Genomic DNA, 461,373 nt, shown 5'->3' with positions numbered 1-461,373 from the left:
CACCATCATTATTCTATAATATTTCTTAAAGATTTTCATATCTGTATAATTTAAATTTTTGACCAAATTTTGTTAAAAGGTAAACTGAGCTCCTATTGTAATTGTTCTCGGGGAAGGATACGCCCCAAGATCTATACCTCCGGATGTATCACTGTCTGAAGGAGTGGACGTAGCCTCAGGATCAAACCCTTTGTACTTGGTAAAGGTTAAAATATTCTGTGCACTGGCATATACCTTTGCTGACAAATACTTTAACACACTTTTGTCTATCTGGTATGACAAGCTTATGTTTTTTAATCTTATATAACTTCCGTCCTGCAAAAACTGTGTAGACTCCACCCAACCTTTATTTGCACTTCCCGGATTCCTCCATGTTGAAGAGGTATTGTCAGGCGACCAATAATTTGCGGCATCATTAAGTGTCATATACTTTACATCACTAGTAGGCACTGCCGTAGCGGCATAGGTGGCGTTAAATATTTTGTTGCCATAGGATCCCTGTAAAAACAAATTCAAACTAAAATTCTTATAATTAAAGTTGTTATTGAAACCTAACTGGTATTTTGGAAGCGCCGATCCGGAAACCACCCTGTCCTCAAAGCCTATAGAACCATTTCCATCTACATCGGTGTACTTGGCATCCCCTGCTTGGTAAATCCCCGTCGCAGTTTGATGAACTCCTTCCCATGGAATCAGATAAAAAGATGACAATGGTCTCCCCACTTCCACGACTTGGACAGCGTTGGTTATTAACCCATTGTTCAATGGTATCTCCAGTCTGGTTTCTTCACCCAAGTTTACTACCTCGTTGCGATTTGTAAAATAGTTTATTGACGAAGACCATGAAAAATTATCACCATCTATGATGGTTCCTTCAACCATAAATTCAAATCCTTTATTATTGACCTCTCCCACATTTTTGAGCAACGTTCCTCCTCCATCATAATTTGGTATTCTGGTGCTGAGCAAGAGGTCGCGGGTATCCTTATTATAGTAATCGGCCGTAATTTTCAAGCGGTCGTTAAGCAAGCTTATATCCAATCCTATATTGGTCTGTGCGGTTGTTTCCCATTGAAGATCGGGATTAGAGGGGTTGCCTGCTGTATAAGCAGGATATAAAGTAGAAGTACCATATGAGTAAGTGGTAGCAGTCAATAACCCCAAGGTGCCATAAGGAGCTACCCCTTGGTTTCCGGTAATACCCCAGCCAGCCCTTAACTTAAGGTTTGAAAAAACATCCAGATTTTTGATAAACTCTTCGTTGGAAAGTTTCCAACCTATCCCAAAAGAAGGAAATGTACTCCACTTGTTGCTGCCTTGAAATTTAGAAGAACCGTCCCTTCTCACCGTAGCGGTGAAAAGGTATTTATCGTTAAGGCCATAGGCTGCTCGTCCGAAATAGGAAAACAATGCCCAGTTACTATAGGTTGAACTTATAGATTGGGAGGTGTTGAGTCCTAGATTATAATACCCATTGGATAACGAGGTCAATCCTGTACCCGATGCATTAAATTGCTGTACTCGATTTGATGTGGTCTCTAGCCCCCCAGTAACGGTAACATCATGCTTATCATATATTCTGTGAAATGTAAGCACATTATTTGTCTGGATGGTATAGTTTTCTTCCGAAGCCTGTCCCGATCCGGGATTTCCTGGGCTTAACCATTCGTTGTTAAGGCTTGCCAATTTTTCTATGTTTGCATTTAACCCAGCACTTGACCTTAGTGTCAACCAATCTGTTATTTTGTATTTGAGGGAGCCGTTAAAAATGCCCACATTGGAAAAACGATTATTCGTGCGCTCCTTTAACATCATATATGGATTGAGCCATATAGGGGACTTGCCCCCACGGTTATAATTGCCGTTTTCATCATATACAGAGGTAGTAGGATCAAAAGTAACTGCAGACATTACCGGATTTCCTTTTCCTCCAATATCTTCGTTGTTAAAGGAATTAAGTCTACTCAAATAAAGATTAAGCCCCACATCCAACCTATCGCTCAATTTAAAATTAAAATTGGTCCTTAAACCATATTTCTTTTGCCCTGTATTTACAAGCAACCCTTCTTGGTCTACATAAAACCCAGAAACAAAGTACTTGGTATGGTCCCCGCCACCGGAGAAAGACAACTGGTGGCTTTGTGTAACCGAGTTTTGAAAGATCAACTTTTGCCAATCGGTCGTTTCCAGTGCATCAGGATTCTCAAAGGTATCGGTACCATCGGTAACATTGGCTATTTGAGCATACGTTGGAGCATCCATCAAATCATAGGTATACATGGGGCTGTTCATGCTCAAAAATGTATTGTATTCAATTTTGGCCTTGCCTATTTTACCTTGTTTTGTGGTAATCAAAACAACACCATTGGCCCCTCTGGAACCATAAATAGCTGTTGCCGAAGCGTCCTTTAAAACCTCCATGGATGCTATATCATTTATATTGATATCTTGAAGACCTATACTTGCGAGGGCTACTCCATCCACTACATACAGGGGATCGTTATTTGCGTTTACGGAATTTGCCCCCCGGATACGGATTTTTACCGCCCCTCCCGGAGCCCCGGAATTGTTTTGTACCGAAACACCGGCGACCCTTCCCTGAAGTGCATCAGAGGCAGAAACAATCGGTTGGTCTTCATAGGATTCACTTGAAAGTGTCGTTACAGACCCCGTAAGATCGGAACGCTTCTGAGTACCATAACCTATGATAACCACTTCATCCAATTCGGCCGCACTTTCCTTGAGTGTAATATTTAATTGTGCCTGCCCGTTAACTTCTATTTCCCTAGTGGCAAAACCCACATAGCTAAAGACCAGAATACCGCCGTCTGTTGAAACGGAAATTTCATAATTGCCGTCAAAATCCGTTGTTGTCCCTACTTTGGTACCTTTAAGCAAAACGGTTACCCCAGGTAAGGGAGATCCCTTTTCGTCTGTTATTGTTCCCCTTACCATAAACTGTGAAGAAAAAGTGACACTTGTCCTTTTCTTGGCAACTACAACAGTATTTTCTGAAAACGTAAAATCAAAATCGGGAACTGATAAGCTTTGTTTTAGAAGGTCATTTGCTTTAATCGTTCCTTTTTTAAGAAATACTTTAGGACTGTTCTTAAACAGATCCTCTTGATAAATAAATTTATATTCTGTCTGTTGCCTGATAAGGTCGAACACTTCATCGACCGTCACTGTTTTATCTTCATCGATAACAATTTCGGCATTTTGGGAGAGTATAACTCCCGGTGAAAAAGCGAACATCGTAGTAAAGCATAAGAATATGAATGTTTTCATGACATACTTCAGGAGTGTTTTTCCGCAGCGGAAAAACCCTTTAATTAGTTTAATTTTCATAAATTTGTTGGTTTAATTGGTTAATTTAATTTGATCAATATTCGAAAAGGGAATAAAGCGCTACTGTGAGAGGTTGTAACTTTATTCCTTTTCTTTTTTATTTAATGGTTATTTTTCTGTTTTTAATTTCATAGGCATTAATAAAATTTGTTTTCTGAATGTTCTTTAAAATCCCTTCCAAATCCTGATCCTTGCCCAATACTCCGTTGAACCGTACTTCTTTAAGGGCAGGATTATCAAACTTCACTTCTACATCATACCATCTGGACAGTACCTTTGCTATTTCCTTTAAAGTCATGCTTTTAAAACTAAAGATGCCTTTTTTCCATGAAATAACGTTGTAGACATTTACACGGGAAATGGTTGTACGCTGATTTACCGGATCGAAATCCAATTGTTGGTTGGGGGTTAGTGTCTTTTTTATATTTGTAGTACTTACAGTAACTTTACCTTCTACTAAGGTGGTATAAATATTGGGTTCGTCCCGGTACGCTTTGAGGTTGAATTCCGTGCCAAGCACTTCAATTTCCTGTCCTTGCGTTAGTACTTTAAAATGGGATCCTTTATGTTCTGTGCTTGGGGAGACTTCAAAATAAGCCTCGCCGTAAAGCAGTTCCACCAAACGATTTTCCCCATCCGTAAACGTTACAGGATATTTTAATCGGGATTCGGAATTCAACCAGACCTTGGTACCATCGGACAGTTGTACAAAAAACTGCCCTCCCCTGGGGATTGTAAGATAATTATAGGTTATTTCCGCAGTGCCCGAATCCGTTTTCGGTTTATAAGTGATTTGCTTTCCGTTACTATGTATATTTTTTGACTGATAAGGAGTTTCTGTGTCCAAATTGACCTCCGAACCATCTCCCAGAGTTAAGATAGCCTTATCTGTACCAGCTTTTATGGTTGTATTTACTATAACAGGAGGATGTGTATTTGCCTGTTTTATATTATTGATTGCCAAATAAGAAAGCGAAAGCAACACAACTATAGACGCTGCCGCAGCATATTTAAACCAAGTCCTACGAAACAACAAAATCTGGGATTTTTTTGACCGATTTTCCAATTTGTCCACTATAATGTTCCATGCTTTTTCCTTATCAATGGTAGCATGCTCGGAAACTTTTTGTTTTAGGGAGTCAAAACGGATGTTTTTTATAAATAGATATTTATCCTTAAACTGCTCCAGCTGCAATTCTTCTACCTTCGTAAGAATCTTAAATTTCTTTTTTATTACAAGTATCGCTATGTGAAACACGTCATTCATTTCTAGGGTATATTTATATACAGAACGACCAACATTAAAAAAGGTACTATTGAATTTTATATTTATTTTAAAATTAATATGAATATTTTGCAAATATGTATAAAAACAGCCTAATTTGGGATTTGTTAATGACGTTGACAGAAATAGACGAGTGGCCGACCGCTAAGCCTTTCCGTAAATTTAGGAATGTGAAAATTATAGGTGCAATTCTTTATGCCAAAAGAAAACAGATAATAGAACTTATATTCTTGAACCGTTCCCTCAATTCTTTATAAGCTGACGATTTTATCGTTTTTACGGTCTGCGTCCGTATTCCAAGAGTCTGGGCGATCTCGTCATTTTTTAACCCTTTAAGACTTAGCTCTATAATTTCTTTTTTTCTACCGGATAGGGTCCCTACAGCTTGATACAATTGTCTGGTAATTTCTTCTTCAAGAACTTCTTGTAAAAACAAATTTTCATCCTCTAGTGGCCTTATGAAACTTGAAGTGTGCTTTTCCCTTACTTTAAGATGTTTTAAATGGTCATAGCATTTGTTTCGTGTAGATTTATACAAATAAACTCTTAATGAAATCTCGTCAGGGAAATTGAGTTCTTTTTCTAAAAGATTAACAAAAATATCCTGCACAAAATCTTCGCACTCATCTCTTAAAGGCAAAAAGCGATTTGCATACAAAACCAAGGTGCTGTAATATTTGTTGAATATCTTATGTAAATCACTTTTAGTAAACATGTTTCATCAATACGACTAAATTTTAAACAGTTTCTTTATACAGCTAAACTAGCCTTCTAATTATTTTTAATTCCTAGTGTTTTTAGTTTGGGCTAAGCTATTAAAAATTAGTCTTGAATATAAATATTAGCATAAACTTCTTAATTTATTGTTGCTTTAACCCTTTATTACTTCTGAAAACACTGCTACTGCCTCTTTATTTATTATAACTACAATAACCGCTTCCAATACCACTTAAGCTTTAAAAAGACTGCGATAAAACATTCCCTTTATTCTACAGTAATTTACAGTAATTTCAAAGATTAAATGGTATAACTTCTCTAAAAAATACTAGGAGATAAAAAGTATCACAAAATCATCGAAAACCTTGATATCCATAACGCCTCTGCCTATTTATATTTTTGATTTTCATCAAAATTAATTGTAACATTTCCCATCTTGAAGCCTTACTCATTTTAAGACACGGCTAACTCAATAAATTAAAATTTTCCTATATTAACATCCTTTATTTCAACCGTATTTAGATAAAAATCAAAAATATAAAGGCTAACATAGATTATGAAACTATACTTAACTGACCACAGCAATAAAACAAGCCCTTCCCCTTAGTTTTACAATATCATTTACATAGAGCTTTCTTTTAAAATAATTGACCATTAATATGATCAGTTATCTTTTGTTCGGAAAAAATCTGCCCAGAATAGAATGCTGAAAGTTGCTGTTGTTTTCATGTTTACGTCTTTTTTTTAATAATTATTTATTACAAGACGAAAGCCAAATCACTTTTAAGATACATTCATTTGTCCAACCAATCGGTGCATTTTAACAATTAGACCAACAAACTTTAAAAAATTATTTTGTTATCCGATTTGTTGCCTTTTCTGATTGCATTGTTTACTTCTTTTTGATTTCATTAAAAATAAAAAAACCTGTAAATCATGTGATTAACAGGTTTTTGTTGTTGATTGATATTCTATTGTGTCGGGGTGGCAGGATTTTTAACAAATACACAACCCGTTTATTATCAGTACTTTAAACACTTTTAATTTAGTATGGTTCACCGAATTGCACACTAAAGTCAAAAAGAACTATTTAAAAACAAAATTTGTTTGTTTTTGGTCTATAAATATACAGTAATTTTTCAAATTTGTTAGTAAAACAAGAAACCATAGGTTAAAAAACTTTACTTTTATCTTCCATTAAAATCAAAATAATTATTTTTAAAATATTCTGATTCTTTTAATAATTTTAAAAAAAATAGTCAAAGTGAGCCACTAGCAGTGGATAAAATGAGTATTCTTCAAACAAAAAAATAATAGAAGAACTAAAATAAACAACAACAATATCATTGAAAAAGAAATCAAAAATATCCTATTTTTTTTGCAAGTCCAGAATTTTTAATTTATTCAATCCAAACAACATAAAGAAAAAATAATACGCTTTTTCTTTCATTTTTTTACGAAGAATAAAAAGAGCTTTACCCATTTGTTTTTCTACCGTGTTTACAGAAACCTTATTAAATTCTGCAATTTCAATATATGTAAGCCCTTCCTTTTTATTTAATAAAAATGTTTCTTTACATTTTTGGGGGAGTTGTTCTATTTCTCTTTCAATTAAAGTTATTAATCGTTTCGTTTCTTCTTCATCTTGTGCCTCAAAAACAAAATCCAAGCCTTGAACATACTTTTTTTCTAATGTGGTAACCGCAATATCCTTACGATATTGATCTACAAATTCATTATAAACAGATTTATATAAATAATTTTTAATGGAAACATTGTGATTTAAATTTTTTCTATTTTGCCACATTCTAACAATAACATTTTGTACAATGTCTTCCGATTTAAAATTGTCCCTAGCAAGGTTGCTAGCATAATCACATAGTTTTTTATAATAAAGCTCTACTAAATAACTATATGCAGTTGAGTCACCTTTTTTAAGGTGTGCTATAAATTTTTCTTGACTTGAAAACACTTTTTTCAGAAAGTTAAATAGATTTCATTTAAAACAAAGTTAAACTATTTTTAAAGAAGATGGGGGTCTATGGCTTTTGTTTCGTTATAGGTGTATATATTTTTGTTAAAATGGAAAAAGAAATAGAAAATTTGATAATAAAGTTTCTAACAAAAGAAGCGAACCTTGATGAGCTTCGAAAATTGGAAGTCTGGATTAATAATCCAAAAAACGAAATATTATTTTTTGAATATATTAAAGCCAATGCTTTGGTTAATATGGTTATGAGTGAATATAACGAAAATGATGCTCAAGAAACCATATTATATCGCATAAAAAAAGAAAAAAGTATTTTTTATGATAAATATAATATCATTAAATATGCTGTAGCCGCTGTTTTTGTTGGCATATTTATCACAACCTACATTTTTAGAAATAATTTATTCAACTCTAATACTCCTTTAGAAACTACACCTATAATTGCGAATAATAATAGTATAGGACCAGGGACAAGCAAAGCAATATTAAGTTTGGAAGATGGTTCAGTGGTAGCCTTAAAAAAAGGAAATACTTACAAAACACAAAACCTAAATAGTAATGGAGAACAAATTATATATCAACCATTAGAACAAAATTCAGCAAAAACAGAATACAATTACTTAACCATTGAGAGAGGGGGACAATTCTTTTTAAAATTATCAGATGGAACTCAAGTATGGTTAAATTCTGAATCTAAATTAAAATACCCAATAAGCTTTAAGGAAGGGGAAATGCGTCAAGTAGAACTTGTTTATGGTGAAGCCTATTTTGATGTATCCCCTAGTATAGATCATAAAGGCGCCAAATTCAAGGTAATTACCAATACTCAAGAACTGGAAGTTTTAGGAACAGAGTTTAATATAAAGGCTTATAAAGATGAATCAAATATTTACACCACTTTAGTAGAAGGTCTAGTAGAAATTAATACTTCGGTAGAAAAAAAAATATTGACACCCAACCAACAATCAAATGTTGATGTTGTAAATAACAATATGTCAGTAGCAGTTGTAGATGTATATTCTGAAATTTCTTGGAAAAACGGGATTTTCAGTTTTAAAGGAAAATCGTTAAAAGATATCATGAATGTAATATCTAGATGGTATGATGTTGATGTAATCTTTGTAAATAAAGATTTAGAATCAATAAAATTCAAAGGAATTTTATCTAAAAATCAAAACATTGAAGAAATTTTATCAATTATGAAGTCTAATACAATTAATAATTACGAAATAATAGATAAAACAATAATACTAAAATAAATAATAAGGGCTCTTAATAATACGAACTTCATATTATGGAAATTTTATTACAAATTTCAAACCAAATTAATAACACCTAAAAATTTATACGCCTATGGTAAAATAAAAAACAAAAAAAGGAGGATAAAGCATCACCGTCTAAAGTTTAAAGCTCTATACCTCCTATTAATTTTATTATCAATTAATTAAAATTCAACTAATTAAATAATACACAAATTTATGAAAATTAAACCAACTAAAGTTTGTTTTCTGTTCAGAAAACAATTATTAATGATCATTATGAAGACATTCATTTTCTTTTTTTGCGCAACTATTTTTGCTTTAACACCTAGCAATGTTGTGTCCCAAAACTCCAAAATTAGAGTAGAAAAAGATAAAACATTAACCGTAGATGAAGTTTTTGATCTTATCATGGAGCAGACCGACTATAAATTCTTTTACGAAGAAGGTATCTTTAAAACGTTTCCAAAAGTACATATTAAAAAGGGAGTCATTAGAACAAATAAGTTACTAGAGCAAAGTTTGTTTCAAGGAGATCTTGTTGTAACAGTAACAGAAGGTAAAGCCATTCTTATTAAAGAAAAGCCTACACTATTAAGTCATGCTAAACAACAAGGTATTCAAGTTTCAGGAACAATAACTGATGGTAATGGACAGCCTATGCCAGGGGCAAACATCTTGGAAAAAGGGACAACAAATGGAGTGCAATCTGATTTTGATGGTGATTTCTCAATAGAAGTAACTAATCAAAATTCTGTTTTAGTAATTTCTTATCTAGGTTTTCTAACAAAAGAAATAATTATTGGAGAGCAAACAAAAATTCCTGTAGTATTACAAGAAGATACTGCTAAGCTTGATGAAGTCATAGTTGTAGGTTACGGTAGTCAAAAGAGAGTGAATTTAACAGGATCCGTTAGTTCAATTTCTACAAAGGAAATAGAAAATCGTCCAATTACTCAAGCATCGCAGGCATTATCGGGGTTAGCAAGCGGCGTAACGGTACAGCAAGGTTCAGGGCGTCCTGGAAATGATGGTGCAACAATTCGATTACGTGGGATAGGTACTTTTTCGGGAGCGGGAAATGATCCTTTGGTTTTAATTGATGGACTTGCTAGTTCATTAAACGATGTCGATCCAAATAACATTAAAAGTATTTCAATATTAAAAGATGCGGCATCTGCATCAATCTATGGTACCCGTGCTGCAAATGGGGTAATACTTATTGAAACTAAACAAGGAAAAAAAGGAGAGTTAACAGTCGGTTATAGCGGCTATGTTGGATTTCAAAACGTAACTTCACTTCCGGATTTTGTAGATTCCGCAACCTATGCAACATTGCGTAATGAAGCAAATTCAAACATGAATATTAGTCCTGCTTATACAAGTGCTGAAATAGAATTATTTAAAAACCAATCCGATCCAGATAATTATCCAAATGTTCCGCATTTAAAAAATCTTTTGAATTCTGGATCTGGTTTGCAAACAAGCCATAATTTTAGTTTTACTGGAGGAAACGAAAAGAACTCATACCTTTTTTCTTTAGGCTATCTTGATCAAGATGGTATAGTTGCTGAAAACAGCTATAAAAGATATAATTTTCAGTTGAATTTTGATAGTCAAGTAAAAAAGAATTTGAAGCTTAAAACTAATTTAAGTGGTTATTCAGCAAATACCGATGAACCTCGCCATTATAATGGTGATTTGACAAACATGATTAATTTTGCGGTAAGACAAGGGCCTATTTTTGCAGGAAAAAAAACCGATGGAACTTATGGATATCAGGATAATTTTAGCCCTCAAGCATGGTTAGACAGTGAATCTTTTACTAATAGAAAAAATAAATTGTTTTTAGGAGGAACTGAGTTAGTTTGGGATTTCATGAAGAATTTCACCTTAAGTGGCAAGGTGGGTTATCGTTTCACAAATTACCGTGACAAAGAGTTTGTTTCAGATTTTACATTTGATTCCAATAAATATTTAGGGCCTAATAGTCTTAGAGCAAGTTCTGGTTTTGATAATTTAATCACATTACAATCGCTTTTAAAATACAATGTAAATATCAATAAACATAGTATAGATGTATTAGCAGGTTTCTCTCAAGAAGAGTTTCACTCTGAGTACGTTTCGGGTTTTCGTGATAATTTCCCCAATAACCTTTTGTATGAACTTAATGCAGGATCATCAAATAATATGCAATCTTCAGGATCTGCGGGAGAATGGGGATTAAGATCTTATTTTGGTAGAATTAACTATTCATTTAATGATCGTTATTTGTTTGAAGTGAATGGCAGATACGATGGCACATCAAGATTTCCTACTGATGGCAGATGGGGCTTTTTCCCTTCGGTTTCTGCAGGTTGGAAAGTATCAGAAGAAAATTTCTTAAAAGATGTTCAATGGGTACAAAACTTAAAAGTTAGAGCATCTTGGGGACAACTTGGAAATCAAAACATAGGAAATTATCCGTATCAAAATGTTCTTAGTTTAGGTCAGAATTATACTTTTGGAGGAAGCCTTATTGCTGGAGCCAGATTAACAACACTATCTAATGCCAATATTAGTTGGGAGACTACAACAGTTACAGATCTTGGATTGGATGTCAATTTATTTAATGGAAAATTAAATATGGTTTTTGACTATTTTGACAAAACCACTTCAGATATTTTGTATCAAACAACGGTTTCTGGTGTATTGGGACTGAATCCTTCAACTGTAAATGCAGGGGAAGTTAGAAATTCTGGTTTTGAACTTTTTCTAAATTATCAAGATAAAATTGGAAATGTTAATTTTAACATATCGCCTAATTTTTCGTATACAAAAAACAGAATTACTAAATTATCTACAGGATTAGATAAAGATATAAATAGAGGCTTATTTGTTGGGCATTCTGTGAATTCAACTTATGGATATGTAGCCGATGGATTATTTATAGATCAAAACGATATAGATAATTATCCAACTCAGCCTTATTCTGCAGAACCAGGATTTGTAAAATACAAAGATATAAGTGGCCCAAATGGTGTTCCAGATGGTGTGGTAGATGCAACTTACGATCGTAAAGTTATAGGTAGTTATTTTCCAAAATATGCTTTCGGAACTAACTTACAAGTAGATTATCAAGGTTTTGATGTATCTGTTCTTTTACAAGGTTTAGCAGGATTTAAGAGACAAATTGGTTCTTATCAAGCTTATGCGTTTTATAATGGTGGACAAATACAAAAATGGCAAGCAGATAATAGATGGACAGAAGAGAATCCAGATCCTAATGCTAAATACATAAAGCTTACAAGCCTTAATCAAGGAAGTGGTACCATTATGCCTTCTACATTTTGGGATAGAAATGCTGGTTTTTTAAGAATTAAAAATGTACAGATAGGATATAATTTTCCTAGAACTCTTTTAGATGCATTAAAAATTCAAAAACTAAGAATATATGTAATGGGGCAAAACCTACATACATTTAATAGTTTCTATAAAGGATGGGATCCTGAAATGAGTCAATCAACAGGCGACAACAGTCCTTTTTATCCTATTACCAGTGTATATACTTTAGGACTAAACTTAAACTTTTAGAAACACTAATTCGTTAAAAAATACAAATATGACTACTAATAATAAACTATATAGAAGCTTTAGAAGCTTCGCTCTAAGGTTCTTCGTTCTAGTGCTCGTTATTTCTAACAGTGCTTGTTCAGATGATTTTTTTGACAAAAACCCACTTGATGCAGTATCTGATGCTACTTTTTGGAAGTCAGAATCAGATGCAAAACTAGCTTTGGTAGGTTGCTACAATAATGGAGGTGCATGGAGCGGAGAAGATTTTTGGACTCCAAGAGGTATCATTTATCTTGATTTTATGGCAGGTTTTGGGTCTGAAAAAGAATTAATTCCTGATCGTTTCACTGACGGAACATTAGATCCATCTTACTGGGCAGTAGAAGGTTATTGGGATAATACCTACAGAAAAATTGTAACTTGTAATAATTTTTTATCTCATATAGATGATATTGAAATGGATGCTACCATTAAGGCTAATATGATAGCTGAAGTCAGAACTATAAGAGCTTATCAATATTTTAATTTGTCCTTTTTCTTTTCAGACGTACCACTTTTTAAAAATGTTTTAACTGTTGATGAAGCTAACAATATTGAGCGTACTCCTAAAGCTGATATCATGAATTTTGTCGAAACGGAATTAGAAGAAAGTTATCTAGATTTACCATTGACCAGACCAATAAGTGAAGATGGCCGTATAACATCTGGTGCAACTTTAGCTATTTTAGGACGTGTACTAATGGCTAATAAAAAGTGGGCAGCAGCAGCAGCTACCTATAAAAAAATTATAGATAGTCAAGTTTATACAATAGTTCCGAATTTCAGAACTATGTTTAATGTTCAAAACGAGATTAATACAGAATTTATTCTTACATCTCAATATCAAGAAGACGTTTATTCACATGTACTTACTCAATATCTTTATCCTGAAACTTATGGAGGTTGGCATCAGTTTTCTCCTTATAATGAATTAGTTAAACAATTTGAATGTACAGATGGTTTAAGCATTGAAGATTCTCCTTTATTTGACCCTTCAAATCCATATGATAATAGAGATCCTAGATTAGATTATACAATCATGATTTCCGATAGAACTGTTTTCAAAGGAACAACATTTGTAAGCAGGCCTGATAGTAGTTCTCCTGACAGAATTACTAGATACAACTGGAGTGGTTATTGCATTAATAAATTCATGGACCCAACATTTAGTGGTAATTTAATGAATTATGGAGGAAACTGGAGTATCATACGTTATGCCGAAGTTCTATTAAGTTATTTAGAATCAAAATTAGAGGCTGGTGATGCTATAGACCAAGTATTGTTAGATGAAACAATCAACAAAGTAAGATCAAGAGCAGATGTTAATATGCCAGCAATTACAACTACTAATACAGTTGAATTAAGAAATAAAATTAGAATTGAGCGTGAAGTAGAGTTTGCTTTTGAAGGACTTCATTATTATGATATTTTGAGATGGGGTGTTGCTGCCGAAAAATTGAATCGTCAATTTACAGGTATGAAATTAACAAATGATCCTGCTAATTACACTGACTTTGATGTTGATGAAGATGGTTATTTAATTTACCAAAAAAGAAATTTCGTTGAAGGAGTAAATGAAATATGGCCAATCCCTCAAGCAGAGAGAAATGTGAATACAAAATTGACCCAAAATCCTGGGTATCCTAATTAATTTTTTATCATTTCCTGTTTTAAAAAAAACAGGAAATGATTTCTTCATGGTTTTTATATTAAAAAACTTAGGTTCAAACGGTATTCAGAAGCATTTGAAGCATATTTCTAAGTCAAAAAAACTGATGCTTTTAATATTATTAATGCTTTAGAAATTTTATCATAGTATAAGTTGATTTATTTTAGAATTCTAATAAAGATTAAATGAAAAAAAATGAAGCAAATAACAATTCTATTTGTCTTAATCATTCCAATTTTTTGTATTGGACAAGTAGTTAAGGGCTATAAAAAACATAGCGATAAAGTAGTTGTAACTCTCGATAAAGGAGAACTGCATTTAAGTCCGTTAACCGAAAATACCGTAAGAGTTCAGTATGGGTTGGAAATGAAAAGTCAAATTCCTGAATTAGTTTTTACTTCGAAAATTAAGGTGCCTGATTTTAAGATTTCTGAGTCTGGCTCCCTAATTGAAATTGCTACATCAAAAATGACTGTTGTAATTGATAAAAAGAGTGGAACATTGTCCTATCGCAATCATGAAGGCAAGGTGTTTCTTAGCGAAAAACCAGATAGTCGTATTTTTAAACCAAGTTCGGTACAAGGAGAACCATGCTATATTGTTGAACAAGGTTTTAGTTCTTTACCTGATGAATATCTGTTTGGTACAGGTCAGTTTCAGGACGGATATTTGAATATTAAGGGGTTACCCAGAAGACTAACCCAAGTGAATACACAAATCTCTATTCCATTTGTTATGTCAAGCAAAGGCTATGGTTTGTTATGGCATAATTATGGACTTACCGATTTTAATCCAGCTGATTCTATCGTGAATTTAAGGCCTGTAGGAACAAGTGGGGAAGCTATTACTGTTGCTGTTACCACTACCAATGGAACACAAAAGGAAACTCGTCAGGACGGTGTTTTTTCCGGGAATTTCACTGTTAAAGATACAGATGAGTATGCTATTCTACTTGATGTTGGTCAAAAAATGGCCAGAAAATGGCAATTGACAATTGACGGTAAAGAGATTCTTAATTTTAAAAACCATTGGCTGCCACCAACAACCAGTACCTTTGTTAAACTAAGGGCAGGAAAACACGAGATTATGGTTACAGGAGAAAAAAACGATCTTCCTGTAGTTTATTATCGCAAAGTTACGAATGAAACAGTCTTTAGATCTCCTGTTGCTAATAAGCTGGATTATGTTGTTTTTGCTGGAGATGCAGATGAGGTTATTTCAAGTTACCGTAATTTAACAGGGCAAGCTCCTCTTATGCCTATATGGGCATTGGGTTATATTCATTGCCGTGAACGTTTTACTACTCAAGATGATTTACTAGAAAATGCCAAAACATTTAGAGATAAAAAACTACCAATGGATTTAATTGTTCAAGATTGGCAGTATTGGGGTAAATATGGTTGGAATTCGATGAAATTTGATGAAGAGATGTATCCCGATCCGTCAGCAATGGTAAAAGAATTACATCAAATGAATATGCGACTGATGCTTTCTGTTTGGTCTAAAATTGATAAAGAAAGTGTATTGGGGCAAGAATTTAATAAGAAAAATTATTATATACCAAATACCGAATGGGTAGATTTTTTCAACCCTGATGCTGCAGATTATTATTGGAAGAGTTTTAGTGAAAAATTATTAAAGCCTTACGAAATAGATGCTTGGTGGCAAGATGCTACGGAACCAGAAAACGATGATTTAGTACATAGAAGAATCAATAACGGAACAACTCCCGGAGAGCAAATGCGAAATGTTTACCCAATGTACGTAACAAAAACAGTATATAAAGGTTCTCGAAAAGATGCTCCAGACAAAAGAGTTTTTATTCTTACTAGAAGCGGATTCTCAGGTCAGCAACGTTATGCAGCTGCCGTATGGACAGGAGATGTAGGTAATGATTGGGAAACTTTACGAAGACAACTAACAGCTGGATTAAATTATTCTATAACAGGATTACCTTGGTGGACTTTTGATGCAGGAGGATTTTTTCGTCCTGGTAAAAATCAATACACCAATATTAAATTTCACGAACGTTTTTTAAGGTGGTTTCAGTTGGCTACATTTTCTCCATTACAAAGAGTACATGGATATGAAACCAATACTGAATTCTGGAGATATGGTGAGAAAGTAGAAGTCGAATCTTTAAATTATTTAAATCTTCGTTACCGTTTACTACCTTATATTTATTCGCAAGCAGCAGATATAACGTTTAAAAACGGAACTTTGATGCGTCCATTGATAATGGATTTTGCAAATGATACAAAAGCACTTCAGCAAAAATATGAGTATATGTTTGGGTCGGCTTTTCTAGTTGCTCCTGTTGTTTCAGAAGGGGTGGAAAACTGGGATGTTTACTTGCCGGAAAATCAATCAGGGTGGTTTAACTTTTGGACAGGAAAACACTATAAGGGCGGACAAACAGTACAGACAGCTGCATCTATTTCAACCATTCCTCTATATATAAAATCGGGTTCTATCATTCCCATGGGTGAAAAAATGCAACACACAAATGAAAAGCCTGTTGAAAATCTTGAGATTAGAATATATACAGGAGCCAATGGCAAGTTCCAACTTTATGAAGATGAAGGAACAAATTACAACTATGAGAAAGGCGCTTTTTCGATGATCGATTTTGAATGGAACGAACAAAAACAAACGCTGACAATTGGAAAACGAAAAGGCAAAAAATTTAATGGATTAATTGAAAACCGCGTTTTCAATATCGTTTGGGTTGACGAATCAAACGGTATTGGTATAGAAAACGGGAAAACAAATGTTTCGGTTAAATACAATGGAAACAATATTGCAATTCGAAGAAAATAAAAAAACATGAAAGTAAGATTAATGAAATACATTTATTTAATATTCTGTGTCTTTATTTCGAAAGCGTTTACAGTAAACGCACAAGAAATTGTTTCACCCAATAATAATATTAAGGTAATTGTCTTGAAAAAAGAATCAAATGAAAAGTCTTTTGGTCAGGTGTGTTTTAAAATTTTGTATAAAAAAAAATCGAAATATATTGAAATAATGCCAAGTTCCTCTTTGGGTATTTTAAGAGATGACCAGCAATTTACGGATAATTTGAAATTGGTTAGCGAATCTAAAGCCAAAGAGGTAAACCAGAAATATGAAATGATTTCCGGTAAGCAAAAATTGTGTGATAATTTAGGAATTGAAAAAGTTTTCAAATATGTAAATTCAAATAACCAACCCTTGAATATTGTTTTTAGAGTTTATAATGATGGAGTAACATTTCGCTATGAATTTACTAATAAAAATGATTCATTAGTTAATGTTATTGACGAAAGTACCACTTATGTTTTTCCATCGGCAACTAATCGTTGGTTGCAAACATATACGGATTCTTATGAAGGTTTTTTCCCTTTTTCAGACACGGGAATTAATGATGATAAAAACAATAAACAAGAATGGGGATTTCCAGCTTTATTCAAAGTAAATAATAATCCAATTTGGGTATTGATTTCTGAGGCAAATATTTCAGAAAATAATTGTGCTGCAAAATTGAATAATTCTAAAAATCCAAACGAATACAAAGTAAGTTATGCTTCACCAAGAGATAATTTTAAGCTAACTGGTGTTAAGACCACTTTGCCTTGGAATTCACAATGGCATACGTTAATCATTGGTGAACTGTCTGATGTAGTTGAATCTACTTTGATTACTGATGTTAGCGAACCTAATAAAGTAGAAGAAACGAATTGGATAAAACCAGGTGCAGTTTCCTGGGTTTATTGGGCATACAATCATGGATCTAAAGATTATAAAAAAGTTGTTGAGTATATCGATTTAGCCGTAGAAATGAAATGGCCGTATGTGCTCATTGACTGGGAATGGGATGTTATGAGTAACGGCGGAACTATAACGGATGCCGTAAATTATGCTAAAAGTAAAGGGATTAAACCTATGATTTGGTATAATTCAGGGACTTCATGGCTTGAGCCAACGCCCGTTGATCGCTTGTTAACTCCTGAAAAAAGAGCTAAAGAATTTGAATGGCTTAATCAAATGGGAATCTATGGTATTAAAGTTGATTTTTTTGCCGGTGACCAGCAGGATATGATGCAATATTGCATTGCTATTTTGAAAGACGCAGCAAAATATAAGATAATGGTAAATTTTCATGGTGCAACAGTGCCGCGTGGCTGGGCGCGTACCTATCCAAATTTGATGACTACTGAAGCTGTTTATGGTGCTGAATGGTATAACAATAATGCTATTCTTACGTCTAAAGCTGCCGCACATAACACAACACTTCCTTTTACTCGAAATGTGATTGGTTCAATGGATTATACGCCAGTGACTTTTACAAATTCACAACATCAACATAGTACTTCTTATGCTCATGAATTGGCATTATCTGTAGTTTTTGAATCGGGTTTTCAGCATTTTGCCGATAGGCCTGAAGGCTATAAAAGTTTGCCTCCAGAGCCTAAAGAATTTCTAAAAAATGTTCCTGTAAGCTGGGATAATACCAAACTTCTGGATGGTTATCCTGGAGAGAAAGTTCTTCTGGCTCGGAAAAAAAGAAATCAATGGTATTTAGGTGGACTTAATGGCAAAGACGAATCACAAACATTAAAAATAAACTTTGATTTCCTTAGCACAGGGGATTTTAAATTAAAACTTATTAAAGACGGGGAGAATGATAAATCATTTGCTGTTGAAGTTATAAAAGTAAAAAAAGGAGATGTTATAAATGTGAAATGTCTTCCTAGAGGAGGATTTGTAGCTGTAATAAAAAAATAAAATCAAAACAATTCCAAATCGAAAAAAGACCAGTTTATTCAATTTGTTAAAGAATTTATTTATTGATAAAAAGCTGAGATTGATGATTTGGTATTACTCATATAATGCTTAATGATGTTAAATTTAGTACAATCAAGACAGCTATATGGCGAGAAGAATAACAAATAAAAGAAAAATATAATAATATGGTAAGCATTAAAAAATTAATCATTCTCTTAGTTATTTTTAGCATTATTAAAGATACTCTTTATGCTCAAAATAATGATAGATATCCAATAGTATTAAATATGGTTCATCACAATCCGGGTGAACCTATTTTTTATACTAAGTATGCACAGCCAAATTATTTAAAAGAGTTAAATTATAATGGACAAGTACCTAAGTTTTTTGTTGAATGCGGAATAACTTATGATAATTTGTATGATGAAATAGTTCCTCAAAAAACCGAAGAAAGACTGTGGATAGAGCGGGAAGCTACAGCTATTCAAATGCAAATAGATTTTGCGCGAGAGGCTAATATGCCGTTATATCCTTTTACAGATGTTTTAGTATTACCTAAATCTGTCATGGAAAAGTTTAAAAATCAAATGACTACCGATGGACATTTATCTATTTTAAAACCAAAAACACAGGAAATTCTTCGTGCCCAAATTAATGGAATTTTTGATCGCTTTCCTGAGCTTGATGGTCTAACTATTAGGCATGGTGAGACTTATCTATTTGACACTCCTTTTCATATTGGAGAAACACCAGCTAGAACTCCTAAAGAACATATTGAACTTATAAAAATTTTAAAGGAAGAAATTTGTGTTAAAAGGAATAAAACGCTCTTTTATCGAACATGGGATTTTGGGTTTTTTCATACTCAACCTGATTTTTACAAAGAAGTAACGGATGCTATTGAATCCCATTCTTTGTTATATTTTTCGATTAAACATACTAATGCAGATTTTTTGAGAAACGTCCCTTTTAATACAACAATAGGTCTGGGAAAACATCAGCAAATAGTTGAGATATCCATTAATCAAGCTGGATTATATGGTAAAAACAGTCATCCATACTATATAGGAAAAGGAATTATAGAAGGATGGCCTGAAATGACACAAAAAAAAGGTATAAAAGATTTATATGATGATTCGAAAATTAAAGGTTTTTGGGTATGGACATGGGGTGATGGATGGGCTGGACCTTATTTTTCAAATGAAATGTGGATACATTTAAATGAATACATAATTCGCCAATTTGCAAAAAATCCTTTGCGAAAAGAAGAAGATATTTTTAAAGAATATGCAGTCCAAAAACTGCATTTAAGCGATGTAGATGCAAAGAAATTTCGAGAACTATGTCTATTGTCAGTCAATGCCGTTTATTTAGGGCAAGCTAGTAATTTATTTGATGCTGATGCATGGTGGGCTAGAGATCAATATTTAACTGCTATTAATTTAAAAGAAGTTATAACCAAGGCTCTTAAAAAGGAAGTTATTACTGAAAAGAAAAAGAATTTAGATGTATGGAGGCAGATGGAACAGCTGTCAAGAGAGATAAATATGAAAAACGAAAAGGACAATACATTTCTCAAAGTGAGTACAACATATGGTCGAATTAAATATGAAATAATAGATCTAATTTGGAAACTACAATTGATTGCTGCTGAAGTTGATTTAAAAAAAAATATAGATAAAAAGGAACTAAAAAATCTTTTGGAGCAATATGAATATAAATGGAATGAGTGGCAGGAATTTAAAAAAAATAACCCTTCTTGCCCAACCTTGTATTTAGATAACAAAGCAGTTTATGTTAAAAATCCTTTTCAGGAATCGGTTAAAATATTAAAAGCATTATTGTAATGTTTAGTTTTATTGAATTGCAGAATGCTGTAATTTAAAACCGAGAATCTAGATTGAACTAATTGTAATTAAAAAGAATAAAAAAATATGATTTGCTTATAATTTAGTTGGTAATCCAGAACGCAAACAAATAATGGATACTGTGAACTTATAAGTTCAGGAACGGGAAAAATTAATGTGGCAATTTCAACAAGCATTTCCGGGAGCAAAAGAGGGCAAAAAATGGTTGCAGATGAAGTAAATATATAAATTGGAATGATTTTTTGATGCCTTTATTAAGTAAGTCAAGTTACTAGTTTTGAATGTTCAACAATACAATTTATAATGCAATATGCTACAAAAACTTTTAATAATAAATAACAATAGTATATAATGAGAACAAAAAATTTATTACCGCTTTTATGTCTATTTCAGTTTAGTCTGTATGCTCAAGAAAAAAATCCTATGCCAGCTATACCTGCCTCATTAACTGTAAATAGTGTTCCTATGGGGGATTTGGAAGCATTTCCTGAGGTCAAGTTAGAAATACCTATTGCAGAAGGTCCTTTTAAACCCACTTGGGAATCTATAGAAAAAAATTACCCTGGTGAACCTGCTTGGCTTCGTGAGGCAAAGTTTGGTATATGGGTTCATTTTGGACCTCAAGCTGCTGGAGAAAGTGGAGATTGGTATGCACGTAACCTTTATAAGTTAGATAAATTAGCCTATAAAAATCATATTAAAAAATATGGGCATCCTTCTGAAGCAGGATATAAAGAAGTATTGCGTGATTGGAATCCTATAAAGCTAGATCCGGAGAAACTTACAAAAATTTATCAGGATGCAGGTGCTCGTTTTTTAATGATTCAAGGAGTACATCATGATAATTATGATTTGTGGAATTCTGAATATCAACCATGGAACTCTGTAAATATTGGTCCTAAAAGAGATTTGATTGGAGAATGGGCAAAAGCCTGTAAAGCAAACGGAATGCGATACGGAGTAACTTTCCATCATGAGTATACATGGTGGTGGTGGCAAACAGCATTTGGAAGCGATAAAGAAGGAAGTAAAAAAGGAATTCCTTACGATGGTCATCTTACGCTTGCTGATGGTAAAGGAAAATGGTGGGAAGGATATGATCCCAAAATGCTTTATGGTATTGATTTAAGAGAATATAGAGGAGTAGATGAAAAAGCGCATACTGAATGGTCACCACCACCAGCAGGAATATTTAGTAATCACTTAGGATATGCTAAATGGTATGCAACAAATTGGGCTTTAAGAATGATGGATGTTGTAAAACATTACGATCCTGATTTTATTTATACTGATGGTACTGTTCAAGGACCATTTACTGGAGATGGAACAGGAACAGGACTAAAATCTAATGCTATGCAAAGTGTTATGGCTGATTTTTATAATCTTAGTTTAAAACGCCGTGGTGAAGTAAATACTTTTAGTATTGTTAAGTTTCGTCATAATACTAATGGCACAGTAAATACTGAAGAATTTGGGGTTCCTGCAAATATTAAAAAAGACCAGCCTTGGATTGCTGAAGCTCCTGTAGGTGATTGGTTTTATGCTCCAAATTTCACCTATGATTCGAGCATGATGATTCGTTATATAATTGAAGCTATAGCACGTGATGGAAATGCAGCATTATGTATTTCATTGCTACCTGATGGTTCAATTAATGAAGAGAGTCAAAAGATGTTGAAAGAAGTTGGAAATTGGATGCGCCTTAATGGAGAAGGAGTGTACGGAAGTCATGCATGGGTGATTCCTGGCGAAGGAGAAATGGTTAAAGGAAAATTAAAAATGCTTCCTGGTGGAAAATTGAATCGTAGACAAGCTGAATTTAAATTTAACTCTCAAGATATTCGATTTACAGTTGGTAAAAACAATAAATTATATGTGTTTTGTATGAGCGTACCTGCTCCTAATACTCAAATAAAAATTAAATCTCTTGCTAAAGATGCAAAGTATTATGGTAAGAAAGTTAAAACCGTTAAGTTGTTGGGATACAAAGGAAAGTTAAAATGGAAAGAAACGGCTGATGGTTTATTAGTAACTTGCCCTAAGAATATGCCATTTGCTACAGCTGTTGTTTTTGAAATAGAATAACAACCAATTTTTAATTTAACATAATTAGGACGTTTGTTTCGGTAATTCAATTAATCATATTTTTGATATAAAGTTTCATATATGCTGTCAATTATCAATTAGGCTAAAAGAGAGGTAGTATTAAACTAAATTTTCTAACCCAAATTGAGCCAATTGATCAACAATCGGTAAAGTTTTTAAACCTAATTCGGTCAACCGATATTCCACTTTGGGAGGGATTTCGGGATAAGCTTTCTTACTAACCAATTCATTTTTAACAAGCATATTTAATTCTTGTATCAACATTTTTTCACTGATGCCCGGAACAGCTCTTTTTAGCTCACCATATCTCATCACTTTGTCATTGATTTGAAATAGTATCATTAGTGTCCATTTGCCGCTTAACAGGTTCAAAGATGCTTTTACGGGACAATTTTCATCGCAAGGCGGAATTTTTTTTAAGTTTTTTTCCATTGATACTCAATTATTCTAACCATTTGGTAAGTACCCAACTATTAGGTAGGTACTTGTACAAAAGTACGTACTTTGTTAACTTTGTACAAGTTTTAGTCATAAAAACAATAAAAAATGAAAATTCATCACATACGAAACGCCACTATCGTAGTAGAATATGCAGGAAAGAAAATTTTGGTTGACCCCATGCTTTCAGATAAAGGGACATTACCAGCATTTATTCCATCAAAAACATGGAGTTTTAAACGAAATCCATTATACGATTTGCCTATCTCAAAAGCCGAAATCGTAAAAGATATTGACTTTGTTTTTGTGAGCCACTTGCATTATGACCATTGGGATAAAGAAGCTGTAAATACGTTACCTAAAGGAATTAAAATATTTGTACAAGACCTAGCGGATCAATTAAAGATTGAAAAATCGGGATTCACCAATGTAGAAATCCTCACTGAAAATTCTTCTTATGGCGAAATAAAACTTAACAGAACCAAAGCCCAGCACGGTAAAGGTTATATTTTGCGAATTGCAGGTTTTGTTTGTGGATTGGTATTAAAACATCCAACAGAAAAAACCTTGTACATCGCTGCCGATACTGTTTGGTATGAAGGAGTACTGGAAGCCTTAGACCAATATAAACCCGATATAGTCATTTTAAATGGTGGTGACAATCAATTTGCCTTTGGAGGTCAGCTAGTAATGAATAAAGAAGATATATACGAAGTTCATAAAGCAATTCCCTCCGCTACAATTGTAGTAAGCCATATGGAAGGCGTCAACCATCATACACTTACAAGAAAAGATTTGAAAGAATTTCTTAATGAAAAAGGAATCACCGATAAAGTGAACGTTCCTGAAGATGGGGAATCATACATCTTTTAATTATTAAACAATAAAATCAAAAAAGAAAATGAAGATTTTAGTATTTGGAGCCACTGGCTCACAACAATTTAATGTAATAGGCGAAGCAAAGAAAAAAGGCGCAGAAGTAATTGCTGCTACAAGTTCAGAAAAAAGTTTTGAAAAATTAAAAAAAGCAGGCGCAATACCTATTTTGGCAGATATGAGTGATGCAGATAAAATGCAGAAAATCACCAAGGATATAGATGCGACAGCCTTTATGGTTCCCGTTTCTTTACCCAATCCATTAGATGGTTTGCAATATGCCAAAAATGTGATTGACGCCGCCAAAGCAAATGGTGTAAAGAAAATCGTTTGGAATACCAGTGGCTGGTTAGCTCCTCAAAAAATTGGAATACCTGGAGAAGATGTCAAATTGGATATCAAGGATTATCTAAAAAATAGTGGGTTAGATTACGTAATCATTGAACCTACTATTTATATGGAGAATATGATGGGGCCATTTTGTGCACCTTTTGTAAAAAACGAAAAGAAATTGGCCTACCCTACCCCAGAAGCAATGCCCATAGGTTGGATAGCTTCCAGAGATGTAAGTACCTTTGTAGTGGAAGCTATTTACAATACACAATTAAAAGCTGATACTTTCCAGATTAGCGGACTAGAAAATCTAAGAGGAAATGATTTAGCTGAACAGTTTTCTAAAGGTGTAGGCGAAAATATTATGTATTATACACAGCCATCCAAAGAATTTGGTGATATACTAAAGCCATTAGTTGGAGAAGCAGCAGCATCAGGCGTTGCGGCTTTTTATACAAGTCTGCAAGAAGCAACAGAATACCCGCCAAAGTTCAATCCCAATATGAGTGACGTATTAGAAAAACTCCCTGTCCAAATGACTTCGCTGGAACAATGGGCTAAAGAGAATAAGGGATATTTTTTTAACTGATAAGTTAAAGTCCATTTAAAAAGTGATATTGCCACATAGTGTTATATTTGAATTTACAAATCAATTTTAAAATCAATGTGTCGTTATGTTTTTACCAAAAAATATTGTCTGCATGTCAAAATTAGTTGTTGTATTTGTTCATAACTGACAGCCTGTTGAAAGCTAGCACTACCTATCACTTATTAAGCATAATCTTATTCTTTTGTGTCAAAACAACCTTAAAAAGAAAATCTATAAAATCAAAAACAGCATCAAAACGTTTTGATGCTGTTTTATTAATCTATTATTATCTAATAATCTGTATCGATTTTTAAGACTAGTTTTTTACATTTTAATAACCTTTTGTACCATACTAAAATCTGAAGTTGTTAATTTAACAAAATAAAGACCAGAATTTTGATAACTTAAATTAACAGTAAATCGGTTTATACCATGTTGAATGTTAATGTTTTCCGTACTAACTATTCTTCCTTGTATGTCAACAATTTGCAATTTCGCCAATTCATTTTTAGCTGAAATATATTTTAAGTTTACTATATCAGTCACAAATGTTGGATAACATATAAAATTTGTTTTCCCGTCACTAACTTGAGGTTGATCTATACCTAAAGTTGTACCAGAAAGATACAGAATAGCATTTTTTACTATTGATATTCCATCTTCGGTTACAAAAGCATAAGAATTACTGTTTAAACCAATTTGAATAAAATCATTAGGAAGTGTTGTACCTGCAATGATTGTACCTGCAGGAGCCTCAAATATACTCACTTGTGATTCTTGTCCAATTATGGTGGCCATTGGTTGAATAGTTCCTGAAACATTTTTAAATTGGGCAAGATCCATAGAAGTAATACTCTTGCCTCCAGCAGCTACTGATAACATTTGAACTTGGTTATCATTTACCCATGTGACATCTTTAAAAATAGGATGGTTTTTATTTGAAACTGAAACGTAGGTATCGGTAGCACTCTGTTCGTAGCCACTATTTGCCCAACCCCATGCACCAGTTGCTGTTTTATATGCATGAACCTTCATCATAATAAATGGCTTATTGATCCCTTTCAATTGTAGCACACCAGGATCATCAGAGCCAGCCACCTCACTAAAGATGACTACATCATATGGAGAATAATCATTAAAAGAGTTTTGGGTGTCTATTTCTGTAACATCAAAGTTTGGGTCAGCTACTAGTGCTGGTAAAATTTTAGTATCATTTATATAGTTTGCCGATATAGCATTAGTTACATATGCCACTTTAAAAGGCTCGCCTGTATATTGAATTTGAATATTGCCTGCAATTGAAACTGCACTACCACTTCCCCCAACAGTCTCTACATTAAAACTCTTAGACCCCGTTGGAATACCGCTTAAAGTAGCTGTTTTATTTTCACTATCTTTTGTAAAAGACAAACCATTTGGTAATCCTGTAATAACAACATCTGTTGCACCTCCACCCCAAGTAAATTGAATTTCAGAAATAGTAGATCCTCTATTAACTATCTGACTTAATGTTCCAGTATTAACTAAAGTTGGTGGAGCTATTTCAGTAATTGTAATGGTACCTTGTTTAGATATTGGTAACCCAGCACCTCCAGAAGTTGTAACTGTGTACGTCCCTTCACTTATTGGTGTACCACTTATAGTTATTGTTTTACTGATAATGTCTTTAATAGCTGTTAGCCCATTAGGCAAATCCGTAACAGAAACATCAGTAGCAGTTCCACCCCATTCATACGAAATATCAGTTATGGAATTCCCTGTATAAACCTCTTGGTTCTCATCACCACTTCCTAAGCTTAAAGCTAGTATTGGTGTAGTTGGACAGCTAGAGTACACTTCACCTGTTTGAGTAACAACAAGAGTCGCTCCAGCTCCACAAGAACTGGTAACAGCATTCTTAACATCTGTTGATGACATTGGGAAATATTCATAATCCGGCTTAGACACTAAACCAAAATTAGGATCTCCACCAATACAATCTATAAAGTTTATGGCAATTGAGCCTGCTCCTAAATCCGAAACCTTAGCGGTTACAGGCAACTCAAAATGTCCTCCTTCAACATATACTTTGCAGCCAAATGTTCCTGCTGTTAGACCTATTGCATCACTTGTTACCGAACTATTCCAATATGAATTCAAAATATGAATATCTACGTTTCTGCCACGAACCATACGGGCTTTGACGCCTTCTGCCCACCAGCAATTTTGCCACGTTATATTATAGTACCCATCTTGTGGAGTATCAGAATCAGATCCTCCTATCAAATTTGCAAATCTATGATCGGGAGAACCTCCTGGACCTCCAGCAACAGGTGGCTTGTTATAGCTGAATTTACACCATGAAACGGTAATGTTATCAGAATCGTTTGTGTTATCAAAAAGACCATCCATCCCATCTTGAAAATCACAATGATCAACCCATAAATTATAAGTGCCTTTATTTGTTATAAGATCCCATCCATCAGCATCATAAGCACCTGGACCTTCAAATGTTAAATTTTGTATTATCACATTATTAGACCCCTCGATTAAGTGAATAATACCTGAACCGGCTGCTGTTTGATTAAGATTTATTAAACGTGCCCCAGGAAGACCTATAATGGTTTTATTAGTGATTGTGGCAGAAATACGTGAAGTATTAATAGTTCCAGAAACTAAGATAACAGATTTCGAACCATGAATTGCAGAGGCTAACTCTCCAGCTGTGGTTACAATTACTGTATTTTCGGGAGTTGGGGTTCCTCCTCCTGTCGTAAACCTACCATAACCAATAGGTTTGGTTAAACGGGTTGAAAATGGTGTATTAAAGATTTCTTCGCTACCATAAAAAGTTCCTTGGCTAGTTGTTACAAAAGCACGAACAAAATATTGCATGTTTTCGGTCAAGCCTGTTACTTCTTCAGAGAAAGGACCATTACCTGAACCTATTTCAACAAATGAATCTACACCTTTAGTTGGGTTTCCTGTTGTATTCCAACAAACACCACTTACAGACATAGCACCCCCATCATTTGTAACATTACCTCCCATTATTGCTTTAAATGAATAAGCAGTTGAAATGCTTGCGGTTGTTACAGTTGGGTTTTCTACAGTTCCTGTTGTTAATGTTTGAACATCTCCATAACCTGTTCCTGCAATATTACTGGCATAAGCTCTATAATAATATAGGGTGCTTGGCTCTAAGTTTGTCAAATCTCCTGCAAACGTACCATCACCTGTTCCATTTTCAGAGGTTGAATCTGCTATACTTGGATTTCCTGTTGTATTCCAACAAATACCTCTTAAAGTTACAGGTGCTCCACCGTTATCGGTTATATTTCCTCCACTAACAGCATATTCTCCTTGTATGTTATTAGAAACAATTGTTGAAACTATAGGTACCGTCGCTGGTAATGTATTGAAGGTTATTAAATTTCCATAGGCCGTACCTGCTCGACTTGTTGCATAGGCTCGTACATAAATGGTCGTACCTGCGGGAAGGTTAGTCAATTCTGAAACAAATGAACCTAATCCATTTCCGGAAATTATTTTATTATCGGCAATAATTGGTGTCGTTATAGTACTCCAGCAAACACCTCTTTCAACTAAAGTTTTATCTCCTGAATCTGTTATATCCCCACCGGTTGATGCACTATTTTTCATAATATTTGAAACAGCAGTCGTGGTAAGTGTTGGAACGGTTCCACTTGGAAAAACGTTTACGCTTATGTTATCAACTTCTGCATCACTTCCACTATTATTGGCTATTCTCAATCTATTAACCGCTCCACTATTAACAGAAATATTCACATACTCACCCCTTACAGTCGTGACGGTTTCTAACAAAGACCATGTTGCTCCACCATCGATTGATGTATAAAGAGATACATCTCGTCCTCCACGACCTTCTAAAAAGCTGACTTGTGTAACACCTTCAGCAAGTAATGGTGTGGTTATATAGCTTCCATTTTTCATCAAACGGATGGCATAAGGACTTCCATCTGGGATATACAAGGAATTGGTGGACTTATAAGCATTTAGGTAAATCCATTCCCCTTGGTCTGGAACATTTATGCTTAATGGTGCGACTGGTTGCGAGCTAGGGAAATAATCGGTATTATCAAATGGTTGCAACCAATAATCTACAGGAGCATCGGCATCTCTTGTTTTTACTGGCACAGAAAGCCCATAACTTATGCCATTATCTGTTTCAGTAAATGCCTTAACATAATATGTAGTTCCCTTTTCTAAGTCTGGTAATGTAGCTGAGAAATCACCTGCTGTAATTCCTCCTTCAGTAATAACGGTTGAGATACCGTCAGTTATACTTGGTGCTCCTGTTTTATTATAACAAAACCCGCGTCTTATTATATTTGAAGTTCCTGTGTTAACTACATTCCCATGAGCTTGTATTGATGTTTGGGTAATAAAGTCAAAGGAACTTGTTGTAGTGCTTGTGCCTTCAGGACTTGCATCAGTAACAAGCATATTATCAACATATATTCCTCCATTTGAGTCTCCCGTAAAGCGAATAAACTTAGCGTCGGGGTCATTTATTACAATACTTTTCAGTTCCCAAATATTACTTTGAGTAGGTGATGCTGTTCCTATTAAAGTCCATGTATTGCTTACTTCATTAAAAGTTTCTACTGTAAGGGTTCTGCTTGAAGTTTTATAGAGATAGAAAGTAAGCAGTCCGGCACCATTTTCTAAATATGGTGTTCTAAATGCATAAACACTAGTAGAATTTTTTCTTTTAAGGAATAATGAAGAATTACCCTCTTGGGCTGGAACATCTTGACTTTTAACATTTTCTCTTGCAACAGACCAATCTCCTGTTGATGAACTAATAGTTGTTGGGTTTTCTGGTGAATTTACCCAGACGTCATCCTCAAAACTTTCTGGGGTATAAGTGTAATTTTGGGCATTCATAACACCTCCAACTACTAATAGTAATAAAAAAAGACGGAATTTAGTAAAAGTTCTTTTCGAACTTAAATACCGTATACATAAATAAATCATAATGTGGTTTTAGTTTAGTTAATAATAGTTACAAACATCCCTAGAAATAATTACAACCACATTAAAATTTCGGAAGTTGAATGGTAAAAATCGGAATTCTATTAGAAATTAAAATTTTACAGAACCATATAACTGTATTTTTACGACCTCTGGATTAGGACTTGTAGGAATTTACAAAATTTGAAGGCGTTACTTGATATTCCTTTTGGAAGCATTTGCTGAAATAACCAGGACTAGAAAATCCAACCTCGTATGCAATCTCTGAAATTGTTAACCGTTGCTCCACCAAAAGTTCGGCAGCCCGTTTTAATCTCATTTTAAGAATGAGTTCAACAGGTTTAAATTCTGTTAAAGACTGAATTTTATTTAAAAGGTGTCTACTACTAATGCCTATTTCCAAACTTAATGCATCCACATTGAAGTTAGGTTCACTCATGTTCGTTTCTATAATAGCAATGACTTTATTCAAAAACTCTGATTCTATGTCATTTTCAATATTATTGCCTGTTCTACTCGAAAGCTTAAATAAATTTTTACTAAACTGTTCTTTTAATGCCTTTCTTATTTCTATTAAATTCAATATTCTTGCCTTAAGCAGGGTGATACTAAAAGGTTTCACCAAATAATCGTCAGCTCCAGACCTATAGCCATCTAGATAATGTTCTTCCGTAGAACGGGACGTTAACAAAACGACAGGTATATGGTTGATTCGTTTGTCATTCTTTATAGCTTTACACATCTCAACACCATTCATTTTTGGCATCATCACATCACTAATTACCAAGTCGGGCAACACTTCCAACACTTTTTCAAGACCTTTTTCTCCATCCGAAGCCAGTGTGATTGTAAAATTCTCGCTTAAAGACTGATAAACAAACTGTCTGAGTTCATCGTTATCATCAATAAACAAAACACTAGGTTTATATTTGCCGTCAGGTTTATAAAAATCATCTCTTCGTTCAATTTTCTCACTAGCTGTATGGACGCCATTATCAAGCTGCAATACAGTTGAATCGCTTAATTGAGACATATGATTGTTTTCAGGATACTGCAAATTAGGCTCTAATGGCAGTATTAACTCGAAACAAGTGTTATATCCTTCACTATTTAAAGGAGTTGTAATAACTTTAATTGAACCTTTATGTAGCTCAACTAAATTTTTGACAAATGATAGCCCAATACCGGTTCCTAAATTTGAAAAAGTTATGCCTGAAGGTGCTTGAAAAAATGGATCAAATATTTTTTCAATTTCTGATGCTTCAATTCCAATACCAGAATCAAGCACCTTAATAACATAATGTGTTTCTTTAAGTGATATTACAAGTTTAACTTTGCCTCCTTCGGGTGTAAACTTAATGGCATTAGAAATAAGGTTTATTAGAATCTTTTCCAATTTGTCTTCATCAAACCAAGCATCAATTTCTTCAATGCCTTTATCAAATATTAAGTCAATGCCATGCTTCTCAGCAAAAACCTTAAAATTAGCATACATTTCCTCTAAGAATAAAACGACATTACCTTTAGTTGCTCTTAAGGGCATTTGCCCTGTTTCAAGTTTTCGAAAATCCATTAGTTGATTTATTAACTTTAAAAGCCTGTTAGAGTTTCTTTCAATAGTATTTAGATCTTCTTTTGTTGAAGCGTTGAATTCTTGATTTGAATGATAAAGAATTTGATTTATATTTCCTGTAATTAATGTTAGCGGGGTTCTGAATTCATGTGAAATATTGGTAAAAAAACGCATTTTAGCATTCATATTTTCCATTTCTCGCATGTTTTGTTCCACTATTTGCTCTTTTTGCATTTCAAGTTTATCCCTCGATGCTGCTAATTTATGGTTCAATCTTGCCAGTTGGTGATTTCGGTTATAAATACGCTTTTGATATATTATAATTATAGAAATAAAAGTTATAATTAGTAAAATAAACCAAGTTTGCTTCCAAATTGGTGGGGTTACTATAAACTTAATTTTTGCAGGAGTTTCATCTATGTTAAAATCTAAATCCCTTGCCCGCACTTCAAATGTATAATGGCCATCTGGTAAGCCGTAATAGGTCAAATATGTTTTCTCTTGAAATGGTGACCACTTTCCATTATTTAATCGATATGAATATGAAAGTCGTTCCGTAGGTGTATTATTAAAATAATCCTTACCTAACCACTCAATTACAAAACTGCTTTTATAAGATCCTGTAACTGGTGTAGTTATTATGGTTGTTTCCGGTAGTTTATTGTCTGGTTTGTAATTATAGGAGATAAAATTCTGAGCTACATCAATGTCTAAAATATTATTGGTTAAAGTTCTTCGTTTCCACTCCCTTAAAGCCTTATTAATCCATAAAGAGTTATCATTGCCTAAAAGAAGTTCTCCTCCTTCCCGTGAAAATGTCATTTGCTCTGGAAAAATATCGTTAGTCCAATTTACCCCGTCAAACCTACAAAAGTCTTTGTCTGTAGCAACCCAAATGTGTTGGTCTTGAATTGGCAAAATACTTATAACGGTATTACTTTGTAAACCATTTTCTAAATTATAATTTTTCCAATTTTTTCCATCAAAACTATAAACGCCATAATAACGTGACCCTATCCACATATTACCATTGGGCAAATTACTAATACATTCTTGGTGTTGGTACTGTTCAACTGGTGTATAATATCGCTCCCATTTTTGTCCGTCAAAAGACGACAAATGGCTTCCTCCCACCCAAATACGACCATCTTTTGATTGACCAATACCATACGCATTATACATTAATGTACTTTGCTCTGCTATATAGTGTATTACTTTATAGCTATCTCCAAAAGGTTGAAAGCGTAAAACACCTGCCTTTTCTCCTTTTTCAGCACGAACATCGACAGCTGTTCCAAACCAAATATTTCCCGAAACATCCTCAAAAACAGAACGATAATCTATCCCCCATGATAATTCTGGGTAGGTATTCCTAAACCATTTTTTTCCATTGTAATAGGAAATAGCAGCTACGTGGTTATGACTTCCTACTACCCATATTTGTTCTTTACTAGACAAGAAAATTTTCACTGGTTGAGAAGGAATACCATTTTCTACTCCTAGTGAATACCAGCTATCTTTATTATTTACAACAACTTTTCCATCTAAAGAAAGAAAATATCTTGAGCCATCTTTAGTCTCACACTGATAGTTAAGTTTTTTGTAGGTTTTCCATACCTTGGATGAGTAATCTATCCTAAACACACCTTTCTGTTTTGCCAGCACCCACAAATAACCTTCATAATCTTCATAAATGTCTATCCTTGCATTAGGAAGTGAAAAATTGGGGTTTTTATAACTGCTCCACTTACCATTTTTAATTGAGTAAATAACACCTAAACTTCCAATCCAAATAGTCCCGTCGCTCGATCTCATTATTGATGTATGCAAAAAATCATCACAAACACGCTTATCTGGTTCGATATACTTCCAGTTTTCGCCATCAAAAATATTAATCCCCACATCATGAACTCCATTAACCACCCATATTTCATTTCCTATTTTAGCAATTTTATTTCGGTAGGCATTTCTTATACCGTTATCTTGATTATAAATAGCTTTTGTTTTGAATTCACCAGATTTAGGATGATACTCAAATTTAAAAACCTTTATATGCTCTTTCTCTGGAGCTGCCACTCCCCAGATTATGTTATCACTATCAACAAAAAAATCTTCAACATAGAAACCTTTGTCATTGATCAACTCCTCAGATACTGTTTTAAGTTCCCAGTCAATATTTTGCTTTTTAAGCGACTTAATGGTACTTTCTGAGCTATAAAAAGTATACTTCTTGTTCTTTATATGTAATAATCCACTATAAAAAGTTTGACCAATACTAATTAAAAGACTGCCATCGCTCATTTCGCGAATGACACCCGTTTTATATAGTTTAGATATTTTTGGAATATTTATTTTTGGAAATACTACACCCCAACTATTTTTAGAGTATGAGAATAATCCACTATCGGTAGCTGCGTATATTTTTTGTCTAGAATCAACAAATATATTATTTACAGGTTTATCCTTAAAAGTTGAATCTTTACCTATAAACTTCCAATCGACACCATCATAAGACAGTACACCTTTGTTGGATCCAAATAAAAATTCATTCTTTTTTGTCTGGGTTACACATCTTATGCCTTCACCTTCTACCTCTGGAAAATTATTCCAGCGCCAAGACTCATTAAAGTGATTCTTGATTTCTGGATGATAGACGGTTTGAGAAAAAAGAAAAGATGTAAAACAAAGGTAAACACTAATAAGTTTAGCTATACAAGATGTAATTTGTTTATATTTATAATACGTTAAAATCAAATCTAAGGCTAAAGTTAAGATTAGAGGAGTAATCAAATATAACAATAAAAAATTTCAACTTAGTGGAAAAGGGCTCATTAACCCATATATTTTTATTTTGCCTTACTTTAAATACATTAAATTTATTTCTTTTTAACTTCTCTTGAAAATCCTTACGGTATTTATATTAAGTAAAATATTTAATGGTACCACGAGTTCCGATTTGTATCAGTCAATTTCCGAAATATTAATACGTTCATATTTTTTTATTAAGAAGTTTGTCTCTATCAACAAACTAAATAAAACCAAAATGATTAAAAACAAACTAATTGTAATAGTATTACTTTTATTATCAATGTCTGCCCTATCCCAATCTATAATTATATATGAATCTGCGGGTTGGTTTGAATCTGCATTTGTAGAATGGCAACCTATAGAAAATGCTGAAAGTTATAATGTTTATTACACTGGAGAAAATCTTATAGATGTAAAAATTGACAACCAGCTCATCCGCGATTATGGAGGTTATTATCGTGCCGATGTTTTAGGACTAAAAGAAGGAAGTTATATACTTAAGGTTGTTCCAATAATTAATGGCATTGAAAGTATTGTGAATATAGGAACAACTCCAGTCCTGAATGTTAAAGCCCATGTTAGAGAAGGCTTTGCTTTTAACAATGGTAGTATCCCTGGTGCTTATAAAATGGATGGAACACTAAAAGACGGTGCCCAAATCCTGTATATTGATAACTCTTCTGCTAAAACAGTTACATTAGATATTGTCATTGACAAAAACGGGAATAAATTAACCACAACAGGCATTAGCAAAATACTGGAAGTTAAAGGAATAGGCTATGACAGAACTCCTTTAAGTGTCCGTTTTATTGGAAAAGTTCTAAAAGAAAATATCGATATAATCAAAGACAATAAATATCTAAACTTACAAGGTAGCAAAAGCCTTATTGATGCTCAGGAAAATGATAAAGGTCCATTATTCAATACGACTATTGAAGGCGTAGGAGAAGATGCTACTTTTTATGGTCATGGACTAAATTTAAAAAGAACAGCTTATATTGAGATACGAAATCTAGGATTTATGCTTTGGGGAGGAGGCGGTGATGGAGACGCTATCTCCATGGATACTGATAACCTATTCATTTGGATTCATAATAACGACATATTTTATGGTGAACCAGGAGGTGATGCCGACCAAGTAAAAGGTGATGGGTCTATTGATATGAAATACAATTATTCAAACATTACAATTTCATTCAATCATTTCTGGGACTCAGGCAAAGTATTGGCTAGTGGTGGAGCTACAGGAGAAACCAACCAATTATTAATAACTTTTCACCACAACTGGTTTGACCATTCTGATTCTAGAATGCCACGTTTAACCTATACCAATGCCCACGTTTACAACAATTATTATGATGGTGTCGGAACATATGGAGTTGGAACTTCCCGATTTTCTTCAGCATTTGTAGAAAATAATTATTTTAGAGGAACTTACAGACCCGTGTTGATTCCTGGACAAGGAACAGATGTTTGGGAAGGGGGAACTAATTTTAGTGGAAGTGCTTTTACTAGTCAAGATGGAGGGATGACCAAAGCGTACAATAATGCAATGAATGGTGGAACGTCTCAAAATAATTTATCATACTTCAACCAAGATACAACACCTGTACAAGGACAAATTGATGCTTACGAAGTAACCGGTCCTTTAGAAACCATACCGTTTACAGTAGCTGCCCTAAGAGGTGGGTATGTTTACAATAATTTTGATACTGATGCTAACATGTACATGTATGAAGCCCAACAACCTTTTGATGCCATGAATACAGTAATTAATTTTTCAGGAAGAATGAATGGAGGAGACTTCTCCTTTTCATTTAATAATGATATAGAAGACGATAATAAAGCGGTGATTCCTGCTTTAAAACAAGCCTTAGAAACTTACGAGCCCTATTTTGGAGAATACCTTAACACCGAAAAATCGATTGCTAAAAATGCTTTTATAAAGTTGTACCCTAACCCCGTAAAAGATGTGTTAAGTATTGTAACCAACACACCTATACAAAGTATAAGTGTGTATTCCATTCATGGGCAATTTATATTGAAACAATCTATTGATTTTTCAACCATCAACGTGAATGAGTTGAAGACAGGGGCGTACATAGTTAAAATTAAAAGCATTGAAGGAAACTACTCCCAATTGATAATAAAACATTAATTATCAAGTACTTTAAGAAAACATAAAAGACACAAAGAAATACTATTTTGAACTTGCTATTCATTGTTTATTGCTAGGAGTAATTAAATTCAAACTTTAGTCTAAAACTTTTTTTTGCGTATAATTCTCACTTTCGGTTGGTTATAATTTGCAATTACGGAGGGTTTTCCCAAACAAAAGATAACTTATCATTTAATGGTGAATTATCTTAAGGAACTGGTACGAATCTAAGGGAATAGCAAGTCAATGCGTTATTTAATTTACTTATAACTAACTGAAACAAAATTAGTTAATATGCATTAAGTCATTTTCTTTCTAGGTTTTCAGCAATCCAATCTGTTCATGATAAATGTTATATACTAAAAATGAATAATGATCGATTTTCATTTCAAATCTAATTACACAGCTAATATTATTTACCTGTTTTTATACCCCATTTTTTCATCCCAAAGCACATTTATTTCTCCCACGAAAATCCCACCGCCCATAAAAGAGCTTTGTTGGATGCTCTGGTAAAGCGTATTGAAAAAGTCGCCCATCAACACCCAATAATGCTGTTTTTCAATACCCTTTCAGTGGCTTTCTAAGCCACCATCCTTGCACACCACATAAACACTAGTTGTTTAGAAATTCCGCCTTATATAGGCAAGCTTTACAGTCACATGGGCTATTTACCGAAAGCCATCTTCATTACTTCCCTTTTGTTTTTTATCCAAGAACCAGTATGCTGTTTTGTTCCATTTCAAGAGCAAAGGTATTTACGTGTTCTTAACGCAGGTACAAGGTCAAGCCCTTCGGGTTTGCAAAAAAATCTCCACCTATCCAGGTCGTATTTTTTTGTCAAAACCTTGTACCTGCTCAACACGAACCTTTTTATGCTCCTGAAACGAAACAAAGCATACTCCGGCTCTTTAAACGAATAAAAAAAATATCAGAAATGAAAAATATAAATATTGGAAATAGTAATAGAGTGAAACGAAACGGCACCTCCTCTCATTGCCGAATAAATAAAAATCAAATCTGTTACTACTTGATTTCATACGCCTCCACATCCATAGGCGATTGAGGTTATACATACCTATATATCCACTAATGTACCAACCTACCTACAACTGGTTGCCCGTACAAAGAAATGTAGATATATATGTTCTTATATTTCAAGGTGGTACTCATTGGCGCTTATTGGCACTTTATGGCCCTGTACTACAGTGCAACATTCTAAAAAACAAGGTTTTAATTTGTACAATGGTTTTTATAAACGGGTTTATGCAAAAGCACATGGAATTGTCTGGTAAGAAAGGAAACAGCCCGAAGCTGTTTTTCCCTGCTATATTCAATCCGCCTGAAAGAGCGGATTTTTGTGTTCAACCGAACACGGCAAGTTGTGTTTTGAGCATCTCGAAACGATTTGCGATGCTCAAAACAACTTGCCCTTGCAGGGGGCTGAAAAACACCTTCCAAAGTCAGGGTTTTGTTTAAAGTTAAAAATGGATAGTGATGAATGGGAACAGCAAAAAGCAATTCAAAAAGACTGGCCGTCGTCCTAAACAGGACCCAGCGAAAATTAGGTACACCATTTCCTTTAACGAGGAACAACATGCCCGCTTTCTTGCTCTTTTTGACAAATCGGGTATGCACGTTAAGGCACATTTTATAACGTCCTGTATCTTTGAAAAGACGGTAAAGACCATTCAGATTGACAAGGGAACGGTTGATTTTTATATGCGGCTCACGACATTGTACGGTCAGTTTCGCTCCGTTGGGGTGAACTATAACCAGATTGTAAAGTTGTTGTACGGTAATTTTTCAGAAAAAAAAGCAGCTGCCTATCTCTATAAACTGGAAAAACAAACAACAGAAATGGCAGTATTATGTCAAAAGATAATACAGTTAACAGAAGAATTTGAAGCAAAACATTTGAGAAAGGACGTTTGAAATGGTGGCAAAAATTGGAAGAGGGAGCAATTTATACGGAACTTTGGCATACAATCAGCTCAAAGTGGAATAGGAAAACGGACAGGTTTTGCTGACCAATAAAATTATAGAAGCCACAAATGGTCATTTATTGGATAGGTTCACCGAATTGCACACTAAAGTCAAAAAGACCTATTTAAAAACAAAATTTGTTTGTCTTTTGATTACATAAAAATACAAATTTTATCATTAAATATTGACCATAATTTCACTCTAACAAATTCAAAAATTTAAATTGTTAACTCATCTTTATTACCATTAGTGCTTATATTCCGATTTCGTTTTATTGAATAAGGCTGTATGGGTAAAATGTTCTTCATAGCTTTACCACGTTGGGCTTTGTAAATGCGCTTGCAAATAGAATAGGTTTTCCTTTGTCATTGTCCATTTGTGCATTTTGTGCGCTTTGTACACTTTGTGCAATTTGTGCAATTAATGTGCAATTGATCTATGTCTGCCTTTCTTTCATTTCAAAGTGTAAAATGCTCCTGCTCCCTTTTGTCCGCTTGGTTTTAGCAAGTCTTTTTCAACCAATTCCATTAAATCGTTACTGGCGGTATTTCGAGAACAGTCGTTTAATCTTTGATATTCACTATTTGTAATTTTCCCTTTGTCTTTTGCGTAAAAAACAGCCTTTACTTGTCTGTCGCTTAGGTTAAGCGATTGCAAATATTTTTCATTATAAATATCCATTCTGAACTCTACAGAAATATCGCTTGAATCATAACTGAAGACAGGTTCAGGGATTCCAGCTTGCTTACATTCTCTAATAATTTTTATTGTTCCCCTTCCCCAAGATTCAATATAACCACTACGGAACAAAGCATTTGCAATGTCGGGGTTATATGGTCTTGAAGCATGTTTTTCCAATAGATTTTTAACAGTCCAATTTTCGGGTAATTGACCTTCGTTCCAAATAATAATTTTGTCCTTGTAAACGCTTATTTGAATAGGAACACCACCCGAATAATCTTTATGAGCCAAAGCATTAATTATAGCTTCTTTGATAGCTGTCACGGGAATTTCCCAAAGTTCTTTACGTGGTTGTGAACCTGTACCTTCGATATCATAACGTACATCTAGTTTTGTTTTTAACCAAGTCATCGCTTGAAGGAATTGCTGACATAGTGTACCTGTCATTGTCTTATCATCAACAATATATCTTTTATCAATGCCATCAAAAACAATACAGCATATTACTCTTCTGAATTTTTTGCAAAAAACAAAATAGCTCCATTTTTAATAAAACCATCTTTTGTAATTAGTTTAAGATTATTAAAAACTTGTTCATTTGAAACCGTAGAACCTACCTAACCCTGCTAATTCTCTAAATTGATTAATATTAGCATCAAGAATATTTTGAATAATATCAATTGCTTTACGTGGAGCTTCATCATAATATATATTCTATCTGCTTGTTGCAAGAAATCTCTAATTTCTTCAACAGTTGTTAGCTTTTGAGAATTAGGGTCTTGGCGGACATAAATAGCTCCTGAAAGCACATACGGCTTATTTGCACCTGAAGGGACTTCTATAACTACTATATCCTTTGTATCAATATTTACAGCATAAATCTTACAATGCAATACTGGTGTTATTTCATTGATTGAATTTTGAAGTGCAGAACGTTTTGCATTATTAAAAACGACTCCCTGAATAATATTGTTATCATCAACCCCAATAAGAAGTGTTCCACCTGATGCGTTGGAAAAGGCACAAATTTCTTCAGTAATCTCCTTAACCTTGCTTGGAATACTTTTTTTTAAACTCAACATTATACCCCTCTCCTGAAGCAATAACTGATTTTATTTCGATGACGCTTAACATGAATTAGTTGAATATTACGATTCAAAAAACTATTGAAATTATTTTGTTTTTAGACCTTTGTAGTGCAATTTTATCAGTATGGCAGGCTTAAATTGAAACTGCCTTATCCCCTATTATTACTGCTATTCTGTAATTTTCATTTATTTATGCACACCTAATTGCACACTAAAGCCAATAAAAGAACTTTGGAGATATAATTTGCTCTCTTTTTATATCATAAAGATATGAAAAATATTGAACATTAACTTTTAAAAACGAAAGCAAAGGTGGAAGCTCTATTCAAACGGAACTCCTTCTGGTTCTCCAATATTCTTTTCAAAAAAATCTTTGTTCATCGTATTGGTCATAAACTCTTTGGCTGTACTGTCAATATTAATAAGTTGATTTTCGCTTTTTAGGTTAAGTCTTTGAGCAATAAAGTCTTTTTCAACTTGTTCGTTTTTCCCAAACAACGGAGCGACATTTATTATCCTAAGTTCACTACGAGAATTTAATGCTTGAGATAAAATTACATTTACGTACTCATCTGCATAAGAATATCCAATAACAACAATAATTTTTGCTTCATTAAAACAACAGTTTCTTAAAATTGAAGAATAATAAAAGTAAGGATCAACAGAGGTCATTTTATGTTGAATTCCGAATATCAACTCAGGTTCGGATTCTATTTTTTGGCTTTTGAACAGTTTTTCTTTAGATAAATACCAATCTATTGAACCGTGCAGTTTGTACAGATTATAGTGCTTACCTTCTATATTCTCAAAATTCGATTGGTGCCATTCGTTCGTTTCTTTGGTAAAACCCAATTCTATGGTTTTATCTTTTCCTACAATGTTTTCAAAACACATATCATAATTTAGTGTAAACACATTCATCAGATTTGCAACATCGGTTGAAAGAGAAGAAAAGGATTGATAATAATTTGCATCATCATAATTTCTTAGTCCTACCCATTCATTTAGTTGCTTTCTAATAAGTTTATGAAAATTCCGTATGTTTTCAAAGTTGTTTCCTCCCAAATCAAGCAAGCGAATATTCCACGTACCAATGAATGGATACATAATATTGCTTTCTCTTTTCTCAATCTCTGAAATAACAATAAGCAATCTTTCGACATTAAAAAGCTCGTTAAATTTTCCCAAAATTCCGTCCGAGTAATTAATACTACTTTTCAGATAAAAATACAAGTCTTTATAAGACTTCCAATCATCGTGATTAATTATGAGTTTTTCTATCTCGTTTACCATTTGGTTTGAAATTGGAATGCCTGCATCAACGCTTGCTCCTGCTCCCAATAAAAACAATAAATGTTCGCCTTTTATTTCCATTTTATTACTTTTTATAAAAACCAAGGTTTATCATTCGAAATAGAATTTTCTTCATAACCTTCAATTTTTTCAAATGCTTCCGTATATTTTGCAATGATTTGAGAATAATAGATTGAAATAGGTATAGACTTGGCGTTGAACCCTCTCCAATTTGCTCCTGATAAGTTTAATACATCTTGTAAATATTTTCTTTCGTCAAATCCTTTGGGATTACCCAAATTCAAAAATTGAATATGGACTGGATTTGCAAGCCTTTTGTCAACAACTTCTTTTCCATACAACAACCCTTCAAACCAAACCAAATATTCGTTTCGGGATAATTTAACAAAACTGCTTTCATAAGGCACAAGTGTATTGTGGAAACTATAACCAAAATATTTATTGTCAAGGTTTACTTTAATCGCAACAAAATCAATATTGTTTATTTGTTGTATTGCTTCTGATATAGCCGTAATCTCCTTTTGTTTAATCTTGAACGGAAGATGCAAAACACACGTTTTGTAGTTTTCCATTCTTCCGTCTCTTAGCATTTTTACTAAGTTGTTTTTCAGATTTTCTAAATAGTTCGTTTCAGAAGTTTCATCAGCCAATACTTCAAGTGTTTTGTACAACCCACTTGAATCCAAGCATACGGTATAGGCAAAATATTTTGTGATAGTTCCTGTTTTTTCATCCCTTTTATGAGAACTCCCAACACCAAGAATAAGGCAGTTATTATTGCTTGGCTTCACCACCCAAGGAATACCCCCCATTTTGGCAAACATTGCTAAAGCAACATTTGATGTTGACCATTTTAGAGAATTACGCTCACTTAATTTGCGATAATTTACGACTTGTAAGGCAAGGTTGTTTTTTATAAAGTTATACTTCAAGAAGTAATAGCGGTTTGAAGCTGGCAAATCTTCAATATCAATAGCATAATCTTCAATATAAATACCTATGACTTTTTTGTTTGATTCGGATTGCTGAAGTTCTTTTACCGTATCAACTACTTTTAGTAAATTCTCGTTTGAAAGACCTTCTACTTTAATCTGTTTCACATTATTTGTGTTTAAGACCACTCCAAACATTTGCTCGAATCCTGGAAAAGTTCCTGGGTTAGACTTTCCTGTTAAACTTAAATACAATTCATTGGCAAATGATTTAAAACGGTCTTCAAAAATGAAAGCAAAAATAACTTCTTTCTCAATTTTTTGAAGCGGACCATAATTCCTGATACCTTGAAATTGTGAATTTGCTGTACTTTTATTACTAAAAATATATTCTTTCTTACTTAATTGAAAAACTGGCGTTTCTATGAGATTCCTTTCAATATGAATTTGGTTATTTTCATTTTCACTAAGTGTCTGAATTTCATCATAAACCTTCTCCAAAAAAACATTGATCAATTTGAATTTATCTGAATAGTAATTTTTATTACTACGCCCTTGTTTGTCAAGGCTTAAACTCAAAACTTGCACCTCTTTATTAAAAGGTAAATCTTTATTTTTTGAAAACCTGAAATCAACAATAAACCCAAAACGTTTTTGTTCCTCCAAATAAAATGGTGATAAGGAAATTACTTGTTTCCCTTGTTGAAACTCGTAAAGAGTAAACTCAATTTGTTCTTCGGAAAATCGTCTTTTAACCTCAAATAAAAATGAACATTTATTATTTGTTAGTGAACCAAATAATATCTTCAGCAAAAACCTCTTGGTTAATCCAATTGCATAATTTGAATAGGCTAAATATTCTTCAAAACCATCCTTAGGACTAAAAGAAACCAAATATAAATTTCTCTCTTTAAGGTCAGTTTGTATTGGAAGATGATATTGATATACGTTTTCTTCTTTATCATCATTCTCCTGCTTTAACCTTCTGAATACAATAAATGAAAACTTCGATTCAGAAACAGGCAATATATTTAGTCTGATATTTGCCATTAATTAATTAATTTTTTTATTCCTATTTAATCTCCTTGTCGAAAGCTTCTTCCAAATACTATCCGCCAATTTTATTTCTTTTGATAATTAAATTTATCTTTTAATTCATTCATTAAATAACTTCCTTTTGCTGCTGAACCCACACATGTTTTTTATACTTTTACCTGTGGCTTTTCATTCTGTAAACTTGCTAGCGTTAGCGTTGGCTCAATTCATAATTTCCAATATTCTAACGTACTTATCTAAATCGCCAATTTTAACTGTATCGCCAACAGATTTACCTTTCAATGCTACACCCAAAGGCGTTTTTATATTTATCTTCTGAATTCCATTTGATTTTTCAAGTTTAGATACAGTTTGTTCTACTAAGTGAACTTTCAAATCTTTATCAATATTCAAATATTTTACTAATACCTTGCTATTGATTCCAATAGTTACTTTAAATAACTCGGTTTGAATTTCTTCATTTTTACTTACGGCTTCAATAGTTTCTTTTAAATCTTTTTTAAGGATTGGAGAAACTTTAGAAAGTTCATTTTCGATAATCATAATATTATCTGTAAATGCCAAACCTGTTTTTGATTTATCTTCAAAAATGGAAGGACTACTATTTTCAATGCTTTTTATGAACTCAACTAATTTTTTTGTTTCCTTTTGCGGGTTTCGCCACCAATTTGTACTCCAAATTCTGTGAAATACAAAACCGTGACCTTCAAGAATTTTTTGTCTATGTCTATCGTGTAAATATGCTTCTTGACTTGAATGATAAGCGGCACCATCACATTCTATTGCAATTTTCGGAAGACCAATATGCTTTGTATCATATACCATATCAATCCTAAAACCCGCAAATTGAAGTTGTGGGATAATATTTTTTTCGTCAAAATGTTCCGTTAAAGCCTGATAAACTTCTTCTTCAAATGGTGATTCGAGGTCTTCATTTAAATTGTCAATTGTAGTGCTTTTAGTCGAATTTTCTGCGAGCGTATTTAATACGGAAATTCTTGCCTCATTGTCTTGTTCGCTAACGGCTTTTGAATAAGCTAAATATGCATAAAATGCCCCTCTTCTATTATTTGAACCTTCATTTATTAAATGTTCCTTATAATTTAAAAATACATCTTCAGGAATTGAAGAGCAAACATATACTTTGTATTTTGCTCTTGTAACAATAACATTTAGTAGTTTGTATCCCTTTTGATGATTTATAGAGCCAAAGCGTTGGGCAAATTTTCCGTCTTTATTTATGCCATATGTTGTAGAAAGTATTATTACATCTCTTTCGTCTCCTTGAATATTTTCTAAATTCTTGACAAAAAATCCGTTTTCTTCGAGTTCTACTATTTTGTCATTAAAACTACTGTATTTCTCAAATTTTCTCCTTTCATTAATCTTTCCAAGAATTAGGTTGCGCTGATTTATATTAAAAGTAGCAATGCCAACTGTTGGATATTCTCCGCTAGGAAGCCTTGAAATGTTTTTGTCAATAATTGACAAAATTGTTTCAGCTTCTGCATCATTAGAATTGTCTGAATATGTACCATTTACTGGAACATAATTTATTGGAACGTATTCAAAACCATTTGGAAGTGGTTTTAATCGTTGATTATAAAAAGCGTAATTTGAGTAATCAATGAGATAGGGATGTCTTGAACGATAATGAAAATCTAAATACTTCTTCTCAAAACCTAACTCGGAAGCGAAATCAAGAAGCGATTCACAGTCTGATAGAGAATTACTTATGTCATTTTTAATTTTATCTATTTCATCTTCAAATTCATCTTCATCATCAATTGTCCCATCAAAAATTTTGCTAAAATAATTAGAAGGTGGCATCTGATGTTCGTCTCCTGCAATGATTATTTGTTTTCCTTTTAATAAAGCAGGTAAATTATCTTCTAATTTTAATTGACTTGCTTCATCAAACATCACAATATCAAAATATTTATTTTGTCCTTTAAAAAGATTACTCGCAACATCTGGAGTTGTTAAGATAATTGGAAAAAAAGTAGTGAACAAATCCATATCTAACTTCACGATTTCTCGTAGGGATAATCTTTTATGTCGTTTTCCTGCTCGTTTATTGTATAAATTTTCAACAGATAAATTTGGATGTTTATTATCAAACTCTCTAGTAGCATCTATTTGTTTGGAAAACCAATATTCTTTAATGTACTTTATCTGTTCTCTTTCAAGTTCAGGTAGGGATTTTCCTAATTCAATATGGTCATTATCATTTGTTGGTAAATCTGTATTTGCAGAATTTACAAGCATAGAATTTAGGTAGAAAATCAAAAATGTTTTTCTCCAATTTGATTTTTCCTTTAATTCGTCAATGATTAGTTTATTCTCTCGGGATAATGAATTATAAAATTGATACCACTTAAACTCGATTGAAAAAAGGTCATTTTCATTTGCAAAAAAGCGTTCTTTCGATTCAATTATAGCCTGAATTTTGTTGCTTAATGTGTTATGTGAATCTTCATTCAGTTCGTTGTCAGTCCAATTTTGTTCTTTAATTATAGACTTCAGGTTGTTAAAGTTAGTTTTTATTGTTTGTAGTAGTTCTGTGTCAAAATCTTTTTCAACAGATTTAAGTAAGTTCAGAAATTTGTATTCATTCTCTATTTTAGATTGAAATTCATTTTCGGCTCTCTCAATAATCGACCTGAACTTTTTAAGGATACTTTGATTCTCTTTAATTGAATTAGAGAAAATAACATTTTCAAAATCTTGATTATTTTTGGTTTTGGAAGAATAATTTTCGAAAAGAGAACTTATTTTTTGTTGGTCTGTAAGTATTGTTTTCTTTTCTTTTGAGAACAATGAAATTGTTTTAAATAAAAATCCGTTTGTTTTTTCTTCATTTAAAAAGTCGTTATTTCCTTCGTGTTTTATTAGGATATTTTGAATTGAAGTTTCAATATCAATAATTGAAGTTTTCTGCAAGTTAAATTGCTCATTTCTTATTTTGTAATATTCTGCCTCATAACTTGAAATGTTTTCTAATAAAGTTTTCAACTCTTTTTTGTAGATTGAAAAATCCTCTTCAAGCTTCTGTTCTATAATAAATGGATTGTCTCCAACTAATTTAGCCGAGTTTATAAACGAAAAATTTATATGAGGTTTAAACTCATCATATAGATTTTGACCTTTCCTAATTAATTCAAGTAATTGATTGAGTTCTGATGATTCGTAGCTAAAGGTTTCTTTTGCTAAATCAAGATTGTATTCTTCGGAATTGTCTTTTAGTTCTGATAAGAGTGAGCCGACAATATGAGTCCAATTTTTATTGCCAACTAATTTTTCTCCTAATTTTTTATGACGTTTATTTATTGAATCAATTAAGTTTTTTGATTTTTCAATAATGTTGTCTAAAGTTTCTTTAGAATGAGAGTATCTGTATCTACGATATGAAGAATTATCTACTCTATCTCTTACAGAGTCAACTGCCAATCGTCTATCTTTAACAATATCTTTTAGAAGAACACATTGATAATTAAGCCCTTTCTCATTTAGTGAATTGTAAAGAACTTCTAAAGCGGTTCTCTTTTCACAAACAACAATTGTCTTTTTTTGATTTTCAAGAGCATTTACTAAAATTGCTGTAAGCGATTGACTTTTCCCTGTTCCTGGAGGCCCTTGTATTAAAATGTTTCGAGAAGCTTTTAATGAATGTAAAATTCCCTGTTGTGAAGGGTCAGTTTCAACTGAAGAAATTGGTTGAAACGTATGTTCTTCCATATCTTCAAGGTCAATAGTTGCACCTTTGAGTTCAAGCAAATTACTATAATCGTGAATTATGTTTTGTTTCTGAACTTCAAATATTGAAAAAAGACCTCCAAAATCTATAAATGAATTGTTAGATGTTAATGGTAGGTTTTCGTAATGATTTTTTTCCGGAATAGATTTTATTTCGTTAAGTTTTTTCTCAAATGTTTCTCGTAAATCATTTGGAATTGAACTATTTATGGATTCTATAATATTTACACAAATATCCAATAGTTCACTTTTATCAATTAAACCGTCATCTAATATATCAGTTGAAATTTGATTAATCTCAATTTTGGAATCATTTTGCAAATGATTTATAAGAACTTCATTTATGTAAATTGGGTCATCTTCTGTTCGTATTATTTCCCAAGTATTAAATTCTTTTGTTCTTCTTATTCTTAACGACCAAATTAAAATAGGAGCAACTGTTAATTTATTATCTACTTGGTCTCGTCTTACGAGTATTGGAAAGCCAAAACCAAATGTATTTATTCCTTTTTCTGATTCAATTGCATCTGTTTGATTAATTAAATTTTCAAAAGATTTTGTGATTTTAACTAATTGTGTTTGGTCTTCCTCAAAAAGCGAATTAAGGTCAGGAACATTATCTTTCCAACTAATTTTGAATTTTAGAGGTAATTCCGTCAGTAATGCATTAATGAAATTTTCAGGTAGGTTTTCGTCAATGTGAGATAATCGTGTTAAGTCAAATTTGTATCTTGAACGAGCTGGAATTGCATTCAAATGAACTCCTCTTCTGCTACCAACTTTTAGTCGGTTTTGTAATTCAATCAGTAGCTTTTCGGTTATCTCCATATTTTTTTTGGTCGATTTCAGTCATTTAAAATACGCTCTTTTTTAATTCAATTTTAAGGTTTTCCCCATTTCGTTCGAGCGTTGGCAAAAAAAAAAAAAAAAACAGCTCATTTAGCTCTTTCAGTGTTGGCTTTATGTGTTAGCAAAAAACCAAATGTGCTGCTTGTGCGGTTGGATTTTTAGCTTGCTTACAACTTGTTATATTACTTCTTTATATTACAAATATCCTATATATTTTCCCAATGTCAGTAATTTTTGTTATGTATCGCATATGTTTGCAAATATCCAAAGGGGATTTTATCTTCTTTCAAAATAAATAAAAAAATAAAGAAATCAATTACGGAAAACCTTAAAGGCTAAAAATTCAGATGAATGGTAATTCAAGATGTAGCAAACGTTTTAAAAAGGCGAAGATTTAGGCGATGGGGTTTTCGGCGCAAAGGCAATCTTCGGCTTTTTAAAATGATAGTCCAAGTGGCGATTGAACGTCCCACAAGAGTATTTTTCCGTGATTTTCTCATAAAAAGTTCCCAGAATCTACCAGGGTTGCGACACTTTCTTATAAAAATTCCGTTAAAAACGATTTTCGGGGATTTTCCGTGAAGCCACATATTTAAAGGGATTGGGGCGCAGATGCACCCTACCCTCTTGCTTCTCCCCTTTTTCATCCTTGCCAAAGCGGAACAAAAAATACGGTCTGCTCGGATTTTGTTAACTTTGTCTTCGTTGTTCTTTTCTCTAAGTAACAATGAAAAAAGAGGGAACAAACTAATTGGAAACAGGTTATAGTCCCTCTTTGCTTTCTGTATTTAGCCCTCGTTCCCCAGTAATGACTGGATAAACGAAGTTTTGCTAAATTCAAGAAATTAAAACAGAGAAGAGATTACAAAAAAGCCAAAAAGAAAGAAATAACGGTTAAAAAAAGTTACTTTTCTAATTTTTGCATTGGAAAGTTAAAATCAAATAATTCTTTGGGGTGGATTTCTAAACCTTTGGCTAGTTCAATTATTGTCTGAAATTCCAAACTTTTTTGGCCTTTTTCAATTTTTGAAATAGCACTGAAATCAACATCACATTTTTGTGCTAATTGCCTATAACTTAGTTTTAGTTCACTTCTTCGTTTGAGAACGTTTTCCCCGAATTTTTCAATATAAAGTTGATTTTGGTTCATCTATGAGTCCTTATGGGAAGCAATCTCATAAATTTTAACATAATTAATGTAGGCAATACAAACTACAATTGAATATTTTTTTATATATTAGTCCCATATTAATATATTTGCGAAACTTCTTTAAGTAAAATATTAGAAGCATTCGCTTTGATTCTCAATCTGAAAACTGGTAATTTTTGCAACGAGATGATAAGCAAAGATGCTCACGACCCGGGGCGTGGGCTCTCTTATCGTTGCACGGTATACCAGTACCCCAGATTGATAAGTTGAGTATCCACGCCTTTTTTGTTTAGCAAAACAGCATTCTTCTCAACGTTTCTCAAAGCTATCTTCTCTTTATATTATATAAGAATTCGCTTTACTAAAATCAATTTAATTTTGGCGGTAGGCATCCCTATCCCTATTTGAATACAGTATTTTATGGTACAGCATGATTTCGAACTATTAAAAAAAGGTGATTCCACTGCTTTGGTTCATATCCATGCCAGGTACAGCAGAAGTATCTTTTGGGTGGGCAAGCGCATGATCAATGATGATTTTGTCATAGAATCCTTGGTTCAGGATACTTTTTTAAAATTATGGGAACATAGGGACAGGATAGAAACCCCCAAACATATCTTCTATTTTTTAAGATTTGTAATGAAAAGGGCATGTATTTCATACTATACCAGACCTAAAAACAAGTTCTTTAGGAACGTCAACGCGCTAGAGGATTACGACAACTACCAAGACTATTTGGTGGGGTTTGACCCAATAAAGGATTCTGAAATCCTGGGCAATCAGGAGTCGGAACAAAAAGCCTTCGACCATATCAAAAGCGTATTGCCCCTATTGGATGCGGAAAGAAGACAACTTATAGAACTCTGTTTGAAATATGGCTTTCAATATAAAGCTATTGCCCAAGTGATGGGAACAAGTATTACGGAAACCTATACCGAGGTGAAACAGGCGATTGAAGACATTAAAACGATTGTTAACTTGGGAAGTGGGACTGAAACCCAGCAAAAGACCGCTTTTGACATTGGAGTTAAAAGTATTATGACCAAGAAACAGGCAAAGGTATTAATGCTCCGATGTGAAAAGCATTATTCCTTTACGGCCATTGCCACTGAGCTCAATCTATCCAAAAAGGAAGTACACAAGGAATTTATGGCTGCCTATAGACTCATGCAGCTGAAACTTGAACAGCAACTGGAATCCGCTTGATATGGAAAAACCAACACTTAAACTTACCCGAAAGATCCAGTTAGTGGTCGACCTGCCTACCCAAGAGGAACGAAAGGAAGCCTTGGACAAACTCTACCAGTGGCAGAACCGCTGTTTTAGGGCTGCCAATCTTATCGTTTCCCATCTGTATGTACAGGAAATGATCAGGGAGTTCTTTTATCTGTCTGAGGGGATAAAGGTGAAACTGGCCGATGAAAAAAAAGATAGCGACGGCATCCTGCTACGCTCCCGTATCAATACCACCTATCGTGTGGTTTCGAACCGTTTTAAGGGCGAAATCCCTACCAATATACTGTCCAGTTTGAACAATACCCTGCTTGCTTCCTTTAAGAAGGACAGCCCGAAATACTGGAAAGGGGAACAGGCCCTTAAAAACTTCAGGAGGGACATGGCTTTTCCCTTTAGCTTGGAGGGCATCAGCGGACTGTCCTATAATGCCGAAAAAAGGGCTTTTTGCTTTCGTTTGTTCCAGATTCCCTTTCGGACGTATTTGGGAAAGGACCATACCGACAAAAAAAGACTATTGGAACAGGTGATACATGGAGAGACCAAGCTGTGCACGTCCCACATTAAATTAAGGGACGGCAAGATTTTTTGGCTTCCGATTTTTGAAATCGAGAAAGAAAGGCACATCCTCAGACCCGAAGTGGTTGCGGAGGCTTCATTGTCACTGGAATATCCCATTGTCGTCAAAATTGGCAAGGCCAGGCTTTCCATTGGTACGAAGGAAGAGTTTTTATATAGAAGGCTAGCGATACAGGCTGCCCTTAAAAGGGCACAGATTGGGGCTACCTATTCAAAATCGGGCAAAGGAGCTAAAAGGAAATTAAAGGCAGTGGACAAGCTCCGCAAATCGGAAAGCAGTTATGTATACCACCGTCTCCATGTATACAGCAGGAGGCTGATTGATTTTTGCATCGAACATGGGGCTGGAACGCTCATTCTGTTAAACCAGGAGGACAAAATCGGTATTGCCAAGGAAGAGGCATTCGTATTGAGAAATTGGAGCTATTACGAGCTCATGACCAAAATAAAATACAAGGCCGAGAAAGCGGGCATTGAACTTATTATAGATTGACCGTTTTGGTTACGAGGGTGCTTGTACACCCGTAAGGTGAGGTTTATAATAACACTCACTAAATGTGAACAATATATACAACGCGTGGGCTCTCTTATTTTATTTTTAAGAGCCTCATTAATTTTTTATAAAGTGATAAATTTACAATTCTGTATCCAAACAGGGGTAATACTGAACTACGGGTATATGGTTTTTAATCAAAAAACGGTTATATTATATTTTGTTACGCATTAAAAGCCCCAACATCTATCGAGCTAATACTATGAAGTGTTTTTGGGAAATTTAGAACGTAAAGTTGATTTTTTAGTAAAAAATTCCTTGATTTTACTGGGCTACGAAGCTTATTTAGTAAAAAACAAATTTTTGAATCCTCATAAAAACTTCTAAATCTTCAAAAGAGTTTAAAAGGCAACAAAGTTGATTAAAGGCCTACTTTTTCACGGAAAAACACTTTGATTTTATTGGCTTACGGACGTTTTTCCGTGAAAAATGATTAAAATCCTATTCATTTAAAACCTCTAAACTACTGAAAACTAAGGACGCACAAAAAGTAACATCGCTTTAGCGTGTTACCCTCTTGCTATTCCCAACCTTAGTTCCATTTCACCAATTTTCACAGAGATTTATAGATGGCAGATTTCCTATAAATCTGTAATTTATTTTTGGGAATACTCCTTCTTTTTGTGTAATAATTCTAAATTCACAATTATTTTTATCTTACAAGAGTAATTTCTTACTATATATTTAGTATATTTAACCTCTCCCTATTATTAATTAAGCATTTTATTTCAGAACGCTTACGGTTTTCCGTATTAAATATTTTGTAAAACGATTTACATTTGGTATTTAAATTGTTTTTTTATTCTTATTCGAAATGAAGAAACATGGATAAAAAAAGAGAAAAGCAACCGAAAGTTCCGCATAGCCAGCCAATATGATTGGATAAAAGGATAAAAGTTCTGTATATAAACAAGTTGTCAGTAATTTGAGAAATACCAAGTAATGGCGATTTTATTAATCCAATTTTAGTTTCATATTTGCTAATCACAAACCAATCATATTATGAAAAACACCACATTCATCTTCTGTCTAATGCTCTTTGGATATATTGGAAATAGTCAAAATCCAAACACCATCAAATATGAAAACCAATTAAACACCTCCCTTTCACATTATAACAATAATGCAATACAAGACACCTTAATGAAAGAAAATATTTCTAATGCTTTTAGTTATGTGATTTTCTCTAATTCAGAATTAGCAACCAATGCCTCTGCTTTTAGCTACTCTCAAAATAAAGAAAAAACGACTATTTCTATCAATTCAAATTTCAGGTTGGGAGATACGGAATCACCTTATTATATTAGAGCTGGAGCAAACGCTACTGGCAATAAAAATGTATTCGAATTTTATGACGATGGTTCTTGGAATAACAACGTTGGGATAAATTTAGGTTTTATTCGTCGAATTTGTAGTCCAAGTGTATTTTATACTGGAAAAAAAGAAACAAAAAAACTCATCGATAATAGACGTGAAATTTATGCGAGAGAAATCATTTATAACGAGATAAAGTACAGTAATGACAACTTAAAAAAAATTGGAGAACTTAAAAAAGAAATTAAAAGTGTAAATAGTAGTACAGATTTATTAAAAAATAAAGATTACACCAATCTTTTGGAAATTTTACCTTCTATCAAAAAACTACTCTCTGAAAAAAAATATGAGGAGGCTTTTGTAAGTCTTGATAAGGAAGAGAAAAAAATAAAAAAGTTTTTAACTTCAGTTGACTCTGATGAAAAACTCAAAAAATACATTGAAAATGATTTGTTATATAATTTTGATAAAGAAAATGATATTACATATGGTTATAGTTTGACGTGGTTCGACTTAAATTTAAATTTAAGTAATAGCACTTATAAATTTAATGAGGATAATATAGATGATGGTATAATCCAAGATTTCAACAATATATTTGACTTAACCGATGATATCAATAAATTAAAATCCGTAATATCACTAAGTTTCAATAAAACACATAATGCAAAAAAAACGATTTGGTATTACCAGTTAGGAGTTAATGGCACATTTGGTTCTTTCCTAAATAACTCTTTGATTAATGGAACACCAAATATTTTTCAGAATGAAGATGATGTTTTTGTTATTAGAGACGAGGATAATCAAACTTTTGGTTTTTATGAAAACATTGATAAGACATTAGCAACTGGAGCCTTTAATGCATATGGAGCTATATTTTTTACTAAAAAGAAAAATTTTGGTTTCAATCTTTCCGCTCAACACGAATATCTAATACGAAAACCAAATAATACGTATTATGAAAATAATTTTAGTGTGTTATTTGGACCAATATTTAGAAAAGAAAAAGATGGGGAAACATCACTAACTTTCGGAATTGATATAGGTTGGAAAAATGGTATATATGGAACTGATGTTACAAATGATTTTACAGGTAGAATAAGAGTGGGAATACCATTCAACATCTACACAAAGAAGAGAAAAGAAACAAAATCGAAATAAAAACTGCTGGCAATAACTAGAATAAAGAACTCAAAAGAGCCATTTAAAGCTAATTTTAAATTTAGGCTGTTAGCGTTTTATATAGATAATAAAATTTCCTTTCTATATACTCCCGTTGTCTTATGAGGAGCATATAGAAAGGAAATTCTTTTTTAAGCCTTAAAATTATTTGATTTGATTCAGTACTTGGGATTGTTGCTTCTTCGTTTCAAATCTAACCAGAAGGTTTTGTATATCCTCGCTTATTTTGGTCTCCACTACCCGTGCATAGATTTGGGTCGTTGAAAGTTTGGTGTGTCCCAACAGTTTTGACACCGTTTCAATGGGAACTCCATTGGAAAGCATTACGGTTGTTGCAAAGGTATGTCTAGCAACATGAAAGGTTATGTTCTTGTGAATCCCAATAGCCGTTGCTATCTCCTTTAGGTATTTGTTTGCTTTCTGGTTTGAGCTTAAAGGCAATAGTGGCTTGCCTGTTCTGTTCTCTGAATGTTCTCTATACTTATTGATGATGTCCATAGCCTGCGGCAAGATGGGTACTTTGACCGTTTCATTTGTCTTCTCGCGTTTGGTGAATATCCAATAATTATTATCTATCCCCTTGGTTATTTGATCGTTTGTAAGTTCCTTGACATCAGCATAAGATAAGCCAGTATAGCATGAAAATAGAAAACAGTCCTTTACCCTTTCCAAACGGTCATTTTTGAAATAAGTGCCCTCTATGAGTTGCAGTTCTCTTTCTGAAAGGTATTGTCTATCGTACTTTTCAAACTTTAACTGGAATTGGCTAAATGGGTTCTTTGCCACCCATTCCAGTTTAATGCCAAGGTTTATGATTTTCTTAAAGCGTTCCAAATGTTTCATGACACCATTGTTGCTCAACATCAGTTGCTTATTTGTGTTCTTATAGTTCCTTAGGTACTGTTCAAAATCAATGATAAAGCGATAGTTCAACTGTTTTAAGTAAATATCCTTTGTTTTTTGTTTTTGCATTAGGAATTTGTGGAGGTACCTTTCCGTGGTATAATAGTTTTTCATGGTTCCCTGTTTCAGCACGGTAACCATATTGGTATTATGGTAGTCTATTAACTCATTTAGAGTTTTATGGGTGTCGTCCGCTCCCAAGTATCTTGACTTAATGGCGTTGGCGGTCACTATTTTGGATTCTTCCAAAAGTTGTTTATGGCAATCCAATAACCTGCTGTACTCTTGGTCAAGGTATTTGTTCAAGGTCCGTATGGGATACGAGCTGCCCCGCCCCCTGTTTTTGGAGGCATCCCAATCCCTTTGTTGGACATGGCGCTTTAGACTGATCTCGGAACGCTTGCCATTGACCGTAATACGGGCATAAATGGATAGTTCCTGTGGCTTGCTTCGGGACTTTCTTGTGAAGAAAACCACCGAAAAGGTGTTGCTTGTTTGCATTTTTAAGAAGCTTTCGTTAAACAATTATTTGCAAAAACAAAAGTCAAATCATTCTTAAATGTTCCTTAAAACTACAACAATTCCAGTAAATAAGTGTTCACCGATTTGCACACCTTTTATATGATTTCAATTGGTTTTATTTGATATCAAATAAAATGGATAAAAACAAAAAACACTGATAATCATACAATTAACAGTGTTTTGATACTTCCTATTTCTAGGTTCGTCGGGGTGGCAGGATTCGAACCTGCGACCTCCTGCTCCCAAAGCAGGCGCGATAACCGGGCTACGCTACACCCCGAATTGGTTATCTATTTAATTTTTTGCGGAGAGACGGGGACTCGAACCCCGGCGACAGTTACCCGTCGACAGATTAGCAATCTGCTCCATTACCACTCTGGCACCTCTCCTTAACTTTTATTATGAACTTATGCAATAAAATTGCGGTTGCAAATGTAATCGATACATTATAAGAACGCAACTATTTTATTCAATTTTTTTTAATATTATTCTGGGTACTCGATTCTTAAATGATAAATGTTTGCTAACTTGTGTTTTAGCACTTTTTTTATAGATTGGATTTCCTTAAAAGTAATATTGGCATTTAAAAATTGGCCGCCTTCAATTTGCTTATTTATAATATTTTCAACAAACGTATCAATTTTAGTAGATGTAGGGTCTTTTAAACTTTTTGACGCAGCTTCAACACTATCGCACATCATTAAAATAGCGGTTTCCTTACTAAATGGTTTAGGACCAGGATAACTGAAATCTAATTTATCTGCACCATCAAAATCATTTTTCTCTTGCATATAGAAATAATACACGACACTAGTTCCATGGTGGGTCCGAATAAAATCTATAACTCTATCAGGCAAATTATATTTCTTGGCTATTTCAATACCATCAATGACATGACCCGTAATTATTCTTGCACTTTCTTTAGATGATAGCTCATCGTGTGGATTGATTCCTGTAGATTGATTTTCAGTGAAATAGGTTGGGCTTTTCATTTTACCTATATCATGGTACAGAGCTCCTACCCTAACTAACATCGCATTTGCTCCTATTTCATTTGCTGAGGCTTCGGCAAGATTTGCTACATTTAATGAATGATGAAATGTACCAGGAGCTTTGTTTGAAAGTTCTTTTAATAATTTTGAATTGGTGTCGGACAATTCTAAAAGCGACACATCTGAAACCAATCCGAAAATCTTTTCATAAGCATAAATTAATGGTTGTACAAACAAGGTTGCGAGTCCACTTAAAACAAACCATATAAACATTTCCCATTCGATGGTTTCTACACTGCCTTCATGAATAACAAAAAATGCAAAATAAGCTACTATATATATTAGGGTTATTTGCCCTACTGAAATAAACAAATTAGCACGTTTATATAATTCTGAAACCGTTAAAATCGTTACGATACCTGCTATAATTTGAAGAAACATATATTCGTAACTATTAGGGACAATAAACCCTAAAAGCAATACCGTAATTACGTGCGCAAATAAACCCAAACGGGCATCAAAAAACGCTTTAAATATTAACGGCAAAATACAAATTGGCACTACATAAATAAATTTGGAATTATAGTTTACAACCAAGGTTGTAATAAATATCATTAAAAAGATATTAAAGAAAATAAAAGTGACTTTAGTGTTGTTTTCAAATACTTCTTCTTTTCTGTATTTTCTTAAAAACAAAAGCAACATTAATAAAGCTAATGAAACCAATAACGTATAAGCAAATATTATCCAATTATAGTTAGATTCACTCCAAACCTGAGACTCATATTCAGACTTTAACGACTTTAAAATCTGATACTTATCACCTTCAATTATTTCTCCTTTCGATATAATTAGAGTTTCCTTTTCAACACTCCCTCTGGTATGAGCAATTTTGTTTAATTCTTCTTGTTGCGCTTTTTCTGTAAACGATTTATCAAAGGTTAAATTAGGTTGAATAAGCTCAAAAAATAACGATACAAAATTAACTTTATAGGTAGTTAAATGGTGCTTTTGTAACACGCTGTTAATAACAGGTGTAACCGCATCTTGTTTTATTAAATCTGAAAAAAAACCGTCTTGTTTTTTTACACGCTCATCAAGGATGGCAATGGCTCTATCTTCTGAAAAATTATAACTTTCATTCAAAACACCAAAAGCATAAAACTCAGAGATTATTTCTTGCCCTACTTTATATAATTTATCTAAAGTTCTTTTTGGAATAGAATCAGAAAAAGCACTTTTAAATTTTTGCTTATATAACGTGTTTACTTTTGCTTCAACGGTGTTGTCAACAGCAAAATACAGAATGGAATTATCGATAATGGTTTGCTTTTCCGAAGCTATTTCATCATCAGATTTCTTTATAGCAAAATCAAAAGGTGCATATAAATTTTCAGATTGCCAAGGTTTTCCTTTTTCAAAATTGTATTTAAACTTCCCACTTTTTGGAAACAAATACACAATTAAAAAAGTAGTGCAAATAAACAACAGACCTTTATAAATTAAGGAATGGTTTCTGTAAAGTTTATTTATAAAGTCTTCCATTTAAAAAGCTAAGGAAAACCAAATGTAATAAAATTATAGGCCAATACCATTTTTTATAATGAACTCATCTTGACTTTTTTGATTGAAGCGAAAAATACCCTCTGCGCAAGCTGGCTCGTTCGCTAAAATAACCCACTGGGTTATTTTTATACGCTCCGTCCTCTTCCAGATTTTAGCTTTTTAGCACTTCATAGCTGCGCTACGGAGTAAAAAAACAGGTGAAATATGGGACAAAAAGATCATTTTACAGCCAATTGAAAAAATCAAGATGAGTTCAATAACAGAATCGCTCTAATTTCTACTAAAAAATCATTATTTTCGCATACACATTAAGTTTAATAATTATCTAATGAATAAAGAAGTAGTTATTGTTTCGGCCGTAAGAACACCTATTGGTAGTTTTATGGGCGCGCTTTCAACAATTCCCGCACCGCAACTGGGAGCCGTTGCAATAAAAGGCGCTTTAAACAAAATAAACTTAAAACCAGAATTGGTTGACGAAGTGTTAATGGGGAATGTAGTACAAGCAGGAACAGGACAAGCACCTGCAAGACAAGCTGCCATTTATGCAGGCATACCTAATACCGTTCCTTGCACCACTGTAAATAAAGTTTGTGCCTCTGGCATGAAAGCTATTGTACAAGCGGCGCAAAGTATTGCTTTAGGAGACGCCCATATTGTGGTTGCTGGCGGTATGGAAAACATGAGTTTGATTCCGCACTATTTATACGCTAGAACTGGTACAAAATTTGGACCTGCCTCTTTGATAGATGGCATGCAAAAAGACGGATTGGTAGATGCTTACGACCAAAATGCTATGGGTGTTTGCGCTGATGCTTGTGCTGCAGAATATAAATTTTCCCGTGAAGACCAAGATGCTTTTGCGATTCAATCATACAAACGTGCTGCGGCTGCTTGGGATGCCGGAAAATTTGATAATGAAATAGTACCTGTCGAAGTACCTCAACGACGCGGAGAACCCATTATAGTTAGCAAAGATGAAGAGTTCACTAATGTGATTTTAGATAAAATTCCACAATTGCGACCAGCCTTCTCAAAAGATGGTACCGTAACCGCTGCCAATGCCTCTACCATAAACGATGGTGCTGCTGCAGTGGTTTTAATGAGTAAAGAAAAAGCAAACGAACTTGGTTTAAAACCACTTGCCTCTATAAAAAGTTATGCCGATGCAGCCCACGAACCAGAATGGTTTACCACAGCACCCGCAAAAGCATTACCAAAAGCTTTAGATAAAGCAAGTATTAATATAAAAGACGTCGATTTTTTTGAGTTTAATGAAGCGTTTTCTGTTGTTGGATTAGCAAACATGAAAATCCTTGGGCTTAGCGATGCCAATGTAAACGTTAACGGTGGTGCGGTATCCCTTGGGCATCCACTTGGCTGCTCGGGTGCTAGAATCATTATCACATTACTGAATGTTTTACAACAAAACAATGCTAAAATCGGTGCAGCAGCTATTTGTAATGGCGGTGGCGGTGCATCTGCAATTATTATAGAACGCTAATTCATTTATTGTTTTTTATTGAATATTTATATGGTTTATTACTCTAATTTTTTGATCAAGAATATAAAGTTTAACGTGTTGTTGTATTTCAATATATAATTATCTAACAATCAATAATTATATATGCAATACGGAATTTGTAATTTAAGCATTGTACCCCTTAGGAACGAACCTACTGATACTAGCGAACTTGTTTCGCAAGTTTTATATGGTGATATTTTTAAAATATTAGAGCAACGTAAAAGCTGGAGCAAAATAAGACTTGATTTTGATAAATATGAAGGCTGGATTGACAACAAGCAGCTTTTAGAAATTACCGAAGAACAATACCAACAACTACATAAAGAAACCTTAAAACTTTCTATAGATTTGGTTGAATTTATTGAAGACAACAACCAACAATTACATCCCATTCTACTAGGTTCTTCCCTAAATGGCTTGTCCATTTTAAATCACAAACACGACGGCTCTGTAGTAGCAGGTAAAAAAGCCAAAGAAAACCTTATTAAAACCGCTTTTTTATATTTGAATTCGCCTTATTTATGGGGTGGAAAAACCCCTTTTGGTATTGATTGTTCGGGCTTTACACAAATGGTTTATAAACTTAATGGTTATAAATTATTACGAGATGCCTCACAACAAGCAACACAAGGCGACCCTTTAAGTTTTATTGAAGAAAGCGAACCTGGAGATTTAGCATTTTTTGATAACAACGAAGGTATTATTACCCATGTTGGCATTATTATGAGCGATAATTACATTATTCATGCACACGGAAAGGTTAGAATTGATAGATTAGACCACTCAGGCATTTATAATGTGGACAGTAAGAAACATACCCACAAACTTCGGGTTATTAAAAAAGTGATTTAAATATTTACGGTTAAAATCTTTTTGAATTTTATTTTTTCATAAAAAATATTCATACCATACGTTTTATATCATTTGATGAAACCTTTTAATAGTTCATCTTTTCTTCAAACGAAAAAACTAAAAATTACCTATAAAAAATGCCGCAAATTGCGGCATTTTATGTTAAATAAAGAAAATATCAAATTAGTTTGCTCCTTCTGCTTCTAAAGCATCTACTTTCGCTTTCATTTCTTTTTGCTTAGCAGTATCACCAAGAATACTATAAATATTCATTAATGTTTTTGCTGCACCCAAGTTTTTAGAATCGATTTCTAATGCTTTTGTTAAATAAGGAGCCGCATTTTTATATAAATCTTGACGTTGTGTTCTTAATTCGTCATAACGTAAATCGTCTTTTTTAGAACTGCCTAAACCGTTCATTTCTTTAATCATAGCTTCCTCTTTGGATAAAACTAAAGCTGCTAAATTTATATAAGCATTAGTATATTGTGGGTCTAATGCTATCGCTTTTTCATAATAAGCTTTTGCTTCTTCCGGTTGCCCAGACTCGGCTGCAATAACACCTAAATTATACTGTAATTCAGGATTGTTTGGATCCATTTGAGTCGCTTTTTCCAACAAAGCTTTAAACTCTTTCGTATTGCCTAATTTATAATGGATATTCGCTTCCGATAAAATTAAATTAACATCATCTGGACTTTCTGCTCTTGCTTCCTTCATGGCCGCTAAGGCTTTTTCATCGTCACCTTTGCTAATATAAATAAGCGCTACATTTTTTACAATTTCAGGTTTTTTAGACTCAGTCACTCGCTCTCCCGGGTCTTTATGGCTCTTCGCCTTAACATAAAGATCGCGTGTGTTTTTGTCTAAAATTTCTTCTTCTCCTGTTTCAACATTTGTTGCAAAATATTGTTTTTCAATACCTGTATAACCTAATTGCTTAAGTTCTTCATATAAATCTAGAGCCCTATCATATTCTTGAACATTCACAGCTGTTGCTGCTGCATAATATAGAAATAAAGTATCTTTTGTACTTAATCTATAGGCTTTTTCAAAATATTTAGAGGCTATTGAATAATCTTTACCTTCATAAGATTTATTTCCTTTAGTTAATATACCATTAACCATGGTTTGTTTTAATTCTGAAACCTCTGAAGCATATCCTTCTTTTACGTTTTCTAAACTTTTTAAAGCGGCATCAATATCGTCCATAGAGCCTGCACCGTCGGCATATAAAGCCTCAGCGTTTAAATAATAATATTGTGCTTTAAGTTTATCGTCCATAGAAGACATTAAAGCTTCTGCTTGTTTTAGAGCTGCCTTAGCTTCAGCATAGTTTTTTCCTTTTATAGCTTTTTCTACAGCTCTCAGTTCTTTTTTTTGTGCAAATGAAAATGCGCAAACCGAAAATGCCAAAGCTATGATAATCTGTTTCTTCATTTTAGTAATATTTATATTAATTTTCCGTATTGTTTTCTTCTAAACCGGTATCTAAGTTAGTATCAATAGTTGTGCCATCGTCTGTAACAGCAGTGTTTTCAATACCTTCTTCAGATCCATCTACTTCATCTTCATCGTGCATTACCTTAGCAACAGCAGCAATGGAATCGTTGTTTTTTAGATTGATTAATTTAACACCTTGGGTAGCTCTGCCCATCACCCTTAAATTTTTCACCTCTAATCTTATGGCTATTCCTGATTTATTGATAATCATTAAATCATCATTATCAGTAACATTTTTTATAGCAACTAATTTACCTGTTTTTTCTGTAATAGAAATGGTTTTCACACCTTTTCCTCCACGGTTCGTAATTCTATAAACAGGCTCTCCATCTTCTGGATCATCAATATATGTACGTTTTCCATAACCATTTTCTGAAACTACTAATACGGATTCTTCTTTCGGATTTTCAATAGTGACCATGCCTATTACTTCATCATTCTTGTCTGCAAGTGTAATACCTCTTACACCCGATGCACTACGACCCATTGGGCGTGTTTTGGCTTCCTCAAAGCGAATAGCCTTACCAGATTTAAGTGCCAACATGACTTGGCTCTCACCTGTAGTTAGTCTTGCTTCTAATAAAATATCGTCTTCTTTAATAGTAATAGCATTAATACCATTGGTTCTTGGACGTGAATATTGCTCTAAAGATGTCTTTTTAACCTGACCTTGTTTCGTAGCCATAATCACATAATGACTATTTATATATGCTTCATCTTTAAGATCTTGAGTACAAATAAATGCTTTTACGGTATCGTCTTGCTCAATATTTATTAAATTTTGAATGGCTCGACCTTTAGACGTTTTACTGCCTTCTGGAATTTCATAAACGCGCATCCAGAAACATTTTCCTTTTTGGGTAAAGAACAACATGTATTGGTGATTAGTCCCTACAAATAAATGCTCTAAGAAATCTTCATTTCTTGTGGTTGATGCTTTTTGACCAACCCCACCTCTATTCTGTGTTTTGTATTCAGATAACGACGTACGTTTAATATAGCCCGCATGTGAAATAGTAATCACTACTTTTTCATCAGGAATCATATCTTCAATACTTAAATCACCTCCTGCATATTCGATAGTTGAACGACGCTCATCGCCATATTTTTCTTTTACAACAGCTAATTCATCTTTAATAATCTCCATGCGACGCTCTTTTTTCTCTAAGATATCTTTTAAGTCGATGATGAGTTTCATGATGTCTTCATATTCAGAACGCAATTTATCTTGCTCTAAACCTGTAAGTTGGCGCAAACGCATCTCTACAATAGCTTTGGCCTGAATTTCTGAAAGTTCGAAACGTGTTATTAAGTTTTCTCTAGCTTCATCCGCATTTGCAGATGCTCTGATTATAGCAATGACTTCATCAATATTATCTGAAGCAATAATTAATCCTTCTAATATATGGGCACGCTCTTCTGCTTTACGCAACTCATAAGTAGTACGTCTTACAACAACTTCATGTCTGTGCTCAACAAAATAATGGATTAACTCTTTTAAGTTTAAAAGCTGTGGACGCCCTTTTACAAGTGCAATATTATTAACACTGAATGACGATTGTAGAGCTGTAAATTTGTAGAGTTTATTAAGAACGATGTTTGGTATCGCATCACGTTTTAAAACGTAAACAATACGCATCCCATTTCTATCCGATTCATCTCTAATGGTGGCAATACCTTCTAATTTTTTCTCATTTACCAAATCAGCAGTTTTTTTAATCATTTCTGCTTTATTAATTTGATAAGGTATTTCGGTTACAATAATACACTCACGCCCATGAACTTCTTCAATATTAGCTTTTCCACGTATTACAATTCTACCCCTACCTGTATGAAATGCTTCCTTAACACCATCGTACCCATAAATAGTACCTCCTGTTGGAAAATCCGGTGCTTTAACATGTTTAATTAACTCGTCTATTTCTATATCGTTATTTTCAATATATGCAATAGTTCCATTAACGACTTCCGTTAAATTATGGGGTGGCATATTGGTTGCCATACCTACCGCAATACCAGAAGCACCATTTACTAAAAGCCCCGGAATACGAGTTGGTAAAACAGTTGGTTCTTGTAAAGTATCGTCAAAATTTAATTTGTGGTCAACGGTTTCCTTGTCAATATCTGCCAACATGTCTTCCGATATCTTACGCATACGTGCCTCTGTATAACGCATAGCTGCAGGACTATCTCCATCTATAGAACCAAAGTTTCCTTGTCCGTCAATTAACATATATCGCAAACTCCATTCTTGAGCCATACGTACCATGGCATCATAAACCGATGTATCGCCATGTGGGTGGTATTTACCCAAAACTTCTCCAACTATTCTTGCCGACTTTTTGTGTGCGCCTGTTGCTCTAACCCCTAGTTCGTGCATGCCAAAAAGCACACGCCTATGAACTGGCTTCAACCCGTCTCTTACATCTGGTAAAGCACGTGACACAATGACCGACATTGAATAATCAATGTAAGCCGTTTTCATCTCATCTTCAATATTAATAGGGATCAATTTTTCTCCTTCTGCCATAAATAATTTAATTAAGTTTTATGAGTTTTTCAAAACATGCTAATATACGTATTTCAATAGTTATGGTAAATCATTATATACCATTTTTTCGTGTTTTTTTATTAACAATTATACCTGCTTTTTTCGTTAATAAATATGCTATGCAAAATTTTGATTTTATAAAGATTTTTTCGTCAATTAGCAACTTTCATATGTAAATATTAATTATTTTTTAAAAGTCATATGGTATCGCTTTGTTTTCTGTGGTGTTTTTTTTGCAAAAAACTTCTTGCTAATGGCGATTTCACATATTTTAAGGTATAGTTTTTGCCGTTGGTAAAATGTTTTAGTATTTTTAATGCAGAAAGGACACTAATTATGGATGATAATTTTTCCCCAAGAGTAAAAGATGTAATTGCTTATAGCAAAGAAGAAGCATTACGACTAGGTCACGATTTTATTGGGACAGAGCACTTAATGCTTGGGCTTTTACGTGATGGCGATGGTAAGGCTATAAATATTTTAAATGCGTTGGATGTAGATTTAAACCATCTAAGACGCAAAGTAGAAATATTAAGTCCTGCTAACCCAAATATTTCGGTAGCTTCAAATCAAAAAAAGAACCTACATCTTACTAGGCAAGCAGAACGCGCTTTAAAAACAACGTTTTTAGAAGCCAAACTATTTCAAAGCACTTCTATAAATACAGCCCATTTGTTGCTTTGTATTTTAAGAAATGAAAACGACCCCACTACCAAGCTTTTAAATAAGCTTAAAGTTGATTACGACAACGTTAAAGAACAATTCAAATTTATGATAACAAACGATAACGAATATATAGAACCAAAAGCAGAATCATTTCAAGATGATGATTCCCATACGGAAGACGATGCGTCAAAAGATATTTTTAATTCGCCAACGAGCAAAACAAACAAAAAGTCCAAAACACCTGTTTTAGATAATTTTGGCCGTGATTTAACAGTTCTTGCTGAAGAAGGTAAATTAGATCCTGTGGTTGGCAGGGAAAAAGAAATTGAACGGGTTTCTCAAATTTTAAGTAGAAGAAAGAAAAACAATCCGCTTTTAATTGGCGAGCCGGGTGTCGGCAAATCGGCCATCGCCGAAGGTTTGGCACTTCGAATTGTTAAACGAAAAGTTTCAAGAATTCTATTCAACAAACGTGTTGTTACGCTAGATCTGGCAAGTTTAGTTGCTGGAACCAAATACCGCGGACAGTTTGAAGAACGCATGAAAGCGGTTATGAATGAACTTGAAAAAAATAACGATGTTATTTTGTTTATCGACGAAATCCACACCATTGTTGGAGCTGGTGGCGCGACCGGCAGTTTAGACGCATCGAACATGTTCAAACCGGCCCTGGCACGTGGCGAAATCCAATGTATTGGTGCTACAACTTTAGATGAATACAGACAATATATTGAAAAAGACGGTGCTTTGGAACGTCGTTTTCAAAAGGTCATTGTTGAACCAACTACGGTTGCGGAAACTATTGAAATCCTCTACAATATTAAAGCAAAATATGAAGAGCATCACAACGTTGATTATACCCCTGAAGCTATTGAAGCTTGTGTGAAATTAACGAATCGTTATATGACGGAGCGTTTCCTTCCAGACAAAGCTATTGATGCTTTAGATGAAGCCGGATCGCGTGTTCATATCACAAATATTGAGGTGCCAAAACAAATTATTGAGCTTGAGAAACAACTTGAAACGGTAAAAGAAACAAAAAATTCGGTTGTTAAAAAGCAAAAATATGAGGAAGCCGCTAAACTTAGAGACGATGAAAAACGTCTTGAAAAAGAATTAGCCATAGCCCAAGAAAAATGGGAAGAAGACACCAAACAACATCGTGAAGTTGTTACCGAAGACAATGTTGCCGATGTCGTTTCAATGATGACGGGAATTCCTGTAAACAGAATTGCCCAAACCGAAATTAATAAATTGGCCGAGTTACCAAAACTTATTAAAGGTAAAGTTATTGGTCAAGATGATGCTGTTGCGAAGGTTGTAAAAGCTATTCAACGTAATCGTGCAGGACTTAAAGACCCTAACAAACCCATTGGTTCGTTTATATTTTTAGGTCAAACAGGCGTTGGTAAAACACAATTAGCAAAAGTATTATCTCGTGAATTATTTGACAGTGAAGATGCACTTGTTAGAATCGACATGAGTGAATATATGGAGAAATTTGCGATTTCAAGACTAGTTGGCGCACCTCCAGGATATGTTGGTTACGAAGAAGGCGGACAATTAACCGAAAAAGTAAGACGTAAACCTTATGCCGTAATTCTTTTGGATGAGATTGAAAAAGCGCATCCAGATGTGTTCAACATGTTGCTTCAAGTACTTGATGATGGGTATTTAACCGATAGCTTGGGAAGAAAAATTGACTTTAGAAATACCATTATCATTATGACTTCTAATATTGGAGCTCGTAAACTTAAAGATTTTGGTGCCGGTATTGGTTTTGGAACCGCTTCGCAAAAAGCACAAGAAGATGCCAATGCTAAAAGTGTTATTGAAAATGCCTTGAAAAAATCATTTGCTCCAGAGTTTTTAAATAGAATTGATGATGTGGTGGTGTTTAATCCTTTAGAAAAAGAAGACATCAATAAAATTATTGATATTGAACTTGGTAAACTTCTTTTAAGAATTAAGGATTTAGGCTATACTTTAAAACTTAGCGATAAAGCAAAAGATTTTATTGCTGATAAAGGCTTTGACAAACAATATGGTGCAAGACCGTTAAAAAGAGCTATTCAAAAATATATTGAAGATGCTTTAGCCGAAGAAATTATCACTTCACACGTTGAAGAAGGCGATAGTATTCATATTGATTTAGATGAAAAAGCTCAAGAACTAAAAATCAGTATTGAAAAGGCTGAAAAACCTGCTGAATCTTAAATAAAAACCTGTTCATAAAAAAGAGACAAAAAGTCTAGTTCTATGTCATCTTGAGCTTGTCGAAATAGTTTAATTATTGGTAATCAATATCGGTTTCGACAAGCTCAACCTGACAAACTAAGTTTAAAGGACTTTTTAGACAACCTCTTTTTGTGTCTTTATTTTCTTTAATTATTTTTTAAAATGAGACAAAGTGGCTCAACAGATTGATTTTAAACTACTATTTACAATATGTCTCCTTTTTACTTTACAACGTTTAAACTTTTCGACTTACTTAGATAGGTACCGAATACGAGTTTTTAATTTCTCCCATAACAAACGTGCTATGAGCACTTCCTATATTTTGCAAGCTTCCTAAATGATTTAAAACAAAATGTTGATACGATTTCATATCACTTACCAATATTTTCAGAAAAAAATCATAATCTCCAGAAATATTATAACATTCGGTGACTTCTTCCAATGAAAGAATGTCTTTTACAAATTGGTTCCCTATTTCTCTAGTATGTTCCTTTAACCTGATGTTACAAAAAACCATTAAACCTCTATTTAGCTTTTCAGCATCTAAAACGGCTATGTAATTTTTAATGTAACCAGCCTTTTCTAATTTTTTCACCCGTTCAAAAACTGGTGTTGTAGACAAATTCACCTTAGCAGCCAGCTCTTTGGTCGTTAAATTAGACTTAGATTGCAGCAATTTCAAGATGCGAACATCAATGTCGTCTAATGCTGTTACAGAATTATTTTCTTTAAAACTCATCATTTTTTATTTAAAAAGATTAAAAATCTGAAATAATAAACAAAAATAGCTAATATCACTAAATATATTGTTTAATTATGCTATTTTATTCTTTAAACATAATTTTGAATAGTTATTAAAACTAATACACAGTATGAAACATCCCTAAGAAAAAAGCTTCACACATGAAGATGGTTATAAAGGGTGTTTCATTTTACAATTAAAAAACTATAAACATAAAGAAATGAAAACCACCATTTTAGGGTACCCAAGAATTGGAAGCCAACGCGAACTTAAAAAAGCCAATGAAGCTTTTTGGTCTGGAAAAATTGACAAAAGTGAGTTATTAAAAACAGGCTCAGAGCTAAAAAAACAAAATTGGATCCAACAACAGGAACTTGGAATTGATTTAATTCCTTCAAACGATTTTTCTTTTTACGACCAAGTATTGGATGCATGCCTAACCTTCGGATGCATTCCCAAGCGTTATAAGAATTTTGATAAAAATAATTTTCTGGAATTGTACTTCGCCATGGCTAGAGGATATCAAAAAGATTATATAGATGTCACTGCTATGGAAATGACAAAATGGTTTGACACGAACTACCATTATATAGTACCTGAATTTGAAAAAGATCAAAATTTTGAATTCTTTTCTAAAAAAATTATTGACGAATACAAAGAAGCCTTAGCATTAGGCATCAAAACCAAACCTGTATTAATTGGACCAGTAACATTTTTGCTGTTGGGGAAAGAAAAAGCAGCCGGATTTGATAGAATCGACTTATTAGATAAATTACTTCCAGTTTACTTTGAAATTATAGAAGAATTAACAAATCTAGACGTTGAATATATACAATTTGACGAGCCTTGTTTAGCACTTAATCTTTCTGAAAAAGAACGTGAGGCCATAATAACTACTTACGAAACAATCCATGCTAAGTTTCCAAAATTAAAAATATACCTAGCCAATTATTTCGATTGTTATGGTGAAAATTTAGATACCGCACTTCAACTTCCAGTAGACACACTGCATTTAGATTTAGTAAGATGTCCATCACAGCTAGATGACATTTTAGAATCTAAAAATTATAATCCTAAAACTAAATTAGCATTAGGACTTGTAGATGGTAGAAATATTTGGAAAAATGATTTTGAAGCCTCTTTAAAAATCATTGAAAAAGCCACTAGTAGCATCCATCCTGAAAACATATGGATTTCAGCATCCTGTTCGCTATTGCATACGCCTTACGATTTAGATTTAGAAAACAATTTGCAATCAGAAATAAAACAATGGCTCGCCTTTACAAAACAAAAGTTAGAAGAAATAACCACACTTAAAGAACTTTCTGCTCCTAATAACGAAGCCTATTTGTCGCTTTTTGAAGAAAACAAACTAGCGAACTTAACCCGAAAAAGTTCTAAACTTATTCATAACAAAAACGTAAAAGAACGCATATCCAATCTTAAAGAGGCCGATAGCCATAGAGAAAACAACTTTTCAATTAGGCAAGCGAAACAAAAAGAAGCACTTAATTTACCCTTGTATCCAACTACAACTATTGGGTCTTTTCCACAAACCAAAGAAGTTAGAAGCTGGCGATTAAAATATAAAAAAGGCCTTCTATCACAAAACGACTATGATTCTTTAATAGCTAAAGAAATAGAAGACTCTATTCGTTTTCAAGAAGAAATAGGCTTAGACGTGCTTGTCCATGGCGAATTTGAACGCAATGATATGGTTGAATATTTTGGAGAAAAGCTAAACGGATTTGCCTTTAGTGACTACGGTTGGGTACAAAGCTACGGTAGCCGATGTGTAAAACCACCTATTTTGTTCGGCGATGTGTCTCGTGAAAAGCCAATGACAGTCAAATGGTCTACTTATGCACAAAGCTTAACCGGTATTCCTGTAAAAGGCATGTTAACAGGACCAGTAACCATATTGCAATGGTCATTTGTTAGAAACGACCAGCCCAGAGCAACCACTTGCAACCAAATAGCTTTGGCTATTAGAGATGAAGTTGTTGATCTTGAAAAAAATGGTTTAAAAATTATTCAAATAGACGAACCTGCTATTCGAGAAGGTTTATCACTAAGAAAAGAAGATTGGCAGCATTATTTAAATTGGGCAGTTAAGGCATTTAGAATTTCGGCAAGTGGTGTAAATGATGAAACACAAATTCATACACACATGTGTTATTCTGAATTTAATGATATTATTTCAAATATCGCCGATATGGATGCCGACGTTATCACTATTGAAACCTCACGCTCTGAAATGGAATTATTAAATGCCTTTGTAAACTTCAAATATCCTAATGAAATAGGTCCTGGTGTTTATGATATTCATTCTCCCCGAGTACCATCATTAGAAGAAATTGAGACCTTGTTAACCAAAGCCAAAAATGTTTTACCTAACCAACATATTTGGGTAAACCCTGATTGTGGATTAAAAACCAGAGATTGGCCAGAAACAAAAGAGGCTTTAAAAAACTTGGTCAAAGCAGCTAAAAATATGAGAAAAAGAGAATTGGAACACGTTTAATTAAGAACTCATCTTGACTTTTTTGATTGAAGCGAAAAATGTTCTTTACGTAAGCTGGCTCGTTCGCTAAAATAACCCACTGGGTTATTTTTATACGCTCCGCCCTGTTCCAGATTTTGACTTTTTAGCACTTCATAGCAGCGCTACGGAGTAAAAAAACAGGTGAGATATGGGGCGAAAAGATCATTTTGCAGCCAATTGAAAAAAGTCAAGATGAGTTCTAAAACAAAAGAGGCTGCCTTCTATGTTGAAAACCAAGCCTAGAAGTGATTATTTTTACTTTATAAAATAATTCCTGCTTTATAAAATAATTCCTACCAAAAATCCCACAACAAATGACGTTGTGGGATTATTTAGTTGTGGGATTATTTATTGATAAAAACAGCTATTTTTTAATTTTAATTAATCGAAATACTCATCATCTAATGAATAATCAAAAGTTCCTGTAACCGTAAAGGGACCTTGTTCAGTATTATCAGTTTCATCAACAAGCTTATATTCAAATTCAAACGTTCCCTGAATAACTCTTTCTACTAGACTAAATTTGTTAATTATTATTTCACCTGTTAAATCTTCTTTTGAAATATTATTAGGTATATCAAAAGTTAAATATGAATAATATATTTCAGGATTTGTGACATCTTCATATTTAGTATATAAAACAAAAGTTCCTTCTTTCCAATAAGCGCTGGGAATAAAAATATTAATCTCTTTAGTGTTTACTTCTATTGTTGTAGGGGTTGCATAAGTGTTATTCCCTTGCAATTCAATATAATCGTCATCTGAACGACTAAAAAAACCATTAAAACCAATTGCTTCGTGAAAAAGGAGGTAACTATTTGGTTTCAGATCATTAAACTGAACACCATTAATATTTGCCGTCATAAAAGCATGGCCATCAGTACTTCCTACACCTTCTATTGAACAATCCCCTAAATTATTAATAATTGATTGAATATTTCCATCTGTGTCTCCACAAGCAATAATTTTTGACTGAAGGGCTGTTTTATAAGCAACACATCGTTCTGCGTAATTTAAATCATTAGCAGTATCGAACGCTATTTTTGCATTATTAACATTAATCGTAATTGACTCACAATCATTTTGTTGATTATCTTCACCACAATCTAAAGAATTGATTACCATTTGTATAGTTTCATCAGTATCTCCACAAACAAAAATTTGGTCTTGTAATGCTTTTTTATAAGCATTACACTTTTCAACATAATTTGATTCTGTCGCTTTAGATAAATTTGTTATTGCATCTGCTGTATTTTGAATTGCTTCATCACATGTAATGGATAAATTAGAGTCATCTAGTATATCTCCTTCAAAAGGTTCAATATTACATGATGTGATTAAAGCTGTAAATAAGAAAACAGTAATAGATAAAATAGTTTTATAAAATTTCATTGAATATAAATTAATTATGAGCAAATATAAATGATTACATTAGTTTTCATACGTTTTCGGCACTCTAAACAATAAAATAATGCCTGCTAAAAAGAACAAAAACAAAAACAGAATACCATTTCGCATGCTCCCTGTAATTTGGTCTATGGAAGCAAAAATTATCATACCTATTACAATACCTATTTTTTCGGCAACATCATAAAAACTAAAATACGATGTTGTATCATCTGTTTCCGGTAAAAACTTGGAATAGGTTGATCTTGCTAAAGCTTGAATTCCCCCCATGACCAAACCTACCAAAGATGCTGCTATATAAAACTGTAAAGGTGTTTCCATAAAATAGGCATAAAAACACAAAGACATCCAAATAAAATTAACAGCAATTAAAGTCTTGATATTCCCAAATTTTGCTGAAGCTCTTGATGTCAAAACAGCTCCAACTACTGCGACTAACTGGATAATTAAGATACTGCCTATTAAACCTATTTTTTTTGCATCATCACCTCCCCAAGCTATTTCTTCTTCTCCAAAATAAACAGCAATTAACATAATGGTTTGAACCGCCATACTGAATACAAAAAAAGCATATAAATAGCGTTTCAATCTTAAATTTTGTTTTAATTCTTTCCAGACTAATCGTAGCTCTTTTAAACCATTAAAGACAATATCTCTCGTGACTTTATGCCTCGTAGAGGTTCCTTTTGGTAACCAATAAAATGAATATTGGCTAAATAATGCCCACCATAAACCCACTGTAATAAAAGAGATTTTCATAGCTTCAAAAGAAGCTGCATTTTTTGCACTCACTGTTGCTTCAATAATTTCAGCTTCTGTCCCATTTTCTCTTATAGCCTCTGATATGCTAATATCAAATCCAAAAATTTGAGGATAGAGCACCATTACTAAATTAACCATCAGTAAAATAACACTGCCAATATATCCAAGCGAAAATCCTTTGGCACTTACTCTATCTTGTTGTTCTTGAAAGGCAATATCCGGTAAATAGGAATTATAAAACACCAAACTTCCCCAATAACCAATTAATCCCATAAAGTAAAAAAGCAAACTGATATGAATTTTATCGGGTGTGATATCAAACCAATATAACCCAATACAACCTGCGCTTCCAACGTAACAAAAGAATTTTAAAAAGTTCTTTTTATTACCTACATAATCGGCGATACCCGATAGTATCGGAGAAGTAATGGCTACCACCAAAAATGTAAACGCCGTAACGAAAGTGATTAATGCGGTACTTTTAAACTCCATTCCAAAAGCATGGACCTTTTTTATTTCACTTAAAAATAATGCGGAATAAAATATGGGGAATATGGATGACGCAATGGTTAAGGTATAAACCGAGTTTGCCCAATCATAAAACGCCCAAGCATTGAGAAGTTTTTTGCTTCCCTTTTCTAATACTGCCATAAATAAAAAGCTGCTCTTTTATGAGCAGCTTCAAAGTAAGTAAATATTTTTGAATTTCGTCTTAAGAAACTATTATCTAAATGAAGTCACCTATCTAAATGAAGTCACCCCAAATTTGGCTGCTTCTGCTTTCGCTTTTGGTGCTAATGCAGTAAGATTAGCAATTCTTGAATCGTTTGAAGGGTGTGTACTTAATAATTCTGGTGGCGATTGTCCGTTACTTTGTGCACTCATACGTTTCCAAAGTTCTGCGGCTTCATCAGGATTATAACCTGCTATGGCCATAATATACAATCCTATTTTATCAGCCTCGGTTTCATGGGATCTACTAAAAGGCAGCATCACGCCTACTTGGGAACCTACGCCATAATATTGATTAAAAGCGTTTCTAGATTGCTCATCTTTAATAGCTATGTTTCCAGCGATGGCAACACCTTGTTGTACATAAGCAGCACTCATACGTTGTTGCCCGTGATTTGCCAAAGCATGAGCCACTTCATGTCCAATAATTGCTGCTAAACCCGTTTCGCCTTTCGCAATGGGTAAAATACCTGTATAAACAACTATTTTTCCTCCTGGCATACACCAAGCATTTACTGCTTTATCATCTACTAAATTATATTCCCATCTGTAATCGTTTAAATAACCCGTATAACCGTTTGCATTTAACCAACGTTCAGCAGCAACTGCAATTTTTTGCCCTACCCGAGCCACCATAGCTGCTTCCGGAGTACCTTTAATGACTTTGTTTTCAGATAAAAATTGGTCATATTGAGCAAAAGCAGTTGGAAATAACTGGGAATTTGGCACCAACGCCATTGTTTTTTTCCCTGTAAAAGGATTCGTTGCACACGAAACAATTAATCCTACTATTCCTAATATTATAAATGCATGTTTCAGTTTCATATTAATTTTTTTAATTATTCGATAAAAATACAAAAATTGTACCTTAATTTTTTTACACAATTTTATTTTTATTTTCTATGATTAGCATTTTATCCGAGCTGTTATGTTTCCTTATTAATTTCGACCAATTTTAAAAAACACATGAAAAAACTGATCATTTTCTGCACCGCATTCGTGTTATTTAATTGTAATGGCAATGCCCAAAAAGAAAACAAGAATACTTTTAAAGTATCTAAAACCGATGCCGAATGGAAAACTGAATTATCTGAAATGGCATATTATGTTTTACGTAAAGCAGGTACCGAGCCCGCGTTTTCAAGTCCATTAAATAAGAACTACAAAAAAGGCATTTATGTTTGTGCGGGATGTAACACACCTTTATTTAAAAGTGAACATAAATTTGACTCTGGTACGGGTTGGCCTAGTTTTGATAGGGAAATAAAAGGAAACGTTGCTTTTGGCACCGATACTAATTTAGGCTATTCGCGTAATGAAGAACACTGCGCTACCTGTGGCGGGCATTTAGGACATGTTTTTAATGATGGCCCACGACATACTACTGGAAAAAGACACTGTATAAATGGTGCGGCACTTAAATTTATTCCTGAACACTAAATTGTTTGTTGACAAGGCTTGGTCATTAGGATTTGGAATTTTAAATTTGACAATAAAATTTCTTGCAACAGACTATCCTCGCAGAGCCTTTGGGAAATTATTTAGATTAAATTTTAGAATATGGAAAGCTATTTAGTCAGTGTTATCAAGCAATTTGAATACTATAAAAATCTGGGTGACAAAACTTTTAGCCAATTGACTTTTGAAGAAATGCAATGGCAAAGTAATGAAGCTTCTAACTCCATTTCGGTTATTACAAAACATATTGTTGGCAATATGTTAAGCCGCTGGACCAATTTTTTAACCGAAGATGGCGAAAAAAACTGGCGTAACCGCGACTCGGAATTTGAAGACACATATACTTCAAAAGAGGATATGATAGCTTCGTGGGAAAGTGGTTGGTTTTGCTTGTTTAATGTTTTAAAATCTTTAAAAAATGAAGATCTGGAGCGCATTATTTACATTAGAAACGAAGGACATACTGTTATAGAAGCTATTAATAGGCAATTGGCCCATTACCCCTACCACATTGGACAAATCGTATTTTTAGGAAAACTTTTAAAAGATGAACATTGGCAATCTTTATCTATGAAGTGATTCAAACTTTTTCTTTTACCTGCAAACAAAAAGTTTAAATCACTTCTATACCAAAAGGGCATTCTTCAAAATATAATGAAGATAAATTCAGTAAAGAAAAAGGCAAACGTCATTTTACGGATGATTTAAGCTGAAAGAATTAATACCTGACAAAAATTGAAGGGTGTCACATTGAGATATCATTTTTATTCTAAAAAAAAGCCATATAAAATAACGTTTAGTTTGTCAGACTGGCTTGTCGTTTGTCAGACTGAGCCTGTCGAAGTCCCCATTTTAAAAACGCCATTGGTAGTATTATCGAAAATGAAAATATCTTTTATTTGAAGATAAAAGCGTAGCTTAAGAAAGGCTCAGACTCACATCTGAATATGTTTGTTTTTTTGTCATGTACTAAAAAAAGACTATTTTTTTAAATGCCTTTTATAAGGCCTTATAATCAATCTAGCTTCTCTATCAAACCTGATATAATTATACACCCAATTTATAAAAACCACCATGCGGTTTCTAAAACCTATTAAGAAAAAAAGGTGGACAAACATCCAAACATACCAAGCAAAAACCCCTTGGAATTTAAATTTAGGTAAATCGACCACCGCTTTATTCCGCCCAATGGTTGCCATCGCTCCTTTGTCTTTATAAACAAAAGGAATCATTGGCTTTTTTTCAATGAGCCTAACCATGTTTTCACCCAATTGTTTTCCTTGTTGAATAGCTGGTTGTGCCATCATGGGCAACCCACTAGGGCATTCATTAGTAACCATATAAGCAATATCGCCAACTGCAAAAATATGATTAAACCCTTTTACTTGGCTAAATTCATTCACTAAAAGTCGTTCACCTATAGTCACAAAATCACCTGCATCTAACCCTTTTATAGCAGCGCCTTTTACGCCTGCTGCCCAAACCAAGGTGGCGGTTTCAAACGTTAAATCGGTATTGGTTGTTACTGTTTTACCATCATAATTGGTTACTCTTACATTTTTCCATATGTTAACCCCGAGTTTTTCTAAAAAATCTTCAGCTTTTTGAGATGCCTTATCACTCATACCTTTTAAAATACAATCGCTGGATTGAACGATATGAATTTGCGCCAAACGTGTATCCAAATCAGGATAATCTTTAGGCAAGATGCCTTTTTTAATTTCCGCTAAAGCACCAGCTAACTCTACACCTGTTGGTCCGCCACCTACTATTACAAAATTCATTAAAGCATTCCGTTCGTTTAAATCGGAAGTCAATAGGGCTTCTTCAAAATTTTCTAATATTAAGCTTCTCAAATTGAGCGATTGTGGTATGGTTTTCATTGCCATACTGTTCTTTTCAATTTCAGAATTTCCAAAATAGTTTGTTTCAGACCCTGATGCTACAACCAAATAGTCGAATTTAAGTGCCCCAATATCTGTTATCACTTTATTTTCAAGGGTGTTTATTTCTTCAACATTTGCCAATCTGAAATGAAAATTAGGAAAATCCTTCAATATTTTCCTGATAGGATATGCAATGGAATCGGGTTCCAAACCACCTGTAGACACTTGATAAAGAAGCGGTTGAAACGTATGATAATTATTTTTATCAAGCAAAACCACTTGTACTTCTTGCTTTGCTAGCTCTTTTGCCAACGAAACACCAGCAAAACCACCGCCTATAATTACGATGCGGGGGAAACTAGTTCTTGATATATTCATAAGGTAAATCTTAAAACAAAGGTAATATAAAGATATAAATTTATAGACTTCTAAATTCTTTATTCGAATTAGGTTTCGTAAATTCGTAGCCTGAAATAACGATTAAAAAAATCTCATGAGTAAATACGATATTATTGTTCTTGGAAGTGGCCCTGGAGGTTATGTTACAGCTATTAGAGCATCCCAACTAGGTTTTAAAACCGCTGTTATTGAAAAAGAAAACCTTGGGGGTGTATGTTTAAACTGGGGATGTATCCCAACTAAAGCGTTGTTAAAATCCGCTCAAGTATTTGAGTATCTTAAACATGCTGGTGATTATGGCTTATCCGTTAAAGATTATGACAAAGATTTTAACGCTGTTGTAAGCCGTAGCCGTGGTGTTGCCGATGGTATGAGCAAAGGGGTTCAGTTTTTAATGAAAAAGAACAAAATAGACGTTATTAAGGGTTACGGTAAACTTAAACCAGGAAAAAAGGTTGATGTTGACGGAACAGAATACAGTGCAGACCATATTATAATTGCTACCGGAGCGCGTTCTCGCGAATTACCAAGCTTACCACAAGATGGTAAAAAGGTCATTGGATACAGAGAAGCGATGAGCTTAGCAAACCAACCTAAAAAAATGATTGTAGTAGGTTCTGGGGCTATTGGCGTTGAATTCGCTTATTTCTACAACTCTATGGGCACCGAAGTAACCATCGTGGAATTTTTACCAAACGTGGTGCCTGTTGAAGATGAAGACGTATCAAAACAATTAGAAAAATCTTTTAAGAAAAGTGGTATTAATATTATGACTTCTGCCGAAGTTACCAAGGTAGACACATCTGGCAAAGGTGTTAAAGCTACCGTTAAAACTAGCAAAGGCGAAGAAGTTTTAGAAGCCGATATTATTTTATCTGCTGTTGGCATCAAAACAAACATTGAAAACATTGGCTTAGAAGATGTTGGAATTGTTGTTGATAGAGATAAAATTTTAGTAAACAACTTTTACCAAACCAACATTCCTGGATACTACGCTATTGGCGATGTAACACCTGGTCAAGCTTTAGCACATGTTGCTTCGGCTGAAGGTATTTTATGTGTTGAAAAAATTGCAGGACAACATGTAGAAGCGTTAGATTACGGAAACATCCCAGGTTGTACCTATTGTTCTCCAGAAATTGCAAGTGTTGGTTTAACCGAAAAACAAGCTAAAGAAAAAGGATTTGACATTAAAGTTGGCAAATTCCCGTTCTCTGCTTCTGGTAAAGCAAGTGCTGGTGGTAACAAAGAAGGTTTTGTAAAAGTAATTTTTGATGCTAAATATGGTGAATGGTTAGGTTGCCACATGATTGGAGCTGGTGTAACCGATATGATTGCTGAAGCTGTTTTAGGAAGAAAATTAGAAACTACAGGACATGAAGTATTAAAAGCAGTGCATCCGCATCCAACGATGAGTGAAGCGGTTATGGAAGCTGTTGCCGATGCTTATGGGGAAGTGATTCACTTGTAGACTTCTTAGGTTGTTAGACTTATTAGAAATGCTAGATAACAAAAAAAGTTCCGATTTTACGGAACTTTTTTTTGTCTAAAATATGCTTGAGCAAACTTCTAAAAATCTATTTATCTAAAAGGAACGAGTCTAAAGAAAACTTTGAATAGCCAATTCATAACTCTGTAAACCAAAACCGAGAATAACACCTTTAGCATTAGGTGATATATACGATTGATGTCTAAATTCTTCTCTACCAAATGTGTTGGAAATATGAACTTCAACCACAGGTGTTTCAATACCTTTAACAGCATCACCAATACCAATAGAGGTATGCGTATAAGCACCTGCATTTAAGATAATTCCATCAAAAGCAAAACCTACTTCGTGTAGTTTGTCAATGAGTACACCTTCAATATTAGATTGAAAGTAATCTATTTGAACCGTTGGATATTTACCTTTTATTTCTTCTAAAAACTCGGTAAATGATAAACTGCCATAAATTGCTGGTTCACGTTTACCTAACAAATTTAAGTTGGGACCGTTGATGATGATTAGTTTTTTCATAAGGTAAATATATTAAAAATTAGGCATAAAAAAACCGAAGGTGTTAGCTTCGGTTTTATAAAATTTTATTTTCTAATTAGAAGTGTAAAGCAAATCCAACACGGAATTCAAATATACCTTCATCTGTAAAATCTTCATTTAAAGATAAGTTATATCTTAAACCTGGTTCTATACTTACATTATCTCCTAAAAAGATAGCATAACCACCCTGTAGACCTAACCATAGTGGATTTTCGTCAAAACCGTCAACACTAGATCCTGTAAAATCAACTTGAACAGGAATCATACTCGATATATAATACTTAGCTCCTAATTTATAAGAAAAAGCAGATTCTCCAGCGAAATCAGCATAACCAAGACCTACTTTAACAGCTAAATCATCCATTACAAAATAACCTCCTTCAGCACCAATTGCCCAAAGAGTTTCTCCATTAATTGATGTCAAACCAAAACCGGTATTAGCAGAATGTCCATAAAGACCTCCGCCTCCACCAAATCCAGTGTTAGCTTCTATTAACCATTTTCCTTTAGATGTTTGACCTCCATCTTGAGCATTCACATTACTCATTGCGAAAACCGCAATAACAGCACTCAATAATAATTTTTTCATAATAAATTTGGTTTAATTGTTTTAAATTATTCGGCAAACATAATAGCAATCCATTAATTAAACAAGAAAAAAATTATTTATATCATACTTTTTTTCTTTCTTAAAAATTTTTTAATCGATAAAAAACTCACATTCAACTGATTAATTCATTTTTTTTCAATAAAAAAGGAGCAGTTAATTAGCTGCTCCCTTTTCATAAAAATAGGGCATAAAAAAACCGAAGGTGTTAGCTTCGGTTTTATATTATTGAAACTTAACTATTACTCTATTTGATCTATTATCTGCATTTAAAAAAAAGGACCCTGGATACCTTATATCTGATAATTTAACATATTTAACCTGACTAAGGTTTGGCTCATTAACATTAATATCATGATTAGTTATTTTTATTGGGTAGGACTCCGGTAATAAAGTTAGTTGAACTTCAGACCATCCCTCTAATTTAATAGAAGATACTTTTCCGCGCAAATTTATAATACCTCCACTTCCTATATTATTAATATAGTTTCTATAAATGGATTCGAATTCTTTCATATAATAATTAACAGAAGAGTTAAGCACAAATTCTGAATAATCACTACCAGAATAATCATTGTTATCATAAAAAGTAACACGTGACACAAGGCCTAAAACCTTATTTGTTGCCTTTGGTGAAATAGATTTACTTTGAACAGCTGTTTGAACTTCATTTAATACAACATCATATGGTTTTCCTTTACCATTAAAAACAAATGCAATTTTGTTTTCTTTAGAAATGTCTTCAATTTTTTTTGAAAATAAATTAAAATTTTCATCTTGAATTATTTCATCATTTTCTTCATATGATAATTTTAATTGAGTTCCATCTGGAAAAGTCCACATATCATAAGAAGCTTTTGATAAATTTTTATCGGTTAAGATACTCTCATCATTAGAGCAAGAAATTAAACTTAATAAAGTCACAATAAATATTTTTTTCATAATAAACTTGGTTTAATTGATTTTTAAATATTAAGTAAATATAGTATTAATTCACAAAAAACAAGAAAAAATTTATTTTTATCATATGCTTTTTCTTTCTTTTTAAACTTTTTTTTATAAAAACTCACATTCAACTGATTAATTCATTTCTTTTTAATAAAAAAGGAGCAGTTAATTAGCTGCCCCTTTTCATAAATATACTTTTAAATTACAATCCAAATTCAATTCCTAAGTTTACAGAGCTAAATGTACCTCCATCTACACTTACACCTTTGTAAGCTAAAACAATATCTAAAGATTCACTAACACCGTATTGTACTTTTGGTGCATAATAAAAACCACCATCGTTTCCACTAGGACTGATTCCTATTGCATAACCTAAATCTGCACCAATAGTAAAATCTTCTGAAAGATTAAAACGTCCTGCTGCTGCAATTGGTAAGAATCCTGCATCGTCAACTCCAAGGTCGGAATCTCCAAGATAATGAGAGTATCCAGCAGAAAGACCAGCATCAAATCCTTCTGATACATTCCATAAGTAATTTGCTTCCACTCCAATGTTTAACGTGTAGGCGTCTTCAATATCACCCAAAGGCAATCCAACATTTAATCCAGCGTTAAATTCTTGAGCATTAACAGTAGCAATTGATAAAATCGCAAAAAGTGGCAATAAAAATAGTTTTTTCATAATTTAAATTGTTTTAATTGGTTTATACGCAAATTAAATGCTTTTTTTTAGAATTTTTAATATAATTATTTACGTTATTAACAATTTTATTAACAAAAATTCATAAAAAATTAAAAATCAGTTAATTACAATCAAATTATTAAAAACAATTAATAAGGAAAACTGGTATAATTACGTATGCATTATACTATTTATATTATAAAATTTACGCTATTTTTACGGATATGAAATGGCAAAACGCACTAAAAGACTATCAATTATATTTAAAGATTGAACGTGGTTTATCTAAAAATTCTATCGAAAACTACAGCCTTGATGTTGCTAAATTGATTTCTTATTTAGACAGCCATCACATCAACGAGTCTCCCATTTCCATATCAACGGAAACCATACAGCAATTTATTTATGAAACGGCAAAAACAATCAATACACGTTCTCAATCACGATTAATATCCGGTTTACGCAGTTTTTTTAACTATTTGGTGTTTGAAGATTATATAGCTTCAAACCCTTTAGAACTTATTGAATCTCCTAAAATAGGGCGCAAATTACCCGATACGCTTTCTGAAAAAGAAATTGATGACCTAATTAATGCTATTGATTTAAGCAAACCCGAGGGCGAGCGCAATCGGGCCATGCTAGAAACTTTATATGGCTGTGGATTGCGAGTCAGCGAACTTATTAATCTTAAAATATCAGATTTGTTTTTTGAGGAAGGTTTTATTAAAGTAACAGGCAAGGGCGATAAACAACGATTTGTTCCTATAATAGATATTACCCAAAAATACATCAATATATACCGAAGTGAAATCCGCAATCACATGATCATTAAAAATGGCTTTGAAGATACTTTGTTCTTAAACCGTAGAGGCAAACAACTAACACGAGCGATGGTTTTTACTATTATAAAACAATTGGCTGAAAAAATCGGACTCAAGAAAAGTATTTCCCCACACACGTTTAGACATTCGTTTGCCACACATCTTTTAAAAAACAAAGCCGATTTAAGGTCCATTCAGCTAATGCTTGGCCATGAAAGTATCACCACTACCGAAATTTACGTACATCTGGATAAAAGTCATTTAACTGAGATTGTAGAACGGTTTCATCCTAGGAGGTAGTTAGACAGGTTAGATGGTTAGATGGTTAGATGGTTAGATGGTTAGATGGTTAGATGGTTAGATGGTTAGATGGTTAGATGGTTAGATGGTTAGATGGTAAAATAAAAAAATCCTTTTAACTTTTAATTTATACCAAATAAAAAATCCAGCATAAATAGCTGGACTTTTTTGTTATAATTTAGATGTATTGAGATTTTTGCTTTCGCAGAAATTGTTACTTAGCAATATTAACCGCTCTGGTTTCTCTAATAACTGTTACTTTAACTTGGCCTGGATAGGTCATATCAGTTTGTACTTTTTGAGAAATACTAAATGATAAATCGGCTGCTTTTTGGTCGTCTACTTTTTCGCTTTCAACAATAACACGCAACTCTCTACCCGCTTGAATGGCATAAGCTTTTTTAACTCCAGTAAATCCGAAAGCGATATCTTCCAAATCTTTTAAACGTTGAATATAACTGTCTAAAACTTGGCGACGTGCTCCTGGGCGTGCCCCGGATATAGCATCACAAACTTGAATAATTGGTGCCAATAACGATTTCATTTCAATCTCGTCGTGATGCGCACCAATAGCGTTACATACATCATCCTTCTCACCAAATTTTTCAGCCCATTGCATACCTAAAATAGCGTGGGGGGTTTCCATATCGGTTTCAGCATCTGGCACTTTACCTATATCGTGTAGTAAACCAGCCCGTTTAGCTAGTTTTGGATTTAATCCTAATTCGGCAGCCATCACACCACAAAGTTTAGCGACTTCGCGTGAGTGCTGTAATAGGTTTTGTCCGTAAGACGAGCGGTATTTCATTCTACCGACCATTTTAATAAGTTCAGGATGTAAATTGTGAATCCCTAAATCTATAACGGTACGTTTACCAACTTCAATTATTTCTTGCTCTATTTGTTTCTTGGTTTTCTCTACTACTTCTTCTATCCTTGCAGGGTGAATTCTTCCATCGGTTACCAATTTATGCAATGATAAACGGGCGATTTCACGTCGCACAGAATCGAAACAAGATAATATAATGGCTTCCGGAGTATCATCAACAATAATCTCCACCCCTGTTGCAGCTTCAATAGCACGAATGTTTCGTCCTTCACGACCAATAATACGTCCTTTAACATCATCCGATTCTATGTTAAATACAGAGACACAATTATCAACCGCTTCTTCTGTTCCTATACGTTGAATGGTGTTTATAATAATTTTTTTAGCGTCTTGTTCTGCCGTTAATTTAGCTTCTTCCATCGAGCTTTGAATGTACGCCATGGCATCATTCTTAGCTTCTCCTTTTAAAGACTCTACTAATTGCGACTTCGCTTCTTCGGCAGAAAGACTGGAAATAACTTCCAGCTGTTGCACTTGGCTTTTGTGCAATCTATCTATTTCCTCTTGTTTTTTATCGAGCACATCTAATCTGTGATCATAATCTTTTTCTTTGATTTCAAGATTTTCACTTAACTTTTTAGTCTTAGCCAGTTCGTTAGATATTTGAGATTCTTTATCACGAATACGTTTTTCGGCTTCTGCCATTTTTTTATCGCGCGACAGAATCACTTTTTCGTGTTCTGCTTTAAGTTCTAAAAATTTTTCTTTTGCTTGAAGAATCTTATCTTTTTTAATTGACTCTCCTTCACTATTGGCTTCTTTAAGTATTAAAGCTGCACTCTTTTTTGCTTCCTTAACAAGTTTGGAAGCATTGTTTTTTTCTAAGGTTTTTGCTACAATAAAACCTATTACAAGTCCTAATATTATGCCCCCAGCAATCAATATAATTGAGTTATCCATTATTGTGTTTAGTTAATTTTTGTATATAAAAAAGCCTACACCAGCTTAAAATTTTGTATAAACTCCTTAAAAACAAGTTTAGGGCTAACAAGCTGATCAAGGATCTGCTAGGTACCGAAATAAATTCAGCACATGCAGCATGCTTTTACAACTTAAACTCACCCTTTTTAAAGAATTAACGTTGAGTTTATCAAAAAAAATAACTAATGTAGGCAGTAACTTTTAGTTTATTTTAAAGAACATTTAAGAAACTAAATGAGATTGCAATAAGTTGTTTAACGCATTTAGCTTTTCCTCTACATGCTCACTTATACTCTCTTTATCTATAGATTTCTGTTCTACTTGAGAAGCAAATTGTAAAGCACACATAGCTAATACATCTTGTTTATCTCGAACCGAATAACTCTGCTCAAACTGTTTAATCATAGCATCAATGTTTTTAGCCGCTTTTCGCAACCCTTCTTCTTGACTTGCATCAATAGTTAAAGGGTACACTCTATTAGCTATAGATAGCTTTATTTTAAGCTTTTCTGACATTGATTTTTTAAAATTAATCTGAGAGCTGAGCGATACAATGATCAATATCTCTAATTAATGCGTTTATTTTAAGCTTAGTTTCTCTTTTATTGTTGTCACTACCAAGCATTGTATTTGCCATTTTAAGCGCTTCATACTTTTCTTCCCAACTTGCAATATGCAATTTTTGGTTTTGAATTTCTTGCTTTGAAACGTTTAATTCTTCAGTCAATTTCAAGTTAGCAAGCTTCAAAAGCTCTAGTTTGTGTAATACCTTGCTAATTTTGTTTTCTAAAGAATCTACAATATCTTCAATATTACTCATTTACAAATTTCAATACTTATCTCACAAAGTTAACATACCTGCTTATAAATTACAATTGTTTTTTAATAAAATTTTAAAATTTTCGTTATTACTCATAATCGATACCATGGCTCGATTTTTGTTTTATTCTTTTGCACATTAATAACTAATTAATATTTTAGCAGCAACTACTTTGTTATGCGATTAATCTTTTCCTTTTTTTTAGTTTTCTCAATATTTACTAATGCCCAAAACAATTATCCACAAGATTATTTTAATCCACCATTGGAAATCCCACTTATTCTATCTGGTAGTTTTGGTGAATTGCGTTCTAACCATTTCCATTCTGGTTTAGATATAAAAACGCAACAACGCGAAGGATTAAAAGTATTGGCATGTGCCGACGGCTTTGTGAGCCGAATTAAAGTAGCCCATTTTGGTTATGGTAAAGCCTTATACATCACGCATCCTAATGGCTACACAACGGTTTATGGTCATTTACAAAAATTTTCGCCAGAAATTGAAGCCTATATTAAAAAACAACAATACGAAAAAGAATCATTTGAAATTGAGCTCTTCCCAAGTGCTGAAACCTTGCCTGTAACTAAAGGCAGTCTGGTTGCATATAGTGGTAATACCGGTGGCTCTGGCGGACCGCATTTACATTTTGAAATTCGCGATAAAGAAGAACGCCCCATGAACCCGATGCTTTTTGGTATTGATATAAAAGACAATTCGAAGCCTACCGTTAGCGCTATTTATGCCTATGCTTTAGATGAAAATGCATCTGTTAATAAATCAAACTCTAAACAAAAATTAAGACTTATTCCTTTAAAAAGCGGTGATTATATTACTGAAAGCATTGAAGCTTTTGGAAATATTGGTTTTGGTATTGAAACTAACGACCGACAAGATTTGGCGGCAAATTCAAACGGGGTTTACAATATTCAAACCTTTTTAAATGGTAACCAGAATTTTGAAGTCGATTTTAGTATATTTTCTTTTGATGAGTCATCATGCATCAATCAATTTATAGATTATGAACATTATATTAGTAACAGACGGCGTATTCAAAAATTATTCAAAAAAAACAACCCATTAAGTATCTTAAAACCCATATTAAACGATGGTGTTTTAACGATTGAAGACAGTACCGCTTCGGTTTATAAAATTCGTGTTTCCGATTTTAAAAACAACGCATCTTTTGTCACCATCAACATTAAAGGTAACAAAACAACAATTTCAAATCCCAAAGTAGAAAAAACAACACCTTATTATATTACCGCAAATCAATCTACCAATTTAAGGTCAGGCAATGTGTCAGTCGATTTTTACCCCGATACCTTTTATGAAAATTTCTATATGGATTTTGATGTAAATAACGATATTTTAACTTTACATAAAGACATTGTACCTACCAGAAAAAACTTCACGATAAGCTACGATATTAGTAATTACAAAGACCCCGATAAAGACAAATTGTTTATTGCTAGATTGGTAGGCTATAAAAAATACCCTTTATATTCATTCACGAAAAGAGAGGGTAATATATTATCAACAAGTACAAAAACATTGGGCACTTATGCCCTTGCAACCGATACGGTAAACCCCACTATATCCCCTTTAAATTTTAAAGACGGGCAATGGTTAAGCAATTTTAGATTTTTGAAAGTTAAAATAAACGATACGGTTTCAGGAATTTCTAATTACCGAGCAACTGTAAACGGCAAATGGATTTTAATGGAATATGATTACAAAACAAAAACACTTACTTACGATTTTAATGACGATATCGTTACCGATACTAAGAATGATTTTAAGCTAATTGTAACCGATAATGTTGGAAATAGTGCTACTTTTGAAGCAACATTTTTCAGGAAATAACACTTAACAACTGCCATTTGAAAACAAAATTTTACGTTTTTACCCTATTCTTTTTTTCGATTATTCTTGTTGGTTATTCACAAACTGCTACCATAAAGGGTATTATTTTAAACGAAAACAACACACCCATTGTAAACGTAAACATTAAAACCGATACCATGGGAACGGTCACCAACGTCAATGGTTTTTATATCTTAGAAATACCTGCGAACCAAGACGTAACTATTGAATTCTCGCATCTTTCATACAAAAAAATCGTAAGTGTTTTTAATTTGAAAAATGGTGAAGACTACGAATTTAATCCAGTTATGAGCACATCTATAGAACAAATAGCAGCCGTAATTGTTACTAATAAACGCCAACGTGATGTTGAAGGCATCATCACCCTAAAACCTGAGACTATTAGAAAAATCCCTGGCGCCAATGCTGGGGTTGAAAATTTATTGTTAACACTTCCCGGAGTTAGCAACAATAACGAATTAAGCACACAATATTCGGTGCGTGGTGGTAATTATGATGAGAACTTGGTATATGTAAACGATATTGAAGTGTATCGACCCTTTTTGGTTCGCTCGGGGCAACAAGAAGGTTTAAGTTTTGTGAATACCGATATGGTACAGAATGTCGATTTTTCAGCAGGTGGTTTTCAAGCAAAATATGGCGATAAATTATCGTCGGTTTTAGATATTACCTATAAAAATCCGTATCAATTTGAAGCGAATGCCGATTTAAGTTTATTGGGAGGAAGTCTTTCTGTTGAAAATATTAGTAAAGATTCTAAATTCACTGGTATTGTTGGGCTACGCTATAGAGACAATAGTTTACTAGTAAATGCTAAAGAAACCGAAACCAATTTTAAACCGTCATTTGCCGATGCCCAAGCTTATTTCACTTATAAATTCACAAGCAAGTTTCATTTAAGTTTTTTAGGAAACGCTTCCATTAACAAATACAACTACCAACCACAAACACGTCAAACAAATTTTGGCACCCTTACCGACCCTATAGCCCTTTTAGTGTTTTACGAAGGACAGGAAAAAGACCGCTATCAAACGTATTTTGGTGCTTTTAAAGGCACCTATTTTGCAAATGACGATTTAACGCTAAAACTAATAGCTTCTAGATACCATACGACCGAAGAAGAGCATTTTGATATTTTGGCACAATACCGTTTAGGGGAAGTGAATACGAATATTGGTGAAGAAAATTTAGGGGACGTTGAATTTAGCAGAGGTGTTGGTAGTCAATTGAATCACGGACGAAATGATCTAGATGCCCTAATTACGAATATAGAGCATAAAGGCGATTTTAAAATTAATGACCATCGTATTGAATGGGCTTTAAAATACACCAACGAAGACATTCGCGACCGATTGGTTGAATGGGAAGTCATAGATTCGGCTGGATTTTCTATTCGGCCACCAAAAACAATACCTGCAAATGAGCAACCTTATGTGCCATATAGTGGCCCATTAGTACCATTTACAAATGTAAGAGCTACCAATTACACACAGATTAATCGAGTTCAAGCCTATGCGCAATGGAGTAAACGAGCCACTATGGGTACCAGTGATGTTTGGTACAATGCCGGGGTTCGTGTGCATAATTGGACTGTAAATGGAGATAATATTTCTTCGTCAAACCAGACCGTATTTAGTCCGAGAGCACAATTCGCTATAAAGCCTTACTGGGAAAAGGACATGCTTTTTAGAATAGCAGCGGGCGCATATTACCAACCGCCGTTTTACAGAGAACTTCGAGATTCAGATGGTGTGGTGCAACCCCATGTGAAAGCGCAACAATCGTTTCATGTGGTTTTAGGTAACGATTATAGTTTTAAAATGTGGGAACGTCCTTTTAAACTTACTTCTGAAGCTTATTACAAAAATCTTTCGGATGTCAACCCCTATACTTTAGAAAATGTGCGTATTCGTTATGCTGCTAACAACAATGCCAAAGCATACGCTTACGGATTGGACATGCGTTTGAATGGGGAATTTGTTCCCGGAACCGAATCGTGGTTTAGTTTTGGTTACTTAAAAACAGAAGAAAACATTGATAACAAGGGTTATATCTCACGCCCTACGGACCAACGTTTAAAATTTGCTGCCCTGTTTCAAGATTACGTGCCTAATGTCCCTAATATGAAGCTCTATTTGAATTTAGTCTACAACACCGGCTTACCAGGAGGCTCACCAAGTTATGCCGACCCATACAATTATCAAAATAGATTGCCATCATACAAACGTGCCGATTTAGGTTTGCAATTTGTATTGGTTGATGCTAAAAAGCAATTTGAAAGCGGTTGGAAAAAACCATTTAAAGAGCTCTCTTTTGGGTTTGAAATTTATAACATATTTGATGTACAAAACTCTATTACAAATACTTGGGTGCGCGATGTATATACGAAACGTCAATACGCCATTCCAAATTATTTAACGCCAAGGGTTTTTAATGTTAGAACGACTATGAAGTTTTAACTAATCAACAAACGCCTTCAAAACCCCCACCACATAATCTATTTCTTCTTTGGTATTATATATGCTAAACGAAAATCGAATGGACGGTTTTTGCAAATCTTCAGCACTTAGAATTTCAGTCAGCACATGCGAGTTTTGGTTACTTCCACTTTGGCAAGCACTTCCTTTAGAACAAGCTATTCCTTTTAAATCTAACTGAAATAATAGCATAGCAGCTTTTTTAGGTGGTATTGGCAAACATACATTTACCAGTGTATATGTGCTTTTTTCCATATTACCAGACCTTCCGTTAAAAGTGGCGTTGGGAATATCGCTTTCAATTTTATTTATGAAATGTTGTTTTAAATCTTTTATAAATGCAGTTTCATTACCTAAGTTTTCATAAGCACTTTTTAAAGCCATTTCCAAACCTACAATATTATGAACACTTTCGGTCCCTGCTCGAAGTCCTCGTTCCTGCTCGCCACCAAAGATCAATGGTTTCAATCCTGAATTTTTCCTAATAAAAGCAAAACCAACACCCTTTGGCCCATGAAATTTATGAGCTGCCCCAGCAATAAAATCAACTTGAATATCTTGCAAATCCATCTTATAGTGTCCCACAGACTGCACCGTATCGCTATGAAACAACGCATTATTCACTTTACATAAGCTCGCTACACGTTTCATATTTAAAATATTACCTATTTCATTATTAATATGCATTAAGCTTACCAGCGTTTTATTTTCAGTTTTCATAAGAGTTTCCAAATGCAAATAATCAATCTTTCCATTTGGTTTTAGATCAACATAACTAACGGCAATTTTATAATCTTTAACAAGTTGTTCTATAGTGTGTAAAACCGCGTGATGCTCAATTTTAGAGGTAATAATATGTGTTACTTTTAAATCCCTAACAGCACTTAATAAAATTAAATTATCGGCTTCAGTACCACCAGAAGTAAATATAATCTCGCTTGCGGATACATTTAAACAACTAGCAACGGCTTTTCTTGATTTTTCAATCAATGCCTTAGACGACCTACCAAAACTATGCGACGAAGAGGCATTGCCGTAATTGGTTTTCAAAACTTCGGTCATGGCAGTAATGACTTCATCTCTAACTCGTGTCGTAGCGGCGTTATCAAAATATACCTGTTCCATGTTTTTTTTTAAAGCGCAAAAATAACCATAATAAAAACCATAATAAAATTATTATTAATATACTGCGTTATAATTAACAATTCGTTTATTTTTGCCTTAAAACCCAAATAGAATGCGTAAATTATTTTTTGTTCTTTTTAGTGTGTGCCTTTTAAGTTTTTACACCTGTGATGATGGTGATGTTATAGATGTTGCTTTTGATTTTGACGACGCTTTTCAAGCCTGTGGAGAAACTGACTTAGTTTTTTACAAAACCAAAAACGACCCATCAGAATCTTTATCCATGCTAATTAGTTCTCTAACACTTGAAACTATTTTAAGTTTTAAAGGAACAGATACTACCATAACAAAATCAGGAACCTTTAATTACAGAACTTACAATAATGCGACATTACCAACGGATTTATTCTGTAGTGACGTGCCTTCTTCAGAAATAAAAATAGCCCAAGATTATCAAAGTGCTTCTACAGCTATTATAACAGCTTCTTTAACTGAAGATGACAATGATGGTGTTCCTGCCGAATTAGAAAACCCAGACCCAAACGGTGATGGCGATTTAAGTGATGCACAAGACACCGATGGTGATGGTATTCCAGATTATTTAGATGATGATGATGATGGTGACAATGTACCTACTAAATTAGAAAAACCAGATCCAAATGGTGATGGCGATTTAAGTGATGCGCAAGACACCGATGGTAATGGAATTCCTGATTATTTAGATAATGATGATGATGGCGATGGTGTTTTAACCCGAGATGAGGAAAACCAATCTCCAGATAAAAACCCTACAAACGATATTAGTTTAAACGGTATTCCAGATTACTTAAACCCTGAAGTGTTATCTACAGTGTCTGCAACGGCTTTTAGAGAGCATATTATTTATAAAACCTATTTGGTCGAACTTACAGTAACAGGGATTAGTTTGGAAATTTTGTCGCAAGACGAATTTTATTTTGGTGTTTTAGAAAGCAGTGAATTTCCTCCTAATAGAAAAGTAACCCCAGCTTTTAAATAACAAAATTTGAAACAGACTTTCCTCGCAGAATCGTCGGGGAATCATTTAGATTAACCAGTGGGCACATTTTGATAAATATAAACTTCGGTGGCGCCTAAACCGTATTTTTGGTAGTTGGCATCGTAAAATTTTACGTTATCGTACTTAGCAAACAAATATTCCAATTCAATTTTCAGCACGCCCTCACCTACACCATGTATAAAAACTATTTTTTGAATGCGTTTTGAGATGGCAAAATCCAGTTGGCGTCTGGCTGTTTCTAATTGTAGTGTTAACATGTCATGATTGCTCATTCCCTTTGATGATTTCACCAATTGATTAATATGCAAATCAACTTCCATAGTAGGTTCAAAACGGTCTTTGGGTCTAGTTTTAGCTTGCTTTCTTTTGGCAAATTGCTCCTTTTCCTTTAAAGCTGTAGCAGCACTGGCATGTGAAAACAAGTCGTTTTTAATACTTCCTTTAGAAGCCCTTTTAACCAATTCATTACTTTCAAAATCAAGCAAAAAACCATCATCAGTTTCAATTGAAATGGTGTTTCCAACTATTTTTTTAACTATACCAGTCATGGCTTCATCTAAAACCAAAACTTTGTCGCCTACTTCAAAAATCATAAGCTTTAATTTACATCATTATTTAAATCGTCGTCATCTTTACTAGGAATCGTTTTCGAAATCCTATAAATACCAAGCATCAATATTACAATACCGCCAATTAAAATATACTGGTTTTGCTCTGTTCCTGTTTTGGCATAAATAGCCACAGCAGCACCAAGCACAATAAATATATAGTTTAAATATTTCATTATTAACATCTGAATTTATAGCCATAAAATTACATCAAAAATTAGAGTTTATTTAAGAAACTGTCTAAGTTTTATCCTTTGGCTCTTTTATACGTCTTTTTCCGGCATGCTTCAGCTTTTTTTCGGTCCGTAGCTATACTATAAACCTCAAAACACCTTCTTCTGACGAAAAAACACACTATAAAATATACCAAAAACAACATTTAGACAGTCTCTAAGTTTAGTAAAATGATTTTAAAATTAAATGTGGAAAAAAAGCATTTTTTAAGACAACGCCCAAATGCATTTTTAACCGTTTAATGAATAATTAAGTAAAAAAATAATTATATCTTTGTTACTTATACACTTAACCTATTTTTAATAATGCTAAACAAATTCGTCATACTCTTTTTGTTATCATGTGCTTTGTCTTATGGGCAACTGTCTATAAGAAACGATGCTTATGTATTTATAACCGATGAAATTGTTTTTGTTGAAGATGATATTAATTTAAATGAAACTGATAGTAAGATTTACTTAAGAGATGAAGCGCAAATTATACAAGGAACAGGCACTACGGGAAATTCTGGTGTTGGAGAATTAAGCGTTTATCAAGAGGCTAATGTTGGTGCTTATGAATATAATTACTGGTGTTCCCCCATTGGAAGTAAAACCAATAACTTAGTAAATAATCCATTTGGTATTTCGTTCTTAAATGATGTTGTAGATTTAACAAATTCCAATCCAGCTACATACGTACATTCTTCTACTTATAATGGCACTTCTACACCATTAAACATTGAGCCATACTGGATTTGGAAATACATCACAGGAAGTACTTACGCCGATTGGATCCATGTACAAGGCAATACCACAATAAATCCTGGTGAAGGATTTACTATGAAGGGTACTCTGGGTTCCAGTGATGCTCAACGTTTCGACTTTAGGGGCAAACCAAATAATGGCACCATTGCGGTAAATGTTTCAAACAATACTCAGACTTTGGTTGGCAATCCTTATCCGTCAGCTATGGATGCTTTTGCTTATATCCACGACACAGAAAATGCTGCGGTTATAACTGGAACTTTATATTATTGGGAACAAGACCCGAATGTCAACTCTCATTATTTAGCCGATTACCAAGGTGGTTATGCTTCTTATACTATTGATCCATTCGGTGCTGAAACGCCATTACCCGCAACCTTTAATACTTATAATGGTGATGGTAGTATAAACACTGGTGGTGTAGGCACTGGCTCTAAACTCCCTAAGAGATACATCCCAATTGGGCAAGGTTTTATGGTTGAAGGCACAGCTACTGGTACAGTTAAAGCTAAAAATAGCCATCGTGTTTTTGTAAAAGAAACAAATGTAGATAGTGAATTTTTTAAAACAACCAATTCAAAAACACAAAAGATAGCCAGTACAAGTAGTGGCTTCTCAATGGTACCTTCTGATTATAAGCGTTTCAGACTAAATATCGATTTTAACAACACTTACACCAGGCAAATAGCACAAACTTTTCATGCTTCGGCTACTGAAGGATTTGATTATGGATTGGAATCCAAGATTAATGCAAACGATATTTTAAAGTCTGACGCCCATTGGATAATTGATAATGATTCATACACCGCCGAGGCACTTCCTTTTGATGAAAGTTTAAAAATCCCTCTAGTTATTAAGGTTGCTCAAAACATGCCAGTAAGGATTAGAATTGCTGATGTTCAAAATTTTGAAAACATTTCAAATATTTACATTCATGATATTAAAAATGACACTTATGTAGATTTAAATAATCAAGATTTTAATATCAATTTAGAAACCGGAAATTATTTAAATCGTTTTGAGGTTACTTTTACTAAGAACACATTAAGCAATGATTTTGAAGCGTTTAAAACACTTAAAGTATATCATAACAATTCCACATTAACTATAAATAATCCAAAAGCTATAAACATTAATTCATTGGAATTGATAGATGTTACAGGCAAACGTGTTCTTCATAAAAAAATACACTCTAAAGAAACCACACAAAATTATTCTACTAAGGGATTGAGCGATGGCGCTTATATTGTAAATGTTTTATTAAAAAACGATCAGGTCTTTACCAAAAAAATTATTGTGGCTGCTAAAGAATGAGTTCAATAATAAAAACCAACAACACTTCTATAATTTTTATAAATTTGAAAGGAAACTAAAAATTAAAGTATGTCTTCTTTAGATGATTACATGTTGCCTTGCTTAAACAAAAAAATTTTTGGTTTTGATTGTATGGGTTGTGGTTTTCAAAGGTCTTTATCCTTAATAATCCATGGCGATTTTGTATCTGCTTTTTATATGTATCCTGCTGTTTATACCCTTATTCCATTAGGTTTATTTATAATAGCATCCTTTTTTTTCAAGCTTAAATATTCTAATAAAATTATAAATGCACTTGCAATTGTTTCTGTTATTATAATTATTGCTAGTTTTATAATTAAGAAAATCTAACACAAATTAAAAAATCAATTTATGAAAAAAAATCTTAATACTACGCTTATTTACATACTGTCTATCTTAGGACTTCTTTGTTGTTGTTTAGGAGGTCTTGGAATTGTATTTGCTGGACCTGCTTACTACATAGCCAACAAAAAAATAAAAGAAGCTGAATTAAATCCTGACGATTATGAAGGCGATGTAAAAGCAATGAATACCGCAAAAATAGTGGCTTTAGTGGTTACCATAATATGTGCCGTAACCTTGCTTTATAATATTTATGATTTATCTACAGGCGGTTTTGAAAAGCGTAAAGATCTTATTGAAGATTTTATGAAAGGCTACCAACAAGGTTTAGAAGGAAACTAATAAATCTTTCATTTTAACAATAAAAAAGCGGCCATAAGGCCGCTTTTTTATGTTTAAGCTTTTTATACAACTACTATTCAAATTGTTTAAGTGTTTTTGCAATAATACTGACGCAATCAAGTAATTGTTCTTTAGTCATCACTAAAGGTGGTGCAAAACGAATAATATTTCCATGTGTTGGTTTTGCCAACAAACCATGATCGCGTAGTGCCAAACAAATATTCCAAGCGGTATCGCTCTCTTCTGTGTCGTTAATTACAATAGCGTTTAACAAGCCTTTACCTCTCACTAAGTTGACTATTTTACTTGTCTCGATATATGTATTCAATTCACTTCTGAATAAATTACCTAGAGCTTCGGCATTTTCAGCAAGGTGTTCATCTCTAACAACCTCTAAAGCAGCAATAGCTACTGCAGCAGCTACTGGATTTCCGCCAAAAGTGCTTCCGTGGTTGCCGGGTTTAATCACGTCCATAACGCTGTTATTTGCCAAAACCGCAGAGACAGGATACACACCGCCACTTATAGCTTTTCCTAAAACCAAAATATCTGGTTTTACATTTTCATGATCAACTGCTAACAATTTACCCGTTCGTGCAATACCTGTTTGTACTTCATCGGCAATAAATAATACATTATAGCTTTCACATAATGCTTTTGCTTTTGATAAATAACCTTCTTGTGGTACATAAACACCTGCTTCACCTTGAATAGGTTCTACCAAAAAACCAGCAACATTAGGGTTGTTTTTTAAAGTAGTTTCTAAGGCTTCCAAGTTATCGTATGCAATTTTTATAAATCCTTTTGTAAAAGGCCCGAAATTTTTCCGTGCCACAGGGTCGTTAGAAAACGAAATAATAGTAGTTGTTCGCCCATGAAAATTATTTTCGCATACAATAATGTCTGCTTCATTTTCATCGATACCCTTTACTTCATACGCCCATTTTCTACAAATTTTTAATGCCGTTTCTACAGCTTCGGCACCCGTATTCATAGGTAATAATTTGTCGAAGCCAAAAAAATTACAGGCAAATTTTTCATATTTACCAAGTACATCGTTAAAAAAGGCGCGCGATGTCAAGGTTAAAGTTTGCGCTTGCTGTACCATAGCATTCACGATTTTCGGGTGGCAATGCCCTTGGTTTACAGCTGAATAAGCCGATAAAAAATCGTAATATCGCTTCCCTTCTACATCCCACACAAATACTCCTTCACCCCTATTTAATACTACAGGAAGTGGATGGTAGTTATGCGCTCCGTACTTGTTTTCTAATGCAATTGCTTGCTGTGGTGTTAATTGTTCTAAAACAGCCATTTTAATGTAAATTAAATTGATAAAATAACCATTCCTACTGTACCTTTATTCTTTCGAAGTGTTCGAAAAAGCAGCGTGGGAGAGAAATCATCCCCAGATAGAGCTGCAAGTTACTAAATATTCTTAAAAGTTTCTGGGTTGCTGAGTTGCAAAGCTGCAGAGTTTCAGAGTTTCAAAGGCGCAAAGGTTCTAAGTTTCTGGGTCACGGAGTTTCATAGTTTCTTAGTTAGTTACTTTTAGCTTTACCAATTTGCTGCTTTGTCTCTTTGCTACTTTATAACTTTTAGAATTTCCCTAAGCTGTAGAGTTGCTGAGTTTCAAAAGCGCAAAGTTGCTGAGTTTCAAAGTTTCTCAGTTAGTTACTCTTCACTTTGCCACTTTACATACAAAAATCGTTATTCAAAAATCGTAAATCGTAAATCGTTTCATTACTTTTGCAGCATGTCAAAAAGAACAAAAAAGCAAGCGTTTACAAACGTTGAAGTTTTAGATGCCGGTGCCAAAGGCAAAACCATAGCCAAAGCACCCGATGGGAAGGTTATTTTTCTATCCAACACCGTCCCTGGCGATGTAGTAGATGTACAAACATTTAAAGCCCGCAAAGCTTATTATGAAGCCAAAGCCACGGTATTCCATAAATTATCCGATAAACGTACAACACCTGCATGCGAACATTTTGGCGTTTGCGGTGGTTGTAAATGGCAAGATATGGGGTATGAACATCAATTATTTTACAAACAAAAAGAAGTTACTAATAATTTAACCCGCATTGGACATATTGAATTACCCGAAATAACACCTATTTTAGGAGCTGCCAGTCCATATTTCTACAGAAATAAAATGGAATTTTCGTTTAGTGACAGCCGTTGGTTGACTCAAGAAGAAGTACAATCGGATGCCGATTTAGGCGATAGAAATGCTTTAGGGTTTCATATCCCTGGTATGTGGGACAAAATTCTTGATATAAAAAAGTGCCATTTACAAGCAGACCCTTCAAACACTATTAGAAATGCCGTAAAGCAATTTGCACTCGATAATGGTTTTGAATTCTTCAACACCAGAAACCAAACCGGCTTGTTACGTACCATGATGATTCGCACTTCCAGTACGGGCGATGTGATGGTGGTCATTCAATTTTTTAAAGAAGACAAAGCTAAACGTATTTCGTTATTGGATTTTCTTGCTGAAACCTTTCCGCAGATAAGCTCTTTACAATACATCATCAACGAAAAAGCAAACGATACCATTTATGACCAAGAGGTCATTTGCTATAAAGGCGAAGACCACATTTTTGAACAAATGGAAGGTTTGAAATTTAAAATTAATGCCAAATCGTTTTATCAAACCAATTCAGACCAAGCATTTGAACTATATAAAATAACCCGGGAATTTGCAGGTCTAACAGGAAACGAATTGGTTTACGATTTATATACCGGCACCGGTACCATTGCGCAGTTTGTAGCAAAAAAAGCAAAAAAAGTAATTGGTGTTGAAGCCGTTCCAGACGCTATTACCGCTGCCAAAGAAAATGCACAATTAAATAGTATTAATAACGTTGAATTCTTTGTAGGTGACATGAAGCATGTTTTTAATGACGAATTTATTACTGCGCACGGACATCCAGATATTATTATTACCGATCCGCCTCGTGATGGGATGCATAGAGATGTGGTGCAACAAATATTAAATATTGCACCTAAAAAAGTAGTCTATGTAAGTTGTAACAGCGCCACCCAAGCTAGAGATTTAGAATTAATGGATGCCATGTATAAAGTTACAAAAACACAAGCTGTGGATATGTTTCCACAAACGTTTCATGTTGAAAATGTTGTACTTTTGGAAAAACGGTAATTTAGATTATTAGACTGTTAGATTGTTAGACAGCTAGAATCTTAGGTTAACCAAATAAATAAACTCAGAAAAGAGATTAATGAAAAAAACAAGCTTACTTTTAATGCTGCTTATCCTCACTGGAATTGGAGCCACCATAAGTTGCGAACCCGATGATATTTGTCCGGAAAGCACCCCTACAACCCCTAGTTTAATCATTGATGCTTACGATGTTGAGAATCCTGAAAATAAAAAAGCTGTTACGAGCTTACTTGTTGGCGGTGTAGATAATGATAACGTATTACCAGGATATGCCATTGTTTCTGCCACACAAATTATACTGCCTTTAAAAACCGATGCTGATACAACACAGTATGTCCTTATGAAAGGCGCTTTTGTAAATAATAATGGCACACCTGATGACACAAGCGATGATTATTATGATGGCAATACCGACATTATCACTATCAATTATACCAGAGAAGAAGTGTATGTATCGCGCGCTTGTGGTTACAAAACCATTTATAAAAACGTAACACTTACCGTTGAGCCTGAAAACAATGAGGAAAATTGGATCAAATCAAGACAACCTTTAAACGATAATCAATCTGTAGAAGATGAAACAGAAACACATTTTAACATATTTCATTAGTAGCCTAACGTGTATGCTTTTGTTTTCTGTGTCTTTAAACGCTCAAAACGATAGCATTGTAACTACTGTTAAAGATTCCATAAAAATTAAAGAAAAATACGGACTTCGGGTTGGTGGCGATATTGGCAAACTAATCCGCTCTTTTGTTGATGATGATTATACAGGTTTTGAAGTGTCGGGCGATTTCCGATTAAAAAAACGCTTATACATTGCTGGTGAACTAGGTATTGAAGAAAAACATACAACCACCGACTATTTAGATGTAACGACTAGCGGAAGTTATCTAAAAGCAGGAATAGATTATAATTTATATCAAAACTGGCTGGATATGGATAACATGATTTATGCAGGCTTTCGTGTTGGTGCCAGTACTTTTAGTCAAAAACTTAATAACTATACCATTTATAGTACCGACCCCTATTGGTCACCACAATTTTCATCATCCAATTTAAAAGAATTTAATGACTTAACAGCCTTTTGGGGAGAACTTATACTTGGCATTAAAACAGAGCTATTAACCAACTTATACCTTGGCTTAAACGTACAGCTTAAAATTATGGCAAGTGAAACCGAACCCAATAATTTTGAGAACATTTACATACCAGGTTTCAATAAAACTTATGATAGTAGTGGTATAGGCGTTGGGTATAGTTATACCCTTTCGTATCGCATTCCGATTTATAAGAAGGATAAATAGTCTTTAGAAAATCATATCTTTGTATTAAATTTTCAATAGTTTAGTAATGTCTAAAAACACATACAAAATAGCCGTTATTCAATTAAATCTGAATAACACACCTGAAAATAATTTAAAAAAATGCATTCAATGGGTTAAAGACGCCGCTAAACAAGGCGCAGAAGTTATCTTACTACCCGAATTATATAGCAGTCATTATTTCTGCCAAAGTGAAGATGTTGATAATTTCGCTTACGCGGAACCTTTATACAGCACATCGTTCACAGCTTTTAGCGCATTAGCCAAAGAGTTGGGCGTGGTTGTTATTGTCCCTTTTTTCGAAAAACGAATGGCAGGTATTTATCATAACAGTGCTTATATTATTGACACTGATGGAACTGAAGCTGGTTTATATAGAAAAATGCACATTCCAGACGACCCACATTTTTATGAAAAATTCTATTTTACACCGGGTGATATTGGGTTCAAATCATTTCCAACTAAAAAAGGAAATATTGGCACGCTTATTTGTTGGGACCAATGGTATCCCGAAGCTGCCAGATTAACAGCTTTACAAGGTGCCGAAGTATTATTTTACCCTACCGCTATTGGTTGGCATCCCCAAGAGAAAGCACAATATGGTGAAAATCAACAAGGTGCTTGGATGAACGTCATGCGTGGTCATGCGGTGGCAAATGGCATTTATGTAGCCGCTGCTAACAGGATTGGATTGGAACAATACCTTCCAGACACCAATGGCATTGAATTTTGGGGCTCATCGTTTATTGCAGGTCCCCAGGGTGAAATTTTAGCACAAGCTTCAGAAGATAAAGAAGAAATTTTAATAGCTGAAGTCGATTTAAGTTTACAGGAAAATGTTCGCCAAAATTGGCCATTTTTACGTGACCGCCGTATTGATAAATATGATGGCATTACTAAAAGAGCGATTGATTAATGAAAGCTGATAATTGGATATTTCCTGCCGAATGGGAAAAACAACAGGGTGTTTTATTATGTTTTCCTCATAATGGTAACGACTGGCCGGGTAAATACGAAGCGGTACAATGGGCTTTTGTTGAGTTTATTAAAAAAGTAGCTTCAGTTGAAGAAGTCATTTTAATTGTTGCCAACGAAAAACTAAAAGGCAAGGTTTCCACTATGCTTGAAACGGCACATGTTAACTTAAAAAACCTGTCTTTCATTATTCATAAAACCAACCGCAGTTGGATGCGCGATTCGGGACCCATTATTGTAAAAAATGGGACTTCCAGAAAAGCCATCAATTTCAATTTTAATGGTTGGGCAAAATATGCTAACTATAAATTAGACAAACATGTACCTACAAAAGTTTCCGAATTTTTAAATATTCCTTTAGAACAAGCCACATACAAAGGCAAACCGGTTGTTTTGGAAGGAGGTGCCATTGATGTCAATGGAAAAGGCACTTTGTTGACTTCGGAAGAATGTCTGCTTCACCCAAATATTCAGGTGAGAAACCAAGGGTTTACCAAACAAGACTACGAAGCTGTGTTTAAAGAATACTTAGGAGTCACAAACATTATTTGGTTAGGAAATGGTATTGAAGGTGATGACACGCACGGACATATTGACGACTTAGCTCGTTTTGTTAATGAAGACACTATTATTACTGTTTTAGAAGATAACCTAAAAGACGCTAACTACAAACCACTTCAAGACAATTTAAAACGTTTACAAACTTCTACTTTAGAAAACGGCAAACATCCAAATATAGTAACCTTACCCATGCCAAAACGTTTAGACTTTGATGGCATTAGGTTACCTGCCAGTTATGCAAACTTTTTAATTTTAAACAAAACGGTTTTAGTACCAACCTTTAACGATGCTAACGATCGTATGGCACTAAATATACTTGCTGACTGCTTCCCTGATAGAGACATTATTGGAATTGCCGCCACTGATTTTATTTGGGGTTTCGGTACGTTGCATTGTTTGAGTCAGCAAATACCTAGATAATTTTTTATAATTGGAAATGGGAATATTTGGTTTTGGTGACTTAACCTTGTTCGATTGCTATTTAGGTTTAGAGAAACTGACCTGTCAGGGTTTTAAATCCCGTAAGGTTCTATATATAGATCTTCGAAATGCCTTACCCTTCCGTCTTTGATTTCTTTTCTGAAATCAAATCCACCTTCCCTTAAAAAAAGGGAAGGAGTTGTTTGGTACTTCAATTTAAAAGAGAAGTAGCTTTATTGATCCATAGTTTTATAACTGAATTCAGGTTATTAAACCATAATTTCTTCATCTATTTCAATACCTAGAGACTGTTTAAATTTTGTTTTTGGAATGTTTTATAGGTTTTTTTTTCGTCAGACAGGGCCGAGCGTATAAAAAAGGTCTGGGAGACCTTTTTAGCGAAGGAGCCAGGCTGCCGCGAGGGAGAGGTACATAGCTATGGACCGAAAAATAGCTGAAGTATGGCGGAAAAAGGCACATAAAAGAACCAAAGGATAAAACTTAAACAGTCTCTAAAGTGTCGAACCACCATCAACCACAATTTTCTCGTTTCGTAATACCAAAGAATTATCGGAAACTAAAAATTCAACTATAGGTGCTATATCTTCTGGTAAAACCACTCTTCCAATGGGAGAAGTTTCAGATAAATATTGCAACAATCCATCAATGGCTTCGTCTGTCATTCCTGATTTTTTCTGAATTGGTGTATGTGTTACTCCTGGACTAACTACATTAATTCTGATTCCTTTTTGTGCCAATTCAAGATTCAATACTTTGGCAATGGCTTCTAATGCTGCTTTGCTTGCTGAATAAACACTCGCATTAGGAAATGCTTTAAAAACAGCAATAGACGTATTCAAAACAATGCTCGAAGGGTTTTTAAGTATGGGAATAAACTTTTGCACTGTAAAAAAGGCACCTTTAAAATTAATGTTCATGGTTTCATCAAACAATGCTTCATTGGTGTCTTCAAAACCAATCGATTTAAAAATGCCTGCATTTATAAACAAACCATCAATGGTTCCATGGTTCTCTTTAATTCGATTTACTAAACCGTCAATATCATGTAACACACTTGTATCCGAAATATATCCAAAGGCATTTTTTCCTAGTTCGCTTAATGCTTTTTCAAGATTTTCTTCATTTCTACCTGTAATAATGACTTGATAATTTTTTGCAATTAGATATTTTGCACAAGCTAACCCGATTCCGCTTGTTCCTCCTGTAATAATAATTATTTTATTCATTTTGTATTTATTTTTGAACAAAACTAGATTATTACTAACTTTGAAACAAGTACTTACTGAATAGTAAGTAACTGACTTTTAACTCGGAAAATTATTCTTATTATGGAAATAGAGACAAAAAAAATTGAAGAAAAATATATTATAGCTGAAGAATGTCCCATTACAATTTTCATGGAACAAATTGGAGGTAAATGGAAGCCTGTTATTATATGGGTATTATTAAGCAATGAAGTGATGCGTTTTAATGAACTTGACAAAACCATAAAAGGAATTAGTCAGAAAATGTTATCGCAACAGTTAAAAGATTTGGAACAACTAGAAGTAATTACCAGAAAATCTTACCCAGTAATTCCCCCAAAAGTAGAATACCGTTTAACTGAAAAAGGAAAATCGTTAGCGCCTCTTTTAACCGCTATGAAAGCTTGGGTTTATGAAAATTTAAATAAACAAATTTCTTAAAACTAACAATCCCCGTAGTGGTATACGGTATACTTCGACTAGCCTCAGTACTGGTTTTGCTAGTTTCATTTTGTCCTAATGGTACTAAAAACGACATTTGTTTATGACACCTCACCCAAAACTGCCCACCAGTTTTGACCTCTCCTCAAGCAGAGGTAAAAGCGGGTACGAGCAAAGCGAACTGGCGAAGCAAACCCCGAAATCCTTTAAATTAAAGAATAGTATTTTATTTCTTACCAAAAACCTAATTTTTCAAACTTTCTTCATATTGAAATGTAGTGCAATAAGTCCCCTCACCAACTCGTTACCCAACCTTCTTTGACATTCCTTATAAAAGCTTTGTCTTCAAGTGAAATGGGCTTTCCTAAAACTTTAATAAAAGACCTTATACAAACTCCAAAAAAATCACAAAAAAACATATAAAGTAAATAACTAATCGCATCTAAATTTCAATAGAAATGCATTTAATCGATTAAATTTGCATTTCATAGATATTTTAAATACATTTGCTTGGTAAAACAATCAGCCCCAAAGCTAAATGTAATCCATTGTGAAAAAAATTGCTATTTTACCTAACTCTCTCGTTTTTATACTTTTTAGTATATTTCTCTCTTTAAATCTATATTCTCAAGTAACTATAAATTCTGAAAACTTCGAATCAAATTGGGGTATTTGGATTGATGGTGGAACAGATTGTTCTAGAAACAGTTCTTCACCATTAAATAATAGTTGGTCTATTAATTTAAGAGATAATACGTCTTCATCAGTAATGACTACAAGTGATATTGATTTGAGTACTTACAGTTCTATCACAATGACCTTTGATTATAGAACTAGTAATTTTACTACAGGGGAAGATTTTTGGATTCAGTTTTCTAATAATAGTGGAACTAATTGGACAACAGTAAAAGCTTATGTGGGAGGAACGGACTTCAATAATAATACAAATTATACGAATGTAACAGTAACTTTAGATAGCTCGACATATTTATTCACTGCTAACTCAAGACTAAGGTTTCAATGCGACGCTAGTGATGATAGTGATCTTGTTTACATTGATAATATTATAGTTGAAGGATATACAGCCCCAGAAATAGACATCACGGGCGCTGGTAATTCCATCATTGGAGATGGCACAAATATCCCCACGATCAATAATAGTACCGATTTTGGTAGAGTACAAATAATATCAGAAATAGCTACAAGAACATTTAAAATTCATAATACAGGCACAGCTGATTTAACAGTATCTGATATTAATTTGGTTGGAGCAACAGAGTTTTCAATAACCGATAGCCCTTCTTTTCCTGCCACAATAACACCTAATAACTATGTAAGTTTTAAAGTGTCATTTTCAACTTCAACAATAGGCGTTCAAAACGATGTCATCAATATAACATCAAACGATAATAATGAAACATTATATCAAATAAACATATCAGCAGAAGGCAGTAAAGTATTTTATGATAGCGATAATGATGGCATCTATGATGATGTTGATCTTGATGATGACAATGATGGTATTCCAGATTCAGTTGAAGAAAACAACTGCCACCTGTCCAGCAGTGCATCACAAGCAACTTATAAATTTTTGGAAGAGAGTTTTGGACAAGGCAATAGAACCACAATAAATACGTCCTATAATGCCGTAACCACCTATTGTTATGAAGACGGAACTGTGGGCGTAAACACAGCAGAATGCCCAGACTTAAGTCAAATAGATCTTAACGATGGTAAATATACAGTTTATTACAAAGCAGCCGATGGAGATGGTGTAAATGACACACCTAACGAAGAAGTAGCTTCATGGGCTGATCAATATTGGTATACAGGAGGAGATCATACCGGTAATTACCAAGGCAGAATGGCTATGTTTAATGCTAGTCACGAACCTAAAATATTTTACACAGCACATATCAATGGTGCTTTGCCAAATATACCCATTACCTATAGCTTTTGGGTTTTAAACCTAGATACAACAACGTCTCCTGGCATTGATACAAGATTGCGTCCGAATATAAAAGTCGAGTTTAAAGATATGGATGGGAATGTTTTAATAAATACAGCAACAGGACTTGATGCTGTGATAACGACAGGTGATATTCCGCCTTCCATAAACGGAGACCCAATAAATAGCTGGCATCAATTTACAGCTAGTTTAACATTCAACACCAGTCAGTTTCAAGTCATTTTTTATAACAATGAAATTGGTGGTTTAGGAAACGATCTTGCCATTGATGATATTGAAATCAGACAAACCCTTTGCGATATGGATAGTGATGGTGCAGCCGATGTGTTCGATTTAGATTCTGATAACGATGGCATTCCAGATGTTGTTGAAGGCAATCCTACGAGTGCCAGTTTAAGCGAAGGTAAAGCAACTTTAACAAGTATTTCTTCATGGGTAGATACTAATGGTAATGGTATGCATGACGCTACGGAAGGTATTGCCCCAATACATTCTGACGGAGATATCATACCAGATTATTTAGATTTGGATAGCGATAATGATGGATTGTTTGATGTCGATGAATATGGCATCATAAGCAGCAGTGCGCCTTCAGGTTTTCAAAATGGCGATGGCGATATTACCGGCAACGGTGTGGGAGATGGTCCAGAAACCGAAGCGTTTAGAGAAAAAGACTCCGAAGGTGATGGTACTATAGAATATTATGGGGATGGCATTTTAGATATTTATGATTTTCATCATGATTCTGGAACCCAAAACTATATAAATTCCTATGGAAATATTGGTCAAGGCACAAGCCCATTATACGCACTGGATTCTGATGGTGATGGCTTACCAGATTATAAAGACCCTTATAACAACTTAACAGGAATCTATGACATCGATACCATGGAAATCTATGCACACCTACCTAATACGGCAGGAGTTTTAGACGATACAACCGATGCCGATGGTGATGGTATTATGGCATCTAGAGATGGTGATGACACTGTTTTTGGATCACCAAGAAATTTAGATGATAGTTACAGCCTATATTTTGATGGACGCAACGACTACGTTGAAGATACTAACCTAATAAGCTCTGGTGATGCTACGCTTATGGCTTTTATAAAATCAGCAGGAGACAATACCAATTTAAACAATAGAATGGTTGCTGGTCAGGATGACTTTTATTTAAGAATAAATACCGACAATACAGTAACCGCAGTTGCCGATGGCGTTAGTTTAGCATCTACCAGCACTACATCTTTAGGTGTTTGGATGCATGTTGCGGTAACCACAACCTCGGGAAGTACCATTTTATATATTAATGGTATAGAGGAAGCTAGTGACACGTCTGGTGGCATTACAAGTACATCAAACTTTACCATAGGTAGAGCCAGCACTAACGACAACTATTTTAAAGGTGAAATTGATGAAGTCAGGGTTTTTAACACTGCCTTAGCTCCCAATGAACTTAAGCGTATGGTCTATCAAGAACTGGATGACACCAATAGTTTTAACCGAGGTAAAATTATTCCAATAGACATTTCAGGTTCTATAGGTACAAATTTGGTAAAGTATTACAAAATGGATGCTTATAAAGACGATATTTTAGACGATAAAAAAACGGGAACTATAGACCAATTAACAGGAGCTAAAATGTTCAACTTTAAAGATATCTATTTTCAAAGAGCACCACTGCCTTATGAAACTACAGCTGATGGCGATTGGACAAATACGGCAAGTTGGCTACATGGAAGTGAATGGGATATCACGGCAAAACAAGACAATCCTGATGATGCGTCTATTGTTCATATAAAACACAACATACAATTAGATGGCACCTATAACACCCAAGGTACCGCGGGCATTATTGTAGAAACTGGCAAAGAATTCTCCATTGAAGCAGATAAAGGATTGTACAATAGTTGGTATTTAAAACTTGATGGCTTAATTGATCTGGATGATGAATCCCAATTAATTCAAACCGAAGGCAGTGTTTTAGATGTTACCAGCTCAGGCAAAATAGAACGCGACCAACAAGGTTCTCAAGATCTATTTACTTATAATTATTGGTCATCGCCTGTTGGCATAAGCAACACTATTAGTAATAACAATAGTTATAGAATGATTGATAATATTCTTAAAAACGGCACCATCCCCGCAACTCCAACTAACATCACTTTTTTAACCTCTGGATATAATGGCAGTATTGTTGGCAGTAATATAAAAATTGCAGATTATTGGATTTGGAAATATGCCAATAAAGCTTTCGATAATTACAGTCAATGGCAACATGTAAGACGTACAGGAACGATATTAGCAGGTGAAGGCTACACTATGAAAGGTGTTGCTAATACTGGTGGAGCCATAACCCTGACACAAAATTATGTATTTAATGGTAAGCCTAATAACGGAGATATTACATTGTCTATAGCGGCTGGAAATGAATATTTGGTGGGCAACCCATACCCTTCAGCTATTGATGCCGATGAATTTATAAGAGACAATATTAAAGACGGTGGAAACAATACTCAAAATGTGATAAACGGTGTGCTATATTTTTGGGAGCATTTTGCAAGTAACTCACATGTACTAGCTGAATACCAAGGCGGTTACGGTGTTTACACTTTAATGGGTGGTGCAGAAGCAATAAACAACGATACCAGAATAAACTATACTGGAGGCTTAACCAGTACTAAAGGAAATCCACAGCGTTATATACCAGTAGGCCAAGGATTTTTTGTTAATGCTACCGATCCTTTATCTAGTAGCGTATCACAAACAGAAGCTGTAAGCGGAGGAACTATTGTTTTCAAAAACAGCCAACGTGTTTTTGTAAAAGAAACGCCCTCAACTTCAATATTCATAAAAAATTCAAATACGAAAAACAAACAAAGTACCTTATCAAATGTTGATAGAGATACCAGAAGAAAAATTAGGCTTAAGTTCGATTCTCCAAAAGGATATCACCGCCAATTATTAGTTGGAGTTGACGAAAAAGCATCAAACGACTTTGACCTTGGCTACGATGCACTGCTTACCGAAGACAATAAAGAAGATATGTTTTGGATATTCAATAACAATAATTTTATCATACAAGCAGTAAACAATTTTGATGCAGAACAGACGCTTCCATTGGGTGTGAAGGTCAGCAAACAAGGCTTAGCCTCTATAAAAATCGATACGCTGGAAAATATGGAAAATAGCACCAATATCTATTTACATGACAAACAACTAAATATTTACCATAATTTAAAAGAGCGCAAATACGATGTGTATTTAACCGTTGGAAAACACTTAAATCGCTTTGAAATAACATTTGTCAATCCACAGGCTTTACATACGGATGGTTTATCAAACAGTGCCTTTCAAGTGTATTTTTCAAATGAAAACAAAAGTATTATTATTCACAACCCGAACTTAAAACATATTGCATCCATTGAAGTATTTGATATTTTGGGACAATCTATGTTTGAATTTAAAGCAATAACCAACGAAAATCACATCGCGTATAAACCTAAATCTTTAAGTACAGGAGCATATATTATAAAACTAAAAACCGAATCTGGTATCATTTCTAAAAAGGTATTTATAGAATAAAATTTGAATTAGTCACTTCATACATTATTCAAAATATCCTTTAAAAGTCCTAAATTAATTTTTAGGACTTTTTTATTTTAAATGCGTTAACAATTCGTCAAAAGACACTTTAAATTGCTCGCCAGAAACCATGTTTTTAAGTGTATAGGAGTTTGAACTAACTTCGGCCTCACCTACTAAAACCACAAACGGAATGTTTCGCTTATTCGCATGGTTCATTTGCTTTTTCATTTTATCGGCATCGGGGTACAATTCGGTATGAATACCTTCGGAACGCAATTGCTTAATGGCTTTCAAACAAAATAAAGCTTCTTTATCTCCAAAGTTGATGAACAAAACATCCACGTTTTTATTCACTGTTTCAGGGAACAAACCGAGTTCTTCCAATACCAAATAAATGCGATCTAGACCAAAACTAATACCAACACCACTAACATCTTTCAAACCAAAAATGCCTGTTAAGTCGTCATAACGTCCGCCACCGCCAATAGAACCCATTTGCACGGTTTTTGGCGCAGCGACTTCAAAAATAGCTCCTGTGTAGTAATTTAATCCGCGTGCCAAGGTGACGTCTAACTGCAGACTGGCGGTTTTTAGGCCTAATTCTGAAATCGCTTCATTTATAAACGCCAACTCTTCAATCCCTTTTTTGCCTTCTTCGGAAGTTGACAAAATATCTTTTAAAGATTCAATTTGTGATTCAAAAGAACCCGATAAAGTGAACAACGGCTGTAATTTAGAAATCCCTGCTTCTGAAATCCCTTTTGAAAGCATTTCCTCCTTCACCTTGGCCTCGCCTATTTTATCAAGTTTATCTAAGGCTACTGTAAAATCAATTAATTTATCGGAAGCACCAATAATCTCAGCGATGCCGGACAAAATTTTTCGGTTGTTGATTTTAATGGTAACACCTTCCAGTTTTAATGCTGAAAACACCGTGTCGTATAATTGAATAAACTCCACCTCTTGCCACAATGATTTGCTACCAACCACATCGGCATCACATTGGTAAAACTCCCTAAAACGGCCCTTTTGTGGTCTGTCGGCACGCCAAACAGGTTGTATTTGGTAGCGTTTGAATGGGAATTCAATTTCGTTTTGGTGTTGTACGACGTAACGGGCAAAAGGCACGGTTAGATCGTAGCGTAGGGCTTTTTCGGAGATAATAGGAGCTAGTTTTTTGGAGAAAAGCGATTCAATAATCGTAATAGTAATTCTATTAATATGAGATATCCATAATAAATGATTATCAAATTCCTTTTTCATCAAAGCCACAATCATATAAGTAGATAGAATGATATTTTCAGAATACTGATAAAAAATTTCAGTAATTAAATTCTCATCTTCAAGCTTCAGTAAATCTCTTTTTTTTCTTTCAAAGAGGATGAATTTATTCTTAATATCAACTTTCTCATTTTCAGTAAGCTCCAAAGGGTTTTCAATTTTACTCGATATTACATTTTTTAAATCATTTGTTAAAAACAATTCTTGGTAAAATTCTTTATTAAAATGATTAATTAAAACATTATAATATTTATAGAGTATGTGAGAATCTTTCAAAAAATCCCCAGAATTCAAAATCTTAAAAATCAATCTATCCCCTTCATCACCGTATTTTCCCATAAGGGTTTCGGAGTTTTCAAAACTGGGTGTTTCAATAGGTTGAAATCCAAACGTTTCGAAAGCACCACGAATGGTATTAAAAATATAATTGCGTTTTGCTACCTGTTCTGGGTTAAAATCTCTGGTGCCTTTTGGGATGCTTGGTTTTTGAGCCATATTAATGCCTGCGAAAGCAGGTATCTTTTTTATTAGTTATTAAAATTCTGCATCAAACCACTACCAACGTAATTGTATGATGAGGATTGCAAAAATAATAGTTTTAAATGAAAATAGATTCCTGCCTACTCAGGAATGGAGCAAAAATAATTAATGAAAACGTCATGGCGTGTCTTTTCATTAAAAAAAAGCGAAACTATTCTTTTATCACACAAAACCGTAAAGTCGCAAAAATTGTTTCGTTTAAAACAGTAGATATAGTGATGTCCTTTTGTTTTAAAAAAGCTCAGCTTCTAACCAATAATAAGCCAACTGTTCACTGCAACTGCATCCTGAATACTGAACACTGCAACTGAACACTGAACACTACAACATATTCAATTTATCAATTTATTAAAATACTTAAACAACTCGCCTTTGGTAATTACGGCGCCTTGTTCAATCATTTTAAATTTGTCAAGGTTTTTATCTTCGGTATACTCTTTATCGGCTTGCAAAAATTCAACAGTTTCATCCATTAAATTTTCACGAAGCCAATTATAACCTTCTTGTGTGGTGATATCTACTGCTTTGTTTTTTACGTTTACAACAATAGCTTTCATTTTTTTCTTTCCCAAACGGAACAAATACATGTGTTGTGCCGAAAAATGTTCTAAATATTCAGCTTTGTTTAAAACACCTTCCCAAATTAAATCGCTAAAAACATCCAGTTCCATTTCTGCCAATTCTGGCTTATTGGTTTTCAAATTAGCCCATTCATCGGCAGTAATGGATTGTGTTGCCAAAAAGTTTATAAACTCTTGGTGTAGTTCTTCAAACTGTTCTTTTGTAAGTCTTGAATATTTCATATTCCTTTCTTTACCTCCCCTAAGGGGAGAAATTACTTAAAGTTAAATTTTGTGCTTAAAAGATCTCATAGGTTTTAAAAACCTGTGAGGTCTAAAAAACAACAAAAAAGCCCCAACTATGTTGAGGCTTTTATATAAATCTATTTGATATTACTCAGCTTGTGCAATAACCTCAAATTCTAAATCTACACTTACTTCTCTGTGCAAACGTATTACGGCATTATACTTACCTGTACGTTTTACAGTTGTAACTGTAATGAATTTTTTATCGATAGATTGCCCTTCTTTTTCTAAAGCAGCAGCAACATCAATGTTATTTACAGAACCAAATAATTTATCGCCTGTTCCTACTTTTGCAGGTATTTTAATTTCTAAAGCTTTTATAGCTTCAGCAATTTTGTTAGCCTCATCAACTATTTTCTTTTCTTTATAAGCTCTTTGCTTTAAGTTTTCTGCCAATACTTTTTTAGCAGAAGCCGTAGCCATAATAGCTTGTCCTTGAGGAATTAAAAAGTTTCTACCATAACCGTTCTTAACTGTTACAACATCGTCTTTAAATCCTAAATTTTCAACGTCTTGTTTTAATATAAGTTCCATTGTTATCGGTATTTTATTTTAATAAATCGGCTACATAAGGCATTAAAGCTAAATGACGTGCTCTTTTTACAGCAACAGCCACTTTTCTTTGATACTTCAATGAAGTCCCTGTTAAACGTCTTGGTAAAATTTTACCTTGCTCGTTTATAAATCTTAACAAGAAATCTGGATCTTTGTAATCAACATATTTGATTCCAGACTTTTGAAACATACAATACTTCTTCTTCTTGTTTGTATCGATGTTAAGAGGAGTTAAATATCTAATTTCTCCGTCTTTTTTTCCTTTAGATTGTTGTTCTATAGATGACATAATTAAGCTTTTTGTTTAAGTTTAACTCTTCTTCTCTCTGCCCAAGAAATAGCGTGTTTATCCAACGCTACCGTTAAATAACGCATAAAACGCTCATCACGTCTAAACTCTACTTCCAAAGTATTAATTACCTCACCGGCAACCGTGTATTCAAATAAGTGATAAAAACCACTTTTTTTGTTTTGAATTGGATAAGCTAATTTTTTAAGCCCCCAATCTTCTTTTGATACCATCTTAGCGCCGTTAGAAACAAGAAAATCTTCGTATTTCTTTACTGTTTCCTTTATCTGGTCTTCAGATAAAACGGGATTTAAGATGAAAACAGTTTCATAATGATTCATAAAAATCGTGTTTATTGTTAAAAATTGGGTGCAAAAATAGTTAATAAATACATATTACACAACTATATTATCACTATATTTTATAGTATATTTGCTACACGAAACAAATGTTAAAATTATGTTAAATTAAACAGTTTAACGATGTTTTTTGGTTTTTAGCCGAATTTTTTGTACTATTGTCGATATCTTAACCGAAATAATATAAATGTTATGACTTTAAACTGTGTAGTAGTAGACGATTCGGCAATACAACGTCTCTCTATTGTTAAGTTAGTAGAGAACCATCCCGCTCTAAACCTAATAGCTGAGTACAGTAGTGCCTTAGAAACCAAAAATGGTTTAAATACACACCAAGTAGATTTAATCTTTTTAGACATTGAAATGCCAGTGCTAAACGGATTTGAACTTTTAGACGTATTAAACAACAAACCTCAAATTATTTTTGTAACCGGTAAAACAGAGTATGCTTTTAAAGCATTTAACTATGATGCTACCGATTATTTACATAAACCAATTACTAGAGAACGTTTTAATATAGCTGTAGAGAAAGCTCTGGAGCAACACAAATTAACTCAAGATTTTAACGAAGAAGAAGGTGAACACATCTTTGTTAAAAGTAATCTTAAAAAACGTAAGGTTTATATCAAAGATATTAAGTGGATTGAGGCCCTTGGTGATTATGTAAAACTAGTTACAGAAGAAAACAGCTTAGTAGTACTTTCTACTATGAAATCTTTTGAGAAAGAATTGCCGGAAAATAAGTTTTTAAGAATTCACAAATCTTATATTGTCAACCTAGACAAAATTGATAGGTTTAACAGTAAAAATGTTGAAGTTGGTGCCTACGAAATTCCTTTAAGTAGGAACAAGAAAACCCAACTGGTTGATGCTCTAAATAATATTTAGAAGCCTAGCTTCGTCAAACTGAACTTGTTTCAGTTTCTCATAATATTATTATTTCAGAAATCCCGATTTTAATCGGGATTGTTCAATCACGAAATTTGTTTACAAATTTCTATTTCACTAGAAGTTATCGACATTTAAAATTACTTTAACCGACCGAAAATCTTTTACACTCAAGAAGCTATTATTTATTTTAATGATAGCTTCTTTTGTTTTTGAAAGTGATTGTTTCTTCGGAATCTTCACCAAAATGTTTTTATGAAATTGGTTTCTAATTCTGGCAATTGGTGGCGATTCGGGTCCTAAAACAAAATCCCCAAATACATGACGTAGCGATTTTGCATACCAAATTGAAGCGGTATCTACCCGAGTATAATCCTTATGTTTTAAAGTGATTTTAATTTGCTTAAATACGGGCGGATATTTGTAATTATAACGATCGTTCATTTGTTCGTTATACATATCAATATAATTATTGGTAGAAACCTGCTGTAAAATATTATGAAGCGGATTATAGGTTTGAATCAATACCTTACCGCGCTCTTCTGTACGTCCTGCCCTACCCGACACCTGCAGCATGAGTTGAAAACTGCGTTCGTGCGCTCTAAAATCCGGAAAGTTTAGCATATTATCGGCATTCATGATACCTACCAACTTAACGTTTCTAAAATCCAAACCTTTAGTAAGCATCTGTGTCCCAACCAAAATATCAATTTCCTGCTGCTCTAAAGCGGTTATAATTTTCTCATAGCCATATTTACCCCGTGTGGTATCTAAATCCATTCTGGCTACTTTATAATCAGGAAACAAAAGTTTCACTTCTTCCTCAATTTGTTCGGTTCCAAAACCTTTATTGTCTAATTCAGGACTTCCACAAGCTGAACAGGTTTTAGGCATTATTTCCACAAATCCGCAGTAATGACAGCGTAATTGGTCTCTATATTGATGATAGGTTAAACTCACATCGCAATTAGGACATTGTGGCGAATGTCCACAAGTATGACATTCTACAATTGGTGAAAACCCACGTCGGTTTTGAAACAGTATGATTTGATGGCCTCCTCGCAAGGTTTCGGTCATTTCTTCAATAAGTCGATCGCTAAAATGCCCTTTCATGCGTTTCTTTTTCAACTTATCTTTAATATCCACCAATTCAATATCTGGCATTAACACATCATTAAACCGTTTTGTGATTTCAACAAAACCGTATTTATTTTGCTTCGCATTGAAATAACTTTCCAAACTGGGTGTTGCAGACCCTAAAAGCGTTTTTGCCTTATGTAAACGTGCCAAAACAACAGCCGTATCACGCGCATGATAGCGTGGTGCTGGGTCAAATTGCTTAAAGGATTGCTCGTGCTCTTCATCAACAATTATCAATCCTAAATTATTGAATGGCAAGAAAATAGATGATCGCGCACCTAAAACAATTTGCGCTTTCGCGGAATTATTTAAAACATGGTTCCAAACCTCAACCCGCTCCTGCGATGAATATTTAGAATGAAACACCGCCACCTGCGCTCCAAAATAATTTTGCAAACGCGTGATTAATTGTGCTGTTAATGCAATTTCGGGTAATAAATACAGAACCTGCTGCCCTTTATCCAAAGCCTCTTCAATAAGTTTTACGTACACTTCGGTTTTTCCCGAAGATGTAACACCATGAAGCAATACAACGGATTGTTCTTTAAATGATTCTTTTATTTCAGTTAATGCTGTTTCTTGATATTCATTGAGGCTTTTTGAATCTTCATTATCATTACCCGAATACTGAACCCTATCGGTCTGTATAAAATATTCTTCAAGAATACCTTTATCTATTAATGCTTTTATTGTTGTGGAAGACGCATCACTTTCTGTTGACAAATCAGCAACTTTTACAGGCTTTTTTGTAGTTGCAGAAATGGAAAATAACGTTAATATAACCTGGTGTTGTTTGGGCGCTCTACTTAAATCATCCAATAGTTTTTGTAGTGCAGTTTCCGAAGAAAAATGAGGATGCAACTTAACATAACGTACCAATTTAGGCTTGTACTTTTCATACACTTCTTCTTCAACAGCAATGGCTTCCTTTTCAATCAATCGCTTAATAACCGGAAGTACATTTTTTTTATCAAGAATATTAGCGATATCGTGGATTTTTAAAGACGATTGATGCTGCAACGCTTCATAAACCAAAAACTCATCATCCTTTAAAATAGATTCATCAATAACTTTGGTATGCTTTGTTATGATCGTTTCGCTCTCTAAAACAAAGGCACTGGGTAAAGCAGCTCGCATCACATCGCCCAAAGTACACATGTAATAATTAGCTATCCATTGCCATAATTGTAACTGTTTTTCGTTTACAATAGGACCTTCATCCAATATTTGATGGATTTCCTTAGCTTCATAAGCTATAGGTGCGTCGTTGTGAAGTGTAGAAACAATACCCGTGTAAATTTTAGATTTCCCGAAAGGAACTGATACACGCATACCTGGCTTTAAAAAATTGGCTTCGGCAGAAGTTATGCTATAAGTAAATAATTTTTGAAGTGGTACAGGTATAATGATGTCTATAAAATATGGCATAATCAAGACCTTTTACGCAATTTATTTAAAGACGCATTAAGTTCATAACCAAGCAACAAAATGTTAGCATTTAGCCACAAATAAAACATAAGAATTAAAAGCGCACCAATAGAACCGTATAGTTTATTATACTGACCAAAATTTTCAATATATATACCAAACAAGAAAGACAGTAAAATAATGAGGAATGTTGTAAAACCAGCACCCACAGAAAAGAACTTAGAATGTTTTCCTTCTTTAGTTCCGAAATAATACATGGTTGCCGTTGCTATATAAACTATAAATACAAAAAACACATATTTAACTACTTTAAACCAAAACACGCTTTGTGCCGCCACATCATATCCTCTATCATGCAAAGTATCTAATACTTTTTGCACCACATAAATTTGAAAATATCCCAAAACCGCTATAGTGATTATAAGCAAAAAAGCCAATATTAAAGCAACACCTAAAGCGACTAAATACTGCCTAAATACGCTTCGGGATAATTGCTGGTGGTATGAGGTTTCAAAACCGGAAAACAACGCATTGACACCATTTGCCATAAGCGCAATAGACAACACAAATACCGATGACAATAAACCACCCCGTTGTGAATTATCAATACCTTCAAAAATATTTTTAAAGAAAAATTCGGAAGTACTTGGTGGTAAAAACGATTCTAAAAACCTTAAAAATTCGATTTTAAAATCGTCTATAGGCACATAAGGTATCACTATTAAAACAAAGAGCAAAAAGGGGAATATTGCCATAAAAAAACTAAAAGCAATGGCACTTGCCCTTGTGGTTAAGGCGCCTTTTACAATGCCCGTTATATAAAGTTCTAATAAATCGTAAAACGATAAGCCTTCAAGACCCGGTAGTTTAGCTCGTTTAAAAAAACGCACTAAAATATTTACAATAGGAATTTTATCGAGTTTTTCGTCAAGAGGCTTTGTCATTAATAATTTACGTTAAGAGACTGTTTAAATTTTATCCTTTGGCTCTTTTATGTGCCTTTTTCCGCCATACTTCAGCTATTTTTCGATCCATAGCTATGTACCTCTCCCTCGCGGCAGCCTGGCTCCTTCACTAAAAAGGTCTCCCAGACCTTTTTTATACGCTCGGCCCTGTCTGACAATAAAATTCCCTATAAAATATTTCAAAAACAAAACTTAAACAGTCTCTAAAATTCATAACAAAGTTATTAAAATTAAAAATGTCAGTATGAACTCATTTGAACTTTTTACAATTGGCTAAAAAATTGTCCTTTTGCACTCGTTTTTGCCTTTTCTTCCTTCCGTAGCCCTGCTATGCAACTCAAAAAAGCCTTCAATCGAACACAAAACAACTAATTTTCGCTTCAATTAAAAAAGTTTAAACCACTTCTATAATAAAAGTACATTATACTGACATTAAAGTATATTTAAAAAAAAAACTACTTTATAGCTTTTAAACTTAAATCCATGTTATGGACAGAATGCGTTAATGCACCCGATGAAATATAATTTACACCACATTCGGCATAATGCCTAATGGTTGTTTCGTTAATATTTCCAGATGATTCGGTCAGACAGGTATCCCCTATCATTTTTACGGCTTTCTTGGTATCTTCATAATCGAAGTTATCAAGCAAAATCCTATAAATACCATCATTTTGCAGAATTTCTTCAACTTCGGTTAAATTTCTGGCTTCAACCATTATTTTTAAATCTTTCCCTGTGTCTTTTAAATATTGCTTGCTCATTTCAATAGCTTTGGTAATGCCTCCAGCAAAATCAATATGGTTATCTTTTAGCATAATCATATCGTACAATGCAAATCTGTGGTTTTCACCTCCACCAATTTTAACGGCCCATTTTTCTAACACCCGAATGCCCGGAGTTGTTTTTCTAGTATCCAAAATTTTGGTTTTAGTGCCTTCCAATAAATCAACAAACATTCTGGTTTTTGTAGCAATGGCACTCATACGCTGCATGGCATTTAATACGGTACGTTCTGCTTTTAATATAGATTGCGCTGAACCTTCTACATACATAACCACATCACCATAAGTCACTTCTGAACCATCTTCAATTAGAACTTCTAACTTCAAATTTTTGTCAACATAAGCAAAAACCTTTTTAGCAAAGTTAACACCACCAATAATGCCTTTGTCTTTCACCAAAAGTTTAGCTTTCCCTCTGGCATTATCAGGAATACATGCCAATGAACTATGATCGCCGTCTCCAACATCTTCCCTAATAGCATTAGATATTATTGACTTGACTTCTTGATCAAATTGCTCTTGTGTTATCATAATATAAGGTTGATTTGCCACAAAAATAAGAAATAGATTTACTTTATTTAATTTTACAATTACGAATTTTCTAAATTTTTCATATTTAAATTCATTATTCATAATTACTAAATGCTAATTTTGCCATTATGACCATCAAACTTATTGCTATAGGAAAAACGGATAATAATGATTTAAAATCATTAATGGATGATTATATCAAACGATTAGGCTTTTATATTAAATTTTCAATTGATATGATTCCTGATATAAAAAATGCTAAAAATTTAAGTGAAGAACAACAAAAACAAAAAGAAGGTGAACTTATTTTAAATAAACTAAACGCTACCGATGTTTTAATTTTACTTGATGAAAACGGAAAACAGCAAGATTCGGTTGCTTTCTCTGAATATCTGCAAAAACACATGAATTCCGGTATAAAACAGTTGGTTTTTGTTATTGGTGGTCCTTATGGGTTTTCACAGGAAGTCTATAATAAAGCAAATGGGAAACTATCATTATCTAAAATGACATTTTCCCATCAAATGATTCGCTTATTTTTTATCGAACAGCTTTATAGAGGGTTTACCATTTTAAAAAATGAACCCTACCACCACCGATAATAATGAATGATGATGAATTAACAATTAATAATTTTCACTTTACATTTTCATTATTAATTGTTAATTGCTAATTGATTCAATGTGTTTTAAAAACTTCTTTTCGTTTTTTTAATTGACGTTCCAAATCGTTAATAGTTTCTCTTACAGCTACTTCAAAATTTCGTTCCGTAGATGTCGCAAAAATTCTAGGGCCAGGCAAACTTAATTCTATATTACATATTTTGCCAGTGTCGTGTTTATTTTCATCTTGTTTAAAATACACGGTGGCACTTATTAAAAACTCATATTTATTGAATAAACTTTTTAGTTTTTCTTCTGTAAAAGCTGAAAGGGTTTCGCTTACATCTACATCTACGTATTGAAAATTTACGGTCATATTTATTTGTTTTTTTATTTTATAAATTAAAAATAACCATCTTATTTTTTTAATGATTATTATCAGGTAAAATACAAATTTTTAAAATGAATCCTATTAATTTTGGCATAAACTTAAAAATAATGAAGATCGTTTTCGCTACCAATAATTTAAATAAGCTTAAAGAAGTACAAGCTTTAATACCAAATCATATAGAATTACTTAGTTTAAAAGACATTGAATTTTTTGAAGACATTCCAGAAACCCAAAATACTATTGAGGGGAACGCTATTCAAAAAGCAAGTTATATCAAAGAAAACTATGGTTTTGATTGTTTTGCTGACGATACCGGATTGGAAGTTGATGCGTTAAATGGCGAGCCTGGTGTGTTTTCGGCTCGTTATGCTGGCGAACAACGAAATGCCAACGACAACATTGATAAATTGTTGGATGCATTAAAAGACAACCCCAATAGAAACGCCCAATTTAAAACAGTCATCGCTTTACAACTAAACAACAAACAATACACCTTTACTGGTATTTGCAAAGGAGAAATCACAAAAACGAAGCAAGGCGAACATGGTTTTGGTTATGACCCTATATTTAAACCCAATGGCTACCAAAATACGTTTGCCGAAATGGATCTAGATCTAAAAAACAGTATGGGGCATCGCGGTAAAGCAGTAGCTCAATTAGTTGCTTTTTTAAATTCGTAACCTATAAAAAAATCATTATAAAATTTAACAATACTATTGGTTGTTAATATTCTTTATGTTACTTTTAAATTATGACAGAGGAAGAAATTGGAAAAGAAAATGCAACCATTACCAAAGCCTACAAAGAGTTATTAAAAGTTAGTTATACCACCCTTACTAGCGATGATAAAAAATTAATTCGAAAAGCTTTTGAAGTTGCCTTAGACGGACATAAAAATCAGCGCAGGAAATCTGGTGAAGCTTATATATTTCACCCCATTGCTGTTGCCAAAATTGTGGCGCAAGAAATTGGATTGGATGCCACTTCAATTGCTGCTGCATTGCTGCATGATGTGGTTGAAGACAGTCCTGATTATGAAATTGTCGATATTGAAAAACAATTTGGAAAAACTGTGGCAACCATTGTTGATGGTCTTACAAAAATTTCATCATTAAGTAAAGAAAAAGACATGAACGTGTCTTTACAAGCTGAAAATTTTCGAAAAATGCTGCTTACGCTTAATGACGATGTTCGCGTTATCATTATAAAAATTGCAGACCGTTTGCACAATATGCAGACTATGGACTCAATGCGTTCAGACAAACAAGAAAAAATAGCCTCTGAAACCTTATATATTTATGCCCCTTTAGCACATCGCATTGGACTTTACAACATTAAAACCAAACTTGAAGATTTAAGTTTAAAATATACCGAACCCGATGTTTATAATGATATTTTACACAAAATAAAGGAAAGCAAAGAAGAACAAGATCTTTATATAGCACAATTTAGTGAGGTTATAAAAAATTCTTTAGACAAAGAAAATTTAGCATATACTATAAAAGGACGCCCTAAATCAATTTTTTCCATTAGAAAAAAAATGCTCAAGCAAGGTGTTTCTTTCGATGAAGTTTATGATAAGTTTGCTATTAGAATAATTTATGAAAGCGATCCTTCAACAGAAAAATTTCTAGCTTGGAAAATTTATTCTATTGTCACCGATCATTTTAGACCCAACCCCATTCGTCTTCGCGATTGGATTTCATCGCCAAAATCTACAGGTTATGAAGCATTACATATTACCGTAATGGGACCCAAAGGACGCTGGGTAGAAGTACAGATACGTAGCGAACGTATGAACGAAATTGCCGAGAAAGGCTATGCAGCCCACTATAAATACAAACAAGAAAGCGAAAAAGAAGATAATTTAGAAGACTGGATAAACAAATTGCAAGAGGCACTGGAAAACCCTGAAACCAATGCCGTAGATTTTGTTGAACAATTCAAACTCAATCTATACTCAAAAGAAATCTTTGTTTTCACGCCTGCCGGTGAATTAAAATCGCTACCTAAAGGTGCTACCTCATTAGATTTTGCATTCAACATACATACCGAAGTGGGTATGAAAACCCGTGGCGCTAAAGTAAATGGTAAATTAGTACCATTAAATCATGTCCTTCAAAGTGGCGACCAAGTGGATATTTTAACATCGGAAATGGCTAAACCAAATGCGAACTGGCTAGACTACGCCACTACAGCAAGAGCCAGAAGCAAAATTAAATCTGCCTTAAAAGAAGACAAAAAACGCATTGGTGAAGAAGGAAAAGAAATATTAAGACGCAAATTAAAACAGTTAAAAATTAACCTTAACGAAGCGTCTATAAACGAATTAGTGAGCTTTTTTAAGCTTAAAACGAGTTTAGATTTGTTTTACAGAGTAGGCATTGGCACTATAGACAACAACATGCTTAAAGACTATGCGTCTTCTAGAAGCAATGCTTTAATGAGTTTTATCAAAAGTAAAATCTCTAAAAAAACACCTATAAAAAAAGAGGAGATTGAAAAAGATGAAGTTACCACTAATTACGATTCTTTAGTCTTTGGAAAAGAAGAAGAAAAATTAGACTATAAGCTAGCTAGTTGCTGCAATCCGATTCCTGGTGATGATGTTTTTGGGTTTTTAACAGTTTCAGAAGGTATTAAAGTTCATAAAAAAAACTGCCCAAATGCATTGAGTTTGCAATCTAATTATGCCTATAGAATTATGCTTGCAAAATGGGTCGATTCCTCGCAACAAGAATTTTTAGCTCAAATTGTAATTACGGGCATAGACCACATAGGGCTGGTAAATGACATTACTAAAATAATTTCAGAGAACATGCACGTAAACATGAAAAGTATTAGTTTTGAAAGTGATGGCGGTGTGTTTTCAGGAAAAATTAACCTGGTAGTAAAAAATAATACCCTCTTAAAAAAGCTCTTAGATAAACTTAAAAAAATTAATGGTATAGATAAGGTTACTAGACTGTAAAAAATGTGTAAATTTGCGACGAAATTATGGATGAAAACGCAGAAACAAAAAATCAAGAGATAGTAAAAAACGTTTTTACTAACTTTTTAGAAAACAACGGACACCGCAAAACGCCCGAACGATACGCTATACTGCAAGAAGTTTATAATAACAAAGAACACTTCGATATAGAATCACTATATCTAAGCATGAAAAACAAAAAGTATCGTGTATCTCGCGCAACATTATACAATACCATAGAATTGCTTCTTGAGTGTAAACTGGTAAGAAAACACCAATTTGGTCAAAATCAAGCACATTACGAAAAATCTTATTTTGATAGACAACATGACCATGTTATACTAACCGATACTGGTGAGGTCATAGAGTTTTGCGACCCACGAATACAATCCATCAAAAAAACCATCGAAGAAGTTTTCGATATTGAAATTAATAATCATTCACTTTATTTCTACGGAAATAGAAAATCAACTAAATAACTAATTTTTACAATGGCAGTAGATTTACTACTAGGACTACAATGGGGAGACGAAGGCAAAGGGAAAATCGTTGACGTACTTACCTCTAACTACAATATTATTGCACGTTTTCAAGGCGGTCCAAATGCAGGACATACACTGGTTTTTAATGGACAAAAGCACGTTTTACATACCATCCCATCTGGAATATTTCACGATGGCACTACCAATTTAGTAGGTAATGGTGTTGTAATAGACCCTGTGATTTTTAAAGGGGAATTAGCCAAACTTGAAGCTCAAAATGTAGATTACAGAAAGTCTTTAGTTATTTCTAGAAAAGCACACATTATTTTACCTACACATCGCTTATTGGATGCTGCCAGTGAAGCCTCTAAAGGAAAAGCTAAAATCGGCTCAACTTTAAAAGGGATTGGACCAACTTACATGGATAAAACTGGCAGGAATGGTCTTCGTGTGGGCGATTTGGAATTAAGCGACTGGAAAGAACGTTATAGAACATTGGCCGATAAGCACGAATCTATGATTGCTTTTTATAACGTAAATATTGAGTATAATTTAGCTGAACTTGAAACAGAATTCTTTAAAGCTATTGAAGTTTTAAAATCATTAAAGTTTATAGATTCTGAAGAATACATCTACCAAGCACAAAAATCCGGTAAAACTATTTTAGCTGAAGGTGCACAAGGCTCATTACTGGACATCGATTTTGGAACCTATCCATTTGTAACATCCAGCAACACCACTGCTGCCGGCGCTTGTACTGGTTTAGGTGTGGCTCCAAACCAAATTGGCGAGGTTTTTGGTATTTTTAAAGCATATACCACACGTGTTGGTTCTGGACCATTCCCAACTGAATTGTTTGATGAAGATGGTGCCACCATGAGTCGTGTTGGTAACGAATTTGGAGCAACCACAGGACGCCCAAGACGTTGTGGCTGGCTAGATTTAGTAGCCTTAAAATACGCTTGCCAAGTAAATGGTGTTACCCAATTAATGATGATGAAAGGCGATGTGCTTTCTGGGTTTAAAACCTTAAAAGTTTGTACCGCATACAAATATAAAGGTGATGTTATCTCACACTTCCCATACAATATTGAACCAGAAAATGTAGAACCTATTTACACAGAGGTTGATGGTTGGGCAGAAGATTTAACTGAAATGTCTGATGCTACACAAATTCCAAAGGCATTAAACCAATACATCGACTTTTTAGAAAAAGAACTTGAAATTCCTATTACCATCGTCTCTGTTGGTCCTGATAGAAAACAGACTATTTTTAGAAAATAGTTTATTTACCTAAATATTCAAAAAACGCTCCAAAATATTTTTTGGAGCGTTTTTTGTACCAAAACAATTATACAATGAATTTATCTTGACTTTTTGTTTTTAACCGAAAATGAGATAAAATTTATATAGATGAGGCACTTTTTGCAAGACATAACATCGCTACGTATAAAAGAAGTAACGAAATATAGATAAATTTTAGCCATTTTTTAGGAAATAGAAAAAGTCAAGATGAGTTCAATATAATTATCGTTATTTTTGCAACAAACTTTTAGAATTTGAATAAACAAACTTTATATATCATACTGCTTCTTTGCTTGTTTTCAACAGAGATTATCCATTCTCAAGAAAAGAAGAAAATTGAAATTGAATATGCTGGCAGGTTAACTATTGATGAAGAAAACTACCCCGGCGCGAAAGTTTTAACCCGAGACGAATCGCAACAAGTGCATATTATGCAGGGAAGCATAAATATGTGGAGCGATAAAGCCATTTATTACAGCGGTGAAAATTTTATTGAAGCCTACGGAAATGTGAAACTAATTCAAGGTGATACCATTCACATGACCTCAAAATATATTGAATATAGTGGTATCACCCAATTAGCTTTCGCCAGTGGTGATGTGGTTTTAAAGGATCCAAATTCTACCATTTCATCCGATACGTTGTATTACGACCGTGTAAAACAACAAGCCTTTTATAAGAATGGTGGTACTGTAGTAAAAGACACATCAGGAACTATTACTAGTAAAATTGGACGGTATTACATGGAACAAAAAAAATACCAATTTGTAGATGATGTGGTATTGGTTAATAAAGACGCCACCATCAACTCTAATTATTTCGATTTTTATTCTGACACGGGTTATGCTTATTTATTTGGTCCTTCAACCATAGTTACAGCCGAAAGCAATACCTATACAGAAAAAGGATTTTACGACACCAAAAACAAAAATGGCTATGCCGTAAGAAATTCTAAAATTCATTACAACGACCGTATTATAGAAGGTGATAGTTTGTATTTTGATGATACCAAAAAATTTGCCTCAGCAACCAATAATATTAAAGTAACTGACACTATAAATCATAGCATTGCAAAAGGGCATTACGCCGAGGTTTTTAAAGCCCAAGATTCATTGTTCATTACAAAACGTGCCTTAGTTGCAACCAAGCAAGAAAACGATTCCATCTACATGCATGCCGACAAAATAATGGTAACCGGCAAACCAGAAAACCGTATTGTTAGAGCGTATTACAATGCCAAAATTTATAAATCCGATTTAAGCGGAAAAGCAGATTCCATACACTCAAACCAAAAAACAGGTCTCACACAGTTCATAAACTTAAGCCGTTTATCATCAACCGATGTGTTTTCAACCAAACGACGTCCCGTTCTTTGGAATGTTGAAAACCAAATGACAGGTGATACCATTCATTTAATTTCAAATCCAAAAACCGAAAAGTTAGATTCCCTGCTGGTATTCAACAATGCATTTATAATTAGTAAGGACACCATAAGTACAGATGGATACAATCAAATATCAGGGATTAGATTAGTGGGCTTGTTTAACGAGAAAAATGAATTGCGTAAAGTAGATATCATTAAAAATGCACAATCTATTTTCTATACAAGAAACGAAAATCAAGAACTTATAGGTATTGACAAAGCCAAATCGGGAAGTATTTCTATACTTTTTTCTGAAGGTGACATAGAAGAATATTCTAGACTCAACCAAGTTGATGGCGATTTGTATCCAGAATCTAAATACCCAGAAAAAGAAAAACGCCTTAAAGGTTTTGATTGGCGCGAAGATGAACGTCCACTAAGTGTTGAAGATTTATTTAAAGACGACGAACCTTTAATTTTACCCACTATAAAAGGCTTAGATGATTACATTCCGCAAGATACTTTTTTTGATGAAGAATTGCTGGAACGCGTCAAATTAGCCGGACAAGGTTTCGTAATAAACAAAGCTGCTAGAAATATTCCTGAAGAAGAAAGTTCAACTGGTAATTTGTTAGAGTTTAATCAAAATTTTAATACTAAAGAATGGCAAAAAGTAGCAATTGAACTTACTTCTGAAAAAGTAATCGATCCCGAAGGAAAAGCAACTGCCTTTAATGTAATTGGAACCGGCTCTAGTGATGGTCATACTCTAACAGTTATAAAGAAAACTAAAGGAATGTTTAAATGGTCCATTTGGCTAAAAGGAAAGGGAATCACTCGAATTAGATTTCAAGAGCAAGGAGGTGATTATACCAACTATAATACATTACCAATAAACTTAACGGATAAATGGACCAAATATACCTTAACAGGCGAAAAAGTTGATGATGGAAATTATTTAAGATGTGTTATAAGTGACATTCAAACAAATGATAGTATTAGCTTATGGGGATCTGAATTAATAGAACTATCAAAAAAATAAGCAGTGAAGTCCAATTTCTACAAATACCAAACGCAAACCTCACCACACCCATTAGCTATGGAGGTTTCCCATGCCAATGGGAGTTATATTTACGACACAAATAACAAAGCTTATTTAGATTTTGTTGCTGGTGTTTCGGCAACGCCTTTAGGTCATAACCACCCAAAAGTTATAAATGCCATTAAAGAGCAGCTAGATAAGTATCTACATGTGATGGTTTATGGAGAATACATTCAAAAACCCGCTGTAGAGCTTGCTAAATTATTGGCTAAAAACCTGCCCTACCCTTTAGAAAACACCTATTTGGTTAATTCCGGCACCGAGGCTATTGAAGGCGCTTTAAAATTAGCTAAACGCGCCACGGGTAGAAGTGAAATTATCTCGGCAAAAAATGCTTACCATGGCAACACCATGGGCTCGATGAGCGTTATGGGTTACGAAGAACGAAAACAAGCTTTTAGACCTTTGTTACCAAATGTTCGTTTTATTACTTTCAATAATGAAGAAGATTTAAATCATATTACCACAAAGACCGCTGGTGTTATTTTAGAAACCATTCAAGGTGGTGCTGGCTTTATTGAACCTGAAAATGGGTATCTAGAAAAAGTTAGGAAACGCTGTGACGAAGTTGGTACTCTTTTAATTCTAGACGAAATCCAACCAGGTATTGGCAGAACAGGAAAACTGTTTGGATTTGAAAACTACAACTGTATTCCAGACATTTTAGTTTTGGGCAAGGGTTTAGGTGGCGGTATGCCCATTGGTGCTTTTACAGCCTCCTGTAAATTAATGAATTTGCTTCAAGACAACCCAAAACTAGGCCATATTACAACCTTTGGTGGGCATCCTGTTATTGCTGCATCTGCCCTTGCTACCTTAAAAGAAATAACAGAAAGCAATTTAATGGCGCAAGCCTTAGAAAAAGAACAATTATTCCGTAAGCTTTTAGTACATCCACTCATTGAAGATATTCGAGGAAAAGGACTCATGCTTGCCATCATAACCCCTTCAGCCGAGATAACAAACACCGTAATTTTACAGTGTCATGACAAAGGTTTGATACTCTTTTGGTTACTTTTCGAACCTAAAGCTATCAGAATTACACCACCGCTAACCATCTCAAATCATGAAATTATTGAAGGTTGTTCTATTATTATCGATATTTTAAACAAAATTTAACAATAAATAATCAATCACAACTCATTGATAACCAATAAATAATAATATTTTATTAGCACATAACCCACAACTGTTCATTACTTTGTTAAAAACATTTGATTATTACGACTAATAAAAAGAAATAGAACATTAAATTTAATCAAGTAGAACTTTACAAATGTGCTTATGGAGTTTAGTCATGATGACAATAACGATTTACCATTAACCAAGTTTGAATCGATGCTAAAAACAAACCATGTTTTATTCTTCGATTCCGAAGAATTTGAAAACATCATTCACCACTACCTTAATCAAGGTAAAATTGCTTTGGCCAAAAAGGCCATAAAATTAGGTTTAGACCAACACCCAACCTCAATTAATTTAAGACTTTTTAAAGTTGAGATTTATGTGTTTGAAGATAAACTTATTGAAGCAGACACGTTATTGAGCGAACTTTATAATTTAGACCCGATGAATGAAGAAATCTACATTCAAAAGGCTAATATTTTTTCTAAAAAGGATGACCACGAACAGGCTATTCAAGTATTAAAAAAAGCACTGGAACTTACTGATGATGTAGTCGATTTATACTCACTTATTGGAATGGAATACTTATTTCTGGATCAATTTGAAGAAGCCAAAGAATACTTCATGAAATGTTTAGAGGAAGATATTGAAGATTATTCGGCTCTATACAACATCATCTATTGTTTTGAATTTTTAAACCAAACAGAGGATGCTATCGAATATCTAAATATATTTTTAGATAAAAACCCCTATTGTGAAGTGGCATGGCATCAATTAGGAAAACAATATTACACCCTTAAAAATTATAAAAAAGCATTAGCAGCATTCGATTTTGCTATCATTTCAGACGACACTTTTGTGGGTGCCTATATAGAACGCGGTAAAGTGCTGGAAAAGCTAAAACGCTTTGAAGAAGCCATAGAAAACTACACCATTACCTTAAAACTAGATGAACCTACATCGTTTGCACTATTACGAATTGGTTTCTGCTACGAAAAATTAAGAAAGGATGATCTAGCTGTCCAATATTACTATAAAACGGTACATGAAGACCCTTTATTAGACAAAGGCTGGATTGCCATAACACGTTATTACAACAGAAAGCGAAACTACCAAAAAGCATTATACTATATTAATAAAGCCATTAATATTGATTCTGAAAATGTAACCTATTGGAAATTATATTCTCAAATCAGCCAACGCCTAAACCTTTTTGAAGAAGCCGAACGCGGATTTAAAAAAACATTAGAGCTAGGCAATTATGAGCTAAGCACGTGGTTGTCTCGTGGTGATTTATTAATTAAATTGGGTGAACCCGAAGCGGCAATTTTTAATTTTGAACAAGCTGTCGAGTTTTATCCAGAAAATGCCGAATTAGAATATCGTTTGGCTGGTTTATATTTTTCTTTAAACGAAAACGACAAAGGGATATTCCATTTAAAAAACGGCTTAAGTTACAACGAAGAATATACTTTTATAATTGACGAGCTATTCCCTGAAGTTGCCAATAAAATACTTGTTAAAAATTTACTAAAAACAAATCAATAGTCTAACGTCAAGCTAAAATCCATACCTTTGGTTTTAGCTTAAAAATCAAACTATGCAAAGACGTATTAAAGACTATGCCGTCATTTCTCTTAAAGGGTTAGCCATGGGTGCTGCCGATGCCATTCCAGGTGTATCGGGTGGTACTATTGCTTTTATTTCTGGTATTTATGAAGAATTGGTTTCTACCATAAGTAATGTGAATGCGTCACTTTTTAAAACCCTTTTTAATAAAGGTTTTGTAGCATTTTGGAGTCAGGCTAATGGAAATTTTGTTTTAGCATTATTAAGCGGTATTATAATTAGTTATGTTTCGTTTATGAAACTTGCTAAATATTTATTGGAAAGCCATCCTATATTAATTTGGTCATTCTTTTTTGGGTTAATTATAGCTAGTATCTATTTTGTTGGTAAACAAATTACAAAATGGAATTTAGCTGCTATTATTGCTTTTATTATTGGTGCTGGCATTGCCTTTTATATTACAATGCTTCCTGCATTCTCCACTAACAATAGCCCATATTTTCTTTTTGTTGCTGGTGCCATTGCTATTTGCGCCATGATTTTACCTGGAATTTCTGGATCTTTTATTTTAATAATTCTTGGAGCTTATAAAACCTTAAGCGATGCCATTCATGACATCGATATAAAAAAAATAGCAATTTTTGTTGCTGGTGCAATTATTGGTTTATTAAGTTTTAGCCACGTTTTAAAATGGCTTTTTAAACACTATCATAATATCACTTTAGCGCTACTTACTGGATTTATTTTAGGATCATTAAATAAAGTATGGCCATGGAAAAAAACGTTAACATGGCATACTGATCCTAAGGGAATAATGAGTCCCGTACTTCAAGAAAGTGTTTCTCCTTTTTCATTTCAAGGAGAAAGCATGCTAGCATTTGCATTCCTTTTAATGATTTTTGGATTTTTAACTATTTTTATTCTTGAGAAGGTAGGTTCTAAAAAACAATAATGGAAAGCACCAGAACATTCAAAGATAAAATTTTCCTAATTCTTAAAGGATTGGGTATGGGTGCTGCAAATAAAGTGCCCGGTATATCAGGTGGTGTTGTTGCTTTTGTTGCTGGTTTTTACGAAGAATTTATTTATTCTCTCAAAAAAGTAAATAGAAAAGCCTTTAAATTGCTTATCAATGGTCGCTTTAAAAGTTTTTATAATTATATCAATGGTCGCTTTTTAAGCTTACTACTTTTCGGAATGGTTGTAAGCTATTTTAGCATTTCAAAAGTATTGGATTACTTTATTAAGTACTATGAATTGTATATTTGGAGCGTTTTCTTCGGAATGATCATCGGCTCTATTTATTATATAAACAAAGATTTTAAAGATTGGAATTATAAAACCTACACGTCTTTAGCGCTAGGAATTTTAATTGGATTAAGTATCAGTTTTTTAAGTCCTGCAAAAGAAAATGATAATCTTTGGTTTGTATTTTTTTGTGGCATTATAAGTGTTTCGGGCATGACACTTCCCGGGTTTTCAGGTTCTTTTATACTCATCCTTCTAGGGAATTATGTGTTGCTTTTGGTAGATTCCGTAAATGCTTTATTTGATACTTTTTATGAGGTTTTAGGTGGGGATTTTGGGTTTATTAATAATGCAGAACGCATTAGAATGCTAAAAGTACTCGCTATTTTCACATTGGGTTCAGTGGCTGGCTTGGTGACTTTTTCGCATATTTTAAGTTACATTTTAAAACGTTATAAAAGCATTACACTTTCGGCTATTATTGGTTTTATAATTGGATCTTTGGGCGTGGTATGGCCTTGGAAAAAAACCATTTATAAATTAGCCGAAGATGGTACGCATGTATTAGATTCTACTGGATCTAAAGTCGTTTTAAATTATAAAAGGTACATGCCTCAACTCAATGCCGATACTTATTACGCTATCGCTTTTATTTTCCTTGGAATTGCTATAGTTTTGGCACTTGAATATTACGGACAAAAAACCAGAAAAATCAATGAATAAACTAGGGCTTTTAGGTAGAAATATCTCCTACTCATTTTCAAGAGCATACTTTAAGGAAAAGTTTGAAAAAGAAGAAATCACCAATACGACTTACGAAAATTTCGATATAGAAAGCATCGATTTATTTCCATCAATAATAAACAACACCGAAGGTTTAAAAGGATTGAATGTTACCATACCTTATAAGCAAGAAGTGATGCCTTTTCTTGATAAAATTAACAAAAAGGCCAAAGCCATTGGTGCTGTAAACACTATAAAAATCACAAAAAAAGGCAAATTAGTTGGCTATAATACCGATTGTTATGGGTTTAAAAAATCCTTAAAACCCTATCTACAACCACATCATAAAAACGCATTAATTCTAGGCACAGGCGGTGCCAGTAAAGCCATTGCTTATACGTTTAAAAAATTAGGCATTACCTACCACTATGTTTCCAGAAAACAATCTGAGGGGGTTAGTTTCACTTATGACTCGCTTACCAAAGATATCATTAAAAACCATCAAATTATTGTAAATAGTACACCGTTAGGCACATTTCCTAATATAGAAAACTGCCCTAATATTCCTTATAATGCTATTACCAACGACCATATTTTGTTCGATTTAATTTATAATCCTGAAGAAACCAAATTTTTAAAATTAGGCAAAGCACAACAAGCAATAACCATAAATGGCCTAAATATGTTAAAATTACAGGCAGAAAAGGCATGGTCTATCTGGAATTTACATTAAAATTAGCTTCCAAATCATTAAAACCCCACATAGTACTTTGTAAATAATAGACTTGTTAGTATCTTTAAACACAAAAGTAATTTAAGGAACCCTAACATTTTTAAAAATGTCTGATATAAATAACCTGCCAAAAGCAGAAGGAAAAGAAGAAATTAAAAAGGATGCCAGTCATTCTGATAACGTCTTGGAAGAAAACAAGTCGGTAGAGACAAATCATTCTGAAACAAAAGATACACCATCTGTTTCAGAAGAAAAAACTATTGACAAAAATGAAAGTGCTAGCGACGATATTAAAAATTCAGACAAACAAAACGACGAAGTTTTCAATGAAATTGAAGATTCCAATGCCGAAGATGCCGAAGATGAAGGCAATAAGGAACGTCATACTATTGAAGTAAAAGCCTACGACACCATGTCATTAGAGGCTCTTACCATTGAATTGGAAAGGCTTGTGAAAAACGAAAAAGTTCAGGCCATAAAATCACATGTTGATGGAATTAATAGTGAATTTAAAGACAAGTTTCAAGCGTTATTAGACGAAAAGAAAGAAGAATTTTTAAACGATGGTGGTGACGAAATAGATTTTTATTATGTGTCGCCAATACAAAAACGATACAAAGAAGCATATAACAATTACCGAAAAAAGCTAAACGATCATTACCAGAATTTAGAAAAAAACTTAAAACAAAATTTAGCCGACAAACTTGAAATTATTGAAGAATTAAAAGGTTTGATTAATGTTGAAGAAAACATAAATACTACCTACAAACACTTTAAGGAACTACAAGAACGTTGGAGAACTACAGGCCCTATACCCCGAGACAAATACAACAACGCCTGGAATAGTTACCACCACCATGTAGAAATGTTTTATGACTTTTTACATTTAAACAGAGACTTACGCGATTTAGACTTTAAGCATAATTTAGAACGTAAATTATTAATAATTGAACGTGCTGAAGAATTAGCCGCAGATGATAACGTGATGCGTGCCTTTAGAGAGTTACAAGAGCTTCATAAAATGTGGAAAGAAGAACTTGGACCTGTAGATAAGGAACATAGGGAAGTTATCTGGGAAAAATTTAAAGCAGCAACTAAAAAAATAAACGATAAGCGTCAAGTTTATTATCAGCAGATAGATAAGGTTTATGAAAAAAACCTAGAAAAAAAACTTGAAATTATTGAAAGTATAAATGCGGTAACAGCACAAGGCGCTAATTCGCACAATGGCTGGCAAAAGAAAATTAAAGAGATTGAAGATTTAAGAGAACAGTTTTTTAACATTGGTAAAGTCCCCAGAGAAGTAAACGAAAGCACTTGGGCCAAATTTAAGGAGTCTGTAAGAACTTTTAACAGGCAAAAAAATGCGTTTTATAAAGACCTGAAAAAGGACCAATACACCAATCTTCAAAAAAAATTAGACTTAATTAAAATTGCCGAAGACAACAAAGACAGTGACGATTTTGAGGTAACCACCGCGTTGATGAAAAAGATTCAAAGCGATTGGAAAAAAATAGGTCACGTACCCCGTAAAGACAGCGATAAAATTTGGAAACGGTTTAAGGCTGCTTGTAATTTTTATTTCGACAAACTACATGCGACACGAAATGCCGCAAATAAAGAAAGTTTAGATGCTTTCAATAATAAAATAGCTCTTTTAGAAACACTAAAAAATTTAAAGCCAGTTGCTGATAAAGAAAAAAATGTTGAAAGCATAAAAGAATACATAAACAAGTGGAAAGATTTAGGACGGGTTCCTAATGACAAACGTTACATAGAGGGCAAGTTCAATAAAGCTATTGAAGATTTTCTAACTAGTCTAAAAATGGATAGAAACGAAGTAGAAATGATTAAGTTTGAAAATAAACTTGATATTATTAATGCTTCAGACGACAATAAAGATTTAGATAACGAACGTTATTTTATAAGGAAAAAGATTGATGAAGTAAAAAGTCAAATCAATCAATTGGAAAACAATCTACAATTTTTTACAAATGTTGAAGACGACAACCCACTTGTAAAAGAAGTTCACAACAATATAAAAACCCATAAAGAAGCCCTAAAATTGTGGAAGAGTAAGCTTAGTAAAATAAAAGAGCTTTATTAAAATTTATATTAAAGAGGCTGTCTAAAAAGTCTAGTTCTATGTTCATAGGCACATTCAGAAGTAAGAGTACTTTTGAGTAAAACTAACATAAAAAATGACCGATTTTGATTTTCAAAATCGGTCATTTTTGTTATTTGGAGTTTTTTAAGGATAATTTTATAGAAAAGAATGCGTTTTTGTTTCCAACAGGACACAAGTATCCCATCGAAGTTAGCTTTCGTTTTTTTAAGCAGCTAAGTTTTTAAATCGAGAGCTGTAAATTCTTCTTCCAATTTCAAGAGCATTGGCTGTATGGATTCCGAAGAAAATCCAGAGAATCTCGCTCTTTTGGGTTTTGGCCTTGATCTTTTTCAGGTTGTAATGTTCTTTTTCTTTACCAAAGCTTCCTTCAAGACGTGTGGAACGTTCTTTTTTGATTTCTCTGGCCAAAATTTTACGCTGTTCTTTGTTTTTACCAGCCTTTCCTTTTCTGATAAAATCGGTCTGGATTTTGCGACTTGAGGTAAATGTTCGGTTTTTATTGGTAGCATAAATAGCATCTGCCCCCAGTATTTTTATTTTAGTCTTGGTCAGGTTTTGGGCGCAAGATACACTGCTCTGCAAACGGGTCCCTTCATTGAAGGCACGGTACTGGATATGCTCAATAAAATTGATTCCGTCTATTTGAACTTTGTTCACTTTTGCTCCAAATTCTACCTGTTTGGTTTCTTTGCCCCGCACAATTGGACGAATGTAACTTTTGCTGATGCTTACGATTCTATCGGGAACACTTTTTCCTGTTTTAAATATTTGTGCCTGTTGCCGGTAAACTTTGGCAATAATGGATCGTTGTCGCTTGTATTTAGCGGTGGATCCAAATGGATATTGATTTTCTATCTGACCCAGTGCACCGTTAAGTTTGTACAGTAATTTCAGTAACCCTCGGGTTACTTTTGTGCGGTATTTGGATTGTTTCTTTCGTTTTTTCGAATACTCGTTATAGCGTCTGCACCAATCCAGATATTTGGTCCTGGGCAATTTGATTTTCAAAGTGCGGCATAAGGATTCCATTTGTCTGTAGTTCCACTGAACGCATTCCCAAAGCAATTTCTGATTGGTTGGAAAACGCACTTCGCTCTCGTAACAGGTCGCATCGGTAAACATTTTGTCCAGGTCCTTCATATAAGGAATCCAGTTCTTGGCAAGTACTTCTTGGGATCTTCTAATATTTAAACCCTTGGAAAGCTCCATCCTGATTTGGCTCACGATCTTAAAGTTGGTCAGCGGTTTATCGATGGGAATTAGAATATCGCAAAAAAACTGCATGAAAATATTTCCATTCAAAAGCTCGATCAGTTTCTTGTCCGAGCATCCATAATAGTTTTTGAGCATCATCAGGGCAATTTTCCCTTTGGGACTAAAATAGCAATGGGTTCCTTTTTTAGAATCTTTCAATTTGAAAGATTGACCAAGCTCGGAAAAAGGCGTGGAAAGGTAAATTTTGCCCAAATCGGTTTTTAGAAATTGGGCATAAAATCCATCAAAATCTTTATTGATGGCGAAAATTGGAATTTCGTATTGAAATTCGCTTAAACGTATTATTTTTGGCATCACACTTTAAAAGAAAACCCCGTTTTTGGCCCGTTTGGAGCAATTTCGGGGTTTGTTCCTTCTAATATAATACCTATTTTATTGAAAAACAATAGTTTATATTATTATGGATATGCCTTCATATTGAGCACTTCGACAAGCTCAGCACAGGCTTTGTCGAAATATTTTAACTTACTGGTAATCAATATCGGTTTCGACAAGCTACCATTGACGTATTTGCTAAACCGCTGTTTTATAGCTAATTGACAAACCAAGTTCTCTTGCCATTTTCATAATGTTCTTTTGTTTATTAAACAAGATCTTCTCCTCATAATCTTTGATTCCCTTCTCTACATATGACAGTCCTTTAACAAATAGCTTCCAATAGAGCTCTGCCAGTTTTCTTGCCATTGCCTTTATTGCCGGTGATGCCCCTTTCTTTGCCCTTATCTTTCTGCCAAAAGCACCCAATGCAATTTTCTTGCTGTTGAGCAGGCTCGTGGCCGCTTGCTTAAATATCAGGCCGGCCTTTGGTTGTCCTTTAGCCTTATAGTTTTTTTTCATCTTGCCCGAATGGTGCTGTTTTGGCGCCAGTCCCAACCAGGAAGTAAAATGCTTTTCTGTTTTCCATTTATGTAAATCAGTCCCTATTTCCGATAGGAGCTGCATCCAATTATAATCTGTTATACCGGGTAGGACCGTAGCATCTTTGCCTTCAAATATTTGCAATAGATAACGGTCCATTCCTTCTATATTTGGTTTGTGGTGCCTCACGTTTTTTCGTGGAGTTGCCTTATTTGATACTTTAGGCCGGTTTGCCCCCATCTTTTTAAGGACTTCTTCCATTTTCAGATCACAACCGGCAATTTGTTGTTGATAAAAATCATAGCACACCACTGCTTGGCCCAAAGCAAATAGCCCTGCTTCATTGTAGTGCCCTTTCAAGGATTTAAGGATCAGTTCCTTTTTTGTTTTCAACACACTCCCATGGCATAGCTTTACCAAAACCCCGGGATCCCTTTCGCCCTTTAAGATCGCCCTGATTATTTTCAATCCACTTACCCCGTGAACTTGGTCCAGAACTTCTTTTAGCCGAACGTTCATCAGGGTCAGTGCTTTTTGCATATGGTTAATATGCATAGCAGCACTACGGATGTGATCTTCGCGCAGGCGTTGATAGCTCCTTAGTTCATGTACCAGTTCATCTGCAACAAAACAACGGTTCAACAAACCATAGCTGTGCAATTGCTGTATCCATTGACAGTCCTTTACATCGGTCTTTCTGCCTGGAACTTGTTTTGTGCTCCTGCCATCCACCAACCATACATCGATGCCTCTTGCCTTCAATATATCATAGAGGATGACCCAATACACTCCCGTGGCTTCCATGGCCACTGAGGTTACATTGTTTTCCTCTAAGTAAGATACCGCCTGTTCCAGATCTGATGTGAAGGTATCAAAACTGCGAACCTCCTTATCTTCAAGACCTATGAAGATTTTTTTGGCTCCGATATCGATCCCTCCTGCGTTTTTCCTGATTTTTTTCATCCTACATTATTTTTTAAAATCACACCCAGAAAATTTTTATGCTTGCTAGACTACCATTCGGGCATTATTATAAATAAGCACCATAATCGCTACCCCTATTTTCTGAAAACCATACTCAACCACAGGTATATAAACACTACGCTGTGCCTCGGAAATATTGTGACTTTTTGTTAAACTTGCACAAAATACGTCATCGCATTCGCTAGTTAAAAACTTTAACAAAAGTCTCAACCTGACAAATTAAATTTAAAGGACTTTTTAGACAGCCTCTTTGTTTTGTTACCTAACCAAACTAAAATGCCCTCGGTAAGTTCTAACATTTCCAGAAAAATCAACCAATTCAGCCACAAACCAGTAATCTGAACCTGCTAATAACTGCCCATTAAATGTTCCATCCCAAAAACCATTTTTAGCATTCAGTTGCTTTATTAATTTTCCATAACGGTTAAACACGTTTACCTTTGAAGCGTTGGTAAAATCGGTGCCTAAACCTATAATCTGCCAAGTATCATGTTGTCCATCATTATTTGGTGTGAAAAATTTAGGAAAACCAAGTATAAAAATTTCCAATGACGTAGGATCGTTACCACATCCATTTTTATCTTTCACATAAATAACATGAGAACCTGCTTTTACATCATCAAAATACGGTTCATCTTGATAAGAACCATTTACATTATCAAGAGCAAACTCATAATCGCCAATTCCTAAATTATTGTTAGCATTGTTTATGGTTATGCTATTATTACTGGATGCTTCTACGATAGAAATATCCTCATAAGTTATTGTTGCTACATCTGATTCCTTTACCGAAACCGATAAAAGAGTATCGCAACCATTTGAGGTAGCGACTACGGTATAAAGCCCTTCTGAATTTACGTCTACATATGGTAAATTGCTTATAACTTCTCCTGTTTCATTTGTCCATTGATAGGTATAAGTTCCTTTAGCATTAAATGTCTCCAAAGTTATAGGAGTTGTGCCTAAACAATAAATTACTGGCGTTTTTACTACTTCAAACTCCGGTACTGGATACACTTCCATTGTTACTGGTGTTCTTGTGCTTGTACACCCATTTAAAGATGCCTCTACATAATACGTTGTAGATGTATCTAACCCTGAAATGGTATATGACGCTCCTGTTTGCAATAAAGTACCTCCTATTTGTGTATCATACCAATTTATTATACCTGCTGATGCCGATGCCGATAAAGTTCCACTACCAGTGCCACATATAACATCGTTAGTTACAGCAATTATAATCGGAGATTGTGTTACTGTAGCTGTAACAGCAATTCTATTGCCTGCTACGCAATCATTTATTGAAGCCATAGCATAATATGTGGTAGTCGCATTTATACTCACCGTATAAGCATCTCCTTTATATAATGGTATTCCTCCAGTAGGCACATCAAACCATAAGACATCACCGCCTTGCGATGCTTTTGCTTTTAAAGTAACCGTACCTCCATCACAAATGGATGCTGATTGAGTAGATTCAATGTGTGTAGTATAAATATTTGTGCTTGCCGCAATCTCTAAATCTAAATCTCCTGGCATGCCTCCATATTCTACAATATAACCCTTAGGATGATATAGCCCTGGTGGATCGCCTCCTACTCTTAAATCATTCCATGCTCCGGGAATGCCTATAGACGGATCAGTTATATGCGCATAATCTTCCCCACCATTAACATTATTTGGTTCATTGTTGTTCCAATTAGCATAATTTGGTGTTGAACCATTAGCAACACCATTCCAAAAAACAGTTCCTGCTTCAGGACCTGTAACCCATTTCCAAACACCTTCGATTTCTACATCATTTCCACCAATCCACCCTGCTCCTGCCGCCTGTTCACCTGCCAATTGGGCTTCTTCAGCAGAAGTAAGAGTTGCCAAATAGCCTTGTAAACCAAAATAGGTTCTATTCTCCGCAGCTATCTTTGCATCTGTCCAAGTAATGCCGTATGAAGCTATATATTCATAATAATGACCCGTAGAAGGCAAATAATTGGCATCGCCTATTGTAATTGAAAAACTTTTGTTTGTTGGGTTGTTACTTGTACTTTGGAAAACAACGTCTTTTATAGCCGCTGTGAGGTCTGTATAACTAACAAGTGCCGATGCAATTCCTTCAATAGTTAACTTTCCTTCCAACGCACTCCATGATGTAGCAACATTTGGATGGCTTCCTAAAAGAATTAAGGTATCTTCTCCATTAATATAGCCTTCTGAAATTTGTACATAAAGGGCTTCTATTTCTGTATCATCTTCATCTTCTATATTGAAATCGGTAACAATTTTTGTTTGACTTTTAGGGCAATAATATTGATTTCCCGTTGCAGTTAATGTAGGAGCTACATTTTGGGAAAAAACGGTGCTATTTATAAATAGAAAAACTATATAGAATAACAGGTAATTTGTTTTCAAAAACATTATTAATGGTTAAATATTTATCTAAATAAAATAAATATTTATCAATTAACTAAGCATTTCTGTATGTTTAAGACAAATAAACCTTTTAATACGATTAAAGGGTTTTAGCTTCTTCCCAAAACACATCCATTTCAGCTAAAGTCATATCTTTAAGTGGTTTATTTATAGTTTTTGCTTTTTCTTCGAGGTACTGAAAGCGTTTTGTAAACTTTTTATTGGTCCGCTCCAAGGCATTTTCCGGATTGATGTTTAAAAAACGGGCGTAGTTAACCATTGAAAACAGGACATCGCCAAATTCGCTTTCTATGGCATCTTTATCACCTTTCTCCACTTCATCCTTAAACTCTTGAAGTTCTTCTTCTACTTTTTCCCATACTTGGTTGGGTTCTTCCCAATCGAAACCCACACCGGCTACTTTTTCTTGAATTCTATTCGCTTTTACTAATGCTGGCAAACTATTTGGCACACCTTCCAAAACACTTTTTTTGCCCTCTTTTAGTTTTAAATTTTCCCAGTTTCGCTTTACATCTTCCTCATTTTCAACCTTTACATCGCCATAAATATGCGGGTGTCTGCTAATTAATTTTTCACAAATGCCATTACAAACATCGGCAATATCAAAATCATTGGTTTCGCTTCCTATTTTAGAATAGAAAACAATGTGAAGCAATACATCGCCCAATTCTTTTTTAACTTCCTCTAAATCATTATCTAAAATGGCATCACCAAGCTCATATGTTTCTTCAATAGTTAAATGGCGTAAACTTTCCATGGTTTGCTTTTTATCCCATGGACATTTGCTGCGTAAATCATCCATAATAGTCAATAACCTATCAAAAGCTTTTAGCTGATGTTCTCTTGTATTCATAACGAAGTGTTTTGGTAAAAATACAATTATAAATGATTTTTATTATATGAAAATGAAAATCCCGATGATTTGCTATTAGGATTTTTCTATAGTAATTTAAGTAAAAACAACTTGGTGTTGTCAGAAAAAATATCTAATTTCGTTTATACGATATAAATGAAATAATTATATTACGATAGTTGTAAGCTATTTATGCCATCTATCAAACACTCTTTAATTAAATTTAAACAACGGAGCACATGAAAAACAAATTGAAAAAATTACTCAGGTTCGGATTTACGTTATTCACCATCTGTCTTTTTTTGACCAACTGCGAAAAGGAAAACGTACAAGAAGAACCCATTCAAGTTGAAAACCAAGAACCAACATTCACGCTCAAACACTATTCAAGAAAGAACATTGAAAAAAATACCAAACTCGTTTCAAAGCTAAAAGAATTCAACGACAAGGTCATTGAAAACAAATCGGGCAAATATTCCGGGAAAAACGTTTATAACAAAGAATACGACTTTACCATTTACACCGATTCGGCCACATACATACAAAACGGCAATTACCATTCCTACACATTTCCCATAATTCAGGGAGCTGACGAGAAAATAACCAATGTCATGTTCGAGCTAAACGACCAAAACGAATATGATGCCTTTTTGGTAAGGTATGATTATTCTGCAAATGAGTTAAAATACCAAGATTTTAATTCTTTATCAATGAAAACCTCAATGAAACCCATCGATTTGGATTTCAATTCCCTGTTTGCAAGAACAAAATCTGCTTATGTATGTGTATATTCATATGAATATGTTAGAACCGGGTCCCATTTCACAAATGGGGATAGTAATTTAATTGAATTTGACTATGGTTGGGTACTAACCGCTGGATATTGCGAAACTGTTCTTTATTATGAAGAAGATTATAAAGAATATCATCAAGGTAATACTGCTACCGTAACTATTGGTGGAACAACTTATGGAGGTACTGGTGGCTCAACAACCTCGCCTACGCCATCGCCTTTTGACAGTGAGGAGCTGATGAAGATAAATGTCGTAAAAAGTGAACTAAACTTAAAACCTCTCCTGTACGATAGCTGGATTAACAGCAACGCCCAAACTGTTTTTGAAATTTATAATTTTTTGGTAGCTAATTTGTTCTCGGCAGAAGCTCTAACCGAAGCCAAAATGCGTTGTGATGCTGAACTTGCCAACTACAAGGGTTGGGACTTTTCAATAACAGGTACTTTTCCAAACAGACCGTCACTGAAATATAAAGCTACATATACCCCATATCTTGGTGAAAAAATGTATTTGTTGGATAATGGCCTTGTTTTGTACCAATCGGCAACCAAACGTATCATTAACAAAAAAGACGCTGGTACTCTTGCCGCTACTGAATATCCTACTGACGGCTACAATTACATTTATAGTTATAGTACGAAAAGATGGTATGAATACAGAATGCCACCACCATCACCAACGGCGAAAGCAGACATCGACTTTTTATTAGATGCTTTTTGGACTGGAGTGAAAATAGCTGGAAGATACGCAACACCGCTTGAAGATGCCATTATCCTAATTGACGGTAAGGATTTTGACGGTGGTGAGCAAAGCAGGGCTATAAGTGGCGGTTTTCTTATGCTTGAAATAGTTCCCGGCTCTAAACTATTAAAACCAATAGGTAAAGGCATTGACAAAGTTTGGAAAGTAGTCATTAAAAATGGTGATAAGGTTTTTACAAGAACCGTAAAGGAATTAACCGAAGAAACCCTGCAACATTTTGAACGTTATGCTCCAGGCACAAGAGAATTAATTGATGAAGCTTTAAGAAAGGGTGACTTTCTTGATGATGAAATAATTATCGAGGTTGGACAGGAAATCGCAGATCTATCTGCTAAAAAAGGCAGAAACCTCACTTGGGAGGAAGTTAAAGTCCTATTTAAACGTGGACACGATTTTAATGAAAAAGCGAGAGATGTTTATAAGTATAATGAAGTTACTCTAAAAAATGGTAAACGATTGGATTCCTATATGCCAGGACAAGAAATTATATCAAGAAAAGCCACAACTTTAGTAGATATTAAACCAGCAACTTTTAAAAGTTACTTGCAGGAACTAATTACAAAATATCCTAAAGGAGCTGAAATAAATGCCCCTAAATTTAAAGGTTTCTTTGATAATAAAGTACTAGATGGCGATTACTTTTTGGAAATACCTTTATCAAATAGATCTTTTTTTGAAAATAGTACTATATTTCAGCAAGTGTTAACTCAATTTAATGTTGATAATAATGTGCTTATAAGAATTAAATATTTAACAGAATAAATCTATGGAAACTAAACAAATTTTTGAAAAAATAAACTTTGTAAATCGTTATCAATCAATTTGCGAAAAGCACAATGACTTTGACAACAGAATGAGAGACTCTACAATGCAACTGCAAAAAGGAGTTTTAGATGAGTTTGGTTATAAGTATAAATATATTTCTAATGGTAGTTTCTATCAAATAAAAGACACACATAATAACCTTTCATTTTTTTTACATATAGTCTTGAAAGGAGGAGTAGTTGAACCATTGCTTTACATTGATTTTTTGGAAAAAACTATTGAACCTCAAGGAAGAATTGATTTTTTTCCAGAAGATTTAGGTATTCCTTTTGAAAGACTTAAATATGGTTTACCTAAATATTCATCAAAAGAAGAACTAAATGAAATTCTAAAAGAAATCTTTTCAATTTATGAAGATTTAAAAAAAGAATTTATAAAACAATTATAGTTAGAAAACAGGCAACTCAAAAAAATGAGTTGCCTTAAAACTTAAAAATAATGAAATTTACCTTTTTATTAATAATGTTACTTGCCTTAAAAGGCTTTACGCAACCAAAAAACGAAATTAATTTACCCAATGGTGGCAAAGATATCGAAATAAATAACTTAACAAGCCTATATAGTTTATACATAACAAAAAACCAAGAAGTTTTTAATGATGATAAAAAATTAGAATATTTTCAAGATGTAAATTATACTTTTTTAAATCAATTAAATAAGAATATTTCAATGGGCATACCATTAGTTTTAATTTATGCAGATATTAAAACACCATTCAAATTTGTTTCTAAAATTAAGCAATATATACCAAATCATAGATGGTTATTTTATATGACTGAAAATATTGAAGGCTTAAAAGCTACTGCTTTTAGAAACTATGGTTCAGCTAAAAACTTTGGATTAGAAGAAATTTTAACTATGGAAGAAGAAAATGATTTGTTGGTAGAAGGATTTCCTTTCGCACCACCACTTCCTCCTCCAAGTATGTGGTATAATGATTTTGAAGATATAATATATTCTGGCAAAAAAGAAGATATTAATGAGGTTTTGAAAAAGCATACTCATAATACACTCAAAGTATCATTAAATAAAACGCTTACGCATAAAGGCAAAATAATAGATAGTAATAATCTAAAAAAGATTTTAGAAGAGACTGATGTTGTGTTTTTAAAATTTGACAATGATATCTTGTATGAGGATTATATTCATGTAGTTCAAGAAATTAATAGAATATTAAAACAAATAGAAAAATTAAAAGAAAGTGGAGCTTATGTTATTGAGATTTCTTTTCAACTGGAAGAATTGTATATGGATTTAGGAATAGAATTAAATTGAAAAGATAATTAGAAAACCAAGAAATATGTAAACAGGATGGGCTTGGCTAATTCGGTTCGGATTGTGCCACCGATTTCGGAGTCATTGTGCCACATATTTCGGTTCGATTTGTGCCAATTAGAAATTATAAAGAATCAAACAATGAAAAGTAATAATCCTTTAAAGCGGGTGTCTCATAAATATGGCACTCACTTTTTAATGAAGTGTTTTGGTAAAAACACGATTATATATGTTTTTGCTAAATTTTATAAATCAAAAAATCCAGCAAATTGCTGGATTTTTTATAACTTGTCATAACTATAATCTAAGAGGCATTTTGCTTTTTAATTAAGTTTAAGGCAGAACCTTCATTATACCATGCTATTTGAGCATCATTATAAGTATGGTTTAATTTGATAATATTTATGCTACCATCTGCATGTACTGCTTCAAGGGTTAATTGCTTATCGGGAGCAAATTCCTTTAAATCCAAAAAGTTGAAAATATCATCTTCTTGTATTAAATCATAATCGGCTTCATTAGCAAAGGTTAAACCTAACATCCCTTGTTTTTTTAGGTTTGTTTCGTGAATACGCGCAAACGATTTTACAATAACTGCAGCAACGCCTAAAAACCGTGGTTCCATAGCAGCATGCTCACGAGAAGATCCTTCGCCATAGTTATGGTCACCCACAACAATTGTTTTAATGCCTTTGGCTTTGTATTGACGCTGTACATCTGGTACACCACCATACTCACCAGTTAATTGGTTTTTAACAAAATTTGTTTTTTGGTTGTATGCATTGACCGCACCAATTAAGCAGTTGTTTGAAATATTATCTAAATGCCCACGGAAACGTAACCATGGTCCAGCCATACTAATATGGTCGGTAGTACATTTTCCAAATGCTTTAATTAATAATCTAGCGCCGTATATAGCATTTCCTAATGGTTCGAAAGGCTCTAATAATTGTAAACGCTCTGAAGTTGGAGACACATTCACCTGTACATGGCTTCCATCAACTTCAGGAGCTAAGTAACCATTATCTTGAACCGCAAAGCCTTTTGGTGGTAACTCCCACCCTGTTGGTTCATCAAACATCACTTCCTGTCCATCCTCATTGATTAAGGTATCAGTCATCGGATTGAAATCCAAACGTCCTGCAATGGCAATGGCTGCCGTGATTTCTGGTGAAGCCACAAACGCATGTGTATTTGGGTTACCATCGGCACGTTTAGCAAAGTTTCTATTGAATGAGTGAACAATGCTGTTTTTTGGTGCATTTTTAGGATCGCTATAACGCGCCCATTGCCCAATACATGGTCCGCAAGCATTTGTGAATATTTTAGCGTCCAATCTTTCAAATACTTGAAGAATCCCATCTCTTTCGGCAGTATATCTCACTTGTTCAGAGCCAGGATTGATACCTAATTCTGATTTCATTTTAATACCTTTATCAATAGCCTGTTGTGCAATGGAAGATGCACGCGATAAATCTTCGTATGATGAATTGGTACACGACCCGATTAATCCCCATTCTACGGCGATTGGCCAATCGTTAGCCGTTGCTTTCTCCTTCATATCTTTACCAACAGATGTAGATAAATCTGGTGTGAAAGGGCCATTTAATAACGGGCCCAATTCAGTTAAATTGATTTCTATTACTTGATCGAAATAGTGTTCTGGGTTTGCATAAACTTCAGCATCTGCTGTTAAATATTCTTTTACAGCATTTGCAGCATCAGCCACATCTGCTCTATCGGTAGAACGTAAATAGCGCTCCATGGATTCATCGTAACCAAAAGTAGAAGTCGTTGCTCCAATTTCAGCACCCATATTACAGATAGTGCCTTTACCAGTACATGACATGGCAATGGCACCTGGGCCAAAATACTCAACAATAGCGCCTGTTCCTCCTTTTACGGTTAAAATTTCAGCTACTTTTAAAATAACATCTTTTGGTGCTGTCCAACCAGATAATTTACCTGTTAATTTAACACCAATCAATTTCGGGAATTTAAGTTCCCAAGCCATACCTGCCATAACATCAACCGCATCGGCTCCACCAACACCAATAGCAACCATTCCTAATCCACCTGCATTTACAGTATGCGAATCGGTACCAATCATCATCCCGCCTGGGAATGCATAATTTTCTAAAACTACTTGGTGAATAATACCGGCTCCTGGTTTCCAAAACCCAATACCATATTTATTTGAAACAGATTCTAAGAAATTAAATACTTCACTACTTACACTGTTTGCGTGTTTTAAATCGGCAGCAGCACCTTCTTTAGCTTGAATTAAATGATCGCAATGTACGGTCGTGGGTACAGCAACTTTACTTTTACCTGCTTGCATAAATTGCAATAAAGCCATTTGAGCCGTAGCGTCTTGACATGCTATTCTATCTGGTGCAAAATCCACATAATCTTTTCCTCTCTCGAAAGCCTTTGTAGGGTTTCCATCCCAAAGATGATTGTATAATATTTTTTCAGAAAGGGTTAATGGTCTTCCAACCACTTCTCTAGCAATGTCTACGCGTTCTTTCGTGCGAGAATAAACGTCTTTAATCATTTCAATATCAAAAGCCATAGGATCTATATAATTAATTTAATATTCATTTTTTTTAGTAGTACAATATACAAAATTATAGAGAGGCAATAAAGCATATTAATTATTAAGATTGAAAAGTAAGAGCCTGTTCTTAATAATAAAAAAGCCCAAGTCTAAAACTTGAGCTCTTATATATTAGAATGAATTGGTTGATTAATTAACCAACAACTTATGGGATGGTTTAAACTTTGTTAAATTAATGCCATCTACCGCAGCTTCATACTCCGATAAATTTGGGGTTCTACCCAATATTGTAGAAAGAACTACTACTGGAGTAGAAGATAGTAATGATTCTCCTTTTTTCTCACCGGAGTCTTTAACAACTCTTCCTTGGAATAAACGTGTTGACGTAGCCATCACCGTATCACCTGGCTCTGCTTTTTCCTGGTTCCCCATACATAGGTTACAACCTGGACGCTCTAAATACAACATGTTTTCATATTTAGTACGAGCCAATCCTTTAGGCTCATTGTCATCAAATTCAAAACCGGAGTACTTTTGTAATACTTCCCAATCACCTTCAGCTTTCAATTCATCAACAATATTATATGTTGGAGGTGCTACAACAAGCGGTGCATTAAATTCAACCTTTCCTTGTTGAGATTCAATATTCTTAAGCATTTGAGCAAGAATTTTCATGTCTCCTTTATGAACCATACAAGATCCAATAAATCCTAAATCTACTTTTTTATTTCCTCCATAAAATGAAAGCGGCCTGATAGTGTCATGTGTATAACGCTTGGAAACATCCTCATTATAAACATCAGGATCTGCAATCATTGGTTCTATAATAGCATCCAAATCGACAACTACCTCTGCAAAATACTTAGCATTGGCATCAGGAGTTAAAGCAGGTTTTTCACCAGATTTAATCTCTGCAATTCGTTTATTAGCTTTATCGATTAATCCTTGAAGCACTTGTTTATCGTTATCCATACCCTTCCCTATCATGATTTGGATTCTAGATTTAGCGATTTCTAAAGATTCGATTAAAGTTTCATCTTCCGAAATACAAACAGAAGCTTTCGCTTTCATTTCAGCAGTCCAATCAGTAAATGTAAAGGCTTGATCTGCGGTTAATGTTCCAATATGAACTTCTATAACTCTTCCCTGGAATACATTTTCACCTCCAAACTGTTTTAACATTTGCTGTTGTGTTGCATGAACTACATCACGGAAGTCCATATAACTCTTCATATTCCCTTTAAAAGTCACTTTTACTGACTGTGGGATTGGCATGGTTGCCTCTCCTGTAGCTAAAGCTAAAGCAACCGTTCCAGAATCTGCTCCAAAAGCAACACCTTTTGACATACGCGTGTGCGAGTCGCCACCTATAATGATAGCCCAATCATCAATGGTAATATCATTTAATACTTTATGGATGACATCCGTCATGGAATGATAAACACCTTTAGGATCACGCGCCGTAATTAAACCAAAGTCATTCATAAACTTCATTAGCTTTGGAATGTTGGCTTTGGATTTATTGTCCCAAACTGAAGCTGTATGACATCCTGATTGGTAAGCACCATCAACAATTGGAGAAATAACCTTAGCTGCCATAGATTCTAGCTCCTGAGCGGTCATTAAACCTGTTGTGTCTTGTGAACCAACAATATTTACTTCAACTCGAACATCTGATCCTGCATGCAATATTTTTCCTGGTGTATTACCAACAGCATTTTTATTGAATATTTTTTCGACTGCAGTAAGACCTTGACCTTTAATAGATATTTCTTTTGATGGTGCATACACTTGAGGGATATCAACTCCTAAAGTTTTAGCTGCAAATGTTTGTAATTTTTTACCAAATACGATAGCATAAGATCCTCCGGCTTTGATAAACTCCACTTTTTGTGGGGTTAATGAAGCCGAAATATCCATTAATTCTTGGTCGCCGCTATATAGTTTTTTCTCTTTGGTATTTATCGTTAAAACCGTACCGGTTTCTACAGAATATTTTTGCTCTAATACTGGTTCTCCATCAGCATCCAATATTGTATTTCCATCAGCATCTTTTTGCTTTACCCAGTTTTTTAAATCAATTCCAATACCTCCTGTTACTCCAACGGTCGTTAAGAAAATTGGAGAGATACCGTTTGTACCAGCAATAATTGGAGCTATATTGATAAATGGTACATATGGACTAGCTTGAATGCCTGTCCATAACGCCACATTGTTTACTCCTGACATTCTTGAAGAACCAACTCCCATCGTTCCTTTTTCAGCAATTAACATCACACGTTTGTCTGGATGCTGTTCTTTTAACGCTAAAAGATTCTTTTGCATCTCTTTATTATGTTCGAAGATACACTGACCGTGTAACTCACGATCTGATCTTGAATGCGCATCACCTCCAGGTGAAAGTAAATCTGTAGAAATATCACCAATACCAGCAATGAAAGTAACTATCTTTATTTCTTCTTCAATCTCTGGAAGCTTAGTAAAAAACTCAGCTTGAACGTAACTCTCAAGAATATCTTTCGCAATCGCGCTTCCTTTTTCATAAGCATCTTTTAAACGTGCTGTATCCGCTTCATACAGGTAAACTTGTGTCTTGAGAACTTCCGCAGCTTCTTTAGCTATAGTGGCATTCTCCCCTAAAGCTAAATCCAACAATACTTCAATAGAAGGGCCTCCTTTCATATGCGACAGTAACTCTAAAGCAAAAGCAGGCGTGATTTCTTCCACTACTGATTCACCAAGAATGATCTCTTTTAAAAATTTAGCTTTCACGTCAGCAGCACTCGTGGTACCAGGCACAACATTGTATATGAAAAAGTTAAGAGAATCCACTCTATGCTTATTTTCTAAATCTTTAATTTGCTCTATAATTGCGCTTAACAATTCGGCATCATCAATTGGCTTTGGATTAAGCCCCTGACCTTTTCGTTCTTCGATCTCCTTGATGTAATCTTCATAAATGTTCATAAGAAAAATGTTTTCAATGTTAAATTCAATTAAATCAAATTGATTTTCATGAATTGTGATAATGGCACTTGTGCGGAAGCATGCTGACTTGATTTTTTGTTTAAAGCAAAATCTACCTTATCCAAACCTCTTTCAAAGATTTCTACTAGTATACTATCCCAAAGGAAAGTGTAAACTATTTTTAAAGAAAGTGAAAATGTTGTCAGTTGTTCAACAACTTCTTGTACAGCATGAATAAAATTTCGTCTTCTAGCATAAAACCCTATTAATAAATCAGTGCCAAATGCCATGTCTTCTAGTTAATTTTTTGTTTTTTTAAAAGTTTCGCAAATTACTAAATTAATCTTTAGAAGTAAAAACAAACGCTGCAATACAATTGTTCTATATTGCGATTTATTATAGTCACATTTTAAATTAATCTGATTATATTTTTTTCAATATTTTCAGATTAATAATGATGATTATTTAATCGATTCTTGTTTTAAAAAAATTTTTATCTCTTAGATTCGTTGTTGGCCTTTCAAAATACACGAACAGCAAGTAACTAAGTTGATATGATAATAACCAATACATAAATAGAATTACTATTTTAATGATGAAGGATGCCTGTGATACATCTATAAAATATTGAATGCTTAATAACACAATAGAATAATTTATCAAATAGATGGCATACGACAGAATGCTTATTTTGGTTATTTTCGATTTCAAAATACTCTCATTTTTTAAAGAAGTAGCCAAAGGAAAAAACAAAAGCAAACTTATTGACACTATTGGCAAATAGAAAATGTTATAAAATAAAGATGTGTTTTCCGGACTTATATGATAGACAAAAATAATGGTATGCAAACCTATAAAAATGACAAAAGCCAGATAAAAAAGATGCTTTTTATACCGTTCCCAAATAGGTTTAAAGTACATAAAAAAATAAGCTCCAATAAAACCGTAATAAATACTATCGACTCTATAAATAACTACTTTCCGTAATTGGTGACTCCATTGTTGACCTGAACTTATTACATTGTTTACATGAAAATGATACCTAAACAAGGTAACACATAAAATTATTAGCACGGTTACACATAGATACAGTAAATGTTTTGGAATCCCTTTTGAAATCAAAACTAAAAAATACAATAAACAAGGACCAACGATATAGGCGTATTCTTCAATTGACAAACTCCAGGATTCAGTAAAAAAATTTGGTTGTTCTTCTGAAAAGTTTTGTAAAAAAATAAAGTAATGACTTATACCATTTACTATTTCACCATAAAAAACATATACTAAAAAAATGTTTAGAATAAGAATTAAAAAATAATTGGGTAAAGTTCTAAACCAGCGTCTTATCCAGAAATGGACAAAATCCTTTAATGCTGTTTTTTCAAGAGTGAGCTGCTTTAAAATGATGCCACCTATTAAAAAACCACTTAATACAAAAAATAAATCGACTCCTATGGTTCCAAAAAAGCGAATGATGGTAAGTAGTGTATTTTCCTTATCAGGAAATAGCAATAATGTAGTATGCGAAAGTAAAACTAAAATAATGGCTGCTGCCCTAATTACGTCCAGCCCAAAAATTCTATGTTTATAATTTATATACATAGAGTTTTTTCCATACCTATTATTTTAAAATAGACTCTTAATAATTTGTGTTTCGGTAATACCTTCAGCTTCGGCTTTATAATTTTTAATAATCCTATGTCTTAAAATACTAAGGGCTACGGCTTGAACATTTTCTATATCGGGAGAGAATTTACCTTGTATGGCAGCATGTGTTTTAGCTGCCAATATTAAGTTTTGTGAAGCTCTGGGGCCTGCTCCCCAATCGATATAATTTTTAACTAGCTCACTAGCAGTGTCGCCATTTGGTCTAGTTTTACCAACCATAGTTACTGCGTATTCAACAACATTATCTGCTACTGGTATACGTCTTATTAAATGCTGAAAGTCTGTTATTTCTTTTGCTGAAAAAAGGGCATTCACTTTTGCTTGATTGTCTGAAGTGGTTGCTTTTACAACCTCAACTTCTTCTTTAAAAGAAGGGTAATCCAAATTAATAGCAAACATAAAACGGTCTAATTGTGCTTCTGGTAATGGATACGTGCCTTCTTGCTCAATAGGATTTTGGGTGGCCAATACAAAATAGGGTAACTCCAATTTATAATGATGTCCAGCTACCGTTACTGCACGTTCTTGCATGGCTTCCAATAAAGCTGCTTGTGTTTTTGGAGGTGTTCTGTTAATCTCATCTGCCAAAATAATATTAGAAAAGATGGGGCCTTTTATAAATTTAAAATGGCGGTCTTCGTCTAAAATTTCACTGCCCAGAATATCACTCGGCATTAAATCGGGTGTGAATTGAATGCGCTTAAACTCCAGCCCTAAGGCTTGTGCAATGGTGTTTACCATCAAGGTTTTTGCTAAACCGGGCACACCAATAAGTAATGAATGTCCGCCAGAAAAAATAGAAATTAATATTTGATTTACAACCTCATCTTGACCAACAATAACTTTGGCAATTTCTGTTTTTAAATCTTTATATCGTTTTACAAATTGTTCGATAGCAGCTACATCAGACATATTATTACTTTTTTAACCAGTTGCTGGAAAATTTACAATTTCTATATTCTCCACTAATTTTTATATAAGTATCTAAAATCTTTTCTTCCTGCCATTTTGCAATTGCTTTTATCTTTTTTTCATCTAAAGCCAGTTGCTTAATTTTTAAATAATCGCGTGCATAATCTGCTTCGTGCTCGTCTATTCTATCAGTGACCATTAAAATTTTAAACTTGATTTTACCGGTTCGGTCTTCTTCTTTTAATACCAAACTAACTTCACCGTCTTTTAAGTTTTGGATTTGTGAATATAACTCCGGTTCCATTCTGGTTAACTCAAAATTATAATCTTGGGTGGTTGGGTTTATCAATTGCCCGCCATCGCCACGTGTTTCTTTTTCATCACTGGCTTCCCTTGCAGCATCGGCAAACGATATTTTACCCTCGACAATACGCTGTCTTACGTTTTCTAAACGCTCTTTTGCTTCTTTTACAGCTTCGGCAGATACTTTTGGTGATAATAAGATGTGGGCTACATCGTATTCTTGTCCTCTAATTTTTTCACATTGAATGATATGATATCCAAAATCGGTTTCAAAAGGTTCAGATATTTCACCTTCTTGAAGTGAAAACGCTACTTGCCTAAACTCTTTAACCATTCGTGGTTGTTTTCTGTTCAAGGTATATTTTCCACCTTTACTTGCCGACCCAGGGTCTTCGGAATACAGTATGGCTTTAGAACGGAAACTAGCTCCGTTTTCAATAATATCAGCTTTAAACTCCTTTAACCTATTAATAACGCGTTGTTTTTCTTCTTCTGATATTTTAGGTTCTGCAACTATTTGGGCTACTTTTAATTCGGTTCCAAATGTTGGACGTTCGTCTTTAGGGATTTTTTCGAAAAATGCGCGTACTTCTTCAGGCGTTATTTCAATTTCCTCAACAATTTTGGCCTGCATTTTAGCTGCTAATTGATTGCTTTTATTAATTTCGAACATCTCGTCTCTAAACGCTTTTTCATCGTCCTTTTTATAAAACTCTAAAAGCTTTTCCATAGAGCCATTCGTTTGTGCCAAGAATTGTTCGATTTGGTAATCTACATTCTTTCTTATTTCGGAGTCAGAAACTTGAATACTATCTTGTATCGCTTGATGTGCATACAATTTGTCTTCTAATAATTTCCCAAATAATTCACATGGTTTTATATCGGTCGTGTTAACACCTTGCGCTTGTAATTGCAAATAGGCTTTATCTACATCTGAATCTAAAATAATATAATCACCCACAACGGCTGCAACGCCATCAACTTTTTTAGCATTTTGGGTACTCGTTGAATCTACTTTTTTAGGTGTTTCCTGTACTTTCTCGTCGTTTATTACTTCTTGTGCAGATATATTATTTACTATGAGTAGGGTTATGAATAAAAAAACGAGTTGTTTCAAATTATTTGTAAATTTCAAATTGTTTATTTTTAATAGCATCTTTAGTAATGTCTTTTTCTAATTCTCTAATAAGTTCCAGCTTTCTTTTATTAACAACAATCTGATCTATAGTTGGCCTTACGTACTCTAAAGGCGCCGTATCATTTCGCAGCAAAACGTTGTTAATTTGCATCAAATATACTCCTAATGAATCTTTGAGTTGTACAAAATTAGATTTTTTTAACAGTTGATCTTTATTTTCAAGGGTAATAGCAGGAATTTTGCTAATTACTTGGTTGACCTTAATCCAGATGGTATCGTTCAACGAGTACGATTTAAACTGTATGGAAATAGCTTCTAAGTCTTTTTTGTCTTTGGAATTGAAGCGTTTAAATTTTTCTACAATTGCGTTGTAGTTGTTGATGTTCTCGTCCAAATGAATGTACCTAAACTTAAGTAATTCTTCATTTAACTTAAATATATCTTTATTTTCATTGTAATAAGCTTCGGCTTCTTGCTTAGTAACCACCGTATTCATATCCCTTTTTACTAAGGCCTCAATATATGCTTTGGTGTATAAATCGGTTTTATACTGTTCTACCAGCTTATTAAATTCTGCTTGTTTAGATTCGCTTAAATTAACTTTGGCTCCATCTACAAACAACTGCTGAGTAGCCCAACGCTTAATAAAGTTTTGAACCAACAGCATACTATCTTCTTTGGAAGTGCCTTCAGAAACTAAATCTTTAATATCATCATAATACAAATAGGTATCGTTAACCCTTGCAACAGCAACCCTGTCGTCTGTTTTCTTAAAAAAGTCGCACGAGGTTACTAATATTAAGAGAAAAAATATGATGATTTTATCTTGCACCTATTGGTTTTTTATTTGGGACTTTACATTTTTTAAAGCCTCTTGGTTTATTACTATTTTATATTTTTCTGCGAGTTCTTTTAGCCATTTCTCTTCTTTATAGGCTTGATAATCGCTTATCACCAAACCTTTAGCTTCTTCTAATGTTTTTTGGGTTTCCGGCAGCACCTCTTTTACTTGAACCAAAACAAAAGCATTATTATGATTGTATATTTTAGATATTCCTTCTTTAAACTCAAAACCTTTTGGTAATGCTTGATGGTTGACATCCATGGTATCTACTGTAAAGATAACGTCTATTTTATCATTACTATTTACAAGTGCTTTAATTTGTTGTAATGCCATCCCCTTTTTTAACAGTTTTCCTACTTTTTTTAACGTTTTTTGATCTTTTGAAGAAGCTACGACGGCATCTACACGTTTTGGTGTTAGGTATTTATTTTTATTTGAGTTGTAGTAATCCTGAATTTCTAAAGAATCGGTTTTAGCCGTATTCCAAATGGTGGTTTCCATTAAATCGAACAATAACAATCCATCTCTATATTCGGCGACCACATGGGCGTATTCTTCGTTTTCGTTTTCAAGATTATCTTCTTGATATGTTACTAAATTCGTATTTAAAAACGCGTTATAATGTTTTGAAGCCAAGGTTTTAAAATCGGTCTTTGCAGCAGTATTACGTTGCACCGAAACTAAATAATCGCCAAAATCTTTATATGTTAATTGCTTGTTTCCTATTTTAACCAGTGGTTTATCGGCAGTAAAATCTTTAGGAAGTTGCCAAGTACTTTTAAAATAATCGGTATTTAAAATAGATGTAAAATACGTTAACGCAGGTTGTTCCTCTGGAATATTGTATTTTGTTTTAAGCTTAGTATATAAAGCTTCATCTATTAATTTAGAACGCTCATCACGTTTTACTTTTTGCTCCAATTCCGATTTCATATCTTCAAAAGACGCAATTGGCTTTTTGCCATACAATTTTACAATATGCCACCCGTATTGCGTTTTAAAAGGCTCGGACACCTCGCCTATTTCATTTAAACCAAAAGCAGCACCTTCAAACTCGTTGGAGTTTATTTGTCCGCTAGAAAATGGCGCCAACATACCACCGTTTGGTGCTGAATTTGTATCATCTGAAAATTGTTTTGCCAAAGCTTCAAAATCTTCACCTTGTTTTAGCTTTTTATAAATATCCTGGATTCTATTTTCTGGCTTTTCAGCTAAGGAATCGCCCGGTTTTTCTACAACCATAATGTGTGCCACCGTACGTTCGCCTCTAGATTTTCTTTTGTCTTGTACATATACAATATGATACCCAAACCGAGTTCTAAACGGTTGTGATATATCGCCAACTTTGGTATTGAACGCAGCATTTTCAAACGGATAAACCATTCTAAAACCTGAAAAATAGCCTAAATCTTCTCCATAAACCGTTTGTCCATTATGCACTTCTTGTCTTACTTTATCAAACCCTTCTTTTAAAGCTCTATTACGCAAGTTTAAAATCGAATTATAAGCTGTCAACGTATCGTTAGGGTTCGCGTCTTCTGGAATCTTTATTAAAATATGTGATGCTTTTACATCATTAGAAATACGCTCGTATGCTTCTTCCACCAAAGCATCGGTTACTTTGGCATCTGTAATAAAACTTTTTGCTAATTGCTTCTTGTAACTGTCCAACTCGCGTATGTATGTTGGCTTCTCTTGAAGTTCTAAAGCTTTTGCTTCTTTTAACTTGAGTTTGTAGTTGGTAAAAAGCGACAGATACTCATCTACATCTTTTTGGGATTCATCTTGAACTAAATCTAAATTTTTATTATAAACCCTTAAAAATTCTGAAACATAAACGGGTTCATCATCAATACTAAACAATATGTCTTTATTAGCAGATTGACCGTTAACATTTGTAATAAATACTGAAAAAATTAAAATAAATAAATACTTAAAGTTCATTTGAATAAAATTTATTATGATAGCACAAAAATAGCAATATAAAGCTATAATGCAAGTTGCTTTTAAAAACGATTAAAAACATAAAAAAATTTCATTTTTAAGCAGTGAACTCGTATAAACTTTTCATAATTGGCTAAAAAAATTGCCCATTTGCACTCGCTTTTAGTCTTTTCTTCCTTCCGTAGCCTTGCTATACAACTCAAAAAAGCCTTCAACCGAGTACTAAATGACTAATTTTCGCTTCAATCAAAAAAGTTTATACGAGTTCAGTATATTTTTTTACCTTTCAATATTGTTTTTTATTATAATACTATGCGGAAATTAAAGCTAATATGGGATTTTCATGGTCCAGATGCCATTAAAATTGCACAACATCATGAAATTCATTTAAAAGAATACATCCAACTAGAAAAATTGGACATCACAATTACAGGCTTTGAAACTATAAGCAATGTGCATGCCCTCGCATATTTGGTTGTAGATGAAGCAAACATGAAACCCATTCGAGATGCTTTAAAACCACATAGAGGACAGGTTTATGGCTAAAAATAAACCATGGACTTGAAGTCCATAGTTTTGTTTGCAGACTAATCTGCAAGGTTAGTTTGCGAAATTAATCGGTGAAATTTTACCGCAAATTCGCAAATTTTTATCATTTTAGGTAATCTGCGAATTTGCGGCAAAATTTTCAGAACCTAAAAGAGCAAGTCAATATGTGTAGCTTTGTAGTCTTGAAAATTTAGTTACCTAAACTTGTCATTAAAAACATCAAGAGCTTTTGAAAATAAAACTAGACGGATTTGTCCTGGCTATAATAGCCATTGTTATTACGGCTTATTTTTTTCCCAACTGGGGCAGTAAAAATAGCCCAGTTCCCTTAAGCCTTATTGGAAGTATTGGGGTATCATTAATTTTCTTTTTTTATGGGTTAAAGATAAGCCCGGAAAAGATAAGAATAGGTTTAAAAAACTGGAGATTGCATCTCTTGGTGCAATCATCAAGCTTTATTTTATTTCCAATACTTGTTATGGGATTTTATCCGCTTATATCTAACGAAAGCAACCATACAATTTGGTTGGCGTTTATGTTTTTGGCAGCGCTTCCTTCAACAGTGTCATCATCTGTAGTTATGGTGTCCATTGCAAAGGGAAATATTCCGGCTGCTATATTTAACGCTAGTATTTCTGGACTTATTGGAATTATTATTACTCCTCTATGGATGGGACTATTTTTACAAGAAACCACCACTGATTTCAACTTAGGAAGCATTTACTTAAAACTACTTACCGAAATTTTATTACCAGTAATTATTGGGATGTATTTACAACGCTATTTAGGCGATTTTGTTAGGAAACATCTACGATATCTCACCTTATTTGATAAGGCTATCATCTTACTTATCATTTACAAAAGTTTTGCTGAATCGTTCACAGAACATGTTTTTAACTCAGTTAACTTTTCCGATTTACTACTCATTTTAACTGCTGTTATTGGGTTATTTGTGGTCGTCTTTTTGATTATTAAACAGATTGCAAAATATTTAGGTTTTACTTTAGAGGATCGCATCACAGCACAATTTTGCGGCACCAAAAAATCATTAGTACATGGTACCGTTTTTTCTAAAATACTATTTCAAAATACGGCATCTGCAGGTATTATATTGCTTCCACTTATGTTGTATCACTTTATACAGATATTCATAATCAGTATCATCGCAGCAAGGTTCGAAAGGCAAATTTAACCTTCTAAAAGTTAGTCGAATTTAGCTTTTAGTTTGGTTTAATTGGTACATATGCAACAATTTCAAAGCGGAACTATCCCAAAAAAAAAGGCTTTAATATGTCTACTAAAGCCCTTTTAATTTTATCAATAAACCTAAACCTATCTGGAATAATTAGGCGATTCTTTGGTAATGGTTACATCATGCGGGTGACTTTCATTAATACCACTCGCCGTAATTTTTACAAACTGACCTGTTTCTTTTAAAGTCGCAATATCTTTAGCTCCGCAATAGCCCATACCTGCACGCAAACCACCAATAAACTGATGGATGCTTTCATATAAATCACCTTTATAAGGCACACGACCTACAATACCTTCTGGTACTAATTTTTTAATATCGTCTTCAACGTCTTGAAAATAACGGTCTTTACTCCCTTCTTTCATCGCTTCCACAGACCCCATCCCACGATATGATTTAAACTTTCTGCCTTCATAAATAATAGTCTCACCTGGCGATTCTTTAGTTCCTGCTAATAGCGACCCTAACATCACCGTGTCTGCACCTGCTGCAATGGCTTTAGGGATATCACCTGTGTAACGAATTCCACCATCGGCAATTACCGGAACGCCTGTGCCTTTTATAGCTGCAGCGACTTCTAAAACTGCTGAAAACTGAGGAAAACCAACACCTGCAACCACACGTGTTGTACAAATAGATCCCGGACCAATACCAACTTTCACGGCATCGGCTCCTGCTTCTACTAAATATTTCGCTGCTGCTCCCGTAGCAATGTTACCAACAATTACATCTAAATTCGGAAACTTCGCTTTAATGCCTTTTAGTACACCAACCACACCTTTGGTATGCCCGTGAGCGGTATCAATTACCACCGCATCGACGCCTGCATTTACCAAAGCTTCGGCTCTATCAATCGCATCGCCCGTAACGCCAATAGCTGCAGCAACACGTAAACGTCCATACTGGTCTTTATTAGCCATAGGCTTTTGACTCAATTTTGTGATATCCCTAAACGTAATTAAACCCGATAGTTTGTAATGGTCGTCAACAATAAGCAGTTTTTCGATTTTATGTTGTTGAAGTATTTTTTCGGCATCTTTTAAAGAGGTTCCAACGGCAGCAGTTACTAAGTTTTCACTAGTCATGACCTCAACTATGGGGCGTTTTTTATCGTGCTCAAAACGTAAATCTCGGTTGGTTACAATCCCTTTTAGCGTTCCATCTTCATCTACAATAGGAATACCACCAATACCGTATTCAGCCATCGCTTTTTTTGCATCGTTCACTATGGCCGTAAGTGGCAACGTTACTGGGTCTATAATCATACCGCTTTCGGCACGTTTTACTTTTCTAACTTTTAAAGCTTGTGCTTCAATAGTCATATTTTTGTGCAATACACCAATACCGCCTTCTTGCGCCATGGCTATAGCCATTTTGCTTTCGGTAACGGTATCCATAGCTGCCGAAATAATAGGCACATTTATGGTAATGTTGCGTGTAAACTTTGTTTGAATATTAACTTCGCGTGGAAGTACTTCTGAATATGCTGGAACTAGTAGAACGTCATCATAGGTTAACCCTTCTCCTAGAATTTTATTTTGATGTGCAGTCATGGTGCAATTATGATTATAATTGCGTGCAAATATACACATTTTTTTCTGTTTGAATTGCGTAAAACCAAAAGAATAAGTGAACTTATCTTGACTTTCTCTATTTCCTAAAAAATGGCTAAAATTTATCCATATTTCTTTACTATTTTTATGCGTAGCGATGCTATGCCTTGCAAGAAGCGCCTCATCTGTACAAATTTTATCTCATTCCTGCCTGCCGGCAGGCAGGTTCGGTTAAAAACAAAAAGTCAAGATGAGTTCATAACAACAACAAATTATCGGTTGGTATTTTCAAAATACCCCCTGAGTGTGTTTAAAGCGTACTCATACCGCATGTCTTTGTTGGTTAAATCACCTGTAAATCGAATCGCTTTTGGGATAAATATTCCATACAAACACTTGCCTTTTAAAATATTTCCCATCTTTTTTAGACTATGGGAATCAATGTTATTAATAATAGCATTAACCCAAACATACTGCTCTTTGTACAAAATAGCTTTATCCCATTGTAAACCAGTTTCTCCATTTAGAATAGCTGTTGATTTAAATAGGGTATTTATTTCAGGGAATGAATTTTCAAAAACCGACTCGCTGCAACTATTGGCATAGGTCATCATCTTTTTATTCACAAAAATAACATTAGGAAACGTTTCCATGGTGTATAATTTGCTGGAAATAAAATGCACCATTTTAAACCAAACAACTTGGTGCCCCTGTTTTTCAACTTCAGCATTTGCCCATTTGTAAAAATCTTTACGCTCTGCAATGGTGGTGTACTCTTGGGGTAGATTGTTTTCTAGATTAAAAGCATTGGCAAGTCTCCAAACAGCTGTGTTGTTTATTCTATCGGATTTTAACCAATCGGAAGGCAACAGGTTTTCCGTATGGGTGATTTTATGGTAGATTCTTAAACTTTTCCATTCCTTTGCATTCATAGACAGACTTGAAATAAGTAGAAATAAAAAATAATACATTCTAAAACTCATCATTGCATAAAACTACAAGAAAATACTATTCAAATTTATCTCATTTCGTTTAATTTTTTCCAACAACCTTAACGTCTTCTAAAACCGCCGCCGGACCTGTTTTGGTATCTATCACCCATATTCATGTTTTGGCCTGCAAATCGTCCAAATTTATAAACAAAGGTTAGCATGAAGTATTGTTCTAATATTTTATTCTCTACATCTTGAATAGCCGTTTCGGAAACGGACCTATTATAGCCATTATTTTTTCCTAAAATATCATAGCCAACTGCTGTTAAAGTTGCTTTATTATCCCATAACTGCACGCCTAATCCTGCATTCCAAAAAACAGCAGCACCATCAAAATCATCACCTACCCTACTGTTATATCGGTACGATACTTTATTAGTAAAAAAGGCATCTTTTAGAAAAAACACAGAAGATTCCAATCTTAAATTCTGTACAAAATAATCGTTATCGTTATATGTATTGGTATCGTATTTAGTATGAGTCATCGCATAACTGTAAGATGTGCTTATATCTATTTTCTTGTTATGTGAATAACTTAATGACAGCGATGGTCTAAGCGTATGCGTTTTTGTTGTGAATCTTACAGCATTCTGAATGGATTTAATGTTTCTATAATCACCATGAAACCTTAAATTGATATTGAAATTATTTTTTTTGCTGAAATATGACTTTGAAATAGCCGTATTTCCCGAAACACGATAATCGCCATTTATATTTTCGTAGGTTGTATAGCGTACTAAATCTGAATCTGTTATGGTCGAATTAATAATTTTATCTTGTACAAATTCAGCCTTGGCATTTGCCGTAACATTAATATTATTAAACGCAATATTATTTTGGTATTTTAGATCAATCTCATGACTTACGGCTGGCTCTAAAAAAGGGTTTCCAGTTCTTATATTGGTTATATTACTAACATCGGAAATGGGCTGTAATTGGCTAATGGATGGTAGGTTAACATTTTGGTCGTAATCCAAAGTGATGTTTTTATAGCCTTTTTCGTCACGATAACGTATTCTACCCGAATAAGTTACATATTCAAACGCATTTTTAAAATTACGTGCATTAATAATATGGTCTTTATAATTTCTAAACGTATTGGTGTAAGAACCATTCACTTCAAAACGAAATTCCTTGTAATCGTATCGCAGTCCTAATGTTGGTCGAATGGTAGTAGCGATGTATCGACTATCTACGCTTATTTGGTCATTAAAACTCGTATAATCGGCATCATTTTCATCAAAATCGTAAATAAACTTTTCGTCCTTTTGGCTGTTTACCGTCGCACTGTACCTTGGTATGATTCTAAAATTGTTCAATAACTCTTTGCTCCATCTGGCATGTAAATTTATTCTTGCTCCCGAATTATTGGTATTTGAGATTTGGTCTTGCACAACACTGGTGTTGCTGCTTTCCAAATCATTTCTAGAATAGTTTGAACCTTCAGCATCTTGTTTATCGAATGCGGTACTAAACCCTATATTAAAGTAATCTCTTTTTTTTCCGACTCTTGAGGTGACACTAAAATCGTTGTTAAAATTATAACTTGAGTTGCTCGAATTATTTTCAGAAAAATAGGTACCTACTAAATCACCATTGGCATATTCCGAAATTCGATCTACCGTTGAAAAAGAGTCGTTATTTGAGCTATTAAAATTGGTGACATTCGATAATTGCACATGGTTTCTAGAGCTTTTGTTTTTGGGTTTAATAAGAAATTTTAAATCCGACCCCACATCATGACTATCAGAATCATTAAAACCTCTACTAGTCGCATTGGTTATATAATTTAAATCGGGCAGGAAATTCTCTGTATAACTTTTTTGTGCCCTATCGGTGCTTTGGTTACTGTACCTATAATCGGCATTTACACGGGTTTCGTTCCATTTTCCTTTAGAAAAATTAGCGCCTAAAAAATCGGATTCTATATAGCCATTACTGGAATCGGCATCGGGCAACGAATTAAATCCTTTGGACATATTTATATTGTTTGTCCCCATAATAATGCCTAATTGCTTGCCATCAATAAGCTGAAACAGGTTGGCATTGGCTTGGTATTTTTCATCGGTGCCATAGCCCAAATTGACATCTCCAAAATAGGCTTTATTTTGTCCTTTCTTTATTTTCAGGTTTATTTCTTTAGTACCGGAATCAGATTCTTCACCTGTAAATTTCTGCATATCCGTTTTATAATCGGTTACCTGAACTTTACTAACAGCATTACTAGGAATGTTTTTTAGAGCAATAGCACCATTCTTTTCTCCAAAAAACCGCATCCCATCGACATTAATGGCCTCTACTTCAACCCCATTGACCGTAATGATGCCATCTAGATCTATTTCGACCCCTGGTAATTTTTTCAATAAATCCTCCACCTTATCATTTGGCATGGTTTTAAAACTATCGGCATTATATTCTATCGTGTCTTTTTTAATTAAAATAGGGGGCGCTTTCCCGATGATGGACACCACGTTTAATTCTTCAACCTGATCGTCTAACGTCAGACTTCCTAAGTTTAGTTGCTTGCCCGCAGGCACATCGATATCCTTTTTAAATGGCTTATAACCCATATAGGCAATATTGAAAATAGCCTTGGAATCGTTCTCGGTATTTACCTGTAATGAAAACTCGCCATTTTTATTTGTAATACCATAAGATATGGGGATACTGTCTTTAATACTTTGAAGATATACCGTAGCGCCTTCTAAAACATGAGCGTTTTGGTCTTTAACAACGCCTTCTAAAGTAAATTTTTGTGCAAATGATGTTGTTGAAATAAATAACGACAGTACTACTACTAATTTTTTCAATGTGGTTTTTTAGTTAGGTTTATGCATTAGACCTAACTATCATTAGAAAGTTTAATATATAAATGTTAAATAAAACCTAAAGAAATCGTTTAGTACATGATAAAAATCCAAATATAATCAGATGTCAGGAGCTTGTTGTAACTTTATAAATAATAAGGACTTCGACGAGCTCAGTCTGACGTGGTCAATTATCAATTTGCAATTAACAATTACCGATTAAACAATTCAACAATAAACAGTAATAAATAATCAACAATGTTGGTAATAGGACTTCGACTGCGCTCAGTCTGACATGATCAATTATCAATTTGCAATTATCGATTAAACAATATTTCTTGAAGCATACTATCTTTAAGGCAGAACCTCGAAGAATTCTTTTCGATTAGATTTTAATTTGTAATGTCGCATACCAAGTTCTTGGTTCCGATGGAATGATTCCTGGACCTGGATACCCCGTGGCACGTCTTGTAAAATAGGCGTTATTTAACAGGTTATTAATTCCTGTTTCCAGTTTGAAACGTTTGTATGTGTAAGCTAATGATACATCCAAGACATCATAACTAGGTATTTGTCCTACCACACCTTCTCGTAGTTCCCCATTTTCTGCACTTAGAGAATTAAAAGCATCGGTATATTGCTCTGATAAGTATGAATATTGAATACTTCCCATTAAATTTTTGTAACCAAACTTTAACATTGTTTTCATATTAAGCTTAGGAATAAACTCTACAGTATTTCCTTGTATGCCACTTTTTAAAGACTTGGTATATTCTGATTCTATATAGGCTAAATTTAGACCTAATTTTAACTTATATTTGGATGACGAATTTTTAAATATCTCTAAAACATTCCAGTCTATAAAACTTTCTAATCCATAAATAAACGCATCCCCTACATTAGTTCTTACCCTATTGGCTCTATTATCCAAAATATCCCCAATTCTGTTATTATAGGCAACACCAAAAACTCCAAAATCGTAAGAAACAGAACTTTTAAGCTCTCCTCTTACCCCTACATCTACAGTAAAACCTTCCTCGTCAGTAATATTTTCGTCTATAATAAATGTTGGGCTTACCGAACGAATATCGTTAAATGTTACTGAACGATAATTTTGAGATATATTTCCATACATTTCTGCAAAAGAATTGGGCTTATAACTTGTACCAATACCTAACAACACGAACGATCTATCGAACACTCGATTATCTTCATTTTCAACTGAAAAAATTAAGTTATTTGCATTATCGTAGTTTTTAGTAAAATATGTTCCTTCACTTTCTGTTTTAATATACTCAAATCTAAATCCTGGTGTAACAGAAAACTTATCGGAAAATCTAAAAATATTTTCTCCAAAAACTGCTAAATTCCTATTTGGATACTTAAAACTTGAAACATTCGGGTAATCGGGATACTCCTCATTATAAATTGTAAAATTAGGTTCCTCCCTCTTATCTCCAGCTCCCTGAATACCTTTATTATTTGCATTATAATACTTAGATCCAATTAAAAAAGCTGATTCATTACCAAACAAATTGTATTTAGTTAATAACCTTGCTTCAGCACCCCAGTTTTTAAAATCTCCTATTAATACATCTCGATTATAAAAATAACTACCATCTGATTCTTTTAGATCATCAACAACTATTGGATTCTTATTCATGCCTGAAGGATATGGATCCCCTCTAAACCCTACTGCTTTTCTTGAAGCATCCAACCCAAACAAATTAAAAGTAAAATTGGTTTGTTCTGAAAATTTATGATCGAGTTTTACATTATATAATAACCAATCTACCTGAAACCAGTTTCTAGAACGATTACTTTGGTAGGGGTCATTTTCAAACATCGTATCGGTTAGTCCTCCGCCTTGCTGCGCCAAATAGTGCATGTAGGTGACGTCGCCTGTCATTTTGGTTTTGTCGTTAAACTGGTAGCCCACATGCGCAAAAACGTTCTTAGACTCAAATTCTGAATTCGGTCTAAACCCATCACCTGTTTTATAATTGAAATAGGTATAATAACTAAACTTATCTTTCGTACCGCTTAAACTGGTGAAGTTGGTATATAAGCCAAAACTGCCCAACGTATTTCTTGTGATTAATTCTATGGGTTTGTTGGGGTTTGGTTCTTTCATTTTAAAGTTAATCAAACCTCCAAACTGTGTGCCGTATTGTAACGAAGCGGCACCACGAATTACTTGTATTTCTTTTAAACCTTCAGAAGCTGGTGTATAGTAACTTTCTGGGTATCCCAACACATCGGCACTGATATCATACCCATTTTGGCGCGTATTAAAATTGGCTGTTCTGTTGGGGTCTAAACCACGACCGCCAATATTCAACTGTAAACCCGCATCGTCGTTTTGGTAGATGTTTAACCCAGCTACCTGACTGTAAAGTTGGCGTGCGTTATTAGATGCCAAATTAGCCATAGATTGATCAACCAAAATGACTTCTGTTTTTTTTCCTGCATAAATGGCTGTACCTTCAACATCTTTTAAACGTGACAGTTCAAACGCTTTTGCCTTTCTAGCGGTAATCTCTACTTCAGATAAGTTTACCGACATCTTTTTTAGGGCCACGTTCACTTCGGTGTCTCCTGAAACGGTTACGGGGACTTCTTCTACATCAAAATCATAAGAGAAAAATACCAACGTGATATGTTCCTTGTTGGTGTTAAATTCGTAGTAGCCAGAAGCATTTGTTTTGGTCAGCAATCCTGAAACTTTATCGTAAACCTCAACCTCTATAATGGATTGATTGTTGGCATGAGTAACAACTCCCGAAACTTTATGTTGTGCAAATGTCTGGATTCCTATAAATAGGATTACAATTAATTTAAAATCCTTTAATGTCATCTTTAAATGGTAAAACCCATGTTTTATGTTGGAATGATTCTTTTTCTTTATATAAATCGACAGTTTTATCGATAAATGGCTGACTTAACCGCCCGTTTAATGCCACATAACTCTCAGCAAATACTTGGACGTTTTTATGCCCTTGTGATGTAAAATGGTCGCCTAAATAATGGGCGTAATCCAATATAAAATCAGGTTGAAAGCTCATCTGCTTTTCTTGAAATGACGTCAAAAAATCGGAATTTCTAACTACAAATGCTTTTCCTGTTTTGGCATCCTTAATAGTGAAGGTGGTATAACCCATTTTTTCCATGAGCATGACGCGCCACGAAAACCGATACCCTTCTTCGGTCCAAAACAACTCACCAGGGTATAACAGGTAGCGAAATGGAAATACGACTTGAATGGCAAAAAACACAGCTAAAACAGGTAATACTATATGTTGTTTTCTGAAACTAAAAGCTTCTTTATAATCTATTCTATATGCTCTTGTGAACGGTTTGAGGATGCCTTTTAAAATTGAAATGATTTTTTGATGGAACTTGGCATCAAAGAAAATAAGTGTCGAGACAATCATGATAAAAGGAAACATGCCTATTGGGAACAGTATTCGGGTAAACACATGGAAAAACACGACTAGGGCAAACGCCACCCATCGGGTTCTTTTGTACACTAGTAAAAACGGAATGGATAAATCGTATAACATCCCACTCCAACTCATGGCATAATGAAACCATTCCTGTTGCATGAGGTTTTCACCAATAAAAGGCAAATCGTATTTAGATGGCAACCATATTTTTAATGGCATGGCTTTTAATAACCAATCGGAATTAATTTTAGCTAAACCCGCATAAAAATAGACAATGCCCAAAAGGAGTTTTACACTGTCTATAGTCCATTTGGGAACGCTTTTATAAGATGTTCTTTTAAACAGATTATCAACTGAAAAATAGGCATTGGCCGGTAAAAAAATCATTAAAAAACTTAAGAGGCTTATACAGTAATAATGATTTAAATACGTGGCTTTATCCATGAGTTCGATGTAAGTAAAACTCAGAAAAAAAACGATGATCGCTAGTCTGTATTTAAAACCTAAAGTGACCAGTAAGGCTGAAATCCCACAAATTATAAAAATAAGATAGGTGGCTTCTCCCAAAGGTTTCACCCATTCGAAACCGTAATACGGAAAATGGAATTTAGGTTTGATGTATAAGGTTTCAATCCAACCATTAGCCCAAAAACGAATGATGCTAAACAACATCATCATGCCAAACAACATACGAAATACAGCTAATGGTGCTGCATCTGTTTTTGTACTTAGGTATGTTTTGAGATTGAAATCCATATAAAAAACGAAAAGATTCCCTAACGAATTAGAGAATCTTTAGTTGCTTTATTATTTAATATAAGTAATCGCCATTATTATAACTAATCGCCATCAGCATCGACATAATCTACACTAATGTTGAAAGCTTGTACCATATCAACCTTTAATAGTATAACCACTTTTTGTAACTCGTCATAAGCCATGGTCATTTTAGAATTATCGGTATTCACTTGGTTTGAAAAATTAGCGTCTAAAGCTTGTACTTTAGTACGAGCTACATTTAATTGATTGTTTATCAAAGTACTTAAATCTTCTCTACCTATGGTAACATTCAAATAATCCAAATAAGCTTTAAAACTATTTGAGGTTGAAGAAGTATTATAAGCTTTTCCGTTAAAGAAATTCTGAACTGCATTTATCGCTTCTAAAACCAAATCTTTAGATACTTCTTGATTGTAATACCCTTCTACTTTATCAGGCAACGGATTTGTGGAAAAAACCCCTGCTGGGATTCCTATTTTGTTGGCACGGAGCCCTTTTTCGTAATAAAATATAAAATCGTTTGTTAATTTATTTGTAGAACTTGTTGCGGTATTTGTAGTGCTGTTAATAAACGTATCTCTATAACCCGAAGTCCAATCGTTCAAAACCGTTTGTGTGAGCGATTTCATTTGATCTACCAAATCTGATACATATGTTTTATAGCCACTAGCATTAGCGTTTGTAGTATATATGTCTAATATGGCAGCATCATCGGATGCGACACCATATAATAAATAGTCTAATGCTGGAAATCCTACAGCATCGTTATTATTGGAGTGTGTTAAGTCATAAGTACCGTTTGCTATGTTGGCTTCAACATCGGCCACTGTCGTTGGGTAAATATTCATTTGGTAGGCGTAGTTTATGGCTTCAGCTTTACCAATATTAAACATTTCAGCATATTGCCATACTTTATAAGCATTTAACCATGCGGTACGAAAAGCGTCTAAATTGGTTTGATCTGGTGTAGCCACAAATGTGTTTTTTGCAGTAACCAAAGTTTCTAACTTAGTATTCAAATCCTGAAAAACGGGAATAATGATATTATCTGCCCAGTTAATAAGCATGGTTTGTCTATCAAAATTATCTTTCGTTTTATTGTCACCATCATCGGAACCACTACAGGCAACCATTACTATAGTTAAAACGACTACTGAAACGATTTTCTTTATCATAACTTAATTAATCTAAATATTTTGCAAATATAAATAAGCAGATGGATTATTACAGTAATCCATCTGCTTTATGTTAGAAACTAATATAATATCTTTAGTTTGCAGCTGCATTAACCGTAAATCCAAATTCAGTCGCTATTTCAGCAGATATGGCATCTAAAGTTGCTGCTTCAACATCCCAAAAGCCATTACCAGCCATAAGATCCTCTACAAAAGCATTCACCTCGGTATTCGTAAAATAAGGAACATCTGTATTTGGTTTTCTAGTAAATTGTAAACTGTAAATAAAACCAAATCCTTCAGATAATTCATGAAACGCTTTTGCGTTATCGTTACCCGCTAACGATGCTTTACCTGCCTGTAAATAATGTACAGCACGTACTGCAATAACTTTAGAAATGTTCTCTCTTATAATTTGCACTTGGGCATCACGAACATCGTATTCTTTTGCTACAATGGCTGCTCTACCTAATTTAAAAGCTTCATATATTGCATCGGCAATTCCTGCAAAATCACTATCTGCATCCACCTGTCTTAAATAGCTATTTAAAAAACTATCGGCTTGCAACGTTGGAACTGCTGGATCTTCTTCAGCACCGTATAAATAACCATACCCCTCATCCCATTTGTGTTCCATTGTGGTATAAGATTTCCCAGCTTCAACAATATCGTCATTATTATTTACAATGTTACTGCCTTCATCTAAAACTGATGTACTTAAATAGTTGTTAAGCATTTGGTCTGCCATCAAACCACCGATAAGGCCTTTAGCAACCGCTTGGTTTAATTCCAATCCTTTCCCATTTACATAACGGATAGAACCTCCACCCAATTGTTGTATCTGACCTGCTGAACCAGCTGTAGCAGCAAGGTCCCAATTAACAAATACCGTGTTAGCTTGCTCTGCAATCCAACCATCAAAATCTGCTTTGATAGCGTTTGATACCGTCGTGTTAGCTGAAAAATAATCTTTAGAAGCAGCTACTTTGCTTCGTACATTTTTATTAGATGCATTAAGGTCTGCTTCAGAAAAATCATCATTTCCTTCAACATGTTCAAACATCGCTTGTAACTGTTCTGCTGTGTTTGTATTAACCTTTAAAGCCGAAACCAATTCACCAGCCATAGTAATACGTGTGGTTTGACCACCAAAACTAACAGTTGATGACCCATCACGTGTAAAAACGTAAGTCGCAGGGGTTTCTATTTGGTTTGAATTGTTGTCATCATCATTTGAACATGATGTCATTAATGCCGCAGCTACTGCTACCATTGATAAGATTCTTTTCATTTTGCTTTATTTAGACTTGATATAAATAATAAATTAATTCTCGTGCAAAAATAAAATACAAAATGAGAATCACAAAGTTTATTTAGATTAAATTTAAATTAACTTTATAACTATATGATTATTAAAAACTTAAACTTAATGATAAACGGTAAAAATCTTAGTAGCTTCATTATGGGCACTTTCAAAACTCAGGGCATTTAGACTGTTGTTTTTTTGGGAAGTGAAGTACGACAACAACTTTTCAGTGGGCATATTACCTGTTAATTCATCCTTTGCCATGGGGCAACCACCATAACCTTGAATAGCACCATCAAAACGTTTACAGCCTGCTTTGTAAGCGGCATCTACTTTTTCGAACCAGGTAGATGGCGTGGTGTGTAGATGGGCACCAAACTCTATATTGGTATATTGTGGTATTAAATTTGAAAACAGGTACTGAATGCTTTCCGGGTTTGAGCTACCTATCGTATCACTCAACGATAAAATTTTAACGCCCATACTGCTTAAACGTTCGGTCCACTCGCCTACTATACCAACATTCCAGGGATCTCCATACGGATTACCAAATCCCATAGAAATGTAAACAACCACTTCTTTATTGGCTTTGTTGGCAATTTCCAAAATCTCGGAAAGCGTTACAACTGACTGCGCAATGGTTTTGTGCGTATTTCGCATTTGAAAATTCTCTGAAATTGAAAACGGATAGCCTAAATAATTTATTTCAGCATGTTTACAAGCGTCTTCTGCACCTCTAGTATTTGCTATAATGGCAAGTAATTTACTTGTTGTATTGCTTAAATCCAGCATGGATAGTACCTCGGCAGTATCAACCATTTGCGGAATGGCTTTTGGCGAAACAAAGCTTCCAAAATCAATCGTGTCAAAACCAACACGCAATAAAGACTGGATGTATTGCACCTTTTTCTCTGTTGGAATAAACTGTTTGATGCCTTGCATAGCGTCTCGTGGACACTCTATTATCTTTATTTGGCTTGACATTATGTTGATTAAAATACGATGCTAAAAATACTATTATTTTATGAACTCAACTTGGCTTTTTTTGATTGAAGCGAAAAAGTCAATATAAATTCTATAAAAACTTATGTGAACATTTTATTTCTCTGTGTAATTTTTTGTTACTCAGAGTCTCATTAGTCATTAGTCATTAGTCATTAGTCAAAATTACTTTTTGTAAGCATTCACAAAAGCAGTCGACTTAAATAAAAAATTTTCTGAAACAGACTATTCTCGGGTCTTAGCCATCTGAGAATTCTTTAGATGTAAAACAATAAAAATAAGCAGATGAAAAACATTACTTTAACTTTATTTTTTGGACTGATACTTTCAGTAAGTGGTTTTGGCCAAAGCACTGCAGATTACAGCATATCACTTACAACTATTTGGAATGCGACCGACCATACTTCGGTTCCTGAAGATGCGCATTGGTCGGAGCTTGTTGGTGCCACCCATAATACCGCTAACGCGTTTTTTGAATTAGGAGTCGTCTCTCCCAACACCGATGGTATTAAAGATATGGCCGAATTAGGCAACAACACCAATTTTATGAGTGAAGTTAACACCGCCATTTCTACTAACAAAGCAGACCAGTGGATAAATGCCGGTAATTTAGCTGGTGCTGTTGGTACATTCTCTATTGACAATTTACAAGTAAGCGAAAACTTCCCTTTAATAACTTTGGTTTCCATGGTGGCTCCAAGTCCCGATTGGTTTATTGCCGTTAATAGCATCGACTTAAGGTCTGGAAACAATAGTGTCAACAACGGTTGGAAAGACAGTTTTACCTTAGATGTTTTTGCCTATGATGCGGGTACCGATGATGGTACCGATTACACCTCGGCTAATGCCGTAAGCAACCCACGTGTAGGTGTTTTTAAAATAACAGGTGCACCGATAAATGGGAACAAAATGGGCACTATAACGTTTACTTATAATGCTTCAACATTAAATACTGTTAGCCATCATCCTATTGAAACCATTAAAATATTCCCGAACCCAACAAAAGGACATGTTACGGTTTCCAACATTCAAAATAGCGACTTAAAATCCATTCAACTTTATAATGTTTTAGGGCGCTTGGTAAAAGACATCCCAACAGGTAATAGCCTTTCAAAAATAAATCTAAATCTAACGAACTTAAGTAAAGGTCTTTATCTGTTTAAACTGAATTCTATGGATGGGAAAACCAAAACCAGCAAACTTATTGTCAAATAGTCGATAAATCTCACGGTTCAACGTTTTTATTGTTCTGAAATAGCGAATAGGAATACATTTGAAAAAATGTTTTCCCCAAATGCATGTTTTAAAACCTAAATTACCTACTTTTTTATTATTTATACTGTTATCATTTGGCATAAATACCGTTGCCCAAAATGAAACAGTTTCATGCGGAACCGTTACCACAAAAGAATCCACAGCATTTTATAACAGCATAAAACCGCAACTTAAAAACCATGAGCAGGCTTTTATGCAAAAGCGGTTGTCTAAAAGCGTATCGTCTACAAAACTCATGAATTCCATTCCTGTTAAAGCGCATATTATTCGCAATTCCAACGGAACTGGAGGTATTAGTGAGGCAGATCTTAATACGGCTATTTCCGATTTAAATACCCTATATGCCGGTGCTTTTATGGAATTCTTTTTATGTGATGGCATTAACTACATTAACCAAGACAGCCTTTGCCATTTAAAGAAAGGTGATGAAAAAAACTTAATAGAGACCACCAATGTTGCGGGGTTAATAAATATATACTTTGCAGAGAATATAGAAAACGCATTGGAGGAGAGCATTTGCGGTTACGCTGATAACGAAGGCAGAAATGATGTGATTGTTATGAAAAATAGTTGTGTCACCAACGATTCTACATTGGCACATGAAATGGGACATTTTTTCTCATTAATGCACACGCATGGAACAGATGATACAAAAACCACCGAATTGGTAGATGGCAGCAATTGCGAAACCGATGGCGATGGTATTTGCGACACGCCTGCCGACCCCAAATTAACTAGCAAAAACGTTAACAATTTTTGCCAGTATATTGGAACCGAAACTGATGCTAACGGTAACACTTATACTCCAGATACAGGCAATATCATGTCTTATGCCAAGAAAGGGTGTCGTTCCCACTTTTCGCAACAACAGTTAGCGCGCATGTACGCCTTTTATCTTACGGCTAAAAACTATTTGGCTTGCCCGTCGTTTAATGCCAATTTTACAGCAGATGTTAGTCAAACTTGCGATGAATCGTTAACTGTAAATTTTGAAAGCAGTTCCGAAAACATGACCACATGGGCATGGGATATGGATAGTGATGGTGTGATTGATTATACCATCCCAAACCCGTCGCATACTTTTACAAGTGGGGTTTATGATGTCACGTTAACCGTTTCAAACAAACACAGAACTATAAAAAAAACCTATTCAAAATTTATAAAAGTCGGTAATGCTGAATCACTTTTTAATGAAGATTTTGAATCTTACAGTTTACAAAGCGATGTTAATTGGACTGTAAAAGACAGCACAGAGCATGGCTATAACTGGCTTTTAAATAAAGGGGAAACAACTTCAAGCGGCACAGGACCTACTTCGGTCAAAACAGCAAATAATCCATCCAATACCTATATGTATGCCGAAGCTTCGGGTGCACAACCTGGTGACATTGCCGAATTACTTTCACCGTGTATGGCTATCACAAACCCAAATTCGGGGCTGGAATTTTCATACCACATGTATGGAAAAGGTATTGGCGAATTACATATTGACATTAAAACGGAAGATGGTTACATAAACGATGTGATTCCCGCACTTATTGGAAGCCAACAAAAACATCAAGAGGATGCTTTTTTAATAAAGGATATTGATTTATCAGCTTATACAAACCAAACTATTAATGTGCGTTTTAGAGCTGTTAGAGGCAATAATTGGGATGGTGACATTGCGATTGACAACGTATTTATTAAAACCATTGACGTGCCCATATCCGATGCGGTTGTTAAGGTATACCCCAACCCCATTTCGGGCGACATACTGTATGTTAACACTCCAAATATGGACGAAACCCTCAGTTATAATCTAACCGATTTAACCGGAAACGCGGTATTAACCGGAAACTTAATCAATAAGCAAATACATGTGGGCAATCTTAGTTCAGGTATGTACTTATTAACCATTAGAAGCAAAGGTTCTACAGTTACCAAAAAGATTATAAAATAAGATTTAGTATCTGACAAAAATCCAAATATCAGTTTAAGTGTAGTCGAAGACATTGGAAATCATTAGTGTTCGATTCAAAGATTCAAGATTCAAGACCGCTTTGCTAAAAGAAACAAGACTGTTTTGCTAAAAGATAATAGACTAAAGAAAATAGACTATAGACTCAAGGACAACAAATTGATTTACTTTTCTATTTTTACAATATATAAACAACTAATTATTAATCCGTTGTGTGAAATTGAGGAAATTTAATTTATAACGAATTTTGATTATAATTTAAAGTCAATTTAGTACTCAAGTGTCAGACTGAGCTTGTCGAAGTCCCAATTGTAAACAAACAAGAAGCATTAGCCTTTTAGAATCGCTTTATTTATCGCTTTTACCAAACTAGGTCCTTCGTAAATAAACCCCGTGTAAATTTGTACTAAATCGGCACCTGCTGCTATTTTTTCTAAAGCGTCTTCGGCAGAATGAATGCCTCCAACCCCTATGATTGGGAAGGCTCTGTTGCTTTTATCCGCTAGATATTTAATCACCTGCGTGCTTTTATCTTTAATAGGCTGTCCACTTAATCCGCCGTTTCCAATGGCTTCCAATTGCTCATTTGAGGCTTTTAAACCCGTTCTGTCGGTGGATGTATTACTGGCTATAACACCATCTAAGTTGGTGGTAGCAACCAAGTCTATAATTTCATCCAATTGGATGTTGTTTAAGTCAGGAGCGATTTTTAAAAGAATGGGCTTTTGCTTGTTAAAACTTAGATTTGCTTTTTGTACGGCTCCAATCAATTCTTCCAAATATTCTTTGTCGTTTAGTTTGGCATGACTTCCCACATTTGGGCAACTTACATTCAGTACAAAATAATCTACATAAGGGTGCAGCGCATTAAAACATTCTAGGTAATCTTTAGTATAATCTTCGGGTTTCGTGTTGGTATTTTTTCCAATATTCCCACCAATAATCAGTTTGCCTTTGTTGGATTTTAATTGGGTTATAGCCGCTTCAAGACCTTCGTTATTAAACCCCATTCGGTTAATAATACCTTGGTCGTCTTTCAATCGGAACAAACGCTTTTTAGGATTTCCTGCTTGTGCTTTGGGTGTGACGGTGCCTATTTCAATAAAGCCAAATCCAAAGTTTGCCAGTTCGTTATACAGCACCGCATTTTTATCAAATCCTGCTGCTAACCCCACTGGGTTTTTAAAAGTAAGTCCGAATACGTTTCGTTCCAACCGCTTATCATTCACAACATATAAACTTCTAAAAACAGCAGCAAAACCTGGGATTTTAGAGCTGAATTTTATTAATGAAAACGTAAAATGGTGAATTTTTTCAGGGTCGAACAAGAAAAATAACGGGCGAAGTAGTAATTTGTACATCTGTATTATTTATGCAAAAGTACTTCTAAATATTGTAAATAAAAAATCGGCCTTTCCAAAAGCAAAAAAATTAATAATCGTACTTTTGAACCTCAAAAGGTTATTTGATTATCATAGAACTCGTTTAAACTTTTTTGATTAAAGCGAAAATTTAACCCTGCGCCAGCTGGCTCGTTCGCTAAAATAACCCACTGGGTTATTTTTACGCTCCGCCCTATGCTCGGTTGAAGGCTTTTTTGAGTTGCATAGCAGGGCTACGGAAGGAGAAAAAGGCAAAAAGCGAGTGTAAAAGGACAATTTTTTAGCCAATTATAAAAAGTTTAAACGAGTTCACACTCAAATTTCAAAATATCTTACCTTAACACTTTAAAATTCATTTCAAATGATTTCAAAAGAACACATCATTAAGCGCTTTATAAGTTACGTTACTATCGATACCGAATCGGATCCTACATCAAACACCACGCCCAGCACTGCCAAGCAATGGGATTTGGCCAACAAACTTGCCGAAGAACTAAAAACCATAGGCATGCAGGATGTTAGTATTGATGAAAACGCCTATATTATGGCTACATTACCTAGCAATGTATCGCATGCTGTGCCAACTATTGGATTTATTTCGCATTTTGATACCTCGCCCGATTTTACGGGTGCTAACGTAAACCCTCAAATTATTGAGGATTATAATGGGAAGGATATTGTTTTAAATGAAGCGGAAGACATCATACTGTCTCCCGATTATTTTGAAGATTTACTCCAATATAAAGGGCAAACCCTAATCACTACAGATGGCACGACCTTATTAGGTGCCGATGATAAAGCGGGCGTTACCGAAATTGTGACGGCTATGGAATATTTAATCAACCATCCTGAAATTAAACACGGCACTATTAAAGTGGGTTTCACTCCCGATGAAGAAATAGGCAGAGGTGCCCATAAATTTGATGTTGAAAAATTCGGAGCCGATTGGGCATACACTATGGATGGCAGTCAAATAGGCGAACTGGAATATGAAAATTTCAATGCCGCCAGTGCTGTTGTAAAAGTGAAAGGCAAAATAGTACACCCAGGCTATGCCAAAGGTAAAATGGTAAACTCCATGTACATTGCCCAAGAATTTATCAACTCATTACCACGTCTTGAAACACCCGAGCATACCGATGAATATCAAGGTTTTTTTCATTTATACGCCATAAAAGGCGACGTAGAAGAAACTGTTTTGGAATACATTATTCGCGACCACGATTTTGGACATTTTGAAGCACGTAAAGCCGTCATGGACAAGTTAACCAACGAGCTAAACGAGCAATACGGAAGGGAAGTTATTCGTGTTGAAATAAAAGACCAATACTACAATATGAGAGAAAAGATAGAACCTGTCATGCATATTGTAGGTATTGCCGAAGAAGCCATGAAACAACTACATATTGAACCTATAATCAAACCCATTCGTGGTGGCACTGACGGCTCACAATTAAGCTATAAAGGCCTCCCCTGCCCTAATATATTTGCTGGCGGACATAACTTTCACGGACGCTACGAGTATGTCCCTGTTGAAAGCATGATAAAAGCGACCCAAGTCATTTGTAAAATTGCTGAATTAACGGCTTTAGAAGAAGACTAAACGCATTTATATTTAAAACACTACTTATCAGTTCGAGTGATTCCGATTTTTTTTATCGGGATGGTATCGAGAACCAAACTCAAATCAGGCCCAGTTATAAAATAATTGGGTCTTTTTTTTATGCTATCCTTGACACATATTGACACATATTGAAACATATTGACACAAGTGCCCAAAAAAGTAGGGGTTTTGTTCGGGTTTTGTTCGTCTCTGGTTCGGGTGTATTTTTGTTGGATGGAGGGTTGCCCGAACAAAGGGTGAACAAATGTGAAATAAGACTGCTGTACCGCCTATTCTTTTTTTAAATGCCATTTATGTTTTTTGTAGGTGGACTTTTATTATATTCGTAGAGATGTAGATGATGTGACTGCAATTGAATTGCTTATTGTGGTTATGTGGTTGTTACCTGCAAGTTGAAAAAAATGCTCAGAAAATTAATTGAATACTGATTAAAATATGACTAAAAACCTTTATCTAAATTTATTTTTAAGTTTATTTATTTTGCTTCTTGGATTTAAATTTTCTTCTGGTCTTATAGACTATTGGACAATAAGAATTGTTAAAATATTATCCATTATTATTGCTGGTTTTTTCTTAATTAAATTTAATCCAAACTTACTTCCAAAAAAAGAAAATTCAAACTTCAAAATTCAATATCTCTTTCCAATTATAATTGGAATTATCGGTCTTTTTATCTTTGACTACTTTATTCTTTTACTAAACTATAAATTAATGGGTTGGGATTGGACTGGCGAAGTTAATCGAACAATATCTGAATCAGTTCTATTAATTGGATTTATAATTGCTTGGGGCCTATTAGAAGAACTCTATTGTCGTAGGATAATTGCTCAAGAAATCTTCAATTCTAAAGGTTTTTCTAAAGCACTCTGGATTTCTGCTTTAATTTTTGGACTTGCACATACATTTAGCGATTCTGGTTTCCTAACAACTTTTCTCGGTGGCCTAATAATTGGTTATGTTTATCTTAGAACACTAAATATTTGGTTAAGCATTTTTTCTCACATCACATATAATGTAATTTACTTTTTTGTTTCGCCAATTATAGACATAAAAATTGATGAATTCAGTTCATATCAAACAATAACAATGTTTTTAGGCTTTGGAATATTATTACTTTGGTCTATGTATCTGATTTTCAAAAAGCAAACAGAATTAAAAACCAGCAGGTAATAACTAGGTTTGTGTGGTCGGTAAGGCCAAACATGAACGCCTTGAACACAGTATATAAAAAATTGCTAGTTTTAGCTAAACCCAGGCTATGCATTCTGTGACTTCGTAGCAATATAAAAGAAAAAGTAAGCATCTATAAGAAACTGTATTTTACAATAAGGTGTGTGTTTTATTTTTAAACATCTTACTAAAAAGTAATATATTGCATACATAAACGATATAACTACAATAGTGATGCTGTTATTGTGGTTATATAGATGTTGGCAACAAGCTGAAAAGTACAGTAATTTCAAATTGAATAAAAGCAATAAATATTATTACAAAGTTGTTTCAAACATTCCTGAAAATGGAGCAATTATTAATACCGCCAATCGAATCGACGGTAATATGATAAAGAGATTGTCTGACTTAAATAACCTTTTCGATTTAATTTATGATTGCTCTGAATATCATCAAATATCAATTAAACAAATTTGGCTGAAATTAAAATCTCAAGAGATAATAGTATTTACTCGAAATAGACTGAAAAATGATTTAAGGAATATTAAAAGAGAAATTAAATCTCAAAATTTTATACTCGAATCTGAATTCAGATATTTTACTTATTACATTTTAGAAAAAGTCAGACAAGATTTAATTAGAACTTCAAAATCAGTTGCATTACCAAATAGATTTGAATCAAGTTACTTTTTTGGAAATTTAAAAGACTGTATGATATACTTGATTGGAATTTATGGACTATCATATAAAAATCAATCTAATAATTTAAAAATTATCGAGGTAGAATTTGAGAAAACTGAAACATTGCACAAATTCGACAATAATTTACTGACTGACTTTAAGGATGATTTCCTTTCAAATGATTTTTATTCAACATTGAAGGATTTTCTACTTTGCAAAGAGTCTAAAAAACCATTATTTGAATATGTATTTCAAGGTTCTTATAAAGTTATTAGAAATGATATTGAAATTCAACACCGAGTATAAAAAATTGTTAGTTTTAGCTAATCCAAAGTTAGTTGCCCGTTTGCTGGCTTCTGATTTTCCTTCGGAAAATCCTCGCCTAAAAACATGCAACTTTACACAAACATGTTGGCAATAATTTGAGAAAATGAATAAGATAAGATTAACATTTCTAATATTAATAACCTGTTTCTTTTCGTTCGGACAAACTAAAAACTATTCTGAAAAAGAAATCCTTGAGAATCAAAGAAAAACTACTGTTAAAATCATTGTTGCTTTACAAAAAAATAATGATGAATCCATTCTACAATATTTTGATAATATCAATAATGACATACATAAGAAACTTAAAAGTTGTGTAGCGGAAATTGAAAAATTCAAAAACTCAACTATGTTTTCTGACGTGATTGTTTTTGACGAAGGTTATAATATATTCCGATGCCGTTATTCTGACAAAACTAGAGCAAGGTTTCAAATTGACCTTTATTTTCATACTGAAAATCCGAATTCAAAAGTTGTCCAAATAAAAACAAAAACAGACCAAATATTAAAAAAAGAATATAAAGAAAGAATGAATAGTACGGAAATCCCTCCTGCTCCACCAAAACCAGATGGGAAATAAAAACTATTGCCCATAACTAAGCGTCCGAGTGGTCGGTGCGACCTAACATGAATGTCCTTTTGACTGAACCCTCTTTTCAAGTCACAGAATTCATATCAATATTAAAGAAGAGTAACATCTATAAGATTTTGTTCGGGTTTTGTTCGTCTCTGGTTCGGGTGTATTTTTGTTAGATGGGGGTTTGTCCGAACAAAGGGCGAATACGTGTGAAATAAGACTGCTATAGTGCCTACATTTTTAAAATATCTTTTGTTTTTTGTAGGTGGATTTTTTATTATATTCGTATATATATGATATAACTACAATTGAATTACTATTTATTGTGGTTATGTGGTTGTTGGCGTGCATTGTAAAAAGACAATTAATCAACATACCACAGAACCAAAAATTTTAACCAATACATAGATCATGAAAAAACTACAATTCAAGAAAGACATTAACGCATCTGCTGAGAAGGTTTACAATACTATGCTTGGCATTAACAATATTAAAACATACGAGCAATGGACATCCGAATTTAATCCAACCTCAACTTATGAAGGAAGCTGGGAAAAGGGGGCAAAAATCTACTTTATCGGAACGGATAAAAATGGTAAACGGGGTGGAATGGTATCTGAAATTGCGGACAACATGCCATTCCGGTTTGTTTCCATTCGCCATTACGGAATTTTAGACGGTGAAAATGAAATTACCGAAGGTGCTGAAGTTGAAAAATGGGCAGGCGGATTGGAAAATTACTCTTTTGAAGAAAACAACGGAGTGACAACCGTAACAGTAGATGTAGATTCAATGGAAGACTATATTGATTTTTTCAACAAGACTTTTCCAAAGGCTTTGGATAAGCTCAAAGAAATTGCGGAAAAATAGTTCAAAGACACAGACTACACACGCCAGACTCTGAGAAATCTGTGACTTCGTAGCATATAAAAGAAAAAGTAAGCATATATAAGAAACTACATTTTACACTAAGATGTGGTTTTTTATTTTTAAATACCTTACTAAAAAGTAATATATTGCATACATAAACAGTATAACTACAATGGTGCGGCTATTTATTGTGGTTAAACGATTGTTGGCAAACATTTGAAAATGAAATACCTGAAAATTATATTTGCTTTTTTCCTTTTAATTTTTCAGACATCTTGTCAAAAAGAAATAGTTGGAACTTGGTATAAATGCAACAAAGATGGAAGTTATTATGAATATAAAATAACTGACCAATACACAATTATGCTTTCAAGTAAATCTGACATTATTTGGATTCATAAAGTTAAACAAATAGACAACGGAATTATTCTTTCGGACTTTGACTCTTCTGTTAATCGACTTATGATAAACAATGACACATTGATTGTCTTATCTAAAACCAAAGATAGAATTGTTTTAAAAAGCTCTTATACTTGGGACAAAATGGAACTGAATAAAGCGGAATTTGACTTTGATAAAATTGATTCTACAAATTTAGATTCTTGGAAAAAGAAAACTATATCGGAATTTAAAAAAAGGGCTGAGTTAAAAAATTGTCCCGACTTAAGAACTGAAGAAGAAAAAAACATTCCGACTATAAATTTAGACGATTTTGAGGAAGAAGAAATAACAATTGAAATAAAAGAAAAATAAAAAACGATTTACCAACACAATGCAAAAATAATTACTTGGTTCTGGATCTTCGAAGTCTGTGACTTCGCAGCAATATCAAAGGAAAAGTAAGTATACATAAGAAACTACATTTTACAATAAGTCGTAATGTTTTTAAATAAACGACGTTTTAAACTTCGCTTAGCATATCGTTTTATTTAGACATGGTTACATAGAAATCACTAAATTTGAATTATGACAAAATTATTTTCAGTCCTATTTTTGATGGTATTAAGTATCAACACTTTTGGACAATCATCCCAACTTTCAACTAAAGAACTAACAAGATTATTTCCAACAAAAAAAGTCGTATCCCGTTATCACAACAACTGGACACAAAACTATTACCCAAAACGTATTCAAGCGTTTAAAAAGGAACCTCTGGAGTTTGGGGAAATTGTATTTATTGGTAACAGTATTACAGAAGGCGGGCTCGATTGGAGTGGGAAATTCGGAAAAGCGCCTATTCGTAACCGGGGAATTGCCGGAGATGTTACTGATGGTGTATTAAAACGTTTAAATGAAATCACCTATTTTAAACCAAAAGCTGTATTTATCCTAATTGGAATTAATGACTTGTTTAGCCTTCATCACGAAGAAGGTAATCCTGATCTAAATTATGATAAAGTTGTTCCATCGCCCGAATATATAGGAAAAAATATATTGAAAATAGCAAAAATAATTCATCGTAAATCACCAGTTACGAAGGTTTATGTGCGTACACTTTTACCCACTCGAAGAGAGTATCTGAAAGAAGATATTCTTTTGGTAAATAAAATGATTAGAAAAAATGAGGTAAAAGGTTATTATGAGGTTATTGATTTCTATGATCAGTTTGTAGATACAAATGGTGAATTAATAAAGGAACTGACCAAAGATGGCGTTCATTTAAATGATAAGGGGTATGAGACATGGGTTAACTTTGAGAAACCAATAATTGAAGGATTGTAAAAGAATTATAATTAGGGGAAGGATACGAGATGAATGATTAAAAAAAACAGAATTGAATTAGAAACGGAACTTGAAAAACGCAACTAAATGATTCCAACAGATAGTGAATTTTCGATGTTATATTTCATTTATGGAATTACTTTTACCCTAATTTTATATGGTTTATTCTTTACATCAAAAAAGAAGGAGTTTTGGTATCATTTAATCTTTTATTCCCTTTATGCTGGACTAATGAGTTATGTTTTCAGTGACAAAGAGAATTTTAGTGGTGGTGGCTCGTTAGTCGTCTTGTTTTACGGATTTATCTTTCCTGTTTTCCATTTAATCGTATATGGAATCATAAAATTGATAAAGTTAATTCGGAATAATAGAACGGAAAAAACGGTGTAGAATAACTAAGTATTCGCATGTTTAGTACGATCGAACATGAACGTCCTTTTGACTGAATCGATTTAATAAAGACTATGGTTCCTTCCTTCGGAATTTTCAGCATAAAATTCCATGTATTTTTACTACATTTGGTTTACGGCGGAAAATCCTTGAGGATTTTCAAGCAACGAAACCATAGCCAAACACATTGGCCGTAATTTTTAATTAAAAGAAATGAATAAAATTAAAAATCTATTTACAGTTATTACAGTTGTGACTTTAACTTTGAGTTCTTGCTCATCCTTAAAAACTTTATCTAATGGAAAACAAATTGACAAAAATCTTGTCGGAATTTGGGAAGGCTCTGAAACCGATAAACAAGTACAAGGTTTAAAAAAAGATTGGCAGATGACAAGAAGTGATGATGGTACTTTTATTTTAAATTTTAAAACCACTTATGAAGGCGAAACAGAGGAGTTAATAGAAAAAGGAAATTGGTGGGTTAAAGGAAAATTATTTTTTGAGTATCATGAAAACTCTGATGAAACAGACACTTATAAGTATGTTTTACTTAATAAAGACCAAGCTAAATTTGAAATGATAAATACTGAAGTTGAGTTTGAGGATAAGAATTATACTTTTATAGACACCCGAGTTTCAGACACAAAATCAAAGGATTCTGCTAAAGATGGTTTATCAATTGAAAATGCAATAAAAGTAAAAAGCATTGCAGAGGAATACGAGTATGCTAGAAAAAATTGTCACGACTGTGAACTTTTGGGACAATCTCTACTTGAACATAAAGGAAAACCATATGACGAATTAAGATTCAAAAATGCAGACGGACAAGAAGTTTCTTATTATTTTGACATTTCATCTTTCTACGGAAAATGGTGATAAAAAACGACTGCCAATAACTAAGATCGTATGGCCGGTACGGCCAGCTATATGGCTGTTATAAAACATTAGAAACAAACTATGGGAATATTTGATTTTTTTAGCTCAAAACCAACAGACGAAAAGCTGACAAAAAAATTAGTGAATTTTGTTTATGACAGTATTCAAACAAAAAATGGAGTTAGAGTTGAGGATGCAATTTGCTTAATTTCAACTATAGCTGCTGAACGCTGTATAGAAGTAGCTAATGAATTCTCGATTCATGAACATGAATTTGAACCAGGTGCAGCAGTTTTTTCAGATAAAATAAATGAACTACTTGTAGGTCCTAACATTGTAGAAAATTGGAATGACTTACCTTCGGAATCTGTTTTTGGGACAATAAGAAATAAAATAGTCCCAAAATTTGACATTAAAAATTTCCCAACATTAATTTCGATTTTTGAAAGTTATGCTCAAAATGTCGGTGAATTAGAATGGGGAAATATAAATCTAACTATACCTATTGACAATAAGCCCTTCCTTTTACCTCTTCAAGCTGGATATGAATCAAGGAAGTATTTTGAAAAAAATATTAATTTAGAGAGCAATAAGAAATCTTTACAAATTGCAATAAATGCATTAACACATATTCTTCATGAAACCAAAATGGCTTTAGATTCAAAAATAGCTTTGACATTGACATTTGAATTAATAAATGGAATGTCAAAAACAGCTACTATGACTGAAAAGAAAATGGAGGAACTAAAAATAGAAATTGACAAATAAATAGGTTACCTAATAGCTATGATAAGTCTGTGACTTCGTAGCAATATTAAAGGAGATTAAGGAAAGTCTGAACAAGTGGCGAACCACGAGCCAATAGTCTATCATTATAAAGTTATTAAAATTAATAACCTAAATTATGAAGAAACAGACATATGAAAGATAATTTTTCCCTTCATTCCGATAGCTATAAAAAATATAGGCCTCAATATCCTTCAGATTTTTATAGCTATTTAAACAGCATTTTACGATGCAAAAACAAAGCTTGGGATTGTGGAACGGGAAACGGGCAAGTAGCCTTTGAATTGGCAAAAACATTCAACATAGTACATGCAACAGACATTAGCCAGACACAAATAAGCCATGCCATTCAAGCAGATAACATCGTCTATTCCATTCAACCAGCAGAAAATACGAATTTTGAAGCAAAGCAATTTGACTTAATTACAATAGCCCAAGCTATTCATTGGTTTGACTTTCAAAAATTTTATAAAGAGGTGAGGCGAACCGCAAAACACAATGCCCTGATTTGCGTCATTGGGTATGGAAGGTTACAAATATCAGAAAAAATAGATGCTGTCATTACGGAATTTTATAACAATACTATAGGGGCTTATTGGGACAAAGAGCGAAATTATATTGACGAACATTATCAAACTATTCCATTTCCCTTTGATGAAATAAAAACACCAGAATTTACTAATAGGATTTACTGGACAGCCGAACATGTAATAGGTTACATAAATACTTGGTCGGCAGTGAAACATTTTATTAAAAAAAATGGATTTAATCCAACTGATCAATTACGTTCTGATATTGAAAAAAATTGGGGTTTTGAGCTAAGAAGAGAAGTTAGATTTCCACTTTTATTAAGAATGGGAATAGTACATGATTGACGTCAGATGATAAAAGCCAGCAGGTTTTGTTCGACAACGGTTCGGGTGTCTTTTTGTTAGATAGGGGTTTGTCCAAACAAAGGGATCTGTTAATGTTTAAAACCAAGCTTTACAAAAAAAACGTTACTTTTTACTGGTTATGCCACCCATATGTTAGAAAAAGGTACCGATTTGCGTTACATTCAAGAATTACTTGGACACAGTAGTAGTAAAACTATTGAAATATATACCCATGTAAACATGATAAGTTTACAACAGGTAAAAAGTCCGCTTGATGATTTATAATTATTTATCCCTATTTTTGTTGTCATAAAAAAGGAGGTATTTATCCGAGCTATCTGTTTAAATTAGACATGTAGGATAGATAAAATCAGACCTATAAACTAGTTGGCTGCAACTCTGCCAAACCACTTTAAACCTCGCAAGACACAACAAAATGAACGACTGTAACATATTTGAAATTTGGGAAGAATACAAAGCATCATTACTTGGTTACATAAAAAAAAGAGTAGCCGACAATGATGATGCAAATGATATTCTTCAAGACGTTTTATTGAAAAGTTACCAATTTTGCTCAAAAGGAAAAACGGTTCTGCATTTAAAATCTTGGCTTTATAAAATAACGCAAAACACAATTATTGACTACTACAAAAAAGTTAATAAAACCATTCCTTTTGACATGGACCCTCAACATGAACAAAATGAACAATCTCTACTTGGTGAAGCTTCAGAATATATCAAAGCGCTTTTGAATTTACTGCCAGACAAATACGCTATTCCGCTTTATATGTATGACCTTGAAGGCATTGAACAAAAAACGATTTCCGAAAAACTAAACTTAACATTACCAAATACAAAATCACGAATTCAAAGAGGCAGAGTAAAACTCAAAGAACGTTTTTTAGAATGTTGCAACGTAGCATTTGACGAAAAAGGTGAAATGATAAGCTTTGATATTAAGCCACAATGCAAAGAACTTCAAGCGGAGAAAAAGCAACTTAAAAATATTTCGTGATTTTTTTTGCATCTTTTTTCAATTTTTGAGTCTTAGAGAGCAAATTTCTAAAAATACTCAAAATGGAAAATCAATTTAACAACAAAACAGCCCTAATTGTGGGAGGAAGCAGTGGAATTGGAAAAGAAACTGCAAAACAATTATTACAACAAGGTACAAAGTGGGTAGCCATTATTGGTCATCAAGACATCAAAATTGAACAAGCTAAAAAAGAACTTTCCACTTTCGGAGAAGTTAAAACTTTTAAAGCGGACCTCACAAAGTGGGAAGAGGTAAACAAAGCTATTGACTTTGTAAAATCGCTTGGACAAACAGATTTACTTGTGAATGCCGTTGGTGTTTTTGTTCCGAAATCCTTTTTAGAACACACTTCCAAAGACTATGACAAATACCTTGACCTTAACAAAGCAACTTTTTTTATTACACAACAAGTCGTAAAAAATATGATAGAACACAAACAGGGTTCTGTTGTTAATATTGGTTCCATGTGGGCAAGTCAGTCGGTTGCTGCAACGCCATCAACAGCCTATTCAATGGCAAAGGCGGGTTTACATTCCTTGACACAGCATTTGGCAATGGAACTTTCTCAATACAACATTCGTGTAAATGCAGTTTCGCCAGCAGTTGTAAGAACAACTATTTACGAAGGTTTTATTGAACCAGAAAAAGTTGCTGAAACACTAGACACTTTTAATAATTTTCACCCAATCGGTAGGGTTGGAAACGCTGATGATGTAGCCAACGTAATCACTTTTTTACTTTCAGAGAAAGCATCTTGGGTAACAGGTGCTGTTTATAACGTAGATGGTGGCGTAATGGCAGGTAGAAATTAATCATTTTAAAATCATTAAAAGATAACATATAAAAAACTACATTTTACAATAAGGTGTGGTTTTTTATTTTTAAACAATTCCATTTAGCAGTAAAACTGTCTTTTAGAAGCAATAGCTAATATTCCAAAAAAAACTAATTTAAGGTAAGACCCAAATCACTATATTTGCACCGTCAAAAGTTAATTTGAAATATTTCAAATCATATTAAAGTTCATTTTGCGCACGTGGCGGAATTGGTAGACGCGCCAGCTTGAGGGGCTGGTATTCGCTTAGAATGTGGAAGTTCGAGTCTTCTCGTGCGCACTTTTCTTCATTAAAATATTAAAACCTTCTCTTTTTGTTGATTTAATCAAATGTTCCATATATTTTTGTTTAACTTTAAATAGTTATCAATGAACAATATCAAGATTAACTTCAGCATTAAAGATCTTGAAAATCTTACTGGTATCAAGGCACATACTATACGGATTTGGGAAAAACGCTATAACTTACTTACTCCAAACAGGTCGGACACCAACATTAGAAACTACAGCCTTGAAAGTTTTAAAAAGTTGCTTAACGTGTCATATTTAAACAACAATGGTTTAAAAATTTCAAGAATTGCTGAGCTAAAAGAAGAAGAAATCGCTACCAAAGTTAAAGAATTGGCTTTAAAAGGAAAAGCAGAAGATTATGCTATTAATGCTTTTAAAATCGCCATGATTAATTTTGATCAAGTGCTTTTTTACAATACATATAGCAGCCTGCTTGCAACCAATTCATTTTCAAATATATTCTACAATACATTTCTTCCCCTACTAAATGACATAGGCTTATTATGGCAAACAAGCACCATTACGCCTGCTCAAGAACATTTTATATCGGTACTTATAAAACAAAAAATCCTTTTAAATATTGAAAAACTACAAAGTTTAAACCCTCAACCAAACACAAAAACCTTTGTATTGTTCTTACCACAACACGAAGTACATGACATCGGTTTATTATTTATTAATTATCAATTAAGAAGTAAAGGCTACCATACCATTTTTTTAGGAGAAAGTGTTCCTATGGAAAGCTTAAAAGAGCTCTTTAATTTTTTCAACGACATCTGCTTCGTATCTTACTTTACGGTGTATCCTGAAGAAGAAAATATTACTGCTTATCTAAAAGATTTTAGCAATTTACTTCTAAACAACAATAGCACAAAGTTGCTGTTACTGGGTCAAAAACTAAATAATTATAGCAATAACGAACTTCCAAAAAATATTACAATCCATAAATCCATCGAAAATTTAGTTAAAGATTTATAAACATTCATTTTTTTGTTTAACTTTTTATTACATTTGTTAAACAAAATGAAGAAAACAATTTTTATAATAGGTTCGGGGTTTTCATCTTTAGCTGCTTCTTGCTACTTAGCTAAAGCGGGCTATCATGTTACCATGTTTGAAAAAAACAGCACGATTGGTGGTCGGGCAAGACAACTAAAAAAAGAGGGATTTGTTTTTGATATTGGTCCGACATGGTATTGGATGCCTGATGTTTTTGAACGCTTTTTTTCAGACTTCAACAAAAAACCTTCAGATTATTATTCATTGGAAAAATTAAATCCTGCTTATAGCGTCTATTTTGGGAAGGATGATTTTATTACCATTGAAGATACTCTTGATAAAATAAAAATAGCTTTTGAAAACGAAGAAAAAGGCAGCGCCAGAAAACTAAATACATTTATTGAAAAAGCTAAAAGCAATTATGACATTGCCATTAAAGACTTAGTTTACAACCCGGGCGTTTCACCTTTAGAATTAGTAACCCCAGCAACCATTAAAAAATTAAATCAGTTTTTTAGTACTATAAAAAAGGATGTTAGAAAAGCATTTAAAAATGATAGATTAGTAAAAATCCTTGAATTTCCCGTGCTATTTTTAGGTGCCAAACCAAGTGACACCCCTTCATTTTATAGCTTTATGAATTACGCCGATTTTGGTCTTGGCACATTTCATCCTAAAAAAGGCATGTATCAAGTCATTTTAGCGATTGAAACATTGGCAAAGGAACTTGGCGTTACCATAAAAACAGAAAGTCCTGTCGATAAAATCATCATAAATAATGGTAAAGCAGTTGGAATTATTTCTAACGGAACAACATATAAAAGTGATATTATAGTAAGCGGTGCCGATTATCACCACACAGAAACTTTATTGGAGAAACCGTACAGACAATACTCCGAAATGTATTGGAGCAAAAAAACCTTTGCGCCTTCCTCCTTACTTTTTTATGTGGGTTTCCATAAAAAACTAATCAATGTAAATCATCATACTTTATTTTTTGATGTTGATTTTGATAGCCATGCAGAAGCTATTTATGATAATCCAAAATGGCCAGAAAACCCATTGTTTTATGCCAGTTTCCCAAGTAAAACAGATGATAGTGTAGCTCCAAAAGGAAAAGAGGCTGGTATTTTTTTAATTCCGCTTGCACCAGGTTTGGAAGACACTCCAGAGCTACGTGAAATCTATTTCAACAAAATTATAGACCGCTTTGAAAATTTAACGTCTCAAAGTTTAAAAAATCAAGTAATATTTAAGGAAAGCTTTTGCATTAACGATTTTATAAAAGATTACAATTCATACAAAGGAAATGCCTATGGGATGGCTAATACGCTTACACAAACAGCATTTTTAAGACCCAAATTGAAAAGTGAAAAAGTGAAAAATTTATTTTTTACGGGTCAATTAACCGTTCCCGGTCCAGGTGTTCCACCATCCTTGATTTCAGGAAAACTAGTAGCAGATTTAGTTATAAAACACCATCAACCATAAAATCGCTTAACTACAAGTGTCTATAAACAAACACCAAATAGGAATAAAACGATACCATATGACCTTTAAAAAACAATAAAAACAAACAGATGAAATCACTTTTCGACACCGTTTCGCATAGTTGCAGCAAAAATATAACAAAAACGTATAGCACATCGTTTTCGTTAGCTACCAACATGTTATATAAATCTATAAAAAATGATATTTATAACATTTATGGCTTTGTAAGACTTGCCGATGAAATTGTTGATTCATTCCACGATTACAACAAAGAAGTCTTATTCAATAGATTTTCTGAAGATTTAGAACTTGCTTTAAAAGATAAAATTAGTTTAAATCCAATTTTAAATTCATTTCAATACACATTTCATAAATATAACATTGACAAAAAACTAGTCGATGCCTTTATGCATAGTATGCGTTTAGATTTACACAAAACCGCATACTTAACAAACGAAGAATATAAAAATTATATTTATGGTTCTGCCGATGTGGTTGGGCTTATGTGCTTAAGAGTATTTGTAAAAGGCGATAACGATAAATACAACGACCTAAAAGATACTGCCATGGCATTGGGTTCTGCATTTCAAAAAGTAAATTTTTTAAGGGATTTAAAAGCAGATTTTGACGGATTAAATAGAAGTTATTTTCCAAATGTGGACTTAAATAATTTAGATGAAACCTCAAAACAACACATCATTAATGATATTGTAAGCGATTTTGAAAAAGGATTGAGTGGCATTAAAAAGCTACCCATAGAAGCTAAATTTGGCGTTTTTATGGCTTATAGATACTACAAGCAATTATTAAAAAAACTAAAAAAAACCCCCGCTCTACAAATTAGAAATGCTAGAATACGCGTTTCTAATCCAAAAAAAGTAGAGCTCTTAATGAGAAGCTATGTAAAGTATCAATTAAATTTAATGTAAATTTATAACATGCAAACAGTACTTTGGATCCTTATTTTTTTAGCAACTTATTGCTTTATGGAATTTATGGCGTGGTTTACCCATAAATATGTGATGCATGGTTTTTTATGGAGTTTGCATAAAGATCACCATAAAAAAGACCACGATAGTTGGTTTGAGCGCAACGATGCTTTTTTTGTTTTTTATGCCGTCATAAGTATTGGTTGCTTTTTATTATGGAAGTATCATATTTTTTGGGCTGGTTTACCTATTGGTGTTGGTATTTTTGCCTATGGTTTATCGTACTTTTTGGTACACGATATTTTTATACACCAACGGTTTAAACTATTTAGAAATGCCAATAATTGGTATGCCAAAGGCGTAAGACGTGCACACAAAATGCACCACAAGCATATTAACAAAGAAGAAGGTGAATGTTTTGGGATGTTGTTTGTCCCTTTTAAATACTTTAAAAAGTAGTGAATGACTTATTTGTATCTTCTTTTAAATTTAGGTTCTTTATCTGTTCCCTTTATTTATAGTTTTCACCCTAAATTAAAGTTCTACAATCATTGGAAGTCTTTAGGAATTGGTATTCTAATTAGTATGCTCATTTTTATTCCTTGGGATGTTTTTTTTACCCAACATGGCATTTGGGGATTTAATCCAAATTATTTTTTAGGCATAAAATTAGTTAACTTACCTATTGAAGAATGGCTGTTTTTTATATGTATTCCTTATGCTTGTGTTTTTACACACTATGCATTATTACATTACTTTCCTAATTTAGAACTATCAAGCGGTATTACTAAATTAATAAGCTATGTATTGATGCTTGGTTTTCTCATCATTTCAATCTATAATTATAACAAATGGTACACATTTGCTAACTTTTCTTTAGCTACAATTTTAATGCTTATTGTCGTTATCAAAAAGCCAGAGCTCCTACAATCTTACTTAGTAACTTTTTTGGTAATGCTTATCCCCTTTTTTATTGTGAATGGAATTTTAACAGGAAGTTTTATTGAAAATGAGGTGGTTTGGTATAATCATTACGAAAATTTGAATATGCGATTATTTACCATTCCTATTGAAGATACAGTATATGCTTTTACACTTATCCTTTTAAATCTCTTTGTGGTAAAATCTATTGAAAATAAATAGTGCGATTATGAAGTGGTTTAAACTTTTTCCAATTGGCTAAAAAATCGCCCTTTTTTGCTCTAGGCGCCTCCCGGCCCATTGGCTATGCCGAATCTTCGATTTCACTAAAACAGACCACAGGACTGTTTACTCACGACACTTAATTATTTGAAAAATACGTGTTCGTGAACCTTACGGTTTCTTAACGTTCTGTCCTGTCTTTTTTCTTTCCGTAGCTTTTCCAACGCGACAAGCTGGCTCCTTCGCTAAAAAGATTTACTAAACCTTTTCTTTACGCTCGACCCTAATTCTAAAAAGGCTTCGATTGGACAAAATTGCCATTGCGCTGGCTGGCCCGTTCGCTAAAATAACCTACTGGGTTATTTTTTCACGCTCCGTCCTGCTTCAATCGAAAAAGTTTAAATCACTTCTATTTTAATAAATCATCAATCGTGGTTCTTATTTTACTACTGTTCCAGTTGACAGCCCCATTTTCATCAATTACAACATTCCCTTCCTTGTCTATTAAAAATGTTCTTGGAATGGTTGGAATATTGAAAAAATCAGGATATGCTTCTGCGGGCCTATACACTTTAAAGGTATAATTGTTTTTTTCTAAAAACGGATCAACCTTACTAAACCAGTCGTTAGTAACAAAAAGGAACACTATCTTATCACTATAATCATTATAAAGCGCTTGCATACTTGGCATTTCGGCAATACATGGCGGACACCAAGTTGCCCAAAAATTAATCAAAACAACCTTTCCTTTGGTGTCTTCAAAATTAAAAATTGCTTTGTCTTTATCTATTAATTTCCAATTATAATTCGGGATTTTAGTTAGTTTTTCTTCATTTACACTTACTGGTCTAATAAATGAGATCGCTTTATGTAACAAAACTTGAATGGGTTTTCTTGTTTGGGGTATTATTAAAACCGCTATAACAAGTAAAAAAACAATGTGCTTAATTTTTGGTTTGGGAATATTCATAATTATCAATTAAAAAAGGCATAATTCCTATGTCGAAACTATGCCTGATATCTAACAAAAAACAAAGAAAGTTTTTTTATTCTTCTTCGTCTTTAACTGTTTCTTTTTTAGCTTTAGAATCTTCTTCTAAATCCAACATATTGTGTTCCTGTAATAAGTTATACCATTGGATTACCTTTTTAATATCGCTAACATATACGCGGTCTTCATCGTAATCTGGCAACACTTCAAAAAAGTATTCTTCTAGCACATCTTTACTATCTTTAGCTTTAACCGAAGTTTGTCCGCCATCTTCCTTTTTCTTAATGTTTTTAAACACTTCCTTTAAAGGCACTTCTTCACTTAAAGTATAAATTGCTATTTCACTTAAAACGCTTACATTTTGCTGCACATTAACCGACAAACGTTTTTTATCAATTAAAGACTCTGCTACAAAACCACCACGAGTTTGTGCAATTAATTTGTACAATCCGGGCTTCCCTGCTATAGCTAAAACTTTTTCTAAACTCATAAATTATTTTTTGAAAAAAGCAAATATCAACTGTTTATTGATGTCTTGCAAATATTATCGTTTCTTTTTTTGGTCTGGAAAACGCATGCGATATTCTACATCTATCTTTCCTTTAGATATGTTGACAAGTCTTCCTTTTATTAAACGTTTTTTTAAACTTGATAGTTTATCTGTAAACAGCACGCCTTCAATGTGGTCATATTCGTGTTGAATAACCCTAGCAATTAATCCATCAAAAACTTCGGTACGCGGTTTAAAGTTTTCATCAAGATATTCAATAGTTACTTTTGGTTTTCTAAAAACATCTTCTCGAACGTCTGGAATGCTTAAACAGCCTTCATTGAATGCCCACTCATCACCTTCTTCTTTTATAATTTTGGCATTAATAAAGACGCGTTTAAATCCGTCTAGTGCTTTTTGTTCTTCTTCGGTCAATTCTTCATCATCTGAAAAGGGCGTGGTATCCACAATAAACAATCGAATGGCCAATCCTATTTGAGGTGCCGCTAAACCAACGCCATTAGCATTGTACATGGTTTCGAACATGTTCTCTAGTAGAATATCCAGATTTGGATATTCTTTATTTATATCAACTCCTACCTTTTTCAAAACAGGGTCGCCATAGGCTACAATGGGTAAAATCATGGTTATAATTTCTGTTATTATCTGCAAAAATACAATACTTATAATTTATTGGTTGTATTAATAAGTAATAAATTCTTTTGAAAAACAGGAAATAGAGAAAAGAATCAAGAACCAAGAGAAAATAGAGAATAGAAAATAGGATCATGAATTATGAATTGTGTACTTTGAACCAAGAGAAGTAGTAGTAACAATCCAACATGTCTAAAATCCTAATTACTTAGAATACAAATAGCTTTGCAGAATAAGTGTGGCACTGATTTCGTCAACCAACGCTTTATTTTTTCGTTGATTTTTTTTCAAGCCGCTATCAATCATCGTTTGAAACGCCATTTTAGATGTAAAGCGTTCATCAATACGTTGTATGGGTATATTGGGAAATTGCTGTTCTAATTTCTTCAAAAATGGGGCAATTAACGTTTCGCTTTCAGATGCCGTATTATCCATTTGTTTAGGTTCACCAACTATAAATAATTCAACAGGCTCTTTACTTATATAATCCTTTAAAAAAGAAAGCAGTTCGTTGGTGTTAACTGTGGTAAGCCCAGAAGCTATAATTTGTAACGCATCGGTTACTGCTAAACCAGTGCGTTTCATACCATAATCGATTGCTAAAATGCGAGCCATATCATTTCTTTAAGGCAAAAATAAAGCAATAATACCATTTACTATTTGAATTTACCGTAATAATTGGTATGAAAGCAAAAAGGCCCTCTTTTTAAAGAAAGCCTTTTTATAATTTAACCTTATTAAATATTTGAATATGAACTCTTGTTTGGTTTAAGCTTTTACTTCTTTATTGATTTTAGGAAATAACAAATTTAAGTTATCTATATTTCTTAAACGGTTAAAATAAAGTCTAATATCACTACTGCTACGAGCGATAGATTCTTTTACTTCAGAAGCATCGATTAAAATAGCTTCGTTTACATTAACAGTGCTAACTGTGTTTTCAACAGTAACTTGTTTGTCATTTTCAGAAACAGAAACAGTATTATTAGTTTCAACTTTTACAACTTCGGTAGTGCTTTGTGCATTTCCAAAAGAAAAAGCTAATAAGAAAATTAATAATATGTAAACGTTTGTTTTCATGTTGTTTGTTGTTGTTTGATGAGACAAATATATAGGCACATGAAAGCTTGTACATAATAAATTAGTTATATGCATCTGTATTTTCGATTAGTAGTGGAGCGACAATTTTTTATCGACAAATAGATAAAACGCTTGTTTTGTAAGACCAAATACCCCAAAAATGCATTTCATCGGATTATTTTTTTCTTTGAAAGGAAAAATGAGCTAGCAATTTTTGGAAAATTGTCGATTAACGACACCTTTTAATAACTTTCAAAATCCATATTAATGGATGTTTCGTTCCTGTTTTTTAGTAGATACTACTATATTTGCCAAAAATTAAAATACAAATGACCGAATTAAGACAAACCATTGAACAAGCTTGGGATCATAGAGACCTTTTAAAAGAAGACAAAACGATGTCTGCCATTAGACAGGTAATCGACTTATTAGATAAAGGTGAATTAAGAGTTGCCGAACCTATTGAAGGCGGATGGCAAGTGAACGAATGGGTTAAAAAAGCCGTTGTTTTATATTTTCCTATCCAGAAAATGGAAACCATTGAATGTGGTCCATTAGAATTCCATGATAAAATTCCGTTAAAGAAAGGCTATGCCGAAAAAGGTATTCGTGTAGTGCCTCATGCTATTGCAAGACATGGTGCTTACATTTCTGCGGGTACTATTTTAATGCCAAGTTACGTTAATATTGGTGCTTATGTAGATGAAGGTACTATGGTAGATACATGGGCTACAGTTGGAAGTTGTGCTCAAATTGGTAAAAATGTACACTTATCAGGCGGTGTTGGTATTGGTGGTGTTTTAGAACCCTTACAAGCAGCTCCGGTAATTATTGAAGATAATGTATTTGTTGGTTCTAGATGTATCGTTGTTGAAGGTGTACATGTTGAAACTGAAGCTGTTTTAGGTGCTAACGTGGTATTAACCATGAGTACCAAAATAATTGACGTTACAGGCGACATACCTATTGAAATGAAAGGTCGCGTGCCAGCACGTTCGGTAGTAATTCCTGGAAGTTATACCAAAAAATTTGCTGCGGGCGAATACCAAGTGCCTTGTGCTTTAATTATAGGAAAACGTAAAGAAAGTACCGATAAGAAAACATCTCTAAACAATGCGCTTCGTGAAAACGATGTAGCGGTTTAATATAAACAATTACAATTTTTATATTTTTAAAGAAAACTAAATATAACTTAGAGCAAATTTTATGATAGAACTTAAGCCTAATATCCAAGTTGATGCTGTAATAACATGGGTAGATGGTAATGATAAAAACTGGCAAGAAAAAATAGCGGCATATTCTAACGCCAAAATAAACTTCTCGTCAAAAGAACATCTTAAACGTTATAATTCTATAGGTGAAATTGATATCGCCATAAGATCTATTATAAAATTTGCTCCATTTATAAAAAATATTTATTTAGTTACAGATAACCAAACTCCTGAATCTTTTAACAATCTTAAAACGTTAGCCGAAAGCAAAAATGTTAATTTAAAATTAATTGACCATAAAGTTATTTTCCGCGGATATGAAGCGTATTTGCCTTGTTTCAACTCTTGTTCTATAGGTTCAATGCTTTTTAGAATACCTGGTTTATCGGAGCACTTTATTATTTTTAATGACGACACCTTTATAATGCGTGAAACGTCTGTAGATGACTTTTTCATTGCAGGTCAGCCAATAATTAGAGGAAAATGGAAAAAGTTTAATGAAGATAGAACATTAAGAAACCTGTATCACAGTGTGCTCTCCTATTTGGGGAAACCTGTAAATAAAAGTGGTACTGGATTTAAAAAGCTTCAGCAGAACAGTGCTAAATTAGCACAAACAAATAAATATGTAAGGCGTTTTCACACCCCTGTTTGTGTTAGAAAATCTACCTTAGAAGATTTTTTCGCGAAAAACGATATCCTCAAGGATAATGTTAAATATCGATTTAGAAATGAAAATCAATTTATCATATCTTCACTTTCTGAACATTTAGAGATTAAAAAAAACACTTATCACTATAGAAATAATTCACAACTCACTTATTTCAGGTCCTACAAAAAGGTTTGGTTAACCAACTTAAAATTATATTTGTTTAAACGGAATAAAAACAAACTTTTTATAACCTTCCAAAGCTTGGATATGGCTAATGATAAAACATTAAAAAATATTTTTAATTGGATTAGCGAAAGATTGAAATAATATCATGAAACCCCCATGAGAATGGCATTAACATACACGGGATGATTATTCAGGGGTGTTCCATCTGACCAAACTAAACAATAAAAATAAACAGATGAAAATAATAATTCTAGCAGCAGGTATAGGGTCACGTTTAGGCAATCCTCTTCCAAAACCATTGACCTCTTTAAAAAATGGAAAAAGCATTATGCAAATGCAAACCGAAAACATTGCTTCAAAGTATAATATTGATGACATTAATGTTGTTGTGGGTTTTAAAAAAGACTTAATAATGGAACGTTTTCCAGAGCTAACCTATGTTTACAATCCATTTTTTGATAGAACAAACACCTCTAAAAGTTTGCTACAAGCTTTAAAAAAACACCGAGACAAATCGGTGCTTTGGTTTAATGGCGATGTTGTTTTTGACGAAAAGCTACTTGACATACTTAATCCATATATTAAGCAAAACCAATCGTTTGTTGCTGTAAACACAAGTAAAGTTGCTGATGAAGAAGTTAAATACACCCTTAAAGATGGTTTTGTTAACGAGCTTTCTAAAACTGTAAAAAATGGTTTGGGTGAAGCTGTAGGCATCAATTTTATTTCATCAACTGATATTTTAAAATTTATTGACCGCCTAGAAGAATGTGATGATAATGATTACTTTGAAAGAGGTCTTGAATTAGCCATTGAAAAAGACCATATCAAAATTAAGGCTGTTGATATTTCTGCATTTAATTGCATGGAAATTGATTTTATTGAAGATTTAGAAAATGTGAATAATTTACTGTAATGAAAGTTATTCTTTTTTGTCAAAATAATTATGCATTCGGTATTTTAGAACCCATAAAAGAAGTTCTTGAAGTTAATAATGACGACTTTATATGGTTTATAAAAGAACATATTTATAATGACTTTCCTTTTAAATCTGATAAACATACTACAAAAATTGCTGATTTAAGGACTTACAAAAGTGACGTTATTTTTGTACCAGGTAACGAAGTCCCACACTATCTAAGAGGCTTAAAAACACAAATATTTCATGGTTTAGCAGGCGAAAAAAAAGGGCATTTTAGAATTAGGCATTATTTTGATTTGTACCTAACACAAGGGCCTTATTTTACAGATAAGTTTAATGAACTTAAAAAAGAACACAAAAACTTTGATGTTATTGAAACAGGTTGGCCAAAACTAGACATTTACGGAAAAGACAAAAATAAGTATGCCAATTACAAAACAGAACTTTTAAAAACATACCATGCCGAAAAAGTAATCTTATATGCTCCTACTTTTTCGCCAAAATTAACATCTGGACCACATTTAGTTAACCAAATTAAGCAACTCGCCAATAAACATCCTGAGTATATTATTTTGCTAAAATTTCATCCGTTAATGGCTAAAGAATGGCTTGATGTTTATAAAGCCTTAGCCGAAACCACCCAAAATATTATTTTTCAAGAAGAAAAGAACATTATCAAATTTTTATTGGTAGCCGATTTACTGGTAAGTGATACGTCATCGGTCATTTATGAATTTATTTTGCTTGATAAACCTGTTATAACATTTAAAAGTATTTCTGAAAATATAAATTGGGAAAATTCTAATGATTATAACGCATTGGAAACATTAGTGAAAATAAATTTAGAAAACGATCCCTTTTCGCAATCTAGAGCATACATAAACAGCCAATTTCACCCATATAATGATGGTAAATCCGCCGAACGCATGGTGGAAACAGTAAGAACATACATCAAAGTCAATGGTGTACCAGAAAAAAGGAATATTTCATTTTTTAGACGCTTAAAAATTCATTCTATTTTTGGTAAATCTTAAACTTCTAAAAATATTTAATATACTTTTACACCTACAAACCCCCTAATAAATGATTAAACTTTCAGCAGTAATTATAACATACAATGAAGAAGAGCATCTAGAAAAATGTTTAAGTTCATTAACTGATATTGCTGACGAAATTATTGTAGTCGATTCATTTTCTACCGATAAAACGCCCGAAATTTGCAAATCATTCCATGTTACATTTATTCAACATCCATTTGAAGGGTATATTGAACAAAAAAACTATGCCGTTTCTTTGGCAAATAATAACTATATTTTATCACTTGATGGTGATGAAGCCCTTTCTAAACCTTTAAAAAACAGCATATTAAAAACTAAATCCAACTGGCAATTTGATGGTTATTATTGCAACCGCCTGAATAATTATTGTGGGCAATGGATAAAGCATTCCGATTGGTATCCCGACAAAAAACTACGCTTATTTAAAAAAGGGAGTGGCGAATGGGAAGGTATTAATCCGCACGATTCCTATAAATTAAAAAAAGGGCTTAAAGCAGGCAAATTAAAAGGAGACTTGTTGCATTGGGTTTATCGCGATTATTCAGACCACAACTTAAAAGTAGAGCGCTTTTCAACCATTGCTGCCGAAGCTTATTATAAATTAGGTAAAAAATCGTCTATCTGGAAAATTATTTACAGACCAGCTTGGGCATTTTTTAAAGCTTATTTTTTAAGATTGGGTTTTTTAGATGGTTTAAACGGATTGGTTATTTGTGTTCAAACCTACAATGTAACGTTTTTAAAATACGTAAAACTTTATAGGCTTTGGAAAACTAAGTCCTAATCTATTTTTTCAGAAGCTTCTTTTTTAGTCTTTTTTTTCTATGGAACTTCTCTTGAAAAGCTTCTGTTTCTTGCCACATTAAATTGAAAATAGTATTAAAATCTTCCCCCGAACATTTAGCATATTCATCGCTCATCACCTCCACCATTGATTTATGAATGGTTAAACGTGCAAAGTTTTTAATTCTGGTTTCAAAATCCATAGGTCCAAACTGCATTCTGTTCAAATCAACTAAATAGAAATCATAACCATTTTCGTTCTTTTTAATTAATGTATTTCCTGGCGAATGATCTAAAAAACGAATCCCTTTTTCATGTAAACCATAGGTAAATCGAGTAAAAGCCCTTAGTATAATATCATAATCGGGTATGTTAAAATCTTTGGTAAGTTCTCGGTAAGTCATATCGCAATCCAATTGCTCACTTATATAAAAGCTTTTATTGAAACTGAAAACCGATTTATACTCAAAATACGCCATAGGTTTTGGCGTGCCCACACCTAACTCCAAAAGTTTATTTGCATACTCAAACGAGCGTTGTGCTTTACTTTTCCTAAAAAAATTGTAAACTATTTTGTTTACCGCATTCGGAGTTTTAAAAGCTTTAATGTTTAAACTTACACCTTCAACAGGAATTATTTTAATAATGTTTCGCTTACCAACACCTCCTTCATACGTATCAAAATTATGAATTACCTTGGTTAACGTTTCTTTAAAATCGTTATTTAAACCTGTATTAAAAACTTTAATTTCCTTCATTCAAACAAAATAAATACTCAAAAAAATGATGTTGTGTAATCTACTTCAATTTAAAACAAATCATATTAATTTTCTGTTGTAAATTTGCAGCGTTGCAAATATAAGGTTCATAATATGAATGAAGAAATAAATAAAGCATTACAAACTTTAAAATCTGGTGGTTTAATTCTATATCCAACCGATACCGTTTGGGGCATTGGTTGCGATGCTACAAATCCCGAGGCTGTAAAAAAAGTATATGCCCTAAAACAACGCGAAGACAGTAAAGCTTTAATATGTTTGGTTGCTGATGACAGGATGCTTAAAAAATATGTAAAGAAAGTGCCTGAAGTGGCCTTAAATATTATTGATGTTACCGATAAACCAACCACTATTATTTATGATGACGCTCAAAATTTAGCACCCAATTTAATAGCAGAAGACGGCACCATTGCTATAAGAATTCCAGATGATGAATTTTGCTTTCAACTTTCAAGGAGGTTAAATGGTGCTATTGTTTCAACATCGGCAAATATTAGTGGCTACCCTACTCCAAATTCATTTAAAGAAATACAACAAGAGGTTTTAAAAGGTGTAGACTATATTGTAAATTTGCACCACGAAAAAATATGCGCAAAACCATCGTCAATTATTAAGTTAAGCAATAATGGGGTTGTGAAAATTATACGGGAATAAAAATATAGCCACTAATACACTAATATTTATGTCTGACCTATTATATAAATCTGAGAGTTATGATATTGTTGGCGTTTTATTTGAAGTGTATAATAATTTAGGAAGCGGCTTTTCAGAAATTGTTTATAAAGATGCAATTGAATATGAATTTAACTTTCGAGAGAGAAAAAGAATATTGTGTAAAGTATAAAGACACTATACTATCTCACAAATTTTATGCTAATTTCATCGTAAACGATAAAATCATCCTAGAGATAAAATATTCTGATGGTATCCATGATAAGCACATTTCTCAATGTCTAAATTATTTAAAAATAAGTGATAACAAATTAGCCATTTTAGCAAATTTTCATAAAGACTATTTACAGCACAGAAGAGTAATTTTGTAAAAGATTTGCGAGCTATCTCAGATAGCTATTGGTGATATTTCCAAAATTGATTAAAAAAATTCGTGTATTAGTGGCGAAAAAAAATATGAATTACAAAGAAGCCTTACATCATCCTATTTTTGAAATAATTTCCAAATCTGCCAAAGAACTACATCTAGACAGCTATGTCATTGGTGGTTTTGTACGCGATTTTATTTTAAAACGTGGCTCCGCAAAAGATATTGATATCGTTGCCATTGGAGATGGTATTAAATTAGCAAAACAAGTTGCTAAAAACCTACCGAACAAACCAAAAGTACAGATCTTTAAAACCTATGGAACCGCCATGCTTTTATATGATGACATTGAAGTTGAATTTGTTGGCGCCCGTAAAGAATCCTATACCGAAAATAGCAGAAACCCAGCGGTTGAAAACGGCACACTTCAAGACGACCAAAGCCGTCGTGATTTTACTATAAATGCCTTGGCTTTAGATTTAAGCGAAACCCATTTCGGTAATTTACTCGACCCTTTTAATGGTATTCAAGATTTAGAAAACAAAATCATTCGAACCCCTTTAAATCCAGACATCACCTATAGCGACGACCCGCTGCGTATGATGCGTGCTATTCGGTTTGCAACACAATTAAATTTTACCATAGAGCAAAGTTCTTTAGATGCGATTACTAGAAATTCTGAAAGGATTAAAATTATAACCAACGAACGTATTGTCGTAGAACTGAATAAAATTCTTGAAAGTGAAACCCCTTCCATTGGCTTTTTACTTTTAGAACAAACAGGAATATTACAATTTATTTTACCCGAACTCATTGCTCTAAAAGGAATTGATGAAGTTGAAGGCCAACGCCATAAAGACAATTTTTATCACACCCTAGAAGTGGTTGATAATATTGCTAAAAACACCGATGACCTTTGGTTGCGTTGGGCGGCCTTATTACACGATATTGGAAAAGCACCAACCAAAAAATTCAGTAAAAAAGTAGGCTGGACGTTTCATGGACACGAATTTGAAGGCTCTAAAATGGTATATCGTTTATTCAAACGTTTAAAAATGCCTTTGAATGAAAAAATGAAATTTGTTCAGAAAATGGTGTTAATGAGTTCACGCCCTATTGTATTGGCAAATGATGAAGTTACTGACTCTGCTGTTCGTAGATTGGTTTTTGATGCTGGCGATTTTGTAGACGATTTAATGACGCTTTGTGAAGCCGATATTACCACAAAAAACCCTAAAAAGTTCAATAAATATCACAACAACTTTAAAATTGTTCGCGAAAAAATTATTGAAGTTGAAGAGCGAGATCATGTTAGAAATTTCCAACCACCTATTTCGGGAGAAGAAATCATGGAAACCTTCAATTTAAAACCTTCAAAAGAAATTGGCATCATTAAAGAAACCATTAAAGAAGCTATACTTGAAGGCGATATTCCAAACGATTATGAAGCAGCCTATAAATTAATGCTGAAAGAAGGTGAACGATTGGGTTTGGAAGTTACAAAGTAGCAAAGATGCAAAGTAGCAAAGTGACAAAGCGAGAAGTAACTAACTAAAAAACTTTGAAACTCTGAAACTTTGAAGCTCTGAAACCAAAAATAAAAACCCATGAAAAACGAGCATACATATAGAAAATTACTTATTTGGCAACTATGTCTTTGGTAACGGATATTTACAAAGAAGTCAAAATATTCCCTTCAGACGAGTTATATGCTTTAACATCACAAATAAAAAGATCGGCTACATCTATACCAAGTAATATAGCCGAAGGTTACGGAAGAGAAGGGACAAAAGATTATTTAAGATTTTTGAATATTGCTTTAAGTTCTCTGTTCGAATTACAAACGCAAATTGAAATAGCTCATAATTTAAAGTTTTTGAAAGAAGAAAATTTCAACAAACTATATGAAAACACAAGAGAAATTGAACGAATGTTTACCAGTTTTATTAAAAAAATCAACGTATGAAAACTTATAAAGTAGCAAAGTGACAAAGTAGTAGAGCGGCAAAGCGAAAACTAACTAACTAACTAACTAACTAACTAACTAACTAACTAACTAACTCAGAAACTCTGAAGCTCTGAAACTTTGAAGCTTTGAAGCTTTGAAACTCTAAAAAAATGAAAAAAGACAACAAAAAAGTCATCTATTGGTTATTAACAGGATGTTTACTTATTTTTATTATGGTAATTGTTGGTGGTATAACTAGACTCACCCATTCTGGTTTATCTATTTCAAATTATAAACTAATTTCTGGCACACTCCCCCCCATGAATGAGGCGGAATGGCATGAAGCGTTCGATTTGTATAAGCAATATCCTGAATACCAAAAACTCAATAATCATTTTAATCTGCAAGACTTTAAGGATATTTATTTTTGGGAATGGTTACATCGTTTTATTGGCAGAATGATTGGACTCGTATTTCTGTTGCCATTTTTATATTTTCTAATTACAAAACAACTTACAAAACCAACCATTAAAAAGGCCATCATACTGCTAGGTCTTGGTGCTTTTCAAGGTTTTATGGGTTGGTACATGGTTAAAAGTGGCTTGGTAGACATGCCAGATGTTAGTCATTATAGGTTAGCAGCCCATTTAACAACGGCGTTTGTAACCTTTGCCTACACATTTTGGGTGGCCTTAGACTTGATATTTCCAAACAAAAAAGATATCAATATAAAATTTAGAAACCTAATTCGTTGGGGACTTGCCGTTTTATTACTTCAAATAATTTATGGTGCCTTTGTTGCGGGGTTAGATGCTGGTTTTATACATAACCATTGGCCCATGATGACCGAAGGTAAATTTATGCACGAAACGGTTTATATCGAACAAACCCCGCTGTACAAAAACTTTATTGAAGGCAAAAGTGGTGTGCAGTTTGTACATAGAATGCTTGCCTATATTGTGGTTTTGTTCATCGTCGTAATTTGGCTAAAGTCAAAAAAATTAACGCTTACTATAATGCAAACGAAAGGCATACATACACTATTAATTATGGTTGGTATCCAATTTTTGTTAGGCGTATTTACTATCATTTTACAAGTACCTGTTTGGTTAGGTGTGGCACATCAAATAGGTGCGTTTTTTTTATTAAGCATCATGACTTTTACACTGCACAGATTTAGCAAATAATATAAAAAAGCATACATTTGCAAAATATTTTATTACCATGATTTATAGATTTAGAGTTATACTTGATAACGACATTGATGATGATGTGTTTCGCGATTTAGAAATTCGAGAAACCGATACCCTTGAAGATTTACATAATATTATTACTCAATCGTTTGGATTTGATGGTACCGAAATGGCATCCTTTTATTTAAGTGATAGCCAATGGAATCAAGGTGAAGAGATTTCATTATTTGATTTAAGTGACGATGCTTCGGCACGTTTAATGAACGAAACTATTATTAACGACGTCGTTCACGAACTTCAACCCAGACTTATTTATGTGTACGACTTTTTAAGTATGTGGACATTTTTTGTTGAATTAGCAGAAATTGTTGAAGAAGCAAAAACCGTAGATTATCCAAACTTAATGTTTGTACATGGGCAAATACCCGATGAAGCTCCAGAAAAAATATTTGATGCCGATGACGATTTTGACGATTTCGATGAATTTGAAGACGATTTGGACATAGAAGACTACGAAGGTTTAGACTTTGACGAAAATTGGAATTAATCCTTATTATTTAAAATAAGTCATCTGGACTTCAAGTTTTCAGGGTTTACATTTTCATAATTATGGGTTAAATACTCCAAAGACTTTTTCAATATTTGACCCATAGATTTACACTTCAAAAAAGCTTTATCTAAAGTATAATCATAAATCTTATTTTTTAATAAATCTATATTTTCTTCTTTGGAAATGATATCTTCAGCCATACAATCCAACAGTTTATCAATACGTCCATGAAAACTTTTTAACCGTTTTACAAGTATAGAACGTTCTTCTATTTTATACTGGTCTATCGATAATTTTTGAAATGTTTCAGACACCAATTCCACCATTTTTAAATTTTCTTTAAAAAACTGTGGTCTGTAAATATTAAATTTTCCTTCGTAAGACTGTTGATCAAAATCTATCGCTCTAATTTTATAAACAACATGATCAAAATCGTGGGTTGGCACAATCACATAATTATACGAACGCATATCGCCCAAAAGCCTAATCATACAGCGTTCATTAAACTTAACAAACTCTTTAGCTATTTGCGATTTTTCATATTTCTCGCATTTAGGCAAAAAATTCTTAATAAACTCATCACCAGGAATTCCAGCAATATGCTCTTCTATCAACGTATTTTTATAAACCAAAAAATTTAAATTGTAGGGTGATAGCATATGCTCCAACTCCAAGCCATAAATTCTAGAAGCATCGGCGGTTTTAATATAAAAATAGGTATAGTTATCGTTTAGAATATTTCGAATTTTAATTCTAAAAGGCTTCGAGTTTCCAAACGTGCAATAATCAATCGCATCTACGCTTAAAAACGGCAAGGTGTTTTCATTACCATCAGAATGCAAAATGGTGTACACCTTCTTTAACGACAATTCAATTTCCTGTCTTTCAAACTCATTGTAATAAACCCGAATCCAAAGCGTATCGTTATCTTCTTTATCATAAACCACAATCGACCCTTGAAAACGCAGCAAATCATCATAAAAAATGGGCAATTTTATGTTTCTATTATATTCAGAAAGATACCCGTGCAACTCAGGCATTATAGGGTAAGAAGGCTTCTTTTTTGATATTATTAAATCGTCCATAATATATAAAGTTATTCAAAAGTAACATTTTTTTAGGTTGTTACCACTCCCGATGGCTATCAAAAGGACAGGCTATAATACCATTTAATCTTCGGATTTTTTTTAAACATGTAACAAAATAAACAAACTATCGTCATACTTCTAAAACTAACCAAACAGAATTTTCTTCTGAATAAAAAAAATGAATCTTGGAACCAATACTAACCATTAACAATCTCACAAAAAAATTCGGGTATTTAACAGCTGTAAAAGAGCTTTCGTTTACTATAAACAAAGGCAATGTATACGGTATTTTGGGACCTAACGGCAGCGGAAAATCGACTACTTTAGGCATTGTTTTGAACGTGGTAAATAAAACCAGTGGTGACTTTAAGTGGTTTGATGGCAACACGACTACCCACAATGCTTTAAAAAAAGTAGGTGCCATTATAGAGCGGCCCAACTTTTACCCATACATGACAGCTACCCAAAACCTAAAATTAGTTTGCAAAATTAAAGGTGTGGATTATGATAAAGTTGACGAAAAACTGGAGGTTGTTGGTCTTTTAGAACGAAAAAACAGCAAATTCAGTACCTATTCGTTAGGTATGAAACAACGTTTAGCCATAGCCTCTGCCCTACTTAACGATCCCGAAATTTTAATTTTAGATGAACCAACCAATGGTTTGGATCCCCAAGGCATCCACCAAATACGAGAAATAATTAAGCAAATAGCTTCAAAAGGCACCACTATTTTATTAGCTTCACATTTACTGGACGAAGTAGAAAAAGTATGCTCGCATGTGGTGGTGCTTCGCAAAGGCGAAAAATTATATTCCGGTAGAGTTGATGAAATGATTTCCAGTCATGGTTTTTTCGAACTTAAAAGTAATAAGCAAGATGAGTTAATCAAATTAATAGAAAATAATCCTGCTTTCGGAAAAATTAAAGTAACAGATTCTTTAGTGACTGCGTTTTTAAACGAACCTATGAAATCGGACGACCTCAACAAGTTCCTGATTGAAAAAGGCGTTATTCTCACCCATTTAGTCCAACGCAAAGAAAGTTTAGAAGAACAATTTTTGCAATTAACCGATAAGCACTAACGCTAGTAAAACCAACCACATGTTACGACTTCTAAATTTAGAACTACAAAAATTATTGCTTAATAGAACAAGCAAAATACTCATATTCATTTCATTCATTTTACCGTTTTTCGTTATACTTCTTTCTTCTTTAAAAATTAACGTTTTTGGATTTTTCACATTAGAATTAGGAGAATTAGGTATTTTCAACTTTCCTATAATTTGGCATTTAACAACCTTTTTTGCTTCGCAATTCAAATTCTTTTTTGCCATTGTAGTCGTAAGCATGATTGGTAATGAATACAGCAATAAAACCTTAAAACAAAACCTCATTGACGGGTTAAGCAAGAAGGAATTTATACTCTCTAAATTTTATACCATTGTATTCTTTTCATTGGTTTCAACAGTATTGATTTTTTTAATTTCAATTTGTATTGGTTTGTACTATTCTAGTTATAATGAATTTTCTATAATTATAAGGGAAACCAATTTTTTAGTGGCCTACTTTGTAAAACTCATGGGCTTTTTTAGTTTGTGTTTATTCTTTGGTATGCTCGTAAAACGCTCTGCTTTTGCTCTGGCATTTTTATTTATTCTCTTTATTTTAGAATGGTTGCTATTCGGGCTCATGGCATGGAAATTAAATACAGATTTAGCTGAAAAAATCCAAAATTTCTTTCCATTAAAATCCATGTATAAACTCATCGACCAACCTTTCCAGCGCATTGTCATGACTAAATTCCCAGATAAAGCAAATTTAACCTACGACTATGCGGTGCATGGGTACGAAATTGCCATTGTACTGGGTTGGACAGCCTTATTTATCTTTTTGTCGTACAGATTATTAAAAAATCGGGATTTATAATATCTTTGGTAGCTATGCTATCAATAAATAAAAAAACATTATTAACATTCGCTTTATTTAGTACCATTGTTTGCTTTTCGCAAAAAGAGGCAGCTAATTGGTATTTTGGAGATAATGCAGGTATTCGTTTTAACAATAATGGTACCGTTACAGAATTGACAAATGGAAAATTAAGTACTACTGAAGGTTGTACAACTATTTCTGATGCCAATGGTAATTTATTATTTTATACCGATGGCGTGACTGTTTGGAACAAAAACCATGATGCCATGGCCAATGGGTTTGGTCTATTTGGAGACCCTTCAAGTACCCAGTCTGCTATTGTAGTTCCAAAACCAAACGATCCTAATATATATTACATTTTCACTGTTGATACATCTGTTGGTGAAAACGACCCTAATTTTGGCTTTAATTATTCTATAGTTGACATGACGTTAAATGGTGGTTTAGGAAATGTCACTACAAAAAACAGCAACCTACTCCCTGTTAGTTCCGAAAAAGTAACCGCCGTTGTAAAAGACTGTGTTAGCCAATCTATTTGGGTTATTACGCTTGCTCCAAATAGCACAAATCCAGCTAATTTCTATAACACCTTTTTTGCTTATGAAGTGAGTAGTACTGGAATAAATCCCACTCCTATTACCTCTAAAGCAACAAACGTTATAGATGCGAGGGGCTATTTAAAATTATCTCCCGATGGTACAAAACTAGTAAGCTCAAATGCTACATCTGGACTATTCTTATACGATTTTGATAAAGAAACAGGGGTGATAAGTAATGAGAAGCCTATAAACATCAGCTTTTCTCTTAACGGACAAAAACCACAGGTTTCTTATGGTGTAGAATTTTCCCAAAGCAATGAATTATTATACATCTCAACATACTATCAAACAAATGAAGAGGAGGGCTTTAACCCTGCTGCACAATACGGCGCATTGCTTCAATACGACCTGACAGCCACAAATATTAGTAATAGCGAGTTTGTTATTGACCACAGGCAAACCTATAGAGGTGGCCTACAATTAGGTCCTAATGGAAAAATTTACCGAGCTATGAACACCTCTTATAATATAGGCTTACCGTATTTATCCGTTATTAACGAACCAAACAATATTGGTGCAGCTTGTAATTATGTACACAACAGTCTTAAATTAAGTAATGATGCCCGACAAGGCTTACCACCATTTATAACATCATTTTTTTCCGAGAAAATCGATATTATTGGGAACGATTCAAAATCTACTGAACTGTTTTTATGTGAGGGCGATAGTTACACCTTAAAATCGCCGGAAATATCTGGAGCCACTTATATTTGGAAAAAAAATGGCGTAACATTACCTGACAACACCTTCGAATTAAAGGTTATGGAAACCGGTTTGTACGAAGTTTTTATAGATCCTAACACTGGTGAATGTGATAAAACACTTGAAGGTATAGCAAACATAACATTCCGTCCAAATCCGGTAGCATACAATTACACATTAACACAATGTGACGAAGATGGTATTATGGGTGGTATTACAAGAATCAATTTAAATGAAGCTTCAGCCTATTTAACTGGTAATGACACAGAGCTTTCCACTAGCTTTTATTTTGATGCCGCTAGAATGGATGAAATACCAGCCCCAAATGCTTATGGATTTGATGCAAACAATCCACTTCCAGTTTATGTAAAAGTGATCAATACCAACACGGGTTGCTTCGACTTCTCCGAGCTAACTTTAAATGTTAGCATAACACAAATAAACACCTTCACACCCAAACCATTATGTGATGAATTAGGTTCAGAAGATGGCATTAACACCTTTAACTTGGATACTATTACAAGCGAAATACAAACAGTAAACAATTTTACTTTTCCCATTACTTATTTTGAAACATATGATGATGCTTTGTTAGAACAAAATAACTTAAATAGTGTTTTTAAAAATAATAAGCATCCTTATTTACAAACTATTTTTGCCCGTGTAGAAAATAACAATAACTGTTATGGCATTAGCGAAGTAAATTTGATTGTAAACAAGCTACCAACTATTGAAGCCGATGAAGAAAAATGGTACTGCTTAAACTATGCCCCACAGCCTATTACCTTAGAAGCCGGTATTATTAACGATATTCCCAGCAATTACACATACAAGTGGTCGACTGGAGAAAACACCCCTGAAATTGACATTAACACCCCTGGAATCTACACAGTAACTGTAACAAATGCCAATGGTTGCAGTAAGGACCGAAAAATCACTGTTAAACCTTCAAACATTGCAACTATTGATGACATTGAAGTTAAAGATGTCACCCGAAACAATACCATTACTGTTCTTGTTTCTGGTGAAGGCACTTACCAATACGCCCTATTCAACGAAAACAAAGAACTAATAGCTCCATACCAAGACACCAATTTATTTGAAAATATACATCCTGGCTTTTATACTGTTTACGTAAAAGACGTGAAAAACAATTGCGGTTTTAGTGAGGACAACGTGTCGGTAATAGGTTTTCCTAAAGTATTCACTCCAAATGGTGATGGCTATAACGACACGTGGCAAGTTTATGGGGTTTCTAGTATGTTTCAACCCCATACTAAAATCCTTATTTTTGATAGATTTGGAAAATTAATTAAAGAAATAAATCCTTTAGGCGCCGGTTGGAATGGTTTATTCAATGGAAACGAATTACCTGTAGACGATTATTGGTTTTCCGTAAAACTTCAAGATGGCAGGATATTTAAGAGTCATTTTACCTTAAAACGATAAACTTTTCACCTAAAAACAACTAAAAAGTGCATTTCACCCTATTTTTCTTGCGTTTCATCTAAAATTTATCTACTTTTCGCAAGATATAAACTTAACACTAGCAAGTTTATTACCCAAATAAAGCAAAGTGAAAAGAAACCTATATAACTACCTTACCTTACTTCTACTAATTTGTAGCTGTAATGTCTTGCTTTCCCAACAAATAACAGTTGATGGAACGGTTGGTTTACAACAACTTATAGAAGACAATTTGGTTAGAAATAGTTGTGTTGACATTACGAACATAACATCATCGGTAAACGGAAGTTCAGGTGGTCTTTCAAGTTATGCGTATTTTGAAAGAGGTAGCTCTAACTTTCCGTTTCAAAACGGTATCATGCTTTCTACTGGAAATGCCACCTCTGGTGGTAACAATGAAATAACCACCACACTAAGCGAAGGATCTTCAAGCTGGGGAACAGACACCGATTTAGAAACTGCTTTAGGTATATCCAACACCTTAAATGCAACCTCCATAGAATTTGATATCGTTTCTATTTCCAATCAGCTTCAATTTAATTATTTATTAGCTTCCGAAGAATATTTTGGTATTAATCCTTGTCAATTTTCCGATGGCTTTGTATTTCTTATTAAAGAAACAGGTAGCACAGATCCCTATCAAAATATAGCGGTAATACCTGGAACCTCAACACCTGTAAGTACAAATACCATTCACGACGAAATTTACGGAAGTAACGGGCCTATTTGTCCAGCCCAAAACGCACAATATTTTGATGGTTACGATTTAGGCGATACCAATTACAATGGTAGAACTACCGTATTAACCGCATCTGCAACCATTACACCTTACGTACAATACCACATTAAATTAATTATTGCCGATCAAAATGATTTTCAATCCGATTCAGCCGTTTTTATAGAAGGTGATAGTTTTAGCATATTGGATTTAGGCGACGATATTACAACCTGTGGCAGTTTAGCGACCTTAAATGCTGATATACAAAACCCAAACGCATCGTACGCATGGTATCTAGATAATAACTTAATTGTAGGTGCTGTTAATCCAACTTTAGATGTTATTGAAAATGGCACTTATAGAGTAGAAGCAACAGTATCATTAAACGGCAATGATTGTATTGAAGAAGATGAAATTGTTGTTGTACTTAACACCGAAGAACCTATACCCCCGATTACCGATTATCATTTATGCGATGATGTCAGTGGCGATGGTATTGAAACGTTTGACCTTTCAACAAAAAATACAGAACTTAGTGATAATATCCGTGACAACACCCCTTTTTCAAATTACACATTTAGTTACCACTACTCCGAAGCCGAAGCTAGAAGTAATGCCAATGAAATTATTGCACCTATATCCAATACAACTTCTCCTCAACCCATTTATGTAAGGATTGATGATTTAGACAGCAATTGTTTTTCATATACAACGTTTGATTTGGTTGTTAATCAAGCACCAATTATAACAAACCCCACACCACTGGAAGTTTGCGATAGCGACGATGATCCTGATGGCCACGCTGTCGTGTACTTAAACGAAAAGGATGATGAAATAACAAATGGCCAAAGTAATTTAGCCGTAACCTATCACGACACGCCTGCCGACGCCGATACGGGAGCTAACCCATTAGGAACACCATATATCAACACTACTACCCCTTATAGTTACACAGTATATCCACGCATAATTAACACCCAAACTGGCTGTGTAAATACTACATCATTAACAGTTAATATTACCGTAAGCCCTATAGTAGATAGAGATACCAGATACCTTGATGCTTGTGATGCAGACCATGATGGCTTTGCCAATTTCGATTTAACACAAATTATTAGCGATATTGAAGCTGGTTTACCCAATGTTACAACAACTTTTCATGAAAGTGATGATGATGCCCAAACGGGCACCAATCCAATTACAGACCCTAACAATTACCAAAACACAAACTTTGAAGAACAGACCATATATGTTAGGGTTGAAGATGACAATACCGGATGTGCGTCTATCGTGCCATTAGAAATTCACACCAATTTACTATTAACAGCAACAGATACGGGTGATTATGCATTGTGCGATAACAATGATATTGATACAGATACTATGGACTTTAATCTATATACTGTTGAATCTTACATTGCAAATGATTTACCCTTTCCTATCGAGGTTACTTTTTATCATACTGAAGCAGATAGAGACTCCAATACCAACGCCATTCCTAAAGGCGACTTATTCAGTGCAATAAGTCCAAAAGTATTATACATAAGAATAGAAAATACCGACACAGGTTGCTCTGATATGACTGAGATTACACTTTTAGTCAACCCCATATTATTATTTAACTCCGCAAGTCCATTACCTTATTGTGATACCGACGATGATGGTATTGTAGATATCGATTTGCATTCTTTAGATGATATCATTAGAAATGACAATACCAATTTTACCGTTACTTATTTCCCAACGTCACAAGATGCCGAAGACAATATCAATATGCTTCCACCATTTTACACCAATACACAACCCGTAGAAACACTATATGCACGTATTGAAAACATAGATACGGGATGTCATACTGTAAACTCCTTTGACATTGAAGTATTGGTAGCTCCGGCAACAAGTAAACCAGACGACATTCCTCCTATCTGTGATGATTATGATGGAAATCCTGATGGGTTTGCAATAATCAATCTTAACGATAAAATTGACGAAGCAGTAACCGATAGAACAGATTTGAACATTAGTGTTCATAGATCTTTAGAGGATGCCAATTCGGGTACAAACCCCATTCCAGATGCTCAGTTAGCGGCATACAATTCCAATACACAAACACTTTATATAAGAATTGAAGACGCCCTTTCTCCAGTAGGCTGTTACGCTATTGAATCTTTTGAAGTTATAGTGAACACACTACCCGATTTTCCTGAAATAAGCAATTATAAAGTCTGTGAAGATGATGGCGATAGTATTGCAAATTTTTTATTATCTGAAAAAGATACCGAAATACTAAACGGGCAAACAGGTAAAGACGTGTTTTATTTTGAAGATGCTGCTTTAACTATTCCGATTGACAAAAACACCTCTTATCAAAATATTGAAAGTCCGCAAACCATTTATGTTAGAGTCGAAAATATAACCGATGCTAGCTGTTTTGGCACGGCATCATTTATATTACAAGTATCTCCAAACCCAGTTTATAACACCCTTTTTGAGGATTATGGCGTTTGTGACGATGCCAGTAACGATGGTAAAGATATTTTCAATTTAGATGAAAAACGAAATGAGATTGCCGAAGGCTCTACCGATAATTTAAATATTTCGTTCCATTTAACATATCAACAAGCTGAAAGCAACACCAATCCTTTACCAGCACAATACACCAACGCTACAAACCCACAAACACTTTTTGTTAGAATCGAAAGTAGCGACTCGTTATGTTTTGTTGTTGAAGAATTAGGCATCAATATTATTGCGCCACCCGATGTTACCAATGTATCGGCTCCTTTAATTGAATGCGACGCGGATTATGATGGCATGACAACCTTTGATTTAGAAACTGCCGATTTTGAAATAAACGACCGCGTACAAAGCAATCTCATCATAAACTACTTTGAAAATTTCAGCGACATCAACCCTAATGATGGCTTGGACAATTCAAATGAAATTCCAAATCCTTCAAGTTATAATTCAAGTTCAAAAACCGTTTATATAAAAATTGCCAACACCTTAACACGCTGTTATAGTGTTATTCCTTTAGATCTTATTGTAAACACACCACCTCCAACCAATACTATTGGTACTATTGAAATATGTGATAATGATAGTGATACTTATGATTTAGCATTAGTTAACAGCATGATTGTAAACGATACAAATGGTGTTACAATCTCCTATCATAACACTCCAAACGATGCTGATACTAACACAGATCCTTTACCAAATACCTACAATTACACAGCAAGCAATCATACCATTTATGCAAGAGTTTCTAATAATACAACAGGCTGTTTTATTGTACAAGATTTTGTTCTACAAATAAACCCAAACCCCGTTGCCAATACAACACCTAGTTTAATTTCTTGTGATGATGATTTTGATGGCTTTTTTGAATTCAATTTATCGGTAACTGCAAATGACATATTAGGGACACAAGATGCAAGCGCACATACTATTACCTATTACAATGATTTAGCAAATGCCGAAACAGGCGCTAGCGCATTAGGGAACTTACATGCTGCTTTTAATGGGGAAGTTATTTACGCAAGAATAGAAAACGACATCACAGGCTGCTACGATATCACACAATTTACAACCATAGTAAACCCACTTCCTGTAATACCTATAAACGATATTGTTCCTATGTGTATCAACAACTTACCATTGGTTATTGATGCTTATACAGGAAACCCAGATGACACTTACGAATGGTCAACCGGAGAAACAACACCTCAAATTATATTAAATGATGTTTCGCAAATAGGCAATTATTGGGTAACTGTGACGACTCCACATGTGGTTTCAGAGGATTGTCCCTATACTAAATTCTTTTCAGTTATAGAATCGGAAGATGCCAGAATAAACTTTACCACGACGGTAGATTTTGCAGACCCAAATAGTATTACCGTGGATGTTAGTGGTGTTGGTGATTATGTTTTTATTTTAGATGATGGCGAGCCCCAAACATCTAATGTATTTGAAAACGTTACGTTTGGCGTTCATTTAGTAACCATCAGGGATTTAAACGGTTGCGAAGACGTAACCACCGAAGTTGTAGTCATAGATATTCCTAAATTTTTCACACCAAATAACGATGGTACTTTCGACACTTGGCATATTATAGGCATCGAGCAACTACCAGGAACCATTGTTTATATTTACAACAGATATGGTAAATTATTGAAAACCTTGCCACAAACATCTCATGGATGGGATGGCACGTATAATGGCGAAAATATGCCTTCAGATGATTATTGGTTTGTTGCTAAAGTTATTCAGGATGGGGATCCTTTCGAAGTAAAAGGACACTTTACATTAAAGCGCTAACACATTTATTTTCATTAATTTTACAGAGAAGTTATTTAAACTTTTTGTTTGTAAGCAAAAAATTTAACCCTACGACAGCTGGCTCGTTCACTAAAATAACCCACTGGGTTATTTTTTACGCTCGACCCTGTTTCATAATGAAGCCTTTTTTATGTTGCATAGCATCGCTACGGAATATAAAAAGTCAAAATTAGGGAGCAAAATGTGAATTTTGCAGGTAAAAGAAAAAGTTTAAATTACTTCAGAATGAAATCAGCATAGAAAAAATTTGATATTATTCATATCTACCACTATTGCGAATGATATCTGATAAATAAATGTCAATAAAAATTACAAATGAAATTTAAAATTGAATCGGGATTTAAGCCTACAGGCGATCAACCAGAAGCCATAAAACAATTGGTTTCAGGCATTCGTTCCAACGAAAAATACCAAACCCTACTTGGGGTTACAGGTTCAGGAAAAACCTTTACGGTAGCGAATGTTATTCAAGAAGTGCAAAAACCTACCTTAGTTTTAGCACACAACAAAACGTTGGCAGCTCAATTATACTCCGAGTTCAAACAGTTTTTTCCAAACAATGCGGTGGAATATTTCGTATCGTATTACGATTATTACCAACCAGAAGCTTACATTCCTGTTTCCGGTGTTTTCATTGAAAAGGATTTGTCTATAAACGAAGAAATAGAAAAAATGCGTTTAAGTGCTACTTCTTCGCTACTTTCTGGCCGTCGGGATGTATTGGTGGTGGCTTCGGTGTCATGTATTTACGGTATTGGAAACCCTATCGAATTTCAAAAAAACGTCATCACTTTAGAAAGAGACCAAGTAATTTCCAGAACTAAATTACTGCATCAATTAGTACAAAGTTTGTATTCGCGTACCGAAGGGGAATTCAATCATGGAAACTTTAGAATAAAAGGCGATACCGTAGATATTTTCCCAAGTTATGCCGATGATGCCTTTAGAATTCACTTTTTTGGTGATGAAATTGAAGACATGGAATCGTTCAACATCCAAACGAATCAAGTCATTGAAAAATATGATTTGCTAACTATTTATCCGGCAAACATGTTCGTTACCTCACCCGATGTTTTACAGGGCGCCATAAAGGAAATTCAAGACGATTTGGTAAAACAACATGACTATTTTGTAGAAATTGGCAAACATTTAGAAGCTAAACGTCTTAAAGAACGCACCGAATTCGATTTAGAAATGATTCGTGAATTGGGCTACTGTTCGGGTATTGAAAACTATTCGCGCTATTTAGATGGCCGTTTGCCCGGTACACGCCCCTTCTGTTTACTCGATTATTTTCCAGACGATTATTTAATGGTGGTTGATGAAAGCCATGTAACCATTTCGCAAGTGCACGCCATGTATGGTGGTGATCGAAGTAGAAAAGAAAACTTGGTAGAATATGGCTTTAGATTGCCTGCTGCTATGGACAACAGACCTTTAAAATTTGAAGAGTTTGAAGCTATTCAAAATCAGGTCATTTATGTGAGTGCGACCCCGGCCGATTACGAGTTAAAGAAATCGGATGGTATTTATGTGGAGCAAGTGATTCGGCCAACAGGGTTATTGGATCCTATTATTGAAATACGCCCAAGCTTGAACCAGATTGATGATTTAATTGAAGAAATCCAGCAGCGAGTTGAAAAAGACGAACGCACATTGGTTACCACACTTACCAAACGCATGGCGGAAGAATTGACTAAATACCTTGATAGAATTCAAATTCGTTGTCGCTACATCCATAGTGATGTAGATACTTTGGAGCGTGTAGAAATCATGCAGGATTTACGTAAAGGGTTGTTTGATGTATTGGTGGGTGTCAACTTATTGCGTGAAGGATTGGATCTGCCCGAAGTCTCTTTGGTTGCTATTTTAGATGCCGATAAAGAAGGTTTTTTACGTTCGGCACGTTCACTTACCCAAACCGTTGGTAGAGCCGCTAGGAACCTGAACGGCAAAGCCATTATGTATGCCGATAAAATTACCAACAGCATGCAAAAAACAATTGATGAAACCAATTACAGACGTGAAAAACAAATAGCTTATAATACAAAACACAACCTCAGCCCAAAAGCATTAAATAAGAGTTTAGATAATGCATTAACAAAAAATTCAATTAGTACGTACAGTTATGAATTGGAAGCCTTAAAAGCAGCCGAACCCGAAAGCGCCTATTTAACCAAACCCGAATTAGAAAAGAAAATTCGTGATAAACGCAAACTTATGGAAGAAGCTGCAAAAGCCCTGGACTTTATTGCCGCTGCAAAACTGCGTGATCAGATTAAAGAATACCAAACAAAAATAGAAAAGCTAAAAGCTTAATCTCTTAGCTTTTCTATAACCATAAGTAGGTTAAAAATAAAACACGCAAATTAAAACTTAGCTAAGAACACTTAGAACTCGTTTAAACTTTTTTGATTGAAGCGAAAATTAGTCATTTTATGCTCGGTTGAAGGCTTTTTTGAGTTGCATAGCAGAGCTATGGAAGGAAGAAAAGACAAAAAGCGAGTGTAAAAGGACAATTTTTTAGCCAATTATGAAAATTTTAAACGAGTTCTTAATTATATTGTGTTTTAAAAATATCTATCAACACGTCTGGTGGTACAATTTTATTAGGAAAACTTTCCATTAAATATAATACCTTGGTAATAGACTCATGACTTAAACCCATACGTAAACCAAAGTTATATAACTTGATCACATTTTTAGAATTGTTATCACTACTATTACCATCAATGTTCATTAATAACACCAATCGGTGAAATTGAACAATACGCTCACTATGCGATTTTAAATGAATATAATTAATGGGATGCTCAATCAAATAATCGAAATCTTCTCTCGAAATTTCAAGTTGTTTAGCAACACCAAGCAAAAAGTTATACTCTATATGTTTTATGTCTTTATCATATTTAGCAAAAGCTATCATTTCTGACAGAAGACTCAGTTTTTCTACTCTATTAATCATGTCTCAAGGGATTAATTAATTACATTATAAAGATACGCACAACAATAATTTAATAATCGTAGATATTATGTAACTTATCGAAAACACTAGAGTATTTGGTCGTGAATTTTATTTACTTCATCAATAAAAAAAATATTCAAGCTGAAAATTTGATGCTTTTTTAATAAAAATTTTTTATTATTAAATTAAAAATCAACATGTTAATTAACTGATTTACATACAGTTAACCGTAATTAAATAATTTTAAATTAAGCTAAACAAAATAAATATTTAGGGTATCTTTACAAAAAATTACAAAAACGCTAGAAAAGCATCCTCTTAAATACATTATCGATAAACGGTAACCTATATTTGAGTGTAAAAATTATGGATATGACAAATAATGATATATTAAAAAAACTACGCGTTGCCTTGAAGCTTCGGGACGATGATATTGTAAAGATTTTGGAGCTTGTGGACTTTAGAATTTCCAAAAGTGAACTTGGTGCTTTTTTTAGGAGTGAAGACCACCCAAAATATATGGAATGTGGTGACCAGATTTTGCGAAACTTTTTAAATGGTTTGGTTATTCATTTACGAGGGCCGATGCCTAAGAAAGAGGCCAATAAAGAAAAAGCTCCAAGCACCAAGTCTGGAACTGAAAAAGGCGAAGCTTCCGTGAAAACGTCACAAAAAAGTTTATAAAAAAGACTTTTTGATAAAACGGTTGGTAATAATTTTATCAGTTTGAGTTGTGATTTTTGCTAAACTTGCTTTGCCAGTTTACTATCGCTCAGATTTTGTTTTATAACCTTAAAAGTTTTAGCATAATCATTTCTAATTCTGAATTAGTTGCATCATTGTGAAAATAAAGCTTCAATTCTTTTTCTTGATTTTCTAAAGATATGAGGTTGCGGCTTATCCTCTTTTTGATTTGCTCTTTTAGGTGTTTGCTTCTCCTGTCTGCCTTTCAGGCTCGGGTCTTATGTTAATATTTACTGTTTAAAAAAATCTAACTGAATGGCTTCTGACAAATTACCACTGTCTCCAAGAAATACACAATCAGGCATTTGTTGTTTTATGTTTTAAAAACTGTACTTCATGGACTTCAACAGCTGTGGCTCATTCAAAAATTGTATTTAGACGCAATTCTGAATGCGATTTAACATTAAAAAAAATGCCTACAAGGGCGGTTTAATTTATGGGTATGACACCATTAGTTTTTAACTACTTTGCTTATTGTACTACCTTCGGTAGCGGTTACTTTGAATAAGTAAAGACCATTTGGTAATTGAGATATATCAACACTATTTGTAGCGTTATCAAGGATTTGTTTGAGTAACACTCTGCCTGTTATGTCTATTACTTGTAATTTTGCATCTAATAAATCGCTTACCTTAATAGTTACAAAATTAGTGGTAGGGTTTGGATATATTACAATGTTTGAAGCAATATCAAAATCTGCATTGGATAAAGAAGCATCTACTATTTTACGTATTTTATGGTTGCCCCAATCTGCAACATACACGTTACCAAAAGCATCAACGGCAACTCCAACTGGTAAGAAAAAACGAGCAGAAATAGTACCATCTGCACTCCCTTCATTTACTGAACCTGCAAAGGTGCTTACTGCCCCTGCTGACGTAATCTTACGGATTTTATTGTTTTGAGCATCTGCTACATATACATTGCCGGAGGCGTCAAGGGCAACTCCAAAGGGATTTCTAAAACTAGCCGCAGTTCCTGTATCATCTGTACTATCATAAGCTCCTGAACCTGTAAAGGTACTTACCACCCCTTCCGATGTAATCTTTCGGATTTTATTGTTATCCATATCTGCAACATATATATTGCCAGAGGTATCAACGGCAACTCCGGATGGCCAACTAAAACTAGCCGCAATTCCTGTACCATCGTCACTACCAACAGTTCCTGAACCTGCAAAAGTGCTTACTACCCCTGCTGATGTAATCTTACGGATTTTATGGTTTTGAGCATCTGCAACATATACATTGCCGAAGGCGTCAACAGCAACTCCTCGTGGTTGATAAAAACTAGCCGCAGTTCCTATGCCATCTGTACTGCCAATGCTTCCTGAACCTGCCAGAGTGCTTACTACTCCTGCTGCCGTAATTTTACGGATTTTATGGTTTGGAGCATCTGCAACATATATATTGCCAGAGGCATCAATGGCAACTCCAAATGGCCCACTAAAACTCGCCACAGTTCCTGTACCATCGTCACTACCAGCAGTTCCTGAACCTGCAAAGGTGCTTACTACCCCTGCTGCCGTAATTTTACGGATTTTATGATTTACATAATCTGCTACATATACATTTCCAGAGGCATCAACAGCAACTCCTCGTGGTTGATAAAAACTAGCCGCAGTTCCTGTACCATCGTCATTACCAGCAGTTCCTGAACCTGCTAAGGTGCTTACTGTTATTTGCCCAAAAGAACATGTGTAACAAAGAAGTACAGTTGAAAAAAGTAATAGTTTTTTCATGACGAATTGATTTGGAATTCAGCTATAAAGATATGATTATTTTAGTAGCCCATTCGGACAAGCTTGTTTTTCTCAGAAAAAATGAATTGAGGATCCATATTTTGCTATTGATCTACATCCCTTTTCTATACCACTTGGAATAAGAATTAGTTAGCGTTTCTGCAATTTGTAGGCAATAAGTACTTTTTTTTGAAAGCTAAAAAGAAACAATTTAGTCTAAAATATTATCCAGACTTAATTATTAAGGCATGACACACCATTAGTTTTTAGGTACTTTGCTTATTGTACTACCTTCGGAAGCGGTTACTTTGAATAAGCAAATACCACTTGGTAATTATAAAGAAAAGCCTACTACATTCTAAAACAAAAAGAGCAACGATTAATGTTGCTCTTTTTGTTTTATATTTAGATTCCTGCCTTCGCAGGAATTAAGCTAATACTTGTTGTACTTTATCTGCAGCTTCTTGAAATTCGGTAGCACTTAAAACTGCTAAACCAGAATTGTCTAATAATTCTTTAGCTATATCCGCATTGGTTCCTTGTAAACGTACAATAATTGGTACATTAATAGTTCCCATGTTTTTATAAGCATCGATAACACCTTGTGCCACACGGTCACAACGTACAATACCACCAAAAATATTAATTAAAATAGCTTTTACAGCTGGGTCTTTTAAAATGATTTTAAAAGCAGCTTCTACACGCGCAGCATCTGCTGTACCACCAACATCTAAAAAGTTTGCTGGCTCACCACCTGAATGCTTGATTAAATCCATAGTTGCCATTGCTAAACCAGCACCGTTAACCATACATCCAACATTACCATCCAAATCAACATAATTCAAACCTAGTTCTCCAGCTTCAACTTCAATGGCACTTTCTTCACGTACATCACGTAAATCAACATAATTTTTATGTCTGAAAAGCGAATTATCATCAATCGTTACTTTAGCATCAACAGCTAATATTTTATTATCACTTGTTTTTAAAACCGGATTAATTTCAAATAAAGAAGAATCAGATTTTACATAAGCTGTATAAAGATTGGTAACAAACTTTGTCATTTCTTTAAAAGCGTTACCAGATAATCCCAAATTAAAAGCGATACGTCTTGCTTGAAATGGCAAGATGCCAACGGTTGGATCTATTTCTTCCGTAAAAATCAAATGAGGTGTCTTTTCTGCCACTGTTTCAATATCCATACCACCTTCGGTAGAATACATAATCATATTACGTCCTGTACCTCTATTTAAAAGTACCGACATATAAAATTCGCTTGTTTCACTTTCACCAGGATAATAAACATCCTCTGCAACTAAAACTTGGTGTACTTTTTTTCCAGCAGCAGACGTTTGAGGTGTAATTAGGTTCATCCCAATTATTTTTCCTGCAATTTCTTCTACTTCCTTCAGGTTTTTAGCAAGTTTAACACCGCCACCTTTACCACGTCCACCTGCATGGACTTGTGCTTTTATAACATACCAACTTGTACCTGTTTCTGCTGTTAATTGTTTTGCAGCGACTACTGCCTCTTGTGCGTTTTGAGCAACAATACCACGTTGAATACGTACTCCAAAGCTGCTTAATATTTCTTTACCTTGATATTCGTGTAAATTCATAATTTGCTAAATAGTTTAAGAAGCGCAAATGTAAATAATCATGATAACTTACCCTAATATTTAATTGGTAAAACACCCAATTTAAATTATTTTTTTAAAGTTGTTATATAATTAACATTTTGTTTAATTTGTATAATTTTTTATTTATTTCTTTTTTATTTATCGTAAAGAAATATCTTTGACGAAAATTTTAAATTATGTTAGAAAATCAATTGCTGAAAATTGCACAAGATTTTGGGAGTCCGGTTTACGTTTATGATGCCGAAAAGATTGAAAGTCAATATAAAAGACTAACTAATGCTTTTAAAAATGTTAAACATCTTAAAATAAATTATGCCGTTAAAGCATTATCTAATATATCTATACTCAAACTTTTTAACTCATTAGGCTCTGGAATAGACACCGTTTCCATACAAGAAGTTCAATTGGGTTTAGCTGCTGGTTTTTTACCAGAACAAATAATTTTTACGCCCAATGGTGTATCACTAACTGAAATTGAAGAGGCTGCAAAACTTGGCGTTAAAATTAATATTGACAACCTTTCCATATTAGAGCAATTTGGCACGAAGCATCCAAAAACACCTGTTTGCATTCGTATAAATCCGCACGTTATGGCTGGAGGAAATGCTAATATTTCTGTGGGACATATCGATTCTAAATTTGGTATCTCGATTCATCAAATACCTCACATATTGCGTATTGTTGAAAATACCAAAATGACCATTAATGGCATTCATATGCATACTGGTAGTGATATTTTAGATATTGAAGTGTTTTTATATGCTAGTGAAATATTATTTGAAACCGCAAAACAATTTAAAAATTTAGATTTTATTGATTTTGGTTCTGGGTTTAAAGTACCATACAAACAAGGTGATATCGAAACCAACATTGAAGAACTAGGCGAAAAATTATCTAGTAAATTCAATGCTTTCTGTAAAGAATATGGTAAAGATTTAACACTGGCTTTTGAACCTGGTAAATTTTTAGTGAGCGAATCCGGAAGCTTTTTAACTAAAGTAAACGCTATTAAACAAACAACCTCGACCGTTTTTGCACAAGTTGATTCTGGTTTTAACCATTTAATACGTCCTATGTTTTATGGGTCACACCATGATATTGTAAACATTTCAAACCCAAAGGGACGTGAGCGTTTTTATACCGTTGTAGGCTACATTTGTGAAACAGATACTTTTGGCAACAACCGCCGCATTGCAGAGATTAATGAAGGGGACATATTATGCTTTAAAAATGCCGGTGCTTACTGCTTCTCTATGGCAAGTAACTACAACTCTAGATTTAGACCTGCCGAAGTTTTATGGTACAACAACAAAGCACATTTAATAAGAAAAAGAGAAACGTTTGAAGATATTTTAAACAATCAAATAGAAATAGACTTTGCTAGTAAAAAGGAAAAACAATTGGTTAAATAAACTTTACCAACTATAACCTTTTTGTGAAAAATGTTTAACAAGTGTTAAGCATTTTTTTTTGCCCTAAATCCATGACATCAATATCATTCAAATTAATTTGCTAATATTCAATAATTTATTTAATATTATAAGATATTCCCCTACGTCTTTATTCCAAAATTAAACCATAAAAAAAACTTTATGAGACATTTATGAAAATCCCATTCACATACAAGATGATAATAAAGAGTGTTCCATCTGACAGTTAAAAAAACAGGAAAACCGTATATAACACCCAAAAACTCATTTATGGACTTTAAAAGATGAAAAATAAGAACCATTCAGCAATATATAGACGCCAAACAACTTTGAGACTGTTTAAATTTTGTTTTTGGAATATTTTATAGGACATTTTTTGTCAGACAGGGCCGAGCGTATAAAAAAGGTCTGGGAGACCTTTTTAGCGAAGGAGCCAGGCTGCCGCGAGGGAGAGGTACATAGCTATGTACCGAAAAATAGCTGATGTATGGTGGAAAAAGGCGCATAAAAGAGCCAAAGGATAAAACTTAAATAGTCTTTTAATGACGCTGCAAAATAACAAGCAAAATATTATGCCATTAAAAACCAACCGTATAGAGTCCATAGATATTTTAAGAGGTGTTGTAATGGTTATTATGGCATTAGACCATGTTAGGGATTATTTTCATTACGGTTCGTTTTTTTCCAATCCTACAAACTTAGAAACCACCACACCTTTCTTGTTTTTCACCAGGTTTATTACGCATTATTGTGCACCGGTTTTTGTGTTTTTAGCAGGCACTTCGGCATTTTTATACGGGAGCAAAAAAACGAAACCAGAACTCTTTAAATTTTTGTTTACCCGTGGCATTTGGCTTGTGTTTTTAGAAATAGCCGTTAATAATCTTATCTGGTGGTTCGATATTAACTATGGCTTTGTGGTACTTCAAGTTATTTGGGCTATTGGGTTGAGCATGGTCATCTTATCCTTCTTAATCTTTCTTCCTAAACAAATTTTAATAGCTATTGGTTTTATCATAATACTTGGCCACAATTTATTAGACACTATTTTACTTAAAGGTGAAAGCATTGGAGCTATTCTATGGTACATTTTGCACCAAGGAAGCCAAATTACCACCGATTCCAACAGACTTATAGGGATCTACTACCCTATATTGCCTTGGGTTGGAGTCATAATTTTGGGCTATAGTTTTGGGCATTTTTATGCAAAAAACTTCAATGCATCCATTAGAAAAAAATGGCTACTTATCTTGGGATTCGCCGCAATAGCTCTGTTCTTTATCGTTAGAGGTAGTAATGTATATGGCGATTTGGTGCCGTGGACTATACAGGACACCTCCACTAAAACCATATTATCATTCTTTAATGTTAGCAAATACCCACCATCACTCTCATATTTACTCATTACTTTAGGACCTGCATTATTATTTTTATACGGTATAGAAACGGTAAAAAATAAATTCACAGACTTCTTTTTAGTATTTGGACGCGTGCCATTGTTTTATTATTTCCTACATATTTTTGTCATTCACGTATTAGCAATTATAGGGATTTTAATTTTTGGTGGAAATTGGCAAGACATGATTCTTACTGCTGAAGCATTTCAAAATGCCAATCTTATAAATTATGGATATTCCTTAATGGTCGTTTATATGGTATGGGCTGGAGTCATTATACTTCTTTATTTTCCAAGTAAGAAATACATGGTTTATAAAGCTACTAATAAAGATAAGTGGTGGCTAAGTTATTTATAAAAACATTCATCAACGCTACCACCAACAAATTAACTTTAGAACGAAACAGGTTTCCTGAAGAACTGATTGATAATCATCTGGATGATACTGTGCCGATCCTTATTTGTCAATCTAAAGATCATCTTCGCTAAAACTTGGTATATATAATTAATGACATCGAGTCGGTCTATCGTATCTGATACCAATTAGTGCCATCACTCTGTACTTCTATACCGCTTGCTGCATTGATCGTATTTATAGAACTCCCGGCTAAATTAATATAATTTTCTGTTAGGGATTTTGAAGCGGCAGAATTGTTGATGATGGTATAAATTCTGCCCGTCATTCCTGACGCTACAGGTAATGTAACTGTAAATGATGACCCAAGTGGAATGATAACTGTTTTATGACTCTCATTTAATAATAGATCGGTAGAAATAACGGTGATGCTATTAGCTACACTGCCTTTTACATGAAAGGTAGAGGTAGGTATAATTGCGATGCCAAATTCCCCAGAGTTGATAAACCTCGCAAAGGTAGTAAAAGCAGTTGAATTCGTATATTTACCAAAGGCGAGATGTGGTGGAGACCCTGTAAAATTGGATGTAAGCAAACGCAACGCATCAGTTGTCCCAGTTTGGGCAGCTGAAACCTTCTCCAGACCATAGGAATCACCTGAAGCAGAAAAATATACTGCTGCCATTCCCCATTGTGTATCTTTGGCAAATCCAAGCCTATTTTGGAATACAGCCCTTGCAGAACCCGTAAAAATAAGATTATTAGCGCCTTGATCTATCGTGCGATTGTTTGTCAGTGTCCCATTACTGTTGTAAATATTGGTTGCTGTTACTGATGATCCTAATGTCGTTTTCCATGCACCATTAGTATAAACAAAAGTGACTGCCTGACCATTGAGAATAGTTGTCCCTGAAAACGTTGCTCCAAAACCACCTGAAGTATTATTGGAAATGGTTAATATATGACCATTGATAGTCGGAACATAAGCCGTTACAGCAACAGTGCCAGTAGCAGTCCCCGTAATATTGGCAATAGAGGTTTCTGTATTAATGTTAGCAGCATTAGAAGCTACAGTAAAGCTTGCCTCCCTATAGGTAACGGCTCCATTGACATCTAACATGGTTCTAGGATCGGTGGTGCCTATTCCAACTTGAGTAAAGGACACATACGGTATAAAAAACAGTAGTAGAAATTTATTTTTCATTTTAATTGTCTTTATAGTCAACTATTGTATCTGATACCAATTAGTACCATCACTCTGCACTTCGATACTGCTTGCTGCATTGATTGTGTTTACAGCGTTTCCTGTTAAATCAATATAATTTACTGTCAGTGATTTCGAACCACCTGTATTATTGACGATGGTATAAACCCTTCCTGATATTCCTGATGCTGCAGGTAATGTAACAGTAAATGTAGATCCAAGTGGAATGATTACTGTTTTATGGGTCTGGTCTAATGTCAGGTCACTAGAGATAACGGTAATGCTATTAGCAATACTGCCATTTACATGCAACGTAGAGGTTGGCACAGTAATACCAATACCAAAATTGCCCGTATTGGTGAACCTTGCATATTCAGTATAAGCTGTTTCGGTCGTATATTTGCCAAAAGCGAGATGTGCCGATACCGCATTTGCTGTAAACAAACGAAGTGCTGGAGTTGAACCACTTTGGGAACCTGAAACCTGCTCGATACCATACACATCGCCTGTGCTTTCATTATAAATTGCCGCAACCCCCTTTCGCGTATCTTTGACAAATCCCATCCTGTTTTGGAATTCAGCCCTTCCTGTGCCTGTAAAAACAAGACTATTAGCTCCTTGGGATACCGTGCGACTGCTTGTCAGGGCACCGTCACTATTATACATGTTGGATGTTGATACGGTCGATGACCCCATGGTCGTTTTCCATGCGCCATTGGTATAGACAAACGCAATGGCTTCAGCATTGGGAATGGTTGTGCCTGAAAACGTTGCTCCAAAACCACCTGAGGTATTATTGGAAATGGTTAACATATGGCCATTTATAGTTGGAGTATATGCCGTTACAGCAACAGTACCTGTAGCGGTGCCGGTAATATTGGCAAGAGAGGTTTGTGTATTAATATTGACCGCATTAGAAGCCACAGTAAAGCTTGTCTCTCTATATGTAACTGCTCCATTGACATCTAATGTAGTTCTGGGGTCGGTAGTATTTATCCCTGTTTGGGTAAAGGATAAATAAGGGATAAAAAACAGAAGTAGGATTTTACTTTTCATTTTAGTTGTTTTTTAAGTTATCGTATCTGATACCAGTCAGTACCATCACTTTGTACTTCAACACTGCTTGCTGTACCGATAGTCGTCACAGTAGTCCCGGCTAAATCAATATAACTACCTATGGTTTTTGCACCACCTGTATTATTGACAATGGTATAAATTCTCCCGTATCTTGTGTCAGCAGCCGGCAACGTAACGGTAAATGCAGACCCCCAAGTTGGAATGATTACGGTTTTATGGCTTGCATCTAATGTTAAATCACTGGAAATAATAGTAATGCTATTGGAAATACTGCCGGTTACATGAAAGGTAGAAGTTGGAAATGCATTACCAATGCCAAAATCACCTGTAGGAGTGAATCTTGCAAATTCAAAATAATTGGTTGCAGAGGTATATTTACCAAAAGCGAGATATGCTCCCGAAAAATTTGATGTAAACAACCGCAGTGCTGGCGTAAATGAAGGGCCACCGCCCTGGTCCCATGTAACCTGTTCCATACCAAACACATTACCTGAGCCAATATCATATATTTTCGCTAACCCCCTTCTGGTATCTCCAGTAAATCCTACCCCCCCCTCAGCATTGAATTCAGTTCTCCCCGTACCTGTAAAGATAAGATTATTAGCCCCTAAGGCTACAGTACGATAGCCCGTCAGGGTACCATCACTGTTGTAGAGATTAGTTATTGTAGTTTTCCATGCGCCATTAGTATAGACAAAAGCTAAGGCCTGGGCATTGGGAATAGTGGTTCCTGCAAATGTTGCACCAAAACCGCCTGTGGTATTATTAGAAATGGTTAACATGTGGCCATTGATAGTAGGAGTATATGCCGTAACCGCAACAGTACCGGTAGCAGTGCCTGTAATATTGGCCAATGAAGTTTCTGTATTAATGTTAACCGCATTAGAAGTCACGGTAAAGCTTGTCTCTCTATGTGTAACGGCTCCATTGACATCTAATGTAGTTTTGGGATCGGTGGTGTTTATCCCAACTTGGGCAAAGGATAAATACGGGATAAAAAACAGTAGTAGGATTTTGTATTTCATTTTAATTATCTTTTTTACATATTATTTCAATTAACTTTTGATTATTAAATATTCTTTGTATTTAAGTATACTATTTAAATGGGAATACGCTTAGAAATTTGCAGTTACAAAATGCAACGCTAATAATAAGTTGTTATATAGTTATTTTATTTAGGGTCACTGATTTACTGAATAATAAAAACAATTAAATTAATTCAGTTTGTAATATTACTTTTTCGTTTATAAAGACCTCTCTATTCAACTCAAAAGCATTAAAAATATTTTAGTAAATTTAAGAAAAAAATACAACTTTTATCATTTTAGTTCAATCCCATCTCAATGAAAAAACCAATCATTTATCTTTAGCATCAAACAAAGCGTGTTCAAAGCCCCTATACTTCCAAAGCAATTTTATTAAATCAGTTACTTTATAATTAGTTGCAAAAATGTCGAAGAACTGACGACTATTAGAAGCGCTAAAGTAGATCATGCAACGATATAAAGATGTGAGGGAAAGTTTTTATAAAAGTCATTCATCAACGCTACCACTAAACAAATTGACTTTAGAATTAAACGGGTTTCCCGAAGAACGGCGCAATAGCACCACTTGCCCACAATGCCACAACGCATCTGAAATGGGTCCGCTAATAATATTCCAAAATGGCACTTCGGTATTTTCTAGTTGAAAAGGCACATCTGTATTATACAACACCTCAGACACCACTTTTAAGTTTAACAATGTTTGTTTACGCATAACCTCAAAAGCGAGTTCTGACTTATTAGTGTCTTTATTATCACTTAAAACACTATTTCTAATAAATTTAGATAACCCGTAAATATGCGCGATGGTTTCTATAGTTGCCCGTCCCGTTTCACTTGGTTTAAAATTTAAGTCTTCATCTCTTAAACTTTCAGTAGCCCAATAATATCTAAAGCCTAAACCATCTATCATTCTAGCAGCTACTGAATTTGCTGTGTATGATGCTTCATGGTATTCGGGAATTTCGTAATATGGTAATTCCCCATTTGTTTGGGCCATCATAATCACTGGACTTACTAAAATAAATATGAATATAAATTGTTTCATTGTTAATGGGTGCTGAATCCTAGGTTTTGGGTCCTGGGTTCAAGTTTTGGATTGTTCATTGTTCATTACTAATTGCTCATTGTTAATTGTTAATTGTTAATTGCTAATTGTTAATTATTTCAAGCCATATTTATCAAACAAATACACTAACGATGCCATGGTGGCTGCACCTAATTCCAATTCGCGTTTATTAACGGCATCAAAGGTATCGTTACTAGCATGATGGTGATCGAAATAGCGTTGCGAATCGGGCCGTAAACCTGCCAACACATTTTTTTCCGTTTTAAGAGGCCCCACATCGGCGCCACTTCCGCCTTTTTCAAAATAATGTATTAAATAGGGCTTGAATAAGTGTTGCCAACTTAATACTTGATTAAAATTGGCATCGCTACAATCAAAACTAAACCCCCGTGGTGTAAACCCTCCTGCATCACTTTCTAAGGCAAATACATGGTTTTCACCTTTTTGTTTGGCTTCTTCGGCATATTTATTAGCACCACGAAGTCCATTTTCCTCATTCATAAATAGTACGACACGAATACTGCGTTTTGGCTTAATACCATTTTCCTTCAACAACCGCAACACATCCATAGACTGCACGACTCCTGCTCCATCGTCGTGCGAACCATCGCCTAAATCCCAGGAATCTAAATGGCCTCCAACTGTTATATATTCGTTTGGAAATTGGCTTCCTGTTATTTCTCCAATAACGTTATAAGATTGTACGTCTGCCAATTGCTTGCAATTTTGTTTAAAATATATTTTGATGTTTTTATCAAGTTGCAGCATGGTACTTAATATTTCGGCATCGTTTGTGCTTATTGCGGCAGCTGGTATTCGTTTTTCAACAGGTAAATTGTCATAAGTCATGCTTCCCGTATGAGGTAAATTGTCTAAACGTAAATTCATCGATCTTACAATTACGCCAATAGCGCCATACTTTGCTGCTTCTACCGCTCCTTGGTAACGCTGATTTACACAACCTCCATACGCATCGAAGGCACTAATTAAATTAGCCTGCATCGGGCGATTATAAAAAACGACTTTGCCCTCTATGTTGGTTTTTCCAAGTGCTTCTAATTCTTCGAAATTTTTAACTTCAACAACATTTGCTTTTATCCCAAGTGTTGGCGTAGCGACCGAACCACCTAAGGCACAAATATTTACCGTGTTTGTTTTTCCCAGTGCTGTTTCTATATAGGCATATTCCTTGGCGCCACGAACCCATCTTGGTACCATAACGGGTTGTAACCAAACTTTATCTAAGCCTAATTTTTCAAGTTCCTCTTTTGTGTAAGCCACGGCTCTTTCGGCTCCTAAAGAACCCGATAAACGACTCCCAATTTGAATGGATAAATGCTTTAACCAATCGTAACTTTTCCCGTTTGTTAAAGAGGTATTATATATGTTTTTTATAACGGCCTCATCGGTTTGGGCATTTCCTATTAAAATAAAAAAACAGCATAGTACTGTAAAAGTTCTTTTCATACGTTATTTAATTTAAGGCTAAAAATAATATTTATTAAAAGAACTCATTTAAAGTTTTTGAAATTAAGCGAAAATTAGGGGGTTTTAGTTCTGTTGAAGGCTTTTTTGAGTTGCATAGCAGCGCTACGGAAGGAAGAAAAGGCAAAAACAGAGCTAAAATCAACAATTTTTTAGCAAATTGAAAAACTTTAAATGAGTTCAAGTATTATGTCTAAATGAAATCATAAAAAACATGTAGCGAATCTGTAAAACTCACTCACTTTCTAACTCTTGCCTGTACAAAGACATTTTTGCTTTTATTTTATCGTCTAATTCCGGTTCTTGTATATCGGTATATTTTATTAAAGTATCGTACATAATTTTTGCAACCATGTAACGTGCAGAATCTTTGTCATCGGCTGGAATGGTATACCAAGGCGCATGCGGTTTAGATGTTCTGTTAATGGCATCTTCATAACAAGCTTGGTAGTTATCCCACAGCTTGCGTTCTTTTAAATCATCTGGAGAAAATTTCCAGTTTTTCTCTTGTTTATCTAAGCGACGAAGCAACCTGTATTTTTGTTCTTCTTTGGAAAGGTTTAAAAAGAACTTGAAAATAATCGTACCATTGTTGGCTACATGCTTTTCAAAATTATTTATTTGTTCAAAACGGGCATCCCAAAAAGCATCATCAATATCTTGTACCGTATTAACAGTCGGAATGTTTTCACCTAAAATATATTCAGGGTGCACTCTAGTTACCAGCACATTTTCGTAGTGTGTTCTATTAAAAACACCAAACTTACCTCGTTCTGGAAGCGCTATATAATGCCTCCATAAATAATCATGGTTTAGCTCTAATGCTGTAGGCACTTTAAAACTATGCACCACCACGCCCCTTACATTAAACTCTTTAAACACCTCACGTATTAAACTATCTTTACCCGAAGTATCCATGCCTTGTAAACACACCAATACGGCATACTTACCATGGGCATACATCGTGTCCTGAAGTTTCCCTAATTTTTTTCTTAGGTCTTCTAATTGGTCTTCTGCTTTATCAATTACTCGTTTTGTTGGGCTATTTTTTAAAGATATTTTTGAGGTTACCTTGAAATCTTCGGGTGAGAAATTTTTCATAAAATCGATGGCGTTTTTAAATATTTTTATAAATATACTAAAAGAAATAAACAAATTTCCTGAAACGAACAATCTAAAGGAGACAGAGCCATAAGGATATACTTCGACTAGGCCCAGTACAGGTTTTGCTCGTTTTATTTTGTCCTAAAGGCACCAAAACCAAAATTTATTTATGACACCTCACCCGAAACTGTCTGACAGTTTTTACCTCTCCTCGAGGAGAGGTAAAAGAGAGAACCACGGGGCAAGCCCCTAGGAATTCTTTAGAATAAATGCTTTAAGAAATACATCTATTCGGGAAAATTTGTTATTTTCGTCGCACCTACTTATTAACTTAACCAAATTACCATGAAAAAAATTTACTTATTTTTCCTGATTTTTATTGTTTATTCTGAATTTCAGGGGCAAAATCCGGCGTGTACCGATGCTGATTCCAACCTTATTTATGCCTATTCTAACGTTAAAGATTCCTACGAATCCAATAATATCCAACATTTAAAATATTATGCAGACAAATCTTTAAAATCTTTTGGAGATGCTAAAATTAATTTAAAAGAATGTGGATGTGATGCAGCATTCGAATTGGCTTACAATGCTATGGAACTTATTGAAAAAGTTGAAAAAGCACCTACTTATGAAGATGGCCGTTACTTTGTGAAAAAAGCTAAAGAAATTACTCAAAATTCGATTACTGAATTAAACAAATGCACGATTCCTAAAAATACAGAATCCGTTGCAACTGCTACTGAAAGAGTTGGCAACGATTTGGACGCTTTGCAACAAGAAAAAGAGAAACTAGAGCAACAAAGATTGGCACTCAAATTAAAAGAGGAAGAAATACTAAAAAAACTGGATGCTCAAAAAAGCAAAGAACTTCAATTGCAAAAAGAAATGCTCATAAAAGAGCATAAGGCAGCACTCAACCTAAATATTTCAACCTGTAATAAAGTTTTGAAAACTTATGGTAGCACTTCCGAATTACCTTCTTACGATAAAAATGATACCGATTTACTTTCTGAAAATGTTGAAGCTATAAAAGCATACTATTTAAATATTACGAAAGATATAAATATGACTTACTTAGAAAAACTAAATCTTATCAAAATAAACTAAATAAACCACTCTCCTATGGACTTGAAGTCCATAGTTTTGTTTGCAGACTAATCTGCAAGGTTAGTTTGCTAAATTAATCGGTGAAATTTTACCGCAGATTCGCAAATTTTTAACATTTTTGGTAATCAGCGAATTTGCGGTAAAAATTTCTAGAACCTAAAAGGGAAATGCACTAAAGTGCATAGTTTTAACTATTTCTGTGACCAATAAAAAGAGGCTAAAAGTCCTTTAAATTTAATAATTTGTCAGGTTGAGCTTGTCGAAACCAATATTGATTACCAATAACGACAAGCAATATGACATAGAACTAGACATTTTAGAAGACAGCCTCGTTTTTTTATCTTTATTATTTTGATGCAAATAATTTCACGTCGGTTTCACTTACTTCGGCGCCGCCTAAAATAATTAAACGCTCTACCACATTACGAAGTTCTCGGATATTACCTGTCCAATCGTAATCTTGAAGTAACTTTATAGCTTTATCTGAAAATACTTTTTTGGCCGTACCTTGTTCTGCTGCAATTTTTTCTGCAAAGTGATTCACCAGCAATGGAATGTCATCACGCCTATCATTTAATGGCGGTACTTGTATTAAAATAACAGCTAGTCGGTGGTATAAATCTTCACGAAATCTGCCTTCGGAAATTTCTTTTTTTAAATCTTTATTGGTGGCTGCAACCACACGAACATTCACTTTTATATCTTTATCGCTACCTACGCGTTGTATACGACTTTCTTGTAACGCTCGCAATACTTTGGCTTGGGCAGACAAACTCATATCGCCTATTTCGTCTAAAAAAATAGTACCGCCGTTGGCTGCTTCAAATTTTCCCGCCCTGTCTTTTACAGCACTTGTAAAAGCACCTTTTACATGACCAAACAACTCGCTTTCAATGAGTTCGCTTGGGATGGCAGCACAGTTCACCTCAATCATTGGTCCATTAGCACGTTCACTTTTTTGATGCAACCAATGTGCTACCAACTCTTTCCCTGTTCCATTAGGGCCCGTAATAAGCACACGTGCATCGGTTTGGGCTACTTTTTCAATGATGTCTTTTATATGGGAGATCGCAGCACTTTCTCCAATCATTTCAAAATTTTTACTGACCTTCTTTTTAAGCAATTTATTTTCAACAACCAGTTCTTTTCTATCCAACGCGTTTCTAACGGTGTTAAGTAACCTGTTTAAATCAGGTGGTTTTGATATATAATCAAATGCGCCTAACCGCATAGTATTAACAGCGGTATCTAAATCGCCATGACCGGAAATCATCACAATAGGTATTTCTGGCTTTATTTTTTTTGTAGCCTCTAAAACCTCAACACCATCCACTTTTGGCATTTTGATATCACAAAGAATCAAATCGAAATCGTCATTTTTAATTTTCTCTAAACCTGCTAATCCATCTTCGGCTTCTTCAACTTGGTACGATTCGTTTTCTTCTGAAAGAATTTTAACAAGCACGCGTCTTATGGCAGCTTCGTCTTCTATAATTAATATTTTAGGCATACTTCTTTTTAAATTTTAAAACGTAAATATTAGATAAGAGATATCTACGTATGTATATTTTTAATTTTTGTAACTATTTTAATCTTTGCTCAAATTGGTATTAAACTCCGATTGATCCAATCTCAGACTCACGCTTTGATCTGGTTTTTGAATGATATGAATATCACGTTGAGGAAATGGAATACTAATGTTATTTTCTCTAAATAGTCGATCTATTTCAAACCTAACGTCACTTCTTATAGCATTAGCATTAAAACTATCACTTATGGTAAAAATAACTTTAAAATCTAGAGAACTATCACCAAAATTAGTAAACCGTACAGCAATATCATCTTTATACAAAACGTCTTTATTTACAGCTGCTGCTTCAATTAACAGCTTCTTTACCAATTGCACATCGCTGCCATAAGCAACTCCAACTTCTACAGATTCTCTAGTATCAAAGCCATTTTGTGTCCAATTATAAAGACTGTTTTCTAAATATAAATGGTTAGGGATTATCAATACCTTATTATCTATGGTTACGGCTCTTGTCGTTCTTAATTTTATCTCTTCAACCCGCCCTATTTTCCCTTCTAATTCAATAATATCGCCTACATGCACTGTTTGGTCTATTAAAATAAATACCCCAGAAATAATATCTTGAAACAGCGTTTGTAATGCTAAACCAATACCTATCATTAACGCTGCAGATGCTGCAAAAACTGCCGTAACATCTACACCTACACCATGCAAGGTCACAAGTAAAATAAGCAAATAAATCAGCCATCTAAAATATCCAAAAACCACATTAAACTTGCCTTTGTCATCTTCTGGCAGTTTTCGTGTAATTATTCTTAAAACAATTCTTAAAACAAAAGTTGTAATAAAAATAACGGTTATAATTATTAAAATATCTTTTACCGAAATGCTGATACTTTCGCTAAAATCGAAATGCTTATTAAGGAATGCTTTTATGTCATTCCAAAAAGAACTCTTGGCAACCGCTGCTGCTATCATTTTAAATTCCTGCGTCATTTTTAATATTTAATCCATTTTATCAACTCTTTATAAGTAGGCTTTTTACCGTACATCAAAATACCAACTCGGTAAATTTTTGCAGCAAACCAAACTGTAAACATAAAGGTAGCAATTAATATCAAAAGAGAAACCAACTGTTGCCATAAAGGCACTCCAAACGGAATACGCATAAGCATAACTACCGGCGATGTGAATGGTATAAACGAAAACACAACCGAAACAGTTCCATGAGGATCTTCTACAACCGTAAAAATACCTATATAAACTGCTAAAACTAACGGCATAATTACGGGTATCATAAATTGTTGGGTATCGGTTTCATTATCAACCGCAGCACCAATAGCGGCGTATAACGAGCTATATAACAAATAGCCACCTATAAAAAACAGTATGAATGCTATTATTAAGTTAGCTAAAGGAAGGTTATAAAATGCATTAATGACATCTTGAATCTGCATATTCAATTCTGGGTTTGCCATGGCTTGCTGCACCATGTCTTGCTGTGGTGTTTGTATATTTATGCCAAATAGAAAGGATACAATACTTAACAATACCCCCCCAATAACAAGCCAAATAATAAATTGGGTAATCCCTGCTAACGAAGTACCTATAATCTTCCCTAACATGAGTTGTATTGGTTTTACCGATGAAATAATAACCTCAATGATTCTACTGGTTTTTTCTTCAATAACACTACGCATAATCATGTTACCATAAATAATGATGAACATAAATAATAAATATCCTGCCGCACCACCAAAAGCGAGTTTCATCACACTGTCTATTTTAGATGTTTTTTCGCCAGCAAAACTTTCTTGGCCAATGTTTACATGTACTTTGGAAGCATTGATCATGGCTACATCTACACCATTTTCTTGAAGCTTTATATCGGTAAGTTTATGCTCTAATTTGCTTTCTAAATCTGAAATTAAAGAAAGTGGTGGTGATTCTTCTGAATAAAACTTAATATGGTTTGAAACATCATCAAGTGAGTTTGGCTTATCTATATACAACAAACCAACCGATCCCGTTTCTGTAGCCAATTTTTTAGCATCTGTAAGCGACATGTTTTCTAAAATATGATAGGTTGTTCGTTCGGTGTTTTCAAAGATGTTTTTAACATACCCCGATTCGTCCAAAACAGTAATAACACGAACTTTATCGTTATTTAACTGCGATAAATAAGTAACTACCGATATAAGCGCTATAATTATAAGCGGACTCAAAACCGTCATCACTATAAACGATTTGTTTTTAACTTTCGTTAAGTATTCACGCTTAATTATAAGTGGTAAATGGTTCATTTTATTTACTATTCTTTATGGTTTGAATAAAAATATCGTTTACACTTGGTATCAATTCCACAAAATGGGATACGTCTCCTTTTGATGTTAAAAAGCTCAATAAATCATTTGGCTTATCTCCTGTATTAAGTTTGATGTTGAGTTTTAAATCATCTTCCAAGGTTTTAAAATTGGCTAAAGAGACATCAAATTTTTGTGATAATTCGGTTTTTAAAGCGTCGTTATCAAACGCTTTTACACCTACTTCAAACGTGTTTATTTTATACTGTCGCTTAATATCAATTAATTTTCCGTCGAGTATTTTATTTGATTTGTGAATGAGCGCAATATCGTCGCACAATTCCTCAACCGATTCCATACGATGTGTTGAAAAAATAACTGTTGCACCGTCTTCACGTAAACGTAAAATTTCGTCTTTAATTAAATTTGCGTTAATAGGGTCAAAACCCGAAAAAGGTTCATCAAAGATCAATAGTTTTGGCTGATGTAATACCGTTACAACAAACTGTATTTTTTGCGCCATCCCTTTTGATAGTTCCTGTATTTTCTTGTTCCACCAATCACCAATTTCCAAACGCTCGAACCAATATTTTAAGCGTTCTTTTGCTTCGGCTTTACTCAATCCTTTTAATTGCGCTAAATAAAGGGCTTGCTCTCCCACCTTCATGGTTTTATACAAACCTCGTTCTTCTGGCAAGTATCCAATATCTTTTATATGAGTTGCGTTAAGCAATTCCCCATCTAGATGTACTGCACCAGAATCTGGCATGGTAATTTGATTAATAATGCGTATTAAAGTTGTTTTTCCTGCACCATTGGGTCCTAACAACCCAAAAATACTGCCTTTCGGTACTGAAATAGATACATTGTTAAGGGCTTTAAAGTCTCCAAAGTTTTTAGAAACCTGGTTAACTTCTAATAAGTTACTCATTCGTGATTTTAAATTGACTTGTAGTTTGTAAAGATATTAAATGTTAAAGCATGAGCTTAATGCTTTAGCTATAATTTGTGATTTTTTTGAAATAAAAAATTTCTTGAAACGGACTATCCTCGAGACAAAGCCATAGAGGTATACTTCGACTAGGCTCAGTACAGGTTTCTCCTGTTTTATTTTGACTTCGAAGCCAAAAAACCGAAATTTTATATTTTACTTCACCCAGAACTGCCAAAAAAAGGCAGTTCTGGCCTCTCCAAAGGAGAGGTCAATTGAGCACGAGCAAAACGAACTGGCAAAGCAAATCCCGAGGCAGAACCATCGGGGAATTATTTAGATTGACACTGAAATTAATAAACACACATAAACCCTTCGATTGTGCTCCAAATAACAAGTACTTACAAAAACAAAACCCACCCTTAAAAAAGATTAAGGATGGGAAAAAAATTGCTATGAAAAAGAAAAATATCACTAAAACAAATTAGTGATAAACCAAATATATGTTTTTTTTTCTAAAAATCATGAAAACTATACCAGAACTTTTAAAAAAGATAATCGATTACTTGATTTTTTTTTTATCACTTATAGAACTCATTTAAACTTTTCACAATTGGCTGAAAAATTGTCATTTTACATCAATAAAAAAAGTTTAAACGAGTTCCTATTATGAAAACATATCCTTTACTTTTTCAAAAAAAGATTTATCGGTGCTATCTGGTTTAGGTGCAAAATGTTCATCATTCTGCATAGCTTCAAAAAACTCACGTTGTTGTTTGCTTAAAGTTTTTGGTGTCCAAACATTGACATGTACTAATAAATCACCTTTACCATAACCATTAATGCTAGGTATTCCTTTTCCGCGTAAGCGTAAAATTTTACCAGATTGAACACCGGCTTCAACTTTTATACGCACTTTTCCTGTTACGGTATCGATCTCTTGTGAAGTTCCTAAAACAGCATCTGGATAACTTACATACAAATCGTAATGTAAATTATCACCTTCACGTTGTAGTTTTTCATGTTGTTCTTCTTCTATGACCACTATTATATCACCCGAAATACCATTCCCTGGCGCTTCGTTACCTTTTCCTGACACTTTAAGTTGCATCCCATCTACCACACCCGCAGGTATTTTGATAGATACGGTTTCTTCCGAAATTTTCAAGCCTTGCGCATCGGCATCGGCAGGTTTTTTGTCAATAATTTGGCCTGCACCACCACACACATTACATGGTGCCGATGTTTGCATTCTACCTAAAATAGTGTTAGCAATACGGGTTACTTGTCCGGAACCATGGCAGGTAGAACAGGTTTTATACGTAGTTCCTGGTGCTTGAACTTTACGCTTTACTTTTATTTTTTTCTCTACACCATTAGCAATTTCTTCTAAAGTAAGCTTTACACGAATACGCAAATTACTTCCTTTAACACGACGTTGACCACCGCCACCGCCAAAACCAGAAAAGCCGCCTCCAAAACCGCCACCGCCAAAAATATCTCCAAACTGGCTGAATATGTCGTCCATATTCATGCCTCCACCGCCAAATCCACCGCCATTTTCAAAGGCTTGATGACCATATTGGTCGTAACGGGCTTTTTTATTTTCGTCGCTTAAAACCTCGTAAGCTTCGGCTGCTTCTTTAAATTTAGCTTCAGCTTCTTTATTATCGGGATTTTTATCGGGGTGATATTCAATTGCCTTTTTTCGGTAAGCTTTCTTTATTTCGGCAGCACTAGCACCTTTACTAATACCTAATATATCGTAATAATCTCTTTTAGCCATGGTTCAGTTTTATTGTCCTATTACTACTTTAGGAAAACGAATGACCTTGTCGCCCAGCTTATAGCCTTTTTCTACAACATCTATAATTTTTCCTTTTAAATCGGCCGTTGGAGCTGGTATTTGCGTGATAGCCTCATGGTTATCGGCATTAAATGCTTCGCCTTTTTCTACAGCAATTACTTTAAGTCCTTTTTGTTCTAAAGTGCTTACCAATTTATTATAGATTAATAACACACCTTTGCGTAAGGCTTCTGCTTCTTTTTCGTCGTCAATATGACTTAATGCGCGTTCAAAATCGTCTAAAATTGGCAATAAGGTTTTCATTACATCTTCACTGGCCGTCAAAAATAACTCGATACGCTCTTTCGAGGTACGTCTTTTATAATTTTCAAACTCAGCAAATAAGCGTAAAAATTTATCTTTCTCCTGCTTTAATTCGCTCTGAAGTTTCTCTTCAACCGTTTGTTCTTCAACAACTTGCTCTTCAACAACTTGTTCTTCAACGTCAACCGCTTCACTTTGCACAGCATCAAGCTGCTCTTTTTCTATATCGTTTGATTTTTCCTTTTTACTCATTGCTGTATCTCAATTTTATATAAATACCTAAATTGGTTGGCAAAAGTACTGCCATTATTCTAAAAATGTCATAATGTCATTAAAATATTTTTTGCAAAAAAAACAATACGCTTTTGCTTTGTAAAAAGTTTCTGTTAAATTCGTTTAGTACTAAAAACAATTGAATGAAAAAAAATTTACTATTCATCTTTTCGCTAACCATTACCATAATATGCAATGGGCAGAATAAAGATTATTCCGTTATAAAAAGTAGAGTTTTCATTGAGCCTTTTGTAAAAACAAAACTTATAAAGTCCATTGAAGATAATGAAGGTGGTATTTATACCATAAGATACTATGATGAATTTGTATCTATGCAGTATAACCATAGCAATTCAAAAGGTTTTATAATACAGCATTGGGACAGTTTACAAAACTCACTTTCTTACAACAATTATAAAATAGAAACTGATAAAAAAGGTGTGCTCTCGGGTATATCCATAAATCAAAACAAACTACACGTTTTAGAATACGTTCAAAATAAAAGAGAAAAAACTATTGATTGCTTTGTGCATATTTCATTAGATAATAGGAATGAGTTTGAAAGAAAAAAAATATTCTCAGTTGATGTAAAACGATTTCCGGGATTTATTTATTCTGCTTTAAACGACAAAATAGACAACAATTATCAAGGTAATATGGAATTTTCACCGAATGGTGAATACATTGTTTTTCATATAGACTCCGATTCAAAAGATGATGAAAAACACAAACTTCATGTGCTCAACAGTAAACTTGAAACCGTTTGGGAAAAGGAATTTACACATACTGAAAAAGATAAATTATTTGATATTGAAAATGTAAAAATTGATAATAATGGTGAAGTTTATATTTTAGGAAAAGTGTTCCATAATAAACGAAAGAATGAAATAAAAGATAATATTAATTATCATTTTGAAGTTTTTAAAGTAACAAAAGACAAAACAGAATCTACACTTTTAAATCTTGAAAATAATTTGGTAAATACCATTAATTTAAAATTAAATGAAGACCAAGTATATTGTATTGGTTTATTCTCGGAAAAAAATGACTTGAATTTAATTGATATTATAATAGGGAAAGATATTATAACAGGTAAATACGAGGACAAATACAAAATAACAGGTACAGCATTTTTTTCAATAGACAAATTATCAATGAAAATTATAAAATCTAATTTTCAGAAGCTCTCTTCAGAATTCATTGAAAACAAATATGATACTAAAGGCTATAAAGGAACAGGACAGTATTTAATAAAAAACATAGAACCTTTAAAAGATAGCGGATATATAATTGTAGCTGAAGAATTTTTTATTGAATCTAGCATGCATTATAGCATGGCAGGAATGGGAGCCACAAGTTCTGTTTCTTATAATTTTAACGATATTGTTACTATTCGCCTAAATGAATTTGGAGACTTGATTTGGGCAAAAAACATCAATAAACATCAACTAGGATATTCTAATAACGATAAATTAGTGTCTTGTTCTGCTTTTGTTAATAATGACAAAACATACATGTTTTTTAATGAGCGTAAAAACATTAAGCCTATTGAAAATAATTTAAACTTTGAACACGGGAATTTTGGCAATATCACAGAAAAAAACTCAAACCTTTATGCCGTAAAAATTGATGGCGATGGAAAAATATCATGTGATGCTATTCACTTAAATAAATATAATGACATAATATTTTATCCTGTAAATGGAAGCTCATCGTATAATTCTCAAATGGTTATTTTTGGTTCAAATGAAAAACAGAAACAATTTTTAACCTTTAAACTTAAATAGACAATTACTAACTTGGTTTTTATTTCAACAAATTCTCCAAAGCAGGTTGCAAATGGTGGTATTCAAAATAAAAACCTTTGTCTTCTATTTTTTTAGAGCTTACCCGTTGGCTATCAAATAGCAATGTGTGCATATCGCCTAAAATCAGTTTCATAAAAAACCTAGGGATGTTAGGTAAAAAGAATGGTTTCTCTAATGTCATGGCGATGGTTTTAGTGAATTCTTGGTTTGTTACATGGCTTGGTGCTACGCCATTATAAACGCCTTCTAATCGATACTTTAACACATATAAAAATAGTTGTCCCAAATCGGTAATATGTATCCACGATTGCCATTGTTCTCCTGTACCAAAAGCGGCTCCTAATCCAAATTTTATAGGCTTAGCCATTTCCATAAGTACGCCACCTTTATTGGATAACACTAAACCAATTCTAATTTTAGACACTGTAATGTTAAGTTTAGAAAAAGCATCTACTTCATCTTCCCAAACTTGTACCACATGACTTAAAAATGAATCATCAAAATTTTTGAAAGTTTCATCATAATAATTAATCAATGAATCTGGATATACTCCAATGGCACTTGCCGAAATGACTTGTTTTACAGTATGATCGATCGTTTTTAAACTATGGACTAACAGCTGGGTCGTTTCTTTTCGACTTGAAATAATTTCTTTTTTATAAGTGGATGTCCAACGCTTTGATATGGTTGCTCCTGCTAAATGAATGATAGCATCAACATCCTTAAAACAATCCAGATCAATTTCTTGTTGTTTAGGGTTCCAATAAAAACCTTGTGTTTTCTCAGATTGATTTATTTTAGATTTACTAGTCGTTAAGTAATTTACCGCAATGTCGTTAGCGAGGCAAAGTTTTACAATCTCTTGCCCAATAAGTCCTGTCGCCCCTGTAATTAAAACTCGCATTTTCGATTTTTTATTAAAGTTACGAAACGAAATGACTATTGACTATGGTTTTGTATTAGGTTTAACAAAAATGGTTGGTGGTTAATGGGTCTTGGGTTCTGGGGTTGAACTTGACCTTGACCGTGAGACGTGAAGCGCAAAAAGTGAATCAATCAACTCTAATTCAGGGAAGTTAAACCGTTCACTGCAACTGCTTACTGCAACTGTTCACTGCAACTGCTTACTGCGACTGTTTACTGCAACCGTTCACTGCAACTGCTTACTGCGACTGCTTACTGCGACTGCTTACTGCGACTGCTTACTGCGACTGCTTACTGCAACTGCTTACTGCGACTGCTTACTGCAACTCTTACTGCAACTGCTCACTGTGACTGTTCACTGCGACTATTTTGTGGCTCTGAGCATTTAACTCCAAAAACTATTTGAGTGGAGTCGTTGAATGCTTCGTTGCTCGAAGCATTTCACGTTTTCCGGGTGGGCCAGGGAGTTTTTCAACTTTAAAACCTACGGCTTGCATGGCACGACGTACACTTCCTTTAGCGGCATAGGTTACTAACACACCGTTTTCTTTTAAGGCATCATACATTTTTTTGAAGATGGTTTCTGTCCACAACTCGGGTTGTACACGCGCACCAAAGGCATCAAAATAAATAAGATCGTATAAATCTTTTTCGGTTATTTCTGAAAAAAAGCGGTTTTGTTTCGTTAGGGAAAAATTATTTGAAAACAAATGCTTTTCTTCCCAAGACACCTCATGCATCATTTTAAAAAGCGGCTCTTTATCTTCTGCTTTTAATTGAGCGGGGTAATTTAGCTGCATCATTTCATCGGTTAAAACCGGATAACCTTCAACTCCAACATAATCAATACCAATACCTATTTTTTCAGCTTCCAAAAGGGTTATAAAAGCGTTTAAACCCGTACCGAAACCTATTTCTAATATAGATATTTTATTATTGACTTCTCGACTGCGCTCGTGGGAACCATACGTGTTTAATTCTGAAACAACCCCGACTGCTCCCGAAGTGACTTCATTAGAGGTATTTTTTTCATTGTAAAAATGCTGTAACCCATGTTTTATAAACACATGGTAGGCCTCTTGTATGGCACCGTGTTTGGAGTGGTACTGTTCGTCCCATTCCGGTAAATGAATGGTTGATGAACCATCGGCGGTAATAACGACTTCTCTTTCCACACTTATTGTTGTATTAAAACGCCATCGGCTTCAAAAGAAAATGTTCGTTTTGGTTGGGTTATACTTGCTATGTCGCCAGCGGCTTTTCCTGCATCTTCGGCATAATGGCGTTGCTCTTCTACTGAAACTTCGTTAACAAAAGCGTTTCCATTTACAATAACTTCTTTTCCAGCAATGTCTTTTGGTACAAAAAATCCGTAATCTTTAAATTTCACCATCACTTCATTGCCATTTTCTAAATTTAAAATCATCCAGCAACCTTTTGCTTGACAAACATCCATCACTCTTGCTTTTATTTTAGCATGTATGCTATCTCCAGCTTGCAATGACTTATAATGCGATGCCATGACCGATAACTCCATAGTTTCTACTACGGTGATTTCTTTACCAAACGACTGGTATGCATCTTTATCTTTACATGAATAAACCAAAAACAAACAAAAACTGAGAATAACTAGGGGCTTCATGTAATAAAATTTAACTTTTGAATGATTTGTTGTAAATATACCGCTTTTTTAAAAACGTTTTTACTTAAATTTGTAACATAAAATAACAAGATTTATGAACCCTATAATCAATGACATCGAGATTATAAAAGCTAAAACTACCAAACTGAATGAGGTAGATTTTGATAATTTGGCTTTTGGAAGTGTTTTTTCTGATCATATGCTTGAGTGCAATTTTAAAGATGGTAAGTGGCAGGCACCAAAAGTGGTTCCTTACCAAGCCATTACTTTAGACCCTTCTGCTAAGATTTTCCACTATGGGCAATCGGTTTTTGAAGGTATGAAAGCATATAAAGACGCTCATGGAGATGTCTGGTTATTTCGTCCGTTAGAAAATTTTAAACGATTAAATATTTCGTCAAAACGTTTAGCTATTCCAGAATTGCCAGAAAGCTATTTTATGGATGGTTTAAAAGCGCTTTTAGAGGTTGACAAAGATTGGATTCCAACAAACGATGGAAGTTCTTTGTACATACGTCCGTTTGTGTTTGCCTCTGGAAACGGGTTTCATGCATCGCCTGCAAACGAATATAAATTTTTAATTTGTACTGCACCTTCTGGAGCTTATTTTTCTGGAAAAGTAAAAGTTTTAATTGAACAAACTTATTCACGTTCTGCTAATGGAGGTGTTGGTTTTGCTAAAGCCGGTGGTAACTATGCAGGACAGTTTTACCCAACGCAATTAGCAGTTGAAAAAGGCTATCAGCAGGTTATTTGGACCGATGATACAACCCATGAATATATTGAAGAAGCGGGTGCTATGAACATATTTGTGCGTATAAACGATACCCTTATTACTGGCCCAACAAGCGACCGTATTTTAGATGGTATTACCAGAAAGAGTATTATTGAACTCGCCAAAGCTGAAGGAATCGCTGTTGAAGTAAGAAAACTATCGGTGCACGAAGTTGTTGAAGCGGCTAAAAACGGAACTTTAAAAGAAATGTTTGGAGCAGGTACTGCAGCCGTTATTTCACCAATATCGGGATTTGGCTATAAAAACGAGGATTTCGATTTACCTGAATTGGATGAAACCTATGCCAGTTATTTAAAGAAACGCATAACGGATATCCAAACCAATAAAGCCGAAGACCCATTTGGGTGGCGTTATAAAGTTGATTAATATTTAACTTAAAATATGTAAAAAAAGAGAAGCCAAGCGCTTCTCTTTTTTTATGATCCTAAATTTGCTATTTGATTTCATTGTTGTCCGATACAACTTTTACAATTCTCTGCAAACACAGTGATAATGCTTTTTAAAGAGACTACTGATTCGTGGCCTTGCTTTTTGTAATAATTAATCTAAATAATTCCCCGAAGGCACTGTCTCCTTTAGTCTGTTTTCAAGAAACTTTTTATTTAAAACAGACATACAAATAGACATTTGAATATCAATTTGTTGTCATTTAGTCTATAGTCTATTTTCTTTTAGCAAAGCCTTGTTTCTTTAATCGGGCACTAATGGTTTGATTTTATAATTATTTATCTATAATAGAAGCGATGTTAGGTTTGAAGTAATTAGGACCTTTTAACACTTTGCCATCTTCTCTATAAATAGGCTGTCCGTCTGCACCCAATTTACTCATGTTACTCCGCTGTATTTCGTCAAAAACTTCTTCAATTTTATACTGCATACCATGTTCTATAATGGTACCGCATAAAATGTAAAGCATATCGCCCAAGGCATCGGCAACTTCAACCAAATCGTTATTATTGGCAGCTTCTAAATACTCTTCGTTTTCTTCCTTCATTAAATTAAAACGCAACTTGTTTTTATCAGCACCTAAATCGGCTTTAGGGGTTTCTCTGTGTCCAATTTTAAATGCCGTATGGAATGCTTTTACTGCTTCAATCTTATTTTTCATAAATAATAAATATTAATTTAGTCATTCCCGTAAAGATGGGAATCTCATCATTATTGATTAAATTTGCATAAAATTAGTCATATGTTTAGTAAAGGTCAAATCATTTTTGGTGTTTTATTTTTTATTGTGTTCGCCATCATTATTGGCTACACTTACCGAAAAGATTTAAAACTACATAAACGCTTTTATGCTGGCAGTATTTGGATATTGATTGCCTTTATAAGTTTTATAGCATTGATTGCTGCAATCAAGTTTATTTTTAAGTAATAAAATTTTATTAAAAAAATCATATTTCGTACTAGGAAAAAACACTTTTATCATGTTTTATAGTTAGTGAAGTTATTTAAACTTTTTCTTTTACCTGCAAAATTCACATTTTGCTCCCTAATTTTGGCTTTTTTAAGTCCCGTAGCACTGCTATGCGACATAAAAAAGACTTCATTATGAAGCTAAAGCCGAATTTTTCGCTTACAAACAAAAAATTTAAATCACTTCAGTTTAATAATTTGACGCAACCTTTTTTCAAATCGTGCATCTAAAAAGTAACTAACATAACTAAAATCATGAATATTATTCTTATTATCAGTGCTCTTATAGTTGTAAATCTTATTCTTTTGGTGTTTAGTGTCAATAAAAAAACAGAACCTTGATCAAGATTCTGTTTATATTTTATTAGCTATCCTAAAAAATTAGTCTTAGAACTCTTTTAAACTTTTCACAATTGGCTAAAAAATCGTCCTTTTGCACTCGCTTTTTGTCTTTTCTTCCTTCCGTAGCCCTGCTATGCAACTCATAAAAGCCTTCAACCGAGCATAAAATGACTGATTTTCGCTTCAATCAAAAAAGTTTAAATGAGTTCTTAGTTTACCTCTGGTAAGAAATTATATTTTTTACTATAATCAAGCATTTGTTCTACGAATGTTTGTGGTTGCATGACGTTAACCTCAATTATTTCACCTGCTTCGTTTGTTTTTGCAACCAATATAGGATTCACATAACCAGTATATGGTGCAGACTTGAATTGCTTATTACGATCTAATACTTCGGCGTGGATTTTTTGATCTACTTTTACACCATAACCTTCCACTAAAGCCTCGGCAGCTTTAAAATCGCCTTCAGATTTTATACGTTGTGTTTCGCGTAATAACTCCCCAAAAAGTGCTCGCAATTTTGAATAATCGGTTATATTATAATAAGTTTTTCCGTTGCGAATAATCTTTTCAATCACATTATTGGCTTTTCCTTTTTCAAAAACCCAAGCGGAAACCCATTGACGGTTTCTCATATGAGCTTCTTCAACATCATCACCTAAATTTAAACGGATTAATTGCATTAAAAGGCCATTTCTAATATAATCATTGTATGCTGCTTTGCCTGTTTTCTCCCAGTTGTCTGTCAACCCTAATTCTTGAATTTTACTATCATATAAATAATAGAGAGCTACCAAATCAGCACGACCTTCTTCAAGGGTTGACGCATAATTCTTTAATGTTTCTTTAGTTTCTCCAACGCCTGGATTTAATTGCCCCGATGCATGCCCTACCACTTCGTGTAAAGCCGTATGCAATTTATCGGCTAATTTACTATAGGTATCTTCCAATTCTAATTCCTCTTCATCATTTACAAATTCCTTCAGCCTGTCTGAACTCCCAGCATTATTACTAGCATCTACAATGTTCCCTAAAGACACCGATTTACTTCCAACCTCGGCACGAATCCAGTTGGCATTGGGTAAATTAACTCCAATAGGTGTACTTGGTGATGCATCCCCTGCTTCACCAGCCACATTGACGGTTTTATAGGAGACGCCTACCACATTTTTCTTTTTATGAGCCTCCATTAATGGCGAGTTGTCTTCAAACCATTGGGCGTTTTCAGAAAGTACTTCCATTTTTTTAGACATATCGAAATCCTTAATTTGTACAATAGTTTCATACGATCCTCGGTAACCTAATGGGTCATTATACACTTCAATAAAACTATTTATATAATCTATATTGCCTTCGGTAGCTGCCGTCCACGCTACATTGTAATCGTCCCAAGTTTGTAAATCGCCTGTTTTATAATAAGAGATTAACAAACCTAAAGCATTAGCTTGTGCCTCGTTTTCTGAAACACCTTTGGCTAATTCCAACCATTTAATTATTTCATCAATAGCAGCCCCATATAAACCTCCCGATTTATAAACGCGCTCTTTTAGCACACCGTTTTCTTTTATCAATTGCGAGTTTAAGCCAAATGACAATGGCTTGCTTGGGTCTGGCGATTTTTTAGAAGCGTAAAAGGTTTCAACATCTTTATTTGTAACACCATCTCCATAAAAATTAACTGCCGAAAGCGCTACATTATCAACTCCTTTGGCTTGATTCACTTTTTTAGCATCAACATCATTAAAAATAACCTCAAAAGCTTCACCCTCTAAAACCGTATGGGTTTCGGCTAGTAATTGTTTTAAATAGTCCGATGAAAACCCTGGTTTTATTTTATCTTTTGAATAGTGGTGATGAATGCCATTACTAAACCAAACACGCTTTAGATAAACCTCAAAAGCATTCCAATCTTCAGTGGTTTTATCACCTGTATAATTAGTATAAATACTTTCTAGAGCCTTTCTAATTTTAAGATTGTGTTTATAATTTTGATCCCAAATAATATCGCGTCCAGACAAACCTGCCTGCGTTAAGTAATACACCAATTTTTGTTCTTTCAAGGTTAAATTCTCCCAACCTGGAATTTGATAGCGTAACACTTTAATATCGGCAAACTGATCGACATGGTAATTAAACGCCGTGTCTTTTACTTTTAATTCTTCCTTATTCTCTTTGGATTTTTCATTTCCACAAGAAAATACCAGTGCACCCATGAGCACAAAACCTAGAATTGATTTTAATTTCATTTGTTTGTATTTGTTATTTTTATAAAAAAAGTTATAGATATTCCGTCTTAATTATTGATTACATTTATTTAAGTCTTTTTAATTATTAAATATTTATTTTTTAAAGTACAAATGTAATAATTTATTAACGAGAATTTTAAATTGTTTATCTTTGATTCTTATCTTTTCAAAAAAAGTAAAATGAAGGCTTTTAAGTACATCGCATTTTTATTATTGATAGCCATTATAGGCACCTCCATATACATTTCTGTGCAACCCAACACTTTTGAAGTTAGCAGAACACGAACCATAAAGGCACCTGCTGCTGTTATTTATAACAATGTCATTGATTTTAAAAATTGGAAAGATTGGTCATCTTGGGTGGAGGCAAATCCTAACAAGAAGATTACACTACCCAAGCAAACCAAAGATGTTGGAGGAAGCTATACTTGGGAAGACAAAGATGGTATGGGAACAATAAAAACAATTGAAGCTGTTGCCAATAAATACATTAAACAGCAGATGCAAATGGCAGAGTTTCCTACTTCTGAAATTATTTGGGATTTTAAACCAAATGCCAATGGCAGTACCAATGTTACTTGGACAATTTCCAGTAAGGATTTACCTTTTGGTTTTAAGGCCCGCACCGTTTTTACAGGGGGGATGGAAAAACAAATTGGCCTACATTACGAACGAAGTCTAGAAAAACTAGACAGCATTGTTGTTGCTGAAATGAAAAAATACAGCATAACCGTCAATGGCATTACAAACCATAGTGGTGGTTATTACTTGTACAATACCGCCTCTTGTAAAATAAGCGAATTAGAAAGCAAAATTCAAGAAATGCTTCCTAAAGTTGAAAACTATGCTTTAAAAAACCACATAACTGTAGCTGGTACACCATTTATAAATTATTTAAAATGGGACGATGACAACAACGCTGTTATATTTTCATGTTGCGTTCCTACGACAGAACAAGTTATAACTGCCGAAGGAGATGATATTCTTACTGGCAAATTTGATAGTTTTAAAGCTGTTAAAACAACACTAAAAGGAAATTACAGCCATTTAAGAGACGCTTGGGAAACCGCTATGGCATATATTCAAAAAAACGGTTTTGAATTGGCCGAAAATGGTCCAATGATTGAAACTTATTTAACAGAACCTACTAGTACACCAAACCCTGCCGACTTAGTTGCCGAAATTTATATTGCTATAAAAGATAAAGATATTGAAGAATAGATGGGTTATTTGTACTTAAATAAAAACTTGAAACAAATGCACCATCAGTCCTATAAAAAAGAAATAATATTTACTTGGTAAAAGTATCTTACTTGTTTTTTTAGAAGGTTAGATTGTTAGAAAAAAATGCTGAAAACTTATTTACATTCCATTCTGAATGTAAGGATTATAAATAATATAGCCAATAACAAAGCATAAAAACATACTATTCTAAGCTAAACTAAGAGACTGTCTAAAGGTTCTTGTATTTAATCAATGCTTCCCAAAAGCCTTTACCCCTGCTTCTATTCTGGTTTTTAAATAATTCTCACGTGGTACAATGGGGCAAGAATACTTGTCGTTATAAGCACAATATGGGTTGTAGGCCTTATTAAAATCAATTTCCATAGTATCGCCTTTAGGTATTCGGGCATCTATATAACGACCGCCACCATAACTTTCCAATCCGTTGGTTTCATCTGAAAAAGGCAGAAATAAATAATCTTCGTAACCTTCCTTTTCAATTAATCCTAAATTTTGATAGATATTTAGCTTATGACGTTTTCCTTTTAATTCAAATGAAAGCTCACCATACTTTACATAAATGGGGCGTCTTTCCGTTGAAGTTTTCATTTCAAAAGGTTTTTCATTTGGAAATCTTTCAAACTTAGCATTAACGACATAAGCGGCATCGAACTTAAAAAAATCTAAACCTTCAAAATGCTTTCTGTCTTTATCTTTTAAAGGCGATGTTGTGGCATCCTTATATTCGGCGTTTAGTTCGCGCTGAAACTCGGTGTCTCCTTTAATCATTTTTTTCTCTTGGGCACAACTTGTAAAAAAAGTTAAAAATACCAATAGGGCTATTAGTGGTTTCATTCAAATATAATTTAAATTCAAAAGTACAACTTATGATTATTTTCTATAAGTTTGTAACTCATAAAAAATAAAAATGCGTAACAACGTCACCATTTGTAAGATGCTATTCACTACTTCTCGTAAAAGAGGTCGGGCTTTTTATATATTTAGGTGATACGATTATAAATTATTACAATATGTAAAAGTCCGACTTCACAGTCGGACTTTTTATTTTTAGTCGATAATCGACTTTTAATCAAAAAAATTAACATGATTAAAAACTAACCAATGAAAACACTTTTTAATAACTATTTAAACACCTTTAGAGGCTTATCGGAAGAAATATGGTGGCTTGCTCTCATAACACTTATAAATAGGGCGGGCACTATGGTGATTCCATTTTTATCATTATACCTAAAGGAAGACCTGCATTTTACGGTAAGCCACGTAGGTTGGGTTATGAGTGCTTTCGGATTAGGTTCGGTAGCTGGTTCTTGGATTGGAGGTAAATTAACCGATAAAATTGGATATTATAAAGTAATGGTTAGAAGCCTACTATCGACTGGTGTTTTATTTATCGCTTTGCAATACTTAAATACGTTTGCATCTATTTGTATTGGTATTTTTATAGTCATGCTTGTTGCTGATGCTTTTAGACCTGCTATGTTTGTGGCGCTAAACGCTTATAGCAAACCCGAAAACAAAATACGATCGCTAACACTTATACGCTTAGCTATAAACTTAGGGTTTTCGGCAGGGCCTGCCATTGGCGGACTCATTATTACAGGACTTGGGTATGCTGGTTTGTTTTGGGTTGACGGCATTACATGTATTATTGCTACCTTTTTGATGATCAAAGTATTGCACCCTAAAAAAGCAAAAGTTTTGGATGTTATTGAAAATAATAATCCCGCTTCGGCATATGGCGATTATGCGTTTATGATTTTCCTTGTAGCCATGGCATTATTTGGGATAGTGTTCTTACAATATTTTTCAACCATAACTATTTACTATAAAGATGTTCATACACTAAGTGAACTTCAAATTGGGCTTATTTTAGGGCTAAACGGCTTTCTTATTTTCATATTTGAAATGCCTTTAATCAAGTGGTTGGAAAATACTACCTACACAAAACTAGGATTGATGTTTTTTGGTGCTATTTTAACGGGTTTAAGTTTGCTTATATTAAATTTTACCACTTGGTCTGGAGTTTTAGTTGTTGGCATGCTTTTAATGACCATAGGCGAAATGATTGCTTTCCCGTTCTCTAATGCCTTTGCGGTTGAAAGAGCTAAAAAAGGAAATCAAGGGGAATATATGGCACTGTATTCCATATCGTTTTCAATTGCACATATTTTTGGTCATAACGCTGGTTTGCAAATGACCGCTGCCCTTGGGTTTGATAATACCTGGTATATAGTATCTATAATTGCACTTATTAGCGCCATCATTTTATTTGTCCTAAACCGAAATTTAAACTTAAAACGATTGCTATAATGAATTTAAACCAAATAACCATTCCTTCTTTAGATGTTGAAAAGGCTGTAACATTTTACAAAATTTTGGGACTGCATCTCATTGTAAATGCACTTCCAAGGTATGTAAGGTTTGAATGCCCGGATGGGGATAGTACATTATCTATTCATAAAGTAGACGAACTACCAAGGGGTGTTGGCATATCGATTTATTTTGAAAATGAAAATATTGATGAAACTATTTTACTTTTAAAACAAAAAGGAATCATTTTTTTAAGCGAGCCAGAAGACAAACCTTGGCTTTGGCGGGAAGCACATTTAAATGATTTAGATGGCAACAGAATTATAATCTATCATGCTGGAAACAACAGAAAAAATCCGCCTTGGCGCGTAAAATAGCATATTAAAACCTATTTAGCAGGCTTCACTTCTTTGTAGCGTGTTACATGAGATAGTACTATTTGTGTCTTGGTTTCACCATAAATAATAAGCTGATCTATAAAGGTTTCCAAGTGCTTTTGGTTTTTTAAAAGCACTTCCATGACTATATTTTCGTTACCGGTAATTCTGTAGCAGTTTAAAACTTCGTCGAAGGTTTTAACTTTCTCTAAAAAAGGTTTCAACTTACCAATAAACGCATGTAAAGTTATAATGGCTTTTAGCTGATATCCCATATCTAATGGTGACACCACGGTTTTATAACCTAATATAATACCTGCATCTTCCATTCTTTTTATACGCTCTGAAACCGCTGGTGAGCTAATCCCCACTTGCCTACCAATTTCGGCATTGGATTGTCGCGCGTTTTCCTGCAAACACCTCAAAATCTTCCAGTTAAGATTATCTAAATTCATTTTAAAAGAAATTTAACTACAATAAATTAATATCTAAAGCAAATATACATTTTTACTTTAAAATGAAAAGCTGTTTGTTAATTCTTGTGAGTAATTTTGATAAAGTTGCTTAGAAAAAAAAATATGCTATCTAATACCCCATCAAATCTATCGGAATTACCGATATATAAAAAAGCTATTGAGATATTTACCTTATCCCAAAGTATTTCTATGTATTTAAATCATGATTTGTCTGCTTTAAAAAGTGATGGTACAGAGGATACTAACATTTATTTTTCGGGTGACATCGTTCAACAATCGGTTTCATTAGCTCCAGAAATTGTTAATGCCGAAATGGAACGCTATACAGATAGAAAGCATAAACATATTGCATCTTTAAGACGTCTTACAAATATGCTTTATAAAAATTCCTATCGCTTAGAACATTCTAACAGTAACGGAAAAGACTTCTTGCCTATTTTACGTAACGAATTAAAAAAGTTTAAACAATTGCAACGCAGTTGGATGTTAACTTTGTAACAAGATAAAAAAAATCCCTATATTATTTTAATACAAGGATTCTAAAAAAACAACTGAGAGTCTTGTTTTTTTAATCTAAAAACCGTGTGTTGTTATTACTTATTAAAGTAGCTTCTGTTTCAAAGTATCTTTCAGATTTGATAATGTTTATTAACCAATCTAAATGATTTTCGGATTGTCTCTTGAATTTGTATTTAAGTGTCGTTTCCATAGGTATAAATTTTAATTATTTGGGTAAATTGTGTCTAGTAATTAACTTAAACAGGATAAAATTACACTGGGAATTGATAATCGAAAAATTTCTTAAAGAATATTAGTTCAAGGGTTTACATACGTCCATGAGTGGTTTTAATTTGCAAAAAAAGGCGATGAAGAACGCTATTAAAAAGTTTGTTCATCGCCATATTAATTAGCTATTAATATTGAATTAGAGCATCCAATATATAGGACTCAATTTGATGGAAATAAAAATTTATTGAAACAGACTACCTAAAGGATGCAGAGCCATAGAGACATACTTCGACTAGGCTCAGTACAGGTTTCACCTGTTTGATTTTGACCTTCAGTGTCAAAAACGGAAATTTTGTTTTTCACCTCATCCTAAACCGCCTTTTCGGACAGTTCTGAACTCTCCATAGGAGAGGTGAATTGGGATACCCCGAGGCTGAGCCTTCAGGGAATTATTTAGATTAAATTATTAATGGCACATTTTACAGTCTTCTTTTTCTTTAATCTCTCCAACTAGATAGCCTGCATCATTCACTTTAAAATCGCAGCAAACTATAAAGCCTTGCGCGATTAATTTTCTACCGCGCTGTATTTGGGACTTTATGGTAGGTAACGGCAAATGCAACTGTTCTGATATTTGAGCTTGTTTTATTCCTTTAATATCAGATAAAAACAAAGGATCTCTATATTTCTTGGGCAAGCTTTTAATAATACCTTTTAAACAGTCTTCTTTAGTATGCTCTAACTTTTGGTCGTCAAAAACCATATCTGCTTCAGACATTTCGTAAGTTATATTATTATTTCTGAAATAATCTAGAACCGTATATCTAGCAATTGCAAACAACCACGACTTTAATTTATTACTATCTTTTAAAGTATCAAGCTTGGTGTGTACTTTTATAAAGGTTTCCTGAAGCAAATCGTCTGTAACAACCACATCTTTCACCTTACTTAATATAAAGTGTTTGATATCGTTTGAATAGGTGTTCCAAATGTCTTGGGTTTGCATAACTACAATTATAAAAACAGTGCTTACTTTAGCTTAAAATTACTAAAATAAACACTGCTTATATTCAATTTAAATTAAACTTAACAGTTGCAATCATTTAACAGTTACAATTACTACATGTACAGTTTTCGCATGTACAATTTTCACATGGACCGCTTTTACAGCTTTCGCAATTACAAGTGCATTCTTTATTTTTCATAATATCTATTTTTAAAGTTCATATAATAGACGAACAAACATTTAAAAAGATGCATTTGTTGCAAAGAATTTTCTCTTTTAATTGAAATTATTTGGCGCTGGTTTACATATTCCTTCTATACTGCCCACCCACTTCAAATAAAGCATTTGTGATTTGTCCTAATGAGCATACTTTACAAACTTCCATTAAAGCTTCAAAAATATTTTCGTTATGAATTGCTTTTTGCTGAAGGTCTTTTAAAAGAGCCTCAGTATCATGAGCACGGTGAAGGTTTTCTAATGTTTTTATTTGAAATTGCTTTTCTTCTTCGGTAGCACGAATAACTTCCACAGGTAAAATCGTTGGTGATCCTTTACTACTTAAAAAGGTATTCACGCCAATTATTGGAAACGCACCGTTGTGTTTCAATGTTTCATAATACAAGCTTTCTTCTTGTATTTTACTGCGTTGGTACATGGTTTCCATAGCACCCAAAACACCGCCGCGTTCGGTAATTCTATCGAATTCCAAAAGAACGGCTTCTTCTACCAAATCGGTTAATTCCTCAATAATAAACGAGCCTTGAATGGGGTTTTCGTTTTTTGCTAATCCTAATTCTTTATTTATTATTAGCTGAATAGCCATTGCTCGACGTACCGATTCTTCGGTTGGTGTGGTAATGGCTTCGTCATACGCATTGGTATGTAGCGAGTTACAATTATCATATATGGCATACAAAGCTTGTAGCGTAGTGCGAATATCGTTAAAATCGATTTCCTGTGCATGTAAACTTCTACCAGAGGTTTGAATATGGTATTTAAGCATTTGAGCACGTTCGTTAGCACCATACTTAAGCTTCATGGCTTTAGCCCAAATTTTTCGGGCTACACGACCTATTACAGCATATTCGGGATCGATGCCATTCGAGAAAAAGAACGATAAATTGGGTCCAAATTTATTAATATCCATGCCACGACTTAAATAATATTCCACGTAAGTGAAACCATTAGATAAGGTTAAAGCCAATTGTGTAATAGGGTTGGCACCCGCTTCGGCAATGTGGTACCCAGAAATAGACACCGAATAGAAATTACGAACATTGTTTTCAATAAAATACTCCTGCACATCGCCCATTAAGCGCAGTGCAAACTCCGTGGAGAAAATACAGGTATTTTGAGCTTGGTCTTCTTTTAAAATGTCGGCTTGCACTGTACCGCGAACTTGCGTAATCGTTTTTGTTTTTATATTTTCGTAAACCTCTTTTGGCAACACTTGATCTCCTGTAACTCCTAAAAGCATCAAGCCCAAACCATTATTTCCTGAGGGCAATTCACCATGATATTTAGGGCGTACCTTACCTTTATAAAGTTTCGCTATTTTGGTTTCAACCTCTGCTTCCAGTCCATTTTCACTGATGTAAATTTCACATTGCTGATCTATGGCTGCATTCATAAAATACCCTAAAAGCATCGGAGCAGGCCCATTAATAGTCATACTAACCGACGTCATGGCATCAAACAAATTAAAACCAGAATACAATTTCTTAGCATCATCCAAACAACAAATACTTACCCCGGCGTTACCTATTTTTCCATAGATATCGGGACGTAAATCGGGGTCACTTCCATAAAGCGTCACACTATCAAAAGCGGTAGACAAACGTTTTGCTGGCAAACCCGCACTTACATAATGAAAACGCTTATTGGTACGCTCTGGACTCCCTTCGCCTGCAAACATGCGCGCAGGGTCCTCTCCCATTCTTTTAAAAGAATATAAACCTGAAGTATATGGGAACGCTCCTGGTACATTTTCTTGCAATACCCATTTTAAAATATCGCCCCAAGCTTGATATTTAGGTAAGGCTACTTTGGGGATTTGTAAATGCGAAAGCGACTCTGAATGGGTGTCTATTTTTATGTCTCTTTCACGAACTTTAAATGTGTAAACAGGTTGCTTATATGTATTTACTTTTTCATCCCAACCAATGATAATTTCCCAATTATAGGGATCGAGATTTAGTTTTACTCGGTTGAATTCCTTAAACAATAGAGCTAAAAAGTTTTTATCATTGTCATCCTGAACTTGTTTCAGAACCCCATCATAATTTAAACCCAATTTATCTAAGAAAGACGTCTCGACTGCGCTCGACGGGACATTGACTACTGAACAAATAGTTTTATAAATACCGTAAAGCCTTTGTGCGACTTCAACTTGTTCGTTTGCTTTAGCATCATACGCCCGATTGTTCTCGGCGATTTCAGATAAATAACGCGTTCTTGACGGGGGAATAACAAAAATCTTTTCACTCATTTCATTTGAAATGGTGAAGGTTGACTGTAAATCTGCCGACGTTTTTTCAACCAACTTATCCATAACCGCTTTGTAAAGCGTATTCATTCCTGGGTCGTTAAATTGCGAAGCAATCGTACCAAAAACCGGTAACTGTTCTTGAGGCACATCCCAAAGATTGTGATTACGCATGTACTGTTTTTTCACATCACGCAACGCATCTAAAGCTCCGCGCTTATCAAATTTATTTATAGCTACTAAATCGGCAAAATCAAGCATATCAATTTTTTCCAACTGAGTTGCAGCACCAAATTCTGGCGTCATAACATATAATGACACATCGCTATGCTCTATGATTTCGGTATCCGATTGTCCAATTCCAGAAGTTTCTAAAACAATTAAATCATATTCGGCAGCTTTCAGTACTTCAATAGCCTCATGTACATATTTTGACAAAGCCAAATTAGATTGACGTGTCGCCAAACTACGCATATAAACGCGTGGATGGTTTATGGCATTCATACGAATCCTATCGCCTAAAAGCGCTCCACCTGTTTTTCGTTTTGAAGGGTCTACCGAAACAATTCCAACCGTTTTTTCAGGGAAATCAACTAAAAATCGTCTTACCAATTCATCTACCAAACTAGATTTTCCTGCACCTCCAGTTCCGGTTATTCCTAATACGACTCCACCTAACTTCTCCGAAGAAGAGGAACCTGTTGGTTTAAAAATTTCCGTAAACTCTTGATGTCTATTTTCAGCTAAACTGATTAATCTCGCAATGGTATTGACCTCTTTATTTTTTAAAGATGTTTCCATTCCTTTCCCTTTGGGAAGGATTAGGGATGGGATAGCACTATCCGATTGCTTCACCAAATCGTTAATCATACCTTGTAAGCCCAACTCACGACCATCATCTGGTGAATAAATTCGAGCTATGCCATATGCCATTAGCTCTTTAATCTCGGAAGGCAAGATAACACCACCACCACCACCAAAAATTTTTATATGCTCTGCACCCTTTTCCTTTAACAAATCAAACATGTATTTAAAATACTCCATGTGTCCGCCTTGATATGAGGTTAAGCAAATAGCATTAACATCCTCTTGAATGGCCGTATTTACCACTTCCTCCACGCTTCTATCATGCCCTAAATGAATCACTTCCACACCTGTCGCCTGAATAATACGACGCATAATATTTATGGATGCATCGTGTCCATCAAATAAAGATGCCGCTGTTACAATTCTAATTTTATGCTTGGGGTTATAAGCTGCTATCTGCATCATTTTTAAAAATATTGATATATACGGTTCAAATTTACGAAATATTCAAAAAAACACACCATTTACAGACGATTATCTAAAATTATAATCACTCATTATACGTATCTAATTTTTAGGTTAATTTTGGACTTAAATTATTTTAAACCAAATGCAAAAGATTACTATTTTAATTCATTGTAAAGACCGTCCGAATATCATTGCTTCCGTAACTAATTTTATTGCCGAAAAACAAGGTAATATTGTTTACATAGACCAGCATGTTGATAGAGAACAAAACATCTTTTTTATGCGTTTAGAAAGTGAATTTATTCATGAATCTTTTACTGCTGATGGTTTTAGAGAGGCATTTAAAAATACATTAGCTGATACTTTTGGAATGAAATGGCGTATTTACTCTTCGGCAAGAAAACCTAAAATGGCCTTGTTTATTTCTAAATACGATCATTGTTTATATGATTTATTGGGGCGTTACAATTCCGGAGAACTCAATTTGGAAATCCCTTTTATAATTAGTAATCATTTAGATTTAAAACCGATTGCCGATAGTTTTAAAATTCCTTTTTTCCATATTCCTGTTACCAAAGACACAAAGGAAGAAGCGGAGCAAAAGCAATTGGAAATATTAGAAAAATATCAAATTGATTTTATTGTTTTAGCAAGGTACATGCAAATTATTCCTGAAAAAATAATTGCTAGATATCCTAATAAAATAATCAACATTCACCATTCATTTTTACCTGCTTTTGTGGGTGCAAAACCATACCATTCGGCATTTAAACGCGGTGTAAAAATTATTGGTGCTACTAGCCATTATGTGACCGAAGAATTAGATGCGGGCCCTATTATCGACCAAGGCGTTACCCGTGTGTCGCATTCACATTCTATTGAAGACTTAATCGCCAAAGGGCGCGATTTGGAAAAAATAGTATTGGCCAACGCAGTTAAACTGCACACTAACAGGAAAGTCATGGTTTATAATAATAAGACTGTTATTTTCTCGTAATTACCTATATTTACCATCCTTACAAACCCCAAATTAAAAAACCATGATTCGTAAAATTTTAGTAGTCCTTTTAGTTTTAAATATTACTGCCTGTGCAGAATTACAACAAGTTGTTAATCAATTACCACAAGGTGTAGGTATAGGAAATGATGAAATTGCCGCGGGTTTAAGACAAGCCTTGGATTTTGGTATTGAAAAACAAGTTACAAAGCTGACTCAAACCGATGGGTTTTATAAAAATGACTTGGTTAAGATTTTATTACCCGAAGAATTACAAAAAGTCGATAAGGGTCTTAGAGATATTGGCTTAAGCAAATTAGCCGATGAAGGCTTAAAAGCACTAAACAGAGCTGCCGAAGATGCCGTTAAAGAAGCAACCCCCATCTTTGTTGACGCCGTGAAAGGCATAACTTTTGCCGACGCCAAAAACATATTATTAGGTAAAGACGATGCAGCAACCCAATATTTAAACAGTAAAACCCAAACCGCTTTATACGCAAAGTTCAATCCTGTAATAAAAAATTCGTTTAGTAAAGTGGGTGCCGATAAAATTTGGACCAATCTTATAAATAAGTATAACAGCATTCCTTTTACTGCGGATGTTAATCCTGACTTAACAGATTATGTTACTAATGAAGCTCTAAAAGGTGTTTATACCATGATTGCTGTTGAAGAGAAAGAAATTCGCAACAATATATCGTCTAGAACGACCGTTTTATTAAAGAAAGTGTTTGCACTGCAAGATTAAAAGGCATAAAAAACAGCCTTGTTTATTGATTTTTTTCTAGTGGTTGAAAAATAAATTAAATATTTTTTCTCATTTATGAATAAAAAATGTATATTTAATTAACTGTTATTCAGTAGTATATATGAGTACCAATGATATCATAAAAAATCGTCAAAAAAAACTCGATGAGCGATATAAAGAGCTGATGGAGCAGGCATACAATTTCCGTCAAACAGATTCAGAGCTTAGTGATCTTGCCGAATTCCGTGCCATGAGATTACTTAACAAGTTAAATACCCTTCGATATTTTTCAAGAAATCAAGTAAAATCTTAATCTAAAGAATTCCCAAGGGTTGTTCGTTTCAAGAAATTTGTTTATTTCCACTTTTTTATTAATTCTTTAACTTTTTAGTTACGTCTAAAACCCATAAACTTCCGTACTTTATATAAAAAAGAAGTATGAGTCCACATTTTTGTAAAGTTGGCAGAATTAAACCCAACCTAAACAAGCTAATTAGTCTAAAGGAATTTGAAAAAAAAATATCAAACTTTGTAGAAGACACCCATAAAGTTGATTACCCGAATTCCGTAAACGGATGATTACTGTTTAGATAAAATAGTTTGCATTTCTTGCTGAAGTTCTAATGCTTTAGCTGCTGCGACTTGCGCAAAATCTTCGTTGTTGGATGCATAAATAATACCTCTTGAAGAATTGATTAGCAAACCAACCTGGGCATTCATCCCATATTTGCAAACGTCTTGTAAATTACCACCTTGCGCCCCAACTCCGGGCACCAATAAAAAACTATCTGGAATAATGTTTCTAATAGCTGCTAAATATTCTGCCTTAGTAGCACCAACTACATACATTAAATTTTCAGCATTTTTCCAAGTTCTTGAGGTTTCTAAAACTTGTTTGTATAATTCCTTTCCATCAACCGTTTTCGTTTGAAAATTGAATGCCCCCTCGTTTGAGGTTAAAGCCAATAAAATAGTATGCTTGTTTTCAAACGCTAAAAAAGGCTCCACGGAATCTTTTCCCATATATGGCGCCACCGTAACCGAATCGAATGCTAGATCCTCAAAAAAAGCTTTAGCGTACATGGTACTGGTATTGCCAATATCGCCACGTTTAGCATCGGCAATGGTGAAAATATCTGGATGGTTTTCGTTTATATAATTGATGGTTTTTTCCAAGGCTTTCCATCCTTTTAAACCATAGGCTTCATAAAATGCCGTGTTTGGTTTATAAGCAACGCACAATTGATGGGTTGCATCTATAATCGCTTTATTGAAAGCAAAAATAGGGTCTTCTTCTTGTAATAAGTGCGGTGGGATTTTATCCAAATCAACATCCAGACCTATGCATAGAAAGGATTTCTTTTGTTTGATTTGGGTTGTTAATTGGTTTGTTGTCATTCCTCCTTAATCCTCCAAAGGAGGAAACTGTTATGTGCTTGCTACTACTTATTTTATTCTTCTGAGTGTCTTTCCCTTTGGGAAAGAGTCAGATAGGGACTAAATCACATCACTATTAGCTTTTAACTTTTCAGTGTTCTCGGCTAATTGTAATTCGTCAATAATTCTTTGGATGTCACCATTTACAATATTCGATAAATCGTAAAGTGTTAAGCCAATTCTATGGTCGGTTACACGCCCTTGCGGGTAATTATAGGTTCTAATCTTGGCACTTCTATCGCCTGAAGATACCATAGAACCACGTTTTACAGCGTCTGCTTCATTTTTCTTGGCCAGCTCCATTTCATATAAACGCGAACGTAATACCCTAAATGCTTTTTCTTTATTTTTATGTTGCGATTTTTGATCTTGACACTGCGCCACCAATCCGGTTGGTAAATGCGTTAAACGCACTGCCGAATAGGTTGTATTTACCGACTGACCACCAGGACCCGATGAACAGAAAAAATCAATTCTAACTTCCTTTGGATTAATCTCCACATCAAATTCCTCGGCTTCTGGAAACACCATAACAGTTGCAGCGCTGGTATGTACACGCCCTTGGGTTTCGGTTTGTGGCACACGTTGTACACGGTGTACGCCTGCTTCAAATTTTAAAGTGCCATATACATCTTCGCCCGTTACTTCAAATTGTATTTCTTTAAAACCACCGTTGGTGCCTTCGCTAAAATCTACCGTATCTACTTTCCAACCTTTACTTTCACAGTATTTGGTGTACATTCTAAACAAATCACCCGCAAAAATACTTGCTTCATCACCACCAGTTCCGGCGCGTAATTCTACCACGGCATTTTTAGTATCTTCGGGGTCTTTAGGTATTAAAAGGAATTTTATTTCGTCTTCCAGTTTAGGAATGCGGTCTTTGGCTTCTTCATACTGCATTTTAGCCATGTCAACCATTTCGGGATCGCCACCTTCAGAAAGAATAGCTTCAGCTTCAGCTAAATTATTGGTCACCTCAATGTACTCATCACGTTTGCCAATAAGTACTTTAAGGTCTTTATATTCTTTGTTTAATGCAATGTAACGCTTTTGATCAGTCATGATATCGGGTTGAATGATTAAATCACTCACCTCATCAAAACGTTGTTTTACTATTTGTAACTTGTCTAACATCTACCTATTTAAATTGTGGGGCAAAAATACGATAATTTATGAATTCTATATATTATAACTTTTATCTTATAATTGAATACTGAAAATATTCTTAATTTTAAGTCGTTATCTATATGCTATGCAACAATTAACTCCCATATTTCACTTCTACAAGCCCTTTTTATTTTGGTCGTTTGGATTAAGTATATTCCTGTTCGTACTTTTGGGTAATTATATGTCCTTAGTAATTATAGCAAAAATTTTCTTGATTCTATTCTTGGCATATTTTATTAATGAATCTTCTTTCAAACAAAAACTAATATTCTATAAAAATTTAGGCATTTCTACCTTCAAATTATTTTTTATATTTTTTATCATCGATGCTTTTTTAACCATTTCCCTACTTTCAACTATAAAGGCATTTATATGATTTTGGAGATAGATAACGTAGAACTGTATTTTAAAGAAAAACGCATTTTAAATGGTATTTATTTAAAAGCTGAAACGGGAAAAACAACAGGTATTTTAGGAGGTAACGGTTGCGGAAAAAGCTGCTTATTAAAAATTATTTTTGGGACATTAAACCCCAAATACAAATTAATAAGAATAAACAGCAAACCCATTTTAAAACCGCTTTATCAAACCAAATTAGTATCTTATTTACCTCAACATCATTTTATACCAAATAGTCTAAAGACAAAAACAGCTTTCAAACTCTTTAACGTAGATTGGATTGATTTTATCAATAGCTTTCCATCATTCGCTTTATTTGAAAACTTAAAGTTCAATAGACTTTCTGGTGGCGAACGTCGCGTTGTTGAAGTCTATTTAATATTAAAATCCTCAAGTAAAATCGTGTTGCTAGATGAACCCTTTTCCCATATAGCGCCTTTATATATTGAAAAAATAACCTCTTTAATTGAGATTGAAAACCATCAAAAAGCGATTATAATAACAGACCATATGTATCAACATATCGTTGGTGCCTCGAACTCCATTTACCTTATAAAAAATGGTTGTTCGAAATATATTGAAAACCTAAAAGAACTTGAGGATTATAAGTATGTAAGTATGGGGTCTATCGATTAAAAAATAATCTTTCACCACTATCGCGGGCGTCTCACTCGTGACGGCATAAAAAAGTAAAGAGAGTAAGCTATGAGAGTAAATTAAGTCCTTATTAACGTAAAAAAAGCCAATGTTAGCTTTTTAATGGCACAGTAAAATGCTTATGTTAGCGGGGAACTACGGGTTTCTGTAAAAACTGATTTTATCAATGAACAATCAATTTAATAATTAAAGAATGACAACATTCCCAGTTACAAATTCTATTCTTTCTGCAAAAGAATTAGGTGCATTTACAAAAGATAACTATCCATTGAATGGGAATTTCAATTGTGAACTATTTAGAACCGGAATGAATCACACTTATTTTCTTTCCGACAACGAAACAAAATATGTTTTAAGAGTTTACAGTCATAATTGGAGGTCAAAATCTGAAATTATTGAAGAAATAGAACTTTTAAATTTATTAAGAGAGAATAATTTAAGTGTTTCTTTTCCCATTCAAGATAAAAACGGAGAATTCATTCAAATAATAAATGCACCAGAAGGAATTAGATACGTCGTACTTTTTTCGTTTGCGCAAGGAGACAAAGTTAGATTTACTGATAAAGAGACTTGTTTTTCAATTGGCTCACTAACGGCTAAAATTCACAACCTTACTTCAAACAGAACCATCGACCGAATTTCTTATAACTACGAATCACTTTTAGAGTTACCTTATGAACATTTAAAAAAATTCTTTTCAGAGAAATTGCCAGAAATGGAATTCATCAGAGAGATTGGTGGGTTCTTTCAAAAAACTGATTTTGAAAACATTCAAAAGGGAGTTGTTCATATGGATGTTTGGTATGATAATATGGCGGTGACAAATGAAAAAGAAATTACAATTTTCGACTTTGATTTTTGTGGAAATGGCGCACAAATTTTAGACGTTGGCTATTTTTGCAAGCAATTATTTCACATTGAACCCGACAAGAAAGAATATGAACTGAAAATGAAACATTTTTTGGAAGGCTATCAAAGCATTAGACTTTTATCCGACAATGAATTGAAATTAATTCCTAAAGCAGGATTAGCTGTTTTTGTTTTTTATCTTGGTGTCCAAGCACAAAGGTTTGACTGGTCGAATATCTTTTTATCTGAAAATTATCTTAAAATGTTCTATGTAGGAAGACTAAAATCTTGGATTGAATACAATAATATCGAAAAAATAACTGCGGATAATTCCTTATAAATTAATTACTAATACAATTCTGTTTACGGAAGTACTCGCAGATCCCCTATTCGGTTTATATTACTGATTAGTTACTTAAGCTGCGAAAACGAGTCGATACACTATATCTTTAAACAAACATGCCAATATTCAAAAACCAAAAAGGAAGCCAATCATAAATCAACTTCCTTTTTCTAATCATTATTAAAAATATTATCCACACTTAGAAGACCCGCAATCCTTACAGGTTAAGCAGCCTTCTTGGTATATTAAATTCTCCGATTTACAAGTATCGCAGGTTTGTCCTTTTACTTGGGTGCCATCTTCAACATAACGTTTTAAAGCACGCACTACCCCATTTTTCCACGTGTTAATAGATTCGCTATCTAGTTGTAAACTATTGATTAAATCGACAATTTTATCGATGGGCATCCCGTGACGCAGGGTGCTTGAAATAAGCTTGGCATAGTTCCAGAACTCTGGGTTAAACTTATGCGATAAGCCTTCTATAGTGGTTTTATAGCCTCTTATGTTTTTATACTGAAAATCATAACGAGACGTACCATCTTCATTTCTATTTTTAATTATTAAGCCTTCGTTTACCCAACGTGGTATTAAAATACCATCTTCATCATCGGCTAAACCAGTGAAAATCTCATAAGGCCTGCCTTCTATCAACCCTATAAAGGCAATCCATTTTTCTTTGCTATTTTGAAAGCGAACGACATCAGCTTCTAAGATTTGCGGACGTTTTACAGGAAAAGGCGTTAAGGATTCTTGCTGCTTGTCTTCTTTCTCATCATTAGCAATTAGCACACCCGAACGCGAACCATCCCTATAAACGGTTACGCCTTTGCAACCTACTTCCCATGCTTTTAAATACAAGGCACCAACTAAATCTTCAGTTGCATCGTTAGGCAAATTAATGGTGACACTTATGGAGTGGTCTACCCATTTTTGTATAGCGCCCTGCATACTTACCTTGCTTAACCAATCCACATCGTTGGATGTTGCCTTATGATAAGGTGATTTTTTAATTAATTTATCAATCTCTTTTTGGGAATAATTTTTAGAAGTATCCATGCCGTTTATTTCCATCCATTGCTTGAAACGATGGTGGAATACCACATATTCTTCCCAAGAATCACCTACTTCATCAACAAAATCTATACGTGCTTCTTTATCGTTTGGATTTACTTTTCTTCTTCGTTTATAAACGGGCAAAAATACAGGTTCGATACCTGATGTGGTTTGCGTCATTAAACTAGTGGTTCCCGTTGGAGCAATGGTCAACAAGGCTATGTTGCGTCTGCCATATTCCAACATTTCATAATACAGTTGACTGTCGGCATCTTTTAAACGTTGAATAAACGGATTGTTTTTTTCGCGTTCTACATCAAAAACCAAAAACGCACCGCGCTGCTTAGCCAAATGTACCGAACCTCTATATGCTTCAATGGCAATGGTTTTATGAACTTCTAATGAAAAGGCGTTACCTGCTTCACTTCCATATTTAATTCCTAAAGCGGCTAACATATCACCTTCAGCAGTGATGCCAATACCGGTTCTTCTACCTTCTTGGGCTTTCTTTTTTATGTTAATCCATAAGTTACGCTCGATTGCTTTTACCTCGTCCGACTCTGGATCTTCATCTATTTTAAGAAGGATATTATCAATTTTCTCCAATTCCAAATCGATAATATCATCCATAATACGTTGTGCTGCCGCTATGTGTTTTTTAAATAAATCGAAATCAAAACTAGCCTCTTTTGTAAATGGATTTTCGACATAAGAAAATAAGTTAATGGCTAACAATCTACAAGAATCATAAGGGCACAGCGGAATTTCACCACATGGGTTTGTAGAGACCGTTTTATAACCTAAATCGGCATAACAATCGGGCACAGATTCATTAATGATCGTGTCCCAAAACAAAATACCGGGTTCGGCAGATTTCCAAGCATTATGTACAATTTTTTTCCATAAGGAATTAGCATCAATGGTTTTTGACACTTTTGGCTGACTACTAAAGATTGGATATTTTTGGGTATATTCAGTATCATTCTTAACCGCTTCCATAAAAGCATCGTCTATTCTAACCGATACATTGGCGCCCGTAACTTTGCCCTGCTCTAACTTGGCGTTTATAAAATCTTCTGAATCTGGATGATTAATGGAAACCGACAGCATAAGCGCACCTCGCCTACCATCTTGTGCAACTTCCCTAGTTGAATTTGAATAGCGTTCCATAAAAGGAACAATGCCCGTAGATGTCAATGCTGAATTGTTTACCGGAGAACCTTTAGGACGTATATGTGACAAATCGTGACCAACACCTCCACGACGTTTCATAAGTTGCACCTGTTCCTGGTCAATTTTCATGACGGCTCCATAAGAATCGGAATCCCCCACATTTCCAATAACAAAACAATTTGAAAGTGATGCGATTTGATATGGATTACCAATTCCTGCCATGGGGCTACCTTGGGGAACGATGTATTTAAAGTCCTTAATTAAATCGAAAATGGCCTCTTCAGATAGCGGGTTTGCATATTTTTTTTCAACTCTTGCTAATTCTTTAGCAATACGTTGATGCATGTCGTTTGGGGTTAACTCATAAATATTCCCTTCAGAATCTTTTAGGGCATATTTATTTAACCATACACGTGCAGCAAGATCATCTTGATTGAAATAACTTAAGGAAGCATTGAAAGCTTCATCTTGCGAATACGTTTTGGGTGGGGTTTTGGCGACTTCTTGATTCATTTTGTTTTATTTATGGAGATTAAATGTTATTACTAATAACAGCCATAAAGTAACAAAAAAAATAAAACTTAAAACATGATAAATGTCATAAAGTTTACAAAGCATTTATATTAAATAACTGATTATCAATTATTTAATTATTTATTAACATTAAAAAGTTAACAAATTTTCAAAGTCAGCATTAAACAAACAATTTAAAAATCAACTGCAAAACCAATACCTAGAAACTGTTTCCATTGCACTTTGGCCCCAGCCTCATCGGTCTCTCCTTCAATCTCCGATGGTATGATAGTTTTAATATCATCGTCATATCTTAAATGAGAACCAAGTGTTGCTTTTATAAAATGATTCACTTTAAAATCGAAGTCAATTCTCCAATCAACATCTACATTTCCAAAGTTATTTATGTAATCGGAATAAAGACTTACCTGCTGCTTTACCTTAATGTTTGTGGCGACTTCCATTTCGTAGCTATTATTTACCAAAACACCTACTTCTTTTCTAACACGTTTCCCTGGAACAATAACATTACCTTCACTATCTAAAACAGCAGGCGTAACACCAAACTTTCCTTCATTTGCCAAATTTTCATCTAATACAAATGTTGCTTTTAATGTTAGTGGCGAAAAGTAAAATGACAATTGCTCTATATTTTTACCATATTCCATTCCACCCCCAAAAAACAAATACCCCGGAGCCATCAATCTTGAAATCGGCATGTCTTTATCCGGATATCTATAACCGTTTGCCAATTGGGTTCTAAAATTAAGTTTTGCTGAATAGTACCAATTTGAAATACTATCTGGCTTGAAACCAATATCTGAATTCAGCTCAAACAAATCCTCGGTTTTTCTCAGCTCTCTGTCTTGTTGTTTATTAACACCATAATTAATTACAACATCGTTTCGCCATGAAAAATACTTATCGGTATAATTGGCCGAAGATTCCATTCCTAAAAGACCAGAAATAGAATTAGTACCTCCGGAATTCCAGTTAACAAAGGCGACTTCGCTTAAACTTACTGAAGCTTTATTTTTTTGGACCCATACGGGGCCATCATATTTTGCTGCTTTTGTTCTTAAAAATAAAGTGTCTGGTTGAGATTGTACAAGCTGAAAAAAGAAACAAACAGCTACTAATAAAACGTGCTTCATAATGTAAAGTTGGTTTTGATAAATTACATTTTTATCAATAATCATTCCGTTTTAGCGAAAAAGACGGAAATCTAATATGTAAACTCCCCAAACTCACTTTTTATTGTAAGCTTTTTAGTTTTTGATGCTTCAACACGACCAATAATTTTAGCATCAACATTAAATGCTTTTGATATATTAATGATGCTTTCTGCAATTTCCGGCGACACATACAACTCCATTCTATGCCCACAGTTAAACACTTGATACATTTCCTTCCAATCGGTTTTCGATTGTTCTTGTATTAACTTAAACAGCGGTGGAATAGGAAACATATTGTCTTTAATAATATGAAATTCATCAATAAAATGAAGAATTTTGGTTTGCGCCCCACCTGAGCAATGCACCATACCGTGAAGTTTATCGCTTTTAAATTCCGATACTATTTTTTTGATGATTGGCGCATAGGTCCGTGTTGGAGATAAAACAAGTTTACCAGCATCTATTGGAGAATCTTTAACAGCATCTGTTAATTTCACATTTCCTGAGTACACCAAATCTTCCGGAACCGACGCATCAAAACTTTCAGGGTATTTATGTGCTAAATAGGTGTTAAAAACATCATGACGTGCAGAGGTCAATCCGTTGCTACCCATACCGCCATTATAGGCTTTTTCGTAAGTTGCTTGCCCATAACTCTCTAACCCTACAATGACATCGCCTGCTTTAATATTGGCGTTATCAATAACGTCGCTGCGCTTCATACGTGCAGTTACGGTGGAATCGACTATGATGGTGCGCACTAAATCACCCACATCAGCTGTTTCGCCACCTGTGGAATGAATGGTCACACCGAAATTCCTTAATTCGGAAATCAATTCTTCAGTACCATTAATTATCGCTGAAAGCACTTCGCCTGGGATTAAATTTTTATTTCTCCCGATGGTTGATGACAGCATGATATTATCGGTCGCACCAACACATAATAAATCGTCAATATTCATAATTAACGCATCTTGTGCAATGCCTTTCCAAACAGAAATATCACCAGTTTCTTTCCAATACATATAAGCAAGGGAAGATTTTGTTCCTGCACCATCTGCATGCATAATCAAACAATAATCGTCGTCATTTGTCAAATAATCCGGAACTATTTTACAGAATGCTTTAGGAAACAATCCTTTATCGATGTTCTTTATAGCGTTGTGAACATCTTCTTTTGATGCAGAAACGCCACGTTGCGCATAGCGTTTAGAAACTTCTTGACTCATAGTATGATATTGAGGTGCAAAGTTAATTTTTTGAATTAAAAAATCCCGCTTTTTACAGTGGGATTTTGAAAATTACATTTTATCGGGTAAATAAAAGCTCACGGTATTTTGTTAGTGGCCAAATTTCATCGTCTACCAATAATTCCAACTTGTCACAGTGCTTACGGATATCATCAAACAAAGGCTTTACTTGGTAGCAATACGCCAAGGCTTTATCTTCTATGTTTTCTATGGTATTGGCTTTCCTGCGCTCATCGGTCATTTTGGTAACGTTCGCATTGATAGCTTCAATATGGCTTGAAATGACTTGAATTAAATTAATTTGTTCTTGTGATACTTTTTTGTAGTTGTCTTCAAAAATTTCTTTTAAGCCTTTTACATTCTCAATTAAAATATTTTGATATTTAACTGCGGTTGGCACGATGTGGTTGCGAGCAATATCACCTAACACACGTCCTTCAATTTGAATGTGCATAATGTAGGCTTCCATTTCTATTTCATAACGTGCTTCAGATTCTATTTTACTCATCACATTCATGTCTTCAAATAATGCGATTGATTTTTTTGAGATTTTAGCTTTTAAAGCTTCCGGGGTATTTTTATTATTGCTTAAGCCACGTTTTTTAGCTTCATCTTCCCATTCTTTTCCATAGCCATTTCCTTCAAACAAAATCGCTTTTGTAGATTTTATATATTCTCTCAACACATTAAAAACGGCCTCATCTTTTTTTAATTCTTTTTTATCAATTAAAGCATCTACTTCTTTCTTAAAATCTATTAATTGCTTGGCCACAATCGTATTCAAAACCGTCATTGGATTGCCGCAATTTGCTAAAGACCCAACAGCTCTAAATTCAAACTTATTCCCTGTGAAAGCAAAAGGCGATGTTCGGTTTCTATCTGTATTATCCAGTAAAACGTCTGGTATTTTACCAACAACATTAAGTTTAAGCTCTGTTTTTTCCTCTGGTGAAAGCTTTCCTTTTGTTACGCCTTCCAGTTCTTCTAAAACCTTGGTTAATTGCTCACCAATAAAGACTGAAATAATTGCAGGAGGCGCTTCGTTTGCACCCAGCCTGTGGTCGTTACTTGCCGATGCTATAGATGCCCTTAACAATGCTTCGTTTTCGTGAACCGCTTTTATAGTATTAATAAAAAAGGTTAAAAACTGGAGATTGCTCATCGGGGTTTTTCCTGGCGCTAATAAATTGACTCCCGTATCGGTTGAAAGCGACCAATTATTATGCTTACCCGAACCGTTAATGCCGGCAAATGGCTTTTCGTGTAACAACACTTTAAAATTATGACGTGAAGCAACCCTGCCCATAATATCCATCAATAAGGAATTATGGTCTACCGCCAAATTAGCTTCCTCAAAAATTGGCGCTAATTCAAATTGGTTTGGTGCTACTTCATTGTGACGTGTTTTAACAGGAATCCCTAAAAGCATGCATTCCGTTTCCAGTTCGCGCATAAAGTTCAATGCTCTGTTTGGGATAGATCCAAAATAATGGTCGTCTAACTGTTGGCCTTTTGCGGAAGAATGTCCTAATAAGGTTCTCCCTGTCAAGGTAATGTCTGGTCTACTGGCTGCCAACATTTTATCGATTAAAAAATATTCCTGCTCCCAACCTAAAGACGAGGTTACCTTTTTTACATTTTTATCAAAATACTTACAGACATCGGTGGCTGCATTATCCACCGCATTTAAGGCTCTTAATAGTGGCGTTTTATAATCTAATGCTTCACCTGTGTATGCCACAAATATCGTTGGAATACAAAGTGTTGTCCCATATATAAATGCAGGCGATGTAGGATCCCAAGCGGTATAGCCTCTAGCTTCAAATGTATTTCTAATACCGCCACTTGGAAAACTGGAAGCATCAGGTTCTTGTTGCACCAATTGGTCACCTCCGAATTTTTCAATGGCCATACCATTACCTATGGTTTCAAAAAAAGCGTCATGTTTTTCGGCAGTTGTTCCAGTTAATGGTTGAAACCAATGCGTGTAATGCGTCACCCCTTTTGATAATGCCCAATCTTTCATGGAAGACGACACTTGGTCTGCGATATTTCTATCAATTTTTTTACCAAATTGAATAGCATTCATAACACCAATAAAGGCATCTTTGGTTAAATATTGGCGCATGGTATTTTCATTAAAAACGTTTTTTCCAAACAAATCGGAACGACGCTCTTTCTCTTCAACCAACACAGGCTTATTGGCAAGCGATTCTTTAATAGCATGAAATCTTAAAGTAGACATTGGCTCTTATTAATTTAAGTTATTGATTTTTTTTACAAAAGTAATAATATCGTAAATATAGCATAAACAATATGTTTTCTTTGTGTTAAGAATTTTTCATTATTTATATAAAAAAATATACTTTTTTTAATAGAAGCCTTAAAAAAATAGGGTATAAATAAAAATAACTTAGGTTTTTACTTTAACACCCCCTTAGATATAAAGTATCTTAATAAAAATATATATTTGTTGAAACATTATTAATTTCTCATTTTAAAAAATTATGGCAAAAATTAAATTAGAATACATTTGGTTAGACGGTTATTACCCAACTCAAAACATGAGAAGTAAAACCAAAGTAGAAGAGCATGAAAACTTTAAAGGAACTCTTGAAGAAATAGGAAACTGGTCTTTTGATGGATCTTCTACAAGACAAGCAGAAGGTGGATCTTCAGACTGTTTATTAGTGCCTGTAGCAATTTATCCAGATCCAGAGCGTGTTAATGGATATTTAGTAATGACTGAAGTTATGAATGCCGATGGAACACCTCATGAATCTAATGGTAGATCTACTATTGATGATGACAATGATGATTTCTGGTTTGGTTTTGAGCAAGAATATTTTATAATGGATACTGCAACACAGTTACCACTTGGTTTCCCTGTTGGTGGTTATCCTGCACCACAAGGTATGTATTACTGCTCTGTTGGTGGAAAAAACACACATGGTAGAGATTTAGTTGAAGAGCATGCAGATTTATGTATTCAAGCTGGTTTAAATTTTGAAGGAATTAACCAAGAAGTTGCTTGTGGACAATGGGAATTCCAATTGTTTGCTAAAGGTGCAAAATTAGCTGGTGATGAATTATGGATTGCTAGATATTTACTAGACAGATTAACTGAAAAATATGGTTTCTATATTGAATACCACCCAAAACCACTTGGAAAAGATATGGATTGGAATGGTTCTGGTATGCACGCAAACTTTTCTAACTCTACTTTAAGAACTTGTGGTTCTAGAGAAGTTTACGAAAAAATATGTGAAGCGTTCCGCCCAGTTGTAAAAGAACACATTGAAGTATATGGTGAGTTTAACGACCAACGTTTAACTGGTAAACACGAAACAGCTTCTATTACTGATTTCTCTTATGGAATTTCTGATAGAGGTGCATCTATCCGTATCCCTTTAATTACTGTAAATAAAGGTTGGAAAGGTTGGTTAGAAGACAGACGTCCAGCTTCTAATGGTGATCCATACAAAATTGCAGCTAGAATTATTAAAACTGTTAAATCTGCTAAGGTTTAATTTTAAATACATTTTGTTCATAATAAAAAAGGGTTTGCAAATTGCAAACCCTTTTTTATTAGTAATAACTAGTAAATTACTTTCCAGCAGTAAACAGTAAAAACATAAAAATACCATAAACAAAGACTAAAAAGAATCCTTTAGCTCGGTTAATTTCAAATTTCTTAGGCAAAAGCACTAACGGTAATAATACAAAAGCGAAACCTAGCATCCAGAAAATATCACTTGTAAGGATTGATGATTCCGTAACAGGTATCGGCTTAATAATAGCCGTTAAGCCTAAAACTGAAGCGATATTAAAAATATTGGACCCAATTAAATTCCCCAAAGAAATAGCCTTTTCTTGTTTAGCAGCTGCAATTATAGATGCCGCTAACTCTGGAACACTTGTACCTATAGCTATTAAAGACACCCCTATAACTGCTTCACTAACCCCAATAGATAAAGCTATTGCTTTAGCACCTTCTACCAACCACTCACTACCAAAATATAATGATACGGCACCAATGGTCAACCATGTACCTATTTTAAAATTGGAAACCACAGCTAATGTTTCATCAACCTCTTCTACAACAGTATCTTTTTTGGTACTTCTTATTAAAATTATTAAAAATAGAACCAAGCCCATAAAAAGCACCATACCCTCAAAAGCTGAAAGTATATTGTCATTTTTAAGGAAATAGTATAGCACAATGGAGAACACCATCATTATAGGCCAATTAAGACGGTAAAAAGCTTTATCCACAACAATAGTTCCTACCATAGCGGTAACACCTAAGACCAAACCTATATTAGCAATATTAGACCCCACTACATTGGTAATGGCAATAGCTGGCGAACCCGATAAGGCTGCTTGTAGACTTACTAATAATTCGGGGGCTGAAGTTGCAAACGATACCACTGTCATACCAATTACCATTTTAGATATATTAAACTTAAATGATAAAGCTACCGACGACCTAACAAGATATTCCCCGCCTACTACTAATAATGCAAATCCTAAAACAACCCAAATTATACTCATTCTATTATTTTTTTTTGCGAAGATAAATGAAAGTTAAAAGTTTGAAGTTAAAAGTTAAAAGTTTTTATCCTGAGCTAAAATTAGACTTCCTAGTTCTATTTAACAACGAATGAAAACTTAAATTTTAGTTAAATAACTAAATACATAGTTGTATAACTATAAAAATAGTTATATGTTTGTATTGCATCAATAAAAAGTATAATTACGAAGATTCCCGCCTACACGGGAATAAAAAATCATTATTCAATGGAAAAGTTAACAAATAAAGAAGAGGAAATTATGCATATTTTATGGAAGCTTGAAAAGGCTTTTGTAAAAGATGTTTTAGCTGAAATTAAAGATGACAAACCACATTATAACACCCTTTCAACCATTATTAGAAACTTAGAAGACAAAGGCTATGTTAGTTATAATGCCTACGGAAAGACCCACCAATACTACCCTATTGTAAGTAAGGAGGACTATAAAAAACGCTTTATGATAGTGGCTATTGATAACTATTTTAATAATTCGTATAAAAATATGGTATCCTTTTTTGCTAAAGAAGAAAAGATTAGCGTTGAAGACTTAAAAGAGATTATTGCTTTAATCGAAAAGGATAAATAATTATGGAATATTTAATAAAAGCCAGTGCTATTATAGCCCTATTTTATATAATTTATAAAATATTATTACAACGCGAAACCTTTTTTGAGTTAAATAGATGGTTTTTGTTAATAGGATTAGTTGCTGCCTTTTTATTGCCTTTTATAGTCATACCCATCTATGTAGAGGCACCCCCTTTAGACTTTTCCGGTTATATTTTCAAAACATCTATTACAACCGAAAACGTAGAAAAACCTTTTAATTTATTAGAGTATTTACCATTAATTTACGGCCTGGGGGTTGTGTGTTTTTCTATTCGGTTTATTGTTCAGTTTACATCTTTGGCTCTTGTGTTTATTAAAAACAAAGGTGAAAAAATTGATGGTTATCGATTTATAAAAACGACTAATAATGTATCGCCATTTTCGTTTTTTAATTGGATAGTCTATAACCCAATACCATTTAGCAAAACGGAGCTTGAACAAATAATTACCCACGAAAAAGTACACGCAAAACAAAGTCATTCATTCGATATATTGATAACGCACATAAGTTGTGTTCTACTTTGGTTTAATCCATTTATCTGGCTATACAATAAAGATTTAAAACAAAATTTAGAATTTATAGCCGATGCGGTTACTGCAACCAAAACCGACTGCAAAAAAAGCTATCAATACACCTTACTTAAAACAAGTATGCCATCTCATCAAATGGCTTTAAGTAATCCTTTTTATAATTCATTAATCAAAAAACGAATCGTTATGTTACACAAATCAAAATCAAAAAAGATCAATCAACTGAAGTATGCTTTAGTTATTCCTGCCTTAGCCTTATTTTTAATGAGCTTTAATACCGAAGAAGTTTATATCCAAGAAGTAAATAACAGAGCTTTAAACCCCGATAATTCCAAGGATATAAAAATTATTTTTAATAAAGATTTAACCGACAATGATTTAGAAAAAACAAAAAGTGAGCTTAAAAAAGACAGTATAGATTTTGCTTATACGAACTTAAAAAGAAATGAAAAGGAAGAAATTGTTAGTATCACTACCAAATTTCAAAATGAAAGAGGTAGTAGTGCTACCTGGAATGCCTACAATACTAAGAATGAACCTATAAAACCTTTTTACTTTTTTAAAACAGAAAAAACCATTGGAGTAAGTATACTTGATAAAGAAACAAGTGAGATTGAAGATTCCAAAGAAACCAATAAAACATCTCCATGGAAGGTATCTGTTCGAAACAATATTTCTTCAGACAGCATATCTGTTGTTGAATACACAAATGACTCAATTCATTTTAACAAAAAGAAAGAAGCAGTTAAAACTTATAGAGAAGAAGCAAAAGATGAAGTTATTATTATAACAAATAACACTCATACCAATTACAATACCAACCAAGAACAACAACCGCTATTTATTGTTGACGGCAAAGAAATATCTAAAGAAGATATGAATGTATTAGACCCTAACCACATTAAGAAAATAGATGTATTGAAAGGTGAAAATGCTACCAGATTGTTTGGTGATAAAGGAAAAGAGGGTGTTATTTTAATTACAACAAAGAAAGATAAACGGGAAGATCACCTTATAGTTAAAAAACCTTTTGATTCAATTTCCAAAAGAAAAAATTCATCAAAACACACTACGAAACACACTATTAAACTAAGTGGTGAAGCTTTATATATAATAGATGGAAAAGAAGAAAAAGAAGAAGTATTTGAAAAAATACATCCAGACAAAATAGCCTCAGTTAATGTTTTAAAAGGTGATCATGCCATAAAAAAATACGGCGAAAAAGGCAAACATGGTGTGATTGAAATAACAACCAAAAAGAAGTAAAAAACCTACCTACCCTAATTTACAAAACACTTCACAGTATTTTTTAAACTCTGTGAAGTGTTTTTAATTAACGACTACTTTCTGTGTGTGTATTTTGCCGTTAGAAGATACTTTAAGCAAATAAATACCACGCGACACATGTAGCTCTAATGAAGTATTTTGATTGATTACATGCGTTTTAAGCTTTCTTCCGTCTAACGAAAACACGTCTATAACGGTATCGTTTTTTATACCATTTATAAAAACGGTACCCATAGTAGGGTTTGGAAATATTTTAATGGATGAAAAACCTTTTGCATCAGTAGCTAATGATTGGCTCCACACTTGCCCAACCCTATTTCCCCACAAATATTCAACCAAATCTGGCTGGTCAATAAACGGATTTCGATTGTACTGCCAAGTATAAACGACGTTATTTCTATTCATTTCAAAATCGTCTGGCGGGTCGTTTCTATGCCAATCCAAAAGCGTTGTTAAATCTCCAAACTGCCCTTTGATACCTTCGGGATAGCCATTGACAATTTCCAATCCATTATATCGCACTGCCATATAAAAAACACTTCGAGCCACATCGCCTTTAAATTTACCCAAAGTGCCCGAAGGGCCATTATACTCGCCATAAAACTGGTTACCCCTACTGCTATTCTCTGGTCCATCGGCTGCTCGCAACGCATGCGCATCGGAGTTTCCGTGACGTAAAGAATCGGCTGTTGTATTCCAAAATACACTTTTACCATCGGCAATTTCGTCTAAATCGATACTATTAAATCCACCTCGCGAACGTGGAAATATATGTTCTTTGTTCCATTTACCAATACTGTTGGAGGTCGTTTGGTAATCCAGCTTAGCACGACCCATTTCTTTATATACCAACCAAACCTGATTGCTATGTGATGGGTTTTGATCGGCTTCTTTTAAAATATCAATTATATCTGCATAAGTTTGTGCTTTTACCACGCCTTCTTCGGCTATAATATCTTGCAGGGCTTGATGCAAAGCACTACCAAATTGTCCATCTAAACTATTATAATAGCCTGCCGGCTGTGTACTTGTTACCATACCATAAGTCGGATTTATAGGCGTTCCAAAAGGAGCCACTTGAAAATCATTATCAACAACCCGAATTCGTAAATTATTATTTAATGAGTAATTTGGTGATACCAGGCCCAACAATTTAATAAGCATTTCTTCGTCTCCTTCGTCAAAATCATCATCAATTAACGTTATACTTGTTGAAGATGTACTGGTCCCATTTAGAATGGTTATAGAGGTATTCCCTGTAAAATCAGAGGTATTAAAAGTTCCGTTATTTAAGGTAATGGTAAAACTAATATCTGAGGTTAGGGTTTGTTCTGACGTCAATACAATATCTAACGTCTCACCTTCATTATAACTCGTTTGTACTATCGTCATTAAAATGCCATTTAAAACCACACCACTGCCATCATTTAATTGCCTTGGTGTTGGCGATTTTACGGTATAAGTGCCATCGTTATTCCTTTGGATTGAGTTGGTGTTATTGGTTGCACCTTCACTAATTATTTGAATACTTGGGTTGAATGCTGAAAAAATAGAAACAAATTCGTTTCCATCTGATTGTGTTGTTCTGTAAATTAAAACGTCGATAAGTGTATCATCTACATAGGCCTTTACTGGTTCTTCAAAATCTAAATCATCAGCCTTATAAATAGCTACGGCATCTACGCCATTTTGAATACTATTTGGTGCTATAACATATTGGGGAAACGGTGACAGGTTTATACTCCCAATTAATAGCAACCCATTAACATCGGTTTCATAACCATCCAAGTCTAAAGCGAAATAACTTGTATGTTGCCCGTTAGTTGAACCATTAAAAAAAACCAACACAAATCCATCCAATGAAAAATTTGGGGTTTCGGATAATAATTCCACAAACTCTACATCATCAATGCCGGGTGTGTCGCAATCTAATTCATTTATTACTATTTGGCTAAAACCTAATCGTGGTATCAAAAAAACAATAAATAAGAGGAGACTTACCTTCATAGAAACTTTTTTTTTACAAATATATAGCTCTTAAACTATTTTTAAATCTCTCTGTAAAACTTTAACTAAACTCAATAAATTGTTCTTTAGTACATGAGAAAAATTGAAATTTCCAATGTCTTCGACTTTAGTTTATCTTGAGCGCAGTCGAAAGGCTCAGACTGACATCTGAATATATTTGGATCTTTATTATGTACTAATATACCGTTCATAAAATTATTAAACCTAAAAAAGATCAAAATGGATAAATCATGCCATTTTTATAACAAACAACCCCTTGCTCAATAAAAAAAGTTTCAAAAAAGGCCTATAAATGTTTTAAAATGAAATTAAAAATATAATATATAGTTACATTTTATAACATTAACCAAGGCACTATATAAAATATTAATAGATATATCATTTTTAGGCTTACATATTTGTATGCAAATTCATAGATTTTGGTAAAATTTCAGGTTTATATTTTAGTAAAAATGTACCTTCAAAAAACATTGATGTAATAAACTATTTACTAACCTTAAAAACCTAAAATGATGATAACACTTGCCAAACTTATAATCGTTATTATACTTTCGATTATATAAGCCAACAAACGTAAAACTTAGTCTAGAATAAGTTTTATTATTTTTGTTTTCTAAGAAGTATTTTAAAATGAAAAAGCAAGTATTCAAATTTTTAGCAAAGGTTAATAAACTGATACTCCCCAGTTACTCTAAAAAACAATTAGATTTAGCTAAAGCAACCAAACTACAAATGGCAATTATTGGGTGGAGATGGTTTGTAACAAAAAATGCATTAGATTGATTTTATTATATAAAAAAGACCTTCATTTTCTTGAAAGCCTTCTTTACTTTTGTGACCCTAACCGTACAATTTTTAAACCATTTTTTGGAGTGTACGTTCCCTATAAAATAGAATTGTTTAAAAATGTACTTATTTAAAAAGCAGTCAAAATAAATCACTAAAAAATGGAGGTTATTACACTATTAAGAACAATTCTAGCCTAAGTCATAAAAAGGATTTATAATAATATAGCTATACCCGTTTTCATCCGCCGAAAATGGTTCACTTTATCCGCCCCTGTCTGCTAAGCCCTGCTTCCCGATTCTACAGCAAATAAGATTTCTATATTTCTATCTTCTTCTATTTGTTTTAACTTATTAAGTATTTCATTTCTCATTATTTCTTCTTTTTTTCCAAGGCGCATTTTTCTTCCAATCGCCAGCCATAATACACCCAAAAGGTAATACTTCGTCAACAACTTTTCCTAAACCAAATTCTTCCATTTGATTTCTTACGGTTTCGGCATTTTTGTATGCACTTGGCAGTTCTGTGATATCAATCTCTTCAGAGAAAAATCGAACGTCCAACCCTTCCGTCTCTTCATTAAAAATATCTTGGAAGGTTCCTGTTTTACTTTTTCTATGTTGCGTTCTGCTCATATTTCTTCCTGCACCATGAGGCGCAAAACCTAAATTACGCTTTGTAGTCCCACCTTCCACAATTAAAACGGGTTCAGACATGTTTAAAGGAATCAATCTTGGTCCTGTAATATCTGGCATAAATTTTTTATCTAAAGGAGTTGCCCCTTTTGCATGATAAAACAAATCACCATCTTTAAATACAAAATTATGTTCGTTCCAAAATCTATTCTCTTTTTCGATTCCTAATTTCTCTAAAGTCGCATCGTGAAGACACTCATGGTTTATTTTTGTCCATTTTCTAACAATCTGCAATGCTTCCCAGTACTGGGCTCCTTCTTCTGTTTCAAAAGGAATCCAAGCATTTTGTTTTAGTGTATCTGGCGACAATTCTTTTCGGTATCGCTCTGCTACTTTCATGCCTTTAGAATACAAATTAGCTCCAAATCCCCTGCTTCCATGATGTGTAACCATCATGGTATTTCCTGTGTTTTTAGATTTACCAATAAATAAAAAATGGTTGCCATCTCCTTGAGTACCCAAATGTGACCTTGCTGCTGAAATACATTTTTGGTCATTTAAAAAATAGTTCGCCTCTATTTCTGCTAACAAATCCATAGGAAACCTAAATTGATTTTCCCTGGAACGCCCTCCTGGACCAAAATGCGTGACGCTATGAGCAGCATCTAAAACATCTTTAGGGTCTGCTTTTCCAAAATCAGTCAACATCACAGAACAACAAATATCGGCACTATGCATTCCTGGATGAATGGCATTTTTAGCCACTACAACTCCACCCACCGGAATCGTTCCTGATGAACCTGTAGGACAGGCATCTGGCATAATAGCACCATCAACTAAAGTTGGCGTTTTCATTAGTACATTCATGGTTTCAATAACCTCATTCACATTTGTTTCTTCCAACGCGTTCCCAGCTTTAATATTAATTGAAAATGGCATCGCATTTTCATGTAAATCTATCGGGTCTGGTGACTTAAACTGCTCTAAATAGCTATCTAAAGCCGCTCCTTCCAATCCCATTTCATTAATATGCTCTAAAGCTTCTTTAAACCATTTTCCTGACTTAAAACCCATTTCAATTAATGTGTGTCCTGTAATTTCTGTTTTATTTTTCATTTCCAATTTATTTTAAACGCCGTCGACTCCCTGTTCGACGGCGTACTACTTTTAAGTCACTTTTATAATGACTTATTTATGATTCCGAAGCAAATATTTAATCAATGTGCGCAATCATTTTGCGTAGTAAATAATAATTGCTAAATTTCTAAAAATTATTCAGATGGATTTAAAAGAGAGGTTCTATCGAGTACTTGGTCATTGGTTTGATGATGACACCCAAATAAAAGAGCACTGGGAGGAACTTTTAGAAAATTATAAGCAGCCTTTTAGAAAGTATCACAACCTCGATCATCTATGGGAGCTATTCAAGTACTTCGATACTTATAAAGATCAATTGCAATATCCTAACGAAGTGGCCTATGCCATTTTCTACCATGATATTGTCTATAGTATTTGGAGTAAAAAAAATGAATTACACAGTGCTGAGTTAGCCACAAAGTATTTATTAAAGACGGCGTTAGATGATAAATCTATTGAGCGCATATTTCATCTTATTATGGTAACGAAAGACCACATACCTAGTAAAAATAAAGATGAAAAATGGATGGTTGATTTTGATATTGCCATTCTTGGTCAGCCTTGGGAAACATATTTTCAATACACACAGCACATCAGGGAGGAATATGCGTCTGTTCCAAGTTTCATGTATAAAAAGGGAAGAAGAAAAGTGTTGAACCATTTTTTACACAAACCTAATATTTACCACACTGACACCTTTTACGATCTATTTGAGATACAAGCTAGGAATAATCTAAAAAAAGAACTTGAAACACTGTAATGGCACTCAATAAAAATGCATTAATACGCTATAAAACGATAGATAAATGTTTACAGAACCACTATAGGCAATGGACATTAGATGATTTAATTGAAGCATGCTCGGACGCCCTATATGAGTATGAAGGAAGGGATGTAAATGTTAGCAAACGTACTATACAATTAGACATTCAAATGATGCGTAGCGACAAATTAGGTTATAATGCGCCCATAGTTGTTTATGATAAGAAATATTATAAATATGACGATGAAGGCTACTCTATTACTGACATCCCTCTAAATGAAAATGATATGAACGTCCTTTCCGAAACTGTTGAGATGCTAAAACAATTTAAAGATTTCTCACTTTTTTCTGAATTAGGAGGTATTATTCAGCGATTAGAGGATAAGGTTTATACCGAGAAAACACATCAGTCTGCCATCATTCATTTGGATAAGAATGAAAAACTAAAAGGATTAGAACATTTGGATGTTTTATATCAAGCCATTCTTAAAAAAATGGTTTTGCGAATTACCTACCAATCCTTTAAAGCCCGTGAAGCTTCGGAAATTGTTTTTCACCCTTTTATCTTAAAAGAGTTTAATAATCGGTGGTTTCTAGTTGGTAAAACGTCTGCCAAAAAGCCAATTTCAACTTTTGCTTTAGATAGAATTGTTGAAATTGCCTATGATACGTCCATTCCTTATATAGATGATAACTTTAATGGAGACGCATTTTATAAAGATGTTATTGGGGTAACGGTTTCAAATACCCGTGCTGAACGCATTCAATTTTGGGTGGATAGACACAATGCCCCTTATGTTATAACCAAACCTTTTCATAGTTCACAGAGAATTATAAAAAAGACAGATGATGGCATTATCTTTAATATTTTTGTACAAATCAATTTTGAACTTGAACGTATGATTTTGGGATTTGGTGATTCCATAGAAGTTTTAAAACCTAAAAGCCTTAGGGAACGCATGCAACAAAAATTAAAAAAAGCAGCCAATTTCTATGAAGATTAAGAGACTGTTTAAGCTATTTTCTGTACAATATCGCATAAATAAAAATCCGTAAACAAATAATAATCAATTGTATTACGGATTTTTTATATACTCTGAAGATGGAAATCGAAGATTAAAACCGAAAGCTTTCCATAGTTAATGTGAATGTTCCGCTTCACCTTTTTTCATTTCCGCAAGAAGGTAATAAGCATTATTGTAGGCAAATGTTGTATGAGGTTTTGGGTCTTCTAAAAATTGAATCGCAACCCAATGACCATCTTTAGCACCCAGAATAACCTCAACAGGAGAGAACGACCAATCGTCATTCTCTTTTTCTGCTGAAAACACATAAGATCGATCGCCATCTTTTACAATGGCACTTTCCGGTAATGCTATGGTTTGGATATTATCTATTTGAATGCGGCCCTGAATATACATCCCAGGAATTAAATGGCCTGTTTTGTTTTCAATTTCAGCGTGTACGTGAACCGCTTTCGGATTTTCTTCAAAGGTTTTACTAACTGAATAGATTTCTGCCGTAAGTTCGGTGTCTGGTACAGACTGTACCGTAAACGTTACTTTTTGACCTTCCTTTACTTTATATACATCCTTTTCAAACACCATAACATCGGCGTGTATGTGGTGTGTATTTACAATCTCAAACAACTCGGTTTGTGGTTCGACATATTGCCCAGTTTTTACTCCTACTTTTTGCACAAAGCCCTCTATTGGGGTGCGTAATGCAATGCGTTGTGCTATAATACCATTTTGGACAGACGCTGTATTGATATTTAGTATTTTAAGTTGTGCCGCCAGTCCATTTACCATGGCTTTTGAGGCGTCATATTCTGCTTCTGCCTTTTGAAAATTAGCACCGGAACCCACACCTGCATCATATAATTTTTGTTGACGTTCATAGTTTTTCTTTAAAAAATTACTATGGCTGTAAGCATTTAAATAATCGGTTTGCATTTGTATAATATTAGGATGAGACAAATAAGCCACTATCTGGCCTTTAGTAACCTTGTCGCCTTCAATAACTGTAATAGACACCACATTTGCACCAACAACAGTAGTGATGGCAGCTTCATTTTGTGGTGGAACTTCCAACGTGCCGTTAGCCTCAACATAACCACTCATATTGCGTAATACAAGTGTGTCTATTTTCATTTTAAGTGCTTCAAATTGTTGGTTTGTAAGAATTACTTCGTCGTCTACATGTTCAACTTCTTCATTATGGGAATGCCCATCGTTATCAGTACGGTTTTCCTTATTGCCACAAGCTATTATTAATAGTGATATAAAAAGGAAGGCTATATATTTATATGCTTTGTTTTCCATTGTTTTATTGATTAAAGTAGTGTAATTGAAATGTACTGTTTAAATAATTTATTAAAGCTTCTTGAGCTTCCAATTCAGACTGAATCGCTTCTTTCACCAGTTGGGTAAAGGTGGCATAATCTATTTCACCTTCTTGGTACGCCAATAGAGCTCCAACTTTTTGGTCTTTGGTAACTGGTAATACGTCATTTTTATAGAACTCCCAAGAGGTTTTCCATTTACTGTAATTTTCTTTGGCCTGTACAAATTGTGATTGTATTTCTTGCTTTTGAAACTGTAATCGGGTTGCCGCAATTTCCTTATCGATTTTTGCCGTTCTTATCTCTGCTTTAGTTATACCAGATAAAAACGGAACGGATATGCCTGCTTGATAACTGTAAAATCCTGAATTGCCTCCTACTTTTTGCAAACCACCTTGCAGATTAAATTTGGGTAAATTATCTGCTTTTGCCGCTTTATAATTGGCTTCGGCTTCATTTACTTTGTTTTGTGAAAAGCTGTATAATGGATGCGTTTCGACATTGAATTCCTTTATGTCGGTCTCTAAATCTTCAAACTCATTTGAAACGGTGTAAAATTCGTCAGAAACCAACCAAAGATTCAACTGCTGTAAGGCAATCATATAATCACTATAGGCTTGTGCTTTTTTATTCTGAATTTGAAATGCTTGATTTTTAGCTGCCGAATACTCTAACTTGGAAATGGCTTCCACCTCATAGTTCAACGTGACTGCTTGCTCAAAATTGGTGTAAATAGAATCCAACTCTTTATATAAGTTGTATTGTCTTTTCATCTGGTAGCATTTTGCCCAAGCCTTCTTAACTTCCAATTCCAGTTCTAATTCCGACAGTTGATAGGCTTTCTGTGCCAATTGGATACGCTGTTCCTGTAAGTGTTTTTTAGCTCCAATCCCAAATACATCTATATTTGATTGTCCCATACCAATGATGGTATAAACGCCTGTTTCATTATTAATTTCTTCGCCGCTTGTGAAAATTCGCGTAGTTCCAAAGTCATAAACAGTAGCTTTTAACCGCTCTTGTTTTTCAATTTCCAACTGTTTTTGTTTTAACAGTGGATACTTGTTTTTTGAGAGTGACACAGCTTCTTGTAAGCTTATTTCTGGAAGCGTATCGGTTATTTGCTGTGCGTTGCCATGCTTAGGAAAAGCTAGCATTAATACTATGACGGCTGTGGCTGTTACCATATTTTTGTTCATTTTTAGGGTAAAAGATTTGCGCTCTACCCAATGGTATAATATAGGCAACACAAAAAGGGTTAATAACGTAGAAGTCAACAAACCACCAATGACTACGGTTGCTAAAGGACGTTGTACTTCTGCACCTGCCGATGCTGAAACTGCCATTGGCAAAAACCCTAACACATCGGTTAAAGCCGTAAGCATAATGGGTCTGATTCTTCGTTTAGTTCCTTCTGTAATGCGATCTTTAAGGTTGGTCACACCTTCTTCTTTTAATTCGTTGAGACCGCTAATCATGACCAAACCATTTAAAACCGCCACACCAAACAGTACAATAAACCCAACACCTGCTGAAATACTAAATGGCATGTCCCGAAGCCATAAGGCAAAAACACCGCCTATGGTTGCCATCGGTATGGCTATGTAAATCATAAGGGTTTGTGGCAACGATTTTAATGCAAAATAAATGAGTATAAAAATAAGTAATAATGCCAATGGAACAACGGTTTGAAGACGATTACTGGCACGCTCTAAATTTTCGAAAGCACCACCATAACGGATAAAATACCCTGATGGTAGTTCTAATTGTGCATCTAACTTTGATTTAATTTCGGTGACCAATGATTTTACATCACGGCCTCTTACATTAATCCCAACATAGGTTCTACGGTTAGTATTGTCCCTACTAATTTGCATCGGTCCTGCTTTATAGGATATGTCGGCAATTTCGCGAAGCGGAATTTGAGTGCCAGAGGGCAAACTAATGTATAGGTTTTGAACATCTGATATATCTTCACGATTCTGTGCGCTTAAGCGTACCATTAAATCGAAGCGTTTTTCACCTTCAAAAATAACCCCTGCATGGCCTCCTGCAAAAGCCGATTGCACGGTTTTATTTAGGGTATTGATTTGTAGACCATATTGTGCCAGTTTATTCCGATTGTATGTAATGGTCATTTGTGGCAAGCCTGTAGTAGCTTCAGCTTTCATATCGCCAATACCTTCTGTACCTGCAATTATTTTTGATATTTCTTCGGCTTTTTTCGAAAGCACATCAATATCCTCTCCATAAAGTTTTATGGCAATGTCCTCTCTAACGCCTTCAAGCAATTCATTAAAACGCATTTCAATAGGTTGAGAAAACTCATAGTTAACACCAGGGATTATTTCAACCGCTTCTTTTATTTTTTCTATCAATTCATCTTTTGAAGCAACCGTTGTCCACTCACTTTTTGGTTTCAGAATGACGAAAACATCGGCCAGATCCATAGGCATGGGGTCTGTTGGTATTTCGGCAACACCAATACGACTTACAACCTTTTCCACTTCTGGAAACTTAGCTTTTACAATTTGTTCTATTTTTGTCGTAGTTTCAATGGTTTCGGTAAGTGAGCTCCCTGGTTTTAAAATGGCATGAAAGGCTATATCACCTTCATCGAGTTGCGGTATAAATTCGCCTCCCATTTTGGTGAACATAAAAACCGTTATAGAAAACAAAATAACCGCAATACCTATAACCCATTTTCCTTTTAATAAAGCTTTTTCCAACAAGGGTTGGTATTTAGTTTCTACCCAATGCACAAATCTATCGCCATAGGATTGTTTATCGTTTTTTGGAGCTCTTAATATCCAGGCAGACATCATTGGCACATAGGTAAGGCAGAGAATCATGGCGCCCATCATGGCAAAAATAAAGGTCAGTGCCATAGGTTTAAACATCTTTCCTTCAATACCTTGCAATGCCAAAATAGGCAGAAATACGATTAATATGATTAGCTGACCGAAAAATGCCGTATTCATCATTTTTTTGGATGCTTCAGAAGACACTTTATCCCGTTCTTTTGAGGATAGTTTTTTCTTTTTCAATACTTGTGAAGCAATGATAAACACCGTGCTTTCTACAATAATGACCGCACCATCTACAATGATACCAAAGTCTATGGCACCTAAACTCATGAGATTTGCCCAAACATCAAATACATTCATTAATATAAATGCGAATAATAAAGACAAGGGAATAGTAGATGCTACAATTAGACCACCACGCCAATTTCCTAAAAGAAATATGAGCACAAAAATGACTATTAATGCGCCTTCAATAAGATTGGTCGCCACGGTAGAAGTGGTCTCGCCAATGAGTTTACTTCTATCTAAAAGCGGCTCAATCACCACACCTTCGGGTAAAGATTTTTGAATTTCGGTAATTCGTTGTTTTACGTTTTCTATAACATTGTTGGAATTTGCACCTTTTAGCATCATGATCAAACCACCGACAACCTCACCTTCACCATCTTGTGTTAACGCACCATAACGAATGGCTGAACCATACTGCACTTTAGCAATATCGCCAATAGTTATCGGTATATTATTAGTGGTTTTTACAACCGTCTTTTTAATATCATCCAGATTTCGCACCAAACCTTCGCCACGAATAAAATTAGCTTGATGGTTTTTTTCGATATAGGCACCACCTGTATTTTGATTATTGGCTTCTAGTGCTTCAAATATATCGGTTATGGTTAACCCTATGGAATTTAACTCATTGGGATCTACGGCAACTTCATATTGTTTTATTTTTCCACCTATTGCATTTACCTCAACCACACCTTCTACCATCGCCATTTGGCGTTGTACAATCCAATCTTGCATGGTACGCAATTCGGTAATTGAGTAAGTGTCTTTAAACTCGGGTTGTACTTTTAGGGTGTATTGATAAATTTCGCCTAAACCAGTAGTAATAGGTCCCATGGTGGGCACGCCAAAACCAGCAGGAATTTGCTCTTTGACTTCGTTTAGTTTTTCTGCCACTAATTGACGTGGTAAATAGGTACCCATATCATCGTCAAAGACAATAGTAACTACCGATAAACCGAAACGCGAAATGGAACGAATTTCGATTACATTAGGAAGGTTGCTCATTGCTACTTCTACTGGGTAGGTTACAATTTGTTCAATGTCTTCAGTTCCTAAATTGGGCGCTTGTGTAATGACCTGTACTTGGTTGTTTGTAATATCTGGAACGGCATCTATAGGTACTTTGGTGATACTCCAAATACCTGTACCAATTATGGTAAGCGTAAGCAAACCAATGATGAATTTGTTATTGATTGAAAAATCAATGATTTTGTTAATCATAGAAAAAGTTTAATGAATTATAAATAATGGTAATTTGTCCATAATTAAAATGGGCAACAATAATTTATAAGATACCTGCCTTCGCAGGTATTTATTAAACTTGTGGTGGTTGTAAAATAGACGAATTGAAATCTTTTTCTAATCCGTTACAATAAAAAAATACTTCTGAAGAAATAGTCACTGTTGCTATGGTGTAATCTGCAATAGCAAAGTCTGTAGTATATATAGGGCAGCAGTGGCAATGGCAGAAAGGCGAGCATAGGTCTGCATCTTGGTGTTGATGTTGATGATTGTCCCCAATATCTTGTGAAGCTTCTGTGTTAGCGTCATTATCAAACGTAACGTTGTCTTCACAAGGTGCTAAATTAAGCGCGAAGATATAGATCGATAATATAAATGCTAATATTTTCATTTGCACAAATATACAAATAAATGAATGCACTGGATAGGTAAAACTTACAAAAGCAAAACTGAACCTGTAAAGCAAAATGTTTATAGAAGATACAGGTATATGAACTCATTGTCGTGACGAACATATACGATGGCAATGACCGCATTAAATCTTACCATTTGTTTTCTGAGATTATACAGGAATTGAGCGGGGCTACGAAGCCATAAACTTTGCCTTGTTTTTCTACTTTCAAATCATAACGAACAACGGTATCAAGTCAATCAAAATCGCAATAAAGCACGTGCTTTTATATTACTATTAATATATTTAAACAGCTTAACAAACAAGACTTAATAAATAGTAATCATAAAAAATTTTTGAACATGAAATTACAAAACAAAAAAATCGCCATATTAGCTACGGATGGATTTGAGAAGTCTGAATTATTCGAGCCCTTAAATGCCCTGAAAGAACAAGGCGCCCGAGTAGATATCATTTCTATAAAAGAAGGTGAGATTAAAAGTTGGGATAATAAAAATTGGGGAGAGACCATACAAGTAGATAAATTAGTAAAAAACACTAATGCATCAGACTATCATGCGCTCGTATTGCCTGGAGGTGTCATGAATCCAGATTCCTTGCGGGTTAATGAAGATGCTTTGTCATTTATAAGGAAATTCTTTAAAGAAGGAAAACCTGTAGCCGCCATTTGTCATGCGCCGTGGCTGTTAATTAGTGCCAAAGTTATAGAAAACAGAACAGTCACGTCATATCACAGCATAAAAGATGATGTTATTAATGCGCGTGCAAATTGGAAATACCAAGAGGTCGTTGTAGATTCTGGATTGATAACAAGTAGAAGCCCTGAAGATTTGCCTGCTTTTATAAATAAAATTATTGAAGAGGTTGTTGAAGGTAGACATGAAAAACAAGTTTTTAATGCTTAAAATTATAATGACAGTCACACTAATATGATAAGAGGAGCTAATTGACTCCTCTTATTTGGTGTTAAATTAGCTTTTATGAATATCATAGGAAACATAATTAAAGGCGCTATAGAGTTAACGGAAAAATTAACGCCAACATCCAACCCTCAAAAAAAACAAAAAGAGGTATTAAATCATTTATTAGTGACAGCCAAAAATACAGCTTTTGGTAAATTTTATGATTTTAAGGCTATCTTGGAGTCGAATGATGCTCAAAAAAAATTTGCTGAAAATATACCATATTTTGACTACAATACAATTCATGAACAGTGGTGGTCTAAAATCCATGAAGGACACACCAATGTCACTTGGCCTGAAAATCCATCCTATTATGCACTTAGCTCTGGTACTACCGGAAAAACCAGTAAATACATTCCTGTAACCCAAGCCATGGTTGAAAGCATAAAATCCACTGGAATTGCACAAATATTGGCTTTAAGTAATTTTAATTTGCCCGCTTCTTTCTTCGAAAAAAGCATATTAATGCTGGGTAGCTCTACAGATTTAGTCAAAAAAGAAGAACATTTAGAAGGTGAGATTAGCGGTATAAGTGCTCGTAATATTCCCTCGTGGTTTAGAGGCTATTACAAACCCGGAGAAGATATTGCCCAAATTAAAGATTGGGATACGCGTATTCATCAAATTGCGCAACACGCCAAAGATTGGGACATAGGTGCCTTAAGCGGCATTCCTCCATGGATTGAGCTTATGTTGGCTGAAGTTATTTTTTATAACAAAGCAAAGAACATTCATGAGATTTGGCCAAATTTAGAAGTATATACTTCTGGTGGCGTGGCATTTGGTCCTTATGAAAAAAGTTTTAATGCCTTACTGGGTAGACCCATTACCGTTATTGATACCTATTTGGCTTCTGAAGGTTTTATTGCTTTCCAAACCAGACCCGAAACCGATGCTATGCAATTAGCAACAAATCATAGTATTTATTTTGAATTTGTTCCTTTTTCACCAGATTATATAACTGAAGAGGGCTCACTAAAACCTCATGCTCCCGCCCTTACCATTGATGATGTGGAATTAAACAAAGAGTATGTATTAGTAATAAGCACGGTTGCGGGTGCATGGCGTTATGTTATTGGAGATACTATTGAATTTACGGACATTGAAAGAGCAGAAATTAAAATAACGGGGCGAACAAAATTTTTTTTAAACACCGTAGGGTCTCAGCTTTCTGTTAACAAACTTGATGATGCCATTAAATATCTTGAAGAAAGCTTTGATATTGAAATAAAGGAATATACGATATGTGCAAAACGCTATGACGGTGAATTTTACCATAGTTGGTATTTGGGCACAGTTGAAGACATTAAGCCTGATTTATTAGCTAAATCATTAGATGATTATCTAAAAGAAGCTAATAAAAATTATGGTGTGGCACGTTCTAAAGCATTAAAAGGCGTGAAAGTAAAAACCGTTCCATCGGCTATTTTTTATGAATGGAATGCTGTAAATAAAAAGAAAGGTGGGCAAGTTAAAATGGAGCGTGTTATGTCCGAAGAAAAATTTACTGAATGGGAATTATTTGTAGAAAACAATTGATTATCCTTTTTGACCAGAAAGTTTTGCCTGTTCCTCGCGCTCTTTAACTAAAATCATAATTTCCTCTGGTGAGAGATAAAATCGTTTCATTCTCCTTTTATATATTTCTGAAAAATTAGCTTCATTTAAAATAAAATTTTTAGTAGCTAAAATATAGGTTTCCATGCCATGCGCAACTGCAAAAAAATCGGCACTACGTTCGGCACGTTTCATTGCTTTTTCTGAAAATAAATAGCCCAAGCCAAATCCAATAAGATTTAAACCGCTCCGATCTTGATAATCCATAATATGACCTAATTCATGTCCGAACCAACCAATAAGCACGTTTGACGGGATATTTTTAGTATAATAAATACTATCTCCAATTTTAAAAGATGTAGTAATTAATACCTTATATTTCCGATTGGATTTATTACAAAAAAAACTCCAAAATTCGGGCTGTGCCTGCATAGTAGATTTTCGGATTTTACTTTTAAACTTAAATTCTATGGGTACTTCCGCTAGTTCTGGATAATGCGACAAGGCTATTTTAACTTCTTCGGCAATAGATTCGGGATATGTATGTTTCGTATGCAACTCATACAAATTTAAGGATTTATATAAAAAAAACAAAAAACATGGATGGTCAAATTTATAATAAAATACTGGAGATTCAGTAAATAACACAACTTCATCTTCACGGTTACCGCCTTTAACCTCCAATAATTTCGCCACCGTTAATATGAATAAATTGCCCTGTAATATAACTGCCATCTTCGCTTGCTAAAAAAACATAGGCAGGTCCTACCTCACTGGGTTGGCCTGCTCTACCCATTGGAGTATCTTGACCAAAATCGGTTACATCATCAAAACTGGCTGGGATAAGCGGCGTCCAAATAGGGCCTGGAGCAACTCCATTGACACGAATTCCATTCTTGGCCAATTGAGCCGATAATGACCTTGTAAAACTTACTATAGCACCTTTTGTACTCGCATAATCTACAAGGTGTTTACTTCCTCTATATGCTGTTACAGAACTCGTATTTATTATAACATCACCACTATTTAAGTATTTTAACGCTGCTTTGGTTAAATAAAAATACGGATAGATATTAGTCTCAAAGGTCTTCTGCAATTGTTTTTTACTTACATCTGTTAAGGAATCTTGAGGAAACTGCATGGCTGCATTGTTTACTACAATGTTTAGCTTCCCAAACTCCTTAATACATGCTTCTACACTAGACACACAATTTTTTTCGTCTGTTAAATCCTTTTTAATAAGAATGCATTTTCTACCTATTTTTTCAACTTGCTCTTTGATGGCATTCGCATCTTTAGTTTCTTTTAAATAAATCAGTACTATATCTGCGCCTTCTTGAGCAAAATGCAACACTGCGCTAGCACCTATCCCACTATCCCCACCAGTTACAATAGCAACTTTATCTTTTAATTTTCCTGATCCTTGGTAGTTTTTGCGTATCAATTCTGGCTTGGGAACCATTCTATGTTCTTCACCCGGTTGGGACTGTTTTTGTTCCGGAAACTTATTTGGCTTTTTCATAATACATTCACTTTGATATATTTTCAAATTAAAAACTAAAATGGAAAAGCTTTAAACTGAATTGAATTAAAAATTAATCCAATAGCGTTCCTTCTTCAAAACAACATATTTTCATTAAATTTTATTTATGGGTTATTATAATATGCGATTGGGTTAATCTTTTGAAAAGTTATTTTTTTTCTTTGTATGTTACCTCAATCACATATACTTATGGGCATCATAGCAAATAACGATAACGAAATTAGAATATATTACAGCAGTGAAACTTCAATTGGAAAGCAGGCTTATGCTTATGTGGTTTCTTCTGAAAAAAAGGTACTGGGTATTGATGTTTCTAAAACCAAAGTTCCTGGAAGTCATTGGGCTGAAATGGCCGAGGCTCTTAATGTAGGCATAGAAAAGTTAATTAATAGAGAACACCCCGATTTTGTAAAACACTATGGAAATAAAAATATTGATTTGGATCAACACGATTGGCTTCGTATTTTAGAAAACCATCCAGAAACTTTAGCATTCCCCATAGTGCTAATGGGGAAAAAAGTCATAAAAATAAAATCACCTTCCGATTTTGTGAAATATATGGAACCCAATACACGCCATATAGAAGATTCAAATCAATAAAAGAATGATTTTTTACAGTGAACAAACTTTAAATTTTATGGCACCATAGCTTTAAACTATAAAAAATGAAAACCACTAGATATACAAAAAGATCCATCTTAGGAGGTGTTATTTCTTTATTTATAATCTTTTTGGGAACCTTACTTTTAGGGGAGTTGAGTGGTTATGAAGCGAAAGCACTTATTAAAAAATCCTTAGCGGGAATTAATACCCTATGTAATACTATTGCTTTAGCATCGGCCACTATTTTGGCATTATTATTAACAGTATTAAGCATTAGCTCTAATTCAAAATCAAAACTTAAGAAAGATCATTATTTACATGTGCTTCAAATAGCTAAATTAGATACAACCGTTTTTATTGCTTCCGTTATGTCTTTTTTATTATTAAATCTCCCTATAACGGAATCGGATGCTGTACCTAACAACTGGTTTAATTTTATCTATTACATGTCGTTGGCTATTTCAAGTATTTTGGCCTCAGGCCTCATTGTAGTGATATTAATGCTTTACAATTCTATAGTTAATATTATAAAAATTATCGGTCTCGGTATGCAAGACCATCCTTTAGCTGATACCAGTAAGGAAGAAAAAACCAAAAAATAAAGTTCATTGGTTCTCGTGGTTATTGGTTTTACGAGTGATTCATTAATAGTACATACGCATCGACAATGTTGTATTATATCAACATTTCTTTTATAGATTTCCATTATTAATCCCAATTTGATTGGGTTAACAAATATCTTATTAAGGCTAATAATGAGTTTTCCAAAAGAATAACTTAGCCATAATGGATGGTAAATGATGTGAAAGCAATGTAAAATAACAAAATTTTAAAAGTATGAAACGAGATATAAATATTAAAAGAAAAGTCAGCAAAAAAAGATTACGCTTAAGAAACGAAATTAAAGAACCTAAAAACCTGCCAAAAATATTGCTTATTGCTACGTATCCCCCGAGAGAATGTGGTATTGCAACCTATACCAACGATTTAAAAAATGCTTTAGAAAACAAATTCGAACACTGCTTTGACATAAAAATATGTGCTTTAGACTCCAGCCCCGAAGTCCATACTTACCAAACAGAAGATATTTACATGGTTCTAAACATCAATGATTTACAATCTTTTTCTAAGCTTGCTAATAAAATAAACTCAGAACCAGATTTAGAAATCGTTATGATTCAACATGAATTTGGATTGTTTAAAAACAACGAAGATTCCTTAATAAACTTTATGAAGGCCATAACAAAGCCCATCATTATTACATTTCACACGGTATTACCTAACCCCAATGAAATTTTAGAAAAGCATGTTAAAGAATTAGTAGCTCTGGCAAATACAGTTACGGTTATGACAAAATCTTCTGCCGAATTACTAAGAAACACTTACGGAGTAGATTCAAACAAAATAAAACTAATTTCCCATGGGACACATTTGGTTAAGCACCAAGACAAATCCATACTCAAAGAAAAACATCATGTATCAAATAGAAAAGTTATTTCAACTTTTGGCTTTTTAGGACCAGGAAAGAATATAGAAACCACTTTAGAAGCTTTGCCTGAAATTATAAAAGAACATCATGACATCATGTTTTTTATAGTAGGTAAAACACATCCCACACTTTTTAATGAAGAGGGCGATGCCTACATGGATTTTTTACGTAAAAAAGTTGAAGAATTAAAATTAAACGATCATGTTAGGTTCATAAATAAATTTGTACCTCTTCCAGAATTACTGGAATATTTGCAACTTTCAGATTGTTATTTATTTACTTCAAAAGATCCTAATCAGGCTGTAAGCGGTACATTTTCCTATGCCGTTAGTTGTGGCTGCCCTATTATATCTACACCTATTCCTCATGCTAGAGAAGTTTTATCTAATGGGAATGGAACTGAGGTATTATTTGATTTCGGCGACTCTAAACAATTGGCGCATAAAGTTATTGACCTATTGAATAATGATGATTTAAGACATAAGATGAAAATGAAAGAACTGCACACGGCAATGTCTACTTCTTGGGAAAACTCTGCAATATCACATGCTCTTATTTTTTCTGAAGAAATAAAAAAGCCGCTCAAATTAAAATACAAAAAACCGCCAATAAATTTAAAACATCTAGAAGCCATGACCACAGATGTTGGTATTATTCAATTTTCAAAAATCAACACCCCAGATATTGGTTCGGGGTATACTTTAGATGATAATGCCAGAGCGCTTATTGCTGCTTGTGACTATTATAAGATAACACAAAATCCAAAAGTTTTAAAACTAGCAAGAACATATATCAATTTCATTTTAAAATGTCAACGAGATAATGGGTTGTTCTTGAACTATGTGAATGAGGGCAAAAAATTCACAAAGCAAAATAATGAAGTAAATTTAGAAGATTCAAATGGCAGAGCTATTTGGGCTTTAGGATACGCTTATTACCTCATGGAAGAAGGTATTGATTTGGATATCACATTACTTCAAAACATGACATGGTCTATTAACTATTTTAACCAAAAAGTTCAGCATTTTAAATCACCTAGGGCACTTGCCTTTGTTATAAAAGGATTGTGCTTCTTCAACTTAAAAGAGAATGATATAAAAACAAACACCATTATAAATGATTTGGCAAATAAGCTTGCGGAATTGTACGCTTTCCATGCTGAAAAAGATTGGAATTGGTTTGAACCTTATCTTACCTATGCGAACAGCGTTTTACCAGAATCACTTTTATACGCTTGGAAAGCTACCGGAAATAATAGATTTAAACATATAGCAAAAGAATCTTTTGATTTTTTACTTTCAAAAATCTTTAAAGAGGATTCTATTCGAGTCATTTCAAACCAAAATTGGCTAATAAAAGGATTTGAGGATAAATCATCGGCATACATAGGTGGTGAGCAACCCATAGATGTGGCTTATACCATATTGGCCTTAAAACAATTTAATCGTTTTTTTCCATTTGAAGGTTATGATGATAAAATGGAAATTGCATTTAGTTGGTTTCTTGGTAACAACCAATTAAAACAAATAGTTTACAACCCTTGTACAGGTGGTTGTCATGATGGTTTGGAAGAACATAATGTGAATTTAAACCAAGGAGCAGAGTCTACAGTAAGTTATTTATTGTCCAGATGTGCATTTGAGGACATCGTTTAAATCCATGAGTTACTTCTTCTGTAGGATTTGCAAAAACAACCTAGCTTTCAGCTATAAGAGTCGTTAACAAATCATCCAGATTAACAGTTACGTACGAAGACGCATAATCAGATACCGCATAAGGTAATATTAAATGGTTATTATGTATTAAACTACCGCAAGAATACACAACATTTGGCACGTACCCATCTCTTTCTTCTTCCAAAGGAGAAAGAAGGGGTTCTTTTAATCGCCCTATTTCTTTAGTTGGGTCTTCTAAATCCAACAAGGAAGCACCAATGCAATAGCGTCTCATAGGTCCTACACCATGTGTAATAACCAGCCAACCATGATCGGTATAAATGGGTGAACCACAATTACCTATTTGAGTAAACTCCCATGGGTATTTTGGTTCTTGAATTTTAATCGGATTGTTCCATAATGTAATTCTATTTGAATAAAATAAATAATTATTTACCCCATCAATTCTTGCCAACATGGCATATTTACCCTTGATTTTACGAGGAAAAAGTGCGAAGTTTTTATTTTGTGCCCCATTGCCATGCATAGGCATAATTCTAAAATTTATAAAATCACTTGTGGAAATCAATTTCGGAAGTATGGTAAAACCATCATAGGCAGTATAAGTAGCATAGATTTTTTCAGAACCATCATCATCCGTAAAGCGTACAAATCTGGCGTCTTCAATACCACGACTTTCCGAAGAAGATATAGGAAAAATAACGCGTCCTGATATTTTGGAATCTTCATGAAATTCAATATCATAATAAGAATCTACGAGCCATGTCATTTCTTTAAGAGCCGTTCGTCGTTGTTCATCAATATCCAATGTTAGTATATTTCTAACAGCTTCCTTTAACATGTAATATTCAAATCGCTTTGGCAAGGCATCCATTATAGGGGAAGAATATTCTTTTGGAATATTCATTTCTTCCATTTTTTTCATAAATCGTGTTTTGTTATACGATTTTTTCTTCTTAATTATCGGAAAATCTATATGTTTATGAACCGCTACCATTCTTAAATTATTGGAGGCATCCAGTATGCCTTTTCTAAAAACTATGGATGATAAGTGCCCTTCTCCTGTAGCCCTAAAAGATATAATAACTCTTTTTTCTCCTTCTTCTAAAAAAGTTTGATCAAAATCTTCAATTATGGAAGGATTGAATAAAGCTGCCGACTCTATAGAGTATTCCATGGTGCTATAAGAACCAATTAAAAGCCGCCGTTCTAAAGAAAGTTTCGCATAATCTACCCCAATGGAATTTATGATGTTCTTATAATTACTTGCATGTTTTAAATAAATATCTGAAATATTTCTATGTCTGCCTACAAATTCTTTAAGTGTAATTTCAAGTTCATGTTTAACTTCCGCTTCGCTTAAGGTCATTATTCGGTTTACCAAATTAATAGTTCTGGCATCGCCGTTATTAAAAAATCGAGCTAGGACTCTACTGGAGTCTGGTTTAAAATATAGGTTTTTTCGAGTTACGGAAACCGGCATAGTATTGTTTGATATTAAAGTGATTTATAATTTTAGTTGCTAAAATACTCTTGGATTTTAAAATAAATAAAATACTGCATTAAGCTTTAAATTTATGCATAAAAAAACTGCCTATAAATATTAATTAGTTTATAATAGCTAATTAATTTCATAGGCAGTACAGCTACTAATTAAATTAACTAATAGCTTTTCTATTAAGTCTGCTTTCAGCTAATTTATTCAATTTGCCATCTGCATTGTATTCTTCATCTAGAATTTTCTGCAATTTTTTCGCAATATCTTTATGTCCTAATTCTTTAGCATAGCGGACAGCGGTTCCATATCCAGAAATCTCGTAATGTTCTACACGTTGTGCTTCTGCAATAAGTCCGGCATCTTTAACTTCTGCATCTTTAACTTCTTCAATAAAACTTTCGGTTTCTTTAATTAAGCCTTTCATAGCTTTACAAGTTTCACCACTAACAGATACATCCAATTCGTCGCAAATCTCTTTAATTCTTTTTTTGTGCTCTTTTGTTTCATCAAGGTGGTTCTCAAAAGCTTTTTTTAAGTCGCTATCACTTGCTTCTTTTGCCATCTTAGGCAATGCATCTACTAATTGACTTTCTGCGCTATATAAATCTTGTAATTGATGTTCGAATAAATCTTCTAATGTTTTCATAGTATAAGGTTTTTTTTAAAATAGTATAAGTTTTTTTTTAAATATTTATTTCTTTAAAGATATTTCTAAAAAGGATGAGGAATTAATCTTAAAAGTAAAATTCTTAACCCATATGGTACAGGTAATGGGTGTTGGGTTCGTGAATCGTGAGACGTGAGACATGAAGTGTAAAAAAGCAAATCGCAAAAGAAGTATCTTGTCGTTTTACAAAAGTATCTCTCTAATCGCCTAAAATCTAACTGTCTAACCATCTAACTTTCTAACAATCTAACTTTCTAACCATTTATAATTAAACCTTTTATATCTTTGAATGTCTTATTTATTAAAACCTACTTTATGAAACGTTTATACTTTTTATTGTTTATTAGTGTATTGTCTCTTTTAAACTGCTCTAAAGATGAACCTACTGAGTCCGAAGCCCTTTATTTCCCACCTATAAATTCTAATTCTTGGGAAACAAAATCTATTACAGATTTAGATTGGAATGCCGGTGCAGAACAACCACTTTATGATTTTTTGGAAGCAAATACTACGGATGCTTTTATTATTTTGAAAGATGGAAAAATAGTTATTGAAAAGTATTTTGGTGATTTTGGGCAATCCAGTCTACACTCTTGGAATTCGGCCGCAAAAACCTTAACCGCTTTTACCGTTGGGATTGCACAAGAAGAAGGCTTTTTGTCGATTGATAACCCTTCTTCAAATTATATGGGCACTGGGTGGTCATCACTTACTCCAGAACAAGAAGCAAAAATTACGGTACGTAACCATTTAACCATGACGACCGGACTTGATTATACCGTACCCCAAAACTTTTGCACAGACCCAGAATGTTTGCTTTATAAAAACGAACCAAGTACGTATTGGTATTACCACCAAGGCGCTTATACCTTACTAGATAATATTGTTACAGGTGCCGTACAACAAGACTTTAAAGATTACTTTAACACCAAAATACGCAACAAAATAGGAATGACAGGATCTTGGGTTAAGACAGGCAGCTATTTAAATCTTTATTTTAGTAATGCCAGAAGTATGGCGCGCTTTGGATTATTGAACTTAAATAAAGGCGTTTGGGACAAAATAACCATTTTAGAGGATCAGAATTATTTTAATGCAATGACTACAACTTCACAAGATTTAAACAAATCTTATGGGTATTTGTATTGGTTAAATGGCAAGAGCAACTATAAAATACCAGGTTCTGAAACCTTATTCTCGGGGAAATTAATTCCGAATGCTCCCGATGATTTAATTGCGGGCTTAGGTGCTTTCGACCAAAAATTATACATCATTCCGAGTAAAGGACTGGTGATAGTACGTATGGGCGATAGCGGAAATGAAGACGAACTTGGTCCTACAGAATTTGATAATGACCTTTGGGAAAAGATTAATGATTTGATTGATTAAACAGCTTTTGTTTCAATAAAAGCATAAGTAACAAACAAAAATTATTATTCTAAAGTGGATTCCCACCTTCGCGGGAATGACAAAGATACTTATTTAAAAAACGAATCGACAAACTCAAATTTATTAAATACCTGCAAATCTTCAATACCTTCTCCAACACCAATATATTTCACAGGAATTTTAAACTGATCTGAAATTCCAATAACCACACCACCTTTTGCGGTGCCATCTAGTTTTGTAACCGCCAAAGATGTTACTTCTGTAGCTGCAGTAAATTGTTTTGCTTGTTCAAAAGCATTTTGACCAGTTGAACCATCCAAAACCAATAGCACATCGTTAGGCGTATCATCTACTACTTTTTGCATCACTCGTTTAACTTTGGTGAGCTCGTTCATAAGGTTTACCTTATTGTGCAAACGACCCGCAGTATCTATAATTACCACATCGGCGTTTTGAGTGACAGCACTTTTCAAAGTATCAAATGCTACAGAAGCCGGATCGGAACCCATAGATTGTTTTATCAATGGCACACCTACTCTATCAGCCCAAACTTGAAGTTGGTCTATGGCAGCAGCTCTAAACGTATCGGCAGCACCTAAAACCACACGATATCCTTGTTTTTTAAATTGGTAAGCCATTTTACCAATGGTGGTAGTTTTTCCAACACCATTAACACCAACCACCATGATGACATACGGTTTTTTATCTTGAGGAATCGTAAATTCGGAATCCTCGCCCGAGTTTGTTTCACTTAACAAACCTGCAATCTCTTCACGAAGTATAACATTAAGTTCGTCGGTTCCTAAATACTTATCTTTTGAAACGCGTGCTTCAATACGCTCAATAATTTTCAGGGTCGTGTTAACTCCAACATCGCTAGAGACTAAAACTTCTTCAAGATTATCTAAAACTTCATCATCTACTTTAGACTTACCTGCGACGGCTTTACTTAATTTTCCAAAGAAAGTCGTTTTGGTTTTCTCTAAACCTTTATCAAGGGTTTCTTTCTTTTCTGATGAAAATATTTTTTTAAAAAAACTCATTTATTGAACGTTTATTCGTTGATTTGTTTATTTGTTGATACGTATTTTGTTAGGAATTACCCACCACTTAACGTTTTTGAATTTGTGAATGCTCCGCATTTGAAGCAGCATTCTTTTCTATTCTTCAAAAAAAAGATATAGCGACGTATTTATATTCATAAGTTTAAAATTTTAACTTACGAATGGAAGCCCACCCCCTTTGGTGACTCCCAAATTGGTATTGCAATATTCTTACCGCTAATTTTTACTGCTATTATGGCAGAAAATTGACTTTCAAATATAAACATAAAAAAGCTGCTTCCAATGAAGAAAGCAGCTTTGTATATTTTAAAAAGCTTTTTTTACTTTTTGTTGAAAAAGTCGTCTGCAAATTCTGGAGACATGATTGATTCAACAAACATGTAAGCACCTGTTTTAGGTGATTTTACCATTTTAATCGCTTTTGTTAATCTTTTAGAAGATGTTTGTAACGATGCTACTGTTTTCTTTGCCATGACTTATTATTTTATCTCTTTATGAACTGTCATACGCTTAAGGATAGGGTTGAATTTTTTAATTTCCATTCTATCTGGCGTATTCTTTTTATTCTTTTTAGTAACGTATCTTGAAGTTCCTGGTAACCCAGACTCTTTATGCTCTGTACATTCTAATATTACCTGAATTCTATTGCCTTTCTTTGCCATTTCTTTTTACTTATTAAATACAGCTATTATTTTAAAAATCCTTTAGATTTTGCATCCTTAATTGCTGCAGTAATACCTATTTTGTTGATAGTTTTTAGAGCAGATGTAGAAACTTTCAAAGTTATCCAGCTGTCTTCTTCTGGAATGTAAAAACGTTTCTTCACTAAATTCGCATTAAATTTGCGTTTAGTTTTATTCATTGCATGAGACACGTTGTTTCCAACCATTGCCTTCTTACCTGTAAGTTCACAAACTCTTGACATTATTTATAACTTTAAATTTCTTTGTTGCTTAAAATCGAGGTGCAAATATACAAATTCTTTGTATTATGACAACCTAATTTTTATCAATTTTTAAAAATTTCTTTCAGAAGCATTTCCAAAGCTTTATTTACCGCCTTACTTATCACTTTTATACGGTGATTTCCTAGCATAAACTTTTCTGAATACACACCATTTTTTGTAGCAATGGCAATAAAAACCGTTCCTACTTCTGCTTCTGAATCACCTTTGGTAGGCCCTGCATTTCCTGTGGTTGCCACAGCGAAATCTGACTGGAATAATCGCAGTGCATTACTAGCCATAGTCTCTGCCACTTGAGCACTTACCACCGAAAAGGCATCTATATCTGCTTTTGAAACACCTAAAACATTCATTTTAGATTCAGTTGAATAGGTTACTACGCCACCTTTAAAAAAAGCCGAAGCCCCAGGATGTGTCGTAAATTGTTCTGCAATCATGCCGCCCGTACAACTTTCGGCAATAGCTAAGGTTTTTCCTAATTTATTTAACTGTTTTGCAATAACAACTTCTACAGAACCGTCTTCTTCTTCAAAACCTGCAAACTCGTTTTTTATTAATGGGATGACTTTATCAAGTTCATTTTGAACACTATTGATTACTTCCTGAACATTGGATCCTTTTGCCGATAAACGCAACCTCATTTTTCCTAAACTTGGTAAATAGGCTAATTTAATATGTTTTGGCAAAGTATCTTCCCATGCTTCAATGCGTTCTGCCAAGGCACTTTCACCTATACCATATACCAATAAGGTTTTATGTAAAATATATGGGCAATTATATTTTTCCTTTAGCTTTGGAATCACCGCTTCTTCAACTAAGGCATTCATTTCGTAAGGTACTCCTGGAAGTGATATAAAAACTTTATGGTCTTTTTCCATCCACATACCTGGAGCTGTACCCAATTTGTTCATAAGCACTTTTGCTTTTGAAGGTACAAGCGCCTGATCGCGATTTACTTGAAGTAATAAACCACCAGTATAATGTTTCCAGAGCTCTTCAATATTTTCTATAATCGAATCGTCTTTTACTAATGTATCATTAAAATATTCGGCGATGGTTTTTTTGGTAATATCGTCTTTTGTTGGCCCCAAACCACCTGTAAGAATAACGATGTCTACATGATTCTCGGCATCTTTTAAGGCTTTAAGGATATGTGCTTTATCGTCTTGAACCGATGTTATTTGGTAAACGGAAATCCCTATTTTGTTAAGATGTTTTGCTATAAACGCAGAATTGGTATCAATAACTTGACCAATTAAAAGCTCATCGCCTATGGTGATTATTTCGGCTAGCATTATAAATTAAAATCTGATTTTATTTCAGCTACAGCATTATCAACAGCCGAAATAACAATAGCCAATTGAGAAGAAATATCTAAATCCCTTTTTTCAAATTTTCCCCAATCTTGGACTTCAATTAAAGTATCAAGCACCCCTAATTCGAATAAATCGACAGTTGGTTTCATTTTATGCGCCGCTTGATAAGTCGTATGATAATCTTTTTCTGCAACCGCTTTTTTTAGTCGTTCGGCGTCTTCTGGCACTTCTTCCAAAAAAGCTTCGGCTAAAGTCGCAATAAAATCTTCATCGTTATCTGCTAACTCGCGTACCCTAAATAATTTGTAATGTCGTTCCATTTATTTTATTGTTATTGAGAACATTTCTTTATCTTCTATAAATCCTTTAAGTTTATCATTTGCAAATACTTTGCCTACTCCCGCAGGAGTTCCCGTAAATATAATATCTCCAATCTTTAAAGTAAAATATTTTGACACATATTCTATTAATTCATCAATTTTCCAAAGCATGTGGCTTGTATTTCCTAATTGTACAATATTTTCATTTTTTTTTAAAGAAAATTCAATCGCATTGACATCTTTAAAATCTGAAACCGGTAACCACTTACCTACAACAGCAGCGCCATCAAACGATTTTGCTTTTTCCCAAGGCAATCCTTTTGCTTTTAATTCGCTTTGTAAATCACGTGCCGTAAAATCAATCCCCAACCCAATTTCATCATAATACTTGTGTGCAAATTTTTTATCGATATACTTTCCTATTTTATTGATTTTAACCAAAATCTCCACCTCATAATGTACATCATTTGAAAAATCGGGAATGAAAAAAGGTTGTTTTTTCAACAGAATAGACGTGTCCGGTTTTAAAAACACCACCGGATCTGTTGGTTTTTCGTTTTCCAATTCTTTGATATGTTCGGTGTAATTACGACCAATACAGATGATTTTCATTATCGTTTGTTGAAAGGTTGTTTGCTGTTAAGTTGATTTGCCACGAATACACGAACATTTATCCATGTCAACTGAAAACTGTTACTGAATACTGCGGCTTCTATCCTAATTTATTATTAAAACTTCTAAGTTTTATAGCTGTTAATACTTTTTTTGTGTACAATGGGAAATCGGCATTTAACAACCATCCAAAATACCCCGGTTCGGCTTCTAAAACTTCGGTAACTAACTTACCTTTGTGCTTTCCGAATGAAAAACATTCTTCGCCTTGTTTGTTATAAACTATAAAGCCTGCAAAATCTGCAAATTGCTTTCTAGAGCTGAACTCTGCTAAAAACTTCGTATCGTTTTCTATTTCATCATACTTAGCTATTTGTGCTTTTAGTACCTCGTAAGTTGCCCTGGTATCTGCTTCTGCTCCATGTGCGCCTTCTAGCTCTTCATGGCAATAAAACTTATAGGCGGCACTTAAGGTACGTTGTTCCATTTTATGAAAAATGGTTTGCACATCTACCGCTACACGGTTTTTCATATCGAAATCTACCTCAGCACGCAATAATTCTTCTGCCAATAGTGGAATATCAAACCTGTTTGAATTAAAACCTCCTAAGTCGGAATCTTTAATCATGTTATAAATATCTTTGGCAACTTCCTTAAATGTTGGTTTATCTGCAACATCTTCGTTTGTTATGCCATGAATAGCTATCACTTCATTTGGAATGATCATTTCTGGATTTACCAACCATGTTTTGCTTTCTTCCTTTCCGTTAGGGTGCACTTTTAAAATAGCAATTTCAACAATGCGGTCGGTGGTTATATTTACACCTGTTGTTTCTAGGTCGAAAAAACAAATGGGTTTGGTGAGGTTTAAATTCATTAGTTTTATTTTTCTGTTGAATAATTTGTCTTTAAATAGACAATTACAAAAATAAGGAAACCCAACCTTTTAATAAATTGGATTCGTCTTTTAAAATTTATTTTGATCGAAAAGAATTCCTCGACGTTTGCGTCGAGGTTTTCGTTGAAATTGTCATTGACTTCGTCGAATCTTCGATTTCCCGTGAAAATGGGAATCCAAATAGAGAATTTTGATTTTTGGCCCAAAAGCCAAAATGAAACGAGCGAAATACCTCTGTGGCTCTGCGAGGATAGTTCGTTTAAAAAAAATTCTTTATTGAGATTCCTGCCTCCGCAGGAATTTATATTTCCCTATTACTATCCCAAGCTTCCAGGTAATCTTTAACGGCTTTTACAAATTGCCCTCCTAAGGCACCATTTACCACACGGTGGTCGTAAGAGTGCGATAAAAACATGCGGTAACGGATACCTATAAAATCCCCTTCGTTGGTTTCAATCACTGCAGGTACTTTACGTATAGCTCCCAATGCCAAAATACCGACTTGTGGCTGGTTAATAATAGGTGTTCCCATAATGCTGCCAAAGGTACCTACATTGGTTACTGTATAAGTACCACCTTGTATATCGTCGGGTTTCAGTTGGTTGGCTCGTGCACGATTTGCCAAATCGTTAACTTGTTTGGTCATGCCTACTAGATTAAGCTGGTCGGCATTTTTAATAACCGGCACAATTAAATTCCCATCCGCCAACGATGCAGCCATTCCTAAATTGATATTTTTCTTTTTAACAATCGTATCTCCTTGTATGGAAATATTCATCATTGGAAAATCGCGAAGTGCTTTAGCCACTGCTTCCATAAAAATGGGCGTAAAGGTTAAATTTTCACCTTCACGTTTTAAAAACGCATCTTTTACTTTATTTCTCCAGTTCCAAATTTTGGTAACATCAGCTTCAATAAAACTTTGAACGTGCGCTGATGTTTGAACCGATTCTACCATGTGATGTGCAATAAGTTTGCCCATTCTGGTCATTTCAATAATTTCATCTTCACCACTTACTACAACTGGCGTTGGAGTTGGTTTTTGTTTTTCAGGTTGAATGGTTTTAACAGCCGGAGCTTCAGTTTCAGGTATTCCTGTTTCGGTTTTACCAGATTTATTTTGAATATAGTTTAGAATATCATTTTTTGTAACACGATTATCAATGCCGGTCCCAACAATACTATCGAGTTCTTGCTGCGAAACGCCTTCTTCTTTAGCTATATTTTTAACCAAGGGCGAATAAAAACGATCTTCACTTGAAACTACAGGTGTCGCTGTTTCTTTAGCTATAGCAATAGATTGACTTACAAACGCTGCGGCTTTTTCTTCTTCTACAGGAGATTCGTTTGAAGGTGTTTCTGAAACTTCTTCAATAGTACCATCTTCATCATCTTCCGTTTGAATGATTGCAATTGTTTGCCCAACTTGAACAATATCATCTACATTAAAAAATTTCTCAACTAAAATACCATCCACTTCACTTGGTACTTCGCTATCCACTTTATCGGTTGCGATTTCCAATACTGCTTCATCAAGTTCTATTGTATCTCCAACTTCTTTTAACCAAGATGTTATAGTCGCCTCTGCAACACTTTCTCCCATTTTGGGTAATTTAAGTTCAAACTTTGCCATATCAATAACGTAATACTTCTTTTCTATTTTCCGCTTGCAAAATTAATTAAAAAACATTGATTTTTTTAAATTATTTATAACAAAACTAATTTAAAACAACAATTTCACCTCTACTTATGGTGTTATCGCTTCCAAGTATAAAGTTAGCCTGCTTTGGTAGTATTTTGTAGGTAATGGATTTATCTTTTTTAGTGTCACTCATCATTACTATAATTTCTTTATAACTCAGCTTATTAGCATCAAAAATAACCTCTGTTCCATTTTCAAGGGTGTTTAAATTCGACTTTAAACTTAGCTTTTTTGGTAATGCTAGTTGCAAAGCATCATTCATTTTATCTGAAATAAAAACATAACCACTAATACGTTTTTCTTTGGCTACAGGCAATTTTCTAAACAAATAAACCACCCTAATACCAAGCCAAACAAACATGTCAAACAACAGGTTTTTCTTAAAGTGCTTTTTATAGAATATTTGCATGGCACCATAAAAACGACGTGCATAAAATTTGTCTTTTAATGTACTTTCTCCTTTGTAATGAATGATCGTTGTAGCTCCAAAATAGTAATTCTCGTAACCCGATTTTAATACTTTATAAGACAAATCGATATCTTCACCATACATAAAATAATCTTCATCAAACCCTTTTACCTTATGATATAAATCTCGTTTCATCAACATAAAAGCACCAACTAAAATATCGGTTTTCCCTATCTCATTTTCATTTAAATGATTGGCATAATAGGCTTCTGAATTTCCATATACTTTTTTAAATGCCGCATTTATATAAGGAATATTTCGTTTGCTTTCTGGCAGAAAAACACCAGATCCATTTATAAGCCTACATCCTACAATCCCTATTTTTTCCTTACTTTCAGCAAAGCTTAAAAGTAATGTAAACGTGTCTTCTGCAACAACCGTATCTGGGTTTAAAATGCACAAATACTCGCCTTTTGCCTGAGAGACACCTATATTATTTCCTTTTGAAAACCCAAAATTCTCTTTGTTTTCTATTAGTGTAATTTCGGGAAATAAATCTTTCACCATTTGGCAACTACCATCTTCAGAATTATTATCGACTACAATAATTTCTGCATCAATAGTTTCGATTGCCGCTTGTACACTTTTTATACAGAGTTCTAAAAAGTAACGGACATTATAATTTAGTATAACAATAGATAACTTCAAAAGATCATTATAGTTTTAAAGAAGATTCAAACGGCACTCTATTAACTATACTTCTTCCAAGGGTAATCTCATCGGCATATTCCAATTCATCGCCAACCGAAATGCCTCTAGCAATGGTTGATGTAAAAACTTGGTACTCCTGAATTTGTTTAAAAATATAAAAATTGGTGGTATCGCCTTCCATTGTAGAGCTTAACGCAAAAATAAGTTCTTTTATTTTGCCTTCTTTTACTTTGTTTACCAATGAAACAATATTTAAATCGTGTGGACCGATACCATCCATAGGCGAAATTTTACCTCCTAAAACATGGTAAAGACCTTTAAAGGAACTGGTGTTTTCAATGGCCATAACATCACGAATATCTTCTACCACACAAACAAGGGTTTCATCCCTATTAGGGTTTGAGCAAATTTCACATAAATCGACATCACTAATATTATGGCACGATTTACAAAACTTGACATCATTCCGCATGGTTTGCAAAGCTTCAGATAATGCCGTTGTTTGCTCTTTAGGCTGCTTTAACAGATGCAACACCAAACGCAAAGCGGTGCGTTTACCAATCCCTGGCAATTGCGACATTTCGTTAACAGCACGTTCAAGTAATTTTGAAGAGAATTCCATAGACTGCGAATTTAACACTTTTTGGCACAACTTAAAGAATGCAATACAAAAGAATAAATATGCATTCCAAGAAACTGTTTTAATTTTGTATTTTGGCTACCTAATCTAAACACATGAGCGCTACACAAATCATTCTACTTATTGCTGCCTATTTTGGAATGCTTATTATCATATCCTATTTCACTGGAAAAGAAAACTCTAACGATGCTTTTTTCAAAGCGAACAAATCGGCTCCATGGTATTTAGTGGCTTTTGGAATGATTGGTGCTTCACTATCTGGGGTTACTTTTATTTCGGTTCCTGGTTGGATTGAAGCTTCGCAATTCAGCTATATGCAAGTAGTTTTTGGCTATATAGTAGGCTACTTGGTAATTGGAACCGTGTTACTCCCTTTGTATTATAAACTCAATTTAACATCTATTTACACCTATTTGGAAGAACGCTTTGGAAACTATGCTTATAAAACCGGAGCGTCGTTTTTTTTAATTTCCCGTGTTGTTGGTTCTAGTTTTAGGTTGTATCTCGTTGCAAATGTGTTACAAATAATATTGTTTGACGAATTAGGCATCCAATTTTGGCAAACGGTGACCATAACTGTAGCATTAATTTGGCTGTACACGTTTAAATCGGGTATAAAAACCATTATTTGGACCGATACGCTTCAAACCCTATTTATGCTTATTGCTGTAGGGGTTTCCATTTATTATGTTAGTACCGATTTGGGCATAAGCGGCGGTAATCTTTTAGGCTATATTTTAGATAGTGATTTGTCTAAAACCTTCTTCTTTGATGATTATAAGTCTGAAAATTACTTTTGGAAACAGTTTATTTCTGGCGCATTTATAGCAATAGTAATGACAGGTTTGGATCAAGATATGATGCAAAAAAACTTAACATGTAAATCGCTTAAAGATGCACAAAAAAACATGTTTTGGTTTACGATTGTTTTAACGATTGTCAATTTTATTTTTTTAAGTTTAGGTTTACTTTTAACTGTATATGCCCAACAACTTGGTATTGATGCACACAAAGACGCACTGTTCCCCATACTTGCAAAAAACCATTTGGGTGTTGGCATTTTTATTTTCTTTCTTATTGGCCTAATTGCCGCTGCTTATAGTAGTGCCGACAGTGCATTAACAGCCTTAACAACATCATTTAGTATAGATATTCTAGACATCGAAAAAAAATACGATACGGCAAAACAAATTACCATAAGAAAGCAAATTCACATCTTAATTTCCCTATTACTAATATTGGTTATTGTAGCGTTTAAATATATTATTAAAGATGAAAGTGTTATAGCCAAACTATTTGTTTTTGCAGGTTATACCTATGGACCACTTTTAGGTCTTTACAGTTTTGGACTCTTTACAAAATGGCAGGTTAAAGATAAATTAGTACCCGTTATAGCTATTCTATCGCCTATATTATCTTATATAATAAGTATAAATAGCTTAAAATGGCTCGATTTTGATTTCGGATTCTTTATTTTAATCTTAAACGGATTCCTTTCCTTTTTAGGATTAATACTGATTCGTAGAAAGCAACACTAACGAACAAGCAGCTTCAAAAGGAATAGTATTCTCCTTTAAAATTTTATATAACTCAGGATTCTCGGTTCCGGGATTGAAGATAACGCGCTTCGGTTTTAACAACACTATATAATCATAATACATGATCTGATTTTTAGGGTTCAGATACAAGGTTACTGTATGTAAATTTTCAAAAGACACCAATTCTGTATGAATGGTCACACCTGCAACCACACCTTGCCTCAACCCTAAAGCTACTGTTTCAATATTCTGACTTACAAGTTTTTTAATTACATAATTTGAATACCTACTAGGGTTTAAAGATGCCCCAAGCACCAACGTTTTTTTATTCATCTGTTTATATTTATTATTTTAATCTGATCGGATGGAACACCCTAAATAATCATCCTTATGTGTCCGAATTCCAGTCTCATGGGTGTTTCATATGTTAATATTTAATATTTTTTTAAAGGTCGATGCCTGTCCAAAAAGTTTTTCTTTACTGTTCAATAATTTGACAATATATGTCAGAATGTTAAAAGGATGTTAATGTACAATAAAACAGTAACAGATTATAACAATCTTCGTCTAGTTTATATTCAATCAAAAAACAATCAATCAAATGAAAAAATCATTCTTAGTATGCGTTTTCCTCTTGTCTATAATAAACAAAACGCATGCTACCAATCCGAAATTGTCAGACGACAAAACCGGTACTATATCCGGCAAAGTATTAGACGCTACTTTAAAACAGCCCTTACCCTACGTAAACATCATAATAAAGAACACTAAAGAAGAAGTTTTAACAGGTGGTATTACTTCTGAAGACGGTAGCTTTAAAATTGAAAAAGTTGAAGAGGGAAAAGTCATAGTAAGTATCCAATATATAGGCTACAAAACCATTAGAAAAGAAGTTTCAATTAAAAAAGGCAGTTACGATATAAACTTAGGCAATATCTTTTTAGAAGAAGCCGCCGAAGGTTTAGACGAAGTCACTGTCATTGCAGAAACCTCAACAATTCAACAAAAAGTAGATAGAAAAGTTATAACCATTGGTAAAGACTTAGCTGCAACAGGTAGCGCATCCGAATTAATGGTAGGCATTCCTTCGGTTGGTGTTGATGCTCAAACTGGTGATATTAGCTTACGAGGAAACCAAAATGTACGTGTCATGGTTGATGGTAAATTGTCTAACATACCAACAGCACAATTGTTAAAACAAATTCCTTCAACAGCTATAAAATCTATTGAATTAATCACCAATCCTTCAGCAAAATACAACCCTGAAGGCATGAGTGGTATTATAAACATCATACTGCACAAAAACACGATGGTAGGTTTTAACGGTAATGTAAACATTGGTTTAACCCACCAAATAGAAGCTAAATTCAATAGCTCATTGGATATGAATTACCGCAACGGAAAATTCAATTTGTATGGCAGTTATAGCAACAATATCTCTAAAAACAGAAATAAAGGTTTTATATCTAGACCCGAAAACAACTCGGAACAGTTCTTTAAATTTTTAGATAAAAGACAATCACATTTGTATAAGGTTGGCGTTGATTTTTATTTAGATGATAAAAACACCGTGTCTGTTTTCACTACGCAGAACACCTCTGAAAGTAGTAATAATGGACAAACAGATGCTATATTTTATAATGATGCATCATTCAATCAAAGCCAACTTTTTGTTTCTAACAGCGACAACCTATCGTCACAATATAATTTTGATTACAAACACGATTTCTCAAAAGAAGGTCATAATATAGAACTAGAAGTTGACTATAATATTTTTGAAGATGATAGACCTGTTGATTTTATGTTCTTATTAGGATCAAATAAAGATTATAAAGATTTTAATAATACCGACAGAAAAAGCACAACCATAAATTTAGATTATATAAATCCGTTAAGTGAAAAGTCTAAATTAGAATTAGGATTAGAAGCACGTTTATTTAATTCGGATATTGCATACGCATCTACTGGTGATTCATATAACAATGCTGGTGTTTTAAGACCGACTCCAAGCACCGCGTTCGATTATACGAGAGACATTTACTCAGCTTATGTTAACTTTAACAAACAATTTGAAAAATGGAGCTATCAAATAGGTGTACGTGCTGAAAACGTGCACGAAGATGCCATAGCATTATCATCGGAAGCCGCAAGTACCGAAACTTTTAAGAATGATTATTTCGAACTCTATCCATCCATATTTTTCACTTATTCCCCTTCTGAAAAAAACTCATACCAATTAAGTTACAGTCGTCGTGTTGATAGACCGGGCATAGACCAAGTAAACCCTATTAAAGAATGGAGTTCCCCTTTAATTTCATCGTATGGAAATATTGACTTACAACCACAATTCACAAACTCCATTGAAGCTAATTATACCAGAACACTAAAAGATAAAAAAGGTACTGTAACTGGTGGTATCTTTTACCGTATCATTAACGATGATATGAATAGAGCCCTATTTATAGATAGAACCGACATTAATTCTGGACGTGTTATCTTAACTCATGATAATTTTGATAACACTACCGCTTATGGAATGGAATTATCATCCAATTACAAACCAACAAAATGGTGGAATATTAATTCCAGTTTCGATTTATATTCACAAGTACAAAGAGGTATTGCTGAAAGTTTAACGGCCCCTATAGAAACCGCAACTATAGATGATATTGAAACCAACATTGATGAAATTGACAATGTGGCATGGAATTTTAGAATGTTCAACAATTTTAGCTTAAGTAAAACAGTGAGTTTCACAGCTTTTGGTTTTTACCGGGGAAAAAACAGATCGTTACAATTTGATAGAAAACCTATGTATTTTGTAAATCTTGGTGCCCGGGTTGGTTTTGCTCAAGGCAAAGGAACATTTAGCTTTAATGTGAATGATGTTTTCGACACTATGGAATTTGCTTTTAATGGTAAAAAACCATTTGTTCAAAACGGTGCCTTTAACTGGGAAAGCAATACATGGAATATTGGCCTATCTTATAGATTTGGTGGCGGAAAATACCGTGCTAAAGCTAGAAAGAGCAGAGATAATAATGAAGAATCCGGTGGTGGAGGCTTTATGTAACACACCATTTAATAGCTTGCATTAATAGTTGATGGTTAGTATTAATGTTTGCTGTTAAATAAGAAAACCCAAAGTAGTTCCACTTTGGGTTTTTGCTTTTTTAGAATTTATTTTTATCACAAATGTTAAATTTAAAAAAAACACTAATTTCACACAATATGCACACTATCAAAACGTTGTAATATGATACAATCTAGCATACGGAAGAATAATTATTATAAGAGTTAGTCACCTTCGCATAAAAAATTCCGTAACAAAGATTTGTATCCATATACATGAAAACTCGAAAATTATCTTTCGAGTTTTTTTTGTATTGTGTTAAAAATGAGTTAAATAGATATATTGATGCAATATTTCACAATATTATACGTCTACTATATCAGATTCTTCACAATAGTAAAGTGTTAGTTGAAGTTGATTAATAGCTAGAGAAGCCCAAAACCGTTAAGTTTTGGGCTTTTCGTTTTTAATACTAATAAATTTTATACCCATTTAATAATAGCACTTGCCCAAGTAAAACCACTTCCAAAAGCAGCAAGCACCACGTTGTCTCCCGGTTTTATTTTGCCTTCTTCCCAAGCTTCAGTAAGTGCAATAATAACAGAAGCTGCGGTAGTATTACCATATTTCATAATATTATTAAAAACTTGATCATCGCTTAAACCAAACTTCTTTTGAATGAATTGTGCGATACGCAAATTCGCTTGATGCGGAATAAGCATATCTATGTCTTCTTTCTTCAAATGGTTTGCTTGTAAACCCTCTTCAATAACCTCACTAAAACGAACGACAGCATGTTTAAACACAAACGTTCCATCCATATACGGAAAATACGATACATCCTCTTCGCCAGCTTCCAAAATTTCCGGTACCCAATGTGCAATACTCGGTGAAGCAACAATTAACTTATCAGCATACTTGCCTTCACTATGCAAATGGGTTGATAAAATACCTTTTGTAGTGTCCTCTTCCCTAGTCAACACACAGGCACCTGCACCATCACCAAAAATAACAGTTACTCCACGACCTCGCGTCGTTTTATCCAATCCATTACTATGGTATTCGGCTCCTATAACCAAAATATTTTTATACATGCCCGTTTTAATAAACTGATCAGCTACCGAAATGGCGTACACAAAACCCGAGCATTGGTTTCTAACATCCAAAGCACCAATAGTTTGCATGTCCAATAAATCCTGAATTTGCACACCACAACCAGGAAAATAATAATCGGGACTTAAAGTCGCAAATACAATAAAATCAATAGCGTCTTTGGTTAAGCCTGCACGTTCAATAGCTATCTTAGCAGCTTTTGCTCCCATAACTGCCGAGGTATCATCGGTTCCTTCTTTTATCCAACGCCGTTCTTTAATACCTGTACGTTCTTGTATCCAAGCGTCATTGGTATCCATCATTTTAGCTAAATCATCATTAGTAACCACATTATCTGGCACATATTTACCTAATCCTATAATTTTTGAATTATACATACTTCCCTCAATTTAATAGAATACAAAGTACAACAACTCAAACAAAATTCCAATTATTAAAATTCATTCTAAAAATCGGTAATCATCAATCGCTATTCGGTAGTCAACAATGTCAGTTTGTCACATTTTATTAATTGGCATTTTTGTTGACTAACCCTATTAAGGAAATTAAAAACGAATGTTTAACAGTTTTCCGTCTTCACGGAAAAGAAAAAATAATAAATTCATTATGACAAAAGGAAGTATTAATGTTTCCGTAGAGAACATTTTCCCTCTCATTAAAAAATTCTTGTATAGCGACCACGAAATATTTTTACGTGAGCTAATTAGTAACGGTACCGATGCTACTTTAAAGCTAAAACACCTTACAAGCATAGGAGAATCTAAATCGGAGTATAGCAACCCACAAATTGAGGTTAAAATAGACAAAAAAGGCAAAAAGCTTCATGTTATTGACCAAGGTTTGGGTATGACTGCCGAAGAAGTTGAAAAATACATCAACCAAGTGGCTTTTTCCGGTGCTGAAGAGTTTTTGGATAAATATAAGGATTCCGCTAAAGATTCAGGAATTATTGGTCATTTCGGATTAGGTTTCTACTCAGCATTTATGGTCGCTGAAAAAGTAGAGATTATCACAAAATCGCATACTGATGCACCTGCTGCTCATTGGACTTGTGACGGCTCGCCTGAATTTACTTTAGAAGCATCAGACAGAACCGAAAGAGGTACTGAAATTATTCTCCACATTGCTGATGACTCTACCGAATTTTTAGAAGAGTCTCGTATTAGTGCATTATTACAGAAATATAACAAGTTTATGCCAGTTCCAATTAAATTTGGAACTAAAGAAATTAACGATCCAGAGCATGAACCTGCAACAATTACTGATAAAGACGGTAAAGAAACCAAAGAACCTCAACGTAAGATTACAGTTGATAATATCATCAACAATCCAAATCCAGCTTGGACTAAACAACCTACCGATTTAAATGATAAAGACTATAAAGATTTCTACCGCGAATTGTATCCAATGCAGTTTGAAGAGCCTTTATTTAACATTCACTTAAATGTAGATTATCCGTTCAATTTAACCGGTATTTTGTATTTCCCAAAAATGGGTCAGGATTTCAATATCCAAAAAGATAAAATCCAACTGTACCAAAACCAAGTGTATGTTACTGATAATGTAGAAGGTATTGTACCAGAATTTTTAACCATGCTTCGCGGTGTTATTGATTCACCAGACATCCCTTTAAACGTTTCGCGTAGTTATTTACAAGCCGATGGGGCGGTTAAAAAAATCTCATCTTACATTACTAGGAAAGTTGCCGATAAATTAAAATCGTTATTCAACAATAACCGTGAAGATTTTGAAGCAAAATGGAACGATATTAAAATCGTGATTGAATATGGAATGCTTTCAGAAGAAAAATTCTTTGAAAAAGCGAACGATTTCGCACTCTATCCGACAGTCGATGGCACCTACTATACCTACGATGAATTATTCAACAAAATAAAAGCAAATCAAACCGATAAAGATGGCAAATTAGTCATTTTATATGCTTCCGATAAAGAAGCACAACATGCTTATATTGAAACTGCAAAAACAAAAGGCTATGAAGTATTGTTGTTAGATTCGCCTATCGTATCGCATTTAATTCAGAAACTGGAAAGCACTAAAGAAAACATCAACTTTGCACGTGTAGATGGTGATCATATCAACAAGTTAATACAAAAAGAAGACACCGAGATTTCTAAATTAACTGAAGAGCAAAAAACAGCATTAGAAACCCTCTTAAAAGAAGTCATTCCTTCAGAAAAATTCATGGTACAGTTAGAAGCTATGGATAGTGATGCCTCACCGTTCATCATTACACAACCGGAATTTATGCGTCGTATGAAAGAGATGCAGCAAACTGGCGGTGGCGGTATGTTTGGCATGGGCGGTTTCCCTGAAATGTATAATTTGGTAGTAAACACAAACTCTAAATTAGTTGGTGAGATTTTAGAAACTAAAACCAAAAACAAACAAGAACGTCTAATTAACCAAAGTTTGGATTTAGCACGTTTATCCCAAGGTTTATTAAAAGGTGAAGAACTTACTAAATTTATTAAGCGCAGTTATGAGATGATTAAGTAATCTTCCATTCCCTCGAAGGAGGGAATCTCATCCTATATAAATCAAAAACCATTTTGTGAATTCAGAGTGGTTTTTTTTATTGTGTGTGTGAGAAGAAAAGCATACTTTAGTTCTAATATTTTATAATAAAAACTTTCTCACAGATTGACCCTAATTATATTATTAAATCATGAAATATTTTATCCTCATATTATTTTTAACTTCAACGATACCATCAACATATTGTCAAGAAACAAGTATAGATAAAAAAATACAAAAAATGATGAATGTTATAGGGTCAAGTCAAAGATTCGACGCCATTTTGGAAAATCTCATAGAGATGCAAAAAGAAAATTACAAGGAAATTATTAGTGAAGACTATTGGCACATTTTAAAAAATGAAGTTAGAAAAAATGGTTTTAATGATTTGGTTGAAATACTAATTCCAATTTACAAGAAACATTTAACAGAATCTGAGATTGATTCAATAATTGAGTTTTACGAAAGTGAGGCTGGTCAAAAAATGGTAAGTAAGTTTCCTCTAATATCTAAAGAGTCCATGCAGGCGGGAGTCGAATGGGGAGCAAAACTTAATGATAAAATTTCTGAAAAAATAAATTCCGAAAATGAATTTAAATTTAATATAAAATTGGAAGCTTGTGGTTCTTTTAAAGAAGGAAAGTTTAGCTATCAACTTCCAGATGGAACATTGGTGAGTATTAAAAGAAAAGGAAACAAACAAATAGAAACGACTAAGGTTGGTGAAATAACTTCGAGAATAGAATGGTTAAGCGATTGTCGATATAATATTTGGGAGCTTGACGAAAACAATGAAAAAGTAACAACAGAACCTATACAGGTAAACATCTATGAAATAGATGGGAATTCATATAAATTTATAGCTAAAATGCAAAGTGATGATTTTTATAGCTTAGGACAACTAGAGATGGTTGAATAAATTATTTAAACTTTAATTCATGCAAATAACCTCCACCAACATAGCGAAACCAACCACCATTATTTTTAATGGTCAAGAAGTCGTTACGGGCATTTACAAAATCCCAACCAATCGGCCTATTTACCTAGGAAAAGAAAACGTGAAAGACGATGAAGTAACCGATAGGAAATTCCACGGTGGCGAATTTAAAGCCTGCTATTTGTTTTCTGAAAATCATTATGACTATTGGAAAAACCTATATCCCGATTTAAATTGGAACTACGGCATGTTTGGCGAAAACCTAACCGTTTCTGGCTTAGATGAAACCAAGATACATATTGGCGACGTTTATAAAGTAGGCAAAGCTTTAATACAAATAACCCAACCTCGAGAGCCTTGTTTTAAATTCGGAGTAAAATTTGGAAACCAAAATGTATTAAAGCAATTTATAGAACACGGCTATCCAGGAACCTATGTACGCATTTTAGAGGAAGGTTTCGTAAAAACAGGCGATGTGTTTACCCTTATTGAACCCGCCAAAAACAGTTTAACAACACATCAGTTTTACAACCTGTTGTTTTCAAAACATAAAAACCAAGAACACGTAGCTTTAGCTATAGAAAATGATGCACTTCCTTTAGGAAAAAGAGAGAAGTTGCGTGCGTTTATAATTTAGTTCATCCTTTTTTAATTTCAGCATACTATAGTTATTGGAAAATAATGTGGCCCTGAAACAAGTTCAGGGTGACGAAGAAACACATTATCTTTTCAACTATATTTGTTACCATAATTTATGTAGTATTTTGAAAGACCTTTTACTCATCACGCCTCCGTTTACGCAATTAAACACGCCCTACCCTGCTACATGCTATTTAAAAGGTTTTTTAAACACTAAAAACATCCCTTCGTTTCAAATGGATTTGGGTATTGAAGTGATTTTAGAATTATTTTCAAAAAAAACATTTCAGCATCTTTTTGAATTAGCTGCTAAAAATAATCGCATCACTTCTGAAAATGCACAAAGAATTTATACGCTAAGAGACGCTTATTTACAACCTTTGGATGATATCATTGCCTTTCTACAAGGCAAAAAACCAACCTTCGCCAGACAAATTTGCACCAATCATTTTTTACCACAAGCATCTCGTTTTGAGCAATTGGATGAATTGGATTGGGCGTTCGGTAATATGGGTATGCAAGACAAAGCCAAACATTTAGCCACTTTATATCTTGAAGATTTATCCGATTTTATTGTGGAATGCATCGATGATAATTTTGGTTTTAGTCGCTATGCCGAACGCTTGGGGCACAGTGCCAATTCGTTTGATGACTTATACCAACAATTACAAAATGAGCCAACATATATTGATAGGATTACTTTAAACATTCTTGAAGAAAAACTAAAAAGTATTCAACCCAGGCTGGTGTGTTTTTCAGTACCGTTTCCCGGGAATTTATATAGTGCGTTTCGATGTGCCCAATATATAAAAACCAACTACCCCCATATTAAAATAGCGATGGGAGGCGGATTCCCAAATACCGAATTACGGTCGGTTACAGACGTTCGGGTATTCCAATTTTTCGATTTTATTACGTTGGATGATGGCGAATTGCCAATTGAATTATTATCCTCCCCCAGCCCCTCCGAAGGAGGGTATAAACGCACCTTTCTTTTAGAAAACGAAAAAGTCGTTTATAAAAACAACAGTACCAAACCAGATTACAAACAAAGTGATCTCGGCACACCCGATTATTCCGATTTACTTTTAGACAAGTACATCTCTGTCATAGAAATTGCCAATCCCATGCACAGTTTGTGGAGCGATGGACGATGGAACAAACTCACCATGGCACACGGTTGCTATTGGGGCAAATGTACGTTTTGCGATATTTCGTTGGATTATATTAAAATTTACGAACCCATTGCTGCCAAATTATTGGTGGACCGCATGGAACAACTCATAGCACAAACGGGCGAAACAGGGTTTCATTTTGTTGATGAAGCAGCACCTCCTGCACTCATGAAAGCCCTAGCTTTAGAAATTATAAAACGTAAACTCACGGTTACTTGGTGGGCCAACATTCGGTTTGAAAAAAACTTCACCAAAGATTTGTGCCTGTTGCTAAAAGCCTCAGGTTGTATTGCGGTTTCTGGCGGACTGGAAGTGGCTTCCGATAGGTTATTGGCACTTATTGACAAAGGCGTCACCGTGGCACAAGTGGCGCAAGTCACACGCAATTTTACCGAAGCCAACATCATGGTACATGCCTATTTAATGTATGGCTACCCCACGCAAACCGTTCAGGAAACTGTGGATAGTTTGGAAATGGTGCGTCAATTATTCGAAATTGGCGTGTTGCAATCGGGGTTTTGGCACCAATTCGCCTTAACAGCACACAGCCCCATTGGCTTAAACCCTGCTGAATACCATATCATCCCAAATACCAAACCCATTACGTTTGCCAATAACGATATCGCCTTTACCGACACGACGGGCATTGACCACAACCAATTCAGTTTCGGATTGAAAAAGTCACTTTTTAACTATATGCACGGCATTGGCTTTGAATTGCCGTTACAAGATTGGTTTGATTTTAAAATCCCGAAAACCACCATTAAACCCGATTTTATTTATAACTGTTTAGAAACTGATGTTCATTTCAACATCAAACCAACTGCAAAAATACTGTGGTTGGGCACAAAGCCTTTGGTAATAGAAACATCCAAAACAAAGAAGGGACAAACCTATCACACATTGCAAGCGCTATTTCATACGACAACCGAAACCTTTACGGTGACTTTAGATAAAGATAAAGGCAACTGGTTTTTAAATAAGCTGGATTCGTTGCGCCCAAGCAGCCCACAACTACCCTCATTTTTAGAACTAAAAAAAGATTTTGAAAGTCAGTTTGAGGATTTTGAGTTGTTTTGGTTTTCTAAATCCATGAACGTTTTACGAGAGCATGGGTTGTTGGTTTTGTGATGAATTCAGATTTTAATTTGTTTTTTGTAAACTTATATGTTTACTTTTTATGTAATTTGTAACTACATAAATTTACATTAAATCCAAAACATGTCCGATATTTTTAAAGCACACATTAATAAATTCGCAACTGTTAGCGGCGAAGAGTTTGAAGATATTCTATCCTATTTCCAATTTAAAAGCATACTAAAAAAAGACAATCTTCTTGAAGAAGGACAGGTTTGTAAATCCAATTTCTTTGTATTAAATGGCATTCTCCGTAAATTTTTTATAAATGAAAAAGGCACAGAGCAAACTACCGAATTTGCCATAGAAAATTGGTGGATGACTGAAACATTCTCCTTTATAAACCAATCGCCTACAGAATTTTATATTCAAGCTGTAGAAAATACAGAACTCTTGTATATAGATAAAATGGCTTATGAAAAACTTTTGAAAACACATCCTGTTATGGAAAAATATTTCCGTTGTATTTATCAAAAAGCCTATGCTGCTGCTCAAATGCGAATTAAATTTCTTTATGGTTTTTCGAGGGAAGAACTCTATTATCATTTTCTAAAAGCACAGCCTGAATTTCTACAGCGTGTACCACAATACCTCATTGCTTCTTATTTGAATTTCACTCCAGAGTATTTAAGCGAAATCCGTAAAAAAGGGATTTCTTAAACCAGTTTAAGTTTTTCTTCTTGGCTGTTTTCCAACTTTGTATTGTTAAATTTAAAGAACAAAATAATGGAAAAACGCATCAACATCAATCAAGTAGAACCGCAAGCATATAAAGCTATGTATGGATTAGAAAGCTACTTAACAAAGGCTGATATATCTAAAACATTAAAAAATCTGATCAAAATTCGTGCGTCGCAAATCAATAATTGCGCATACTGTATCGATATGCATACCAAAGAGGCCTTAAAACATGGAGAAACCAATCAGCCTATCTTTTTGGTGAGCGCATGGAAAGAAGCCATCAAATTCTTTACTGAAGAAGAACAAACGGTGTTGGCGATGACTGAAGAAATCACACTCATTCATCAAAATGGTCTAAGCAAAGACACTTACCAGAAAGCGACTAGAATTTTTACCGAAAACCAAATAGCACAAATTATTATGGTTATTGTTACCATTAATGCCTGGAATCGTATTGCGGTAAGCACACATAAAGAGATTGAATAACAATAGGGTTCTGCCACGAATGCACTTATAAAAACAGAGTGTATTCGTGGCTATTTTTAAAATAGTAGAATTGTAAAGATCCTATGAGTTCTATAAAAGGGACATGTTAAATAAATGCATAAAAGCTCCACATCAAACTATTATAATACTTTCAATTCATTTAAGCACCCCTAAATAATCTCCTCCACATGCTTTTTAATATTTGCCGAAATCTTTTCAATAGGTAAATCGTTGGCATCAATCCCAAAAGGATCTTCAATTTCTTCGGCAATCAACTCTAAACTTGCCAATACATAAAAAATAAAAATAACGACTGGGATGGCGTAATACCCCAAGCTAAACACATAACCAAAGGGCAAGGTCATGATATAGAAAAAGATAAACTTTTTAATAAACGCACTGTATGAATATGGAATGGGCGTGTTTTTAATACGCTCGCAAGCACCACAAATATCTGTAAACGACTGTAATTCGGCATTCAAAATAATAAGTTGGTCGCCCGTAATTTTTTCTTGCTCATGCAAATCGTTAACCTTTTGGTACATCATGGTAGCCACTTGGTTTGGTCGGTGCTTGTGATTGTCTAATTCTATCCCATCATACAATTGCAAACTGGTTTCTTTATCGGTTAAATGTTTTGACAATATAGAAGCATAGCTAGGAATCAATTTCTTAAAATACACCCTATCATGTTCTTCTTTTAAAATAACACTGAGCTTCATGGCTAAATTCCGACTGTTGTTAACCAATGCACCCCATAGTTTTCTACCTTCCCACCAGCGGTCGTAAGCTGTATTGGTTCTAAACACCAACAATAGGGAAATGACGAAACCCAGCATACCATGCATGACGGTAATGTTTGATAAATGGTTTTTCTCGGATAATTTCCAATATTCAAGTTCCAAATACCCGACGCCACCTGTGTAAGCACCTATAAATAGCATCATAGGAATCAGTTTTCTGAACGTATCCGATTTATGAAATCTAAAAATAAAAGTAATCCAGTCTTTGGGGTTGTATTGTACCATGGGTTATTGTGCTCATTATAATTGCGCTGCAAAATTAGATAATGTTTAGCACCCAACTACCTTAAAATATAATAAAAATTAGCCTAACAACTTTTGTGTATCTTTGCAGCAAATCATCATACATGTCGTTTAAAGACCTACAACTTAACAGACCCATTTTAAGAGCCATTGCCGAAGCTGGTTACGATAACCCTACATTGGTACAAGAAAAAGCCATTCCTTTGGTTTTAGCAAAAAAAGATGTGGTTGTATCTGCCCAAACCGGCACAGGCAAAACCGCTGCGTTTGCATTGCCTATTTTACAATTATTGTTCGATAAACAAGATGCCAGTAAAAAAGGCAAGAAAATTAAAGCATTAATTATAAGCCCTACGCGCGAATTAGCCATTCAAATAGACGAAAATTTCAAAAAATACAGCACTTATACCAATTTAAGAACGACGGTCGTTTTTGGAGGTGCTTCCATTGAGCCTCAAATTGATGTGTTAAAAAAAGGGGTTGATATTTTAATTGCTACGCCTGGGCGTTTGCTCGACTTGCACAAACAAGATATTATTAACCTCGATTATATTGAAACACTGGTTTTGGATGAAGCCGATTTAATGTTGGATATGGGTTTTATAGACGACGTTAAAAAAATTGAGCGTTTATGTACCAAAGAAAAACAGATTTTATTGTTTTCGGCAACCATCCCTTTTAAAGTAGAGCAACTGGCAAACACCATATTAAATACGCCCGAGCGTGTTGAAGTCGCACCAAATTCGTCCACTTCAAAAAACGTCAACCAAGTATTGTATTACGTGCCAAAACGCAATAAAATAGAATTGTGTTTGCACTTACTAAGAAACGATATTAAAGGCAGCATTCTTATTTTTAGACGCACCAAATTTGGGGTTGAAAAATTAGAACAAACCCTTAAAAAAAACGGTTACAAAGTGGATAGTATCCACGGCGATAAAAGTCAGAATTTAAGAGAAGAAGCTTTAAACAACTTCAAAACCAATAAAGTAAATATTTTAATAGCTACCGATGTAGCGGCACGTGGTATTGACATAAACGAACTGGATGCGGTAATAAATTTCGATTTACCAAACGTACCGGAAACTTATGTACACCGTATCGGAAGAACTGCTAGAGCTGGAAAATCCGGTAACTCCTATTCGTTTTGTTCTGCCGATGAAAAAACCTATGTAGCAAGCATTCAACAGCTTATTCAATTACAACTGGACGTTATTGAAGACCATCCGTATCCATTAGACCCTAAAGCAAAAAAAGAAATACACCGAACACCCGGAAAAAGCAAGCACAAAAAAGGGCGCAAAAGTGAATCTTCCAAAAAGAAAAAGAAACGTTGGTACTAAATCACAAGAAATTACGTTATATATTAAGTATCTTCGCCAAAAGAAAAAAGATCAAGAGACTTCTCCCTACCATACTAACTAACGGATTTAAAATTTAAACAGTAATGGATTTTACAAACCCACTAGTTTATGGTATTCCCTTTTTTTTGGGGCTCATTTTACTTGAGCTTACTTACAGTAGAACCCATGACCATAAAAGTCTTTATAAATGGAAAGATTTAGCTTCCAGTCTTACAATGGGCGTTGGATCGGTAGTTATAGCGCCTTTAATAAAAACTATTTCTGCTATAATTATTTTCAATTACTTATACGAATTGTGCAACCCTATGGTTGATGGCATTCGCACCAATATTATGGGTTGGGAATCTTTTGGTTATTCTTGGCCCGTTTGGATAGCCTGCCAGTTTTTAGACGATTTTACCTATTATTGGTTTCACAGACAAAACCATATGGTACGCTTTTTATGGGCAGCACACATCGTGCATCATTCTTCAGAAAATTTCAATCTGGGAACAGCTGTTAGAAATGGTTGGTTCACCATATTATATAAACCATTATTTTACATGTGGCTACCCGCAATAGGATTTCCGCCCGAGATGGTCATTGTATGCTTAGGAATCGAAGCGCTTTGGCAATTTCAGTTACATTCTGCTTACATTCCAAAAATGGGAATCATTGAAAAAGTATTTAATACCCACACCATGCACCAAGTACATCATGCTAAAAACATAGAATATATGGATAAAAATCATGGTGGATTTTTAAATATGTTCGATAAACTATTTGGAACCTGGAAAGAATTAGATGAGAATATAGATATTGAATATGGTGTAACAAAACCACCAAATTCCTATAATCCTTTGGTGATATTAACGCATGAATATAAAGACATTTGGAACGATATGAAAAAGAGTCCAAATCTATATCACAAATTTATGTATGCCTTTGGCTCGCCTGGATGGAGTCATGATGGAAGCACTTTAACCATCAAACAAATGCGTAAGGAAATTGAATTGGCAAACAAAAGAACAATTGAAAATAATTTGGAGGTACCAAACACTAATTTTCAAACCGTTGATTAAAATGATGTTTTAAAAATGATATTTGAATACAAACCATCACGCCAAAAAGTACAATAGCATACGTTAACGTTTTAGATATTGTAAAACTTGGTATTTTAAAATTTGAAAGTGCTTGAGCAATGCCATTATTAGAAAACATACTAAAATCAATCGTATTTAACCACCCAGAAGAGGATGTTTGATTTCCAAATAGCACAAAAAAGACCAAGATTAAAAATCCAACCAAAATAAAAATCCAACCCGTTTTTGAAATTAAAGGTTTATACGCAATTACTTTGTTGTGGCTTAACCCTGAAACTTGAGACATTACAGTATTTGTAAAGTCAAAAGAAGGCGTTTCCAAAGGCGCATCTTTCATAACTTTTTTAGCTAATTGGTCTAAATATTTATCTGTTTGCTCGTTCATAACTTTCAATTATTTCTGGTTCTAATCGCTGCTTTAAAATGGCTGCTAGCTTTTTTCGGCTTCTAAACAGCTTTACTTTTACGTTATTGGGAGTTAAACCCATCACTTTGGAAATGTCGTCTAAAGACTGCTCTTCAAAGTAATACAAAGTTAGCAAAAAACCATCTTCATTGGGCAATAATGACATACAATCCTGAATGGCTTGCTCCCGCTCTTTAGCTTCTAAATTTTCTAAAGCATCATCAATTGTTCTCACTTGATGTTCGGTAAATTCATCAATAGGCACATCATTATAAAACTTTTTATTTTTCTTCAGTCTATCCAAGCAGGTATTATAAGCTATTTTATAAATCCATGTTGAAAACTTTGAATCGCCTTTAAACCTTGGTAACGACTTAAAAACCTTCACAAAGGTATCTTGTGAAACCTCTTCGGCCTCTTCCCTATTCTTTAACATGCGCAACGATAACGAATACACCAAATCTTTATAACGGTCTACCAATATGTGAAATGCATTGGTATCTCCATTTAAAATTAAATTGATATAATATTGGTCGTTGATAGTCATTTTGATACTAAGACGATATTAAATAGTGTATGGTTACACAAACAATAAAAAATTTCTTGAAACAGCCTATCCTCGGCAGAGCTCGGGGAATTATTTAGATTAAAAAAAATATTTGGTCATTGTTTGTAACCTAAATTCGAAACCCATCGTCATAAGCTATGAACACATTAAATTTAATCAATTAAAAACAAACAATTATGGAAGATATTTTAATACCAATCAGTTTATTTCTTGCAATCTTTGGAATCGTATATTTATACCTATCTACAAGAAATAAAGAACGTTTAGCACTTATTGAAAAAGGTGCCGATGCCAGTATTTTTATGGGAAACAGAAGTCATCGTTCCCCAATGTGGAAAGTACTTCTATTAAATTTGGCCCTTTTATTAATGGCTATTGGACTTGGCGTCTTTATCGCATCCTTCCTGGTTTATAGTCTAGGAGTTATAGATGATGTAGCCTACCCTGGAACTATCTTCTTAATGTCAGGATTAGGCCTATTTATTGGCTTTAATATGACCAAGAATTTAGATAAAGAATAAAACGAAAAAACATCAATCAAAAAACAGAAGACCTGCTTTCTAAAAAAGGCAGGTTTTTATTTTACAGGAAAATCGAAATACGTATCAGGAAATGGCTCATCTTTTAAGGTAAAATGCCACCATTCTTTCGGATAATTTTTAAAACCGAATTTAAGCATGACTTCTTGTAAAAGTTGCCTATTAGCCTTTTGGAGTTCGGTAATGTCTTTATAATTTGCCCAAGAAGCTTGACCAAAAAAGTCATAATTACTGCCCATATCCAAGGGTTCGCCAGTATTCCCATTTATAATGGTTACATCTACCGTGCTGCCCTTACTGTGTCCCGATCGGACTGCAATATACTCTTCAACGAATAAATCCAATTTATCAACATCTGGGTAAAATGCCCGTTTATTAATCGTGTCATTAAGATCTTTAGCCCACCGCATAAAATGGTTTACAGCCCGTTGTGGTCTGTACCCATCATACACTTTCAGGCATAAATTCTTATCTAGTAATGCTTCCTGAACCTCTTTCAAAGCTAAAGCAGCCTGTTTGGTTAATATGAGTTTGTTTGATTGGTAGCCATCAATACGTTTACCAACAAAATTATTAGAGGTATTGTATTGCAGTTCTACATCCAAATCTGGAATAATAGTTTTTACATACACAAACCCATCAGGTAATTGGGCAAATGCTCCAAACCAGACAAATACTAACAAAAACCTTACACAACATTTCATATATACTACAAATTATGCTAATTTAGAGAAAATTAAATTTAGTACATGAACTATCCGTGGCATTTGTATTTAATGGCTACACTTTATATAGCAGCAGGAATCAATCATTTTATAAAACCTAAAATGTATTTACGTATTATGCCTATTTATTTACCAAACCATAAATTGTTGGTGTTTTTAAGTGGTATTGCAGAAATATTTCTAGGCATTATGCTTTGCATTCCCTTGGTTAAAAACATATCCCTCGTATTTATCATTATCATGTTGATAGTTTTCCTGTTGGTACATTTTTATATGCTTTCTAATAAACAAGCTTCAGCAGGATTGCCAAAATGGTTACTTATTCTAAGAATTCCTATTCAGTTTTTGCTAATCTATTGGGCCTACTTCTATTTAGGTTTATAAAAGCCAAAAATATAATTCAGTCAAAATATAAAAACAAAAAAACCGAGTTCCCTCAAACTCGGTTTTCTTTCAATTTGCTTTTTTTATTACGAAGTAGATTTAGGGTTTCTATATCGACGACATAATGCAAATATTAATTAATTAATCCATTGAACTAAAAAGTATATTATTTAGTACACTTCAAAGATATAATTAAAAATGAATTAGAACGACAAAATACATTATAATTCGTTGAAATACATTTAATTTTAACATTTAAAGATGAAATATTTGATATTATCGATGAAATACACTATTAAAAAATGCTTTTACATAAAAAAAGCACCCTATAAAGGATGCTTTTTTACTAACTAACCAACTAAAATATGAGTTACAATTTCTAAGTTTAAAGTAACCACTCAATAAACCTTGTATAAGAATATAACTAACAAACAGAACACAATTACTGTGCCAAAACAAATAATTCCATAAAAAAATATAAAATAAAAATGGCAGTAACCTAAAACAAGAAACTTATAAAATAGTTAACTACCAATAGAGACACCCTAAATGTTGTTTTTGGAATATTTTATAGTGCTTTTTTTCATCAGACAGGGCCGAGCGTATAAAAAAGGTCTGGAAACCTTTTTAGCGAAGGAACCAGGCTGCCGCGAAGGAGAGGTACATGGCTACGGATCGAAAAAACAGCTGAAGTATGACGGAAAAAGCCGCATAAAAGAACCAAAGGATAAAACTTAGATACTCTCTAGCATTTAAAATATAATTATAAGATATTTGCGTTTTAAAAAATTAATCAATTAATGAAAAAAATAATATACATCCTATTATCGCTTGTAATTTTAGCCTGCAGCAAAGAACAACATGACTTAACTGTAAAGGTTCATGTAAATGGTTTAAAAAAAGGAGTTCTTTATTTGAAAAAAGCAAAGAATGACAATCTTATTACAATCGATACCGTAGCAGTAAATGGTCAATCGGATATTACATTACATGCTTCTTCTTTAGAATCACCTGAAGTCTTTTATTTGTTTTTAGATAAAAACAGCTCTGAAAAAGACCAAATTGTATTTTTTGCAGATAAAGGCCTAACCGAAATAACAACCTCTGTTAAGAACTTTGGATTTGGCGCAAAAATTAATGGTTCTGAACAACAAAAAGTATTTGAAGAATACAAATTGATGCGAACGCGTTTTAATGAGCAAAATCTAGATCTTATTAAAGAAGGTTTTGAAGCACTAAAGAAAGGTGATACGTCCGAATACAATACTATTCAAAAAAAATCAGATAGTAATCTAAAGCGCCGTTATTTATTTACTGTTAATTTTGCTTTGAACCATAAAGACAGTGAAGTGGCACCTTACTTAGCCCTAACTGAAATTTACAATGCTAAAGTTAAATTTTTAGACACCATCAATAGCGTTTTAACACCAAAAGTTAAAGCGTCTAAATATGGTAAAGAATTACAGGGGTTTATTGACAAAATAAAAGAATCTGAGAAGTAATTGCCCCCCTTTATAAAAAGCAAAAGACCTTTCATTTAGAAAGGTCTTTTTTTTATTATTAAGAGCCGATGGAGGGACTCGAACCCACGACCTGCTGATTACAAATCAGCTGCTCTAGCCAGCTGAGCTACATCGGCATTTACGGGTGCAAATATAATAGCAAAAATCATATTTGCAAGCAGTCCGCAAAAAAAATTATGCTAATTTATTAATTTTTTCAATTAATGCTCTTCCTTTAGTTTCCAACTCAACATTAATAGCCTTAAAATGTGCTTTAGAATTCTCTACATTTTTAGCATTTACTTTAGCAATTAATTCATCAAACGTTTTGATAGCTTCATCAATAATTGCTTCACTTTTCTTGTTGTCTTTGCTTGCGTTTGTTAACTCCCAAACATAAACCGCTTCTATAATATCCCCTAAAACGTAATTAATATCTTTTTTTAGGTTTCTAACATTTGCCATAATTCAATATTTTAATTTGACGCAAAATTACATTAATCTTAATCAAAATTCTCATAAAACATGACTAATTTAAAAAAATTATTATTACATTTGGTCTTGATGAATGCAATAAAGTTGTCATATAACCAAATTTGTAACCTTACCTCTCAACAGGCTAAGGCGGTGGTTCGTTTTATGACCCAACACAAAACTTATATGCATCTTGAATAAACGTTAAATAATACAATTATAACTATAACAAATAAAGGTGCTTTTTTTAAAGGCACCTTTTTTATTTAAAATCAATTAAATCTTTAAAATCATGAAATCGCCACTAACAACCCACAAGCAAACACCAATAAAAATGAGGCGATACCATATGACCTTTAAAAAACAATAATTAATTACATATGAAAACTCTAAAATCCATTAAACAGAAAATCCAACTTTTTATCAATGCCACTTGTGCAAACGTCATGTATAGCACATACCATAGACATAACTTAACACCTTTATTATTATACCCATAAAAAAACAACTCATGAAAACACATCACATAAATACCCCATTTATAGTAACAAAAGATATAAGTAATGGTAATGGCTTTTTATTGCCCCATGTACTTTATGATAAAATTAAAACTGTTGCTACTTACCCTGTAAAAGAATTTTATTTACAAGACATTCCAGAGATTGGCGATTTTAAATTTAAAATGTACAAAAATGCATTTTTGAATGATAAACTGACTATTCAAGCCCAATTAGTGAAACAAAATAAAGAAGGCTATCTAGTAAACATAACTGTTACAAAAGCAAAATCCACTACAAATTATCAAGAACGGATTTGCAGTGCTTTGTTTGATTTTCCAGTAGAGAAAAGGTACAATACGAATAGAACTGCTTGTTAAATAAAATTCCCAAGGAATACTACTCTTGGGAATTTCTTTTTTTATGAAAAGTTTAAACAAATTCTATAAATACACTTCCAATAAAGTCGCATCTTTAGAAGCTATCTCATAATCTTTAATAGCTGCTGGAAGTAAAATAGTTTCTCCCTTTTTTATGGCTTCTGAAAAACCATTTGCCTTAATTTCGCCTTCACCATCTACACACATATATATAATAAAGGAATCATGATGGTTTTCTTTTTGAAGTGTTTTATTAACTTTTAAATAGTTCGTTGTAAAATATGGGCAACTCACCATTTCGTTTGATTGATTTTCGGTTTTATTGTAAGTCACTCTAAAATTATCCGGCATATTAAAATCGATGGCATCTATGGCCAAATCGTTATGCAAGTCACGTTCATTACCGTTAGCATCTACGCGATCCCAATCATAAACCCTGTAAGTAATATCACTGGTTTGTTGAATTTCAGCCACCATAACACCTGCTCCAATAGCATGTACACGCCCTACTTCAATAAAATAAGTGTCTCCTTCCTTAACTTCGTCGAAGTTTAAGATTTCAGTAAGTGTTTTATTTTCTAAATGCTTTAAATACTTTTCAGGTGTCATATCTTGATTAAAACCAACGATAAGATTAGAACCTTTGTCTGCTTGAAATACATACCACATTTCTGTCTTTCCGAAGGAATTATGCCTTTTTGCCGCTAATTCATCATTCGGATGCAGTTGGATAGACAAATCTTCTTTGGCGTCTATAAACTTGATGAGCAAGGGAAACTTATCTTTAAAAATTTCATAATTCTTTAGTCCTAGCAAATCAGATTTATAGGTTTCTAAAAGTTGTTTTAATGATTGTCCTTTTAAACTGCCATTACTAACTATGGACGTATCGCCTTCTACATCACTAATTTCCCAACTTTCACCAATATTTGGTAAATCGCTTTTTTTATTAAGCAAGGTTTTTAATTTTTGCCCTCCCCAAATTTTGTCTTTTAAAATGGGTGCAAATTTAATTGGATATAAAGTGTCTATCATTTTTAGGTTCCTGAATAAGTTACAAAATTACGTGGTGTTTCAAAAAGTGTTATTTCCAAACTTAGTTTTGAATCAATTTTCGGCTTCATCTTATTATAAATAACAACTGCAATGTTTTCGGCAGTAGGGTTTAAATCTTTAAATTCGGGTACTTCAATATTTAAATTTTTATGATCGAAAGCATCTTCAACTTCATCTTTAATGATGTCTTTTAAAACTTTCATGTCTATGACATAACCCGTTTCTTTATCAATTTCGCCCGTGACACTTACAATTAATTCATAATTATGCCCATGAAAATTTGGATTGTTGCATTTACCAAACACTTCATCGTTTTTTTCATGAGTCCAATCTTTTCTATATAAACGGTGCGCAGCATTAAAATGCGCCTTTCTACTAACTGTTACCTTCATTTTGAAATATTTATATGTTCGTAGAATTTATCAAAAATAATTTTAAACCACTCGGTATAAAATTCTGGATGTTCCAAAATATCATTCTTCACAGCATCAAGCGACATCCATTTCCAACTGGCCACTTCATCTGGATTGATTATTGGTGTGCTATTGTATTTCCCAATCAAGATATGGTCGAATTCATGCTCCGTTAAACCATTATCAAAAGGTGCTTTATAAATAAACGAAATCGTATCTTCTAATTCTACAACAAAGCCCATTTCTTCCATTAAGCGGCGCTTTCCTGCCTGAATATTGGTTTCCCCAACACGTTGGTGGCTGCAGCAGGTATTTGTCCATAACAAGGGTGAATGGTATTTATGGGCTGCGCGTTGTTGCAGCATTAATTCATTATTATCATTAAACACAAATACTGAAAATGCACGATGTAACAATGCTTTTTCATGTGCTTCCATTTTAGGCATGGTGCCTATTTGTTCATCGTTTTCATTTACAAGAATTACTTTTTCTTCTTCCATAGAAAGCAAAAATACCAAGTAAAACATTAATATAATAATTCTATCTATAAAATATAATATGAGGATTCTGAAATCATAAATTATAAAGTATCTTTGCAGACCAATTTGCAAAATTATTATGAGTTTTATTAAGGAGATTAACAGACGCCGAACCTTTGGTATTATTTCACATCCCGATGCTGGAAAAACAACACTAACCGAAAAATTATTACTTTTTGGGGGTGCTATACAAGAAGCTGGCGCTGTAAAGAGCAATAAAATTAAAAAAGGTGCGACCAGTGACTTTATGGAAATTGAGCGTCAACGTGGTATTTCGGTTGCCACTTCGGTACTTGCTTTTGAGTATAACGGCACTAAAATTAATATTCTTGATACGCCGGGACATAAAGATTTTGCTGAAGACACTTTTAGAACCCTAACAGCTGTTGATAGTGTTATCGTGGTTGTTGATGTTGCCAAAGGTGTTGAGGAACAGACTGAAAAACTAGTTGAAGTTTGCCGCATGAGAAACATACCTATGATTGTATTCATAAATAAAATGGATAGAGAAGGTAAAGATGCTTTTGATTTATTGGATGAAATTGAACAAAAATTAGGTTTAAAAGTAGTGCCTTTGAGTTTCCCTATAGGCATGGGTTATGATTTTAAGGGTATTTATAACATGTGGGAGAAAAACATTAACTTATTTAGTGGAGACAGCAGAAAAAACATTGAAGAAACCATTGAGATTTCCGATTTACAATCCCCAGAACTAAACAAGCTTATTGGTGATAAAGCTGCAAAAAAGTTAAGAGATGAAATAGAATTGGTAGAAGGTATTTATCCTGAATTTGATAAGCAAACCTATTTAGACGGCCATTTACAACCTGTATTTTTTGGATCTGCTTTAAACAATTTTGGTGTTCGCGAGTTGCTGGATTGTTTTATTGAAATAGCACCAAAACCAAGACCAAAACAAAGTGAAGAACGCCTTGTAAAACCGGAGGAAGATAAATTTACAGGCTTTGTTTTTAAGATACATGCTAATATGGATCCTAACCATAGAGACCGTTTGGCATTTGTTAAAATTGTATCGGGTACATTTGAAAGAAACAAACCATATTTACATGTAAGACATGGTAAAAAATTAAAATTCTCAAGTCCTAATGCCTTTTTTGCTGAAAAGAAAGAAATTGTAGATATCTCCTATCCAGGCGATATTGTGGGGTTACACGATACAGGGAACTTTAAAATTGGAGACACCTTAACCGAAGGCGAAGCTATAAATTACAAAGGAATCCCCAGTTTTTCTCCTGAACACTTTAGATATATTAATAATGCTGACCCTTTGAAATCCAAACAATTATTTAAAGGGATTGACCAATTAATGGACGAGGGTGTTGCCCAATTATTTACATTGGAACTTAATGGGCGAAAAGTTATTGGAACTGTTGGTGCACTTCAATACGAAGTTATACAGTACCGTTTAGAACATGAATACGGTGCCAAATGTACTTACGAAAGTTTAAATGTATTTAAAGCGTGTTGGGTAGATCCTAAAAACTCTAAAAGCGATGAATACAAAGAATTTACCAGAGTAAAACAGCGTTACTTAGCAAAAGACAAACAAAATCAGTTGGTATTTTTAGCCGATTCTGCCTTTTCGTTACAGATGACTCAGCAAACATATCCAAATATAAAATTCCATTTTACCTCCGAATTTTAGTAAATCAACGATTATTATTGGGTATAAATAAATAATATGATAATTTTCATGTGTTATTTTTATCATATTGTTTATTTTATTAGGTATTTTTATGATATTATTAATACAAGTAAAATTCATACCCCAAATATGAACGCTTATGGAAACTTATACAAACGAATTCAGTAATGACGATATTACTGTAACCTACGAACCCTGCAAGTGTATTCATGCTGAAAAATGTGCTAAAGGCTTATCGGAAGTTTTTAGAACCAGCGTTATACCTTGGATCTATTTAGATGGTACCGAAACCAATCGTATTATAAATCAAATCAAACGATGTCCGTCAGGAGCACTGAAATATCGAAAGAATTTAAACAAAAAAGCCTCGTAAATAAAAGTATAAAAAAATCCCATTGAAAATTTCAATGGGATTTTTACTTTTTAAGCTTGACCTGTCGGACCAAAATTTAATGGTATTGGCGGTTGCTCATTGAAACATGTCGAGCAACCTTCCAAAAGTATAAAACATATTATTTACTATGCTTGGCCTGTCGGACCAAAATTCAATGGTATTGGCGGTTGCTCATTGAAACATGTCGAGCAACCTTCCAAAAGTATAAAACATATTATTTACTATGCTTGGCCTGTCGGACCAAAATTCAATGGTATTGGCGGTTGCTCGTAATCTTTAATTTCACCATGAGCATTTTCAAACCGAGCTACATTATCACCTAAAGCTTTAAGTAATCGCTTAGCATGCTGTGGTGTTAATATAATTCTAGATTTCACTTTACTTTTAGGAACTCCAGGCATAATACTAACAAAATCTACAACAAACTCTGAAACAGAATGATTAATAATAGCTAAATTAGAATATATCCCTTCGGCTACATTTTCATCCAATTCTATATTAATTTGACCTGGTTTTGGTTTATCCTTTTCGTCTGCCATTTTAGTTTTTCCTTTAAATGAAAGATTCCCGCTTTCGCGGGAATTCTTTAATTATAATTTAATTCTTGTTTTACTTGCATCATTTCGTCAAACTCTTCTTTAGAGCCAACGATAATATCAGTATATCTACGCATACCCGTACCTGCTGGTATTCTATGTCCAACAATAACGTTTTCTTTCAAGCCTTCTAAACTATCTACTTTACCAGCGACTGCTGCTTCATTAAGTACTTTAGTAGTTTCTTGGAAAGAAGCTGCCGATATAAATGATTTCGTTTGAAGTGATGCTCTAGTGATACCTTGTAATATAGGTGTTGCCGTTGCTGGTTTCGCATCTCTGGCAGTCACAAGGTTTTTGTCTTCTCTTCTTAAAATTGAATTCTCATCTCTTAAAACGCGAGGTGTTACAATTTGACCTGGTTTAAGGTTTGATGAATCTCCAGCATCTTCAATAACTTTTAATCCGAAAATAGCATCATTTTCTTGGATAAAATCATCTTTATGTACTAATTGATCTTCTAAGAAAAGGGTGTCACCAGAATCAATAATCTGTACTTTACGCATCATTTGTCTTACAACAACCTCAAAGTGTTTATCATTAATTTTCACACCTTGTAAACGGTAAACTTCTTGTACTTCGTTTACCAAATATTGTTGAACTGCAGATGGTCCTTTTATGTTTAAGATATCGTCTGGAGTTATAGAACCGTCTGATAAAGGCATACCTGCTTTTACATAATCGTTTTCTTGAACAAGAATTTGATTAGATAATTTAACTAAGTATTTTTTAACTTCACCTAATTTAGATTCTACAACAATCTCACGGTTACCACGTTTAATTTTTCCGAAAGAAATCACACCATCAATCTCACTAACAACAGCAGGATTTGAAGGATTACGTGCTTCGAACAACTCGGTTACACGTGGTAAACCACCTGTAATATCACCTGCTTTAGCAGATTTACGAGGTATTTTCACTAAAATTTTACCAACGCCAATTTTCTCTCCGTCGTTAATCATTAAGTGAGAACCAACTGGTAAGTTGTATGAACGAATAGTTTCTCCGCTAGCATCTTCAATATGAAGCGTTGGAATTAACTTCTTGTTTCTAGATTCAGAAATAACTTTCTCTTGGAAACCTGTTTGTTCATCTATTTCAACTTGATAGGTAATACCTTGCTCAATGTTTTCGTACTTAATTTTTCCAGCAAATTCTGAAATAATAACACCATTATATGGATCCCAAGTACAAACAACATCGCCTCTTTGTAATTCCTGACCATTTTTTACCAATAGGTTAGAACCGTAAGGAATATTATTCGTGCTTAAAGTAATACCTGTTTTCTTATCAATTAACTTAATCTCAGATGTACGGGAAATAACAATATCGATATCATTACCCTCACCATCTTTGCCTTTAACAGTTTTTAAATCTTCAATTTCGGCAATACCGTTAAACTTAACTGCTAATTTATTTTCTTCTGAAATGTTACCTGCAATACCACCTACGTGGAACGTACGAAGTGTTAACTGTGTACCTGGCTCTCCAATAGATTGTGCAGCTACTACACCAACAGCTTCACCACGTTGTACCATTTTTCCGGTAGCTAAGTTACGTCCGTAACATTTAGCACAAATACCTTGTAACGCTTCACAAGTTAAAGCAGAACGTACTTCTAAACTTTCAATTGGAGAATTTTCTATCTTTCTAGCAATATCATCTTCAATTAATTGTCCTGAAGCTACTAACAATTCGTCTGTTAATGGGTCGTACACATCATTTAATGCAACACGTCCAACAATTCTTTCTTCAAGTGTTTCTACAACTTCATCATTTTTCTTCAATGGCTCTACTTCAACACCTCTTAATGTTCCACAATCTTCTGTGTTAATAATCACATCTTGGGAAACATCCACTAAACGACGGGTTAAGTAACCAGCATCAGCCGTTTTAAGAGCCGTATCCGCAAGACCTTTACGAGCACCGTGAGTTGAGATAAAGTATTCTAAGATTGAAAGTCCTTCTTTAAAGTTAGAAAGAATTGGATTTTCAATAATCTCACCACCACCTGCATTCGATTTTTTAGGTTTGGCCATTAATCCACGCATACCTGTAAGCTGACGAATTTGTTCTTTTGAACCACGCGCTCCAGAATCAAGCATCATAAACACTGAGTTAAATCCTTGTTGGTCTTCACGAATACGTTTCATAGACAATTCAGTCAATTCCGCATTGGTAGAAGTCCAAATATCAATCACTTGGTTATAACGCTCGTTGTTCGTAATAAGTCCCATATTATAGTTACCCATAATACCATCAACAAACTTATTAGCTTTATCAATCATGCCTTGTTTTTCTGGTGGAATGATGATATCACCTAAACTAAATGATAAACCGCCTTGGAATGCAAACTTAAATCCTAAATCCCTAATAGAGTCAAGGAAATCTGCAGTTTCAGGAACCGATGTATATTTTAAGATATTACCAATAATATCTCTTAATGATTTTTTAGTAAGAACTTCGTTGATAAATCCAGCTGCCTGTGGTACTTTTTGATTAAATAATACACGGCCAACAGTTGTTTCAATAATTGTTGGTGCTAATTTACCATCGGCATTAATATCTAATGTTCTAACTTTTATACCCGCATTTAAATCTACTTTCTTTTCGTTAAAAGCGATTTCAACTTCTTCTGGTGCATAAAATGTTAAACCTTCACCTTTAACTTTAGCTTCAGGAGTCGATTTACGTAACTTGGTCATATAATAAAGACCAAGTACCATGTCTTGAGAAGGTACCGTTACCGGTGAACCATTTGCAGGGTTTAAGATATTATGAGAAGCCAACATTAATAATTGACATTCTAAAATAGCTTCTGGTCCTAATGGTAAATGAACCGCCATTTGGTCACCATCGAAATCCGCATTAAACGCTGTACATACTAATGGGTGTAATTGAATTGCTTTCCCCTCTATTAATTTAGGTTGGAATGCTTGAATACCCAATCTGTGTAACGTAGGAGCACGGTTTAGTAATACTGGATGTCCTTTAAGAACGTTCTCCAAGATATCCCAAACCACAGGCTCTCTTTTGTCTATAATTTTCTTTGCAGATTTTACAGTTTTTACAATACCTCTTTCAATTAATTTTCTAATGACGAAAGGTTTGTAAAGCTCTGCTGCCATATTTTTTGGCAATCCACATTCATGTAATTTTAATTCTGGTCCAACAACAATTACCGAACGTGCCGAATAATCAACACGTTTTCCTAAAAGGTTTTGACGGAAACGTCCTTGTTTACCTTTTAATGAATCTGATAATGATTTTAATGGTCTGTTAGAATCGGTTTTTACAGCTGAAGATTTACGAGTATTATCAAATAATGAATCTACAGACTCTTGAAGCATACGTTTTTCGTTACGTAAAATAACTTCAGGAGCTTTAATCTCTACCAATCTTTTTAGACGGTTGTTTCTGATAATAACACGACGGTATAAATCATTCAAATCTGACGTTGCAAAACGACCACCATCCAACGGCACTAAAGGACGTAATTCTGGTGGAATGATTGGAATAACTTTCATGATCATCCATTCTGGACGATTTTCCCTGTTATTGTTTGATTCTCTTAAAGACTCAACAACTTGTAAGCGTTTTAAAGCTTCTGTTTTACGTTGTTTAGACGTTTCAGTGTTTGCTTTATGACGCAATTCGTATGATAAAGCCTCTAAATCAATTCTAGATAATAACTCAATTAAACATTCAGCTCCCATTTTAGCAAGGAACTTGTTTGGATCATAGTCGTCTAAATATTGATTGTCTTGAGGAAGTGATTCAAGAATATTTAAGTATTCTTCTTCAGTTAAGAAGTCCATTTTTTGTAATGGTTCACCTTCTTCATTTTTAGCATTTCCGGGTTGAATTACTACATAACGTTCGTAGTAAATAATCATATCTAATTTCTTAGATGGCAACCCTAATAAATACCCTATTTTATTTGGTAATGAACGGAAATACCAGATATGAGCAATAGGCACAACTAAATTGATGTGTCCTACTCTATCACGACGTACTTTCTTTTCTGTTACTTCAACACCACAGCGGTCGCAAACGATACCTTTGTAGCGAATTCTTTTATATTTACCACAAGCACATTCGTAATCCTTTACAGGACCAAAAATACGCTCACAGAACAAACCATCTCTTTCTGGTTTGTGAGTTCGATAATTGATAGTTTCCGGTTTTAAAACCTCACCTCTAGACTCTGCTAAGATAGACTCTGGTGATGCCAAACCAATTGAGATTTTGTTAAATCTCCTTACTGTATTCTTATCTTGTTTTCTTGCCATTTTCTTTTAGTATTCAGTCTCAGTCTCAGTATTCAATCTCTAATAGAAACTAAATACTGCGACTGTATACTATTTTTTTATTCCTCTAATCTTATGTCTAATCCAAGACCTTTCAATTCGTGCATAAGTACGTTGAAAGATTCCGGTAGTCCTGGATCTGGCATTGGTTCACCTTTCACGATTGCTTCGTAAGTTTTAGCTCTACCAATAACATCATCAGATTTTACAGTTAAGATTTCACGCAAAGTACTTGAAGCACCATAAGCTTCAAGAGCCCAAACCTCCATCTCACCAAAACGCTGACCACCAAATTGTGCTTTACCACCAAGAGGCTGTTGTGTGATTAATGAGTAAGGTCCTATAGAACGTGCGTGCATTTTATCGTCAACCATATGTCCTAATTTCAACATATAGATAACACCTACTGTTGCTGGTTGGTCAAAACGCTGCCCCGTACCACCATCATATAAGTAAGTATGTCCGTATCTTGGAATTCCAGCTTCATCTGTCAATTCATTGATTTGATCTATAGTAGCACCATCAAAAATAGGTGTCGCATATGTACGTCCTAATTTTTGACCAGCCCATCCAAGAACAGTTTCATAAATCTGACCAATATTCATACGAGAAGGTACCCCAAGTGGGTTTAATACAATATCAACTGGTGTTCCGTCTTCTAAGAAAGGCATATCTTCTGCTCTTACAATACGAGCAACAATACCTTTATTACCATGACGACCCGCCATTTTATCACCAACTTTAAGTTTACGTTTTTTAGCAATATAAACTTTAGCTAATTTAATAATACCTGCTGGTAACTCATCTCCTACAGAAATAGTGAACTTCTCACGTCTTAAAGATCCTTGTAAATCGTTCTCTTTAATTTTGTAGTTATGGATTAAATCGGCAACCAATTGGTTTGTATGATCATCTGTTGTCCATTTTCCAGACACTAAATGTGCATAATCATCCACAGCATTTAACATTTTTTGAGTGAATTTTTTACCTTTTGGCAATACTTCTTCACCTAAATCATTATAAATACCTTGAGCGGTTTTACCGTTTACAATGTTGAACAACTTTTCGATTAAAATTTCTTTTAAATCTTCAAACTTTCTATCGTAAATAGCTTCTAATGCTACAATATCATCTTTATCTTGAGCTCTTTTACGTTTATCTTTTACTGCTCTAGAGAATAATTTTTTCTCAATAACAACACCATTTAATGATGGTGAAGCTTTTAAAGAAGCATCTTTTACATCCCCTGCTTTATCTCCAAAGATTGCACGTAATAATTTTTCTTCAGGAGTTGGATCGCTTTCTCCTTTTGGAGTAATTTTTCCAATTAAGATATCGCCAGGTTTCACTTCTGCACCAATGCGAATCATTCCGTTTTCATCCAAATCTTTAGTAGCTTCCTCAGAAACGTTAGGAATATCATTAGTCAACTCTTCGTTACCTAACTTCGTATCTCTAACTTCTAATGAATACTCATCAATATGAATAGATGTAAAGATATCTTCACGTACAACTTTTTCAGAAATTACAATCGCATCCTCGAAGTTATAACCTTTCCAAGGCATGAAGGCCACTTTCATGTTTCTTCCTAATGCTAATTCTCCTTTTTGAGTAGCATAGCCTTCACATAATACTTGACCTTTAGTTACTTTATCTCCTTTTACCACGATTGGTTTTAAGTTGATAGAAGTCCCTTGATTGGTTTTTCTAAATTTGATTAACTGATATGTTTTAATATCACTATCAAAACTTACTTTAGCTTCATCTTCGGTACGATCGTACTTAATTTTAATCTCGTTTGCATCTACGTAAAGTACTACACCGTTTCCTTCAGCATTTATCAATACACGGGAATCTGATGCTACTTGACGCTCTAAACCAGTACCAACAATTGGTGCTTGTGGCAATAATAATGGAACGGCTTGACGCATCATGTTAGATCCCATCAATGCACGGTTCGCATCATCATGTTCCAAGAACGGAATTAAAGAGGCCGAAATAGATGAGATTTGATTAGGTGCCACGTCTGTATAATGTAGACTTGTTGGGTCTATTACAGGGAAGTCACCTTCCATACGTGCAATTACCTTATCGTGTAATATCTTACCTTCTCCATCAACTTTAACAGTTGCTTGAGCTATCAACTTACCTTCTTCTTCTTCAGCACTTAAATAAACGGGCGCTTGTTTAATATCAACAACGCCATTAGTTACTGGACGGTATGGTGTTTCAATGAATCCCATGCCATTCACTTTAGCAAATACTGAAAGTGATGAAATTAAACCAATATTTGGTCCCTCAGGAGTTTCAATTGGACATAAACGACCGTAATGGGTATAGTGAACGTCACGTACCTCGAAACCTGCTCTTTCACGAGATAAACCACCTGGTCCTAGTGCAGATAAACGACGCTTATGCGTAATCTCTGCTAATGGATTGGTTTGATCCATAAACTGAGATAACTGGTTTGTTCCAAAGAAAGAATTAATAACAGACGATAATGTCTTGGCATTAATCAAATCAATTGGTGTAAACACCTCATTATCACGAACGTTCATACGCTCACGAATCGTACGTGCCATACGTGCTAAACCAACGCCAAATTGTTGAGATAATTGTTCACCTACGGTACGTACACGACGGTTAGATAAATGGTCAATATCATCAATCTCAGCTTTAGAGTTGATAAGCTCGATTAAATATTTAATAATGGTAATAATATCTTCTTTGGTAAGCACTTGCTTATCCATTTCAATATTAAGACCTAATTTTTTATTCATTCTGTAACGCCCAACTTCACCTAAAGAGTAACGTTGATCACTAAAGAATAATTTATCAATTATCCCACGTGCAGTTTCCTCATCGGGTGGTTCCGCATTACGTAATTGTCTGTATATATGTTCAACAGCCTCTTTTTCAGAGTTTGTTGGATCTTTTTGAAGCGTGTTATGAATAATAGCATAATCACCTTGTTCTGCGCTTTCTTTGTGTAAAAGAATCGCTTTAACATCTGCTTCAATAATTTCTTCAATATTATCTTTATCTAATACAGTATCACGATCAAGAATAATTTCATTACGCTCGATGGATACTACTTCACCTGTATCTTCATCAACAAAATCCTCATGCCATGTGTTAAGTACACGAGCTGCTAATTTACGTCCTTGGTATTTTTTTAATCCAGTTTTAGAAACTTTAATTTCTTCAGCTAAATCGAAAATTTCTAAGATATCTTTATCACGCTCAAACCCGATTGCGCGGAAAAGCGTTGTAACCGGTAACTTTTTCTTTCTGTCAATGTACGCATACATTACCTGATTGATATCGGTAGCAAATTCAATCCAAGATCCTTTAAAAGGAATAACTCTTGCCGAATATAATTTTGTGCCATTTGCATGGAATGACTGGCCAAAGAACACCCCTGGTGAACGATGTAATTGAGATACTACTACGCGTTCTGCACCATTGATAACAAAAGTACCACTTGGCGTCATGTAAGGTATCGTTCCTAAGTACACATCTTGAACAATGGTCTCGAAATCCTCATGTTCAGGATCTGTACAATACAACTTTAACCTTGCCTTAAGCGGAACGCTATAAGTAAGTCCTCTTTCTATACACTCATCAATAGCATAACGTGGAGGATCTACAAAGTAATCTAAAAATTCTAAAACAAATTGATTACGAGAATCAGTAATGGGAAAGTTCTCCATGAAGGTATTATATAGACCTTCATCGCCTCTCTCTTCAGACTTTGTTTCTAATTGGAAAAAATCCTGGAAGGATTTAATCTGAATATCCAAGAAATCTGGATATTCTGTTCTATTTACAATAGACGAGAAATTTAATCTTTCAGCTTGTGTTGATAACATCAATGGACGGAATTTTGATTAAAAAATAATAGTTATGGCGTATCTAATTATTATATACGCAAAATGGTTTAGGTCTTGAAGGTTAAACTCCAGACCTAAACCTTTATGTGTTTTGGTAGCTAAGCTTATTTAAGCTCAACCTCTGCTCCAGCTTCTTCTAAAGATGCTTTTAAAGCTTCAGCTTCGTCTTTAGAAACGCCTTCTTTTACATTACTTGGAGCTCCGTCAACTAATTCTTTAGCTTCTTTTAATCCTAAACCAGTTAATTCTTTAACTAATTTAACAACACCTAATTTAGATGCACCAGCAGCTTTTAATACAACTGTAAACTCAGTTTGAGCTTCAGCAGCATCATCACCACCAGCAGCAGGACCAGCAGCAACTGCTACAGCTGCAGCAGCAGGCTCAATACCATACTCATCTTTTAATATTGTAGCTAACTCATTTACTTCTTTTACTGTTAGGTTAACTAATTTTTCTGCGAAATCTTTTAAATCTGCCATTTTCTATCGTTTTTAATAAATTTTTAATTGTAATATAATTGTAATATAGTGCGTACTGCTTAATACTATCCTTCTTTCTCAGATAGTGTTTTTAATATGCCAGCTAGTTTACCACCACTTGATTTAAGTGCTGAAACAACGTTCTTAGCAGGCGATTGTAATAATCCAACAATCTCTCCTATTAACTCTTCTTTAGACTTGATATCTACTAACATGTCTAATTGGTTGTCGCCAATATAAACGCACTCCTCAATAAATGCTCCTTTTAATAAAGGTTTCTCTGATTTTTTGCGGAAGGTTTTTATTAACTTAGCTGGTACATTACCTGTTTCAGAATACATCACGGATGTATTTCCTTTTAAAACTGAAGGAAGGTTTCCAAAATCTCTTTCGGAAGCTTCCATTGCTTTTTCAAGTAATGTGTTTTTAACTACTGCTAACTTTACGTTTGCTTTAAAACAAGCACGACGTAAATCTGAGGTTGTTCCTGCGTTCAATCCTGAAATATCTGCTAAATATATGTTAGCATTATTGGCTAATTCTGCAGTTAATTCCTCAATTACTTGTGATTTTTCTTCTCTTGTCATAATAAAAGTATTTAACTAATTTAACCAACTTTAGGATCAACAGCAACACTAGGACTCATAGTACTAGAAAGGAAAATACTTTTCACGTAAGTACCTTTAGCAGTTGTTGGCTTAAGTTTTATTAATGTTTGAATTAATTCTGTTGCATTACCAGCAATTTTATCAGCACTAAAAGATGCTTTTCCAATTGCGGCATGTACGATACCGGTTTTATCAACTTTAAAGTCAATTTTACCAGCTTTAACTTCTGTTACAGCTTTAGCAACATCCATAGTTACCGTACCAGTTTTAGGGTTAGGCATTAAACCACGAGGACCTAATATACGTCCTAAAGGACCTAACTTACCCATTACACTTGGCATAGTAATAATAACGTCAACATCGGTCCAACCATTTTTGATTTTATCAAGATATTCGTCTAAACCTACGTAATCTGCTCCAGCTTCTTTAGCTTCTGCTTCTTTGTCTGGAGTTACTAATGCTAATACTTTCATGTCTTTACCAGTTCCGTGAGGAAGTGAAACAACACCTCTTACCATCTGGTTTGCTTTACGAGGATCAACTCCTAAACGTACAGCAATGTCTACTGATGCATCAAACTTTGTATTAGTAATTTCTTTTACTAATGCAGATGCTTCATCAAGAGAGTAAACTCTCCCTTTTTCTATTTTTGCTAAAGCTTCTTTTTGCTTTTTTGTTAATCTTGCCATTTTTTAATGTCTTTAATAGATTACTTTGGTGCGTTTCCAGTCACGGTTATACCCATAGACCTTGCGGTACCAGCTATCATTGTCATAGCAGATTCAATAGTAAATGCATTTAAATCTACCATTTTGTCTTCTGCTATAGTTTTGATTTGATCCCATGAAACTTTAGCTACTTTTTTTCGGTTTGGTTCTCCTGAACCACTTTTTAACTTGGTCGCTTCTAATAATTGTACTGCAGCCGGAGGAGTTTTAATTACAAAGTCAAATGATTTGTCTTTGTAAACTGTAATAACCACAGGTAATACTTTACCTGGCTTATCTTGTGTTCTAGCATTAAATTGCTTACAGAACTCCATAATGTTAACTCCAGCAGCACCTAAAGCGGGTCCAACCGGTGGCGACGGATTCGCAGCACCTCCCCGAACTTGTAACTTAACTACTTTACCAATTTCTTTTGCCATTTTTAATAATTTAAGTTGATACGCTTTTTAATTTGGAAGCAAAAAACCGTATCTTTTATATAGTGTAACAATTATTATACTTTTTCAACCTGCATATAACTTAGTTCTAATGGTGTTTTTCTTCCAAAAATCTTCACCATAACTTCTAGTTTACGCTTTTCTTCATTTATTTTTTCGATAGTACCATCAAATCCATTAAATGGTCCATCAATAACTTTAACCGTTTCTCCTTTTGTAAAAGGTATAGCCACAGTTGAATTTTCCTCAACCGATAACTCATCAACTTTACCTAACATTCTGTTTACTTCAGATTGTCTTAATGGCACAGGATCTCCGCCTTTTGTTTCACCTAAAAAACCAATTACGTTTGTAACCGACCTGATAATATGAGGAATTTCTCCTGATAAATTGGCTTGGATCATTATATACCCTGGGAAGAAAACTTTCTCTTTATGAATTTTTTTTCCATTACGTATTTGAATCACACGCTCAGTTGGAACCAATACTTGATCAACATAATCTTGAAGACCTAATCGAGCAATTTCATTCTCAATATAAGTTTTAATCTTATTTTCTTGACCACTTACAGCCCTAACAACATACCATTTTTTTTCGTTTACCTCAGACATATTTCTTCTTTAACCAATCAATTGAAAATAAAATGCTATCATTTTACTGAATACCGTATCGATTCCCCAAATTGCTAAGGAGAACACGATTGAAAATACAGCAACTAAAACAGTTAAACTTTGTGCTTCTGCCCAAGTTGGCCAGCTCACATTATTTTTAAGTTCGCCAAACGATTCTTTTACGTAATTTACAATTCCAGCCATTTATATATTTTTTTCAACAGATTAAAAATTTCTGTCTATCAATTTAAAATTGATTTTTAAGTGAAATCTTTATTTCTAATTCTTTATTATAAGACATTTACTTTTCAGCAATATCTTCCATGTGCACGGGTTGAGAGACTTACTTCAGCTACGCTCAGCATAAACTTCTCGCTCACAATCCTTTGCTTCGCACGGGTTGAGAGACTCGAACTCCCGACACCTGGTTTTGGAGACCAGTGCTCTACCAACTGAGCTAAACCCGTAAATATAAGTCAAGGTATTCCGAAAACACGGAATACCTTAGCTTATGATATATTAAACTGTTTAGTCTAAAATTTCAGTTACTTGACCAGCACCTACTGTACGACCACCTTCACGGATTGCGAAACGTAAACCAACGTTCATTGCAATTTTTTGGATAAGTTCAACAGTGATAGTTAAGTTGTCTCCTGGCATAACCATTTCAACACCATCAGGAAGCGCTATGTTTCCTGTTACGTCAGTTGTACGTACGTAGAACTGTGGACGGTAGTTGTTGTGGAATGGTGTATGACGACCACCTTCTTCTTTTTTAAGGATATAAACCTCAGCTTTAAATTTAGCGTGTGGTGTTACAGAACCTGGCTTAACAATAACCATACCTCTAGAGATTTGAGATTTCTCAATACCTCTTAATAAGATACCAGCATTATCTCCAGCTTCACCTCTATCAAGGATTTGACGGAACATTTCGATACCAGTAATAGTAGATGTTAATTTTTCAGCACCCATACCGATAATCTCAACTGGATCTCCAGTTTTAGCGATACCAGTTTCGATACGACCAGTTGCTACAGTACCACGACCAGTAATAGAGAATACATCTTCGATAGGCATTAGGAAAGGCTTATCAATTTCTCTTAACGGCTCTTCAATCCAAGTATCACAAGCTTCCATTAATTGTAAAACGGTATCTACCCATTTTTGTTCACCATTAAGTGCACCTAAAGCAGAACCAGCAATTACAGGTCCATTATCTCCATCATACTCATAGAAAGATAATAAATCTCTAATTTCCATATCAACTAGTTCTAATAATTCTTCGTCATCAACCATATCCACTTTATTCATGAATACAACCATACGAGGAATACCTACTTGACGACCTAATAAGATGTGCTCACGAGTTTGTGGCATTGGACCATCTGTAGCTGCTACTACTAAAATAGCACCATCCATTTGAGCAGCACCAGTAACCATGTTCTTTACGTAATCCGCGTGACCTGGACAGTCAACGTGAGCGTAGTGACGGTTAGCTGTTGAATATTCTACGTGAGAAGTATTAATTGTAATACCTCTTTCTTTTTCTTCTGGAGCGTTATCAATTTGATCAAATGATTTTGCTTCTGATAAACCTGCATCAGCTAATACTTTAGTAATAGCAGCAGTTAAAGTTGTTTTACCGTGATCTACGTGTCCAATTGTACCAATATTTAAGTGTGGTTTTGAACGATCGAAAGTTGCCTTTGCCATGTTTTTTAAATAATTTAATCTTAGTTATATAATAATATTAGTGTGTTCTAATCTTTTCAATAATAGAGCCAATGACGAGAATTGAACTCGTGACCTCTTCCTTACCAAGGAAACGCTCTACCCCTGAGCTACACCGGCGGTTTTAATTGCTGGTTTCAAGTTTAAGATTTTAGGCTTAAACTAAAACTCATAAGTTTTTACATCCTCTCTCCAAAACAATTTTGAAATGAGATTCCTGCCTTCGCAGGAATTTTAGAGCGGGAGACCGGGTTCGAACCGGCGACATTCAGCTTGGAAGGCTGACGCTCTACCAACTGAGCTACTCCCGCAATTTAACAAGCTTTCCACTTGTATAGTTTCAATATTTCAAAGTTCATGTTTTTATAGGATTACCTCACATTTGTTCGGTGTTCCTGGATTGGTGACCCAATCCAAACAGTTTTTAAACGCAGTTTTACAAAAGCGAGCTTTTGACAACTCCTTATTAAAAATTGCTTGTGGGGAGAGCAGGATTCGAACCTGCGAAGACTAAGTCAGCAGATTTACAGTCTGCCCTCGTTGGCCGCTTGAGTATCTCCCCAATTAACTTATTTCACTCTTTTTAAAGAACTTAAAAAACGAACTTTTTACACTTCGCTTTTTTTATTTTTTCTGAGCCGATGGAGGGACTCCCTTCGACTTAGCTCAGGATAAACTTCTCGTCCCATTAACTTTCGGCAAATCCAATAGCCTTAATCAATTTCCTGATGCCATTTCAAAATTTCAAGAGCCGATGGAGGGACTCGAACCCACGACCTGCTGATTACAAATCAGCTGCTCTAGCCAGCTGAGCTACATCGGCTTTTTATACTTTTTATGCATAAAAAAAGTCCGCTATTTCTAACGGACTGCAAATGTATAGATTTATTTTTTTATTCAAAACATTTTTTAAGAAATTTTATCATAAATGTGCTCTTAATTTTTCTTTTCTCTTTTTTAATTGTCTTTCTAGTGATGATGCTGCCATATCTGCACCTTCTTCAAAGCTTTTGCATTGTTTTTTTACAACAAAACTATCTCCTGGCACACTAACCCTTGCTTCAAATATTTTATTTTCCTTATCACTTGTGTTTTCTACTTTTAAAAAAACATCCGATTGAATGACTTTATCATAAAAAGTATCTAATTTATCCATTCGCTTTTGAATGAAATTTATTAATTTTTTATCTGCATTAAAATTAACTGATTGCATGTTTACTTTCATACTAATGAAATTTAGGTTAGACAATAATTATACATTTTACTTTTTACTTCTTGGATGTGAATTCACATGCACCTTTTTTAACTCTGCTATACTGTTATGGGTATAAACCTGAGTCGCTGCCAAACTTGAATGCCCAAGAAGTTCTTTAACAGCATTTAAATCTGCACCTTGGTTAAGCAAATGAGTTGCAAAAGAATGTCTTAATATATGCGGACTCTTTTTTACTTTACTAGATGCATTACTAAAATAATCATTTATTATTCTGTAGACAAGTGTTTCATATATTTTAACTCCTTTTTGGGTTAAAAATAAATGATCACTATCTATAATACTCGACAACTGACTTCGTTCTTTCAAATATAAATTTAAGGTGATTATCACTGATTCTAATAACGGAATCATACGCTCCTTATTTCTTTTTCCTAGCACTTTTAACGTTTTGTTATCTAAATTAAAACTCAACAGTTTCAGCTCTACCAACTCAATTCTTCTTATGCCTGTTGAATAAAATAATTCGATGATTAACTTATCACGAATCCCTTCAAAATCATTTTCAAAATTAAAATCATCCAAAACGGTTGACACTTCAGCTTCCGAAAATGGAATTTGAATTTTTTTACGTGTTTTTAAGGCTTTATGTTTTATTAATGGGTTTACCTGAATGGTACTTGTTTTTAGAAGAAATTTATAATAGGTATTTAATGCTGAAACTTTTCTGTTGATGCTTCGGTTGGACAAACCACTTTCCACCAATGAAACAATCCATGTGCGGATTTGAACATAATTAACTTGATTAACAGAGTCGGTTTGGTATTCTAGTTTAATGAATTCCAAAAAAGTGTCTAAATCGTTTTGATACGCCTTTACTGTGAGTGCTGAATAGTTTTTTTCCAACAGTAGATAATCTGTAAACGATTTGAAAGGCATCTTTTTGTAGATTGTTAGATTGTTAGATTATTAGACTTTTTGATTTATTAAAGTTAAAAGTTTAAAGTTTAGAACGCAACTTTATATTCATAAATTATGAGCAAAAAAAATCCCGCCTATAGCGGGATCTTAATTTATATATGAGAACAGAAATTATATATCTTCTGCATCTCTTAAACCTTGAATGTATTGTGCTTTTTGTATTTGCGCTCTACGTTCTACAGATGGCTTTGTAAATTGTTTACGTGCTTGCAACTGACGTTTAGTTCCAGTTTTATCAAACTTTCTTTTAAAACGCTTTAGCGCTCTATCTATATTTTCTCCTTCTTTAATTGGTATTATTAACATAGTGTCTTAACCTCCTCTCTTTTAGAATTTCAGGGTGCAAATATAAAAATAATTCTGAATTCTGAATTCTGAATTCTGAATTTTTTTACGTTGTTGGTTTATATTCTTTTTTATCGATGATAATCTTTGCTAAAATCTCTCTTAAAATCTCTGATGTTCCTCCACCAATAGGTCCTAACCTACTGTCTCTAAACAGTCTTGCCATGGGGTAATCTTCCATATAACCATAACCACCTAAAAACTGTAAACATTGGTAAATAACCTCATCGGCCATTTTTGTTGACTTAAGTTTAGACATGGTGGCTTGTTTTACAACATATTCACCTTTGTTCAATTTATATGCTACCACATAATTGAACTCTTTACAGATTTCCATGTCGGTGTATAAATCGGCAATAGTATGTCTTAAAGCCTGAAATTTATCAATGGATTTACCAAAAGCCATACGATCGGACATGTATTGCAATGCATACTCCAAAGCAAATTCTGCACGGGCATGGGCATTAATTCCCATTATCAAACGCTCTAAAGAAAAGTGTTCTACAATATAAGAGAAGCCTTTATTTTCTTCACCCATTAAATTAGCAACTGGCACTTGAACATTATCAAAAGCTATTTCACCCGTATCGGATGCACGCCAACCCAACTTGTTTAATTTGGTTGCCGATAGGCCAGCCGATTCTCTGTCAATAACAAAAATACTAATGCCTTTATTTCCTAAATCTGGGTTGGTTTTTGCTGCTACTATCAAATAATCGCTATATACACCATTGGTAATAAATGTTTTGGAACCATTCAAGATATAATGGTCTCCGCTTTTAACAGCCGTCGTTCGCATTCCCGCCACATCACTACCACCAAAAGGTTCTGTAATGCATAAACATCCTATTTTATCACCAGCAATACTTGGCGTTAAATACTTTTGTTTGATGGCTTCACTTCCCTCGGTATTAAGATGCGTCATGGCCAAATATGCATGTGCCCAAACAGCTGCTGCAAAACCACCTGAATTTATTTTTTGTAGCTCTTCTAAAAGGATAACAGTATAAAATAAATCTAAATTTAAACCGCCATAAGCTTCGGGATAATTAATCCCGAAAAAGCCCATATCTCCAAACTTTTTCCAAATGAATTTATCGATAACCCCTGTTTGTTCCCAAGTTTCAATAAGTGGAACGACTTCTTTTTGTAAAAAATCCTGAAGGCTTTTTCTAAAAAGATGATGCTCTTCCGTGAAGTACATACTGTTCATTTATGCTTTCTTTTTTATGCTTTTTTTCAATCAAGCAACAAATATAATTTAATTATATCGATTTTATTTATAGGAAAGTCTTTTACTTTTTTTAATTCTTCGAACGATTTATAACCTTCCCGCAACTGGCGTTCTTCAACAATATCAAATGCCAAATTATAATCGATATGTTGAATGGTAACCAACTCGTCTACAGTTGCTTTATTCAGCACTATTTTCTTTATAAGTCGTGGTGTTTTTACAGCAAACTCTTCATTGATTCGCTGAATGGTTTCTGGTGTTAACCCATACACATCTTGTAATTGTACATTATCAATAAACCCGCCTGGAAATTTATTCCTAAACTTTATTATCCTCTCGGAAAGCACTTCGCCAATACCGTTTATATTTTGCAACTCTTGTGCTGTTACTTTGTTTAAGTCCTGCTTTTGTTGAAATGTTTTTGGTTTATTATTACTATATGCTTCTTTATATTCTGGTTTAGGAAGTGGATTCGTTACCCAATCCGGAAATTTAAAATAGGGTGAAATTGCTTCTAAAAGAGAGTCTGATATTTTGGTGACTTCTTGGAATTGCTTCACGGAATTAATCCAATTATTCTGTTTTCTAAAAGCAAGCAATCTATCAATTTCTTCATTCGTCATTCCTAAAGTTGCTCCTTTGTAATCCGTTATATAATTGGGATTGAAAGCATATATCTTTGGTTTTCTTTCTTCTATTTTTGCCAAACGAAGCGCGTCTATTTCATTTTGAAATTTTAAAAGTTCGGTTTTGTTGACATCAATTTTTTCAGAAGAAAAATCCATATAAAAACCAATGCATTGCAGAATAATGATGAGCAGAATTAAAATAAAAATCCCATTTCGCTGATTTTTAGAAAACGTGAAATGGGATTTCATATACTACTCTAATTAATGTTTTACATGTGCTTGGTAATGTCCTCTGCACCTTCTTGAATAGCTTCTTTTTTAATTGAAATAGCGTCCAAGTAGCGTTTCATTTCTTGTTTTACTTTAGGAAATAAGAACAACAAACCTATCATGTTAGGGAATACCAATGCCAAAATCATGGCATCAGAGAATTTAATAACGGCATCCAAAGTTGCAGCCGCACCAACTACTACAAAAAACAAGAATAATATTTTATAAGCCATATCGGCTTTTTTACCTTTTCCAAATAAATATTTCCATGATTGCAAACCATAGTAAGACCAAGAAATCATGGTTGAAAAGGCAAACAATACAATAGCTATGGTTAATACATATGAGAAATGGGGAATGACCGAATCAAATGCCAAAGACGTTAAATCGACACCGCTAATTGGCAATCCGGTTGATTTTAAAATCACACTACTTCCATGTTGCGCCGTATAATCAAATATGGCTTGTGGTTCTGCGCCATTAATGTTAAAGAAAATAATAACCAAAGCAGTCATAGTACAAATGACAACGGTATCAATAAATGGCTCTAAAAGTGCCACAACACCTTCGGATGCTGGATATTTTGTACGTACCGCAGAGTGGGCTATAGCTGCAGAACCTGCTCCTGCTTCGTTAGAAAAAGCCGCTCTTTGAAACCCTACAATCAATACACCCATAAGTCCACCAAGACCTGCCATAGGTGAAAATGCCCCGTCAATAATTAATGAAAATGCCAACCCAATATCACTGATATTAGCAAATATAATAACCAATGCTGCCAAAATATAAAGGCCTGCCATAAAAGGCACGATTTTCTCGGTGATTTTAGCAATACGTTTTATACCACCTATAATAACAATACCAACTAAAAAAGCCAATAGAATGCCTATAATAACACCATTGGATCCGCCTTCTAAATTGAACAAGGTACTTATTTGTACAGCTGCTTGATTTGATTGAAATGCATTACCACCACCAAACGACGCCCCTACACAAAGAAGAGCAAATAGAATCCCTAATATTTTTCCAAATCTCCCAAGACCGATTTCCTTCATCCCTTTAGATAAATAATACATAGGCCCCCCATAAATAGTGCCATCTTTACCTACATCTCTATATTTTACCCCGAGGGTACATTCCACAAATTTGGTCGACATTCCTAACAACCCACACACAATCATCCAAAAAGTAGCTCCTGGTCCACCCATTCCTATTGCCACTGCAACTCCTGCGATATTTCCAAGGCCAACAGTTCCGGAAACAGCCGTTGCCAATGCCTGAAAGTGCGACACTTCTCCATGAGCACTTTCATCTCTTATGGTATTCGGAATGTCTTCGACCGCCAATGCTTCATCACTATTATAAAGTTTAGCAACACCATGTTTTTCAATATCAACATACTTACCCCTTACGGTACTTATGGCCGTCCAGAATTTGGTAATACTAGGAAACTTGAAGTAGATGGTAAAAAATGAGGCTCCTAGAACCAAAAGAAGCACAACAAAAGGAATTTGATATTCTCCAATGGGAACTTTAGTCAAAATAAAACCTTCCCACCAATTTGCAAAAGGCATGAAGGCATCATTTACTTTTTCATCGAGCCCTTTTTCTGTTACTTCTTGTGCGATTGTTAAAAATGGTAATAATAAAGTGAAAGTTGAAAGAAGATATTTCTTCATAAGAAAGATTGGATTTAGTTGTTTTTTTTAAAAGATTCTCAGTAAAAGTCGGCAAGATGCTAAAAAAAAATGATTTTTTAAAACATTGGCTGTTAAAATCGGGGATCCATCACTTAATGTTGTAAGTTGAGTTTAGTGCTTTTATTTGTTCTGGCCTTCCTAAAACAATGATTTTAGAATGTGGTGCCAACTCTAACTCCGCTTCCGGATTTACAGTATATTCCCCATTTTCGTCTTTATAACCTATTACGGTACAGCCTGTTTTTTTACGAAGGTCTAAATCCCTGATGGTTTTTACTTTTTGCTTACTAAATAGCTTTTCTACAGCTACTTCTTCAACATTGATGCTTGATTTTCCAACAATGGAAAGGTTGTCCAAAAACTCCATTAAGCCTGGCACAACTACTAAAGACGCCATGTGGTCCCCGCCAATTTTATCGGGCAAAATAACGTTGTTGGCGCCTGCAAACTTTAATTTATCATAAGACGATTCATTTGATGCTCGACTAATAATATGGATGTTTTTATTAATTTGTCTTGTTGAAAGTACCACAAACAAATTATCTGCATCATTAGGTAACGCCGAAATAAAGTTGGAAGCACGGTCTACTCCTGCTTGCATGAGCACCTCGTCTTCGTTAGCGTTTCCTATGATATATGGAACATTGTCTAACCTCAAACGTTCTTCCAGATCTCTATCCTTTTCAATGACAACAAACGATTTTTTATGCGTTAACAGTTTTATTGCTGCTTGTTTACCATTTCTTCCATAACCACAAATAACCACATGGTTTTTTAAACTATTAATATCTTTTTGCATCTTTTTATATTTTAATTCTTCAAAATTGTTTTTACTTAAAATATATTCAGTTATTATAGAAAGTGCATAACCCATTATTACAACACTGGCTAATATTAAAAATATGGTAAAAATTTTAGAATTGTAATCCAATGGTATTACCTCGCCAAAACCAACGGTAGTCAATGTTATTACCGTCATGTAAACGGCATCAATCCATGAATAATTTGAAATAAACCTATACCCTAAAACACCAATTGACAATATAACAACCAGTAAAAAAATGGCTGTATAAATTTTGGTTTTAAAAAACTTAATAAGCGGATTCATAAATCGAAAACTGAAGATCGTTTGGTATAAACTAAATCTTTAATGCGCATCCAAAATGCCAAAAACAAGTACAAAGCAAACCCAAAACCAAGCGTTACAAAAGTTAAATACATGAAAGATGTCCGCACAACTTTTGCCCTAATGCCTAAACGCTCTGCAATACGCTGACACACGTAATAGCCGTGTTTCTGAAAAAATAATAATGGTCTATATATTCCGTTCATACTGCAATTTAATATTTAGTTTACAAGTTTTAAAGTTAAATGTTTTAAATGTTTATGCGTTGATTTGTTTATTCGTTTATAAGTTGTTAACGGCTTAGTTCGTAAAGTCGATATAACCTTTATTTATATCTGTTTGTTTGTGCACTAATGTCAGGTCGAGCCTTTCGTCTTCGCTCAAGATAAACTAAAGTCGAGACCTAACTAAATTCCCAACTTTCATAAACCCCTCGCAAGCTGCACTTTTATCTTCAAATAAAATATATTTTCATTTTCGATAATACTCAACGATAATACTCAATGTGACACTCTTCAGTTTTAGTCACATACTAATACTAAAATTTAGTTTACAGGTTTTAATGTTAAATGTTTTAAATGTTTATGCGTTGATTTGTTTATAAGCTATTAACTTTTTAACCGTTTAACCTTATAACTTTTTAACCTTTCAACCGTTTATTAATGAATTGCCAATGGCGCATTGCAAACATTTGTTTTTATCACAGTATTCATTTTTAAGCTGAATGAGTGCTTGGGATTGTAACGATGCATTTGAAACTTTTGCTAAATTATTAAAAGCGTCTACAATACTGTTCTTTTCTGAAGCAATATCTGAAGCTATTTTCAAAATTACCGAATCTACCTCCTGCCCTTTTTCTTTTGCGTAACAGAATTTAATAGGCAACACGGTGTTGATTAGTAATAAATCTATAAACGATTTGGTCAGCTTTTTTGATGACGTTTTAGATGTTTTTTGAAACGTGTAATGTGAATTCCAAAACGATGCAGCCGACACTTTAAACAGCTTATAAAAATCCTCTAAATTTTCAGCTTCAATAACATTTGAAAATAGGGTTTTATGTTCATAATATAAACTTGCCAATTGCGAGAGTCTAATCGTTGGAAAATTTGGTGGACGCAATCTAAAAAACTGCAAGGGCAATACCGCATTGTTTTCCAATTTAAACTTGTGCTTTAAAAATTGATAGGCTTCAACCAATTCTAAATAATAGGCGTTTTCAACATCTTGCTCCAACAGACCGGCTTGACCAAATAACAACGCTTCTAAAGTTTGTTGACTTGCTTGGGATTTCCGAACTACGGCAAAATCGATGGACTTAGCTATACTATAAAACGATTCACCATTGACCTTGAGTCCGAAATTTTTAGCCAACATTATAAAAAACACGGCTTCCCAATCGTTTTTTGTTTCTTTTAAAAGGTTTTGAATCGTTCCTGACTTACGTTCCAATCTTTCAAAGTACAAGCGTTCCAACCAATTGCTTAAAACAAAATCGTCAACCGATGCAAAATCATTCTCACAATTAATCCATTTACCATTTTTTGAAAAGAGTTTTTCGTAATTATTTAAAACATCCTTACTCGTGAATTCCTTGAGTTGCAACGTTGGAATAACCGTATTATCACTTCTGAACACATCGGTATCATGTTCCCAAACCACATGTAAGATAACGTTATCATAGGCTTTGTCCTGTTCGTGGTTGTGTAAAAACCAATCGGATGCTTTGATATGGATTTCCACATTGCCCGCCCAAAGCTGATTTCCTATTTTAAGTTGCGCATTAAAAAAATCAGGCCCTGAATTAAAGTTATGCTGCCCCACCGAAGTTACTAAAACAGCTTCTCCTTGGGTCGTTTTCAATTTATTTAGATCAATTTTTTTATGTTTCCAGATATAGTGTATAAAATCTTCTTGCATGCTCCTAAAGTAAAAAATATTTTAAAGCAAAATATACCCATAAAAACTTTAAAGTTTCTAAATTTGGTTAAATTCTTATAAAATGGAAGATTTAACGCTTACCACACCTGCTGTTCTGTTTTCGGCAATATCATTAATAATGCTAGCTTATACCAATAGGTTTTTAGCTTACGCAGCGGTTATTAGGGATTTACATAGCAAGTATAAAAAGAACAAAGACAAGGTTTTAATTGCTCAAATAAAAAATATCAAACAACGCTTGTACTTAACGCGCTCTATGCAAATTTTTGGTATTTCAAGTTTATTGCTGTGTGTGTTAACCATGTTTTTAATTTATATACAGCAGCAAACACTGGCCATTTGGGTATTTGGCATGGCTCTTATTTTATTAATTATATCATTAGTATTACTAATTATCGAAATTCAAATATCCGTAAAAGCTTTAGAACATCATATTAATGATATTGAAGAAAAATAACTAAAAATCAATATATTACAAATAAAAAAATAAAAAAACCAAGTAGAACACCATGACATTTAAAATCAAACCAACAAAAACGCTCCTTATTGCTTTTGTGATACTGCTAAGCATAAACTGTTTGGCACAACAGTTCGAACACTTTTTTCCAGCTAAAGACCTAACAACCGTAGGTGTTTATTACTACCCCGAACATTGGCATCCTGACCAATGGGAACGCGATTTAAAAAATATTGCTGAAATGGGCTATGAATTTACCCACTTTGGCGAATTTGCCTGGGCACAATTAGAACCCGAAGAAGGCAGATATGATTTTAAATGGTTGGACACCGCTTTAGAACTTGCTGCCAAATATAAATTAAAAGTCATCATGTGTACTTCTACCGCAACACCTCCAGTTTGGTTGGTTCGCAAACATCCCGACATTCTTGCTACCGATGAAGATGGCTCTAAAATGGACCATGGTTCGCGCCAGCACGCAAGCTTTTCAAACAATTACTACCGCAGCTATTCCATGAAAATGATTGCGGAACTGGCAAAAAAATACGGTAACGACAAACGTGTTATAGGTTGGCAAATAGACAACGAACCGCGTCGTTTTCTTGATTATGGTAACGATGCATTACAACGTTATCGGGAGTGGTTAAAAGACAAATACAAAACCATTGATGTTTTAAATGAAGCATGGGGAAATAATTTTTGGAGTGGCACATACAGCAGTTTTGATGAAATTAACCTGCCTCTTCACAGACAATGGGGCATGAATTTACACTCGCAATTGGACCATTACCGATTTGCCGATCATGAAACCGCGTCGTTTTTAGACGAGCAAGCTCTTGAAATTCGCAAATATGCCTCTAAAAACCAATGGATAACCTCCAATTATATTCCCATGTACCATGTGGGTTATGTGGGCATGAGCAAAGCATTGGATTTTGATTGTTACACACGTTATATGGTTTATGGTAGCGATTTAGGTATTGGTTCCCAAGGCTATCGGGTTGGTGAGTATTCGCGTATTTCCATGTCCAACGACTTTTTTAGACCCTTAAAAGGCATGTACGGCGTTATGGAATTACAACCCGGACAAGTAAATTGGGGAAGTATCAATCCGCAACCATTACCTGGTGCTATGCGTATGTGGCTATGGCATGTATTTGCTGGTGGCAGTAAATTTACCTGTACCTACCGCTACCGTGCACCGCTGTATGGGTACGAGCAATACCACTACGGCATTGTGGGACCCGATGGCGTTACGCAAACCACAGGTGGTAAAGAATTCAGTCAGTTTATGAGTGAAATCAACACCCTACGAAAAAAATATGATGCCAAGGCAACCTTACCAGAATCGTATATAAAACGTAAAACAGGTATTTTGTTCAATGCCGATAATGTGATGGGCATCAATTTGAATAAACAAACCACAGAATGGAATACTGAAGCGCACTTTCTAAAATATTATAAAGCCGTAAAATCCTTTGGAGCTCCTGTAGATTTTGTTAGGGATTCCACCAATTTTTCAAACTATCCGGTTTTAATAGCACCTGCTTACCAGATGATTGACCAACAAATGATTGACAAGTTAACCAACTATGCCAAAAACGGTGGGCATTTGGTGTTAAGTTGCCGTTCGGGAATTCAAAATAGAAAAGGGCATCTTTGGGAAGCCAAATTTTACGAACCTATGTGGCAATTAATTGGTGCAGAAATTGAATCGTATGATTTGTTAATGCCACATGCTCCTGGTAAAATTACATTCAACAATCAAGAATTTGAATGGGTAAGCTGGGGCGATTTATTAAAACCCAATAAAGAAACGGAGACTTGGGCACGCTTCCAAAACAATTTTTATGCAGGCACGCCAGCTGTGGTGTCTCGCAAATTAGGTAAAGGCACCGTCACCTATATTGGAGTGGATTCAAAAAATGGCGGTCTTGAGAAACAAGTATTAACGCAATTATACCAACAGCAACACATTCCTATTGAAAACTACCCAGAAGGCATTATGGTTGAATACCGTGATGGTTTTGGTATTGCAGTAAATTATTCCGATAAGGTTTACACCATGGAACTTCCTGCAAACGCCACTATTTTAATTGGAACAAAAGCCATGAAAACCGCTGATGTATTGGTTTGGAAATATTAAAACATTAGTACATGACAAAAATTGAAGAATGTCACATTGAGTACAGTCGAAATGCTATTAAAATAATATTTCCAATGTCTTCGACTGCGCTCAGACTGACATCTGAACATATTTGGATTTTTCTCATGTACTAATAACTTTTATAATAAAACCCCTTTCACACCATGATTATTGACGTTCACACACATATTAACAACTACCATGAAGACAGAGTCATCTCTTTAGAAGATTGCCTTAACAAACTAACCGATACGATGTTAGAAAACAAGGTGGATTATTCGTTGGTGCTTTCGTCTTATAAAGTAAACGAACACAGACCAAGTACCAAAAAAGTGGTAGAAGCCATTAGCGGACGACATAATCTTGGGGTCATTGCGGGTATTAGCTATCTAAATTATAATTATCGTGATTTAAAAGAAATAAGCGAGTATCTGGACATGGGACTTATTAAAGGTTTAAAGTTCTATCCTGGTTACGAACCGTTTTACCCTAATGATATTCGACTGAAAGTGGTGTACGATATGGCCATCGAGTTTGATGTACCAGTGATGTTCCATTCTGGTGATACGTATGCCCCAACAGGGAAAATAAAATACTCACATCCTTTGCATATAGACGATTTAGCTGTTGATTACCCCGATTTAAAAATTGTCATTTGCCATGTTGGAAATCCTTGGATAAAAGACTGTATGGAAGTGGTTTACAAAAACAAAAATGTACATGCCGATATTTCCGGATTGGTGTTAGGCGATTTCTCCGATAAGTTTGAACGGTTTATGAAGAAAGAAATTGAAGAAATGATCACCTATGCCGGCGACCCCAAATACTTGCTATATGGTACCGACTGGCCTATTTCGAACATGAAATCTTATTTAAAATTTATGAATCAATTAGAACTTCCCGAAGAAAAAAAGGAATTGATTCTTTGGAAAAATGCCGCCGAATTATTTAAGATTGACGTTACAAAACTTTGATTGTTTTCACCATACACAATCATTAGTGTTCGATAAGATTCAAGACCGCTTTGCTAAAAGAATATAGAATAAAGAAAATAGACTATAGAAAATAGAATAGCTTCGACAAGCTCAGCTTGACAGAAAGTTTTATCGGATAACCATGTTTAACAATGAAAAAGTTACTCAATTTTAACGTGAATTCGATATACTCAAGAATGTGTTTAACTTAAAATAAGCTACTTAGCCTTTTATGTCAGGTTGAGCGCAGTCGAAACCTATATAAGTTATCGGTCTTAAAACCTTTCGACTGCGCTCAAGGTGACAACCTCCATTAATAGTGGGGTTTATCCTTAATATAGAATTGTTTTTAAATCGAACTCACGTTTTTAAATGAACCAAGAAATGCATATAAAACAATCTAGTCTATTGGAAGCTCCCGTCTTTACGTCTGAAGTATTGGCATGGATTACCAAAAACAACCTTTGGAACATTTGGGTTCCTAAAGCTTATAATGGATTGGAATTATCGCTTACCGAAGGTTTGCAGAAACTTCAAGGCTTGGCAAAAACAGATGGTAGTTTGGGTTGGACAGTAACACTTTGCAGTGGCGCCAACTATTTTATTGGTAATCTACAACCCGAAACCCGCTCCGAAATTTTTTTATCACCAAAAAAAAGCGTGTGTTTTGGAGGGAGTGGTGGTGTTTTTGGAACGGCGGAACAACAGGGCGATACTTACAGTATTTCCGGGGAATGGCATTATGCCACGGGTGCCCCTTACCTCACCCATTTTACATTGAATGCCAAAATTATAGCCGATGGTGATGTTGTGCTGAATGACGATGGTACCCCATTAGTGTATTCCTTTGTGATTCCAAAAGAAGCGGTTAGTATTATAGAAAACCGGGGCGCCATGGGCTTAAAGGCAACGGCAACCCATTCGTTTCAGGTCAACTCTGCTGTGGTTTCCTCTAAATATGCCTTTGTTTACAATACCTTTTATTTACCACAGCCTATTTTTAAGATTCCTTTTTCGGTGTTTGCCGACCTCACACTTTGGGTGAATTATTTAGGTATGGCAGAACATTATCTGGAAGAAGCCGCCACAATTTTAGAGCACGAAACATTAGAACCGTTTTATTCTGTACTCCTTAAAACCAACCAACAACTTTATAAATTTGCCGAACACATTGAATTACTCACCACTAGCGACACAGTAATTACTGAAGCATATATTGAAACCATACACGCAACAGCTTCGGCTTCGGTTAAAGAAATTTCTAAGGCTATTTTAAATATCTATCCCCTTTTGGGTGTTAAGGCTTGTAGTGATCAGCACGTTTTAAATAGAATATTTAGGGATTATTTTACGGCAACGCAACACCATAATTTTTCTGGAAGATAGAAACTACTTTTGTTTAAATATAAAATTGAGGGATTGTTTTTTTTACCTGATTACTGTTCAAAGTTACCTATTTGTATTATACCTTTCTTTTATATTGCTAGGAAGTCGCAAACTTCTCAGGGCCTGGCGGCGGCTCTTTTGTCTTTCGGTCAGTTTAATTAATGATTGTCCTGAATGTCAAGTTTACTCTCGGTGTCGTTACTTTTTTAGTTGGTGGAAGTCTGTGTAACCAATGTGTTTGGGTTATGTCTTTCATTACTAAAAGGCTTCCGTGTTCTAAAATCAATTCTACTTTTTCTTTGGTCTGTTTGTGTTTGAAAGCAAATTTCCGTTCTGCCCCGAAACTTAGTGAGCCGATTGCTCCGTCTTTTTTCAAGTCTGTTTCTCCGTCACTGTGCCACGCCATTCCTTCTTCTCCGTTGTGATACAAGTTGAGCAAACAGGAATTAAACGTTTCGCCTGTTTCTTTTTCTATCAATGTTTTCAAGTCCAATAATTCCTTTGTCCACGACAAGGCATATTTTGTTGTGTTGGAATACGTGTATTCAAAAGGTTTCTCGCCATACCACGCTACTTTGCGTTTGGTAATGATTTTCTTTCCGAAGATAATCGCTTCGTCATTTCGCCATTCAATCGTTTCCAATAGTTTGTTCAGATAAAAGTCTGCTTGTTCTGTCGTCAAAAGTTTTCCATAATAATTGACCGTTCCGTCTTGTGGCAACCAATTTTTTGCTTTGTCCGTGATGTCGTCAAATAGTTTCATGCTTCCATTTCTGATATTTTTGTTTCATACAATGTCCGCAAGGGCGGAAACTGTTTGTGATGGCTTCTTTTTCCGTCAGAAAGAAAACCCTGTTTTCCCGTTTCATTTTCTTGCCCGATGTACAAGACAAAGTTCCGTAAATTTTCAATTTATTATTACCTCCAAAACTAATTTTCTGCTGTTTGATTTCACTCCGTAAATCGTCATCTGAAATTTCGCTATGCTGTATCATTCTAACTTAACGCATCGTGAAAAATAATTCCCAACGTGTAGCGTTCTCCGCTTTTAACTTCGCTAACACCGTGTTTCATTTTCACCCGATAATAACCTTTTGTTCCTTTTTCGGGTTTGAAGTTGGTTGTAAAAATCAGCATATCGCCTTTCTTTGGTTTCAATACAATCGCTTTGGATTGTGCCCTTGGAATTTGCTGTGTCAATATAAATTCTCCGCCTGTAAAATCTTTGTCGGGTTCGTTCAGAAACAAAACGGTTTGAATGGGAAAATAAACATCGCCGTATAAATCCTGATGCAATGTATTGAAACCACCTTTGCCATATTTCAAAATCAAAACAGTTGCTTTTTGCTGATTGTTGGCGTGGCATTGTTGCAATAATTCTACGTGTTCCAAAGGAAATTGTTTGTCAATATTCAACGCTTTAAACCACATATTGGCAATAGGAGCAAGTTTCGGATAGATGGCTGTCCTTATTCGTTGAATACTATCGGGCAACGGATAATTGAAATATTTGTATTCGCCCAACCCAAAACGGTAGCGTTCCATTACTACCGTTTTCCTGTAAGACGTTGGGTTGTTATATGCTGCTTTCAATGCTTCACATTGTTGGTCTGACAACATATTGGGAAGCACGGCAAAACCGTTTTGGTGCATGTCATCAGTAATAACATTCCAATCTATTGCGTTTATTTTTTCCATTTTAAAAAGCAGCAATTTTTAAAAAAATATCACACAATTCTTTGGACTGGCTAAAGAATGGTGAATGACTTGTATGCATCTGGTACACTTTTTCGCAAGGTGTTTCTTCTAACATTTTTTGTTGTATAAAAGGCGTTACAGCATGGTCTATGCCGCGAGCCGTGAATTAAAATAAATGTTTATTTTTTAGATTTTAAATTTGATACAAAGTTCTTGTGCCTGCATCCATTTCAAAACCCGAATCTTGCTACATTTCCAACATGTCGGTTTTTGCACTTTCCCAACCAATGATGGCGGTTTTCCGTGTGTTGCCCCACATATAACCGCCAATGTTCCCCGATGATTGAATAACCCGATGACAAGGAATAAGAAATGCGACAGGATTGCTTCCGATAGCCGTTCCAACGGCCCTGGAAGCGTTTGCGTTGCCAATTTGTCCAGCAATAGTGCCGTAAGTAGAAAGTTGCCCCATTGGGATTTTCAAAAGTGTTTCCCAAACTTTCAGTTGAAAATTTGTGCCTTTTAAATGCAATTTTATTTCGGGTAATTTGCTCCATTCGTTTTGAAAAATGAATAACGCATGTTGCTGTATCAAATCCAATGTCCTTTGGAACATGGCATTGGGAAATTTTTGCTTTAAACCGTTTAATGCATGGCTTTCGTCATCGTCAAACGCCATATAGCAAACACCTTTTTGCGTAGAAGCAACAATCAGGTTTCCAAAAGGACTTTCTGCAAAACTGTAATTGACGGAAAGATTTTTTCCACCGTTTTTGTATTCGGCTGGTGTCATTCCCTCAATGTTGATAAAAAGGTCGTGCAATCGTCCCGTACCTGAAAGTCCTGTTTCAAAAGCGGTGTCAAAAAGTGTAGCTTGTTGGTCGGTCAATAATTTTTTGGCGTGTTCAATGCTAATGTATTGCAAAAACTTTTTGGGTGTCGTTCCTGCCCATTCGCTAAACAAACGCTGAAAATGAAACGGACTTAAATGCACTTGCTCCGCAATTTCGTCAAGGTTAGGTTGTTCTTTGAAGTTGGCTTTTATGTACGCTATTGCTTCTGCAATTCTATGATAATTGATTTGTTGTTGCTCGTTCATTGTTCTGAATTTATGTCGCAAATGTCAGAACTAAATCGCTGTTATAAAATCCGAAACTTGCTGAATTATGTCTGTCGGGTGATGTTAGTATGGGAGTTGGTCAGAGTTGGCTATACCCTATAGGGTTGTGCTTTTTTAATTACTTCTGATAATATCATCTTCATTAAAGTAAATACCATCCTTTCCAGCAGAAATTAATTTGTAATTTAAAGAGTCCATTAATTCGTACTTATAAGGATTTTTCCAACTATCTGCTTTCCAACTTCCCCAAATTGGTTTTTGTCCGATGAATGATTCGAAGTTCTTTGGGTATACTTCATAATTACTTTTATAAAGTTCCAATTCAGTTGAGATTTCATTCATTTCTGCTTTTGTCCTATCCTCGTTGATATATTCATTAGAAATGAATTCTGCTCCTTTAAAAAGTCCAGTTGTAAAAAGGGTCAAAGTCAAAGGAAACAAAACAACTACTATGAGTAGACTAAATGCAAGGGATCTTGTTGCTGATTTTTTTCCATCACGATTCTCAATTTTGTCGTATATATCGAAAATAGCCCAAATCATAAAAATTATATGCGGTGCCCATATGGGAACAAGGTCTAGGAAGCCAACCTTTATAACTAAATAGGTCAGAACACTATTAGACAAGAAAATGACACCTCCTTTTTTAAAGTCTTTCAAGAGAAACTGTCCAACTCCTGGCAAAAAGAAAGAAATAATAAAAGGTAAAAGACTATTCATGAATGATTGGTTTACATAGTGCCTGACAACCATACAACCACAACAAACAGCAACACAATTATAGTTATACGATTTACGTATGCAATATATTACTTTTTAATAAGGTATTTAAAAATAAAAAAACGACACCTTATTGTAAAATGTAGTTTCTTATATATGCTTACTTTTCTTATATATTGCTATGAAGTCACGGATTTCTCAGATCTGGTTTGTGCATAGTCATTTTATTTCCAAATGTTTTTAATTTTAGCCCAAAGTTTATTTTTAGAATTCCGCTTGTCAATTGATTCCTTGATTATAGATTCCAAATAATCCTTATGATTTTCTTTATCTACTTTTGAACTTAAGCTGTTCTTATATTCAACTCCGATTATTGGAAATGATACCTTTTTTATATAATCCATTATCCAATGTTGTGAAAATAGAACTTGATTTTCCCTTAATTTTAATTCAGTCGCAATTTTATTTATAATATCTAAATCTTCTTTATCCGTTTTATCTACTCTGTCATAAATCATTACGCACAATGCTTCAATTAAAACATTTTTCTTTTCAGCATTTATTATTTCATCATCTATAAATTCCAAATATAAATCTATATTTTCTTTGTATTGTGCAAGCGTTAAACCCTCATCTAGTGGACAAAAAAGATAATCGATGTTTTCTGCCCATATGGTTAATAACTCTCTATCGATTTCTGGGCTATTGATGCTTCCAAATGACATTTTTTTTTCACCACATTTTGAGCACTCACTCTTAGAAAATGATAGATAATTTAATTCGAAAGCAGCCTCAATTTTTGAGACTTCTAAAGAATCTATATTTCCGCATTCACAACCTCTTTGGTATTGGTAATTCATTTTAGGTTATTAAGAACAACAATCATACCACCACAACAAACAGCAATACAATGGTAGTTATATCATTTTTATATGCTTGTTTTTTTTTATTGTTATGAAGTCACCGACTTCAGAGCTGGCTTGTACAACGGTTACCAGCTTGTTGTAGCACGTTTTTATTTTAATTCAGTTATTATATAATGTTCCAACTTTTTTACTCCTTTTCTTATTTTAAATATTCCTAACGAATATAAAATCAAATAAACAGGCACAAAAATTATAAGAACACCATATGATTCAGTTCTGATTATATCATTTAATGCTAGTGCAAAAACTAATGACATCCCCAAAAGCCAAAAAAGAACGAACCAATTCCATCCAATAAGTTTTATTTCTAGTTCAGTTTTATTCGAAGAACTTTTAATTTTTCCTTCCGCACTTGCAAATGGACTTTCAGGAAATAAGCTTTGACTTTTTTTTCGTAACCAGAACTTTTCCATACTCAATTTTCCATAAAATTCCTTTTGTTCTTGGTCAAATATATCAAAGAAAAATAGTCTATTCGGCTTGGTTTTTTGTTGCAAAAATTCAATGAATTTTGATTTTTCCTTATCTACGGTCAAGTTCAATATTTTCTTAAACCCGAAAGTTTCTAAAATTCCCATTAGTTGTGGTTTATCAAATTAGGCGCAACAACCATACAACCACAACAAACAGCAATACAAGTGTAGTTATACGATTTACGTATGCAATATATTACTTTTTAATAAGCTATTTAAACACCTTATTGCAAAATGTAGTTTCTTATATATGCTTGCTTTTCTTTTATATTGCTACAAAGTCGCAGACTTCCCAGAGCTGATTTTATTTTTAAATATAGTCGTTCACATCATCTTCAGGAATCCATTCTTTCATTTCAGGCAAAACTCTTTTTTGCATAAAATCAAAGAAGTCTGAATGTTCAGATTCGATTATATTCCAACCTTTAACATTTGTCCCAAAAGATGGGTGAAAAACAATTACATTTTCCGTCACTTTTCCATCCTCAATTTCAAATCCGACAAACGTGTCCATATCTTGTCTTCGTCCAAAGGTTAGAACTTCTCTGTTTTGCTCGCACTCAATTTTAAATCGTTCGTTTATTGAAGAATTCTGGTTAATTTCCGTTTCAAAATTCCATGGAATGAATTGAGTCAGATTCAATTTCGCGAACCAATTATATGAGTTTGGTATTTCGTATTTCATGTTCATTTTTTCAGCTTGTGCCTAACAAACATACAACCACAACAAACAACAACACAATTGTAGTTATATCATTTTTATATGCTTGCTTTTCTTTTATATTGCCCCGAAATCACAGACTTCTCAGGGTTGTGGCAACATACGTTTTCCTTTCACTCGTCTTCTAGATTATTATCTTTTGTCGGAACTAATAATACTCTAACATCAACATTCAATATGTTTGCAATTTTTCGGAGTACCTCAATGCTTGGCTGTGCATTGTTATTACAATAGTTTGTTACTACTACATAGCTTTTCCCAAGTTGTTCAGATAGCCATGTTTGAGTTCTCCCCTGTTCTTTTAGTACGTCTTTAATTCGGTTCATTTTGACCATTTATAAGTCATTTTAAAGCTTTTTTATATGGCCTAGTAATATATTTAGTACCGTATTTAACTGCTTTATATTAATATACGAAATTACAATATAAAAATATGTTGTGAAATATTATAAAATAGTATATATTTGTATTGTATTACAATATATAAATCAAATTAAGCACTATGAGCACAAGATACACCAAAGCCCATTTAGAAGAGATAGTCTTCAAACAATTAGAAAACCTAAACGCCATGCACGATTTAATTGGTATTATGAAATTCCAAAACAACCTGCTCCAAAACCTCAACAAAACCTTAAAGGACGAAATCGGGGAGTTTAAAGAGCATCAAGCCATGCATCCAACAAAGAGAAACTCAGGATTGTAATGGTTTGGATGATCCCAAATTTCAACTTCACATGAGCCTAATCAAAAAACAAAGCCGCTTGAGAGCGGCTTTCTACTCGATTATAAGCAGTACTTTTTTATTTATTCTTTTGATTTTTCCTCAATATAAGTTCTTTTATAATCGTTTACAGAGCTATAGGTGCTGTTAAATTCTGCTTCAGTAAGTTCTATTTTGTTGCAAGCGATATCTTTTATGACATAAAATATTTTTTTTCTAAATTTTCTTGAAATAATTTTAATGTCTACTCTTTTTATAAAATCTAAATCAATAACTGTTTTATCACTCAGAAAAGAGGGGCTTAATATTTTTATTTCTGGTGGCTCTTCGTTAAGCCATTTACAGGTATAAAATGATATGCCTTCTTTTATATCATTATCATAATAGGAATAATAAAAACAAGGAAGATGAACAGACTTTTTACTTTTATTTTCATGTACAGAAAAACCTTTATTTATGTTAACATAAATGGTGTCGGCTTTTAAAACCGCCTCTAAATCTTGAGCGTACAATGTTAAGCCACTAATAAGAAAAACAATTATTTTTAATATTGATTTATTCATAATTATGGTAGTTAATGTCCAAACTCTCTTGCTATGAGAACATAGCCAATATATAAAGCATAATCTCTTTGAATGACGAAATTAGCCGCAAATTCTGATGTTTTATGCAAACCAGACCAAGGATAATGCTCGTAAAAATGTTCAAAATTAAATTTTTCCAATTCTCCTAAACCAGAGCCAGTCATATCAATTATAGTTCTGTCAAGTATTTGCTGTATTCTTTCTGGCGAATATAACAATGGCATTACTGATTTAAGAATTGCACTCATAGTTGGTATATAATAGTTAGCCATAAAAATGTGATCATCATTATTAAATCTTTCTTTCAATATGTATGCAAACGTATCTGCTGAATGACTATACGTCAAAGGTAATGCCAAACTTTTATCCTTAACCTGAAGTAAGGTTATGTTTGCATGAATAGCTTCATGAATTATAGTTTTAGCTATATCTATAAATGAAGATGTTTCTAAATGGGTTTTATCTATTGAAATTGTTATTAAATTATTTTTAATGCTAGTTGGATTACCATCAACCGATTCTATTATTGCAGTCGTACAACCATTTGGGTTTTCCGCATCCCCACATTGTAAATTGTCTTGAATTTCAAATTTAACTGTAAACCTACTATCTTCTCCAAAAACATCGATAAACAACTTTTTAAACTCTGTAGTTTCTATAAGTTTATTATAAACATTCATAAAAACCTCTTTATCACGCTCAGTCGTATTAGGGTCAACATCGGGTTTAACTCCACTTAAATCAACATTAAATGGAGATCGGAAGGATTCTATAAAATCAAACTCTTGGCCGACCATTAAAGCCTCAATAGCATTATTACCAAACTCTATAGCTTCGGCAGAAAATGAGTTTATTTTAAGCAAATCATATAATTGAAAGGCATACTGCCCATTTTCCCATTTATCAATCCATAACCTTTCTGGATGGTTCAAGCCTAATCTATTTTTAACAATGTCTATTTTTATCAGTTCTTCACTATCAAAAGGCGATGGCGTAGGTGAGGTTGTTGAGCCACCAGTGCCTCCATAAGTAGTTCCACCAATAGTTATGGTAGCCGTATTACCTTCATGATATTCCTTATAATCTTCGTCATAATAAAGAACAGTTTCGCAATGTCCGGCGGTTAGTACCCAACCATAGTCAAATTCAATTAAATTACTATCACCATTTGTGAAATGGGATCCGGTTCTAACATATTCATAGGAATAAACACATACATATGCTGTTTTTGTTTTTGAAAATAGCGAACTGAAAGATAAATTTAAAGGTTTGATAGAGGTTTTCATTGATAAAGATTTAAAATCTTTATATTTTAACTCATTTGCAGAATAATCGTAATTTACCAAATAGGCGTCATATTCGTTTTGGTCGTTCAGCTCGAACATGACATTGGTTATTTTCTCGTCAGCTCCCTGAATTATGGGAAAGGTGTAGGAATGGTAATCGCCGTTTTGTATGTATGTGGCCGAATCTGTATATATGGTAAAGTCGTATTCTTTGTTGTAGACGTTTTTGCCTGTCTGTTTGGCTGATTTGTTTTTAATGAGTTCGTTGTTGAATTCCTTTAACCTTGAAACAAGCTTGGTGTTTTTTTCAATATTTGTTTTTGAATAATGCTTGAGAGTTAGGGTTGGCTCTTGCTCATCAACTGAAATGGTTTCTTCTTGGGCGCTATCTTTTTCACAATTGGTAAGTAATAGTCCAATTGCAAATGATGTAAGTCCGAACCTGAGTAATTTTCTCAATTTGTTTTTCATATGTTCCGTTGTTAAAACCTAGTTAATAATCTTCGTACAACCACAATAAATAGCAACACAATTATAGCTACACTATTTATGTATGCAATATATTACTTTTCAATAAATTGCCCTACATAAATGTAATGTTTTTATTATAAAATTCAATAGTTTTAATATAAACTTCTATTGTTTAGAGGAACTATATCCTAACATCGACTGTAAAATGACTCCCTTGAATCCATTTTATAAAAAAATAGAACTATTAATTCACCTCAATCCAAATATTGAACTGGTTTAAACTTTTGTCGATTGGCTGCAAAATGATTTTTTTTTGCACCGAATTTTACCTATTTTTTTCACTTCGCAACACCAATCTGATTTACATCTACAAACATTTCTTTATAATATTCAAGTTGTTTCCAACCCCATTTTAGGTGTTTCTTAGGGCTTTCTTCGAGTCTCCTTCGACATTCCTTCGAGGATTGTTCGTAAAAACCCCTATTTTACGAAGGATTCCCGAAGAATCCTCGAAGGAATGTCGAACAAGGTATGGGGCAAATATGTGCATTTCATCGATTTTTTGCGAGAATTTTGCTAAAAACACAGGTTTTAGGGTTGTAAAATGTCTTTGTATGTGGGGTACATTCAATGTCATTAAGTTAAGGAGAAGTGGGTCAGGAATGCAGTCGAAACCTCCATCAAGTCCTTTTTTGTTAAGCATTTCGACAAGCTCAATGTGACAATTTAGAATAAACAGGCTTAACTTATTTAGAATAAACAAGCTTAACTTAATGACATTGGGGCTGCGTTAGCGATAGAAACGGATAGCTTTTGGCGAGTACGCGCAGCGAGCCAAAACTAGTAGTGGATAGCGCGACCCCCAAGGGTAACGCCCAAAACATTATTCGAAGCGGATGGCTTTTACCGGCGATATTTTGGTGATGATGTACGAGGGTACCAAAAGCATGAGCAAACACAGGAGCATGGTGCCTATGTTTAAAGCCACAATGTAGCCCACTCCTATGTAAACAGGGGCTTCGGTGACGTAATATACGCTGGGGTCTAATGGGAAGAGCTTGAAATATTTTTGCGCAAACAACAGGCTTAAACCTATCAGGTTGCCCCAGAAAAGACCTAGTATAATGAGGTAACTGGCGTTGTATAAAAACAATTTCCGGATGCTCCAATTGTTGCTTCCCAAGGCTTTTAAAATGCCTATCATTTGGGTGCGTTCCAGGATTAAAACCAGTAATGCGGTAATCATATTGATGCCGGCTACCAAAATCATGATGCCAATAATCCCATAAATGTTTTTATCGAAAATGTTTATCCACTCAAAAACGGAGGCGTATTTTTCGGTGATGGTTTGGGTATTAAGCGTTGATGGCGTGCTTCGGTAAATTTCGATGCCTTTTGTGGGAAGTTGGTCGTAATCGTCTATAAACACCTCAAAATTGCCTATTTGATCGTCGTTCCATTGATTAATACGCTGGATATGGCGAATATCACCCAAAAGGTATTGCGCATCCAACTCCTGAAACCCCGAATTGTAAATACCTGTGATTTTATAGGTAATGATGTTGGGCAGCTTTTCGGCATCCTCTTTAGGGAACACCATTTGAAAGGTATCGTTTACTTTAAACCCGAGCCTATTGGCTAAATATTGTGAGATTAAAACATCTTCGTTTCTATCTTTGGTATAATCCGGTAGTTTCCCTTCAACTAAAAAGTCCTTAAAGTATGCCCAGTCATAATCGGCACCCACACCTTTTAGGTAGGCTGCTTCAAAATCGGTTTCGGTGCGAATAACACCAAATCTGGAAGCCACGGCCTGAATGTGTTTCACGCCTTCAACCGACTTAAATTCGGGGTAAAAATCCTGTTTTTTAGATATAGGGAATAAACTTTCTTGCGAATTGTTGCTATCGTAATTGGAGATGGTCACATGCCCATTAAACGCCACGACTTTATCACGGATTTTTTGCTGAAGCCCGATACCTGTTGCTATGGCAACCATCATCACCACCATACCGATAGTAATTGCTGCAATACCAATTTTTATTATTGGTGCCGAAACACTACTTTTATACGCTTTGCTGCCTATTATACGTTTAGCTAAAAAAAACTCGTAATTCAAAATATACTATGCGGTTTAATGTTGTCAAAAATACAGTTTTATTATTTGTTTTAGGAATGATTTCTTGCGGAAACTTTTCGAAGGAGAAAATTGAGAGTTTAAAGACGGAAGAGTCAAGAGACAAGAGACAAGAGACAAGAGACAAGAGACAAGACCCAACAACCAACAACCAACAACCAACAACCATAGTCGGTGCAAACCAAACAGATGCTTATTTACCATTGCTAAAAGGCAAACGTGTTGGTATTGTGGCTAATCAGACGTCAGTTATCTTTAAAGAGAGACATGAGACGAGAGACGAGAGACAAGAGACAAGAGACAAGAACCAAGAGACAAGACCCAAGACCCAAGACCTAAAACCCAGTACACAGTACCCAGTACACAGTACCCAGAACCCAGAACCCAACACCCAACACCCAACACCCAGCCACACCCACCTAGTAGATTCCTTACTATCACGAAACATAAACATAAAAACCGTTTTTGCCCCGGAGCATGGTTTTAGGGGGACTGCCGATGCTGGCGAACATATTAAGGATGGTGTGGATACCAAAACGGGTGTTCCTATTGTGTCGCTTTATGGTGATAATAAAAAGCCGAAACCAGAACAACTTAAACATATTGATGTGATGGTTTTTGATATTCAAGATGTCGGCGCACGGTTTTACACCTATATTTCCTCATTGCATTATGTCATGGAAGCTTGTGCCGAAGCCCATATACCTCTACTGATTTTAGACCGCCCCAACCCCAACGGCCATTACGTTGATGGGCCAATTTTGGAAATGGAGCATAAAAGTTTTGTGGGCATGCACCCCATTCCCGTGGTTCATGGCATGACTATTGGTGAATATGCTACTATGATAAACGGTGAAAAATGGCTAAAAAATGGTGTTTCATGTGAATTGAAAGTGATTCCTATTAAAAATTACACCCACCAAACAGCTTATAGTTTACCCATAAAACCGAGTCCGAATTTGCCAAACGACACAGCTATTAACCTATACCCGAGTTTGTGCTTTTTTGAAGGCACGAATGTGAGTGTGGGACGTGGAACAGATAAACAGTTTCAAGTGTTTGGGAGTCCGTTTTTAGATAAAACCAAATATACTTACTCCTTTACCCCACAACCCAACGAAGGTGCTAAACAGCCTCCATATCAAAATAAAGTTTGTTACGGAATGAATTTATCCCATACTAAAAAATTAAACGGATTGGATTTAAGTTACCTAATAAATGCCTATCGAGCTACTCAAAATAAATCTGAATTCTTTAATTCGTTTTTTACGAAATTGGCAGGAACAAAAAAATTGCAACAGCAAATTGAAGATGGCTTAACGGAAACCGACATAAAAGCATCGTGGCAACAGGGATTGGATGGGTTTAGGAAAGTTAGGGATAAATACTTGATTTATGAGTGATGATTTACGATTGACGAATTACGAATTACGATTTACGGATTATGGATTATGAATTTTGAATTATGTTTCACGATTAACGATTGACGATTGACGATTGACGATTGACGATTGACGATTGACGAATTACGAATTACGAATTATGGATTATGAATTTTGATTAACGAATTTTTGATTGATGTTTCACATTTCACGATTTACGAGTGACGAATTACGAATTACGAATTATGGATTATGAATTATGAATTATGATTAACGAATTTTGATTTATGTTTCACGTTTTCACGATTCACGTTTTCACCTTTCACGATTCACCATTTCACCTTTCACGATTTACAAAATGAAAAGAATTATTGCTTCCTTAATGCTCCTTTTAAGCGCTATAGGGTTTAGTCAAACCATCGAAAAACCAAGTGAGGTTAAAACCAAGACAGCCAAAAAGCTGGCTAAAAAATTTCTGCGGAAAAACAGAATAGCTGGCATGTCTATTTCGGTATCCCAGCATGGTGAACTTATCTGGTCCAAAGGCTTTGGATATTCAAACAAAAACCCTAAAACCCCTGTAAAACCAGACACTACCATTTTTAGAATAGCCAGTATCTCTAAATCCATAACGGCACTTGCTTTGGCGAAATTAGTTGACAACAAACTTATTGACTTAGATTCCAGCATTTATAACTACATACCCGATTACCCAAAACAACCCTACGATTTCACGGTGAGGCAACTGGGAGGTAATTTAGCCGGCATTCGCCATTACAGAGACGACACCGAATATGCTTTAAACAAAAAAATGAGTATTACCGAAGGCTTGGATTTGTTTAAGAACGACCCACTTTTATTTGAACCTGGTACGCAATTTAATTACAGTTCCCATGGTTTTGTGCTACTAAGCGAGGTTATTCAAAAAGTCAGCAACAAACCTTTTGATGTCTTCGTTAACGATTCCATCTTTAAATCTTTGCAAATGAACCATACCATGATGGATATCTCTGATGCCATGGTTCCAAATAAAACGCAATTTTATAGCGCAACCACATTCAAGAAACCCGTGTTTGCCAAAGCTGTTGCCAACGAATATAAAGTGGCTGGCGGTGGCTTTTTGTCAACTTCAGAAGACGTTATAAAGTTTGGAAACGAAATAATCTCACCCCAACTGGTATCTAAAGAAGCACTTTCAGAAATCATTACTTCACAACGTTTAAAAACGGGAAAAATAACAGGTTACGGCATTGGTTTTTCGATAGGACATTCAAAAAATGGGACGCCAAAATATTACCATACAGGTGGTGGTGTTGGCGCTTCCTCTATTTTGTTGGTGTATCCTAAAGAGGAACTGGTTATTGCCGTTTTAACCAATTTAACAGGGGTTTCCATGAAAGATTTTGGAGAGGAGCTTGAAGCTATTTTTATTGATTAGTAACCGTAGGTTTTCTGTACTTTTGAAATGGTTGCTTCAATAAACCTTTAATTGTGCTGTTTTCTTTTTCATCTGGAAACACATCGACCCCGTAAATTAATTGGTCTCTGTCTAATTCCATATACGTTCCCAAAAGCCTATCCCAAACTGAAAAGATATTGCCATAATTGGAATCGGTGTAAGGCAACCTATAATGATGGTGCACTTTATGCATATCGGGCGACACCAGCACGTAACTTAAAATACGATCCACTTTTCTAGGTAATTTTATATTGGCATGCGTAAATTGTGTAGCTACCACAGACATGGACTGATACAACAGTACAATCCCCATAGGCGCACCAATAATTACAACACCCATCAGCGTGAATGTAAACCGAATAACGCTTTCTAAAGGATGATGTCTGTTTGCCGTGGTGGCATCTACTTTATGATCGGAATGATGCACTAAATGCACCATCCAAAGAGGTTTGACTTTATGTTCTACAAAATGAGGCAAGTAAGCCCCGAAAAAATCCATTAAAAACACGCCTAAAACAATATACAACCAAAGGGGCATTTCGGGCAGCCAATTTAAAACCCCGAAGTTGTTTGCCATGACCCAATCTGCCGATTTCAACAATAAAAAAGCTAGTGAAAAATTGACAATAATGGTTGTTAAGGTGAAAAATATATTAGGAACCGCATGTTGCCATTTTTTATAATTGAATCTGAATAATGGAACAGCACCTTCCAAAAGCCAAAAAAAAGTCAATCCTCCCACTAAAATCAAGCTTCGGTGTGATGATGGAATCGTTTCAAAATAGTTTAAAAGAGTTTCCAATGGGTTGCTTTTTATTCTAAATATAGTGAAAAAGGTGTGAAGTTGTAAAGCTGTAAAGTTGTAAAGTTGCAAAGTGGCAAAGATTCAAAGTGGCAGAGTTGCAAAGACTCAAAAAAGAAACATGTTATTCCAGCATCTGTGTTTAGATTAAATTCCACTGCAACTGAATACTGAATACTGAATACTGCGACTGAATACTGCGACTGCGACTGAACACTGAATACTGCGACTGAACACTGAAAACTAACCCCTAATCCGTTTCTTCATTTCTTCAACAATATTAAAAGCAGCAGGGCAAATGGCAACATTCTTCAACGTTAAGTTAGAAATTTGCTGAAACTTTTTTCTATCGGTATGTGGAAACTCGCGGCATGCTTTGGGGCGTACTTCGTAAATAGCACAATAATTATCAGCTCCTAAAAAAGTACAGGGCACACTTTGCAGCACGTAATCGTTATCTTCATCAATACGTAAATACTGATTGATAAACTGCTGTGTTTTCATTTTAAAATGCTTGGCAATACGCTCAATATCCTTGTCGGTAAACAACGGGCCTGTCGTTTTACAGCAATTGGCACAGTCTAAACAATCGGTGCGTTTAAACTCAGCCTCATGTAAGTCCTGCATCACATAGTCTAAATTTTTAGGCGGCTTGCTTTTTAGCTTGGCAAAGAATTTTTTATTCTCGTTATGCTTATCTTTGGCGAGCTTTGGAAGATTGCTTATTATTTGTTCCAAGTTTCAGGTTTTTAGTTCGAAGTTAAAAATAGAACAAAACTTTAGAATATTTACGATTTTTGATTAACGATTTTTGATTGACGATTGACGATTGACGATTTACGATTGACGATTTACGATTTATGATTTTTAGTTACGTTTCACATTTCACGATTCACGAATCAATATTTATACACATAGATTTCCGTCTTCACGGAAATGAAAAATAAAAATTTTCTATGAAAGACCTTTTCGGAAAAGCCTTGCTAGATTACCAAAACGGACATTATACCGAAGACATCATCACGTCTACCAACATATCGGAGGAAGATGACCTACCGCTCCCCTATTTGTTTAGGGAATTTAAGGAGATGCCCAAACAGGAACAAAAAGCATTGAAATTAGCAAAAGGCCGTGTTTTGGATGTGGGATGTGGTGCGGGAAGCCATAGTTTGTATTTGCAGGAAAAAGGATTTCAGGTAAAGGCGATTGACATATCAAAAGGCGCTATAGAAGTTGCTAAACAACGTGGGGTTTTACATGCTGAAGTAAAAAATATTTTAGATGAATCTGAAAGGTTTGATACCATATTACTTTTAATGAATGGCACAGGGATTTTTCAGGAATTGGTAAACGTATCAAAATACTTAACGCATTTAAAAAGCTTATTAAATCCAAACGGACAGATTTTAATTGATTCATCTGACATTAAATACATGTACGAAGACGAAGATGGTGGTTTTTGGATGGATATGAATGCCAATTACTACGGTGAGCTCGATTATTATTTAAGTTATAAAGGCAAACAAGAAGCCCCTATGAAATGGCTGTATTTAGATTTTGAAAAACTGCAATTGGCCTGTGAAACTGTTGGGTTGACATGTGAATTGGTTTTAGAAGGTGATCATTTTGATTATTTGGCTCGCTTAATTCCTGCGTAGGTAGGAATCTCATAATTGAGAAACTAAATTGCTTACTCCAGTTTTGTTGTAGCTTCTCCATTGATTGAAACGAATTTTATTTTACTTAAACCATCAAAAGGTTCTACTCTAAATTTATATGTAATTTCAAAAGGGCAACTACAAAAACAATACATTCCATAATTAGTAAACATAATATTTATTGTATTATCATTATAAACTGAAACATCAGCTAAAAAATCTTGACAACAATTAGTATAGACTAAAGCTTTTATTACCCATTCATTCTTCTTTTTAGTTATTTGAATAATTTTATTTGGTTTTGGTTCCGATTCATTATCTAAACAATCTTTCACATTAAATTCTTCAAAAAAAAGTCCATAGGATTTAGCTCCTTGCTGATTACTTGTTTGAGGCAGAATTGTATTTCCAATTAAAATGTTTCTAAAATTAGGGTTCTTAAAAATAATAGTATCTGTTTTGTAAACTGGCTTATCAGCATATGGCTCAATATTTTTCCTTATAAATATGGAATCATTTTGAGCTCCAATAAAATTGAGGTAAAAAAATGAAATAATTAAGACTAGCCTTTTCATTTAAACAAGAATTTCAATTAAAAAGATTCCTGCTTTCGCAGGAATGACAAAAAATTAATTTTTGAACCTATAATGACCAATAATTTTAAAATCAAACAAACAATCTTCTAAAACTTGTCCTGCACCAATATTATGAACAATCAAATAGCGCTTTCCATCGTTTGATTTCTTATTAACGACGATTCCAATATGCGTTATGGCGCCACTTAAATTCCAACAAACGACATCTCCTGGAATATAGTCTTTAGCATTATTGGTTATTGGCTTATCAGCTCCTTGACGTTCAAAATAAGTCATTAAATTTGGAACCCGTCTATGGTCAATATTCTTGTCAGGCGTTTTTAACCCCCATGTTTTTGGATACCATTTAAAATGGGCTTTCATATCTTCATGTACTTCCTTCTGCAAATCCACACCCATTTTTCTATAGGCCCTTATTATGACATCTGTACAAACCCCTTTATTTGCAGGAACATCACCATTGGGATAAGGTATTGAGAAATAACTGGGATCGTAAGTCACTTTTTGCTTGGTTAATTCCAAAGCAGCTTGTGAAAGATTTAATTTTTGAATGGCTTTCTGCGAAACACAAAAATTAAAACAAAAAAATACAATAATTAAGAATAGTCTTCTCATTTAAATATGAATTTCGATTGAAAAGGGGGGCTGTCTAAAAAGTTTGATCACTTTACAACTATAAGATCCCCCACCTTCGTGAGGATTAAAAGTCAAATTTATAAGTAGCACCCGCTAAAAACTGAGCACTTTGCACCGGAAAGTTTTGCCATTTATGATACCCTTCATTCGCCATATTATTCGCTTTTACAAATATGGAAAGTTGGTCGTTTACATGATACCCTACATGGGCATTGGCATCGAAATAACTATCTAAAGTTACGGTAAATGGTGTGGTAGCCGTCGACCCATCATTTAAAAAGAATTGGTCCTTACGCTCGCCCACATAAAACAAATTAGCCCCAGCAAACCATTTTTCGCTTATTTGATAATCTAAAAACAAAGAGCCTTTAAAATCCGGTAAGTTCCATGCTTCGGCTTCATCATCGGTTGTATAGCTGAATGTTTCTGCTTTTAAAGCCAATTTAAAGTTTCTGTTCACATCTACATTTATTTCTCCTGCAACTCCTAAAGTTTTCACATTATCGTAAACAATACCGAACGAGTTGCCATACGAATAATCTTGAGTGGTTAAAGTGATTTCGTTATTTCTAAACAAAGCCTTACTTCTATCGGCTACATAATGTCCGCTAATGTTATAACTAACATTGCTGGTTACTTTTCCTTTTAAACCAACATACGCGTTATACAGTTGGTCGGTCGGGGTGATAAACAACGTTGGTGATACAAACGGATTTTCGGTTGCAAAACCATAATACGAGTTTTGAATTAAATCACCTTGAATACCACCGTAAGCAATCAGTACATCGTTTACCAATCTATACGTTCCCGTTACATTGGGGTATAAATAAATTTTACTATCATTCGCTTCATTATCTCTCATGTAAAACAACGATGCTCCTAAATTCAAGGTTAAATCGTCTTGTTTTAATTCGTATGTTGACGAAACACCTACTTGAATATTTCCGTAATTCAGTTCATCAACGGTATTATAACCTCTATCAAAACTTCCGCCTAAATAATCAATCACCACATCGGTTGCAATTTCAAAATCGTTGATAGGCACATCTACTTTTGTTTTAAATGTAAACCTGTTTTCTGCTGAACCTTGGTTATCGCCAAAACGCCTGAACAGGAAACTTGCGGAATTAATATAGGTATCTTCAAAAGACACATCGCCACCCAAATGGGCATTAAAAAAAGAATGGTCAACTTCAATATTATTGGATTGCGATACAGCCAGTTGCGACTCCGGAACGCCATACCAATTATATCTTTGGTATCCTACCCCACCTTCAACATTCCACGCCAAATCCCGTAAGCGTGATGCGTAGTTCACGTTTGCTTTTGAATTTAAAAAATCATCATCATAAGACAGCCCTTCGATACCTCCTCCAGAGGAATGATGGCTTACATAACCACCCACGCTTTCGGTACGACTGATGGCATGGTTTAAATACACTTCACCTAAAATGGTGGTGTAGGTACCAACGCCCAATGTCGCATAGTTATCATATAACTTGATAGGTTTTGCTTTATCTACAGTCGCAGCTTTACCTTTAGCTGGTGTAAACGTAGATGCTACCGGAAATGAAAATATATTGTATTTAATTTCCTTTTTAGTTTGGGTAGTTTCGTCATTCAACGAAGGTACTTCCTTTACCTTAAAAGCATCCGATATGGTTGGTGTATATGGTTTTACAACATCAATAACTCCAGTATTAATAGTATCGGTGGTTTTCTTTTGTGAAAACACAAGAGTTACACTAAGTGTAAAAACGACTAATATGATATTTTTTATGTGCTTACGCATACTTTTTTTTATTTACGATTGACGATTTTTGATTTACGATTTATGATTGACGATTGATGATTGACGATTGATGATTGACGATTGATGATTGACGATTCACGATTCACATTTCACGTTTCACGATTAACATTTAACGATTTTTGATTGACGATTCACGATTTTTGATTCCCGTTTCACGATTGACGATTTATGGTCCCGTTTCACGACTCACCAACAACCATCAACCAACACCCAACACCCAAAAAACTAATTACCTCCCGTTTGAATGGACGAATTAGTCTTTGCTTCTTGTGCTTTAATTTTACTTAATTCTGCTTTTGCTTCTGTAACCACATCATTAAACTCCGTGAAATTTTGAATCACACTTTCTAAAATATAAGTGGCTTGAAAGGCATCTTTTAGAGCATAAAAATTCTTTGCCATAAGCACTAATCCTTTGGCACTATAATATTTATAACCTGAAAAATCTTTTGCTAATTTTTGAACCGCTGTATTTGAAGCTTCATAATTGGCTTCTTTGTTTTTAAAGTATGCATTATAGTACAACGCTTCGGCTGCCGTTTCGCCCGTTGCAACCGTTTCTACTTTTGCATAAGCTTCTTTTGCTTTGGTTTCATTGCCTGTTTTTATGGCTGAACGTGCTATAATAACATTAGCATCGGCTTTAATTTTGTTATCAATAGTTGAATTAGCCAACACTTTTTCAGCATAAGCTACTGCTGTGTCGTAATTTTCCAATTGATAATTTGCTTTCATTAAGTTTGATTGTGCAAATACCACATTCTGCGGAAAGTTGGCTTCATCTTCCAAACGCTCCAATAACGGCATGGCTTTGTTCCAGCTTTTGGTTTCCAAATAAAATTGCGATAATCGAGACAATGCTTCTTCTGAAAATTCACTTCTTGACGTATCAACCACATATTTATAATGAGGTGCTGCATTGTCCTTCAATCCCTTTTTATAATACATTTGAGCTATGTAAAAATGCGCCTGTAATGCATGTAAACCGTTAGGAAATTGGTTTATATAACCGTTGAATTGCGTAATGGCTCTATCGGTGTTGTTTTCTAAATACTGCTTTTCGGCAGCTTCGTAAGTAGCATTGTCTAAATCGGCATCGGTTACCTCCACATATTTTAAGGTTTTTACCCAACTGGCGTATTCATTAACACGGCCCAAATCAATATAAATTAATCGTGCCGTTGCTACCGCTTGTACCGCTTCCGGTGTTTCTGGGTAATCACTTGCTACTTGCTTGAATTTACTTAGTGCTTGCTCATTATTACTACCGTTATAATACACCAAACCTTGACGCAATAAGGCTTTTGGCACAAACGAACTCATTTTGTATTCTGAATTCAGACGATTGTAAACCTGCATCGCCTTATCGGTATCACCAGCTTTTACGTAGGTATTACCAAGTTCGTACATGGCATCATCGCGAAGTTTAGATTTTGGATATTCTGTAATAAACTGCTCTAATTCTTTTATTTTTTTAGACTCTTGCCCCACATAACCTGAACTTATGGCTTTTTGGAAAAAGGCATAATCGGCATCGCTAGTGCCTAATTTAATAGCACTTTCATAAGCATTGATAGCATTTTTATAGTCGCTTGACACAAAATAGGCATCGCCTAAACGCAGATAAGCATCATTCAATCTGACATTCCCTGTTCCTTTGTTTGATGCAATAAATTGGTTGAAATACTGGGCGGTTTGTGAGTAGTTTTTCAGCTTAAAATAGGTGTAAGCTAAATTATAATCTATGTTTTTATATTCTGGTGTAACTGTCGCAGCCGATTGTTGCTGAAACTGTTTAAAACTGATTAAAGCCGCATCATAGTTGGTTAAATTATAATCGGTTTCTGCTTTCCAAAAAGTTGCTCTTGCTGTAAAACTAGCATCGCGTGGTTCTTTTAAAGATGCTTCAAAAAGATTTTTGGCTTCTAAATAATTGCCTTCATTATACAATTCCAAACCTCTGTAAAACGCTACTTTTTGATAGGCTACTTTATTCTCGAAGCTCTTTTTGCCTTCTAATAATCTAAGGGCTTCTTTGTAGTTTTTAGAGGTGATATACGAATCAATCAACAAGGTTTCAATTTCTTCTTTGTAAGTTGTTTTAGGATATTTGTCTAAATACCCCGCTAAAACTTGTGGTGCCGATTGATATGGGTTCCCTATGTCGTAACTGATTTTCGCATAGTTTAACCAAGCGTCTTCCTGGATCTTTAAATCGAAATCCATTTCGGAAGCATTTTTAAATGCATTTAAAGCTTCCTGCTTTTTGTTTAATTTGATATAACTTTCACCTAAATGGTAATAGGCGTTTTGGGCAATGGCATTGGTGCCTCCTATTATTTTATTGAATTCTGAAATGGCTTTTTCGTAATCGCCTTGTTTATAATGGGCATATCCTAATTGATAAAAATCGGTGTTACTCCATTTTCCGTTTTTGCCTTTGTAAGCTTCCAAATAAGGAATGGCTTCGGCATATTGTTTTAAGTTAAAATAGCTTTCTCCAATAATTTTTGATAGTTCCGATACCTCATTTTTATCACTGCTCTTCAATTTATCTTTTGCCAGTTGAATGGCTTTTTCAAAATTCCCTAATTTAAAATTTAGATCTGCTTGATAATATGACAACTTCTCTTTGTACTGTTCTTGGTCGCTTACTTGTTCAAAATACTTATTGGCATTCTCGTAATCATCACCTTCATAAGCCATAAAACCAATATAATATTTAGCTTGTGACCCGTATTCTTTAGAGTTTTCAACGCGTGTTAAATACTGCTTCGCTTCTTTATATTGTTTACTTGAAAACGCTGAATAGCCATTGTTGAAATAAAACTTTTCTTTTTCATTTCTTCCCAGTGCGTTTTCATCAACTTTATCGTACCACTTTCTGGCATAGGCATATTTTCCGTTGGTAAAATAATAATCGGCCACATCAACATAGGCGGTATTCCGCTTGGTGCTTGTTGGGTAGTCCTTTACAAAATCCTCTACCAATTGGTCTGCATTTTGCTGATTTAAACGTACGGCACAGTTGGCAATATAATAGGCACAATCGGACAATAAAACCGCTTCTTTAGTGTCCTTTTTCACACTTCCAAACAAGGATTGTGCTGCAAGATATTGTTGGTTATTATAAAGCGACAAAGCTTTTTGATACTCTACTAAATTGCTAGTATAAGTGGCAGATTGTTGCGCCCATATTTGAAAACTAAAACTTATGGCAACCAAAAGGGAAACACTGTTTTTTATAGTCATTAACGATTCTTTTTTAATTTAAACCCAAAGATAATTTAATACAAATCTTATAACGCAACAATTGTGCTATAATTATAAACCGACTTATTAAAAGTTGAAAAAACAGTTTGCAGTGTTCAGTCTCAGTTTGCAGTTGCAGTCGCAGTTTTCAGTTTGCAGTGTTCAGTTTGCAGTGTTCAGTCACAGTCGCAGTTGCAGTCACAGTCGCAGTTACAATTGCAGCAATCAGAAAAAAAACGCTTTGCAGCTTTAAATCTCTGAAACTTTGAAACTTTGAATCTCTGCAGCTTTGAATCCCTGAAACTTTGAATCTTTGCAACTCTGCAACTTTGAAACTTTGAAACTTTTTACTTTTAACTTTCAACTTTCAATTTTTATATAATACTTTTACATCACAAAATATACTTTACATATGTCAAATCCTATTTTACAATTAAAAAATGTATCTATATATCAAGGTGATAGCTTGGTACTTTCTAAGGTGAATGTTGAAATTAATAAAGGTGAATTCGTATATTTAATTGGAAAAACGGGTACCGGAAAAAGTAGTTTTATGAAAACACTTTACGGTGATTTACCTTTAACCGAAGGCGAAGGACATATTGTGGATTTTGATTTAAAAACACTGAAAGAAAACGATATTCCTTACTTAAGACGTAAATTGGGCGTTGTTTTTCAAGATTTCAAACTACTATCGGACAGCACAATAAACGAAAACTTACTATTTGTTTTAAGGGCGACCGGTTGGAAGGACAAAAACGAAATGAATAAACGCGTAGAAGAAGTTTTAAGTAAAGTAGACATGAAAACCAAAGGCTTTAAATATCCGCACGAGCTTTCAGGTGGCGAGCAACAGCGTGTAGCTATCGCCAGAGCCTTGCTTAATAACCCCGAGCTTATCCTTGCCGATGAGCCTACTGGAAACTTAGACCCTCAAACCAGTATAGAAGTTATGGAGGTTTTACAGGAAATCAATAAAAATGGCAATACCATTTTAATGGCTACCCATGATTATGCTTTGCTTTTAAAATATCCTAGTAAAACGCTGAAGTGTGAAGATAGTCAGGTTTTTGAAGTGGAGCAGAGAAAGGGGTGATTATGTACAGGTTTCTTAAAAAGAATATAAAATCACTAATACCTAAAAAAATTTTATTTAAAAACGAATTACTTCTCCGCAAGTTTTATGGTATTTTATATTTAGGAAACAAACACGAATGTAACGTATGCAACAAAAAACTTAAAGCATTTATACCTCTAGGAACCAACGACTTAATATGTCCGTTTTGCGGAAGTTTAGCACGCAATAGAAGACTTTGGGACCTACTTAATAAAGAAGGAGACATTCAAGGGAAACTCCTTCACTTTTCGCCTTCAAGAAGCCTTTACAGAAACCTAAAAAAGATAAAATCTATTGATTATTACAGTAGTGATTTTGAAAATGAGTTTTTAGCAGATTATAAATTTGATATCACCAATATTAATCAGGAATCGGAAAAATTTGACACCATCATTTGTTATCATATATTGGAACATATTATTGATGACCATAAAGCAATGGACGAACTTTATAGAGTATTGAAGCCTAACGGGAAAATTTACATCCAAACCCCATTTAAAGAAGGCGCTATCTATGAAGATTTTTCGATTGTTTTACCAGAAGATAGGTTAAAGCATTTTGGACAAGACGATCATGTTAGGGTTTATTCTGTTGAAGGATTAACAAACCGATTAGAAAATGCGGGTTTTAATGTTTCTGTAAAATCATTCAATAATTTAGATAATAATCTTTACTTTGGTTTTAAATCACCCGAAACAGTTTTAATTGCTACAAAATAATGCTCTCAATATTAATACCAACCTTTAATTATGATATTGTTCCTTTAGTTAAAGAAATACATAATCAATGTGTTGAAAACAGTATTGAATTTGAAATATTAGCATATGATGATGCCTCAGAGTTTTATACTTCTGAAAATAAAATTATATCACATCTATCAAATACCACTTACGAAATATCACAAACCAATTTAGGTCGAATTGCAGCTAGACAACAATTGGCAAACACTGCCAAATACGACTGGTTATTATTTTTAGATGCAGATGTGCTGCCTAAAAGTGAGCAGTTTATTCAAAACTATTTAAATACTTTAAAAACGAATGTTGACGCTATTTATGGTGGCTTTGCATATCATGAAGAACCACCAAAAAGTAATCACACATTACGCTGGAAATACGGAAAAACCAAAGAGCAAGTATCATCATTAATAAGAAACAAAACACCTTATAAAATTGTCATTTCAGCAAATTTTTTAATTAAAAAAACTGTATTTTTAAGTATCAATTCACAGATTGAAAGTAAAGATTATGGCTACGATAATTATTTTGGTGCGTTATTAAAAGCTAGAAACACCAAGGTTTTTCACATTGACAACGAAGTATTTCACTTAGGTATTGAAGACAACAGCACCTATTTAAAAAAAATAAAACAAGCCGTTGAAACCTTGCATCATTTGTATATAACATCAAAAATTACTAGTTGCGAAAATGATTTGCTTGAACTGTTCAAAACCTTCAAAAAGAATAAGTTACACATTGTTTTTGGATTATTTTTCAAATGGTTTCAAACTTCATTTGAAAAGCAGCTAACGGGTAAAAATCCATCCATCACATTGTTACAGTTATACAAATTGAGCTACATTTGTTATATAGACCACCATATATGACGCCATATTTTTCAGTAGTAATCTCATTATATAACAAAGAAAAGCACATTCAATCTACCATTGAAAGTGTGCTGGCGCAAAGCTTTGTTGATTTTGAAATTGTTGTGGTTAATGATGGTTCAACTGATAATAGTGAAGCAATTGTAAGATCAATCAATGATAAACGTATTCAAATTTATTCTCAAGAAAATAAGGGCGTTTCTGCTGCAAGAAACTTGGGAATTGAAAAAGCAAAAGCAGAATTAGTTGCCTTTTTAGATGCTGATGATTATTGGTATCCAAACCATTTAGAAACTTTAAAAACTTTGTATAAAATATTGCCTAATTGTGGGTTATATGCCACGGCTTATGTGAAACAATTTAATACAGTCAAAATAAACTCCATTTATAAAAATATTCCAACAACACCCAATTGGATGGGCATTGTGGCCGATTATTTTGAGTCGAGCCAAATAAATAGCATCGCTTGGACATCTGCAGTTATGATTCCTAAAAAAGTTTTTGATACAATTGGAAATTTTGATACAAAGATTACGCTTGGTGCGGGTGAAGATACGGACTTGTGGATACGAGTGGGTTTAAAATATGATGTGGGTTTTTGTAATACTGTGACGGCTATTCATAATTTGCATTCTGATAATAGGGTTTCAAATACCAATACTAATATGCGGCAGTTTATCAATCTCGATGCTTATGAAGCCACAGCACACTCAAAGCCTTCATTAAAAAAGTATTTAGATTTTAATAGGTATTCCATTGCTAAGCAATATAAACTGGTCAATAATAACCTGAAAGCAAGAGAATTAATTAGCAAGATTGATTTTAACAATTTGAATTGGAAACAACAACTGCTTTTAAAAATGAATAATCAGTTATTAAGAATCTTTATAAAAGTGAAACTCTTACTTAGAAATTTAGGGTGTAATTTAAGTAGTTATAAATAATAAACTATGTAAGTTAATTTTCTAAAACAACTCTCCATTTTTCAGCTATAACATTTTTTCTAAATTTCTGTACACTATTCAAAGCATTTTTTCTAAATCTATTTAACATATCCTTATCACCAATAACACTTTTAAATGCTTCTGAAAGCAAATTTACACTATCAGGATCTATAAGTAATCCATTTACATTATGTTCAACAATCTCTGACGGACCTGTTTCACAATCTACAGAAATAACTGGAGTTCCTGATGCTAAAGATTCAATTAGAACCAATCCAAATCCTTCATAAAAGCTAGTTAACACTGTACACAAGCTGTGTTTCATGTATACAAATGGGTTGGAATTGAATGGCTTAAATATAATATAATCATTCATCTTTAAACGAGTTACTAATTGTTCATAATCACTTTTATCAGGTCCATCGCCAAGAATAATTAATTTAATTCCTTTAATATAAATTTCCGATAAGGCGTATGCATTAATTAACAAGCTAATATTTTTACTTTTTTCATCCAATCTACCACAAAATAAAATATATGAAAATGGAATATTTAATGATTCGTTTGATTGTAATCTGATATAATCCAAATCAATGGCATTTTCAATACATACCATATTTTTGTTATTATGGAATGGCCTTATTAAATCAAGTAATCTATTATTAACTGCTACTATTTTATGAGCACTATTTAACAACCATTTTTTTAAGTAAAAATTTTGGAGTATTTCCTTTTTATAGGACGAACTGTGAATAACATATATGACCTTAAATTTTCTATAAGCATATTTACATATTCCAAATTCATGGATGATACTATTATTACGCAATCTATTGTCTATAATAAAATCGAACTTGTTTTTTATTAAATATTTTCTTAAAAAATTAATTCGTTTTATTTTATCATAAAATGTATTACTATTATCTTTTAGTATTCCAAGATTACAAAGTGTTCCTTTATAATCATAAGATTTTAAATTAGAAATTAAAACAATATGAACTTCATAACCCATTTCTGACAACATAATGGATTGCATTGCAGCAGAGCGTTCTGCACCTCCAAAACCTAAAGATGGTGTAACAATGCAAATTTTCATAATATTTAGTTTTTGGTATTCTCAATTTTCAATAAGGAATCATAATCCTTATTATTCAAAATAACTCTTTTTCTATTTTTAAAACTTTTACTAAAAATACTTCTTTCTAAATCTACATATTTATTATCTATTCCACATAAATCAGCAATACTATGAAACAAATCATCCGTCATATAAGGCCTATTTAATTCAATTTTAATATTGTTTTTTAACTTATAATCTTTCGATTCCCATAAAATAAAGGGGATTTCAAACATGGGCAAAGTACCAACATCATCATTATGCCCAGCAAATTTAATTGTATGATACACCTCTTCACCATGATCAGAAAAGTACAACACAAAACTTTCTGAACGCTTTCTTTTAATTTTATCAATAACTGTGTTTACTATAAAATCATTATAAGTTACTGCATTATCATATTCATTAATAAATTTATACTCACTTTCATTTATAGCTATTTGAGTTTTGGGCTTATCTTTAAATGTATTAAAAGAGTCCGGATACTTGTTTTCATAATAAAAATGAGTCCCTTTTAAATGAATAAATAGCACTTTATTTCTATCTGAATTATTGTTGATAACGTAATCAATTTTATCAAAAATCACATTGTCATATAAATTTAACTCTTCTGTATCTTCTGTATTTAAATAAAATTTGTTGTTACAAGAATAGACTAATTTAGTAATATCGGTTTCTGCAAAGCCAACGGGCTGTTGGTTGGAAATCCAATACGTTTCAAAGTTTGCTGCATTTAAAAGTTGTATAATAGAACCTTTCTCCTTACTCGAGTTCTCATAATTATCCAAACTAAGTGCCTTGGTTAGCGAAGCCGTAGTTCCTGCGTGTGGACTAATAACATTCTTAAAAACCCTCAAACCATTTTGTTTTGAAAGCAATGGATTTGTTTTTCTACCATAACCATATAAGGACATGTTTTTTCTAGTTGTAGATTCGCCTATGATTACTACATATAACTTGTTGTTATTATTATTAACTAGATTAACATCATTAAATATTCCAGTATCACTTTGATAGGTTGGGTTATCAAAAACTTTAGATTCAAAATACACCACGTATAATGATTTTAAAATTAGATAGGGTAAATTTTGATGCTTAAAAGGTGTTCTAAAAACAATTAAAATTAAGACTACGATAATTAATAAACTTTTAAAATTAAAACGTATTTTTTTTGACAAACAACAATGTATGTTACATCTAACAACCCCTGCAATAAAAAAAACAAATAAAAATATACCGTAAACTATTAAAACCTTGTCTAAATAAAACATCAAAAACTCATTGGCTTCGGTATTGTTTGTTTCCAACAAAACGTATAATGAAGATGGTGAAATGTTTACATTAAAAATGTAATAATAGGAGGTTTCTATAAATACAATTACACTAAAAAAGAAATATGCACTTATAAAATAAAACCGCCTTAATTTGGTATGACTTAAAAAATAAAGGGTATATATTAAAATGAATGCAAACAAGAGGTTTTCTATTAAATTTAATATTCGTTGATATTGAAATTCAACAAAAATAGATTCTACAAAAAAAGAAAACAAAACAGTTACAAGGAACTTGATTTCTATACTAAACTGAATATTATTTAACTTACTTAGCCTCATATGTATTAAAAAGTTGTTTTCTAAAAACCAAAAACATTAGCAATGTATAAAATATATAACTAAAAGCATGTGCTTTTACGGCTCCTAGTACACTTAAATGGTTTATTAAATAAATACTTGAAAAACAAATAAAAATCATGAGAGAAATTTCACATATTACATAATGATAACTCATTTTTTTAGCAAAAAACTGATACGCCATAGTAAGAGAAACAATTCTGAAAAAATCTCCTAATAATTGCCAGCCAAATAATTCGTTCATTTTTAAAAATTCATCTGTAAAAACCAATTTTATTATAAAAAATCTAAGAAAATAAATTAAAACAAAACCCAATAAAGCAATAGGTAATACATTTTTATAAAAATTAAAAATAGTGGCTCTAAACTTCACTTTATTTGCATCTTCAGATAATACTGGCAATAAGTATAAATCAAATAATGTGTATATAAAAAGCATGTAGTAATTTGAAATTTTCCTTGATGCTTCCCAATAACCAGCTTCTGTTACACCAACATTATCTATTAAATAATTTCTAATAAACAAATATATAATTGGGAACATAATACCCGAAAATAAGGTCATTGAAAAAAATGAACCAATTCTACTAATATATACTTTAGAAATAAAGTTTAAATTTATATTTAAAAATATAAATTTAAATGAACTAAATTTATAAAAAAGTGAAGCAAACAATAAAAACGGTGTTAACACAATAGCTATTAAAGCACCTTTTAGTTCTTCTCGGTATAAAAGAAAAACAATTAAAATTGTGGTTAATATGTACCCTACAATATTAATTTGAACCAGTTCTTTTACTTTTTTCAATCCATTTAATATCGAAATAAAAAAAACTTGTAAAGTGTAAAATGGCATCATCAATGCAGAGACCTCAAACAAAAATGAATACTCTATTTTATCAAAAACAAATAAACTAATAGATTTAGAAAACAAAAAAAGTAAGGTGGACAAAAATAATGCAATACAAAGTGTAACAAAAAAAGCTGATGAAATAACTTGTTTCAATTTAGTTGGTTCATCTTTATTTTCTGCCACATACTTTATTACACCATTTTTCATTCCTAAAGAGGATAAACTCTCTAATGATTGCATGAAATTTGACAAATTACCTGTTATAGCAATACCAGAAGGACCAATAAAAATAGCCATGAATTTAGATACAATAAATCCGGAAACAAGTCTAAAAAAAACGCTTAAAGAGTTATAGGATGCCACTTTAAGCAAAAAATTATTATTATAATTTTTTATGTTTTTTTTAATCATTAAAAAGACTTGTGTTTTTAATACTGTTTAAAGTTTTCAACTCTTCTCTGCATCCACCCCAAAAAGTGAACTGCCAAATATGAGCAAAATAATGCCATAGTACATAACATAACTAACAAAATGAGCCATGACAGCACCCTGTCCATTATCATATAAATCTATAAAATAAACACTGGTAGTATATAATATAATAACCAAAAAGGCTTCAGTTAAAATATAGTGCCAAAACATTTTCTTTGCTAAAAACTGGTAGGCTATTACCATAGATAGTACTTTTATAAAATCGCCTAATAATTGCCATAAAAACAAGTCTTCAACAGGTTTAAAATCCTCTGAAAAAATAAGCACCACTATATATGGTTTTAAAAGATATATAACAACCAATCCGATAGCTAAAACAGGGATAACTGTTTTATAAAAGCTGAATACTTCCTTTCTAAATTCCTTAATATCATCAATTTCAGAAAATCTTGGTAAGATATACAACGCCATTAACGAACTAACAAGCATTAAATAATACTTAGAAATCCTTGTCATGGCTTCCCAAAAACCAGCATCTTTATAACCTACATTTTCAATAATATAAGAACGAATAGCAATGGCAACCAAAGGCATTATAACAGCCGAAAAAAGAGCCATCAAGGAATACGTACTCATTTTTTTTAAAAAGCTAAAACTGATACTATTAACTTTAATTAAGGGAACCAAACTACGCCTATTTATAATACCTACTAAGGTTATTAAAAATATTAACGACTCTGCAATGACTACTGATATTAATGCCCCATTGATTCTATTTTGATAGATTAAAAGTAATGCTACCGAAACACTTAATATTTGCCCAATAATATTAATAACGATAAGTATCTTATACTTTGAAAAGCCATTCATTATTGAAAATGAGAACATATTTAAAGCATAGAACGGCAGTACCATTGCAAAAACCTTAATTACAAAAGCATAATCGTTGTAGTCAGGAAATATAACGTTATTTATAAATTGTGCATTAAAATAACAAAAAAATGACACTAAAATGGTGGATATAAACCCCACGTAAAATATGGTAGAAATAGTTTTACTTAGCGCTTCAACATCATCCTTAAAATCTGAAATATATTTTACCGCACCATTATAAAAACCAAGAATGGCAATGGTTTGAAAAGAACTTACAAAATTACGTAGGTTTCCTATTAACGCTAATCCGGTTGGGCCAATAAAAATAGCAATAGCCTTTGAAGTTAATATACCGGCAATTATTCTGGTTAATACTGAAGCTGCCTGTAACGAAGTAACTTTAATTAGAACATTTTTATTTATATAATCGATTATTTTTTTCAATTACCCAAGGTTTTCTGTTTTCAACCAATTAATATGTTTTGAAAAATAGCTAAATGATTTGTTTTCACGCTTTTTATAGGAAATCAAATATACAAAATCATTTTACGTATCAATTACAATTTAAATTTTAAAATGTAAGAATTTATATATTAAAAATAAAATCGTTATTTTTTTAACAAGTAATAGGCATTTATGAAGAAAATAGCTGTATTTGTAATGATAATTGGCATTGATAATGGTTCTAACAAAACGCCATAAAACACAAATAGTAAACACCCAAAGGAGTTTACTATTCGTAACTTATTAACTGATTTCATTAAGAATGAAATTAAAACGGTTGCCATAGCGGCATACCCTATCCATTCTACGTCTGAAATTCCTAAGAATTCCATATTATATTGATTTATTTCGCTTTCTATCTACTTCAGTTAAATAAATTTTACGCAAACGTAAATGGTTGGGTGTTACCTCAACATATTCATCTTTTTGGATATACTCTAAAGCTTCCTCTAAACTAAACTTAATAGCTGGAATAATTCTTGCTTTATCATCAGCACCCGAAGAACGTACGTTACTTAACTTTTTAGTTTTTGTTACGTTAACGGTCATATCGTCACCACGAGAGTTTTCACCAATAACTTGTCCTTCATAAATATCTTCACCCGGATCCACAAAAAACTTACCTCTATCCTGTAATTTGTCAATTGAATAAGGAATCGCTTGCCCCTTTTCCATAGACACCAAAGAGCCGTTTTGACGCTCAGGAATGCCTCCTTTTAACGGTTGGTATTCTTTAAAACGGTGTGCCATAATAGCTTCACCAGCAGTTGCGGTGAGCAATTGGTTTCTTAAACCTATAATACCTCTAGATGGAATCATAAATTGGCAAACCATACGGTCTCCTTTTGCTTCCATACTTAACATTTCACCTTTACGCATCGTAACCATTTCAATGGCTTTACCAGAAACACTTTCAGGTAAATCAATCGTCATTTCTTCAACTGGCTCACATTTTACACCATCAATTTCTTTAATAATAACTTGTGGCTGCCCAATTTGAAGCTCGTAACCTTCACGGCGCATAGTTTCAATTAAAACCGATAAGTGTAATACACCACGGCCAAATACCAAAAATTTATCAGCACTATCTGTTTCGTTAACACGTAGTGCTAGGTTTTTTTCAAGCTCTTTAGTTAAACGATCTTTAATATGACGTGAGGTTACAAACTTGCCGTCTTTGCCAAAGAAAGGCGAATCGTTTATTGTAAACAACATACTCATGGTAGGTTCGTCAATTGCAATTGTTTTTAAGCCTTGTGGATTCTCAAAATCGGCTACAGTATCACCAATTTCAAAGCCTTCTAAACCAACAAGTGCACAAATATCTCCTGTTTGAACTTCATCTACTTTTTTACGTCCTAAACCTTCAAAAATATGAACTTCCTTAATTTTTGTTTTAACGATGCTTCCGTTTCTTTTTACTAAAGAAATGTTTTGTCCTGTTTTTAATCCGCCACGGGTTAATCTACCAATAGCAATTCGACCTGTAAACGACGAGAAGTCTAGTGATGTAATTAACATTTGTGTCGTACCTTCCACAATTTTTGGCGCAGGAATATGCTCAATAACCATGTCTAATAATGGCTCAATATTAGACGTTTGGTCTTTCCAATCATTACTCATCCAGTTATTCTTTGCCGAACCGTAAACTGTTGGAAAATCTAGCTGCCACTCTTCTGCACCTAATTCAAACATTAAATCGAACACCTTTTCGTGTACCTCTTCCGGTGTACAGTTTTCCTTATCGACTTTATTAATGACCACACAGGGTTTCAATCCTAAATCGATCGCTTTTTGTAACACAAAACGTGTTTGTGGCATAGGGCCTTCAAAAGCATCAACTAATAATAGCACACCATCTGCCATATTAAGTACACGCTCTACTTCGCCACCAAAATCGGCGTGACCAGGGGTATCAATGATGTTAATTTTTGTGTCTTTGTATATTACCGAAACGTTTTTAGAAGTAATTGTAATACCTCGTTCGCGTTCTAAATCGTTATTATCAAGAATTAAATCACCTGTATTTTCGTTTTCACGGAATAATTGACAGTGATACATAATTTTATCAACCAACGTCGTTTTACCGTGGTCAACGTGCGCAATAATTGCAATGTTTTTAATATTAGCCATAATAGTGCCTTATTTTAAGCGTGCAAAGGTAATTATAATTAATGGATAAATTATACAATATTTTTATTTTGGACATCACCATTTGTGTCCAGAAACTTTTTAGGCAAAAATAAATGTAAGGGTCTGTGAATAAATAAAGTGTACAAAATTGACGAAGGTATTTTGTTCTTTTTCAAGGCCAAATTTTCAAGCATAGCCAGTAGCTACGGTTTAAAATTTCAACGATGAAAAAGGGCAAAAGAACAAGTCAAAATGTATAGGTTATTTATTCACAGACCCTCAGTTACTAAGACACAAAGGGTCGCGCTATCCATTATAGCTTTTTTGCGCATAAGCGCGCACAAAAAAGGCTGCCATTTCTATCGCTAATGCACTTATCAACTTTGGGCATTCACTCCAATTTAAAAAAGTCATTATTTATATGCTTCATTAATCTTATCTTTACAGCATTAAAATATAAAACATAAAACGAGCATAGTCAAAATTAGGAATTAAGGATTAAGAATTAAGAATCAATGTCATTAAGTTAAGCGTGTTTATTCTAAATTGTCACATTGAGCATTATCGAAAATGAAAATATATTTTTATTTGAAGATAGAAGCGCAGCTTGCGAAATGCTTAACAAAAAAGAGCTTGATAAGGGTTTCGACTGCGCTCAACCTGACTCACTTCTCCTTAACTTAATGACATTGGATCAAGAATTAAGAGACAAGTTATGAACCCTGAACCCAGAACCTTAAAAAACAAACACATGAATCTTCAAGATATCCCAAAAATAAAACACACCAATTCAAACAACTTTTTCTTGCTTTGTGGCCCCTGTGCCATAGAAGGCGAAGACATGGCATTGCGAATTGCCGAAAAAGTAGTGGAAATTACCAATAAATTAGAAATTCCGTATATATTTAAAGGCAGTTTTAAAAAAGCCAATCGTAGCAGAGTAGATAGTTTTACGGGCATTGGAGACGAAAAAGCATTAACTATTTTAAGAAAAGTTTCCGAGACTTTTGATGTTCCAACAGTAACCGACATACATGAAATTTCGGATGCCGAATTGGCTGCTCAATATGTAGATGTATTACAAATTCCTGCTTTTTTAGTACGCCAAACCGATTTACTTATTGCTGCTGCCAAAACAGGCAAAGTAATAAACCTTAAAAAAGGACAATTTATGAGTCCGGAAGCCATGAAACACGCTGTACAAAAAGTGTACGATTCTGGAAATAAAAAAGCTTGGATAACCGACCGAGGCACCATGTTTGGCTACCAAGACATGATTGTAGATTTCCGTGGCATACCAACCATGCGCCAATATGCACCAACGGTTTTAGATGTTACACATTCATTACAACAACCCAACCAAACCGTGGGCGTTACTGGTGGCAGACCCGATATGATTGAAACAATTGCCCGTGCTGGCATTGTAAATAATGTGGATGGTTTGTTTATTGAAACCCACTTCGACCCCGCAAATGCGAAAAGTGATGGTGCAAACATGCTACATTTAGATAATTTAGAAAAATTACTTACCAATTTAGTGGCTATTAGAAAAACCATAAACGTACTGTAGTTACTGAGAAACTTAATGAAACCTACTTTTTTAATCACGTGTTTGGAGTAACTAGAACAACTAGCAATACTGCCGAAAGCACATCGCAACACTATATTTATTATAGCGTGTATTAGCTTCTGGAAGCATTTTTAATATCTTTATTATTTTTATCTAAAAGATTTAGGGTTTTCTTTAAAAAACCTTTTAAATGCCGCACTAAAGTGTGTGGCATTTTTATAACCAACATCATCTGCTATTTGATATATAGGCAAATCGGTTTGTTGCAAAAGATACTTTGCTTTATTCATTTTTTCATGTTTAAAAAAGGCATTTACAGAACAGTTAAATAATTTTTTAAATTCGGTTTTAATTAAATTTTCACTCAAACCAGTTTTAATAGATAATTGCTGTATTGTATAGTTCTTGTTTAGATTTTCTTTTAAAAACTGTTTTAAATGAAATAATTTTTCAACGTTTTTATTACTTAAAACATCTATACTTCGTGTTTTGTTTTTTTTATAATTTTCAATTTGAATGGCCAGAATCTCGAGTACCTTGGCTTCTAAAAAAATCTTACTTGAAATACCTTTTACATGATTGGACTCTAAATCCAATAAGATTGAAAAAATATCGCTGCTCATTGGAACTATTAAATCATTATCATCCATTCTTTTAAAATTGATGTCTTCCAACAGTTTGTAATGGCTTAAAAATGTTGTTGGTAGTTTAATTTTAACTTCCTTAAATGGGCTATTAGCATAAATTTTGTTATACCCACTATACGATTCAATATAAGCCATATACGATGTTTGCTTACTGTAATTTATTTCATTTATGTTATTATTTACTCGAATAGTCTTTCCGCCTTCCAACATAAAAGATAGTTGCAATCTGATGTTTTCGTTCTTGTTAAAAATTGTCACATCGCTTTTAACTACAAAATTGCTAATTGATATGGTAACATTGTTAAAGTGTATTTCGTTTATATAACCACTGCCAAAATTTGATAAAAGTTTATATTCTAAAAACAGAACGCCAGCTTTTGCTTCCCTTTTTGTTTCAGATGCTATATAATTTTTCAAGCTCGTATTTAGCACTATTAAATCCAATCGTTTAAAGTTTTTATTATCACGTCTTATTTTTTCCAAACCACGTCATTTATTAATTAAAAAACCGTTCTATTTTTGCCTAAATTTATTTAGACTAATTACAAATAACAAAAATATGATTAAAAAATTATTATTAGTGACAATCGTACTTTTTTCTATAAACTTCTTTTACGGACAAAATGGTTCTATTAAAGGAAAAGTGGTTTCTACTCAAGGAAAAGGCATACAAAACGTAAACGTTATAATAACAAGTTTAGAAAAAGGCACCACAACTAATAACCAAGGTGCGTTTTATATTAATAATTTGAAATCTGGGAATTATACATTAGAAATATCATATATAGGATATAATTCACAAAAAATTACTGTAACTGTAAAAAATAATGAGACCACCAATACCCCAAATATTGTTTTAATCGAAAACCAAGAACAATTAACCGAGATTGTAGTTGAAGGCCATAAAATGAATAAATATTCTCAAAAAAAACCATCGTCTGCACTTCGTCTTAAAGGCGAATTGGTAAAACTTCCACAAAACATTCAAGTAATAAGTAGCGAATTGCTTTTAGACCAGCAAGTCACAAATATCATGGATGGTGTTATAAGAAACGTAAGTGGTGTTACTATGCTGGAACACTGGGGGCATTTTGCTAGAGTGAATATGCGTGGCTTTAGATTGCCTGCTTTTAGAAATGGTGTAAATGTACAAGATACATGGGGACCATTGTCGGAAGACATGAACACCGTTGATAGAATTGAATTTGTAAAAGGACCTGCTGGCTTTATGATGTCGGCCGGAGAACCAGGAGGCTTCTATAATGTGGTTACTAAAAAACCAACCAGTACACCTGTTGCACAAATATCATTATCTGGTGGTAGTTTTGATTATTATAGGGGTACCGTTGATCTTGGTGGAAAATTAACCGAAGATGGTAAACTATTATATCGCTTCAATGGCATGTATCAAACAGCTGATACACATCGTGGAAATGAAGATGCCCAACGCTTTGGAATTGCACCAGCATTAACTTACAACATTTCCAATAAAACCTCCATTACTACAGAATTGAATCTACAACAAGCAGAAAGCTTTATTGGCTCTGCTTATATTTTTGCACCAGCAGCCAATGGCTATGGTAGCTTGGATAGAGGTTTTAAATTCACCGATAACAACTACCCTGTTACAGATATTCAAGAATTAACCTTATTTACCAATTTAAAACACGAAATTTCTAAAAACTGGAGTTTTGAAACACAATTTGCGTATTTAAGATATGACCAAGAAGGAAATTCCACATGGCTTTGGAATTTTGAAGATACGGGAGATGCCACACGTTATGTTGGTATATGGGATGCACTCTCTTTAGGGAAATATTTCCAAACATACCTTTACGGAACCTTTAACACTTTAGGCATTACCCATAACGTTTTAGCTGGTTTCGATTATAGCCAGAAAGAATACTGGGCAGATTGGAACCAATCTATTGTTATAGATGTAAACCAACCATTTAATATTTACAACCCTGTTTATGGCAATACCATAACACCTGTTTTTGATAGAACCCAAAAAGTAAGGGATAGAGCAAACGCCCATAACACGGGCTTTACCGTAAGAGCTTTTTATGCCCAAGATGAATTAGCCTTTTTACAAAACAAACTAAGATTAACCCTTGCTGGAAGATATACCCAACTTGTTACACTTGGTAAGGCTGAGACCGATAAAAAATTCACACCTCGATTTGGTTTAAGTGCCGATATTTTACCTACACTTACCGCTTATGCCCTTTACGACCAATCCTTTTTAGGTCAAAATGGAGTTAGCAAATCTGGAAACACTTTTGATCCTGTTGAAGCTAAAGATATTGAAGGTGGGATTAAAAAATCTTTTTTTGACGGTCGTTTAAAAACATCTCTTGGCGTCTATCAGATTACAAAAGAAAATGTATTAGTAACAGACCCTGAAGACATAAATTTTTCTATCCAACTTGGCGAAATTCAATCTAAAGGTATCGAATTTGATATGCAAGGAGAAATTACACCAGAACTAAACATCGTCTTAAACTATGCGAATACCAATGTGGAAATAACAAAAGATACCAACCCAGCTAATATTGGAAAAAAAGTTGCTGGTCACGCAAAACACATGACCAATGGCTGGCTTAATTATAACTTTTCCAGCTTATCCAAATTTAAAGGTTTTGGAGTATCATTAGGCTACCAATATCAAGTAGATCGTTCTGCATGGTCTTGGGGAGCCGATAACCAAACCGATTTACCAGATTATTTTAGATTAGATGGTGGTCTTTCTTGGAAGAACAATAAAGTTCGTGTGCAACTGAACATCAACAATATTCTTGATGAGTATTTATACTCTGGTTCTAATTATGGCACTTATTTATATTGGCAATCTGAACCAGGAATAAACGGAAGATTTACAGTAACATACAATTTTTAAAAACTGAACTATTTATAATATTCATAAAATACATAACATGAAAAAAACAATTTTAACCTTGGCTTTAATAATAGCAGTAACAGCGCAATCTTTTGCACATTACTTATGGATTGAAACCAACACTACTGGAACAAGAGGAATAGAACAAAACGTAAAAGTATATTTCGGAGAATATACTTATGGTGTAATTGAACAAGTAAACGGCGAAGCTTTTCCAAATGTTAAAAACTTTACGCTTTGGGTTATTGATGCAAAAGGAAATAAAACAAAATTAGAAACAACCGCTTTTGAAGATCATTACCTAGCAAAATTCACACCTAAAACCAATGGCACTTACACGGTTGTATTAAACAATAACGAAATTGATGTGATTGACTATACGCAGTATGATTTCGGTATTTTTAAAACGCATTATCATTCTACAGCTAAAGTGCAAGTTGGCAATACAATAACTGAAACTACTGCGGTTAATGAAGCTGGCATTATAGTAAAAGATGTTTCTAAAAACGATAGCGAAGTACAACTTCAAGTACTTTACAAAAACAAACCACTTGCTAAAAACGAACTAAAAGTATTTGTCGCCGATTTATGGTCCAAAACTTTGGAAACCGATGAAAATGGCATGGTATCGTTTAAGCTTCCTTGGAAAACAAAATATATTGTAGAAACTACAACTAAAGAAGAAGTTCCAGAAACTTACAATGGTAAAGACTATCAATTTATTTGGCATTGTGCTACCTATTCCATTCTATAATTTATAAACATCACCCATGATTTCAATTGCGCTCTTAATACTTTATCTGGCCTTTTATATATTGTACAATACCTCACGAAAAGCTATAAAAAACGTCGTATTTGGTTTTGAAACTTGGACATATAAAAACAATAAAAAAGCAAAGTTATTAGGTATAACTTTGCTTTTTGCGTCTTGTATATTGCTTGGTTTATCATTTGGTATTGGTGCCGGTATTTTACATTTCTGTGTGACTTTAATGACTCTTGGTAGTTTGGTAGTTATACTCACTCCCGTTAAAATTATAAAGCCAAGATCTATTTTAATTCTTTTTTTATTAGTGCTTTACACCGAATTCTTTATCCTTTAAATATTAACACCATGCCTGCAAACCCAAAATATTTTTCATCAAACTGGCAACGATTTGCTAAAATAACTGCTGGTTTTATAGGTGGCTATTTGGTATCGGTTTCATTTCATATGGCATTGGCATTTTGGATAAATCATGTTAACGTTATTATTACAGGAGCATTTTCTGCATTTATTGCTTGGGCAGGTTTAATGGTTCTAGCTTTTTTGGCTAAAAACGGCTGGAAAATATGGGGCATATACCTTTTGTTAACTTTATTATTTTCGGTAACTGTTTATTTAAGTAAAATTTACCACCCTATTTCTTTATAATGAAAAACAGAACTTATAATATTCTTTTTCATACACATACAGTAAGTGGCATTGTTATTAGTGTTGTACTGTATGTTATCTTTTTTGCGGGTTCGTTTTCATTCTTTAAAGATGATATTGTGAACTGGGAGCGTAATGAATCTGTAGCTATTACTGATGACATGTCCATAAATTTTAATACCATTCTGGATTCATTGGATTTAAAATACCATTTGTACGGAAGGGATATTGAAATAAGAAAACACCATGTAGAACAAGAAGTTAGCATTTCTATTTCGGCTTCAAAAGATACGTTAGCACCAACAAATGCCAAAACCGCAGCATTCTTTTATTTAGACACCAATGACCATTCAAAAACATCTTACTTAGAATCTTACTCGCTTGGTGAATTCTTATATCGGTTGCACTTTTTAGCACAAATACCCTACCCTTTTGGCTACTATCTGTCTGGTTTTATTGCTTTCTTCTTTTTATTTGCCATTATTACAGGGGTTCTAGTTCACTGGAAAAAGATAGTATCAAACTTTTATTTGTTCAGACCGTTTGAAAAATTAAAAACGTTATGGACCGATGCACATACAGCTTTAGGAATTATAGGTTTGCCTTTTCAATTTGTTTATGCCGTAACTGGAGCCTTTTTTATGATTAAACTACTTTTGGTCGCTCCAAATGTTATGGTTTTATATAATGGCGACCAAGCTAAATTTTATGGCGATTTAGGGTATAGCTATCCACATTTCAATTTAGAAACCGACGCTATAAAAACCGACTTTAACGTGAATAGTTATGCTGAAAAAACGAAAGCCCTTTGGGACGATTTTAATGTTACCGAAATGCATGTTTTTAATTATGGCAATGCAAATATGCACGTGTTGGTTGGAGGGCATTTAAACTATAGCACCAAATTTAATGGTACTGGTGAAGCCATTTACAAGGTAAGCTCCAATAAACTAATTTCAAAAAAAGAACCTTCAAATACTACTTACCTAGATGGTGTAAAAAACACCCTTTTTAGGTTGCACTTTGGCGATTATGGTGGCTATGCACTAAAACTGGTTAGTTTTGTATTAGGCATTATATCTTGCTTTGTTATTATTTCCGGTGTGATGATATGGTTAGTCACTCGCGACAAAAAAAACATTCCCGAAAAGAAAAGACGCTTTAACCTTTGGGTTGTTAGAATTTATTTGGCTATTTGTTTAAGTATGTATCCCATTACAGCGGCTTCGTTTATTGCCGTAAAGGTGTTTCAACCATCAGGACAAACTTTTATATACTATTTTTATTTTCTAGGCTGGTTGCTATTAACTACATTTTTCCTAATAAAAAAAGACATTGACTATATCAACAAATACACACTATTAATGGGCAGTATTTTAGGCTTACTTATTCCTGTTTCAAATGGAATTGTAACCAACAACTGGTTATGGAATTCGTTTAGCAATAAACAGTTTCAACTATTCTTTATAGATATTTTTTGGATATTTTTATCGGTAACAACCTTATGGATTTATTACAAATTAAACAAAAAGCACACCAAAACTAAATAAACCAAGCTTTTTTACTTTTACTAAGTAAATTGGAAGCCTCGTGAAGCAATGCAAAAAAATTGGCGTGGTCTAAATCTTCTAACGTTTTTAGTTGGATAGAGCGTACTTGTTTGCGTTTATTATCATTCTTTAAAACAGGAAATTGTTTTTCTAACAAAATGCCTTGCACAAAAGCCACATCAACATAATTGGTGCCTTTTAAAATATTCAAATAAATCATGGGCTTTTTGTGGCAATTATAAAACGGAATTTTATAACTGTAACGCTCCTCTGCCTCTGGCAATGTATTCAAAATAATGCTTCGCACATAAAGCATAATGGATTGATAAGGCTCTTTCTGATTTAAAAAATACTCGTCTACAGGTTTCATTTTTAGTTAATTTGTATTCTTTTTTCAAACTTAACAAAATTTTACGATGCTATATTCAGAATTATTTATTTACTTTGTATTTCAAAGTACTTTAATATGGATTCTAAAGATTATTTAAAAGACATTAGCGAGATCAAGCATTTAATGAACAAATCGTCTCGCTTTATTTCATTAAGTGGCCTATCGGGAATAATGGCTGGTGTTTACGCCCTTATTGGAGCCGCCATTGCCTATTATTTAGTGATGAATTTCAGCTACGGAGTTTTAATGCTTGATGGTCAAATATTTAAATGGGTACTGTTAGATTTAATTTTAGTTGCATTACTAAGTATTGTAACAGGTATTATCTTAACTACCAAAAAGGCCAAGAAAAACGGTTCTAAAGTTTGGGATGCCACCTCACGGCGCTTGGTTATTAACTTTTTAATTCCCTTGGTTGTTGGTGGTTTGTACATTCTAATTATCTTAAATCAACAAAAATACGGACAAGTAGGTGCTTTAATGCTTATTTTTTATGGATTGGCGTTAATAAATGCTTCAAAATACAGCATTGGAGATATCCGCTATTTAGGTTTAACTGAAATCGTCTTAGGATTAATTGCTGCCCTACTCCCTGGTTATGGCTTTTGGCTTTGGATTTTGGGCTTTGGCATTATGCATATTATTTACGGCACTTGGATGCATTTTAAGTATGATTCTAATTAATAAACAGCTACAGTTTTCAGTTTTATAAACAAATAAACGCATCAACAAATAAACTTGTCACCATGATTTTAAAAAATAAAAGATTATTTGCGATTCTTGGTTTGGTTGTCTTTTTGCTATTAATTCCAGGGATTTCTATGTTATTTACTAATGAAGTAAATTGGTCAATTCAAGATTTTATCATAGCAGGGATTTTGTTGCTAAGCATAGGTCTGGCAATAGAATTTATTTTGAGAAAAGTAAGCAAAAAACAAAATAGAATAGCCTTAATCATAATTATTTTAATGCTATTAATTTTAACATGGATAGAACTTGCGGTTGGTGTTTTTGGAACACCCCTAGCAGGAAGTTAGATATTTATGAGCATCATTTACAACATAAATAAAGTATTCGATCACAGAATTAGATTAGGCATCATGTCTATTTTAATGGTGAACGAGTATGCCGATTTTAATATGCTTAAAGAACTTTTAGAAGTAACCGATGGTAATTTAGCTAGTCATACAAAAGCTTTAGAAGCTGCTGAATATATAAAAGTTGAAAAACAATTTATTGGCAGAAAACCAAACACGCGTTATAGCACAACCAAATTGGGCGAATTTGAATTTAAAAAACATATTGACGCGCTCGAAAAATTAATTAACAAACAATAACTTTCCTGCCTTCGCAGAAATAACCAAAAAAAAACTTAAATTTTTTTAATCTTTTACTTTGAAATACAAAGTACTTTAAATTTATCAAACTATGGAAAATTCAAACACACAGCAACAAAACAAATTTGGCAATTGGCTAAAAACTTCTATTACGGCAAGAATGCTTATGGTAGGCTTTTTAATTATTATTCTATTAATACCATTGTCTTTTATTGAAAGTCTTATTCGCGAACGTTCCTTTAGGCAACAAGATGTTGTAAACGAAATAAATGAAAAATGGGGAAACAACGTTCTAGTATACGGCCCTATTTTAAAAATTCCCTATAAAACATTTTCTGAAACAACAACCTTTAACGAGAAAACAAAAACCTATTTAAAAGAAACTAAAACACATATTAATTATGCTTACATATTTCCAGAAAAATTAAACACCGATATAAATGTCAACTCAAAAACTTTAAATCGCGGTAATTTTGAATCGGCTGTTTTTACGACCGATATGACATTATCTGGTTTTTATATTCCAACAGATTTAACAGAAAAAGACATTAAAACCGAAGACATTATTTGGGATAAAGCAACCTTAATAATAAAAACATCGAACTTAAAAGGCATAAAAAGCGACATGCTTATAAAGCTTAACAATGACAACTACACGTTTCAAACCAATTACAATGATGATAACCAAAGCCGAAGTCATCATCTGGATGTTTTGGAAACAGGCTTTTTAAACCAATCAAATATTAACGGTACAGAAAATTCAAATTTCAGCATAAAAATTTCGTTCAACGGAAGTAAACAAATAGAATTGATTCCCATTGGAAAAACCACTACTATGTCTATGATATCCAATTGGGCAGACCCAAGTTTTATTGGTAATTACCTCCCAAACGACGAAACTAAAGAAATATCAAAAAATGGCTTTAAAGCCGACTGGAAGGTGTTGCATATAAATAGGGCCTTTTCACAACAGCATTTAAATAAAATACCCAATCTAAACGAATTTGCTTTTGGAACCAAATTTATGGTCATGGTAGACGAGTACCAAAAAAGTGAACGTTCTGCCAAATATGGCTTTCTGGTTATTGCCTTAACATTCTTAATTTTCTTTTTAATTCAAACACTAAGCAAAATAAACATTCACCCGTTCCAATATTTAATGATTGGGTTGGCACTCACTATGTTTTACACCTTATTGGTATCCATTTCAGAACACAGTAATTTCTTAAAAGCCTATTTAATTGCAGGGATTTCTGTAATTGTGCTCATCACATTATATTCAAAATCCATTTTAAAAACGTTTAAGTTCCCCTTATTTATTGGGCTTTCATTAACAGCTTTATACACCTTTATTTATGTCATCATTCAGTTAGAAAACTATGCACTATTAGTAGGAAGTATTGGTCTGTTCTTAATCTTAGCAATCGTTATGTATGTATCCAGAAAAATAGACTGGAATAACGGTTAATTTATTGGTTAGTGATGTGTTGCCTCACTCCGATTCCTTTATTTGGAACGAGTGAGGTTTAACACTAACTCAAAAACAGATACTATGAATTTAATACAAGTAAGTAAATCGGTTGCATTAATTAGTTTCATAATTGGAACTATACTATTCTCATTATTTCTATACTTAGGCGAATCTCAAATACCGATTATGATTGGGGTAAAATTTGTAATTGCAGCTATTGCTATAAATGCCATTTTGTTTTTGGCCAATTTACTATTGTCTGCTATTTATGTTGAAAATAGAATGGATTACATAAAAACATGCGGAATAATACTGCTAAACATTCCTATTGCCATTTTTTATCTCTATGTCATTTTATCTATTGAATTTCCACCGAAAGGATAATATCATGACATTGAGATTCCATAAAACATATACCTTATTTTTTATTTCAATATTAGTTATTGAAATACTAATAGCAAAATTCTTAACTCAAGGTTTTATAAGATACACATTTGGCGATTATTTGGTCGTTATTTTAATGTATTGCTTTTTTAAAAGCTTTATTAAAGGCAACCATTTTTATATTGCTATGGGTGTTTTAGCCTTCTCTTTTGCTATAGAGTTTTTACAACTGGTTAACATTCTTAAACCTCTAAACCTACAAAACAGCCATTCAGCCAAACTCATATTAGGTAGCACCTTTCAGTTTTCAGATCTGGTGGCATATACCTTAGGAATCATTACTGTTTTAATTGTTGAACTAAAACCAATCAAGTCATGTATACCATAAAACAATTCTTTTTCAACCAATTTAAGCTTTATTCAGTATTAGTCATATCATTAATATTCAGTGTGTTTTTGCTAATGGTTAGAATAAAATTAAACCACTCATTCTTTTACTTGTTTTTAATATGGAATTTGTTTCTAGCCATCATTCCATTTGTTATTACAAGTTATTTAACCCTTCAACCAAACATTAAGAAAATGAAGCTCATACTTTGGTTTGGCATATGGTTATTATTTTTACCAAATGCACCATATATTATTACGGATTTAATGCATTTAAGATTAAACCCCGATTCTTATTTGTGGTTGGATATCCTGGTAGTAACATCGTTTGCTTGCAATGGTTTATTATTATTTTATCTATCTGTTCTGGATATGAAAAACATTCTAAAAACATACATAAAGAAACCTGTTAACGATATTCTACTCATTACACTTCTTTTTCTATCAAGTTTCGGCATTTATCTAGGCCGATTTTTACGTTATAATTCTTGGGAAATTCTAAGCAATCCTAAATATTTAATTTTGGATATTTTTAATATAGCGCTACAGCCTATTACATATAGAGAAGCTTGGTTATTTACTTTTCTATTTGGAATATTCTTGAATATTGGGTTTTGGATGTTCACACAACTTTACAAATCATCAATATAATTTTTTAGACATCTAAAAACACATGTCTTAAAAGAACCTTGATGACAAGGCTTCTTTTTGATTATTAAAACAGGATTCCACGACCCTAATAGGTATTTTCTTTAAATTTATATTAACTGCTAGCTTCTTTTTTATGTTCTCTAGGCAATACTTCTTCCGGGAACGGAAACAATATGGTTGAGTTCTTTTCTGCTGCAATGTTAGATAAGGTTTGATATAACCTTAATTTAATTGCTGATGGCGATTGATCTATCAGTTTACCTGCTTCGAGTAACTTGCCCGCGGCTTGCTCTTCTGCCAATGCCAAAATAATACGTGCACGTCTGGAACGTTCTGCTTCTGCTTGATTGGCCATCATACGTCTCATGTTTTCAGGCAATTGGATGTCTTTTATCTTAACATCAATAATATCAATGCCCCATTGCTTGGTTTCGACCTCAACAATATTCTTAATGTTTTTACCCATTTCTTCCCGTTTGGACAGAATGGTATCCAGTTCAACCTTACCGCAAACATCACGCAAAGCAGCCTGTGATAATTGCGTAATGGCAAATTCGTATTCTTCAACTTCCAAGACTGCCATTTCTGGGTCAATAACCTTAAAAAATACCACACCATCAATACTACATGGCACGTTATCTTCGGTCATAACTTCCTGGGAAACCACATTAATTGTGATGACCCGAATATCCACTATCTGTATAGTCTCAACTATGGGAATAATCCATCTAAATCCAGGTTGTAAGGTTTTAATATATTTACCAAACCTAAATTTTAAAGCGCGTTTGTATTCAAAAATAATGCGTATACCCGATAATAGGAATACCACAATAACAATCGTAAACATTAAAGGAGGATTCATAATATATCTCTTTTTAGTTAATACTCAGCTAATTATCTTATAAGATAATTCTTTTTTAACAACTATAAAAAGATATTCATCAAATAAACCAAGAAAATATATACTTTAGTTTAATTTCTTAGGAATTATTACATCATTGTTATTTAGTCTATATGCTATTTTCTTTTAGCGAACGGTCTTGAATCTTTAATCGGACACTAATAAAATTATTATTCGTCCCTATTTTTTTCCTGCAGGTTTCTAACAATCCTTGTAGCCATACTTCTAGAAACAAAGCGATGTATGGTTGAAAGAAATTTATTTATAGCACCCGGAATAGCAACCGTTTTCCCTTTTTGCATAGCGTTATAACCATAAAGCGCTACTTCTGATGCGCATGCCATATTAAAACTAATCTTATTTTCTGAAGTGTTCTTTGAAACGACTTTTTGAAACGACGTTTTAGTTGGCCCTGGACATAATGCTGTAACAGTTATACCTGTACCTTTTAACTCGTTGGCAATAGCTTCAGAAAATGATAATAAATACGACTTGGAAGCGTAATAAATAGACATAAGCGGTCCCGGTTGAAAAGCCGCCAACGAAGACATATTAAGTATTTTTCCCGAACCACGTTTTAACATGCCTTCTAGTATGAGCTTTGTTAAATGCGTTGTAGTTAAAATATGCACATGCAACATATCCAGCTCACGTTCCCACTCGGTATTGGCAAAAGTTCCAAATAAGCCAAACCCAGCATTATTGACCAAAACATCCACTGGCACATGATTAATTTCTTCCATTATTTCGGCAGCTACATTGGGTTTGCTTAAATCTTTTAATAGTGTAGACACACTGCACGAAAACATTTTCTCTATGTCAGTTTTTGCAATTTGTAAGTTAGTATTATCTATATCTATTAAAATTAAGTCATAGCCATCATTGGCCAATAGCAAAGCCAATTCATAGCCTAACCCTGAAGCAGCTCCAGTTATTAATGCAGTTTTTGTCATAAATTTAAGTTCCAATTAGGGGAGTTTAACATACAAAGCTATTGCTTTTCATTTACATAATCTTGCAAATAGTTAAAACGCTCGGTTAACCTACCATTTTCAGTTATTTTAGCCCGCTGTAAAATACCATCGGCATCATTATTAAAGAAAGCAGGAATAACATGCTGTAAAAATTGCTCTCCAAACCCTTCGCTGGCATCTTTAGGAAGCTCACAAGGTAAATTATCTACCGACATAACAGCTATAGCATTTTCTGACTTAAAATCTGTTTCGGCTTCTATTTGTGGGTCATAACCATAAATAGGATCGGAAATGGTTGAGGCTCTTAAAGTGGTAGCAATAGGCCCATTAACATCGCAACTAATATCGGCGACTACTTTAATATTAAAATGGGGCGATTTAACATCTTGTTTTGTATAAAAATAAGGTGCACCATTTCCGTAAAAATGCCCTGCAATGTAATAATCGGTTACCTTGGCAAAACGCATAAAGTTAGATTCGTAATCTTCCGGATTATTAAAAAAATCAAACACATCAATTACTTTTCCGTCTTTACGTTTGTTATAATCCAGCACGTCAATTTTACAATATACAGCTTCACTAAACGTGTTATTTAAATAATCATGTACCGAAACTTTTTTAATACGCATCGCATCCAACATGTGTTGCGCACCGTTTGATACTTTTCCGCTTCCTGTTAATAATATTTTAATGGCGGGTAGCTTTATTTTATTTAATTCGGCAATTAAAGCTTCTTGACTGGCCAATGTTCCTGCTTTTGGCAAATTCCAAGAATCGAATTTTAATCCCCAGGCACGAAACCCATTATAAGCACCAACAATACCTGCATAATAACCAAAGCCAATTAGACGAAACCCTTTGTTATTTACAATGGTTTCGTAATCATAAAGTTCAATGTTCTTTTCTAAAATGGCCTGTAACAACTTTCTATTATAGGGTTGTTTTTTTATAGTATGGGAAAAGAAAAAATATTTTTTATTTGGAATAAGCGCTTCTATAGGCACTTCTTTTACACCTATCATGACATCACAATCGGACACATCATTTGTCACTTCAAATCCTGCTTCTTTATATTTCTCATCTGAAAAAAACCTAATATCTGACGATTCTACTTTAAAAGTAGCTTCAGGAAATTGAGCTTCGGCTTCGGCTAATTTTGTTGGTAAAAATACCACGCGACGATCTGGTGGGTTTTTGCGCTCTTTGATGATGGCGAATTTTATATTCATTTGTTGATTGTTTACTGACAACTTGTGCTTTGGTATAAATTTTGCTCTAAAATAATTGGATTTGCAAGGGTATACAAACTTTTTTGATAACTTTGCAGCCCGCGTTAAGGATTACTCATGCATTTCTATTTAAACAAATAGGAATTCGTGAATAGCTATGGCATTTGAAGTGACATCCTTTTGCTTTTGCAAAAGATATAGCAGAAAAAGCCTGACCTTTAGGGTAACGCCATAATTAAGAATATACTTTTTCAATTTATAAGATTCCTGCCTTCGCAGGAATTAATGGGGTCGACTGGTTTTGACAGCGAGATTAATTGAATGGTAAGCACGTCGTGTAATGACTTTGAAACACGTAAAAGGCTAGGTCAAACTTTAAACGGCGAGAATAACTACGCTTTAGCTGCTTAATCTGAATTTTAGTAAGATTAGCCTAGGTACACAAGGTGTACAAGCTTTATGTCTCCGGAAAGCCTTGGTTAACGGCGTTCCTTTTTGAGGCATCGTAAATGTTAACATAGATTGGGTAGTGCTTTGATGCCCAATTGAAACTAAAAAAGCTAAGTTACAAGTAGGTTGTCTTTAACCAGCTTGTAATCGAAAACCCAAGAAAAGAATAAACGTGTAGAAAGCCTTTTGGTTACTTGTTTGGACGAGAGTTCGATTCTCTCCGACTCCACTTTTAAGCTATCAAAACAAAAAAACCTGTAAACACCTGATTTATAGGTTTGTTTTGTTTTTTATAGAAACCGCCTCATGGGTTGAGGCGGTTTTAAATTTTTGAAAATTAATTGTTTTAATTCCAGCCACCACCCAAGGCTTGATACAGTTTTACATGAGCTAATAATTGATCTCTTTTAGTTTCTATAATTTCAATTTTAGAATCTAAAGCTTCTCTTTGAGTTAACAAAACTTCTGTGTATTCTGCCCTTGCCGATTTGAATAGTTGAATAGACAAATCAATCGATTCTGTTAGAGCTTCTACTTGTGCTTCTTTAAGCAGATAACTTTCTTTAAGGTTTTGCACATTTGCTAGCTGATTTTCTACCTCGATATAGGCATTTAATATGGCTTTTTCATACTCGAAAACGGCTTCTAATTGTCTGTTGTTTGCAGAGCTATATTCCGCTTTAATGGCATTTCTATTGATTAATGGCGACACGATATCTCCTACTAAAGAATAAGCTAACGACTCTGGCGTACTCGTTAAAAATTTAGGCTTAAAGGCTTCTAAACCTATGCCAGCCTTAAGACCGATAGAAGGAAAAAAGTTAGCTTTAGCAACCTTAACATTTAATTTTGTAGCTGATAATTCAAATTCGGCTTTTCTAATATCTGGACGGTTTGATAATAATTGCGAAGGCAATCCCGTAGCGATTATATCGACTGTTTTTATAATAAAATCTTGAGAGCTTCTTTGTATTTTTTGTGGATAGCGTCCCACTAAAAAGTTAATTAAATTCTCGGTTTCTATGATTTTTTGCTGAATTTGAAATTTATTGCTTTGGTTTTTATAGACTTCGGCTTCAAAACGTCTTACAGCTAGTTGTGTAGCCCGTGCAGCTTCTTTTTGGAGCCTTACCATTTTTAATGCGTTTTGTTGAATGTCCAAATTCTGTTCGATGATCATCAATTGATTATCTAAAGCCATAAGCTCGTAATAGGCACTTGCAATTTCTGAGACTAATTGCGTAACCATAAAATTTTTACCTTCAATAGATGCTAAGTACTCTAAAACGGCGGCTTTTTTACCGTTACGAAGTTTTTTCCACACGTCCACTTCCCAAGAGGCAGAAAGTCCTGCTGAAAAATTAGTCAATGGTTCTGGAAATTCTTCGTCTTCACGAATGTTCAGGTTTTTTTCTATAGCACCATTTCGGGTAAATTCACCAACTTTTTCAACTTCGTCACCAGTATAAAAACCAACAAAAGGCAAATATTCCCCGCGTCTTGCTTTTATTTCATTTTTAGACATTTGTACCTTTTGTAACATCATGTTTAGCTCTTGGTTGTTTGCTAAAGCACTATCAATTAAGGCGACTAAATTTAGGTCAGAAAAAAAGTCTTTCCACTTTACCATTGCGGTATTAGTAGTATCTGATGATTGGTTTTTATATTGCTCTGGGACGGTTTTATTTTCGGCTCTTATGTTTTTGGTTGGTACACAAGAATACAGAGATAATACAGCCAGAACAGCAATCAAACAACGTGTTATATATGTTTTTATGTTATTCATCTTTGTTGTTTTTACTAAGTTTTTTTAACAGTTTTTTTAATTTGCTAATACTATAGGTATTAATATTTGTTTGGTTTTCGGTTTCGTTTTGTCTAATAAATTCTTCCGAAAGAGGTTCGCTAGCTTCATCTTTAATGAGGTTTCTACCTTCAGCCATTTTAGCAAAAACATAATAAAGTCCAGGTATAATTAACACGCCAAAAAGTGTCCCGATAATCATACCGCCTAAAGAAGATCCTCCAATGGTTCTGTTACCAATAGCTCCTGCGCCAGTTGCTACAACTAACGGAATTAACCCAGCAATAAAAGCAAAAGAGGTCATTAAAATAGGTCTAAAACGTGCTTTTGAGCCCTCGATAGCAGCTTCTAAAATTGTGGCGCCTTGCCTGTGTTTTTGCACCGCAAACTCTACAATTAGTACGGCATTTTTACCCAATAGACCAACAAGCATAATCACACCAATTTGCGCATAAACGTCATTAGCCAATCCCATAGCTTTTAAAAGAAAGAACGATCCAAAAACCCCCACAGGAAGTGATAGAATAACGGCAAATGGCAGCAAGAAACTCTCGTATTGGGCAGCTAAGACAAAATAAACGAACACCAATACGATGATAAAAATGTATAATGATTCGTTACCTCTGCTGGCTTCGTCAAAGGATAATCCTTCCCAAGCAATATCATAACCTTTTGGCAATTCTTTTGCAGCGACTTCCTTAATGGCATTAATGGCATCACCACTTGTAAAACCTTTAGCAGGAAGACCTCTAATGGAAGCCGAGTTATAGAGATTATATCGGGTAATTTCATTAGGACCTAATTTCTTTTCAATAGTCATGAATGCTGAATAAGGTACCATTTCACCTGCTTCATTTTTAACAAATAGCTTTTCAAGATCTGATGGTAAACGTCTGTATTCTGGTGCAGCTTGTGTATATACTTTGAAGAATCTACCAAATCGAATGAATCCTTGCTCGTAGGTACTACCTATTAAAATATTAAGGTTTTCCATGGCTTTTCCAATGGTAACCCCTTTTTGCATGGCAATTTTGTTGTTAATTTTCAACTCATATTGCGGATAGTTTGCAGAAAAGAAGGTGAACAATCCCGTAAGTTCTTTACGTTTGGATAAAGCCTCCATAAAAGCGTTGTTGATCTTTTCAAATTGATGGTAATCTGTCGAGTTGGTTTTGTCTAACAAACGCATGGCAAATCCACCAGAAGATCCAAATCCAGGTACTGCTGGCGGTTCAAAATACTCGATAACCGCTCCTAAGTTTTTGGTTTCTTCTTCCAATTCTTCCATAATTTCGTGAACCGAATGATGACGATCTCCCCAAGGTTTTAAGTTAATCAAACACGTACCAGCGTTAGAACCGCGACCTTCGGTCATGATTTCGTAACCGGCCAAAGACGAAACGGATTCCACACCTTCGGTTTCCTCACAAATTTTCTGGAGTTTTCTAGCAACGTCGTTGGTGCGTTCTAGGGTTGCACCTGGTGGTGTTTGAATGATGGCATAAATCATTCCTTGGTCTTCGTTTGGTATAAACCCAGCTGGTAAGACTTCGTTTGTAAAATAAATTCCTGCACAGAATGCTGCTAAAATTCCAAAGGTTACAATACGTCTTGCGACTATCTTATTAAGAATGGCCACATATTTCCCTGTTAATCGTTCAAACCCTTTGTTAAACCAAATGATAAAACGGTCTATCGGTGATCTTTTGATTTTTCCATGGTTGTTTTTAAGCAACATGGCACATAAAACAGGCGTTAACGTTAGGGCAACAATTGCGGAAATAACAATAGAACCGGCCATAGTGATGGAGAACTGTCGGTAGAACACCCCAACAGGCCCTGTCATAAACGAGATTGGTATAAATACCGAAACCATAACTAAGGTAATGGCTATAATAGCGCCTCCGATTTCGCCAAGTACTTCGGATGAAGCTTTGTAAGGTGTAAGATGCTCTTCTTCCATTTTAACATGGACCGCTTCAACCACAACTATAGCATTGTCAACCACAATACCAATTGCCAATACTAATGCGAAAAGCGTAATTAAGTTGATGGAAAGACCAAATAATTGCATCACAAAAAAGGCTCCGATCAACGACACTGGTACCGCAATAATTGGAATTAAAGTAGAACGCCAATCGCCTAAAAACAAAAATACCACAATGGCTACCAGAATAAACGCATCTCTAAGCGTATGCAGTACTTGCTCAATGGAAGCATCCAAAAAGTTGGACACGTCATAACTAATTTGAAAATCTACATCTGGAGGCAAATCTACTTTTAGTTCATCCAACTTTTCTTTTACTGCTTTAATAACATCGCTACCATTACTTCCAAAGGTTTGTTTTAAAACGATTGAAGCAGAAGGTTTTCCATCTAGATTCGAATAAATATCGAAAAATTCACTTCCTAGCTTTACATCTGCAATATCCTCTAGTTTGATAATTTCACCTTCTTCGTTGGCACGAATAATAATCTCTTTATACTGTTCGGGTTCGTTGTATCGGTCTTGATAGGTTAACACATATTCCAATGACTGCGAAGTTATCCCAGAACTTTGACCTAAACGTCCTGGTCTGGCCAAAAGGCTTTGCTCTTCCATGGCCTTTAAAACTTCTTCCGCAGAAATATTATAAGCACGCATACGGTCTGGTTTTAGCCAAACTCTCATGGCATATTTACGGCTACCTAATATTTGTGCACTTGCAATGCCATTAATACGCTGAATTTCTGGAATAACTTTAGTATAAGCGTAATTGTAAAGAAACTTCTCGTCATTATTTTTATCTGAACTGGAGAGGTTAACGTACATTAACATACTAGGTTGTACAGGTGTAATAACGACCCCTTCACGTTGAACGAGTTCTGGAAGCAAAGGCATTACTTGATCTACACGTGTTTTTACCCTAACAACGGCTTCGTTGGGATCTACACCTGGTTCAAAAATAATACGTATGGTTGCTTCTCCAGCACTAGTAGCATCGGATGCGATGTAACGCATGTCTTGAACACCATTTATAGCGGTTTCTAACGGAATTAAAGTTGAATTAACCAATACTTCTGAACTAGAACCCGGATAAGCAATAAAAATATTGACCGTAGTAGGTGCAATTTGAGGGAATTGTGAAATAGGCAGTTGCTTTATGGCAAGCCCACCTATAAATACGATAATCACCGAAATGACAATAGCCAAAACGGGTCTTTTTATAAATTTTTTAAACATGTCTTTTGTAGATTAAATTCTAAAATTATTCAGCATATAAGTCTAATTCAGACAATACTTTATTTGGCTCCAAAAACTTAGTAAGGATTTTTTCATTGTTTTTTACCATTCTAATACCTTCTAGTAAGATGGTCTCTTTTTCTGTTAGCCCTTTACTAATGATATATAAGTGAGGTAATTCTGCACCAATGGTAATTTCTCTTTGTCTTACAATATTGTCCTTACCAATTACAAAAACATAGGTTTTATCTAAAATCTCAAAAGTGGCTTTTTGAGGAATAATAATGACATCTTTAAAAGGCACATTCATTAAAACACTTCCTGTTTCTCCATGTCTTAAAATACCGTCTGGGTTTGGAAATGTGGCTCTAAAGGCAATGTTACCAGTTTCGTTATTAAATTCGCCCTCTATGGTTTCTACAATTCCTTTTTGGTTAAAACGTTGGTTGTTTGCCATTAGAAGATCTACTTCTTTTTTCGCGTTTTTATCAGCACTCATTATATAATCAAGATATTCGGCTTCTGGCACATTAAAATACACCCACATTTTACTATTGTCCGATAATGTGGTCAGTAGCTCCCCTTCATCTAAAAGACTTCCTTCCCTTGCTTCCAAATGATCCATAATACCATCAAAAGGTGCGTTGATTTTTGTAAAACCTAAGTGGGTTTGTGCGAGCACAACTTCAGCAGTTGCTTTATCGTAATTGGCATTTGCTAAAGCCAATTCGTTTGGGGACACGACATTACCATCAGCCAATAATTTGGTGTTTTTTAGCTCAATTTCAGCAGCGTTAAATTCGGCTTTTGCTTTTTGTAATTCGGCCTGATAAATATTAGGCATTATTTGAAACATAGCTTGTCCCGTTTTAACATGTTGGCCTTCATCTACAAATATTTGCTTTAAATATCCTTTTTCTAAGGCTCTTATTTCTATGTGCTTAATAGAATGGATTTGACTCACATAGTCTTTGGTTATTATGGTATCTTTTTTAATGGGATTTGTAACAAGAAAGGCCGTTTGTTCTTTTTTTTCTTCTTTTTTTGTTTGACAACTTGTGTGAATTAAAAGCACAAGCAAGCCTATAAAAACAGCTGTTTTTTTCATAAAAATTTTGTTTAAAATAATTTGGAGTTAAATTGAATATATAGCAGCCATACTAGTTTTATATGACCAGCCAGTTAATTAAATTAAGATTTGAGTAAAAAAAGGTAAACTAAAAATGATGGTTTACAAGATGATGTATTATCAGATAATAAATACTTGAAGTCTTACATGAAGTTTTGTTGTAGACTTGTCAAAATAGTTTTTATAACGATGGGAACCCTTGTGTAGTTGAAATGACAATTCATTAAATAATTGTGCATTTAAAAAGGTGGTTGAATAAGAGTCAAAAGACAAAAAATTATCTTCACCAGACGATTCTTCGTTTTCTATTTCTTGAATTTCAGCAGTTTCAAAAGGAAATTTCCTTTTATTTTCTTGTCTAGAAGAATTAAAAGAGAAGCTATTTAAATGGGTATCGATAGAAGCTATATTTGTAGTAGCTCCTATTTCTTCAATAAAGTTTAAATAATTGCCTTCAATTATTGAATTTGCATTAAGGCTTATAGCACATGTAATCAGTGCTATACCAAAAAATAATAAATATTTATTGAAGATTTTGTTCATTTCGGGCATAAAATTATTGCAAATGGCTTTTATAACCAAATAATGATCGTATATAATTAAATTAAGAATAATTAATGAGTTTTCCTTGAAAAAAGCATCCTGTTATTATTAATATGGAAAAATATTAAAGGTGTCTTTAGGTTCTGTCTAAAATATAAAACCGCTCAAGTAATTGAACGGTTCATATATTTTAATAATTTTCGATTTAACTTATGTACAACCCTATCTATTTTTAAAATAATTGAAATTTTATTTGCATAACTAATCGGTTATACATAATTTTATAACCGAACAGTTATATATGATAGATTATGAGAAGAGATGTATTTCAAGCCATTGCAGATCCTACGAGAAGAGAAATCATTGGACTTCTAGCAAACAACCCGATGAACCTAACAAGTGTAACGGAAAATTTTAAAATGAGTCAACCTGCTATTTCAAAACACATGAAAATATTAATAGAATGTGGTTTAATTAGTGTGGAAAAGCAAGGAAGGGAACGTTATTGCGAAGCTAAATTGGATTCTTTAAATGAAGTTGAAGAATGGCTAGCACCTTTCAGAAAAATGTGGGAACAACGTTTTGACCAATTAGACCAACTCTTAATAAAAATGCAATCGAAAAACGAAAAGTAATCAACAGTTATTAAAATGGAATTAGAAGGCAGACAACTGAAAATGGCTCGCATATTTAAAGCGCCTATTGAATTGGTTTGGGAAGCTTGGACAAAACCAGAACACCTTGTAAAATGGTGGGGACCCAATGGATTTACCACTACCATTCACAAAATGGATTTTCAAGAAGGTGGCGAATGGAAACTAACCATGCACGGACCAGATGGCACAAACTATCCAAACAGAAGTATATACAAGGAAATTATTCCTCTTAAAAAAATTGCGTTTGAACATTTCAATCCACATTTTATTACTACAGTTCTTTTTACAGCCAAAGGCCAAGACACCCAAATAGATTGGCGTATGCTTTTCGATACACCAGAAATGCTTGAAACGGTCATAAAAGCACATAAAGCTGATGAAGGATTAAAACAAAACTTAGAAAAATTGTCTAATTATCTAAAAAGTAAAAAATGAAAAACCTAACAAATTTTACCAAAGACTTAGAAAACAAAAAACTTCATGTAACCCGTACATTCAATGCGCCTTTAGAATTAGTTTGGAGCACATGGACAGAACCTAAATTGTTAGAACAATGGTGGGCACCAAAGCCTTATAAGACCGTTATAAAATTTATGGATTTTAAAGAAGGTGGCCATTGTTTATATTATATGCTTAGTCCCGAAGGTGATAAACATTGGTGTCGAGCGGATTACTTAAAAATTTCAAAACATCACTATTTCACAGTTCAAGATGCCTTTTGTAATGAAGAAGGCGTGCCTAATACCGAACATCCGAGTATGCATTGGAACAATCAGTTTGAATCTAAAGAAAACACCACCCATGTGAAAATAGAAATATCATTTGATAAAGTTGAAGATATTCAGAAAATTATCAATATGGGCTTCAAAGAAGGGTTTACAGCTGCTCTTGAAAATTTAGATGACTACTTAAAGCAACAATCCAATAACTAAAATCAACGAAAAATGGAAACAACAAAAAAAGTATCAAAAATACAATTATGGGCGTCTTACATTCTACAAGGTCTTGTAGTTCTTATGTTTTTAATGGGAGCTGTTATGAATCTATTACAAACTGAAGAAGCTCTAACAGGTGCAACAGCTATGGGATATCCAAAAGAATCTGTCTTTTATTTAGGCATCGTATTACTTATAGGCACCTTATTATATGCCTTTCCGAAAACAGTCATCTACGGTGCCATTATTTTAACAGGGTGGTTAGGTGGTGCGGTAGCAACCCATGTTATCCATAAAGACCCCATGTTTAATATCATTTTTCCAGTAATTTTTGGAATCGTTTTATGGTTAAGTATTTTGCTACGAAACAAAAACCTAAAAGCACTTTTGTCAAATTAAGATTCATTAATCATGAACACTAAGATTATTAGTTGAAAAAATATCAAGAAGCAAACGAACAATTAAGAAGCATTCATTATGGAAGAAAAAATAGTTGAAATTGAAAAGGTTTTTAATGCACCCATACAACTTGTATGGAAAGCTATAACCGAAAAGGATTTAATGAAACAATGGTACTTCGAATTGAATGATTTTAAAGCTGAAGACGGCTTTGAATTTCAGTTCTATGGTCAAGGTTTAAAAGGCGAACAATATCTTCATATCTGTAAAATTTTAGAAATTGAACCTTTAAAAAAATTAAAACATAGCTGGACTTACCACGGACATGAAGGCTATTCTACAGTAACATTTGAACTTTTTGACGAAGGCACAAACAAAACAAAATTAAGGTTAACACATATAGGATTAGATACTTTCCCAGCAAATAATCCAGATTTTGCAAGAGAGAATTTTATAAATGGCTGGACCTATTTAATACACACAGCTTTGAAAGATTTTTTAGAAAAAGAAGTTTAATACATGACAAAAATCCAAATATATCCAGATGTCGGTCTGAGCGCAGTCAAAGACATTGAAAATATCGGTTTTAATCGCATTTCGACTTTAGTTTATCTGAACATAGCCGAAAGTCTCTATGGGACACACTTCAATTTTTGTCATGTACTAAAAAAAGAAGAATACAGACGCAACTAAATCCAATTTTTAGCATCGTATTAATATTTTCATAGATAAATTAATCAAAACTATTTCTAAAATGGTAGAAGTATTTAAAACCAATATCACTAAACAAAAGAAAGCAGAACAAATAATCGAAAAACTACAACAAAAATTTTCCGGTTATAAAATCAATTTCGACCTTGAAGATTGTGATAATATTTTGCGAGTTGAAAGCACTACAGGCCAAATTGACCATGAGGTTCTTGTCCAAATAATTAGTGACGATGGTTTTTATATAGAACCTCTAAAAGATGACCTTTCAATGACAACTCAAAATAAATCTGAAATTTGATTTTGAATCTTAAAAACATTTTCAGCTATAAACTAGATTCTGCCTTTTTCAGTATGTCCTTAATACGATGTTTTAAAGTTTCGGGTTCTATAATTTTAGCATAATCACAAAACATAAGATACCATCTAGGGAATCCGTTTTCCAAATCGGTCGTCATAAAAGTCATTTCAACATAATCACCTTTTACTGTTTCAGAAACAAAGCCATAATGTTTTCTTCCGCTATTTATATAACGTGCCACACTTTTATCGACTAAAATTATAACTTTAGTTTTTTGAACTGCTTCATTTTTTTGTCGATGCTCATCTATCGTTCCGTGTTCTATCGTAAATGGAAGCTGCGTTCTGTTTATTAGCAACATTCTATCAGTTCTAAATTGCCTGTAATCGTTTCTAATATGACAATACCCCAATACATACCAAAATCCATTTTCATGAAACACACCAACTGGTTCTATATGTCTTTCAGAAGGTATTTCGCTATTTAAAGCATAGTATTTTAAAAATACTTGCTTCTTCTCGGCAATACTCTCAAAAAGAATCTCTAATGCGTTTGGTAAATTTTTATTGAAAAGTTCTTGGGAAGGATCAACCATTATTTGCGATTCCAATGCTGAAATCCAATCTTTTTCGCGTCCTCGTAACACCGACTTAATTTTGTACATAGCTGACTCATGATAACTCCCTAAAGATTTATCAACAAACTTTTGCATAAACTTTTCTGCCGCAACAAAACTCCCTGCTTCTTCACGTGTAAACATAACGGGAGGCAATCTATAGCCTTCCATAATGGAATAACCAACCCCAGCTTCACTCACTATAGGTACACCTGATGCTTCCAGTGTTCTTACATCTCTATAAATAGTGCGCAAACTTACCTGAAATCGGTCTGCTAGTTCCTGGGCCTTAACAATGCGTTTAGACTGTAATTGCACAAGAATGGCTAAAATACGGTCAAAACGTTTTACAGAATCTAAACTCATAATGGCATAACATATTTCCCAAAGATAGGACTTCAAATGAAAGTATAAACCAAAATAAGGCTTCATTTTATCCATAGCAATTCAGCATTAATATCATAATCACAATACAAAGTAACGTACCAATTATGACAACCCTTTGTCAGCAATAAATCTATTTTTTTTGAAAAGTTGATTTATCCCCCTAAAATATTTTTATATCATAACCAACTTATTGATAACAGTTTAAAAATAAAATTGAAAATTATTTTTCACTACTGACAAAAGGCTGTCACACCCCCTCTTTAATTTTGGTTTAGAAATAAAAATCATAAAAAAAACAACACTTATGGAAACCACATTTAACGAAAACACAAAAAAGCACGATGTTATCACACCAACAGATTTAATAAATCATTGGCAAGGCCATAGAGCTTTAACCCGCAGGGTTATTGAAGCTTTTCCTGAGGAAGCTTTTTTTAACCATACCATTGGTGGGATGCGTCCTTTTTCTGAAATGGTCATGGAATTGCTTGGTATTGCCGGGCCTGGTATTAAAGAAATTGCAACTGGAATATCATCGCCTCTTAATGAACACTTTGAGCATGGCAATAAAAAAGCCAAAATACTTGAATTGTGGGACGAGGCAACAAACGACATTAACACCTATTGGGTTCAAATTAAACGGGAACAATTTCAAAAGAACATTAAAATATTTGGTCAATATGAAGGCACAGTTTATTCATCGATATTCTATTTTATTGACAATGAAATTCATCATCGCGGACAAGCCTATGTTTATTTACGCTCTCTAGGTATTGAACCACCAGCATTTTATGAACGTTAATTAAATAAAAAACATTTAGTTCATGACAAAAATCCAAATATAATCGGATGTCAGGATGGGTTTGTCGAAGCCGTACAAATAAATAAAGAAGATGTAGAGAAGGACTTCGACAAGCTACCATTGACGTATTTTGTAAACATCTGTTTTACAGCTAATTAAATTTATAAAAAACTACGTCATCGTATTCGCTAGTTAAAAAACTTAACAAAGGTCTCAGTCTGACAATATATGGTTTAAATTGATTTTGTCGAACACGGTCTGTCATACTGAGCCTGTCGAAGCTATATGCAGAAGTATTTGAGATTGGACTAAACTAAAAAACAATAAATATAAACAGATGAAAACCGTTTTAGTATTTAAAACTTCTATTTCTAAAAAAAGCCATATTAAGACAGTACAACCTTTTTTAAATAATTTGATTAGTAAAAATGGTTATTGGAATTTTGATTTGGAGGATTGCGACAACATCCTCCGAGTCGAAACCCATACAGTTAAAAGTGATTCTGTCCGTAACATTCTAATGAATCAAGGCTTTTTGTGTGAAGAGTTATATTGAACTCATTTAAAAATATTAAAGATGATCATAGTAAAAGTAACATACACCGTAAAACCTAATTTTGTCAATAAAAACAAGGAAAACATTCAGTTGTTTATGGAAGATTTTCAAAAATTGAATACCAACGATTTTCGGTATACAATTTATTCATGTGAAGACGGTAAAACCTTTGTTCATCTGTCCCATTATAAAAATGAAGGCATTCAAAAACAATTGTTAGAAGTCCCTTCATTTATATCGTTTCAAAAACAAAGAGATGAGAGCAAATTAGAACTTGTCCCTACTATTGAAACAATGCGCTTGGTTAGCGCTTCTATGAATATTTTTGATGAATAATCAATGTCCTTATAACTATCAAAATATTGAAAACAAAAAATCCATGCAAATTACTATCTGCATGGATTTTTTTATATATGAATTTAGTTTAACCTACTTTTTGCTTTTCTTTCATTTTTTCTAAAAGCACTAACTCACGATGAATTTCCTCTTTTCGTTCGTTAAACTTTCTAACTTTTTCATCAATAATCTCCTGCTTTCTTTTGCTTTCCAAACGTCTTAATTCTTCCTTTTCAAGATCCTTTTTCTTTTTCTTTCTCTCTCTTATTTTTTCTAAAGAAACAGAATAATAAGCATAACCGTACATACTTATAAATAACAATGCTAAAATTCCTAATATAACGTAACCGTTTTGCATATAAACTTGGATTAATTTAATGATTGGTCCTTAAGTTAAGACACTAACTCCTAACTCCTTACAAAATTATAAAAAAGAACTTGCTGCTTAAAATAAAAAAGGTAAAGTGCTCAAAAATAAGCTCAAAGAACAAATTATAAGTTAAAACGGTTAAAAATCACATAACAAAACGTCTATTATTTGTTTAGTCTATAGCTACCAAATCGCCTTCCCATTCTAAAATACCTCCTTCTAGATTATAGGCATTTTCAAAACCTAACTGATCCATAATGGCACAGGCTTGACCACTTCTATTTCCCGAACGGCAATACACATAATAGTTTTTATCTTTATCTAAGGCTTCAATTTCATCTATAAAATCCTGACCTTTATATATATCTATATGAATAGCATTTGGTATAATACCATCGGCTACTTCGGCATCGGTTCTTACATCCAATACGACTGCTTTTTTGTCATTCTCTAATCGTGATGCCCATTCTTCTTGTGATAAATCTTCCATTGTTTTTAATATATTTTATAATACAAATTTAATACTTCTAAAATTTATAGACGAAAAAAAATCCAAAGTATTACACCTTGGATTTTTTTAAGCATTTGTGTTCGATTAAAGATTTAAGACCACTTTACCAAAAGAATATAGAAAATAGACTAAATGACAACAAATTGCTATTCAAATGTCTTTGCATGTCTACAATCTCTTTAAAAGAGCCATTATCACTGTGTTTACAGAGAATTTAAAAAGTTTTATCGGACAACAATACCATTTAATAAAAACGTTATACTTTAATAGAACAGCCTATCGCTTTCGTTTCGGTTTGCTCAACCTCTTTTCCTTGTAATAAAGCGTCAACTGCTTTTTCAACATACTTTGTTGACACAGCCGATGCATCTTTATAATTATCATCAATAGCTCCTATATACCTAACAACATTGCCTTTTTCTGTTTTTTGCAGTACAAACATATGTGGTGTTTTGGTAGCCCCAAACTTTGGAAAGACTTTTTGTTCTTTATCAATTAAATAAGGAAATGTAAATCCTTTTTCGCTGGCTCTTTGCTTCATAGCGTCTAAATTATCATCTGGTTTGATAGTTACATTATTTGGCATAATTGCAATGACGGGATAGCCTTTTGACGCATATTTTTTATCTAAAGCTATAATTCTATCTTCATAAGCTACCGCATACGGGCAGGTGTTACAGGTAAATGTTACTATAAATCCTTTTGCTTTTTTGTAATCTGATAAGGATACCATTTTTCCATCAATATTTTTAAGTGAAAAATCTTCGGCAACATCGCCTATTTTGTAACCTTCACCAAAAGTTGTTTTATGAATTGTAAATGCACTAATGCATAGTACAATAACAGCTGCGGAAATTAATTTAATAGTCTTGTTCATTGTATTTCTATTTTAAAAATTGTTTGACTTCTGTTTCTAATGCTTCGAAGCTAAAAGATTGCTCAAAAAACTTACGTTCATTATTTTTATAAATTATCGTAGCTGGTATAGAACCAGACCATGTTTCATCTACTTTAGGTATCCAAGTATTCATATCTACATCGTCTAATGCAATTACTTTCGATTTTAGTTTTTTATTCTTTATAAAAGGTTTCAACTTCGAATCATATAAATGTGGAAAATCCAAACTCACCAACAACACTTCAACATTTTTATTAGCATATTCTGCTTGTAATTTTTCGAAATATGGCAACTCTTTTACACAAGGTGCGCACCAGGTTGCCCAAAAATTTATAACGTGAATCTTATCGTCCTTTTTATTAAGAAACTTTTCAAAACCATTAAAATCGTATACTTCTAAATCTAAATTAGCTTCACTTTGCTTTTCAATAGTGCTATTATTAATAGCAGTATCTGTTTTTTTCTCTTTATTATTACAGCTTACAAAAACAAGTAGTGTGATAAGTAGTACTTTAAATTTCATGTTTTTATCTATGTTGTTCAATTATCACATGGAACATCCTGGATAATGATTCCTTTGGGATGTAAAATTTTGCCATGGATGTTTCATGTTTTATTTTATTAGACTCTTAAACGATTAATTGGTTTAATAAAATATCAATTTAGGTATAAAAATAATTAATACTTCAAGGTTATTAGACCGTTTAACATTATTTTATGCAAAAATTAACTTGAAATATTGTGTAATTATATTTTCATTTCTATATTTGAACTCGTTAAAACAAAAAACAAAAAAAATTGAAATCAATTTTAAACAATACTTGGTGGTGGTCTTTTCTAAACTTACGTTTCGTGAAATAAAACCCTAGTATATTTAAAACTTAAAATATTCAAAAGGCTTGTCGTTCACGACAAGCCTTTTTTGTAAGGTATTTTGTCATTTCCGCGAAGACGGAAATCTTAAAATGAAGTAAAGATGTTTAATGAAAATGTATATTATATTTACATCATGACAAATAAGAAAAACGGCGTGATTTATATTGGAATGTCGGGAAATATTAATCAAAGAATAAATCAACACAAGAAAAAATACAGCAAAGGATTTACTAACAAATACAATTTAGATATTTTAGTTTATTATGAAAAATTTGATTCCCCAAACGAAGCCATCAAAAGAGAAAAACAAATAAAAAAATGGAATAGATCGTGGAAAATCAATTTGATAAATGATTTTAACCCAGATTGGAACGATTTAAGTTATTTTTTTAATATTAAAGTAGAATAAAAAAAAGATTTCCGCCTTTGCGGAAATGACAAAGACATTTAAATGGACAAATTTAATTTATACACGCACTACAAAAAAATTCTTGCAGATACGATTACGCCTGTTAGTATTTATTTGAAAATAAGAGACAAATACCCAAACAGTATATTGCTTGAAAGTAGCGATTATCATGCGAATGATAACAGTTTTTCATATATCTGTTTTAATCCCATTGCTACTATTAAAGTTGAAAACGAAACTATTTTTCAAACGTTTCCTGATGGAAGTCAAACTTCAAATCCAATAACCGAAAGCTCTGATGTTTCTGAAGAAATTAACCAATTCACGAAACGCTTTAAAGTAAATTCTGAAGAAGAATTCAAATTTATAAATAACGGTATTTTTGGATATATTGCTTATGATGCGGTACGGTATTTTGAGGATATAGAGATTTCAAAAAAAGAAAACTCAATAGCAATCCCCGATGTTAATTATGCTGTTTATCAAAATATTATAGCTATAAATCACCATAAAAACGAAGCATACATTTTTGCACATTGTTTTAACTCTGAACCTAACATTGAAGAAATAGATCATTTAATCAAAGTAAAAAACTTTGCGTCTTACAATTTTTCTTCAAATGGAAACATTACTTCCAATTTAACAGACGATGAATACAAACACCATGTAGAATTAGCAAAAAAACATTGTGGGCGTGGTGACGTATTCCAACTGGTGCTTTCAAAAAGTTTTTCTCAAGAATTTAAAGGTGATGAGTTCAATGTGTATCGTGCTTTAAGAAGTATCAATCCGTCACCTTATTTATTCTACTTCGATTACGGAAACTTTAAAATTTTTGGAAGCTCACCCGAAGCGCAATTAATTGTTAGCGATGGAAAAGCTGAAATTCATCCTATAGCAGGCACTTTTAAACGTACTGGAAACGATATACAAGATGCCGAATTAGCAAAAAAACTAGTTGTAGATGCTAAAGAAAATGCTGAACATGTTATGTTAGTAGATTTGGCTAGAAACGATTTAAGCCGACATGGAAGCCATGTGACTGTCGACACCTATCGTGAGGTTCAGTTTTTCTCACACGTTATCCATTTGGTTAGCAAAGTTACCGGGCAAAAACATAAAGAAACGGCAACGATGCAAGTGGTTGCCGACACTTTTCCTGCTGGAACCTTAAGTGGCGCGCCAAAACACAGAGCCATGCAACTTATTGAGGAATACGAAAAAACAAGCCGTTCTTTTTATGGTGGTGCCATTGGATTTATGGATTTTGAAGGTAACTTTAACCATGCCATCATGATTCGTACCTTTTTAAGTAAAAACCATAAACTGCATTGGCGAGCCGGTGCTGGAATTGTATCAAAATCAAGTCCAGAAAACGAATTACAGGAAGTGTATAACAAATTAGGAGCCCTAACAAAAGCTATTGAATTAGCAGAAACTATATAAATTCCTGCGTGGCAGGAATCTTTTAAAATAAAAAAACATACGTCTAGAAATACATTCGTGTATTTGTGGCGAAAAAATTAAATTAATTAAAAATAGCTTCCTGCTTTCGCAGGAATAAAAAAGATGACAAACGTATTAGTTATAGATAATTACGACAGTTTTACATACAATCTGGTGCATTATTTAGAAGATTTAAACTGCAATGTTACCGTTGTTAGAAACGACAAATTAACTTTGGACGATGTAGAACCTTTTGATAAAATAGTGTTATCACCAGGTCCTGGAATTCCAGATGAGGCCGGGTTATTAAAACCCATTATTGAACGCTTTGCGCCAACAAAAAGCATCTTAGGAGTTTGTTTGGGACAACAAGCCATTGCTGAAGTTTTTGGAGGCTCACTCATAAATTTAGAAGACGTTTATCATGGTGTTGCTACAAAAGTGACCATTACTGTTGACGATGAATCCTTATTTAAAGGTATGGATAAAGAGATTGAAGTTGGCCGTTATCACTCGTGGGTGGTAAGTCCAGATTTACCGGAAAGCTTGGAAGCAACATCTTTTGATGCCAACGGACAAGTGATGTCGTTACGCCATAAAGTATACGATGTTAAAGGGGTACAATACCATCCGGAATCGGTTTTAACACCTAACGGGAAACAGATTTTAAAGAATTGGCTGAATATAGACTTTAGACGATAGATTTAAGACTATAGACTTGAGATAAGAGACATTGAGGCTATAGACTTTACAATCAGTTAATTATAAAAGTTTTTTTTTTGAAACCAATAAAATTATACCTAAAAAATAATTATAATTTATATATGAACAATTATAAAGAACTCAAAGTTTGGCAGAAATCTATGGAATTAGTAGAAATTGTTTATAAGTTAACAAGTACATTTCCTAAAGAAGAGAAATATGGGTTAACAAGTCAAATTCAAAGAAGTTCAATTTCAATACCTTCAAATATTGCTGAAGGAGCTGGAAGAAATTCCGATAAAGAATTTAGAAATTTTTTAGGTGTTGCAAATGGATCATCAAATGAATTAAGCACACAATTAATATTAGCAATAAGAATTGGTTATACAAATGAATCTGACATGGAATATATTTTTAATTTACTTTCTGAAATTCAAAAAATGATTTTTTCGCTAATTAAAAAATTTTCTAATCTATAGTGTATATCTCAAGTCTATCATCTTTAGTCTCAAGTCTATTATCTTTAGTCTAACATCTATTATCAATTAAATGAAAAATATATTAAACAGACTTATAAACCACGAAAGCATTTCCAGTGACGAAGCGAAACAGGTTTTGGTAAAAATCTCTAAAGGCGATTATAATCAAAGCCAAATTGCAGCGTTTCTAACCGTTTTTATGATGCGAAGTATTACGCTTGAAGAATTGCGAGGCTTTCGTGATGCACTTTTAGAATTATGCATTCCTATTGATTTAAAGGATTTTAATGCCATTGATTTATGCGGAACTGGTGGCGATGGAAAAGATACATTTAATATTTCAACCTTAGCGTCATTTGTAACTGCAGGAGCTGGAGTTAATGTGGCAAAACATGGTAATTACGGCGTATCTTCGGCTTGTGGTTCTTCAAATGTTATGGAATATTTAGGTATTAAATTTTCAAATGATGAAGATTTCTTAAAACGCTCGATAGATAAAGCTGGTATTTGTGTGTTGCACGCACCACTCTTCCACCCTGCTATGAAAAATGTAGCACCTATTCGTCGTGAATTGGGCGTAAAAACATTTTTCAATATGTTAGGCCCTATGGTAAATCCATCATTTCCTAAAAACCAAATGGTGGGCGTTTTCAACTTGGAATTACTTCGTCTTTATGGCTATCTATATCAGAATACCGATAAAAACTATTCCATAGTTCATGCATTAGATGGTTATGATGAAATTTCATTAACAGGACCAACTAAAGTCATTTCAAATCGTGCCGAAACTATGTTTTCCCCAGAAGATTTAGGGCTTTCAGAAATAACGCAAGAATCCATTTTTGGAGGAAATACTGTTGAAGCTTCTGCCAAAATCTTCATGGACGTTATACAAGGAAAAGGAACAGAACAACAAAATAACGTAGTTTGTGCCAATGCTGGTTTAGCGATAGCAACCACCAATCAAATGGACCACAAACAAGGATTTGATCTGGCAAAAGAATCTTTATTAAGTGGAAAAGGATTAAAAGCATTACAAACCATTCAAGAGTTAAGTAAATGAACATTCTAGATAAAATTGTAGCCGACAAACGCATGGAGGTCGATTTACGAAAATCATTAATTCCAATAAAACAATTGGAACAGTCGGTGTTGTTTGAAAGGGAAACCATGTCATTAGCAAATAAATTACGCAATAGCCAAACAGGGATTATTGCGGAACATAAACGCAGATCGCCATCAAAATCAGTTATCAATCAAAATTTAAATGTATTTGATGTTGCAAAAGGTTATGAAAATGCAGGTGTTTGCGGTATGTCTGTTTTAACCGATGGCAAATATTTTGGAGGTTCTCTAGACGATTTGCTAACAGCAAGAGCCAGTTGTAATTTACCTCTTTTACGCAAAGAATTTATTATAGATGAATATCAACTATTAGAAGCCAGGGCATATGGTGCAGATGTTATTTTACTAATTGCCGCCATTTTAACAAAAGAGGAAATTAAACAATTTTCAGAATTTGCTAAAAACCTAAACTTGGATGTCCTATTAGAAGTTCATAATGAAGAAGAATTGCATAAATCCATCATGCCTAGTTTAGATATGTTAGGCGTAAATAACCGAAACTTAAAAACCTTCGAAGTAAGTTTAGAAACAAGTAAAAAACTAAGTGAGCTCATTCCAAACGATTTTGTAAAAGTATCTGAAAGTGGCATTAGTAATATTGAAGCCATTAAAGAATTACAACCTTATGGATATAAAGGGTTTTTAATTGGTGAGAACTTTATGAAAACCGATAATGCGGGTGAAAGTGCAAAACAATTTATTAAAGAATTAGAAAAATGAAATTAAAGGTTTGTGGCATGAAATATCAAGACAATATAGAACACGTTGCAGCTTTGCAACCGGACTATCTTGGGTTTATATTTTATGATAAATCTGCTAGATACTTTGATTCTGAAAACATCCCTGAACTGCCTAAATCAATAAAGAAAGTAGGTGTTTTTGTTGATGAAGACATAGCCATTGTTATGGAGAAAATAAACACCCATAATCTACAAGCCGTACAACTTCATGGTAAAGAAACACCTGAATATTGTGACGTTTTAAAAAAACGTCATGCTGAACTTGTTTCAGAATCACATCATGAGAATCTGAAACAAGTTCAGATTGATGGGAAACTAGAAATAATCAAAGTGTTTTCAATAAAAGAAACATTCGATTTTGGGATTTTAAAAGCATACGAAGCCTTTTGCGATTATTTCCTGTTCGACACCAAAGGAAAATTACCCGGAGGCAATGGTTACACTTTCGATTGGAATGTTTTAAACAACTATCCTTCAACCAAACCATTTTTTTTGAGTGGTGGTATCGGATTAAATGAAGTAGAAAAAATTAAAGAATTTAAACAAAATACAGCTTCAAAATATTGTTTTGCTATTGATGTAAATAGCAGATTTGAATTGGAGCCAGGATTAAAGAATATTGAATTATTAAAAGAATTTAAAAGCAAATTATGTCACTTCGAGTGATTTTTGAGGCACGAAAAAATTGTATCGAGAAGTCAAAAGTTCTCGATACAAAATTCTAAAAAAGAATTTCAGTCGAACTGACAAAAACAAGACATCATGAATTATAATGTAAACGAAAAAGGTTATTATGGTGAATTTGGAGGCGCATACATACCCGAAATGCTCTATCCAAATGTAGAAGAGTTACGCCAGAATTATTTAAAAATAATGGCAGAACCCGATTTTAAAAAAGAGTTCGATCAGCTTTTAAAAGATTATGTAGGACGTCCTTCCCCACTCTATTTTGCAAAGCGTCTTTCAGAAAAATACCATACCAAAATTTATTTAAAGCGTGAAGATTTAAACCATACAGGTGCTCACAAAATCAATAACACCATTGGGCAAATTTTAATGGCAAAGCGTTTAGGCAAACACCGTATTATTGCCGAAACTGGAGCCGGTCAGCATGGTGTTGCAACCGCAACGGTTTGTGCTTTAATGGGACTGGAATGTATTGTTTATATGGGTGAAATCGATATTGCACGACAAGCACCCAATGTGGCCCGTATGAAAATGTTAGGAGCCACCGTAGTTCCTGCATTATCGGGAAGTCGTACTTTAAAAGACGCTACCAATGAAGCCATTCGCGATTGGATTAACAATCCTGTAGATACACATTACATCATTGGTTCCGCCATTGGTCCACACCCCTATCCAGATATGGTAACGCGTTTTCAATCGGTGATTTCGGAAGAGATCAAATGGCAATTAAAAGAACACGAGAACAGTGAAAATCCCGATTACGTTGTCGCTTGTATTGGTGGTGGCAGTAATGCCGCTGGTACTTATTACCACTTTTTACATGAAAAAAACGTGAACATCATCGCGGTTGAAGCTGCTGGTTTAGGTGTCGATTCTGGCGAAAGTGCTGCCACTTCCGTATTGGGCAAAGAAGGTATTATTCACGGTTGTAAAACCCTTTTAATGCAAACCAAAGATGGACAAATTACTGAGCCTTATTCTATTTCGGCGGGATTGGATTATCCCGGTGTTGGTCCCATGCATTCCCATTTAGCCAAAACGGGACGTGCCGAATTCATGTCTATTACCGATGATGAAGCCATGAAAGCTGGTTTAGAATTATGCAAGTTAGAAGGCATCATTCCAGCCATTGAAAGCTCGCATGCCTTAGCTATTTTTGAACAGAAAAAATTTAAACCAAACGATGTGGTGGTGGTCAGTTTGTCTGGTCGTGGTGATAAAGATTTGGATACTTATATCGATTATTTTAAACTATAAGTTTATTTTTCTCATTCCCTCGAAGGAGGGAATCCTTTGATCAAAATTATAAATTTTATTAAAAAAGAATCCTTTATTAAAATATGGATGTTTATTATGTTTACATATTAACCAATAAGACCCCTTACAGTTTTATATTAACAATTCAGTAAAAAAGAACGGCAATTAGAATAATGGCAACTAATCAATAATAAATATTAACCACAAAGAACACAAAGAAAAATCGCAAAGTTCGCAAAAGTTTACTTTGAATTCTTTGCGAAACCATAGTCGTTAAAAAAAGTAGTATGACAGAAAACGAAATCTCTAATAAGCTAATAGGTTTGGCCATTGAAGTTCATAAAGCATTAGGTCCTGGGTTACTTGAGAGCGCCTATAAAGAATGTTTAATGTACAAAATCATTCAATCAGGGATGTTTGCAGAAAAGGAAAAGCCCATGCCTTTAGTTTTTGAAGAAGTCAAATTAGATTGTGGTTACAGAATAGATATATTGGTAGAGCATAAACTGGTTATTGAAATAAAAAGTGTAGAAGCATTAAATGATGTTCATTTGGCACAAACACTAACATATATGAAGCTTGGTGGCTTCAAACTTGGATTGTTGATCAACTTTAATGTTGCATTGTTGAAAAACGGAATAAGAAGAGTAATAAATAACCTATAAGTTCCCTTCGGTTTTGCTCAGGGCATACTTTGTGGCACTTTGCGGAAACCTTAGCGCACTTTGCGGTAAAAAAAAACAGTCTGATTAGTAACAAAAAATGGAATCGTGGTGGAAAATCAATTTAATAAACAGCCTGAATCCAGATTGGAAAGACCTTTCAGAATACATTTAGAAATAATAAGATTCCCTCCTTCGAGGGAATGAAAAAGAATCATTTATAATGAACAGAATAAATCAAAAATTACAAGAAAACAAAAAGTTACTTTCTATATATTTTACGGCAGGTTTTCCTTCTTTAAACGACACCGTAACCATTATTCAAAACCTAGAAAAAAGCGGTGTTGATATGATTGAAATCGGATTGCCTTTTAGCGACCCATTAGCCGATGGCCCAACCATTCAAGCGAGTTCAACGCAAGCATTAAAAAATGGCATGACCACGGAAGTACTTTTCAACCAAATAAAAGATATTAGAAAATCGGTATCCATTCCATTAATCGTTATGGGATATTTTAATCCGATGCTTCAATATGGCGTAGAAGCATTCTGCAAAAAATGCCAAGAAATAGGTATTGATGGCTTAATTATTCCCGATTTACCAGTAGATGTTTACAACGAAGCATACAAAGCTACGTTTGAAAAATACGGATTAATCAATGTGTTTTTAATAACACCACAAACAAGTGTAGAACGCATCCATTTTATTGACTCTATTTCAAATGGATTTATCTATATGGTAAGTAGTGCCAGTGTCACAGGAAGTCAATCTGGTTTTGGGGATGAAAACACTACTTATTTTAAACGCATTGCTAATATGAATCTTAGAAACCCTCAAATTATTGGGTTTGGTATTTCTGATAATAAAACATTTACGCAAGCCACCGAACATGCCAAAGGCGCCATTATTGGCAGTGCTTTTATAAAGTTTTTAACCAATAATCCCATTAGCGATATTAACAAATTTGTAAAAGATATTAAAAACTAATGCCCCTAAATATTGTTTTAATCGAACCCGAAATACCCAACAATACAGGCAATATTGGCAGGTTGGCCTTGGCTTCTGGATCTTGCTTACATCTTGTAAAACCTTTTGGATTTCAAATTGATGATACCAAATTAAAACGTGCTGGTTTGGATTATTGGAAACATGTCACCATCATTTATTACGATAGCGTTGACGATTTTTTCAATATAAATAAAGGCCAAAACATGGTATTTCTTTCTAGCCATGGCCATAAAAATCATTGGGACATCCCTTTTGAAGATAATATGTTCTTAGTTTTTGGAAAAGAATCGGTAGGATTGCCCAAAACAATTACCGACAAACATACCGAGAGACTTTATAAAATCCCTTTATACAGCACCCATGTGAGAAGTTTAAATTTAGCCAATGCAGTTGGCATAGTCGTGTATGAAGGGTTAAAACAATTAAGCTAAAACTTATATTAAAAAATGGTGCTTATCGGAAAACTTTCATCGATGCAAATTAACTAAAGCTAAAACGTCTCTATCCGCTACTTACTATGGAGAAGTTCTATGTTACAAATGTAAAAATCATGACACAGCGACTCATTGGCATTAACCTACAAATTACTTATAATCAAAGTTTTAATATATATTTAAGATAGATTTAAGACAATTTCGATGTAATTTTTTTATATTCATTATGAACTAAATATGAATTTAAAAAAAAGAAATCATGGGAATTATTAAAGATAAAAAGAAATTTGAAAGAACAAAAAAACAGAAAGATCCAACACAACCTAAGGTGAATAAAAAAACAAATGAATTTGACATTGATAAAAAAACCATTAAAAAACAACAGAACAAACATTAAAAAAATACTAAAGTTTAAATGTTTGTAAATCAATAACTAATTTATAAATCAATGAATTACCAATGATGCTTTTTTTAAAATTAGGACTTCGACAAGCTCAGTCTGACAAACGACAAGCTCAGTCTGACAAACTAAACGTCATTGGTAGATATCAATATTAAAAAAAGCGCAGTAATCAAAGGTCTTGATTACTACGCTTTTGTTTTTTCAGCATATTTAAATACATCGTTTCCACTTTAGCTCTTGCCCAAGGTGTTCGTCTTAAAAACTTTAAGCTCGACTTAACCGTAGGGTTGCTTGTAAAACAATTGATTTTAACGGTGTGCCCCATATATTCCCAACCATAATACGCTACCAAATCATTAATAATCTGTTCTAGCTTTATGCCATGTAATGGGTTATTTGGTTGTAATTCCATTTACTAAATCTCTAATTTTTACGGCCTTCTCAAAATGGTCTAACTGGTGTTCTTTAATCCACCAAGTAGCAGCTTCCATAAGTAACGCTGGATTATCATTTTTATTAGCAAAAAATGCATAAAAGGACACCCCAACCTGTTTGCCTTTAGCGGTTATTTTTTCATTGAACTCGTTTAAACTTTTTTGATTAAAGCGAAAATTAGTCATTTTGTGCTCGGTTGAAGGCTTTTTTGAGTTGCGTAGCAGAGCTACGGAAAGAAGAAAAGACAAAAAGCGAGTGCAAAAGGGCCATTTTTTAGCTAATTGTGAAAAGTTTAAACGAGTTCTCTACGAACTTTAATAATCTTAGCTTTTAAACTTGCTGTCATTATATTTAATTACGTCTGTCGTTTCTACGTCTGTCATTATTGCGTTTTGGGCGTCGGCTACTATCGTTTTTTTGAGTATTCGAATTAGCAGACCTCTCGTTGTTTCTAGAACGATTTCCTCCTCCACGTTGTTGGCGTTTTTCAGGCTCGGTAGAAGCATTCGGGTCGGGTTCAAAACCTGCCACTATTTCAACAGGAATCTTAATTCCAACTAACTTTTCAATATCACGTAAAAAGGTAGTTTCATCGGCGCTCACTAACGAAAGCGCTTCACCACTAGCTCCTGCTCTACCCGTTCTTCCAATTCTGTGTACATAATCTTCAGAAATGTTAGGCAATTCAAAATTAATAACGTGTGGTAATAACGGGATATCCAAACCACGAGCCGCAATATCGGTCGCAACCAAAACACTCACACTTCCGCTTTTAAAACCACCCAATGCTTTGGTACGTGCGCCCTGACTTTTATTACCATGTATAGCGGCAGCTTTTATACCTGCTTTTGCCATTTTTTCACATAGTTTATTGGCGCCATGTTTGGTTCGCGTAAAAACCAACACTTGTTTCCAATTGCCATCTGAGATTAATTTAATAATCAAATCGGTTTTTAAACCTTTAGCTACGCGATATACTTTTTGTGAAATGGCATCAACCGTTGTGTTTTCAGGTGTGGCTTCTACCTGCACAGGATTGTTTAAAATACCATGTGCCAGTTTTTTAATATCGGATGAAAAAGTTGCCGAAAACATTAAGTTTTGGCGTTTCTCTGGCATGAGTTTAATAATACGTTCTATATCGCGTAAAAAACCCATATCGAGCATGCGGTCAGCTTCATCCAAAACCAAAATCTCAACACGTTTTAAAGATATATGGTTCTGATTTATTAAATCCAATAACCGCCCTGGTGTTGCCACCAACACGTCAATACCTTGACGCATCGTTGTTACTTGTGGGTTTTGATTGACGCCTCCAAAAATAACAGCACTTCGCAGTTCTAAAAACTCACTGTACTCTTTGACGTTTGCATATACTTGTGCTGCCAATTCTCGCGTTGGCGTTAAAATTAACGCACGAATGGGTCTGTATTTTTCTTTTGGATTTTCTGATAAAATATGTAAAAGCGGTAATGTAAAACCTGCTGTTTTACCCGTACCCGTTTGTGCACTTGCCAATACATCTTTACCTTGTAAAATAGGTGGAATGGCTTTTTGTTGAATAGGACTTGGGGTTGTGTATCCCTTTTTGCTAATAGCTTTTAGCAAGGCTTGGGATAAGCCTAATGAATTAAATTGCATATAAATTGTTTAGTAGCCCTAATTGGGCATTTTGAGATGAGAATCTATAAACTAAACATCACCCCGTTTTTTTTATTAAGCGGCAAAGGTACGGTTAATTTATTGGTATATGGTATTTATTTAACACGCACATATAGCTACGGAATGAAGATCCGTTCTGTTAAAATTTTGTTAACGAAAATATTTGTTAATAATACGCTTAAAGCATTACTTTTGCACCAATAAATTATTGAGTTATGAACCCATCAGCTAACGGCTGGATAAAAAAATTGCTTAAAGAAGTAGCCAAAAACAATTCTTATTTAAACGTTGAAAGCGAAACTTTTTATAACGCTTTAAGAGATTGTGGTTTTATTTACGGAAGTAATTTTGATGTTGTTTGCAACGTTATTTCAAACAAAGACCTCACAGACGAAGAACTTTCTAAAACCAATTTGTGCTTAGCTTTACTTTATACCCACAAGAATTCTAGTTCTGAAACACCTTTTATAGAAAGTGTCATTAATTTTTATACGGAGATAAACGAACTTAAAACCTCGTTCTTTTTAGGGTTTCTTGGTGAAAAAAAATCTAACGGGCAACTAGAAAAAATAATACATAAGCGTATTCAGATTGATGATAACTTCATTACCAAAAACTTTAACTACTTTATTATTAATGCACTTCTATATGTTGATATATTAGCGTATGAAACCTTTTTAAAAAGTGAATCCATATCTATTGAATATATTAAAAACCTAGAGTCTTCTATTGAGACCATTTCTTTAGGAGCTTTGAATTCAAAAGCCTCAAAAAATAAATATGACTACAGTTTAATTAAACTGTTTGAATCGTCTTTACGCTATCATAACAGCACACCTATAACATATCCTGAAGCCATAAAAAGCATAAAAACCAATCTTGAAAAATATTATATTCTAGATTTAGCGTGTATGGCTACTTGGAGTGATAAAACCATTGACAAGAAAGAACAACTGTTTTTAATTCAATTAAGTACCGATTTACAAGTAGATACGCAACACATAAAGCAATCCATGAAAACGGTAAATACCTTTTACCATGTACATAGAAACCAAATTGCCCTGCTAAGTTCCAACAATATGGCACAGAGTTTCTACAACAACTCCAGTAAAATGGTGAAAAAATTAATTATCAGAAATAGTAAACGCCTGTATCAAGAATTAAAAGACAGTAAAGAACTTATGGTACTGCTTACACAATCTACCCAACGTGATTTAACCCTTGTTGAGCAGAAAAAAGTACAGGAACAACTATTGGACATTTTTAAATCCATCCCTAGCCTTGCCATCTTTTTGTTGCCTGGTGGTGCGCTTTTATTACCTTTGGTTGTTAAATTCATCCCCAAACTGTTACCTTCTGCTTTTGATGAAAACAGAATTGAGGAATAATAATAATAATAATAATAATTTATAGAAGTGGTTTAAACTTTTTCGATTGAAGTAGGACGGAGCGTGAAAAAATAACCCAGTGGGTTATTTTAGCGAACGAGCCAGCCAGCGCAATGGCAATTTTGTCCAATCGAAGTCTTTTTTGAGGTGCATAGCATCGCTACGGAAAGAAAAAAAGAAGTAGAGTGGGTAAAAAGGGCGATTTTTTAGCCAATTAGAAAAAGTTTAAACCACTTCATTATCTCAATTTTTTCATTAAATTTACCAATACTTCGTATTAACCTAAAAATCCAACTTAAATTTTGAAGAAATCGTACTCCATTGAGGAAATTAACAGCTTTTTAAACGGCGAGTTAATTGGAAACACTACACAAACCATTGAAGGTCCGGAACAATTACAAAACGCAAAAAGCAATCATATCTCCTTTATAGGAAGTACAAAATATATAAAATATTGGGCAGACTCTAAAGCTTGTGCGGCTGTAATAAACGATAGTTTAGAGTTAGAGCCAGGGAAGAATAGAGCCTTAATAAAAGTGAAGAATGCCGATTTAGCTATGGCTAAAATATTAGAGCTCTTCAATCCAGCACCACCTGAATTCACTATGGATATCCACCCTACAGCGGTCGTACACGACTCGGCAAAAATTGGGGAGGGTTGTAAAATTGGCGCAAACTGTTATATTGGTAAAGATGTAGAGTTAGGTAATGGCGTTGTTTTATATCCTAATGTATGTGTGTTTGATGAAACCATTATAGGTGACCATACGGTTGTTTGGTCTGGAACCGTTATTCGTGAGCGCTGTATTATTGGTAGCCATTGTATTTTCCATACCAATGTAAGCATTGGTGCCGATGGTTTTGGATACAGGCCTAGTGAGGATGGACGAGGCCTCGTTAAAATACCCCAAATAGGCAATGTTATCATTGGGCATTATGTAGAAATTGGTGCCAACTCATGTGTAGATCGCGCCAAGTTTAGCTCTACTATTATTGGTGATGGATGTAAAATTGATAATTTAGTGCAAATAGCCCACAACAGTATTATGGGACGTTCTTGCATTATGGCAGGCCATAGCGGACTTGCAGGTTCCGTGACCTTGGGAGATGGTGTTATCATTGGCGGTAGTGCTTCTATTAAAGACCATACCACTATTCATTCTGGAGCTACCGTTGGTGCAGGTTCTGGGGTTGTTGGCGATGTTGCTGCTGGAAAAACCGTTTTAGGATATCCTGCTCAAGATGCCCGAGACATGCTAAAACAGTGGGTCGCTTTAAGGCAGTTCATGAAAAAACAATAATTTAATACATAAGTAAGTCGAAAGTTTAAACGTTGTAAAGTAAAAAGGAGACATATTGTAAATAGTAGTTTAAGATCAATCTGTTGCGTCACTTTGCCTAATTTTAAAATACGACATTATTCAATGGTTGTAACTTATACGCCATAAACCACAAAGCTTTTTAAATAATTATGATGCAAAATATTGAAAACATAGAATTACAGTATTTAACCTTAGAAGACTATCAAGAGTTAAAGGAAGTCATGATTGAGGCTTACGCCAATATGCCTGGGTCGTATTGGAGAAAATATCACATAAAATCTTTAATTGAAAAATTTCCAGAAGGGCAAGTGGTCATCAAAGTAAACAATCAACTTGTTGGATGTGCGCTATCTATTATTTTGGATTATGATAAATTTGATGACCACCATACGTACGAGCAAATAACCGGTAACTTCACGTTTGATACGCACAATAAAGATGGCGACGTACTATATGGCATTGATGTATTTATAAAATCGGAATACCGTGGTTTACGTTTGGGCAGACGCTTGTACGATTACCGTAAAGAACTTACCGAAAAATTAAATTTACGAGGCATTGCTTTTGGGGGTAGGATTCCCAACTACTACAAGTATGCCGAACAAATGAGCCCGAAAGAATATATAGAGAGGGTAAGAAGAAAGGAAATTCACGATCCTGTTTTAAACTTTCAAATATCCAACGATTTTCACCCTTCAAAAATACTAAAAGGCTATTTGGAAGGTGACAAAGCCTCCAACGAGTTTGCTGTGCTTTTGGAATGGGATAATATTTATTACGAAAAGAAAACTACTAAAGCAATAACCAAGAAAAAGGTGGTGCGCCTTGGCTTAATACAATGGCAAATGCGCTTGTATAAAAGCATGGAAGATTTAATGCAACAAGCCGAATATTTTGTTGATGCGGTGTCGGCATATCGGTCTGATTTTGCGCTGTTCCCCGAGTTTTTTAATGCCCCTTTAATGGCCGACCATAACCACATGCCCGAAAGCCAAGCCATTAGGGAATTGGCAGCATTCACACCCGTTATTGTTCAAAAGTTTTCCGAACTAGCTATTTCATACAATATCAACATTATTACAGGGAGTATGCCCGAATTACGAGGTGACTTGCTATACAATGTAGGCTATCTCTGTAAACGGGATGGAAGTACCGAACGTTATGAAAAACTGCATATAACCCCAGATGAATCAAAAGTTTGGGGCATGCAAGGCGGTAATGAACTAAGAACTTACGATACCGACTGTGGTAAAATAGGCATCCTTATTTGTTACGACTCCGAATTCCCTGAGTTAAGCCGCATTTTAGCCGATGAAGGCATGGATATTTTGTTTATACCATTTTTAACCGATACCCAAAATGGTTATTCCAGAGTTCGCCATTGCGCCCAAGCCCGTGCTATTGAAAACGAATGCTATGTGGCTATAGCTGGTAGCGTTGGTAATTTACCTAAAGTGCATAATATGGATATTCAATTTGCACAATCTATGGTATTCACGCCCTGTGATTTTGCTTTTCCTGCCAATGGTATCAAAGCCGAAGCAACCACCAATACCGAAATGATTTTAATTGCCGATGTGGATATTGATATGCTTCGCGAATTGAACCAATTTGGTAGCGTTAGAAACTTACGGGATAGAAGAAAAGATTTGTTTGAGTTGCGTAAGAAATAGATTTATTTAGAAGAACACCTACGGATAGATTCTCTCCCATCATATGTGTTGCCTATAATAATTGCTTATTTAAAAATTTAACAAAGGATTTATAAACGTTTCAATATCCGAACGCAACAACTTCGGATTCGCTCCTTCACTTTGAGCTACCATGGCACCTACTGCACAGGCAAAATCTATGGCTTCTTGTGGGTTAACCTTGTTTAACAGTTGACTTATTAACGAACCTAAAAACGAATCCCCTGCCCCAACAGTATCAATTACTTTAATAAGATAGCCACTATTGTAATAAAATGTATCATCATACATCAGTACGGCTCCATGATGCCCTTTGGTAACACAGATTTGCTTCGTATTGGTTATTTCTGCAATGTAACGGATGTTCTGTTCCAATGACAAATATTTTGAATCCAATGACTTGCTCACTTCATAAAGCTCATCATCATTGAATTTTATAAAATCGGCTTGGTTCATTAAATGAACCAACACCTCTTTAGTGTAGTATGGCGGCCTTAAATTAAGGTCAAAAATTTTGTATTTGGCAAGTTCTATGAGTTTGTACAATGTGCTTCTAGAGCTTTCGTCTCTTGCTGCCAAACTGCCAAAAACAAACGCATCAGAATTCTTAACAGCGCCTTTGTTTATCTCTGTTAACCTTATTTTGTCCCAAGCCCTTGGGTATTTAATATCATAGGACGCCGATCCCTTATCATTTAGCATCACTTTTACTTTTCCTGTTTTGTACTCATTGTGCATTTGAATACAACTAATATCAATGCCTACATCTTTAATATATTGAAGCAATTCAGACCCGCTTTTACCTTGACCAATAGCGCTAATCATTGTAACATTATTCCCCAATGCTTGCAATCTATTGGCAACATTTAAAGGCGCTCCTCCTATTTTTTTATGGGTTGGAAATACATCCCACAACACTTCTCCAAAACACACTACTTTTGACATAATTATTTAAAAGTGAATCCGTTGTATTTTATTCTTTAATCATTTTTTCACTCAACTCTTCAAGAGGAACTCCTTTGGTTTCTGGCATCATAAAAATGACGAACAAAAGTTGTAGTACCATCATAACCGCGAAGAACAAAAACACCATTCCTGCTCCAATACTTGAAAAAAGTACTGGTACCAATGAAGGCACAACAGCGGCAAGTACCCAGTGTACCGAACTGCCAAATGATTGCCCAGAGCCTCTTAAATGATTTGGAAAGATTTCTGAAATAAACACCCAGATGACAGTACCTTGCCCAATGGCATGTGCAGCTATAAACATGAATAAAAAAACGGGAACAAATCCACCTTCCCACTTTAAAAAGAAGGCTACCGAAACCAAAGACAGCGAAATAATATACCCAAAAGAGCATATATACATTAATTGTTTTCTGCCCAACCTGTCTATTAAAAATATGCCCAATAATGTAAAAACCATATTGGTTACGCCAATACCAATACTGCTCAATAAAGCTGAACTTTCTCCTAAACCAGCCTCTTCCAATATTCTTGGGGCATAATACAACAAAGCATTGATTCCTGATAATTGATTGAAAAATGCCATCAGGAAGGCTAAAATTAAAGGAAACCTATATTTTTTTAAGAATATATTTTCATTTGGCACGGTGTTTTCCATTTCATCCCTTATTTTAATTATTAGTTGCTCAGGGTCTGAATCTGGATTTATAATTTGAAGCACTTCCCTAGCTTCATGGTTTCTATATTTGGTAAGTAGCCATCTTGGACTTTTAGGAACCGTTAAAATAAGTAGCGTATAAGCAAAAGCAGGAAGCGCTTCTATACCAACCATCCAACGCCATGCGTTTTCACCAATATCATTTAACATATAATTGGAAAAGAAAGCAATCAAAATACCAAAAACAATATTGAATTGATACAACCCAACTAACTTGCCTCTATCTTTAGCAGGAGCAATCTCAGAAATATAAGCTGGTGCAGCAATTGTAGATGCACCAACACCAAGCCCACCAATAAACCTGAAAAAGGCAAAAGACCATGGATCGCTTACCAATCCTGAGCCCAATGCAGAAACCGTATATAATACCCCTATCCATAATAAGGTTTTCTTTCTTCCTAATTTATCAGTTGGTATTCCACCAAAAAGTGCACCTACGACAGTTCCCCACAATGCCATTCCTATTACAACTACACCATGAAACACATCAGACGTGTTCCATAATGCCTGTAACTTTTTTTCTGCTCCAGAAATAACTACGGTATCAAATCCGAAAAGGAAACCTGCCATGGCGGCAATGATTGACCATATCAATATCTTATTTTTCATGTCATAGTATGTGTAATTGGAATTACTGAACGTAAAGTACGCCAGAGATTCATTTTATGTTTTTGATTTGTAACAATTAGTTATTGCTTATCCCTGTTAATCTTGTTTTGTTCCAAGCTCTTGGATATATAATTCTCTCCTTCTGTATCTACCAAATAGATTTCATTTCATTTATCTCAAAGCCTTTTAATGTTGTTTTGCTTTCTGTTGATAGCTCTAAATGGGTGAAATCGCTATTGGGGAAAAACAAGGAAGTCATAACAACTTCTCCATCGTCTGTAAACAGCTCTATAGAACTTACGTCTACCAATAAACGGATTTCTATATTACCGTCATTGGAGATCCTTTTTGCTGTATTTCTCCTGCCAAAAGCATCGCTAAAGCTGGTCTTTCCGGCTCGTCTTCTATCTATATAAAACTCGCGGTTTCCTAAATCGTAACCTACCAGCAGATATTCACCATCATCATTAGACAATTTTAATTCAAAAGGTTTGTTTTCAATAGTAAAACTCAGGTCAAATTTTGAGGGCTGAATATCATAAGTTTCCGCTAGGTCAACACTACTATTTAAGGCTAACCCTGCTTTTAACCCTTTGCTCTCATGGAGCGTATTTAGTTCGCTTACTGGCATGGAAGCCACATAGGTTTGACCATCAATTTTTACAAGTTCCAGCTCTCTTGGTACCGTCATGGCGCCTCGCCATTTATTGGTTGGAACTATCTGGGAATATTCCCAGTTACTCATCCAGCCAAGAAGCAATTTTCTTCTTTTCACATTCGACCAGGTAACGCCTGCATAATTGTCTGGTCCATTATCCAACCATCGTATGTCGCTATGTTCTGCCGTAAACTTATGGCCGTCGAAATCACCTATGAAATATTGTGTCGCTGACCCTCCATTTGGCCCTCCGGGATTGATACTTACTAGCATAACCCATTTTTCCGCACCGTTACCATCAGATAGACTGAACAAATCAGGACATTCCCATATGCCTCCATGTGCACCAATGGATTGACCAAATTCACTCTCCTTAGTCCAGAATTTAAGGTCAGGGGATGAATACAACTCGACATGATCTTTCACAGCCAGTGTCATGAACCATTTCTGGTCTCTCTCATACCAAAAGACCTTGGGATCCCGAAAGTCAGCAATGCCTTGGTTTTGAAGCACGGGATTATTCTCGTATTTGACCCAGGTTCGACCTCTGTCATTACTATAGGCCATTCCTTGATTTTGCACTCCATTTGCTGGACTATAAGTAAAAATGGAAATGAGTGTTTTATCCTTTCCCGATTGCAATCCAGCTGTATTGTTATAATCAACCACCGCACTGCCTGAAAAGATGGCTCCATGTTCGTCAGGCGCAATAGCGGGAGGTAATTCTTTCCAATGCACCATATCTGTACTTATCGCATGCCCCCAATGCATGTTTGGAAAATCTGGTGTGGAAGTATGGGGTGTATGCTGAAAGAATAAATGATACTCACCATCGTAATAGACCATACCATTTGGATCATTCATCCACATTTCCTTAGGAGAAAAATGGTATTGAAGACGGTGCTGTTCATTGAAACCTACCTCCGTCTTGCTCACTTTACTAGATTTAAACTGGCAAGAGAGAATGGTTATTGAAATAAATAGAAAAGAAATATGTATGGTTTTCATATATAAGTGTCTGTATTTAATAGTACACATGGAATTCGCAATAAACTTATTCATCCTTGATTGGTATGCCAAGAATTCTAAAATGTATGCTCACTTCATATATATCTGATTTGTTCAAAAAGGCAATATGATTTGTTTGTCTATATAAGAGTTTACTTTTTGCCTCTCGAACATAGGTAGATCCGTCAGCAATAAATTGGTAATGAATTTTGTAATAAATAAAGTAAAGCCCTGGTTTATAAGTCACCATAAACATGATGTCCCAAAACCAGGACCTTTCAAGAATTAATTGATTTTGTCCATTGAAACATTATCGACCACTATACCACCTTCTCCAAAGGTGAAACCACCACTTCGGATCACCACATAGTAAGTGCCAGCAGTCAAAGAAATGCTGCCATCCAGATCTTGGCATCCAGTCTCTGCCAACGAACCTGAATAGAATTTCTGGGTATCCCCACAATCCCAAGCATTGGCAGCGAGTACCTTCACTGCTGGGTCACCATAGTCTGCGCCTGCAATGGGCTCAGTAGTTCCCACATAAACCTCAAACCACACTTCATCAAAACCGTTAATGGTAATATCAAGGTCTAACTGATAGTCTCCAGCCTCACTAACTTCAATTTTCTGGTACATCCCCATATGGGCTTCATCTCCCCAGTAGCCGGACGGTACGTCAATCGCTTCATCCCAAATGGCGACTCCATCTGCAATTGTTAACAATCCATTTCCGGAATTATTATGTGAAATGATAGTCCATCCAGATTCGTTATCAAACCCACCATTGGCAATCGATACGCCTTCGGGCTGAGCTTTTTCCATTGAAATATTATCGACGATAATACCGCCTTCTCCAAAGGTGAAACCACCACTTCTGATCGCCACATAGTAAGTACCAGCTTCCAAAGAAATGCGGCCATCCAGATTTTGGCATTCAGTCGCCGCTAACGACCCTGAATAGAATTTTTGGGTATCCGCACAATCCCAGGCATTAGCAGCAAGTACCTTCACTGCTGGAGCGCCATAGTCTGCGCCTTCAATGGGCTCAGTAGTTCCCACATAAGCCTCAAACCATACTTCTTCAAAACCATTAATGGTAATGTCAAGGTCTAACTGGTAGTCACCTGCCTCATCAACTACAATTTTTTGATACATCCCCATGTGGGCTTCGTTGCCCCAAGCACCAGATGGCACATCAATCGCCTCATCCCAAATCGCTACGCCATCAGCAATTGTCAACAATCCATTTCCGGAATTATTATGTGAAATAACAGTCCATCCGAACTCATTATCAAATCCCCCATTATAAATCAGGTTATCACCGACGGGGATACAGTTGACTTGTGCAGAAATCGTATATTTTTTAAATTGATTTCCATTCACAACCATATATTCTTTTGCTCTGGAAAAATCCACTGGGGCCCCAGATTCAGGTGTCACAGTAGCGCCTTCTGAAAGGGTTAAAGTGGGTGCAATACTGCTCAAGTCTGTCCCACAAGGGAACATCACAACAATTTTTCCCGTTTCCTCTGAAATGGTCACCTCATCAGCTCCAAGTACACTTATATCTGTAATGGACACTCCTAGATGGTCTCCGATATCAATAGATAGATTATCAAACGAATCTATATCTGTGCATTGTGTAAACAATAGCATCAGGAAAAGGGACATATATAAAATATTCAATCTTTTCATCTTTCTTAGTATTTAGGATTTTGTTCATAAAGAAAATTGCTGGCAATAACCTGCTTATGTGGAATAGGCATATATTCATTTTTTCCAGCCGTAAATTCATAATCAATCAGGTATGGCGCTCTCGTTACTTCCACCGCCTGATAGGCATCCAAAGTTTCTTTGGCAATACCCCATCTCACAAGGTCAAAAAACCTCCAACCTTCCAAGCCCAGTTCCAGTCTTCTTTCCCATCTCAGCTTTTCACGTGCTTCTTCCTGTGATCCCAGAGAAGAATACGATCCAACATTATAGATGGAGGCATTGTTTAAACGCCCCCTACTGTTTGCTGCCCTGTCCCTGATATCATTGATAATTGGCAAGGCTTCAGAGATTCTGTTGAGTTCAATAAGCGCTTCGGCTTTCCATAGGAGCAGGTCAGCATAGCGTATGATAGTCGTATTCCGTGAGCTGATGGTAAATGGCCCATTGGCTGCCCTGCATTCACAATCAGGCTCGTCCAGTTCTTTCATGGAAACATAATTTCCATAAGTACCAGGATTTCGCGCCCAACCATCACCGGGGTGCACAAATGAAGGATCATATTTGAATGGTTTCCCCTCCATTGAAACTGTATGGTCCAATCGCGGATCAACAGCATCTGTAGCTACATCATAATTGTTATTATTGAACGTACCAAATAGTGGTAGTCCATTAGCATCTGTTTTGAATGCATTCACAAAATTTTGAGTAGGTACATGAAACCCACAGCAGCCCCAAGCTGGATCTTGAGGATAATTTAAAGCTCCTGACCATGAGCCCCTACCATCAGGACTACCATCTTCAATGGAACGCTGAATGGCGAAAATGACCTCATCATTGAACTCAAACTCATTTAAAAAATTCATGGCATAATCAGAAACCAGGGAATATTTACCAGAATTGATCACTTCATCACATAAATTCACAACCTCTTCAAGCATAGTCTGGTTGATATTGATTACACTATGATCCATATCGCTCTGTTCATAAGCCTGATATAATTTTACCTTGGCAAGAAATGCGGTTGCCTGCAACTTATTGATTCTCCCAATCTGGCTCTGGGTTACTGGCAATACGTCTTTGGCATATTCCAAATCCTCAGCTATTTTATTCCACAATTCCTGATCGGTAAGCTCCACATTAGAAACCATTTTTGGGTCTTCTATAAATTCGTCAATAAATGGTACCCTTTTCCAGTGGATCTTTGCATCAAAATAGAAAAACGCTCTTATAAACCGCATTTCCCCAATTCTTTGGTCGCGTAAAGGCACCTCCTCCAGTGAGGCATTATTTAATACCTTTAAAGCACTGTTTGCCCTTGAGATTCCAATAAAATCCCTCGACCAGCGAATATCAAATAAATCCAAGAGGTCTGGTGGGAGTGAGCTCATATCAGCAATAATCGGCTTAAAAACAGATAGTACATGGTATCCAAAAATGTCAGCTGGACCGTTACCACCCTTGTGGGCATCGCCAGCCCTTAAGTTACCTGTCGGCCAAAGTAGATGTGGTGACACATAGTGGTCATTGCCCAAGGAAGAGTACGCAGCAATCACGAGTTTATCCACGTTCTCAGGTGTTGTTACCTGGCTTTCACTTAGAGTTGCCTGAGGTTCTACCTCCAGAAAGTCACTGCACCCTGTAAACAATACAAGCGCAAGGATTGAAATGTAATTATTAATATATCGTTTCATTTCTAAATTCGTTTTAAATTAAAATGTAAAGTTTAGTCCTAAGGAATATCGCCTTGGTATTGGGAAACCTGCACCGGGTGTTTCTGGATCTTGCATACGGGTACTTCTGGCTTTTATAGTAAACATGTTTTGTCCTGACAGAAAAATGCGTGCTTTTGAAATTCCAAGCTTTGAAATAATATTTTCGGGTAACGTATAGCCTACAGAAAGATTTCGGAACTTGAGATAAGATGAGTTTTCATATCTAAATGTAGATACCCGCCACTCATTGTTATTATCTACAGTAGTTAAAGCAGGAACATCGGTATCGGTATTCTCTGGAGTCCAAGCATTAAGGGTTCTTTCTCCGTAATTAGAACCCGCATTTATTGAAGTAAAATCGGTAAAGAGTTTCCACCAGTTTACAGCCTGCGAACCGTAAACTCCTTGGAAAAACATGTTGAAATCGAAAGCCCCACAGGCCATATCAATGTTCAGTCCATAAAGAATTTTAGGCGAGGTTGATGTAAAAAACTTTTGATCAAGATCATCCACCACACCGTCTTCATTTAAGTCTTTGAACCTAATGCGTCCGGGTGCGGCACCTGACTGGGCTGCATGAGCATCCACTTCTTCCTGGCTCTGGAAGAGTCCATCTGCCACATATCCATAAACAGAATATACGTTTCTACCAATGATCGTTTGATCATCCCCGTTCCCTCCAAATTGGTTCTGTACATGAAGAGGCAGTTCTTTAACTTTATTGGATAGGGTTGCTATATTACCATTTATGTTGATATCAAGTGCCTTATTTCCAATATTAAAGCTATCAGCATAACCTAATACAACTTCAAGTCCACGATTTTCTACCGTTCCTGCATTAACAAACCTATTGGCTCCTTCTCCCTCTGTTGCTACCGGCTGTGTTGACGTTAGGATATCCTTAGTTTCTTTTACATAATATTCAATGGAACCTGTTAATTTATCATCAAAAAGACCAAAATCAACTCCAAAATTAATAGTTTCAGAGGTTTCCCATTTTAAGTCAGGGTTTCCTGTTTGTGCCTTTGCGAATCCTGATGGCAGTTGACCGGAATTATTTCCATTGATATCATAGGCCGTACCATTATCTTGATTGAAAGTAAACATCGACTGGGTAGCATATCTGGGTTCAAAAATCACATATTGTGCTCGCGGATCTATTTCTTGATTACCTGTTAGACCCCAACTGCCCCTGAGCTTCAATTCCGATAGACCTTTACTGTCTTTTAAAAAATTCTCATTACTTATTCTCCAGCCTACTGATGCTGCTGGAAAATTACCCCAACGGTTGTTTGCACCGAATCTTGATGAACCGTCTCTTCGGATTGTTGCTGAGGCCAGATATTTATCCTTTAGATTGTAATCTGCTTTCGCAAAAAAAGATTGCAGGGTCCATTTAGTGCCAGAACCTCCATTTTGAATATTTTCTGTTCCTTGGTTCAAATAAGCGAAGTCCAGATTTTGTGCCGCAAATCCTCTTCGAGAAGCTGAAAACTCCTCTGATTGATATGAAATAGATTCAGAACCAGCCAGTAAGGCAATGTTATGATTACCCTTCTCAATGTTATAAGTTGCAATGTTTGACCAAACATAGTTTCCGTACCTTGAAAAAGCATTCACCAACTGATCCTCAACATTCAGGTTTCCTGGCGAATAAGCCTTTTTAAAATCACGCCAGTAAAAAATGTTATAATCCACACCAAAACTTGATCGAAGTTTCAGATTACTGATTGGCTTAAATTCAACAAACACATTCCCAAGAAACCGATTGAAATGGTATTTGCTATGCTTACTATCTTCTATCACGCGTACCGGGTTATCGGTGTTTGTAATCCCGCCAGTAGGGCCTCCCCAATCACTACCGTCCTCGGTTCTGATAGGAACAATGGATTGCTGCTCGAATGCTATTCCTGCCGCATATTCGGCTTGGTCGTTAACTTTGTTAGCGCTCTGGTTTGTCCCCGTAAAGTTTTCTCCAATCGTCAGGACATCTTTAATCACATCATAAGTAGAATTAAGTTTGAAAGTGTACCGTTCAAAATTGGAATACTTAATAATGCCATCGTGATCATAATACCCCAGTGACATATAGTAGTTACCGGATTCATTTCCATTTGAAACGGCTACATTATGATCCTGTATCACGGATGTTTGCGTGATTTGGTCAAACCAATTCGTATTGGCAGGTCGCATTTCCCTGGCTCCATCAATATATTCCGGGAACAGAATCTTATTCAATTCAGGATTTGAAAAATCGCCGTTCCATTGGTAGTTATATAATGGCGAAACCGTATTCGGATTTATTCCATCATTGACTGCCGCTCTCCAAACTACTGTTGCCCGCTCCTCAGTATTTAATGGTCTCACATCATACTGAAAATCTTCAATGGAAACACTGCTTTTAATACTTACGCTGAGTTTGTTGGAACCTTTCTTTGTTGTAATAATAATAACCCCATTCGCTGCCCGCGATCCGTAAATACTCGCTGCGGCTGCATCCTTCAATACCTGGATCGATTCTATGTCGTTTTGATTCAATTCATGCATGCCTGCCTTGGTAGGAACACCATCAATCACATAAAGAGGATCATTATTACCTAATCTGCCCAATCCTTCTCCTCGAATTCTAACAACTGCGCCACTAGCCGGATTACCATTAGTATATACTTGTACTCCAGCTAAACGCCCCTGAAGATTTTTCATGGCATTACCTCCCGGTAAATCCTTGATATCATCCACTTTGACGGTTTCGATGGCACCTGTTAAATCCTTTACCTTTTTGGAATCATAACCCACAACGATCACTTCGTCCAAGGCAGTTATATCAGTTTTCAAAGAAACATTGATGGATTTTTGCCCATCTACCTTAATTTCTTTGGAAATAAAGCCTATGGAACTAAAAACCAATATGGAATTTGGGGAGGACACATTGATGCTATAATTACCATCAAAATCGGATGTGGTTCCGTTTGTTGTACCTTTAACAATTACAGTAACGCCAGGTAATGGCATATTGTCATCAGAGGAGGTTATTTTTCCCTGTATCGGTATTTCCTGTGCCAACAAGCCATTGGCAGAAAATAACAAGGCAAGAATACCCCATAATGTTTTTAATAGTATTTTATTTTTCATCTGTTTACTTTTGTTTGTTTTAATTTGTTCAGATGGAACACCCTGAATAATCATCCTCGTGTGCGCGAATGCCATTCTCACAGGTGTTTCATATCCCTAAGTTTATGTTTTTGTAGTTCATTTAACAGTCCATATTACAGCATGAACCGTTTCTTAAATCGAAGTTTCGAGTGATTCTGTATGTTCAACTCGATATTGATTGCTTAGTTGTTGTTATTCATTAGTCTATAGTTTAGTGGTTATTATTTATTTAGTTGTTTTTCTTTTATAATTAGTTATTTAGTACATGATAAAAATTGAAGCGTGTTGCATTAAAACCTATCGAAGTCCAATCCCCAACACTTCTGCATATAGCTTCGACAGGCTCATACTTCGACAAGCTCTGTATGACAGTCTATTTTAATACCATTTCTGGTGTCAGACTGAGCTTGTCGAAGTCCTTTCTTCTTTATTTATACAGCTTCGACAAACTCCTGACATCTGATTATATTTGGATTTTTCTATCCATTGTTTGAATTTTGAATGCAAGCTATCCTGAAAACGTTTTCACTCATTTCGACTCTGTATCAAAATTTTGTGATTTTATAGTTTCCCTTCTAATCCTTTGCTATCATGCGTTTTTTACACAAAAAAATGTATGTGAAAATGGAAATTTCGAATTCTGAACCTTTCAATTCTGTATCAATTATTTAATTTTGAATCAATTTCAGATTATTCTTGATACTAAACCTCTTGACTATTTTAACAGGCGGTTGCCAATAAGTAATAGACTCTACTTACGACATTTAAACTTTGTAGTTACTGTAAAACAAAAGAATGAGTTCTTCTTTATACAAAAAAGGGCTTGACAGGGGTTTCGACTTTAGTTTATCTTGAGCATTATCGAAAATGAAAATGTGTTTTATTTGAAGATTGCAGCTTGAGAAAGGCTCAATGTGACAATTTAGAGTAAACAACCACCGTTAAAAACGGTGGCTTTGAATTTCAGATTAGCCCCAAAGGGGCATCGCATATTTATCAACTTAATCTAATTTAAGAACTCACTATGTCTAATTTGCACAATCAAAATACAAAACCAATTAATCCTAAATAATGGCATAGCCTTTAAAACATGACCACCGTCAAAGACGGTGGTTTTTCAATGATAAATAAACACGCTTAACTTAAGCAAGGAAGCAATACTTCGGATCATTCAAGTGAACGAATAGCTACATTATCAATTGTAACACCATTGGCTCCATAATTCGCACCGCCTCCTCTAATCACTAGGTATACAGTTCCAGCTGTGGAAAACTCAAATGTACCTGTACCTACACAACTAATTTCTGCAAAGTCGCCTTCAAAAGGTTCTCCTCCACAGCCTATCCAGGTATTTAAGCCTAATCTTATACCACCATCGTTATAGTCTGTACCTGATTTTGGAATTACCTTTCCAACATAAACTTCGAACCAAGAATCTGATAAAGGGCCTCCTTTTATATCCATCGAAATTTGATACAAGTTATTGGCCAACACATCAACGGATTGATAAATACCTACATGTCCCCAACCTCCACCGGTCCAATGTGCTTCATTATTGTCAAAGGATACTTCTACACCATCAGAAATTGGTAAAACTTCCCAAGAATCCATCCCATTAAACTCTCCATTCTGTAATATATTAGGTCCCTCGTAATCCTCATTAATAACTACGGTTTGTACTGACTCTGCCGTACCTCCGTTAGTAAAAATCTTAAGTCTAACATCGTAATCCCCTTTTTTCAAATAAACTTTACTTGCTTCTAATCCTTCCGCTGAAGAGTTATCACCAAAATCCCAATGGGTATACCAAGTTTCCATTCCAGGAGTGGCTGTAAATAATACTTTATTTGGATTTTCTTCATCAAGTGTAAATGAGAATACTGCATCTTCGCTTGTAGGAACCTTAGCTACAAGGTTATCATCATCACCACAAGCAGTAGAAATTAAAACAACTCCTAGCATTAAAAATCTGCTTAAAAATTTTATTGTCTTCATCTTTTTAAATTTTAGTAAAGAGGATTCTCTTTAAGTTTGTTATTATTGTTAATTCTATCTGACCTATTGGCCAGTATTGGGAAAGTAAACACCATCATTGAAGCAGCAACTAGCTGTGTGGCAATTTTTCTTATCATCTTTTATTTTTTTATGAATTATTGTTCCTGTTTATGCTTTTTAGAAGCTCTTTTATTGCTTGACAATTTTGAAACTGTGTACCGATTTGTTCGAGATAACCCTAGCCAAATAAATCCCTTGTTTAATAAAACCAACATTGATTTCATTTTTGCCATTTCCCAGTTTATGATTTAATATTGGTCTCCCGTTTAAATCAAAAAGTTCTAATGAAGTAGCTAAATTATCATTACTGAAATAGAGCTTGTCGTTGCAAGGGTTTGGATAGAATGGGGACGTCTTTAATCCAAAATCCTCTAGGGATTTTGGACTTGTAGCCAAGGTGTCATCGGTTGCGGTATCCCAAATCGATCCAAGGTGATGCAAGCTCAGCGAGTCAATTTCAATACTGCCGTTCGCCGTAGTTAAACTCAACGGCCAGTTTCCCGCCTTCGGGGTGATGACGAAAGGCATATAGAATTCTCCCCCATTAGCGAACAGCT

384 protein-coding genes, 9 tRNA genes, 2 other RNA genes and 3 pseudogenes (2 of these 398 cut by a window edge) are annotated in these 461,373 nt (G+C 34.1%); 185 read left to right on the top strand and 213 right to left on the bottom strand.

Annotated features, from left to right (window positions below; all coding sequences use genetic code 11):
* The 5 genes from CJ739_RS14770 to CJ739_RS14750 form a co-directional block, all read right to left on the bottom strand.
* A protein-coding gene (locus CJ739_RS14770) for a RagB/SusD family nutrient uptake outer membrane protein (RefSeq protein WP_117176665.1) crosses the window boundary here: on the bottom strand, positions 1–39 show its 5' portion. Its footprint begins 1,458 nt before the window's first position; 39 of the gene's 1,497 nt are visible here — the first part of the coding sequence; it begins with the start codon at positions 37–39; the stop codon falls past the left edge of the window.
* Positions 40–72: 33 nt separating this feature from the next.
* Positions 73–3,348 carry a SusC/RagA family TonB-linked outer membrane protein gene (locus CJ739_RS14765; RefSeq protein WP_117176663.1) on the bottom strand — a complete coding sequence of 1,092 codons (3,276 nt, stop codon included), beginning with the start codon at positions 3,346–3,348 and terminating at the stop codon, positions 73–75.
* Positions 3,349–3,445: 97 nt separating this feature from the next.
* Positions 3,446–4,615, bottom strand: coding sequence for a FecR family protein (locus CJ739_RS14760; protein ID WP_162880226.1), 1,170 nt, complete (start codon positions 4,613–4,615; stop codon positions 3,446–3,448).
* Positions 4,616–4,826: 211 nt separating this feature from the next.
* Positions 4,827–5,348 (bottom strand): sigma-70 family RNA polymerase sigma factor, encoded by a 522-nt coding sequence (locus tag CJ739_RS14755; RefSeq protein WP_117176660.1) that lies wholly within the window; start codon positions 5,346–5,348, stop codon positions 4,827–4,829.
* 1,371 nt (positions 5,349–6,719) lie between these two features.
* Positions 6,720–7,322, bottom strand: coding sequence for an RNA polymerase sigma factor (locus CJ739_RS14750; protein WP_117176658.1), 603 nt, complete (start codon positions 7,320–7,322; stop codon positions 6,720–6,722).
* A 110-nt stretch (positions 7,323–7,432) separates the two neighbouring features.
* Here CJ739_RS14750 and CJ739_RS14745 point away from each other — a divergent pair, with 110 nt between their 5' ends.
* From CJ739_RS14745 to CJ739_RS14710, 7 genes are all read left to right on the top strand, one after another.
* On the top strand, positions 7,433–8,599 hold the full coding sequence (locus CJ739_RS14745; protein ID WP_162880225.1) for a FecR family protein: 1,167 nt from the start codon (positions 7,433–7,435) through the stop codon (positions 8,597–8,599).
* A gap of 279 nt (positions 8,600–8,878) precedes the next feature.
* On the top strand, positions 8,879–12,172 hold the full coding sequence (locus CJ739_RS14740) for a SusC/RagA family TonB-linked outer membrane protein (RefSeq protein ID WP_117176654.1): 3,294 nt from the start codon (positions 8,879–8,881) through the stop codon (positions 12,170–12,172).
* Between the two features lie 28 nt (positions 12,173–12,200).
* A complete protein-coding gene (locus tag CJ739_RS14735) occupies positions 12,201–13,844 on the top strand; it encodes a RagB/SusD family nutrient uptake outer membrane protein (protein WP_117176652.1) in 1,644 nt (547 codons plus the stop codon).
* 213 nt (positions 13,845–14,057) lie between these two features.
* Complete coding sequence (locus CJ739_RS14730) at positions 14,058–16,682, top strand: glycoside hydrolase family 31 protein (RefSeq protein WP_117176650.1); 2,625 nt, start codon at positions 14,058–14,060, stop codon at positions 16,680–16,682.
* 6 nt (positions 16,683–16,688) lie between these two features.
* A complete protein-coding gene (locus CJ739_RS14725; RefSeq protein WP_117176648.1) occupies positions 16,689–18,629 on the top strand; it encodes a glycoside hydrolase family 97 protein in 1,941 nt (646 codons plus the stop codon).
* A 185-nt stretch (positions 18,630–18,814) separates the two neighbouring features.
* Complete coding sequence (locus tag CJ739_RS14720) at positions 18,815–20,476, top strand: hypothetical protein (protein ID WP_117176646.1); 1,662 nt, start codon at positions 18,815–18,817, stop codon at positions 20,474–20,476.
* Positions 20,477–20,848: 372 nt separating this feature from the next.
* A complete protein-coding gene (locus CJ739_RS14710) occupies positions 20,849–22,582 on the top strand; it encodes an alpha-L-fucosidase (RefSeq protein ID WP_117176644.1) in 1,734 nt (577 codons plus the stop codon).
* 120 nt (positions 22,583–22,702) lie between these two features.
* On the opposite strand, the gene CJ739_RS14705 is transcribed toward CJ739_RS14710, so the two are convergent.
* The gene (locus tag CJ739_RS14705) at positions 22,703–23,035 is read right to left on the bottom strand and encodes a winged helix-turn-helix transcriptional regulator (protein ID WP_117176642.1); all 333 of its coding nucleotides are present in this window, start codon (positions 23,033–23,035) and stop codon (positions 22,703–22,705) included.
* Positions 23,036–23,149: 114 nt separating this feature from the next.
* Here CJ739_RS14705 and CJ739_RS14700 point away from each other — a divergent pair, with 114 nt between their 5' ends.
* Positions 23,150–23,914 (top strand): MBL fold metallo-hydrolase, encoded by a 765-nt coding sequence (locus CJ739_RS14700; RefSeq protein WP_117176640.1) that lies wholly within the window; start codon positions 23,150–23,152, stop codon positions 23,912–23,914.
* A gap of 28 nt (positions 23,915–23,942) precedes the next feature.
* Positions 23,943–24,839, top strand: coding sequence for an SDR family oxidoreductase (locus CJ739_RS14695; protein WP_117176638.1), 897 nt, complete (start codon positions 23,943–23,945; stop codon positions 24,837–24,839).
* A 324-nt stretch (positions 24,840–25,163) separates the two neighbouring features.
* Here the strand turns inward: CJ739_RS14695 and CJ739_RS14690 are convergent, their stop codons facing one another.
* Both CJ739_RS14690 and CJ739_RS14685 read right to left on the bottom strand, forming a co-directional pair.
* On the bottom strand, positions 25,164–29,840 hold the full coding sequence (locus CJ739_RS14690) for a T9SS type A sorting domain-containing protein (protein WP_117176636.1): 4,677 nt from the start codon (positions 29,838–29,840) through the stop codon (positions 25,164–25,166).
* A gap of 154 nt (positions 29,841–29,994) precedes the next feature.
* The gene (locus tag CJ739_RS14685; RefSeq protein WP_117176634.1) at positions 29,995–34,200 is read right to left on the bottom strand and encodes a hybrid sensor histidine kinase/response regulator transcription factor; all 4,206 of its coding nucleotides are present in this window, start codon (positions 34,198–34,200) and stop codon (positions 29,995–29,997) included.
* Positions 34,201–34,453: 253 nt separating this feature from the next.
* Between CJ739_RS14685 and CJ739_RS14680 the strand changes: the two genes are divergently transcribed.
* From CJ739_RS14680 to mobA, 3 genes are all read left to right on the top strand, one after another.
* A complete protein-coding gene (locus CJ739_RS14680) occupies positions 34,454–36,376 on the top strand; it encodes a T9SS type A sorting domain-containing protein (protein ID WP_117176632.1) in 1,923 nt (640 codons plus the stop codon).
* A gap of 1,092 nt (positions 36,377–37,468) precedes the next feature.
* Positions 37,469–37,855: a hypothetical protein gene (locus CJ739_RS14670; protein WP_117176630.1), complete on the top strand. Its 387-nt coding sequence runs from the start codon at positions 37,469–37,471 to the stop codon at positions 37,853–37,855.
* Positions 37,856–37,873: 18 nt separating this feature from the next.
* Positions 37,874–38,311, top strand: a complete 438-nt coding sequence (mobA, locus tag CJ739_RS14665) for a conjugal transfer protein MobA (RefSeq protein ID WP_117176628.1) — start codon at positions 37,874–37,876, stop codon at positions 38,309–38,311.
* 504 nt (positions 38,312–38,815) lie between these two features.
* Here the strand turns inward: mobA and CJ739_RS14660 are convergent.
* The 6 genes from CJ739_RS14660 to CJ739_RS14635 all read right to left on the bottom strand — a co-directional run bounded on the left by CJ739_RS14660 (position 38,816) and on the right by CJ739_RS14635 (position 49,188).
* Positions 38,816–39,490 carry an ATP-binding protein gene (locus tag CJ739_RS14660; protein WP_117176626.1) on the bottom strand — a complete coding sequence of 225 codons (675 nt, stop codon included), beginning with the start codon at positions 39,488–39,490 and terminating at the stop codon, positions 38,816–38,818.
* A gap of 179 nt (positions 39,491–39,669) precedes the next feature.
* Positions 39,670–40,146, bottom strand: coding sequence for an AlbA family DNA-binding domain-containing protein (locus tag CJ739_RS14655; RefSeq protein WP_162880224.1), 477 nt, complete (start codon positions 40,144–40,146; stop codon positions 39,670–39,672).
* Positions 40,147–40,452: 306 nt separating this feature from the next.
* The gene (locus tag CJ739_RS14650) at positions 40,453–41,505 is read right to left on the bottom strand and encodes an SIR2 family protein (RefSeq protein ID WP_117176622.1); all 1,053 of its coding nucleotides are present in this window, start codon (positions 41,503–41,505) and stop codon (positions 40,453–40,455) included.
* 11 nt (positions 41,506–41,516) lie between these two features.
* Entirely contained in the window at positions 41,517–43,427 is a 1,911-nt protein-coding gene (locus CJ739_RS14645) for a Piwi domain-containing protein (protein ID WP_117176620.1), read from the bottom strand.
* 207 nt (positions 43,428–43,634) lie between these two features.
* Positions 43,635–48,017, bottom strand: coding sequence for a PDDEXK-like endonuclease domain-containing protein (locus tag CJ739_RS14640; protein ID WP_117176618.1), 4,383 nt, complete (start codon positions 48,015–48,017; stop codon positions 43,635–43,637).
* 925 nt (positions 48,018–48,942) lie between these two features.
* Positions 48,943–49,188 (bottom strand): helix-turn-helix domain-containing protein, encoded by a 246-nt coding sequence (locus tag CJ739_RS14635; RefSeq protein ID WP_117176616.1) that lies wholly within the window; start codon positions 49,186–49,188, stop codon positions 48,943–48,945.
* 420 nt (positions 49,189–49,608) lie between these two features.
* Between CJ739_RS14635 and CJ739_RS14630 the strand changes: the two genes are divergently transcribed.
* From CJ739_RS14630 to CJ739_RS14620, 3 genes are all read left to right on the top strand, one after another.
* Positions 49,609–50,394: an RNA polymerase sigma factor gene (locus CJ739_RS14630; protein WP_117176614.1), complete on the top strand. Its 786-nt coding sequence runs from the start codon at positions 49,609–49,611 to the stop codon at positions 50,392–50,394.
* Between the two features lies 1 nt (position 50,395).
* Positions 50,396–51,493: a transposase gene (locus tag CJ739_RS14625; protein ID WP_117176612.1), complete on the top strand. Its 1,098-nt coding sequence runs from the start codon at positions 50,396–50,398 to the stop codon at positions 51,491–51,493.
* Positions 51,494–52,555: 1,062 nt separating this feature from the next.
* The gene (locus CJ739_RS14620; RefSeq protein WP_162880223.1) at positions 52,556–54,028 is read left to right on the top strand and encodes a hypothetical protein; all 1,473 of its coding nucleotides are present in this window, start codon (positions 52,556–52,558) and stop codon (positions 54,026–54,028) included.
* A gap of 165 nt (positions 54,029–54,193) precedes the next feature.
* On the opposite strand, the gene CJ739_RS14615 is transcribed toward CJ739_RS14620, so the two are convergent.
* The 4 genes from CJ739_RS14615 to CJ739_RS14600 all read right to left on the bottom strand — a co-directional run bounded on the left by CJ739_RS14615 (position 54,194) and on the right by CJ739_RS14600 (position 58,011).
* The gene (locus CJ739_RS14615; protein WP_117176608.1) at positions 54,194–55,453 is read right to left on the bottom strand and encodes a site-specific integrase; all 1,260 of its coding nucleotides are present in this window, start codon (positions 55,451–55,453) and stop codon (positions 54,194–54,196) included.
* 226 nt (positions 55,454–55,679) lie between these two features.
* Positions 55,680–55,754, bottom strand: a tRNA-Pro gene (locus CJ739_RS14610).
* 25 nt (positions 55,755–55,779) lie between these two features.
* A tRNA-Ser gene (locus tag CJ739_RS14605) sits at positions 55,780–55,863 on the bottom strand.
* A 96-nt stretch (positions 55,864–55,959) separates the two neighbouring features.
* Entirely contained in the window at positions 55,960–58,011 is a 2,052-nt protein-coding gene (locus CJ739_RS14600; protein WP_117176606.1) for an HD family phosphohydrolase, read from the bottom strand.
* Positions 58,012–58,360: 349 nt separating this feature from the next.
* Here CJ739_RS14600 and CJ739_RS14595 point away from each other — a divergent pair, with 349 nt between their 5' ends.
* A complete protein-coding gene (locus CJ739_RS14595; RefSeq protein WP_117176604.1) occupies positions 58,361–59,536 on the top strand; it encodes an acetyl-CoA C-acyltransferase in 1,176 nt (391 codons plus the stop codon).
* A 123-nt stretch (positions 59,537–59,659) separates the two neighbouring features.
* On the top strand, positions 59,660–60,409 hold the full coding sequence (locus tag CJ739_RS14590; protein ID WP_117176602.1) for a C40 family peptidase: 750 nt from the start codon (positions 59,660–59,662) through the stop codon (positions 60,407–60,409).
* A 183-nt stretch (positions 60,410–60,592) separates the two neighbouring features.
* Here the strand turns inward: CJ739_RS14590 and CJ739_RS14585 are convergent, their stop codons facing one another.
* Positions 60,593–61,849 carry a tetratricopeptide repeat protein gene (locus CJ739_RS14585; protein WP_117176600.1) on the bottom strand — a complete coding sequence of 419 codons (1,257 nt, stop codon included), beginning with the start codon at positions 61,847–61,849 and terminating at the stop codon, positions 60,593–60,595.
* A 16-nt stretch (positions 61,850–61,865) separates the two neighbouring features.
* Entirely contained in the window at positions 61,866–64,442 is a 2,577-nt protein-coding gene (gene gyrA / locus CJ739_RS14580; protein ID WP_117176598.1) for a DNA gyrase subunit A, read from the bottom strand.
* A 357-nt stretch (positions 64,443–64,799) separates the two neighbouring features.
* On the opposite strand from gyrA, the gene CJ739_RS14575 reads away from it, so the two are divergent.
* Entirely contained in the window at positions 64,800–67,346 is a 2,547-nt protein-coding gene (locus CJ739_RS14575; protein ID WP_117176596.1) for an ATP-dependent Clp protease ATP-binding subunit, read from the top strand.
* 274 nt (positions 67,347–67,620) lie between these two features.
* Here CJ739_RS14575 and CJ739_RS14570 read toward each other — a convergent pair whose 3' ends face one another.
* Positions 67,621–68,106 carry an Lrp/AsnC family transcriptional regulator gene (locus CJ739_RS14570; protein ID WP_117176594.1) on the bottom strand — a complete coding sequence of 162 codons (486 nt, stop codon included), beginning with the start codon at positions 68,104–68,106 and terminating at the stop codon, positions 67,621–67,623.
* A 223-nt stretch (positions 68,107–68,329) separates the two neighbouring features.
* On the opposite strand from CJ739_RS14570, the gene metE reads away from it, so the two are divergent.
* The gene (metE, locus tag CJ739_RS14565; RefSeq protein ID WP_117176592.1) at positions 68,330–70,633 is read left to right on the top strand and encodes a 5-methyltetrahydropteroyltriglutamate--homocysteine S-methyltransferase; all 2,304 of its coding nucleotides are present in this window, start codon (positions 68,330–68,332) and stop codon (positions 70,631–70,633) included.
* 402 nt (positions 70,634–71,035) lie between these two features.
* Here the strand turns inward: metE and CJ739_RS14560 are convergent, their stop codons facing one another.
* The 3 genes from CJ739_RS14560 to CJ739_RS14550 form a co-directional block, all read right to left on the bottom strand.
* Positions 71,036–72,046 carry a glycosyltransferase family protein gene (locus CJ739_RS14560; protein WP_117176590.1) on the bottom strand — a complete coding sequence of 337 codons (1,011 nt, stop codon included), beginning with the start codon at positions 72,044–72,046 and terminating at the stop codon, positions 71,036–71,038.
* A 39-nt stretch (positions 72,047–72,085) separates the two neighbouring features.
* A complete protein-coding gene (locus tag CJ739_RS14555) occupies positions 72,086–73,474 on the bottom strand; it encodes an MFS transporter (RefSeq protein ID WP_117176588.1) in 1,389 nt (462 codons plus the stop codon).
* A 90-nt stretch (positions 73,475–73,564) separates the two neighbouring features.
* Positions 73,565–74,380: a M48 family metallopeptidase gene (locus CJ739_RS14550; protein ID WP_117176586.1), complete on the bottom strand. Its 816-nt coding sequence runs from the start codon at positions 74,378–74,380 to the stop codon at positions 73,565–73,567.
* A 141-nt stretch (positions 74,381–74,521) separates the two neighbouring features.
* Here CJ739_RS14550 and msrB point away from each other — a divergent pair, with 141 nt between their 5' ends.
* A complete protein-coding gene (gene msrB / locus CJ739_RS14545) occupies positions 74,522–74,995 on the top strand; it encodes a peptide-methionine (R)-S-oxide reductase MsrB (protein ID WP_117176584.1) in 474 nt (157 codons plus the stop codon).
* A gap of 120 nt (positions 74,996–75,115) precedes the next feature.
* Positions 75,116–75,726: pseudogene (locus CJ739_RS14540) on the top strand (DUF1572 family protein).
* Positions 75,727–75,993: 267 nt separating this feature from the next.
* Here CJ739_RS14540 and CJ739_RS14535 read toward each other — a convergent pair.
* A complete protein-coding gene (locus CJ739_RS14535; protein ID WP_117176582.1) occupies positions 75,994–77,277 on the bottom strand; it encodes an NAD(P)/FAD-dependent oxidoreductase in 1,284 nt (427 codons plus the stop codon).
* 115 nt (positions 77,278–77,392) lie between these two features.
* Here CJ739_RS14535 and lpdA point away from each other — a divergent pair, with 115 nt between their 5' ends.
* Positions 77,393–78,769, top strand: coding sequence for a dihydrolipoyl dehydrogenase (lpdA, locus tag CJ739_RS14530; protein ID WP_117176580.1), 1,377 nt, complete (start codon positions 77,393–77,395; stop codon positions 78,767–78,769).
* A gap of 129 nt (positions 78,770–78,898) precedes the next feature.
* On the opposite strand, the gene aroQ is transcribed toward lpdA, so the two are convergent.
* From aroQ to CJ739_RS14510, 4 genes are all read right to left on the bottom strand, one after another.
* Positions 78,899–79,315, bottom strand: a complete 417-nt coding sequence (gene aroQ, locus CJ739_RS14525; RefSeq protein WP_117176578.1) for a type II 3-dehydroquinate dehydratase — start codon at positions 79,313–79,315, stop codon at positions 78,899–78,901.
* A 76-nt stretch (positions 79,316–79,391) separates the two neighbouring features.
* Complete coding sequence (locus CJ739_RS14520) at positions 79,392–79,925, bottom strand: hypothetical protein (protein WP_117176575.1); 534 nt, start codon at positions 79,923–79,925, stop codon at positions 79,392–79,394.
* A gap of 243 nt (positions 79,926–80,168) precedes the next feature.
* Entirely contained in the window at positions 80,169–80,885 is a 717-nt protein-coding gene (locus tag CJ739_RS14515; RefSeq protein WP_117176573.1) for a hypothetical protein, read from the bottom strand.
* 208 nt (positions 80,886–81,093) lie between these two features.
* A complete protein-coding gene (locus tag CJ739_RS14510; protein ID WP_117176571.1) occupies positions 81,094–81,573 on the bottom strand; it encodes an outer membrane beta-barrel protein in 480 nt (159 codons plus the stop codon).
* A gap of 224 nt (positions 81,574–81,797) precedes the next feature.
* Here CJ739_RS14510 and xerD point away from each other — a divergent pair, with 224 nt between their 5' ends.
* The gene (gene xerD / locus CJ739_RS14505) at positions 81,798–82,694 is read left to right on the top strand and encodes a site-specific tyrosine recombinase XerD (RefSeq protein ID WP_117176569.1); all 897 of its coding nucleotides are present in this window, start codon (positions 81,798–81,800) and stop codon (positions 82,692–82,694) included.
* A 214-nt stretch (positions 82,695–82,908) separates the two neighbouring features.
* Here the strand turns inward: xerD and rny are convergent, their stop codons facing one another.
* The 4 genes from rny to CJ739_RS14485 all read right to left on the bottom strand — a co-directional run bounded on the left by rny (position 82,909) and on the right by CJ739_RS14485 (position 85,324).
* A complete protein-coding gene (rny, locus tag CJ739_RS14500; RefSeq protein ID WP_117176567.1) occupies positions 82,909–84,483 on the bottom strand; it encodes a ribonuclease Y in 1,575 nt (524 codons plus the stop codon).
* Between the two features lie 59 nt (positions 84,484–84,542).
* A non-coding RNA gene (gene ssrS / locus CJ739_RS14495) (6S RNA) lies at positions 84,543–84,670 on the bottom strand.
* A 56-nt stretch (positions 84,671–84,726) separates the two neighbouring features.
* Positions 84,727–85,020: a cell division protein ZapA gene (locus CJ739_RS14490; protein ID WP_117176565.1), complete on the bottom strand. Its 294-nt coding sequence runs from the start codon at positions 85,018–85,020 to the stop codon at positions 84,727–84,729.
* 13 nt (positions 85,021–85,033) lie between these two features.
* Entirely contained in the window at positions 85,034–85,324 is a 291-nt protein-coding gene (locus tag CJ739_RS14485; RefSeq protein ID WP_117176563.1) for a coiled-coil domain-containing protein, read from the bottom strand.
* A 177-nt stretch (positions 85,325–85,501) separates the two neighbouring features.
* On the opposite strand from CJ739_RS14485, the gene CJ739_RS14480 reads away from it, so the two are divergent.
* Both CJ739_RS14480 and CJ739_RS14475 read left to right on the top strand, forming a co-directional pair.
* Positions 85,502–87,187, top strand: coding sequence for a M23 family metallopeptidase (locus CJ739_RS14480; RefSeq protein WP_117176561.1), 1,686 nt, complete (start codon positions 85,502–85,504; stop codon positions 87,185–87,187).
* Positions 87,188–87,204: 17 nt separating this feature from the next.
* Entirely contained in the window at positions 87,205–89,667 is a 2,463-nt protein-coding gene (locus CJ739_RS14475) for a carboxypeptidase-like regulatory domain-containing protein (RefSeq protein WP_236951513.1), read from the top strand.
* Here CJ739_RS14475 and CJ739_RS14470 read toward each other — a convergent pair whose 3' ends face one another.
* Entirely contained in the window at positions 89,668–90,810 is a 1,143-nt protein-coding gene (locus tag CJ739_RS14470) for a cysteine desulfurase family protein (RefSeq protein WP_117176559.1), read from the bottom strand.
* A 112-nt stretch (positions 90,811–90,922) separates the two neighbouring features.
* Here CJ739_RS14470 and CJ739_RS14465 point away from each other — a divergent pair, with 112 nt between their 5' ends.
* Positions 90,923–91,828 carry a hypothetical protein gene (locus tag CJ739_RS14465; protein WP_117176557.1) on the top strand — a complete coding sequence of 302 codons (906 nt, stop codon included), beginning with the start codon at positions 90,923–90,925 and terminating at the stop codon, positions 91,826–91,828.
* A 50-nt stretch (positions 91,829–91,878) separates the two neighbouring features.
* Here CJ739_RS14465 and CJ739_RS14460 read toward each other — a convergent pair whose 3' ends face one another.
* Positions 91,879–92,442 carry a DUF8465 domain-containing protein gene (locus CJ739_RS14460; protein ID WP_117176555.1) on the bottom strand — a complete coding sequence of 188 codons (564 nt, stop codon included), beginning with the start codon at positions 92,440–92,442 and terminating at the stop codon, positions 91,879–91,881.
* Positions 92,443–92,447: 5 nt separating this feature from the next.
* A complete protein-coding gene (locus CJ739_RS14455; protein WP_236951512.1) occupies positions 92,448–92,633 on the bottom strand; it encodes an LPXTG cell wall anchor domain-containing protein in 186 nt (61 codons plus the stop codon).
* A gap of 363 nt (positions 92,634–92,996) precedes the next feature.
* Between CJ739_RS14455 and CJ739_RS14450 the strand changes: the two genes are divergently transcribed.
* From CJ739_RS14450 to CJ739_RS14440, 3 genes are all read left to right on the top strand, one after another.
* Complete coding sequence (locus CJ739_RS14450) at positions 92,997–94,751, top strand: DUF8693 domain-containing protein (protein WP_117176550.1); 1,755 nt, start codon at positions 92,997–92,999, stop codon at positions 94,749–94,751.
* Between the two features lie 69 nt (positions 94,752–94,820).
* A complete protein-coding gene (locus CJ739_RS14445; protein ID WP_117176548.1) occupies positions 94,821–95,102 on the top strand; it encodes a DUF2752 domain-containing protein in 282 nt (93 codons plus the stop codon).
* 21 nt (positions 95,103–95,123) lie between these two features.
* A complete protein-coding gene (locus CJ739_RS14440) occupies positions 95,124–95,456 on the top strand; it encodes a CCC motif membrane protein (RefSeq protein WP_117176546.1) in 333 nt (110 codons plus the stop codon).
* A gap of 73 nt (positions 95,457–95,529) precedes the next feature.
* Here CJ739_RS14440 and rocD read toward each other — a convergent pair whose 3' ends face one another.
* Positions 95,530–96,771 carry an ornithine--oxo-acid transaminase gene (gene rocD, locus CJ739_RS14435; protein ID WP_117176544.1) on the bottom strand — a complete coding sequence of 414 codons (1,242 nt, stop codon included), beginning with the start codon at positions 96,769–96,771 and terminating at the stop codon, positions 95,530–95,532.
* A 441-nt stretch (positions 96,772–97,212) separates the two neighbouring features.
* Here rocD and rlmD point away from each other — a divergent pair, with 441 nt between their 5' ends.
* The 5 genes from rlmD to CJ739_RS14410 all read left to right on the top strand — a co-directional run bounded on the left by rlmD (position 97,213) and on the right by CJ739_RS14410 (position 101,924).
* Positions 97,213–98,622 (top strand): 23S rRNA (uracil(1939)-C(5))-methyltransferase RlmD, encoded by a 1,410-nt coding sequence (gene rlmD / locus CJ739_RS14430; RefSeq protein WP_117176542.1) that lies wholly within the window; start codon positions 97,213–97,215, stop codon positions 98,620–98,622.
* A 79-nt stretch (positions 98,623–98,701) separates the two neighbouring features.
* Positions 98,702–99,253, top strand: a complete 552-nt coding sequence (locus CJ739_RS14425; RefSeq protein ID WP_117176540.1) for a DUF6452 family protein — start codon at positions 98,702–98,704, stop codon at positions 99,251–99,253.
* Entirely contained in the window at positions 99,219–99,950 is a 732-nt protein-coding gene (locus CJ739_RS14420) for a DUF6048 family protein (RefSeq protein WP_117176538.1), read from the top strand. The genes CJ739_RS14425 and CJ739_RS14420 overlap by 35 nt, the downstream gene beginning before the upstream one ends.
* Positions 99,951–99,996: 46 nt before the next feature.
* Positions 99,997–100,884: a carbon-nitrogen hydrolase gene (locus CJ739_RS14415; RefSeq protein ID WP_117176536.1), complete on the top strand. Its 888-nt coding sequence runs from the start codon at positions 99,997–99,999 to the stop codon at positions 100,882–100,884.
* Entirely contained in the window at positions 100,884–101,924 is a 1,041-nt protein-coding gene (locus tag CJ739_RS14410; protein WP_117176534.1) for an agmatine deiminase family protein, read from the top strand. Before CJ739_RS14415 ends, CJ739_RS14410 begins: the two co-directional genes overlap by 1 nt.
* A gap of 512 nt (positions 101,925–102,436) precedes the next feature.
* Here CJ739_RS14410 and CJ739_RS14405 read toward each other — a convergent pair.
* Positions 102,437–103,171, bottom strand: coding sequence for an SDR family oxidoreductase (locus tag CJ739_RS14405; protein WP_117176532.1), 735 nt, complete (start codon positions 103,169–103,171; stop codon positions 102,437–102,439).
* 102 nt (positions 103,172–103,273) lie between these two features.
* On the opposite strand from CJ739_RS14405, the gene CJ739_RS14400 reads away from it, so the two are divergent.
* Both CJ739_RS14400 and CJ739_RS14395 read left to right on the top strand, forming a co-directional pair.
* Complete coding sequence (locus CJ739_RS14400) at positions 103,274–103,630, top strand: winged helix-turn-helix transcriptional regulator (protein ID WP_117176530.1); 357 nt, start codon at positions 103,274–103,276, stop codon at positions 103,628–103,630.
* A gap of 550 nt (positions 103,631–104,180) precedes the next feature.
* Complete coding sequence (locus CJ739_RS14395; RefSeq protein WP_162880222.1) at positions 104,181–109,184, top strand: RemA C-terminal-like gliding motility protein; 5,004 nt, start codon at positions 104,181–104,183, stop codon at positions 109,182–109,184.
* Between the two features lie 72 nt (positions 109,185–109,256).
* On the opposite strand, the gene hisS is transcribed toward CJ739_RS14395, so the two are convergent.
* From hisS to rpsF, 5 genes are all read right to left on the bottom strand, one after another.
* On the bottom strand, positions 109,257–110,963 hold the full coding sequence (hisS, locus tag CJ739_RS14390; protein WP_117176526.1) for a histidine--tRNA ligase: 1,707 nt from the start codon (positions 110,961–110,963) through the stop codon (positions 109,257–109,259).
* 377 nt (positions 110,964–111,340) lie between these two features.
* Entirely contained in the window at positions 111,341–111,811 is a 471-nt protein-coding gene (locus CJ739_RS14385) for a DUF6495 family protein (protein ID WP_117176524.1), read from the bottom strand.
* A gap of 150 nt (positions 111,812–111,961) precedes the next feature.
* Entirely contained in the window at positions 111,962–112,408 is a 447-nt protein-coding gene (gene rplI, locus CJ739_RS14380) for a 50S ribosomal protein L9 (protein WP_117176522.1), read from the bottom strand.
* A 13-nt stretch (positions 112,409–112,421) separates the two neighbouring features.
* Positions 112,422–112,718: a 30S ribosomal protein S18 gene (rpsR, locus tag CJ739_RS14375; RefSeq protein WP_117176520.1), complete on the bottom strand. Its 297-nt coding sequence runs from the start codon at positions 112,716–112,718 to the stop codon at positions 112,422–112,424.
* 2 nt (positions 112,719–112,720) lie between these two features.
* Complete coding sequence (gene rpsF / locus CJ739_RS14370) at positions 112,721–113,059, bottom strand: 30S ribosomal protein S6 (RefSeq protein ID WP_117176518.1); 339 nt, start codon at positions 113,057–113,059, stop codon at positions 112,721–112,723.
* A gap of 210 nt (positions 113,060–113,269) precedes the next feature.
* Between rpsF and CJ739_RS14365 the strand changes: the two genes are divergently transcribed.
* Positions 113,270–113,965 (top strand): LytR/AlgR family response regulator transcription factor, encoded by a 696-nt coding sequence (locus tag CJ739_RS14365; RefSeq protein ID WP_117176516.1) that lies wholly within the window; start codon positions 113,270–113,272, stop codon positions 113,963–113,965.
* A 117-nt stretch (positions 113,966–114,082) separates the two neighbouring features.
* Here CJ739_RS14365 and priA read toward each other — a convergent pair whose 3' ends face one another.
* From priA to nadC, 3 genes are all read right to left on the bottom strand, one after another.
* Positions 114,083–116,533: a replication restart helicase PriA gene (gene priA, locus CJ739_RS14360; RefSeq protein ID WP_117176514.1), complete on the bottom strand. Its 2,451-nt coding sequence runs from the start codon at positions 116,531–116,533 to the stop codon at positions 114,083–114,085.
* Positions 116,534–116,535: 2 nt separating this feature from the next.
* Positions 116,536–117,477, bottom strand: coding sequence for a YihY/virulence factor BrkB family protein (locus CJ739_RS14355; protein ID WP_117176512.1), 942 nt, complete (start codon positions 117,475–117,477; stop codon positions 116,536–116,538).
* A gap of 476 nt (positions 117,478–117,953) precedes the next feature.
* Complete coding sequence (gene nadC, locus CJ739_RS14350) at positions 117,954–118,814, bottom strand: carboxylating nicotinate-nucleotide diphosphorylase (protein WP_117179015.1); 861 nt, start codon at positions 118,812–118,814, stop codon at positions 117,954–117,956.
* A 128-nt stretch (positions 118,815–118,942) separates the two neighbouring features.
* Between nadC and rlmH the strand changes: the two genes are divergently transcribed.
* On the top strand, positions 118,943–119,416 hold the full coding sequence (gene rlmH / locus CJ739_RS14345; RefSeq protein WP_117176510.1) for a 23S rRNA (pseudouridine(1915)-N(3))-methyltransferase RlmH: 474 nt from the start codon (positions 118,943–118,945) through the stop codon (positions 119,414–119,416).
* Positions 119,417–119,492: 76 nt separating this feature from the next.
* On the opposite strand, the gene hpf (CJ739_RS14340) is transcribed toward rlmH, so the two are convergent.
* The gene (gene hpf / locus CJ739_RS14340; RefSeq protein WP_117176508.1) at positions 119,493–119,792 is read right to left on the bottom strand and encodes a ribosome hibernation-promoting factor, HPF/YfiA family; all 300 of its coding nucleotides are present in this window, start codon (positions 119,790–119,792) and stop codon (positions 119,493–119,495) included.
* Positions 119,793–119,914: 122 nt separating this feature from the next.
* Between hpf (CJ739_RS14340) and CJ739_RS14335 the strand changes: the two genes are divergently transcribed.
* The 11 genes from CJ739_RS14335 (at position 119,915) to CJ739_RS14285 (ending at position 134,535) form a co-directional block, all read left to right on the top strand.
* Positions 119,915–120,487 carry a non-canonical purine NTP diphosphatase gene (locus CJ739_RS14335; RefSeq protein ID WP_117179013.1) on the top strand — a complete coding sequence of 191 codons (573 nt, stop codon included), beginning with the start codon at positions 119,915–119,917 and terminating at the stop codon, positions 120,485–120,487.
* Between the two features lie 71 nt (positions 120,488–120,558).
* Positions 120,559–122,778 (top strand): RelA/SpoT family protein, encoded by a 2,220-nt coding sequence (locus tag CJ739_RS14330; RefSeq protein ID WP_117176506.1) that lies wholly within the window; start codon positions 120,559–120,561, stop codon positions 122,776–122,778.
* A gap of 26 nt (positions 122,779–122,804) precedes the next feature.
* Positions 122,805–123,257, top strand: coding sequence for a Fur family transcriptional regulator (locus CJ739_RS14325; protein ID WP_117176504.1), 453 nt, complete (start codon positions 122,805–122,807; stop codon positions 123,255–123,257).
* A gap of 12 nt (positions 123,258–123,269) precedes the next feature.
* Entirely contained in the window at positions 123,270–124,544 is a 1,275-nt protein-coding gene (locus CJ739_RS14320; protein ID WP_117176502.1) for an adenylosuccinate synthase, read from the top strand.
* A gap of 275 nt (positions 124,545–124,819) precedes the next feature.
* Positions 124,820–126,970 (top strand): OstA-like protein, encoded by a 2,151-nt coding sequence (locus CJ739_RS14315; RefSeq protein WP_117176500.1) that lies wholly within the window; start codon positions 124,820–124,822, stop codon positions 126,968–126,970.
* Positions 126,971–126,973: 3 nt separating this feature from the next.
* Entirely contained in the window at positions 126,974–128,149 is a 1,176-nt protein-coding gene (locus CJ739_RS14310; protein WP_117176498.1) for an aspartate aminotransferase family protein, read from the top strand.
* Between the two features lie 165 nt (positions 128,150–128,314).
* Positions 128,315–129,703 carry a tetratricopeptide repeat protein gene (locus CJ739_RS14305; RefSeq protein WP_117176496.1) on the top strand — a complete coding sequence of 463 codons (1,389 nt, stop codon included), beginning with the start codon at positions 128,315–128,317 and terminating at the stop codon, positions 129,701–129,703.
* A gap of 52 nt (positions 129,704–129,755) precedes the next feature.
* Complete coding sequence (locus tag CJ739_RS14300; RefSeq protein WP_117176494.1) at positions 129,756–130,676, top strand: polyprenyl-phosphate transporter; 921 nt, start codon at positions 129,756–129,758, stop codon at positions 130,674–130,676.
* Positions 130,676–131,695, top strand: coding sequence for a DUF368 domain-containing protein (locus tag CJ739_RS14295; protein ID WP_117176492.1), 1,020 nt, complete (start codon positions 130,676–130,678; stop codon positions 131,693–131,695). Before CJ739_RS14300 ends, CJ739_RS14295 begins: the two co-directional genes overlap by 1 nt.
* On the top strand, positions 131,688–132,428 hold the full coding sequence (locus tag CJ739_RS14290) for a shikimate dehydrogenase family protein (RefSeq protein ID WP_117179011.1): 741 nt from the start codon (positions 131,688–131,690) through the stop codon (positions 132,426–132,428). Before CJ739_RS14295 ends, CJ739_RS14290 begins: the two co-directional genes overlap by 8 nt.
* 106 nt (positions 132,429–132,534) lie before the next feature.
* Positions 132,535–134,535, top strand: a complete 2,001-nt coding sequence (locus CJ739_RS14285) for a DUF349 domain-containing protein (RefSeq protein WP_117176490.1) — start codon at positions 132,535–132,537, stop codon at positions 134,533–134,535.
* Between the two features lie 225 nt (positions 134,536–134,760).
* Here the strand turns inward: CJ739_RS14285 and CJ739_RS20645 are convergent, their stop codons facing one another.
* The 4 genes from CJ739_RS20645 to mazG all read right to left on the bottom strand — a co-directional run bounded on the left by CJ739_RS20645 (position 134,761) and on the right by mazG (position 140,956).
* Complete coding sequence (locus CJ739_RS20645; RefSeq protein ID WP_117176488.1) at positions 134,761–136,125, bottom strand: transposase; 1,365 nt, start codon at positions 136,123–136,125, stop codon at positions 134,761–134,763.
* Between the two features lie 219 nt (positions 136,126–136,344).
* Positions 136,345–137,652, bottom strand: a complete 1,308-nt coding sequence (locus CJ739_RS14275; protein ID WP_117172209.1) for an IS110 family RNA-guided transposase — start codon at positions 137,650–137,652, stop codon at positions 136,345–136,347.
* A gap of 279 nt (positions 137,653–137,931) precedes the next feature.
* A complete protein-coding gene (locus tag CJ739_RS14270; protein ID WP_162880221.1) occupies positions 137,932–140,082 on the bottom strand; it encodes an Ig-like domain-containing protein in 2,151 nt (716 codons plus the stop codon).
* Between the two features lie 100 nt (positions 140,083–140,182).
* Entirely contained in the window at positions 140,183–140,956 is a 774-nt protein-coding gene (gene mazG, locus CJ739_RS14265) for a nucleoside triphosphate pyrophosphohydrolase (protein ID WP_117176484.1), read from the bottom strand.
* A gap of 239 nt (positions 140,957–141,195) precedes the next feature.
* Here mazG and CJ739_RS14260 point away from each other — a divergent pair, with 239 nt between their 5' ends.
* From CJ739_RS14260 to CJ739_RS14250, 3 genes are read left to right on the top strand one after another with little or no spacing between them, the layout of a single operon-like run.
* Positions 141,196–143,274 carry a hypothetical protein gene (locus tag CJ739_RS14260; RefSeq protein ID WP_117176482.1) on the top strand — a complete coding sequence of 693 codons (2,079 nt, stop codon included), beginning with the start codon at positions 141,196–141,198 and terminating at the stop codon, positions 143,272–143,274.
* 4 nt (positions 143,275–143,278) lie between these two features.
* Entirely contained in the window at positions 143,279–143,725 is a 447-nt protein-coding gene (locus CJ739_RS14255; RefSeq protein ID WP_117176480.1) for a hypothetical protein, read from the top strand.
* Between the two features lie 50 nt (positions 143,726–143,775).
* Positions 143,776–144,612, top strand: coding sequence for a hypothetical protein (locus tag CJ739_RS14250; protein ID WP_117176478.1), 837 nt, complete (start codon positions 143,776–143,778; stop codon positions 144,610–144,612).
* Between the two features lie 304 nt (positions 144,613–144,916).
* Here CJ739_RS14250 and CJ739_RS14245 read toward each other — a convergent pair whose 3' ends face one another.
* From CJ739_RS14245 to CJ739_RS14210, 8 genes are all read right to left on the bottom strand, one after another.
* Entirely contained in the window at positions 144,917–147,187 is a 2,271-nt protein-coding gene (locus CJ739_RS14245; RefSeq protein WP_117176476.1) for an aconitate hydratase, read from the bottom strand.
* Between the two features lie 174 nt (positions 147,188–147,361).
* Complete coding sequence (locus CJ739_RS14240) at positions 147,362–150,139, bottom strand: bifunctional aconitate hydratase 2/2-methylisocitrate dehydratase (protein ID WP_117176474.1); 2,778 nt, start codon at positions 150,137–150,139, stop codon at positions 147,362–147,364.
* A gap of 29 nt (positions 150,140–150,168) precedes the next feature.
* The gene (locus tag CJ739_RS14235) at positions 150,169–150,429 is read right to left on the bottom strand and encodes a hypothetical protein (RefSeq protein WP_117176472.1); all 261 of its coding nucleotides are present in this window, start codon (positions 150,427–150,429) and stop codon (positions 150,169–150,171) included.
* Positions 150,430–150,604: 175 nt separating this feature from the next.
* Complete coding sequence (locus tag CJ739_RS14230) at positions 150,605–151,741, bottom strand: acyltransferase family protein (RefSeq protein WP_117176470.1); 1,137 nt, start codon at positions 151,739–151,741, stop codon at positions 150,605–150,607.
* Positions 151,742–151,765: 24 nt separating this feature from the next.
* Positions 151,766–152,719, bottom strand: a complete 954-nt coding sequence (locus CJ739_RS14225; RefSeq protein ID WP_117176468.1) for an AAA family ATPase — start codon at positions 152,717–152,719, stop codon at positions 151,766–151,768.
* Between the two features lie 4 nt (positions 152,720–152,723).
* Positions 152,724–154,178: a peptidylprolyl isomerase gene (locus tag CJ739_RS14220; RefSeq protein WP_117176466.1), complete on the bottom strand. Its 1,455-nt coding sequence runs from the start codon at positions 154,176–154,178 to the stop codon at positions 152,724–152,726.
* Positions 154,141–154,992 (bottom strand): peptidyl-prolyl cis-trans isomerase, encoded by an 852-nt coding sequence (locus tag CJ739_RS14215; RefSeq protein ID WP_236951511.1) that lies wholly within the window; start codon positions 154,990–154,992, stop codon positions 154,141–154,143. The genes CJ739_RS14220 and CJ739_RS14215 overlap by 38 nt, the downstream gene beginning before the upstream one ends.
* Positions 154,993–156,948 (bottom strand): peptidylprolyl isomerase, encoded by a 1,956-nt coding sequence (locus tag CJ739_RS14210; protein ID WP_117176464.1) that lies wholly within the window; start codon positions 156,946–156,948, stop codon positions 154,993–154,995. It abuts the gene before it with no gap.
* A 312-nt stretch (positions 156,949–157,260) separates the two neighbouring features.
* Between CJ739_RS14210 and CJ739_RS14205 the strand changes: the two genes are divergently transcribed.
* Positions 157,261–157,494: a hypothetical protein gene (locus CJ739_RS14205; protein ID WP_117176462.1), complete on the top strand. Its 234-nt coding sequence runs from the start codon at positions 157,261–157,263 to the stop codon at positions 157,492–157,494.
* A 232-nt stretch (positions 157,495–157,726) separates the two neighbouring features.
* Positions 157,727–158,689 carry a bile acid:sodium symporter family protein gene (locus CJ739_RS14200; RefSeq protein WP_117176460.1) on the top strand — a complete coding sequence of 321 codons (963 nt, stop codon included), beginning with the start codon at positions 157,727–157,729 and terminating at the stop codon, positions 158,687–158,689.
* Between the two features lie 140 nt (positions 158,690–158,829).
* On the opposite strand, the gene guaB is transcribed toward CJ739_RS14200, so the two are convergent.
* The 8 genes from guaB to CJ739_RS14160 all read right to left on the bottom strand — a co-directional run bounded on the left by guaB (position 158,830) and on the right by CJ739_RS14160 (position 171,792).
* Positions 158,830–160,302 (bottom strand): IMP dehydrogenase, encoded by a 1,473-nt coding sequence (gene guaB, locus CJ739_RS14195; RefSeq protein WP_117176458.1) that lies wholly within the window; start codon positions 160,300–160,302, stop codon positions 158,830–158,832.
* A gap of 272 nt (positions 160,303–160,574) precedes the next feature.
* Positions 160,575–161,234, bottom strand: a complete 660-nt coding sequence (locus CJ739_RS14190; protein WP_117176456.1) for an Insecticidal toxin complex protein — start codon at positions 161,232–161,234, stop codon at positions 160,575–160,577.
* Positions 161,235–161,353: 119 nt separating this feature from the next.
* On the bottom strand, positions 161,354–164,104 hold the full coding sequence (locus CJ739_RS14185) for an outer membrane beta-barrel protein (RefSeq protein ID WP_117176454.1): 2,751 nt from the start codon (positions 164,102–164,104) through the stop codon (positions 161,354–161,356).
* Between the two features lie 382 nt (positions 164,105–164,486).
* The gene (locus CJ739_RS14180) at positions 164,487–166,958 is read right to left on the bottom strand and encodes a TonB-dependent receptor domain-containing protein (protein ID WP_117176452.1); all 2,472 of its coding nucleotides are present in this window, start codon (positions 166,956–166,958) and stop codon (positions 164,487–164,489) included.
* Positions 166,939–168,303: an HTTM domain-containing protein gene (locus tag CJ739_RS14175; RefSeq protein WP_117176450.1), complete on the bottom strand. Its 1,365-nt coding sequence runs from the start codon at positions 168,301–168,303 to the stop codon at positions 166,939–166,941. Before CJ739_RS14175 ends, CJ739_RS14180 begins: the two co-directional genes overlap by 20 nt.
* Before the next feature lie 83 nt (positions 168,304–168,386).
* Positions 168,387–169,502 (bottom strand): imelysin family protein, encoded by a 1,116-nt coding sequence (locus tag CJ739_RS14170; RefSeq protein ID WP_117176448.1) that lies wholly within the window; start codon positions 169,500–169,502, stop codon positions 168,387–168,389.
* A gap of 94 nt (positions 169,503–169,596) precedes the next feature.
* The gene (locus CJ739_RS14165) at positions 169,597–170,793 is read right to left on the bottom strand and encodes a DUF4856 domain-containing protein (RefSeq protein WP_117176446.1); all 1,197 of its coding nucleotides are present in this window, start codon (positions 170,791–170,793) and stop codon (positions 169,597–169,599) included.
* 135 nt (positions 170,794–170,928) lie between these two features.
* On the bottom strand, positions 170,929–171,792 hold the full coding sequence (locus tag CJ739_RS14160; RefSeq protein WP_117176444.1) for a hydroxymethylglutaryl-CoA lyase: 864 nt from the start codon (positions 171,790–171,792) through the stop codon (positions 170,929–170,931).
* Positions 171,793–172,095: 303 nt separating this feature from the next.
* On the opposite strand from CJ739_RS14160, the gene CJ739_RS14155 reads away from it, so the two are divergent.
* Together CJ739_RS14155 and CJ739_RS14150 are read left to right on the top strand one after the other, a co-directional pair.
* A complete protein-coding gene (locus CJ739_RS14155; protein WP_117176442.1) occupies positions 172,096–173,025 on the top strand; it encodes a T9SS type A sorting domain-containing protein in 930 nt (309 codons plus the stop codon).
* A gap of 79 nt (positions 173,026–173,104) precedes the next feature.
* Positions 173,105–175,027, top strand: a complete 1,923-nt coding sequence (locus CJ739_RS14150) for a T9SS-dependent choice-of-anchor J family protein (protein ID WP_117176440.1) — start codon at positions 173,105–173,107, stop codon at positions 175,025–175,027.
* Positions 175,028–175,374: 347 nt separating this feature from the next.
* Here CJ739_RS14150 and CJ739_RS14145 read toward each other — a convergent pair whose 3' ends face one another.
* A complete protein-coding gene (locus CJ739_RS14145) occupies positions 175,375–176,406 on the bottom strand; it encodes a quinone-dependent dihydroorotate dehydrogenase (protein ID WP_117176438.1) in 1,032 nt (343 codons plus the stop codon).
* Positions 176,407–176,788: 382 nt separating this feature from the next.
* Here CJ739_RS14145 and pepT point away from each other — a divergent pair, with 382 nt between their 5' ends.
* From pepT to CJ739_RS14050, 19 genes are all read left to right on the top strand, one after another.
* Complete coding sequence (pepT, locus tag CJ739_RS14140) at positions 176,789–178,030, top strand: peptidase T (RefSeq protein WP_117176436.1); 1,242 nt, start codon at positions 176,789–176,791, stop codon at positions 178,028–178,030.
* Between the two features lie 456 nt (positions 178,031–178,486).
* Positions 178,487–179,221: a CPBP family intramembrane glutamic endopeptidase gene (locus CJ739_RS14135; protein WP_117176434.1), complete on the top strand. Its 735-nt coding sequence runs from the start codon at positions 178,487–178,489 to the stop codon at positions 179,219–179,221.
* A gap of 234 nt (positions 179,222–179,455) precedes the next feature.
* The gene (locus CJ739_RS20380; protein WP_162880220.1) at positions 179,456–180,208 is read left to right on the top strand and encodes a hypothetical protein; all 753 of its coding nucleotides are present in this window, start codon (positions 179,456–179,458) and stop codon (positions 180,206–180,208) included.
* Between the two features lie 124 nt (positions 180,209–180,332).
* Positions 180,333–180,806: a hypothetical protein gene (locus tag CJ739_RS14130; RefSeq protein WP_117176432.1), complete on the top strand. Its 474-nt coding sequence runs from the start codon at positions 180,333–180,335 to the stop codon at positions 180,804–180,806.
* Positions 180,807–181,214: 408 nt separating this feature from the next.
* Positions 181,215–181,673: an SRPBCC family protein gene (locus tag CJ739_RS14125; RefSeq protein ID WP_117176430.1), complete on the top strand. Its 459-nt coding sequence runs from the start codon at positions 181,215–181,217 to the stop codon at positions 181,671–181,673.
* A 222-nt stretch (positions 181,674–181,895) separates the two neighbouring features.
* Entirely contained in the window at positions 181,896–182,426 is a 531-nt protein-coding gene (locus tag CJ739_RS14120) for a hypothetical protein (protein ID WP_117176428.1), read from the top strand.
* Between the two features lie 213 nt (positions 182,427–182,639).
* Complete coding sequence (locus tag CJ739_RS14115) at positions 182,640–183,395, top strand: GDSL-type esterase/lipase family protein (protein ID WP_117176426.1); 756 nt, start codon at positions 182,640–182,642, stop codon at positions 183,393–183,395.
* A 603-nt stretch (positions 183,396–183,998) separates the two neighbouring features.
* Complete coding sequence (locus tag CJ739_RS14105) at positions 183,999–184,661, top strand: hypothetical protein (protein WP_117176422.1); 663 nt, start codon at positions 183,999–184,001, stop codon at positions 184,659–184,661.
* An 81-nt stretch (positions 184,662–184,742) separates the two neighbouring features.
* Positions 184,743–185,429, top strand: a complete 687-nt coding sequence (locus CJ739_RS14100; RefSeq protein WP_117176420.1) for a hypothetical protein — start codon at positions 184,743–184,745, stop codon at positions 185,427–185,429.
* A gap of 152 nt (positions 185,430–185,581) precedes the next feature.
* Positions 185,582–186,322, top strand: coding sequence for a class I SAM-dependent methyltransferase (locus tag CJ739_RS14095; protein WP_117176417.1), 741 nt, complete (start codon positions 185,582–185,584; stop codon positions 186,320–186,322).
* Between the two features lie 150 nt (positions 186,323–186,472).
* Positions 186,473–186,607: a tyrosine-type recombinase/integrase gene (locus CJ739_RS14090; RefSeq protein WP_117176415.1), complete on the top strand. Its 135-nt coding sequence runs from the start codon at positions 186,473–186,475 to the stop codon at positions 186,605–186,607.
* 151 nt (positions 186,608–186,758) lie between these two features.
* Entirely contained in the window at positions 186,759–187,337 is a 579-nt protein-coding gene (locus tag CJ739_RS14085; protein WP_117176413.1) for a sigma-70 family RNA polymerase sigma factor, read from the top strand.
* A gap of 62 nt (positions 187,338–187,399) precedes the next feature.
* The gene (locus CJ739_RS14080) at positions 187,400–188,170 is read left to right on the top strand and encodes an SDR family NAD(P)-dependent oxidoreductase (RefSeq protein ID WP_117176411.1); all 771 of its coding nucleotides are present in this window, start codon (positions 187,400–187,402) and stop codon (positions 188,168–188,170) included.
* Positions 188,171–188,388: 218 nt separating this feature from the next.
* Positions 188,389–188,473 (top strand) — tRNA-Leu (locus CJ739_RS14075).
* 89 nt (positions 188,474–188,562) lie between these two features.
* The gene (locus tag CJ739_RS14070) at positions 188,563–189,462 is read left to right on the top strand and encodes a MerR family transcriptional regulator (RefSeq protein ID WP_117176409.1); all 900 of its coding nucleotides are present in this window, start codon (positions 188,563–188,565) and stop codon (positions 189,460–189,462) included.
* 45 nt (positions 189,463–189,507) lie between these two features.
* Positions 189,508–190,974, top strand: a complete 1,467-nt coding sequence (crtID, locus tag CJ739_RS14065) for a bifunctional phytoene desaturase/3,4-desaturase (protein WP_117176407.1) — start codon at positions 189,508–189,510, stop codon at positions 190,972–190,974.
* A gap of 89 nt (positions 190,975–191,063) precedes the next feature.
* On the top strand, positions 191,064–191,903 hold the full coding sequence (locus CJ739_RS14060) for a phytoene/squalene synthase family protein (protein ID WP_117176405.1): 840 nt from the start codon (positions 191,064–191,066) through the stop codon (positions 191,901–191,903).
* 9 nt (positions 191,904–191,912) lie between these two features.
* The gene (locus tag CJ739_RS14055; protein WP_117176403.1) at positions 191,913–192,362 is read left to right on the top strand and encodes a sterol desaturase family protein; all 450 of its coding nucleotides are present in this window, start codon (positions 191,913–191,915) and stop codon (positions 192,360–192,362) included.
* A 3-nt stretch (positions 192,363–192,365) separates the two neighbouring features.
* Complete coding sequence (locus tag CJ739_RS14050; protein WP_117176401.1) at positions 192,366–193,046, top strand: lycopene cyclase domain-containing protein; 681 nt, start codon at positions 192,366–192,368, stop codon at positions 193,044–193,046.
* A 409-nt stretch (positions 193,047–193,455) separates the two neighbouring features.
* On the opposite strand, the gene CJ739_RS14045 is transcribed toward CJ739_RS14050, so the two are convergent.
* The 5 genes from CJ739_RS14045 to CJ739_RS14025 all read right to left on the bottom strand — a co-directional run bounded on the left by CJ739_RS14045 (position 193,456) and on the right by CJ739_RS14025 (position 196,261).
* Positions 193,456–194,016 carry a TlpA family protein disulfide reductase gene (locus tag CJ739_RS14045; protein ID WP_117176399.1) on the bottom strand — a complete coding sequence of 187 codons (561 nt, stop codon included), beginning with the start codon at positions 194,014–194,016 and terminating at the stop codon, positions 193,456–193,458.
* A 76-nt stretch (positions 194,017–194,092) separates the two neighbouring features.
* Positions 194,093–194,527, bottom strand: a complete 435-nt coding sequence (locus CJ739_RS14040; protein ID WP_117176397.1) for a DUF5606 family protein — start codon at positions 194,525–194,527, stop codon at positions 194,093–194,095.
* A gap of 54 nt (positions 194,528–194,581) precedes the next feature.
* Complete coding sequence (gene def, locus CJ739_RS14035; protein ID WP_117176395.1) at positions 194,582–195,172, bottom strand: peptide deformylase; 591 nt, start codon at positions 195,170–195,172, stop codon at positions 194,582–194,584.
* Positions 195,173–195,385: 213 nt separating this feature from the next.
* Positions 195,386–195,796, bottom strand: a complete 411-nt coding sequence (gene ruvX / locus CJ739_RS14030; RefSeq protein WP_117176393.1) for a Holliday junction resolvase RuvX — start codon at positions 195,794–195,796, stop codon at positions 195,386–195,388.
* 153 nt (positions 195,797–195,949) lie between these two features.
* Entirely contained in the window at positions 195,950–196,261 is a 312-nt protein-coding gene (locus CJ739_RS14025) for a hypothetical protein (protein ID WP_117176392.1), read from the bottom strand.
* A 329-nt stretch (positions 196,262–196,590) separates the two neighbouring features.
* Between CJ739_RS14025 and CJ739_RS14020 the strand changes: the two genes are divergently transcribed.
* The 5 genes from CJ739_RS14020 to CJ739_RS14000 all read left to right on the top strand — a co-directional run bounded on the left by CJ739_RS14020 (position 196,591) and on the right by CJ739_RS14000 (position 201,074).
* Positions 196,591–197,406 (top strand): 2,3,4,5-tetrahydropyridine-2,6-dicarboxylate N-succinyltransferase, encoded by an 816-nt coding sequence (locus tag CJ739_RS14020; protein ID WP_117176391.1) that lies wholly within the window; start codon positions 196,591–196,593, stop codon positions 197,404–197,406.
* Between the two features lie 61 nt (positions 197,407–197,467).
* Positions 197,468–198,451, top strand: a complete 984-nt coding sequence (locus CJ739_RS14015) for a stealth family protein (RefSeq protein WP_117176390.1) — start codon at positions 197,468–197,470, stop codon at positions 198,449–198,451.
* Positions 198,452–198,545: 94 nt separating this feature from the next.
* On the top strand, positions 198,546–199,226 hold the full coding sequence (locus CJ739_RS14010; protein WP_117176389.1) for a phosphocholine cytidylyltransferase family protein: 681 nt from the start codon (positions 198,546–198,548) through the stop codon (positions 199,224–199,226).
* Positions 199,226–200,266 (top strand): CDP-glycerol glycerophosphotransferase family protein, encoded by a 1,041-nt coding sequence (locus CJ739_RS14005; RefSeq protein ID WP_117176387.1) that lies wholly within the window; start codon positions 199,226–199,228, stop codon positions 200,264–200,266. Before CJ739_RS14010 ends, CJ739_RS14005 begins: the two co-directional genes overlap by 1 nt.
* A gap of 49 nt (positions 200,267–200,315) precedes the next feature.
* The gene (locus CJ739_RS14000) at positions 200,316–201,074 is read left to right on the top strand and encodes a glycosyltransferase family 2 protein (protein ID WP_117176385.1); all 759 of its coding nucleotides are present in this window, start codon (positions 200,316–200,318) and stop codon (positions 201,072–201,074) included.
* A 1-nt stretch (position 201,075) separates the two neighbouring features.
* On the opposite strand, the gene CJ739_RS13995 is transcribed toward CJ739_RS14000, so the two are convergent.
* On the bottom strand, positions 201,076–201,831 hold the full coding sequence (locus CJ739_RS13995) for a lipopolysaccharide kinase InaA family protein (protein WP_117176383.1): 756 nt from the start codon (positions 201,829–201,831) through the stop codon (positions 201,076–201,078).
* Between the two features lie 114 nt (positions 201,832–201,945).
* Between CJ739_RS13995 and CJ739_RS13990 the strand changes: the two genes are divergently transcribed.
* From CJ739_RS13990 to CJ739_RS13965, 6 genes and pseudogenes are all read left to right on the top strand, one after another.
* Complete coding sequence (locus CJ739_RS13990) at positions 201,946–202,506, top strand: L-threonylcarbamoyladenylate synthase (protein WP_117176381.1); 561 nt, start codon at positions 201,946–201,948, stop codon at positions 202,504–202,506.
* Between the two features lie 28 nt (positions 202,507–202,534).
* A pseudogene (locus tag CJ739_RS13985) lies at positions 202,535–202,895 on the top strand (GxxExxY protein).
* A gap of 85 nt (positions 202,896–202,980) precedes the next feature.
* Positions 202,981–204,399 carry a CCA tRNA nucleotidyltransferase gene (locus CJ739_RS13980; RefSeq protein WP_117179007.1) on the top strand — a complete coding sequence of 473 codons (1,419 nt, stop codon included), beginning with the start codon at positions 202,981–202,983 and terminating at the stop codon, positions 204,397–204,399.
* A gap of 143 nt (positions 204,400–204,542) precedes the next feature.
* Entirely contained in the window at positions 204,543–204,857 is a 315-nt protein-coding gene (locus CJ739_RS13975) for a four helix bundle protein (RefSeq protein ID WP_117176379.1), read from the top strand.
* Between the two features lie 152 nt (positions 204,858–205,009).
* On the top strand, positions 205,010–206,026 hold the full coding sequence (locus tag CJ739_RS13970) for a COX15/CtaA family protein (protein ID WP_117176377.1): 1,017 nt from the start codon (positions 205,010–205,012) through the stop codon (positions 206,024–206,026).
* A gap of 37 nt (positions 206,027–206,063) precedes the next feature.
* Positions 206,064–206,579 (top strand): IS1096 element passenger TnpR family protein, encoded by a 516-nt coding sequence (locus CJ739_RS13965; protein WP_117176375.1) that lies wholly within the window; start codon positions 206,064–206,066, stop codon positions 206,577–206,579.
* 20 nt (positions 206,580–206,599) lie between these two features.
* Here the strand turns inward: CJ739_RS13965 and CJ739_RS13960 are convergent, their stop codons facing one another.
* The gene (locus CJ739_RS13960; RefSeq protein ID WP_162880294.1) at positions 206,600–207,670 is read right to left on the bottom strand and encodes a hypothetical protein; all 1,071 of its coding nucleotides are present in this window, start codon (positions 207,668–207,670) and stop codon (positions 206,600–206,602) included.
* Between the two features lie 185 nt (positions 207,671–207,855).
* Here CJ739_RS13960 and CJ739_RS13955 point away from each other — a divergent pair, with 185 nt between their 5' ends.
* The 5 genes from CJ739_RS13955 to uvrB all read left to right on the top strand — a co-directional run bounded on the left by CJ739_RS13955 (position 207,856) and on the right by uvrB (position 219,748).
* Positions 207,856–208,752 carry an ABC transporter ATP-binding protein gene (locus CJ739_RS13955; protein ID WP_117176371.1) on the top strand — a complete coding sequence of 299 codons (897 nt, stop codon included), beginning with the start codon at positions 207,856–207,858 and terminating at the stop codon, positions 208,750–208,752.
* 19 nt (positions 208,753–208,771) lie between these two features.
* Complete coding sequence (locus CJ739_RS13950; protein ID WP_117176369.1) at positions 208,772–209,596, top strand: ABC transporter permease; 825 nt, start codon at positions 208,772–208,774, stop codon at positions 209,594–209,596.
* Between the two features lie 14 nt (positions 209,597–209,610).
* On the top strand, positions 209,611–212,349 hold the full coding sequence (locus CJ739_RS13945) for a T9SS type B sorting domain-containing protein (RefSeq protein ID WP_236951510.1): 2,739 nt from the start codon (positions 209,611–209,613) through the stop codon (positions 212,347–212,349).
* Between the two features lie 127 nt (positions 212,350–212,476).
* Positions 212,477–217,408 (top strand): T9SS type B sorting domain-containing protein, encoded by a 4,932-nt coding sequence (locus tag CJ739_RS13940; RefSeq protein WP_117176367.1) that lies wholly within the window; start codon positions 212,477–212,479, stop codon positions 217,406–217,408.
* 336 nt (positions 217,409–217,744) lie between these two features.
* Positions 217,745–219,748 (top strand): excinuclease ABC subunit UvrB, encoded by a 2,004-nt coding sequence (uvrB, locus tag CJ739_RS13935; protein WP_117176365.1) that lies wholly within the window; start codon positions 217,745–217,747, stop codon positions 219,746–219,748.
* Positions 219,749–219,983: 235 nt separating this feature from the next.
* Here the strand turns inward: uvrB and CJ739_RS13930 are convergent, their stop codons facing one another.
* A complete protein-coding gene (locus CJ739_RS13930) occupies positions 219,984–220,394 on the bottom strand; it encodes a TerB family tellurite resistance protein (protein WP_117176363.1) in 411 nt (136 codons plus the stop codon).
* Between the two features lie 372 nt (positions 220,395–220,766).
* Here CJ739_RS13930 and CJ739_RS13925 point away from each other — a divergent pair, with 372 nt between their 5' ends.
* The gene (locus CJ739_RS13925) at positions 220,767–221,078 is read left to right on the top strand and encodes a DUF1456 family protein (RefSeq protein WP_117179003.1); all 312 of its coding nucleotides are present in this window, start codon (positions 220,767–220,769) and stop codon (positions 221,076–221,078) included.
* Between the two features lie 146 nt (positions 221,079–221,224).
* On the opposite strand, the pseudogene CJ739_RS20640 reads toward CJ739_RS13925, so the two are convergent.
* From CJ739_RS20640 to sucC, 3 genes and pseudogenes are all read right to left on the bottom strand, one after another.
* Positions 221,225–221,492 (bottom strand): annotated as a pseudogene (locus CJ739_RS20640) (hypothetical protein); the annotation flags it as partial.
* 97 nt (positions 221,493–221,589) lie between these two features.
* Positions 221,590–222,879, bottom strand: coding sequence for an NHL domain-containing protein (locus CJ739_RS13920; RefSeq protein ID WP_162880219.1), 1,290 nt, complete (start codon positions 222,877–222,879; stop codon positions 221,590–221,592).
* A 428-nt stretch (positions 222,880–223,307) separates the two neighbouring features.
* Positions 223,308–224,498 (bottom strand): ADP-forming succinate--CoA ligase subunit beta, encoded by a 1,191-nt coding sequence (sucC, locus tag CJ739_RS13915; protein WP_117176361.1) that lies wholly within the window; start codon positions 224,496–224,498, stop codon positions 223,308–223,310.
* 197 nt (positions 224,499–224,695) lie between these two features.
* Between sucC and lysA the strand changes: the two genes are divergently transcribed.
* Positions 224,696–225,931, top strand: coding sequence for a diaminopimelate decarboxylase (gene lysA / locus CJ739_RS13910; RefSeq protein WP_117176359.1), 1,236 nt, complete (start codon positions 224,696–224,698; stop codon positions 225,929–225,931).
* A 590-nt stretch (positions 225,932–226,521) separates the two neighbouring features.
* The gene (locus tag CJ739_RS13905; protein WP_236951509.1) at positions 226,522–227,703 is read left to right on the top strand and encodes an acetyltransferase domain-containing protein; all 1,182 of its coding nucleotides are present in this window, start codon (positions 226,522–226,524) and stop codon (positions 227,701–227,703) included.
* 166 nt (positions 227,704–227,869) lie between these two features.
* On the opposite strand, the gene CJ739_RS13900 is transcribed toward CJ739_RS13905, so the two are convergent.
* The 6 genes from CJ739_RS13900 to CJ739_RS13875 all read right to left on the bottom strand — a co-directional run bounded on the left by CJ739_RS13900 (position 227,870) and on the right by CJ739_RS13875 (position 234,679).
* Positions 227,870–228,904, bottom strand: a complete 1,035-nt coding sequence (locus tag CJ739_RS13900; protein ID WP_117176358.1) for a hypothetical protein — start codon at positions 228,902–228,904, stop codon at positions 227,870–227,872.
* Between the two features lie 21 nt (positions 228,905–228,925).
* Positions 228,926–229,960: a hypothetical protein gene (locus CJ739_RS13895; RefSeq protein ID WP_117176356.1), complete on the bottom strand. Its 1,035-nt coding sequence runs from the start codon at positions 229,958–229,960 to the stop codon at positions 228,926–228,928.
* Between the two features lie 17 nt (positions 229,961–229,977).
* Complete coding sequence (locus tag CJ739_RS13890) at positions 229,978–231,006, bottom strand: hypothetical protein (RefSeq protein ID WP_117176354.1); 1,029 nt, start codon at positions 231,004–231,006, stop codon at positions 229,978–229,980.
* A 508-nt stretch (positions 231,007–231,514) separates the two neighbouring features.
* The gene (locus CJ739_RS13885) at positions 231,515–232,072 is read right to left on the bottom strand and encodes a hypothetical protein (protein WP_117176352.1); all 558 of its coding nucleotides are present in this window, start codon (positions 232,070–232,072) and stop codon (positions 231,515–231,517) included.
* A 114-nt stretch (positions 232,073–232,186) separates the two neighbouring features.
* Complete coding sequence (locus CJ739_RS13880) at positions 232,187–233,560, bottom strand: M20/M25/M40 family metallo-hydrolase (protein WP_117176350.1); 1,374 nt, start codon at positions 233,558–233,560, stop codon at positions 232,187–232,189.
* Between the two features lie 252 nt (positions 233,561–233,812).
* A complete protein-coding gene (locus tag CJ739_RS13875; RefSeq protein WP_117176348.1) occupies positions 233,813–234,679 on the bottom strand; it encodes a PPK2 family polyphosphate kinase in 867 nt (288 codons plus the stop codon).
* 348 nt (positions 234,680–235,027) lie between these two features.
* Between CJ739_RS13875 and CJ739_RS13870 the strand changes: the two genes are divergently transcribed.
* On the top strand, positions 235,028–235,792 hold the full coding sequence (locus CJ739_RS13870) for a hypothetical protein (protein ID WP_117176346.1): 765 nt from the start codon (positions 235,028–235,030) through the stop codon (positions 235,790–235,792).
* Positions 235,793–236,138: 346 nt separating this feature from the next.
* On the opposite strand, the gene CJ739_RS13865 is transcribed toward CJ739_RS13870, so the two are convergent.
* The 6 genes from CJ739_RS13865 to CJ739_RS13835 form a co-directional block, all read right to left on the bottom strand.
* Positions 236,139–237,302: a sigma-54-dependent transcriptional regulator gene (locus CJ739_RS13865; RefSeq protein ID WP_117176344.1), complete on the bottom strand. Its 1,164-nt coding sequence runs from the start codon at positions 237,300–237,302 to the stop codon at positions 236,139–236,141.
* A 78-nt stretch (positions 237,303–237,380) separates the two neighbouring features.
* Positions 237,381–238,319 carry a mechanosensitive ion channel family protein gene (locus CJ739_RS13860; protein ID WP_236951508.1) on the bottom strand — a complete coding sequence of 313 codons (939 nt, stop codon included), beginning with the start codon at positions 238,317–238,319 and terminating at the stop codon, positions 237,381–237,383.
* Positions 238,320–238,321: 2 nt separating this feature from the next.
* The gene (locus tag CJ739_RS13855; protein ID WP_117176342.1) at positions 238,322–239,626 is read right to left on the bottom strand and encodes an ABC transporter permease; all 1,305 of its coding nucleotides are present in this window, start codon (positions 239,624–239,626) and stop codon (positions 238,322–238,324) included.
* Position 239,627: 1 nt separating this feature from the next.
* Positions 239,628–240,557, bottom strand: a complete 930-nt coding sequence (locus CJ739_RS13850; RefSeq protein ID WP_117176340.1) for an ABC transporter ATP-binding protein — start codon at positions 240,555–240,557, stop codon at positions 239,628–239,630.
* A 667-nt stretch (positions 240,558–241,224) separates the two neighbouring features.
* The gene (gene dnaJ / locus CJ739_RS13840; RefSeq protein ID WP_117176336.1) at positions 241,225–242,343 is read right to left on the bottom strand and encodes a molecular chaperone DnaJ; all 1,119 of its coding nucleotides are present in this window, start codon (positions 242,341–242,343) and stop codon (positions 241,225–241,227) included.
* Positions 242,344–242,352: 9 nt separating this feature from the next.
* Entirely contained in the window at positions 242,353–242,919 is a 567-nt protein-coding gene (locus tag CJ739_RS13835) for a nucleotide exchange factor GrpE (RefSeq protein WP_117176334.1), read from the bottom strand.
* Between the two features lie 164 nt (positions 242,920–243,083).
* Between CJ739_RS13835 and CJ739_RS13830 the strand changes: the two genes are divergently transcribed.
* Entirely contained in the window at positions 243,084–244,727 is a 1,644-nt protein-coding gene (locus CJ739_RS13830; protein ID WP_117176332.1) for a hypothetical protein, read from the top strand.
* Positions 244,728–244,746: 19 nt separating this feature from the next.
* Here CJ739_RS13830 and CJ739_RS13825 read toward each other — a convergent pair whose 3' ends face one another.
* The 3 genes from CJ739_RS13825 to CJ739_RS13815 all read right to left on the bottom strand — a co-directional run bounded on the left by CJ739_RS13825 (position 244,747) and on the right by CJ739_RS13815 (position 247,314).
* Entirely contained in the window at positions 244,747–245,652 is a 906-nt protein-coding gene (locus tag CJ739_RS13825) for a TIGR01777 family oxidoreductase (RefSeq protein WP_117176330.1), read from the bottom strand.
* Between the two features lie 418 nt (positions 245,653–246,070).
* Entirely contained in the window at positions 246,071–246,847 is a 777-nt protein-coding gene (mnmC2, locus tag CJ739_RS13820) for a tRNA (5-methylaminomethyl-2-thiouridine)(34)-methyltransferase MnmC2 (RefSeq protein ID WP_117176328.1), read from the bottom strand.
* 2 nt (positions 246,848–246,849) lie between these two features.
* The gene (locus tag CJ739_RS13815) at positions 246,850–247,314 is read right to left on the bottom strand and encodes a DUF4920 domain-containing protein (RefSeq protein WP_117176326.1); all 465 of its coding nucleotides are present in this window, start codon (positions 247,312–247,314) and stop codon (positions 246,850–246,852) included.
* A gap of 94 nt (positions 247,315–247,408) precedes the next feature.
* Here CJ739_RS13815 and CJ739_RS13810 point away from each other — a divergent pair, with 94 nt between their 5' ends.
* Positions 247,409–248,476 (top strand): branched-chain amino acid aminotransferase, encoded by a 1,068-nt coding sequence (locus CJ739_RS13810; protein WP_205419366.1) that lies wholly within the window; start codon positions 247,409–247,411, stop codon positions 248,474–248,476.
* A gap of 355 nt (positions 248,477–248,831) precedes the next feature.
* Here CJ739_RS13810 and CJ739_RS13805 read toward each other — a convergent pair whose 3' ends face one another.
* The gene (locus tag CJ739_RS13805; protein ID WP_117176324.1) at positions 248,832–249,218 is read right to left on the bottom strand and encodes a pyrophosphohydrolase domain-containing protein; all 387 of its coding nucleotides are present in this window, start codon (positions 249,216–249,218) and stop codon (positions 248,832–248,834) included.
* An 81-nt stretch (positions 249,219–249,299) separates the two neighbouring features.
* Here CJ739_RS13805 and CJ739_RS13800 point away from each other — a divergent pair, with 81 nt between their 5' ends.
* Positions 249,300–249,485, top strand: coding sequence for a hypothetical protein (locus tag CJ739_RS13800; protein WP_117176322.1), 186 nt, complete (start codon positions 249,300–249,302; stop codon positions 249,483–249,485).
* Positions 249,486–250,077: 592 nt separating this feature from the next.
* Here the strand turns inward: CJ739_RS13800 and CJ739_RS13795 are convergent.
* Complete coding sequence (locus tag CJ739_RS13795; RefSeq protein WP_117176320.1) at positions 250,078–252,114, bottom strand: dipeptidyl-peptidase 3 family protein; 2,037 nt, start codon at positions 252,112–252,114, stop codon at positions 250,078–250,080.
* Between the two features lie 180 nt (positions 252,115–252,294).
* On the opposite strand from CJ739_RS13795, the gene CJ739_RS13790 reads away from it, so the two are divergent.
* Positions 252,295–253,335, top strand: coding sequence for an SRPBCC family protein (locus CJ739_RS13790; protein ID WP_117176317.1), 1,041 nt, complete (start codon positions 252,295–252,297; stop codon positions 253,333–253,335).
* Between the two features lie 252 nt (positions 253,336–253,587).
* Here CJ739_RS13790 and CJ739_RS13785 read toward each other — a convergent pair whose 3' ends face one another.
* Entirely contained in the window at positions 253,588–254,193 is a 606-nt protein-coding gene (locus CJ739_RS13785) for a DUF1684 domain-containing protein (protein WP_117176315.1), read from the bottom strand.
* 267 nt (positions 254,194–254,460) lie between these two features.
* Here CJ739_RS13785 and CJ739_RS13780 point away from each other — a divergent pair, with 267 nt between their 5' ends.
* Positions 254,461–255,669 (top strand): MFS transporter, encoded by a 1,209-nt coding sequence (locus tag CJ739_RS13780; RefSeq protein WP_117176313.1) that lies wholly within the window; start codon positions 254,461–254,463, stop codon positions 255,667–255,669.
* Complete coding sequence (locus tag CJ739_RS13775; RefSeq protein ID WP_117176310.1) at positions 255,669–256,046, top strand: VOC family protein; 378 nt, start codon at positions 255,669–255,671, stop codon at positions 256,044–256,046. The genes CJ739_RS13780 and CJ739_RS13775 overlap by 1 nt, the downstream gene beginning before the upstream one ends.
* Positions 256,047–256,057: 11 nt before the next feature.
* On the opposite strand, the gene CJ739_RS13770 is transcribed toward CJ739_RS13775, so the two are convergent.
* Positions 256,058–256,501, bottom strand: coding sequence for an Lrp/AsnC family transcriptional regulator (locus CJ739_RS13770; protein WP_117176308.1), 444 nt, complete (start codon positions 256,499–256,501; stop codon positions 256,058–256,060).
* Between the two features lie 123 nt (positions 256,502–256,624).
* Between CJ739_RS13770 and CJ739_RS13765 the strand changes: the two genes are divergently transcribed.
* A complete protein-coding gene (locus tag CJ739_RS13765) occupies positions 256,625–257,020 on the top strand; it encodes a hypothetical protein (RefSeq protein ID WP_117178995.1) in 396 nt (131 codons plus the stop codon).
* Between the two features lie 70 nt (positions 257,021–257,090).
* On the opposite strand, the gene CJ739_RS20375 is transcribed toward CJ739_RS13765, so the two are convergent.
* The 3 genes from CJ739_RS20375 to CJ739_RS13755 all read right to left on the bottom strand — a co-directional run bounded on the left by CJ739_RS20375 (position 257,091) and on the right by CJ739_RS13755 (position 262,014).
* The gene (locus tag CJ739_RS20375; RefSeq protein WP_162880218.1) at positions 257,091–257,231 is read right to left on the bottom strand and encodes a hypothetical protein; all 141 of its coding nucleotides are present in this window, start codon (positions 257,229–257,231) and stop codon (positions 257,091–257,093) included.
* Between the two features lie 486 nt (positions 257,232–257,717).
* Positions 257,718–258,257, bottom strand: a complete 540-nt coding sequence (locus CJ739_RS13760; protein WP_117176306.1) for a sigma-70 family RNA polymerase sigma factor — start codon at positions 258,255–258,257, stop codon at positions 257,718–257,720.
* A 301-nt stretch (positions 258,258–258,558) separates the two neighbouring features.
* Complete coding sequence (locus CJ739_RS13755) at positions 258,559–262,014, bottom strand: methylmalonyl-CoA mutase family protein (RefSeq protein ID WP_117176304.1); 3,456 nt, start codon at positions 262,012–262,014, stop codon at positions 258,559–258,561.
* 145 nt (positions 262,015–262,159) lie between these two features.
* Between CJ739_RS13755 and purU the strand changes: the two genes are divergently transcribed.
* From purU to CJ739_RS20370, 4 genes are all read left to right on the top strand, one after another.
* Complete coding sequence (purU, locus tag CJ739_RS13750) at positions 262,160–263,014, top strand: formyltetrahydrofolate deformylase (protein ID WP_117176302.1); 855 nt, start codon at positions 262,160–262,162, stop codon at positions 263,012–263,014.
* A gap of 43 nt (positions 263,015–263,057) precedes the next feature.
* A complete protein-coding gene (locus tag CJ739_RS13745; RefSeq protein ID WP_117176300.1) occupies positions 263,058–263,762 on the top strand; it encodes a DUF4197 domain-containing protein in 705 nt (234 codons plus the stop codon).
* A gap of 121 nt (positions 263,763–263,883) precedes the next feature.
* On the top strand, positions 263,884–264,075 hold the full coding sequence (locus CJ739_RS13740; protein WP_117176298.1) for a Lacal_2735 family protein: 192 nt from the start codon (positions 263,884–263,886) through the stop codon (positions 264,073–264,075).
* Positions 264,076–264,200: 125 nt separating this feature from the next.
* The gene (locus CJ739_RS20370; RefSeq protein ID WP_162880217.1) at positions 264,201–264,341 is read left to right on the top strand and encodes a hypothetical protein; all 141 of its coding nucleotides are present in this window, start codon (positions 264,201–264,203) and stop codon (positions 264,339–264,341) included.
* Here CJ739_RS20370 and pyrF read toward each other — a convergent pair whose 3' ends face one another.
* Both pyrF and prfA read right to left on the bottom strand, forming a co-directional pair.
* On the bottom strand, positions 264,342–265,160 hold the full coding sequence (pyrF, locus tag CJ739_RS13735) for an orotidine-5'-phosphate decarboxylase (protein WP_117176296.1): 819 nt from the start codon (positions 265,158–265,160) through the stop codon (positions 264,342–264,344). It abuts the gene before it with no gap.
* A 99-nt stretch (positions 265,161–265,259) separates the two neighbouring features.
* A complete protein-coding gene (gene prfA / locus CJ739_RS13730; protein WP_117176294.1) occupies positions 265,260–266,336 on the bottom strand; it encodes a peptide chain release factor 1 in 1,077 nt (358 codons plus the stop codon).
* Positions 266,337–266,741: 405 nt separating this feature from the next.
* Between prfA and CJ739_RS13720 the strand changes: the two genes are divergently transcribed.
* On the top strand, positions 266,742–267,404 hold the full coding sequence (locus tag CJ739_RS13720; RefSeq protein WP_117176290.1) for an ATP-binding cassette domain-containing protein: 663 nt from the start codon (positions 266,742–266,744) through the stop codon (positions 267,402–267,404).
* A 214-nt stretch (positions 267,405–267,618) separates the two neighbouring features.
* A complete protein-coding gene (locus tag CJ739_RS13715) occupies positions 267,619–268,614 on the top strand; it encodes a phosphotransferase (RefSeq protein WP_117176288.1) in 996 nt (331 codons plus the stop codon).
* 192 nt (positions 268,615–268,806) lie between these two features.
* Here the strand turns inward: CJ739_RS13715 and CJ739_RS13710 are convergent, their stop codons facing one another.
* The 4 genes from CJ739_RS13710 to CJ739_RS13695 all read right to left on the bottom strand — a co-directional run bounded on the left by CJ739_RS13710 (position 268,807) and on the right by CJ739_RS13695 (position 276,029).
* The gene (locus tag CJ739_RS13710) at positions 268,807–271,359 is read right to left on the bottom strand and encodes an adenosylcobalamin-dependent ribonucleoside-diphosphate reductase (RefSeq protein ID WP_117176286.1); all 2,553 of its coding nucleotides are present in this window, start codon (positions 271,357–271,359) and stop codon (positions 268,807–268,809) included.
* A gap of 194 nt (positions 271,360–271,553) precedes the next feature.
* Positions 271,554–272,513 (bottom strand): DUF3078 domain-containing protein, encoded by a 960-nt coding sequence (locus CJ739_RS13705; RefSeq protein WP_117178993.1) that lies wholly within the window; start codon positions 272,511–272,513, stop codon positions 271,554–271,556.
* A 71-nt stretch (positions 272,514–272,584) separates the two neighbouring features.
* Positions 272,585–273,763: an AIR synthase related protein gene (locus CJ739_RS13700; RefSeq protein WP_117176284.1), complete on the bottom strand. Its 1,179-nt coding sequence runs from the start codon at positions 273,761–273,763 to the stop codon at positions 272,585–272,587.
* A gap of 79 nt (positions 273,764–273,842) precedes the next feature.
* A complete protein-coding gene (locus CJ739_RS13695; RefSeq protein ID WP_117176282.1) occupies positions 273,843–276,029 on the bottom strand; it encodes a glutamine synthetase III family protein in 2,187 nt (728 codons plus the stop codon).
* A 262-nt stretch (positions 276,030–276,291) separates the two neighbouring features.
* On the opposite strand from CJ739_RS13695, the gene CJ739_RS13690 reads away from it, so the two are divergent.
* Complete coding sequence (locus CJ739_RS13690) at positions 276,292–277,314, top strand: glutamine synthetase beta-grasp domain-containing protein (RefSeq protein ID WP_117176280.1); 1,023 nt, start codon at positions 276,292–276,294, stop codon at positions 277,312–277,314.
* Between the two features lie 76 nt (positions 277,315–277,390).
* Here CJ739_RS13690 and CJ739_RS13685 read toward each other — a convergent pair whose 3' ends face one another.
* Entirely contained in the window at positions 277,391–278,338 is a 948-nt protein-coding gene (locus CJ739_RS13685) for a calcium/sodium antiporter (RefSeq protein ID WP_117176278.1), read from the bottom strand.
* 246 nt (positions 278,339–278,584) lie between these two features.
* Here CJ739_RS13685 and CJ739_RS13680 point away from each other — a divergent pair, with 246 nt between their 5' ends.
* Positions 278,585–278,944 carry a BlaI/MecI/CopY family transcriptional regulator gene (locus CJ739_RS13680; RefSeq protein ID WP_117176276.1) on the top strand — a complete coding sequence of 120 codons (360 nt, stop codon included), beginning with the start codon at positions 278,585–278,587 and terminating at the stop codon, positions 278,942–278,944.
* A 2-nt stretch (positions 278,945–278,946) separates the two neighbouring features.
* Positions 278,947–280,764, top strand: a complete 1,818-nt coding sequence (locus CJ739_RS13675) for a M56 family metallopeptidase (protein ID WP_117176274.1) — start codon at positions 278,947–278,949, stop codon at positions 280,762–280,764.
* Positions 280,765–280,827: 63 nt separating this feature from the next.
* Here the strand turns inward: CJ739_RS13675 and CJ739_RS13670 are convergent, their stop codons facing one another.
* Complete coding sequence (locus CJ739_RS13670) at positions 280,828–282,792, bottom strand: endonuclease (protein WP_117176272.1); 1,965 nt, start codon at positions 282,790–282,792, stop codon at positions 280,828–280,830.
* A gap of 651 nt (positions 282,793–283,443) precedes the next feature.
* Here CJ739_RS13670 and CJ739_RS13665 point away from each other — a divergent pair.
* The gene (locus tag CJ739_RS13665; protein WP_117176270.1) at positions 283,444–283,596 is read left to right on the top strand and encodes an SsrA-binding protein; all 153 of its coding nucleotides are present in this window, start codon (positions 283,444–283,446) and stop codon (positions 283,594–283,596) included.
* A gap of 283 nt (positions 283,597–283,879) precedes the next feature.
* Here the strand turns inward: CJ739_RS13665 and CJ739_RS13660 are convergent, their stop codons facing one another.
* The gene (locus CJ739_RS13660; RefSeq protein ID WP_117176268.1) at positions 283,880–283,972 is read right to left on the bottom strand and encodes a DNA polymerase beta superfamily protein; all 93 of its coding nucleotides are present in this window, start codon (positions 283,970–283,972) and stop codon (positions 283,880–283,882) included.
* A complete protein-coding gene (locus CJ739_RS13655; protein ID WP_117176266.1) occupies positions 283,962–285,350 on the bottom strand; it encodes an RtcB family protein in 1,389 nt (462 codons plus the stop codon). Before CJ739_RS13655 ends, CJ739_RS13660 begins: the two co-directional genes overlap by 11 nt.
* Before the next feature lie 163 nt (positions 285,351–285,513).
* Here CJ739_RS13655 and CJ739_RS13650 point away from each other — a divergent pair, with 163 nt between their 5' ends.
* Positions 285,514–286,131 (top strand): HD domain-containing protein, encoded by a 618-nt coding sequence (locus CJ739_RS13650; RefSeq protein WP_117176264.1) that lies wholly within the window; start codon positions 285,514–285,516, stop codon positions 286,129–286,131.
* Positions 286,131–287,138: a helix-turn-helix transcriptional regulator gene (locus CJ739_RS13645; protein WP_117176262.1), complete on the top strand. Its 1,008-nt coding sequence runs from the start codon at positions 286,131–286,133 to the stop codon at positions 287,136–287,138. The genes CJ739_RS13650 and CJ739_RS13645 overlap by 1 nt, the downstream gene beginning before the upstream one ends.
* Before the next feature lie 135 nt (positions 287,139–287,273).
* Here the strand turns inward: CJ739_RS13645 and CJ739_RS13640 are convergent, their stop codons facing one another.
* The 3 genes from CJ739_RS13640 to CJ739_RS13630 form a co-directional block, all read right to left on the bottom strand.
* Positions 287,274–288,458 (bottom strand): efflux RND transporter periplasmic adaptor subunit, encoded by a 1,185-nt coding sequence (locus CJ739_RS13640; protein WP_117176260.1) that lies wholly within the window; start codon positions 288,456–288,458, stop codon positions 287,274–287,276.
* 4 nt (positions 288,459–288,462) lie between these two features.
* On the bottom strand, positions 288,463–292,794 hold the full coding sequence (locus CJ739_RS13635) for a CusA/CzcA family heavy metal efflux RND transporter (protein ID WP_117176258.1): 4,332 nt from the start codon (positions 292,792–292,794) through the stop codon (positions 288,463–288,465).
* A 94-nt stretch (positions 292,795–292,888) separates the two neighbouring features.
* Entirely contained in the window at positions 292,889–293,206 is a 318-nt protein-coding gene (locus tag CJ739_RS13630; protein WP_117176256.1) for a DUF6660 family protein, read from the bottom strand.
* 362 nt (positions 293,207–293,568) lie between these two features.
* Between CJ739_RS13630 and CJ739_RS13625 the strand changes: the two genes are divergently transcribed.
* Together CJ739_RS13625 and CJ739_RS13620 are read left to right on the top strand one after the other, a co-directional pair.
* The gene (locus tag CJ739_RS13625; protein ID WP_117176254.1) at positions 293,569–294,132 is read left to right on the top strand and encodes a type 1 glutamine amidotransferase domain-containing protein; all 564 of its coding nucleotides are present in this window, start codon (positions 293,569–293,571) and stop codon (positions 294,130–294,132) included.
* 75 nt (positions 294,133–294,207) lie between these two features.
* Positions 294,208–295,728, top strand: a complete 1,521-nt coding sequence (locus CJ739_RS13620; protein WP_117176252.1) for a GH3 family acyl-acid amido synthetase — start codon at positions 294,208–294,210, stop codon at positions 295,726–295,728.
* Here CJ739_RS13620 and CJ739_RS13615 read toward each other — a convergent pair whose 3' ends face one another.
* Together CJ739_RS13615 and CJ739_RS13610 are read right to left on the bottom strand one after the other, a co-directional pair.
* Positions 295,729–296,481, bottom strand: coding sequence for a hypothetical protein (locus CJ739_RS13615; RefSeq protein ID WP_335645406.1), 753 nt, complete (start codon positions 296,479–296,481; stop codon positions 295,729–295,731). It abuts the gene before it with no gap.
* A complete protein-coding gene (locus tag CJ739_RS13610) occupies positions 296,420–297,268 on the bottom strand; it encodes an SDR family oxidoreductase (RefSeq protein WP_117176250.1) in 849 nt (282 codons plus the stop codon). The genes CJ739_RS13615 and CJ739_RS13610 overlap by 62 nt, the downstream gene beginning before the upstream one ends.
* A gap of 210 nt (positions 297,269–297,478) precedes the next feature.
* Between CJ739_RS13610 and CJ739_RS13605 the strand changes: the two genes are divergently transcribed.
* From CJ739_RS13605 to CJ739_RS13595, 3 genes are all read left to right on the top strand, one after another.
* On the top strand, positions 297,479–297,889 hold the full coding sequence (locus CJ739_RS13605; protein WP_117176248.1) for an arsenate reductase family protein: 411 nt from the start codon (positions 297,479–297,481) through the stop codon (positions 297,887–297,889).
* A 65-nt stretch (positions 297,890–297,954) separates the two neighbouring features.
* Complete coding sequence (locus CJ739_RS13600) at positions 297,955–298,494, top strand: hypothetical protein (protein WP_117176246.1); 540 nt, start codon at positions 297,955–297,957, stop codon at positions 298,492–298,494.
* A gap of 235 nt (positions 298,495–298,729) precedes the next feature.
* Positions 298,730–301,036 carry a glycosyltransferase gene (locus tag CJ739_RS13595; protein ID WP_205419365.1) on the top strand — a complete coding sequence of 769 codons (2,307 nt, stop codon included), beginning with the start codon at positions 298,730–298,732 and terminating at the stop codon, positions 301,034–301,036.
* Positions 301,037–301,076: 40 nt separating this feature from the next.
* On the opposite strand, the gene CJ739_RS13590 is transcribed toward CJ739_RS13595, so the two are convergent.
* Together CJ739_RS13590 and CJ739_RS13585 are read right to left on the bottom strand one after the other, a co-directional pair.
* Entirely contained in the window at positions 301,077–302,426 is a 1,350-nt protein-coding gene (locus CJ739_RS13590) for a glycoside hydrolase family 130 protein (protein WP_236951507.1), read from the bottom strand.
* Between the two features lie 289 nt (positions 302,427–302,715).
* Positions 302,716–303,201 (bottom strand): YciE/YciF ferroxidase family protein, encoded by a 486-nt coding sequence (locus tag CJ739_RS13585; RefSeq protein WP_117176241.1) that lies wholly within the window; start codon positions 303,199–303,201, stop codon positions 302,716–302,718.
* 336 nt (positions 303,202–303,537) lie between these two features.
* Between CJ739_RS13585 and CJ739_RS13580 the strand changes: the two genes are divergently transcribed.
* A complete protein-coding gene (locus CJ739_RS13580) occupies positions 303,538–304,611 on the top strand; it encodes a serine hydrolase domain-containing protein (protein WP_117176239.1) in 1,074 nt (357 codons plus the stop codon).
* Positions 304,612–304,700: 89 nt separating this feature from the next.
* Here the strand turns inward: CJ739_RS13580 and ftsY are convergent, their stop codons facing one another.
* The 11 genes from ftsY to recR all read right to left on the bottom strand — a co-directional run bounded on the left by ftsY (position 304,701) and on the right by recR (position 313,229).
* Complete coding sequence (gene ftsY, locus CJ739_RS13575; protein WP_117176237.1) at positions 304,701–305,654, bottom strand: signal recognition particle-docking protein FtsY; 954 nt, start codon at positions 305,652–305,654, stop codon at positions 304,701–304,703.
* A 341-nt stretch (positions 305,655–305,995) separates the two neighbouring features.
* Positions 305,996–306,148 carry a DUF4295 domain-containing protein gene (locus CJ739_RS13570; protein ID WP_117176235.1) on the bottom strand — a complete coding sequence of 51 codons (153 nt, stop codon included), beginning with the start codon at positions 306,146–306,148 and terminating at the stop codon, positions 305,996–305,998.
* Positions 306,149–306,154: 6 nt separating this feature from the next.
* The gene (rpmG, locus tag CJ739_RS13565) at positions 306,155–306,337 is read right to left on the bottom strand and encodes a 50S ribosomal protein L33 (protein WP_117176233.1); all 183 of its coding nucleotides are present in this window, start codon (positions 306,335–306,337) and stop codon (positions 306,155–306,157) included.
* Between the two features lie 26 nt (positions 306,338–306,363).
* Positions 306,364–306,600: a 50S ribosomal protein L28 gene (gene rpmB / locus CJ739_RS13560; RefSeq protein WP_111309066.1), complete on the bottom strand. Its 237-nt coding sequence runs from the start codon at positions 306,598–306,600 to the stop codon at positions 306,364–306,366.
* Between the two features lie 83 nt (positions 306,601–306,683).
* Positions 306,684–307,934 carry a competence/damage-inducible protein A gene (locus tag CJ739_RS13555; protein ID WP_117176231.1) on the bottom strand — a complete coding sequence of 417 codons (1,251 nt, stop codon included), beginning with the start codon at positions 307,932–307,934 and terminating at the stop codon, positions 306,684–306,686.
* Positions 307,934–308,275 carry an Hpt domain-containing protein gene (locus tag CJ739_RS13550; protein ID WP_117176229.1) on the bottom strand — a complete coding sequence of 114 codons (342 nt, stop codon included), beginning with the start codon at positions 308,273–308,275 and terminating at the stop codon, positions 307,934–307,936. Before CJ739_RS13550 ends, CJ739_RS13555 begins: the two co-directional genes overlap by 1 nt.
* Entirely contained in the window at positions 308,276–308,887 is a 612-nt protein-coding gene (locus CJ739_RS13545; protein ID WP_117176227.1) for a fumarylacetoacetate hydrolase family protein, read from the bottom strand.
* Positions 308,888–308,987: 100 nt separating this feature from the next.
* Positions 308,988–309,764: a 3'-5' exonuclease gene (locus CJ739_RS13540; protein WP_117176225.1), complete on the bottom strand. Its 777-nt coding sequence runs from the start codon at positions 309,762–309,764 to the stop codon at positions 308,988–308,990.
* A 322-nt stretch (positions 309,765–310,086) separates the two neighbouring features.
* Positions 310,087–311,418, bottom strand: coding sequence for a dihydrolipoamide acetyltransferase family protein (locus CJ739_RS13535; RefSeq protein WP_117176223.1), 1,332 nt, complete (start codon positions 311,416–311,418; stop codon positions 310,087–310,089).
* A gap of 85 nt (positions 311,419–311,503) precedes the next feature.
* Complete coding sequence (locus CJ739_RS13530; RefSeq protein ID WP_117176221.1) at positions 311,504–312,604, bottom strand: glycosyltransferase family 2 protein; 1,101 nt, start codon at positions 312,602–312,604, stop codon at positions 311,504–311,506.
* Between the two features lie 7 nt (positions 312,605–312,611).
* On the bottom strand, positions 312,612–313,229 hold the full coding sequence (recR, locus tag CJ739_RS13525; protein WP_117176219.1) for a recombination mediator RecR: 618 nt from the start codon (positions 313,227–313,229) through the stop codon (positions 312,612–312,614).
* A gap of 113 nt (positions 313,230–313,342) precedes the next feature.
* On the opposite strand from recR, the gene CJ739_RS13520 reads away from it, so the two are divergent.
* Entirely contained in the window at positions 313,343–314,785 is a 1,443-nt protein-coding gene (locus tag CJ739_RS13520; RefSeq protein ID WP_117176217.1) for a sodium:solute symporter, read from the top strand.
* Here the strand turns inward: CJ739_RS13520 and CJ739_RS13515 are convergent.
* Positions 314,756–315,118 (bottom strand): CoA-binding protein, encoded by a 363-nt coding sequence (locus CJ739_RS13515; protein WP_117176215.1) that lies wholly within the window; start codon positions 315,116–315,118, stop codon positions 314,756–314,758. The genes CJ739_RS13520 and CJ739_RS13515 overlap by 30 nt on opposite strands.
* Positions 315,119–315,386: 268 nt before the next feature.
* On the opposite strand from CJ739_RS13515, the gene CJ739_RS13510 reads away from it, so the two are divergent.
* Positions 315,387–317,858: a TonB-dependent receptor gene (locus CJ739_RS13510; RefSeq protein WP_117176213.1), complete on the top strand. Its 2,472-nt coding sequence runs from the start codon at positions 315,387–315,389 to the stop codon at positions 317,856–317,858.
* A 482-nt stretch (positions 317,859–318,340) separates the two neighbouring features.
* Here the strand turns inward: CJ739_RS13510 and CJ739_RS13505 are convergent, their stop codons facing one another.
* A complete protein-coding gene (locus CJ739_RS13505; RefSeq protein ID WP_117176211.1) occupies positions 318,341–319,348 on the bottom strand; it encodes a 3-oxoacyl-ACP synthase III family protein in 1,008 nt (335 codons plus the stop codon).
* A gap of 229 nt (positions 319,349–319,577) precedes the next feature.
* Here CJ739_RS13505 and htpG point away from each other — a divergent pair, with 229 nt between their 5' ends.
* The 6 genes from htpG (at position 319,578) to CJ739_RS13475 (ending at position 326,561) form a co-directional block, all read left to right on the top strand.
* Positions 319,578–321,488 (top strand): molecular chaperone HtpG, encoded by a 1,911-nt coding sequence (gene htpG / locus CJ739_RS13500; protein WP_117178987.1) that lies wholly within the window; start codon positions 319,578–319,580, stop codon positions 321,486–321,488.
* Positions 321,489–321,657: 169 nt separating this feature from the next.
* The gene (locus CJ739_RS13495; protein WP_117176209.1) at positions 321,658–322,425 is read left to right on the top strand and encodes a DUF2059 domain-containing protein; all 768 of its coding nucleotides are present in this window, start codon (positions 321,658–321,660) and stop codon (positions 322,423–322,425) included.
* 19 nt (positions 322,426–322,444) lie between these two features.
* Positions 322,445–323,080 (top strand): MOSC domain-containing protein, encoded by a 636-nt coding sequence (locus CJ739_RS13490; protein ID WP_117176207.1) that lies wholly within the window; start codon positions 322,445–322,447, stop codon positions 323,078–323,080.
* 127 nt (positions 323,081–323,207) lie between these two features.
* On the top strand, positions 323,208–325,388 hold the full coding sequence (locus CJ739_RS13485) for a B12-binding domain-containing radical SAM protein (protein ID WP_117178985.1): 2,181 nt from the start codon (positions 323,208–323,210) through the stop codon (positions 325,386–325,388).
* Between the two features lie 90 nt (positions 325,389–325,478).
* A complete protein-coding gene (locus CJ739_RS13480; RefSeq protein ID WP_117176205.1) occupies positions 325,479–326,054 on the top strand; it encodes a Crp/Fnr family transcriptional regulator in 576 nt (191 codons plus the stop codon).
* 66 nt (positions 326,055–326,120) lie between these two features.
* Entirely contained in the window at positions 326,121–326,561 is a 441-nt protein-coding gene (locus CJ739_RS13475; protein ID WP_117176203.1) for a carboxymuconolactone decarboxylase family protein, read from the top strand.
* 170 nt (positions 326,562–326,731) lie between these two features.
* Here the strand turns inward: CJ739_RS13475 and CJ739_RS13470 are convergent, their stop codons facing one another.
* The gene (locus CJ739_RS13470; RefSeq protein WP_117176201.1) at positions 326,732–327,589 is read right to left on the bottom strand and encodes a bestrophin family protein; all 858 of its coding nucleotides are present in this window, start codon (positions 327,587–327,589) and stop codon (positions 326,732–326,734) included.
* 122 nt (positions 327,590–327,711) lie between these two features.
* Here CJ739_RS13470 and CJ739_RS13465 point away from each other — a divergent pair, with 122 nt between their 5' ends.
* The gene (locus CJ739_RS13465; RefSeq protein ID WP_117176199.1) at positions 327,712–328,950 is read left to right on the top strand and encodes a DEAD/DEAH box helicase; all 1,239 of its coding nucleotides are present in this window, start codon (positions 327,712–327,714) and stop codon (positions 328,948–328,950) included.
* A 104-nt stretch (positions 328,951–329,054) separates the two neighbouring features.
* A complete protein-coding gene (locus CJ739_RS13460) occupies positions 329,055–330,032 on the top strand; it encodes a sterol desaturase family protein (RefSeq protein ID WP_117176197.1) in 978 nt (325 codons plus the stop codon).
* Here the strand turns inward: CJ739_RS13460 and CJ739_RS13455 are convergent.
* Positions 330,010–330,438: a hypothetical protein gene (locus CJ739_RS13455; RefSeq protein ID WP_117176195.1), complete on the bottom strand. Its 429-nt coding sequence runs from the start codon at positions 330,436–330,438 to the stop codon at positions 330,010–330,012. The two genes, CJ739_RS13460 and CJ739_RS13455, sit on opposite strands and share 23 nt — an antisense overlap.
* Positions 330,419–331,006 (bottom strand): RNA polymerase sigma factor, encoded by a 588-nt coding sequence (locus tag CJ739_RS13450; RefSeq protein WP_117176192.1) that lies wholly within the window; start codon positions 331,004–331,006, stop codon positions 330,419–330,421. The genes CJ739_RS13455 and CJ739_RS13450 overlap by 20 nt, the downstream gene beginning before the upstream one ends.
* A gap of 197 nt (positions 331,007–331,203) precedes the next feature.
* On the opposite strand from CJ739_RS13450, the gene CJ739_RS13445 reads away from it, so the two are divergent.
* Positions 331,204–331,548, top strand: a complete 345-nt coding sequence (locus tag CJ739_RS13445) for a DUF6249 domain-containing protein (protein ID WP_117176190.1) — start codon at positions 331,204–331,206, stop codon at positions 331,546–331,548.
* 56 nt (positions 331,549–331,604) lie between these two features.
* Here CJ739_RS13445 and CJ739_RS13440 read toward each other — a convergent pair whose 3' ends face one another.
* Positions 331,605–332,270, bottom strand: a complete 666-nt coding sequence (locus CJ739_RS13440; RefSeq protein ID WP_117176188.1) for a M15 family metallopeptidase — start codon at positions 332,268–332,270, stop codon at positions 331,605–331,607.
* A 45-nt stretch (positions 332,271–332,315) separates the two neighbouring features.
* Here CJ739_RS13440 and CJ739_RS13435 point away from each other — a divergent pair, with 45 nt between their 5' ends.
* Both CJ739_RS13435 and CJ739_RS13425 read left to right on the top strand, forming a co-directional pair.
* Entirely contained in the window at positions 332,316–332,675 is a 360-nt protein-coding gene (locus tag CJ739_RS13435) for a DoxX family protein (protein WP_117176186.1), read from the top strand.
* 800 nt (positions 332,676–333,475) lie between these two features.
* Positions 333,476–334,177 (top strand): DUF4369 domain-containing protein, encoded by a 702-nt coding sequence (locus tag CJ739_RS13425; RefSeq protein WP_117176182.1) that lies wholly within the window; start codon positions 333,476–333,478, stop codon positions 334,175–334,177.
* A gap of 63 nt (positions 334,178–334,240) precedes the next feature.
* Here CJ739_RS13425 and CJ739_RS13420 read toward each other — a convergent pair.
* A tRNA-Thr gene (locus CJ739_RS13420) sits at positions 334,241–334,314 on the bottom strand.
* A gap of 58 nt (positions 334,315–334,372) precedes the next feature.
* Positions 334,373–334,642 carry a hypothetical protein gene (locus CJ739_RS13415; protein ID WP_117176180.1) on the bottom strand — a complete coding sequence of 90 codons (270 nt, stop codon included), beginning with the start codon at positions 334,640–334,642 and terminating at the stop codon, positions 334,373–334,375.
* Between the two features lie 520 nt (positions 334,643–335,162).
* Between CJ739_RS13415 and CJ739_RS13410 the strand changes: the two genes are divergently transcribed.
* Complete coding sequence (locus tag CJ739_RS13410) at positions 335,163–335,528, top strand: hypothetical protein (RefSeq protein ID WP_117176178.1); 366 nt, start codon at positions 335,163–335,165, stop codon at positions 335,526–335,528.
* A gap of 63 nt (positions 335,529–335,591) precedes the next feature.
* On the opposite strand, the gene CJ739_RS13405 is transcribed toward CJ739_RS13410, so the two are convergent.
* Genes CJ739_RS13405 through idi form a run of 3 tightly spaced genes read right to left on the bottom strand, consistent with a single transcriptional unit; the run spans position 335,592 to position 337,497 of the window.
* Positions 335,592–336,563 (bottom strand): type I phosphomannose isomerase catalytic subunit, encoded by a 972-nt coding sequence (locus CJ739_RS13405; protein WP_117176176.1) that lies wholly within the window; start codon positions 336,561–336,563, stop codon positions 335,592–335,594.
* A gap of 2 nt (positions 336,564–336,565) precedes the next feature.
* On the bottom strand, positions 336,566–336,976 hold the full coding sequence (locus CJ739_RS13400; RefSeq protein ID WP_117176174.1) for a 6-pyruvoyl trahydropterin synthase family protein: 411 nt from the start codon (positions 336,974–336,976) through the stop codon (positions 336,566–336,568).
* Complete coding sequence (gene idi, locus CJ739_RS13395; protein WP_117178983.1) at positions 336,973–337,497, bottom strand: isopentenyl-diphosphate Delta-isomerase; 525 nt, start codon at positions 337,495–337,497, stop codon at positions 336,973–336,975. The genes CJ739_RS13400 and idi overlap by 4 nt, the downstream gene beginning before the upstream one ends.
* Positions 337,498–337,615: 118 nt before the next feature.
* Between idi and CJ739_RS13390 the strand changes: the two genes are divergently transcribed.
* Positions 337,616–339,202 carry a peptide chain release factor 3 gene (locus tag CJ739_RS13390; protein ID WP_117176172.1) on the top strand — a complete coding sequence of 529 codons (1,587 nt, stop codon included), beginning with the start codon at positions 337,616–337,618 and terminating at the stop codon, positions 339,200–339,202.
* Between the two features lie 139 nt (positions 339,203–339,341).
* Complete coding sequence (locus tag CJ739_RS13385; protein ID WP_117176170.1) at positions 339,342–339,575, top strand: (4Fe-4S)-binding protein; 234 nt, start codon at positions 339,342–339,344, stop codon at positions 339,573–339,575.
* Positions 339,576–339,817: 242 nt separating this feature from the next.
* Here CJ739_RS13385 and CJ739_RS13380 read toward each other — a convergent pair whose 3' ends face one another.
* The 24 genes from CJ739_RS13380 to CJ739_RS13265 form a co-directional block, all read right to left on the bottom strand.
* Positions 339,818–340,135: a DUF3467 domain-containing protein gene (locus tag CJ739_RS13380; protein WP_117176168.1), complete on the bottom strand. Its 318-nt coding sequence runs from the start codon at positions 340,133–340,135 to the stop codon at positions 339,818–339,820.
* A 47-nt stretch (positions 340,136–340,182) separates the two neighbouring features.
* Positions 340,183–344,484: a DNA-directed RNA polymerase subunit beta' gene (gene rpoC / locus CJ739_RS13375; RefSeq protein WP_117176166.1), complete on the bottom strand. Its 4,302-nt coding sequence runs from the start codon at positions 344,482–344,484 to the stop codon at positions 340,183–340,185.
* 77 nt (positions 344,485–344,561) lie between these two features.
* Positions 344,562–348,374: a DNA-directed RNA polymerase subunit beta gene (gene rpoB, locus CJ739_RS13370; RefSeq protein WP_117176164.1), complete on the bottom strand. Its 3,813-nt coding sequence runs from the start codon at positions 348,372–348,374 to the stop codon at positions 344,562–344,564.
* Between the two features lie 125 nt (positions 348,375–348,499).
* Positions 348,500–348,877 carry a 50S ribosomal protein L7/L12 gene (rplL, locus tag CJ739_RS13365; protein WP_117176162.1) on the bottom strand — a complete coding sequence of 126 codons (378 nt, stop codon included), beginning with the start codon at positions 348,875–348,877 and terminating at the stop codon, positions 348,500–348,502.
* Positions 348,878–348,942: 65 nt separating this feature from the next.
* Complete coding sequence (rplJ, locus tag CJ739_RS13360; protein WP_117176160.1) at positions 348,943–349,464, bottom strand: 50S ribosomal protein L10; 522 nt, start codon at positions 349,462–349,464, stop codon at positions 348,943–348,945.
* 20 nt (positions 349,465–349,484) lie between these two features.
* The gene (rplA, locus tag CJ739_RS13355) at positions 349,485–350,174 is read right to left on the bottom strand and encodes a 50S ribosomal protein L1 (RefSeq protein WP_117176158.1); all 690 of its coding nucleotides are present in this window, start codon (positions 350,172–350,174) and stop codon (positions 349,485–349,487) included.
* A gap of 20 nt (positions 350,175–350,194) precedes the next feature.
* Positions 350,195–350,632 (bottom strand): 50S ribosomal protein L11, encoded by a 438-nt coding sequence (gene rplK / locus CJ739_RS13350; protein ID WP_117176156.1) that lies wholly within the window; start codon positions 350,630–350,632, stop codon positions 350,195–350,197.
* Positions 350,633–350,706: 74 nt separating this feature from the next.
* On the bottom strand, positions 350,707–351,261 hold the full coding sequence (gene nusG, locus CJ739_RS13345) for a transcription termination/antitermination protein NusG (protein ID WP_117176154.1): 555 nt from the start codon (positions 351,259–351,261) through the stop codon (positions 350,707–350,709).
* Positions 351,262–351,270: 9 nt separating this feature from the next.
* Positions 351,271–351,465 carry a preprotein translocase subunit SecE gene (gene secE / locus CJ739_RS13340; RefSeq protein WP_117176152.1) on the bottom strand — a complete coding sequence of 65 codons (195 nt, stop codon included), beginning with the start codon at positions 351,463–351,465 and terminating at the stop codon, positions 351,271–351,273.
* A gap of 190 nt (positions 351,466–351,655) precedes the next feature.
* A tRNA-Trp gene (locus CJ739_RS13335) sits at positions 351,656–351,728 on the bottom strand.
* Between the two features lie 61 nt (positions 351,729–351,789).
* On the bottom strand, positions 351,790–352,977 hold the full coding sequence (gene tuf / locus CJ739_RS13330; protein ID WP_117176150.1) for an elongation factor Tu: 1,188 nt from the start codon (positions 352,975–352,977) through the stop codon (positions 351,790–351,792).
* A gap of 66 nt (positions 352,978–353,043) precedes the next feature.
* Positions 353,044–353,115: transfer RNA gene (locus CJ739_RS13325), tRNA-Thr, on the bottom strand.
* Between the two features lie 118 nt (positions 353,116–353,233).
* Positions 353,234–353,306, bottom strand: a tRNA-Gly gene (locus CJ739_RS13320).
* Positions 353,307–353,475: 169 nt separating this feature from the next.
* Positions 353,476–353,557: transfer RNA gene (locus CJ739_RS13315), tRNA-Tyr, on the bottom strand.
* 187 nt (positions 353,558–353,744) lie between these two features.
* Positions 353,745–353,818, bottom strand: a tRNA-Thr gene (locus tag CJ739_RS13310).
* Between the two features lie 99 nt (positions 353,819–353,917).
* Positions 353,918–354,220, bottom strand: a complete 303-nt coding sequence (hpf, locus tag CJ739_RS13305) for a ribosome hibernation-promoting factor, HPF/YfiA family (RefSeq protein WP_117176148.1) — start codon at positions 354,218–354,220, stop codon at positions 353,918–353,920.
* A gap of 36 nt (positions 354,221–354,256) precedes the next feature.
* Complete coding sequence (locus CJ739_RS13300; RefSeq protein ID WP_117176146.1) at positions 354,257–355,147, bottom strand: tyrosine-type recombinase/integrase; 891 nt, start codon at positions 355,145–355,147, stop codon at positions 354,257–354,259.
* Positions 355,148–355,300: 153 nt separating this feature from the next.
* Complete coding sequence (gene rpsU, locus CJ739_RS13295; protein WP_117176144.1) at positions 355,301–355,495, bottom strand: 30S ribosomal protein S21; 195 nt, start codon at positions 355,493–355,495, stop codon at positions 355,301–355,303.
* A gap of 85 nt (positions 355,496–355,580) precedes the next feature.
* The gene (locus tag CJ739_RS13290; protein WP_117176142.1) at positions 355,581–356,747 is read right to left on the bottom strand and encodes an acyl-CoA dehydrogenase family protein; all 1,167 of its coding nucleotides are present in this window, start codon (positions 356,745–356,747) and stop codon (positions 355,581–355,583) included.
* Positions 356,748–356,773: 26 nt separating this feature from the next.
* Complete coding sequence (locus CJ739_RS13285; RefSeq protein WP_117176140.1) at positions 356,774–357,646, bottom strand: ComEA family DNA-binding protein; 873 nt, start codon at positions 357,644–357,646, stop codon at positions 356,774–356,776.
* Between the two features lie 20 nt (positions 357,647–357,666).
* Positions 357,667–359,346, bottom strand: a complete 1,680-nt coding sequence (locus CJ739_RS13280) for an alanine/glycine:cation symporter family protein (protein ID WP_117176138.1) — start codon at positions 359,344–359,346, stop codon at positions 357,667–357,669.
* Between the two features lie 109 nt (positions 359,347–359,455).
* Positions 359,456–360,475, bottom strand: coding sequence for a potassium channel family protein (locus tag CJ739_RS13275; RefSeq protein WP_117176136.1), 1,020 nt, complete (start codon positions 360,473–360,475; stop codon positions 359,456–359,458).
* A complete protein-coding gene (locus tag CJ739_RS13270; RefSeq protein ID WP_117176134.1) occupies positions 360,472–360,699 on the bottom strand; it encodes a PspC domain-containing protein in 228 nt (75 codons plus the stop codon). The genes CJ739_RS13275 and CJ739_RS13270 overlap by 4 nt, the downstream gene beginning before the upstream one ends.
* Positions 360,700–361,141: 442 nt before the next feature.
* Positions 361,142–362,413 (bottom strand): DUF2851 family protein, encoded by a 1,272-nt coding sequence (locus CJ739_RS13265; protein ID WP_117176132.1) that lies wholly within the window; start codon positions 362,411–362,413, stop codon positions 361,142–361,144.
* A gap of 82 nt (positions 362,414–362,495) precedes the next feature.
* On the opposite strand from CJ739_RS13265, the gene CJ739_RS13260 reads away from it, so the two are divergent.
* From CJ739_RS13260 to CJ739_RS13245, 4 genes are all read left to right on the top strand, one after another.
* Positions 362,496–362,891 carry a DUF2721 domain-containing protein gene (locus CJ739_RS13260; RefSeq protein WP_117176130.1) on the top strand — a complete coding sequence of 132 codons (396 nt, stop codon included), beginning with the start codon at positions 362,496–362,498 and terminating at the stop codon, positions 362,889–362,891.
* A 52-nt stretch (positions 362,892–362,943) separates the two neighbouring features.
* Positions 362,944–365,037 (top strand): beta-galactosidase, encoded by a 2,094-nt coding sequence (locus tag CJ739_RS13255; RefSeq protein WP_117176128.1) that lies wholly within the window; start codon positions 362,944–362,946, stop codon positions 365,035–365,037.
* Between the two features lie 164 nt (positions 365,038–365,201).
* A complete protein-coding gene (locus CJ739_RS13250; RefSeq protein WP_117176126.1) occupies positions 365,202–366,011 on the top strand; it encodes an amidohydrolase family protein in 810 nt (269 codons plus the stop codon).
* Between the two features lie 384 nt (positions 366,012–366,395).
* On the top strand, positions 366,396–367,397 hold the full coding sequence (locus CJ739_RS13245) for an acyl-CoA dehydrogenase family protein (protein ID WP_117178982.1): 1,002 nt from the start codon (positions 366,396–366,398) through the stop codon (positions 367,395–367,397).
* 154 nt (positions 367,398–367,551) lie between these two features.
* Here the strand turns inward: CJ739_RS13245 and CJ739_RS13240 are convergent, their stop codons facing one another.
* The 9 genes from CJ739_RS13240 to CJ739_RS13200 form a co-directional block, all read right to left on the bottom strand.
* Positions 367,552–368,160 (bottom strand): alpha-ketoglutarate-dependent dioxygenase AlkB family protein, encoded by a 609-nt coding sequence (locus tag CJ739_RS13240; RefSeq protein ID WP_117176124.1) that lies wholly within the window; start codon positions 368,158–368,160, stop codon positions 367,552–367,554.
* Positions 368,147–368,392, bottom strand: a complete 246-nt coding sequence (locus CJ739_RS13235; RefSeq protein WP_117176122.1) for an Ada metal-binding domain-containing protein — start codon at positions 368,390–368,392, stop codon at positions 368,147–368,149. Before CJ739_RS13235 ends, CJ739_RS13240 begins: the two co-directional genes overlap by 14 nt.
* 1 nt (position 368,393) lies before the next feature.
* Positions 368,394–369,095 (bottom strand): 2OG-Fe(II) oxygenase, encoded by a 702-nt coding sequence (locus CJ739_RS13230; RefSeq protein ID WP_117176120.1) that lies wholly within the window; start codon positions 369,093–369,095, stop codon positions 368,394–368,396.
* 247 nt (positions 369,096–369,342) lie between these two features.
* Entirely contained in the window at positions 369,343–370,194 is an 852-nt protein-coding gene (locus CJ739_RS13225; RefSeq protein WP_117176118.1) for a methylated-DNA--[protein]-cysteine S-methyltransferase, read from the bottom strand.
* A gap of 135 nt (positions 370,195–370,329) precedes the next feature.
* Positions 370,330–370,935, bottom strand: coding sequence for a hypothetical protein (locus CJ739_RS13220; protein ID WP_117176116.1), 606 nt, complete (start codon positions 370,933–370,935; stop codon positions 370,330–370,332).
* A gap of 224 nt (positions 370,936–371,159) precedes the next feature.
* Entirely contained in the window at positions 371,160–371,795 is a 636-nt protein-coding gene (locus tag CJ739_RS13215; protein ID WP_117176114.1) for a hypothetical protein, read from the bottom strand.
* 155 nt (positions 371,796–371,950) lie between these two features.
* Complete coding sequence (locus CJ739_RS13210; protein WP_117176112.1) at positions 371,951–372,439, bottom strand: hypothetical protein; 489 nt, start codon at positions 372,437–372,439, stop codon at positions 371,951–371,953.
* Positions 372,440–372,644: 205 nt separating this feature from the next.
* Entirely contained in the window at positions 372,645–373,019 is a 375-nt protein-coding gene (locus CJ739_RS13205; RefSeq protein WP_162880216.1) for a hypothetical protein, read from the bottom strand.
* Positions 373,020–373,168: 149 nt separating this feature from the next.
* Entirely contained in the window at positions 373,169–373,381 is a 213-nt protein-coding gene (locus tag CJ739_RS13200; RefSeq protein WP_117178980.1) for a helix-turn-helix transcriptional regulator, read from the bottom strand.
* A 176-nt stretch (positions 373,382–373,557) separates the two neighbouring features.
* Here CJ739_RS13200 and CJ739_RS13195 point away from each other — a divergent pair, with 176 nt between their 5' ends.
* On the top strand, positions 373,558–373,761 hold the full coding sequence (locus CJ739_RS13195; RefSeq protein ID WP_117176108.1) for a hypothetical protein: 204 nt from the start codon (positions 373,558–373,560) through the stop codon (positions 373,759–373,761).
* A 101-nt stretch (positions 373,762–373,862) separates the two neighbouring features.
* On the opposite strand, the gene CJ739_RS13190 is transcribed toward CJ739_RS13195, so the two are convergent.
* The 3 genes from CJ739_RS13190 to CJ739_RS13175 form a co-directional block, all read right to left on the bottom strand.
* On the bottom strand, positions 373,863–374,342 hold the full coding sequence (locus CJ739_RS13190) for a hypothetical protein (protein ID WP_117176106.1): 480 nt from the start codon (positions 374,340–374,342) through the stop codon (positions 373,863–373,865).
* Between the two features lie 11 nt (positions 374,343–374,353).
* Positions 374,354–376,120 carry a hypothetical protein gene (locus CJ739_RS13185; protein WP_117176104.1) on the bottom strand — a complete coding sequence of 589 codons (1,767 nt, stop codon included), beginning with the start codon at positions 376,118–376,120 and terminating at the stop codon, positions 374,354–374,356.
* 883 nt (positions 376,121–377,003) lie between these two features.
* Positions 377,004–378,239, bottom strand: a complete 1,236-nt coding sequence (locus CJ739_RS13175; protein ID WP_117176100.1) for an ABC transporter permease — start codon at positions 378,237–378,239, stop codon at positions 377,004–377,006.
* A gap of 8 nt (positions 378,240–378,247) precedes the next feature.
* Between CJ739_RS13175 and CJ739_RS13170 the strand changes: the two genes are divergently transcribed.
* Together CJ739_RS13170 and CJ739_RS13165 are read left to right on the top strand one after the other, a co-directional pair.
* Positions 378,248–379,660, top strand: coding sequence for an exo-beta-N-acetylmuramidase NamZ family protein (locus tag CJ739_RS13170; protein ID WP_205419364.1), 1,413 nt, complete (start codon positions 378,248–378,250; stop codon positions 379,658–379,660).
* 337 nt (positions 379,661–379,997) lie between these two features.
* Positions 379,998–381,077: a serine hydrolase domain-containing protein gene (locus tag CJ739_RS13165; protein WP_117176098.1), complete on the top strand. Its 1,080-nt coding sequence runs from the start codon at positions 379,998–380,000 to the stop codon at positions 381,075–381,077.
* Here CJ739_RS13165 and CJ739_RS13160 read toward each other — a convergent pair.
* Positions 381,067–381,900, bottom strand: coding sequence for a sterol desaturase family protein (locus CJ739_RS13160; RefSeq protein ID WP_117178976.1), 834 nt, complete (start codon positions 381,898–381,900; stop codon positions 381,067–381,069). The two genes, CJ739_RS13165 and CJ739_RS13160, sit on opposite strands and share 11 nt — an antisense overlap.
* A 243-nt stretch (positions 381,901–382,143) precedes the next feature.
* Entirely contained in the window at positions 382,144–382,638 is a 495-nt protein-coding gene (locus CJ739_RS13155; protein ID WP_117176096.1) for a YkgJ family cysteine cluster protein, read from the bottom strand.
* A gap of 218 nt (positions 382,639–382,856) precedes the next feature.
* On the opposite strand from CJ739_RS13155, the gene CJ739_RS13150 reads away from it, so the two are divergent.
* Positions 382,857–383,558 carry a class I SAM-dependent methyltransferase gene (locus CJ739_RS13150; RefSeq protein ID WP_117176094.1) on the top strand — a complete coding sequence of 234 codons (702 nt, stop codon included), beginning with the start codon at positions 382,857–382,859 and terminating at the stop codon, positions 383,556–383,558.
* A 32-nt stretch (positions 383,559–383,590) separates the two neighbouring features.
* On the opposite strand, the gene CJ739_RS13145 is transcribed toward CJ739_RS13150, so the two are convergent.
* From CJ739_RS13145 to CJ739_RS13130, 4 genes are all read right to left on the bottom strand, one after another.
* Positions 383,591–384,133 (bottom strand): hypothetical protein, encoded by a 543-nt coding sequence (locus CJ739_RS13145; protein WP_117176092.1) that lies wholly within the window; start codon positions 384,131–384,133, stop codon positions 383,591–383,593.
* A gap of 54 nt (positions 384,134–384,187) precedes the next feature.
* Positions 384,188–384,769: a DUF1287 domain-containing protein gene (locus tag CJ739_RS13140; RefSeq protein WP_117176090.1), complete on the bottom strand. Its 582-nt coding sequence runs from the start codon at positions 384,767–384,769 to the stop codon at positions 384,188–384,190.
* 85 nt (positions 384,770–384,854) lie between these two features.
* Positions 384,855–386,582, bottom strand: a complete 1,728-nt coding sequence (locus CJ739_RS13135; protein WP_117176088.1) for a porin family protein — start codon at positions 386,580–386,582, stop codon at positions 384,855–384,857.
* A gap of 246 nt (positions 386,583–386,828) precedes the next feature.
* The gene (locus CJ739_RS13130) at positions 386,829–389,855 is read right to left on the bottom strand and encodes a tetratricopeptide repeat protein (protein WP_117176086.1); all 3,027 of its coding nucleotides are present in this window, start codon (positions 389,853–389,855) and stop codon (positions 386,829–386,831) included.
* A gap of 412 nt (positions 389,856–390,267) precedes the next feature.
* Between CJ739_RS13130 and CJ739_RS13120 the strand changes: the two genes are divergently transcribed.
* Genes CJ739_RS13120 through CJ739_RS13105 form a run of 4 tightly spaced genes read left to right on the top strand, consistent with a single transcriptional unit; the run spans position 390,268 to position 393,522 of the window.
* On the top strand, positions 390,268–390,951 hold the full coding sequence (locus CJ739_RS13120) for a cell division ATP-binding protein FtsE (protein ID WP_117176082.1): 684 nt from the start codon (positions 390,268–390,270) through the stop codon (positions 390,949–390,951).
* Between the two features lie 2 nt (positions 390,952–390,953).
* Positions 390,954–391,691 (top strand): class I SAM-dependent methyltransferase, encoded by a 738-nt coding sequence (locus CJ739_RS13115; RefSeq protein ID WP_117176080.1) that lies wholly within the window; start codon positions 390,954–390,956, stop codon positions 391,689–391,691.
* Complete coding sequence (locus tag CJ739_RS13110; RefSeq protein WP_117176078.1) at positions 391,691–392,578, top strand: glycosyltransferase family 2 protein; 888 nt, start codon at positions 391,691–391,693, stop codon at positions 392,576–392,578. Before CJ739_RS13115 ends, CJ739_RS13110 begins: the two co-directional genes overlap by 1 nt.
* On the top strand, positions 392,575–393,522 hold the full coding sequence (locus tag CJ739_RS13105; RefSeq protein ID WP_117176076.1) for a glycosyltransferase family 2 protein: 948 nt from the start codon (positions 392,575–392,577) through the stop codon (positions 393,520–393,522). The genes CJ739_RS13110 and CJ739_RS13105 overlap by 4 nt, the downstream gene beginning before the upstream one ends.
* A 13-nt stretch (positions 393,523–393,535) precedes the next feature.
* Here CJ739_RS13105 and CJ739_RS13100 read toward each other — a convergent pair whose 3' ends face one another.
* From CJ739_RS13100 to typA, 6 genes are all read right to left on the bottom strand, one after another.
* A complete protein-coding gene (locus tag CJ739_RS13100; RefSeq protein ID WP_117176073.1) occupies positions 393,536–394,618 on the bottom strand; it encodes a glycosyltransferase in 1,083 nt (360 codons plus the stop codon).
* Positions 394,619–394,623: 5 nt separating this feature from the next.
* Positions 394,624–395,817 carry a phosphoethanolamine transferase gene (locus CJ739_RS13095; protein ID WP_162880214.1) on the bottom strand — a complete coding sequence of 398 codons (1,194 nt, stop codon included), beginning with the start codon at positions 395,815–395,817 and terminating at the stop codon, positions 394,624–394,626.
* A gap of 421 nt (positions 395,818–396,238) precedes the next feature.
* Positions 396,239–397,534 (bottom strand): O-antigen translocase, encoded by a 1,296-nt coding sequence (locus tag CJ739_RS13090; RefSeq protein ID WP_117176069.1) that lies wholly within the window; start codon positions 397,532–397,534, stop codon positions 396,239–396,241.
* A 36-nt stretch (positions 397,535–397,570) separates the two neighbouring features.
* On the bottom strand, positions 397,571–398,872 hold the full coding sequence (locus CJ739_RS13085) for an O-antigen translocase (protein ID WP_117176066.1): 1,302 nt from the start codon (positions 398,870–398,872) through the stop codon (positions 397,571–397,573).
* Between the two features lie 164 nt (positions 398,873–399,036).
* Entirely contained in the window at positions 399,037–399,264 is a 228-nt protein-coding gene (locus CJ739_RS13080) for a uroporphyrinogen decarboxylase (protein ID WP_117176064.1), read from the bottom strand.
* A 1-nt stretch (position 399,265) separates the two neighbouring features.
* Positions 399,266–401,065, bottom strand: a complete 1,800-nt coding sequence (typA, locus tag CJ739_RS13075; protein ID WP_117176062.1) for a translational GTPase TypA — start codon at positions 401,063–401,065, stop codon at positions 399,266–399,268.
* A gap of 751 nt (positions 401,066–401,816) precedes the next feature.
* Here typA and kdsA point away from each other — a divergent pair.
* Positions 401,817–402,635, top strand: coding sequence for a 3-deoxy-8-phosphooctulonate synthase (gene kdsA / locus CJ739_RS13070; RefSeq protein ID WP_117178974.1), 819 nt, complete (start codon positions 401,817–401,819; stop codon positions 402,633–402,635).
* A 149-nt stretch (positions 402,636–402,784) separates the two neighbouring features.
* Here the strand turns inward: kdsA and CJ739_RS13065 are convergent, their stop codons facing one another.
* Positions 402,785–403,765: a helix-turn-helix domain-containing protein gene (locus CJ739_RS13065; protein ID WP_117176060.1), complete on the bottom strand. Its 981-nt coding sequence runs from the start codon at positions 403,763–403,765 to the stop codon at positions 402,785–402,787.
* Between the two features lie 76 nt (positions 403,766–403,841).
* Here CJ739_RS13065 and CJ739_RS13060 point away from each other — a divergent pair, with 76 nt between their 5' ends.
* From CJ739_RS13060 to CJ739_RS13040, 5 genes are read left to right on the top strand one after another with little or no spacing between them, the layout of a single operon-like run.
* Positions 403,842–406,181, top strand: a complete 2,340-nt coding sequence (locus CJ739_RS13060) for a TonB-dependent receptor (RefSeq protein ID WP_117176058.1) — start codon at positions 403,842–403,844, stop codon at positions 406,179–406,181.
* A 37-nt stretch (positions 406,182–406,218) separates the two neighbouring features.
* A complete protein-coding gene (locus CJ739_RS13055) occupies positions 406,219–406,935 on the top strand; it encodes a DUF4198 domain-containing protein (RefSeq protein WP_117176056.1) in 717 nt (238 codons plus the stop codon).
* Between the two features lie 16 nt (positions 406,936–406,951).
* A complete protein-coding gene (locus tag CJ739_RS13050) occupies positions 406,952–407,284 on the top strand; it encodes a hypothetical protein (protein ID WP_117176054.1) in 333 nt (110 codons plus the stop codon).
* Positions 407,285–407,295: 11 nt separating this feature from the next.
* Positions 407,296–407,595 carry a hypothetical protein gene (locus tag CJ739_RS13045; RefSeq protein WP_117176052.1) on the top strand — a complete coding sequence of 100 codons (300 nt, stop codon included), beginning with the start codon at positions 407,296–407,298 and terminating at the stop codon, positions 407,593–407,595.
* Positions 407,595–409,145, top strand: coding sequence for a PepSY-associated TM helix domain-containing protein (locus tag CJ739_RS13040; protein ID WP_117176050.1), 1,551 nt, complete (start codon positions 407,595–407,597; stop codon positions 409,143–409,145). The genes CJ739_RS13045 and CJ739_RS13040 overlap by 1 nt, the downstream gene beginning before the upstream one ends.
* On the opposite strand, the gene CJ739_RS13035 is transcribed toward CJ739_RS13040, so the two are convergent.
* Positions 409,138–409,515 carry a DUF1801 domain-containing protein gene (locus CJ739_RS13035; protein ID WP_117176048.1) on the bottom strand — a complete coding sequence of 126 codons (378 nt, stop codon included), beginning with the start codon at positions 409,513–409,515 and terminating at the stop codon, positions 409,138–409,140. The genes CJ739_RS13040 and CJ739_RS13035 overlap by 8 nt on opposite strands.
* A 96-nt stretch (positions 409,516–409,611) precedes the next feature.
* Here CJ739_RS13035 and CJ739_RS13030 point away from each other — a divergent pair, with 96 nt between their 5' ends.
* The 7 genes from CJ739_RS13030 (at position 409,612) to CJ739_RS13000 (ending at position 413,766) form a co-directional block, all read left to right on the top strand.
* A complete protein-coding gene (locus CJ739_RS13030; protein ID WP_117176046.1) occupies positions 409,612–410,220 on the top strand; it encodes a hypothetical protein in 609 nt (202 codons plus the stop codon).
* A gap of 62 nt (positions 410,221–410,282) precedes the next feature.
* A complete protein-coding gene (locus tag CJ739_RS13025; RefSeq protein ID WP_117176044.1) occupies positions 410,283–410,573 on the top strand; it encodes a hypothetical protein in 291 nt (96 codons plus the stop codon).
* A 6-nt stretch (positions 410,574–410,579) separates the two neighbouring features.
* Complete coding sequence (locus CJ739_RS13020) at positions 410,580–410,873, top strand: winged helix-turn-helix domain-containing protein (protein WP_117176042.1); 294 nt, start codon at positions 410,580–410,582, stop codon at positions 410,871–410,873.
* Positions 410,874–410,964: 91 nt separating this feature from the next.
* Positions 410,965–412,341 (top strand): cell envelope integrity protein CreD, encoded by a 1,377-nt coding sequence (gene creD / locus CJ739_RS13015; RefSeq protein WP_117176040.1) that lies wholly within the window; start codon positions 410,965–410,967, stop codon positions 412,339–412,341.
* A gap of 84 nt (positions 412,342–412,425) precedes the next feature.
* A complete protein-coding gene (locus CJ739_RS13010; protein WP_117176038.1) occupies positions 412,426–412,728 on the top strand; it encodes a hypothetical protein in 303 nt (100 codons plus the stop codon).
* 4 nt (positions 412,729–412,732) lie between these two features.
* Positions 412,733–413,116, top strand: a complete 384-nt coding sequence (locus CJ739_RS13005; RefSeq protein WP_117176036.1) for a ribosomal maturation YjgA family protein — start codon at positions 412,733–412,735, stop codon at positions 413,114–413,116.
* Complete coding sequence (locus CJ739_RS13000) at positions 413,104–413,766, top strand: DUF1361 domain-containing protein (RefSeq protein WP_117176034.1); 663 nt, start codon at positions 413,104–413,106, stop codon at positions 413,764–413,766. The genes CJ739_RS13005 and CJ739_RS13000 overlap by 13 nt, the downstream gene beginning before the upstream one ends.
* A gap of 112 nt (positions 413,767–413,878) precedes the next feature.
* On the opposite strand, the gene CJ739_RS12995 is transcribed toward CJ739_RS13000, so the two are convergent.
* The 3 genes from CJ739_RS12995 to CJ739_RS12985 form a co-directional block, all read right to left on the bottom strand.
* On the bottom strand, positions 413,879–414,628 hold the full coding sequence (locus tag CJ739_RS12995; protein ID WP_117176032.1) for a slipin family protein: 750 nt from the start codon (positions 414,626–414,628) through the stop codon (positions 413,879–413,881).
* A gap of 209 nt (positions 414,629–414,837) precedes the next feature.
* Positions 414,838–415,620: an SDR family NAD(P)-dependent oxidoreductase gene (locus tag CJ739_RS12990; RefSeq protein ID WP_117176030.1), complete on the bottom strand. Its 783-nt coding sequence runs from the start codon at positions 415,618–415,620 to the stop codon at positions 414,838–414,840.
* A gap of 38 nt (positions 415,621–415,658) precedes the next feature.
* The gene (locus CJ739_RS12985; RefSeq protein WP_117178972.1) at positions 415,659–416,864 is read right to left on the bottom strand and encodes an NAD(P)-dependent oxidoreductase; all 1,206 of its coding nucleotides are present in this window, start codon (positions 416,862–416,864) and stop codon (positions 415,659–415,661) included.
* Positions 416,865–417,157: 293 nt separating this feature from the next.
* On the opposite strand from CJ739_RS12985, the gene ssrA reads away from it, so the two are divergent.
* Positions 417,158–417,552, top strand: a transfer-messenger RNA (tmRNA) gene (ssrA, locus tag CJ739_RS12980).
* 114 nt (positions 417,553–417,666) lie between these two features.
* On the opposite strand, the gene CJ739_RS12975 is transcribed toward ssrA, so the two are convergent.
* The 4 genes from CJ739_RS12975 to CJ739_RS12960 all read right to left on the bottom strand — a co-directional run bounded on the left by CJ739_RS12975 (position 417,667) and on the right by CJ739_RS12960 (position 424,019).
* Complete coding sequence (locus tag CJ739_RS12975; protein ID WP_117176028.1) at positions 417,667–419,106, bottom strand: TolC family protein; 1,440 nt, start codon at positions 419,104–419,106, stop codon at positions 417,667–417,669.
* Positions 419,099–422,347 carry an efflux RND transporter permease subunit gene (locus CJ739_RS12970; RefSeq protein WP_117176026.1) on the bottom strand — a complete coding sequence of 1,083 codons (3,249 nt, stop codon included), beginning with the start codon at positions 422,345–422,347 and terminating at the stop codon, positions 419,099–419,101. Before CJ739_RS12970 ends, CJ739_RS12975 begins: the two co-directional genes overlap by 8 nt.
* A 25-nt stretch (positions 422,348–422,372) precedes the next feature.
* Positions 422,373–423,455 (bottom strand): efflux RND transporter periplasmic adaptor subunit, encoded by a 1,083-nt coding sequence (locus CJ739_RS12965; RefSeq protein ID WP_117176024.1) that lies wholly within the window; start codon positions 423,453–423,455, stop codon positions 422,373–422,375.
* 141 nt (positions 423,456–423,596) lie between these two features.
* Entirely contained in the window at positions 423,597–424,019 is a 423-nt protein-coding gene (locus CJ739_RS12960; protein ID WP_162880213.1) for a hypothetical protein, read from the bottom strand.
* A 311-nt stretch (positions 424,020–424,330) separates the two neighbouring features.
* Here CJ739_RS12960 and CJ739_RS12955 point away from each other — a divergent pair, with 311 nt between their 5' ends.
* From CJ739_RS12955 to CJ739_RS12930, 6 genes are all read left to right on the top strand, one after another.
* Complete coding sequence (locus tag CJ739_RS12955) at positions 424,331–424,654, top strand: ArsR/SmtB family transcription factor (RefSeq protein WP_117176020.1); 324 nt, start codon at positions 424,331–424,333, stop codon at positions 424,652–424,654.
* 15 nt (positions 424,655–424,669) lie between these two features.
* Positions 424,670–425,110 (top strand): SRPBCC family protein, encoded by a 441-nt coding sequence (locus CJ739_RS12950; RefSeq protein ID WP_117176018.1) that lies wholly within the window; start codon positions 424,670–424,672, stop codon positions 425,108–425,110.
* Complete coding sequence (locus tag CJ739_RS12945) at positions 425,107–425,607, top strand: SRPBCC family protein (RefSeq protein WP_117176016.1); 501 nt, start codon at positions 425,107–425,109, stop codon at positions 425,605–425,607. The genes CJ739_RS12950 and CJ739_RS12945 overlap by 4 nt, the downstream gene beginning before the upstream one ends.
* Positions 425,608–425,619: 12 nt before the next feature.
* Positions 425,620–426,009 (top strand): DoxX family protein, encoded by a 390-nt coding sequence (locus CJ739_RS12940; protein ID WP_117176014.1) that lies wholly within the window; start codon positions 425,620–425,622, stop codon positions 426,007–426,009.
* A 78-nt stretch (positions 426,010–426,087) separates the two neighbouring features.
* Positions 426,088–426,525: an SRPBCC family protein gene (locus CJ739_RS12935; RefSeq protein WP_117176012.1), complete on the top strand. Its 438-nt coding sequence runs from the start codon at positions 426,088–426,090 to the stop codon at positions 426,523–426,525.
* Between the two features lie 238 nt (positions 426,526–426,763).
* Positions 426,764–427,018, top strand: a complete 255-nt coding sequence (locus CJ739_RS12930) for a hypothetical protein (protein WP_117176010.1) — start codon at positions 426,764–426,766, stop codon at positions 427,016–427,018.
* Between the two features lie 25 nt (positions 427,019–427,043).
* Here the strand turns inward: CJ739_RS12930 and CJ739_RS12925 are convergent, their stop codons facing one another.
* Complete coding sequence (locus CJ739_RS12925) at positions 427,044–428,000, bottom strand: helix-turn-helix transcriptional regulator (RefSeq protein WP_117178970.1); 957 nt, start codon at positions 427,998–428,000, stop codon at positions 427,044–427,046.
* Positions 428,001–428,325: 325 nt separating this feature from the next.
* Here CJ739_RS12925 and CJ739_RS12920 point away from each other — a divergent pair, with 325 nt between their 5' ends.
* Together CJ739_RS12920 and CJ739_RS12910 are read left to right on the top strand one after the other, a co-directional pair.
* Positions 428,326–428,823 (top strand): DinB family protein, encoded by a 498-nt coding sequence (locus CJ739_RS12920; RefSeq protein ID WP_117176007.1) that lies wholly within the window; start codon positions 428,326–428,328, stop codon positions 428,821–428,823.
* Between the two features lie 577 nt (positions 428,824–429,400).
* Entirely contained in the window at positions 429,401–429,715 is a 315-nt protein-coding gene (locus tag CJ739_RS12910) for a hypothetical protein (protein ID WP_117176003.1), read from the top strand.
* Between the two features lie 88 nt (positions 429,716–429,803).
* Here the strand turns inward: CJ739_RS12910 and CJ739_RS12905 are convergent, their stop codons facing one another.
* The 4 genes from CJ739_RS12905 to CJ739_RS12890 all read right to left on the bottom strand — a co-directional run bounded on the left by CJ739_RS12905 (position 429,804) and on the right by CJ739_RS12890 (position 432,017).
* On the bottom strand, positions 429,804–430,073 hold the full coding sequence (locus tag CJ739_RS12905) for a hypothetical protein (RefSeq protein WP_117176001.1): 270 nt from the start codon (positions 430,071–430,073) through the stop codon (positions 429,804–429,806).
* 184 nt (positions 430,074–430,257) lie between these two features.
* Positions 430,258–430,575 carry a rhodanese-like domain-containing protein gene (locus CJ739_RS12900; RefSeq protein WP_117175999.1) on the bottom strand — a complete coding sequence of 106 codons (318 nt, stop codon included), beginning with the start codon at positions 430,573–430,575 and terminating at the stop codon, positions 430,258–430,260.
* A gap of 277 nt (positions 430,576–430,852) precedes the next feature.
* A complete protein-coding gene (locus tag CJ739_RS12895; protein ID WP_117175997.1) occupies positions 430,853–431,473 on the bottom strand; it encodes a thioredoxin family protein in 621 nt (206 codons plus the stop codon).
* Between the two features lie 7 nt (positions 431,474–431,480).
* Entirely contained in the window at positions 431,481–432,017 is a 537-nt protein-coding gene (locus CJ739_RS12890) for a TlpA family protein disulfide reductase (protein ID WP_117175995.1), read from the bottom strand.
* 453 nt (positions 432,018–432,470) lie between these two features.
* On the opposite strand from CJ739_RS12890, the gene CJ739_RS12885 reads away from it, so the two are divergent.
* From CJ739_RS12885 to CJ739_RS20365, 12 genes are all read left to right on the top strand, one after another.
* Positions 432,471–432,779, top strand: a complete 309-nt coding sequence (locus CJ739_RS12885; protein WP_117175993.1) for a GIY-YIG nuclease family protein — start codon at positions 432,471–432,473, stop codon at positions 432,777–432,779.
* 42 nt (positions 432,780–432,821) lie between these two features.
* Entirely contained in the window at positions 432,822–434,225 is a 1,404-nt protein-coding gene (locus CJ739_RS12880; protein ID WP_117175991.1) for an anthranilate synthase component I family protein, read from the top strand.
* A 123-nt stretch (positions 434,226–434,348) separates the two neighbouring features.
* Entirely contained in the window at positions 434,349–434,927 is a 579-nt protein-coding gene (locus CJ739_RS12875; RefSeq protein ID WP_117175989.1) for an anthranilate synthase component II, read from the top strand.
* 122 nt (positions 434,928–435,049) lie between these two features.
* Positions 435,050–435,406, top strand: coding sequence for a four helix bundle protein (locus CJ739_RS12870; RefSeq protein WP_117175987.1), 357 nt, complete (start codon positions 435,050–435,052; stop codon positions 435,404–435,406).
* Positions 435,407–435,476: 70 nt separating this feature from the next.
* A complete protein-coding gene (gene trpD, locus CJ739_RS12865; protein WP_117175985.1) occupies positions 435,477–436,469 on the top strand; it encodes an anthranilate phosphoribosyltransferase in 993 nt (330 codons plus the stop codon).
* Complete coding sequence (trpC, locus tag CJ739_RS12860; RefSeq protein WP_117175983.1) at positions 436,466–437,251, top strand: indole-3-glycerol phosphate synthase TrpC; 786 nt, start codon at positions 436,466–436,468, stop codon at positions 437,249–437,251. Before trpD ends, trpC begins: the two co-directional genes overlap by 4 nt.
* Complete coding sequence (locus CJ739_RS12855; RefSeq protein WP_117175981.1) at positions 437,248–437,937, top strand: phosphoribosylanthranilate isomerase; 690 nt, start codon at positions 437,248–437,250, stop codon at positions 437,935–437,937. The genes trpC and CJ739_RS12855 overlap by 4 nt, the downstream gene beginning before the upstream one ends.
* Positions 437,938–438,033: 96 nt before the next feature.
* Positions 438,034–439,215: a tryptophan synthase subunit beta gene (trpB, locus tag CJ739_RS12850; RefSeq protein ID WP_117175979.1), complete on the top strand. Its 1,182-nt coding sequence runs from the start codon at positions 438,034–438,036 to the stop codon at positions 439,213–439,215.
* A 287-nt stretch (positions 439,216–439,502) separates the two neighbouring features.
* Positions 439,503–439,880 (top strand): GxxExxY protein, encoded by a 378-nt coding sequence (locus CJ739_RS12845; RefSeq protein ID WP_117175977.1) that lies wholly within the window; start codon positions 439,503–439,505, stop codon positions 439,878–439,880.
* A 220-nt stretch (positions 439,881–440,100) separates the two neighbouring features.
* Entirely contained in the window at positions 440,101–440,865 is a 765-nt protein-coding gene (gene trpA, locus CJ739_RS12840) for a tryptophan synthase subunit alpha (protein WP_117175975.1), read from the top strand.
* Positions 440,865–441,317 carry a tRNA (cytidine(34)-2'-O)-methyltransferase gene (locus tag CJ739_RS12835; protein WP_117175973.1) on the top strand — a complete coding sequence of 151 codons (453 nt, stop codon included), beginning with the start codon at positions 440,865–440,867 and terminating at the stop codon, positions 441,315–441,317. The genes trpA and CJ739_RS12835 overlap by 1 nt, the downstream gene beginning before the upstream one ends.
* A gap of 262 nt (positions 441,318–441,579) precedes the next feature.
* Positions 441,580–441,717, top strand: coding sequence for a hypothetical protein (locus tag CJ739_RS20365; RefSeq protein ID WP_162880212.1), 138 nt, complete (start codon positions 441,580–441,582; stop codon positions 441,715–441,717).
* A gap of 175 nt (positions 441,718–441,892) precedes the next feature.
* Here the strand turns inward: CJ739_RS20365 and CJ739_RS12830 are convergent, their stop codons facing one another.
* The 3 genes from CJ739_RS12830 to CJ739_RS12820 all read right to left on the bottom strand — a co-directional run bounded on the left by CJ739_RS12830 (position 441,893) and on the right by CJ739_RS12820 (position 443,799).
* Positions 441,893–442,135 (bottom strand): VF530 family protein, encoded by a 243-nt coding sequence (locus CJ739_RS12830; RefSeq protein WP_117175971.1) that lies wholly within the window; start codon positions 442,133–442,135, stop codon positions 441,893–441,895.
* The gene (locus CJ739_RS12825) at positions 442,116–442,343 is read right to left on the bottom strand and encodes a DUF6500 family protein (RefSeq protein ID WP_117175969.1); all 228 of its coding nucleotides are present in this window, start codon (positions 442,341–442,343) and stop codon (positions 442,116–442,118) included. The genes CJ739_RS12830 and CJ739_RS12825 overlap by 20 nt, the downstream gene beginning before the upstream one ends.
* A 166-nt stretch (positions 442,344–442,509) precedes the next feature.
* Positions 442,510–443,799, bottom strand: coding sequence for a DEAD/DEAH box helicase (locus tag CJ739_RS12820; protein ID WP_117175967.1), 1,290 nt, complete (start codon positions 443,797–443,799; stop codon positions 442,510–442,512).
* A gap of 236 nt (positions 443,800–444,035) precedes the next feature.
* Here CJ739_RS12820 and CJ739_RS12810 point away from each other — a divergent pair, with 236 nt between their 5' ends.
* The 3 genes from CJ739_RS12810 (at position 444,036) to CJ739_RS12800 (ending at position 448,203) form a co-directional block, all read left to right on the top strand.
* A complete protein-coding gene (locus CJ739_RS12810) occupies positions 444,036–445,208 on the top strand; it encodes an LETM1-related biofilm-associated protein (RefSeq protein ID WP_117175962.1) in 1,173 nt (390 codons plus the stop codon).
* A gap of 302 nt (positions 445,209–445,510) precedes the next feature.
* Positions 445,511–446,509, top strand: coding sequence for a UDP-3-O-(3-hydroxymyristoyl)glucosamine N-acyltransferase (gene lpxD, locus CJ739_RS12805; protein ID WP_117175960.1), 999 nt, complete (start codon positions 445,511–445,513; stop codon positions 446,507–446,509).
* A gap of 170 nt (positions 446,510–446,679) precedes the next feature.
* Positions 446,680–448,203, top strand: coding sequence for a carbon-nitrogen hydrolase family protein (locus CJ739_RS12800; RefSeq protein ID WP_117175958.1), 1,524 nt, complete (start codon positions 446,680–446,682; stop codon positions 448,201–448,203).
* Positions 448,204–448,272: 69 nt separating this feature from the next.
* Here CJ739_RS12800 and CJ739_RS12795 read toward each other — a convergent pair whose 3' ends face one another.
* The 8 genes from CJ739_RS12795 to CJ739_RS12755 form a co-directional block, all read right to left on the bottom strand.
* Positions 448,273–449,166 (bottom strand): carbohydrate kinase family protein, encoded by an 894-nt coding sequence (locus CJ739_RS12795; protein ID WP_117175956.1) that lies wholly within the window; start codon positions 449,164–449,166, stop codon positions 448,273–448,275.
* Positions 449,167–449,194: 28 nt separating this feature from the next.
* Complete coding sequence (locus CJ739_RS12790; protein WP_117175954.1) at positions 449,195–450,514, bottom strand: sugar porter family MFS transporter; 1,320 nt, start codon at positions 450,512–450,514, stop codon at positions 449,195–449,197.
* A gap of 148 nt (positions 450,515–450,662) precedes the next feature.
* Positions 450,663–452,108 (bottom strand): glycoside hydrolase family 32 protein, encoded by a 1,446-nt coding sequence (locus CJ739_RS12785; protein WP_205419363.1) that lies wholly within the window; start codon positions 452,106–452,108, stop codon positions 450,663–450,665.
* Positions 452,109–452,465: 357 nt separating this feature from the next.
* Positions 452,466–453,875, bottom strand: a complete 1,410-nt coding sequence (locus CJ739_RS12775; RefSeq protein ID WP_162880211.1) for an SGBP N-terminal domain-containing protein — start codon at positions 453,873–453,875, stop codon at positions 452,466–452,468.
* Between the two features lie 5 nt (positions 453,876–453,880).
* On the bottom strand, positions 453,881–455,284 hold the full coding sequence (locus tag CJ739_RS12770; RefSeq protein WP_205419362.1) for a RagB/SusD family nutrient uptake outer membrane protein: 1,404 nt from the start codon (positions 455,282–455,284) through the stop codon (positions 453,881–453,883).
* 321 nt (positions 455,285–455,605) lie between these two features.
* Positions 455,606–458,740 (bottom strand): SusC/RagA family TonB-linked outer membrane protein, encoded by a 3,135-nt coding sequence (locus tag CJ739_RS12765; protein ID WP_117178966.1) that lies wholly within the window; start codon positions 458,738–458,740, stop codon positions 455,606–455,608.
* 1,188 nt (positions 458,741–459,928) lie between these two features.
* A complete protein-coding gene (locus tag CJ739_RS12760; RefSeq protein WP_117175946.1) occupies positions 459,929–460,756 on the bottom strand; it encodes a PKD domain-containing protein in 828 nt (275 codons plus the stop codon).
* A gap of 189 nt (positions 460,757–460,945) precedes the next feature.
* A protein-coding gene (locus CJ739_RS12755) for a T9SS type A sorting domain-containing protein (protein WP_117175944.1) crosses the window boundary here: on the bottom strand, positions 460,946–461,373 show its end. 2,053 nt of this gene lie beyond the right edge of the window; the window shows 428 of its 2,481 coding nt (coding positions 2,054–2,481); its start codon lies beyond the right edge, outside the window; the stop codon is at positions 460,946–460,948.

Origin of the sequence: Mariniflexile sp. TRM1-10 (genome assembly GCF_003425985.1) — a bacterium.
Taxonomy (GTDB): domain Bacteria; phylum Bacteroidota; class Bacteroidia; order Flavobacteriales; family Flavobacteriaceae; genus Mariniflexile.
The sequence above is the reverse complement of the archived record's forward strand: the minus strand, read 5'-3'. Positions and strand labels throughout refer to the sequence as shown.

Excerpts from the sequence above, each read along its gene's own strand:
- CJ739_RS14085 (WP_117176413.1), top strand. The coding sequence starts at position 186,759 with ATGAACGACTGTAACATATTTGAAATTTGGGAAGAATACAAAGCATCA.
- rpsR (WP_117176520.1), bottom strand. The coding sequence starts at position 112,718 with ATGTCATCTATAGAACAACAATCTAAAGGAAAAAAAGACGGAGAAATT.
- CJ739_RS12920 (WP_117176007.1), top strand. The coding sequence starts at position 428,326 with ATGGAAACCACATTTAACGAAAACACAAAAAAGCACGATGTTATCACA.
- CJ739_RS13475 (WP_117176203.1), top strand. The coding sequence starts at position 326,121 with ATGGAAAAACGCATCAACATCAATCAAGTAGAACCGCAAGCATATAAA.
- CJ739_RS13815 (WP_117176326.1), bottom strand. The coding sequence starts at position 247,314 with ATGAAGCCCCTAGTTATTCTCAGTTTTTGTTTGTTTTTGGTTTATTCA.
- sucC (WP_117176361.1), bottom strand. The coding sequence starts at position 224,498 with ATGAATTTACACGAATATCAAGGTAAAGAAATATTAAGCAGCTTTGGA.
- CJ739_RS13625 (WP_117176254.1), top strand. The coding sequence starts at position 293,569 with ATGAAATTACAAAACAAAAAAATCGCCATATTAGCTACGGATGGATTT.
- CJ739_RS13770 (WP_117176308.1), bottom strand. The coding sequence starts at position 256,501 with ATGAATTTAGATAATCTTAACTGGAAGATTTTGAGGTGTTTGCAGGAA.
- CJ739_RS13595 (WP_205419365.1), top strand. The coding sequence starts at position 298,730 with ATGAAACGAGATATAAATATTAAAAGAAAAGTCAGCAAAAAAAGATTA.
- CJ739_RS14295 (WP_117176492.1), top strand. The coding sequence starts at position 130,676 with ATGGAAAGCACCAGAACATTCAAAGATAAAATTTTCCTAATTCTTAAA.
- CJ739_RS13245 (WP_117178982.1), top strand. The coding sequence starts at position 366,396 with ATGCATATAAAACAATCTAGTCTATTGGAAGCTCCCGTCTTTACGTCT.
- CJ739_RS13650 (WP_117176264.1), top strand. The coding sequence starts at position 285,514 with ATGGATTTAAAAGAGAGGTTCTATCGAGTACTTGGTCATTGGTTTGAT.
- CJ739_RS14440 (WP_117176546.1), top strand. The coding sequence starts at position 95,124 with ATGAAAAAAAATCTTAATACTACGCTTATTTACATACTGTCTATCTTA.
- CJ739_RS13550 (WP_117176229.1), bottom strand. The coding sequence starts at position 308,275 with ATGGAACGACATTACAAATTATTTAGGGTACGCGAGTTAGCAGATAAC.
- CJ739_RS13715 (WP_117176288.1), top strand. The coding sequence starts at position 267,619 with ATGACAACATTCCCAGTTACAAATTCTATTCTTTCTGCAAAAGAATTA.
- CJ739_RS13690 (WP_117176280.1), top strand. The coding sequence starts at position 276,292 with ATGGCAAAAATTAAATTAGAATACATTTGGTTAGACGGTTATTACCCA.
- def (WP_117176395.1), bottom strand. The coding sequence starts at position 195,172 with ATGATTTTACCCATTGTAGCCTATGGCGACCCTGTTTTGAAAAAGGTA.
- CJ739_RS14555 (WP_117176588.1), bottom strand. The coding sequence starts at position 73,474 with ATGGCAGTATTAGAAAAGGGAAGCAAAAAACTTCTCAATGCTTGGGCG.
- CJ739_RS12775 (WP_162880211.1), bottom strand. The coding sequence starts at position 453,875 with ATGAAAAGATTGAATATTTTATATATGTCCCTTTTCCTGATGCTATTG.
- CJ739_RS13035 (WP_117176048.1), bottom strand. The coding sequence starts at position 409,515 with ATGAAACCTGTAGACGAGTATTTTTTAAATCAGAAAGAGCCTTATCAA.
- CJ739_RS13135 (WP_117176088.1), bottom strand. The coding sequence starts at position 386,582 with ATGCGTAAGCACATAAAAAATATCATATTAGTCGTTTTTACACTTAGT.
- CJ739_RS14230 (WP_117176470.1), bottom strand. The coding sequence starts at position 151,741 with ATGTATATAAATTATAAACATAGAATTTTTGGGCTGGACGTAATTAGG.
- CJ739_RS14000 (WP_117176385.1), top strand. The coding sequence starts at position 200,316 with ATGATTAAACTTTCAGCAGTAATTATAACATACAATGAAGAAGAGCAT.
- rpsF (WP_117176518.1), bottom strand. The coding sequence starts at position 113,059 with ATGAATCATTATGAAACTGTTTTCATCTTAAATCCCGTTTTATCTGAA.
- CJ739_RS13755 (WP_117176304.1), bottom strand. The coding sequence starts at position 262,014 with ATGATGCAGATAGCAGCTTATAACCCCAAGCATAAAATTAGAATTGTA.
- CJ739_RS12935 (WP_117176012.1), top strand. The coding sequence starts at position 426,088 with ATGGAAGAAAAAATAGTTGAAATTGAAAAGGTTTTTAATGCACCCATA.
- CJ739_RS13185 (WP_117176104.1), bottom strand. The coding sequence starts at position 376,120 with ATGAAAAACAAATTGAGAAAATTACTCAGGTTCGGACTTACATCATTT.
- mobA (WP_117176628.1), top strand. The coding sequence starts at position 37,874 with ATGAATGGGAACAGCAAAAAGCAATTCAAAAAGACTGGCCGTCGTCCT.
- CJ739_RS14335 (WP_117179013.1), top strand. The coding sequence starts at position 119,915 with ATGAAGATCGTTTTCGCTACCAATAATTTAAATAAGCTTAAAGAAGTA.
- CJ739_RS13965 (WP_117176375.1), top strand. The coding sequence starts at position 206,064 with ATGATTTATAGATTTAGAGTTATACTTGATAACGACATTGATGATGAT.
- CJ739_RS14045 (WP_117176399.1), bottom strand. The coding sequence starts at position 194,016 with ATGAATATTCCCAAACCAAAAATTAAGCACATTGTTTTTTTACTTGTT.
- CJ739_RS14365 (WP_117176516.1), top strand. The coding sequence starts at position 113,270 with ATGACTTTAAACTGTGTAGTAGTAGACGATTCGGCAATACAACGTCTC.
- CJ739_RS14595 (WP_117176604.1), top strand. The coding sequence starts at position 58,361 with ATGAATAAAGAAGTAGTTATTGTTTCGGCCGTAAGAACACCTATTGGT.
- CJ739_RS13030 (WP_117176046.1), top strand. The coding sequence starts at position 409,612 with ATGGATTCTAAAGATTATTTAAAAGACATTAGCGAGATCAAGCATTTA.
- CJ739_RS13705 (WP_117178993.1), bottom strand. The coding sequence starts at position 272,513 with ATGAAGCACGTTTTATTAGTAGCTGTTTGTTTCTTTTTTCAGCTTGTA.
- CJ739_RS14260 (WP_117176482.1), top strand. The coding sequence starts at position 141,196 with ATGAAAAACAAATTGAAAAAATTACTCAGGTTCGGATTTACGTTATTC.
- CJ739_RS13205 (WP_162880216.1), bottom strand. The coding sequence starts at position 373,019 with ATGAAATACGAAATACCAAACTCATATAATTGGTTCGCGAAATTGAAT.
- CJ739_RS13005 (WP_117176036.1), top strand. The coding sequence starts at position 412,733 with ATGACATTGAGATTCCATAAAACATATACCTTATTTTTTATTTCAATA.
- CJ739_RS13615 (WP_335645406.1), bottom strand. The coding sequence starts at position 296,481 with ATGGCAGTTATATTACAGGGCAATTTATTCATATTAACGGTGGCGAAA.
- CJ739_RS13745 (WP_117176300.1), top strand. The coding sequence starts at position 263,058 with ATGATTCGTAAAATTTTAGTAGTCCTTTTAGTTTTAAATATTACTGCC.
- CJ739_RS13830 (WP_117176332.1), top strand. The coding sequence starts at position 243,084 with ATGAAAAAAAATTTACTATTCATCTTTTCGCTAACCATTACCATAATA.
- CJ739_RS13130 (WP_117176086.1), bottom strand. The coding sequence starts at position 389,855 with ATGACTATAAAAAACAGTGTTTCCCTTTTGGTTGCCATAAGTTTTAGT.
- hpf (WP_117176508.1), bottom strand. The coding sequence starts at position 119,792 with ATGACCGTAAATTTTCAATACGTAGATGTAGATGTAAGCGAAACCCTT.
- CJ739_RS13810 (WP_205419366.1), top strand. The coding sequence starts at position 247,409 with ATGAACCCTATAATCAATGACATCGAGATTATAAAAGCTAAAACTACC.
- dnaJ (WP_117176336.1), bottom strand. The coding sequence starts at position 242,343 with ATGGCTAAAAGAGATTATTACGATATATTAGGTATTAGTAAAGGTGCT.
- CJ739_RS13975 (WP_117176379.1), top strand. The coding sequence starts at position 204,543 with ATGTCTTTGGTAACGGATATTTACAAAGAAGTCAAAATATTCCCTTCA.
- CJ739_RS14015 (WP_117176390.1), top strand. The coding sequence starts at position 197,468 with ATGATAGAACTTAAGCCTAATATCCAAGTTGATGCTGTAATAACATGG.
- rplI (WP_117176522.1), bottom strand. The coding sequence starts at position 112,408 with ATGGAACTTATATTAAAACAAGACGTTGAAAATTTAGGATTTAAAGAC.
- CJ739_RS12820 (WP_117175967.1), bottom strand. The coding sequence starts at position 443,799 with ATGCAATTTAATTCATTAGGCTTATCCCAAGCCTTGCTAAAAGCTATT.
- CJ739_RS13190 (WP_117176106.1), bottom strand. The coding sequence starts at position 374,342 with ATGAATAAATCAATATTAAAAATAATTGTTTTTCTTATTAGTGGCTTA.
- CJ739_RS14135 (WP_117176434.1), top strand. The coding sequence starts at position 178,487 with ATGACTAAAAACCTTTATCTAAATTTATTTTTAAGTTTATTTATTTTG.
- gyrA (WP_117176598.1), bottom strand. The coding sequence starts at position 64,442 with ATGGCAGAAGGAGAAAAATTGATCCCTATTAATATTGAAGATGAGATG.
- CJ739_RS13090 (WP_117176069.1), bottom strand. The coding sequence starts at position 397,534 with ATGATTAAAAAAAACATAAAAAATTATAATAATAATTTTTTGCTTAAA.
- CJ739_RS13195 (WP_117176108.1), top strand. The coding sequence starts at position 373,558 with ATGAGCACAAGATACACCAAAGCCCATTTAGAAGAGATAGTCTTCAAA.
- CJ739_RS20645 (WP_117176488.1), bottom strand. The coding sequence starts at position 136,125 with ATGCCAAAAATAATACGTTTAAGCGAATTTCAATACGAAATTCCAATT.
- CJ739_RS14250 (WP_117176478.1), top strand. The coding sequence starts at position 143,776 with ATGAAATTTACCTTTTTATTAATAATGTTACTTGCCTTAAAAGGCTTT.
- CJ739_RS13385 (WP_117176170.1), top strand. The coding sequence starts at position 339,342 with ATGGAAACTTATACAAACGAATTCAGTAATGACGATATTACTGTAACC.
- CJ739_RS14460 (WP_117176555.1), bottom strand. The coding sequence starts at position 92,442 with ATGATTTTTGAAGTAGGCGACAAAGTTTTGGTTTTAGATGAAGCCATG.
- CJ739_RS13555 (WP_117176231.1), bottom strand. The coding sequence starts at position 307,934 with ATGCTAGCCGAAATAATCACCATAGGCGATGAGCTTTTAATTGGTCAA.
- CJ739_RS13235 (WP_117176122.1), bottom strand. The coding sequence starts at position 368,392 with ATGATACAGCATAGCGAAATTTCAGATGACGATTTACGGAGTGAAATC.
- CJ739_RS13655 (WP_117176266.1), bottom strand. The coding sequence starts at position 285,350 with ATGAAAAATAAAACAGAAATTACAGGACACACATTAATTGAAATGGGT.
- CJ739_RS13435 (WP_117176186.1), top strand. The coding sequence starts at position 332,316 with ATGAACTATCCGTGGCATTTGTATTTAATGGCTACACTTTATATAGCA.
- uvrB (WP_117176365.1), top strand. The coding sequence starts at position 217,745 with ATGAAATTTAAAATTGAATCGGGATTTAAGCCTACAGGCGATCAACCA.
- CJ739_RS14490 (WP_117176565.1), bottom strand. The coding sequence starts at position 85,020 with ATGTCAGAAAAGCTTAAAATAAAGCTATCTATAGCTAATAGAGTGTAC.
- CJ739_RS12975 (WP_117176028.1), bottom strand. The coding sequence starts at position 419,106 with ATGAATAACATAAAAACATATATAACACGTTGTTTGATTGCTGTTCTG.
- CJ739_RS13700 (WP_117176284.1), bottom strand. The coding sequence starts at position 273,763 with ATGAGTCAAGAAGTTTCTAAACGCTATGCGCAACGTGGCGTTTCTGCA.
- CJ739_RS14515 (WP_117176573.1), bottom strand. The coding sequence starts at position 80,885 with ATGAAAAAAATATTTATTGTGACTTTATTAAGTTTAATTTCTTGCTCT.
- CJ739_RS12970 (WP_117176026.1), bottom strand. The coding sequence starts at position 422,347 with ATGTTTAAAAAATTTATAAAAAGACCCGTTTTGGCTATTGTCATTTCG.
- CJ739_RS13230 (WP_117176120.1), bottom strand. The coding sequence starts at position 369,095 with ATGGAAAAAATAAACGCAATAGATTGGAATGTTATTACTGATGACATG.
- CJ739_RS13765 (WP_117178995.1), top strand. The coding sequence starts at position 256,625 with ATGCTATCTAATACCCCATCAAATCTATCGGAATTACCGATATATAAA.
- CJ739_RS13835 (WP_117176334.1), bottom strand. The coding sequence starts at position 242,919 with ATGAGTAAAAAGGAAAAATCAAACGATATAGAAAAAGAGCAGCTTGAT.
- CJ739_RS13860 (WP_236951508.1), bottom strand. The coding sequence starts at position 238,319 with ATGACGCAGGAATTTAAAATGATAGCAGCAGCGGTTGCCAAGAGTTCT.
- tuf (WP_117176150.1), bottom strand. The coding sequence starts at position 352,977 with ATGGCAAAGGCAACTTTCGATCGTTCAAAACCACACTTAAATATTGGT.
- CJ739_RS13275 (WP_117176136.1), bottom strand. The coding sequence starts at position 360,475 with ATGAATCCGCTTATTAAGTTTTTTAAAACCAAAATTTATACAGCCATT.
- hpf (WP_117176148.1), bottom strand. The coding sequence starts at position 354,220 with ATGAAAGTAAACATGCAATCAGTTAATTTTAATGCAGATAAAAAATTA.
- htpG (WP_117178987.1), top strand. The coding sequence starts at position 319,578 with ATGACAAAAGGAAGTATTAATGTTTCCGTAGAGAACATTTTCCCTCTC.
- prfA (WP_117176294.1), bottom strand. The coding sequence starts at position 266,336 with ATGTTAGACAAGTTACAAATAGTAAAACAACGTTTTGATGAGGTGAGT.
- CJ739_RS12760 (WP_117175946.1), bottom strand. The coding sequence starts at position 460,756 with ATGAAGACAATAAAATTTTTAAGCAGATTTTTAATGCTAGGAGTTGTT.
- CJ739_RS13010 (WP_117176038.1), top strand. The coding sequence starts at position 412,426 with ATGAATTTAATACAAGTAAGTAAATCGGTTGCATTAATTAGTTTCATA.
- CJ739_RS13695 (WP_117176282.1), bottom strand. The coding sequence starts at position 276,029 with ATGTCTACTTTAAGATTTCATGCTATTAAAGAATCGCTTGCCAATAAG.
- rpmG (WP_117176233.1), bottom strand. The coding sequence starts at position 306,337 with ATGGCAAAGAAAGGCAATAGAATTCAGGTAATATTAGAATGTACAGAG.
- CJ739_RS12810 (WP_117175962.1), top strand. The coding sequence starts at position 444,036 with ATGAACCCATCAGCTAACGGCTGGATAAAAAAATTGCTTAAAGAAGTA.
- CJ739_RS14005 (WP_117176387.1), top strand. The coding sequence starts at position 199,226 with ATGAAAGTTATTCTTTTTTGTCAAAATAATTATGCATTCGGTATTTTA.
- CJ739_RS14145 (WP_117176438.1), bottom strand. The coding sequence starts at position 176,406 with ATGTACAAATTACTACTTCGCCCGTTATTTTTCTTGTTCGACCCTGAA.
- CJ739_RS13505 (WP_117176211.1), bottom strand. The coding sequence starts at position 319,348 with ATGTATAATTCAAAAATTATAGGATTAGGTAAATATGTGCCAGATAAT.
- CJ739_RS12930 (WP_117176010.1), top strand. The coding sequence starts at position 426,764 with ATGGTAGAAGTATTTAAAACCAATATCACTAAACAAAAGAAAGCAGAA.
- CJ739_RS14405 (WP_117176532.1), bottom strand. The coding sequence starts at position 103,171 with ATGAATAAAATAATTATTATTACAGGAGGAACAAGCGGAATCGGGTTA.
- CJ739_RS13460 (WP_117176197.1), top strand. The coding sequence starts at position 329,055 with ATGGATTTTACAAACCCACTAGTTTATGGTATTCCCTTTTTTTTGGGG.
- CJ739_RS14650 (WP_117176622.1), bottom strand. The coding sequence starts at position 41,505 with ATGGAAATAAAAGGCGAACATTTATTGTTTTTATTGGGAGCAGGAGCA.
- CJ739_RS13400 (WP_117176174.1), bottom strand. The coding sequence starts at position 336,976 with ATGAAGGTAACAGTTAGTAGAAAGGCGCATTTTAATGCTGCGCACCGT.
- CJ739_RS13285 (WP_117176140.1), bottom strand. The coding sequence starts at position 357,646 with ATGAAATCCCATTTCACGTTTTCTAAAAATCAGCGAAATGGGATTTTT.
- CJ739_RS13665 (WP_117176270.1), top strand. The coding sequence starts at position 283,444 with ATGAAAAAGCAAGTATTCAAATTTTTAGCAAAGGTTAATAAACTGATA.
- CJ739_RS14155 (WP_117176442.1), top strand. The coding sequence starts at position 172,096 with ATGAAAAACATTACTTTAACTTTATTTTTTGGACTGATACTTTCAGTA.
- CJ739_RS14730 (WP_117176650.1), top strand. The coding sequence starts at position 14,058 with ATGAAGCAAATAACAATTCTATTTGTCTTAATCATTCCAATTTTTTGT.
- CJ739_RS12965 (WP_117176024.1), bottom strand. The coding sequence starts at position 423,455 with ATGAAAAAAACAGCTGTTTTTATAGGCTTGCTTGTGCTTTTAATTCAC.
- CJ739_RS13415 (WP_117176180.1), bottom strand. The coding sequence starts at position 334,642 with ATGGCAAATGTTAGAAACCTAAAAAAAGATATTAATTACGTTTTAGGG.
- CJ739_RS14080 (WP_117176411.1), top strand. The coding sequence starts at position 187,400 with ATGGAAAATCAATTTAACAACAAAACAGCCCTAATTGTGGGAGGAAGC.
- CJ739_RS13825 (WP_117176330.1), bottom strand. The coding sequence starts at position 245,652 with ATGCGAGTTTTAATTACAGGGGCGACAGGACTTATTGGGCAAGAGATT.
- CJ739_RS13110 (WP_117176078.1), top strand. The coding sequence starts at position 391,691 with ATGCTCTCAATATTAATACCAACCTTTAATTATGATATTGTTCCTTTA.
- CJ739_RS13630 (WP_117176256.1), bottom strand. The coding sequence starts at position 293,206 with ATGAAAATATTAGCATTTATATTATCGATCTATATCTTCGCGCTTAAT.
- priA (WP_117176514.1), bottom strand. The coding sequence starts at position 116,533 with ATGCCATATTTTATAGACATCATTATACCTGTACCACTTCAAAAATTA.
- CJ739_RS13225 (WP_117176118.1), bottom strand. The coding sequence starts at position 370,194 with ATGAACGAGCAACAACAAATCAATTATCATAGAATTGCAGAAGCAATA.
- rocD (WP_117176544.1), bottom strand. The coding sequence starts at position 96,771 with ATGGCTGTTTTAGAACAATTAACACCACAGCAAGCAATTGCATTAGAA.
- CJ739_RS13040 (WP_117176050.1), top strand. The coding sequence starts at position 407,595 with ATGAAAAACAGAACTTATAATATTCTTTTTCATACACATACAGTAAGT.
- CJ739_RS13145 (WP_117176092.1), bottom strand. The coding sequence starts at position 384,133 with ATGAAAAGGCTAGTCTTAATTATTTCATTTTTTTACCTCAATTTTATT.
- CJ739_RS14120 (WP_117176428.1), top strand. The coding sequence starts at position 181,896 with ATGAAATACCTGAAAATTATATTTGCTTTTTTCCTTTTAATTTTTCAG.
- CJ739_RS14070 (WP_117176409.1), top strand. The coding sequence starts at position 188,563 with ATGAACAATATCAAGATTAACTTCAGCATTAAAGATCTTGAAAATCTT.
- CJ739_RS12905 (WP_117176001.1), bottom strand. The coding sequence starts at position 430,073 with ATGCAAAACGGTTACGTTATATTAGGAATTTTAGCATTGTTATTTATA.
- CJ739_RS13220 (WP_117176116.1), bottom strand. The coding sequence starts at position 370,935 with ATGAATAGTCTTTTACCTTTTATTATTTCTTTCTTTTTGCCAGGAGTT.
- CJ739_RS13060 (WP_117176058.1), top strand. The coding sequence starts at position 403,842 with ATGATTAAAAAATTATTATTAGTGACAATCGTACTTTTTTCTATAAAC.
- CJ739_RS13640 (WP_117176260.1), bottom strand. The coding sequence starts at position 288,458 with ATGGAAAACAAAGCATATAAATATATAGCCTTCCTTTTTATATCACTA.
- CJ739_RS13775 (WP_117176310.1), top strand. The coding sequence starts at position 255,669 with ATGAATTTAAACCAAATAACCATTCCTTCTTTAGATGTTGAAAAGGCT.
- CJ739_RS13450 (WP_117176192.1), bottom strand. The coding sequence starts at position 331,006 with ATGACTATCAACGACCAATATTATATCAATTTAATTTTAAATGGAGAT.
- CJ739_RS13605 (WP_117176248.1), top strand. The coding sequence starts at position 297,479 with ATGGGCATCATAGCAAATAACGATAACGAAATTAGAATATATTACAGC.
- CJ739_RS13610 (WP_117176250.1), bottom strand. The coding sequence starts at position 297,268 with ATGAAAAAGCCAAATAAGTTTCCGGAACAAAAACAGTCCCAACCGGGT.
- CJ739_RS13590 (WP_236951507.1), bottom strand. The coding sequence starts at position 302,426 with ATGACCTTAAGCGAAGCGGAAGTTAAACATGAACTTGAAATTACACTT.
- CJ739_RS13080 (WP_117176064.1), bottom strand. The coding sequence starts at position 399,264 with ATGGAATTCTTAGGAATTTCAGACGTAGAATGGATAGGGTATGCCGCT.
- CJ739_RS14450 (WP_117176550.1), top strand. The coding sequence starts at position 92,997 with ATGCTAAACAAATTCGTCATACTCTTTTTGTTATCATGTGCTTTGTCT.
- CJ739_RS13000 (WP_117176034.1), top strand. The coding sequence starts at position 413,104 with ATGTATACCATAAAACAATTCTTTTTCAACCAATTTAAGCTTTATTCA.
- rlmD (WP_117176542.1), top strand. The coding sequence starts at position 97,213 with ATGTCAAAAAGAACAAAAAAGCAAGCGTTTACAAACGTTGAAGTTTTA.
- CJ739_RS14690 (WP_117176636.1), bottom strand. The coding sequence starts at position 29,840 with ATGATTTATTTATGTATACGGTATTTAAGTTCGAAAAGAACTTTTACT.
- CJ739_RS20375 (WP_162880218.1), bottom strand. The coding sequence starts at position 257,231 with ATGGAAACGACACTTAAATACAAATTCAAGAGACAATCCGAAAATCAT.
- recR (WP_117176219.1), bottom strand. The coding sequence starts at position 313,229 with ATGGAATTCTCTTCAAAATTACTTGAACGTGCTGTTAACGAAATGTCG.
- CJ739_RS14600 (WP_117176606.1), bottom strand. The coding sequence starts at position 58,011 with ATGGAAGACTTTATAAATAAACTTTACAGAAACCATTCCTTAATTTAT.
- CJ739_RS13720 (WP_117176290.1), top strand. The coding sequence starts at position 266,742 with ATGATTTTGGAGATAGATAACGTAGAACTGTATTTTAAAGAAAAACGC.
- CJ739_RS13870 (WP_117176346.1), top strand. The coding sequence starts at position 235,028 with ATGAAAAAAATTTACTTATTTTTCCTGATTTTTATTGTTTATTCTGAA.
- CJ739_RS14100 (WP_117176420.1), top strand. The coding sequence starts at position 184,743 with ATGGGAATATTTGATTTTTTTAGCTCAAAACCAACAGACGAAAAGCTG.
- CJ739_RS14425 (WP_117176540.1), top strand. The coding sequence starts at position 98,702 with ATGAAAAAAACAAGCTTACTTTTAATGCTGCTTATCCTCACTGGAATT.
- CJ739_RS13270 (WP_117176134.1), bottom strand. The coding sequence starts at position 360,699 with ATGAACGGAATATATAGACCATTATTATTTTTTCAGAAACACGGCTAT.
- rlmH (WP_117176510.1), top strand. The coding sequence starts at position 118,943 with ATGACCATCAAACTTATTGCTATAGGAAAAACGGATAATAATGATTTA.
- CJ739_RS14290 (WP_117179011.1), top strand. The coding sequence starts at position 131,688 with ATGAATAAACTAGGGCTTTTAGGTAGAAATATCTCCTACTCATTTTCA.
- CJ739_RS14620 (WP_162880223.1), top strand. The coding sequence starts at position 52,556 with ATGAAAAACACCACATTCATCTTCTGTCTAATGCTCTTTGGATATATT.
- CJ739_RS14055 (WP_117176403.1), top strand. The coding sequence starts at position 191,913 with ATGCAAACAGTACTTTGGATCCTTATTTTTTTAGCAACTTATTGCTTT.
- CJ739_RS14420 (WP_117176538.1), top strand. The coding sequence starts at position 99,219 with ATGAAACAGAAACACATTTTAACATATTTCATTAGTAGCCTAACGTGT.
- CJ739_RS14615 (WP_117176608.1), bottom strand. The coding sequence starts at position 55,453 with ATGCAAACAAGCAACACCTTTTCGGTGGTTTTCTTCACAAGAAAGTCC.
- CJ739_RS14660 (WP_117176626.1), bottom strand. The coding sequence starts at position 39,490 with ATGACAGGTACACTATGTCAGCAATTCCTTCAAGCGATGACTTGGTTA.
- CJ739_RS13470 (WP_117176201.1), bottom strand. The coding sequence starts at position 327,589 with ATGGTACAATACAACCCCAAAGACTGGATTACTTTTATTTTTAGATTT.
- CJ739_RS14695 (WP_117176638.1), top strand. The coding sequence starts at position 23,943 with ATGAAGATTTTAGTATTTGGAGCCACTGGCTCACAACAATTTAATGTA.
- CJ739_RS14090 (WP_117176415.1), top strand. The coding sequence starts at position 186,473 with ATGTTAGAAAAAGGTACCGATTTGCGTTACATTCAAGAATTACTTGGA.
- CJ739_RS12995 (WP_117176032.1), bottom strand. The coding sequence starts at position 414,628 with ATGAATCCTCCTTTAATGTTTACGATTGTTATTGTGGTATTCCTATTA.
- CJ739_RS14305 (WP_117176496.1), top strand. The coding sequence starts at position 128,315 with ATGGAGTTTAGTCATGATGACAATAACGATTTACCATTAACCAAGTTT.
- CJ739_RS14645 (WP_117176620.1), bottom strand. The coding sequence starts at position 43,427 with ATGGCAAATATCAGACTAAATATATTGCCTGTTTCTGAATCGAAGTTT.
- CJ739_RS13790 (WP_117176317.1), top strand. The coding sequence starts at position 252,295 with ATGAAGGCTTTTAAGTACATCGCATTTTTATTATTGATAGCCATTATA.
- CJ739_RS14760 (WP_162880226.1), bottom strand. The coding sequence starts at position 4,615 with ATGAATGACGTGTTTCACATAGCGATACTTGTAATAAAAAAGAAATTT.
- CJ739_RS12955 (WP_117176020.1), top strand. The coding sequence starts at position 424,331 with ATGAGAAGAGATGTATTTCAAGCCATTGCAGATCCTACGAGAAGAGAA.
- CJ739_RS14220 (WP_117176466.1), bottom strand. The coding sequence starts at position 154,178 with ATGCTATTAAAAATAAACAATTTGAAATTTACAAATAATTTGAAACAA.
- CJ739_RS13905 (WP_236951509.1), top strand. The coding sequence starts at position 226,522 with ATGCCATTAAAAACCAACCGTATAGAGTCCATAGATATTTTAAGAGGT.
- CJ739_RS14465 (WP_117176557.1), top strand. The coding sequence starts at position 90,923 with ATGCGTAAATTATTTTTTGTTCTTTTTAGTGTGTGCCTTTTAAGTTTT.
- CJ739_RS14150 (WP_117176440.1), top strand. The coding sequence starts at position 173,105 with ATGCATGTTTTAAAACCTAAATTACCTACTTTTTTATTATTTATACTG.
- CJ739_RS13290 (WP_117176142.1), bottom strand. The coding sequence starts at position 356,747 with ATGAACAGTATGTACTTCACGGAAGAGCATCATCTTTTTAGAAAAAGC.
- CJ739_RS13950 (WP_117176369.1), top strand. The coding sequence starts at position 208,772 with ATGTTACGACTTCTAAATTTAGAACTACAAAAATTATTGCTTAATAGA.
- CJ739_RS14325 (WP_117176504.1), top strand. The coding sequence starts at position 122,805 with ATGGATGAAAACGCAGAAACAAAAAATCAAGAGATAGTAAAAAACGTT.
- CJ739_RS12790 (WP_117175954.1), bottom strand. The coding sequence starts at position 450,514 with ATGAAAAATAAGATATTGATATGGTCAATCATTGCCGCCATGGCAGGT.
- CJ739_RS14205 (WP_117176462.1), top strand. The coding sequence starts at position 157,261 with ATGCGGAAATTAAAGCTAATATGGGATTTTCATGGTCCAGATGCCATT.
- CJ739_RS13520 (WP_117176217.1), top strand. The coding sequence starts at position 313,343 with ATGAGCGCTACACAAATCATTCTACTTATTGCTGCCTATTTTGGAATG.
- crtID (WP_117176407.1), top strand. The coding sequence starts at position 189,508 with ATGAAGAAAACAATTTTTATAATAGGTTCGGGGTTTTCATCTTTAGCT.
- CJ739_RS13600 (WP_117176246.1), top strand. The coding sequence starts at position 297,955 with ATGAAAACCACTAGATATACAAAAAGATCCATCTTAGGAGGTGTTATT.
- rpsU (WP_117176144.1), bottom strand. The coding sequence starts at position 355,495 with ATGTTAATAATACCAATTAAAGAAGGAGAAAATATAGATAGAGCGCTA.
- CJ739_RS13480 (WP_117176205.1), top strand. The coding sequence starts at position 325,479 with ATGTCCGATATTTTTAAAGCACACATTAATAAATTCGCAACTGTTAGC.
- CJ739_RS13105 (WP_117176076.1), top strand. The coding sequence starts at position 392,575 with ATGACGCCATATTTTTCAGTAGTAATCTCATTATATAACAAAGAAAAG.
- CJ739_RS12950 (WP_117176018.1), top strand. The coding sequence starts at position 424,670 with ATGGAATTAGAAGGCAGACAACTGAAAATGGCTCGCATATTTAAAGCG.
- CJ739_RS13250 (WP_117176126.1), top strand. The coding sequence starts at position 365,202 with ATGATTATTGACGTTCACACACATATTAACAACTACCATGAAGACAGA.
- CJ739_RS14285 (WP_117176490.1), top strand. The coding sequence starts at position 132,535 with ATGTCTGATATAAATAACCTGCCAAAAGCAGAAGGAAAAGAAGAAATT.
- CJ739_RS12845 (WP_117175977.1), top strand. The coding sequence starts at position 439,503 with ATGACAGAAAACGAAATCTCTAATAAGCTAATAGGTTTGGCCATTGAA.
- CJ739_RS13635 (WP_117176258.1), bottom strand. The coding sequence starts at position 292,794 with ATGATTAACAAAATCATTGATTTTTCAATCAATAACAAATTCATCATT.
- CJ739_RS13785 (WP_117176315.1), bottom strand. The coding sequence starts at position 254,193 with ATGAAACCACTAATAGCCCTATTGGTATTTTTAACTTTTTTTACAAGT.
- CJ739_RS12890 (WP_117175995.1), bottom strand. The coding sequence starts at position 432,017 with ATGAAATTTAAAGTACTACTTATCACACTACTTGTTTTTGTAAGCTGT.
- CJ739_RS14330 (WP_117176506.1), top strand. The coding sequence starts at position 120,559 with ATGACAGAGGAAGAAATTGGAAAAGAAAATGCAACCATTACCAAAGCC.
- CJ739_RS13200 (WP_117178980.1), bottom strand. The coding sequence starts at position 373,381 with ATGAACCGAATTAAAGACGTACTAAAAGAACAGGGGAGAACTCAAACA.
- CJ739_RS14225 (WP_117176468.1), bottom strand. The coding sequence starts at position 152,719 with ATGTCTGATGTAGCTGCTATCGAACAATTTGTAAAACGATATAAAGAT.
- CJ739_RS13920 (WP_162880219.1), bottom strand. The coding sequence starts at position 222,879 with ATGAAAAAACTATTACTTTTTTCAACTGTACTTCTTTGTTACACATGT.
- idi (WP_117178983.1), bottom strand. The coding sequence starts at position 337,497 with ATGGAAGAAGAAAAAGTAATTCTTGTAAATGAAAACGATGAACAAATA.
- CJ739_RS14445 (WP_117176548.1), top strand. The coding sequence starts at position 94,821 with ATGTCTTCTTTAGATGATTACATGTTGCCTTGCTTAAACAAAAAAATT.
- CJ739_RS13740 (WP_117176298.1), top strand. The coding sequence starts at position 263,884 with ATGAGTACCAATGATATCATAAAAAATCGTCAAAAAAAACTCGATGAG.
- CJ739_RS20365 (WP_162880212.1), top strand. The coding sequence starts at position 441,580 with ATGGGAATTATTAAAGATAAAAAGAAATTTGAAAGAACAAAAAAACAG.
- CJ739_RS13210 (WP_117176112.1), bottom strand. The coding sequence starts at position 372,439 with ATGGGAATTTTAGAAACTTTCGGGTTTAAGAAAATATTGAACTTGACC.
- CJ739_RS13490 (WP_117176207.1), top strand. The coding sequence starts at position 322,445 with ATGCAAATAACCTCCACCAACATAGCGAAACCAACCACCATTATTTTT.
- CJ739_RS14300 (WP_117176494.1), top strand. The coding sequence starts at position 129,756 with ATGCAAAGACGTATTAAAGACTATGCCGTCATTTCTCTTAAAGGGTTA.
- CJ739_RS14160 (WP_117176444.1), bottom strand. The coding sequence starts at position 171,792 with ATGTCAAGCCAAATAAAGATAATAGAGTGTCCACGAGACGCTATGCAA.
- CJ739_RS14725 (WP_117176648.1), top strand. The coding sequence starts at position 16,689 with ATGAAAGTAAGATTAATGAAATACATTTATTTAATATTCTGTGTCTTT.
- CJ739_RS12885 (WP_117175993.1), top strand. The coding sequence starts at position 432,471 with ATGTTTAATGAAAATGTATATTATATTTACATCATGACAAATAAGAAA.
- CJ739_RS14560 (WP_117176590.1), bottom strand. The coding sequence starts at position 72,046 with ATGAAATTTTATAAAACTATTTTATCTATTACTGTTTTCTTATTTACA.
- CJ739_RS14455 (WP_236951512.1), bottom strand. The coding sequence starts at position 92,633 with ATGAAATATTTAAACTATATATTTATTGTGCTTGGTGCTGCTGTGGCT.
- CJ739_RS14210 (WP_117176464.1), bottom strand. The coding sequence starts at position 156,948 with ATGAACTTTAAGTATTTATTTATTTTAATTTTTTCAGTATTTATTACA.
- CJ739_RS13925 (WP_117179003.1), top strand. The coding sequence starts at position 220,767 with ATGACAAATAATGATATATTAAAAAAACTACGCGTTGCCTTGAAGCTT.
- rplA (WP_117176158.1), bottom strand. The coding sequence starts at position 350,174 with ATGGCAAGATTAACAAAAAAGCAAAAAGAAGCTTTAGCAAAAATAGAA.
- CJ739_RS12835 (WP_117175973.1), top strand. The coding sequence starts at position 440,865 with ATGCCCCTAAATATTGTTTTAATCGAACCCGAAATACCCAACAATACA.
- lysA (WP_117176359.1), top strand. The coding sequence starts at position 224,696 with ATGTTAGAAAATCAATTGCTGAAAATTGCACAAGATTTTGGGAGTCCG.
- CJ739_RS14745 (WP_162880225.1), top strand. The coding sequence starts at position 7,433 with ATGGAAAAAGAAATAGAAAATTTGATAATAAAGTTTCTAACAAAAGAA.
- CJ739_RS13875 (WP_117176348.1), bottom strand. The coding sequence starts at position 234,679 with ATGAAAAATTTCTCACCCGAAGATTTCAAGGTAACCTCAAAAATATCT.
- CJ739_RS13645 (WP_117176262.1), top strand. The coding sequence starts at position 286,131 with ATGGCACTCAATAAAAATGCATTAATACGCTATAAAACGATAGATAAA.
- CJ739_RS14590 (WP_117176602.1), top strand. The coding sequence starts at position 59,660 with ATGCAATACGGAATTTGTAATTTAAGCATTGTACCCCTTAGGAACGAA.
- CJ739_RS14050 (WP_117176401.1), top strand. The coding sequence starts at position 192,366 with ATGACTTATTTGTATCTTCTTTTAAATTTAGGTTCTTTATCTGTTCCC.
- CJ739_RS13045 (WP_117176052.1), top strand. The coding sequence starts at position 407,296 with ATGCCTGCAAACCCAAAATATTTTTCATCAAACTGGCAACGATTTGCT.
- CJ739_RS13865 (WP_117176344.1), bottom strand. The coding sequence starts at position 237,302 with ATGCCTAAAATATTAATTATAGAAGACGAAGCTGCCATAAGACGCGTG.
- CJ739_RS13780 (WP_117176313.1), top strand. The coding sequence starts at position 254,461 with ATGAAAACACTTTTTAATAACTATTTAAACACCTTTAGAGGCTTATCG.
- CJ739_RS13300 (WP_117176146.1), bottom strand. The coding sequence starts at position 355,147 with ATGCCTTTCAAATCGTTTACAGATTATCTACTGTTGGAAAAAAACTAT.
- CJ739_RS12880 (WP_117175991.1), top strand. The coding sequence starts at position 432,822 with ATGGACAAATTTAATTTATACACGCACTACAAAAAAATTCTTGCAGAT.
- CJ739_RS14705 (WP_117176642.1), bottom strand. The coding sequence starts at position 23,035 with ATGGAAAAAAACTTAAAAAAAATTCCGCCTTGCGATGAAAATTGTCCC.
- CJ739_RS12770 (WP_205419362.1), bottom strand. The coding sequence starts at position 455,284 with ATGAGCTCACTCCCACCAGACCTCTTGGATTTATTTGATATTCGCTGG.
- CJ739_RS13170 (WP_205419364.1), top strand. The coding sequence starts at position 378,248 with ATGCGGTTTAATGTTGTCAAAAATACAGTTTTATTATTTGTTTTAGGA.
- kdsA (WP_117178974.1), top strand. The coding sequence starts at position 401,817 with ATGAATCTTCAAGATATCCCAAAAATAAAACACACCAATTCAAACAAC.
- mazG (WP_117176484.1), bottom strand. The coding sequence starts at position 140,956 with ATGAATACAAGAGAACATCAGCTAAAAGCTTTTGATAGGTTATTGACT.
- CJ739_RS14710 (WP_117176644.1), top strand. The coding sequence starts at position 20,849 with ATGAGAACAAAAAATTTATTACCGCTTTTATGTCTATTTCAGTTTAGT.
- CJ739_RS13660 (WP_117176268.1), bottom strand. The coding sequence starts at position 283,972 with ATGAGAAATGAAATACTTAATAAGTTAAAACAAATAGAAGAAGATAGA.
- CJ739_RS13685 (WP_117176278.1), bottom strand. The coding sequence starts at position 278,338 with ATGAGTATAATTTGGGTTGTTTTAGGATTTGCATTATTAGTAGTAGGC.
- CJ739_RS13570 (WP_117176235.1), bottom strand. The coding sequence starts at position 306,148 with ATGGCAAAGAAAACAGTAGCATCGTTACAAACATCTTCTAAAAGATTA.
- rplK (WP_117176156.1), bottom strand. The coding sequence starts at position 350,632 with ATGGCAAAAGAAATTGGTAAAGTAGTTAAGTTACAAGTTCGGGGAGGT.
- CJ739_RS14385 (WP_117176524.1), bottom strand. The coding sequence starts at position 111,811 with ATGAAATATTCAAGACTTACAAAAGAACAGTTTGAAGAACTACACCAA.
- CJ739_RS14575 (WP_117176596.1), top strand. The coding sequence starts at position 64,800 with ATGGATGATAATTTTTCCCCAAGAGTAAAAGATGTAATTGCTTATAGC.
- trpD (WP_117175985.1), top strand. The coding sequence starts at position 435,477 with ATGAAAAATATATTAAACAGACTTATAAACCACGAAAGCATTTCCAGT.
- CJ739_RS12800 (WP_117175958.1), top strand. The coding sequence starts at position 446,680 with ATGATGCAAAATATTGAAAACATAGAATTACAGTATTTAACCTTAGAA.
- CJ739_RS14240 (WP_117176474.1), bottom strand. The coding sequence starts at position 150,139 with ATGAACATTTATGAAGATTACATCAAGGAGATCGAAGAACGAAAAGGT.
- CJ739_RS14010 (WP_117176389.1), top strand. The coding sequence starts at position 198,546 with ATGAAAATAATAATTCTAGCAGCAGGTATAGGGTCACGTTTAGGCAAT.
- CJ739_RS14255 (WP_117176480.1), top strand. The coding sequence starts at position 143,279 with ATGGAAACTAAACAAATTTTTGAAAAAATAAACTTTGTAAATCGTTAT.
- nusG (WP_117176154.1), bottom strand. The coding sequence starts at position 351,261 with ATGTCTGAGGTAAACGAAAAAAAATGGTATGTTGTTAGGGCTGTAAGT.
- CJ739_RS12960 (WP_162880213.1), bottom strand. The coding sequence starts at position 424,019 with ATGAACAAAATCTTCAATAAATATTTATTATTTTTTGGTATAGCACTG.
- CJ739_RS14320 (WP_117176502.1), top strand. The coding sequence starts at position 123,270 with ATGGCAGTAGATTTACTACTAGGACTACAATGGGGAGACGAAGGCAAA.
- CJ739_RS12870 (WP_117175987.1), top strand. The coding sequence starts at position 435,050 with ATGAACAATTATAAAGAACTCAAAGTTTGGCAGAAATCTATGGAATTA.
- CJ739_RS14235 (WP_117176472.1), bottom strand. The coding sequence starts at position 150,429 with ATGGCATTTGGCACTGATTTATTAATAGGGTTTTATGCTAGAAGACGA.
- ftsY (WP_117176237.1), bottom strand. The coding sequence starts at position 305,654 with ATGAGTTTTTTTAAAAAAATATTTTCATCAGAAAAGAAAGAAACCCTT.
- trpC (WP_117175983.1), top strand. The coding sequence starts at position 436,466 with ATGAACATTCTAGATAAAATTGTAGCCGACAAACGCATGGAGGTCGAT.
- CJ739_RS13280 (WP_117176138.1), bottom strand. The coding sequence starts at position 359,346 with ATGAAGAAATATCTTCTTTCAACTTTCACTTTATTATTACCATTTTTA.
- CJ739_RS14020 (WP_117176391.1), top strand. The coding sequence starts at position 196,591 with ATGACCGAATTAAGACAAACCATTGAACAAGCTTGGGATCATAGAGAC.
- CJ739_RS13900 (WP_117176358.1), bottom strand. The coding sequence starts at position 228,904 with ATGAAAAATAAATTTCTACTACTGTTTTTTATACCGTATGTGTCCTTT.
- CJ739_RS13585 (WP_117176241.1), bottom strand. The coding sequence starts at position 303,201 with ATGAAAACATTAGAAGATTTATTCGAACATCAATTACAAGATTTATAT.
- CJ739_RS14510 (WP_117176571.1), bottom strand. The coding sequence starts at position 81,573 with ATGAAAAAACTATTTTTATTGCCACTTTTTGCGATTTTATCAATTGCT.
- CJ739_RS14275 (WP_117172209.1), bottom strand. The coding sequence starts at position 137,652 with ATGAAAAAAATCAGGAAAAACGCAGGAGGGATCGATATCGGAGCCAAA.
- CJ739_RS13945 (WP_236951510.1), top strand. The coding sequence starts at position 209,611 with ATGCTATCAATAAATAAAAAAACATTATTAACATTCGCTTTATTTAGT.
- nadC (WP_117179015.1), bottom strand. The coding sequence starts at position 118,814 with ATGATAACACAAGAGCAATTTGATCAAGAAGTCAAGTCAATAATATCT.
- CJ739_RS14025 (WP_117176392.1), bottom strand. The coding sequence starts at position 196,261 with ATGAAAACAAACGTTTACATATTATTAATTTTCTTATTAGCTTTTTCT.
- CJ739_RS14470 (WP_117176559.1), bottom strand. The coding sequence starts at position 90,810 with ATGGAACAGGTATATTTTGATAACGCCGCTACGACACGAGTTAGAGAT.
- CJ739_RS13970 (WP_117176377.1), top strand. The coding sequence starts at position 205,010 with ATGAAAAAAGACAACAAAAAAGTCATCTATTGGTTATTAACAGGATGT.
- CJ739_RS14125 (WP_117176430.1), top strand. The coding sequence starts at position 181,215 with ATGAAAAAACTACAATTCAAGAAAGACATTAACGCATCTGCTGAGAAG.
- CJ739_RS13455 (WP_117176195.1), bottom strand. The coding sequence starts at position 330,438 with ATGAACGAGCAAACAGATAAATATTTAGACCAATTAGCTAAAAAAGTT.
- CJ739_RS13580 (WP_117176239.1), top strand. The coding sequence starts at position 303,538 with ATGAAACGTTTATACTTTTTATTGTTTATTAGTGTATTGTCTCTTTTA.
- CJ739_RS13995 (WP_117176383.1), bottom strand. The coding sequence starts at position 201,831 with ATGAAGGAAATTAAAGTTTTTAATACAGGTTTAAATAACGATTTTAAA.
- CJ739_RS14635 (WP_117176616.1), bottom strand. The coding sequence starts at position 49,188 with ATGAACCAAAATCAACTTTATATTGAAAAATTCGGGGAAAACGTTCTC.
- CJ739_RS12855 (WP_117175981.1), top strand. The coding sequence starts at position 437,248 with ATGAAATTAAAGGTTTGTGGCATGAAATATCAAGACAATATAGAACAC.
- xerD (WP_117176569.1), top strand. The coding sequence starts at position 81,798 with ATGAAATGGCAAAACGCACTAAAAGACTATCAATTATATTTAAAGATT.
- CJ739_RS13260 (WP_117176130.1), top strand. The coding sequence starts at position 362,496 with ATGGAAGATTTAACGCTTACCACACCTGCTGTTCTGTTTTCGGCAATA.
- CJ739_RS13535 (WP_117176223.1), bottom strand. The coding sequence starts at position 311,418 with ATGGCAAAGTTTGAACTTAAATTACCCAAAATGGGAGAAAGTGTTGCA.
- CJ739_RS13265 (WP_117176132.1), bottom strand. The coding sequence starts at position 362,413 with ATGCAAGAAGATTTTATACACTATATCTGGAAACATAAAAAAATTGAT.
- CJ739_RS13425 (WP_117176182.1), top strand. The coding sequence starts at position 333,476 with ATGAAAAAAATAATATACATCCTATTATCGCTTGTAATTTTAGCCTGC.
- CJ739_RS13120 (WP_117176082.1), top strand. The coding sequence starts at position 390,268 with ATGTCAAATCCTATTTTACAATTAAAAAATGTATCTATATATCAAGGT.
- CJ739_RS14190 (WP_117176456.1), bottom strand. The coding sequence starts at position 161,234 with ATGAATGCAAAGGAATGGAAAAGTTTAAGAATCTACCATAAAATCACC.
- CJ739_RS14640 (WP_117176618.1), bottom strand. The coding sequence starts at position 48,017 with ATGGAGATAACCGAAAAGCTACTGATTGAATTACAAAACCGACTAAAA.
- rny (WP_117176567.1), bottom strand. The coding sequence starts at position 84,483 with ATGGATAACTCAATTATATTGATTGCTGGGGGCATAATATTAGGACTT.
- CJ739_RS12925 (WP_117178970.1), bottom strand. The coding sequence starts at position 428,000 with ATGAGTTTAGATTCTGTAAAACGTTTTGACCGTATTTTAGCCATTCTT.
- CJ739_RS13055 (WP_117176056.1), top strand. The coding sequence starts at position 406,219 with ATGAAAAAAACAATTTTAACCTTGGCTTTAATAATAGCAGTAACAGCG.
- secE (WP_117176152.1), bottom strand. The coding sequence starts at position 351,465 with ATGGCTGGAATTGTAAATTACGTAAAAGAATCGTTTGGCGAACTTAAA.
- purU (WP_117176302.1), top strand. The coding sequence starts at position 262,160 with ATGCAAAAGATTACTATTTTAATTCATTGTAAAGACCGTCCGAATATC.
- CJ739_RS14400 (WP_117176530.1), top strand. The coding sequence starts at position 103,274 with ATGGAAATAGAGACAAAAAAAATTGAAGAAAAATATATTATAGCTGAA.
- CJ739_RS14535 (WP_117176582.1), bottom strand. The coding sequence starts at position 77,277 with ATGAATATATCAAGAACTAGTTTCCCCCGCATCGTAATTATAGGCGGT.
- creD (WP_117176040.1), top strand. The coding sequence starts at position 410,965 with ATGGAAAATTCAAACACACAGCAACAAAACAAATTTGGCAATTGGCTA.
- CJ739_RS13445 (WP_117176190.1), top strand. The coding sequence starts at position 331,204 with ATGGAAGATATTTTAATACCAATCAGTTTATTTCTTGCAATCTTTGGA.
- CJ739_RS13930 (WP_117176363.1), bottom strand. The coding sequence starts at position 220,394 with ATGATTAATAGAGTAGAAAAACTGAGTCTTCTGTCAGAAATGATAGCT.
- pepT (WP_117176436.1), top strand. The coding sequence starts at position 176,789 with ATGATTTCAAAAGAACACATCATTAAGCGCTTTATAAGTTACGTTACT.
- CJ739_RS13050 (WP_117176054.1), top strand. The coding sequence starts at position 406,952 with ATGATTTCAATTGCGCTCTTAATACTTTATCTGGCCTTTTATATATTG.
- rpmB (WP_111309066.1), bottom strand. The coding sequence starts at position 306,600 with ATGTCAAGAGTTTGTGAACTTACAGGTAAGAAGGCAATGGTTGGAAAC.
- CJ739_RS12940 (WP_117176014.1), top strand. The coding sequence starts at position 425,620 with ATGGAAACAACAAAAAAAGTATCAAAAATACAATTATGGGCGTCTTAC.
- ruvX (WP_117176393.1), bottom strand. The coding sequence starts at position 195,796 with ATGGCTCGCATTTTAGCAATCGATTATGGTATGAAACGCACTGGTTTA.
- CJ739_RS13885 (WP_117176352.1), bottom strand. The coding sequence starts at position 232,072 with ATGAAACAATTTATATTCATATTTATTTTAGTAAGTCCAGTGATTATG.
- typA (WP_117176062.1), bottom strand. The coding sequence starts at position 401,065 with ATGGCTAATATTAAAAACATTGCAATTATTGCGCACGTTGACCACGGT.
- CJ739_RS12910 (WP_117176003.1), top strand. The coding sequence starts at position 429,401 with ATGATCATAGTAAAAGTAACATACACCGTAAAACCTAATTTTGTCAAT.
- CJ739_RS14105 (WP_117176422.1), top strand. The coding sequence starts at position 183,999 with ATGAATAAAATTAAAAATCTATTTACAGTTATTACAGTTGTGACTTTA.
- rplJ (WP_117176160.1), bottom strand. The coding sequence starts at position 349,464 with ATGACAAGAGAAGAAAAATCACAAGTAATTGAGGAATTAACTGCAGAA.
- CJ739_RS13025 (WP_117176044.1), top strand. The coding sequence starts at position 410,283 with ATGATTTTAAAAAATAAAAGATTATTTGCGATTCTTGGTTTGGTTGTC.
- CJ739_RS12990 (WP_117176030.1), bottom strand. The coding sequence starts at position 415,620 with ATGACAAAAACTGCATTAATAACTGGAGCTGCTTCAGGGTTAGGCTAT.
- CJ739_RS14720 (WP_117176646.1), top strand. The coding sequence starts at position 18,815 with ATGGTAAGCATTAAAAAATTAATCATTCTCTTAGTTATTTTTAGCATT.
- CJ739_RS13990 (WP_117176381.1), top strand. The coding sequence starts at position 201,946 with ATGAATGAAGAAATAAATAAAGCATTACAAACTTTAAAATCTGGTGGT.
- lpdA (WP_117176580.1), top strand. The coding sequence starts at position 77,393 with ATGAGTAAATACGATATTATTGTTCTTGGAAGTGGCCCTGGAGGTTAT.
- CJ739_RS12900 (WP_117175999.1), bottom strand. The coding sequence starts at position 430,575 with ATGGAAGATTTATCACAAGAAGAATGGGCATCACGATTAGAGAATGAC.
- CJ739_RS13410 (WP_117176178.1), top strand. The coding sequence starts at position 335,163 with ATGAAAACACATCACATAAATACCCCATTTATAGTAACAAAAGATATA.
- CJ739_RS12795 (WP_117175956.1), bottom strand. The coding sequence starts at position 449,166 with ATGTCAAAAGTAGTGTGTTTTGGAGAAGTGTTGTGGGATGTATTTCCA.
- CJ739_RS13895 (WP_117176356.1), bottom strand. The coding sequence starts at position 229,960 with ATGAAAAGTAAAATCCTACTTCTGTTTTTTATCCCTTATTTATCCTTT.
- CJ739_RS20370 (WP_162880217.1), top strand. The coding sequence starts at position 264,201 with ATGAGTCCACATTTTTGTAAAGTTGGCAGAATTAAACCCAACCTAAAC.
- CJ739_RS14115 (WP_117176426.1), top strand. The coding sequence starts at position 182,640 with ATGACAAAATTATTTTCAGTCCTATTTTTGATGGTATTAAGTATCAAC.
- CJ739_RS13255 (WP_117176128.1), top strand. The coding sequence starts at position 362,944 with ATGACATTTAAAATCAAACCAACAAAAACGCTCCTTATTGCTTTTGTG.
- CJ739_RS13850 (WP_117176340.1), bottom strand. The coding sequence starts at position 240,557 with ATGAGTAACTTATTAGAAGTTAACCAGGTTTCTAAAAACTTTGGAGAC.
- CJ739_RS14245 (WP_117176476.1), bottom strand. The coding sequence starts at position 147,187 with ATGGCTTTTGATATTGAAATGATTAAAGACGTTTATTCTCGCACGAAA.
- CJ739_RS13020 (WP_117176042.1), top strand. The coding sequence starts at position 410,580 with ATGAGCATCATTTACAACATAAATAAAGTATTCGATCACAGAATTAGA.
- trpB (WP_117175979.1), top strand. The coding sequence starts at position 438,034 with ATGAATTATAATGTAAACGAAAAAGGTTATTATGGTGAATTTGGAGGC.
- CJ739_RS13980 (WP_117179007.1), top strand. The coding sequence starts at position 202,981 with ATGAATTACAAAGAAGCCTTACATCATCCTATTTTTGAAATAATTTCC.
- CJ739_RS13855 (WP_117176342.1), bottom strand. The coding sequence starts at position 239,626 with ATGAACCATTTACCACTTATAATTAAGCGTGAATACTTAACGAAAGTT.
- CJ739_RS14570 (WP_117176594.1), bottom strand. The coding sequence starts at position 68,106 with ATGAGTTTTAAAGAAAATAATTCTGTAACAGCATTAGACGACATTGAT.
- CJ739_RS14550 (WP_117176586.1), bottom strand. The coding sequence starts at position 74,380 with ATGAAACTGAAACATGCATTTATAATATTAGGAATAGTAGGATTAATT.
- CJ739_RS14680 (WP_117176632.1), top strand. The coding sequence starts at position 34,454 with ATGATTAAAAACAAACTAATTGTAATAGTATTACTTTTATTATCAATG.
- CJ739_RS12825 (WP_117175969.1), bottom strand. The coding sequence starts at position 442,343 with ATGACTAATTTTCGCTTTAATCAAAAAAGTTTAAACGAGTTCAATGAA.
- CJ739_RS13240 (WP_117176124.1), bottom strand. The coding sequence starts at position 368,160 with ATGAAACTATTTGACGACATCACGGACAAAGCAAAAAATTGGTTGCCA.
- metE (WP_117176592.1), top strand. The coding sequence starts at position 68,330 with ATGAAAACCACCATTTTAGGGTACCCAAGAATTGGAAGCCAACGCGAA.
- CJ739_RS14670 (WP_117176630.1), top strand. The coding sequence starts at position 37,469 with ATGTACCAACCTACCTACAACTGGTTGCCCGTACAAAGAAATGTAGAT.
- CJ739_RS13680 (WP_117176276.1), top strand. The coding sequence starts at position 278,585 with ATGGAAAAGTTAACAAATAAAGAAGAGGAAATTATGCATATTTTATGG.
- CJ739_RS13495 (WP_117176209.1), top strand. The coding sequence starts at position 321,658 with ATGAAATATTTTATCCTCATATTATTTTTAACTTCAACGATACCATCA.
- CJ739_RS13710 (WP_117176286.1), bottom strand. The coding sequence starts at position 271,359 with ATGAATCAAGAAGTCGCCAAAACCCCACCCAAAACGTATTCGCAAGAT.
- hisS (WP_117176526.1), bottom strand. The coding sequence starts at position 110,963 with ATGGCTCAAAAACCAAGCATCCCAAAAGGCACCAGAGATTTTAACCCA.
- CJ739_RS13165 (WP_117176098.1), top strand. The coding sequence starts at position 379,998 with ATGAAAAGAATTATTGCTTCCTTAATGCTCCTTTTAAGCGCTATAGGG.
- CJ739_RS13540 (WP_117176225.1), bottom strand. The coding sequence starts at position 309,764 with ATGAATTTAAACCTCACCAAACCCATTTGTTTTTTCGACCTAGAAACA.
- CJ739_RS14625 (WP_117176612.1), top strand. The coding sequence starts at position 50,396 with ATGGAAAAACCAACACTTAAACTTACCCGAAAGATCCAGTTAGTGGTC.
- guaB (WP_117176458.1), bottom strand. The coding sequence starts at position 160,302 with ATGACTGCACATCAAAATAAAATTCTAGGAGAAGGGTTAACCTATGAT.
- CJ739_RS14585 (WP_117176600.1), bottom strand. The coding sequence starts at position 61,849 with ATGAAGAAACAGATTATCATAGCTTTGGCATTTTCGGTTTGCGCATTT.
- CJ739_RS12765 (WP_117178966.1), bottom strand. The coding sequence starts at position 458,740 with ATGAAAAATAAAATACTATTAAAAACATTATGGGGTATTCTTGCCTTG.
- CJ739_RS14765 (WP_117176663.1), bottom strand. The coding sequence starts at position 3,348 with ATGAAAATTAAACTAATTAAAGGGTTTTTCCGCTGCGGAAAAACACTC.
- CJ739_RS13760 (WP_117176306.1), bottom strand. The coding sequence starts at position 258,257 with ATGCAAACCCAAGACATTTGGAACACCTATTCAAACGATATCAAACAC.
- CJ739_RS12830 (WP_117175971.1), bottom strand. The coding sequence starts at position 442,135 with ATGGAATTACAACCAAATAACCCATTACATGGCATAAAGCTAGAACAG.
- CJ739_RS13510 (WP_117176213.1), top strand. The coding sequence starts at position 315,387 with ATGAAAAAATCATTCTTAGTATGCGTTTTCCTCTTGTCTATAATAAAC.
- CJ739_RS14415 (WP_117176536.1), top strand. The coding sequence starts at position 99,997 with ATGTCTAAAAACACATACAAAATAGCCGTTATTCAATTAAATCTGAAT.
- CJ739_RS13465 (WP_117176199.1), top strand. The coding sequence starts at position 327,712 with ATGTCGTTTAAAGACCTACAACTTAACAGACCCATTTTAAGAGCCATT.
- CJ739_RS14410 (WP_117176534.1), top strand. The coding sequence starts at position 100,884 with ATGAAAGCTGATAATTGGATATTTCCTGCCGAATGGGAAAAACAACAG.
- CJ739_RS14040 (WP_117176397.1), bottom strand. The coding sequence starts at position 194,527 with ATGAGTTTAGAAAAAGTTTTAGCTATAGCAGGGAAGCCCGGATTGTAC.
- CJ739_RS13670 (WP_117176272.1), bottom strand. The coding sequence starts at position 282,792 with ATGAAGGTAAGTCTCCTCTTATTTATTGTTTTTTTGATACCACGATTA.
- CJ739_RS13890 (WP_117176354.1), bottom strand. The coding sequence starts at position 231,006 with ATGAAATACAAAATCCTACTACTGTTTTTTATCCCGTATTTATCCTTT.
- CJ739_RS13515 (WP_117176215.1), bottom strand. The coding sequence starts at position 315,118 with ATGAATAAAAAAACGTTGGTGCTTGGGGCATCTTTAAACCCTAGTAGG.
- CJ739_RS12875 (WP_117175989.1), top strand. The coding sequence starts at position 434,349 with ATGACAAACGTATTAGTTATAGATAATTACGACAGTTTTACATACAAT.
- CJ739_RS14485 (WP_117176563.1), bottom strand. The coding sequence starts at position 85,324 with ATGAGTAATATTGAAGATATTGTAGATTCTTTAGAAAACAAAATTAGC.
- CJ739_RS13545 (WP_117176227.1), bottom strand. The coding sequence starts at position 308,887 with ATGAAAATCATCTGTATTGGTCGTAATTACACCGAACATATCAAAGAA.
- rpoC (WP_117176166.1), bottom strand. The coding sequence starts at position 344,484 with ATGGCAAGAAAACAAGATAAGAATACAGTAAGGAGATTTAACAAAATC.
- CJ739_RS14095 (WP_117176417.1), top strand. The coding sequence starts at position 185,582 with ATGAAAGATAATTTTTCCCTTCATTCCGATAGCTATAAAAAATATAGG.
- CJ739_RS13215 (WP_117176114.1), bottom strand. The coding sequence starts at position 371,795 with ATGAATTACCAATACCAAAGAGGTTGTGAATGCGGAAATATAGATTCT.
- CJ739_RS14735 (WP_117176652.1), top strand. The coding sequence starts at position 12,201 with ATGACTACTAATAATAAACTATATAGAAGCTTTAGAAGCTTCGCTCTA.
- CJ739_RS14175 (WP_117176450.1), bottom strand. The coding sequence starts at position 168,303 with ATGGATTTCAATCTCAAAACATACCTAAGTACAAAAACAGATGCAGCA.
- CJ739_RS13880 (WP_117176350.1), bottom strand. The coding sequence starts at position 233,560 with ATGAAAAGAACTTTTACAGTACTATGCTGTTTTTTTATTTTAATAGGA.
- CJ739_RS13800 (WP_117176322.1), top strand. The coding sequence starts at position 249,300 with ATGTTTAGTAAAGGTCAAATCATTTTTGGTGTTTTATTTTTTATTGTG.
- CJ739_RS14630 (WP_117176614.1), top strand. The coding sequence starts at position 49,609 with ATGGTACAGCATGATTTCGAACTATTAAAAAAAGGTGATTCCACTGCT.
- CJ739_RS14130 (WP_117176432.1), top strand. The coding sequence starts at position 180,333 with ATGAATAAGATAAGATTAACATTTCTAATATTAATAACCTGTTTCTTT.
- CJ739_RS13150 (WP_117176094.1), top strand. The coding sequence starts at position 382,857 with ATGAAAGACCTTTTCGGAAAAGCCTTGCTAGATTACCAAAACGGACAT.
- CJ739_RS13115 (WP_117176080.1), top strand. The coding sequence starts at position 390,954 with ATGTACAGGTTTCTTAAAAAGAATATAAAATCACTAATACCTAAAAAA.
- CJ739_RS13675 (WP_117176274.1), top strand. The coding sequence starts at position 278,947 with ATGGAATATTTAATAAAAGCCAGTGCTATTATAGCCCTATTTTATATA.
- CJ739_RS13440 (WP_117176188.1), bottom strand. The coding sequence starts at position 332,270 with ATGAAATGTTGTGTAAGGTTTTTGTTAGTATTTGTCTGGTTTGGAGCA.
- aroQ (WP_117176578.1), bottom strand. The coding sequence starts at position 79,315 with ATGAAAAAACTAATCATCATCAACGGTCCCAACTTAAATTTGTTAGGT.
- CJ739_RS14355 (WP_117176512.1), bottom strand. The coding sequence starts at position 117,477 with ATGACAAAGCCTCTTGACGAAAAACTCGATAAAATTCCTATTGTAAAT.
- CJ739_RS13390 (WP_117176172.1), top strand. The coding sequence starts at position 337,616 with ATGAGTTTTATTAAGGAGATTAACAGACGCCGAACCTTTGGTATTATT.
- CJ739_RS14740 (WP_117176654.1), top strand. The coding sequence starts at position 8,879 with ATGAAGACATTCATTTTCTTTTTTTGCGCAACTATTTTTGCTTTAACA.
- CJ739_RS14700 (WP_117176640.1), top strand. The coding sequence starts at position 23,150 with ATGAAAATTCATCACATACGAAACGCCACTATCGTAGTAGAATATGCA.
- CJ739_RS14060 (WP_117176405.1), top strand. The coding sequence starts at position 191,064 with ATGAAATCACTTTTCGACACCGTTTCGCATAGTTGCAGCAAAAATATA.
- CJ739_RS20380 (WP_162880220.1), top strand. The coding sequence starts at position 179,456 with ATGCTGTTATTGTGGTTATATAGATGTTGGCAACAAGCTGAAAAGTAC.
- CJ739_RS13140 (WP_117176090.1), bottom strand. The coding sequence starts at position 384,769 with ATGAGAAGACTATTCTTAATTATTGTATTTTTTTGTTTTAATTTTTGT.
- rpoB (WP_117176164.1), bottom strand. The coding sequence starts at position 348,374 with ATGTTATCAACACAAGCTGAAAGATTAAATTTCTCGTCTATTGTAAAT.
- msrB (WP_117176584.1), top strand. The coding sequence starts at position 74,522 with ATGAAAAAACTGATCATTTTCTGCACCGCATTCGTGTTATTTAATTGT.
- CJ739_RS13380 (WP_117176168.1), bottom strand. The coding sequence starts at position 340,135 with ATGGCAGACGAAAAGGATAAACCAAAACCAGGTCAAATTAATATAGAA.
- CJ739_RS14520 (WP_117176575.1), bottom strand. The coding sequence starts at position 79,925 with ATGAAAAAATTATTATTGAGTGCTGTTATTGCGGTTTTCGCAATGAGT.
- CJ739_RS14170 (WP_117176448.1), bottom strand. The coding sequence starts at position 169,502 with ATGATAAAGAAAATCGTTTCAGTAGTCGTTTTAACTATAGTAATGGTT.
- CJ739_RS12945 (WP_117176016.1), top strand. The coding sequence starts at position 425,107 with ATGAAAAACCTAACAAATTTTACCAAAGACTTAGAAAACAAAAAACTT.
- CJ739_RS14480 (WP_117176561.1), top strand. The coding sequence starts at position 85,502 with ATGCGATTAATCTTTTCCTTTTTTTTAGTTTTCTCAATATTTACTAAT.
- CJ739_RS13620 (WP_117176252.1), top strand. The coding sequence starts at position 294,208 with ATGAATATCATAGGAAACATAATTAAAGGCGCTATAGAGTTAACGGAA.
- CJ739_RS14755 (WP_117176660.1), bottom strand. The coding sequence starts at position 5,348 with ATGTTTACTAAAAGTGATTTACATAAGATATTCAACAAATATTACAGC.
- trpA (WP_117175975.1), top strand. The coding sequence starts at position 440,101 with ATGAACAGAATAAATCAAAAATTACAAGAAAACAAAAAGTTACTTTCT.
- CJ739_RS14165 (WP_117176446.1), bottom strand. The coding sequence starts at position 170,793 with ATGAAAAGAATCTTATCAATGGTAGCAGTAGCTGCGGCATTAATGACA.
- CJ739_RS13795 (WP_117176320.1), bottom strand. The coding sequence starts at position 252,114 with ATGAAATTAAAATCAATTCTAGGTTTTGTGCTCATGGGTGCACTGGTA.
- CJ739_RS14180 (WP_117176452.1), bottom strand. The coding sequence starts at position 166,958 with ATGACATTAAAGGATTTTAAATTAATTGTAATCCTATTTATAGGAATC.
- rplL (WP_117176162.1), bottom strand. The coding sequence starts at position 348,877 with ATGGCAGATTTAAAAGATTTCGCAGAAAAATTAGTTAACCTAACAGTA.
- pyrF (WP_117176296.1), bottom strand. The coding sequence starts at position 265,160 with ATGACAACAAACCAATTAACAACCCAAATCAAACAAAAGAAATCCTTT.
- CJ739_RS13405 (WP_117176176.1), bottom strand. The coding sequence starts at position 336,563 with ATGATAGACACTTTATATCCAATTAAATTTGCACCCATTTTAAAAGAC.
- CJ739_RS12895 (WP_117175997.1), bottom strand. The coding sequence starts at position 431,473 with ATGAACAAGACTATTAAATTAATTTCCGCAGCTGTTATTGTACTATGC.
- CJ739_RS13100 (WP_117176073.1), bottom strand. The coding sequence starts at position 394,618 with ATGAAAATTTGCATTGTTACACCATCTTTAGGTTTTGGAGGTGCAGAA.
- CJ739_RS13805 (WP_117176324.1), bottom strand. The coding sequence starts at position 249,218 with ATGAAAAATAAGATTGAAGCAGTAAAAGCATTCCATACGGCATTTAAA.